Annotated in this window: 451 protein-coding genes, 11 tRNA genes, 5 pseudogenes, 2 riboswitches and 1 other annotated feature (1 of these 470 running past the window's edge); of the genes and pseudogenes, 145 read left to right on the plus strand and 322 right to left on the minus strand. The window is 41.3% G+C overall.

The features are described from left to right. Positions 1 to 475, minus strand: partial view of an HAD family hydrolase gene (locus tag HLI_RS03735; RefSeq protein ID WP_128523155.1) — the 5' portion only. The gene continues 188 nt to the left of window position 1, outside the view; the window shows 475 of its 663 coding nt (coding positions 1-475); its start codon is at positions 473 to 475; its stop codon lies beyond the left edge, outside the window. A gap of 123 nt (positions 476 to 598) precedes the next feature. Further along, positions 599 to 1,576 carry a quinone oxidoreductase family protein gene (locus tag HLI_RS03740; RefSeq protein ID WP_128523157.1) on the minus strand — a complete coding sequence of 326 codons (978 nt, stop codon included), beginning with the start codon at positions 1,574 to 1,576 and terminating at the stop codon, positions 599 to 601. Between the two features lie 443 nt (positions 1,577 to 2,019). Between HLI_RS03740 and HLI_RS03745 the strand changes: the two genes are divergently transcribed. The 5 genes from HLI_RS03745 to HLI_RS03765 all read left to right on the plus strand — a co-directional run bounded on the left by HLI_RS03745 (position 2,020) and on the right by HLI_RS03765 (position 8,682). Further along, positions 2,020 to 3,228, plus strand: a complete 1,209-nt coding sequence (locus HLI_RS03745; protein ID WP_431357391.1) for a M20 metallopeptidase family protein — start codon at positions 2,020 to 2,022, stop codon at positions 3,226 to 3,228. Positions 3,229 to 3,230: 2 nt separating this feature from the next. Beyond that, a complete protein-coding gene (locus HLI_RS03750; protein ID WP_128523160.1) occupies positions 3,231 to 4,532 on the plus strand; it encodes an amidohydrolase in 1,302 nt (433 codons plus the stop codon). Then, complete coding sequence (locus HLI_RS03755; RefSeq protein WP_128523162.1) at positions 4,532 to 5,779, plus strand: M20 family metallo-hydrolase; 1,248 nt, start codon at positions 4,532 to 4,534, stop codon at positions 5,777 to 5,779. The genes HLI_RS03750 and HLI_RS03755 overlap by 1 nt, the downstream gene beginning before the upstream one ends. Then, a complete protein-coding gene (locus tag HLI_RS03760; RefSeq protein ID WP_128523164.1) occupies positions 5,776 to 7,083 on the plus strand; it encodes a hypothetical protein in 1,308 nt (435 codons plus the stop codon). The genes HLI_RS03755 and HLI_RS03760 overlap by 4 nt, the downstream gene beginning before the upstream one ends. 72 nt (positions 7,084 to 7,155) lie before the next feature. Then, positions 7,156 to 8,682, plus strand: a complete 1,527-nt coding sequence (locus tag HLI_RS03765; protein WP_128523165.1) for an AbgT family transporter — start codon at positions 7,156 to 7,158, stop codon at positions 8,680 to 8,682. Positions 8,683 to 8,735: 53 nt separating this feature from the next. Here the strand turns inward: HLI_RS03765 and HLI_RS21455 are convergent, their stop codons facing one another. Further along, the gene (locus tag HLI_RS21455) at positions 8,736 to 8,888 is read right to left on the minus strand and encodes a hypothetical protein (protein ID WP_164908472.1); all 153 of its coding nucleotides are present in this window, start codon (positions 8,886 to 8,888) and stop codon (positions 8,736 to 8,738) included. A gap of 509 nt (positions 8,889 to 9,397) precedes the next feature. On the opposite strand from HLI_RS21455, the gene HLI_RS03770 reads away from it, so the two are divergent. The 3 genes from HLI_RS03770 to HLI_RS03780 are packed head-to-tail and all read left to right on the plus strand — an operon-like array spanning position 9,398 to position 13,191. Beyond that, a complete protein-coding gene (locus tag HLI_RS03770) occupies positions 9,398 to 11,509 on the plus strand; it encodes a BglG family transcription antiterminator (protein ID WP_164908473.1) in 2,112 nt (703 codons plus the stop codon). A gap of 20 nt (positions 11,510 to 11,529) precedes the next feature. After that, positions 11,530 to 11,796, plus strand: coding sequence for a PTS sugar transporter subunit IIB (locus HLI_RS03775; protein WP_128523169.1), 267 nt, complete (start codon positions 11,530 to 11,532; stop codon positions 11,794 to 11,796). 27 nt (positions 11,797 to 11,823) lie between these two features. Further along, on the plus strand, positions 11,824 to 13,191 hold the full coding sequence (locus tag HLI_RS03780; RefSeq protein WP_128523171.1) for a PTS ascorbate transporter subunit IIC: 1,368 nt from the start codon (positions 11,824 to 11,826) through the stop codon (positions 13,189 to 13,191). Positions 13,192 to 13,375: 184 nt separating this feature from the next. On the opposite strand, the gene HLI_RS03785 is transcribed toward HLI_RS03780, so the two are convergent. The 5 genes from HLI_RS03785 to HLI_RS03805 form a co-directional block, all read right to left on the minus strand. After that, the gene (locus HLI_RS03785) at positions 13,376 to 13,579 is read right to left on the minus strand and encodes a hypothetical protein (protein ID WP_128523173.1); all 204 of its coding nucleotides are present in this window, start codon (positions 13,577 to 13,579) and stop codon (positions 13,376 to 13,378) included. Positions 13,580 to 13,664: 85 nt separating this feature from the next. Further along, positions 13,665 to 14,495: an alpha/beta fold hydrolase gene (locus tag HLI_RS03790; RefSeq protein WP_128523174.1), complete on the minus strand. Its 831-nt coding sequence runs from the start codon at positions 14,493 to 14,495 to the stop codon at positions 13,665 to 13,667. 164 nt (positions 14,496 to 14,659) lie between these two features. Next, positions 14,660 to 15,265: a DedA family protein gene (locus HLI_RS03795; protein WP_128523176.1), complete on the minus strand. Its 606-nt coding sequence runs from the start codon at positions 15,263 to 15,265 to the stop codon at positions 14,660 to 14,662. Positions 15,266 to 15,562: 297 nt separating this feature from the next. Further along, positions 15,563 to 16,255 (minus strand): hypothetical protein, encoded by a 693-nt coding sequence (locus tag HLI_RS03800; RefSeq protein ID WP_128523178.1) that lies wholly within the window; start codon positions 16,253 to 16,255, stop codon positions 15,563 to 15,565. 199 nt (positions 16,256 to 16,454) lie between these two features. Beyond that, positions 16,455 to 16,715, minus strand: a complete 261-nt coding sequence (locus tag HLI_RS03805; protein WP_164908474.1) for a GNAT family N-acetyltransferase — start codon at positions 16,713 to 16,715, stop codon at positions 16,455 to 16,457. A gap of 325 nt (positions 16,716 to 17,040) precedes the next feature. Here HLI_RS03805 and HLI_RS03810 point away from each other — a divergent pair, with 325 nt between their 5' ends. The 3 genes from HLI_RS03810 to HLI_RS03820 all read left to right on the plus strand — a co-directional run bounded on the left by HLI_RS03810 (position 17,041) and on the right by HLI_RS03820 (position 19,853). Continuing rightward, positions 17,041 to 18,045 carry a DUF4003 family protein gene (locus HLI_RS03810; RefSeq protein ID WP_128523181.1) on the plus strand — a complete coding sequence of 335 codons (1,005 nt, stop codon included), beginning with the start codon at positions 17,041 to 17,043 and terminating at the stop codon, positions 18,043 to 18,045. Between the two features lie 189 nt (positions 18,046 to 18,234). Then, positions 18,235 to 19,128 carry a LysR family transcriptional regulator gene (locus HLI_RS03815; protein WP_128523183.1) on the plus strand — a complete coding sequence of 298 codons (894 nt, stop codon included), beginning with the start codon at positions 18,235 to 18,237 and terminating at the stop codon, positions 19,126 to 19,128. 176 nt (positions 19,129 to 19,304) lie between these two features. After that, a complete protein-coding gene (locus tag HLI_RS03820; RefSeq protein WP_128523185.1) occupies positions 19,305 to 19,853 on the plus strand; it encodes a flavodoxin family protein in 549 nt (182 codons plus the stop codon). A 350-nt stretch (positions 19,854 to 20,203) separates the two neighbouring features. Here HLI_RS03820 and HLI_RS03825 read toward each other — a convergent pair whose 3' ends face one another. The 9 genes from HLI_RS03825 to HLI_RS03865 all read right to left on the minus strand — a co-directional run bounded on the left by HLI_RS03825 (position 20,204) and on the right by HLI_RS03865 (position 31,440). After that, positions 20,204 to 20,707, minus strand: coding sequence for a GNAT family N-acetyltransferase (locus HLI_RS03825; protein ID WP_128523187.1), 504 nt, complete (start codon positions 20,705 to 20,707; stop codon positions 20,204 to 20,206). 441 nt (positions 20,708 to 21,148) lie between these two features. Continuing rightward, a complete protein-coding gene (locus HLI_RS03830) occupies positions 21,149 to 23,170 on the minus strand; it encodes a hypothetical protein (RefSeq protein WP_128523189.1) in 2,022 nt (673 codons plus the stop codon). A gap of 224 nt (positions 23,171 to 23,394) precedes the next feature. Next, complete coding sequence (locus tag HLI_RS03835) at positions 23,395 to 23,952, minus strand: AAA family ATPase (protein ID WP_128523191.1); 558 nt, start codon at positions 23,950 to 23,952, stop codon at positions 23,395 to 23,397. Between the two features lie 164 nt (positions 23,953 to 24,116). Continuing rightward, positions 24,117 to 25,337 carry an MFS transporter gene (locus HLI_RS03840; protein ID WP_128523192.1) on the minus strand — a complete coding sequence of 407 codons (1,221 nt, stop codon included), beginning with the start codon at positions 25,335 to 25,337 and terminating at the stop codon, positions 24,117 to 24,119. 638 nt (positions 25,338 to 25,975) lie between these two features. Further along, on the minus strand, positions 25,976 to 27,454 hold the full coding sequence (locus HLI_RS03845) for an Lsa family ABC-F type ribosomal protection protein (protein ID WP_128523194.1): 1,479 nt from the start codon (positions 27,452 to 27,454) through the stop codon (positions 25,976 to 25,978). Between the two features lie 724 nt (positions 27,455 to 28,178). Continuing rightward, positions 28,179 to 29,105 carry a helix-turn-helix transcriptional regulator gene (locus tag HLI_RS03850; RefSeq protein WP_128523196.1) on the minus strand — a complete coding sequence of 309 codons (927 nt, stop codon included), beginning with the start codon at positions 29,103 to 29,105 and terminating at the stop codon, positions 28,179 to 28,181. Next, positions 29,102 to 29,425 carry a nucleoside triphosphate pyrophosphohydrolase family protein gene (locus tag HLI_RS03855; RefSeq protein WP_128523197.1) on the minus strand — a complete coding sequence of 108 codons (324 nt, stop codon included), beginning with the start codon at positions 29,423 to 29,425 and terminating at the stop codon, positions 29,102 to 29,104. The genes HLI_RS03850 and HLI_RS03855 overlap by 4 nt, the downstream gene beginning before the upstream one ends. Before the next feature lie 4 nt (positions 29,426 to 29,429). Continuing rightward, positions 29,430 to 30,005: a DNA-3-methyladenine glycosylase I gene (locus HLI_RS03860; protein WP_206659636.1), complete on the minus strand. Its 576-nt coding sequence runs from the start codon at positions 30,003 to 30,005 to the stop codon at positions 29,430 to 29,432. A 403-nt stretch (positions 30,006 to 30,408) separates the two neighbouring features. Further along, positions 30,409 to 31,440, minus strand: coding sequence for a serine hydrolase domain-containing protein (locus HLI_RS03865; RefSeq protein WP_128523200.1), 1,032 nt, complete (start codon positions 31,438 to 31,440; stop codon positions 30,409 to 30,411). Between the two features lie 310 nt (positions 31,441 to 31,750). Here HLI_RS03865 and HLI_RS21460 point away from each other — a divergent pair, with 310 nt between their 5' ends. Continuing rightward, positions 31,751 to 31,921 carry a hypothetical protein gene (locus HLI_RS21460; protein WP_164908475.1) on the plus strand — a complete coding sequence of 57 codons (171 nt, stop codon included), beginning with the start codon at positions 31,751 to 31,753 and terminating at the stop codon, positions 31,919 to 31,921. 45 nt (positions 31,922 to 31,966) lie between these two features. Here the strand turns inward: HLI_RS21460 and HLI_RS22195 are convergent, their stop codons facing one another. Beyond that, positions 31,967 to 33,493, minus strand: a complete 1,527-nt coding sequence (locus HLI_RS22195; protein ID WP_128523202.1) for a bifunctional NAD(P)/FAD-dependent oxidoreductase/class I SAM-dependent methyltransferase — start codon at positions 33,491 to 33,493, stop codon at positions 31,967 to 31,969. Between the two features lie 28 nt (positions 33,494 to 33,521). After that, entirely contained in the window at positions 33,522 to 33,932 is a 411-nt protein-coding gene (locus tag HLI_RS03875; RefSeq protein ID WP_128523203.1) for an Rrf2 family transcriptional regulator, read from the minus strand. A 244-nt stretch (positions 33,933 to 34,176) separates the two neighbouring features. Between HLI_RS03875 and HLI_RS03880 the strand changes: the two genes are divergently transcribed. Continuing rightward, a complete protein-coding gene (locus tag HLI_RS03880) occupies positions 34,177 to 34,545 on the plus strand; it encodes a VOC family protein (RefSeq protein ID WP_128523205.1) in 369 nt (122 codons plus the stop codon). Positions 34,546 to 34,630: 85 nt separating this feature from the next. Here HLI_RS03880 and HLI_RS03885 read toward each other — a convergent pair whose 3' ends face one another. From HLI_RS03885 to HLI_RS03900, 4 genes are all read right to left on the minus strand, one after another. Beyond that, a complete protein-coding gene (locus HLI_RS03885; protein WP_128526808.1) occupies positions 34,631 to 35,152 on the minus strand; it encodes a uridine kinase family protein in 522 nt (173 codons plus the stop codon). Between the two features lie 110 nt (positions 35,153 to 35,262). Beyond that, positions 35,263 to 35,889, minus strand: coding sequence for an FMN-binding negative transcriptional regulator (locus tag HLI_RS03890; protein WP_128523207.1), 627 nt, complete (start codon positions 35,887 to 35,889; stop codon positions 35,263 to 35,265). A gap of 21 nt (positions 35,890 to 35,910) precedes the next feature. Continuing rightward, on the minus strand, positions 35,911 to 36,429 hold the full coding sequence (locus HLI_RS03895) for a spermidine/spermine N(1)-acetyltransferase (protein ID WP_128523209.1): 519 nt from the start codon (positions 36,427 to 36,429) through the stop codon (positions 35,911 to 35,913). A 26-nt stretch (positions 36,430 to 36,455) separates the two neighbouring features. Beyond that, positions 36,456 to 36,908, minus strand: coding sequence for a MarR family winged helix-turn-helix transcriptional regulator (locus HLI_RS03900; RefSeq protein ID WP_128523210.1), 453 nt, complete (start codon positions 36,906 to 36,908; stop codon positions 36,456 to 36,458). A gap of 192 nt (positions 36,909 to 37,100) precedes the next feature. On the opposite strand from HLI_RS03900, the gene HLI_RS03905 reads away from it, so the two are divergent. Both HLI_RS03905 and HLI_RS03910 read left to right on the plus strand, forming a co-directional pair. Beyond that, positions 37,101 to 38,081 (plus strand): ATP-binding cassette domain-containing protein, encoded by a 981-nt coding sequence (locus HLI_RS03905; protein ID WP_241655931.1) that lies wholly within the window; start codon positions 37,101 to 37,103, stop codon positions 38,079 to 38,081. Continuing rightward, positions 38,071 to 38,880, plus strand: coding sequence for an ABC transporter permease (locus tag HLI_RS03910; protein ID WP_128523213.1), 810 nt, complete (start codon positions 38,071 to 38,073; stop codon positions 38,878 to 38,880). The genes HLI_RS03905 and HLI_RS03910 overlap by 11 nt, the downstream gene beginning before the upstream one ends. Before the next feature lie 511 nt (positions 38,881 to 39,391). On the opposite strand, the gene HLI_RS03915 is transcribed toward HLI_RS03910, so the two are convergent. Next, positions 39,392 to 40,525, minus strand: a complete 1,134-nt coding sequence (locus HLI_RS03915) for a zinc-dependent alcohol dehydrogenase (protein WP_128523215.1) — start codon at positions 40,523 to 40,525, stop codon at positions 39,392 to 39,394. Positions 40,526 to 40,706: 181 nt separating this feature from the next. Between HLI_RS03915 and HLI_RS03920 the strand changes: the two genes are divergently transcribed. Both HLI_RS03920 and HLI_RS03925 read left to right on the plus strand, forming a co-directional pair. Continuing rightward, on the plus strand, positions 40,707 to 41,405 hold the full coding sequence (locus tag HLI_RS03920; RefSeq protein WP_128523217.1) for a DUF421 domain-containing protein: 699 nt from the start codon (positions 40,707 to 40,709) through the stop codon (positions 41,403 to 41,405). Positions 41,406 to 42,000: 595 nt separating this feature from the next. Next, on the plus strand, positions 42,001 to 42,378 hold the full coding sequence (locus HLI_RS03925) for a DUF2512 family protein (RefSeq protein ID WP_128523219.1): 378 nt from the start codon (positions 42,001 to 42,003) through the stop codon (positions 42,376 to 42,378). Between the two features lie 410 nt (positions 42,379 to 42,788). Here the strand turns inward: HLI_RS03925 and HLI_RS03930 are convergent, their stop codons facing one another. The 3 genes from HLI_RS03930 to HLI_RS03940 all read right to left on the minus strand — a co-directional run bounded on the left by HLI_RS03930 (position 42,789) and on the right by HLI_RS03940 (position 45,169). Further along, positions 42,789 to 43,352: a YqjF family protein gene (locus tag HLI_RS03930; protein ID WP_128523221.1), complete on the minus strand. Its 564-nt coding sequence runs from the start codon at positions 43,350 to 43,352 to the stop codon at positions 42,789 to 42,791. Continuing rightward, positions 43,262 to 43,531: a DUF2071 domain-containing protein gene (locus tag HLI_RS22260; RefSeq protein WP_128523223.1), complete on the minus strand. Its 270-nt coding sequence runs from the start codon at positions 43,529 to 43,531 to the stop codon at positions 43,262 to 43,264. The genes HLI_RS03930 and HLI_RS22260 overlap by 91 nt, the downstream gene beginning before the upstream one ends. A gap of 201 nt (positions 43,532 to 43,732) precedes the next feature. After that, positions 43,733 to 45,169, minus strand: coding sequence for a DUF2254 domain-containing protein (locus tag HLI_RS03940; RefSeq protein ID WP_128523225.1), 1,437 nt, complete (start codon positions 45,167 to 45,169; stop codon positions 43,733 to 43,735). A gap of 308 nt (positions 45,170 to 45,477) precedes the next feature. Between HLI_RS03940 and HLI_RS03945 the strand changes: the two genes are divergently transcribed. The 5 genes from HLI_RS03945 to HLI_RS03965 all read left to right on the plus strand — a co-directional run bounded on the left by HLI_RS03945 (position 45,478) and on the right by HLI_RS03965 (position 48,671). Continuing rightward, positions 45,478 to 46,659: a cation:proton antiporter gene (locus HLI_RS03945; protein ID WP_128526809.1), complete on the plus strand. Its 1,182-nt coding sequence runs from the start codon at positions 45,478 to 45,480 to the stop codon at positions 46,657 to 46,659. Between the two features lie 247 nt (positions 46,660 to 46,906). Then, on the plus strand, positions 46,907 to 47,182 hold the full coding sequence (locus HLI_RS03950; protein WP_128523226.1) for a hypothetical protein: 276 nt from the start codon (positions 46,907 to 46,909) through the stop codon (positions 47,180 to 47,182). A gap of 253 nt (positions 47,183 to 47,435) precedes the next feature. After that, complete coding sequence (locus HLI_RS03955; protein WP_128523228.1) at positions 47,436 to 47,858, plus strand: CBS domain-containing protein; 423 nt, start codon at positions 47,436 to 47,438, stop codon at positions 47,856 to 47,858. Between the two features lie 162 nt (positions 47,859 to 48,020). Continuing rightward, the gene (locus HLI_RS03960; protein WP_128523230.1) at positions 48,021 to 48,416 is read left to right on the plus strand and encodes a general stress protein; all 396 of its coding nucleotides are present in this window, start codon (positions 48,021 to 48,023) and stop codon (positions 48,414 to 48,416) included. A 75-nt stretch (positions 48,417 to 48,491) separates the two neighbouring features. Continuing rightward, complete coding sequence (locus HLI_RS03965; protein ID WP_128523232.1) at positions 48,492 to 48,671, plus strand: YjzC family protein; 180 nt, start codon at positions 48,492 to 48,494, stop codon at positions 48,669 to 48,671. Positions 48,672 to 49,613: 942 nt separating this feature from the next. Here HLI_RS03965 and HLI_RS03970 read toward each other — a convergent pair. Then, positions 49,614 to 50,489, minus strand: a complete 876-nt coding sequence (locus tag HLI_RS03970) for an aminoglycoside 6-adenylyltransferase (protein WP_128523234.1) — start codon at positions 50,487 to 50,489, stop codon at positions 49,614 to 49,616. A 725-nt stretch (positions 50,490 to 51,214) separates the two neighbouring features. Here HLI_RS03970 and arr point away from each other — a divergent pair. After that, positions 51,215 to 51,631 (plus strand): NAD(+)--rifampin ADP-ribosyltransferase, encoded by a 417-nt coding sequence (arr, locus tag HLI_RS03975; RefSeq protein ID WP_128523236.1) that lies wholly within the window; start codon positions 51,215 to 51,217, stop codon positions 51,629 to 51,631. Between the two features lie 90 nt (positions 51,632 to 51,721). On the opposite strand, the gene HLI_RS03980 is transcribed toward arr, so the two are convergent. From HLI_RS03980 to HLI_RS03990, 3 genes are all read right to left on the minus strand, one after another. Beyond that, complete coding sequence (locus HLI_RS03980) at positions 51,722 to 52,561, minus strand: nucleotidyltransferase domain-containing protein (RefSeq protein WP_128523238.1); 840 nt, start codon at positions 52,559 to 52,561, stop codon at positions 51,722 to 51,724. A 64-nt stretch (positions 52,562 to 52,625) separates the two neighbouring features. After that, positions 52,626 to 52,988: a nuclear transport factor 2 family protein gene (locus HLI_RS03985; RefSeq protein ID WP_164908478.1), complete on the minus strand. Its 363-nt coding sequence runs from the start codon at positions 52,986 to 52,988 to the stop codon at positions 52,626 to 52,628. Between the two features lie 455 nt (positions 52,989 to 53,443). Then, positions 53,444 to 53,908 (minus strand): hypothetical protein, encoded by a 465-nt coding sequence (locus HLI_RS03990; RefSeq protein WP_128523241.1) that lies wholly within the window; start codon positions 53,906 to 53,908, stop codon positions 53,444 to 53,446. Positions 53,909 to 54,021: 113 nt separating this feature from the next. Between HLI_RS03990 and HLI_RS03995 the strand changes: the two genes are divergently transcribed. Further along, positions 54,022 to 55,233, plus strand: coding sequence for an Nramp family divalent metal transporter (locus HLI_RS03995; RefSeq protein ID WP_128523243.1), 1,212 nt, complete (start codon positions 54,022 to 54,024; stop codon positions 55,231 to 55,233). A gap of 155 nt (positions 55,234 to 55,388) precedes the next feature. Here HLI_RS03995 and HLI_RS04000 read toward each other — a convergent pair whose 3' ends face one another. From HLI_RS04000 to HLI_RS04020, 5 genes are all read right to left on the minus strand, one after another. Continuing rightward, positions 55,389 to 55,886, minus strand: coding sequence for a DinB family protein (locus tag HLI_RS04000; RefSeq protein ID WP_128523245.1), 498 nt, complete (start codon positions 55,884 to 55,886; stop codon positions 55,389 to 55,391). Positions 55,887 to 56,458: 572 nt separating this feature from the next. Next, positions 56,459 to 56,695 (minus strand): hypothetical protein, encoded by a 237-nt coding sequence (locus tag HLI_RS04005; RefSeq protein WP_128523246.1) that lies wholly within the window; start codon positions 56,693 to 56,695, stop codon positions 56,459 to 56,461. A gap of 294 nt (positions 56,696 to 56,989) precedes the next feature. Beyond that, positions 56,990 to 58,060, minus strand: coding sequence for a copper resistance D family protein (locus HLI_RS04010; protein ID WP_128523248.1), 1,071 nt, complete (start codon positions 58,058 to 58,060; stop codon positions 56,990 to 56,992). Beyond that, positions 58,057 to 58,626: a copper resistance CopC family protein gene (locus HLI_RS04015; RefSeq protein ID WP_128523250.1), complete on the minus strand. Its 570-nt coding sequence runs from the start codon at positions 58,624 to 58,626 to the stop codon at positions 58,057 to 58,059. The genes HLI_RS04010 and HLI_RS04015 overlap by 4 nt, the downstream gene beginning before the upstream one ends. A gap of 195 nt (positions 58,627 to 58,821) precedes the next feature. Next, positions 58,822 to 59,925, minus strand: coding sequence for a threonine synthase (locus tag HLI_RS04020; protein WP_128523252.1), 1,104 nt, complete (start codon positions 59,923 to 59,925; stop codon positions 58,822 to 58,824). Positions 59,926 to 60,318: 393 nt separating this feature from the next. On the opposite strand from HLI_RS04020, the gene HLI_RS04025 reads away from it, so the two are divergent. Next, complete coding sequence (locus HLI_RS04025) at positions 60,319 to 61,263, plus strand: nucleoside hydrolase (RefSeq protein WP_128523254.1); 945 nt, start codon at positions 60,319 to 60,321, stop codon at positions 61,261 to 61,263. 147 nt (positions 61,264 to 61,410) lie between these two features. Here the strand turns inward: HLI_RS04025 and HLI_RS04030 are convergent, their stop codons facing one another. The 3 genes from HLI_RS04030 to HLI_RS04040 form a co-directional block, all read right to left on the minus strand. Further along, complete coding sequence (locus HLI_RS04030) at positions 61,411 to 62,238, minus strand: dihydrodipicolinate synthase family protein (RefSeq protein ID WP_128523256.1); 828 nt, start codon at positions 62,236 to 62,238, stop codon at positions 61,411 to 61,413. A gap of 792 nt (positions 62,239 to 63,030) precedes the next feature. Beyond that, positions 63,031 to 63,600: a dienelactone hydrolase family protein gene (locus HLI_RS04035; protein ID WP_128523258.1), complete on the minus strand. Its 570-nt coding sequence runs from the start codon at positions 63,598 to 63,600 to the stop codon at positions 63,031 to 63,033. A gap of 302 nt (positions 63,601 to 63,902) precedes the next feature. Further along, positions 63,903 to 64,316, minus strand: coding sequence for a MarR family winged helix-turn-helix transcriptional regulator (locus HLI_RS04040; RefSeq protein ID WP_164908479.1), 414 nt, complete (start codon positions 64,314 to 64,316; stop codon positions 63,903 to 63,905). Positions 64,317 to 64,454: 138 nt separating this feature from the next. Between HLI_RS04040 and HLI_RS04045 the strand changes: the two genes are divergently transcribed. Both HLI_RS04045 and HLI_RS04050 read left to right on the plus strand, forming a co-directional pair. Further along, positions 64,455 to 65,588, plus strand: coding sequence for an NADH-dependent flavin oxidoreductase (locus tag HLI_RS04045; protein ID WP_128523261.1), 1,134 nt, complete (start codon positions 64,455 to 64,457; stop codon positions 65,586 to 65,588). 13 nt (positions 65,589 to 65,601) lie between these two features. Beyond that, entirely contained in the window at positions 65,602 to 66,648 is a 1,047-nt protein-coding gene (locus HLI_RS04050; RefSeq protein ID WP_128523263.1) for an NADH:flavin oxidoreductase/NADH oxidase, read from the plus strand. A gap of 233 nt (positions 66,649 to 66,881) precedes the next feature. Here the strand turns inward: HLI_RS04050 and HLI_RS22265 are convergent, their stop codons facing one another. Continuing rightward, entirely contained in the window at positions 66,882 to 66,977 is a 96-nt protein-coding gene (locus HLI_RS22265) for a hypothetical protein (RefSeq protein ID WP_431357399.1), read from the minus strand. A 454-nt stretch (positions 66,978 to 67,431) separates the two neighbouring features. Between HLI_RS22265 and HLI_RS04055 the strand changes: the two genes are divergently transcribed. Continuing rightward, a complete protein-coding gene (locus HLI_RS04055) occupies positions 67,432 to 67,629 on the plus strand; it encodes a CsbD family protein (protein WP_128523265.1) in 198 nt (65 codons plus the stop codon). A gap of 804 nt (positions 67,630 to 68,433) precedes the next feature. On the opposite strand, the gene HLI_RS04060 is transcribed toward HLI_RS04055, so the two are convergent. From HLI_RS04060 to HLI_RS04075, 4 genes are all read right to left on the minus strand, one after another. Beyond that, positions 68,434 to 68,832: a VOC family protein gene (locus HLI_RS04060; RefSeq protein ID WP_128523267.1), complete on the minus strand. Its 399-nt coding sequence runs from the start codon at positions 68,830 to 68,832 to the stop codon at positions 68,434 to 68,436. Between the two features lie 78 nt (positions 68,833 to 68,910). Next, positions 68,911 to 69,408, minus strand: coding sequence for an SRPBCC family protein (locus HLI_RS04065; RefSeq protein WP_128523269.1), 498 nt, complete (start codon positions 69,406 to 69,408; stop codon positions 68,911 to 68,913). 19 nt (positions 69,409 to 69,427) lie between these two features. Continuing rightward, the gene (locus tag HLI_RS04070) at positions 69,428 to 69,769 is read right to left on the minus strand and encodes an ArsR/SmtB family transcription factor (protein WP_128523270.1); all 342 of its coding nucleotides are present in this window, start codon (positions 69,767 to 69,769) and stop codon (positions 69,428 to 69,430) included. Positions 69,770 to 69,992: 223 nt separating this feature from the next. Then, the gene (locus tag HLI_RS04075) at positions 69,993 to 70,532 is read right to left on the minus strand and encodes a DUF1572 family protein (RefSeq protein ID WP_128523272.1); all 540 of its coding nucleotides are present in this window, start codon (positions 70,530 to 70,532) and stop codon (positions 69,993 to 69,995) included. Between the two features lie 215 nt (positions 70,533 to 70,747). Here HLI_RS04075 and HLI_RS21965 point away from each other — a divergent pair, with 215 nt between their 5' ends. Both HLI_RS21965 and HLI_RS04085 read left to right on the plus strand, forming a co-directional pair. Then, positions 70,748 to 72,784 (plus strand): BMQ_0737 family morphogenetic spore coat protein, encoded by a 2,037-nt coding sequence (locus tag HLI_RS21965; RefSeq protein WP_241655932.1) that lies wholly within the window; start codon positions 70,748 to 70,750, stop codon positions 72,782 to 72,784. Positions 72,785 to 73,088: 304 nt separating this feature from the next. Next, a complete protein-coding gene (locus HLI_RS04085; protein WP_128523274.1) occupies positions 73,089 to 73,511 on the plus strand; it encodes a VOC family protein in 423 nt (140 codons plus the stop codon). A 101-nt stretch (positions 73,512 to 73,612) separates the two neighbouring features. Here HLI_RS04085 and HLI_RS04090 read toward each other — a convergent pair whose 3' ends face one another. From HLI_RS04090 to HLI_RS04105, 4 genes are all read right to left on the minus strand, one after another. Further along, on the minus strand, positions 73,613 to 73,828 hold the full coding sequence (locus tag HLI_RS04090) for a hypothetical protein (RefSeq protein WP_128523276.1): 216 nt from the start codon (positions 73,826 to 73,828) through the stop codon (positions 73,613 to 73,615). A gap of 195 nt (positions 73,829 to 74,023) precedes the next feature. Beyond that, entirely contained in the window at positions 74,024 to 74,464 is a 441-nt protein-coding gene (locus tag HLI_RS04095; RefSeq protein WP_128523278.1) for an FtsW/RodA/SpoVE family cell cycle protein, read from the minus strand. Positions 74,465 to 74,678: 214 nt separating this feature from the next. Continuing rightward, positions 74,679 to 76,505 (minus strand): asparagine synthase (glutamine-hydrolyzing), encoded by a 1,827-nt coding sequence (gene asnB, locus HLI_RS04100; protein WP_128523280.1) that lies wholly within the window; start codon positions 76,503 to 76,505, stop codon positions 74,679 to 74,681. Between the two features lie 63 nt (positions 76,506 to 76,568). Continuing rightward, positions 76,569 to 77,792, minus strand: a complete 1,224-nt coding sequence (locus HLI_RS04105; RefSeq protein WP_128523281.1) for an MFS transporter — start codon at positions 77,790 to 77,792, stop codon at positions 76,569 to 76,571. Positions 77,793 to 78,000: 208 nt separating this feature from the next. On the opposite strand from HLI_RS04105, the gene HLI_RS04110 reads away from it, so the two are divergent. Beyond that, on the plus strand, positions 78,001 to 78,435 hold the full coding sequence (locus tag HLI_RS04110) for a MarR family winged helix-turn-helix transcriptional regulator (RefSeq protein WP_128523283.1): 435 nt from the start codon (positions 78,001 to 78,003) through the stop codon (positions 78,433 to 78,435). 229 nt (positions 78,436 to 78,664) lie between these two features. Here the strand turns inward: HLI_RS04110 and HLI_RS04115 are convergent, their stop codons facing one another. Continuing rightward, a complete protein-coding gene (locus HLI_RS04115; protein WP_128526811.1) occupies positions 78,665 to 79,138 on the minus strand; it encodes a VOC family protein in 474 nt (157 codons plus the stop codon). Positions 79,139 to 79,336: 198 nt separating this feature from the next. Here HLI_RS04115 and HLI_RS04120 point away from each other — a divergent pair, with 198 nt between their 5' ends. Both HLI_RS04120 and HLI_RS04125 read left to right on the plus strand, forming a co-directional pair. Beyond that, a complete protein-coding gene (locus HLI_RS04120; protein WP_128523285.1) occupies positions 79,337 to 80,218 on the plus strand; it encodes a GNAT family N-acetyltransferase in 882 nt (293 codons plus the stop codon). 236 nt (positions 80,219 to 80,454) lie between these two features. Beyond that, positions 80,455 to 81,333 (plus strand): NAD(P)-dependent oxidoreductase, encoded by an 879-nt coding sequence (locus HLI_RS04125; protein WP_128523287.1) that lies wholly within the window; start codon positions 80,455 to 80,457, stop codon positions 81,331 to 81,333. A 138-nt stretch (positions 81,334 to 81,471) separates the two neighbouring features. Here HLI_RS04125 and HLI_RS04130 read toward each other — a convergent pair whose 3' ends face one another. The 4 genes from HLI_RS04130 to HLI_RS04145 form a co-directional block, all read right to left on the minus strand. Next, a complete protein-coding gene (locus HLI_RS04130; RefSeq protein ID WP_128523289.1) occupies positions 81,472 to 82,113 on the minus strand; it encodes a Type 1 glutamine amidotransferase-like domain-containing protein in 642 nt (213 codons plus the stop codon). A gap of 528 nt (positions 82,114 to 82,641) precedes the next feature. Then, complete coding sequence (locus HLI_RS04140; RefSeq protein WP_347232273.1) at positions 82,642 to 82,989, minus strand: GNAT family N-acetyltransferase; 348 nt, start codon at positions 82,987 to 82,989, stop codon at positions 82,642 to 82,644. After that, positions 82,962 to 83,153 carry a hypothetical protein gene (locus HLI_RS22200; protein ID WP_347232258.1) on the minus strand — a complete coding sequence of 64 codons (192 nt, stop codon included), beginning with the start codon at positions 83,151 to 83,153 and terminating at the stop codon, positions 82,962 to 82,964. The genes HLI_RS04140 and HLI_RS22200 overlap by 28 nt, the downstream gene beginning before the upstream one ends. An 80-nt stretch (positions 83,154 to 83,233) precedes the next feature. Continuing rightward, positions 83,234 to 83,698 carry a DinB family protein gene (locus tag HLI_RS04145; protein WP_128523293.1) on the minus strand — a complete coding sequence of 155 codons (465 nt, stop codon included), beginning with the start codon at positions 83,696 to 83,698 and terminating at the stop codon, positions 83,234 to 83,236. Positions 83,699 to 84,200: 502 nt separating this feature from the next. On the opposite strand from HLI_RS04145, the gene HLI_RS04150 reads away from it, so the two are divergent. Further along, a complete protein-coding gene (locus HLI_RS04150; RefSeq protein WP_128523295.1) occupies positions 84,201 to 86,108 on the plus strand; it encodes an LTA synthase family protein in 1,908 nt (635 codons plus the stop codon). Positions 86,109 to 86,226: 118 nt separating this feature from the next. Here the strand turns inward: HLI_RS04150 and HLI_RS04155 are convergent, their stop codons facing one another. Beyond that, complete coding sequence (locus HLI_RS04155) at positions 86,227 to 87,588, minus strand: DUF2254 domain-containing protein (RefSeq protein WP_164908480.1); 1,362 nt, start codon at positions 87,586 to 87,588, stop codon at positions 86,227 to 86,229. A gap of 516 nt (positions 87,589 to 88,104) precedes the next feature. Here HLI_RS04155 and HLI_RS21465 point away from each other — a divergent pair. Beyond that, complete coding sequence (locus HLI_RS21465; RefSeq protein WP_164908481.1) at positions 88,105 to 88,257, plus strand: hypothetical protein; 153 nt, start codon at positions 88,105 to 88,107, stop codon at positions 88,255 to 88,257. Between the two features lie 130 nt (positions 88,258 to 88,387). On the opposite strand, the gene HLI_RS04160 is transcribed toward HLI_RS21465, so the two are convergent. Further along, positions 88,388 to 88,927, minus strand: coding sequence for a GNAT family N-acetyltransferase (locus HLI_RS04160; protein ID WP_128523299.1), 540 nt, complete (start codon positions 88,925 to 88,927; stop codon positions 88,388 to 88,390). Positions 88,928 to 89,710: 783 nt separating this feature from the next. Between HLI_RS04160 and HLI_RS21470 the strand changes: the two genes are divergently transcribed. The 4 genes and pseudogenes from HLI_RS21470 (at position 89,711) to HLI_RS04175 (ending at position 91,744) form a co-directional block, all read left to right on the plus strand. Further along, positions 89,711 to 89,854: a hypothetical protein gene (locus HLI_RS21470; RefSeq protein ID WP_164908482.1), complete on the plus strand. Its 144-nt coding sequence runs from the start codon at positions 89,711 to 89,713 to the stop codon at positions 89,852 to 89,854. 67 nt (positions 89,855 to 89,921) lie between these two features. Further along, positions 89,922 to 90,230, plus strand: coding sequence for a hypothetical protein (locus tag HLI_RS04165; RefSeq protein ID WP_128523301.1), 309 nt, complete (start codon positions 89,922 to 89,924; stop codon positions 90,228 to 90,230). A gap of 242 nt (positions 90,231 to 90,472) precedes the next feature. Then, positions 90,473 to 90,652 carry a hypothetical protein gene (locus HLI_RS04170; protein ID WP_128523303.1) on the plus strand — a complete coding sequence of 60 codons (180 nt, stop codon included), beginning with the start codon at positions 90,473 to 90,475 and terminating at the stop codon, positions 90,650 to 90,652. 250 nt (positions 90,653 to 90,902) lie between these two features. Then, positions 90,903 to 91,744, plus strand: a pseudogene (locus tag HLI_RS04175) (DMT family transporter). A gap of 174 nt (positions 91,745 to 91,918) precedes the next feature. On the opposite strand, the gene HLI_RS04180 reads toward HLI_RS04175, so the two are convergent. The 8 genes and pseudogenes from HLI_RS04180 to HLI_RS04215 all read right to left on the minus strand — a co-directional run bounded on the left by HLI_RS04180 (position 91,919) and on the right by HLI_RS04215 (position 99,354). Then, the gene (locus HLI_RS04180) at positions 91,919 to 92,749 is read right to left on the minus strand and encodes an ABC transporter permease (protein ID WP_128523305.1); all 831 of its coding nucleotides are present in this window, start codon (positions 92,747 to 92,749) and stop codon (positions 91,919 to 91,921) included. 1 nt (position 92,750) lies between these two features. Next, complete coding sequence (locus tag HLI_RS04185) at positions 92,751 to 93,722, minus strand: ATP-binding cassette domain-containing protein (RefSeq protein ID WP_128523306.1); 972 nt, start codon at positions 93,720 to 93,722, stop codon at positions 92,751 to 92,753. An 11-nt stretch (positions 93,723 to 93,733) separates the two neighbouring features. Further along, on the minus strand, positions 93,734 to 95,221 hold the full coding sequence (locus HLI_RS04190) for a DHA2 family efflux MFS transporter permease subunit (RefSeq protein ID WP_128523308.1): 1,488 nt from the start codon (positions 95,219 to 95,221) through the stop codon (positions 93,734 to 93,736). A 19-nt stretch (positions 95,222 to 95,240) separates the two neighbouring features. Continuing rightward, a complete protein-coding gene (locus HLI_RS04195) occupies positions 95,241 to 95,852 on the minus strand; it encodes a TetR/AcrR family transcriptional regulator (RefSeq protein WP_128523309.1) in 612 nt (203 codons plus the stop codon). Positions 95,853 to 96,148: 296 nt separating this feature from the next. Then, positions 96,149 to 96,451 (minus strand): hypothetical protein, encoded by a 303-nt coding sequence (locus HLI_RS04200; protein ID WP_128523311.1) that lies wholly within the window; start codon positions 96,449 to 96,451, stop codon positions 96,149 to 96,151. A gap of 143 nt (positions 96,452 to 96,594) precedes the next feature. Continuing rightward, positions 96,595 to 97,503, minus strand: a complete 909-nt coding sequence (locus tag HLI_RS04205) for a S66 peptidase family protein (RefSeq protein ID WP_128523313.1) — start codon at positions 97,501 to 97,503, stop codon at positions 96,595 to 96,597. Continuing rightward, positions 97,500 to 98,533 (minus strand): annotated as a pseudogene (locus HLI_RS04210) (serine hydrolase domain-containing protein). The gene HLI_RS04205 and the pseudogene HLI_RS04210 overlap by 4 nt, the downstream one beginning before the upstream one ends. A gap of 50 nt (positions 98,534 to 98,583) precedes the next feature. After that, positions 98,584 to 99,354, minus strand: coding sequence for an aminoglycoside phosphotransferase family protein (locus HLI_RS04215; RefSeq protein WP_128523314.1), 771 nt, complete (start codon positions 99,352 to 99,354; stop codon positions 98,584 to 98,586). A gap of 810 nt (positions 99,355 to 100,164) precedes the next feature. Between HLI_RS04215 and HLI_RS21475 the strand changes: the two genes are divergently transcribed. After that, positions 100,165 to 100,317 carry a hypothetical protein gene (locus HLI_RS21475; RefSeq protein ID WP_164908483.1) on the plus strand — a complete coding sequence of 51 codons (153 nt, stop codon included), beginning with the start codon at positions 100,165 to 100,167 and terminating at the stop codon, positions 100,315 to 100,317. 51 nt (positions 100,318 to 100,368) lie between these two features. Here the strand turns inward: HLI_RS21475 and HLI_RS04220 are convergent, their stop codons facing one another. The 10 genes from HLI_RS04220 to HLI_RS22270 all read right to left on the minus strand — a co-directional run bounded on the left by HLI_RS04220 (position 100,369) and on the right by HLI_RS22270 (position 106,474). Continuing rightward, on the minus strand, positions 100,369 to 100,719 hold the full coding sequence (locus HLI_RS04220; protein WP_128523316.1) for a VOC family protein: 351 nt from the start codon (positions 100,717 to 100,719) through the stop codon (positions 100,369 to 100,371). Positions 100,720 to 100,864: 145 nt separating this feature from the next. Beyond that, the gene (locus HLI_RS04225) at positions 100,865 to 101,749 is read right to left on the minus strand and encodes an alpha/beta hydrolase family protein (RefSeq protein WP_241655933.1); all 885 of its coding nucleotides are present in this window, start codon (positions 101,747 to 101,749) and stop codon (positions 100,865 to 100,867) included. 101 nt (positions 101,750 to 101,850) lie between these two features. Further along, positions 101,851 to 102,195: a VOC family protein gene (locus HLI_RS04230; RefSeq protein ID WP_347232259.1), complete on the minus strand. Its 345-nt coding sequence runs from the start codon at positions 102,193 to 102,195 to the stop codon at positions 101,851 to 101,853. A 169-nt stretch (positions 102,196 to 102,364) separates the two neighbouring features. Beyond that, positions 102,365 to 102,766 (minus strand): VOC family protein, encoded by a 402-nt coding sequence (locus HLI_RS04235; protein WP_128523318.1) that lies wholly within the window; start codon positions 102,764 to 102,766, stop codon positions 102,365 to 102,367. 5 nt (positions 102,767 to 102,771) lie between these two features. Then, positions 102,772 to 103,335 (minus strand): ATP-binding protein, encoded by a 564-nt coding sequence (locus tag HLI_RS04240; RefSeq protein WP_128523320.1) that lies wholly within the window; start codon positions 103,333 to 103,335, stop codon positions 102,772 to 102,774. A gap of 118 nt (positions 103,336 to 103,453) precedes the next feature. Continuing rightward, positions 103,454 to 103,771, minus strand: a complete 318-nt coding sequence (locus HLI_RS04245; protein ID WP_128523322.1) for a hypothetical protein — start codon at positions 103,769 to 103,771, stop codon at positions 103,454 to 103,456. A 63-nt stretch (positions 103,772 to 103,834) separates the two neighbouring features. Further along, positions 103,835 to 104,146, minus strand: coding sequence for a hypothetical protein (locus HLI_RS04250; RefSeq protein ID WP_128523324.1), 312 nt, complete (start codon positions 104,144 to 104,146; stop codon positions 103,835 to 103,837). A 104-nt stretch (positions 104,147 to 104,250) separates the two neighbouring features. Continuing rightward, positions 104,251 to 104,718: a GNAT family N-acetyltransferase gene (locus HLI_RS04255; protein ID WP_128523326.1), complete on the minus strand. Its 468-nt coding sequence runs from the start codon at positions 104,716 to 104,718 to the stop codon at positions 104,251 to 104,253. 625 nt (positions 104,719 to 105,343) lie between these two features. Beyond that, on the minus strand, positions 105,344 to 105,952 hold the full coding sequence (locus HLI_RS04260) for a lysozyme inhibitor LprI family protein (RefSeq protein WP_128523328.1): 609 nt from the start codon (positions 105,950 to 105,952) through the stop codon (positions 105,344 to 105,346). 177 nt (positions 105,953 to 106,129) lie between these two features. Further along, the gene (locus HLI_RS22270) at positions 106,130 to 106,474 is read right to left on the minus strand and encodes a TIGR04104 family putative zinc finger protein (protein ID WP_128523330.1); all 345 of its coding nucleotides are present in this window, start codon (positions 106,472 to 106,474) and stop codon (positions 106,130 to 106,132) included. Positions 106,475 to 106,885: 411 nt separating this feature from the next. Between HLI_RS22270 and HLI_RS04270 the strand changes: the two genes are divergently transcribed. Both HLI_RS04270 and HLI_RS04275 read left to right on the plus strand, forming a co-directional pair. Next, a complete protein-coding gene (locus HLI_RS04270) occupies positions 106,886 to 107,440 on the plus strand; it encodes a sigma-70 family RNA polymerase sigma factor (RefSeq protein WP_128523332.1) in 555 nt (184 codons plus the stop codon). Further along, the gene (locus HLI_RS04275; RefSeq protein ID WP_128523333.1) at positions 107,441 to 108,739 is read left to right on the plus strand and encodes a DUF4179 domain-containing protein; all 1,299 of its coding nucleotides are present in this window, start codon (positions 107,441 to 107,443) and stop codon (positions 108,737 to 108,739) included. A 206-nt stretch (positions 108,740 to 108,945) separates the two neighbouring features. Here the strand turns inward: HLI_RS04275 and HLI_RS04280 are convergent, their stop codons facing one another. The 16 genes from HLI_RS04280 to HLI_RS04350 form a co-directional block, all read right to left on the minus strand. Continuing rightward, positions 108,946 to 109,989 (minus strand): galactitol-1-phosphate 5-dehydrogenase, encoded by a 1,044-nt coding sequence (locus tag HLI_RS04280; protein WP_128523335.1) that lies wholly within the window; start codon positions 109,987 to 109,989, stop codon positions 108,946 to 108,948. Between the two features lie 19 nt (positions 109,990 to 110,008). Beyond that, complete coding sequence (locus tag HLI_RS21480; RefSeq protein ID WP_164908484.1) at positions 110,009 to 110,170, minus strand: hypothetical protein; 162 nt, start codon at positions 110,168 to 110,170, stop codon at positions 110,009 to 110,011. Positions 110,171 to 110,189: 19 nt separating this feature from the next. Continuing rightward, positions 110,190 to 111,221, minus strand: a complete 1,032-nt coding sequence (locus tag HLI_RS04285) for a zinc-binding dehydrogenase (protein WP_128523336.1) — start codon at positions 111,219 to 111,221, stop codon at positions 110,190 to 110,192. A gap of 23 nt (positions 111,222 to 111,244) precedes the next feature. Then, positions 111,245 to 112,504 carry a galactitol-specific PTS transporter subunit IIC gene (locus tag HLI_RS04290; protein WP_128523338.1) on the minus strand — a complete coding sequence of 420 codons (1,260 nt, stop codon included), beginning with the start codon at positions 112,502 to 112,504 and terminating at the stop codon, positions 111,245 to 111,247. A 42-nt stretch (positions 112,505 to 112,546) separates the two neighbouring features. Then, on the minus strand, positions 112,547 to 112,831 hold the full coding sequence (locus tag HLI_RS04295; protein ID WP_128523340.1) for a PTS sugar transporter subunit IIB: 285 nt from the start codon (positions 112,829 to 112,831) through the stop codon (positions 112,547 to 112,549). A 37-nt stretch (positions 112,832 to 112,868) separates the two neighbouring features. Next, positions 112,869 to 113,153 carry a PTS sugar transporter subunit IIB gene (locus HLI_RS04300; RefSeq protein ID WP_128523342.1) on the minus strand — a complete coding sequence of 95 codons (285 nt, stop codon included), beginning with the start codon at positions 113,151 to 113,153 and terminating at the stop codon, positions 112,869 to 112,871. 2 nt (positions 113,154 to 113,155) lie between these two features. After that, a complete protein-coding gene (locus HLI_RS04305; RefSeq protein ID WP_128523344.1) occupies positions 113,156 to 113,641 on the minus strand; it encodes a PTS sugar transporter subunit IIA in 486 nt (161 codons plus the stop codon). A gap of 37 nt (positions 113,642 to 113,678) precedes the next feature. Next, a complete protein-coding gene (locus HLI_RS04310) occupies positions 113,679 to 115,724 on the minus strand; it encodes a BglG family transcription antiterminator (RefSeq protein ID WP_128523346.1) in 2,046 nt (681 codons plus the stop codon). A 527-nt stretch (positions 115,725 to 116,251) separates the two neighbouring features. After that, a complete protein-coding gene (locus HLI_RS04315; RefSeq protein WP_128523347.1) occupies positions 116,252 to 116,812 on the minus strand; it encodes a dihydrofolate reductase family protein in 561 nt (186 codons plus the stop codon). A gap of 60 nt (positions 116,813 to 116,872) precedes the next feature. After that, positions 116,873 to 117,511 carry a GNAT family N-acetyltransferase gene (locus HLI_RS04320; protein WP_128523349.1) on the minus strand — a complete coding sequence of 213 codons (639 nt, stop codon included), beginning with the start codon at positions 117,509 to 117,511 and terminating at the stop codon, positions 116,873 to 116,875. Between the two features lie 343 nt (positions 117,512 to 117,854). Further along, positions 117,855 to 118,379, minus strand: a complete 525-nt coding sequence (locus tag HLI_RS04325) for a DinB family protein (protein WP_128523350.1) — start codon at positions 118,377 to 118,379, stop codon at positions 117,855 to 117,857. Between the two features lie 110 nt (positions 118,380 to 118,489). Further along, positions 118,490 to 119,551 (minus strand): NAD(P)H-dependent flavin oxidoreductase, encoded by a 1,062-nt coding sequence (locus HLI_RS04330; protein ID WP_128523352.1) that lies wholly within the window; start codon positions 119,549 to 119,551, stop codon positions 118,490 to 118,492. A 107-nt stretch (positions 119,552 to 119,658) separates the two neighbouring features. Further along, the gene (locus tag HLI_RS04335) at positions 119,659 to 120,264 is read right to left on the minus strand and encodes a hypothetical protein (protein ID WP_128523353.1); all 606 of its coding nucleotides are present in this window, start codon (positions 120,262 to 120,264) and stop codon (positions 119,659 to 119,661) included. A 258-nt stretch (positions 120,265 to 120,522) separates the two neighbouring features. Further along, positions 120,523 to 121,038 (minus strand): hypothetical protein, encoded by a 516-nt coding sequence (locus HLI_RS04340; protein ID WP_128523355.1) that lies wholly within the window; start codon positions 121,036 to 121,038, stop codon positions 120,523 to 120,525. A 42-nt stretch (positions 121,039 to 121,080) separates the two neighbouring features. Continuing rightward, on the minus strand, positions 121,081 to 122,109 hold the full coding sequence (locus HLI_RS04345; RefSeq protein WP_128523357.1) for an ABC transporter permease: 1,029 nt from the start codon (positions 122,107 to 122,109) through the stop codon (positions 121,081 to 121,083). Next, entirely contained in the window at positions 122,106 to 122,837 is a 732-nt protein-coding gene (locus tag HLI_RS04350) for an ABC transporter ATP-binding protein (protein ID WP_128523359.1), read from the minus strand. Before HLI_RS04350 ends, HLI_RS04345 begins: the two co-directional genes overlap by 4 nt. 204 nt (positions 122,838 to 123,041) lie before the next feature. Between HLI_RS04350 and HLI_RS04355 the strand changes: the two genes are divergently transcribed. Continuing rightward, on the plus strand, positions 123,042 to 123,659 hold the full coding sequence (locus HLI_RS04355) for a TetR/AcrR family transcriptional regulator (protein ID WP_128523361.1): 618 nt from the start codon (positions 123,042 to 123,044) through the stop codon (positions 123,657 to 123,659). 179 nt (positions 123,660 to 123,838) lie between these two features. Here the strand turns inward: HLI_RS04355 and HLI_RS04360 are convergent, their stop codons facing one another. The 8 genes from HLI_RS04360 to HLI_RS04390 all read right to left on the minus strand — a co-directional run bounded on the left by HLI_RS04360 (position 123,839) and on the right by HLI_RS04390 (position 129,179). Continuing rightward, entirely contained in the window at positions 123,839 to 124,588 is a 750-nt protein-coding gene (locus HLI_RS04360; RefSeq protein WP_128523363.1) for an ABC transporter permease, read from the minus strand. Beyond that, positions 124,589 to 125,350 (minus strand): ABC transporter ATP-binding protein, encoded by a 762-nt coding sequence (locus HLI_RS04365; RefSeq protein ID WP_128523364.1) that lies wholly within the window; start codon positions 125,348 to 125,350, stop codon positions 124,589 to 124,591. It abuts the gene before it with no gap. 412 nt (positions 125,351 to 125,762) lie between these two features. Continuing rightward, the gene (locus tag HLI_RS04370; RefSeq protein WP_128523366.1) at positions 125,763 to 126,101 is read right to left on the minus strand and encodes a DUF1048 domain-containing protein; all 339 of its coding nucleotides are present in this window, start codon (positions 126,099 to 126,101) and stop codon (positions 125,763 to 125,765) included. A 19-nt stretch (positions 126,102 to 126,120) separates the two neighbouring features. Beyond that, positions 126,121 to 126,438, minus strand: a complete 318-nt coding sequence (locus HLI_RS04375; RefSeq protein WP_128523368.1) for a PadR family transcriptional regulator — start codon at positions 126,436 to 126,438, stop codon at positions 126,121 to 126,123. A 209-nt stretch (positions 126,439 to 126,647) separates the two neighbouring features. After that, entirely contained in the window at positions 126,648 to 126,818 is a 171-nt protein-coding gene (locus HLI_RS21485; RefSeq protein WP_164908485.1) for a hypothetical protein, read from the minus strand. A 123-nt stretch (positions 126,819 to 126,941) separates the two neighbouring features. Continuing rightward, positions 126,942 to 127,772, minus strand: a complete 831-nt coding sequence (locus HLI_RS04380; protein WP_128523370.1) for a GNAT family N-acetyltransferase — start codon at positions 127,770 to 127,772, stop codon at positions 126,942 to 126,944. A 171-nt stretch (positions 127,773 to 127,943) separates the two neighbouring features. Beyond that, entirely contained in the window at positions 127,944 to 128,768 is an 825-nt protein-coding gene (locus HLI_RS04385; protein WP_128523372.1) for a DUF4037 domain-containing protein, read from the minus strand. A gap of 171 nt (positions 128,769 to 128,939) precedes the next feature. Further along, on the minus strand, positions 128,940 to 129,179 hold the full coding sequence (locus tag HLI_RS04390) for a hypothetical protein (protein ID WP_128523374.1): 240 nt from the start codon (positions 129,177 to 129,179) through the stop codon (positions 128,940 to 128,942). A 502-nt stretch (positions 129,180 to 129,681) separates the two neighbouring features. On the opposite strand from HLI_RS04390, the gene gndA reads away from it, so the two are divergent. The 4 genes from gndA (at position 129,682) to HLI_RS04410 (ending at position 134,035) form a co-directional block, all read left to right on the plus strand. Further along, entirely contained in the window at positions 129,682 to 131,100 is a 1,419-nt protein-coding gene (gndA, locus tag HLI_RS04395) for an NADP-dependent phosphogluconate dehydrogenase (protein WP_128523376.1), read from the plus strand. A gap of 246 nt (positions 131,101 to 131,346) precedes the next feature. Next, positions 131,347 to 132,321: a C-terminal binding protein gene (locus tag HLI_RS04400; RefSeq protein WP_128523377.1), complete on the plus strand. Its 975-nt coding sequence runs from the start codon at positions 131,347 to 131,349 to the stop codon at positions 132,319 to 132,321. 34 nt (positions 132,322 to 132,355) lie between these two features. After that, a complete protein-coding gene (gene rpiA, locus HLI_RS04405) occupies positions 132,356 to 133,066 on the plus strand; it encodes a ribose 5-phosphate isomerase A (RefSeq protein ID WP_128523379.1) in 711 nt (236 codons plus the stop codon). An 18-nt stretch (positions 133,067 to 133,084) separates the two neighbouring features. Continuing rightward, positions 133,085 to 134,035: a sugar kinase gene (locus HLI_RS04410; protein WP_128523381.1), complete on the plus strand. Its 951-nt coding sequence runs from the start codon at positions 133,085 to 133,087 to the stop codon at positions 134,033 to 134,035. A gap of 176 nt (positions 134,036 to 134,211) precedes the next feature. Here the strand turns inward: HLI_RS04410 and HLI_RS04415 are convergent, their stop codons facing one another. After that, a complete protein-coding gene (locus HLI_RS04415; RefSeq protein ID WP_128523383.1) occupies positions 134,212 to 135,321 on the minus strand; it encodes an endonuclease in 1,110 nt (369 codons plus the stop codon). A gap of 250 nt (positions 135,322 to 135,571) precedes the next feature. Continuing rightward, on the minus strand, positions 135,572 to 136,945 hold the full coding sequence (locus HLI_RS04420; RefSeq protein WP_128523384.1) for a hypothetical protein: 1,374 nt from the start codon (positions 136,943 to 136,945) through the stop codon (positions 135,572 to 135,574). Positions 136,946 to 137,549: 604 nt separating this feature from the next. Between HLI_RS04420 and HLI_RS22110 the strand changes: the two genes are divergently transcribed. Beyond that, entirely contained in the window at positions 137,550 to 137,684 is a 135-nt protein-coding gene (locus tag HLI_RS22110) for a hypothetical protein (protein WP_277750306.1), read from the plus strand. Positions 137,685 to 137,745: 61 nt separating this feature from the next. Here HLI_RS22110 and HLI_RS04425 read toward each other — a convergent pair whose 3' ends face one another. Both HLI_RS04425 and HLI_RS04430 read right to left on the minus strand, forming a co-directional pair. Further along, a complete protein-coding gene (locus tag HLI_RS04425) occupies positions 137,746 to 138,636 on the minus strand; it encodes a 5'-methylthioadenosine/S-adenosylhomocysteine nucleosidase (protein WP_128523386.1) in 891 nt (296 codons plus the stop codon). 206 nt (positions 138,637 to 138,842) lie between these two features. Beyond that, positions 138,843 to 138,946, minus strand: a riboswitch (purine riboswitch). Between the two features lie 180 nt (positions 138,947 to 139,126). Continuing rightward, positions 139,127 to 140,074: a glycerophosphodiester phosphodiesterase family protein gene (locus HLI_RS04430; RefSeq protein WP_128526814.1), complete on the minus strand. Its 948-nt coding sequence runs from the start codon at positions 140,072 to 140,074 to the stop codon at positions 139,127 to 139,129. Between the two features lie 151 nt (positions 140,075 to 140,225). On the opposite strand from HLI_RS04430, the gene HLI_RS04435 reads away from it, so the two are divergent. Continuing rightward, entirely contained in the window at positions 140,226 to 140,522 is a 297-nt protein-coding gene (locus HLI_RS04435) for a hypothetical protein (RefSeq protein ID WP_128523388.1), read from the plus strand. Positions 140,523 to 140,933: 411 nt separating this feature from the next. After that, positions 140,934 to 141,182, plus strand: a complete 249-nt coding sequence (locus HLI_RS04440; RefSeq protein WP_128523390.1) for a hypothetical protein — start codon at positions 140,934 to 140,936, stop codon at positions 141,180 to 141,182. On the opposite strand, the gene HLI_RS04445 is transcribed toward HLI_RS04440, so the two are convergent. The 12 genes from HLI_RS04445 to ilvE form a co-directional block, all read right to left on the minus strand. After that, the gene (locus HLI_RS04445; RefSeq protein ID WP_128523392.1) at positions 141,156 to 141,983 is read right to left on the minus strand and encodes an STAS domain-containing protein; all 828 of its coding nucleotides are present in this window, start codon (positions 141,981 to 141,983) and stop codon (positions 141,156 to 141,158) included. The two genes, HLI_RS04440 and HLI_RS04445, sit on opposite strands and share 27 nt — an antisense overlap. A 209-nt stretch (positions 141,984 to 142,192) precedes the next feature. Then, entirely contained in the window at positions 142,193 to 143,005 is an 813-nt protein-coding gene (locus tag HLI_RS04450; protein ID WP_128523394.1) for an STAS domain-containing protein, read from the minus strand. Positions 143,006 to 143,193: 188 nt separating this feature from the next. Continuing rightward, complete coding sequence (locus tag HLI_RS04455) at positions 143,194 to 143,616, minus strand: DUF1801 domain-containing protein (RefSeq protein WP_128523396.1); 423 nt, start codon at positions 143,614 to 143,616, stop codon at positions 143,194 to 143,196. A 412-nt stretch (positions 143,617 to 144,028) separates the two neighbouring features. Continuing rightward, positions 144,029 to 144,988 carry a threonine ammonia-lyase gene (gene ilvA, locus HLI_RS04460; protein ID WP_128523398.1) on the minus strand — a complete coding sequence of 320 codons (960 nt, stop codon included), beginning with the start codon at positions 144,986 to 144,988 and terminating at the stop codon, positions 144,029 to 144,031. A gap of 14 nt (positions 144,989 to 145,002) precedes the next feature. Then, positions 145,003 to 145,608 (minus strand): 3-isopropylmalate dehydratase small subunit, encoded by a 606-nt coding sequence (leuD, locus tag HLI_RS04465; protein ID WP_128523400.1) that lies wholly within the window; start codon positions 145,606 to 145,608, stop codon positions 145,003 to 145,005. After that, positions 145,608 to 147,026: a 3-isopropylmalate dehydratase large subunit gene (gene leuC / locus HLI_RS04470; RefSeq protein ID WP_128523402.1), complete on the minus strand. Its 1,419-nt coding sequence runs from the start codon at positions 147,024 to 147,026 to the stop codon at positions 145,608 to 145,610. Before leuC ends, leuD begins: the two co-directional genes overlap by 1 nt. 23 nt (positions 147,027 to 147,049) lie before the next feature. Next, entirely contained in the window at positions 147,050 to 148,156 is a 1,107-nt protein-coding gene (gene leuB / locus HLI_RS04475) for a 3-isopropylmalate dehydrogenase (protein ID WP_128523404.1), read from the minus strand. Between the two features lie 18 nt (positions 148,157 to 148,174). Continuing rightward, positions 148,175 to 149,719 (minus strand): 2-isopropylmalate synthase, encoded by a 1,545-nt coding sequence (locus HLI_RS04480; protein WP_128523406.1) that lies wholly within the window; start codon positions 149,717 to 149,719, stop codon positions 148,175 to 148,177. After that, a complete protein-coding gene (gene ilvC / locus HLI_RS04485; RefSeq protein ID WP_128523407.1) occupies positions 149,706 to 150,737 on the minus strand; it encodes a ketol-acid reductoisomerase in 1,032 nt (343 codons plus the stop codon). Before ilvC ends, HLI_RS04480 begins: the two co-directional genes overlap by 14 nt. Before the next feature lie 23 nt (positions 150,738 to 150,760). After that, entirely contained in the window at positions 150,761 to 151,282 is a 522-nt protein-coding gene (gene ilvN / locus HLI_RS04490; RefSeq protein ID WP_128523409.1) for an acetolactate synthase small subunit, read from the minus strand. After that, positions 151,279 to 152,994: a biosynthetic-type acetolactate synthase large subunit gene (ilvB, locus tag HLI_RS04495; RefSeq protein ID WP_128523411.1), complete on the minus strand. Its 1,716-nt coding sequence runs from the start codon at positions 152,992 to 152,994 to the stop codon at positions 151,279 to 151,281. The genes ilvN and ilvB overlap by 4 nt, the downstream gene beginning before the upstream one ends. 398 nt (positions 152,995 to 153,392) lie before the next feature. Next, complete coding sequence (gene ilvE / locus HLI_RS04500) at positions 153,393 to 154,295, minus strand: branched-chain-amino-acid transaminase (RefSeq protein ID WP_128523413.1); 903 nt, start codon at positions 154,293 to 154,295, stop codon at positions 153,393 to 153,395. Positions 154,296 to 154,414: 119 nt separating this feature from the next. Between ilvE and HLI_RS04505 the strand changes: the two genes are divergently transcribed. Both HLI_RS04505 and HLI_RS04510 read left to right on the plus strand, forming a co-directional pair. Beyond that, complete coding sequence (locus tag HLI_RS04505; protein WP_128523415.1) at positions 154,415 to 154,681, plus strand: hypothetical protein; 267 nt, start codon at positions 154,415 to 154,417, stop codon at positions 154,679 to 154,681. A 318-nt stretch (positions 154,682 to 154,999) separates the two neighbouring features. Next, positions 155,000 to 155,116, plus strand: coding sequence for a YjcZ family sporulation protein (locus HLI_RS04510; protein WP_128523417.1), 117 nt, complete (start codon positions 155,000 to 155,002; stop codon positions 155,114 to 155,116). Positions 155,117 to 155,640: 524 nt separating this feature from the next. Here HLI_RS04510 and HLI_RS04515 read toward each other — a convergent pair. Continuing rightward, a complete protein-coding gene (locus HLI_RS04515) occupies positions 155,641 to 155,820 on the minus strand; it encodes a hypothetical protein (RefSeq protein WP_128523419.1) in 180 nt (59 codons plus the stop codon). Positions 155,821 to 156,037: 217 nt separating this feature from the next. Continuing rightward, positions 156,038 to 156,277: a ferredoxin family protein gene (locus HLI_RS04520; protein WP_128523421.1), complete on the minus strand. Its 240-nt coding sequence runs from the start codon at positions 156,275 to 156,277 to the stop codon at positions 156,038 to 156,040. Positions 156,278 to 156,745: 468 nt separating this feature from the next. Here HLI_RS04520 and HLI_RS04525 point away from each other — a divergent pair, with 468 nt between their 5' ends. Next, the gene (locus tag HLI_RS04525; RefSeq protein ID WP_128523423.1) at positions 156,746 to 157,018 is read left to right on the plus strand and encodes a nucleoside triphosphate pyrophosphohydrolase family protein; all 273 of its coding nucleotides are present in this window, start codon (positions 156,746 to 156,748) and stop codon (positions 157,016 to 157,018) included. Between the two features lie 51 nt (positions 157,019 to 157,069). Here HLI_RS04525 and HLI_RS04530 read toward each other — a convergent pair whose 3' ends face one another. Beyond that, positions 157,070 to 157,549 (minus strand): site-2 protease family protein, encoded by a 480-nt coding sequence (locus tag HLI_RS04530; RefSeq protein WP_128523425.1) that lies wholly within the window; start codon positions 157,547 to 157,549, stop codon positions 157,070 to 157,072. 443 nt (positions 157,550 to 157,992) lie between these two features. Here HLI_RS04530 and rlmN point away from each other — a divergent pair, with 443 nt between their 5' ends. Both rlmN and HLI_RS04540 read left to right on the plus strand, forming a co-directional pair. Continuing rightward, on the plus strand, positions 157,993 to 159,078 hold the full coding sequence (gene rlmN, locus HLI_RS04535; protein WP_128523427.1) for a dual-specificity RNA methyltransferase RlmN: 1,086 nt from the start codon (positions 157,993 to 157,995) through the stop codon (positions 159,076 to 159,078). Positions 159,079 to 159,510: 432 nt separating this feature from the next. Further along, a complete protein-coding gene (locus HLI_RS04540; RefSeq protein WP_128523429.1) occupies positions 159,511 to 159,702 on the plus strand; it encodes a hypothetical protein in 192 nt (63 codons plus the stop codon). A 226-nt stretch (positions 159,703 to 159,928) separates the two neighbouring features. On the opposite strand, the gene HLI_RS04545 is transcribed toward HLI_RS04540, so the two are convergent. The 3 genes from HLI_RS04545 to HLI_RS04555 all read right to left on the minus strand — a co-directional run bounded on the left by HLI_RS04545 (position 159,929) and on the right by HLI_RS04555 (position 162,867). Beyond that, entirely contained in the window at positions 159,929 to 160,177 is a 249-nt protein-coding gene (locus HLI_RS04545; protein ID WP_128523431.1) for a phage holin family protein, read from the minus strand. Positions 160,178 to 160,375: 198 nt separating this feature from the next. Further along, complete coding sequence (gene ald / locus HLI_RS04550; RefSeq protein ID WP_128523433.1) at positions 160,376 to 161,506, minus strand: alanine dehydrogenase; 1,131 nt, start codon at positions 161,504 to 161,506, stop codon at positions 160,376 to 160,378. A 20-nt stretch (positions 161,507 to 161,526) separates the two neighbouring features. Then, positions 161,527 to 162,867, minus strand: a complete 1,341-nt coding sequence (locus HLI_RS04555) for an aspartate aminotransferase family protein (RefSeq protein WP_128523435.1) — start codon at positions 162,865 to 162,867, stop codon at positions 161,527 to 161,529. Positions 162,868 to 163,095: 228 nt separating this feature from the next. Here HLI_RS04555 and HLI_RS04560 point away from each other — a divergent pair, with 228 nt between their 5' ends. Beyond that, positions 163,096 to 163,623, plus strand: a complete 528-nt coding sequence (locus tag HLI_RS04560; protein ID WP_128523436.1) for a GNAT family N-acetyltransferase — start codon at positions 163,096 to 163,098, stop codon at positions 163,621 to 163,623. Positions 163,624 to 163,696: 73 nt separating this feature from the next. Here the strand turns inward: HLI_RS04560 and HLI_RS04565 are convergent, their stop codons facing one another. The 8 genes from HLI_RS04565 to HLI_RS04600 all read right to left on the minus strand — a co-directional run bounded on the left by HLI_RS04565 (position 163,697) and on the right by HLI_RS04600 (position 174,471). Beyond that, entirely contained in the window at positions 163,697 to 165,289 is a 1,593-nt protein-coding gene (locus tag HLI_RS04565) for a PucR family transcriptional regulator (RefSeq protein WP_128523438.1), read from the minus strand. Positions 165,290 to 165,473: 184 nt separating this feature from the next. Beyond that, positions 165,474 to 165,710: a hypothetical protein gene (locus HLI_RS04570; RefSeq protein WP_128523440.1), complete on the minus strand. Its 237-nt coding sequence runs from the start codon at positions 165,708 to 165,710 to the stop codon at positions 165,474 to 165,476. A gap of 18 nt (positions 165,711 to 165,728) precedes the next feature. Beyond that, complete coding sequence (locus HLI_RS04575; RefSeq protein ID WP_128523442.1) at positions 165,729 to 167,222, minus strand: NCS1 family transporter; 1,494 nt, start codon at positions 167,220 to 167,222, stop codon at positions 165,729 to 165,731. Positions 167,223 to 167,335: 113 nt separating this feature from the next. Next, positions 167,336 to 168,751, minus strand: coding sequence for a dihydropyrimidinase (gene hydA / locus HLI_RS04580; RefSeq protein WP_128523444.1), 1,416 nt, complete (start codon positions 168,749 to 168,751; stop codon positions 167,336 to 167,338). A 19-nt stretch (positions 168,752 to 168,770) separates the two neighbouring features. Continuing rightward, a complete protein-coding gene (gene preA, locus HLI_RS04585) occupies positions 168,771 to 170,057 on the minus strand; it encodes an NAD-dependent dihydropyrimidine dehydrogenase subunit PreA (RefSeq protein WP_128523446.1) in 1,287 nt (428 codons plus the stop codon). Between the two features lie 27 nt (positions 170,058 to 170,084). Continuing rightward, positions 170,085 to 171,458: an NAD(P)-dependent oxidoreductase gene (locus tag HLI_RS04590; RefSeq protein ID WP_241655934.1), complete on the minus strand. Its 1,374-nt coding sequence runs from the start codon at positions 171,456 to 171,458 to the stop codon at positions 170,085 to 170,087. 336 nt (positions 171,459 to 171,794) lie between these two features. Then, the gene (locus HLI_RS04595) at positions 171,795 to 172,685 is read right to left on the minus strand and encodes a nitrilase-related carbon-nitrogen hydrolase (protein WP_128523450.1); all 891 of its coding nucleotides are present in this window, start codon (positions 172,683 to 172,685) and stop codon (positions 171,795 to 171,797) included. 313 nt (positions 172,686 to 172,998) lie between these two features. Continuing rightward, positions 172,999 to 174,471 (minus strand): CoA-acylating methylmalonate-semialdehyde dehydrogenase, encoded by a 1,473-nt coding sequence (locus tag HLI_RS04600; protein WP_128523452.1) that lies wholly within the window; start codon positions 174,469 to 174,471, stop codon positions 172,999 to 173,001. A gap of 192 nt (positions 174,472 to 174,663) precedes the next feature. On the opposite strand from HLI_RS04600, the gene HLI_RS04605 reads away from it, so the two are divergent. Together HLI_RS04605 and HLI_RS04610 are read left to right on the plus strand one after the other, a co-directional pair. Then, positions 174,664 to 175,527 carry an SDR family oxidoreductase gene (locus HLI_RS04605; RefSeq protein ID WP_128523454.1) on the plus strand — a complete coding sequence of 288 codons (864 nt, stop codon included), beginning with the start codon at positions 174,664 to 174,666 and terminating at the stop codon, positions 175,525 to 175,527. Positions 175,528 to 175,697: 170 nt separating this feature from the next. Next, on the plus strand, positions 175,698 to 176,186 hold the full coding sequence (locus HLI_RS04610) for a hypothetical protein (protein ID WP_128523456.1): 489 nt from the start codon (positions 175,698 to 175,700) through the stop codon (positions 176,184 to 176,186). Positions 176,187 to 176,252: 66 nt separating this feature from the next. Here HLI_RS04610 and HLI_RS04615 read toward each other — a convergent pair whose 3' ends face one another. After that, positions 176,253 to 176,471, minus strand: coding sequence for a hypothetical protein (locus HLI_RS04615; RefSeq protein ID WP_128523458.1), 219 nt, complete (start codon positions 176,469 to 176,471; stop codon positions 176,253 to 176,255). A 16-nt stretch (positions 176,472 to 176,487) separates the two neighbouring features. Continuing rightward, the gene (locus HLI_RS04620) at positions 176,488 to 176,667 is read right to left on the minus strand and encodes a hypothetical protein (RefSeq protein WP_128523460.1); all 180 of its coding nucleotides are present in this window, start codon (positions 176,665 to 176,667) and stop codon (positions 176,488 to 176,490) included. 252 nt (positions 176,668 to 176,919) lie between these two features. On the opposite strand from HLI_RS04620, the gene HLI_RS04625 reads away from it, so the two are divergent. Then, positions 176,920 to 178,185, plus strand: coding sequence for a DUF2254 domain-containing protein (locus HLI_RS04625; RefSeq protein WP_241655935.1), 1,266 nt, complete (start codon positions 176,920 to 176,922; stop codon positions 178,183 to 178,185). A 303-nt stretch (positions 178,186 to 178,488) separates the two neighbouring features. Here the strand turns inward: HLI_RS04625 and HLI_RS04630 are convergent, their stop codons facing one another. The 3 genes from HLI_RS04630 to HLI_RS04640 form a co-directional block, all read right to left on the minus strand. Beyond that, positions 178,489 to 178,821, minus strand: a complete 333-nt coding sequence (locus HLI_RS04630; RefSeq protein ID WP_128523463.1) for a DUF4257 domain-containing protein — start codon at positions 178,819 to 178,821, stop codon at positions 178,489 to 178,491. Positions 178,822 to 179,029: 208 nt separating this feature from the next. Next, positions 179,030 to 179,320, minus strand: a complete 291-nt coding sequence (locus HLI_RS04635) for a hypothetical protein (RefSeq protein WP_128523465.1) — start codon at positions 179,318 to 179,320, stop codon at positions 179,030 to 179,032. Between the two features lie 136 nt (positions 179,321 to 179,456). Further along, entirely contained in the window at positions 179,457 to 180,020 is a 564-nt protein-coding gene (locus HLI_RS04640; RefSeq protein ID WP_128523466.1) for a hypothetical protein, read from the minus strand. A gap of 853 nt (positions 180,021 to 180,873) precedes the next feature. Here HLI_RS04640 and HLI_RS04645 point away from each other — a divergent pair. Then, the gene (locus tag HLI_RS04645; protein WP_128523468.1) at positions 180,874 to 181,059 is read left to right on the plus strand and encodes an aspartyl-phosphate phosphatase Spo0E family protein; all 186 of its coding nucleotides are present in this window, start codon (positions 180,874 to 180,876) and stop codon (positions 181,057 to 181,059) included. Positions 181,060 to 181,171: 112 nt separating this feature from the next. Continuing rightward, positions 181,172 to 181,417 (plus strand): DUF2164 domain-containing protein, encoded by a 246-nt coding sequence (locus tag HLI_RS04650; protein ID WP_128523470.1) that lies wholly within the window; start codon positions 181,172 to 181,174, stop codon positions 181,415 to 181,417. Between the two features lie 593 nt (positions 181,418 to 182,010). On the opposite strand, the gene HLI_RS04655 is transcribed toward HLI_RS04650, so the two are convergent. Beyond that, positions 182,011 to 182,083 (minus strand) — tRNA-Val (locus tag HLI_RS04655). 251 nt (positions 182,084 to 182,334) lie between these two features. Between HLI_RS04655 and HLI_RS04660 the strand changes: the two genes are divergently transcribed. The 4 genes from HLI_RS04660 (at position 182,335) to HLI_RS04675 (ending at position 184,839) form a co-directional block, all read left to right on the plus strand. Continuing rightward, entirely contained in the window at positions 182,335 to 183,063 is a 729-nt protein-coding gene (locus tag HLI_RS04660) for an alpha/beta hydrolase (protein WP_128523471.1), read from the plus strand. A gap of 35 nt (positions 183,064 to 183,098) precedes the next feature. Continuing rightward, positions 183,099 to 183,614: a YjcG family protein gene (locus tag HLI_RS04665; protein WP_128523473.1), complete on the plus strand. Its 516-nt coding sequence runs from the start codon at positions 183,099 to 183,101 to the stop codon at positions 183,612 to 183,614. Between the two features lie 4 nt (positions 183,615 to 183,618). Further along, positions 183,619 to 184,044, plus strand: coding sequence for a GNAT family N-acetyltransferase (locus HLI_RS04670; RefSeq protein WP_128523475.1), 426 nt, complete (start codon positions 183,619 to 183,621; stop codon positions 184,042 to 184,044). Between the two features lie 117 nt (positions 184,045 to 184,161). Next, complete coding sequence (locus HLI_RS04675; protein WP_128523477.1) at positions 184,162 to 184,839, plus strand: DUF421 domain-containing protein; 678 nt, start codon at positions 184,162 to 184,164, stop codon at positions 184,837 to 184,839. On the opposite strand, the gene HLI_RS04680 is transcribed toward HLI_RS04675, so the two are convergent. The 5 genes from HLI_RS04680 to HLI_RS04700 all read right to left on the minus strand — a co-directional run bounded on the left by HLI_RS04680 (position 184,819) and on the right by HLI_RS04700 (position 186,999). Next, positions 184,819 to 185,730: an MBL fold metallo-hydrolase gene (locus HLI_RS04680; protein WP_128523479.1), complete on the minus strand. Its 912-nt coding sequence runs from the start codon at positions 185,728 to 185,730 to the stop codon at positions 184,819 to 184,821. The two genes, HLI_RS04675 and HLI_RS04680, sit on opposite strands and share 21 nt — an antisense overlap. 26 nt (positions 185,731 to 185,756) lie before the next feature. Further along, complete coding sequence (locus HLI_RS04685; RefSeq protein ID WP_128523481.1) at positions 185,757 to 186,056, minus strand: hypothetical protein; 300 nt, start codon at positions 186,054 to 186,056, stop codon at positions 185,757 to 185,759. An 82-nt stretch (positions 186,057 to 186,138) separates the two neighbouring features. Then, on the minus strand, positions 186,139 to 186,354 hold the full coding sequence (locus tag HLI_RS04690; RefSeq protein WP_128523483.1) for a hypothetical protein: 216 nt from the start codon (positions 186,352 to 186,354) through the stop codon (positions 186,139 to 186,141). Beyond that, positions 186,347 to 186,676, minus strand: coding sequence for a DUF1360 domain-containing protein (locus tag HLI_RS04695; protein WP_128523484.1), 330 nt, complete (start codon positions 186,674 to 186,676; stop codon positions 186,347 to 186,349). The genes HLI_RS04690 and HLI_RS04695 overlap by 8 nt, the downstream gene beginning before the upstream one ends. 101 nt (positions 186,677 to 186,777) lie before the next feature. Next, on the minus strand, positions 186,778 to 186,999 hold the full coding sequence (locus tag HLI_RS04700) for a hypothetical protein (protein WP_128523486.1): 222 nt from the start codon (positions 186,997 to 186,999) through the stop codon (positions 186,778 to 186,780). 190 nt (positions 187,000 to 187,189) lie between these two features. Between HLI_RS04700 and HLI_RS04705 the strand changes: the two genes are divergently transcribed. Next, positions 187,190 to 187,696: a CotY/CotZ family spore coat protein gene (locus HLI_RS04705; protein ID WP_128523488.1), complete on the plus strand. Its 507-nt coding sequence runs from the start codon at positions 187,190 to 187,192 to the stop codon at positions 187,694 to 187,696. Between the two features lie 104 nt (positions 187,697 to 187,800). Here the strand turns inward: HLI_RS04705 and HLI_RS04710 are convergent, their stop codons facing one another. From HLI_RS04710 to mgtE, 4 genes are all read right to left on the minus strand, one after another. Beyond that, positions 187,801 to 188,331, minus strand: a complete 531-nt coding sequence (locus HLI_RS04710) for a CotO family spore coat protein (RefSeq protein ID WP_128523490.1) — start codon at positions 188,329 to 188,331, stop codon at positions 187,801 to 187,803. 371 nt (positions 188,332 to 188,702) lie between these two features. Further along, a complete protein-coding gene (gene fabI, locus HLI_RS04715; protein WP_128523491.1) occupies positions 188,703 to 189,482 on the minus strand; it encodes an enoyl-ACP reductase FabI in 780 nt (259 codons plus the stop codon). Positions 189,483 to 189,944: 462 nt separating this feature from the next. Then, positions 189,945 to 191,807, minus strand: coding sequence for a monovalent cation:proton antiporter family protein (locus HLI_RS04720; RefSeq protein ID WP_128523493.1), 1,863 nt, complete (start codon positions 191,805 to 191,807; stop codon positions 189,945 to 189,947). Between the two features lie 16 nt (positions 191,808 to 191,823). After that, the gene (gene mgtE, locus HLI_RS04725) at positions 191,824 to 193,188 is read right to left on the minus strand and encodes a magnesium transporter (RefSeq protein ID WP_128523495.1); all 1,365 of its coding nucleotides are present in this window, start codon (positions 193,186 to 193,188) and stop codon (positions 191,824 to 191,826) included. Positions 193,189 to 193,497: 309 nt separating this feature from the next. On the opposite strand from mgtE, the gene prpE reads away from it, so the two are divergent. Further along, on the plus strand, positions 193,498 to 194,229 hold the full coding sequence (gene prpE / locus HLI_RS04730; RefSeq protein ID WP_128523497.1) for a bis(5'-nucleosyl)-tetraphosphatase PrpE: 732 nt from the start codon (positions 193,498 to 193,500) through the stop codon (positions 194,227 to 194,229). A 110-nt stretch (positions 194,230 to 194,339) separates the two neighbouring features. Here the strand turns inward: prpE and HLI_RS04735 are convergent, their stop codons facing one another. The 3 genes from HLI_RS04735 to HLI_RS04745 are packed head-to-tail and all read right to left on the minus strand — an operon-like array spanning position 194,340 to position 196,682. Then, on the minus strand, positions 194,340 to 195,239 hold the full coding sequence (locus HLI_RS04735) for an RluA family pseudouridine synthase (protein WP_128526815.1): 900 nt from the start codon (positions 195,237 to 195,239) through the stop codon (positions 194,340 to 194,342). After that, positions 195,223 to 196,029, minus strand: coding sequence for an NAD kinase (locus HLI_RS04740; RefSeq protein ID WP_128523499.1), 807 nt, complete (start codon positions 196,027 to 196,029; stop codon positions 195,223 to 195,225). Before HLI_RS04740 ends, HLI_RS04735 begins: the two co-directional genes overlap by 17 nt. 14 nt (positions 196,030 to 196,043) lie before the next feature. Then, the gene (locus tag HLI_RS04745) at positions 196,044 to 196,682 is read right to left on the minus strand and encodes a GTP diphosphokinase (RefSeq protein ID WP_128523500.1); all 639 of its coding nucleotides are present in this window, start codon (positions 196,680 to 196,682) and stop codon (positions 196,044 to 196,046) included. Between the two features lie 132 nt (positions 196,683 to 196,814). Between HLI_RS04745 and HLI_RS04750 the strand changes: the two genes are divergently transcribed. From HLI_RS04750 to HLI_RS21490, 4 genes are all read left to right on the plus strand, one after another. Then, positions 196,815 to 197,396, plus strand: a complete 582-nt coding sequence (locus HLI_RS04750; RefSeq protein ID WP_128523502.1) for a CYTH domain-containing protein — start codon at positions 196,815 to 196,817, stop codon at positions 197,394 to 197,396. A gap of 54 nt (positions 197,397 to 197,450) precedes the next feature. Next, positions 197,451 to 197,849, plus strand: coding sequence for a globin domain-containing protein (locus HLI_RS04755; protein WP_128523504.1), 399 nt, complete (start codon positions 197,451 to 197,453; stop codon positions 197,847 to 197,849). Beyond that, positions 197,846 to 198,733, plus strand: coding sequence for a ClpXP adapter SpxH family protein (locus HLI_RS04760; protein WP_128523506.1), 888 nt, complete (start codon positions 197,846 to 197,848; stop codon positions 198,731 to 198,733). Before HLI_RS04755 ends, HLI_RS04760 begins: the two co-directional genes overlap by 4 nt. A 170-nt stretch (positions 198,734 to 198,903) precedes the next feature. Beyond that, on the plus strand, positions 198,904 to 199,080 hold the full coding sequence (locus tag HLI_RS21490; protein ID WP_164908486.1) for a hypothetical protein: 177 nt from the start codon (positions 198,904 to 198,906) through the stop codon (positions 199,078 to 199,080). A gap of 40 nt (positions 199,081 to 199,120) precedes the next feature. On the opposite strand, the gene pepF is transcribed toward HLI_RS21490, so the two are convergent. From pepF to mecA, 4 genes are all read right to left on the minus strand, one after another. Further along, positions 199,121 to 200,929 (minus strand): oligoendopeptidase F, encoded by a 1,809-nt coding sequence (pepF, locus tag HLI_RS04765; RefSeq protein ID WP_128523508.1) that lies wholly within the window; start codon positions 200,927 to 200,929, stop codon positions 199,121 to 199,123. A 66-nt stretch (positions 200,930 to 200,995) separates the two neighbouring features. Next, complete coding sequence (locus HLI_RS04770; RefSeq protein ID WP_128523510.1) at positions 200,996 to 201,295, minus strand: hypothetical protein; 300 nt, start codon at positions 201,293 to 201,295, stop codon at positions 200,996 to 200,998. A gap of 167 nt (positions 201,296 to 201,462) precedes the next feature. Further along, positions 201,463 to 202,143 (minus strand): competence protein CoiA, encoded by a 681-nt coding sequence (locus HLI_RS04775; protein ID WP_128523511.1) that lies wholly within the window; start codon positions 202,141 to 202,143, stop codon positions 201,463 to 201,465. A gap of 93 nt (positions 202,144 to 202,236) precedes the next feature. Beyond that, a complete protein-coding gene (mecA, locus tag HLI_RS04780) occupies positions 202,237 to 202,932 on the minus strand; it encodes an adaptor protein MecA (RefSeq protein ID WP_128523513.1) in 696 nt (231 codons plus the stop codon). A 297-nt stretch (positions 202,933 to 203,229) separates the two neighbouring features. Here mecA and HLI_RS04785 point away from each other — a divergent pair, with 297 nt between their 5' ends. Beyond that, entirely contained in the window at positions 203,230 to 203,895 is a 666-nt protein-coding gene (locus HLI_RS04785; RefSeq protein ID WP_128523515.1) for a TerC family protein, read from the plus strand. Between the two features lie 167 nt (positions 203,896 to 204,062). Here HLI_RS04785 and spxA read toward each other — a convergent pair whose 3' ends face one another. The 3 genes from spxA to HLI_RS04800 all read right to left on the minus strand — a co-directional run bounded on the left by spxA (position 204,063) and on the right by HLI_RS04800 (position 205,629). After that, the gene (gene spxA, locus HLI_RS04790) at positions 204,063 to 204,458 is read right to left on the minus strand and encodes a transcriptional regulator SpxA (protein WP_128523517.1); all 396 of its coding nucleotides are present in this window, start codon (positions 204,456 to 204,458) and stop codon (positions 204,063 to 204,065) included. A 283-nt stretch (positions 204,459 to 204,741) separates the two neighbouring features. Beyond that, positions 204,742 to 205,338 (minus strand): GNAT family N-acetyltransferase, encoded by a 597-nt coding sequence (locus HLI_RS04795; RefSeq protein WP_128523519.1) that lies wholly within the window; start codon positions 205,336 to 205,338, stop codon positions 204,742 to 204,744. 66 nt (positions 205,339 to 205,404) lie between these two features. Further along, positions 205,405 to 205,629, minus strand: a complete 225-nt coding sequence (locus HLI_RS04800) for a hypothetical protein (protein ID WP_128523521.1) — start codon at positions 205,627 to 205,629, stop codon at positions 205,405 to 205,407. A 97-nt stretch (positions 205,630 to 205,726) separates the two neighbouring features. Here HLI_RS04800 and HLI_RS04805 point away from each other — a divergent pair, with 97 nt between their 5' ends. Then, positions 205,727 to 205,936 carry a hypothetical protein gene (locus HLI_RS04805; RefSeq protein ID WP_128523523.1) on the plus strand — a complete coding sequence of 70 codons (210 nt, stop codon included), beginning with the start codon at positions 205,727 to 205,729 and terminating at the stop codon, positions 205,934 to 205,936. A 42-nt stretch (positions 205,937 to 205,978) separates the two neighbouring features. On the opposite strand, the gene HLI_RS04810 is transcribed toward HLI_RS04805, so the two are convergent. The 6 genes from HLI_RS04810 to HLI_RS04835 form a co-directional block, all read right to left on the minus strand. After that, a complete protein-coding gene (locus tag HLI_RS04810; protein WP_128523524.1) occupies positions 205,979 to 207,199 on the minus strand; it encodes a putative glycoside hydrolase in 1,221 nt (406 codons plus the stop codon). Between the two features lie 192 nt (positions 207,200 to 207,391). Continuing rightward, on the minus strand, positions 207,392 to 208,330 hold the full coding sequence (locus tag HLI_RS04815; RefSeq protein WP_128523526.1) for an ABC transporter ATP-binding protein: 939 nt from the start codon (positions 208,328 to 208,330) through the stop codon (positions 207,392 to 207,394). Continuing rightward, a complete protein-coding gene (locus tag HLI_RS04820; protein WP_128523528.1) occupies positions 208,327 to 209,385 on the minus strand; it encodes an ABC transporter ATP-binding protein in 1,059 nt (352 codons plus the stop codon). The genes HLI_RS04815 and HLI_RS04820 overlap by 4 nt, the downstream gene beginning before the upstream one ends. Positions 209,386 to 209,401: 16 nt before the next feature. Next, complete coding sequence (gene opp3C / locus HLI_RS04825; protein ID WP_128523530.1) at positions 209,402 to 210,532, minus strand: oligopeptide ABC transporter permease; 1,131 nt, start codon at positions 210,530 to 210,532, stop codon at positions 209,402 to 209,404. Positions 210,533 to 210,538: 6 nt separating this feature from the next. Then, positions 210,539 to 211,465 carry an oligopeptide ABC transporter permease gene (gene opp3b, locus HLI_RS04830; protein ID WP_128523532.1) on the minus strand — a complete coding sequence of 309 codons (927 nt, stop codon included), beginning with the start codon at positions 211,463 to 211,465 and terminating at the stop codon, positions 210,539 to 210,541. Positions 211,466 to 211,643: 178 nt separating this feature from the next. After that, positions 211,644 to 213,335, minus strand: a complete 1,692-nt coding sequence (locus tag HLI_RS04835) for a peptide ABC transporter substrate-binding protein (protein ID WP_128523533.1) — start codon at positions 213,333 to 213,335, stop codon at positions 211,644 to 211,646. A gap of 413 nt (positions 213,336 to 213,748) precedes the next feature. Between HLI_RS04835 and HLI_RS04840 the strand changes: the two genes are divergently transcribed. Continuing rightward, positions 213,749 to 214,114, plus strand: a complete 366-nt coding sequence (locus HLI_RS04840) for a DUF3899 domain-containing protein (RefSeq protein ID WP_241655986.1) — start codon at positions 213,749 to 213,751, stop codon at positions 214,112 to 214,114. Positions 214,115 to 214,164: 50 nt separating this feature from the next. Then, positions 214,165 to 214,363: a binding site (T-box leader), on the plus strand. 57 nt (positions 214,364 to 214,420) lie between these two features. Next, a complete protein-coding gene (gene trpS, locus HLI_RS04845) occupies positions 214,421 to 215,419 on the plus strand; it encodes a tryptophan--tRNA ligase (RefSeq protein ID WP_128523537.1) in 999 nt (332 codons plus the stop codon). 84 nt (positions 215,420 to 215,503) lie between these two features. Here trpS and HLI_RS04850 read toward each other — a convergent pair whose 3' ends face one another. Continuing rightward, positions 215,504 to 216,265, minus strand: a complete 762-nt coding sequence (locus HLI_RS04850) for a YjbA family protein (protein ID WP_128523538.1) — start codon at positions 216,263 to 216,265, stop codon at positions 215,504 to 215,506. 89 nt (positions 216,266 to 216,354) lie between these two features. Continuing rightward, positions 216,355 to 216,555: a YuzI family membrane protein gene (locus tag HLI_RS04855; RefSeq protein WP_128523540.1), complete on the minus strand. Its 201-nt coding sequence runs from the start codon at positions 216,553 to 216,555 to the stop codon at positions 216,355 to 216,357. A gap of 157 nt (positions 216,556 to 216,712) precedes the next feature. On the opposite strand from HLI_RS04855, the gene HLI_RS04860 reads away from it, so the two are divergent. Next, positions 216,713 to 217,711 carry an LCP family protein gene (locus tag HLI_RS04860; RefSeq protein ID WP_241655936.1) on the plus strand — a complete coding sequence of 333 codons (999 nt, stop codon included), beginning with the start codon at positions 216,713 to 216,715 and terminating at the stop codon, positions 217,709 to 217,711. Positions 217,712 to 217,752: 41 nt separating this feature from the next. Here HLI_RS04860 and fabF read toward each other — a convergent pair whose 3' ends face one another. Both fabF and HLI_RS04870 read right to left on the minus strand, forming a co-directional pair. Next, positions 217,753 to 218,994 (minus strand): beta-ketoacyl-ACP synthase II, encoded by a 1,242-nt coding sequence (gene fabF / locus HLI_RS04865; RefSeq protein ID WP_128523542.1) that lies wholly within the window; start codon positions 218,992 to 218,994, stop codon positions 217,753 to 217,755. Between the two features lie 18 nt (positions 218,995 to 219,012). Continuing rightward, entirely contained in the window at positions 219,013 to 219,951 is a 939-nt protein-coding gene (locus tag HLI_RS04870; protein ID WP_128523544.1) for a beta-ketoacyl-ACP synthase III, read from the minus strand. Between the two features lie 214 nt (positions 219,952 to 220,165). Between HLI_RS04870 and HLI_RS04875 the strand changes: the two genes are divergently transcribed. Continuing rightward, positions 220,166 to 220,348, plus strand: coding sequence for a hypothetical protein (locus HLI_RS04875; RefSeq protein ID WP_128523546.1), 183 nt, complete (start codon positions 220,166 to 220,168; stop codon positions 220,346 to 220,348). Positions 220,349 to 220,457: 109 nt separating this feature from the next. Here HLI_RS04875 and HLI_RS04880 read toward each other — a convergent pair whose 3' ends face one another. Beyond that, positions 220,458 to 221,399 (minus strand): BMP family ABC transporter substrate-binding protein, encoded by a 942-nt coding sequence (locus HLI_RS04880; protein ID WP_241655987.1) that lies wholly within the window; start codon positions 221,397 to 221,399, stop codon positions 220,458 to 220,460. Between the two features lie 100 nt (positions 221,400 to 221,499). Continuing rightward, a complete protein-coding gene (locus HLI_RS04885; RefSeq protein ID WP_128523548.1) occupies positions 221,500 to 222,015 on the minus strand; it encodes a hypothetical protein in 516 nt (171 codons plus the stop codon). 134 nt (positions 222,016 to 222,149) lie between these two features. Here HLI_RS04885 and HLI_RS04890 point away from each other — a divergent pair, with 134 nt between their 5' ends. Together HLI_RS04890 and HLI_RS04895 are read left to right on the plus strand one after the other, a co-directional pair. Then, entirely contained in the window at positions 222,150 to 222,323 is a 174-nt protein-coding gene (locus HLI_RS04890; RefSeq protein ID WP_128523549.1) for a YjzD family protein, read from the plus strand. 164 nt (positions 222,324 to 222,487) lie between these two features. Next, the gene (locus HLI_RS04895; RefSeq protein WP_128523551.1) at positions 222,488 to 223,297 is read left to right on the plus strand and encodes an undecaprenyl-diphosphate phosphatase; all 810 of its coding nucleotides are present in this window, start codon (positions 222,488 to 222,490) and stop codon (positions 223,295 to 223,297) included. A gap of 643 nt (positions 223,298 to 223,940) precedes the next feature. Here the strand turns inward: HLI_RS04895 and moaD are convergent. From moaD to HLI_RS04920, 5 genes are all read right to left on the minus strand, one after another. Beyond that, a complete protein-coding gene (gene moaD / locus HLI_RS04900) occupies positions 223,941 to 224,174 on the minus strand; it encodes a molybdopterin converting factor subunit 1 (protein WP_128523553.1) in 234 nt (77 codons plus the stop codon). Beyond that, positions 224,171 to 224,626, minus strand: coding sequence for a molybdenum cofactor biosynthesis protein MoaE (locus tag HLI_RS04905; protein ID WP_128523555.1), 456 nt, complete (start codon positions 224,624 to 224,626; stop codon positions 224,171 to 224,173). Before HLI_RS04905 ends, moaD begins: the two co-directional genes overlap by 4 nt. Continuing rightward, the gene (gene mobB / locus HLI_RS04910; protein WP_128523556.1) at positions 224,623 to 225,147 is read right to left on the minus strand and encodes a molybdopterin-guanine dinucleotide biosynthesis protein B; all 525 of its coding nucleotides are present in this window, start codon (positions 225,145 to 225,147) and stop codon (positions 224,623 to 224,625) included. The genes HLI_RS04905 and mobB overlap by 4 nt, the downstream gene beginning before the upstream one ends. A gap of 101 nt (positions 225,148 to 225,248) precedes the next feature. Continuing rightward, positions 225,249 to 225,533, minus strand: a complete 285-nt coding sequence (locus tag HLI_RS04915) for a metal-sulfur cluster assembly factor (protein ID WP_128526818.1) — start codon at positions 225,531 to 225,533, stop codon at positions 225,249 to 225,251. Between the two features lie 104 nt (positions 225,534 to 225,637). Beyond that, positions 225,638 to 226,402 (minus strand): alpha/beta fold hydrolase, encoded by a 765-nt coding sequence (locus HLI_RS04920; protein ID WP_128523558.1) that lies wholly within the window; start codon positions 226,400 to 226,402, stop codon positions 225,638 to 225,640. Positions 226,403 to 226,583: 181 nt separating this feature from the next. Here HLI_RS04920 and HLI_RS04925 point away from each other — a divergent pair, with 181 nt between their 5' ends. The 3 genes from HLI_RS04925 (at position 226,584) to HLI_RS04930 (ending at position 227,856) form a co-directional block, all read left to right on the plus strand. After that, complete coding sequence (locus HLI_RS04925) at positions 226,584 to 227,402, plus strand: Cof-type HAD-IIB family hydrolase (RefSeq protein WP_206659637.1); 819 nt, start codon at positions 226,584 to 226,586, stop codon at positions 227,400 to 227,402. Between the two features lie 92 nt (positions 227,403 to 227,494). Continuing rightward, positions 227,495 to 227,641, plus strand: a complete 147-nt coding sequence (locus HLI_RS21495) for a hypothetical protein (protein ID WP_164908487.1) — start codon at positions 227,495 to 227,497, stop codon at positions 227,639 to 227,641. 2 nt (positions 227,642 to 227,643) lie between these two features. Then, positions 227,644 to 227,856 carry a DUF3813 domain-containing protein gene (locus HLI_RS04930; RefSeq protein WP_128523562.1) on the plus strand — a complete coding sequence of 71 codons (213 nt, stop codon included), beginning with the start codon at positions 227,644 to 227,646 and terminating at the stop codon, positions 227,854 to 227,856. A 228-nt stretch (positions 227,857 to 228,084) separates the two neighbouring features. Here HLI_RS04930 and HLI_RS04935 read toward each other — a convergent pair whose 3' ends face one another. Both HLI_RS04935 and HLI_RS04940 read right to left on the minus strand, forming a co-directional pair. Beyond that, complete coding sequence (locus HLI_RS04935) at positions 228,085 to 228,510, minus strand: hypothetical protein (RefSeq protein ID WP_128523563.1); 426 nt, start codon at positions 228,508 to 228,510, stop codon at positions 228,085 to 228,087. Positions 228,511 to 228,526: 16 nt separating this feature from the next. After that, entirely contained in the window at positions 228,527 to 229,354 is an 828-nt protein-coding gene (locus tag HLI_RS04940) for a DUF2785 domain-containing protein (protein WP_128523565.1), read from the minus strand. 129 nt (positions 229,355 to 229,483) lie between these two features. On the opposite strand from HLI_RS04940, the gene HLI_RS04945 reads away from it, so the two are divergent. Next, positions 229,484 to 229,747, plus strand: a complete 264-nt coding sequence (locus HLI_RS04945; RefSeq protein ID WP_128523567.1) for a NifU N-terminal domain-containing protein — start codon at positions 229,484 to 229,486, stop codon at positions 229,745 to 229,747. A gap of 91 nt (positions 229,748 to 229,838) precedes the next feature. Here HLI_RS04945 and HLI_RS04950 read toward each other — a convergent pair whose 3' ends face one another. Then, the gene (locus HLI_RS04950) at positions 229,839 to 230,750 is read right to left on the minus strand and encodes a BsuPI-related putative proteinase inhibitor (RefSeq protein WP_128523569.1); all 912 of its coding nucleotides are present in this window, start codon (positions 230,748 to 230,750) and stop codon (positions 229,839 to 229,841) included. A gap of 59 nt (positions 230,751 to 230,809) precedes the next feature. Continuing rightward, complete coding sequence (locus HLI_RS04955; protein ID WP_128523571.1) at positions 230,810 to 231,658, minus strand: YitT family protein; 849 nt, start codon at positions 231,656 to 231,658, stop codon at positions 230,810 to 230,812. A 183-nt stretch (positions 231,659 to 231,841) separates the two neighbouring features. Between HLI_RS04955 and HLI_RS04960 the strand changes: the two genes are divergently transcribed. Together HLI_RS04960 and HLI_RS04965 are read left to right on the plus strand one after the other, a co-directional pair. Continuing rightward, complete coding sequence (locus HLI_RS04960; protein ID WP_128523573.1) at positions 231,842 to 232,702, plus strand: DegV family protein; 861 nt, start codon at positions 231,842 to 231,844, stop codon at positions 232,700 to 232,702. Positions 232,703 to 232,805: 103 nt separating this feature from the next. After that, positions 232,806 to 233,687: a DUF4349 domain-containing protein gene (locus HLI_RS04965; RefSeq protein ID WP_128523575.1), complete on the plus strand. Its 882-nt coding sequence runs from the start codon at positions 232,806 to 232,808 to the stop codon at positions 233,685 to 233,687. 188 nt (positions 233,688 to 233,875) lie between these two features. On the opposite strand, the gene HLI_RS04970 is transcribed toward HLI_RS04965, so the two are convergent. Beyond that, positions 233,876 to 235,288 carry an alpha-amylase family glycosyl hydrolase gene (locus tag HLI_RS04970; protein WP_164908488.1) on the minus strand — a complete coding sequence of 471 codons (1,413 nt, stop codon included), beginning with the start codon at positions 235,286 to 235,288 and terminating at the stop codon, positions 233,876 to 233,878. A 581-nt stretch (positions 235,289 to 235,869) separates the two neighbouring features. On the opposite strand from HLI_RS04970, the gene HLI_RS04975 reads away from it, so the two are divergent. Then, positions 235,870 to 237,267, plus strand: coding sequence for a sodium:solute symporter family protein (locus HLI_RS04975; RefSeq protein WP_128523578.1), 1,398 nt, complete (start codon positions 235,870 to 235,872; stop codon positions 237,265 to 237,267). Between the two features lie 145 nt (positions 237,268 to 237,412). Here HLI_RS04975 and asnB (HLI_RS04980) read toward each other — a convergent pair whose 3' ends face one another. Further along, the gene (asnB, locus tag HLI_RS04980) at positions 237,413 to 239,257 is read right to left on the minus strand and encodes an asparagine synthase (glutamine-hydrolyzing) (RefSeq protein WP_128523580.1); all 1,845 of its coding nucleotides are present in this window, start codon (positions 239,255 to 239,257) and stop codon (positions 237,413 to 237,415) included. A 319-nt stretch (positions 239,258 to 239,576) separates the two neighbouring features. Continuing rightward, on the minus strand, positions 239,577 to 239,936 hold the full coding sequence (locus HLI_RS04985; protein ID WP_128523582.1) for a YisL family protein: 360 nt from the start codon (positions 239,934 to 239,936) through the stop codon (positions 239,577 to 239,579). Between the two features lie 157 nt (positions 239,937 to 240,093). On the opposite strand from HLI_RS04985, the gene HLI_RS04990 reads away from it, so the two are divergent. Then, positions 240,094 to 241,290, plus strand: a complete 1,197-nt coding sequence (locus HLI_RS04990; RefSeq protein ID WP_128523584.1) for an ornithine--oxo-acid transaminase — start codon at positions 240,094 to 240,096, stop codon at positions 241,288 to 241,290. A 91-nt stretch (positions 241,291 to 241,381) separates the two neighbouring features. Here the strand turns inward: HLI_RS04990 and HLI_RS04995 are convergent, their stop codons facing one another. From HLI_RS04995 to HLI_RS05005, 3 genes are read right to left on the minus strand one after another with little or no spacing between them, the layout of a single operon-like run. Further along, a complete protein-coding gene (locus tag HLI_RS04995) occupies positions 241,382 to 241,885 on the minus strand; it encodes a GDYXXLXY domain-containing protein (RefSeq protein ID WP_128523586.1) in 504 nt (167 codons plus the stop codon). Further along, a complete protein-coding gene (locus HLI_RS05000) occupies positions 241,882 to 243,081 on the minus strand; it encodes a DUF2157 domain-containing protein (protein ID WP_128523588.1) in 1,200 nt (399 codons plus the stop codon). Before HLI_RS05000 ends, HLI_RS04995 begins: the two co-directional genes overlap by 4 nt. Positions 243,082 to 243,099: 18 nt before the next feature. Then, a complete protein-coding gene (locus HLI_RS05005; RefSeq protein ID WP_128523590.1) occupies positions 243,100 to 244,290 on the minus strand; it encodes a DUF418 domain-containing protein in 1,191 nt (396 codons plus the stop codon). Positions 244,291 to 244,377: 87 nt separating this feature from the next. On the opposite strand from HLI_RS05005, the gene HLI_RS05010 reads away from it, so the two are divergent. The 7 genes from HLI_RS05010 (at position 244,378) to HLI_RS21500 (ending at position 246,766) form a co-directional block, all read left to right on the plus strand. Next, on the plus strand, positions 244,378 to 244,599 hold the full coding sequence (locus HLI_RS05010; RefSeq protein WP_128523592.1) for a spore germination protein: 222 nt from the start codon (positions 244,378 to 244,380) through the stop codon (positions 244,597 to 244,599). An 11-nt stretch (positions 244,600 to 244,610) separates the two neighbouring features. Beyond that, positions 244,611 to 244,838: a spore germination protein GerPB gene (locus tag HLI_RS05015; RefSeq protein WP_128523594.1), complete on the plus strand. Its 228-nt coding sequence runs from the start codon at positions 244,611 to 244,613 to the stop codon at positions 244,836 to 244,838. Between the two features lie 43 nt (positions 244,839 to 244,881). After that, positions 244,882 to 245,436 carry a spore germination protein GerPC gene (gene gerPC / locus HLI_RS05020; RefSeq protein WP_128523596.1) on the plus strand — a complete coding sequence of 185 codons (555 nt, stop codon included), beginning with the start codon at positions 244,882 to 244,884 and terminating at the stop codon, positions 245,434 to 245,436. Further along, a complete protein-coding gene (locus tag HLI_RS05025; protein WP_128523598.1) occupies positions 245,433 to 245,636 on the plus strand; it encodes a spore gernimation protein GerPD in 204 nt (67 codons plus the stop codon). The genes gerPC and HLI_RS05025 overlap by 4 nt, the downstream gene beginning before the upstream one ends. After that, positions 245,605 to 245,997, plus strand: a complete 393-nt coding sequence (locus tag HLI_RS05030) for a spore germination protein GerPE (protein ID WP_241655937.1) — start codon at positions 245,605 to 245,607, stop codon at positions 245,995 to 245,997. The genes HLI_RS05025 and HLI_RS05030 overlap by 32 nt, the downstream gene beginning before the upstream one ends. 63 nt (positions 245,998 to 246,060) lie before the next feature. Further along, positions 246,061 to 246,279, plus strand: a complete 219-nt coding sequence (locus HLI_RS05035; protein ID WP_128523600.1) for a spore germination protein — start codon at positions 246,061 to 246,063, stop codon at positions 246,277 to 246,279. 331 nt (positions 246,280 to 246,610) lie between these two features. Beyond that, positions 246,611 to 246,766 (plus strand): hypothetical protein, encoded by a 156-nt coding sequence (locus HLI_RS21500; RefSeq protein WP_164908489.1) that lies wholly within the window; start codon positions 246,611 to 246,613, stop codon positions 246,764 to 246,766. A 19-nt stretch (positions 246,767 to 246,785) separates the two neighbouring features. Here the strand turns inward: HLI_RS21500 and HLI_RS05040 are convergent, their stop codons facing one another. From HLI_RS05040 to HLI_RS05060, 5 genes are all read right to left on the minus strand, one after another. After that, positions 246,786 to 247,073, minus strand: a complete 288-nt coding sequence (locus HLI_RS05040; RefSeq protein WP_128523602.1) for an HNH endonuclease — start codon at positions 247,071 to 247,073, stop codon at positions 246,786 to 246,788. Further along, positions 247,057 to 250,776 carry a helicase-exonuclease AddAB subunit AddA gene (addA, locus tag HLI_RS05045; RefSeq protein WP_128523604.1) on the minus strand — a complete coding sequence of 1,240 codons (3,720 nt, stop codon included), beginning with the start codon at positions 250,774 to 250,776 and terminating at the stop codon, positions 247,057 to 247,059. Before addA ends, HLI_RS05040 begins: the two co-directional genes overlap by 17 nt. Then, positions 250,776 to 254,276, minus strand: coding sequence for a helicase-exonuclease AddAB subunit AddB (gene addB, locus HLI_RS05050; RefSeq protein ID WP_128523605.1), 3,501 nt, complete (start codon positions 254,274 to 254,276; stop codon positions 250,776 to 250,778). The genes addA and addB overlap by 1 nt, the downstream gene beginning before the upstream one ends. 167 nt (positions 254,277 to 254,443) lie before the next feature. Further along, positions 254,444 to 254,983 carry a signal peptidase I gene (gene lepB / locus HLI_RS05055; protein WP_128523607.1) on the minus strand — a complete coding sequence of 180 codons (540 nt, stop codon included), beginning with the start codon at positions 254,981 to 254,983 and terminating at the stop codon, positions 254,444 to 254,446. Positions 254,984 to 255,037: 54 nt separating this feature from the next. Continuing rightward, positions 255,038 to 255,685 (minus strand): TVP38/TMEM64 family protein, encoded by a 648-nt coding sequence (locus HLI_RS05060; protein WP_128523609.1) that lies wholly within the window; start codon positions 255,683 to 255,685, stop codon positions 255,038 to 255,040. Between the two features lie 216 nt (positions 255,686 to 255,901). Here HLI_RS05060 and HLI_RS05065 point away from each other — a divergent pair, with 216 nt between their 5' ends. Further along, complete coding sequence (locus HLI_RS05065; protein ID WP_128523611.1) at positions 255,902 to 256,315, plus strand: YhjD family protein; 414 nt, start codon at positions 255,902 to 255,904, stop codon at positions 256,313 to 256,315. On the opposite strand, the gene HLI_RS05070 is transcribed toward HLI_RS05065, so the two are convergent. After that, on the minus strand, positions 256,239 to 256,763 hold the full coding sequence (locus HLI_RS05070; protein ID WP_128523612.1) for a competence protein ComK: 525 nt from the start codon (positions 256,761 to 256,763) through the stop codon (positions 256,239 to 256,241). The two genes, HLI_RS05065 and HLI_RS05070, sit on opposite strands and share 77 nt — an antisense overlap. A gap of 313 nt (positions 256,764 to 257,076) precedes the next feature. Here HLI_RS05070 and HLI_RS05075 point away from each other — a divergent pair, with 313 nt between their 5' ends. Beyond that, positions 257,077 to 257,547 (plus strand): DUF3939 domain-containing protein, encoded by a 471-nt coding sequence (locus HLI_RS05075; RefSeq protein WP_241655938.1) that lies wholly within the window; start codon positions 257,077 to 257,079, stop codon positions 257,545 to 257,547. Positions 257,548 to 257,665: 118 nt separating this feature from the next. Here the strand turns inward: HLI_RS05075 and HLI_RS05080 are convergent, their stop codons facing one another. The 5 genes from HLI_RS05080 to HLI_RS05100 form a co-directional block, all read right to left on the minus strand. Beyond that, complete coding sequence (locus HLI_RS05080; protein ID WP_128523616.1) at positions 257,666 to 258,412, minus strand: SDR family NAD(P)-dependent oxidoreductase; 747 nt, start codon at positions 258,410 to 258,412, stop codon at positions 257,666 to 257,668. A 405-nt stretch (positions 258,413 to 258,817) separates the two neighbouring features. Then, positions 258,818 to 259,753, minus strand: coding sequence for a hypothetical protein (locus HLI_RS05085; RefSeq protein WP_128523618.1), 936 nt, complete (start codon positions 259,751 to 259,753; stop codon positions 258,818 to 258,820). Between the two features lie 154 nt (positions 259,754 to 259,907). Further along, the gene (locus HLI_RS05090; protein ID WP_128523620.1) at positions 259,908 to 261,446 is read right to left on the minus strand and encodes a fatty acid--CoA ligase family protein; all 1,539 of its coding nucleotides are present in this window, start codon (positions 261,444 to 261,446) and stop codon (positions 259,908 to 259,910) included. Positions 261,447 to 261,692: 246 nt separating this feature from the next. Continuing rightward, positions 261,693 to 262,694: a lipoate--protein ligase gene (locus HLI_RS05095; protein WP_128523622.1), complete on the minus strand. Its 1,002-nt coding sequence runs from the start codon at positions 262,692 to 262,694 to the stop codon at positions 261,693 to 261,695. Positions 262,695 to 262,761: 67 nt separating this feature from the next. Then, positions 262,762 to 263,493, minus strand: coding sequence for an MBL fold metallo-hydrolase (locus HLI_RS05100; protein WP_128523623.1), 732 nt, complete (start codon positions 263,491 to 263,493; stop codon positions 262,762 to 262,764). Positions 263,494 to 263,614: 121 nt separating this feature from the next. Here HLI_RS05100 and yhfH point away from each other — a divergent pair, with 121 nt between their 5' ends. Beyond that, complete coding sequence (yhfH, locus tag HLI_RS05105; RefSeq protein WP_128523625.1) at positions 263,615 to 263,743, plus strand: protein YhfH; 129 nt, start codon at positions 263,615 to 263,617, stop codon at positions 263,741 to 263,743. A 694-nt stretch (positions 263,744 to 264,437) separates the two neighbouring features. Here the strand turns inward: yhfH and HLI_RS05110 are convergent. Then, positions 264,438 to 265,451 (minus strand): LacI family DNA-binding transcriptional regulator, encoded by a 1,014-nt coding sequence (locus tag HLI_RS05110; protein ID WP_128523626.1) that lies wholly within the window; start codon positions 265,449 to 265,451, stop codon positions 264,438 to 264,440. Positions 265,452 to 265,633: 182 nt separating this feature from the next. Between HLI_RS05110 and HLI_RS05115 the strand changes: the two genes are divergently transcribed. Next, on the plus strand, positions 265,634 to 266,575 hold the full coding sequence (locus HLI_RS05115) for a nucleoside hydrolase (protein ID WP_164908490.1): 942 nt from the start codon (positions 265,634 to 265,636) through the stop codon (positions 266,573 to 266,575). Between the two features lie 117 nt (positions 266,576 to 266,692). Here the strand turns inward: HLI_RS05115 and HLI_RS05120 are convergent, their stop codons facing one another. The 5 genes from HLI_RS05120 to HLI_RS05140 form a co-directional block, all read right to left on the minus strand. Further along, the gene (locus HLI_RS05120) at positions 266,693 to 266,968 is read right to left on the minus strand and encodes a hypothetical protein (protein WP_128523629.1); all 276 of its coding nucleotides are present in this window, start codon (positions 266,966 to 266,968) and stop codon (positions 266,693 to 266,695) included. 216 nt (positions 266,969 to 267,184) lie between these two features. Next, positions 267,185 to 268,591, minus strand: a complete 1,407-nt coding sequence (hemY, locus tag HLI_RS05125) for a protoporphyrinogen oxidase (RefSeq protein ID WP_128523631.1) — start codon at positions 268,589 to 268,591, stop codon at positions 267,185 to 267,187. Between the two features lie 7 nt (positions 268,592 to 268,598). Further along, positions 268,599 to 269,528, minus strand: a complete 930-nt coding sequence (hemH, locus tag HLI_RS05130) for a ferrochelatase (protein ID WP_128523633.1) — start codon at positions 269,526 to 269,528, stop codon at positions 268,599 to 268,601. Positions 269,529 to 269,541: 13 nt separating this feature from the next. Continuing rightward, positions 269,542 to 270,579: a uroporphyrinogen decarboxylase gene (gene hemE / locus HLI_RS05135; RefSeq protein WP_128526820.1), complete on the minus strand. Its 1,038-nt coding sequence runs from the start codon at positions 270,577 to 270,579 to the stop codon at positions 269,542 to 269,544. A 106-nt stretch (positions 270,580 to 270,685) separates the two neighbouring features. Then, a complete protein-coding gene (locus HLI_RS05140) occupies positions 270,686 to 272,875 on the minus strand; it encodes a transglycosylase domain-containing protein (RefSeq protein WP_241655939.1) in 2,190 nt (729 codons plus the stop codon). 68 nt (positions 272,876 to 272,943) lie between these two features. On the opposite strand from HLI_RS05140, the gene HLI_RS05145 reads away from it, so the two are divergent. Further along, positions 272,944 to 273,450 (plus strand): antibiotic biosynthesis monooxygenase family protein, encoded by a 507-nt coding sequence (locus tag HLI_RS05145; RefSeq protein WP_128523635.1) that lies wholly within the window; start codon positions 272,944 to 272,946, stop codon positions 273,448 to 273,450. 42 nt (positions 273,451 to 273,492) lie between these two features. Here HLI_RS05145 and HLI_RS05150 read toward each other — a convergent pair whose 3' ends face one another. The 5 genes from HLI_RS05150 to liaF all read right to left on the minus strand — a co-directional run bounded on the left by HLI_RS05150 (position 273,493) and on the right by liaF (position 277,153). Beyond that, positions 273,493 to 273,990, minus strand: coding sequence for a thioredoxin family protein (locus HLI_RS05150; protein WP_128523637.1), 498 nt, complete (start codon positions 273,988 to 273,990; stop codon positions 273,493 to 273,495). A 6-nt stretch (positions 273,991 to 273,996) separates the two neighbouring features. After that, positions 273,997 to 274,413, minus strand: a complete 417-nt coding sequence (locus HLI_RS05155; RefSeq protein ID WP_128523639.1) for a disulfide oxidoreductase — start codon at positions 274,411 to 274,413, stop codon at positions 273,997 to 273,999. Between the two features lie 275 nt (positions 274,414 to 274,688). Then, positions 274,689 to 275,318, minus strand: a complete 630-nt coding sequence (locus tag HLI_RS05160) for a response regulator (RefSeq protein ID WP_128523641.1) — start codon at positions 275,316 to 275,318, stop codon at positions 274,689 to 274,691. After that, positions 275,319 to 276,380, minus strand: a complete 1,062-nt coding sequence (locus HLI_RS05165) for a sensor histidine kinase (protein ID WP_128523643.1) — start codon at positions 276,378 to 276,380, stop codon at positions 275,319 to 275,321. It abuts the gene before it with no gap. Between the two features lie 14 nt (positions 276,381 to 276,394). After that, positions 276,395 to 277,153: a cell wall-active antibiotics response protein LiaF gene (liaF, locus tag HLI_RS05170; RefSeq protein WP_164908491.1), complete on the minus strand. Its 759-nt coding sequence runs from the start codon at positions 277,151 to 277,153 to the stop codon at positions 276,395 to 276,397. Positions 277,154 to 277,377: 224 nt separating this feature from the next. Between liaF and HLI_RS05175 the strand changes: the two genes are divergently transcribed. Continuing rightward, on the plus strand, positions 277,378 to 277,815 hold the full coding sequence (locus tag HLI_RS05175) for a ferritin-like domain-containing protein (RefSeq protein WP_128523647.1): 438 nt from the start codon (positions 277,378 to 277,380) through the stop codon (positions 277,813 to 277,815). A gap of 206 nt (positions 277,816 to 278,021) precedes the next feature. Further along, positions 278,022 to 279,203, plus strand: a complete 1,182-nt coding sequence (locus tag HLI_RS05180) for a M20 metallopeptidase family protein (protein WP_128523649.1) — start codon at positions 278,022 to 278,024, stop codon at positions 279,201 to 279,203. On the opposite strand, the gene HLI_RS05185 is transcribed toward HLI_RS05180, so the two are convergent. The 4 genes from HLI_RS05185 to HLI_RS05205 all read right to left on the minus strand — a co-directional run bounded on the left by HLI_RS05185 (position 279,200) and on the right by HLI_RS05205 (position 283,409). Beyond that, positions 279,200 to 279,901 carry an EcsC family protein gene (locus HLI_RS05185; protein WP_128523650.1) on the minus strand — a complete coding sequence of 234 codons (702 nt, stop codon included), beginning with the start codon at positions 279,899 to 279,901 and terminating at the stop codon, positions 279,200 to 279,202. The genes HLI_RS05180 and HLI_RS05185 overlap by 4 nt on opposite strands. 132 nt (positions 279,902 to 280,033) lie before the next feature. Next, a complete protein-coding gene (locus HLI_RS05190) occupies positions 280,034 to 280,312 on the minus strand; it encodes a hypothetical protein (protein ID WP_128523652.1) in 279 nt (92 codons plus the stop codon). A 1,146-nt stretch (positions 280,313 to 281,458) separates the two neighbouring features. Then, a complete protein-coding gene (locus tag HLI_RS05200; protein WP_128523656.1) occupies positions 281,459 to 282,673 on the minus strand; it encodes an ABC transporter permease in 1,215 nt (404 codons plus the stop codon). Continuing rightward, positions 282,666 to 283,409: an ABC transporter ATP-binding protein gene (locus tag HLI_RS05205; RefSeq protein ID WP_128523658.1), complete on the minus strand. Its 744-nt coding sequence runs from the start codon at positions 283,407 to 283,409 to the stop codon at positions 282,666 to 282,668. Before HLI_RS05205 ends, HLI_RS05200 begins: the two co-directional genes overlap by 8 nt. Before the next feature lie 143 nt (positions 283,410 to 283,552). On the opposite strand from HLI_RS05205, the gene HLI_RS05210 reads away from it, so the two are divergent. The 3 genes from HLI_RS05210 to HLI_RS05220 all read left to right on the plus strand — a co-directional run bounded on the left by HLI_RS05210 (position 283,553) and on the right by HLI_RS05220 (position 285,212). Then, on the plus strand, positions 283,553 to 283,981 hold the full coding sequence (locus HLI_RS05210) for an HIT family protein (RefSeq protein ID WP_128523659.1): 429 nt from the start codon (positions 283,553 to 283,555) through the stop codon (positions 283,979 to 283,981). A gap of 124 nt (positions 283,982 to 284,105) precedes the next feature. Beyond that, complete coding sequence (locus HLI_RS05215; protein ID WP_128523661.1) at positions 284,106 to 284,660, plus strand: tryptophan transporter; 555 nt, start codon at positions 284,106 to 284,108, stop codon at positions 284,658 to 284,660. A 144-nt stretch (positions 284,661 to 284,804) separates the two neighbouring features. Beyond that, a complete protein-coding gene (locus HLI_RS05220; protein WP_128523663.1) occupies positions 284,805 to 285,212 on the plus strand; it encodes a YtxH domain-containing protein in 408 nt (135 codons plus the stop codon). 192 nt (positions 285,213 to 285,404) lie between these two features. Here HLI_RS05220 and HLI_RS05225 read toward each other — a convergent pair whose 3' ends face one another. The 3 genes from HLI_RS05225 to proV form a co-directional block, all read right to left on the minus strand. Then, positions 285,405 to 286,349 (minus strand): glycine betaine ABC transporter substrate-binding protein, encoded by a 945-nt coding sequence (locus HLI_RS05225; RefSeq protein WP_128523665.1) that lies wholly within the window; start codon positions 286,347 to 286,349, stop codon positions 285,405 to 285,407. A 71-nt stretch (positions 286,350 to 286,420) separates the two neighbouring features. Next, positions 286,421 to 287,266 carry an ABC transporter permease gene (locus HLI_RS05230; RefSeq protein ID WP_128523667.1) on the minus strand — a complete coding sequence of 282 codons (846 nt, stop codon included), beginning with the start codon at positions 287,264 to 287,266 and terminating at the stop codon, positions 286,421 to 286,423. Next, a complete protein-coding gene (proV, locus tag HLI_RS05235; protein WP_128523669.1) occupies positions 287,250 to 288,452 on the minus strand; it encodes a glycine betaine/L-proline ABC transporter ATP-binding protein ProV in 1,203 nt (400 codons plus the stop codon). Before proV ends, HLI_RS05230 begins: the two co-directional genes overlap by 17 nt. A 285-nt stretch (positions 288,453 to 288,737) precedes the next feature. Here proV and HLI_RS05240 point away from each other — a divergent pair, with 285 nt between their 5' ends. Next, complete coding sequence (locus tag HLI_RS05240) at positions 288,738 to 289,262, plus strand: GbsR/MarR family transcriptional regulator (RefSeq protein WP_128523671.1); 525 nt, start codon at positions 288,738 to 288,740, stop codon at positions 289,260 to 289,262. A gap of 427 nt (positions 289,263 to 289,689) precedes the next feature. Beyond that, positions 289,690 to 290,262 (plus strand): HTH-type transcriptional regulator Hpr, encoded by a 573-nt coding sequence (locus tag HLI_RS05245; RefSeq protein ID WP_128523673.1) that lies wholly within the window; start codon positions 289,690 to 289,692, stop codon positions 290,260 to 290,262. Between the two features lie 75 nt (positions 290,263 to 290,337). On the opposite strand, the gene HLI_RS05250 is transcribed toward HLI_RS05245, so the two are convergent. Continuing rightward, positions 290,338 to 290,670 carry a DUF1878 family protein gene (locus HLI_RS05250; protein WP_128523674.1) on the minus strand — a complete coding sequence of 111 codons (333 nt, stop codon included), beginning with the start codon at positions 290,668 to 290,670 and terminating at the stop codon, positions 290,338 to 290,340. 228 nt (positions 290,671 to 290,898) lie between these two features. Here HLI_RS05250 and HLI_RS05255 point away from each other — a divergent pair, with 228 nt between their 5' ends. From HLI_RS05255 to HLI_RS05265, 3 genes are all read left to right on the plus strand, one after another. Continuing rightward, positions 290,899 to 291,450, plus strand: coding sequence for a DUF3267 domain-containing protein (locus tag HLI_RS05255; protein WP_128523676.1), 552 nt, complete (start codon positions 290,899 to 290,901; stop codon positions 291,448 to 291,450). A 134-nt stretch (positions 291,451 to 291,584) separates the two neighbouring features. After that, on the plus strand, positions 291,585 to 291,767 hold the full coding sequence (locus tag HLI_RS21970) for a hypothetical protein (RefSeq protein WP_128523678.1): 183 nt from the start codon (positions 291,585 to 291,587) through the stop codon (positions 291,765 to 291,767). A 174-nt stretch (positions 291,768 to 291,941) separates the two neighbouring features. Then, positions 291,942 to 292,865, plus strand: coding sequence for a peptidylprolyl isomerase (locus tag HLI_RS05265; RefSeq protein ID WP_128523680.1), 924 nt, complete (start codon positions 291,942 to 291,944; stop codon positions 292,863 to 292,865). Between the two features lie 37 nt (positions 292,866 to 292,902). On the opposite strand, the gene HLI_RS05270 is transcribed toward HLI_RS05265, so the two are convergent. The 7 genes from HLI_RS05270 to HLI_RS05295 form a co-directional block, all read right to left on the minus strand. Continuing rightward, a complete protein-coding gene (locus HLI_RS05270) occupies positions 292,903 to 293,100 on the minus strand; it encodes a sporulation YhaL family protein (protein ID WP_128523682.1) in 198 nt (65 codons plus the stop codon). 147 nt (positions 293,101 to 293,247) lie between these two features. Continuing rightward, on the minus strand, positions 293,248 to 293,808 hold the full coding sequence (locus HLI_RS05275) for a GbsR/MarR family transcriptional regulator (RefSeq protein WP_128523683.1): 561 nt from the start codon (positions 293,806 to 293,808) through the stop codon (positions 293,248 to 293,250). Between the two features lie 85 nt (positions 293,809 to 293,893). Beyond that, the gene (locus HLI_RS05280; protein WP_164908492.1) at positions 293,894 to 296,812 is read right to left on the minus strand and encodes an ATP-binding protein; all 2,919 of its coding nucleotides are present in this window, start codon (positions 296,810 to 296,812) and stop codon (positions 293,894 to 293,896) included. Next, positions 296,799 to 298,061: a metallophosphoesterase family protein gene (locus tag HLI_RS05285; RefSeq protein ID WP_164908493.1), complete on the minus strand. Its 1,263-nt coding sequence runs from the start codon at positions 298,059 to 298,061 to the stop codon at positions 296,799 to 296,801. The genes HLI_RS05280 and HLI_RS05285 overlap by 14 nt, the downstream gene beginning before the upstream one ends. 310 nt (positions 298,062 to 298,371) lie before the next feature. After that, on the minus strand, positions 298,372 to 298,524 hold the full coding sequence (locus HLI_RS21505) for a hypothetical protein (RefSeq protein WP_164908494.1): 153 nt from the start codon (positions 298,522 to 298,524) through the stop codon (positions 298,372 to 298,374). A gap of 785 nt (positions 298,525 to 299,309) precedes the next feature. After that, a complete protein-coding gene (locus tag HLI_RS05290) occupies positions 299,310 to 300,566 on the minus strand; it encodes an ABC transporter permease (protein ID WP_128523689.1) in 1,257 nt (418 codons plus the stop codon). Next, positions 300,559 to 301,458 (minus strand): ABC transporter ATP-binding protein, encoded by a 900-nt coding sequence (locus HLI_RS05295; RefSeq protein WP_128523691.1) that lies wholly within the window; start codon positions 301,456 to 301,458, stop codon positions 300,559 to 300,561. Before HLI_RS05295 ends, HLI_RS05290 begins: the two co-directional genes overlap by 8 nt. Before the next feature lie 314 nt (positions 301,459 to 301,772). Between HLI_RS05295 and HLI_RS05300 the strand changes: the two genes are divergently transcribed. After that, on the plus strand, positions 301,773 to 301,958 hold the full coding sequence (locus HLI_RS05300) for a YhzD family protein (protein ID WP_128523693.1): 186 nt from the start codon (positions 301,773 to 301,775) through the stop codon (positions 301,956 to 301,958). 77 nt (positions 301,959 to 302,035) lie between these two features. On the opposite strand, the gene HLI_RS05305 is transcribed toward HLI_RS05300, so the two are convergent. From HLI_RS05305 to HLI_RS05320, 4 genes are all read right to left on the minus strand, one after another. After that, positions 302,036 to 302,806, minus strand: a complete 771-nt coding sequence (locus HLI_RS05305) for an enoyl-CoA hydratase (RefSeq protein WP_128523695.1) — start codon at positions 302,804 to 302,806, stop codon at positions 302,036 to 302,038. Positions 302,807 to 303,183: 377 nt separating this feature from the next. Then, a complete protein-coding gene (locus HLI_RS05310) occupies positions 303,184 to 303,543 on the minus strand; it encodes a YlbF/YmcA family competence regulator (RefSeq protein ID WP_128523697.1) in 360 nt (119 codons plus the stop codon). A gap of 84 nt (positions 303,544 to 303,627) precedes the next feature. After that, the gene (locus HLI_RS05315) at positions 303,628 to 304,764 is read right to left on the minus strand and encodes a DUF445 domain-containing protein (RefSeq protein ID WP_128523699.1); all 1,137 of its coding nucleotides are present in this window, start codon (positions 304,762 to 304,764) and stop codon (positions 303,628 to 303,630) included. Positions 304,765 to 304,981: 217 nt separating this feature from the next. Further along, on the minus strand, positions 304,982 to 305,392 hold the full coding sequence (locus HLI_RS05320; RefSeq protein ID WP_128523700.1) for a ferritin-like domain-containing protein: 411 nt from the start codon (positions 305,390 to 305,392) through the stop codon (positions 304,982 to 304,984). Positions 305,393 to 305,505: 113 nt separating this feature from the next. Between HLI_RS05320 and HLI_RS21510 the strand changes: the two genes are divergently transcribed. Then, positions 305,506 to 305,679 carry a hypothetical protein gene (locus HLI_RS21510; protein WP_164908495.1) on the plus strand — a complete coding sequence of 58 codons (174 nt, stop codon included), beginning with the start codon at positions 305,506 to 305,508 and terminating at the stop codon, positions 305,677 to 305,679. Positions 305,680 to 305,953: 274 nt separating this feature from the next. Here the strand turns inward: HLI_RS21510 and HLI_RS05325 are convergent, their stop codons facing one another. Further along, positions 305,954 to 306,235 carry a metal-sensitive transcriptional regulator gene (locus HLI_RS05325; protein WP_128523702.1) on the minus strand — a complete coding sequence of 94 codons (282 nt, stop codon included), beginning with the start codon at positions 306,233 to 306,235 and terminating at the stop codon, positions 305,954 to 305,956. 112 nt (positions 306,236 to 306,347) lie between these two features. Between HLI_RS05325 and HLI_RS05330 the strand changes: the two genes are divergently transcribed. Together HLI_RS05330 and HLI_RS05335 are read left to right on the plus strand one after the other, a co-directional pair. Then, positions 306,348 to 307,244 (plus strand): PucR family transcriptional regulator, encoded by an 897-nt coding sequence (locus HLI_RS05330; RefSeq protein ID WP_128523704.1) that lies wholly within the window; start codon positions 306,348 to 306,350, stop codon positions 307,242 to 307,244. Positions 307,245 to 307,374: 130 nt separating this feature from the next. Further along, positions 307,375 to 308,472 carry an ABC transporter ATP-binding protein gene (locus HLI_RS05335; protein ID WP_128523705.1) on the plus strand — a complete coding sequence of 366 codons (1,098 nt, stop codon included), beginning with the start codon at positions 307,375 to 307,377 and terminating at the stop codon, positions 308,470 to 308,472. A 495-nt stretch (positions 308,473 to 308,967) separates the two neighbouring features. Here HLI_RS05335 and HLI_RS05340 read toward each other — a convergent pair whose 3' ends face one another. From HLI_RS05340 to fumC, 3 genes are all read right to left on the minus strand, one after another. Next, positions 308,968 to 309,201, minus strand: a complete 234-nt coding sequence (locus tag HLI_RS05340; RefSeq protein WP_128523707.1) for a hypothetical protein — start codon at positions 309,199 to 309,201, stop codon at positions 308,968 to 308,970. Between the two features lie 64 nt (positions 309,202 to 309,265). Continuing rightward, positions 309,266 to 309,475, minus strand: coding sequence for an alpha/beta-type small acid-soluble spore protein (locus tag HLI_RS05345; protein WP_128523709.1), 210 nt, complete (start codon positions 309,473 to 309,475; stop codon positions 309,266 to 309,268). A 126-nt stretch (positions 309,476 to 309,601) separates the two neighbouring features. Then, positions 309,602 to 310,993 carry a class II fumarate hydratase gene (gene fumC / locus HLI_RS05350; RefSeq protein WP_128523711.1) on the minus strand — a complete coding sequence of 464 codons (1,392 nt, stop codon included), beginning with the start codon at positions 310,991 to 310,993 and terminating at the stop codon, positions 309,602 to 309,604. Positions 310,994 to 311,280: 287 nt separating this feature from the next. Here fumC and HLI_RS05355 point away from each other — a divergent pair, with 287 nt between their 5' ends. Beyond that, positions 311,281 to 312,195 (plus strand): zinc dependent phospholipase C family protein, encoded by a 915-nt coding sequence (locus HLI_RS05355; RefSeq protein ID WP_128523712.1) that lies wholly within the window; start codon positions 311,281 to 311,283, stop codon positions 312,193 to 312,195. 373 nt (positions 312,196 to 312,568) lie between these two features. Here HLI_RS05355 and HLI_RS05360 read toward each other — a convergent pair whose 3' ends face one another. Continuing rightward, positions 312,569 to 313,864 carry an MFS transporter gene (locus HLI_RS05360; RefSeq protein ID WP_128523714.1) on the minus strand — a complete coding sequence of 432 codons (1,296 nt, stop codon included), beginning with the start codon at positions 313,862 to 313,864 and terminating at the stop codon, positions 312,569 to 312,571. Positions 313,865 to 313,965: 101 nt separating this feature from the next. Between HLI_RS05360 and HLI_RS05365 the strand changes: the two genes are divergently transcribed. Then, on the plus strand, positions 313,966 to 314,586 hold the full coding sequence (locus tag HLI_RS05365) for an NAD(P)-dependent oxidoreductase (RefSeq protein WP_128523715.1): 621 nt from the start codon (positions 313,966 to 313,968) through the stop codon (positions 314,584 to 314,586). 45 nt (positions 314,587 to 314,631) lie between these two features. Here HLI_RS05365 and HLI_RS05370 read toward each other — a convergent pair whose 3' ends face one another. The 3 genes from HLI_RS05370 to wrbA form a co-directional block, all read right to left on the minus strand. Further along, positions 314,632 to 315,459, minus strand: coding sequence for a M15 family metallopeptidase (locus HLI_RS05370; protein ID WP_128523717.1), 828 nt, complete (start codon positions 315,457 to 315,459; stop codon positions 314,632 to 314,634). Positions 315,460 to 315,748: 289 nt separating this feature from the next. Next, positions 315,749 to 315,985, minus strand: coding sequence for an IDEAL domain-containing protein (locus HLI_RS05375; protein WP_128523719.1), 237 nt, complete (start codon positions 315,983 to 315,985; stop codon positions 315,749 to 315,751). Between the two features lie 583 nt (positions 315,986 to 316,568). Then, complete coding sequence (gene wrbA, locus HLI_RS05380) at positions 316,569 to 317,174, minus strand: NAD(P)H:quinone oxidoreductase (protein ID WP_128523721.1); 606 nt, start codon at positions 317,172 to 317,174, stop codon at positions 316,569 to 316,571. Positions 317,175 to 317,528: 354 nt separating this feature from the next. Here wrbA and HLI_RS05385 point away from each other — a divergent pair, with 354 nt between their 5' ends. Next, positions 317,529 to 318,398 (plus strand): cation diffusion facilitator family transporter, encoded by an 870-nt coding sequence (locus tag HLI_RS05385; RefSeq protein ID WP_128523723.1) that lies wholly within the window; start codon positions 317,529 to 317,531, stop codon positions 318,396 to 318,398. A gap of 276 nt (positions 318,399 to 318,674) precedes the next feature. On the opposite strand, the gene HLI_RS05390 is transcribed toward HLI_RS05385, so the two are convergent. The 4 genes from HLI_RS05390 to HLI_RS05405 form a co-directional block, all read right to left on the minus strand. After that, positions 318,675 to 319,208 carry a GNAT family N-acetyltransferase gene (locus HLI_RS05390; RefSeq protein ID WP_128523725.1) on the minus strand — a complete coding sequence of 178 codons (534 nt, stop codon included), beginning with the start codon at positions 319,206 to 319,208 and terminating at the stop codon, positions 318,675 to 318,677. An 84-nt stretch (positions 319,209 to 319,292) separates the two neighbouring features. After that, positions 319,293 to 319,778, minus strand: coding sequence for a hypothetical protein (locus HLI_RS05395; protein ID WP_128523727.1), 486 nt, complete (start codon positions 319,776 to 319,778; stop codon positions 319,293 to 319,295). A gap of 61 nt (positions 319,779 to 319,839) precedes the next feature. Further along, entirely contained in the window at positions 319,840 to 320,133 is a 294-nt protein-coding gene (locus HLI_RS05400) for an AzlD domain-containing protein (protein WP_128523729.1), read from the minus strand. Further along, positions 320,130 to 320,870 carry an AzlC family ABC transporter permease gene (locus tag HLI_RS05405; RefSeq protein WP_128523731.1) on the minus strand — a complete coding sequence of 247 codons (741 nt, stop codon included), beginning with the start codon at positions 320,868 to 320,870 and terminating at the stop codon, positions 320,130 to 320,132. The genes HLI_RS05400 and HLI_RS05405 overlap by 4 nt, the downstream gene beginning before the upstream one ends. 480 nt (positions 320,871 to 321,350) lie before the next feature. On the opposite strand from HLI_RS05405, the gene nhaC reads away from it, so the two are divergent. Together nhaC and HLI_RS05415 are read left to right on the plus strand one after the other, a co-directional pair. Then, on the plus strand, positions 321,351 to 322,760 hold the full coding sequence (gene nhaC, locus HLI_RS05410; RefSeq protein ID WP_128523733.1) for a Na+/H+ antiporter NhaC: 1,410 nt from the start codon (positions 321,351 to 321,353) through the stop codon (positions 322,758 to 322,760). A gap of 221 nt (positions 322,761 to 322,981) precedes the next feature. Further along, positions 322,982 to 323,815: an MBL fold metallo-hydrolase gene (locus HLI_RS05415; RefSeq protein WP_128523735.1), complete on the plus strand. Its 834-nt coding sequence runs from the start codon at positions 322,982 to 322,984 to the stop codon at positions 323,813 to 323,815. 11 nt (positions 323,816 to 323,826) lie between these two features. Here the strand turns inward: HLI_RS05415 and HLI_RS05420 are convergent, their stop codons facing one another. Next, entirely contained in the window at positions 323,827 to 324,612 is a 786-nt protein-coding gene (locus HLI_RS05420) for a cobalamin-binding protein (protein WP_128523736.1), read from the minus strand. 95 nt (positions 324,613 to 324,707) lie between these two features. Between HLI_RS05420 and HLI_RS05425 the strand changes: the two genes are divergently transcribed. The 3 genes from HLI_RS05425 (at position 324,708) to HLI_RS05435 (ending at position 326,801) form a co-directional block, all read left to right on the plus strand. Then, positions 324,708 to 325,535 carry an alpha/beta fold hydrolase gene (locus HLI_RS05425; RefSeq protein ID WP_128523738.1) on the plus strand — a complete coding sequence of 276 codons (828 nt, stop codon included), beginning with the start codon at positions 324,708 to 324,710 and terminating at the stop codon, positions 325,533 to 325,535. Between the two features lie 20 nt (positions 325,536 to 325,555). Then, positions 325,556 to 326,407, plus strand: coding sequence for a hypothetical protein (locus HLI_RS05430; protein ID WP_128523740.1), 852 nt, complete (start codon positions 325,556 to 325,558; stop codon positions 326,405 to 326,407). A 196-nt stretch (positions 326,408 to 326,603) separates the two neighbouring features. After that, positions 326,604 to 326,801, plus strand: a complete 198-nt coding sequence (locus HLI_RS05435) for a cold-shock protein (RefSeq protein ID WP_089653196.1) — start codon at positions 326,604 to 326,606, stop codon at positions 326,799 to 326,801. Positions 326,802 to 326,923: 122 nt separating this feature from the next. Here HLI_RS05435 and map read toward each other — a convergent pair whose 3' ends face one another. Further along, positions 326,924 to 327,679, minus strand: a complete 756-nt coding sequence (gene map, locus HLI_RS05440) for a type I methionyl aminopeptidase (RefSeq protein WP_128523742.1) — start codon at positions 327,677 to 327,679, stop codon at positions 326,924 to 326,926. 84 nt (positions 327,680 to 327,763) lie between these two features. Continuing rightward, positions 327,764 to 328,324, minus strand: coding sequence for a sugar O-acetyltransferase (locus HLI_RS05445; RefSeq protein ID WP_128523743.1), 561 nt, complete (start codon positions 328,322 to 328,324; stop codon positions 327,764 to 327,766). 82 nt (positions 328,325 to 328,406) lie between these two features. Between HLI_RS05445 and HLI_RS05450 the strand changes: the two genes are divergently transcribed. The 3 genes from HLI_RS05450 to HLI_RS05460 all read left to right on the plus strand — a co-directional run bounded on the left by HLI_RS05450 (position 328,407) and on the right by HLI_RS05460 (position 331,334). Further along, a complete protein-coding gene (locus tag HLI_RS05450; RefSeq protein WP_128523745.1) occupies positions 328,407 to 328,913 on the plus strand; it encodes a GNAT family N-acetyltransferase in 507 nt (168 codons plus the stop codon). A gap of 62 nt (positions 328,914 to 328,975) precedes the next feature. Further along, positions 328,976 to 329,698: an ABC transporter ATP-binding protein gene (locus HLI_RS05455; protein ID WP_128523747.1), complete on the plus strand. Its 723-nt coding sequence runs from the start codon at positions 328,976 to 328,978 to the stop codon at positions 329,696 to 329,698. Continuing rightward, on the plus strand, positions 329,691 to 331,334 hold the full coding sequence (locus HLI_RS05460) for a putative ABC transporter permease subunit (protein WP_128523749.1): 1,644 nt from the start codon (positions 329,691 to 329,693) through the stop codon (positions 331,332 to 331,334). The genes HLI_RS05455 and HLI_RS05460 overlap by 8 nt, the downstream gene beginning before the upstream one ends. A 153-nt stretch (positions 331,335 to 331,487) precedes the next feature. Here the strand turns inward: HLI_RS05460 and HLI_RS05465 are convergent, their stop codons facing one another. Beyond that, complete coding sequence (locus HLI_RS05465; protein ID WP_128523751.1) at positions 331,488 to 331,694, minus strand: zinc ribbon domain-containing protein; 207 nt, start codon at positions 331,692 to 331,694, stop codon at positions 331,488 to 331,490. A gap of 28 nt (positions 331,695 to 331,722) precedes the next feature. Then, positions 331,723 to 332,133, minus strand: a pseudogene (locus tag HLI_RS05470) (universal stress protein). 277 nt (positions 332,134 to 332,410) lie between these two features. Here HLI_RS05470 and HLI_RS05475 point away from each other — a divergent pair. Then, positions 332,411 to 333,870 (plus strand): annotated as a pseudogene (locus tag HLI_RS05475) (SulP family inorganic anion transporter). A 23-nt stretch (positions 333,871 to 333,893) separates the two neighbouring features. On the opposite strand, the pseudogene HLI_RS22275 reads toward HLI_RS05475, so the two are convergent. Together HLI_RS22275 and HLI_RS05485 are read right to left on the minus strand one after the other, a co-directional pair. Then, positions 333,894 to 334,456: pseudogene (locus tag HLI_RS22275) on the minus strand (GNAT family N-acetyltransferase). Between the two features lie 41 nt (positions 334,457 to 334,497). Continuing rightward, the gene (locus HLI_RS05485; protein ID WP_128523753.1) at positions 334,498 to 334,770 is read right to left on the minus strand and encodes a hypothetical protein; all 273 of its coding nucleotides are present in this window, start codon (positions 334,768 to 334,770) and stop codon (positions 334,498 to 334,500) included. A gap of 168 nt (positions 334,771 to 334,938) precedes the next feature. Between HLI_RS05485 and HLI_RS05490 the strand changes: the two genes are divergently transcribed. Beyond that, on the plus strand, positions 334,939 to 335,808 hold the full coding sequence (locus HLI_RS05490; RefSeq protein WP_128523755.1) for a DMT family transporter: 870 nt from the start codon (positions 334,939 to 334,941) through the stop codon (positions 335,806 to 335,808). 228 nt (positions 335,809 to 336,036) lie between these two features. Here HLI_RS05490 and abc-f read toward each other — a convergent pair whose 3' ends face one another. Beyond that, positions 336,037 to 337,617, minus strand: a complete 1,581-nt coding sequence (gene abc-f / locus HLI_RS05495) for a ribosomal protection-like ABC-F family protein (RefSeq protein WP_128523756.1) — start codon at positions 337,615 to 337,617, stop codon at positions 336,037 to 336,039. A gap of 517 nt (positions 337,618 to 338,134) precedes the next feature. Here abc-f and HLI_RS05500 point away from each other — a divergent pair. Next, complete coding sequence (locus HLI_RS05500) at positions 338,135 to 338,758, plus strand: class I SAM-dependent methyltransferase (RefSeq protein ID WP_128523758.1); 624 nt, start codon at positions 338,135 to 338,137, stop codon at positions 338,756 to 338,758. 13 nt (positions 338,759 to 338,771) lie between these two features. Here the strand turns inward: HLI_RS05500 and HLI_RS05505 are convergent, their stop codons facing one another. Then, a complete protein-coding gene (locus HLI_RS05505; protein WP_128523760.1) occupies positions 338,772 to 338,963 on the minus strand; it encodes a hypothetical protein in 192 nt (63 codons plus the stop codon). Between the two features lie 192 nt (positions 338,964 to 339,155). Here HLI_RS05505 and HLI_RS05510 point away from each other — a divergent pair, with 192 nt between their 5' ends. Further along, a complete protein-coding gene (locus HLI_RS05510; RefSeq protein WP_128523762.1) occupies positions 339,156 to 340,133 on the plus strand; it encodes a S66 family peptidase in 978 nt (325 codons plus the stop codon). An 84-nt stretch (positions 340,134 to 340,217) separates the two neighbouring features. Next, positions 340,218 to 340,352, plus strand: a complete 135-nt coding sequence (locus tag HLI_RS22115) for a hypothetical protein (protein WP_277750307.1) — start codon at positions 340,218 to 340,220, stop codon at positions 340,350 to 340,352. 137 nt (positions 340,353 to 340,489) lie between these two features. Here HLI_RS22115 and HLI_RS05515 read toward each other — a convergent pair whose 3' ends face one another. Further along, a complete protein-coding gene (locus HLI_RS05515; protein ID WP_128523764.1) occupies positions 340,490 to 341,248 on the minus strand; it encodes a (S)-benzoin forming benzil reductase in 759 nt (252 codons plus the stop codon). Between the two features lie 141 nt (positions 341,249 to 341,389). Here HLI_RS05515 and HLI_RS05520 point away from each other — a divergent pair, with 141 nt between their 5' ends. Further along, a complete protein-coding gene (locus tag HLI_RS05520; protein ID WP_128523765.1) occupies positions 341,390 to 342,025 on the plus strand; it encodes a YczE/YyaS/YitT family protein in 636 nt (211 codons plus the stop codon). Positions 342,026 to 342,051: 26 nt separating this feature from the next. Here HLI_RS05520 and HLI_RS05525 read toward each other — a convergent pair whose 3' ends face one another. The 8 genes from HLI_RS05525 to HLI_RS05560 form a co-directional block, all read right to left on the minus strand. Then, positions 342,052 to 342,489 carry a hypothetical protein gene (locus HLI_RS05525; RefSeq protein ID WP_128523767.1) on the minus strand — a complete coding sequence of 146 codons (438 nt, stop codon included), beginning with the start codon at positions 342,487 to 342,489 and terminating at the stop codon, positions 342,052 to 342,054. Between the two features lie 473 nt (positions 342,490 to 342,962). Next, the gene (dat, locus tag HLI_RS05530) at positions 342,963 to 343,853 is read right to left on the minus strand and encodes a D-amino-acid transaminase (protein ID WP_128523769.1); all 891 of its coding nucleotides are present in this window, start codon (positions 343,851 to 343,853) and stop codon (positions 342,963 to 342,965) included. Between the two features lie 105 nt (positions 343,854 to 343,958). Next, on the minus strand, positions 343,959 to 344,699 hold the full coding sequence (gene pyrH / locus HLI_RS05535) for a UMP kinase (protein ID WP_128523771.1): 741 nt from the start codon (positions 344,697 to 344,699) through the stop codon (positions 343,959 to 343,961). Positions 344,700 to 344,888: 189 nt separating this feature from the next. Then, positions 344,889 to 345,425, minus strand: a complete 537-nt coding sequence (locus tag HLI_RS05540) for a hypothetical protein (protein WP_128523773.1) — start codon at positions 345,423 to 345,425, stop codon at positions 344,889 to 344,891. Between the two features lie 212 nt (positions 345,426 to 345,637). After that, positions 345,638 to 347,047: a SpoVR family protein gene (locus HLI_RS05545; protein WP_128523775.1), complete on the minus strand. Its 1,410-nt coding sequence runs from the start codon at positions 347,045 to 347,047 to the stop codon at positions 345,638 to 345,640. Between the two features lie 85 nt (positions 347,048 to 347,132). Further along, a complete protein-coding gene (locus HLI_RS05550; protein WP_164908496.1) occupies positions 347,133 to 347,630 on the minus strand; it encodes a GNAT family N-acetyltransferase in 498 nt (165 codons plus the stop codon). A gap of 68 nt (positions 347,631 to 347,698) precedes the next feature. Next, positions 347,699 to 349,909: a YhgE/Pip family protein gene (locus tag HLI_RS05555; protein WP_128523779.1), complete on the minus strand. Its 2,211-nt coding sequence runs from the start codon at positions 349,907 to 349,909 to the stop codon at positions 347,699 to 347,701. A gap of 68 nt (positions 349,910 to 349,977) precedes the next feature. After that, positions 349,978 to 350,553 carry a TetR/AcrR family transcriptional regulator gene (locus tag HLI_RS05560; protein WP_128523781.1) on the minus strand — a complete coding sequence of 192 codons (576 nt, stop codon included), beginning with the start codon at positions 350,551 to 350,553 and terminating at the stop codon, positions 349,978 to 349,980. A gap of 118 nt (positions 350,554 to 350,671) precedes the next feature. Here HLI_RS05560 and HLI_RS05565 point away from each other — a divergent pair, with 118 nt between their 5' ends. Beyond that, a complete protein-coding gene (locus HLI_RS05565; RefSeq protein ID WP_128523783.1) occupies positions 350,672 to 351,382 on the plus strand; it encodes a class I SAM-dependent methyltransferase in 711 nt (236 codons plus the stop codon). A 23-nt stretch (positions 351,383 to 351,405) separates the two neighbouring features. Here HLI_RS05565 and HLI_RS05570 read toward each other — a convergent pair whose 3' ends face one another. Both HLI_RS05570 and HLI_RS05575 read right to left on the minus strand, forming a co-directional pair. Beyond that, a complete protein-coding gene (locus HLI_RS05570; RefSeq protein ID WP_128523784.1) occupies positions 351,406 to 351,951 on the minus strand; it encodes a YhcN/YlaJ family sporulation lipoprotein in 546 nt (181 codons plus the stop codon). 162 nt (positions 351,952 to 352,113) lie between these two features. Beyond that, entirely contained in the window at positions 352,114 to 352,581 is a 468-nt protein-coding gene (locus HLI_RS05575; protein ID WP_128523786.1) for a hypothetical protein, read from the minus strand. A gap of 187 nt (positions 352,582 to 352,768) precedes the next feature. On the opposite strand from HLI_RS05575, the gene HLI_RS05580 reads away from it, so the two are divergent. Then, complete coding sequence (locus HLI_RS05580; RefSeq protein ID WP_128523788.1) at positions 352,769 to 353,008, plus strand: YhdB family protein; 240 nt, start codon at positions 352,769 to 352,771, stop codon at positions 353,006 to 353,008. 95 nt (positions 353,009 to 353,103) lie between these two features. Here HLI_RS05580 and HLI_RS05585 read toward each other — a convergent pair whose 3' ends face one another. Both HLI_RS05585 and HLI_RS05590 read right to left on the minus strand, forming a co-directional pair. Further along, positions 353,104 to 353,829, minus strand: a complete 726-nt coding sequence (locus tag HLI_RS05585) for an SDR family oxidoreductase (protein ID WP_128523790.1) — start codon at positions 353,827 to 353,829, stop codon at positions 353,104 to 353,106. A 14-nt stretch (positions 353,830 to 353,843) separates the two neighbouring features. Continuing rightward, complete coding sequence (locus HLI_RS05590; RefSeq protein WP_128523792.1) at positions 353,844 to 355,406, minus strand: GNAT family N-acetyltransferase; 1,563 nt, start codon at positions 355,404 to 355,406, stop codon at positions 353,844 to 353,846. Between the two features lie 162 nt (positions 355,407 to 355,568). On the opposite strand from HLI_RS05590, the gene HLI_RS05595 reads away from it, so the two are divergent. Continuing rightward, positions 355,569 to 356,201, plus strand: coding sequence for a TetR/AcrR family transcriptional regulator (locus tag HLI_RS05595; protein ID WP_164908497.1), 633 nt, complete (start codon positions 355,569 to 355,571; stop codon positions 356,199 to 356,201). Positions 356,202 to 356,527: 326 nt separating this feature from the next. On the opposite strand, the gene HLI_RS05600 is transcribed toward HLI_RS05595, so the two are convergent. The 4 genes from HLI_RS05600 to sigI form a co-directional block, all read right to left on the minus strand. Continuing rightward, on the minus strand, positions 356,528 to 357,949 hold the full coding sequence (locus HLI_RS05600) for a dihydrolipoyl dehydrogenase family protein (protein ID WP_128523796.1): 1,422 nt from the start codon (positions 357,947 to 357,949) through the stop codon (positions 356,528 to 356,530). Next, positions 357,946 to 358,341, minus strand: coding sequence for a DUF1499 domain-containing protein (locus tag HLI_RS05605; protein WP_128523798.1), 396 nt, complete (start codon positions 358,339 to 358,341; stop codon positions 357,946 to 357,948). Before HLI_RS05605 ends, HLI_RS05600 begins: the two co-directional genes overlap by 4 nt. A 251-nt stretch (positions 358,342 to 358,592) precedes the next feature. Further along, complete coding sequence (locus HLI_RS05610; RefSeq protein WP_128523799.1) at positions 358,593 to 359,798, minus strand: anti-sigma-I factor RsgI family protein; 1,206 nt, start codon at positions 359,796 to 359,798, stop codon at positions 358,593 to 358,595. After that, positions 359,795 to 360,532: an RNA polymerase sigma factor SigI gene (sigI, locus tag HLI_RS05615; RefSeq protein ID WP_128523801.1), complete on the minus strand. Its 738-nt coding sequence runs from the start codon at positions 360,530 to 360,532 to the stop codon at positions 359,795 to 359,797. The genes HLI_RS05610 and sigI overlap by 4 nt, the downstream gene beginning before the upstream one ends. A gap of 437 nt (positions 360,533 to 360,969) precedes the next feature. On the opposite strand from sigI, the gene HLI_RS05620 reads away from it, so the two are divergent. Next, a complete protein-coding gene (locus HLI_RS05620) occupies positions 360,970 to 361,590 on the plus strand; it encodes a flavodoxin family protein (RefSeq protein ID WP_128523803.1) in 621 nt (206 codons plus the stop codon). A 16-nt stretch (positions 361,591 to 361,606) separates the two neighbouring features. Here the strand turns inward: HLI_RS05620 and HLI_RS05625 are convergent, their stop codons facing one another. From HLI_RS05625 to HLI_RS05640, 4 genes are all read right to left on the minus strand, one after another. After that, positions 361,607 to 362,443: a S1C family serine protease gene (locus tag HLI_RS05625; protein WP_128523805.1), complete on the minus strand. Its 837-nt coding sequence runs from the start codon at positions 362,441 to 362,443 to the stop codon at positions 361,607 to 361,609. A gap of 33 nt (positions 362,444 to 362,476) precedes the next feature. After that, positions 362,477 to 364,504 (minus strand): ABC transporter ATP-binding protein, encoded by a 2,028-nt coding sequence (locus tag HLI_RS05630; protein WP_128523807.1) that lies wholly within the window; start codon positions 364,502 to 364,504, stop codon positions 362,477 to 362,479. Further along, positions 364,501 to 366,249, minus strand: coding sequence for an ABC transporter ATP-binding protein (locus HLI_RS05635; RefSeq protein ID WP_128523809.1), 1,749 nt, complete (start codon positions 366,247 to 366,249; stop codon positions 364,501 to 364,503). The genes HLI_RS05630 and HLI_RS05635 overlap by 4 nt, the downstream gene beginning before the upstream one ends. Positions 366,250 to 367,401: 1,152 nt before the next feature. Further along, positions 367,402 to 368,424 carry a TIGR00341 family protein gene (locus HLI_RS05640; RefSeq protein WP_128523811.1) on the minus strand — a complete coding sequence of 341 codons (1,023 nt, stop codon included), beginning with the start codon at positions 368,422 to 368,424 and terminating at the stop codon, positions 367,402 to 367,404. Between the two features lie 102 nt (positions 368,425 to 368,526). Between HLI_RS05640 and HLI_RS05645 the strand changes: the two genes are divergently transcribed. The 3 genes from HLI_RS05645 to HLI_RS05655 are packed head-to-tail and all read left to right on the plus strand — an operon-like array spanning position 368,527 to position 372,244. After that, complete coding sequence (locus HLI_RS05645; protein ID WP_241655942.1) at positions 368,527 to 370,008, plus strand: spore germination protein; 1,482 nt, start codon at positions 368,527 to 368,529, stop codon at positions 370,006 to 370,008. After that, entirely contained in the window at positions 370,005 to 371,114 is a 1,110-nt protein-coding gene (locus tag HLI_RS05650; protein WP_128523815.1) for a GerAB/ArcD/ProY family transporter, read from the plus strand. Before HLI_RS05645 ends, HLI_RS05650 begins: the two co-directional genes overlap by 4 nt. After that, entirely contained in the window at positions 371,111 to 372,244 is a 1,134-nt protein-coding gene (locus tag HLI_RS05655) for a Ger(x)C family spore germination protein (protein WP_128523817.1), read from the plus strand. Before HLI_RS05650 ends, HLI_RS05655 begins: the two co-directional genes overlap by 4 nt. Positions 372,245 to 372,326: 82 nt before the next feature. Here HLI_RS05655 and helD read toward each other — a convergent pair whose 3' ends face one another. The 4 genes from helD to HLI_RS05675 form a co-directional block, all read right to left on the minus strand. After that, positions 372,327 to 374,588, minus strand: coding sequence for an RNA polymerase recycling motor HelD (gene helD / locus HLI_RS05660; RefSeq protein ID WP_128523819.1), 2,262 nt, complete (start codon positions 374,586 to 374,588; stop codon positions 372,327 to 372,329). A gap of 183 nt (positions 374,589 to 374,771) precedes the next feature. Beyond that, positions 374,772 to 375,122 (minus strand): hypothetical protein, encoded by a 351-nt coding sequence (locus tag HLI_RS05665; protein WP_128523821.1) that lies wholly within the window; start codon positions 375,120 to 375,122, stop codon positions 374,772 to 374,774. A 5-nt stretch (positions 375,123 to 375,127) separates the two neighbouring features. Next, a complete protein-coding gene (locus HLI_RS05670) occupies positions 375,128 to 375,553 on the minus strand; it encodes an ATP-binding protein (protein WP_128523823.1) in 426 nt (141 codons plus the stop codon). A gap of 429 nt (positions 375,554 to 375,982) precedes the next feature. Beyond that, positions 375,983 to 377,059, minus strand: a complete 1,077-nt coding sequence (locus tag HLI_RS05675) for an undecaprenyldiphospho-muramoylpentapeptide beta-N-acetylglucosaminyltransferase (protein WP_128523825.1) — start codon at positions 377,057 to 377,059, stop codon at positions 375,983 to 375,985. Positions 377,060 to 377,168: 109 nt separating this feature from the next. Between HLI_RS05675 and HLI_RS05680 the strand changes: the two genes are divergently transcribed. From HLI_RS05680 to HLI_RS05690, 3 genes are all read left to right on the plus strand, one after another. Next, the gene (locus tag HLI_RS05680; protein ID WP_128523827.1) at positions 377,169 to 378,524 is read left to right on the plus strand and encodes an MATE family efflux transporter; all 1,356 of its coding nucleotides are present in this window, start codon (positions 377,169 to 377,171) and stop codon (positions 378,522 to 378,524) included. A gap of 329 nt (positions 378,525 to 378,853) precedes the next feature. Next, positions 378,854 to 379,120 carry a CD3324 family protein gene (locus HLI_RS05685; protein ID WP_128523828.1) on the plus strand — a complete coding sequence of 89 codons (267 nt, stop codon included), beginning with the start codon at positions 378,854 to 378,856 and terminating at the stop codon, positions 379,118 to 379,120. A gap of 258 nt (positions 379,121 to 379,378) precedes the next feature. Further along, positions 379,379 to 379,942 carry a GNAT family N-acetyltransferase gene (locus HLI_RS05690; protein ID WP_128523830.1) on the plus strand — a complete coding sequence of 188 codons (564 nt, stop codon included), beginning with the start codon at positions 379,379 to 379,381 and terminating at the stop codon, positions 379,940 to 379,942. Between the two features lie 147 nt (positions 379,943 to 380,089). Here the strand turns inward: HLI_RS05690 and HLI_RS05695 are convergent, their stop codons facing one another. From HLI_RS05695 to HLI_RS05775, 18 genes are all read right to left on the minus strand, one after another. Further along, the gene (locus HLI_RS05695) at positions 380,090 to 381,514 is read right to left on the minus strand and encodes an aldehyde dehydrogenase family protein (protein ID WP_128523832.1); all 1,425 of its coding nucleotides are present in this window, start codon (positions 381,512 to 381,514) and stop codon (positions 380,090 to 380,092) included. Between the two features lie 212 nt (positions 381,515 to 381,726). Next, positions 381,727 to 382,914, minus strand: coding sequence for a NupC/NupG family nucleoside CNT transporter (locus HLI_RS05700; RefSeq protein WP_128523834.1), 1,188 nt, complete (start codon positions 382,912 to 382,914; stop codon positions 381,727 to 381,729). 532 nt (positions 382,915 to 383,446) lie between these two features. Beyond that, positions 383,447 to 384,070 carry a SafA/ExsA family spore coat assembly protein gene (safA, locus tag HLI_RS05705; RefSeq protein ID WP_241655943.1) on the minus strand — a complete coding sequence of 208 codons (624 nt, stop codon included), beginning with the start codon at positions 384,068 to 384,070 and terminating at the stop codon, positions 383,447 to 383,449. 145 nt (positions 384,071 to 384,215) lie between these two features. Next, on the minus strand, positions 384,216 to 384,701 hold the full coding sequence (locus HLI_RS05710) for a hypothetical protein (protein WP_128523836.1): 486 nt from the start codon (positions 384,699 to 384,701) through the stop codon (positions 384,216 to 384,218). Positions 384,702 to 384,836: 135 nt separating this feature from the next. Then, complete coding sequence (locus HLI_RS05715) at positions 384,837 to 385,955, minus strand: Ger(x)C family spore germination protein (protein WP_128523838.1); 1,119 nt, start codon at positions 385,953 to 385,955, stop codon at positions 384,837 to 384,839. A gap of 1 nt (position 385,956) precedes the next feature. Next, positions 385,957 to 387,141 carry a GerAB/ArcD/ProY family transporter gene (locus HLI_RS05720; RefSeq protein ID WP_164908498.1) on the minus strand — a complete coding sequence of 395 codons (1,185 nt, stop codon included), beginning with the start codon at positions 387,139 to 387,141 and terminating at the stop codon, positions 385,957 to 385,959. Beyond that, positions 387,041 to 388,654, minus strand: coding sequence for a spore germination protein (locus HLI_RS05725; RefSeq protein ID WP_128523841.1), 1,614 nt, complete (start codon positions 388,652 to 388,654; stop codon positions 387,041 to 387,043). Before HLI_RS05725 ends, HLI_RS05720 begins: the two co-directional genes overlap by 101 nt. Positions 388,655 to 388,868: 214 nt before the next feature. Then, positions 388,869 to 390,161: an NCS2 family permease gene (locus HLI_RS05730; RefSeq protein WP_128523843.1), complete on the minus strand. Its 1,293-nt coding sequence runs from the start codon at positions 390,159 to 390,161 to the stop codon at positions 388,869 to 388,871. 249 nt (positions 390,162 to 390,410) lie between these two features. Further along, positions 390,411 to 391,883, minus strand: a complete 1,473-nt coding sequence (locus HLI_RS05735; RefSeq protein ID WP_128523845.1) for a PH domain-containing protein — start codon at positions 391,881 to 391,883, stop codon at positions 390,411 to 390,413. Beyond that, complete coding sequence (locus HLI_RS05740) at positions 391,876 to 392,355, minus strand: PH domain-containing protein (RefSeq protein ID WP_128523846.1); 480 nt, start codon at positions 392,353 to 392,355, stop codon at positions 391,876 to 391,878. Before HLI_RS05740 ends, HLI_RS05735 begins: the two co-directional genes overlap by 8 nt. 101 nt (positions 392,356 to 392,456) lie before the next feature. After that, complete coding sequence (gene proC, locus HLI_RS05745) at positions 392,457 to 393,269, minus strand: pyrroline-5-carboxylate reductase (RefSeq protein ID WP_128523848.1); 813 nt, start codon at positions 393,267 to 393,269, stop codon at positions 392,457 to 392,459. 215 nt (positions 393,270 to 393,484) lie between these two features. Further along, on the minus strand, positions 393,485 to 394,954 hold the full coding sequence (locus tag HLI_RS05750) for a potassium/proton antiporter (RefSeq protein ID WP_241655988.1): 1,470 nt from the start codon (positions 394,952 to 394,954) through the stop codon (positions 393,485 to 393,487). A gap of 317 nt (positions 394,955 to 395,271) precedes the next feature. Continuing rightward, entirely contained in the window at positions 395,272 to 396,432 is a 1,161-nt protein-coding gene (yhbH, locus tag HLI_RS05755) for a sporulation protein YhbH (RefSeq protein ID WP_128523851.1), read from the minus strand. 967 nt (positions 396,433 to 397,399) lie between these two features. Beyond that, a complete protein-coding gene (odhB, locus tag HLI_RS05760; protein ID WP_128523853.1) occupies positions 397,400 to 398,728 on the minus strand; it encodes a 2-oxoglutarate dehydrogenase complex dihydrolipoyllysine-residue succinyltransferase in 1,329 nt (442 codons plus the stop codon). Continuing rightward, on the minus strand, positions 398,715 to 401,528 hold the full coding sequence (locus HLI_RS05765) for a 2-oxoglutarate dehydrogenase E1 component (protein ID WP_241655989.1): 2,814 nt from the start codon (positions 401,526 to 401,528) through the stop codon (positions 398,715 to 398,717). Before HLI_RS05765 ends, odhB begins: the two co-directional genes overlap by 14 nt. Positions 401,529 to 401,714: 186 nt before the next feature. Then, positions 401,715 to 401,888 (minus strand): hypothetical protein, encoded by a 174-nt coding sequence (locus tag HLI_RS21515; protein ID WP_164908499.1) that lies wholly within the window; start codon positions 401,886 to 401,888, stop codon positions 401,715 to 401,717. A 734-nt stretch (positions 401,889 to 402,622) separates the two neighbouring features. Further along, positions 402,623 to 404,518 (minus strand): PrkA family serine protein kinase, encoded by a 1,896-nt coding sequence (locus tag HLI_RS05770; protein WP_128523856.1) that lies wholly within the window; start codon positions 404,516 to 404,518, stop codon positions 402,623 to 402,625. Positions 404,519 to 405,336: 818 nt separating this feature from the next. Next, the gene (locus HLI_RS05775) at positions 405,337 to 405,516 is read right to left on the minus strand and encodes a hypothetical protein (RefSeq protein ID WP_128523857.1); all 180 of its coding nucleotides are present in this window, start codon (positions 405,514 to 405,516) and stop codon (positions 405,337 to 405,339) included. Between the two features lie 205 nt (positions 405,517 to 405,721). On the opposite strand from HLI_RS05775, the gene HLI_RS05780 reads away from it, so the two are divergent. Both HLI_RS05780 and lipA read left to right on the plus strand, forming a co-directional pair. Then, positions 405,722 to 406,543, plus strand: a complete 822-nt coding sequence (locus HLI_RS05780; RefSeq protein WP_164908500.1) for a lipoate--protein ligase family protein — start codon at positions 405,722 to 405,724, stop codon at positions 406,541 to 406,543. A gap of 18 nt (positions 406,544 to 406,561) precedes the next feature. Continuing rightward, positions 406,562 to 407,506 carry a lipoyl synthase gene (gene lipA / locus HLI_RS05785; protein ID WP_128523861.1) on the plus strand — a complete coding sequence of 315 codons (945 nt, stop codon included), beginning with the start codon at positions 406,562 to 406,564 and terminating at the stop codon, positions 407,504 to 407,506. A 36-nt stretch (positions 407,507 to 407,542) separates the two neighbouring features. Here the strand turns inward: lipA and HLI_RS05790 are convergent, their stop codons facing one another. The 7 genes from HLI_RS05790 to HLI_RS05825 form a co-directional block, all read right to left on the minus strand. Then, entirely contained in the window at positions 407,543 to 407,803 is a 261-nt protein-coding gene (locus tag HLI_RS05790) for a hypothetical protein (protein ID WP_128523862.1), read from the minus strand. Between the two features lie 493 nt (positions 407,804 to 408,296). Further along, the gene (gene trmL, locus HLI_RS05795; protein ID WP_128523864.1) at positions 408,297 to 408,773 is read right to left on the minus strand and encodes a tRNA (uridine(34)/cytosine(34)/5-carboxymethylaminomethyluridine(34)-2'-O)-methyltransferase TrmL; all 477 of its coding nucleotides are present in this window, start codon (positions 408,771 to 408,773) and stop codon (positions 408,297 to 408,299) included. Between the two features lie 49 nt (positions 408,774 to 408,822). Then, positions 408,823 to 409,686, minus strand: a complete 864-nt coding sequence (locus HLI_RS05800) for an amidase domain-containing protein (RefSeq protein ID WP_128523866.1) — start codon at positions 409,684 to 409,686, stop codon at positions 408,823 to 408,825. 244 nt (positions 409,687 to 409,930) lie between these two features. After that, entirely contained in the window at positions 409,931 to 410,479 is a 549-nt protein-coding gene (locus HLI_RS05810; RefSeq protein ID WP_128523869.1) for a methylated-DNA--[protein]-cysteine S-methyltransferase, read from the minus strand. Positions 410,480 to 410,550: 71 nt separating this feature from the next. Continuing rightward, on the minus strand, positions 410,551 to 411,684 hold the full coding sequence (queG, locus tag HLI_RS05815; protein WP_128523871.1) for a tRNA epoxyqueuosine(34) reductase QueG: 1,134 nt from the start codon (positions 411,682 to 411,684) through the stop codon (positions 410,551 to 410,553). A 16-nt stretch (positions 411,685 to 411,700) separates the two neighbouring features. Beyond that, complete coding sequence (locus HLI_RS05820; protein ID WP_128523873.1) at positions 411,701 to 413,410, minus strand: ABC-ATPase domain-containing protein; 1,710 nt, start codon at positions 413,408 to 413,410, stop codon at positions 411,701 to 411,703. Positions 413,411 to 413,551: 141 nt separating this feature from the next. Next, a tRNA-Gly gene (locus HLI_RS05825) sits at positions 413,552 to 413,625 on the minus strand. Between the two features lie 478 nt (positions 413,626 to 414,103). Here HLI_RS05825 and HLI_RS05830 point away from each other — a divergent pair. Beyond that, the gene (locus tag HLI_RS05830; protein ID WP_128523875.1) at positions 414,104 to 414,292 is read left to right on the plus strand and encodes a hypothetical protein; all 189 of its coding nucleotides are present in this window, start codon (positions 414,104 to 414,106) and stop codon (positions 414,290 to 414,292) included. Between the two features lie 317 nt (positions 414,293 to 414,609). On the opposite strand, the gene HLI_RS05835 is transcribed toward HLI_RS05830, so the two are convergent. The 4 genes from HLI_RS05835 to HLI_RS05850 all read right to left on the minus strand — a co-directional run bounded on the left by HLI_RS05835 (position 414,610) and on the right by HLI_RS05850 (position 418,363). Further along, entirely contained in the window at positions 414,610 to 415,530 is a 921-nt protein-coding gene (locus HLI_RS05835; protein ID WP_241655944.1) for a DMT family transporter, read from the minus strand. Between the two features lie 274 nt (positions 415,531 to 415,804). Next, positions 415,805 to 416,257 (minus strand): hypothetical protein, encoded by a 453-nt coding sequence (locus HLI_RS05840; RefSeq protein WP_128523877.1) that lies wholly within the window; start codon positions 416,255 to 416,257, stop codon positions 415,805 to 415,807. Positions 416,258 to 416,468: 211 nt separating this feature from the next. Next, on the minus strand, positions 416,469 to 416,993 hold the full coding sequence (locus HLI_RS05845) for a hypothetical protein (RefSeq protein ID WP_128523879.1): 525 nt from the start codon (positions 416,991 to 416,993) through the stop codon (positions 416,469 to 416,471). A 197-nt stretch (positions 416,994 to 417,190) separates the two neighbouring features. Further along, positions 417,191 to 418,363 carry a TraB/GumN family protein gene (locus HLI_RS05850; RefSeq protein ID WP_128523881.1) on the minus strand — a complete coding sequence of 391 codons (1,173 nt, stop codon included), beginning with the start codon at positions 418,361 to 418,363 and terminating at the stop codon, positions 417,191 to 417,193. Between the two features lie 504 nt (positions 418,364 to 418,867). Then, a riboswitch (purine riboswitch) is annotated at positions 418,868 to 418,969 on the plus strand. Positions 418,970 to 419,052: 83 nt separating this feature from the next. On the opposite strand from HLI_RS05850, the gene ade reads away from it, so the two are divergent. Further along, the gene (gene ade, locus HLI_RS05855; protein ID WP_128523883.1) at positions 419,053 to 420,792 is read left to right on the plus strand and encodes an adenine deaminase; all 1,740 of its coding nucleotides are present in this window, start codon (positions 419,053 to 419,055) and stop codon (positions 420,790 to 420,792) included. A gap of 103 nt (positions 420,793 to 420,895) precedes the next feature. Here the strand turns inward: ade and HLI_RS05860 are convergent, their stop codons facing one another. Together HLI_RS05860 and HLI_RS05865 are read right to left on the minus strand one after the other, a co-directional pair. Continuing rightward, on the minus strand, positions 420,896 to 421,327 hold the full coding sequence (locus tag HLI_RS05860) for a DUF559 domain-containing protein (protein ID WP_128523884.1): 432 nt from the start codon (positions 421,325 to 421,327) through the stop codon (positions 420,896 to 420,898). A 171-nt stretch (positions 421,328 to 421,498) separates the two neighbouring features. Then, positions 421,499 to 422,020: a DUF6241 domain-containing protein gene (locus tag HLI_RS05865; RefSeq protein WP_128523886.1), complete on the minus strand. Its 522-nt coding sequence runs from the start codon at positions 422,018 to 422,020 to the stop codon at positions 421,499 to 421,501. Positions 422,021 to 422,383: 363 nt separating this feature from the next. Here HLI_RS05865 and HLI_RS05870 point away from each other — a divergent pair, with 363 nt between their 5' ends. Further along, entirely contained in the window at positions 422,384 to 422,551 is a 168-nt protein-coding gene (locus HLI_RS05870; RefSeq protein ID WP_128523888.1) for a YfhE family protein, read from the plus strand. Between the two features lie 484 nt (positions 422,552 to 423,035). Here the strand turns inward: HLI_RS05870 and HLI_RS05875 are convergent, their stop codons facing one another. The 25 genes from HLI_RS05875 to HLI_RS05990 form a co-directional block, all read right to left on the minus strand. Next, entirely contained in the window at positions 423,036 to 423,347 is a 312-nt protein-coding gene (locus HLI_RS05875; RefSeq protein WP_241655945.1) for a phage integrase N-terminal SAM-like domain-containing protein, read from the minus strand. A gap of 274 nt (positions 423,348 to 423,621) precedes the next feature. Further along, positions 423,622 to 424,020 carry a hypothetical protein gene (locus HLI_RS05880; protein WP_128523889.1) on the minus strand — a complete coding sequence of 133 codons (399 nt, stop codon included), beginning with the start codon at positions 424,018 to 424,020 and terminating at the stop codon, positions 423,622 to 423,624. A 64-nt stretch (positions 424,021 to 424,084) separates the two neighbouring features. Further along, complete coding sequence (locus HLI_RS05885) at positions 424,085 to 425,209, minus strand: DUF4238 domain-containing protein (RefSeq protein ID WP_128523891.1); 1,125 nt, start codon at positions 425,207 to 425,209, stop codon at positions 424,085 to 424,087. Positions 425,210 to 425,416: 207 nt separating this feature from the next. Continuing rightward, a complete protein-coding gene (locus tag HLI_RS05890; RefSeq protein ID WP_128523892.1) occupies positions 425,417 to 426,490 on the minus strand; it encodes an RES family NAD+ phosphorylase in 1,074 nt (357 codons plus the stop codon). After that, positions 426,487 to 427,428 (minus strand): sce7725 family protein, encoded by a 942-nt coding sequence (locus HLI_RS05895; protein ID WP_128523894.1) that lies wholly within the window; start codon positions 427,426 to 427,428, stop codon positions 426,487 to 426,489. The genes HLI_RS05890 and HLI_RS05895 overlap by 4 nt, the downstream gene beginning before the upstream one ends. A gap of 2 nt (positions 427,429 to 427,430) precedes the next feature. Beyond that, positions 427,431 to 428,276, minus strand: coding sequence for a sce7726 family protein (locus HLI_RS05900; protein ID WP_128523896.1), 846 nt, complete (start codon positions 428,274 to 428,276; stop codon positions 427,431 to 427,433). A 393-nt stretch (positions 428,277 to 428,669) separates the two neighbouring features. Then, the gene (locus HLI_RS05905; RefSeq protein WP_128523897.1) at positions 428,670 to 429,035 is read right to left on the minus strand and encodes a phage terminase small subunit P27 family; all 366 of its coding nucleotides are present in this window, start codon (positions 429,033 to 429,035) and stop codon (positions 428,670 to 428,672) included. 257 nt (positions 429,036 to 429,292) lie between these two features. Next, positions 429,293 to 429,529 (minus strand): hypothetical protein, encoded by a 237-nt coding sequence (locus tag HLI_RS05910; protein WP_128523899.1) that lies wholly within the window; start codon positions 429,527 to 429,529, stop codon positions 429,293 to 429,295. Between the two features lie 111 nt (positions 429,530 to 429,640). After that, on the minus strand, positions 429,641 to 431,134 hold the full coding sequence (locus HLI_RS05915; protein ID WP_128523901.1) for a phage major capsid protein: 1,494 nt from the start codon (positions 431,132 to 431,134) through the stop codon (positions 429,641 to 429,643). Continuing rightward, positions 431,091 to 432,329: a phage portal protein gene (locus HLI_RS05920; RefSeq protein WP_128523903.1), complete on the minus strand. Its 1,239-nt coding sequence runs from the start codon at positions 432,327 to 432,329 to the stop codon at positions 431,091 to 431,093. Before HLI_RS05920 ends, HLI_RS05915 begins: the two co-directional genes overlap by 44 nt. A 502-nt stretch (positions 432,330 to 432,831) precedes the next feature. Then, positions 432,832 to 433,284, minus strand: a complete 453-nt coding sequence (locus HLI_RS05925; protein WP_128523905.1) for a hypothetical protein — start codon at positions 433,282 to 433,284, stop codon at positions 432,832 to 432,834. Continuing rightward, complete coding sequence (locus tag HLI_RS05930; protein WP_128523906.1) at positions 433,274 to 433,690, minus strand: replication initiator protein A; 417 nt, start codon at positions 433,688 to 433,690, stop codon at positions 433,274 to 433,276. The genes HLI_RS05925 and HLI_RS05930 overlap by 11 nt, the downstream gene beginning before the upstream one ends. A gap of 345 nt (positions 433,691 to 434,035) precedes the next feature. Next, positions 434,036 to 434,362 (minus strand): hypothetical protein, encoded by a 327-nt coding sequence (locus tag HLI_RS05935; RefSeq protein ID WP_128523908.1) that lies wholly within the window; start codon positions 434,360 to 434,362, stop codon positions 434,036 to 434,038. A 290-nt stretch (positions 434,363 to 434,652) separates the two neighbouring features. After that, positions 434,653 to 434,802 (minus strand): hypothetical protein, encoded by a 150-nt coding sequence (locus HLI_RS21520; protein WP_164908501.1) that lies wholly within the window; start codon positions 434,800 to 434,802, stop codon positions 434,653 to 434,655. 129 nt (positions 434,803 to 434,931) lie between these two features. Further along, positions 434,932 to 435,717, minus strand: coding sequence for a hypothetical protein (locus HLI_RS05940; RefSeq protein ID WP_241655946.1), 786 nt, complete (start codon positions 435,715 to 435,717; stop codon positions 434,932 to 434,934). 153 nt (positions 435,718 to 435,870) lie between these two features. Further along, on the minus strand, positions 435,871 to 436,800 hold the full coding sequence (locus HLI_RS05945) for a tyrosine-type recombinase/integrase (protein WP_128523910.1): 930 nt from the start codon (positions 436,798 to 436,800) through the stop codon (positions 435,871 to 435,873). 121 nt (positions 436,801 to 436,921) lie between these two features. Further along, positions 436,922 to 437,003, minus strand: a tRNA-Leu gene (locus tag HLI_RS05950). Between the two features lie 9 nt (positions 437,004 to 437,012). Continuing rightward, a tRNA-Cys gene (locus tag HLI_RS05955) sits at positions 437,013 to 437,086 on the minus strand. A 60-nt stretch (positions 437,087 to 437,146) separates the two neighbouring features. Beyond that, a tRNA-Gly gene (locus HLI_RS05960) sits at positions 437,147 to 437,218 on the minus strand. 8 nt (positions 437,219 to 437,226) lie between these two features. Beyond that, positions 437,227 to 437,301 (minus strand) — tRNA-Gln (locus tag HLI_RS05965). A 27-nt stretch (positions 437,302 to 437,328) separates the two neighbouring features. Further along, positions 437,329 to 437,404 (minus strand) — tRNA-His (locus tag HLI_RS05970). Between the two features lie 13 nt (positions 437,405 to 437,417). Continuing rightward, positions 437,418 to 437,488 (minus strand) — tRNA-Trp (locus HLI_RS05975). A 19-nt stretch (positions 437,489 to 437,507) separates the two neighbouring features. Then, a tRNA-Tyr gene (locus tag HLI_RS05980) sits at positions 437,508 to 437,593 on the minus strand. 19 nt (positions 437,594 to 437,612) lie between these two features. Further along, positions 437,613 to 437,688 (minus strand) — tRNA-Thr (locus tag HLI_RS05985). Between the two features lie 7 nt (positions 437,689 to 437,695). Next, a tRNA-Phe gene (locus tag HLI_RS05990) sits at positions 437,696 to 437,771 on the minus strand. Position 437,772 lies beyond the last annotated feature (1 nt).

Here is a 437,772-nt window from a genome sequence, read left to right on the forward strand (position 1 = left end):
CCGATGCTCTTTTAAAAATTATTGGATCAGGCTTTTTTACTCCTTCCCACTCTGATATTAGAATGGCATCCATGTAACGGTCTATTTTCAAAGCCTTGATATTATCCATTTGAAACTGACCTTTCCCATTAGTAATCATGCCAATAAGAAAATTTTCCTGTCTCAGCTTCTCGAGCGTTTCCAAGAGATCAGGATACGGAACACATTTTTCTTTGAAGTGATCCAAATAGTCCTGGAGCAGTTCATTCCAAGTAAGACCCAGGATAGTAAATTCATGAATCAGTTGTTTATAAACTTTGTCCTTCCATACATAACCACGATGATCCAGCTTAATGAACCTTTGTATGTACTCTTCTTTCGGGATTGCATGGAGCCAGTCATTCAATCGTTCATACTGGTCATCGATGAATTTCCTTACTGATTCATCCCGGTTTAATAATGTTCCATCTAAATCAAAAATCACAGCTTTAATCATGGTCCCCCACCCTTCTTTCGATTAATCTATTACCATCTACCGAATTTCAGTTTCGGGAAATCCCGATTCAATGCTTCAAATCTTGTCCATCTGAAGATACAGCCTTCAGTTCACATGTTCTTATCAGATAGTAATGACTATTTTTCCTATATTATTTCGATCAGCCATCAATTGAAAGGCTTCATTGGCATGCTCAAAACTCAACTTATGACTTATCTTAACGTCCAATTCTTTATTTGATAGTAAACGTATCACCTTTTCTGCGCTGGCTCTCAGTATTTCTGGAGAGTCATGTTGGCGCTGTCCAGAACTATAACCTATAACCGATCTGGATGTTGAATGGAGATCTGTCGATAACACCTTCCCGGGTTGACCAGAAGCATGACCATAAGTAATGAGCTTTCCATAAGGAGCTACACAATTCAAGCTTTTCTCCAATATTTCGCCCCCGACAGAATCAAAGACGATATTCACCCCTGTCCCATTCGTTAAACTCATAATCTCCTTCTCAAAATCACTCGTCCGATATGGAATAGCTTGAGTAACTCCATAATTGTTGATCAACTTTCTTTTCTCTTCATTACCTACTGTCCCATAAATTACGGCTTTTTTCCGTTTAAGCAATTGGATCAATGTCAGGCCGACTCCTCCAGCTGCAGCATGAACCAAAACTTTATCATTTTCTTTTACTTCTGCCACCTTGTGAACTAATTCAAAAGCTGTAATCCCGATACTTAATATAGCTGCGGCGTCGTCAAATGCCACGTCATCAGGCAAACGATAAACAAGATCACCATTCACCCTCACATATTCAGCCATTCCTCCACCATTCGGAAATCCAGCCCCACGGTCACCTATGGAAAATGTTTTCACATCGTCACCTACTTGTATGACAGTCCCTGCACAGTCAAAGCCGGGGATGAAATGGACCCCGCCCAAGGAGTGATAATCTCCTCTAATCGCAGAGACATCTGCAAAATTCAAACTAACAGACTCTACTTTAATTAAAACTTCATTTGCCTTCTGTAGTGGAGGTTGAACATCACTTAACCGTACATATCGGTCCTTATCCTTACTGTAGTCACTTATAACAGCCTTCATCCTACATCCCTCCAAAAAATCATATTTCCTGATCAGTTCAACAAGTCGATAGCTTCCAGTCTTCCCCCCTTTCCAGTTTAGTATATCGTGGTGATTCTTTCCTGTTTCACCTTAACGACAACCGTCCGGGTACCGAAACCTCTCTTCTGTTTAATGAAATTTCCGTCTCTGTTTCGTTCGAATTAATTACGGACATTCATTCTTCTTTATTTCAGCAAGCTGTTATTTTCAAATTCACAGACTATCAAAAACCCGGCTCATGAAATATTTTTTTGAAAATTTTTTATAAAGTCGTAACCGTTGATATTATAGCGATTACCGGGAATATTTTATTGAAAAAGTCAGAAAATTTTGTGACAGACTAGTGAATTTTCATAAATCATTTGTTATAGTACATAAATAACGGAACATTTAAGGACAATGTCCAGAATATAAAAAAGGGGGTGTCTTTTTTGAAAACCTTACAATTACACATCAACGATATCGAAAATGACATCTATCAAATCCGACGACAATTGCATAAATATCCAGAATTGAGTGGAGAAGAAACTAACACATCGGAACTTGTGAAAGAGAAGCTGACGGAATATGGCATCTCCTATGAACATGGTTTTGCCGGCACTGGTGTTCTTGGCGTCATCAAGGGTGGAAAACCCGGCAAAACCGTTGCCTTAAGAGCTGACATGGATGCACTTCCCATCCAGGAAACGAATGATCATGATTTCTCGTCTGAAGTGGAAGGGAAAATGCACGCATGCGGCCATGATGCCCATACGGCTATGCTACTTGGTACAGGCTACGCCCTCAAAAAGATAGAGGAACAAATCGAAGGAACCGTTCTCCTTGTTTTCCAGCCTGCAGAAGAATCCTCCCCCATTGGTGGTTCTGGACCGATGATGGAAGATGGTGTCTTTCATGAATACAAACCGGACGTCATCTACGGACAGCATGTCTGGCCTGGGCTCCCAGTCGGGGAAATGGGCATCCGTGACAAAGAGATGATGGGCGCATCTGATCGCTTTACTGTAAAAGTCACCGGAAGAGGCGGCCATGCGAGCATGCCACATGAAGGAAACGATGCGATCATTATTACCAACCAGATGATTTCAAGTCTCCAGACGATTGTAAGTCGTAACGTCAACCCATTGAACTCCGCCGTCGTTACGATCGGCAGGATTGAAGGCGGCGACCGTTACAACGTCATCCCTAAAGAAGTCAGCTTCGAAGGGACAGTCCGAACCTACAAACCGGAAGTGAAAGAAATGATCAAAAAGCGCTTCCACACCATTCTGAACCAAACCGCAGAAGCGTTCGATGCTGAGGTAGACATTGAGTACTTGGATGGCTATCCTGCTACCATCAACACTCCTGCCTATGCCCAGCAAGCGAGAAAAACAGCCCAGCGTATCTTTGGGGAAAATGCGACACCCCAAGTAGAACCAGCCCTCGCCGGAGAAGATTTTTCACGCTTTTTACTCGACTACCCCGGCGCGTTCATCTGGCTCGGAACACAAATCGAACAGGCAGCTGAACAAAAACCGCTGCACGATCCAGGCTTTCAATTAGATGAAAAGGCTTTGCCAATGGGTAGTCATTTCATGGCAGAAGTCGCCATAGATACATTAAAGTCTCTATCCAGTCAGGGAGGATAACGATGATAGACGCATTCGATTCTTTTATTCAGAAATTGGAACCACAGTTACGAACATGGCGTCGTGAGCTCCACCAACAGCCGGAACTCGGTTTCCTGGAATATCAAACCACTTACAAGGTGGCAAAAGAGTTAGAAGAGCTTGGATTTACCATCCATGTTGGAAAAGAGGCCGTCCAAAGCGACTCCCGCTATGGTGTACCTCTCGAACACGAGATCCAAGAAGCAGAAAGACAAGCTTTAGAAAATGGTGTACCCGAAGATTGGATCGATGCGATGCAAGGCAGCCATACCGGTGTTGTCGCTAAGTGGGATACCGGGAGAGAGGGGCCTCATCTCGCTTTCCGATTCGACATCGACGCCCTGCCTATTTTGGAATCAAACGAACCCGAACATAAGCCGCATACAGATCACTTCCGGTCCACTCAAAACGGGATCATGCACGCCTGTGGCCATGATGGACACACGACCATCGGCCTTGGACTAGCTCATCTGATCGCCCATTTTCAAAGCCAGCTGACAGGGACGTTCACTCTCCTGTTTCAACCGGCAGAAGAAGGCGGCCGAGGAGCCAAGGCGATGGTGGACAAAGGCTGGTTAGAAGGCGTCGATCAATTTTATTCCGGACACATAGGCATCAATTCCCTCCCTGTCGGCACAATTGCCGCCAGCACGGAAGGATTTCTCGCTTCTGCAAAATGGAACGTGACCTTCAGCGGCCAGTCGTCCCATGCAGGCATGAAACCGGAAGATGGCCGTAACGCATTGCTTGCTGCTGCCACAACCGCTACTCAACTCCATGCAATTCCCCGGCACAGCGAAGGCATAAGCAGGGTGAATGTAGGAAAACTGGTGGCTGGAAACGGCAGGAACATCATTGCAGATTCCGGCTATTTAGAAATCGAAACCCGCGGCCAAACAAAAGCGATCAATGAATTCATGCAAAAGGAAGCTAAACGCATCATCCAGTCCTCCGCTTCGATGTATGACGTCAAGGTCGACATCGAATTTGTCGGAGAGACAGAAAAAATGACCTGTGACCGTGCTCTTATTCCATTGATTCAAGAACAATGTCAACAAAGTGCATGGGTGAACCACATCGATCCAGTCGCCTATGTTTCAGGGTCAGAGGATGCCAGTTTTATGATGAACGCAGTACAGGCAAATGGCGGAAAGGCGACTTACATGTTGTTCGGCACGCATCTTCCATCCAATCACCACTCCCCTGCCTTCGATTTTGAGGAGGAAGTCATACCAGTAGCACTGGCTGCCTATGCACACGTTCTAAGAGGAGGAAGTTCCTAATGAAGCAATGGTTAGAGGAAAAACTATTACAACTGAATGTAACCGAACATATGGATGAAGAAAACGGATTTACCAGGCTCAGTTATACCGAAGAAGAAAAACAAGCCCACAATGCATTTCGAAACGTAGCTCAGGAACTGAACCTTGAGGTAACTCAGGATGTGGCCGGTAATCTTTGGGCAAGGTGGCAAGCTGATCAACAAGACGCACCGACGATAGCCCTTGGCTCTCACCTCGATACAGTCAGTGCCGGCGGAGGTTATGATGGCGCTGCCGGTGTACTGACAGCGCTAGCAGCTGTAAAACGTTTGAAAGACACAGGCTTCCAGCCGAAGAAAAACATCGACATTGTCTGTTTTGCATCAGAAGAATCAGCCCGCTTTGGCGTTTCTACAGTAGGAAGCAAGGCAACGGCAGGTATGATTGAAAAAGATGAACTGGCCCGTGTCGTTGATGTTGACGGAATTTCCATTAAAGAAGCCGTCGAATCCTATGGTCTATCGTGGGAGGCAATTGAACAAGCTGAAAAAACCACTGAGGACTTGGAAAGCTTCCTTGAATTGCATATTGAACAAGGGACGCAAATTGAAGACAATGGTGCAGAAATCGGCATCGTACGCGGAGTTGCCTGCCCGATCCGGCTGCAAGTCACTGTCAAAGGAATGGCCAATCACACAGGGACGACACCGATGAACAATCGTGCTGACGCGTTTGTCGCAGCCGCCCCTCTGATCACATATGTAGAGGAGCAAGCCCGCAGGCTGAATGAAGTTCAATCCACACCTGTCGTAGCAACGGTCAGTACTGTTCACCTCTCTCCTAACGTCATGAACGTCATTCCAGGAGAAGTTCAATTGGGGATCGATATCCGCAGTGTCGATGATGAGCTGAAAAGAGGTCTTGCTGAGCAGTTCCGCACCTATTGCGAGAACATGAATGATTCCAATGACATTGCTGTTCACGTCCACACACTCGTCGACAATGATTCCGTTCATCTGGATTCCTCTATTCAGGAAAAACTTCTGCAACTGACGGAGAACTCCGGGTATCGTGCCCATTCTATGGACAGTGGTGCCGGACACGATGTTATGAACATGGCTGCCAGGTGGCCATCAGGACTCATTTTCATCCCTTGCCGTGATGGAATCAGCCATCATCCGAAAGAGCATGCTTCCATTGAAGATTTGAACAAAGGGACGGATGTATTGGCCGCCTATATCGAGCACGAAACGAGTGAGCACAAATGAAAACAAAAATCGGAGTCATCGGACCAAAAGATTCCGTAGAACAAATCATGTATGTGGCAGAAGAATTCGATCAGATCACATTCTTCCCACATACGTATGAAAAGTTATCCGACGTAACAGACATTTTGAGAGATCACAGGCATGAGGTCGATCAATGGTTTTTCTCAGGGGTGCTCAACCACACGTATGCGATGGAAAACAACCTGATCACAGAAGAAGAGTGTGCCTACCCGCCCCTCCACGGATCCAGTTTTTTCGGAATTTTGTTAGAAGCTCAGCTTGCGGCTAATCAAGTCTACCGAAAAGTGAGTATCGATACGATCGCGAATGAGGAATTCGATAAGATTTTGTCGTACTACCAATTGGATGCTCTGGAATATGAAAACTTTCCCTTTGAAAAAGTACGGCATACAGATGAACTGACCGCTTTTCACAGTCAGTTGTATGAACAGGGGAAGATAGAAGTCGTCATCACATCCATCAAGACCGTTTATAAAGAATTGAAAGCGAAAAATATTCCAGTTTTCCGTGTCACCCCTTCTTATTTGTCCATCAAGATGGTCATACAATTTTTAGAAGAACGAGCCCAATCCAAGCATTTTCGTAATTCACAAGTAGCGATCATTGGTTGCCGTGTCGAAATGAACGCTTCTCACTCTGAAGAAAATTACTACTCGTTCAAGACGAAATATCAAGAACTCGATGTCCGCCGCCAGCTCCTTTCCATTGCCGAAAAAACAAACGGCTCCGTTATGCAGCTCGGAGATGGCCTCTTTTTCATCTTCACGACCCGCGGCGAGTTAAGTGATGAATCTGAAGCAGACCTTTTCACTCTTATTGAAGACATCCGGCTTCAAACCAATTTAACCGCTCGCGTATCCATCGGTTTTGGTGAAACAGTCTCCCAGGCTGAAAACCATGTAAGAATCGGTTTCCGACACATCAAAGAAGAACAGGAACCTCTACTCCTGATTGTAGATGAAGATCAGTCTATCTCACTGAAACAGCAACAAAAAACATTAAGTTACCATACGACCGAAATCGGCCATGCTTTGCAAAACAAAATGACAGAAGCGAATCTCAGTCCAGGCGTCATCTCAAAACTGATTTCATATTCCAAACTGTACCACCGCGAACACTTTTCATCCCAGGATTTGTCCCGTTGGCTGAAAAGCACGGAACGTAACGGAAGACGGATTTTAACTGAATTAGAACGGGTAGGCATCGTCGAACAAGCCGGTGAACAGCAATCCGGTGAACGAGGGAGACCAAGAAAAGTATACGGCTTCGTCACGGAGGAGTAGCTCCTCCTCTCCCTCCATACCTTTTACGGAATAATTAAGGAAATTTCCCTAAATATAGAAAGGATGATCACAATGAGCAAGCAAAGCTCAAAAAATAAAACCAAAGGATTTTCCAAGCTGTTAAATGGTGTAGAAAAGGTAGGTAATAAGCTTCCTGACCCATTTATGCTATTTGTTTATCTGGCCGTCTTTACTATCGTAGGTTCCTGGATCATTTCGCTCTTCGGAGTCACGACAACCCAGCCCGGTACTGGAGAAGAAATTCCGATTAAAAGCTTAGTTTCCGGAGAAGGACTGCAGTACATCCTCACTTCCATGCTCGAAAATTTCACCGGCTTCAAACCGCTCGGCCTTGTGTTGGCAATGATGCTTGGTATCGGTCTAGCCAACAAAGTCGGGTTATTGGAAACAGCCATTAAGAGCACAATTTTGAAAGCACCGAAATCCTTGATTACCTATGCCGTTATTTTCGTGGGTATCCTAGGTAACTTAGCCTCAGATGCAGCATTCGTTATCGTTCCTCCACTCGCCGCAATGGTCTTCTATACACTCGGTCGCCACCCGCTAGCCGGACTGGCTGCTGGTTTTGCTGGTGTCGGATCTGGTTTTACAGCCAACATCATCATAGCAGGTACAGATGCTTTGCTTTCCGGAATCTCTACTGAAGTCATGGAAAGCCTTGACTCAAACATCGTCGTTACTCCTGTCGACAACTGGTACTTCATGATTGTTTCTGTTGTCGTCCTCTCTATCACAGGTGCATTAATTACTGAAAAAATCGTCGAACCTCGTTTAGGAAAATACGAAGGAGAAGGCGGTTCGGAATTAGAAGCAAGTACAAAATTGGAAAAACGCGGCTTTAGAAACGCCGTACTCGCAGCACTCGGATTTATCGCCCTTCTTATCATTGCAATAGCTATTCCTGGTTCAGCATTACGAAACGAAGAAGGTGGAATGATCCCATCACCCTTCTTAAGCGGAATTGTTCCTATCATTCTTTTATTCTTCATTACCATCGGTGTCGCTTACGGAGTTACCGTCAAAAAAATCACTTCCACACGTGATATTTCCGGCTTTATGGGTGAAGCCATGAAAGAAATGTCCGGCTTTATTGTCCTGATCTTTGCTGCGGCCCAGTTCATCGCTTACTTCGATTGGACGAACATCGGCACATGGATTGCCGTCAGCGGTGCGAACTTCCTGGGATCCATCGAAATGACCGGCCTCCCTGTCGTCATTGGCTTCGTTCTTTTAACAGCCGTGATGAACATGTTCATTTTCAGTGGCTCAGCCCAGTGGGCACTCGAAGCACCGATTTTCTTGAAAATGTTCTATCTATTAGATTATCACCCGGCATTCATTCAGGCCGCTTACCGTATTGCGGATTCATCCACGAACATCATCACCCCGATGAACCCGTATATCATTATCGTACTTGCATTTATGAAAGAATACGATAAAAAAGCCGGTCTTGGCACATTGATCGCCCTCATGCTGCCATATGCCGTCATCTTCTTAAGTGTATGGATCGTGTTGCTGCTTGCCTTCGCACTTCTAGGCATCCCATTCGGTCCTGGGGTCGGTATGTATATCAATTAAATGTAACAAACACGAAATGGCTCCGTTAATTCGTGGTCTCTGAAAAATCCTTCTCAATCTAGAGGAGCTGTTAAAGTTTGTTGTTGCTTCTCACAAATCGCTTGTCGGTAGGTGCTTGCCGCGGGCACGGCCTCAGCTAACTTGGTCAAGAAGATCACTTGACCAAGTGGATCTTCGGCTCGCGCTGTTCCCGCAGGCGTCACCACCGAACGCTCATCGTGGAATCAACAGCGGACCATCTAAAAAAGAGTGATTTTCTTTGTTTTTAAAACAAAGAAAATCACTCTTTTTCCTTGTCCATTGAAAGAAGCCGATTTGATGCATAACTCAGAAAGTTGCAGTTCTTCAGTAGCCTTGTTAATTCGGAGCCATTTCTTCGGCTATAGTAGAAGATAGATATTTTTCTAAAAGTCTGCAAAGTTCCCTTTTAATAATTATTCGAACGCTAAGGAAATCTGGCCCTTTCATTCACACACCGGTTTACCGCGTCTTTATTTTGGTATTCCTTTCCTCTATATCAAAAACTTGCTTCTAATTGAAACTTTCCACCACTGTTCAATTTTGCAAAATCACTTTATACAAACTCTACACACTGAAACCCCTTACATAATACTCAAATCCCCTTTATACTAGGTTCATAAGATGATCATCGAATTAACAAACGTATAATTATGCAAAAATTACCACCTTAAGAATGAACATAAGGAGGATCCTCATGGTACTGGATAAAAGACGTGCACACTTATTATCCATCCTTCAACAATCTTCTGAGCCGATACCAACGAAAGATCTGGTAACCAAAATGAAAATCTCGCAACGTACGATCTATTATGATATTGACCAGATTAATAGTTGGCTGAGGACTCAGGAGTTAGAACCAATTCAAAGCAAGCATGGTAAAGGGTTGATTTTGCCTCCTTCATCTAAATCAGAGCTCTTGGATTACCACGATCAAAGCTATGAAGATTGGCAATATCAATTATCTAAACAGGAACGAGAAGTCTTGATAAAAGCAAAGATATTACTAGAAGAGCAAGATTCCTCTATGCAGAAATTCATGGACCTTACGAGTATGAGCCGTGGTACTGTCGCCAAGGTCATCAAAACGATCAAACAAGAATTCAAAAAAGCTGGCTTGAGTTTGTATTATCAGAAACAGTCAGGATACCGATTGAATGGTTCGGAAGAGGCAAAGAGAACAATGCTTTCCGATATTCTTGCGACGATTTTATCACAGCCAGACTGGCATAACGTCAGGAACGAAATTCATAAGATGATCCTGCCAGAAGCCGATACGCGATTAAAGGAAACCGATCAGCGGCGTTCGGTGAGACAACTGCTCATGGATGCAGAAAAAGAACTAGGATTGACCTTGACCGATGAAATGATGGAGATTCTTTCCTTACAGATCTTAATGATAATGAAACGTATCGAGTTACAAAAGTACATCCAAGTACAACAAGCAGAAAAAGAAGTCCTCCAGCAGACAGAAGCTTACCAGGCTTCCTTGCTGATTACGAATAAGCTAGAAGCCTTAAGAGGAGTAGCATTCCCGAAAGATGAGGTTTGTTTCATTACCATGAACCTCTTAGGCTCCAAAGTTCAACACGATGACTTCAGCCGCTATACCGAACAGGAACTGGCCGGGCTGAAAGAAGTCGTGCAGCAGATGATTGATGATTTTCAATTGTATTCCTGTGTGGTGTTTGATGATAAGGATGGGCTTGAGGAAAACCTGATTTCGCACATCAAGCCGACCTATTACAGGCTTAAGTATGGTGTACACATCGCGAATGACTTAGCTTGCACCATACAAGAAACATACCCAGACATTTTCCATTTAACTAAACGGGTAATGAGGCACCTTGAGCTTTATGTCGGAAAGCCGATTCCTAATGAAGAAATTGCTTACATCACCTTACATTTCGGAGGCTGGCTCACTAAAGAGAAAAAGCAGGTCGAAACGAAGCTCAACGCGATCATCATTTGTGAAAATGGCATTGGGACTTCCAATATGCTGCGCACCCAATTAGAAAACCTGATTGCAGGACTGAATGTCATCACCACCTTATCGATAAGGGAATATCAAAAGAACGAATACGAGGCAGATGTGATTTTTTCAACGAATTATATTAAACCGAAGGAGATACCTGTCATTCACGTTCCTGCCATCCTGACGAACATCGAAAAGGAGCAGGTCATCCAGAAGATGAATGACCTATTCGAATCCAAACCGGCCGAAAAAAACTCAACGGATCACCTGCTGGATATTATCGAACGCTATGCGACGATTCACAAGAAAAATGAATTAAAACAGGAGTTGGTTCACCTCTTTGAACAAAATACTCCCGGAACAAAGGAGATCAACAAGCCTATGCTCAATGAATTGCTAACCGAACAAACCATCCAATTGGAAGACCAAGTGTCCAGTTGGCAGGAAGCTATCAAATTAGCCGCCCAGCCCCTGGTCGATGAAGAATCGATTCAAACGGATTACGTGCAGGCGATGATTGATAACGTAGATGAATTAGGTCCCTATGTGGTCATCGCACCTGGAATCGCCATCCCTCATGCACGCCCAGAGTCAGGGGTGGAACGACTGGGAATGAGTTTCTTACGATTGAAAGAACCGGTTTATTTTTCAGAAAAAGAAAAACACCGTGCTCAGTTAGTGATTGTACTGGCAGCAATAGATAACCAGACCCATCTCAAAGCCTTAGCTCAACTCACGGAAATGCTATCGAATGAAGATAATGTCGAGCGGCTGATCGCAGCGGATGAACGGAAGACCGTGATTGAAGTAATCAACCAATCTGTCGAAGTATAAAATTTGAGGAGGAATTCAATATGAAAAAAGTATTAGTTGTATGTGGTAATGGGTTAGGCAGCAGCATGATTGTAGAAATGAACGTGAAAGCAGCGCTTAAAGAACTAGGGAAAGAAGCCGACGTTTCCCACACCGATCTAACCACCGCCAAGACGGAACAGGCGGATATCTTCTTAGGTTCAGAAGATATTGTCGATAGTCTGGAAGATGGCCAAAAAAACGTGGTGAAGTTGAAAAACCTGATGGATAAAAATGAGCTCCGTGAATCTTTAGAACAAAATTTGTAAGCCCACTAAAAACGAAGGAGCGATATTATGATTGATTTAATAATGAAGGATATCTTAGGCACCCCAGCGATCCTGGTCGGTCTATTCGCCTTAGTCGGGCTGCTTGTGCAACGTAAAAATTCAGGAGATGTCGTTTCTGGAACCCTTAAAACGGTGATGGGCTTTGTAATCCTCGGGGCTGGGGCGAATGTACTCGTCCAGTCTCTGGGCCAATTCAGCAGTATGTTTGACAAAGCCTTCGCTGTCGACGGGGTCATCCCGAACAATGAAGCGATCGTCGCGCTTGCCCAGGAAAGCTTCGGTACAGAAACTGCGATGATCATGTTGTTCGGCATGATCGTCAATATCCTGCTTGCTCGATTCAGCCCTTTTAAATATATCTTTTTAACCGGTCATCATACCATGTTCATGGCTTGTTTAATCGCTGTAATCTTAAGCACAGGAGGATTTTCAGGTGCAACCTTGATCATATTCGGCTCGGTGATTCTCGGAGCATTAATGGTCCTTTCTCCGGCAATGCTTCAGCCTTTCACACGAAAAGTCACTGGTTCTGATGACTTTGCCGTCGGGCACTTCGGATCCATTGGTTATCTCGTAGCATCCCTGGTCGGTAAGACTGTCGGAAAAGGATCAAAATCGACAGAGGAAATCAAAGTGCCAAAATCACTCAGCTTTCTCAGAGACACATCCGTTTCCGTCTCCTTGACCATGGTCATCCTGTTCTTTGTTGTTGCAGGCGCAGCCGGACCGTCTTTTGTTGAATCAGAATTAAGCGGTGGACAGAACTTCATGGTCTTCGCCTTTATGCAGGGTCTTACTTTCGCTGCTGGTGTTTATATAATCTTAGCTGGTGTACGCATGCTTCTTGGAGAAATCGTCCCAGCCTTTAAAGGAATTGCTGATAAAATCGTCCCGAATGCCAAGCCGGCCCTTGATTGTCCAGCTATCTTCCCATTTGCAAGCAACGCCGTTATCATCGGTTTTCTATTCAGCTTCATCGCCGGTCTTGTGAGCATGCTCTTCTTACCATTATTAGGACTGAAAGTAATCGTTCCGGGACTTGTCCCGCACTTCTTCACAGGTGCAGCCGCCGGAGTGTTCGGAAATGCGACTGGCGGTCGGAGAGGTGCCGTCATCGGCTCCATGGCGAACGGTATCATGATCAGCTTTCTGCCAGCCCTGTTGCTGCCGGTTTTAGGCTCACTAGGGTTCCAGGGCACCACATTCGGAGATGCTGATTTTGGTTTAGTAGGAATTGTCCTCGGTAATTTGATCAACCTTGTCCAATCAAACGTGTTGGTGATCGCCTCAATCTTACTCATTCTAGGAATCTTATTCTTTATCGGCATGAAATCAAAAGCAAATGAAGCTAAAGAAGATATAGATGCAGCTTAATGACTTAAGCACTCCCTTTCACTTAATCAGGAAGGGGGTGTTTTCTATTTTCAGTGCTTTTTTCATGGACTCTATTATGAAAACCTCAGAACCTAAAGTTTTTCTGCTGCCCCATGCAATAAAAAATTTATGCATTAATGATCCCTATGGTTTTTCTTTATGAACCCTTCAGGAGAGAGTTCGACTAACTTGATTTTTCTAAGCTTTTTCTATGATTTGCATCGATCACTAATTCTCCCACTCCCATTGCCAGTAAACCATTTAATAAAGCAAACAAAGGAGTAACAAAACCTCCACCACTATTCGAAAATGGTATCGTTATCATTATAACTGTACTAAAAAACACAAAAGCCATCCCTAATAAAAATAATGTGCGACCAACAAACATTTTAATCTCCTTACTCTCAATAATGTTTTATGAATCAGGGAAAGTAACCCTTTCAATATAGGAGCAAGCCCATATCCTGCTCTCATCATTTCATTTCCTTCCTCCACACCCGAACCTCACTTGCTACCCTCTCTGGAGTATCCCAATGAATATTATGTTTGGTGTTTTCTATCCCTATCACCTTAATCTTTCGTAACTTATTTTTAATTTTTCTAATACCTTTTTGTCGTGAGGAATCTTTTTTTGGTATGGTAGCATGAAATAATAAAACCGGGCATTCCACGTGTTTGTATGTTGTTGAGCATGGTCCTGAATAGAATGCTTTAACGGTTGCTAAAAGACTCTGGCGGTGTGCTTTCAAGATATATTGGTCCTCAGCTTTTATAAAGTTTGGTGAGATAATAGAATCAAGCTTCTTATTCCACGGCTTGGTCGTATATTCCTGGTATGTCCTGGTGACTTCATCCCAGGAATCGTATTTACTCGCCTCTATATATTCCTTCCAGTCAGAGAGAGCTTTTTCCTTTGTGTACCCCTCCACCATTTCCGGAAATACAAATCCTCCATCTATTAAAACTAGTCCCTCTACTCTATCAGGGAAACTTCTTGCAATATGCAGGGCCAGGTCAGCACCCCAGGAGTGCCCCATGATATAAAACGTTCCATTTACTAAACTATGTATTCCTTTGAAAATCCATTTTGCAAGGGTTGTAAAACCATAATCTTCTTCTAATTCAAATGGATCAGTTCCTCCATGTCCCGGCAAATCGAGAAGAATAATGTGGAAATCCTCAATTAAATACTCTTTAAGTTCCCAAAAACTATTAGAGTCCCCTGTCATCCCATGCAGACAAACTAAAGATGGCAAGCGCTTATCTCCTGACTCAAAAGCTTTAACGGAATAGTTATCGATCATTACATTAAATTCCTTAACATCTAATGCTCTCCCGTCCTATATAATAGATGATCAAATTCATCCTCCAAGGATTTTGAAACTGAAAAACAGTTAAAGGTCTCAGGTGAAATTTCTGCTGTCATATTAGCAGTTTCTGTTAGAATAGCACCATTCATAGCCTGATCTTACTTAGTCCTTTTTTTATATAATAATAGAAGAGATATAATAACTAGCAGAATAAGAAGTATGTAAATAATGTTTGAGTACACTTCCATGTAGCGTACTACGTCTTCCCAGGATTCTCCAACAGATGCACCTAGGTTTACCAGAACGATATTCCAGATGAATGTTCCTAAAGAGGTCAATAGCAGAAATAAACCGAAATTCATGTTAGACATCCCTGCTGGGACTGAGATCAGACTTCGAATTAATGGAACAAAGCGACAAAAGAAAACCGTCCATGGACCAAATTTATCGAACCATTGATCAGCTTTGTGTATATCTGATTTTGATAAACGTAAGACATGCCCCCATCTGTCAACGATTTTTTCCAGTCGCTCTAAGTCTAACTGCAAACCTATAGAGTATAAAACTATCGCCCCGATAACTGAACCTAATGTAGATGAAATGACAACCCCGACAATACTCAAGTCTGATGAATTCGTCATAAAACCACCAAAGGTCAGGATGACTTCAGAAGGGATAGGAGGAAAAATATTTTCTAAAGCAATCAGAAGTAAAATTCCTATGTACCCGTATTCATTCAAAATTTCCATTAACCAATTTTCCATAGAATGCTCCTATCTTACTATCCCGAAATGCAGCGAAAAGATCGTTTGCAGCGTTTCGTAAGGGATCAAATGACTTTCCTAGTTTTTGCGTTCACCAACTTTTCCAAAATTGCTTAATAATAGGTGACAACAGATAAAAGATAACAGAAAAATACTTCCGGGTTCATTTGTATCCCATATTGAAGTTATCGAGAAAAATACAAGAATTGAAGCACTGACCACTAATGCCATGTATATAAAAAAACTGATTACTTTAATCATAGCTACTCCTTCTATATGCAATTTTTGATTAGAAGTTCAATTTGGTTTCTCTAAGGTTTTAATGAATTCATTAAGTTCTTTTTTATTGTCCGATTTAAAAACAACCTCTTTTTCATCAGTAATTATATAGGTAGGTGAACCTTCATATAATCCCAATAATTCTTTCGTATTTTTAACATCATCACCAGAAGAGATCACTTGAATTTCATGAAAAGGAAAATTCGCTGCAACAGAACTGGGAGTGGCATCATATTTCCCCTCTTCATCAGCCTTGGGATTATAAGTATAAAGCCCATATCCTTCTTCTACTGTCAGTTCCTGAACAATGTCTTGTTTAGAATAAGGCGTGACTGTGGTGGATTTAGGTTCATAGACAGGGAGCTTACTATGTTTATTAAACAAAGTATCTTTTGTAACGAGTTTACTATCATACTCCTCTTCAATTTCAACAGCCACTTTCTGCCCTTGCTCTAAACCATTGAATGAATTCACTTCCCCCTTCACTTCCATACCTTTATCGACGTTAACTGAAAAAGCTTCGATTGCCTCTCCATATTTCTGATCGGCCGCCATTTGTTGTTCTATTAAATTATTTTCAACTAGAACGACAAACGTCTTTTTCTCTTTATTCACTTCGAATATTTTTCCCTCTATAGAAACAGGATCATTATTGGAACATCCAGCTAAAAGTAAGGATATCACCATGATGATGCCCAGGTTCTTATACATAAAAAGCTCTCTTATATTTGAAATGATTGGTAATACCATTAGCCTATCATATGTGTTTAAAGTTAACGACCACACAAAAGAGAGACTCATCTTTCAGTGAACCGCCCTGCTAATTAATGACCTATTTCAGGTTAATCACTCTAATTGAAAAATTCCCCCTTCATGAAAAGTCCATTATCAGGAACAAACCATTATTCAGTTAATAGAATACATTGAAAACTTTCTCATAAAAATAGACAGCATCTTTATCTGTCTCAGCGTAAATCAAAGATAAGGAATGTTTATCTTTGATGAAATTAACCATCTTATCTCCTATCCCTCTGCCTCTATGCTGGGGAAGAACTGCGATATGTTTTATTTCCCCCTTATCGGGACCCAGGAATTCAACTCCTATACAGCCTACAGGGTGACCCTCAATAGTATATCCATACAGTTTTCTTACTGAAGATTCGTTATACAAATCAAATTCTGCCTCAACATTCTTTTCAGAGGTAGCGAAAGATAATAATGTTCTTATCTCAGGGGGAATCGACCCTGTAGTAATATCAACGATAAGTCATACCTCCCTAAAGAAAATTAATAACTCAATCTCATATTACCACCCGCTTCTCCTGAAGACACAACTTCAACGTATTTAACTGGTTCTGCTCTCCCCTACCCTGACTATATTCCATCCGTGTGTGAGAAAAAATTTTAGACAGTTATGTTAATCTAATCAGAAACGTTTTCTCCTTTCATCCGTATAAAGAAGTAGACAGTCAACCATTTATAAGGAGGGCCAAGAAATGCCTTTATCGAAGGAACTTGCTCAATTAAAAGAAACCTACACTGATGTATATGAACAATTGAGAAAAGAGATGAGATGGACGGATAAAAAGATAGTTATGATGGTAGCATCGGTTTATGTAACTAGTGACCGTAAGTTGGATATCCATCGTTATTTAAAGCTTTGTGAAACAATCAAAAAAGATGCAGGTATGTTCTCGTATTTAAAATCTCCACTAAGGTACTCAGTGGCTGCTATGCTTGACTCGAGTTTTGAGGATCCATTCGAAGCGTTTAATGAAATGATGAAAGTTTATAAATCCATGATTCATTACGGCTTCAATCGCTCTCAATACACGTATCTCGCTGCTGTCGCTATGATTCAAAACGATCCAAGGGAGTCAGAATACAAGGAGAAAGTACAACGGGCAGTTGAAATCCATCAGTTAATGAAAAAAGAACATCCGTTTCTTACATCTCATGATGATTACCCCCTGGCCGTTTTGCTGTCACAACGAGAGGTAGACACAGAAACCCTCATTGTCCAAGTGGAGCATATCTATCGTTCGCTTGATCGAAATGGGTTCCGGAAAGGTAATCACCTGCAATTTTTAAGTCATATGCTTTCGTTAGATGAAGCACACACTGCCGACGAACTCATTGACCGCACCGTAAACGCAGCTAACGCCATTAAATCTTCAGATATCCGCTTTAAAAGTATGCTTTACCCTGAAGCAGGTTTACTCGCATTTCTTGGTGATGAAGAAAACAAAGTATATGATATCAAAGACTTCAAGAAGGCACTAGACCAGGAAGGACCATTTAAATGGCAAAATGATATGAATGTGAAAATAGCTGTAAATATTTTAGTGAGTCATCAACTACAGGAAGCCAACAACCTTCAGACTGGCTTGTTCACAACGCTCGAAACCATTATGCAGGCTCAGCAGGTAGCGACCTTAGCAGGAGTAACAGGTGCGACGGCTGCAGCTTCAGCAGGCGATGGGGGCGGTGGAGGACAGTGATTTCTATTTTTTCTATCTAAATATAATGAAGATCACAAGCTCAATAAACATGAACTTCTATCACACTTGTTAAAACAATACATCTTAGAATATTAGATTGCGGCTTTGAGATATGCTGTACACTTTATTAATGACGTTTCGAATACATTATTGAAAGAAACGATAGAAAATTATTTAGAGGAGTTACTTATGGAGACGAAACAATTGCTAACATTTAAAACAGCTGCGGAAAATTTGAACTTTACTAAAACAGCTAAGATATTAAAATTCGCCCAATCAAGTGTCACCGCTCAAATCAAAGCCTTGGAAAAAGAATTGGATACTCCTTTATTTGAACGCTTAGGAAAACGCCTGTATTTGACCGAATCCGGCCGCCAGTTCAAGAAATATGCGGACCAAATGTTGGCTTTGACTGAAGAAGCTCAAATGATGACGAGAGGTTTGGAAGAACCCACGGGTACGCTGGTTATCGGAGCGCAAGAGAGCCAATGTACATATCGCCTCCCTCCGATCTTAAGAGCTTTCAAAGAACAATTTCCTCAAGTCAAACTAGTATTCAAGCCGGTCCATTCGAATGAAAAGGCGAAAGAACAACTGCTTGATGGAACATTGGATATCGCTTTTATCATGGATGTTCTGAAGCCAATTCCCTTCCTGACTATTGACACACTTGTCGAAGACCCCCTGAAATTAGTAGTTTCAATGGATCACCCCTTCCCTGCGAATTCAGTGGTGAATCCTAACGACTTAGAGGGAGAAACGCTATTATTGACCGAAACAGGCTGCTCCTATCGCACAATATTAGAAAACACATTGAATAACGCTGAAATTTTTCCAGCTAATAAGTTCGAGTTTCTCAGTGTTGAAGCTATAAAACAATGCGTGATTGCCGACTTAGGCGTAGCCATTCTCCCAGAGATGGTGGTGGAGAAAGATATTAAGGAAGATAGAATGAAAGCTCTTATCTGGACAGCTTCGACTTCTTCCTTATATACCCAAATCGCTTGGCATAAAGATAAATTCATGACAGCACCTCTCGAAGCATTCGTATCCTTAACAAAAAAGACTCTTATAACTACATAAAGCAGTACAAGCCAGTGGGTAGCCGCTGCATATGTAGCAGTTCATCTTCGAAATCGAAATTTTCGATTGATCCAATCATAATAATCCGTTTTACTGAACAACAATAATGGAGTACCCTTTAACCACGATCAAAAAAGGGTGAAACATTACCCAATTAAACAATGAGGAGATATAGTATGAAAATAACCGTATTATATGGAAGTACAAGAGCTGACGGAAATACAGAATTATTAACAGAATATGCTTTACAAGGTATTTCAGCAAAAAGAGTAGTTCTAAAAGACTACTACATCAAAGAAATTGTGGATCAAAGACATGAAGCGCAAGGTTTTTCTGAGGTGAAGGATGATTACAATACCATCATTGATGCAATGTTAGCGGCTGATGTATTAATTTTTGCGACACCGATCTATTGGTATGGCATGTCCAGTGTGATGAAAACGTTTATTGATCGATGGTCACAAACGGTCAGAGATGAAAAATATCCAAACTTCAAAGTGCTGATGTCTAAGAAAAAAGCATACATGATTGCGGTAGGAGGAGACAATCCTACTAAAAAAGGACTGCCATTAATCCAGCAATTCAAGTATATCTGTGAATTTATCGGGCTTAACTTTCAAGGATTTGTTTTGGGGGAAGGAGTCAAGCCTCGTGATATATTAGAAGATAAAAAAGCTCTACAGGAAATCAGTCAATTAAATAAGCAACTCAAAGGTTTGAACTAATATTCTATTTATGAATCAGGATAAATGAATCGATCAACCCTCTTGATTTAAAACGAGGCTACTGAAAAACCATTTTCATTCTAGATGAGCTGTTAAAAAGTTTGTTGTTGCTTCTCACGAATCGCTTGTCGGTGGATGCTTGCCGCGGGCACGGCCTCAGCTAACTTGGTCAAGAAGATCCCTTGCCCAAGTGGATCTTTAAGCTCGCTCTGAGCCCGCAGGCGTCACCACCGAACGCTTCTCGTGAAATCAACAAGCACCTGAACAGCTTCATAACTGAAATTCACTCATGATCTTTAAAGCTACTACATTCGCAATCAATTGGTTATTATTAATTTTTATGTAAATGATTAATGAATCCCTGTATTTTCACTTCTTCTTTCCAATAAAATAGTGTCACGCCAAATACCATCCATTTTACCTATTCGTTCCCGTCGTCCAACTTCTCGAAATCCATTTTTATAATGAACTTTGAGACTTGCTACATTTTCAGGAAATATTCCAGATTGTAATGTCCAAAATCCATTTTCTTCACTTTTATTAATAAGAGCCTGTAACAGTAAATTTCCTATTCCTTTCCCCATACTGAATTGACTAACATATACACTTACTTCTGCAACACCTGCATAGACATTTCTTTCGGAGACAGGGCTTATAGCAGCCCAACCTAAAATTTTCTCTTTTGAACGTGCAACTATTCGGCAATCTGGTGAATGAACGGTATTCCAACTTTTCCAAGAAGGAATTTCTTTTTCAAAGGTTGCATGTCCCGTATCAATTCCTTCAATATAAATCCGTCTCACTTGCTCCCAATCTTCTGGAAGCATTTGATCAATACATATTTTATTTTCCATTAGACCACCTGCCTCATAAAATTCATGATTAAGACTTCCACTCACTTTTCCATCAGTTTAAATGCAAGTGCTCCATTATTCAATTGCCACTTCCCCTAGCGGCTGAATCTGTACGTGAGAATCACTCCGCAATTTTTCAAGCTGATTATCAATTATTCATCTAGTCATACAACAAAGATTTTTCAAAAAAAGTTTAGTGAGTTAAATTGGCAAAGTTCATGCACAGCGAAAAAGCTTCTGGGTCTACATGATCTTATCCTACGAAAGCTACACAATTGACTTCGCATTATCATAATTTGAGTCCTCCACATCCCTACCCAAAACAATAAGAAAAGGGCAATTCTTTTGTTTCAGAATTGCCTCTGTTTTTATAAGACTCGGATCCAATATAATAAAAGCCAGGGGTGGATTGAATTTTGTTAACGTTGATGCGATAGGTAATTAAGACAAATGCTTAGGAGAAGTGAAAGTGAACAATTCTTCGTCCTCGCATGTGTTAGCTTGATCTCCCTGAATCGGCCGGTTAAACCTTTTTATTTTTCGACTAGTAAATACTCCTATTTTTTGCTGTTGACTATCAATTAGGCTCTTAATTATAGCCTGTATAGATAAAATCAACAGAATATACAAGGAAAGCACCGGTAGGATCAGCCAATACCTTTCTGTCATAATACCCACTCGCATTGTCTCAAACAGTGATGTCCATTCAAATAAAAGCGATTGAGATGCTCCTTCTCGATTTCCCCTTATCGTCCCTCCTAAGAAAATACTTAGAACCCCTAAATGAAGCAGGACTTGCAAAACTTGGATCATTTGCTGGCCAAGCAGCAGAATCATTTTGGGAAGGAGATGCGATGTCATATGTGTTAAGAAGATTCTACTTCTACTTGCTCCAAGAAGCATAGCTGCTTGTACGTATTCTCTATTTAACATCGCGTCGGATTCTTTTCCTAATGTGTTTAATAATACTGGAACGGCGAAAACAGTTAATATAACCACTTCTAATATCACATTAGGGACGAGCAAAGATTCAGCAAGGATTCTCTTCTCCTCTTCAAATATCACAACATCTACTAGCAACAAATAAGCCACTAAAGTTAACGGCAAGAACTGCATTCCATCAGCCAGTTCACTGATCACTTTTTTTGAACGTTCCCCTAACCAAAAGACATAGGGAATCGTCAACAGATATCCAAGCACAACCCTCACCATAGCGATAAGCAAAGTAGCCAAAATGGTATATTTTGCACCAACTACTAGCATCGTCACTATTGGGTATCCATTCAAATTAGACCCAAATATCAATTCACCATCGCCCGGAGAGTGTGGAGGAGCATGATAATTCCCATTTTCCCCCTTAAATATTCCTATACTTTCAACAGAAGAGCCGCCGTTAATAAATGAATATATTGAACTAATAATTAACATACCTAATATATACCCCACACCCGCAATAAAATTAGGGTTTTTAAGTAAATACAGCCCTTCACGCCCGGCTCTCAAAGAAAAGGAAAAGCATTTTCTACTTAATTTCAAAAGAGACCATCTATCTATATCAAAAACTTTGGCATTTTTCATCATAGTTATCCGGGCTTTTTCATTTATCTCTCGAAGATCATTTTTCAAAATCAAGTCCAGTAAAAAGTACAAAAAGTAGAAAGGAGTAAAAATCAAGATCAGAGCTACAGTTATGATAAAAGGTCTTGTATCAAAAAAGATTAAACGAACAATCCCATAGATGTTATGTAAATATTCAACTACCAGTAAGCTTGATAATGTAAACCAAAGGATTGGCTTAGATTGAATGATTAGGTTAACCTTAATATTCCTTAAACAATGACACAGGAGGATATATGATCTGCCAAAGCCTTTACTTCTTGCTAGAATCACATAATCTTTCCCCCACTCTTCTTCAAGTAATAAAAGAAACGTCCGAAAGAATAATACCGCAGGCAGAATACAAAGAGACAAAACCGGTGATAGATAAAGTTTTTCTTCCCCCAAGTAAGCAAACCTGAAAAGTAATATATCAAAAGAGTTATAAAACCATACGACAAACATTTGGAGTGAAAAGATAAAAAGAATATCAGGAAGTGCTTCTAAACTATTCAATCCCGCGTGTATTGTGCGGTTTAGGATTCGCGGTAAACCGAATGTCGATAAAGCTAAGATCAACCCTGCAAACAGGGCTATGATTAAAGCGGAAAATAAAATGGTCATAGAATAAAGGTAATTATCCATGATGTAAGACAAGAGTGGTTTTTCTACATATTGGTAGTTGAGGCGATGATGAAAGATCCACTCAGAAGGGGTAACTAATTTTTGTATCACAATCGATACACTTTGAAAATAACTGGACACGTTCAACCGGAAGTCATTATTGAATAATACGGGTGAACAACTAATTAGAATAATACCTACGACGCCTATAAGGTATTTAAAAATCATTTTGAATAGACCCATTCGTTCCTCCTGTATTTTATTGTCAGCTAAAATCTTTTAATAGGATGAAACAACTTATTTAAATTGACAAAATAGATTGCTTGTCTTTTCAGCTTTTAATAAAATCTTTTATGATTGAAGCAATTGGAAAAGTCAAAATCGCAACAACTACCCAATTTATGTTTACCCCACCGTATATCGATTTCAGCTCTAGTATCCACTCATCAAGAAGTAACTGAACAGCTTTATAACTTAAATTCACTCTTGACCTTTAAAGCTACATCATTCGCCTTCAATTGGTTATTATTGATTTTTATGTAATTATCCCTGACTACTTCACCTTCGTTAGAAGTTAAACGCAAGCTGTCCAATGAAGCTACTAACCTTTGTTCAGATTGTTCTATATTTCTTTTGGAAGGCTTATGGTCTAGTCGGTTAGGAGTTTTATTCCGTTTCAATCTCTCTACCAAATCAGCTTCTAATTCTACAAAATAAACCTCTCCACCATTGGATTCAAATGTATCAACAACCGCTTCAACTAAATTCCAGTCTTCCTTTTGATTGAACGCCCAGACAAAAGTGAATATCAAACCATAATTATCCGTTTTAGAATAGGCTTCAAAAAATTCCTTCCTCAACAGGTTAGATAAATCCCACATTTCAGGGGTGAAACCAAAGTATGGTTGTAGGAATTCAATACTCATATGGTTGTGAAATAATTTTAATTCCGTAGCTTTCTCTAATTCTTGACCCACAGTCATCTTTCCAACAGCTTGCGGGCCGAATAATAATACCAATTTCATAGGTTCTCCCCCCCAATGTTATCCCTGATATTTTCATGAAAATTGCAACAAAAGTTTAAGTTTTAACATGGTTGTTTCCTAAAAATAGATTCATTTTAGCTTTTCAACTTATATTAAATAATCAGAAAGACTGCACAATAGTACAGTCCTTCCTTGAAATTACCTTAAACTTCATAATCATTCGTGTACTTTTCTGGAAAACTTCCTCTTGAAATAAAACTATAAACAGCAGCTACCGCTAATAAGGTTCCCGCAAATAGAAAAACATACTGGACACCAAAAACGTCTGCCATTCCACCTAGCAATAAAGAAGCAAAACCAAACGTTAATGAAGTCAATGCTCCTTGGGCTCCATAAATTTTTGGCAAGTCATTGGAAGATGCCTCTTTTTGAAGATAAGTTTCCATGGTTATGGACTTAATTTGCTCAACTATGCCATATAGTACAGATAAAAGTAAGGACATCCAGGCGATACTATTATAACCAAAAAGTAAAGTCACGGCGCTTACACTGAACGAAGTAAATATCATCAATTTTTTCAAGTTCTTCTCGATGATTGAGGAGTACTTTGCGCAAAACAAACCACCAATGAGAAGGCCTATAAAGAAAGTTGTATTGATATAGCCCCACCATGCTTCCCCTTTCTGAAGAACCTCAGAAACAAAAACATAAATGATGGCGGCAATCCATACCACATTCGCTATGGATTCAATAAAGATCACCACATGTATTTTTCTGAAAACAGGTGTGCGCCAAATGATTTTCCAACCTTCTTTTAAAACTGTCCCGATCGGATGCTTTTCCTTTGGAAGATGAAACTCTGTTGAATCTTGAATCAGCGTCATCAAGCCAGAGGATATAATAAACAAAATAAACGTTAGCCATATGACGGTCTGACCACCGATCCAGGCCACTAGTATGCCCCCTAAAGCCCATCCACCAAGCTGAATGATTTGTGATATAACTGAGAAGAAACTATTCGCTTTTACAATTTCCTCCTTATTCACTAACCTGGGAAGCATCGCTCTGCTAGCAGGTGCTGCCCATCCATCGAGGAAGGCGATTGTGAAAATAATTAAAAGGATAATCATTATGGAACCCTTAGACTGTACTGTGGTCAAAGACGCTATAATAAACAAGAAAAAGGTTTTACTAATTTGTGATCCAGATAAAAGTGTTTTTAATGGGTATTTATTAAACAACAATGGTGATAGATACCCACTGATAAACCGTCCGAATGTATTAATGAATGGGAGCAAAGCTAAGTAAAAAGCTGACTGTGAAACTGTGTACATAATAGAGATCAGGGCGACGATATAAAAAACATCACCGAGATTGGCCATTGTTTGTCCAATCCATAAAAACCGAAAGGATGAAGACTTCATTTTTTACTACCCCTTTTTATCGTTTTTGTAATCGATGAAAAAAGGGTGTGTTTACATTGTGATTGAACCTCCTTATTTTACTTTTTACCAATATCACTTTGTGCGTTCAAAGCAATCCAATCAATTCTGCTATCACTTTAAAAATGTATGGGGTAGCAAAATCATCCCTAACGGCGAGTCTCATTCTAATATTATGTTTGTATTTATTTTACAAACCAACTATGGCCGATTTTATCATAAAGGACAAAAATAAACTTGCTATCTAGAAGAAAGTCTCCTAGCCACGTACTATTCCGGAATAAGTTAGTGGATTCTTTCATGAAGGTTGGCCCCGTTTATGGAAGACTTGAATTTGAGATAATACATGTTTACTAACCGCAGTCAGTGCGTAAATAACTCCTGCTAAAAACGTTTGTATTAATTGTGTTTTGAATAATAGTAGCGATTTGAGTATCGAATGTAATCGCAATGATTTCGAGGTAATTATACTGCAACTACTATTTGCTTTTCTTATGACGGGTGAAATATATTCTTATTATAAATGTATCAAATAGTGGTCGAGGCGAATCAACATGATAACTTTCTACATAAAGAGGCCATTATCCTTTTGGATAACAGCCTTTATAAGGGAAAATTCTCTAAATAGATACAATTTTCGTTGCAACTCTTTGTTTAAATGTCTGGTCATGCTCAACTATAAGCATAGTTGGGTTAAAACTTTCAATAAGTTCTTCTATCTGCATGCGTGAATAAACATCAATAAAGTTTAATGGCTCATCCCAAATATATAAATGAGCTTTTTCGCATAAGCTTTTGGCTATAAGCAACTTCTTCTTTTGTCCACCAGAATAATGAGATATATCTTTTTCAAATTGAATCCGATCAAAGTCCATTTTCCTTAGAATTGCTTTAAATAATGGTTCATCAATTTGATGCTCTTCAATAAAGTCAGATAACCTTCCCTTTAAATGAGAGGTATCCTGGTGTACATAGGAAATAAGAAGTCCTGAACTTAAGTTCACTAAACCTGTATGCTGTATCGTTTTTCCTAGTATCAGTTTTAATATACTACTTTTTCCACTACCATTCTTTCCATCAAGAACAACTCGGTCCCCTTGTTCAATGTTAAAAGTAATCGGTTTATTCACGATTTCATCACCATACATAACTGCCACATCTGTTAAATGAACCAATTCATTAGACTTAAATTCCAATGGTTCTAATTTTAATGATTCGGTGTTCTCCACATTTTTCAGTAGTTTTGACTTCTTTTCAAGGGCTTTTTGTTGCCTTGACTCAAGGCTCTTTGATTTTTTCATCATTTTTGCTGCTTTATGCCCTACAAATCCTTTGTCTACTTTGGAGCCGGAGTTTGTTGTACCATTTTTAGAGGCTTCCACTTGATTAGACCATCCAGCGGAACGTTTTGAAGACTTTTGCAACCTTTTTATATCTTTCTGTAAATTTTCATTGGTTGCTTCCTCATGTCCTTGCTGTCGATCAAAATTCAACTTCCATGAAGAGTAATTGCCGCTTTGAACTTCTATATTTGCTCTGTTTATAGACAAAATGTGGTCAACGCATCCATCAACAAAGTCTCTATCATGTGAAATTAAAATGAACCCTTTTTTCTTACTTAGATAATTTGAAACTATCTTTCTTCCCTCAGTATCTAAATGGTTGGTTGGCTCATCTATTAATAGAAATTGACCTTCATTTAAGAAAAGCGCAGCCAGCAACACCTTTGTTTGCTCACCGTTTGACAAAGTTTCAAATGGTCGATACATAGCCTCGGCATCCACATCTAAATAAGAAATTTCCCGAAAAAACTCCCACTCTTCTGCTTGGGGGCATGTTTCTTCTAAAATTTCATGAGTGTTTTTGCTCTTATCCGAAACTGGATAAGGGAAATAATTAAATTCCACAGAAGAAATGATTTTCCCTTTATACTCATAATTTCCTAATAATAAATTGAAGAAAGTGGTTTTACCTCGTCCATTTCGACCAATAAACCCAAGCTTCCAATCTGTATCTATTTGAAAGTTCACATCTTCAAAAATATTATCAAAGCTACTTGGATAAGAAAAAGATAAGTTTTGTACTTGAACCATAGACATCTTATATTTCCTCCTTTGTATAATCTTTTCTACTATACAAAGTCGGTATATCCATCTAAGTCTAGTTTACTCCGTATAAGCTTGATGGAATATAACGACTTATACGGAGCAGGTCATGTGTAACAATAGAATCCGACATCATTTTCCCTCCCTAATAATAAAACAGGTAATGTGCAGCGAGTATATTCCTTATCTACGTTGGAATAAAAAATCCTCCCAATGTTTAATTGGAAGGATTAGTCAGACGATCAGCTTTATTAAGCCCAGAAATACCAATAGGTAATGATATATAAAGTCGTGACTGATTTAAAAGAATAGACTAATCCTATATTTTAGTGTTCGAACTAATATGGTTCAGTAAAATATAGATTAGTTAATCATTGGTCATCATCAGCCCTTTACTTTTTTTAGATGATAACATTTTTACTTATAAAACACAATAATTATCTCTCTTCGAAATATTAAGATGAATCACTGAATTACCTCAATATATGTCAAAACTTTGGAAGTTCATGCTAACAAATAGTTCAAACTAATCTTTGTAGAATATGCACGGGTCACTTCATGCACTTGCCCAAGATTGAATAGAAATAAAAATTAATATGATTTATTAGTTAAACATAAGATTCCCTATGTATCATGAAGCAAGAATAGATTTCAGTCCTTTTCTAAGAGAAAAATGATTTTTGCCTTTATTAATAGTAGAATTCACACCCCTTGCCTTTTATAGATCAGTTTTTCTATTTTTTTCAAGATTATGCTTTAGTTCCTCAAGCTTTTTTACCAATCGTTCACGTATATAAACAGGATGAACCTCTTCAATTAGCGTACCAAAGGACAAAAGATAACTATCTAGCCATGTGCCAACGGGAAAATTTGCTACAACAGTGTACGAGCCATCTTTATTTTTCGTAATCATATGATCGTCAAACTCATCATAGACACGATAAGCCCCTTGAGAGGCAATTCTAATCCTCATAGGTATGGAGGAGTCCCCTACTTGTTTTTCAGCATTTTTTACCACATCTGTTGTTGGTCTCAAGGTGAATGTTTCGTTTGAAATATACACTTGATTCATGCGACTAATTTTAAAAATACGAAAATCCTTTCGCCACAAACAATATCCAGAAAGATACCAAGCATTCTTTTTGAATATTAATTGAAGCGGCTCTACTTCCCGTAGAGTTTGCTCACCCTGTGAATTAAAATAACGAAATTGAATGACACATTTTTCGATTATTGCGTTTCTTAATAAGGTAAATAAGTGTTTCTCCTTTTCTCCACTTCCCCATGGAGAAAAATCAACATCGATCCAGTTTACTGTTTCTTTTTTAAACAGCCGAGCCACTTTCTTTAATATAAGGTCAGTATTTGGAAAATCAGTAACTGATAACATTTGTAGCCCAACTAATATGTCTTCTTGTTCATCACCCGTTAACATGGATGCATTGAAGGAGTACCCCTCTAATAGAGAAATTCCTCCCCCTCTTCCCTTATTAGCATAGATAGGGATTCCTGCTCCACTTAACACATCCACATCTCTATAGATCGTTCTTGTGGAAACCTCAAAATGCTCGGCCAATTCTTTCGCAGTAACCACTTTTCTATCCAATAAAAGATAGATGATTTCAAAATGCCGACTGATGGTCATGTGAAATCCAAGAATTGTTCTTCTTTTTTCTTTAAAAACTTCTCCAATGCTTGTTCACTGTCAATGCCCATTCGCTCTCCCAATACCATAAGCCACCAAAAACATTCAGCGATCTTATGCTCTAAGTCCGCTTCTGAATCAGTCCCTGATGGCCATCTTTCTTGATGAGCCATCGCTAACCTTCCAACAAGTGCCGCATCGGTAAGAAATGCAAGTGCATCTTCGTCTACTTCCCATTCTGAGCCATGATATTTCTTCTCAAGCTGGTGGTACACTTTTCTAATCTGTAACGAACGATTAACTGCAATGTTAAAATCCATTTGCTTAAATCTTCCTTTCTTTGTTTGAAGTGTGATACGGACAGCTTGTCAGATGGTCATCCACCATGCCAATAGCTTGTAAAAAGGAGTACATTGTTACCGGACCAACAAATTTGAATCCTCTTTTTTTCAAATCCTTACTAATCTGAGTTGATAGTGGTGTTTGAGCAGGTATTTGCTCTTCTGAATTCCAATGATTGATTATTGGCTTAAAATCGACATAACGCCATAAAAACAATGATAAGCTTTCAAACTCCTTTTGTATCTTTATGATCGCTTGTGCGTTACTTCTCACAGATTGAAGCTTAGCAAAATGTTTAATGACATTATATTGTTCTTGTAAATTCATCAAATCTTTATCCGTTAGTGTCGAGCAATAACTAATATCAAAATTCCGAAAAGCTTTTTGATATTCCTCTCGCTTAGCCAATACGATACTCCAAGATAACCCAGCCTGTGCCCCTTCCAATGTAAGCATTTCAAATATATATTGGTCGTCTGTGGTGGATACACACCACTCTTTGTCGTGATACAATTGCATAAGCTGATTATTGCCCGGCCAGGAACATTCCATTTTCATTTCCCCTTTTTCAGTTTGTAACTACTATACTATCCTAAACATGACATGAGTCTGTCATATTTAAAATAATCTCGCATCATTTCTTTAAAAATCACAAACGAGATGGAAAAGTTTAAAAAATCGGATTCACCTGCAGCTCCATTCTAGGATTTGTCTTCACACATATATTCAAAAATTTCTACTACATATTTAAAGCCTCTGCCTTTGGGAGAAGTCTGTCGGATTTCCCTCGTTCCCAAGGTTCCCATTGATAACATGCCGTAAGTGCGAACCCCGGAAGTAAAGAAAAACCTCGTGTTAACCGGTTATCTCATGTTTTCCTTCCCTATACAGGGACAGGCCGGCAACTTCTTTATATGTGCTATTTCAAGGCTTAATATCATTAAATAATGAGAAAGACACCTTATTTATTTAACAGAAAATCCTCAATGGCTTTAGTGATTTCAAAGGGACCAGATTCTATATTTGAAGGGATAACGATCTTCAAATCAGCCTGTGGATATATGGAGGACCTAAAGCTTACTCCGGGGTCATACCCCATCACATGATATTTATATACATGATCAATCTTTTGGTTCAGCCAAATACCATAACCATAATGGACTTCTCCATTCACATGAACATGAGGAGTGAGTAATTCTCTGGTAGTCTTTTCATTTAGAAGCTTGAAGTCCAACAATGAATCCCACAACTTAATCATATCAGGAGCTGTAATGAATGCCCCTCCATCGGATCCGCCTTGTTTGGGAATGGAGTAAATATTCGTTCTCCAAGTTTTCTTTTCATTGTTGTCAATATAGCCTTTGGCTGTATTTTCAGGAAGCTGATCCAATGAAAAATATCCAGAATCCAGCATATTGCATCTATGGAAAACTTCAGTTTCTATAAATTCTGTAAAGCGTCTGCCCGTTTGTTCTTCAATGATCAGACCTAAAAGGATATACCCCGCATTGTTATAATGAAATTTATGGCCTGGTTTAAACTTCATTTGATTGTCCTGAAAGAGCGGCAGGAAATCCTTAAGAGAATTTATTTGGTAGACCGGGTAATCCGTCCACAACTCCTCATAATCACTCATCACTTCTTCATCAAAGTAATCAGGTATACCTGAAGTGTGGGTTAACAGGTGGTGGATGGTAATCTTTTTATCAAAGTTAGGGAAATCAATGTCAAGGCAGTCAATTAAACGAGTACCAAAATTCACTAATCCCTTTTCAACTAACTGGCAAATTCCGATAGCAGTAAATAACTTGCAGCCAGAGGCAATTCCAAAACGAGTATCGGAAGTATTCGGGAGCTCTTCCCCTCTGTCTCTATAACCAAAGGCAGTGTTTAATAATACATTCTCATTTTGTTTCACATATACGACGCCAGAAAAGTCCAGCTTATCGCTTATGGTAGTGATGATTTCTTTCAATTCATTATTTCCATTCATATCGCTACTCCTCTCCAGCCATGCTTACAATTGTTAAAGATCACCTTCCATTTTACTCCACTTTATGAGGTCTACAAAGATGCAATATGATTGTGAAAAAATATCACCAAAAAAAACAAGGCCCCTGATGAACTGCAACTTTATTTGATGAGACAGTTGGGCTCTTACTCCTCAATGAGCTATCGTATCCATTTGGTATTGACGGTTAAAATCGCCACCAAGTATAAGCAGACCGATTTTCATTTATAAATCAAAGGAAGCCACTCTTTTCAGATAGATGAGCCTCTGTTGTTTTCATGTTGAACGTTCGGTGGTGACGCCTGCGGGAACAGCGCGACCCGAAGATCCACTTGGTCAAGTGACCTTCTTGACCAAGTCAGCTTTGGCCGTGTCCGCGGTAAGCATCTACCGACAATTGAATCGTGAAAAGCAACACCAAATGTCAACAGCTCCTCTAGATAGAATAACTCTCATACAATGAATACATTAAAGACTTTTAATATCTATAATTAGTGAAAAATAAATACTATTCAATGGATATATTTTGTTTTTGAGCTATTAATACATAAATAGACTCTGTAGGGTGTAGCTTCTTCCTTACTTTAAATCCTGCTTTGTTCAATTCTTCCTCCATTATAATTGAGGAGATTCTTGGATGATTTTGATTTGGTTGTTCTTCCACTTCCAGTTCAACACAAGCAAAATAACCATTTTCCTTAATAACTTGATGGATGAGCTGCAATGTCTCTGATAAAGGTTTGATTTCATGAAGGACTAACGATGCCATTACTATGTCAATAGAATCGTCTGCTAATGGCAAATCTTTCATTTCCCCTTGAATGGTTCGTACATTTTCAAGGTTCTCCGTTGATGCCTTAGAATTTGCGATTTGTAAAATCTTTGGATCGATATCTAGTGCGTAAACCATCCCATCTGTTTTCTTAGCAGCCGGGATAGTTAAGAAGCCTGTTCCTGCTCCTACATCTAAAATATCATCAGTATTTTTTATGGGAAGTAACTCCAATAGGCTCTCTGGAGAGAATTGTTCTTTACGTTCGTCACTGTCCAGATATTCCACCTTTTTTCTTAAATTGCCCGTATGATCTTGCTTACAATTTTTATTCATATCTTTCTCCTTTTCATGATCTGTTTTTTTGAAAGCTTCCTCAACCATGGCTGCATTGACGCCAATCGCGGCTTTGCTACCTTCCGCTGCGGCAATAATTAATTGAGATGGTGCTATTAAGGATGTATCGCCGCAAGCATACACTCCTTCAACATTTGTCCGCCCGAAGTCATCTGTTTTGATGGCGCCTTGATCTGTCAGTTCACACCCAAGATCTTCGCCAATATGGGACGCTTGTTCCATTTCCGGAATAATGAACCCACCTTCACGAGCAACGGAGCTTCCATCTTCAAATGTGATATGTTTCAAATACCCATTCTCTCCGTTCAGTGATGAAATCTTTTGTTCGTATATATCCATTCCTTTTTCTTTTAAAGTCTTCATTTCATGAGTCGGTATATTGAAACTTCCATTCGTACAAATAACAAGGTTGCTGGTCCAGTTATATACAAGCTTCGCCATATGGAGAGCTCGTGAATTTTCAGCAATCACAACTAAGGGAAGGTCTCTTAATTCCCAACCATCACAGAATGGACAACTGAATAAACTGGTCCCGTAAAATTGTGTGAGGTTGTTTATATTTGGGAGTTTTTCTTTAAGTCCAGAGGCTAAGACCACTTTCTTGGCTCTGAAGACTTCTCCAGTATCCGTTTCAATGGTAAACATTCGCTTTTCTTTCATTACATTTTTTACCCTTTGCTTCTCAATTTTTACGTCTGGATAATTCGTTAACTCATTGCGACCTATTCCCCTTAGCTCTGCTGGATTCATTCCATCCCGAGTCAAAAACCCATGGGACTCAGTCGTTACAGAGTTCCTAGGGTTATCATCATCAAATAAAACGGTAGTTCTTCTTGACCTGCCTAGAACTAAAGAAGCATTCAGGCCAGCAGGTCCCCCGCCAATAACGGCACAATCCAATATCATCTACATCTCCCCTTAATTTGTATTTCTCTTAATTTTGTCCACTTTTTTCATCCATCTCATTTACGAGATCGATGAGAAATTTATTGGCGAGATCATCTTTCATGTTCTGTTCAGCCTCGATCATCACTTTTTCAATCATGCAGCCTTCATTATGTTCCATGGAGCAATTGAATAACTGGGACTCTCCTTCTGTTGTTTTAATTACATCTAAGAAGGAAATTTCAGCTTTTGCTTTAGCAACCTTATAACCTCCTTTAACCCCTGGTGTGGACTCGATCAACCCACCTTTAGCAAGTTGAGTTAATATTTTTGACAGATATGTCGGGGAAAGAACTTGCATCTCTGCCAGACTTTGCACCCCTACAGTGCTTCCTTTTGGTAAGGAAATTAAATAAACCATTGTGTGTAATGCATAGTTCGTTGCTTTTGAGTATTTCATAATTCCCTCCTTGATCAAAGATATTAAAGATTCATTTTGTCTCTAATTGAGTTAAATCATACCACTCCCTGTAAATTGCGTCAATGTTTCTATTCTAATTTCAAACGAAAAGAAACTAAATCAAGATTACCCTTCATTTTAGAACCGCAAAAATTCCAGGGCTTAACACTATACGATAAGATAAAGGACATTATAAAAAAATAACGAAATATAGTATAGACGTATTCCTAAAGGGAGGGAGAAAATGAGCGATTCTTTATTCAATGGTATCCATTATTTCAGAATTCCTGTAGTCGATCTCAGTGAATCTGTTGTATGGTATTCAGAATGTTTAAAGTTGAAATTAAGGTTTGACAGAGGGGATCTAGCTGTGTTCGAACTTGAAACCGGGCCTTTGTTGGTTTTAGTAGAAGCAGACAAGGACTCGCGGGGACATTTTCTGAAAAACGGACAAACTGAGTTCTCTGTAGGGTTCACCACCTCAAGTTTAAATAATCTCTATGAATATTTAATCAGACAGGATGTAAATGTTGAACCCATTGAGGAAGATGAAGGGCATCAGTTTTTTCACTTTTATGACCCGAGTGGAAACAAACTTCAAGTACATAACTAAATTACTTCCATATAGATATTAAGCTGCTCATATTTGAGCAGCTTAATTGCTATTCCAAAAGACATGCGTATGCTGAATAAGACATTCATTTAGTCCCGTTTACAATGTGGTCTGCTCTTTCATGCGGTTTATGTTCTTCCATATAAATGTCCTCTGAAGCCATCCAATTTTTTTCCCACATCTCACGCATCTCTTCCCCGTCTCGTTCAACACCACGTGAAAGCCTTGTTTTCCTTGGACAATCGACCCATATTGTAAAGTCGTATTTATTTGCTAATTCATTACGAATGGAATACACACCTTCAATAATTACAATTCCGCCAACCGGGACAGTATGCCACTCCGCTAATTCGTTTGCGTCCCAATCATATCTCTGATAATATCCAGCTTTATTTTGGCGAATTGGTTCAATAACTTGATTTAATACACGTTTCCAATCAAAGTCTGCACCAATCGGCTTTTGCTTCGGATCTTTTTTTATTATCTGTGAGGAGGGTAAATAAAAGTCATCCATATGTACAATCATTACATTCGAGCATTCATCACTCAGTTTATTTGCCAATGTGCTTTTTCCTGAACCACCACACCCATCTATTCCAATTAACATGGTTGATTGTTTTTTTGGAAATTTATCAATCGAACTTACCAACTGGTCAAAATTACTAAATTCTATTCTATTAGTTTTGTAACTCACAATATCACCACTTAAAAGTTTAGTTAACTATCAGTTCTTCCCTTCTCCTTTCTTGCATGCATCACTTCTGCTAATTGTTGAGAGTTTAAATCTTTCTCCTTCTTCAGTTTATCAATGATGTTATCATAGTCTTCTTCATTTCTATTTTGACTTAATTTGTAGGCTGCTTGAATTTCTTGTACTTTCACTTTAAATCCAACTATGCCTTTCATTTGTTTTTTTGTCTTGGGAGAAAATCTTTCCCATAAAGCTGCATTTTCACGGTGTTGTTCATAGTTTAGCAATAGGGATTTAAGGTCTTCCTGCAATTCTTGTTCACTCATAAGGCTGGCAGTTCCATATACATGGACAGATTGATAGTTCCAAGTGGGCACATTTTCAGATTTGTACCAAGAGGATGAAATGTAAGCATGCGGACCCTGATACATGACAAGAACAGGGTCATCACCGAATGTCCTCCATTGAGGATTCGCATACGCCATATGCCCAGTGAGATAGTAGTCATCCCCTTGTATATATAACTCCATAGGTAAATGGGTGGCTATAGGCTTTCCTTCTTTTGTCGTTACGATTGTTCCAAAAGAGTTCCTCTGAATAAAATCTCTGATTTCATTGAAATCTGTGACTTTATACTGCTTTGGAATATACATCCTAACTCATCCCTTCACTTGTTATTGGAGACTTTTCACCATTATTAAGTCCGTTTGTTCTTCATCCCCTATGATAAAAGAGTGCGTTCCCGTTTGAACAAATCCCATTTTCTTATAAAAAGCAATAGCATTTTCGTTTTTTTCCCATACACCCAGCCAGACCTTCTTTTTATTCTGTTCCATAGCAGTATCCATAGCTTTGTTGAACAGATATTTTCCAAGTCCCTGCTTTTGAAATTTTTTTATAATATAAATCCGCTCGATCTCAAGGGAGGCATCATCCATTTCTTCGGTCTGAGCTTCCCCTGTATTCACCTTTAAATATCCAGCGACTTCATCATTAAAAGAAACAAAAAAGAATTGCGAGAAATAGGTGGATAACTCTTTTTCTACTTGCCTTAAATTAAATGCTTCTTCCAAATAATTCTTTATATTTTCCGGTGAATTCTGTTCCTCATATGTCTCCTTAAATGTTTCGCGACTGATTTTTTGCAGTTTGTGTGAATCTTCCATTGTGCATCTTTTCAATGTTATATTCATTCTAACCCTGATGCTCCTCTCTACAATCAATAACTCCTTTTGCTTCCCTTTTTGACAAATTCCCAGTCTTTTTCGATATTTGTTCTGACTCTTTGGAGAAGATCGAAAATGATTTCCACTTCTTTCTCTGATAAACCTTCTAAGGCAACGGCATTGGAATGATCATTTTCTCTTTTTATAAAAGGAAAAACCTTTTCCCCTTTCTCTGTTGGAAAGAGCTTTTTTATTTTTTTGTTATGTTCGTCTTCTTTCTTCTCAACAAAGCCATTCATTTCAAGTTTTTTTATAGACCGTGCGGCAGTAGTCCGATCCACTTTTATCATCTCAGCTACCTTCTCTTGAATGATTCCTGGGTTTTCACATATTCTTACAAGATATAAATACTGTCCTCTTGTGAGGTTGTATTCTTTGAATTCTATATTACTTATTGAATCTAACGACCTTGCTATCATTCCGATTTCACGAAGTATGTCTTTCATTTTGAACTCCTCAGCATTCATTTTTGTTGTAAATGCAACATGTAACTCATAAATTAAACGTACCTTATTTTTGTTGTATTTGCAACATAAAATGCAGAAAAAGATACATCGGAGTGAAGTTTTTTATTTTGGTCTTTGGAATATCATGACTCCTGCCTATGGTAAAATATAATGGATGAGGGAGGTCGACGAATGGATCATTCAAATAGAACATATGCAGTTGAAGCAGATCAATTAGTAAAAGCTTTTGGTAAAGAACGAGCGGTAGATGGCATCAGCTTAAAAGTGCCAAAAGGTATTGTCTATGGTTTCCTTGGCCCTAATGGAGCTGGAAAAACGACAATGATCCGTATGCTGGCAACTCTGTTGAAACCGACTGAAGGTCAAGCGAAAGTGATGGGGTATGATTTAACAAAAGAAGCGGATGATGTCAGGCAGTCCATCAGTTTAACAGGACAGTTCGCTTCTGTTGATGAAGAATTATCCGGCCGGGAGAATTTGATTTTCATTGGCAGGTTAGTTGGTTTTTCCCGTAAAGAAGCAAAGGCGAGAGCCGATGAATTATTAGCCGCATTCAATTTGGAAGATGCCGCAAAACGCCAAGTGAAGAAGTATTCCGGCGGGATGAGAAGAAGAATCGATATTGCCGCAAGTATCGTTACATCGCCAGAACTGCTCTTTTTGGATGAACCGACCACCGGACTTGATCCAAGAAGTCGGAATGAAGTGTGGGAGATCATTCGAGCATTAGTCAAAAATGGAACGACAGTATTTCTTACGACACAATACTTAGAAGAAGCAGATCAACTTGCCGACCTTATTGGTGTCATTGACCGAGGGGTTTTAATTGCGGAAGGAACAAGTGCAGAATTGAAATCTTCAATTGGCGTCCGAAGCTTGATCATCGAATTCGAAGATGAACAGGATCTGCACCAGGCAGAGGCTATCTTTGAAGGGATGTTCATACAAGCACCTGAAGTAAACCAAGATCAATTATCGATTTCTGTTACGATGAAAGACCAGTCAAAGGCTGCCAAAGCGATTGGAGAACTTGCGAACCAACAGATCGCCGTGAAAGACTTCTCTATGCAACAACCAACTTTGGACGATGTATTCTTACAGATTACCGGAAAGCCTGCTAAAGGGGAAGGTGGCGAAGCGAATGGAGAATAATTCATTAGAAAAATCAATCACATTAGAAAAACGGCCATCAAAAGCTTCGCCGCTGAATGCCGCTCTGACTTTTGCATGGCGAGCATTATTACGCATCCGCTATGTTCCAGAACAACTTTTTGATGTGACGGTGTTCCCGATTATCTTTTTGTTGATGTTCACCTACTTATTCGGGGGAGCTATTTCAGGATCAACAGGAGAATACTTGGACTTTGTCCTGCCAGGAATTTTAGTCATGACAGTTGCAATGATAACGATGTACACAGGCTTGGATCTAAATAAAGATATTGAAAAAGGCGTCTTTGATCGTTTTCGTTCACTGCCGATCTGGCAGCCTGCTGTATTAGTCGGGGCGTTGCTAGTGGATGTAGTGAGATATTCACTTGCCGCAACAATCATGATTACACTTGGGTACATTCTGGGATTCCGTGCAGAAGCGGGGTTCACCGGTGTACTCCTTGCAGTCCTGGTGATTCTATTCTTCGCTTTCAGTTTGTCATGGATTTGGACGATGCTCGGAATAATCGTCCGCTCAGAGAAAGCCCTAATGGCAATAAGTATGATGTTATTATTCCCACTGACCTTTTTGAGCAGCGTATTTGTCGACCCCTCAACAATGCCGAATTGGTTACAAAGCTTTGTAGATATTAATCCGATAACATTCGTTGTTGATGCGGCCAGGGGATTGATTCATGGCTATGATGTAGCAAGCGAATTATTGATCATCACATACATCTCCGTAGGTTTAATTGCCGTGTTCGGTACGCTGACGATGTACTTCTTTAGAAATAAAAATTAAGTTGCACCACTTAAGTAGAAAATTGAGTTAATAAAAAACTAAGCAGCCTTGGTTCTGTGCTCTATAGGACTAAGGCTGTTTAGTTTTTTTGAAAACCTTCGAATGCAAAAAGCCAATCAAGCTCCTCATTAGTGCAATGAACTCTTACCGCCAACCACTTATCGATTTTTTGATTGAGCGATTCTTGATACTCATCAGCGTTTGTTGTTGAGCCTTCAATCACCGGATCACACAAAGAAAGCCATGGAATGTCTAAGGGCAGGTGAAAAAAACGTAATGAATCAATAGTAATAGGCTAACTCATCAACTCATACTAACTAATCAATATTCCTATTCTCCCTATGCGCTTCAGTGAAATTCTTTTGCTTGCTTACCAATAAATTCGGTGAAAAATTCCTGTTTAAAAATAGCCAACAGAAGCTCAGTTTGGCCACCTGTTGGCAAAGGGGATTTTTTATGACTGCTTTATTACACCATTCATTTTTCCTGAAATTGATGGCTACCGAATTTTCTAAGGTTTCAGTACCACTTTAATACAGTCATCTTCTTTTTTATTGAATATTTCATACCCATGAGCAGCATCTTCCAGCGGCATTTGATGCGTAATGATTTTTCTTGGGTCAATTTCACCATTAATGATTTGCTTATAAAGAGGCGCCATAAAAGAACGCGCATGGGCCTGTCCCATCTTCAATTGAATGTTACGGGAAAAGAATGCACCTAAAGGGAAAAGGTTATAATTCCCTCCGTATACTCCTGTGATTTGAACGGTTCCGCACTTCTTAACCGCTTTTGTTGCGACCTGAATAGGACCAAGGGTGCCTCCTTGCAACTTCATTTTTTGCTCGACGAATTCCAAAGGGGATTTCTTGCCGTCCATACCTACACAATCAATGACGATATCAGCGCCGCCCTTCGTGATTTCCTTCAATGTTTCCCCCATATCAGGATAGCGGGTAAAATCAAAAATTTCTGTTTGATTCATTCTTTTTGAATGAAGTAGACGATTTTCGATATAATCAACAGCAATCACCCGCTCAGCTCCCTTTTGCCAAGCAAACTGCTGCACCATCAAACCGATTGGGCCACAGCCAAGAACGATCACAGTATCACCTGACTTTACGCCTGCATTTTCTACACTCCAGTAGGCTGTAGGCAGCACGTCAGAGAGAAACAGGAGCGACTCATCTTCCAGTTCGCAGGATTCTGGGATTACAAACGGTGTATAGTTTCCAAAAGGCACCCTTAAATACTCAGCCTGGCCACCCGGGTGATCCCCGAACTTCTCGCTATAACCGAAATATCCTCCAGAATCATAATGCGGATTCGCGTTATCGCACTGACTTTCCAGATGATTGTCGCAATAAACACATTGCCCGCAGGCCACTGTAAATGGAATGACCACCCTGTCCCCTTTCTTAACTTTCCTTACTTCAGGACCTATTTCCTCCACGATCCCCATAGGTTCATGCCCAATGACGTAACCGATCGGAAGGGGGAAATTCCCCTGATACAAATGCAAATCCGATCCACATATCGCAGTTGAAGTAATTCGGATGATCACATCTTCTTCATGTTCAATTTTTGGAAAGGGAACCTTTTTGACTGCAATCGACTTTTTCCCTTGATACGTAACTGCTTTCATTATTCAACTCACCCCTATTTTTATTTAACCCTATTAGTGTGAACTCCGTTTGAAGTGTTCATGCAGCTAAATTATCGAAGGTTTTCTATAAGGGTAGAGTTAAAAATAAAAAAACTCCGTATAGTGTTCCGTTGAACAATTCAAACTAGAAAAAGTGAAGTTTTAGATGAAGGAGTTTATTATGAATATTATAGAACTGTTAATCAGGCTGTCTCTTGCCTTCGTAACCCTTCTGGCGCTAACAAGGTTAATGGGAAGAAAAGAAATTTCTCAAATGACCTTCTTTAATTTTGTGTCAGCCATTTCCATTGGTACCATCGGCGCTTCCCTTGCGATAGATTCCGCGCTAAGTGTCCGAAACGGGATGATAGCGATCATCGCCTGGAGCGCATTGACGGTAACGCTCGGTTTTATTGACATTAAATCAAAAAAGGCTCGGCAAACTATCGAAGGTCAGCCGATCATTCTTATTCGGAATGGAAGAATTATGGACGAAGCTCTCCGGAAAACCCGGCTGGATTTAGACGAGCTAGGTGCATTATTACGAAAAAAGAACGTATTCTCTTTTTCAGAAGTGGATTATGCGATTTTCGAAACAGACGGTACACTATCTGTACTACAGAACCAGAGTAAACAATCCGTCACGAAAGCCGATATGCACCAGCCACCCAATCCGAATGAAATGTTTTCCTTTCCTACAGCCGTGATTCAAGATGGAAAAGTAGTGAGGAAGAACCTGGAGAAATTAAACCTGGATCAGCGCTGGCTTGATCAGCAGCTGAATGTTGTCGGAGTAAATGATGTGGATGGAGTTTTTTATGCAGAGGTCCAGAAAGATGGTTCCTTATATATTGACCAAAGAAATGATCAACTCCATTAGAAAAAAATCCATTTCTATAATATGGGCACAAGTTTTATTCAAAAAAGCTGGTTTATAGGGAGAGCAGAATGCATTAAAGCATTCTGCTCTCCCTATAAACCAGCTAAAGTTCCCATTATAATACTTTCTTAAAAAGATATTCTTTAGTAATCATCAGGGGTTTTTCCGCTTTCTTGTTTTTTCTACTTCAAACTGCGGATCAATACCACTTCATCATTAACCAGTTCTTTATTATTTAATCTAATATTCCGAACATAATTACATCCTCTCTTTTTTTAGCTTCTTCAAGAACAGCCTTCAATTCCCGATTATATCTTGGGGAACTTCAGCGTTATCTCAAGCAGTGCCTTTAACCCACTATCCGTCGATAATCCCTGCATTCGTGAAGATTTAGCCGCACACCTTTGACTTTCTTTATCTTCAGAGATTATTGTAATTAAAAATTTCCATCCCTGACACTTATCAAAATCATAAGTGAAACACCCGAAATCTGATGCGTTATTATTTCCATGATCAGTTTTGATATTTTAAGTTTACAAATGTGAGATGGTGGAAATAGATGCATAAATCCAATCAAGGAAGGAGATCGAGAGAAATGGAGCATGGTAAAGCATTATTAGTCAAAGGTGTGTTAACATTGGTCGCCCTTTATCTAGTATTGGGAGTTGGGTACGGAGCATCCTTCGTCGGAATCCTCCTTCTAACTCTAGTACTTGGGCTCGTGTCCTACTTTTCAGGAGATCTCTTTATACTTCCAAAAACAAATAATTTAACAGCCACATCAGCTGACCTCGGTTTAACATTCCTTGTCGTGTGGGCTTCCGTGAGTTGGTTTATAAGTGTGGATGGATCAGCCGTTATCACAGCATTGATTTCTGCCGTCCTTATTGCTATTGCAGAATATGGATTCCATATTTATTTAGCTTCACATATTTTACCGAAGAACAATCGTGTCCGCTCATACGCGCACTAAGCCTTAAAAACAAAACAGCTCCCGAATTCGGGAGCTGTTTTGTTTTTATATCCCCCCTTACTAATAAAGATTTTGAAACTTATGTTAATAAAAGTAATGATCAGAGAAGGAATCATATGCCACCTACCCTGATTGGTAGCCTGTGTTTATCCTTAGCGGCTACCATTCGAATGGGATGCCGGTATGGAAGCAGGAATAGGATCCTTGTTTTACTTTTTCCAGCCATTAGTAGGTGCGTTATTTGGTGGCTGTTATCAGGAGAAACCTTAAACGCAAATTTCCTTATCGGATTCACTTTCATCATGTTTGGAATTATAGTGGTGACAATTAGAAGACCACGAAAAACAATCCATAAATGGCATGTGGAAAACGCAGAGAAATAAAAAAAGCTTCCTTATCAAAAGAAAGCTTCATTTTATGATTTTTATCGGCCAAAATAAGACACGTTTAACGGGTGAAAAATGAAATAACAATTTACCTTCCCTAATGCTTTCAAAATCAAAAGGCGTCACCTGAAAAGTCTGGATATTCGCTTCAACATTTTGAACATTCCAAGGCAGGTGATGTATCCCTACTTCTACTATGCTGTTCCTATTGAATTTCCAGGCATAATATCTTTCAAGCAGCCAAGAATCAAGAGAGTCTTGGTCTGGAATCCATAATGAGGAATAAGGGCGGTAATCTGCTTCCAAACTGGCATTTCTTTTCCCCCTTCGCTTGCTTTGAAAATGAAATGTATTTCCGGATTTATGTAGACCCATCTGTGCATAGTAGTAGGGCAGTGTGGTCATCCTTGCCCCTAAAACAGCCAACAGCTTGTTCGCATCCAAGCTGAAAAAATACAATCCAGAAATGCCGTTTCTTTTAACATATGTTCTCACATTCAATTCCAAGTAATTTTGTAAATAGGGAAGTGATGGACTAAAACGGAAATGCATATCGGATACTTCAAAAGGGAGTATATGGTAACCCATGCTTCTCCTTGATAGCAATCAAGCTCAAGCTCCTCTGGAATAAATTCCTGCAGCGAATTTTCAGGAATGGAGAAGTGCATAAATAAAAGACTTTCCCATCTTTGGCTCATTAACCATTTTCCATTGGGCAATGGTGAACTCCGGTGATTCGTGTAGGTAAGAATATTATCATACATCATTTTCTCTCCTTAATAAGAAATTCCCTCTGCGTCCTTGTTCCCTACATCGTGAAGAAACCCACTGTGTTGTCAATCCGTTCTTTTAACATAATTGGTTATTTGCTATAAGAACATGATTCTGTTTTCACCCAAACTGTAATCCAGGCCACTTCGTATACCATTTGGTCATTCACACAATCTTAAGCGAGGATATAGATTTATCTAATTCTCATTTTCATGGTCCAGCGGAAACTTTCTCATTAACTCATCTCTGTCTTCATCATCTTCTATCCTTAATACCATTCTATTCACCAGCTTGTCATATTTATCCAGATACCCTGTCGTCTCAGCAATGCTGTAAAGAGTATAATATAGTTTTTCCCTATCTAAGCTGTGAATAAAATCAACTTCTAACGACCTCGTCGTGTATTCGGCAAACTCCCAAATAGCATCCTTATGATTCATTTCCTCTACTTTAGCTACAGCATTAAGAACTTTTAATATTTCCACGGTAAGAATTACATTTTTCCGCGCGTAATGTCTTATAGAAGCTAAACCAATATAGATATAGTCTCTAAACACAAGGTTATGGATAATCAGCCGTAAATCTCCTTTATCGTCGGCCAGATAAGGAGTGAACAGCGCCATGCTTGAAATATCAATCAATAAATCCCCAATTTGATAGGCTGTCCGTGTCGCAGTTTTTGGATCATTATCCCCTATAGCACGGATGGCTATTTCTACTAACTTATTTAAACTATATTCGATATCCTGCACTTCACTTTGATTTCTTCCGATCTCGACCATTGCCCAATATTTGGACTCATCAATGGAATTCTGGTTTTTCTTCCAATACTTTATTAAAGGGGTAGATTGAAACGCATAATTTCCTACTTTATATTCTAGTCGGACTACTATATCGTCTTTTTCAGCTTGTTTAATAAGCGAAATAAAATCAATGGTCTGAACATACCCTGATTTCTCCACCATTATGGAATGACTTTCCCAATCCGCTCCAGGGACTTGATGCTTAATGGAGTTTGGATTTTCTATTCTATAACTATCCATTTCTTCTACTAATAAATTTTCAGCGATAATAGCTGATTCTTCTTTCATATCATCTGTCATATTACTTACTTGCAGCCATGTCACGATATGATTAATAAAAACAATAAAAGTCACCATTGAGGTCATTGTAAGTAAAGTTGCAATAATAGGAATGAAGAAGAAGCTGGTTTCTTTACTGATGAATAATAGACATAGTAGGACATAGTGAAAACTTCCAATAAAGATTCCTAATGTTCTTTGGGTTACTGTATTCATCATGAAATTTTTTAAAATCCGAGGAGAGAACTGCACAGAAAACGTTGTCAAAGCTGCCAGTACACCATAGAAGGTGAAGGTGGTCATCGAAAGAATACCTGCTGTCAATGTACTGAGAATCGTCTGGGTCAGTTTAAACTCTACGGTTATGGCTGAAGGTAGATGCGCCCCTGCATTCATCTGCAAATCGGCAAGAACCGCTAAGACAAATAACGAGATAGCCGCAATCGTATAAATAATCGGAGTGGCCCACAAGTTCGCATAAAATTTTAATTTTTTCTCCCTTGGTGTCTTTTTATTATGTTCTTTTAACAGCCTAAACAATTTATCAAACATACTTCATCACCTACATTCCTGAAATCCTTAATATATTTCTACATTTCACTGACTTGGTCATTGCTTCTGGTTTTTTCCTCCTTTAATAGTAATACTCGTTCACGTTATAGCCACAACTTAAACTTAAACGGTATGTCATGCTGAAATTTTCGATTTTTTCCTTCTTAACTCCCTTCGTTTAAAAGAATTCATAGTTTTAGTCATTGGGATAACGGATAATCCATTATTATGGTTCCTGGTTTTCCCCATTCGGGCACAGGATTCAGTGACATAAACTACTTAAAGGAGGTTGATCAATTTTGCACGCAATGCCATATATTCTATTAATCTTCATTGGTTATATTATTTTTACGATTGATAAAAAACAAAAAAATTTTCCAGTTCCTACGGTATTGTTAGTCCTTGGGATTGGTCTTTCCTTCATTCCATTTTTCACATCACTGGAAGTGACCAAATATATGATTTACCATATCTTCCTTCCTCCCCTGCTATTTTCTTCTGCCTACCGTTTGCCGGCCAAAGGCTATAAAGAAAATGCAGGTATCATCAGTTTCCTTGCCACAATAGGCATCATGTTGACCGTAGCCCTGCTTGGTGCCACTATTTTTGCGCTTAGTGAACCGTTCGTCTCCTTGTCCTTTGTGGGTGCCTTAATGATTGCTTCTATATTGACGCCTACAGACCCAGTGTCTGTGACATCTATCCTGAAAAATTCGACTGGAAATGAAAAAATGGCTGACGTGGTCGAAGGGGAATCGCTGATTAATGATGGCACAAGTATTGTGATATTCACAGTTCTCGCCGGGATGTTGACCCAAGGAAAGTCATTCGGTATCTTCTCCTTTTTAGGGGAATTCCTATTCGTTTCGCTTGGCGGTGCTTTACTCGGAATTTTATTCGGCTGGCTCGTCAGTAAAGCTGTCCACTTCACCCATATTCGTGAGTATCAAGTCATGCTTTCCATTGTTTTAGCTTTCGGTGTATTCAATCTCGCAGAAATGTTCCGCCTTTCTGGCGTCTTAGCAACCGTTTTTGCTGGAATTATGCTTTCTTTTGAATTTGGAAGATCGATTAAAGAGGATGACTTACGCGACAAACTGGACGGATTTTGGAACATCATCGAACTCACTGTATTGGCCTTGATATTTCTATTAATCGGGATTCAATCGGCTCAACACCTTGTATTCGGTGCCTGGGGTTTTGCCATAATCATTTTCTTACTATCATTGATCATAAGACTTTTCATTATATTCGGAACTACTCAGCTATTTCCCCACTGGCGAAATAAGATCAACTGGAGAGAGTCAATCATGCTTACATGGTCAGGTCTGAAAGGGACGATGTCAGTTTATCTTATATTGAACCTTCAATCCAAAGGGGCAGGTCAAGTAGACATGATCCTCTCTCTCGGCTTTGCGGCTGTACTCATTTCATTAATCGTCCAAAGTTTAGGCGTGTATCCACTTTCAAAAAAAATAATGAAACAGTAAATTCATAAAACTTCCCCCTGTGAGACAAAACTTGTCGCCCAGGGGGATTTCAATGACCTTGCCGTCTTATATTCTTTCTCTAACATACCGAATTCAATTCCAATTTTGCTGCAAAATTCTTAAATCATTAAACAGTTATATTTTCGCATTAAGCCGTTTAATTATTAATCTTCCGTGGAACTCGATGAGCAAAAAAGTTTAGCATTTTTCATTTAATACCAAACTTTCGGAAGATGGGGTGTTTTTTATGCATTATGAAAAACATGTCAACAAAAATATAGATAGGTTTTATCAATCATTTCACAATCAACCTGACGAGGAATTCATCAAAGATACTACTCAATTTGATAGCATGGAGGAACTTAGGGAATCCATTGCAGTTTTTTGCGATTTAAATGAACTTCCACCCGAAGGTTTAGCAACCAAAGAATTAGACGAATTTATATCAGACACTACAGAGTATTCATGCTGGTCCGATTTTTTAAATGCATGTCATAAAAATTCAGTTCGTTTAGTTCAATGATGAGGAATTCCCCTACTCACACTTTAAAATCACCTAATGGAGACCCAGGCTCCTAAAGCAATCTCATATAATATCCTACCCGGACGTTCACCTGTGGATTTCTCTTCTTTGGAGATATATAGGGATAAACATTGTAAGCAAGCATGACATTTGTAGGAATTATGGTTATGAACCATAGATTGTGTTTGAAGTAGCCAGAAAACGTAAATGGAATGAATGTAAACCAAGAATAATCAGAAAGGTGGATGAGGAAATGACAGCATTGAGAGAGTATATGAATACCAACACAGCGACTCGTGAAGCTTCCGACAATTTGTCTACACTGGCTAAGTGTATGAAAGAAGAAGACGTTGGTTTCGTACCCATTGTCGAACAGGGTAAGTATGCAGGCGTTGTCACAGACCGTGATATCGTAGTAAAAGGTTTATCAAAGGGCTCACCAGAAGATGTAAAAGCTTCCGATATTATGACAGAAAAAATAATTACAGGCTCCTCCGACATGGAAGTATCCGAAGCAGCCCGCTTGATGCAAGATCATCAAATTCGCCGTCTATTAATTGTAGATGAAGGTAAAATCAGCGGTGTAGTCAGTATAGGGGATATTGGAGTCAAAGGATCCGATGAAATAGCGGGTAATATTGTAAGTGAAACGGCCAAAGGAGCAAGTAACAATTAAAAAGACTACGGTCAACAAATAGTTCACTAGAGGACAAACATCCTATTTGGGTGAAACATCATTAACTATATTAAGATAATATTACAGATAAAAAAACAGGTTTAAATTTTTCAAATTTGGTGGTAAGTATTTTATATAACAATATTAAGGAGGTAGATTAAAATGGCTAAGAACAATAATCAAAACCAAAATATGACAAGGGAAGAAGCGGGACGTAAAGGCGGAGAGAAAGTAAGCCGCAAATACGATCAAGAGCACTTCGAAAATATTGGTCAAAAAGGTGGAGAAACTACCGCTCAAGAACACGACCAGGAATTTTATGAAGAGATTGGCCAAAAAGGCGGAGAAACTACAAGTGAAGAGTATAGTCAAGAACACTTTGAGGATATCGGCCAAAAGGGCGGAGAAACAACCTCTCAAGAGCACGACCAGGATTTTTATGAAGAGATCGGCCAAAAAGGCGGAGAAACTACAAGTAATAAGTATGGAGAAGAACATTATGAGAAAATAGGTAAAAAAGGCGGCCGCAACTCAGGTAATGGTTCTAACAATAACTAAGTCGCAGCCGCTTGATCAAATAAAGCTAGGTACTTTATTTAATTAATACCACAATTATAACGGAGGTGTTTGACGATGGCAAATAAACAGTTTAAAACAGGTGAAAAAGCTCCAGAATCAGGCAACTATAAAGTGGATAATCTTGTAAGTGGAAATAAAACAGACGACAATACCGAAATCAGCTTAAATGAAGGCGATCAATTCCCACCTTCCCCTTCCGAAAATGAAGCAGCTTATTGGGTAAAATCATCTTAATAATTTTCTAGCACGTAACATACCCTGCCCCTTAGTGACGAACCACTGAGGGCAGGGTACTTTTTCGCATTAACAAAAACCATTGCAGGACCCATAGGAAACCCCCCTTTATTTTATTCAATCTCTCTAACTTTCTCATATCTATTATTTTTCTTTGGCAGTGAACATCGCTTCCCCTTCCCCGCTTTTCTTCTGTTGCCCTCTCTTGATAACATCCGTTATAAGTTCTAAAAGCTCTATTCATGTAGATGATTGAAATATTCAGATATAAAATATACATCTTGAGAAAACTCGGGTTTCTTAACAAGATAAAAGGAAAATATATATTATATCAAGATAATTCATAAAGGGTGATAATTATGATTACAACAAGTTGTTATGAGCAGCTCAGTACCAAGAATTTAGTCGATTTGTATCTTTTTTTGCTAAACAATATTTATTGCGGAGTATTATCCGATGCAATGTTTATCGAAATTGATTTACTTGAATCACTTGCTTTGAACAGAGGTATAAGTCTTTCATATTTTAGTAGAAGAACTCATTCAGAAAAATCAGCTCAATTATTAATTCTCATTAAATAGTTTCCCTTTTCAAGATTTCACTAAAAAATGAAAGTTTTCGTTATTCGTAAGCTATTAGCTTTCCTAACTCGAATGCCCCTTCCCTTCATGAAAAGAAGTAATCCACTCTCGAGTCATAGCCACCTATTTTCAAGTTGAAACTTTATTATCTCTTCCGAAACTCCCCCCTTGATCTAAAGCCTCTGTCAAATATTGATTTAAGCCACAGTTCAACAGAGAAAGGAGCAAGCATTCACTTCAATGATGAAACTTCGAACACACTTTGATTTAAATCAAGGTGTGTTTTATTATAGGGCGATACTTCTTATTAAATGTAAATTTAAAGACCAACCGCCCAAACTGACGGTTGGTTTATAGCAATTTAAAAAATACTATTTGCATATGGAGATAACGACCTAACCTGCTGGAGGTAGTGCGTCATGTTTTCGTCATCTTTTTTCCTATAAATGAACAAAAAATGATCAGCTACCTCTGAGGCAAGAGTACGAAATAGCTCCCCCGCAGCGAACATAGACTGCCATATGTGATCTGGTCGGCTATCCGAATAAGTGGATTCATACCGATTCCAATAGTCATCAGAAAGAAAATACTTAAAGTAATTGCCCGCTTTTCCCGTCGACACTTGAAAGTCTGTCTGTATTCCGATCCACCAGGAAACCATTTGGTCCAAATCCCTTCTGATGACACAATCGAACATGAACTTGGCATATGGTACTTCATCACGCCATAGGCTTTTGGCTACATTTTGCTGACACCACCAAAAGTTATTGCAACAACTCATGTATGCCTGTTCTGACGGTTTTTGGACATGATAATCCGCATCGGTCGGTTCTGGCAAATCAGGCAGACAACCGTCTTTATCCAATAATGGAAACGTCAGTTTATCCTTTCCATAATGTTCTTTCAAGTGATTCATTGTTTCAATATGTAAATCGATTCGGTTGCCATCTGTAAACAGCATTAAATAGCCATAAAAGTCTGTGAAATCACCACTTGCTCCCTGGTCATTTTTATCAGGTTCCTGTTCCATCAGCCTCTGTCCGAACACATCAATCCAGTCTTCATCTTTCAAAAAGGAATCCGTTTCTGTCACTACGTATACAATATCGTAATCCTGGAATATATCTTTTGATACATTGGCATTCGTCCTTGAACCATTCATATAGACGGCCCGAATTCTTTCATCCTCTTTGGCAACAGATAAAATTAAATCCATCATTTCCTGCTCATTTCTCATAAGGGTGCCTCCTTGAATATTTTCATTTAACCGTGTATCAACCTCTGTTTTTATCGCACTCCTCAATTCTTTATTAAGATATGGATTAAAATCTCCACCCTAAGAAAAAATAACCAATAATCCCTACTGTAGCAGCAACTATCCCTATATAAGTGAAAGTATTTCTCAACCTTGACGGCCTTTTAGTTCCACTATTTCTTAAAGAAAAACTCAGAACAGCTATAACTGCTACGCTAACGCCTATCCAAAAGCCGTTCATATTGACCACCTTTCCACAATTTTTTTAAATCCCTACCTTATATGAAATACGAAGAGACCTTTTCGAAGTTTCAAAAACAAGCATTTTTTACGTGTTGTCTTTAATTCAGTCTTTCACAATCCTGCCCAATTTCTGCGTATAGAAAAGACAACTATTCTATTGAATAATTGCCACTCGTTGGTTAAGACTCAGTTCCAAGATAAATCTTCGCGTCCGGATAAATGCGCAGTTACAATGTTAAAGAAACCAAAAATAAAAAGCTTTCTCAGTATTAGAAATGAGAAAGTGTCCTTGCATTCCATATGATAGCTGATCAACAATATGTGAATAAAAGGTGATTGTTACCCGCTGATAATCTCTCTACTTATATTATACCCCTAACTATAAAATATTTATAGACTACTCTTTCTATAGTTCTTGTCCTATACTGTTATATACAAATCTAAAATATATGAGGTGTAACAGTATGAATGACAAAAAAGATGTCTTAGATCATGGCCCTTTCTTTCATGGTACTAAAGCAGAACTGAAAACCGGAGATCTTTTAGAAGCCCAACACTTTTCAAATTACCAAGACAAAAAGTCTAACTATATTTATTTCACTGCATCATTAGATGCTGCTAAATGGGGTGCTGAATTAGCAACATCTAAGTCAAAAGAAAGAATTTACGTTGTAGAACCATCAGGTGATTTTGAAAACGATCCGAATTTAACTGACAAAAGGTTTCCTGGCAACCCTACACGCTCTTTCAGGTCTCAGTCACCATTGATAATAGTAGCTGAATTATGTTCTTGGGAACGGCATTCCGATGAAGAGATAAATCATATGCTTACATCTATAGAAAAGTTACGTGAACAAGGAAAAAATGTAATATACGATTAATCTTCACCGTCTATAAAGCCATGACTTAATTTGAATCCGATATGAAATAATAGGGAGGGCGATGATAGGTAGTAATTTATTATATTATTTTCAAAGCGGTAGGTGCATTTCCCTTTTCGGGTTATGAACCTCTAGCCAATTATCTGTTTCCAGCTCCATCCAACTCCCAAAACGATTCAAGAATTTCAATATTTCTTCTGAAGTTGATAACGGGTTGATTGCGTACCAAAGCGCTGTTCTCATTTCTTGCTCTTTTTCAGGATAGTGCTTTGAAAATAGTTCATAGGCTGGGAATAGATCTCTTGTGTATGACTGCTCTTGAACGATGACAAGTGCAAGACCAGCCCTCACAATAATTCTCATGATCCATGAACAGCAATCCTTAATGTCTTCAATGTCGTCATTTCCCGTCAACTCATGTTTAGCTTTATCAATCAGGGATGTCAAGTGAATGAGGTGCTCATTAGCCAAGGAACTATCGGGTTTATAATCAGGGAGCTTACTTATTAGGTTTTCACCATAAACACAAATCCCATAGGTTTTTAGAATAAAAGGAATCATGGAGCAATATTTCGTCTCCTCAACCTCACTTAAAGGGCTGAATCCTAATTCTACACCGTTTATAAAAGAGAATTTCCGATCAATAAATTGTTCCGTCTCCTCTACCCAGTCCAAATCAAGTTCTTGAGGGCTGGAATAGGTTACGATTACTACGTCCACATCCGATACACCCTCAATGTCTAATCCTCTTGGCACAGAACCTCTTATGTAAATACTGTGAATTTCCTTTGATAAAGCGGAAAGACAGCTTTCATTTATAAGTCGGATGGCTTCTAGAAATTTATTATTGATTTTTTTATGATCCGACTGGTTGATGATATAGCCTTTGTCTAAAGCACATAAAGATCCTATTTCTTTGATTTCAGTCATACTTAAAAGTCCTCATTTCTTTTACAGATTACAAACACACCCAGATAAAAACATATAGATTGATTCATTGGTCAGTTACAGTCCCCTGGTGAAAAGTCATTTGCCATTTTCCATCATTCAATATCCAAACAGAACTTCGCAAAGAGTGTTTCTGTTTACTTTTTATAAACACCTTGAATAAAGTGAGAGCCGATGTTGGTGATAGATGATTCATTTGGAAGTCACTTATCTTAATACCAGGATCCTCCTCACGTGGTAGACGATTCAATATATTATCTTTGTCGTATATTTCTCCTGTGCTTGAATATTCAACAAAATCTTCCGCTATTAGCTCGTTTAAAATTTCAGCAGACTTCCGAACTTCCCCTTTAAGTAAAGTTGTTTCCAGAGTATACAAATGTTCTTTAAGTTCTCTCTCCTTTTCCACGACGACTCTCCTTCTGTTCTGTACCTCGTTTTGATGGTTTACTACTTTCCTGTCATCTACTATGGTAAAGGAAGTTGGAGTAAATCATAAGCATATGCGAAAAACAACAGAACAGTAACAACGAGTACAGGTATTTTATGCCTCTTAAAGTTATCCAGTGCAAAAAGTACCACTCCAATTAAACATAGTGAATAATATACATAATCGAACCACTCTCCCGTGATGAAGAATGTGTTTATTGTTGATAGTGTAAAAAATGACACTGTTGCAAAAAGATAAATTCTATTAGAATCAGTTTTTTTATATTGTGAGATCAATGATCACCCTTTTAGTTTTTCGGAAATTCTATGAAATGCTTATTCCGCTTCAAAAGCGAGTGATAGATACATATCTATCATGTTATTTTTTAAATGTCTGCGGAAATTAACCTAGATTTTTTATCGGAAAAATTTTCATTAATTCAACGCTTCTTTGAGTTCTTTAGCTTGGCTTGAATTAATCGTGTGATATTCTCCCGAACCATCAGAAAAAACAGCACTACCGTCTTCTTGATACCATACAAACCTTCTTTCCTCTTGAGAATCCTGGTAAGTTTCACCTGACTTTGCAATCTTGAAGAAGACATCAGGTGTACCCTCCACTTCAGCTTCGGGTTTATCAATATTTTCGGCAGTTCCAATAACATCTTCAACTTTAACTATGTTTTTTGAATCACTGATTTCTTCATTCATATTCACGCCGCTTCTTTCTTCATTAGAAAAAGGAGTGCCAACTAAAATTATTTTATTTTCCTCTCCCGAATTCCCCTCCTCTGTTTGAGTCGATGTTTTTTGGTCTTTGGACTCTCCACTACTCCCTTCACATCCTACAATGAATAAAGATAGACTGATAAAAAATAGAATCAAAAATTGTTTTTTCAAAAAATCACTCCATTCTTAAAAAATGATTAAAATTACATATGCAGGGAATTGTCTGACTAAATTTAAGTTTATCACGATTCGGACTTATACCATTAAGTGAGGAGAGATAACTTATGTCGAAGGGGAGTAAGTTCAAGAGGCGTTTGAAGAATGTCGGGCCAGGTGCTATTGTAGCGGCAGCCATTATTGGCCCAGGCACGGTGACTACAGCTAGTAATGTAGGGGCACAATTCGGCTATGCGCTTATCTGGGCACTCATCTTTTCCGTCATCGCGACGATGTTTCTCCAGGAAATGGTTACCAGGTTAGGTGTCATTACCAGAAAAGATTTAAGTACCATATTAAGAGAGCAGTTTTCCCATCCCATTATGAAATGGTTGACGATTTTATTAATCATTTCTGCTATCGTCATAGGAAGCGCTGCTTATGAAGCAGGTAACATTGTAGGCGGATCTATAGGGATGGCGGCATTGACAGGGCTTTCTACTGAAAGTTTAGCCATCATAATCGGATTGATAGCCGGAGTACTATTATGGGTCGGGAAGTATAAAATCATCGAACGCGTTTTTATCGTACTTATCCTGACGATGACCTTCAGCTTTGTCATTACAGCCATTGTCATCCAGCCGGATTTATCTGCAATTATTATGCAGGGGCTAGTACCTAAGGTTTCGGCCGGTAATGTATTATTTATCATATCTCTTATCGGGACAACGATTGTACCCTACACTTTATTCTTACAATCTTCAGTTGTACAGGAGCGGTTCAAGGGAGAAGAAGAGTTGAAAGATAGCCGCTTTGACGTAGTTACTACAATTTCAATCTGTGGTATCATCTCCGTTGCTATCATCATCACGGCCGCTGTCGCCTTCCCATTAGGCACTGAAATAGACAATCCCAGTGCAATGGCAGATCAGTTGGAACCGTTACTTGGATCATGGGCTAAATATGTATTTGCAGCCGGCATATTTGCAGCTGGTATCTCCTCTGCTATGACGGCACCTTTAGCATCTGCTTATGCAACTGCAGGCGCTTTGAAATGGGACAGGAACCTTCGTTCTGCCAAATTCCGTCTGGTTTGGATAGGGGTCCTTCTTGTCGGGATCATTTTTGCAAGTCTTGGCTATGACCCGATACAGCTGATTGTTTTCGCTCAATATGCCAATGGGTTGATTCTGCCGGTTATCGTTTTATTCCTTATGTTTGCCATGAATAATCGGGATAATCTTCAAAACCACGTCAATTCCCTATGGGTGAACATTGTTGGCGGGTTGATTTTCCTCATTACAGTTACGTTATCACTTATCTCTTTTGGAATTTTTTAACACTGCAACGAATTGGAATGGCTCAACTATTTGCGAGACCATCCCAATCGTCTTTTGTCCTATATAATGGATTAAGAACATGCCAGTGCCTGACTTATCAATTTAGCATAATGGGTGTCAGGCGCATGCATATAACTGTAAAGCAAATGAAGCTTTTATAAAAAGCTGCGTTTCTCTGCCCAAGCTCCTTGCATTTTACTAAGGAATACTATTTGCCCAATATGATAGGCGTCGTGCATTGCTAAACTCTTCATTTCAAGCACTAATGAATTATCTTCTCCTGGAACTTTTCTATATAAATCTTCATGTTCTGATTTTGCTAGAATTTTTTCAAGTTCACGATGCACATAAAAGTATTCTTGTTTTGTTTCCTCCCAATTTTCTACCGTTTCAGTTGGTAATCGAAATGTAGAATCATTATTATCTGCCTGAGGTTCATTCGCTGCTTCACCAAGAAATCGCATCAGATATCTCTTTTCATAGAAAAGTAAATGACAAACTAATTCCCAAATGGAATTCATGGTCCCATCAGCTGGTTTCCAAATTGCCTGTTCGAAAGTAATATTCTCAAGCACTTTTTCAAGTGGTGGAAACCAGTCTTCTTCATCTAAACAGCTTGCCCATTGTTGTAACAAAAATGTTTTTACCTCCATTTATTAATTCCCTCCAATTTTAATCTCTTTAATAGATATAATCATACAGAATTCCCCCCAAAATAAGATGGCATATGACGACATATCACGATACCGAGTAAATAAAAATATTACACTTTAAATACCCGCTCACCAAAATATTCAATGTGTTTTCCTATTTTCCTGCATGATACTTAAGATAAAAAAGGCAACTATTCTTATTGAATAATTGCCCCTTATACTATAAGGCTTGATTTGGAGACAACATTAATATACCAGATTGTTGAAAGAAGACTTATTTCAAGAGGACAATAAATATTTCCTTTTGAAAGCAGAATATAATGTTTCTTTACCGTTCTTAACTTTTATTAAATATACGACTTGAAAAAGAAGAAGAGTTAGAAGTGTCACATTAATAATCACCTTTATGCTCCTCTACAGTTTTTTCAGTATTCGCCTCTTTAGTTAAATACTCGAAATCAAGATTTGGTACGTATTAGACTTAGTATCCTGAATAATTCAGATGAGAACCACCTTCATTCAGAATAAAAAGCCAGTAATATTTTTACTGGCTCTGAAAATTTCAATTTTGCTCACATAACCATAAAAGCTTGATAAGAGGCAAATATTGCAATCACCCCAACCCCCACTTGAAAAAAGACTACGTATGGATGTTTAACTTTGTTAAATTCATCAATACTCTTAAGAATCATAAAACACCCTAAGATAAGCAAAACAAAGGGCATTACCTTCGATGGTTCTTCAGTGAATAATGCATATCCTGCAAGAGATATTCCTAAAATAAATAGTACAGTTTTTGCGACTCTCAAAATATCACCTCATTTTTCCTGGTGATATTGTCTCTTACATAATTTATACTTTCAATAGCTTAAGAAGTAATCATTACTTCAGATACTTCCTTGCACCTAACGCACAATGGAAGCGATGCATCTGTTTGAAAATGTCCCCCGTACTCGACACCAAGTTATATCTAATAAACCTTTTACTCTCCCTTTATATCTCGACATTGAGATTCGGATTACTCCACTGGTAAAATATAAACATCGGACCTCCGGCCATAAGTTTCATTTCATAAAAAAACGAACACCCCTATAGGTGTCCGCTTAACTCATTGTTACACTGCTCATAAGACTAAGGTATAAGCTCCACACAACCATTGAACTGACAAAGAAAGTGCCTGCCAGAGAATTCCGTTTGATCATCAATCCTGTAAACAGCAGAAAAATAAAGGCTAAGAACAATGAGGACATACTGATCAAATTCGGCGTGAGAGTTAAAGGGCCGATCCCGTCCACTGTTGTGAATATACGGAAGAGGGCAGTGGGTTCTTGCTGCTCCAACGTTTGCGTGATATTATGAGGCGTTTCCTGTTCGGTCATGTATCCTGTAATCGTATAAATGAAAATGACAAGAAGACTTTCCGCTTTCCACCAGCGTTTGGGTGAGAAATCTGCATCCTCCGCTACTAAACGCTTCATGAGAAAACCATTGACGAAGGCAAACAGCAGGAGAACGATAAATAGAAGATGTTTGACTAACAGCGCCTGACCATAAGAGAGCATCCATGAATCTACGATATTCTCAGACAGGGTTAAACTCATAGCAACACCAGTCAACGTGATCCATACAATGCACCCTACCGCTACCTTTGTGAACCAGCGGACAAACGTCTCCCATTGGTGGTCTTGATCAGAGAAAAAGCTTACAACGAGTAGTATTCCGGACCATACACCCACTGCGATGAAATGAATAGTATGAAAAAGTGCCCCTTGAAACGAATTTGTGCTCGCGGAATGCCCCGTAATACTTTGGGTGAGAATCATCCCGACAATTAATAATAAACTGAGCGAGTAGGCGGCTTTTGGCCTTTTAATCGTCTTCAATAAAACCACATGAAGAACGGACAAAGAAAAAAGAAGAAGCCAAGCCTGTCCTCCCTTTAACTGAGTAAGCACATGAACAAGACTCGATAAAAGGCTGCCTTCACGATATCCCTGAAGCGTGACCGAAAGTTCTACGATTGGAAATAGAGCTAAAACAGGCACAATCAGAGTGATCAGGGTCCATGTCCTTCTACGATGAGCAAACTTTTCATCAAATAGAGACAAAAGGCTTGCTCCGATAAGAATGGAGAGACAAGCATAGAGACCTCCATTCGTTAAAGCATGAATCATGATTTTTTCCTGATTCCCAGAAATACAAGTACTGCAGTAATCAATATCCCGAACCCAAGCACAGGTACAATCCAGACATTCGATCCATTTCCTTGGTCAGACCCTGCAACTTGCTGTTCTCCGGACTCTTCTCCTTCCGCGTTTTCAGCATCATCTGAAGTCGTTTCAGGTTCCTCTGTTTCTGTGTCCTCTTCAGGTGCGGATACCTCTTCCTTAACTGTATAATTAAAGGTCAACTGATTTTCCATGACGTGCCCGTCCTCACCGATGATGCTGTAAAAGACCTCAATGTCCCCACTACCCACTTCTTCAGGAATACTGAATTCTATGACGTTATCAGGGGAATGGGTATAGCTATCTATTTCGAACTCTTCCCCATCTCCATCTGTAACCATCAGAGATGTAGGCTCCTGGACTTTGGAATCGAAAGTCAGTGTTACACGAGGTTTTTCTGATGTTAACGCACCTCCTGATTCAGGCTGGGAGCTTTCAAGGTGTGTGTGCGCCTCTACCGCCATTGGCAGTGCAAGTACAATAAGTAAACAAAACATGGATATATATTTCATTGTCCTACTCCTTTTCTCTTTAATAAAGATTACGAATCCAAAAGAGCGAAGTTCACTCCTCGTTCCAATTTAACCAGAGCAATGGTGGGAATACCAGAATAAAAGATGGACAATTTGGTGAACAGAAAGATCTCAGTTCATGTCCTGAACATAAATAAAGGCTTTTTCGACCCCTTTCTTTGAATATGAAAGCATTTATTTCGATTTAATTCCTGCGCCACAAAGAGGTACAATAATTTTTTCTTCTGGTTCTTGCTTATATTTTAAATAGCCAGCATAGTTAGCAGCTGTGGTCACTTCAACATAAAAACCTTTATCACTAAGTTTCGCGCGTGCTCTCAGAATTTCATTTTCTCCTATGGTTATAAAATCACCATTAGTTTCGCGTATAGCTTCTAAAATTTGCGGAGAACGTGCTGGGGCTGCTATAGCTATCCCTTCCGCTAAAGTACCTTTATTCCTAACAGGCTGGGCTGATAAATCCCCATTGTTGAAAGCCTCTACTAGCGGGGAACAGTTTACTGCTTGTATGGCAATAAATTTCGGCATTTTATCGATTAAGCCATTGGCAAATAACTCTTTAAACCCATAGAATGCACCAAGTAGAAGTGTACCGTTGCCAACAGGAATAATTAATGTATCGGGTGCACCATTCAACTCCTCGTAAATTTCGTAGGCATACGTTTTCGTTCCTTCATAAAAGTAGGGATTATACACATGACTTGCGTAAAAAACTTCTTCTTCTTTTACCGCTTGTTGGGCAGCTTCTGCAATATCTTCCCGTGATCCCTGAATTTGCTTGATCGTGGCACCATGAGCTTTTACTTGAGCGATTTTTTTAGGAGACGTTTCATTACTTAAATAAATGTCGCAAGCAATATTGCAACGTGCAGCGTAGGCTGCAATGGCCGTCCCAGCATTCCCACTACTATCCGCAATAACTTTTGAGACCCCCAATTCTTTCGCTTTCGTCATTAGAACTGCAGCTCCTCTGTCTTTAAAGGATAAAGTAGGCATCTTAAAATCAACTTTTACATACGTATTAGGTTCATGAGTATCTAGTACAATTAAAGGGGTTTGACCTTCTCCCATTGTAATGGATTTCCACGTCTTTGATTCTTTTTCGAATGGCATGGTTTCTAAGTAACGCCATAATGAGTTAGGATAGCGGGCCCAGGATGCCACATTTATTTTAGGAGTATCTTTTATCAAATTTAATACACCGCCACACGTACATTTCCATATAACAGGCGTAATAGCATACTTTTTTCCACAATCATTACAAATATATTGTTCCATCCTACATCAACCCCTTAGGTATTTTTTATATGCTCGACCAAAAAAAATTTATATACGCGATTGCATCAATTATGTAATTTATTTGTTGATACGATCGTATGAGCCGGTTGATGTTCACCGAACCTAAATTACGAACCCACACATTTATGATAAAAGATATCGTATCGACAGTGATATGGAAATGACATGAGTCACTCAGGTAATCCATTCTCCATATAGATGAATTATTGTTCAGCTGTAATTGAATAACGTGCGACTAAATACATGTGGAGATGTGAATCGGCATCGTCAAACACGAGATAATAGACGTGCTCATTATAATAAATATCCGTTGTAATTTCATTTCAATCACACTCATAAAATAACTTGTCTATATTTATAGGAGGTAGTTATATGTATAATGTCCTAATGTTCTGCGACCCAGGAATTGATGATTCTTTAGCAATAATGTATGCCCTTTTAAATCCCAAAATAAATGTGGTTGGCATCGTTTCAAGTTATGGTAACGTCTCTCAACAACAGGCAACACAGAATGTAGCGTACCTCTTAAAGCTCGCGGGAAGGGATGATATTCCCATCATCGCCGGAGCAAGAAGCCCTCTTAGTGGTGAAATAGCTGTATTTTATCCAGAAATCCATGGTGAAGAGGGTTTGGGTCCAATACGTCCTCCAGAGACTGTGCAACGTGGGGTAGTAAATTTTGATGAGATATTTAAAATCATTGATAACTACGCGTATAATCTAGTTGTTGTAGATGTAGGTAGATCTACGTCTTTAGCAATTGCTTTTTTATTGGGCGGAGAAGAATATCTAAGAAAAATAAGAGCGTTTTATTCTATGGGCGGCGCTTTTTTAGTACCAGGCAACGTAACACCTGTGGCGGAAGCTAACTTTCATGGTGATGCGATAGCTGCCAACCTCGTCTTAAACAAGTTGAGAAATATCTTCATCACTCCATTAAACGTGACGAATTACGCAATAATTACACCTGAAACCATTCTGAAAATCACCTCTCAGCCTTTTAATGCTTTTACGCATCTAATAAAACCAATTTTTGATTATTACACCACTGCTTATCAAAAACTAGATCATAGCCTGGCAGGTAGTCCTTTGCATGACGTTTTTACAGTATTTGCTTTAGTCAATCCAGAACAAGTCAAGTATGTGAAGCGTCAGGCTTCTGTATCCATTGATTTTGCCAATACAAAAGGAGAAAGTGTAGCAGACTTTAGAACAAAATCAAGCGAACAGACTACAGAAAATACAGACCATATCGCGATATCATTCAACTACGATGCATTTGTAAAAGATTTTACCGCTGTAATGACTACTCGTTAAAGATGAGCGACACTAAAATCCTTCTTCACCTTCAAAATATCTCAAAATCAAGTCTTACTTAAAACGAGAACTCTTTCTTTAATTAGGCTTATGCAGATCAGTCAATAAGGTAAAACTTTAGTTTTTGGTCTGAAATATACCACCTAATTAAATATTTCCTATTGGACTCCTGCACCCCCCCATTGGAATCTCCTTATGATTAATGTGTTTTTTCAGATTCACAATAGCGTTTCCTTGATAAACTTGTTCCAAAATATTTTCTATTTTTTCGCTTTCTTGTTTACTTACTATTTGCTTCATAAGCATTTTTTGGAACCATCGACTAATTTCAATCGGAAAAACATTCCCAGCAATGGAGGAAAGGCGATCATATCCATGTAATACTTTTCCTTCTAAATCGACTTCTCCACCAGCATAAAAATACAAAATATTTCTATGCATACCTTTTTTTATTCGTTCAACTTTTTCTTTATTGCCAGCATCTTTTATTCCAACCACTAAGTCTATCTTACTTAATTGAATAATACTTTTTTCTGATAAATCAAATCCGGTTCTTTTTGGATTGTTATATAAAATTGTAGGTTTATTACTAAGGTGGATAATCCTCTCTGTATAAACCAATGCTTCTTCTTGCGTAGGTATAACATACGGCGGATACCCAAGCATGATACCTGAAATTTTGGTATGACGAATTTTTTCGGCTAATTTCTCTGCCTCTTTCTGTCTAATTGAAGCTACACCAAATAAAATTTCCATATTACTAATGAGCTCTTCTTCCAGCTCTAATCCGTTTATTATTTTAATTTTCTCTTGTAGGTTTAGACTATGCTGTTCTCCAGTAGTTCCAGAGACAAGAACAGATTTCACTCCTTGTTTATAAAGGTCTCTTATATGGCTTATTGTTCCTTGAACATTTAAAGATTCATCTTCAAAAAAAGCTGTTGGTACGGCAATATGAACTTTTTCAGTTAGCATTTTACAATCCACTCTTTTCCTTTTAATATACTTGAACTAAGCTAACAAAGGATTGGCCTCTTTTTTTGTTTAGAGTATTTATCCGGAAGACTCAGTTACAGGATATTAGACAGTTTGAAACAAACCAAACCCTTTTATCGTAGATGAATTGAAAACAAAAAAACTAATGGAGTATGTGTAGTCTTCTTTGGGGATTTTAGAGGTGATTAAATTGCTAAGTTATTTTAGATTCTTCTTATTCATGGTTGTTGGCCTTTCGTTTTACTGATGAGATGAAAAGTAGCTCATTATTAGAATTAGCTTCTAAAGCACGTACTAATTATTTTGGGAAAGATGATAAGAGTTGGTATTTATATAAGATGGCCAAGTCTGAATTTCTGGACTGGTATGATAATCAGCCAGGACCAGGGAGAGATCTTTATGATATTCAACATCATATTATTTCAACCTCAGAAACTACCTTTGAAATTTTATGTAAATATGAGCCAAGAATCAATATTGTAGAAAAGAATACTTAACCAATTTGTTATCGGGCCGCACCTTTATTACATAGGATGAGGTTTTATTCTTTCTGGATCTAAGACTAAAATAAGGTCGATGTGTAAGATGTCTAAATCAAGTCTTACACAATCGGGGGATAATCATGAACAATGGTTAGCATCCTTGCTGAAAATTCGGATGAAAGCATTGAACTAAATGTCCCCCCATTTCATGAAAAATTGAAAATTAGATATTTTTAAGCTTTCTCTTAATTCACTTCTCTGTCCAGCTAAAAACTTTTTCGCTAAACAACTATGAGAGAAAGTCGAGAACCCGCTTGATCACAAGTTTCGTCGCATCAGCATCGTAAGACGGTAAACTGATGTCGGTGAAGAGATGTTCCTTGCCTTCGTACAGAAAAAGTTCAGCGTGATTGGCCGAAGCCACAAGTTCACGGGCAGCGTTGATGTCCCTATCTTCAACGAAAAAAGGATCTGCACTCATAGCGTGAATTTGCACAGGCAAGTCGATCGGCCACTGGGATTCGAATTCCGAGGTCGGTAGACATGCATGAAAAAACAATGCACCTCTGGCGCCTTCACGAGTTTGAGCGAGCTGCTGTGCTGCCGGGACACCGAGTGAAAAACCAGCATACACGACATCGCGTGGAAGCTCGCTGGCTGCCCGGACGCCCCGCGCCTTCACTTCTTCAAATCCGATTTCCTTAACAAATCCCAAGCCTTCCTCCAGCGAGGAAAATATGCGACCATCAAATAAATCTGGCACATGGACGGTATGCCCCGCATCTCTCAGTTGATCGGCGATTGCTTCAATCCCCTTCGTTCGGCCTAAAACATGGTGTAACAAGAAAATTTCTGCCATCATTTATCCTCCAATGTAATAAATTTTATATATCTACTATTTCGACAAGAAGCCTGTTTGACCTGCAGAACTATACGTTTAAGAATTATTCACCTAATAAAAGCCACCAACTGCTTTACTCAATAATTCCGCTCCTAACCATTACTAAAGGTGACAAGTTTCAGATTTGCCACCGTTTTTATAAGAATCGAACTCAAGATAATCAAAGCCAGGGGTGGTTCTTATGCTTTTGTCGGAAGCGCTAGAACCGTCCCCTCGCTTCCTAATGGTATAAGGCTATTTTAAAGCAGTGTCAGTCCAACTTACTCAACAAGCCTTTTTATATTTTGTATATCCTTTTCGCTCATTTGAGACTGTAAGCTTTCATTGATCAGCATCTGCATCTCATGGATGATTTGTTCTCCTTTTTTCATGAGGAAGATATCAACAGATCGTTTATCATCCGGACCTTTTTTGCGTTTAACTAGCGAACCAACTTGATGTTGTTCCAGTCTTGTAACCAAGCGTGATAAAGCGCTATGACTAAGGTCCACTTTTGGAACTAAATCTGTTAACCTCATCTTCTTTTGTTCGGTTTGTGCCAAGTAATACATAAGGTAAAATTCTTTAATTCCTAATTGGAATTGATTTTTAAGTGTATAATCCATTGATTTCAGTAAACGGTCGTGAAATTTCGTTAGATTGATCCAAGCATTAAACAACTCATTTTCATTCATAATCATAATCCTTTCCAACTCTTTTTTATTGACACTATTATATCACAAATTATAATATATGCATGCGCAAACAAATTTTAAAGTTTCACCTTGATTTTGATATTTATTGCGCAACACAATAAAGGAGTGAGGACAAAAATGAATGAGAAATATTCAAGTCTCTTTGAACCATTTACGTTTAAATCTGGATTTCGTCTAGACAATCGTACAATTATGGCACCAATGACTACTCAATCATCATTTGAAAATGGCATGGTCACCATAGATGAACATCTTTATTACAAAAGAAGAGCAACTGGCGTAGGTATGATTATTACTTCTTGTGCTCAAGTAATGGAGAACGGAAAGTTTCCGGGTTCACTTAGTGCGGCTTCCGACAAACATATCGAAAGTCTGTCTAAATTAGCTGAATCAATAAAGAGTTGTGGAACGAAGGCTATTTTACAGATTTTCCATGTTGGAAGAATGGGAATGAGTGCCGCCATTGGTGAGCAAACGGTAAGTGCCAGTGCCATCCCTGCACCACGCAAAGATGCTGAGACACCAAGAGAATTAAGCAATGAAGAAGTACATGAGATGGTTACAGCATTTGGAGAAGCTACCCGAAGAGCAATTGAAGCAGGGTTTGATGGTGTTGAAATTCATGGTGCCAACACTTATTTAATCCAACAATTCTTTTCTCCCCATTCTAATCGCAGAAATGATGAATGGGGAGGGACATTAGAAAAAAGAATGAGATTCCCTTTGGCAGTTGTCCGATCAGCAAAAGAAACGATTGATTCTTTTGCCAAAAAACCATTTTTGTTTGGATACCGTATTTCACCAGAAGAGATTGAAGAACCGGGCATCACGCTAGATGATACTCTTGCATTAATGAGCCAACTTAAAAAGGAAGGCTTAGATTATATCCATGCATCAGTAGGGGATGCGCAACAATCTTCCATTCGAAATAAAGAATCTAAGGAAGCCGTGCTAGCCATTATTCAAGAAGAAATGGGCCATGATTTTCCTTTGATAGGTGTTGGTAAAATTCAAACGCCAGATGATGCATTAAACACTTTAGAACTAGGGATTCCATTAGTAGCTATAGGAAGAGGATTACTCGTTGAGCCAGATTGGATACGCAAAGTCAAAGATGGTAATGAATCTTCCATTCGTACTGAAATTACACCAAAAGATTATAAAGACTTATGTTTTCCTGACTCAATGTGGGAATATGTTCAAAGTCGACCTGGCTGGCTGCCTTTTGCTGAAAGTAAACCTAAGAGATAAGGAGTTTTCTGTTATGAGTCGTTTATTCAGCCCACTTACTATTAAAAATCTAACGATGAAAAATCGTATAGTTATGTCACCAATGTGCCAGTATTCAGTCACTAAAGAAGATGGTGCCCCAAACGAATGGCATTTTGTTCACTATGTCTCAAGAGCGATAGGAGGAACAGGCCTAATTATTATGGAAATGACTAGTGTTACACCCGAGGGACGTATTACCAATGGCGACCTTGGTCTTTGGTCAGATGAACAAGTTCCACATTACCAACGACTAGTTAATGAAATAAAAAAGTATGACACCAAGGTTGGAATTCAAATTGCTCATGCAGGAAGAAAAGCAGAAGATGCCGATCAACCTGTAGGAGCTTCCGACATACCTGTAGAAGTATTACCAGAGGAAACAATGAATGGTGAACTTAACTCCCCTAGAGCTTTAACAAACCAAGAAGTGAAAGAAACTGTTCAGCAATTTAAACAAGCTGCTGAGAGAGCAGTAAAAGCAGGTTTTGATACAATCGAATTGCACGGGGCTCATGGTTATCTCTTGCATCAGTTTATGTCACCAAGTATTAACAATCGTACAGATGAGTATGGAGAAGACATGGCGCTCTTTGGCGAAGAAGTGATAAAGGAAGTCAAAACAGTAATGCCAGCAGATATGCCACTAATCATGCGAATGTCTGCCATTGAGTATATAGATGGGGGCTATGATTTACCACACTCTATTGAAATGGCTAAGCGTTTTAAAAAAGCTGGTGTAGATGTTTTCCATGTTTCAAGTGGTGGGGAAGGACCTCCTGGGGAACGTAAACCACAAAACACTCCGGGTTATCAGGTCCCCTTTGCGCGCGAGTTTAAAAAACAATTAGACCTTCCTGTTATCGCTGTTGGTAAATTAAGCAGCCCAGAACTAGCAGAAGCAACTATTACAAATGGAGATGCAGAACTTGTGGCCATTGCAAGAGGTATGCTTAATGATCCTTATTGGAGTTTACATGCAGAGAAGAAATTAACTCATAAAGTAAACCCACCTTTTCAATATTCAAGAGGAATAAGATAAAAAATAAGAAGGTTCCTTATTAGGAGCCTTCTTAACTTATATTCATTTAATTATATACTTCTTCCACAATCTGGACCGCTAGAGATAGCGATTGTTTAAGACTCGAAATCAAGATATCTTGTAGTAGTTCTTTAACTAACGCAGCCGTTTGTTTAATAAACATCATTTAAAGGCATCTAAAATTCCAATAAAACCTACTATAATAAAAGGAATCGCAATAATTCTTGTAGATTTTATAAAGAAGTTGAGGGTCCATCTGCATCCTTAGATTTCCAACTTTCCCCTATCAACCACCAAGAATAAGGGGAAGTTATTCCCCAGATACCCATCGCTAAGAAGAAAATACCCAAACATAAATAACCTCCCTTCTTAATTTCCCTACGTTAATGATACGTTTTGTTGAAAATAATGTTTCAGCTTTATTTCACAATCCTGCCTGGTTATTCAACTAAAACCCCCAAATCTTGAAGACTCAGTTTCAAGATAACTTCGCTAACCCCCTCTATCGCTAATTATCTCTCCGTCAGTAAAATGCTAACTAATTAGGGCGAGCGAGTCCTCTATTTGACCCGCAAAGCTATCGTTTGGATGATATTGCCGATGATTTCCAATATTTAAATCTATGACCAACATTTGTTTTCAAAGCTGCAACATCAGATTAAAAATGCTAGTTTAACGATAACGCAAGTGCTTTGCGCAAGTATTTTTGTGGAATCATTTGTTTTATCCCAGGTTTCACCGGGAATATCCCCAGTACAAACCTAACAAAGGAGGTATTTATTTATGGCAGATAAAAAAGGCTTCAGCGATAAAGTAAAGGGCGCTGTTAATAAAGTAAAGGGTGAAGCAAAGGATCAGGCAGGCAATGCTAAGGACGATCCGAAAATGCAGACCGACGCCAAGAAAGATAAAATAAAAGGTGAAGCACAGAACAAAGCCGGCGACGCCAAGATGCAGGACGAGGAAAATAAGCAGCATTGATAAAGCGGCTGTCCCAAAAATGGTATGCTCCCTTTTAAGTAGACAGATGAAATAAATCATCTGCTTTACTTAGAGGGGAGCAATTTAGTAGTCCTATAATTTTTAGCATAGTCAACGTATCACCCTTCCTCCCGTCCTCTTTACAAGTCTTCAATAAATCTACCCTAGACAGTGAGAAGATGCAGATTTCACTAATTAAGAATCGCCCCCGTTTATGTATGACTCGGTTTCAAGATAAATTGGACTTAGAAATGTGTTTTAGACTTCATTTTTCATTTCTCCAGAAAAACTCTCCTTTGGTTGAAGATGGTATCCTTTTTCCCTGGGATAAAGTTTGGCTAATCCAAACACCGTTGCAATAAGCAATATAGCAGCAATTATAATTATTACGATCAAATCCATTTGGGTAGGTAATGATTGGGTATCCTCACTCTCCATAGCATAGGTGAAAGATAGAGTTCATTCATTAATGCGAGAAGATTCCCAAAAGAGTGTAAGATCATAGAAACATATATTTTACCAGTTTTTAGATAAGCTATTTAAAACAATATAGACATCAAGAAAGCACTAAAGAAACTAAAGGGATGACCAGTTGTAATTTTCCACATCTATGGCACCTTCAAAGGAGGACAATTTAGTAAATTGTTGAACATCAGATGAATAATTCTAAGTAAAAAAGACGACTATTCTTATTGAATAATCGCCCCATTTCTTTAAGACTTGGTTTCAAGATAATATATAAATACAAAAACACCTAGATACAGAATAAAGAAAGGTATTTCTAAAAGATAATCCCTCTTCAGATTACTCTGGTAAATTTAACTGCCAGGATATACCAAACTGATCGTTCAACCATCCGAATTTTTTGCTGAACCCATAGTTATCCATAGGCATGAGTGCTGTGCCATTTTCTATCATTTTATTATAAAGGCTGTCGATTTCCTCTTCGGTATCACACGTAACAAATATAGAAAAAGACGGAGTAAACGTAAAATCATGGTCAACATGGCTGTCAATACACATAAACTCCTGTCCTTTTAAGGAGAATAAAGCTTGCATAATTGTACCTTCTTCACCTGGTCCTTCTGCCCCGTATCGAGTAATGCTTTTAATTTCTGAATCCTCAATGAGCGATGTGTAGTATTTCATAGCTTCTTCTGCATTACCGCCTTGAAACATTAAAAATGGTGTTATGTTTTTCATATTTAAATTCCTTTCTTTATATAAATTTTATTGTTTTTTCCATGTTTGTTGAAATACTTTTAATTACTCAAGCAATTTTTACCCTTTGTAGCTCATTTTTCCTGTCTCAACCAACTCTTTAAGCCCCATGAACATTAAATTCCAGCCATGTTCAGTTTGGTCGTGAGACTCCCCAAGAGCTTTTTCCAAATCCGTTTTGGTCCAGTTTTCTTCAGAATCGACGTGTATGAGATGTGTAAAGATCATTTCACAGCCTGCAGCACCCTCTGTTATCTCCACAGTAATTGTATCTTCTAACTCGCTAAACTGAGGCATTTTAAAAGTGAATACCAACTTATTGGGAGGGTCGATTTCTAGGTATTCTCCTAACGCTCTGTAATCTTTTCCTCCTCTATGGTCCACAATCTCCCAGGTCCCTCCTACCTGTGAGTTATTCTGAGCGACCTTATTTGTCCCTTCCAGTGTAAATAACCACTTTTTCATCATTTCAGGATTCAACCATGCGTCAAAAACCCTCTCAGGTTTCACATTGAATTCTCTTTTCATTTTTAATGATGTCGTTGAAATGTTGTCCATGAAATACCCCTTTCGAGAATTAGTGTTTTTTCTTCTCCTCTTGCAAAAGCTCACTTTCCAGAAGATCAAAACGTTTACTCCAAAATTTCTCGTACACGCTCAACCACTGAGAAGCAAGTGCCAGTGTTTCGGCTTCGAGACGACAGGTATGGGTCCTCCCTTCAACGGTTCGTTGGATTAAATTTGCTTTTTCTAATACCTTAATGTGTTTGGATGCCGCAGCTAAAGACATATCGAAAGGTGCAGCCATCTCAGAAACTGTCCGTTCTTTCTCTGAAACAAGTCGTACCATTTCTCTTCGAGTTTCATCAGCGAGCGCATGAAAAATGTCGTCTAAGTTTTCGTTATTATGTTCAACCATGTGGTTAATTATATACTTACCACTACAAATAGTAAACTAGTTGGTTTAATATTGTTGATAAAAATGTGTACCTCTTTATAGTAGAGCCACTTCCACCCTAGATACCCATGTTAAGGGAGCTTAACTGATATTGAAGAAATGCCCCCGTTAACGAAAGACTTGACTTCAAGATATGTTGAAGCAGATTTCTAGCTAACTCTTGGTTACTTATTACAATCTCAACCTATTTTTCCTGGTGCTTATTAAGCATTTCTTCTAAATATTCTTTAGACTTCCCTTTTGGTATACTGAGACTATTCCAATCGTTATCTTTTAATTGTTTGCTAACGTAGACAATTTGTCCGGTATGATAGGCGTAATGTGCCATTTGCCTTTCAATAGCTTCTAGAACCAAATGACTTTCTCCACGAATATATATTGTATTTAATAAATCCTGCTCACTTAATTCGTTTATTGACTCAAGCAGTACTTTCCAACCATTTTCCCAAACAGTAATTAACTCAGCTTTCGTCTCTATATCATCAATAAATTCTTCATCACGTTTTCTATACTCTTTCTCTCCATCTGAAGTTAAAAAATCACTCCATCTAGAAACCATATTGCCACTCAAATGTTTTACTATTATTGCTACACTGTTGGACTCATCATTATATTTCCAATGGATTTCGTTTTCAGATAATTGGTTTAATGATCTATCTCCAAGGCTTTTTAAACTATTAAATCTTTCTAATACTACCCTCAAATATTCTTTTCCAACCAACATCTGCCCCCTCCTTTTAAGCTAACTGTAGAACACCTTGTTTCAGTAAAGCCCCCAATACAGGAAGACTCGAATTCAAGGTATCCCCAGTGAAATCCCATTATAATTAATTTAGTCTCTACTTGATTAATTCTCTCTATTCTTGAGATCTTAAATCCCAGTCATTTTACTTAATTCCTTCATAATATGTCTTAGAACACTAAGAAGGAGGGATTCCTTTGAATCCAGAGTTATGTAGATTATTAGCAAATGGAGGTGTGGTCAGCTGTTTTTTATCTGATTCATCAGGAACACCTATTGGTCAATCAGGAATTACGTGTACACCCATAAATGGAAGAGAAGATGTTGAAGTCACTCTTCCCAATGGCCAAAAGGTAACTTTACAAAAAGTATCTATTAAAAAGACAGGATTTATCGTTGTTCAAGTAAAAAACGACTCGGAAGAATGCATATCAGACCCTATACCATTCTGTACAATAGAAAATGCGCTCCTTTGTGCTCCTGATGGTACAGACATCGTTTGTAAAGTTCGTAATTTCCAATGTACTGCATGTATCAATTGCCAAAATGGATTTTACCAATCTGTGGAGATATTCTTGGATATTTGTCTTGATGTTCAAGTAGTCGCTGATGCCATTATTGAGATTTCTGGAGAAGCCTGCAATCCAAGAGAACAGTTCTCCATTGAACGTTGTATCACCAAGCAGTTTGCTCCTCCTCAATGTGGCTTATCCCTTAATCAAACAAGAACTGATTTACCTAAACTGCACTACCCCAACAAGGGAACAGAGGGAATACATCCTAATCAGTTAGAAAATTTATGCGTAAATACTGAAAAAGTATACGATTGGATTACCCAACAATCTAACATCCAACTTCGAAAAAATGCCAATGATGCCCCATTTATTTGTAATATTTGTACCCTAAACTTTTTTGTCCCTGCAGTAACGATTTGTGAAAGGACACTTACCGGGACGCTTGAGTGCAATGGTGAACGAGTCGAAGGGGCTTTAATTAATTTTTCTTCCACACCTGACATAGTTTCCTTTTCTCCCGATCCAGCAGTTACAGATGCAAATGGCCACTTTACAACCGTTGTAACAGTTCCTGAAGGAACAAACCCAACTCCTATAGAAATCACAGCTTCCACAACGACTAGTGGAGAGTTTTTATCAACTACTCTGCCAACCATTGCTCGATGTTTAGCAGATCCATGTATTCTGTTCTTATTTGGACCGGAAACCATTGACTGTAATGATATAGTTTCAGGAAGAGTAAGGTGTGGTAACACCTTTATTCCAGGGGTTGAAGTTACTTTGACGGCAAACCCAGCCATTGTCACCTTTAACCCTAACCCTACAATTACGGGGGAAAATGGTAACTATTTCTCCGGAGTAGTTGTTCCTACTGGGACGCCCCCCACAGATGTAGAAATTACAGCCTCTGCCACCGTTAATGGTGAATTTTTAACAGAAACTATTACAGTCAATGTATCGTGCGAATCTGAATGTAATTTAACATTGAATGCCGATGCACTAATTACTTGTGATGGCGAAATTACAGGGTTATTAACATGTGAGGGTTCTCCAGTTGAAGGAGCAATGATTGAATTTTCTATCTTCCCAACAGTAGGAACCTTTGATCCTAACCCAGCAACCACTTTAGCAGATGGGTCATTCTCCACAACTTTAACGATTCCAGAAGGAACAGCACTTCTTTCAACCTCTATTACAGCAACCACTATGACCGGTGGGCAAACTGTTACTACGACTATTGGGGTGCAAGTCGAATGTCCTGCCGTTGAGTGCCCATGTAAGTTTAGAATTGGAGTCGAAGGAGGCGCCGCGCCAGCATCGGTTGATATTATGACTGGTGGGATGGCCACAACTTTAACAGGAACCATCAATGTAACAGCGGTACAATGTTTCACTGCTGCGCCAATGTGTAACCCTGCTTCCGATAACTTTAATGTCTCATTTGGCGGTGGTGGGAGCACGATCAACTTTATTGCAGGCCGTAGAATAGAAATTGAGTGTGAAGGTAACACGTTTGCACGAGTACGAGGAACAGCTCGGGCTACAGGAAATGTTCTCCCGACAGGTATCTATGAAGTGACCATTACTCGTGGGACTGCAGGAGGATTAGCGGTATGGACCGTCAACGCAACAGACTTCCATGGAAACACTTTTTCTACCACTTTCACTGCAAATATAAATCCAGTTACGTTTATTGGAGACTGTACTGATGTACCTTAATGGAATCCCCCATTAGCGTAGTGTATAAATTAATTCCTAATATTATCTCGAAACTGAGTCTTCCACAAACCTGCCCTTTTCTTTAAGACTCAGTTTCAAGATAATCAAACTTCAAACGCACTTCTCTAATATAGTTTAATGTAATTTTTAGTTGGAAAATACTCTTCGTATGGGGATGTCTCCAAGTTGTTACATATACCCACTTGGTGTAACTTGCTATATGCTCTTATAAACTAGCGTGAAATTTTCAAGCGGTGTATCGTTGTGCTAAAATTACTTCATCATAAACAAGAGGTGATTTTTGATGAAACCAAGAGTTTCTGTAATTACTATTGGAGTAAACAACCTTGAAGAATCATTACTTTTTTATCGTGATGGTTTAGGATTTCCTACTGATGGTATTGTTGGTGAAGAGTTTGACCACGGTGCTGTAGCATTTTTTGATTTGCAGCCTGGCTTGAAACTTGCTATTTGGAATCGAAAAGATATTGCACATGAAACTAAAGTGAATGTCAGCAGCCCAAGTCCTACAGAGTTTACTCTCGGTCACAATGTTAATAACAAGGCAGAGGTAGATGAGGTTATGGATAAAGCTAAAAGGGCAGGTGCTTACATCACTGATCCTGCACACGATACATTCTGGGGAGGATATTCCGGTCACTTTCAAGATCCAGATGGTCATCTGTGGGAAGTTGTATGGAATCCTGAATGGGATGACGTAGAATAAGGTCGAATCAGGTTGGTATACTCCAGCCTGATTCAGTTCGCATAATTAGCCACTAAACCTCTGTTTCTCAAACCCTCATATCCCGTAGGAATTTACCATGCTTATGTATTGATGACATTTAAATGGTAATACGCGAATACACAGGTCACATATAAAGGGACAGTTATACAGATAAAAGATATGCCGGCGTATATTTCTTCTCTCTCATATAAATCCTGATTAAAAACAAAGTGCAATAACCAAGAACTCAGTGCCACTACTGCAATAACATAATGAAACTTTTCATCACTCAACTTAACTTTCTCCGGTCTTTCCATAATCAAATTCCCCCTTGACCGCTCTCTTCCACTTATACGAATCTCAGCTATTTTAGTTTCAGATTCACTGATGTTCAGAATGATAAGGGAAATCGAACTCGTCACGACACTTGTAATGTTCAAGCTCGAAAAAAGCGATTATCTCTAATCGATAATCGCCTGGATATTAGGGGGTGTTGAGGGAATTGTCCCTAATTAATTAGCAGGAGAGGTCATCCCTGCCAAATCTTTCTTTCTGTAAACACTTAATATTAAGCCAAACACGATTGCATTCAACACGGTTGGATAAAGACCATAGCTTAAAAATGGTAAAGAAAAAGACATAACTGGCAACAGTCCAAGTGACATCATTAAGTGATACAGTAGCTGGACGGAGTAAAATGCTAATCCTCCAGTTACAACCATTCTTCCATAGGAATCTTTTACCTTTATATTTACGAGAGCGACCCGAAGCATTAACAGCAGGAGAACTAAAGTTATGATGATTGAGACAATCCATCCAAATTGATACGTTACACTGACTAACACAAAATCTGTATGTCCTGAAGAAAGAGGATTCTCAGCGCCGAAGTTTCCCGTCCATCCAGCAGAAGAGTGACTGAAGAACGGATTGACCGTAACTTTCCATGATTTCATTTATAGCCTGTTCATTATCTTGGATATCGATATACTTCTCAATTGATTCTGCCACGTCTTCCCCTCCTATATTATTTAACGATCCAGTCAATAAAATAGTTTTAGAGAAAATAAAAAAACACAACATTAATTGAAATCTACCCTTTTTCAAGGACATTTCCAATTAAGTGCTGTGCTTTTAAAAAGATACTTCTCCCTTTAAGGAGTCCACCTCTTATAAAATTACCTTAATGTCATATTCCTTAAGCCATGCGTTTACTTGAATAAGGTAATCCAACAATCCTTTGGCACTGGAAGCATGTATTGATTCGCTTTTACCTTCAGTGATACTCCGAACCTTTTCTACATCAATAAAAGGAAGAATCGGGGAAGTGGGATCATCTAATATCTGCAGCATCCATTGGCTGACTCTTTCTAGATATTTTTGATCCTTTGTGCTTGGATATGCACTTTTCTTGCGATAGCGCACGTCCTCCGGCAGATAACCTTCAAACGCCCGTCTTAATATCCCTTTTTCAATTCCATCAATATTTTTCATTTCAATCGGAACGTTCCATAAATACTCGACAAGTCTATAGTCACAGAAAGGAACCCGAACCTCGAACCCTGTCATCATACTGGCCCGATCTTTACGGTCAAGCATAAATGGAAGAAAACGAGTGATGAACATATAAGACATTCGTCTTTGTTTAGCTTGAAGGTCCGATTCTCCTTCCAAAACCGGGACTTCGTCTAATGCCTCCTGGTAGCGTTCTTTTTGATAAGATGGAAGGTCAAGCTTTTCTTTAAGTTGCTCTGATAAGATAGAGCTCATGCCTCTCATATTCAACAACCACGGAAAAATATCCGCTTCTAAAAACTCATCCTGGTGAAACCACGGGTATCCTGAGAACACTTCATCAGCGGATTCGCCGGATAAGGCGACAGTTGCCTCTTTCTCCATTTCTTTAAAAAGCAGATAGAGAGATGTTTCAATCTCTCCCACACCTGGAAGATCCCGGGCTCTCATCGGCACCAGCAGATTTTCTGCAAGCTCATCAGCATCCAAAACAATTGACTTATGTTCAGTTCCTACATGTTTCGAAACTTTTTCTGCCCAGGGCTCATCCAAATCCACGCGTAAAAAGTCTTTTTCAAAGTCCTTTTCGTTATTCTCAAAGTCAATGGAATACGTGGCCAGCTTTTTACCCTCTTTAGAAAAATCTTTTCCAGCTATAGCCGTCAAACCACTGGAATCTAATCCACCAGAAAGCATAGAGACTACAGGTCGATCGGCCACAAGCTGCGCAGTGACGGTGTCTTCCAAATACGAACGGATGGTAGAAACCGTTGTATCAAGGTCATCAGGATGGGGATGGCTCTTTAATGTCCAGTATTGTTCTTCTTTCCGCCCTTCTTTTCTAAACGTCACATAGTGGCCCGCCCGCACTTCTTCAATGTCTTTGAAAACACCTTGACCAGGTGTCCGAATCGGTCCGAGTCCAAATATTTCTGACAGCCCGTCCTTATCAATAACCGGGTCCACCTGTGGATGAGCAAACATGGCTTTCAACTCAGAGCCGAAAATAATGTCATTGTCCCGATTAGCAAAGTACAGAGGCTTCACCCCAAGGTGGTCTCTTCCCAACATCAATTGCTCTATACGTTCATCCCAAACAGCAAAGGCATAAATACCGTTCAACCGTTCTATACATGCTTCTCCCCATTCCAAATAAGCATGGAGGAGAACTTCAGTATCAGAGGAGCTCTTAAAATGATGGCCATTGTGAATTAAGTCTTCTCTTAATTCTTTAAAATTATAAATCTCTCCATTGTAGCTCAAAGTAATGGCATATGGACCTTCATAATAGACCATTGGTTGTTTTCCGCCTTCTGGATCTATAACGATTAACCGCCGATGCCCCAGAGCTGCAGACTCAGATAACCATGTACCAATGCTATCCGGCCCCCGATGGGTAATCGTATTCGTCATATTTTCCAAAACGGGCGATTGTTCACTTAAACTCTTTGTCCAGGACACCCAACCTGTAATTCCACACATGATGTAAAACCCTCTTTCTTAAGATAATGAATGATTCAGTTTTCCCATTAACCTGCAATCCTTTTAGTGAGCTTCTGCTTTGTCCACATGCTGGATATGGCCGTTGTTGAAAATGATAAACACCACTGATAAAAATACTACGCCTCCGCCGACAAGGAACGGGAGGCTCGGAGTGTAAATCTCCGAGAGTTTGCCTGCCATGAACGGAGCAATGGCGCCTCCTAGGAAGCGCAGAAAACTATAAGCGGCTGATGCTGTCGATCGTTCCACAGGGCTTGCATTCATGACCGCTGTTGTAATTAAAGTATTGATATTTCCGAGAAGGGCACCAGCAAAGATAACGGCTGCAATGACCACCCACTGTGTGGATGTCCACATCCCCATTGCAAACAGCACGAGTGAAAATATAAAAAGCATCATACACATAGATGAAACTGTCCCAAACCACTGTTGTAGTTTTGGAGCCATATATACGGAAGTAACCGCCAAAAGACCCCCCCATCCAAGAAAGACGAAACCTAACCCATGTTCATTCAGTCCTAAAACAAATGGAGAGTAAGCAAGCAGTGTAAAGAATCCGAAATTATATAGCGCAGCTGTGAGGCCTAACACGAGCAGGGAACGATGTTTTAAAGCTCGGAAGGGATCGGCCAACGACGTTCTTTTTGTCGTAACCCGTCCTGTATTCGTTTTTGGCATCAAAACGATCAACCCTATAAAAGCAATGACCATCAGCCCTGCAACCCCGAAGAATGGTCCTCTCCATACAATGGCGCCTAACGATCCTCCAATCAAAGGACCGACGGAAATTCCTAATCCAATCGCCGCTTCATATAGAATGATAGCTTTTGCATTTCCACTATTTGATAACGTAACTATTGCTGTTAAGGCTGTAGCTACGAACAGGGCATTTCCCAGTCCCCATCCGCCGCGAAGGAAAACAAGCTCCCAAATTCCATTTGAAAAACCGCCAAGCGCAGAGAATAAAGCAATAATTACAATACCTGAGAGTAATGTACGCTTCATGCCGATCCTGGATGTGATAAAGCCGGTGACAAGCATAGCTACAGCCATCACGGCGTTATAACTAGTGAAGAGCAAGGTGACCTCGCTTGGATCAGCATCCAGCTGTTTGGCAATAGCTGGTAAAATCGGATCGACCAGTCCGAGCCCCATAAAAGCAATAATACAAGCAAAAAATACAGCCCAAACCGCTTTTGGCTGCTTCAGGATACCAGGGTCTTCTGCAATCGAGATGTCCGGAACCCGGTTATGTTGTGTTTCCATGGACCAATTCCTCCTTCTTATAGAATTTCACTGACAGACTTATTTCTGCCTGATGGTTCAAATAAATTCCCTGCCCATCCGCATGAATACATATAGTTGTATGTTACAACTTAATTATTGTATGATACAACTAAATAAGCATATATGTCAATGAGAATATTTGATGGTATCATCAAATAAGAAAGATTTTTACATGTGAGGTGAAAGTATGAGTGACAAATCTCTTGAATTAATTGAACAGCAGGTGACCGATTTCATTCGTCGTATCGTTTTAACGGAAAAACACCGCGACAGTCTCGATCGTTCTGCCTATATTTTATTACGCCAGTTATCATCTTATGGACCTGCAGGGGTCAAAGCATTGGCCGCTGATCTCCACTTGGATATATCGACCATCAGCCGTCAGGCAGCAGCTTTAGTAGAAAAAAATTATGTAGAGAAAGTACCTAACCCTGAGGACAGAAGAGCTTACTTCTATCAAATTACTGAACTTGGTTCAAAGGAATTAGAAGAAAACAAACAACGCAGGTACCAACGGCTGGCAGGCGTTCTTGAGGAATGGTCGGAAGAAGAGAAAGAAAAATTTGGTCTTCTGCTGCAAAAGTACAATCAAACCGTAAATCGTACAATGAATTTAAAGTAATGAAATCATTGTATAGAAATTGGGTACAGGCATTCTTTTTACCGTAATATGGTTTTTGAAGAAAAAATAATTGTATTAAAAGCAATAAAGGTCACTCCCTTTAATGTAAAGTAACCGCAAAACACTAAAGGAGTGACTTCTATTGAAAAGATTATTACAGTGAAGAGTCTTAACAGGGAGTGGCATTTAAGATAACGCTTAGATTTTTTCCAATGCTCCTCAATCTTCCTCATTTTCTTGACCATCCACTTAACTCTTCCCATTCACTTAAGTACATTCTTTCTGTCAAATCGGCAGGATTACTTACTTTGCAAATGAACTCTAAACTATTTCCATCCGGATCGTTAAAGTGGATTTTCGCATGGCCAAAACCTCCATTCGGGTTAGGCATCACAAATGGTTCAGATGGTTCAAAGCCAAATGCCTCTCTAGGCGTATAACCTTTATTTGTCAGCCAGGTCACAGAGTGCTTCAGTCCTTCTAATGAAACCTCAAAAGCTATATGCCTAATGGAAGGATGGTACTCGACCTCAACTTTATCGGTTTGCCATAATCCAAGCCAATTCTGGTCTTTAATAATCCATAAAAATGCTAATCTATCCTCAACTTTGTGGTCAAACTCCAAACCGAGTCCTTCATAGAATTCAATCGATCTGTTTAAATCACTGACTGGTAAGTGTGCTTCGTATAGACCTTTAATCAATATCAATATCAATACCTCCAATGAATTTATGCATTTATTACCCAATCTGCCGCACTGATAGAAACATAGTGGTAACCTGGAACTATTTGGATTATTACAAATAGTCGATTATAATACAACTGATAATGAAAAGGAGGATTCCTTATGCCGACACATTCAATCCAACCATCAAATTAACAAGCATGGGAGGAGACAATTATGAACGAATATAAATACAAGTCTAATTATTCCAAAGATGAAAAACTTCGGGAGAGTTTGTATCCATTATTTAATACTGTATTTGGTATCAGCGAGGGAACATTCAGAGATTTTTATTCACGGGGATTTTGGGATCCAACTTATACACCTTATTCTTTCTTTTCAGAGGACTACGCAGTAGCGAATGTATCCACATTTGTGTTCTCAATCATATTGGATGGTGAACTTCATGAAGCTGCAGGTTTTCAATCAGTTATGACCCATCCTCATCATAGAAAGAAAGGTCTTATGAATACACTGATGGATAAGGCTTTAGAAGAAATAGATAAAAATTGCAACTTATCATTTTTGGTGACCTCTGAACCCAGCCTTTATAAAAAATTCGGTTACCGTACCATCAACGAATTCTACTATGTTAAGAAATATAAACATCCGGGCTCCCCTAGTGGAGATTTGCAAGGTATAGATGTATTTGATTCTCAAGGTCTAAATAGGCTTCAAAAACTCTTCATAGAAAATGTCCCTAGTTCCTCTGTATTTTATCCGGTTGATTATGTACATCCATTTTATTTAAATATGTATAATCCGCATTTAAGGAAACTTGTTTATCATTCAACGTCTTTAGATGTGTTAATCATGTATGAGGTAGTGGACAACAAATTAGAATTATTTGATGTCATAGGTAATACTTTGCCAACTCTTGATCAGATATGCTCTTTAATACCTGAACCTTTCAACGAAGTCCATTTATTTTTCAACCCCGATAAGTTTAATATGGCATTTAACATAGTAGAGTATGACTCCCCTGATAAATTAATGGTGAGAGGGGATTTGAAGTTGAGTGAACATCATTTGAAATTGCCGATTTTTGCTGAATTTTAAAGAATATCGTCTATTACTAATCTTCACACTCTTCAGAAAAAAATTTCCGAAAATGTATGTCACGAAGGATTTGTATTATCTCGCACCTTGGCCTTCTGATAGGGTCCCCCTTCACTACTGATTTGACAACATTTTCGTCTAAAGAGTCCCGTCATAATAATATAGAGATATAAAACCAAATTCACTCTAGGATATGATAGGATGGAGGCAAATACATACAAGGGGAGAACATCCGAATGAATCGTAAAAAAATTGGATTTGTCGGCACAGGCGTTATGGGGAAAAGTATGGCCCGCCACTTAATGGAAGCAGGATACACGTTGAATCTATTTACACGCACCAAAGAAAAAGCGCTGGGATTGATGGATCAGGGAGCAAAATGGAAAGAATCTATCGCCGCCTTAGCAGAGGATTCTGACATCATCATTACCATCGTCGGCTACCCTAGCGATGTGGAAAGCATCTATTTCGGTGAAAACGGCATTTTAGAGAATGCCAAGCCTGGCAGCTATGTGATTGATATGACGACCTCGTCACCTCTACTTGCACAAACCATCTACAAACAAGCCAAAGAAAAAGGTATCCATGCTTTGGATGCACCAGTTTCCGGTGGTGATGTCGGTGCCCGAAATGCCGCTCTCACCATTATGGTCGGAGGAGACGAGGAACCTTTTCAATCGGTCTACCCTGTTTTTGAATTGATGGGTCAGAACATCGTCTTACAAGGAGAATCCGGAGCAGGCCAGCATACAAAAATGTGTAACCAAATCGCTATTGCTTCCGGAATGCTCGGGGTCACAGAAGCGATTTTATACGCCGAGAAAGCCGGTCTTGATCCAAAAACAGTGCTCCAAAGCATCGAATTCGGAGCCGCCGGCAGCTGGTCATTATCAAATCTGGGATCAAGAATGATTGAGGGGAATTTCGCCCCAGGTTTTTATGTTAAACATTTTATAAAAGACATGAAAATCGCTATTGAATCAGCCGAACAAATGCAAATCCCCATACCAGGGTTACAGCTTGCTAAAGAATTGTATGAGAAACTAAATGAAGAAGAAGGCGGGAATGATGGCACACAAGCCTTGCTTAAATATTACAAATTAATGATGGCATGATAGAAAAAAGCACGTACATGCCTCAATGTACGTGCTCTTTCTCCATAATTACTGACAACATCAATGAACTGAACCCTATAATTAGTGGTACAGCTTTCATCATTTATCAGTTCGCTGACACCGTCTTGTAGCAGCCACCTAAATTAGTTCTGTTTTCTTACCACCTTTAAATACATAAGCTTTTTTGCTGATTACCTGACTTTGTGTTTCAGTAACATGGATAGCTCCTCCATCCGGAAGTGCGATAAAAGGTGTGTTGGAGTCTTCCGAGTACGCACAAAGTAATTCATCCTCAACGTTATCATAATGACACCATAAGCGACTGTTATGTATAAGATTCAGAGGCTCACATCCCGGCAAATCTTTCTCTTTAGGTGTGTGAGAAACATCACTTCCGAAGATTATTGCACCTGCACTTTGTCCGTAAATGGTTCCACCAGCTTTTAAATACCGGATTAAAATTTTATCGAAGCCACTATTCTTTATCTCATTTAGTAATGTAAAAGTGCTCCCGCCACTAAAATAAATAGCTGAAAAGGACTGCAATTCGTTTATCGTTCTGCCATTGAGATCGGTCCACATAGTAACTTCCTTAACTCCTAATGGTTCCAAAATACTCTTTATATAGTCAACACTTGTGTGGTAGGACCTATAATTCGGATCACCTGCCAGGGGAATATAAAGAATCGGTCTGTCTTTTTCAATAGACCCTACTAAAAATTCGTGCGCCCTGGCATTTTGTTCAGCGCTTCCTCCCCCTGATAATATTAAACTTCCCATATCTGCCTCCTTCCTAATTCCCTATTTAGTAACCACCTTCTAATAAGCTCGTAAAAGAATTTCCTGAAACCTCCCTAGCTGAATAATGGACCTAATACAAACGGAGATACCTAATATGAATGAAGTGAAAATGAGTAACAGGGTAACTTTTTTCGACAATTTATTTCTACCCTTCCCTTTATACCAACCAGAGAATTGAAACTTGTTTCTATATAATACAAAAAGGATGACCAGGATTGCTGAAGCTCCTAGCCACGAATAGCTTTCAACGGCTTTATTCACTGTATAAATGTTTCCTATAATCGCCCAGCATAATCCCCCAAGAAGCCCGAATATGAGTATGATACGAAGCAGTTCTAATAACGTTCTCACCTGTTATAGTCCCACCTTTATTATTTCATTTTAAATTTTCTCTTAATCAAATTCACTGCCAAGTCAGTAAAGAAGCGACGGTACATGTTGAACCATCGTCCCATCAAAATTCAGAACCAATTTTAGTATTCTTGTCATCCTTGGTAGATTGTACAATCATGTAATATCCCAACGATAACTAATAAACCATACGATCTCTTCATTCATTACAAATTCTTCTTCACTGACTTCTACCTTATTAAAACCGTTTTTTTCTAAAACTTTTTCTGAAGCAATGTTATGATTGGTGGTCTTCGCAAAAAGTTCGGTGAAACCTTCCTTACTTAAACGTTCCAGTGTAGTTTGTAAAGCTTGATGTGCAATCCCTTGACCAATATGTTTTTCCCCCACTCTATAACCTATATGAGCCAGGTTTTGAGATCGGTCTATATCTACGACGTTCATTCTTCCTAAGATTTCACCATTTCTTCCCCTTATCAGATAAAAATAAGACGAGTCTTGAATTTGTTCATCGAGTAAACGTTATGTCTTACCATGAACGTTTCAAAGTTATAATAATCTTCACCACGACTTGGTACCATTTTTTCAAAAAAAGCTCTATTTTCGCTTTCAAAATCAAATAAATCCTGTGCATCATCGATTTTTAATTTATCCATGGTAATCTCCATATAATCTTCACCCGTATTTCAGTCAATTTGAGGCATAGCCTTTAGCAGATATGAGCTCCATATTAATCAGTAAGGCAATTTCAAATTCTTTGCATCTTTTTAATATAAAGTATTTGACCAATATGATAAGCGTTGTGGGTAGAAACACTTGCTATCACTTCCCACCATTTTGTATCAGAAAACCCTTCCACAGAGCTTTGTAATTGTTTTTCACTTAATATTTCCTGCCAATACATAATAGTTTCTAACAGTTGTTTATGAAGCTCACCAAATGATTGATTTTCTTCTACGAAAAACGTACGATCATTATTTTCCAATGCTGGTACTGCATGAACACTTGATTCTTTATATCTTGTCTGCCATGTTTTATTCCAGTAAAGCAAGTGTTGTACAATTTCAGCAATGCTATTACATTCTTCATTGAGCTTCCAAACAGCTTCTTCCTCGGTCAGATTTTTTACTGATTCTGAAAATGGTACGTACCAACTCTTTTCATTTGTATTCGCTGCCAATTGATCGGTCAAAATATCTTTCGACTCAAACAAACCCACACACCCCCTCTTATCTAAATAACTATTTTGAGAATTAAATGCAGCAACCCCTAAATACATTCTGGAAATTCGTGTACTAATCCTGCGTCACCAAGAAACTGAATCTCCAACTATAACTGTTCAAACAAAAAGGATGAATCCTCGTGTGTGAGGATTCATCCTTTTTTGAAGGTTTCATTTCGAGAGTGAAGCTCTGTTCCTGTTCGGAAAGTTACGGAGAGAAATTCGTAGACTGTCCAACACTTTTCACTAAATAAGCAATCTGATGAATCGTGTTCGTAACCGTAAGCGGATCATTATTACCTGAACCCTTGATGTCCATTTGGCAACTTTGTTTTGTTTGAGTCGAACTCAATGGACTTGAAGGAGCCTTTGCGATTAATGGTTTGGGATTATTCACAAAAGGTTCTTAAATATCTAATTAACCTTGTTTACCTCCTGCCATTAATTTGTTAAATTGTACTCTTAAACTTAAGAGAAATGCAGGAGGATAGATATGAATATAGGAAGTAAAAAATTATTAAATAAAGGATGGCTGTTTTTTATAATAGCGGTTCTGTTCTTATGGGCAAAATCCTATTACGCGCTTCAAAATGCTTTCACATTAAATATTGAAAATGGACTTCAGCAATTCATTTTGGTATTAACGCCTGTAAGCTCCATTTTATTTTTCCTTGGGTTCTCATTATTCTTTTCACCTAAACGACGGAATAAAGCGTTTCTTGTAATTTATTTCATCATGTCATTTGTACTTTATGCGAATGTGGTGTACTTCCGATTTTTCAATGATTTCATTACATTGCCTGTTCTTATGCAATATAAGAACTTTACGGATCTGGGAGGAAGCACCAAGTCATTAGTGCATCCCAAGGATATGCTTTATTGGATCGATGTATTAGTTCTCGGTATATGGCTTTTACGAAAGAAAACGCAACCTGCTATGGAATTTCGTAAACGGACAGTTGCCATGATTTACGCTGCCGCGCTTGGATTTGGTGCTGTCAATTTGAGTTTAGCTGAGGCGGAACGTCCACAGCTTTTGGTAAGAACTTTCGACCGTGCTAAACTTGTGAAATTACTAGGAATCTATAATTACCATATTTACGATAGTGTCATGACAGTAAAATCTTCAACACGGCGTGTGCTTGCCGACAGCAATGAACTTACTGAAGTATTGAACTATGTAAACTCTCAGCAAGGAAAAATGGGAGCAAAAGGTGAATATTTCGGAAAAGCAAAAGGAAAAAATGTGGTATTAGTTTCCTTAGAATCCACTCAGAACTTTGTGATCAACAAAAAGTTGCACGGTAAAGAAGTCACACCGTTTTTAAATGATCTCATTGAAGACAGCTTTTACTTCAACAACTTCTATCATAATACAGGTCAAGGTAAAACATCAGATTCTGAATTTATTATTGATAACTCTCTGTATGGATTACCACGAGGAGCAGTTTTCACTACCAATGAAAGTAATGAATATAATGCAACTCCTGAAATTCTGAAAGATGAAGGTTACACTCCCGTGAGCTTTCATGGCAACAATGATAGCTTTTGGAACCGGGACATTATGTACAAAACCCTTGGATACGAGCACTTTTATTCACAAGAGGAGTATAATATAACAGAAGAAAACACTGTAAACTATGGATTGAAAGATATACCATTCTTTAAACAATCCATGCCAATGGTAGAAAAACTAGAAGAACCCTACTATGCGAAGTTTATTACAATGACGAACCATTACCCTTATCTATTGAACGATAAAGATATGAAAATGATTGAACCAGCAAATACTGGAGATGGATCCGTAGATCGTTATTTCCAAACCATGCGCTATCAAGACGAATCGATAAAAAAATTCTTCCAATTAATGAAAGAACAAGGAGAATATAAAGATACGATTTTTGTGTTATATGGCGATCATTATGGCATATCCGAGAACCATAACCGGGCCATGAGTGAAATACTAAATAAGGAAATTCGTCCTTTTGAACATATTCAACTCCAAAAGGTTCCTTTAATTATTCATATACCTGGTATGGAAGGCAAAACAATGGAAACAGTAGGCGGACAAATCGATTTAAAACCTACCATCCTGAATTTACTGGGGATTGAACAGAATAATGCCGTTCAGTTCGGAACAGACTTGTTTGCTGAAAACCGTGCCAATATGACTATTCTCAGAGACGGTAGTGTAGTAACAGACCAGTATATCTACGCTGCTGAGTCTAATAAATGCTATGATAAAGAGACCCAAGAAAAAATCAATCTCAAAACTTGTAAACCACTGAAAGAAAAGGCGGAAAAAGAACTGAAGTACTCCGACAAAGTTGTTTATGGGGATCTGCTCCGTTATAAAGATAGTGAACAAAAAGAAGGTACAAATAAAGGAAACCAAAGTTAATAAAGATGACAATAAGATTAAAACACCTCCAAATTTGGAGGTGTTTTTTTGGTATAAGTGGGTACTTTCACTGAACAAGTAGAGAACTATTCTACTAGTTTTTCTGTTTTTAAATAACTTATAGGGAAGATGGTACCGTGGAGGCACTCTTCGAACTGACTCGCTGCAGCATGTATTCAAGCAGGAAAAGGTAGTCATCCTGGTTACCTGTGTTTTTAGCGAGCTCGGATAATTGCTCTAAAATAAACAGGCAGTCATTTTCGTACAAGCTGTAGTTATCAAATCCTAAAATGGTCTGGCGGGCAAATTCCCATAAATCGTTGTGGACTTTTTTGTCCATCGTTTTACTCAACAGCGACACCATCGTCAAAAGCTCTGTCATTACTGTCGAGTTCTGGTTTGCATACTCACGGATGGAAGCGAATCCCTTATGAAGGTAATAACGAAAATCTTTTTGATTTAAGATGATACGAAGCTCTTGTTCCTTGTCAAAAAGGTACGGAGAGAAATTGGTAGATTGGCCAATGCTTTTCAACAAATCAGTGATTTGATGTATCGTATTCGTAACCGTAAGCGGATCATTATGACCTAAAGCCTTGATGGCCACTTCGGCAAGCTTATTCAGTCCATACTCCAAATCTTGGATTTCTGTTTGTTTGACCCCGATCTCAATGGATTTGAAGTAGCGTTCGGGCTTAATGGTTTGTCCATATTCCCAATAAGTAAACAGCGGTGTTCCTTCTACAACAAACTCTCCGATCCTGACATTGAACCTGAGAAGGCTGTCGTCTCTGTTCGCCTGTTTAATAAGCCTTGAAAAGTCAGCGACTTGAAGATAACCGGATTGGCTGGTTTTTATAACCTTTCCATCAGACTCAGAGGGGAGGGATTCCCTCTCTATCTCTTTCTCAATATGATAAGGCTTTAATTCTTTTTCTAAAGAAGCCTGCACTGATTTTGACTTGGTGTTCATATTGAAGCTGATATTATGAACCTGCATCCAAGTGGTTGTATGATTAATGAAATAAATAAAGGTCACAGCTGCCGTAATTGCTGTCAGAATCGATAGGACCGGTGTCGCAACAATATACTCCTCTTCTTCATGCGTAACGTATAGGAAGTTCAAGAGCACATAAATGAAACTGCCATTAAAAATACCGAGTACGTGCTGGGTCGCTCGGTCACTGACAAAGTTTACAAGCATTTTGGAAGAAAACTGCCCGCTGAACGTCGTCAGAGCCACGAGCAGGGAGTTAATTGTAAAGGCGCTTAAAGTCAGTACCCCTCCTACAAGTGCACTCAAAAGCACCTGCAGAGTCTGACCACTGAAACCGATAGCGGCTGGCAGGTATAAGCTGACATCGACCACATAATCAAGATAAAAGGTGAAAACGGATAAACCGATGGCTCCAACGATATACCAAAAAGGCATAAACCAAAGCGTTGACTTTAATTCACTTTTCCGTTGACGTCTCGACATTTTAAAGTATTTCTTTATATAGTAAAAGAACCCCATATGATCACCATGCTATTCTTATGAATTTTAAATCTTCTATTTCCTTCCCTTGATAGAAGGAAACTAACCTAAAATTTAGTATCTTGATAAAAAATAGGGAGGAATCTCCCAGGAACCATAAACCAGAGCCTAAAAAGCACAATAATTCACCCTTAATAATATGTTTGAAACTTACATCCTGGGAATTAAATCGAGTCTACAGGAAAGACGAACAATTGGGTGGCATGGAGCGTAGGCAACATGCGTAGCCTCCTGCGGGAACAGCACGAGCAGAAAGCCCCCGGAAGATGGCCATCTCCGCTGAGAGTGAAGTATATTGAGGCTACTGAAGTACTGCAACTTTCTGAGTTATGCATCAAAAAAGGCCGGGCAGGACGATTTTATCGTTCAACTCGGCTTCTTTACTTCGATGAGACATATATAAATCAAAGAAAATCACTCTTTTTAGATAGGATTCGTTGATTCCACGATGAGCGTTCGGTGGTGACGCCTGCGGGAAAAGCACGAGTCGAAGATCCACTTGGTCAAGTGATCTTCTTGACCAAGTTAGCTGAGGCCGTGCCCGCGGCAAGCATCCACCGACAAGCGATTCGTGAGAAGCAACAACAAACTTTAACAGTTCCTCTAGATTGAAAAGTGTTTTTCAGTGGCCTCAAGTATGTTGCCGGAGCGGCGTATGTATTTATTGCTTCATAAAGAAAACCCGAACGGAAATTCGTCCGGGTTTACTAGCGGGAAAATTATTTTGTCCCAGCCTCTTGGTTCATAAGGGTTTATACCAGTATAAAGCGATATCAATGTTCGGGTTCTTCATATGGGTATGCGTATCCACGCCTCCTAACTCGAAACCATGGCGAATGTAAAACCTGATCGCTCCCAAATTATCATTTTGCGTTTCTAAAGATAGACCTGCCAGATTACGCTCCCTGGCCCATTTTTCTGCTACTTTCAGCAGTTCCGTTCCAACCCCCTGTTTTCTCGCTTGTTTTATCACTGCGATATTCTCTATATAACAAAACCGGTTCCGGGCTTTCATCATCCTGATCTGTCCGACACATTTCCCTTTCATATACGCAAAAAAAAGAGTCTTATCTCCATTATCCAAAAATTCCTCCCAATTCAGATGGTCATCAGGAAATTTTATTTCTTTAGTTTCATTGAATAGTTCTTCTTCGTGTGTCCATATCCGGCCATTAAAAGTTGGAATTAGTCTCCCGAAAACTGTAAAATAATCATTTGTAGCATTAACATCTTCTATATTTTCTATTGTTAACGGGACAATATTAATCTTTCCTTCTATCATTTACTCACTTCCTATATGCTCTTTTTTAGTACTGGAATTTATGTAGATCCACTTATGCTGAAGGCCTGTATCAGGATTGATGCCCAACTATAAGAAATAGATCAGAAAGGCAGCTATTCCTGTAACAAAATAACTTATTAAGCCCTTTCTTTTATGTTCCTGGTCGATATTTGTGCGATTCTGCAACCATTTTATATAATCATAGACAAACCAAAGGGCTAAAAAGATAACAGCTCCCACCAGTTTTCTATCCATTATCAAGGTCAAGGAAAAAACAGTTATTATAGCGAGCCCGGCATTCCCGATTATCAAACGGATACTATCCCTCCTCCCCCTTTGCTTACACCAATTCCTCTACTTTCCCCACTATTTTTCAGCTGATTCAATAGGGTATTTTGATTTATATAGGCTTCAGAAAAGCGGGTTCACTTCCAAAAATCAGTTTCTCCGTTGTTAAATTCCCTTCCCCAGCATTATTATTGCAATTATTTCAAATTTATGGATAAAACTCAATATATGGTCATTTATAAGATACTTACTCTTCTATGGATATCCCCCACACTGAAAAACTTGATTAAAAACCATTTGCTTAAACAAATATATGGTAGAAATCCTCAGGTTAAATGACTTGGTTTTTGCTCACCCAAGCTTGATATGGATTAGACTTATCACTTAATTCTATTAATGAAGGCTAATGTACAAGCGTATTTGCTAGATTCACATAGAGTATTTATGTAAGAGACGTCTCCTACACACAATCTCTGTGATGAAGGAGGGAGAATGATGAATCTGTTAAGAAATTTAGTAGCTGTGCTCATTGCTGTCTTGTTTTTGCTGGCGCTTTTGGTAGCTGTTCTACTGGGATCAAGTGAGCAACGCCAAATTGTTGTCAACTGTATTAATGAAATTCTTGGAACCATTAACTAACTAAAGTTTAAAGGGCTATGGCTAGGAACATAGCCCTTTAACTTATAACTGGAAAGGGGACATTCCTTTGATTAACTTTGATGATATTTATAGAAAAAACCAAAAAGAAGAAAGCACTTCCCAATCAAATGATTTAGATTTAGACAGTCTGCTGAAGCTTGCCTCAAAATTCACGAATCAAGATACATTACTTGATAAACTGTCAAAGGCCGGTGTAGCGAGCGACTCAAATGAGGTTGATATATCAAGCATTGTGGAAGATATCTCTCAAGCCGCTTCTCATACATTTGCTGGAATAGAAAACGAATTAAGCGGAATTAAAGCAGAGTTGGAGAAATTGAACAAAAACGTAGAAACCCTTATCGAAAAGGAATAACGAACGAAAGCAAAAAGGTGGATGGAAAAATATATCCACCTTTATTTTTTCTTTAACCCCTGATTATACCTTCTCTATTAAAAACATCGGAAGCAGAATCAACGTTTAAATCCTTCAGCCTTGTGGGAGCTGGTATCAATATAGACCTCTCCCGTGTTTCATATCCAAAACGGGGTAAGGAATAAAGTAACTCTCACTCCACCAAGTCAAATAAGTCATTATGGTCCTCAAGGAGGTAAATCATGAAACAAAAGGAAGGGAGCATATTAGGCATAGCCATAGGGATCGCCCTTTTCATAGGTGTCATTTTAGGAATGAAATTGTCGGATAATATTGTTATCGTACTTGTCCTTACCCTTTTGACCGGCTTAATTGTAAGAGTCGTCCTACAAACTATCATGAAGCGACTACATAAAAATTAACCGATATTTCAGCTGAGTAAATTGATTATTGATTTTTTATTTTTTAGAGACATCCCTTTTTCTGGTTTAGTCAGGAGATATTTAAGGAATTACCATGAACATCTTTTCAAAATCATTCAGTCGAGGGGAGCGATTTACATTTTAGATTATTACGGTCATGTCAGGTTTCTAATCATATGATCAAAAATTTGTACGATCATCTATTAGTAGGAGGTACACGATGAGGAGATTTGCAGGGGTAGGTTTAGTAATGCTGGCCGCTATATGCTGGGGGATCAGTGGAGGTATCGCTGATATTCTAATGTCCAAGGGCTGGGATCCTATTGTGATTTCGTTTTACCGAGGAGCTGTTGGGTTTGTATGTTTCTTGGCATGGTTTCTCATTCGCATTAAACAAAATTGGATCATTTCCGGTCGTCTTTACATATGGTCGCTATTAGCGGGCGTCGGTGTTGCTGGAAATTTCACTTTTTACTTTCTAAGTATCGAAGCATCAAGCATAGCAGTTGCGGCTACTTTAATGTACACCGCACCTGTCTTCGTTCTTTTATTCTCCTTTTTATTACGGATAGAACGTTCGACTTGGTTTAAATGGGGATGCATTTTCGGTGTGCTTATGGGGATCATCCTGCTTACAGGCGCCTACAACACTGAATCGATTTCAGTTAGCTTTCTAGGGGCGGCAGCAGGGCTTGCTGCTGGTCTTTCCTATGCATTGTTTATATTCGGATTTAAAAATGCCTCCTCTATCGGGAAGCCGCAGACGACGTTAACCACCGCCTTTTTTCATTTTGTCTCATCCTTTTTCTGTTTATGGATAAGGGTGAAGCAGGTGCTGTGGTGACCTCAAGCGACTTAGGGTGGTTTGTTCTATTAGGGCTCGTAGGCGCAGGAATTTCATTTATCATCTATGTGATTGGTATTCGTTCGACTGCCCCGACAACTGCTTCGATGGTCGCTATGGTAGAGCCGGTGACAGCTTCATTATTCGGCGTCCTGATTCTTGGAGATCATTTGACCCTCATACAAATCCTTGGCATGGTGGTCATCCTTTCTACCATCACCGTCCTTAGTGTAAAGCAATCCGAATGAAACATGTCATGGCCAGTAAACCTTCATAAAATTTACAAAAACCACTTTAAAGAAACGGCATTTCCTCAGAAAAAAAATAATAATTCACCAGAAAAAAAGGAAGGCACTGTACTTTAAAGTGCCTTCCTTCATTATTGATCAGTGAGAAAGTGGAGCTAACTCTAAATGGAACTTTCAGGCTTCCATTGTTGAAAATTTCATCGTCGCCAGTACGACGAATACTACACCTACCCCGGCCACTGCGAACAGTTCTCCTGCAAAGGTAATCGGCTGATTGAAGATGGTAAGATTCAATCCCATCGCTTCTCTTAAGGCAGGCGCCATGGTCGCCGGTTCGAGAATCACTTTTTTAAACATATCCACCGAATAAGTCAGGGGATTGATTTTCACCAGTACATTCATCCACGCCGGCATTCCGTTCAATGGAAACATAGCCCCTGATAAAAACAGCATAGGAAAGATCAATACCTGTACGACCATTTGAAAGCCTTGGGATGTCTTTAATGTACTCGCAATCAATAATCCGATGGATGATAAAGTAAAAGCTACTAAAAATATCACAGGGATGAGTTTGATAATCATGAGAAAAGAGATCGAGACACCGATAAATGGAACGAATATCAGCATCATCAATCCTTGAATAACCGCGACCGTACTACCACCGAGCACTTTCCCGATCGCAATCGATATACGTGAAATCGGTGATACCAGAATTTCCTTCATATAGCCGAATTCCTTATCTTGCACAACAGATAATGAAGAAAAAATTGCGGTTGTAAACACGGTCAAACCAATAATACCCGGGAACATAAACTGGACAAAATCAAAGTCAGCAAGAGGACTGTCAGGGCTTGCGCCGCCCATCATGGACGACATTGCCCCACTCATACCGCTTCCAAATAAAATGAGAAACATGAACGGCATAGCAAATGAGCCCAGAATCCGCGGACGGTCACGAAAGAACTTGATGACATCACGCTGCCAAATCGCCAGGATCCCTTCCATACTATCGCCCCTTTCTTGCGAGTTTTTTATTCATGTCTTTATCTGAACCGGTGTCTTCACCAATCTCTCTACCAGCCAGCTGCAAGAAAACATCATTCAAAGTCGGCCGGCGTAAATTGACACTTTTGATCGGAATATCAAATTGCTTCACGAAGTCCACTAACAACTTACTGCCATTCTCTACACGAAAGCTTATGCCTTCTCCATCTTCAGCAGCTTCCGTCCCATACCGTTCTTCTATAAGGGATTTAGCTGCTTGGTTATCCTCTGTGGACACATGGATGATATCTCCCCCAACTTTTGACTTCAGTTGTTCAGGGGTGTCTAAAGCAATCAATTCACCATGGTTCATTATAGCCACACGATCACAAATCTCCGCTTCCTCCATCGAGTGTGTAGTCAGGAAGATAGTAATTCCTGCTTTCTCTTTTAATTTCAGGATATACTCCCAGAGGTGGGCTCTTGTTTGCGGATCCAATCCTACTGTGGGTTCATCAAGAAACAATACCTTGGGATAGTTTAACAACCCGCGTGCAATTTCCAACCTTCTTTTCATACCACCAGAAAAAGTTTCCACGATTTTATAACGATTCTCTTTTAAATCGACAATCTCCAGGACTTCTTGAATACGCTCTTCCCGCAAACTTTTCTTAACACCATAAAACTTGCAGTGTAACTTCAAGTTTTCATTTGCAGTCAGTTTCTCATCTAAGGTGGAAGCTTGAAAAATCAACCCGATACTTGCTCTCACTTTATTTTTTTCCTTCACATTATCAAACCCATTGATTTGGGCATGACCTTCTGAAGGTTTAACAATCGTTGATAGCATATTAATCGTTGTACTTTTCCCAGCACCGTTTGGACCCAGAAACCCGAAGATTTCTCCTTTATTGACAGACAGGTCAAGGCCTTTGACCGCTTCAAAGCCTTTATAATACTTTTTCAGCCCTTTGACCTCAATGATCGTATCCAATGACACCCCTCCTAGTTTGTTTGTAAACTTGCTTCTGAATCGGTAGCCGCTTTTTGTTTTTCCTTTTTCGGCTTACTTGTTATGAAGAAGGACAATAGAATACCAACAACTGCAATGATTGTTGCGACCATAAAGGCGACATCGATCCCGTGGATCATGGAATTTGAGATGATCTGTTCACGTGATGCATCAGCTGAAGGAACATATTCTTTCGACGCATTGGTCATAACTGTAACTAAAAGAGCTGTACCTATCGATCCTGCAATTGTACGCATCGTATTATTCATTGCCGTACCATGTGGAATCCAATCGTTAGATAATTGATTCAAACCAGCGGTAGATACAGGCATCATGACCATCGCTACTCCCATCATCCGGATGGCGTAAATGACCAGAATAAATGTGTAACTCGTAGTTGCAGTCAAGTTAGTGAATACAAAAGTCGCCCCTGCAATAATCGTCAAACCGACAATTGCTAGCCAGCGGGCACCGATTTTGTCAAAAATCTTACCAGAAATAGGTGACATCACACCCATAACGATTGCACCTGGAAGCAGCATCAACCCAGATTCAAACGCAGTAAACCCACGCATCGTCTGCATGTATATGGGAAGTAGCAATTCCGCTCCCAACATGGAGACCATTACAATCATACTGATGACTGCCGCCAAAGAGTAAATTTTGTTACGGAATACTCGAAATTCCAAAATAGGTGTTTCTAAACGGAGTTGCCTGATGATAAACGCAGTCAGTGATACAACACCGATGATGACAGCGACATATACATTAGCACTGTCCCATCCATCATTCCCTGCACTGCTTAAACCATAAAGCAGTCCACCAAAACCAAAGGTTGATAGAATGATAGAAATAATGTCGATCGTCGGATTCGTTTGTTTCGTAACATTCTTAAGCGCAAAAGCACCAAAGGCGATCGAAGCGAGCGCGATCGGAATGATCACCATGAACGGCACACGCCATGAGTATTCTTCGACAAGATACCCGGACAAAGTCGGTCCAATTGCAGGACCAAAGGCGATGACAAGACCTGCCATCCCCATGACAGTGCCCCGTTTTTCAATCGGGAATATCATTAACAGGACGGTCTGCATAAGCGGCATCATGATTCCTGCCCCACTCGCTTGAATCAAGCGGCCCGACAACAGTACAGGGAAATTAGGTGCGATAGCTGCCACTACTGTGCCCAGGGTAAATAAGGACATCGCCGTAAAGAATATGCTCCTTGTCGTAAATTTCCCAATTAAAAAGGCCGTAATCGGAATCATGACGCCATTCACCAGCATAAACCCTGTCATTAACCATTGGGATGTGCTGGCGGACACATTTAAAGTCTCCATAATATTCGGTAACGCTGTATTCAATAATGTCTGATTCAATACAGCTACAAAAGCGCTGACTAATAATACTGATACTATAGCTACACGATTTATCGGCTGTTCTTCTTCTCTTTGATCGATCTGCTGATTGACTTCAGCCATACTTTATTCCTCCCTCTCCCTAAACGGAAAGCCCTCTCTTAAGAAGGTTCAGTTCAATCGTGAAATTCTCCATTGCTTTTTCTTTAGATAACCCTTTAGCAAAATGGCGGATGATATTGTTGAACATCAACATTCGCACGAGGTGAATCGCATGATAGAGTTCCTCTTCATTGTTCGTATTTAACTGATCCTGCTCAATATACTCCTTGATATCATTTAAATATTTCAAAAACTTATCTTCAGTTTCCCCGTTCGTAAATGTGGTTTGAATTTTATGGTTCATGTTTAAGAAGACATGCTTGAAAAAGGTGCGTTTTTCCTCTTTTTCGAACTCCTCCAAAGTCACTCCAAATAGTCTGGTTGTGGCTGCAAAAATATCGCCTTCCGACTCTTTAAGAAATTCAATAAACATCTCTTGCCTTTGTTTTGAATGTTCTTTTAACAAGTAATAGAAAGCATCTTCTTTATCTTCGAAGTATTGATAAAAGCTGCCTCTGGAGATTCCACACATTTTTATAATGTTAGAAATGGAGGCTTCGTGTAAGGGAGCTCTAGAAAACTCGATTCTCGAAGCCTCCAATAAAGATTGCTGCTTATCTTCAGGTAAATTATAAAACGTCTGTTTCGGCATTCCGTGTTACCTCCTCACAATGTGACACGGTGTCACATCCAACTGATACTTTGCTATCTTAAATCATTGTGAGGGAATAGTCAATAAAAAAGTGACACATTGTCACTTTTTTTATAAACCTGTGATGGCACCGTTGAAATTGAGGAGAAAAGTGAGATTAATGGACAGACCGAAGCTTCTAGTACACAAGTGCAATCGCTTTTGAAACACTCAGAAAATCAAAAAAATCGGTGCCTGATTTCCACTGTACTCACGCATTTGCGTGGTGGAAATCAGGCACCGACATAAAAGTGTTCCTATCCTTTTGAATCGATTATTTTCTCTTTCTTTACTAGGAAAATAATAGGAAGAATGACTAAACAAATAACAGTGATTCCAATAAGGAAGAGCATTCCTCCGAATAAGAAGAATTCATTGATTGGTCCTGCGTATTTAAACCAGAGCAATGCACTCGCAAGGCCGAATAAACAAATGATACAAAGGGCTGAAAATATATTTTCGAACACCTTTTCATTTTTCTTCAGCCCTTGCCTTGCTGCAAAGTAACTCAAAACAGCCCCTAATAAAATAAGGATCGAAAGTCCGAGAAACACAACCATTCTATACCTCTCCCTAAGTGAGCAAATTCAGTTAAATAACAACTGCCCCATAAGTGTAATTTTACACTAAAATAACCCCTTCATCAATGAAAGTTGAATGGTTATAAAAGCACCACCTATATTTATGACTCGCCTATTAAGATTCACATCACACCTGAATCGATTACTAAACGAGGCGGCGATGTTGTGAGTTTCGCATTCACTCCCAACGGCACGCCATAATTAGGCTGGCAGTGTCCGATAGGAAAATTCTCAACCACAGGAAAAGGGGCGCAAGCGAAGAAGTCTTTTAACACTCTTTTTATTTTCGCATATTCGTCTGGTTCCACTTGGAAGTTACCTATGACAACACCTTCGACCTCATCGAACACCCCTGCTTGCTTAAGATGAGTAAGCATCAAATTAATACGAAACGCAGGTTCTGCTACTTCCTCGATCAGTAGGATTGCTCCATTTGTATACACTTGATATGGTGTGCCCAAACCATTGGTGAGAAGAGTAAGATTCCCCCCTGCCAAACGCCCTTCTCCTCTTCCGTGAGCCAGCGTAACGAGAGGCGATCCGTTTGAATCATAGGTCTGAGATTCTCCCGTGAATAATGGATGAAAAGTGGATTCTGTCTCCGCTGTTCTTTGCTCGTCATTCATGTCTGATGACACCATCGGCCCGTGGAAAGTAACCAGGTCAGTGAAGTTTTGAATGGCATTAAGCAGATAGGTAATGTCACTGTAACCCCAAAAGATCTTAGGGTTTCTTTTTATTCTTTCATAATCAATCCCAGGAGCAATCCTTGCCGTCCCGAATCCTCCATTAGCACAAAAGATTCCGCGAATCGCAGGATCAGAAAAAGCTTGATGCAGGTCCTCCAGCCGCTTCTGATCGACAACAGCAAGGTCCTCATTCATTTCGTACACGTGCCGTCCAATCACGACCTCAAGCCCCATATTCTCAAGCACACTTATCCCTTCTAGCAATTGTTCTTCGTCTGGTGGTCCAGCTGGTGCAATCACCGCTACCCGATCACCCTTTTGTAAGGATCCTGGTTTAATCATAAACTTTCCTCACTTTTCTTAATTCTGAAATTGTCGGCCACTTTATTGCTGAATTCTTTTAAGTAATAAAGATAATTATCATTTCCGTAGTTGTACCTTTTGTTATACATTTTAGCTACTACCACATTGTATTTTGGAATCACTAACAAAGTTGGACCTGTCACACCTAGGATTTGAAAGGAACCTCTTGGCACTCGGTCCCCTAATTCACTCAATTCTCGAGGAATATCCTGCACGAACCAAAACATCCCGTTACGAGGACATTCTTTTGCTAGGTGATTCGGTGTATGTATACTGTTCGCAAGTTCAATGACCTCTTCAGGGATTATTCGCTTTCCATTGAATTCCCCTTTGTTAAGAAAGAGGTTACCCCAAAGAGCAAATTCACGGGCAGAAACAAACAGATTGGATTGGATTCCATTCCATCTTCAGCCGAACCGGTGGTGTCTTTTGCAATCTTATTATGATCAACTATTACTTTCACTAAATCATCATTATCTTCCGTTTCCCACCATGTTCTTTTCAATCCCATTGGTAAGAATACTTTTTGATACAGAAATTCCGGAAAGGGTCTGCCGTAGATTTCATGTATTAGTTGAGTCATAAGTTTGATGTTCATTCCTCTGTAGGCCCATTTTTCACCAGGATCGAATTCTCTGATGAGCTCCCCTTCTGAAGTTTCATCGAGACCATGTGTGTGAGTTACCATATGTCGTAAGGTGGTATTTCCAAGAATATCTCTGTCTATGTCATGAAAATGGTCACTGGCATAATCATCAAGGCTATGTATTTTTCCTTCATATAAAGCAAATGCGATGCACAATCCTAAGTAACTCTTTCTGGCAGATGCCACATTGAATCTGGAATTTTCATTTATAGGTAGTGGATTGTCCGTATTGGAATGAAACCCGCTATAGTGTTCAAAAACGATCTTATTGTCTTTGATTACAGTGAGTGCAGCTGCAGAGCTATGATTTCTCTCTTTGATATCTTCTACCCATGAAACTATATTTTCGTATGTTGGACTCATCTAAAACCCCATCCTTCTTTCCATAACCTTACAATCACATCTAACTCCTATTACTCTACTTCTGTAGCAGGGTAATCATTTACGATATCTAAAAGTCGCTCAGGCCTCTCTGTTGTTACACATTCAGACAATCTCGCGGCAGCAATAATCGGCGCCCATTTTAATATTTCACCTTTTGAAAGACCACTTTTCTTACAATAGAGATGTAAATACATATCTGCCAAATCCATTGAAAGCTGGGAGTAAAGAAGGTAAGTCCTATATATATCAGCACGTAAATCACCTGCGCTGGCATCCCCCCAATCTATTATTGCCACTTTATCGTCAGACTTGATTAAATTGAATAAATGAAAATCCCCATGACAGAGCCTTTTCTCAAATACCATTGACCCTAACTTATCCAGTAAGGAACTTTTGAGTTCATCACCCAAATAAGGTGCGCTATTTATTTGGCGACTTAATTTTTCAGACATAAGATCAATAGAATCAGCTTCATTCTGATGAACTTTTCGTTGGAGATCAATGGAGATATTCATGTAATATTCTGCTTGTTCCGGATTATCAGAGAGGAGATTCCCAATTGTTTCTCCCTTAATATACTCCATTACAATAGCTTGTTTGTCCTCTTCCAGTTTAATGACATCCAATACCTTTGGAACATAGAGGCCACACGAATAAGCATACTCTTGCCTATTAGCTTCATTCATAGATTCCGTATAAGGTAAATTGTCATTGAATACTTTGATGATCTTGTTTTCAAAAAGATAAACCTTTGCTGTATTTCCTACTGCTAATGGAGCACCTAAATCGCCTAAGTTCATCGGCCACCTCCTAAGCTGTTTGACTAGTTCAAGCAAGTGCATCTCTTTTATAATAAGGCTTTGTTAAAGGTTGTTGATTTTTCATATGAGCGTTATTCAGTAATATGGCAGGCTTCTTGAAGAATCAATTTCGAGATAATCAGGGTTCGTTGCCATGTTGAGCTTCAGGGTTGGTTGGGAAGCTACTCGTCTAGCTCCATCGTCCAGACACTCGCGTCATAAGCAGAATAGCAATGGAATGAAAAGACACATTCCGTTGCTATTCTGCTTATGCCAGTCGTGTCTACCAGGACGATTCTGCATTTGAACACTTTCCTGTGGGGGACCTGGCGAGCTTCCTCGGGCTACCGCCCTGTGGGATCTCGCCTATTTCCTTCTCCCACGGGAGTCTCGCAGCTCCCCCACCAACCCAACTCATGGAGGTGAGAAACGAACCCCCTTACGCAGGAGGATTGTCTTCACTATCCTTGTGGTATAATCGTAAAATGCGTTATATCAAGCTCTCATGATCAGAATACCTTCCTTGGAATTGACAATCCTCTACTTCCCTTAAGCTCTTAGATGCTTATTCCAGAAGTCGTTTCGAGAACCTTATAAGGTAAGGGGGCGGAGGCAGACAAGACACCACAGAACTTTATCTCGAGGAGGTTCCTGAAGAACTGCAACTTTCTGAGTTATGCAACAAAATAAAGGCCAGCCAGAACGATTTTATCGTTTTCAACTCATCTTCTTTATTTCGATGAGACATTAATAAATCAAAGTAAATCACTCTATTTAGATAGGCCTCGTTGCTTCCACGAGGAGCGTTCGGTGGTGACGCTTGCGGGAATAGCGCGAGCCGAAGATCCACTTGGTCAAGTGATCTCCTTGACCAAGTTAGCTGAGGCCGTGCCCGCGGCAAGCATCCACCGACAAGCGATTCGTGAGAAGCAACAACAAACTTTAACAGTTCCTCTAGATTGAAACCGGATTTCTGGATAATGATAATTATTCAGAGAAATTTCAGCTTCATTTTTATAAATGAGTTAAAATATTAACGAGCTTCCCGAACGGATCTCTAACGTAAAAACGCCGAACTCCCCACGGTTCCTCAGCCGGTCCATACTCAATTGAAATTCCTGCATCTTTTATACGGATGAGCACCTCGTCAAGATCGTCAACCTCAATGGACAAATCAGGGACAGGTGTGCCGGAGCCACCTTCTGATAAGAAACTGATTTGGGTAGTCATTTTCTCATTAGAACCATACGTTGCAATAAATCCAAGATCCATTTTTTGATCAAGTCCCAGTATCTCCTCGTAGAAGTGCTTTGCTTTGGAAATGTCCTGTGTCTCAATATTGGCAACAATTCGCTTGACCTTCATTTATATACCTCCGAGACATTTTAGAGTTTATTTTATCGCTACTTCATAAATTCTCTTTATGTAGAACAACTTCCATATGATTACTTCAAAAACCTGCCCTCACTAAAAGAAGGAAACGTAGTCAGCTCAACACTCCGCTTCTACATTAGCTTAATAAGAAATTCAGGACATCAGATTCTAATTCTTGATGGAAAAGCTCTCTATCAAATCCAGCCGGGTCTTGAGAAGGAGGAAATGAGGATTTTTTCATCTCTTTCGGAAAAGGACTCAGGAAGGAGAAATGACCAGCGTCATCTATGGTTCGGCTTTCAATTTTTTCAGTATTTCCAACCCCTTTCAATAAAATCTCAGCATGAAAATAAGGAGTGATTTCATCTCTTTCTCCTGTCATCATCAAAATTGGTAAATTCAATTTTTCAAGAGCCCCCTCATTCCTGAACCACCCTAAAGCAGGCGCTAATAAAATCACCTTTTTTATTCTTTCTTCCACCTTTAGATCTATTACTTCAGGTACTTGGTTATCCGTTTCCCACGGCAGAGTTGTCGGTATTCCACCAGTTGCCGCAATTGCGGTATAACCTCCCATTGAATGTCCGATTATTGAAATATCATCAAAATTAACATTGTTTTTAAAAAGATCGTCTCCTTTAAACCAGTCAATGGTTTGAGTGATATTGCCTGGTCTGCTTTCTAAAAGGGTGACTGAGTTTTCCAGTTGATTGTCATGGATATTGTTGTAAGGATGTTCGGGCATCGCTACTATAAATCCATTTTGAACTAAATGACGAGCAAGAGTTCTATAAACAAGTGGAGTTCCACCAGTACCATGAGAGATGACTACCAATGGAAATACATCATCTTGCGGTTTTGCATCCTTTGCCACATTTAAGCTATACGGTCCTATGAATTCTTCTTTTTCAGGTGTGCGGGTTGGATACATAACAAAAACAGGAAATGTTACACCTAAATGATCATCAACAACTTCAACCTTTTTTAAGCCAGCAAATTTTTCTTTTTCTCCGTTTTTCAATTAATATCACCTCAGTATTTATGTAAGAAAGACTACTTTTACATACGTCATCATAACTTTACACCTGAAGGTTTGATTGGCGATGTTTAAAAATAACTAAGTTATAAGTCTTGATATAATCCTATTCTGTTCCCATAAGGATCTTCAAACGTGCACCAAGCTGCCGGCACCCCTTCCCTGGATTTAACCTCTTCTATTTGTAGATTCAATACATTCATCAACCGCTTTCTCTCACTATTGATATCCTCAACACCTAATCTTAAGGGACCGTTACCAGTTATCGGTTCCCCTACAGCAACCTGAAGCCAGGCGTCTCTTGTGATTTCCCACTCTACAAAGTCCTCATGTGGTATAAAATCAGGTTTTCTATCAAAAAGCTTTTCATACCAAAGTATTCCTTCATAATCTGAGATTCTAATTTGAAACGTGACACCAGTATTCACCATATTACCTCTCCCTTCCCTGCATGAAAAACTATGGTTAAATTACACATTCTATTAAATTCCTTATAATCCCTTTTCTCCTAATTATATGTTTAATAATAATTGTATTGAAACTAGTTTCCTATATAACTGTTTTCAAGGATATCAGACTATTAAAGATTTTCTAAAATGCTCATGGAGATGGTGCAACGAATTCGACTTTCACCCTATCAGGATCTTCAAAGTAGACAGCATAATAATCCTCTCCGCCGGCAAAAGGATGTTGGTTTTCGTATAGGATCTTCATACCTCTCTCTTTAAGCATTCTCGTCATCTCATCTACTCTTTCACGTGAAGAAGCATGAAAAGCCAGATGATTTAAACCAGTCCTGCATCTGTGGTAAGGAACGTCTAAGTATTCAGTTTCTGTTTGCACAAATACTAAATAAGTTTCTCCTAACTTCCAGCTTTGTCCCTTATTCCATTTTTGATAAGATTGGTAGCCTAACTCATTTAAGAACCAGCCCCAAAATGATTCAGATTTCTCTAAGTCGGAAACATAGATTTCCACATGATGAAGTAATCCCTCAGACAATGTAACTACCCCTTCCTAAGATGATCGATTTTCTTAATAACAGTTTCAACTTCCTCATTGTTATGTACCACAAATAAATAGTCTGCCTCATGCTCCTCAGGATCTTTGACATCTTCTTTGAATGCTTCCTTTCGTTGGTGCTCAAGTACTTCGTTAAAATCAGAATAGTCCCCTCTAAAAATATTGATATCCCGATTACTTTGATTCACACGTGTCTTCAGTTCATCTTCCGAAATATCAAAATGAACGAGTATGCGTACAAACTCATCTTTATTGAATAACTCCTCAAGCAAATACTCACGACCTTTAAGACCTCGGTTTGAATTGCAGATAATCATGTGAGAATCCGTGTTCTCTTTAGTATAGTCTACGATTAATTTAGAAAGTGCATGTTTAAGAGTATTTGGTCCTTGTTCGGGTTGTAAGTTTTTATAATATGTATTAATAAATTCAGCATGGTTATCTTGATCTATTACAACTGAATTGGTCAACTCTTTTTCTAAAGCTCTTGCAAATGTAGTTTTTCCGCTATGGGTTTTACCTACAGTTATTATGACTAACCTTTTCATAACTTCAACTCCATAAATTTGGTTCGATATAAATAAGCCCTATTGTTATATAATTGGATTTGAATATTTTTTATCATTCTACTTAACCAACAGCATTAATAAGGATACCCGCTAAACTTCAATAAAGAATTCCATATGGATACGGTAACAATATCTTTATTACAAACCCTATAATAGCAGCTAAAGTGATAAAGACTAAGAGGATACTTGACGTTTGCCTATAGCGCTGGTGCGCCCTTGAATTTGGATTTATCAAATCCAACCCTCCCCTTACCAGGAATATTATAATGACAAGAATCATCCCATTAATAAAAGGTTTATTTAGTAATTCGGCAGCAATCAATGCAAAGAATATTCCAATAAAAGTTAATCGATTGTCTATTCTTTTATCGACCTCTTCGAAATAATCGTCTATTGCTTTAATATATTTCTTCAAAAAATGCCCACCTTATACAGAAGATTTTCAAGTTAATATTCTTTAATGAAACTAGTATCCTCCTTATCTTTTCATCTTTCTGGAAAAAAAGAATATCAACAGCCAGACTATTGAGAATAGATTTCCTAATCCCACATATATCGCCCAGACTTCCCCATTTTGGATAGAGTGTAATAAATGATCCCATTCATTATGTCCTTCACTTCTACCAATACTATTAATTATAGTAACTAGCGGTATTGTAATAACAATAAACGCAGTCACTAACGCAGAACTTATACTCCTTTTCTTCATTAAACTAAATAATGAAGTTCCTAAAACCACCAATAAGAAAAGGTAATACAATATCAAGGTCCATGGTGCCACGGTTTCCATAAAAAAACCTCCTTTTAGAGTAATTTTACACTAAAAGGGATCTTTTTCAAGGTAGCCTTAACGAGCTCCCTTTATACGCTTCTGTCTTGGTTGCTTCAATCATTTCAGGTATTAAATTTCTGGACATAGACTCCGTCCTTAAAATGCTCTCTGAAATTACCGTCACTTACTTCGTGGATCAGCCCTTTCCAAAAAGCATGGGCTGGTTCATTATTTTCTATCTGTGTTATCTCCCACTCACCAGGAAACAATGTAAACAATTTTTTCGCAATGACTTTTCCATAACCTTTCCCCTTGTATTTAGTAATAATAAAGTACTCCTCAACTGTATTAGGATTTGAAAAAGTAGCACTTTCTATAAGAGCGAATCCAATTAATTCATCACCTAACTTAATAAAATAAGCGTGGAATTGATTGTTATTCCAATACTTTTCTAAATCAAAAGGTTTGTAAGCCCCATTGTCTTCTAACTTTATATCTGGTAGATAATTACTGAATTCATAAATATAAAATTGCATTAGATTATGTAGTTTAGCCGCTTCATCTGTTCGCACTTTTTGCAAATGAATCATAAGCTCCCCCTCCTGAAAAGTTATAAAGTCAACGCTTAACCGTTGGCTCCTAATCTCACAATTGGTTTTTCATCAAAGGATATTTTCATTATCTCGGCTCCTTATACAGTCAATAATGAGGTAACCAAACACAAAGCTGAATATCATAACACCCCCTGTGTATTGGTTGAAAAGCAAACTGGTGAATGGGAGGTAGAATGAAAACACTTGGGTTGAATAAAGAAAAGGCGCAAGAATAACATACATTGATGGAATGCCTACCCCGAGGAACTTACCGATTTCAAACCCTTTAGCCTTTTCTTGTCTAATACGCTTCCATAAGCCAGGTAAGGCGAAGAGAGCACCAAATAGAATTGGATATAATAAACCGAATGTAACTACTGGCCAAATGTTGAAATCAAGCTCAGCCTGCTCTTTCAAATTTTGATAGATTTTCAAGCAAGCAATCAAACTAAATAGCATTACCAGTGTGTAAACGAAATAACCTGCGATTTTTTTAATTTATATCCCCCCTTTTTTCTTCTGAACTCGACGAATTCATTCCAATCGAATTGAGCCGTTTAACAAATAAAACTCTATCTCGCACTAGGCCCATTTTTTATCTATCTATGAGCATGAGTATGCTTCATTTCATATAACCTTCCACCAATTCATAGCATCTTTTTTCTGTAAGGTTTGCTAGCACAGACACATATCCTAAGTGTTCCTGCGTACCGCCTTCATATTCCAGGGATGCTTCCAAAGCACTGTTATCTCTGGATTTCATCCAATCCCGCTGTTCTTCTCTTAATTGATCCATTTCTTCAGCTGCCAGTTGCTCGGTTAAAACACCATAAATTTCATTCAACAACTCATCCCAAGTATCCCATCGATCGTTTTCTACTTTTTTCAAGGCATATGTAGATGAATCTGCTGCTTCCATTTCTTCTGTTTCTTTTTTAGCAGCCATTAATTTTTTCTCATACTCTTCTTTCTTACTAACCTCATTATCAGTAGATGTGTCTCCATCTTCGGTAAGCACATTGGTGGATGCCTCATCATCATCGTTAGTCTCCGTATTCTCGGTATTTGATCCATTGGCTGTAGACTCTTCACTGGAAGCATCGTCAACATTATTTTGAGTTGAGTTCTTATTTTGAGACTGGTCTTCCGACATAGCACTTGAATCTTCACAAGCAGCCAATAACATAACAAATACTACAGTAAGCGTTACAATTAAAATATTTCTTTTCATAATATGACTCTCCTTAGCTATTTAAAATCATGACAACTCTTCAATCTTACTAAAAATCAAAGCATATGCAGCTTGTATGTTATTTTCATTTCTCACATCATTATATAAAGAAAATTGCCACTTATCTGCTCTATTTCTTTCTCCCCCAGTGTATAGGCCAGTTTAATAATGATTAAATCATAGTTGCTCTTTTTCACTGGATAATTCCATTAAAAACGGAGAGGTCAAACTAAGCAGGGTTATACCTAGAATGAAAAAAATTATATACAAAACGATTGGAACAGCTGTATTATTAAAAACCCAAATTAAACTGAATGCAATAATGATGGAAAGCACGGCATGTTTGCATTGAGATTTTTCTGATAAATACTGTCTATGGCCGCAATACTTACATACAATCCTGGACTTTAACTTCATTTGTTGCTTCATTGCCTGAGACCAAGACCATTTACTGTTACACATTCGGCAAGTGGGCACTTTATAACCTCTCCCCTTGTTTATGTCTTTTTCTTTTTTACTCATTATCTCTTGTCTTATTTTCGGAGTGATGAGGAGATAGCTATAATAAATAATATAAAGAAAACCAAACCGACTCCAAGCAGAATATTTAACAAGCTCATGCTCTACCCCCTAGAAAATTTTCGCCATCATAAAATCTATATATTTAATTTTTTCTAAATAATAAAACCAAACACAAAAATTCCGGGCCAACTTATCCAAGTCAAAGGTGCCACTATAATTATATCAATATCTATTACCATATATTAATTTACATACGAATAAGGCGGATATTAGTTTCAAAAAATTTCCTACCTTATCTCCTGAAATTTAATCGTCTAATGAGTTAATTGAGCCAATCAGAGAAAGACTTTATTATTTATGAAACTTTAACTAAGAGATAATAGTCATAATGGTGTAAAGGGAGGGAGAACATTGAAGGAAAAAGCCGAGGAAGACATAAAGGATCTGACAAACGAAGGAAAACAATCCTTTTTAAATGAATTAATGGAATCTCATTCCAAGAAAGTTTACTTATTAGCGTATTCTTATGTGAAAGATCAAGGAACCGCAGAAGATATCGCTCAAGACGTATTCATAAAGTGTTTTCGATATATGGACCGATTCCGGGGGGAAGCCGCTATCTCATCCTGGCTTTACAGAATTACAGTGAATCGATCTAAAGATGTTCTTAGAAGGAATAAACTTGCAAAATTAAAATATCCCCTTAATTACTTTGATAAAGAACACCAATCAGAAAGTACTGAACAGACATACATAAAACAAAATCAGAGAGAACGGGTTCTCCAAGCTGTGATGACCTTGCCAATAAAGTACCGCGAAGTACTTGTTCTTTTTTACTTTTATGATCAAAAAATCGAAGACATAAGCATGACCTTAGAAGAAAAGGAAAACACCATTAAAACTCGACTTGCCCGAGGGAGAGAAAAGCTGAAAACCCATCCTATGATTCAAGAAAGGATGATATAAATGGGCGATATGTTCAAAGAAACAAAAGATCATTATGAGAAAAATTTCTATGATGATCACATCCATAACCGAATAAAAAAATCCGTGAATGAAGAGATTCAGAAAGATAGCCGAAAGAATACAAAGGTCTATTATTTTGCTGGGGCTGCGGTACTATTTTTAAGCATTCTTATAGGAGCATCACTTTCATTTCCTACCATTTCAAATGTTATGGCAAAATTCCCTGTGATAGGATCCATATATGAATCAAAAGAGGTGGACCCTATAAGTGCTGATATAAAAGAACTTTTGGAATCTGAAGGTTATAGAGTTCGTTCAATTAGCTTTAACGTTTTAGATAAAACATATGAAATCAGCATTCCCGGGAGCGATATTTACTTTGATGAAGTAAACAAGAAAATTGAAAGCCTGGTTGAGGACCTCTTTGAGGCAAAAGGTTTGGACGCATATAAAGTGAATGTTGTTCCATATACTGGGGTTGATAAAGCGCAATATCCAGAGAAAGTTACAAAGAATCAGAAGATGTTGAATGAGGAAAAACAAATCAAAGAAAAACTTGCAAATCTAGGGCATTCAACAGGATTAGCTTTTTACCTTCCTAATGAAAAGGTGTTTACTGTCGGTATCAAAACTGAAAAAGAAATTTTACAGCATACACATTCGGAAGTGAAGCAGCAAGTTTCCGAGATTCTTCAATCGTTTAGTAGGGATAATTATGAGGTGGAAGTTTTCCGCTATATTGAGAATACATCCATTGAGAAAGCTTCCTACGATACTTGGAGCCAATTCCCATACTCAGTTGGAAGAAAAAGTGATATTGTGAATAGTTATCTAGAAGAAGCAATAGGTACTAAAGGACAATTATCAACTGCTTTGGGCTCTAATAGACTAACAGTATATGCCGACACAAGAAAAACTGATGTCGATGCTTTAATAGCTGAGCTTCCCGAAAAAATAGAAACGGTTAACTTTGGTACATTTAACATCGACGTAAGAGTACTGGGTGGGGGGCCAACAAATGAGACGATATCTCTTAAAATCGCAAGAAAACTTACGATTGCTTTAGCAGGTCAACAAGATTTGCATGTGAAAAATGTTGGGGCTTCTTATGAGAACAACAATTTTCAAATATACGTGAATACCTCGTTGGATAATAAAGATAAAAGCAAGGAAATTATAGTCAATATAGAGAATCAGATTCAAGAATTCTTTAGTTCCAAAGAAGGAAAAGATTCTCTTCAACATAATGATTACAAGATCCACTTTAAGGATAAAAATGGGGAAATACTTTCACCATGATGCCTTGAGAACCAGAGTAGATACCTAATGTGAATTTAAAGCCCTCAGGAACACAACATTTTTCATTTGTGTTTCTGAGGGCTATTCTCATTCCTTGATCTGTGAATTCTGCAATGATGCGTATTATGTGACATGTACGATTAAGCAAAAAAGAGAACGCCCCTTCTCCAGGAATTACGCTCTCTTCTCAAGTAACCTTCATATACTTATGGGTAGAAAAGTACTTTAACATAGTCCTCATTATGTTGGATCAGCTTTTGAAAAGTGTCCGGCCCCTTCTCTAATGGTAAACGATGTGAGATCATCGGCTTGATGTTCAACTGTCCAGTACTCATATAATAAAGAGTGGAACTCCATTCTTTGCCAGGAAACGGCGAGGAAATTGCATTCCAGGAGCCGATGATTTTCAATTCGTTCCGGACAATCTTTTCAAAATAAAAACGTTCCATATCAATTTGAGCATAGGGAATGCCCATGTAGAGCACTTCTCCTCCTTTTTTAGGCAGAGCAAGGATTTGTTCTGAAGTTATCGGTGACCCGGCACATTCCACGGCTAGATCGACTCCAAGCTGCTCCGTTGCTTCAGCTACCTGCTGATGGGCTGGACCATTTTTCGGGTTGACCTTGCTATCCGCCCCTACTTTGTCCGCAACCTCCAGCTTTCTATCATCGATATCAATTGCAATTACTTTTTTTGCCCCGAAAATCTTTGCCCATTGAATGGCCAATAAGCCAATACTTCCACAGCCCATGATGGCTACAGTCGCACCAGGGTGAATGCTCGTACGATAGAATCCGTGTGCGACAACGGAAGATGGTTCAATCATTGCAGCCGTATCGTAGTCCACATTATCAGGAAGAGGAAGGACATGCCTGGCAGGTAAATGAACAAACTCAGCATAAGCACCAGGATGGCGTGCGCCTATGACAGTAAGCTTTTCACATTGTGATAAGTTTCCTTTTAAACAGCTATGGCATTCCCCACAGTAAAAGGTCGGACAGCCGGTAACGCGGTCTCCTACTTTAATGCCTTCGACAGCTGGTCCTATTTCTGCCACTTCTCCAGCGAACTCATGACCAAATGTCATTCCTTCTACATACGGCCCCAGTTTTTTATATCTGGAAATATCCGATCCGCATACACCCACGGCTTTCACCTTAATCACCACGTCGTCTGCTTTTTGAATGACTGGTACCGCTGTATCTTCAAATCTAATATCCTGTTCACCATACAGGTTTAAAGTTTTCATCTTTTTTCACCTTTTTTCGTTACATAGATTCCGTTTCTTTTCCCTCTCGTTTATTCCCACTTGCTAGTTTGTAGAGTGCTGCTCCTATGACTACCGAATTAAATACCATTTGGTGTTCAAAATAAAACTCCCCAATGGCCCGCATAGGCCCCAGCATGAATTCTAAAAAGATATCTACCATCATTAAAACCTCATTTCTTTTACTCGACAGGAGTCAATAAAACTTTAATGGCTTCCCCGCTTTTGATTGCCTTGTAAGCATCTTCCCAGTGTGTAATCGGATACTCATGAGTGACAAGCGATTGAGCGTTCACTCGACCAAAGTTCATCAATTCGAGAGAAGGTTCCCAATCGGCTGATTTTTGACTTCGGCTTCCGACCACTCTGATTTCTTTTTGAATAATCTTTTCAAGGTCAAAAGATACTTCCGGGCTAGGAAAGATTCCGACTTGGCCATATTGTCCTTTTTTCTTTAACAAATCCAAGGCTTGATTAGCTGCTGGGACGGCGCCTGAACATTCAAACACCACATCGGCTCCGTATCCATCCGTCAGCTTATGAACCAAATCTTTAAGGTTTTGTTCTTGAATATTAATTGCATAATCTATTCCTAATTCTTCCGCTTTGTTCAGTCGGATTTGATCGTTGGACAATCCGGCGATGATCACTCTTGCTCCTCTGCTTTTTGCTACTTGAGCTGTAAATAACCCGATCGGTCCGGGACCAATTACAACGACGACGTCTCCCTCATTGATTTCTGTCTTTGCCACTGCATGATGGGTGCAGGCAAGCGGCTCGGTCATAGCAGCAGATCGATCATCAACGTGTGGCGGAAGAAGGTGGACGCTTTCTTTCCTGGCAATCAGATATTTGGCAAACCCACCATCCTGCTGGGTTCCAAGCCCCTTCCTGTGATTACAAAGGTTATAGTCACCATTTTGGCAGTACTTACATTCGCCACATACATAAAATGTCGTTTCAGATGTTACACGGTCACCAATGTTGAATTCCGTTACTCCCTTCCCCACATCAACGACAACACCGGAGAATTCATGGCCTAAGGTGACAGGTACATTCACTTTGTAATGTCCTTCGTAAGTATGAATGTCCGACCCGCAAACCCCAGCGTATTTCACCTCTATTTTCACTTGATGCTCGCCCACAATCGGCTCCTGCTTTTCCTGGATTTCCAGATTTCCGAACCCAAGCTCTGTTTTAACGAGTGCTTTCAAGGCTATCCCTCCTATAGTACGAGTCAATTAAACAAGCTGAAGACTTTGAATATGATCCAGTTGACCAGATTTCCACCCTGGTCAATGCTTGAAATCTTTGCAGACCCTTCCGGCATTTCGAAGTCCGCATTGAACGCCATTTCTGTGAAAATTGGTGCTACATCTGTCGCCATATAGAGAGATAGGGCAATCATCAAAGTTCCTACTATGACGGAGTGGACGATATTCCCTCGAGCCGCTCCCACAATGAATGCGACAACAAATGGAATCGTAGCCAAGTCACCAAAAGGCAACAACGCGTTTCCTGGTAGAATAACAGCTAAAAGAACCGTGATTGGCACAAGAATTAACGCTGTTGAAATTACAGCCGGGTGACCTAGGGCAACAGCGGCATCTAAACCGATATAAATTTCCCGATCACCAAAGCGTTTGGACAGCCATTGACGAGCCGATTCAGAGACAGGCATCAACCCTTCCATAAGAATCTTGACCATGCGAGGCATCAGCACCATAACAGCTGCCATCGCCATTCCAATCTCTATGACTTCTCCTGCACTGTAGCCGGCGAGAATTCCAATCGCTGCACCTAAAAACAGACCAATGAAAATAGATTCCCCGAAGATTCCAAAACGCTTTTGAATGGTGTCCGGGTCAGCGTTCCAATTTTTAATGCCGGGCACTTTATTCAGCCACCTGACTAATATAATTCCAGGTGCATATGAAATCGTACTTCCTGTTGCAATGGAAACACCCGGCAAGTCGAAAAATTCACTAACCATAGGGGCTGTCCAATCCGCTACTTTAAGACAAACGATTTGGAAGATCACCGCAGCAATCAACCCTTGGACAATGCTACCGGAAACGGCATAAACCATAGCAGCCATAAATGTATAATGCCAAAAATTCCATATATCAACGTTCATTGTTTTCGTCGTTTTCGTAAGCAGCATGATCACATTAACTACAAGCCCTAAAGGGATGATGAATGCAGCAACGGCAGAAGCCCAGGCTATCGAGGATGAAGCTGGCCATCCTACGTCAATTACATTCAAATTCACTCCTAAACGGTCTACCATCCCTTGTGCAGCAGGCCCAAGGTTATTAACCAGCAAATCTACCACTAAGAATATACCGACAAAAGCTACACCTATCGTCAGTCCAGACCGAAATGCTTTTCCTGGTTTCTGTCCGAACAATAAACCTAAAAAGAAGATGGCAACCGGCAAAATAACTGTTGCCCCTAAATCTAAAAACCCTTGTACGATGTCGACGAAACCTTGCATGAATAATCCTCCCTCATTCTTTCAGTTGACCAGACTCATTCATTATTTTGTAAGTTCTTCAAGTATTTCTTTTTTCGTATCCTCCGTACCGATCCCAGTTAAAAACGAACGAGCATTGATCACTGGAAATGGATAATCTTTTTGCGTCATCGCAGTTGTGACCAATAGGTCTGCAGTGTCGACATATCCCCCTACTTCTGAAATCTTGATTTGTACGAGATCTAAACTCAGATTATTCTCTTCAGCCATCTCTTCGATTGCTCCATTCACTACTGTAGACGTTGCAATACCTGCCCCACACGCCACTAATACTTGCTTCTTTGCCATAAATATCTCTCCTTTAATTTTCGTAGTTTCAGAATGTTTATTTTTGAAGCGCTGTCAAAATTTCTTTCTTTGTATCCTCCGTGCCAATTCCAGTCAAGAAAGATCTTGCGTTAATAACCGGAAATGGATAGTCTTTTTGTGTCATAGCTGTAGTCACCAGCAAGTCTGCTGTATCGACATAACTTCCTACTTCAGCAATCTTTATCTGAGCGAGGTCTACATCCAAGTTGTGTTCTTTTGCCATCTCTTCAATTGCTCCGTTTACAACTGTGGATGTGGCAATGCCTGCACCGCACGCGACCAATACTTGTTTCTTCGCCATTTTTATTTCTCTCCTTCAAGTGCACCAAAGTCCAACTTTTCTTCCATTAGCTTTCTGATGCTTGTTTTATTTTTTTCATTCAAAATAGATACGAGTACATCTTCATTTTGGAAGACTTTCATCAGCTGTTGCAGCAACGATAACTGAGAATGGGCTTCATCCATAGCTAACATAAAAACGATTTGGACTGGGATCGTTTCCTTATCATCACCCATGACTCCAAAATCAACTGTATTTTTCAGGATACCCATACTTATCGTTTTCCGGTTGACGTGCTCCACATCTGTGTGTGGAATAGCAACCGCTACTCCAGCCGTCGGAAGTCCTGTAGCATATTCTTTTTCCCGGGCGATGATCGCTTGTATAAAAGAATCTTTCACTAATGCTTGTTTTTCAAGATTCCGGCCCATCTGATCTAATACATCTTCTTTTGTATTCGCCTCTACACCAAGTAGAATGACGGACTCATTAAAGTAGATTTCACTCATAATATTCACCACATTATTCATAATATTGTTGCTGCATTTATTCATTGGAATATTGCTGTATCAACGCTTCGATTTCTCTGGAGTTCCTTGATTCAATGATTCTGTTCCTATCTTCTTCAGATCCTGCCAGGTTCATCAGCTGCATCAATGCATGCATATGTTTTCTCTTGTCAACGGCCGCTATGACTACAATGATATGAACGGTCTCTTCTTCCGTAAACGTGACTCCTTCCTCTATCTTCAATAGACTCATCCCGACTTTATTCACCCCGTTCTCAGGAGCAGCATGCGGGATAGCCAAATGAGGAGCGATTACGATATAAGGATCCCTGTTTTGTTGGATCATTGCTTCTACGTAATGCTCTTCTACGTACCCTTTACTTACAAGTGGCATAGAAGCTATTCGAATGGCTTCTTCCCAAGACTGGACTGATTTTTCAAGCGATATATGGTCCGTAGGAAGAAGGTCATCTAAGTGAATGTTCTTACTTTGGGTACTTTGCTTAATGGAAGATTCTTCATCTCGATGGACATATGAGTGAAGCTCCTCTACTAATGCCTTTTCATCCTTAATCGAAGTGTGAGTTCTTATGATATCCATTAAATGATCGACATGGATATCATTTAAAATAAAGCCCTGTACTTCCATCATCACTTGCTTTCGCAACCTTAGCCGATCTTCCTGATCTAGAAAGGCCTGACACATAAATACATGGCCTTCCGATGACAAAGGAGTTGTAGAAAATATGAAATCGTAATCCAATCCATATTCCGTATACTCTCTAACAGATAAAGAGTCTAAAAACACGAACTCAGGGAATAAATCTTTCAACTGATTGAAGAGTAACCTGGAAACAGAAACTCCCTGAGGGCAAACAACGATAGCTTTCACTTTCTTTTCAATACTCTCTCCTTGTCTTGTCATCCAGCCACCAAGGAGCATCGTTACATAAATGATTTCATTTTCAGGTATCTTATGGCCGATAAAATCCTCTAGTGGAGAAATCGACCTTTTCACAAGATGATGAACCTCTATAAGTTCTTCTGTAATAAAATCTTGTATGGGTTGAGCTTCTGTTAACTCGTATTTGATCCTATAATAAGCGGGCCGGAGATGTTGAAAAAGCTTTTCGACCAATTGTTCTCTGTCCTTAAAATATATACATGCACTTCTTTCAAATAATTGAAGCATTTGCTTAACTGCCGGAACCATTTCAAACATTGTTTCATCTTTTGAAAGCTCCTCTGACCGATAAACGTTCGTCGTCAGCAGATGGAGAGTAATGAACAACTGCTCCTTTTCAGGTATATCCGCGGCGTGGAAAATTTCTTCAATCGCCTGAAACTCTTTTGTATTCGACACATCCTCATGTTTCACTGGCATCGTTGAAATGACATAACCCTTCGAGATTCTTCTTGAAATTAATGTAAGAATATAAGGCAGGGTTTCAATCTTTTCATCTGTAAATTGAATATGAATCTTGGCTTCAAACTTCTCAATCAGGGAAGTAAGCTGCTTCAGTTCATCTGCAGATAATAAAGCTAATTCTCTGACCTTTTCCGCTCCGCTATGCATCGATAACAGTTCGTAGACAACTCTGATCAGGACTCTGCGAATTTGAAACTCTTCACCTTCCAATAAATAGCCTGACTTCCTTGAGTATTTGATAGTCAAATTGTAGTCATCTAAAAAAGCTTGAGCTTGTTTTAAATCATGCAAAATCGTATTTTTACTAAAGTCCAACTCAAGCGTAAAGTGGTTCAATGACAGCCCTTCCCTGCTGATGAGCATCAGGATGATCAGGTATGTTCGCTGCTTTTCTGATAGCACGGGTGTACTTACTGATGCCCTGTCTTCACTATTCACCTTAGTAAATATCGACTGGTCGATAATGAACTGCCCTTGTTTTGTTCGCTCAATATGGGGAAGGTTTTGTACCAATAACCACTCATTTATTTTGTTGAAACTATAGCCAAGCTGTCTTCTTGTAAGGTTATGTTTCTTTTCAAGAGTAGTACTGGAGATTCGTGGATTGATAACTAAGTCATCAAGAATTTTTTTACTGCGCTCATTTAATGCCACCGGTTTCCCTCCCTTCCACACATTTATTGTAGCACCCATGGAAACGCCTATGTATACGCTTTCATCACAAGATGACGAACAGTTAATGTACAACATCGGGATTTACTTATTGAATATTCTAACAGTTAAGAAAAAAAGACTCTGGAGCTTGGGGCACCTTTCTATGATTTTTCCACTAGAAAACCCGTCGGCACGGACTCAGCTTCCTTTGAAAGCAAAGACCGCTTTCTTCCGGGGTCTTCGCCTCGTGCTGTTCCCGCAGGAGGGAGTCTGTGTATGTTGCCTAAGCTCCATTTGATCCATTCTACTTTATTGTCTTCTTTCCAGTGCAGTGGCAGTTATCGTTTTGGCCTACCCTCATACTGACAATAAAAAAAGAAGCACATGTATTATACACACGCTTCTACTCCTACGTGAGAGTCTTTTCTAGCATTCTTAATATTTATATTTGTCTACTTAAAAAGCACTGACAATTGGCGGTATGGAAATAAATTTGTCCATCCGCTTCGTTCCGAAAATGTATCTTATCACTGTTTCACTACTCGAAACTGCATACATGTTCTTTCTCCGATTTCCCTTATACTGACCTTTTCTAATTCAATCGGAGCTTCGCCCAAGTATTCAAAAAGCTTAAGACCTTCACAAAGAAGAACGGGCATAATATCGATATGCAACTCATCTACAAGTTCTGCCTTTATGCATTGCTGACCTGTGCTTGCGCCACCTATGACCGTAACCTCTTTATTTCCGGCCGCTTCTTTTGCCTGATCAATAGCACTTTCTATCCCCTGGGTAACAAAGGTGAAGGTCAACCCCTCTGACTCTTTTGGATGCTTTTGTGGTTCATTTTCACAAAGTACAAAGATGGGTACTTGAAATTCATAATTTTCAGCGTACAAATCAGGGTCATCTGCCATGTCATAAGCGTTCCTTCCCATGACTACTGCTCCTGTATTTTGTATTGATTCCTTCATGATTTCACTATTTCTTAGCTCCTCCATATCCCTGTACAGCCGACCTATACTCCTTTTATTATCGCTGATATACCCATCTAATGACATAGTCATTCCTAAAACAACTTTTGCCATCTTCATTCTCCTCCTTTTATAATTCTTACCGTTAACAGTCAGATCCTTTTCTATGCTTTCTTACACCTTTTTGGCTGCTCTTAAATCAAATCTCTCAGCCTCAACTCCTTTATTCCTTACATACTTCATATACACCAGATTATTGACACCACTCTTTTCACTGTGCTTTTGAGGTATACGAAGGAACTCTTTAAATCCAAGTTTTTCATAAAGTTTTATGGCATTCGTGTTCGTATCAGCTACCTCTAAAACATATTCGTCATATGAATTTGCATCCAATATCGATTTTAACAGTTCAGTCGCCAAACCCTTCCCTCGATAATTTACCGATGTTGCTACAAACTCTATAGCAGCCATGTTTTCACGCATTTGAAAGGGATATTTCTTTTTCTCAAATTCTTTTTTTAGAATTACATAAGCAATGCTGCCCATGAATAAGCCAAGATGCTTTCTGAATTCTCTATATTTCAATTTGACTGAAGGTATATTGTTTTGAGTACAAGCGGATATTGCCGCAATATTTCCGTCAACTATAACCGTATAAAAAACCTCTGTATTAAACATATGAGCAAATGTCTTGTAAAGTTTAGCCTTATCCTTTGAAAAATAATGCAGCCATACATAAAAGCCATCTACAAAGATAATACTCATCTCATCTTTTATATCTCTATCTACTTCACAAGCACGAATGATATTCACGTCTCATCCCCCTTTTCGTTGTAAGCTCTATTTATAAGATCAAACATATTCTTACAGCAGTTACAATGATACAATCAACTCTTTAAGTGGCCCTGTCCCTAATTTCCTCTAGGAAGCTAAAATCTCCTTTTATTTTTTGATGAGGATTATTTTTCGTTAATCATATTTTTCGGACCTTTGGCAAAAACCTCCTTTAAGGAAGCAAAAAATCGATCATTCAAAATAGAATAATCGATTAATAAGCCCCTTTAGTCAGAGAATATTTTTTTCTAGTCATAAGTACAATTCTAATCATTATAGATTTTGTGGCATTAATGAAAAAAGCGATCGTCCGTCTGAAATTTCACTTTCTCAGAATACCTAAATACTCTTCCCACGGCCCCACGTCCTCCCTATATCTTTCTGACATCACCCTGACAATCTGGGAAATATGCGTTAGATCGTGGACCACCCATGTTGAAATCAATTCACTTAGTTTCACTTCACCAAATACCGGATGTTTCCCCGTCAATTCAAACTGTGTGTCAGATATAATCATTCCACTAAGAATCTCTGTATTTTGTAATCGCAAGCTTTTAAACTCATTCAATTTATGACTGAATGAGGTCTTAGAAGGATTGGTAATATGAGCCTCTCGGTCGAATGGCGGAAATACCCTATTTCCTCCTTCCTCAACAATCGTTTTTAATCTAGGGAGCCAATTATTCCGCTCACACTCGATTAAATGATCGACTACCTGGGACGGACTCCATGTTCCTTCACCTTCATCACATTCCAGCCAATTTACAGATAAGCCACTTAAGAAGCTTTCTAAAGTTTTTGGCGTCCGTTCTAAAATCTCAAGGGCTTCGTTTAATTGAAAATTCATCGGTGGTCCTCCTCCAGCTTTTTCATTCTACATACCATGTGCACAAATATAGTAAAGAATAGACACTGAGATAGACTTTTACCCTGTTGGCCACCTATCCTTACCTTATCTTACCTATTGATCTTTTCCATCTGAAAAATGATAGACTGGATAATTTCAGCAGCGGATTTATTTTGACTTAACCTTGGACTCTGTCCGGACCATAGTGACATGAATTCAGGTCGATCCTGTATGGCAGCTTCCTTTCGAATCCCCTTAGTCATAGAGTTCTGCAATGGATAGTCTAAAAGTTCGTGCTCATAGCCTTCCATTTTTTCAATGAAGTCGTTACGAATTCCTCTTGCTGGTTTACCGCTAAAGGAAGTAGTCATAGCCGTTTCTGTCTCTTTCGTATGTAAAATTGCTTCTTTATGTTGTTGTTTGGCTCCGCTTTCTTTACAAGTGACAAATGCTGTACCTAGTTGAGCCCCTTCAGCACCAAGTATCATGGATGCCCGCACCCCTCTTCCGTCCATAATTCCACCTGCAGCTACCACGGGGATACTTACTTGATCTGCAACTTGAGGAATAAGTGACATCGTACCTATCATGGACTTACTGTAAGACCCGGAAAATGTTCCGCGATGGCCGCCGGCTTCACTCCCCTGTGCGACGACTATATCCATTCCGGATTGTTCATTGAGAACCGCTTCCTCTACTGTTGTGGCAGTTCCTATCAGAACGATACCTTCATTTTTAAGGTCCTTGATGATATCCTGGTCCGGGATTCCAAAGGTGAAACTGCATACAGGGACTTGTTGTTCTTTAATTACCATGATCTGCTTTTCGAAAAGTTTTTCGTCGACCTGTGGTTTTGATTCTGCCTTTATTCCAAGTTCATTTCGAAACGGTTCGAGTAACTCGTTTACTCTCCTTATTTCATTCTCTGTAGCTTGAGGAAATTCAGGAACGAACACATTAACACCAAAAGGGCTCCGGGTTAAGTGCTTGATCTTTTGAATGCTATCTCTTATAGCCTCAGGTGCCATATATCCTGCGCCTAAAGTGCCTAGACCCCCTGTATTAGAAACAGCAGTAACGAGTTCTGGAGTGGTTACACCTCCCGCCATTCCAGCTTGTATAATTGGATGCTCGATATTCAACAGCTCAAGTAATCGACTATGACTCCACATGTTATCTACTCCCTTCGCAAACGTATATAAATGGAAATCATCTTAACCTATTCTTTTTTTGACTGAAAATAGCCTGCCCACTGAACTCATTCATTAGCGTGGTACGGTCAAGTCTCGTCATCATAATTTGAATCAAAATGCTCTGACAAACCGAATAAACCAGTTGATACTGCTTTAATAATCAGGATATACATAACGACTAACGCAACGTCTCCTATGTATGATATAAACCACAAATTGCTGAAAGACTCTTCTGCAGATTTTCTCAAAATGAAAGAATTCACACCTCTCATCACCAAATGAAGAGTGTAATAAAATGGAATATAAATAGCGAGCTTCATACCAAGTTCATTTAAATAAGATATCTTTTTTAAGTGGTTCGCCATCGTGGAATATACATTCCATAACCCATATAAATTGTAAATTGGAATTAATACACGGGCTAAAGCGCCACCTGGTGTAATGGGATATGTATCATCCAATTCTTGTAAATCAATATGTACTTTAAATAACCAAAAGAGATAGATTACGTGATAGATAACTACATTTAAACTTATTAATAGAGAAACAGTTAAATCATATGTTAAAAAAGTTCCTCCAGATTCCCCAAACCTTGCAATGATTATATTTATCATAAGAAGTGCAGTTAATCCGATATCTACCCAAAGAAACTTCATTAAAACTTTGCCTAATAGCATAGATCTTAATTTCATATAGACCTCCCTTCTTTGGGGTAAAATCAAAAGTTGTTAAAACCCTCCTTTTCATAGGGAGCGAGGTTTTAAAAGGACATCAGTAATCCCTGAGTTTTTCATTTAACCCATCCTCCTGGATACGTATCACAGAAATTTTGCCTTGATCGTTCGTATTGATCCGGCCTGAGACGTTTGCTGTCTCGGTTTCCTCATCTTTGCTGTACTCTACTTCAATTTCGAATTGGTACGCATCATTTTTGATATCCTCGACTTTATCTATTTGAATATCGCTGGGTCTAATTCGTAACCGGCTTCGTAAGCAAAGGGCATCCAGTTCATCACATAGTTTTCATTAACAAATTTCTCATAGTTGTACTCCGGAAAAAGAGGCTTATACTGCCTCTCCACATAGGTAAAAAGTTCAGAGTGGGATTCATCCAGAGCTTGTCTAAGTGCTTTCCCTGGTCCCGTAAATTCATATTTCAGATAGGTGCGGACGGTTTCCTCCCCTTCCATGCTCTCTTCAGGACTGGAACTATCGCTGCTCTTCTTTTCCTCGGTGAGGCTGTCTTCACTTTCTTGAGAGGCATCCGGCGGTGTTTCCTTTTCCCCGGATCCAGTAGATGAAGACTCCGAAGCCGAACAGCCTGCAGCTAATAATAATGCAAACGCTAATAAGGACGCTTTCAATACTATTTTTAATATGGAAATGACCTCCTGATTATTGTGTCTATTCATATTTACGAAAAGACTTATGAAACGTTTCAATATTTTTACTGATGATAAAGACATTTGTCAGATCAGCTTAGCTATGGGAGGGCAGGCACAAAACAATCAAAGCTTTCTGAACTTTTTCAATGCTAGAGTGTTCAGTAAGTACAATAAGAGTGCATAAATAATTAACCCGAGAAGATAACCCCAAATCTGAAGGAAACCATCTCCATAAACCATGACACCCTTGATCGCTGCTGCTCCATAATAGATCGGCATAATGTAACACAAATTCCCAAGATGATATGGAATCAAGTCCAATGGAATCAAACCTGAAAAAAACACCTGTGGAATGATCGTGAATGGGATCATTTGTACCACTTGCAGTTCCGAACTAGCAAAGACAGAAATCATGGCACCAAATGAAACAGCTGTAATGGCTAATAGAACCATAACGAGTAAAATCCAGCCGATATTTCCTACAGAATTCAATCCAAGGATATAAATGGAATAAAAGACAATGAGGATGGCTTGGACGATAGCAAATACACTGTACCCTAAAGTGTAGCCCAGAATGACTTCACCGCGTTTAATCGGCGTCATCAACAATCTTTCCAATGTGCCGCCACTTCGCTCTCTCACAAGGGCCATTCCTGAAATAATGAATACTAGGAAAAATGAGAACAAGGCAAGAAACACATACCCAAGGGAGTCGAATGTTGACTCATCTTGTTTTCCATAAACATAGTTCATAGTTACTTTTGCTGAAGGGTTTAAAGTAGACATCGCTTTTTGGATTTCAGAAACTGCTATCGTACCTTTTTTTGAGGGCTCATACAATGTAATATCCATCCCGGAGCTTTTTGATAAGTTGATAACAGCGTCGACTTCTTGATGATCCTTCAAATAGTTTTTTGCATCATCGGTATCGTCGTTTGAGATTTCTACAACTTTTAACTCCTGTTCTTCTAGTGCGGTTACAGCGGGTGCTGGCATTGTATCCTTATCCATTCCTATAGTCGGCACATAACTTGAATCACCCAACAATAAATAAACCAATGTCAAAATCAATAGCGGCGCAACTAAAATCATCATCACACTTCGCTTGTCATTGAGCGTTTGGCGGATCACACGTTTGGCTAAATTTATCATTGACCAGCACCGCCTTCCCTTTCTCTTGAAGCAATGAAAAATAGTTCTTCTACACGGCCGTTGTCCGTTTTTTCAAGCAGCTTATTCACGGAGTCGTATTGAATCAAGGACCCTTCATATATGAGTGCCGCTTTATCGCACTCTGTCACTTCATCCATCACATGTGTAGAAACAACGATTGTTGTGCCTGTTTCCTTTATTGCTTGAAACTGGTCCCAAACCGTACGACGTAAAACGGGGTCGATTCCTACTGTGGGTTCATCTAAGAATAATACTTCAGGATGATGGAAAATGGCCGCTGCAAGGGAAAGCCGCTTCTTCATCCCACCAGAAAAATTCCTGACCAATTTCTTTCGATGCTCTGTCAAATCAACTAAGGAAAGCACTTCATCAATACGCTTTTCCAATTGATGTCTATCAAAATGATAGAGCCCTCCGAAAAAGCGCAAATTAGCTTCCGCAGACAAATCCTCATACAAAGCATCATTCTGTGGCATAAATCCGACTTTTTTTAACATGTTCATATTCGGCATCTCAACGTCCCCGATTTGAATGGTTCCCTGGTCCGCTGCAATTGCGCCGATCATCAGGCGGATCATAGTTGTTTTTCCCGACCCGGATGGACCAAGCAAACCACATATTTCTCCGGTAGGAATCGTAAACGAGATATCTTTTATGATTTCTTTCTGATTGAAACTTTTACTGACGTTAGAGACTTGCACCCCCATATTGCTCCTCCTCCGTAACCATAATCATTAAAACAGTCATTTAAATTCCTTCATAATTCGATAAAATAATCGACAACTTGTTGTTTATTTCACTTCATATTATAATATTGGATTAAATACTAAACAATAATCAGAAACACAGGATCTGTTGGTTATCCAACACCTTATTTGATTGTGTTGAAGAAAGTTGGAGGAGGAAATTGAATGCATGATAAAAGTTCTGATTTACGAGTTATTCGCACAGTAGAAGCGATCAAGAATGCGCTGGTAGAACTAATAGAAGAAAAAGGTTTTGATGCCGTTACCGTTAAAGACATTACAACAAGGGCAAAAATCAATCGCGGAACTTTTTATAGCCATTATCAGGATAAGTATGATTTAGTGGCTAAATGTGAAGAAGAAGTGATGGATGAAATGTCTGATAAGATAGTAAAAAACGTTCCGAGTCTGATCGATGACCTGGAAACGAATGACTCGAACACAACTCCCCTTTCCATTCTCGTCCCATTTTTGGAATATATAAATCAAAATAAAGGGCTTATGAAAGCTCTATTGGATCCCATAAGTGATTTATCATTTCAAACTAAACTGAAAGATTTCATGTTAAAAACCCTATTCGAAAGTAATAAAACCCCACCTCTGATTGAGAAAAACCTTTTAGTTCCGCCCGAATATTTAGTTTCTTATATTGGTTCAGCTCATCTAGGTGTTATTCAGCAATGGTTGAATAATGATGGAGAGGAGTCACCCCAAGAGATAGCTGAAATCATTATCACAATGAGTATAAATGGTCCTCTCTTTGCGGCAGGATTGAAAAGATAAATTTGACGGGATAGTGCATAACTGTATGGTACTATTTCTTTTTGTTGTGCTTATTAACTAATCTTCCTCGTAGTTCAATAAACAAAAGTCCCTGCCCTTGTTATTTTAAAATTTCTTCCATCCAAAAAAAACTATGGATTACATTCAATTGAGATGTAATCCATAGTTCCTCCCTGTACTTACCCTGACTGGCGTTTAAATTCTTTACTGGCGAAGAAGTAAGCGATGACCATGATGCCGAAGCACCAGGCAAGCGCTGTCCAGATACCATCGCCAACAGACCCTTCATACAAGAGGGCTCGAATCGTATTTACGATTGACGTCACAGGCTGGTTCTCAGCGAACGCACGGACAATCTTAGGCATCGTTTCGGTGGGGACAAAAGCCGAACTGATAAAAGGCAGGAATATCAGCGGGTACGAGTAGGCTGTCGCCCCTTCCATAGACCTCGCCGTCAACCCGGGGATGACCGCCAGCCAAGTCAACGCCAGCGTAAACAGCCCCAGTATACCGGCTACCATAAGCCAATCCAGGATCTCAGCGCTGGATCTGAATCCCATTAAAAGGGCGACAAGGATGACTACAGTGACAGTAAGTGCATTGGAAACAAGTGAGGTCAAAACATGTGCCCACAATACAGACGAACGCTTGATGGGCATTGTGATGAAACGCGCCATAAGCCCGCTCTTTATATCCGTAAACAGCCGCAGGGAAGTGTAAGCGACGCCGGATGCGATAGCCATCAGTAAGATTCCCGGCAATAAGTAATTGACGTAGTTGTCCGATCCTGATTCTATGGCACCACCAAATACGTAGACAAAAAGAAGGAGCATCATAATCGGCGTAATCGCCACCGTGATGATCGTATCCGGGCTGCGCATGATGGTCCGCATCAAACGTCCCAGTAATACCCCGGTTTTACTTTCCATTTACATCTCCTCCTTTTTCCCGACAATCGCCAGGAAGATTTCTTCCAGTGTCGGCTGCTTCTCGATGTACTCTGCTTTAGCTGGCGGGAACATCTCTCTGAGTTCGTTAAGGGTGCCTGTTTTAATGATTTTTCCACCATGCAGGATACCGATGCGGTCCGCAAGTTGTTCGGCTTCTTCCAGGTACTGGGTCGTCAGCAAAATAGTCGTTCCACCTTCAGCAAGCTCCTTTATAGTATCCCAGACTTCCATTCGCGCTTCAGGATCAAGCCCAGTGGTCGGTTCGTCGAGAAAAATGACTGCTGGCGAACCGATCAGACTCATAGCGATGTCCAGTCGGCGCTTCATCCCTCCCGAATACTTGTCAGCCCTGCGGCTGGCCGCATCGCTCAAACTGAATTTTGCAAGCAGATTTTCGGTTACTTGAGCTGGATTGGAAACACCCCGCAACTTGGCGATCATCATTAAATTTTCACGTCCTGTAAGAATGCCGTCTATAGCTGCGAACTGCCCTGTCAAGCTGATACTTTGGCGAACATGATCAGGTTGATGCTGGAGATCAAAACCGCAAATTCCCACTACACCACCATCTTGCTTCATTAGTGTCGAAAGGATGTTGACGATCGTCGTCTTGCCCGAACCATTTGAGCCCAGCAATGCGAAAATTTCACCACCCTGCACCTTAAAGTCAACCCCTTTTAACACTTCCTGATCTTGAAAGGATTTGGTCAATCCTTCCACAGAAATCGCTGCATTGTCCATAATTTTTCCTCCTTTGAAAATGTGCAGCAAGCCCCGTGCGAAATCCGGAAATCAGGGAACCTTGTTTTTGTCAGATAAGCGGGCATATAACTCCCCTTCAGACACACAACAGTGTAATTTTCCGGTCGAGCGGCTTACAGAGTTAACTTGCCAACGCTCCACTAATAAGTAATACTTGTATTCTGTATAACTTACTACTAGAGCAAAAAATAAAACTGAATAGTACAAAGTCGCCATGATCATTCATAACCAGCTATTCAGTCGGTGTTATTTTTAAATATTCATTTCATTGTTTTGGCATATTACCTTTCAATTCTTCACACTACTTTGTGGAATTGACATTTTTATTAGTGCGAAACTGGAGCCATATAGGTTTGGGAGGATACCAGACAAACCCCTTGGAATTTGGGCGTTATTCACGACCGATCGAATCGTTCAACTTCGTGCGATACTTATCTCTCCAAGTTTCCTCATCCTTCAATAGCTCATCACAGAAAGCTGCCACATCCTCCCCCGTAAGCTCAGTCACTTTCCTATTCTCCGCTGCGCCTTCCTCGAAAAGGTCGAGAATTCCGTTGAAGATACGGCTCATGCCCTTCCAGTCAGAGGAGCCGCCAGTGGTCCACATATACTTTTGAATAGCTTTATAAGCATTATAATACTCACTTGGAAGTTTTTTCGCGCGTGCCTCCATTGCCTTCCATTCCCGCTTGTCTTCAAGACTTCCGATAATTTTTTCAAAAATACTCATAACATTTCTCCTTTGCCTATTAGTTTTTCAATTCATTAATTTTACTCGAGACAAAATCCCATTTTTGCCAAAATATTTGCAGATGCTCTTTACCTGCTGCATTGAGGGTATAAAATTTCCTCGGAGGCCCCATATTGGATGGCTTTTTCTCAATATCAACCAGATTGTTCTTCTCAAGTCGCAAGGTAATAGTATAAACTGTTCCTTCAACGACATCAGTGAAGCCAAGTTCCCGCAGTTGTTGGGTGATTTCATAGCCGTAAGTTTCGCCCCGGTTGATGATCTCAAGCACACATCCCTCAAGCACCCCTTTCATCATTTCTCTGAAGTTTCCCATGTTTACCTCCATTGTATTTTGCTGTTTTTTCCAATACGTGTATGACAGGTATTCTGTGTTACTGATATTAAGTATTACTGACTACTGCTATATAGTATTACACAATAGTGTGTTTTGTCAATGCTAAAACATTTTTTCAGCTATAAAACGGTTGTCGATATTGAACAACCGCCCCTCGAATGAAACTTGATTCCAAGCTGATCAAAGTTTCAATTTACCCTGTGTTTTCTCTTCTCAACAAATAACAGTACTACTGTCGCTATTGGACCCATGACAAGGGAAAGCAAAAACCAGTTCAGTCCCGTTCTGTTTTTTCCTTGAGCTAGCGCAGCATTTATCAAAGCCAGAGTGCCCCAACCTACAAAATATTGATTATCCATCTCTGTTTCCTCTCCTATTTTTGATGATTCAACCTTTTTCAATCCCTGTCGACTCGGTGCCTCCCCCCTCTGCTAAAGGGATAACGGAAAAATGGCAGACACCTTCACTGAATAGTAACAATTCTAATCAATCGGGAAAATATACACATGATAAGTTAAATAACTCTCTAACCCTATGTTTTCAGCAATTTTATTAGAAGGCTTATTTGCCTCCTCACAATCCCAATATGGTATCATCCCCATACTCACACAGTCCTTTACAACACAGTGGGCTGCCTTCTGAGCTAATTTATTCCCCTCATGCTCCTCTATTGTTTCTATATCTATCCCGCGAACATTTTCAGCTGCAAATCCTGTAAAACATAAACTCACAATCTTATTTTGGTAGACAATGCAGTACCCGATTCCCATTTGAAAAAAATTATCGGAATAAGACCAGAATTCTGATATCTTCGAGTGTAAAAATCCTATGTTATCAATAGACTCGTTCTTATTCTCAAAAAGCTCTTTGTTGATTTTTAATACATTATAATCCCGCTTGATTGAAGGTTCATTATTATCTTTATAGTGGCTTTTTTTCAACTTATAAACATTTTGATTTGTTTTCTGCATGGGACGATGATCAAAGATCCTCTCTATCGTCTTATCCCACCTTGAATGATTACCAATTGCTATGAAATTTTTTAATCTCATCTTCTTTGCTTCAGGAGAAACCACCTCATCGATAAAGTCATTGATTTGGTTGTTGAATATCTCATTCTCTTCATCTCCAATAAAGAAAAAGCCATCATGATTACCCAACCAGATAAGTCCTGTTTCAGGAGCATCGATATGATCTACAAAAATTCTACCTGGGTTATTCCCTTCTATTACCGCTTCAACTTCTAAATGTCCCCCATCATTCATCAGCTTTTCACACTTATAGAATTCAGTTTTATCAAGTTCACGAATCATTTTTCACCCTCCTCCAGGAATAACAATCTCACATGAATTCATCCCTGCCCTTACAACCTTCCTGCTTGATGATCACAATGGAATTCAGGATATGTCATACACATGTGTTTTATATTCAAATGATAATATAAGGTAAAAAGTGCGGCTGCAAGGCAGGTATTTTCATGCATATCATTTAACGTAGCCAATATTTTTCTTTTGTTCACTAATGTCCAATTCAGGATGGTATTCCCTAAACAATCCTATAACCTCATCAATTAATCCCTCTAACTCTCTTACACCTCTTTTTGGGTCCCCTATCAAAATATCGCTCATTCGATTATGTAAATTTTCTGGTTTAATCTCCATTTGTTGAATATTATTTCCCATCCATTTAAATAGAGGGTGATGGATATACATACGGTTAAGACCGAACAAAACACCAAACAATTTCTTTTGTACCCCGCATATGACATCGTAGAGCATTAACCAGTCCTGACGTTTTAATAGGGCTTCGCGGTTATTCCATCGATTACCCAACCAGAGATTTTCAGAAATCATACGAATAGAAAGTTCTAACGGGTATGTTGCAACCCTATTTTTTAATTCAGTAATTTTTTCTTCTCCGAAGAGGCATACCCCATCGTGAATGGATGCTAAAATACATTGTTTGTCATAGTCTGTTTCTTTTTTATCCACCACATCGGAAATGAAGCGTTCTACTGTTTCAGACAAAAAGCTGCTGATCTCAAACTTAATGCCTGCCTGATTCAAGTAGGCCTCCGACCACTCTTCATCTTCATAAGGATGATACGATAGAATTGTGCCCTCTATTTGCTCAATGGGATACTGGCGCTCATCCTCTGTCGGAGGGCTTGACCATAAAATATGTAACTCGATATCTGAATGTTCATCTTGCAGGTTTTTAGATACTGACCCAGCAAGAATAATAGCTTCTATTTTCGGGTTTTCCTTATATACTGCTGCCATATCTATTGATTGGGCTAATAAATCCATTTTGACCTCCAGCTTTTACGTTTAATGGTTTCATTCCAGGAAAAGACATCTGCTTATTAAAAAGCTCCCCGTCTTTTGCCCGAGCCATAAGTAATCATCCACTGATTGAAATGAATGTTCCTTGTTAATATAAAATGCACCATAAGCCTGTTCGCTCTCACTTTTTTCAACTTAACCACCGAATAACATTAAAGGTATGTATAATAACAAAATAAGAAATACAAGGAAAATCGCATTTGTCCATAACCCCGTTTTGCTAAGAGGGTCCTTCTTCAATCCACCAATGATTCCTGAAATCACTCCAATGGTCACGATAGAAAATGTGAAATATCCTGATAAACCTTGAAACATTGATAACAGGAAAAAAATCATGCTTAGAATGAAAATTCCAAATGATAATTTACCAAGCAAATAATCTTCCCCTTCCTTTTGTATAATCTTAACAATAATCATGGGAGATTTGGTAAATGGGAAAAACATTACCTAATCAGAAGCGTTTTTTATATTAACTCAATAATATCTACGTCAGTCCCCTATAAAAGTTTCAAATCATCCATATTTGGAGGATTTGCTTCCATATATTTCCCCTCGCCTTTACCGTTGTCATGAAAGTACGAGCCTATCATTTTCTCCATCTAATGGGGAGATCCAGAAGCCAGGTCAACTAAAATAACAAAATGTGAATTCGGCACTTCTATTCCTGCTATCAGGTGGGCGCTTGTAACTTGATAAAGACTTATAGTTTTAAGTTTTGCATCATTTTCATAAGAATTATATGTGCAAGAGACCAGACATCCAGCCAACTTATGAAAATATTTTTCTCTTCCAGTATATTTACAAGAAATTTTTTTCATGTATACTTGCCTATAAGAAGAAATATAAAAATCTTTCATTTATAAAGGAGTTTATGCATATGCCATCCACAGCAAATGTGGGCGTTGTAGGTTTGACCGTAATGGGGAAAAACCTTGCCCGAAACATTGAGAATAATGGGTATTTTGTATCCGTTTTCAATCGTACTTATGAAAAAACACAAACATTTTTGGAAAACGAAGCGAAAGGGAAAAACTTTCTAGGCCATAAGGACATTGGTGACTTTGTAGCTTCCTTGGAGAAGCCTAGGACGATCCTGCTTATGGTTAAAGCGGGGAAACCAACCGATGCTACGATTGATTCCCTTCTTCCCCATTTAGATAAAGGGGATATTGTAATTGATGGAGGTAATACGTTCTACAAAGAGTCCATTGCGCGCTATGAAAGAATGAAAGAAGCTGGTATCGAATTCATCGGGTCAGGTATTTCTGGTGGTGAGGAAGGCGCATTGAACGGTCCTTCCATTATGGCCGGAGGTTCCAAACAAGCTTATGAGCATGTCGAACCTCTATTAAACGCGATATCTGCCAAGGTAGATGATAAGCCTTGTGCCACTTATACGGGTCCAGACGGTTCCGGGCATTATGTCAAGATGGTGCATAATGGTATTGAATATGGAGATATGCAGCTGATCTCGGAAATTTATTTCATCATGAAAAATGTATTGAAGATGAACGGCGAAGAACTTCACGATGTATTTTCTAATTGGAACCAAGGGGAATTGGATAGTTATCTGATTGAAATCACCGCTGATATTTTCAAAAAAGAAGACGATGTCAATAAAGGAACTCTTTTATTAGACAACATCCTGGACACTGCTGGTCAAAAAGGGACTGGAAAATGGGTGAGCCAAAGCGCACTTGAATTGGGTGTACCTCAATCCATCATCACAGAATCCGTTTATGCGCGATTCATTTCTGCATTGAAAGAAGAGCGTGTTGAAGCAAGCAAGTCCCTCTCTGGGCCACAACAATCTTCCGATGAATTACCAAAAGAAGAAATTGTCGAGGAGCTGCGCAAGGCTTTATACTTCAGTAAGATTTGTTCATATGCGCAAGGGTTCGCCCAGATGGGAATCGCTTCAAATGAATATGAATGGAATCTGAACCGTGGAAATATTGCAATGATTTTCCGTGGTGGCTGTATCATCCGTGCTCAATTTTTACAAAAAATCAAAGAAGCCTACGATCAAAAGAAAGACCTTAACAATCTATTGTTAGACCCATACTTTAAAGACATTGCAAATAACTATCATGCTTCTCTTCGCAAAGTAGTATCTCTTGCAATCTCTAACGGCATACCTGTTCCTGCTCTTTCCAGTGCTTTAGCTTATTATGACAGTTACCGGAGCGAGAAACTTCCTGCCAACCTATTACAAGCTCAACGTGATTATTTTGGTGCACACACGTACCAGCGTTTGGACAAAGAAGGCAGCTTCCACACCGAATGGCAGCAATAGGATAAGTTGCCATCCTTATGTGCTTGTTCTCCAAAATGTTAATATAGTTAATATGAAGTCGTTTCAACTGATGACTGCTGTAGAATAAAGGCTAAGTCCCTTTTCTGTGAACTCGCTTTGAGATCATGAAAAGAGGCTTAGCCGATCTACGTAGAAGAGAGACTCGATGCCCTCTTTTCTAATAACGACGATTTTTTCCAAAGTTATGTATACTTGAAAGTTCCCACTTAATAAGGAGAGATGACAATGAGTAAATTCAAAGTATTGGTCGCTGATTATACATACAGCACTCTAGAGCCTGAAAAAAAGGTTCTGGAAACGGCTGATGCCGAAATGATTTCCGCCCAGTGTCGTACAGAGGAAGATGTCATAGAAGCGGCTCAAGGAGTAGACGGTATCATTTGTCAATATGCTCCAATAACAAAAAATGTAATTGAGCGTTTAGACAAATGTAAAGTTATCGCTAGATACGGCGTCGGATTCGACACCATTGATGTACAAGCAGCTACCGAAAAAGGAATTATGGTCAGTAATGTGACCGATTATTGCCTTGACGAAGTTTCCAACCATGCCTTTGCCCTGCTCATGGCCTGCGCAAGGAAAATCGTCCAGTTGAATGAATCCGTCAAAAATGGAACATGGGACTCCAAAATAGCCAAACCGATCTATCGTTTAAACGGCCAGAAACTTGGGTTAGTCGGATTAGGAAACATTCCACAGACACTTGCGATGAAAGCTAAAGCTTTTGGTTTAGAAGTCCTTGCCTACGATCCTTTTGTTTCAACAGAAACCGCTGAAAATACAGGGGTAAAACTAGTAGATCTTGAAACATTGTGCAAGGAAGCCGATTACCTATCCGTCCACCCTCCTCTTAATAAGCACACACAGGGTATGATCAGTGACGATCAATTTAAATGGATGAAGAAAAACGCCTATATCATTAACACTTCCCGCGGCGGTGTCATCGACGAATCCGCATTAATCCGTGCTCTTCAAGCGAATGAAATCGCTGGTGCCGGCCTGGATGTTTTAGAAACGGAACCGATTTCCGAAGACAATCCTTTATTGGAGATGCCAAATGTGATCCTCAACCCTCATTCCGCTTACTATTCAGAAGAATCCGAGTTGGAACTAAAGCAGAAAACGGCTCAAAATGTAGCTGATGTATTATCAGGAAAGGTTCCTCCGTATCTCGTAAATAAAGACGCCATCCGTGCATGATCCACTTGTATCTATTGAAAGTTAGGTGAGTTTAATGTCCGAACAAAATGATTATGAACAGTTGACTACAGCTAGTGATCGGGGTAAAAAAGCTGCCGGGGAAAAAGTTGTCGAATATATCGAGGATGGAATGACTCTCGGTTTGGGTTCTGGATCCACCGTTTATTGGGCCCTGAAGAAGCTCAGTGAAAAAGTGAATCAGGGTTTAAACATAAGAGGGATCCCGTCCTCGAAACGGACTGAACGATGGGCTGAAGAACTCGGCATCCCTTTGACTCACTATCATGACGTACAAGAACTGGATCTCGCGATTGATGGGGCAGATGAAATAGATGCCAACCTCCACCTGATAAAAGGTGGAGGCGGCTCTCTTGTCCGGGAAAAAATCGTCAACGCCTCCGCACGACAGGTGATCATCATCGCTGATACCACAAAGCGTGTAACCCAGTTGGGTAAAACGCCTCTCCCTATCGAAGTCCTTCCCTTTGGCTGGGAAGTGACCGCAAAGAGAATTTCCAATCTGGGCGGGAAAATTCAATTGAGAAAGAAAAATAGCCAGCCTTTCATCTCCGATAATGGAAATTATATATTGGACTGTCAATTCGAAGGGATCCCTGAACCAGCTGTCCTTCACAAGCAACTGATTCAATTGGTGGGTGTCGTGGAAACCGGCTTGTTTATAGATTTAACTGATCGAGTGATTCTAGGAATGGACAACCAGATTCAATACTTAGAGAAACCTTAAAATAAAGGAGGTCTATAAATGCGGGACGTGATCACCATTGGAGACGCTATGGTTTCCTTCAATCCCACCACCCAAGGACCGATGAGATTTGTCCAATCCTTTGTAAAAAAAGTCGGTGGTGCTGAACTTAATACAGCTATTGGCTGCGCACGGTTAGGCCTTAAATCAGGCTGGATCAGTTCATTGGGTAAAGATGAATTCGGCCATTTCATCCACAATTTCGCTCGAGGCGAAGGCGTTGATGTATCAGAAGTTACATTTACAGAGAATTACCCTACTTCCCTGAACTTCAAAGAATTCCGGGGGGATCGAATCAACACCACTTATTACCGGACACCTTCCCCTTTCCTGTCTATGACTCCAGATGATTTAAATGAATCTTATATCAAAAACTCCAAAATATTGCATATCACCGGCTTACTGCCTGGTGTCGATGTGAATCATAATTTACCCATCATTAAAAAAGCCATAGCTTTAGCTAAGAAGCATGATGTTCAAATCTCTTTCGATCCGAATATCCGATTGAAATTATGGTCAAAAGAAGATGCCCGTAAGTATTTGTCCGAGCTTTTACCAGATGTAGATCTATTACTTGCCGGTGACGAGGAGCTGGAGATCATTCTGGGGACCAAGGATACAAAGGAAATCGTGGCCAAATCCACAGAGCTTGGGATCTCCTATATTGCTATCAAAAAAGGCGCAGAAGGTTCTACTGGATACCATAACGGAAGAACTGTCGAATCTCCCCCGATTCCGCCTCGAGAGGTCGTAGATACCATTGGAGCAGGCGACGGCTTTAATGCTGGCATTCTTTATGGAATTATCAATGGGTGGACGCTAGAGAGAACCCTGGGTTTCGCGAACATGATCGGGTCCAAAGTAGTAGGTGTGCAAGGTGATAATGAAGGACTTCCTTTCTTGGAAGATGTATTAATAGATTTAGGTGAAAGGGAACACGTTGATCGCTAATTTCATATACTAGTCACCTCCCCTCTGTTCATGCTTAAGGGGAAAAGAAGAACAATAGAGTAGAATATACATTTATTACTTCATTAAGAAAACCCGAACGATTTTTTTGTTCGGGTTTTCTAGTGGAAAAATTCTTTTATCCCATCCTCTTTCCTTATTTTCCTACGCACATTTTGTCACCAAATTTGTTCCACATATTCTGGATGATCTATGAAAGGGTTACGGTTGCCTTGATAATCGTTGAATATGATGTCATTACGGTTCCGTTCAAAAGCATCCACAGGGTCGTTTTCGTGCCATTCTTTTAATGTATCTAACTTCCCTAAGTTCGGTCCGTTTGTTCCTGCGTAATCAGCCACTTCCAAATCAAGTTCACCGGAATCTCCTTCATAGCGAACCGCCATGTAAAACACCATGCGTGCAACGTCCCCTTTAACATCGTCGCGTGGTTCCCAGGAATCTGAGTCATAATACGTCCCTGGTGCTTCAGAAAACGGAGCTCCTCCATCATCAAAATCCAAGTTTCCGCGTGCTGAGTTTACCGAAACATCTGTTGGTCGAAGATGATGTATATCGGTCCCCGGCCCACGCGAAGTCCCGAAATCTCCGTGCGATTTCGCCCAGACATGTTCCCTGTTCCATTCATCTACATACCCGCCGTTTTCATATTTCGAAAGAGAGTTCCCGGAATACAGGAGAATGACATTGTTGGAGTTGCCTGGATCTTCATCGGTATTCCTTAAGGCGTCCCACACCTGGCTGTAGGATAATTCCGTATGGTCGTCAATCAGGTTATGGAGGGTTTGTTTTAGTTCACCCCCAGAAAGTCCGTCAGCACTATCATAGTAACCGTCAGTCGATGCATCTCCGTCTCCGCAATCACTGGCACCATCATCCTCCCATGTCATCGAGCTGACATTCTCGACTCCCTCATGACTGAAATACGGATTTCTTGTCCCATCAACTTGAACGAGCTCCCCCTTATTGTCCGGGTTGTCCGCAAGTCCATATTCACTTCTATACTCAGAATCCAGCTTCACGAAAATCATATCGTCGATCTGTGTTTCCTCTTGATCATCTGCCAGGGCCAGAGCATAGTTACTCGTAAAATCACTTTGCTGCACATGATCGACGGCTGTCGGAACACCGACAATGTAACCTTCGAGCGTGACATCAGTACCGTTCGGCTCGTTCATCGCGTCTTGGACAGAAAGCCCGGTAGCTCCCTGGACAGGGATGGTCACGATGAAAATGAAGCTAACCATCAATACTATCATTTTCTTCATTAATAAATGCCCCCTTTTATGAATACAGCATACATACCTTCACTTTAGACTTTCGATGAATTTTCATAGTTCCCTCCTGAAATGAACAAAATTTACAATCAAAAAATAATTTAATAATTGCTCATGCCAAGGTCCTCGTCCATTCTCTCCACTCTATGAACAAGAACAGTAAATTCAATTTCCCCCTGGCGAAATTTTCACATTAAAAAAGCTCAGAGTTTTTACACTCTGAGCTTTGATGGACAGCAGATTAATAAACGAGTAAAGTCAGCAACGACACAAGCACTCCCAGGAACCCCAGCAAGATACTGTGAGGCAGGTTTTTCAAAACGATTTGATATGGGTTCATCCTCAAGGAAACGGAGGTCAGGGTCACAACCAAACCATATGGAGCTGATGGAATTGTGGCAATTGCGCAACTTGCTAAAAGAATCGTCAACGTTACTGAAGGCAGAGCCCCCATCAGTAGTTCGCTGACCCCTCCGAAAATTCCCATCGTCGCCAATGGGTGCACACCTATCAGGGTCATCACCAAAAATGCTGCTTGTATGAAGAGCATGATCAGGATAGGGTTCCCTTCCAATGCCACTAGGGGGTCTTGCAAAAATTTCAAATAGGGCGATGCATTCAGCGTTTCTGTCAGAAACGATAATGCCAACAATAAGACGATGAAGTTACTTAAATTGTTGGTCTGCTTTTTCCAAGTCGGCCAACCGATTTTCAGAAAGCTTCTTCGCCGTTTCAAAAGGATTGACCAAGTAAATGCAAAAGGGAAAATGGCAATAGTCACGGAAAAGAGGAAATTGAAATTCATGACATTTCCTAAAAATACAACGACTAACAAAAATAGGACAAGGGCTGTGATGAATGAAACCAATCTCCTTTTACTTTGTGCTGGTTTCGTTTCATCCGTTTTCTCTTCTTCCAAATTGTATTTACGGAAAAGCATTCTCCCGATACTTGCGTCCATCGCGAACCCAAGGATAGCAACTAAAAACATCCACGGCAGGACTTCTAAATAATTGGCCCCAGTAATAAAGATCGAAGTCGCAAGGAGGATTTCCAAAGGGCTCCAAAGCAAAGCAAGCGAATAGCCTCGCAGTGTCGCCATTGTGATGAAGCTGTTCCTCACCTTCGTTTTCACATTTTTCAATTGATCTTTCAATAAGTCTTGAGATATCGTTGCAGAAGATAGGTTAAGAAAAGCTGCCAGTGAAATCATGGTTGCTTCACTACGGATATAAAGGCCTTCCATACCTTTCTTATTACCACCAAGCAGGGAGTGAAGCAGCTTGTTATACCGCCCTGCTTTCACAACGCTGTTCATCCAGGGCAGCATCGACAAAAGAAACAGCATTCCAATATTACCAGCAAAGAACGTCGGGACCTCTGCAATCGTTACATCGCTTGAGATAAAGAAAAACGATCCTGCTGATAAGAGAACGATTCCAAGAATTTTAAAAACACGATCAGCTCTAGGAAAGTTCATGACAATCATGACAATTCCAAGACAACCGATGACCGAATAAAGAATGGAATTCGACCAGAAAACATGAATGACGTTCAATATGAAGACAAACGAGTAAAATATGTATAAGTGCTCAGCAAATCGAAAGTTTCGCATGGGCATCCTCCTATTCCATAAGCGAACGGAAGATATCGAATCTTTTGCCAGATAGATAAGTCCGTCTATTTCTATTGTTGTTCGTCCAATGGTATTATCCTATCTGCAAAAGCCATATATTTCAAGAATTTTGTGTAGATTCAACGCTGTATTTACCGGGCAGAATGTTCATTGAGATAGGAAGAGCATTCCTCTCCACCAAATTGATCACTCTTTCTCCCCTGTCACTGTTAAAATTCGATGTTGTTTTTTTGATATAAGCTCCCGATTGGGTAAGACTCAATTTCGAGGCTTTGTATGAGGTTATGGTCGGCTGGGAAACGGCTCGCTTTCCTGCCATATGTTTCGGAAGACTCTCGAAACTACATCTCAAGGGGAGCATTCATGGAGGAAACCCTGTAATTAACTTAAGATGTTTGAGTCTCACTCAAATATGCCAGCATTTTTCTGAACGAATTTCGAGAAGAACATATCAGCAAGGGGTGCGGGGATTGCTTGCGCAGCACTCCTTCTGGAAAAGACGGATGATAGCGATTTTCTTTTATAAATTAAAGAAAAACACTCTTTTCAGATGGGCCACTGTTGATTCCACGAGGAGCGTTCGGTGGTGACGCCTGCGGGAACAGCGCGAGCTGAAGATCCGCTTGGTCAAGTGCTCTTCTTGACCAAGTTAGCTGAGGCCGTGCCCGCGGCAAGCATCCACCGACAAGCGATTCGTGAGAAGCAACAACATACTTGAACAAAGCATAAACCTTAAAAGAAAAACCTGACCAAGAAGATGTGGTCAGGCTGTCCATTTCCTACTGTATAGTAGAAATGTATTCTTTTACAACTTCATAAACATAATCTTGATTCGCTTCTGCCGTGTTCGGGTTATATTCCCCGCCATTCACTTTATTATTAGATAAAATACGTATGCCGAGATATGGAGTTTCATAAGCCTTGGCGATTTGAGCTGCCGCTGCTCCTTCCATCTCTTCTACAGAAGTCCCGTATTTTTCATGGAACCATTGAATCCGGTCGACTTCATTGTTCCAAACATCAGCGGATCCGATGGTCCCCTCGACAACTTTCCCTTTTTCATGGGTATCTTTCACAGCATCAGCTGCTTCCAGTAAAGTTTCATCGCCTTCGAAGTAGCGAATGTTTTCAGCGTCCGGGTCCTCTCCAGCACTTCCTTCTGAAGCCATTAAATCCATTGGGATCCAATCTCTCGGCTCGATTCCTTCTCCGTCCTCTTTATGGGCTGTTTTTAATGATCCGATATTAGTCGTTTTTTCCCCTAAGACGATATCAAATACGTGCAATTCGGGATCGTGTCCACCAGAGGTTCCTTGATTGATGATAGCTGCAGGATCATATTTTTCAATAGCCACCGCTGTGGCTGCTGCAGTGTTTTCCATCCCTTTTCCGGTCTTCGTTACGATGACAGGATAATCATCAACCGTTCCTTTATAAAAAACAAAGGTACCCGATTTTTCTTCTTCCACATTGTTCAACTTTTCAGCGAAATTTTCGGCTTCAATCGGCATCGGACCTTGCACGATGATCGGTTTTTGTTCTGTTGCTTTGTCTGCTTCCTCAGCTCCGCCTTCTCCCTGAGTTGTGGAAGTGCAGCCGGAAAGTAAAGATAATAAAAGGACTGTAATTAAGGCTGCTGTTGCTACTTTTAGTGATCTGATGCTTTTCATGAATGACATCTCCTTTGTGTATGTTGTTCGTGTGGACACTTTCCCTTTGTTGCTTCCTGCTACCCTCCTTGATGTATATGACCTCCTTATAAAGCCAAAAGAAAAAGGCCTGAAAAGCAGAATGATATCTACCTTCCAGACCTTAGGAGTTGAAACATTGCACATAAAACCCATACTGAATGCAGCTGCAGTCAAAAAAGCTTGTCAGCTGGTATGCTCCAACTCGTAGTCTAGTTCTTTCAATGGGAACCAGGTAGAGACACTCAGACCTTATTACTGAGGATATACGAGAAATTCATTTAATTTGTTTACTGTGTTACTATATCAAAAACACGGTGTCACTTCAAATAAAAAACGAATTATTATTGAATTATTTTTTTGATTGTTCGTATTTAGATGGTAAAGTATTGGGAAATCACTCCTATATGGAAATCTCTATTACAAAAGGAGGTGAATAAGGAAATTGTGTCGAACAAGCGCCAATCTCTTCTTACTCAAATATTGGTGTGATCTTATCAATCCGATTCGTCCATATTCCACCATGATAGGATTGATCGATTCGCTTTACGTCTTCCTTACGATCGAAGCCTTCTGACCACTGTCCATCCCCTGCTACTAAAATCACTCGTGTATTCACATCATTGAAGCGGTTCACGAATTTCCCCGGCCAGCCCCACATCCACTTCGCGTACCCTTCAGGAAGATGAATTTGGGTATTGTGACATGCTTCTGGAACATGGCCCGTCCACCCTGTCGCAATATAAGGCAGCAAACAGCTTTTCATTGTTTCAATCGACATCACACGCAAATTCGGTAATAGTGTTTGCAATTGTTTTATCGGTTGATCGCCGCCATACACCGATAAAAGCTCTAACCGCTTCTTTGGAAGTGCGGCCAGTTTCTTTGCAAGCCTCTTACCTTCCGCTGGGTCATCGCTTTTAATATGAATCAGAAATTCTTCATCAGGAAAAGTACGTAACACCTCCTCAAGTGAAGGCATCAAACCAACACCTTCCCCACGAAAAGGAAATGTTTTTCCATTATCAGCTGTATAGCCATATCCGATATCCAGTTGTTTCAATTCCTCCATCGTATGCTCCCGTGTCACACCACTGCCATCTGTCCGGCAATCCAGTGTCCAATCATGAAAAATGGCGAACTGCCCATCTTTCGTTGGCTGAACATCAAACTCGACAATATCTGCCCCCGCCTCAAATGCAGCTTCCATCGATGGAATGGTGTTTTCCAGGTAAGAATGCTCAGGTTCATGAATTCTTTCCGCTGTACAGGTGTTGCTCTTTATACCTTCCATCGGAAATGTCTGCGCCATGCCCCGGTGGGCCAGCAAGGTTGGATCTTTTCCTTCATTTTTCGCAAAAAGGGATGTATTGTTCAAATACATGAATAAGATAAGTACAAAAGCGATGATACCGGTCATCTTAATAACTTTCTTCCATCTTTTCTTTGATCTACCCACTGTCTTCTGCTCTTTTGACAACTCATTCCCTCCTTTTCCTAGAGTTCAAGGTTTCATATAATGAAAATTTCTTGTACAATTAAACTATTAGTTTAAGAGGAGGAGATTGGTGATGCGCAAGTTCAATAGTTTCATGCTCATCTTAATGATGGTTTCCTCACCTCTTTTCTTCAAAGCCGACTTAGGGCCTTTCGATAAGACAGATGCCCAGGAAATGATCATTCTGGACAATTCAACACCACAGGATGACCTTAAAGACACCAGCTTCACACTGACACAGGTTCAAACCTATATCATCGCGCCACTTGTCATTCTGATGTTCTTATACACGTCTTTGCTGATTAAGCGAAACCTGATATTTCTCACTCCTGTTTTCTTCCAATCCAATTTCGTGATTGCAGACCTTTGATTGAATATCCAATCATTTAATTCAAAGGAGGATACCAATAATGTTATGGTTTCGAATGATTATGATCGGCATGTTTTCTCTGACTGCCCTTTCTCTTTTTTCATATCAAGGGTCAGAAATTTTCCATGCTTTCCTGGATTACTTTAATAATAAACAATAAGGACAGAGTCAGAACGTCCTCAAAAATGGCCGCATACCTTCAGAAAAGGGAGGCCACTGAAGAACTGCAACTTTTGAGTCAGGCATCAAATAAAGAAGCCGAGTTGGACGATTTTATCGTTCAGTTCGGCTTCTTTTATAATTTAGATGAGACATTCAGCCTTTTATTCCTTGATCTTCGGAAGCGAAACGAGGTCGATAGTGATTTCCTTTTATAAATTGACGAAAATCACTCTTTTCAGATAGGCCGCGTTGCTTCCACGAGGAGCGGTCGGTGGTGACGCCTGCGGGAACAGCGCGAGCCGAAGATCCACTTGGTCAAGTGATCTTCTGACCAAGTTAGCTGAGGCCGTGTCCGCGGCAAGCATCCACCGACATGTGATTCGTGAGAAGCAACAACAAACGTTAACAGCTCCTCAAGATGGAAAAGGATTTTTTCAGCAGCTCCAGAAGGGTGGCCATTTTTTCAGCTTATTATTGAATGACGAAATATTCATTTAAAGCCTGCTGCAGAGTTCCTAAGGTCTCTGTCTGCTGATTGAAATTGACTCCCGCATTCGTCATTTCTCTTACGATTTCTTTCCTCAAACCTGTGATTACGGTTCTGCATCCCATCATGGCGATGCCGTCAATACTCTTCAATAAATCAACGATACTCTCGCTATCCATTGATGCGATCCCAGATAAATCCATAATCAATGTCTCGATTCGCGATGCCGACACTTCAGTCAGAACTTTCTCTTTTAGAATTTCTGTACGGTAAGTATCCATTGAGCCTATAAGAGGGAGAATACAGACAGAAGAGTCAATCGGTATGATGGGGACGGATAAATTTTCGACCAACTCCCGTTGAGCATTGATCAGCGAATCTTTATATGTAGAATAGCTGATAAAGAATGTATTCAGAAATTCATCAACACGATTATTGACTTCTGTTTCTAACCTGAAGAAATCACCAATTTCATACTTATTATTCTCTTTATAATATTTCTCGATTAAATCCCACAATGTTCTCCGGATCGCTTGCACCCATTCCAACTTGAAGGATAATGCAATAGAGTGGGTCGCCCAGGCGATTCCTTCCTTTTCAGCAAACTTCTTCAGTGCCTCATCTTCTCCATCTATAATATAAACAACTAAATGGTGGGCATTTGTAACAAGGTCGATGTTCCCTATCCTAAGTATTTCATCGATCTTATCTTTGACATTCACCGCTTCAGATAAAAGGGTTTGTTCAAAGATTTGACTGTTTTTCTCGAAAAATTGTTTCAGGTGACTTGAGTAGTCGTAAGTCAGTGCCATATAAATCTTCTCCCTTCTATTTTTAAGAAATTATATCATTAATCTTAGCAAATGTGGTTGGATTTGCTACGGTAAATTCAGGATGGGAAGTGTGATGAAAATAAGTGTAAACGGGATTTGAAAAAAGGGAGAGGGACTCCCGCTGTTTTATTATAGGAGGAAAATAAAACAACTGACCGCGACTAATCTTATCGAGGTCAGGCAATTCTCTACTTGGTAAATACATGCACAGAGAGTGCCTGCTGCAAAGAATTGTAAGTCTTGATGTCAGAAAAGTCGATTCCTAATGTGACCATAGTCTGGGCCACTTCAGGTCGGATGCCTGCTAAGATGGCAGTCACCCCGACCAATTCCAAAGAACTGATGATATTGCCGATACTATTAGCTACCATCGTATCGATCACTGTCACACCGGAAAGGTCGATGAGCAGATAATTCAGTTGTCGACGTGTCGCTTCATCCAAAGTCGTGTCCATCAGATAATAGGCTCTCTCATCATTAACGCTCCCTATTATCGGCAGAACGGCCACGCCCTCCATGAGCGGTACCACGGGAGCGGATAATTTCAGGAATTCCTGTTGAGCTTCATCCATAGAAGCCTTATGTGCTTGAACAAACGAGGTACTATACGCGTAGATCGCCTGATCGAGAAGGGGATCGATGGTCCGTGTGACACGGAATACAGTATCCAAGTTGAAGCGGTCATCCTCCTTGATGATTTGCTCAAGTTCCTCCCATAAAAAAGATCGGATGACGGCTGTCCCTTTCAAGGTTTCATCTAATTGAGCCCCATGCTCTATAGCCAGGTTCCCAATTTTTTCGGCCCAATCTGTGATATTGGCTAATGTCGTTTCGACTCCATGTTGCAAGCCGTCAGAAAAAAGCTGAATCAGTTCAATCCGGATTTGTCCGCTTTGTGTGTCTTCTCCTTCTATCTTCATAGCATCAGAAATCTTATATTTTCTTTCCTCGATTTTCTTCCCTATTACTATCAATTCTTTTTCTTTCATATCAACATGCACTTCATAGTCACCTCATCGAAGATTAGTGAGCTCAAATATTCGGTTTGAACCTTTTTACATTATACAACAGTTGGATGGATAAGGACGTATAAAATATTGCCAATTTCTATTTACTACACTCACCCTCTGATAAGATGCATGAGAATATAATAGAAATAAGCTGCCGACCTGACAGATCCTCTACTTTATCAATCTGGATATGTTTCTCGTAAAAACGTGACCGATTGGCATATCAAGGCCTTAAGTACATCGACATCAATATCATCCACTTTGTTAATATAAACACAAGCTTTTCCGCTTTTATGTTTTCCGAAGTCTGCTAATAATTTCTCTCGTTCCTGATCACCTGTGGCAAAATATAAACTGATTTTAGCTTTACGAGGAGAAAAGCCGACCAGAGGAGCGATCCCTTCATGACCTGTCGGATATTTGTAATGATAGGAACCGAAACCAATAATGCTTTCTCCCCACATTTTCGCTTCATAACCAGTGGCTTCCGTGAAGATATCGATTAATTTATAAGCGTCTTCCTTTTTTCTTGGATGGTCGACTTGTTCAATGAATTCCATGACATCTTTATCGTTTTCTTTCGTCTTCTGTTCATAAGCCATTTACAACCTCTCCTTTTCCTTCCTTATATTAAAAAATCCTCTATTATAAATACTTCCACTTCTATCCTCAGAGTCCTTTTTTCCATAACAAAACGACCGGATTATTGAAGGCTCGGTTTTAAGTCACCATTGAGAGCGGATGGTGGGTGGGAGAACGATTACAAAGTGTTCTATACTAATTATTATGTATTGAAATTTTTCACGGGTGAAACGGGTTTTTCCCTCCCCCTGAAGGATCACCATTTTTATTTTAAAGCAGTTTATCCTTGGAGTGATTTCGAGAAACAATTTTAGCATTCCCCGCCGGCCCTATTCACTCGTCAAACATCTCGAAATCAAATCAACAAAGAGATTTAACAGAGCAAAATAAAAAAGCCAAGAAGAGAGTCCATGTCTCTTCTCGGCTGTCACCTTACGCGATGACCATCTTTTTTGGGTTGGCTAGCCTGCGGACCAGCGGTAACCGGGATAGATCCATGTTGCCACCGCTCAAAATAACGCCGCAATGTTCACTTTTGAGCGTGCCACATTTACTGAGAAGGCCAGCGAGCGCTGTAGCTCCAGCACCTTCGACAAGCGTCTTTTCCCGCTCAAGTAACAAAAGCATCGCCTTGGCAATTTCGTGTTCTTCCACAGTGATCACCTGATCCACGTATTTCTGGATGCACGAATAGGTGAGTTTCCCTTTTTCCTTCACGGCGATTCCGTCAGCGATCGTTGAAACAGAAGTCAGTTTTTCAGGGCCTTTTTTGTATAAAGCATTGTACGTCGAAGGAGCTTTTGCTGATTGAACTCCGATGACTTTAATGTCCGGCTTCAACTGTTTGGCTGCAAATGCGACTCCGCTGATCAAGCCACCTCCCCCGATCGGAACGTAGATTGTATCCAATTCGGGCTGTTGTTGGAGCATTTCAACGACGACAGTAGCTTGGCCGGCCATTACGTCATAATCGTCGAACGGATGAAGAAAAGTCGCCCCCATCCGCTTTTGCTCGAGCAAAGCTTCTTGATAGGCTTCCTGGAACGATTCTCCTGTCAATACGACAGTGGCACCATACCCTTCCGTAGCTTCTACTTTAGCCCGTGGGGTCGCCTCCGGCATGAAGATTTTTGCTGTAATCCCACGTTTGGACGCGGCCAGGGCCACACCTTGTGCATGGTTACCAGCTGAGGCAGCGATGACGCCCCGTGATGCTTCCTCATCGGTCAGGCAGGCAACTTTATAGGAAGCCCCCCGCACCTTGAAGGCACCTGTTTTCTGCTGGTTTTCCATTTTCAAATAAACGTGCTGTCCGGTCCTTCCGTTGAAGGTTGATGATGTTTCAAGCGGTGTGCGGTGCACCACCTCTTTCAGTTGTTCCTGTGCATCCATTACTTTTGCTAGCGTTAAGAAATCCCCAACGTCTTCACTCCTTTTGATTTTTTTTCGTATTGGTCGATTTTGTCTTCATGCGTCAACGTAACAGCGATCTCGTCCCACCCATTCAGAAGCATTTCTTTGTGGTAGGGCTGGATATCGAAGGATACCTCTAAATCACCGTCATCGACGACCTGTTGTTTCAAATCGACATTCAGCTCATACTTCTCTTCACTCGCCTTTTCCATCAGCTGCTCGACAACCGGCTTCGGTAACTGGATTGGTAAAATCCCGTTTTTGAAGCAGTTGCTGTAAAAAATGTCGGCAAAACTCGGGGCGATGACAACTTTGAATCCGAAGTCCTGAATCGCCCACGGTGCGTGTTCCCTGGAGGATCCGCACCCGAAGTTTTCGCCTCCGACCAGGATTGAAGCCCCGTCGTATTTGGAGTCGTTCAAAGAGAAGTCCTCCCGTGGCGTCCCATCGTCATGAAAACGCCAGTTATAGAAAAGAAACTGTCCGAACCCTTGACGTTCAATCCGCTTCAAAAATTGCTTCGGGATGATTTGGTCTGTGTCGACATTCGCTCGGTTCAAGGGATAGACAAGCCCCTGGTGCTGCTTGATCGGTTCCATCAGCTAAAACCTCCTACTGCACTTGCATATTTTCTGACATCGACGAACCGGCCTTCCAAAGCAGCGGCGGCAGCCATTTCCGGACTGACCAAATGGGTACGGGACCCGTTACCCTGCCGGCCTTCAAAGTTACGATTCGAAGTCGATGCACAACGTTCGCCTGGCGGGACAATATCATCATTCATTGCCAGACACATGCTGCACCCAGCATCACGCCATTCGAACCCGGCTGTAAGGAAAATCGTGTCCAACCCTTCTGCTTCAGCAGCATCTTTAACAGATTTCGATCCCGGAACGACAAGGGCTTTCACATTTTTATGAACACGGCCGCCCCTGACGATTTCAGCTGCTTTCCGAAGATCGCTCAACCTTGAATTGGTGCAGGAACCGATAAACACATGTTCAATCGGAATGGATTCAATGTCTTGATTGGCCTCAAGTCCCATGTACGCGATTGCACGCTCGATACCGTCTCGATCATCTTCAGCAGCCTCAGGATCCGGAACATGCCCACCGACAGGGACGCATTGCGATGGATTGGTTCCCCAAGTGACTTGAGGTTCAATTTCATCGGCATGAATAGTCAATGTCTGGTCATATTCGGCGCCTTCATCAGAGGCTAAAGACAACCACTGGTCTGCCACTTCTTCAAAATCTTTCCCTTCTGGAACATAACGTTTGCCTTTCAAATAATCGACGGTAGTCGCGTCCGGGCTGATCAAGCCTGCCCTCGCACCTGCTTCAATGGACATATTACAGACAGTCATCCGCTCTTCCATCGATAAGTTACGGACAGCTTCTCCCGTATATTCAATGACATGCCCAGTACCGAATCGAACACCATATTTTCCGATGATGGCCAGAATCAAGTCTTTAGCGGTTACACCCGTACCTAATTTGCCATCTACTTTTATCTGCAGGGTTTTGGGCCGTGCCTGCCATAGCGATTGAGTTGCAAGCACGTGTTCTACTTCACTCGTTCCTATCCCGAATGCCAAAGCTCCAAAAGCTCCATGTGTAGAAGTGTGGCTATCTCCACAAACGATGGTTTTCCCAGGCTGGGTCAGGCCTAATTCTGGACCGATGACGTGGACGATTCCCTGGTCTGGATGATTGATATCAGCTAAGTGGACGCCGAATTCTTCACAGTTTTCTTCGAGAGTCTCCATCTGCTTTTTTGACACTGCGTCTTTGATGACATTTCTGTGGATCGTCGGCACGTTGTGATCCATCGTCGCGTAAGTGAGGTCAGGACGGCGTACTTTCCGCCCACTCATCCGCAGCCCTTCGAACGCCTGGGGAGAGGTCACCTCATGAATCAAGTGCAAGTCGATATAGAGGAGATTCGGCTTCCCTTCTTCTTCGTGGACGACATGCTGATCCCAAATTTTTTCGACAATCGTTTTTGGCTGACTCATTCCGTTCCGCTCCCTTCTTTCCTTTATACATAACACCGCATAATATTCTCAGTTGTATCACTGGTGCTGATCTGGTCGACTACCTTGGTCGCCAGTCCGCTGCCGCTCACCTGGATGCCACCGACGAGATCAATGTCAGAAGTATGATACCCTTCATCCAATACTTCATGGACAGCTGCCTCGACCTGTTCCGCTTCCTCTTCCATCCCGAATGAATGCTTCAGCATCATAGCAACAGATAGAATACTGGCAAGTGGATTGGCTTTGTTTTGTCCGGCAATATCCGGCGCAGAGCCGTGAACAGGCTCATAAAGACCGACCCCATGTTCATTCAAGCTTGCTGATGGCAGCATTCCAAGCGATCCTGTCAGGACAGAGGCTTCATCACTCAATATGTCACCGAACATATTTTCAGTTACAAGTACATCGAAATAAGCCGGGTTGGTGACGAGCTTCATTGCGGCAGCATCAACAAGCATGTGCTCAACAAGGACATCCGGATATTCCTTGCTCTTCTCTTCTACTACTTCGCGCCACATACGGCTCGATTCAAGCACATTCGCTTTATCAACAGATGTTAACTGCTTTCTACGGACACGGGCGCTTTTGAAAGCCTGATCGACAATCCTTTCGATTTCGCTCCGTTCATAGGCAAGAGTGTCTACGACTTCTTTTCCGCCATTACGACGTTCACTCGGCTGCCCGAAATAAAGCCCGCCTGTCAATTCACGTACAATCAGGAGATCGCTTGCTGCAACAACTTCCTGTTTTAATGGAGATGCATGGAGCAACTGTGGGAAAGCTTTGACAGGACGGAGGTTCGCAAACAATCCGAGCTGCTTCCGAATACCGAGCAACCCTTTTTCCGGGCGCATATGGCCAGGAAGCTGATCCCATTTCGGTCCACCTACCGCTCCGAGAAAAATGGCATCCGCTTTCTTTGCTGCTTTAACGGTATCTTCCGGGAGTGGCGTCCCTTGCTGGTCAATCGCCACTCCTCCTATGTCATGACTTTCAAATGTGAATGAATGCTGGTAACGGTCTGCGACGGCTTGCAGTACTTTTTTTGCGGCTTTTGTCACTTCTGGACCGATGCCATCTCCTGGCAAAAGAACGATATGTTTCTCCATTTACATCCCCCTCTTTTTTTATACTTGAACTTGTTGGTAAGCTTTGCGGTAACTTTGATAAAGGGTACGATTGACGGCGTTCAGAAACGCATGGGCCGAAGCTTCTAACACATCCTGTGCGGATCCACGCCCTGATGCTTTCATTCCGTCGACGGTCAGTTGAACGTGGACTTCAGCTAGAGCGTCACGGCCTTTTCCAATCGAACTCAATTGGTAGTCCTGCAAGTGGACATCCCCATCAATCAAATCATCAAGCGTATTGTAAATCGCTTCGACACTTCCTTCACCCGTGTTCGCTTTTTCGACTTCTTTTCCATCCGGACGAGTCAAAATGATAGTTGCTGTCGGGCGGGTGATGCTTCCATATTGGACTTGGAAAGCTTTCAATTCATATTTCGGCTGATCTTCGTGTTCGGTTTGCGTATCAGTCAAGATTGCGAACAAGTCATCATCTGTGACCTCTTTTTTCTTACCAGTAAGGTTCTTGAAGGACTCGAATGCTTCTTTCAATTTACTTTCATTCAACTCGAAGCCAAGCGATTCTGCTTTTTGTTTGAAGGCATGACGTCCAGAGTGCTTCCCTAGCACCATTCGATTGGAATCGATGCCAACCATCGCTGGAGTGATGATTTCGTAAGTGGAAGACTCCTTCAGGACACCGTCCTGGTGAATGCCGGATTCATGAGCAAATGCATTCCGGCCGACGACTGCTTTGTTCCCAGGGACCATCATCCCTGTCAGGCGGCTGACCAAATCACTCGTACGTTTGATTTCTTTCAAAACAAGATTCGTTTGATAGTCGTACCGATCTTGACGGATTGTCAGTGCTACACCGATTTCTTCAAGAGCCGCATTTCCGGCACGTTCTCCGATGCCATTGATCGTTCCTTCAATTTGGCGGGCGCCGCTTTCAATAGCTGCCAGCGAATTGCTGACCGCCATCCCAAGATCATCATGGTTGTGGGTAGACAGGATCGCTTTGTCGATATTCGGAACATTTTCCTGTACGTAGCGGAAAAGTCTGCCGATTTCATCTGGTGTCGTATAACCTACTGTATCCGGAAGATTGAGGACAGTAGCCCCTGCATCAATGACTTTTTCAATGATATGAACAAGGAAGTCATAATCGGAACGAAGCGCATCTTCAGCGGACCATTGCACATGTGAGAATTTTTCTTTCGCATAGGAAACCATGTTGACAGCCGTTTGAACGACTTCATCCGGGGTTTTCTTCAACTTATGTGTCATGTGGATCGGTGAGGTGGCAAGAAAAATATGCAGCCTCGGCTCCGCTCCGCCTTTTAATGCTTCCCAAGCAATGTCGATATCACGTTTGTTAGCTCTCGCTAAGCCTGTCACCGAACAACCTCTGACGGTATCTGCGATTTCTTTCACCGCATCAAAATCAGCCTGGGAGGAAGCAGGAAATCCTGCTTCCATGATATCTACACCTAGACGCTCCAGCTGTTTCGCAATTTCAATTTTCTCCAGACGGTTCAAATTGACACCCGCGGATTGTTCACCGTCTCTAAGGGTTGTATCGAAAACGTTAACGTGAGCCATGTGTGACCACATCCTTTTCTTTGGATTGGGACTTCTTGACGAACGGCATCAGTTCACGGAGCTCTCTACCCACCTTCTCGATTTGATGATTGCTTTCACGGGAATTGATCGCATTGAATTCCGGACGGTTCACTTGATTTTCAAGAATCCAGCCTTTGGCGAATTTACCTGTCTGAATATCAGTCAATACATCTTTCATGCGGGCTTTCGTTTCTTCATCAATGACACGTGGACCTGAGACGAAGTCACCCCATTGAGCGGTATCAGAGATGGAATAACGCATTCCTTCAAGACCGCCTTCATACATCAAGTCAACGATCAGTTTCAGTTCATGCATACATTCGAAGTACGCGACTTCTGGCTGATAGCCGGCTTCAGTCAATGTTTCAAAACCTGCTTTCACAAGGCTTGTAAGACCACCGCATAGGACCGCTTGTTCTCCGAATAGGTCCGTTTCCGTTTCTTCCTGGAAGGATGTTTCGAGTACACCGGCACGACCGCCGCCGATTCCTTTGGCATAAGCCAGTGCGATTTCTTTCGCTTCACCTGTTACGTTTTGTTCGACCCCGATCAATGCCGGCACTCCTGCTCCTTCTTCGAATGTGCGGCGGACAAGGTGTCCAGGCCCTTTCGGTGCTACCAGGAATACGTCGACATCTGATGGAGGAACCACCTGATTGAAGTGAACATTGAAACCGTGTGCAAATGCCAGCGCTGCGCCCGATTTCAGATTAGGCTTGATATGCTCTTCATAAACACTTGGCTGATGCTCATCTGGCAATAGAACCATAATGACGTCTGCATCCGCCACTGCTTCTGCTACAACTTTCACTTCCAGTCCATCTTGCTCCGCTTTATCCCAGGACTTCCCTTTACGAAGGCCGACAACTACATCGTGACCACTTTCCTTCAAGTTTTGTGCATGAGCATGACCCTGAGATCCGTATCCTACAACGGCAACCTTTTTATTCTTCAGTACCTCATCTTTGATATCGTTGTGATAGTAAACGTGTGCCATTATTCATCCATCCTTTCAAGAAATTATTTTAGTAGTGAGTAAGATTTGAATTCTGCTACCTGCGGTTGGTGACCACGAGTGAAAGCGGTCAGCCCTGTCCGGGCGAGTTCTTTGATGCCATAAGGTCGAAGCAGTTCAATCAAGGCATCGACCTTGTCGGATTTTCCTGTGACTTGGACGGTCACACTTTCTTTGCTTACATCGATGATCGATGCCCGGAACGGTTCAATGATCCCCTGGATTTCATTTCTGATTTGCGGGTTGCTGATGACCTTCACCATCGCGAGTTCGCGGGCGACAATCGCTTTATCCGTGATGTCTGACACTTTCAGTACATCGATTTGTTTGTTCAGCTGCTTGGTGAGCTGTTCTAATTTACGATCATCTTCCACCTCCACCACGAAGGTCATTTTAGATACGCCTTCTGTTTCTGTACGTCCGACGGAGATACTTTCAATGTTGAATTGTCTTTTAGCAAGTAAACCGGTGACCCGGTTCAGAACACCGCTGCGATTATGAACAATCGCTGTGACGATTCGCCTCATCGTTTCACCCCAATCATTTCGTGTAGTCCTTTGCCCGGAGCAATCATTGGATATACATTTTCTTTTTGAAGGACGCGGCAATCGATGACCGCCGGTTGATCGTCCTGAAGCACTCCCGGCAGAACATCGAGCAGCTGGTCCTGTGTTTCAATTTTATAGCCGGGCACTTGATAGCTTTCAGCAAGCTTCACAAAGTCAGGCTGTGTATCGATGATCGACTGGGAGTAACGTTCACTGTAGAACTTCTCCTGCCACTGGCGGACCATGCCGAGCGCCTGATTATTGACGATGAGGATTTTGACCGGAAGTCTGCGTTCCTGCAAAACTGATAGCTCCTGCAGAGTCATTTGAAAGCCTCCATCTCCGACTACAGCGACGCAGGTGGCATCCATGTCGGCAAGCTGTGCTCCGATGGCTGCCGGAAAACCATACCCCATGGTTCCAAGACCACCGGAAGTCACCCAGCGATTCGGTTCATCGAAATGATAATACTGGGCAGCCCACATTTGATGCTGTCCGACATCTGTCGTAACGATCGCTTCCCCTTTCGTATATTCATAGACTTTTTGGAGCAGCCACTGTGGAACGATATCGGCATCCGGCTGATCATGCCAGAGTGGGTAATCCACTTTGTTCTGACTGATCGCCTCCATCCACCCTTTGTGATGGAGCTCTTTAACCGGCTTACCGTTGAGAGATTCTAACGCTGCTTTAGCATCGGATACTATCGGAATTTGAGTCGGGATATTCTTTCCGATTTCTGCCGGGTCGATATCCACGTGGGCAACCTTGGCATTTGGTGCGAAATGCTTTAGATTTCCTGTCAGACGATCATCAAAGCGAGAGCCGATGTTGATGAGCAGGTCGCATTCATAAAGGGCCATGTTCGCTGAATACGTTCCGTGCATGCCCGCCATGCCGAGAGATAACTCGTCACTCCCGGGGTAACTGCCCAATCCGAGAAGTGTTGTCGTTACTGGCAATTTGTAGTTACGTACGAACGTTCTCAGTTCTTCTGATGCTCCTGCATGGATGACTCCTGAGCCTGCAAGAACGACAGGTTTTTTCGCTTCAACTAACGCATCATGCAATTTGCTGATTTGCAGCGGGTTCGGTTTCATCGTCGGCTGATAACCCGGCAGATGAAATTGGTTATTCACGTCTTTTGCATAGACGGTTGAACTGATATCTTTCGGTATATCGACAACAACAGGGCCAGGACGTCCGGTTGTGGCAATATGGAAAGCTTCCTTCACAACTCTTGGGAGCTCTTCAATTTCCTGCACCTGATAATTGTGCTTCGTAATCGGTGTGGTAATCCCCATTATGTCTGATTCCTGGAAAGCATCTGTGCCGATGACCCCTTTTGCAACTTGGCCTGTGAATATGACGAGTGGAATGGAATCCATCATCGCATCGGCAATACCTGTGACTAAGTTGGTCGCTCCCGGTCCGGAAGTTCCGATCACTACCCCAGCTCTGCCCGAAACACGTGCATAACCTTCAGCGGCGTGGATCGCCCCTTGCTCATGCCGTGGCAGAACATGATCAAAGCTCCCTTCCGCTCGGTAGATCGCATCATAAATCGGTAAAACTGCTCCACCTGGATATCCGAATAGCGTCTCAACATCTTGCTCGATCAAAGCTTCTACGAGCAAATCGGCTCCTGTCTTAGTTGCGGTCTGCTCTTCCACACTTGCCTGTGCCTTCATTTTTAATCCCTCCTGCATTGGTTTTGATCATACGTACAAAGCGGTATTCCCTTACTTTTTGTCGAATAAAAAAAGACCTTCTTCCTCCTCAGATTCCTCCTGCACGATTCGGCAGCAAGAAAGTGAGGGGTGAAAAAGGTCTCTGTTTCCACGGTACCACCCTCATTCATGAAGCAGCTAAGCTTCATCTTATGGAATTCGCATTGAATTCCTTTTGATAACAGGTGCGGTGAAACACCTGGTCCTGCCTACTTGTCAGCCTTTCAGCAAGGACACTCAAGGATGATGTCAGAATAAGATGTATTTCCGGGCTTCCAGCAACCCCGGCTCTCTGTAAATACAAGAACTTATTCCTTTATTCCTATCATCGTGTTCATTCGATTCAATTTTCAAACTCCTCAGCTTACATGTGCTTGATTTTCGCTATATACTTTGTGTCCATCTGTCGTTGTGATTTTTCTGAACTCAGATAGTAAATGGTTTGTAACAACACCTGGTCTGCCATCGCCTACTTTGCGTTGATCGACTTCCACAACAGCGATGACTTCGGCGGCTGTTCCAGTCAAAAACACTTCATCCGCAACATATACGTCGTGACGTGTAAACGGTTGTTCCTTGATGTTGTAGCCTTTCTCTTCTGCCAAATCGATGATCGCGTTTCGTGTAATTCCTTCTAGAGCTCCTAAATAAGTAGGGGGAGTTAGGATCGTACCGTTTTTAACGATGAAAATGTTATCGGCGGATCCCTCTGTCACATACCCTTGATCATTCATCATGAGGGCTTCATCCACTCCTGCTTGATTGGCTTCCATTTTCACAAGAATATTATTTAAATAATTTAATGATTTCACTTGTGGTGGTAATACGTCCGGGCGGTTCCTCCGGCTTGAAACCGAAGCGAGTCGGACACCGCGTTCATATAATTCTTTCGGGAATAAAGAAAGTGCTTCAGCAATGACAACCAAACGAGGCTGTGCGCAGCTGGCTGGGTCAAGACCCAAATTGCCGGCTCCTCTGGAAACTACTACGCGAATATAGGCCGTTTCCAACTGGTTACGTCGGACCGTTTCCGCAATAATTTCTTCCAGTTCCTCCTTGTCATATGGGATATGAAGCATGATTGATTTCGCAGAGTCATATAGGCGACCCAAGTGTTCTTCGAGTTTGAATATATTGCCTTCGTATACACGAATGCCTTCGAACACCCCGTCTCCGTATAAGAAACCATGATCATAAACGGAAACGACTGCCTCTTCTTTTCTCACATATTCGCCGCTCAGGTAAATCCATTGGCTGCTCATTCTCAGCACTCCTTTCTTTTATAGTTTAATGTTGGAAATGATTAAAGATTCATTAAGAAAATGTGGACCCTGGCAGTATGCACTCTTACATTTTCAGGGTCCCAGTCAGGTCTTTCCACATGAACCAACGTCCCGATTTGTTGCAATCGATTTGGTTGATTGAGGACTACTTTAAACCGATTCTCACAGAAGGTCAACAGGTTTTAAGTAAATTTTCTGAACACTCCGATTATTCACTGAATTCGTTAAGCGCTTACATGCTTGAGACGCTTGGCTTACAGGATTTCAAGCGTAGTTATTTTTTTCTTTTTTATCTTAAATTCACAGACTTTTGCTGGACCTTTTTCTCTGAAACAGCACAGAAAAAATCTCTTATCATCAGATAGAGATTAGTTAAGTGATTTTATCATTTAGTCAGTACCTTCCCTCTAAAGTATGCACATTCATAAAGAAGGAAACATATTAGTAGGAGTACTATCAGCACAGATATAGTAAAGAGAAGTTGTATAGACGCGGTTCAGATAGCTCTTCTCACCTTCAAAATGAGTACTTTTTAAAGCAAATTTCAGGTTATTCATCTTAATTTTTGACGTGCAGACTTTCTTGTAATCATAGGATTCTTTTTTCTACATGGTCATTCGCCCTTCCATAGTATCCTTACTCGACATAATTTGTGGTATAGGACAAAAAAGGTGGTGAAAGATATGGGCTGTGGTTACGGTGGCGGTTATGGCGGCGGTTATGGCGGCGGTAGCACTTTCGTTTTGATCGTTGTATTGTTCATCCTTTTGATTATTGTAGGAGCTTCTTTCTACAACTAATCTGAACCAATCTGTGAGCCAACTTTACCCGTAATGGTTCACTAATAAAGCGCTGGTGTCCTATGAGGCATCTTCGCTTTTTTTAAAAAGAGCAAATTAAAAGAACCAGAGGCACTCACCACCTTCTGGTTCATTGTTCGTTCTTTTCATAAAATAAAGAATTCTATAATGCGATTGTTTTTGTAGTATAGGAATGGTTATAATACCAATGAGACATATGTAGAGAACATTTTTCTACCTGTAGTATGTCTCCCTCTTTCAAAGTCAGAGCTATTGCTCTGGCTTTTTTTGTATCGGAAATCAGAAAAAGACATCTTAAGAGGACTTTTGGCACGCCCGACATTGGACATTCAGCAGAAGCCCACTACTTCATGTGCTTAAACTCGTCTACCCGTCAGGATGTTCAGTTTTCGTTCTTTATTATAACTATATAGCGATACACTTTTTTTCAAGGGACCTGACTTCATTCTTAAGCAGTCCGCCATGACGAAAGCCAGAGGGGCGTCCTCCGGCTTGAAATATTTCTATCCTTCTAACGCAGTTTCCCTTTGATACTCCAAGTTGATTATGGTTTGCTCGAGTTCCGGTAACGTCATTTCATCCGTACGTTTTCCGCAAGCATCTTCCGTATATCCGAAGTACCTCAATCGATCGATCAGTAAGTGCCTGTCCCTCTCCAATGGCGAATAGGAAGACATGAGCATCTAATCAACTCCTGAACAAAGATTTGTATATTAATAAGTTCTTTCTACTCTCTTCCCGGAAAATCCTTCTTTTAAGCTGATGTTATCAGGAAAATATTAGAGAGTAACACAAACACCTTGTTCCTTTTCTGCAGGTTTAAGACAAAACTTACCCTTGATGTCCTTTATCAGAAATACCCAAACAAAAAAGCTGCCCCAAAGGACAGCCTTTACATGTTCATACGTTTCCGAAAAACTTTTCAGCCTTTTCCAAAAAAGGCTCCTGTTCCGGAGTCATTTCATATTCTTCCACAATTGCGTCAACGGGACAAACGGACACACATGCCCCGCAATCTATACATATGTCTGGATTAATGTAATATTGGTCTTCCCCTTTTTCAATACAGTCGACTGGACAGACTTCCACACATTCGCCTGCTTGTTCACCTTGACATGGTTGTGTAATGACAAATGCCATAAATACCTCTCCCTGTTTTTATAGATTATCCCTAGTGTCTCTAATGAACAGGTATGTTGTCAACGTAGAACGAAAAGGACTTGCCCGCTACGCCTACGTCTATGATCCACCGTACGCCCATGCATAAAGCCGAAAGCCAGGCTAAGCAACAGAAAAAAAGGCATTTGGGGCCTCGAAGGCTATGTGACAGAAGACGGTTTCCGAGCACAAGGCCCAGAAACCGAAGAACCCCTCCTCCTTCCTATAATGGCGAACTGCCATACGCCCCTGATGGTCCAGACCGGGATTGTAGAGAGTTCTCAAGCCAAGAAGAAGCTCAAGCCTTTTATGAGGCAGCGGCGGACCTGATGCCGATCCCCATCGTCTTGATGGTAGTGATAACGATGGAAGCGTCTGCGAGAGCTTATAAACTTATTGTTTATCTTCAATGGATAACGGAAATATGATTGTAAAGAAAGGAGAGTTTCCATGAAAAAACAACACGACGACTCTCATATTGGTTCTACAGAAATCCCCGTACCTTCAAAAGTGGAGACAAGTGAAAAACATAAGGACTTGAAAGCTAAACTTTTACATGAAACACAGGAATACCTCGATATTGAAGAAAACCGTGCAGCATTTGCTAAATTAGCTGAAATTTTCGATACCGTCTATTCTTTGACGGAACATCACGGTGCCAGTATGACTGAGTTGGAACTGATGCACCAAAAATGGCATAAAGAAAACCTCAAAAAAGATTGACCATCTTCACCATCGGCAAAAGAAGATGTCCACGCAGGACATCTTCTTTTTTTAGTCGATTGGATCTGCTGCTTTACCATGGCGGATGACATCATGGATCGCCATGCCATCACTTGGCTTCCCGTCCCCATTCCGATATGGAAACAAGGAGAAAAAAATGAAATACATAGAGAAGTATGAATATTGATAGAAAAATAAATCGGCAGGAAGAACTCCTTGGATAATGAGTAAATTCAGCAATAATATCATCATCATATTAAAAATACTGCCCGCCATATAAATGGAAACATGCGCCCAAGTTTTATTGTAGGAAAGCTTTTCATATTGACACCAGCCTTCCATGAAATACATGCGCCTAACTTCCAACGGACCAATATCAAATAACTTCTTTCCCGTACCAATACAAAATTTGATTTTACCTCCGAACACCCTAGCGACAAAAACATGGCCAGCCTCGTGTACTAAAGTAACCAGCGGTAAAATGATAAAGAAATTTATGATAAACATCGGGATATCGTTTAAAGTGAACATACGGGGACCTCCAGCTCAAATGTGATTTTATGTTTGCTAGACTCTACATACCCCACTCTAACATTATATAACCATAATAATTTCAGGTTGCTAGAAGCGACCTGGTAATGAAAGCCCGCCCCCATCACTTTTTCCCACTAATAATTACATTTACTTTCCAATTCTGCGTACATTCAGCTCTTGCATCCAATCACATGTAAGTGGCTATGGAATTTATTCTTTAACGATTCCGTCCTCTATCAATCTTTCTTTTTCATGCAAAGAGAAATTCCCTGGGCTCCAATCAGCTAAATTTCCTTTCCCTTCACTGATCTCCCCACCCACTTCATAAATACTAGCGTATAAGAGATTTTGTAATATTATAACAACCGCTCTATGGTTGTTTCCCCGCTTCAAATCGATTATCATGGGAATAGCGATTTTTTTTAAAGAGGAGCGTATTTATGAAACGATCCATTTACGGATTGACGTTTGAACAACTGACTGATTGGATTACGGAGCACGGTGAGAAAAAGTTCCGTTCAAAACAAGTGTGGAACTGGCTCTACCAAAAGCGCGTGACAGACTTTTCGCAAATGAAAAATGTTAACCAGTCCTGTATCGACCTTCTTGATGAACACTTCACGATCGAAACGTTATCAGAAGAGATCAAGCAAGAGTCGACTGACGGAACGGTTAAATTCTTATTTAAATTGGACGATGGAAATATAATTGAAACTGTCCTCATGCGTTTCAACTATGGTCTTTCCGTTTGTGTAACGACACAGGTCGGCTGTAACATCGGCTGTTCCTTCTGTGCAAGTGGTATCTTGAGCAAGAATCGTGACTTATCAAGCGGTGAAATCGTCGAACAAATCATGCAAGTGCAGCAGCACCTGGATAAACAAGGCAAGGACGAGTGTGTCAGCCACATTGTTGTCATGGGAATTGGCGAACCATTCGATAACTATGAGAACTTGATCGACTTCCTGAAGGTCGTCAATGATAAACAAGGGCTCTCCATCGGTGCTCGTCACATCACTGTTTCTACAAGTGGTATTGCACCGAAAATGTACGAATTCGCGGACGAAGGCATTCAGATCAACCTTGCCCTATCCATTCACGCTCCGAACAACGAGTTGCGTACAAAAATCATGAAAATCAATCGTGCCTATCCATTGGAAAAACTGATGCCGGCCATCGATTATTATTTAGAAAAAACAAACAGAAGAATCACCTTCGAGTATATTCTGCTCAAGGATGTCAACGATCACAAAAAAGAAGCCGAAGAGCTGGCAGACTTGCTGAAGGATAAGCGACACCTTTCCTATGTCAACTTGATTCCATACAACCCGGTCGCGGACAACCCATACGAGCGAAGTGAAAAAGAAGCCATACTCACGTTCTATCAAACCTTGATGGACCGTGGTATCAGATGTGGTGTCCGTACCGAACACGGAACCGACATCGATGCGGCATGCGGTCAGCTTCGCAGTAAGCAGATCGAGAAAGAAAAGGCGCGTAAAAAGAAAGTTCTTCCAAGCAACTGAATTAAATGATTTCCTTAACGACAAAGAAAGCATGAGGCACTGGCCTCATGCTTTTTTATACGGAACCCTTTTCTTCTATAGTTTAAGACTCATTCTTCTATGATGGGGTTCGTTCATTCCATGTTGAATGGGGGGCTTTGAAATGACGAGACTCCCGCGGGAGAAGGATCTAGGCGAGACCCCGTAGTGAGTGACAACGAGCGAAGAGGCTTGCCAGTTCCCCCGCAGGAAAGCGAGTTGTTTCAAAGCCACCCCTACACCATTTTCGGTAACGAACCCCATTATCTCGGAACCCAGTCTTCAACAATCCTGCCATTGGATTGTAGAAGTTCCCAAAAATTATATCAAATCGATGATCTACCTGCTATAATCAATCTACCAAGATGAGGAAGCTTACAATCGTTTCATATCACGAATTTGAAGGAGTAAAAAGTGAAAAGACATCTATTAAGTGAGAGGACGGCATATTTTTTGACCGCACTCTCCATCTATGTCGTTTTATTTGGTGGGATTATCATATCCGGGTGGATATCCGGAGTTGAATGGTCAGATTACTGGATCGATTTTTCGTGGAATATGCTGAATACGGAAGAACTTAAGGACATCGTCTTGCTGAAAGAATAGTCAACAAAAAAAGCCCTCCTCTTGGCTTTACGATCAAGAATCATCCATTACCCGACTCCCATATAAACGAGCGCTGGCGCTTTGCTCATCGTTCCAGTTCATTCATTTTTTAAAAAATAAAGGACTACTATAACTTTACCATATGGCATATGAAAACAAGCATCTTCAAAACTGAAGATGCTTGTTTTTGTCTTCTACTATTTTAATGAACTACGCCAAATATTCATTACGATTCCTTTTCATTCTTTTCAAGGAAATACTTGATTCCTGCGACCGTTCCGATTCCCAGAAGTGCATATTGAAGTCCGATGATTGTGGCAGCAGGTGTGATTCCATTTTGCCAAAAAGCGAAGGCAATTCCTAAAATCACAGCGATAATCGGAATGAAACGGTTAGGCACCCGTTTCGTCTGACGAATGGCATACAATAAGACGGCTAAACCAGCATAAGGTGTAAAATCAGTTAGAAAGTCCATGGTTTACTCTCCCTTGTCTATATTTAACACGAACCGCTTCTTTATTAGTTTATTATCCAGGACGTTCATCAAGTACTCGAATTCTAACAAAAGATATATGTATGGACTGTCAGCCGCGAGTGAATATTAACTTAGTAATCCGGGCCCATATAAAAAACACAGCTCCCGGGTTTTGGAAGCTGTGTTTCATTGATCCTTTCATACCACTGTTTTCGTATTCAAAGCCTGTTCTACTTCCACAAAATTCATATCATGGGCTTCCGCCACTTGCTTGTATGTCACATGGCCGTTTACTGTATTCACCCCTTTAAGTAAAGAAGGTTGATCAAAGCAAGCTTTTTCAAACCCTTTATTCGCAATCTGAACAGCGAAAGGAATCGTTACATTCGTCAAACCGACGGTAGATGCCCGTGGGACAGCTCCAGGCATATTCCCGACGGCATAATGGACGATCCCATGTTTCACATATGTTGGGTCATCATGGGTCGTGACATGATCGATAGTCTCGACGACTCCGCCCTGGTCAACTGCCACATCGACTATCACCGATCCTTTACTCATCGCTTTAACCATTTCTTCCGTTACTAGTTTCGGAGCTTTTGCTCCCGGGATGAGGACCGCTCCTATCAACAAGTCCGACTCTTTCACTGCTTCGCTCAGATTGAGTGGATTAGACATCAACGTATTGACAGATGTTCCAAAAATATCATCGAGTTGCCGGAGCCTTTCTGGATTCAAATCAATGATCGTCACATCAGCTCCTAATCCGATGGCGATCTTAGCTGCATTTGTACCCACGACTCCTCCACCGATGATCGTCACCTTCCCCCGCTTCACGCCAGGGATCCCGCCTAACAAAATCCCTTTTCCACCATGAGTCCGTTCCAAAAATTGTGCTCCCTTTTGGGCAGCCATCCTTCCTGCAACTTCACTCATTGGTGTCAATAGTGGCAGAAGACCATCATTGGATTGAACTGTCTCATAAGCAATAGCAACGACTTTTTTCTGCTCCAATGCTTTCGTCAATTCTTTGTCTGCAGCTAAGTGGAGAAAAGCAAATAATATTAATCCCTCATAAAAATAAGTGTACTCTTCCTTAATCGGCTCTTTCACCTTCATCACCATCTGCTGGGCCCAGGCTTCTGCAGGAGAATCCACTATGGTTACTCCTACCTGCTCATATAGCTCATCCATAAAACCTGACCGTTCTCCAGCATTTTTTTCTAAGAAAATCCGGTGTCCCTGTTGGATGAGAGTCAACGCACCCGCCGGGGTGAGGGCCACCCGATTTTCGTTGTTTTTTATTTCTCTGGGTACTCCAATTCGCATGATCTGTGCCCTCCAGCTACTTAGATTGTATGGATTCCATCGACTAGTGTATCCAGTAAGAAGTTCACGTCCTCATCTTCAATGGTCAGTGGTGGTGCGAGTGTGAGCACATTATTAAAGCCGGCCACTGTCATACCATTTTTACCGATGATGATGCCTTCTTCTTTACAATAGCCGATTACTTGATTGACTTTAGCAGTGTCCAGCGGCTTTTTGGTCTGTTTATTTTCCACCAGCTCGATACCGATCAAGAGTCCTTTCCCACGAATATCTCCAATATTTTCATGTGCTTGAAGGCGGCTATTCAACTCGCTTCTGATTTCATCTCCCAATTGTTCCGAGCGGGCGAATAAATTTTCTTTTTCCATGATTTCAATATTTTTCAGAGCGACCGCACAAGCAGCCGGGTGCCCGCCAAAAGTATTGATATGACGGAAAAAGTCATAGGTTTCGTCCCCACAAAAAGCTTCATAAACCTCCCTCTTCACAGCTGTCGCGGACAATGGCAAGTAGGCACTCGTGATCCCTTTAGCCATTGTGATAATGTCTGGTTTGACACCGTAATTCATAAATCCGAACGGCTTGCCCGTCCGCCCGAACCCGCAAATGACTTCATCGACGATTAATAAAGCGCCATGGCGTTCACAGATTTCTTTTACTTCTTTCATATACTGTTCAGGGGGGACAATGACGCCGCCTCCTGTAATGATTGGTTCCATGATGACACCAGCAATGGATTCACTTTGCTCCCATGTCATCACTTGATCAATTTCCTTTGCCCCCCATCGATCAACTTCACTATGATCGTTACGGTATTCATCAGGTGGAGAAACGTGAAGGAAACCAGGCCCGAGCGGTTCATATTTATACTTCCGCTGTGCTTGACCGGTCGCTGCAAGCGCGCTCGTAGAATTCCCGTGATACGAGCGGTAGCGGGAAATGAATTTGCTGCGGTAGTGATCTCCTTTTTGCTGATGGTATTGGCGAACCATTTTGAATGCCGCTTCATTCGCTTCTGATCCACTGTTCGAAAAGAAAACTACATAATCATCGCCCAGAAGTTGATTGATTTTCTCCCCGAGCTGGATGGCAGATTCATGACTTTGTGTCAAAGGCATATAAGCTAATTCCTTCAGTTGATCAAAGGCAGCTTGCGCCAGCTCTTCCCTGCCATAACCGATATTCACACACCATAATCCCGACATAGCATCCAAGTATTTATTTCCGTCCACATCTGTAATCCAGGATCCCTTTGCGCTTTTAGCCACCATCGTATCATCAGGAGAATAGGGTTTCATTGAGTGCCACACATATTTTTCATCTTTCGCAAGCATTTCATTTTTCACATCAGCTTTTGTCAACGGAGAGCCCTCCCTTATGGGTTTAAGGTGTTATTTTTTGAATTATCTTAATTATCTAATATTTACAAGTAACTTTCATTAGACATTGTGTCAAACCTTAATAATTCAACTTACACATAATGACAACACTTAAGAGAGGACTGTTTCCTTCAAAGGTTTCAGATTACGCAATCGATTAACCTTATGATAAGCTTGCTTTAAGAAACGAATAAATCAAAGGAGCCCGCCATGAACATTCATTTCACTGAACTTAAAGCACCTGATCCATCGATCATAAACGCATTTAACCGATGGGAGAACGACCCGAGGTTAGTACCTTTAACGCGTCCTAACAAAAGCAATAAAGAAATAGAAGGAAACAAACTCATCACAATAGACGACTTAACCGATCGTCTAAAGAACCACCCCACTTATCTCATTTACTCCGATGATAAACTGGTTGGAGAAATGAATTACATGGTCGATCCACCTCACCTATATAAAAAAGAACCGGATACTGCCTGGATAGGAATTACGATCGGGGAGGAAGAAGGCCGCGGCAAAGGGATCGGATACCATGCAATTCAATATTTAGAACAACAAATCGAACAGCATGGGCTAAAACGCATTGAACTCGGCGTGTTTGAATTCAATACCCAAGCGCAAAAGCTGTACCAAAAGCTAGGGTACAACGAAATCGGCCGTATTCCTGAATTCACCTATTGGAATCAAAGACTGTGGTCCGATATTCGTATGGAAAAAAGATTCGACAGCTGAAAGTGTATTAGAGGAGAGTCATTCAAAAAAAACACTTATTCTAAACGAATAAGCGGCGGTTACTTTTATTCTTTTATTGATAGACGGTTTGCTGGTATTCGTGGGCTAGTAGGGCAAATTCGATGACCTGTCTTTTCTCAGGTGCCATAAAGTCTGCACCTAAAAGCTTTTCTAACTTCTCCAACCGGTGATAGAGTGTTTGCCTGACTACAAATACTTTGCTCGCCGTCTCTTTTTTCGAACCGTTGCAGGCCAAATACACCCTCAAAGTTTCCAAAAGATTGGCCTTATGGTCCTCGTCATACTTGATGATCGGTTCTAAATACTCTTGGACCAGCCCCTCCAGGTTACTATGTTTATGTACAAGGGAGATCAACCGATACATATGCATATCTTCATAAAAATACTTTTGATGATCTGGCGGTAATTTATCCTGGATGGTAAGCGTCTCTTGTGCAGTCTGGAAGCTTTCATGCAGCCGGTCAAGTTCTTTTACGAATTTTCCACCTGCTACTTGAAATGACGTAATGCTGGAATCATTGAGAAGACTGATTTTCTCTAATCTTTTTATTCCTTTTTCAATCCTTGGCTTCCAGTCCTCTTCCCCTTTTTTATTTAACAGGATGAATGTCAGTAAATGGCGTTTTTCCACAGGAAAAACAAAATAGCCATTCTGGTCAAAGATGTTATGGATAAGCATATTCAAATAGGTGATATCCGGATCGATTTTCTGCCCTTCAGCCATGTTCAGTTTAACGTTCAGAACGACCGCACCCGTAATCGTTTGGTTGATTTTATAAACCGCGAGATGATGCTTGATTTCTTCGTGATCATGCTCGCCTTGAAGCCATTGGATGAGCCATTCTGTTTCCCTTGCCTTTCTCTTTTCTTCCGTGTAAAGTTCACGCAGCAGATATTGAGCAAGAGCAGTTGCCGTGCGGTCCAATAACAGTGACTCAAACTCTCCGAATTCACGCTTGTAGGTAACCAAATAGATTGTGGCAAACTCACGTTCAAATACTTGCACCGGCTGTTTCAATACACGTTTGGCAGGACATCGATCAGGATTATTCAAGCGGGCCAGAATACTCTCCCTCTCTTTTTCCCTTAAAGCCGGAATCGTCACGACTGTATGATCTTTTGCAATATAAACAAGCTGGCAATTTATGTACTGCTGTAAATTTTTCAGGATTTCAAAATGGTTGTCGATCGACAGCAGCCTTTTATTCAGGCGCTGTGAGTAATCCTCGAGATTTGAAATCAATTCATACTGCTGATTGATCAAATCCGCATGAATGTCCTGGGTAATTTCCACAAAAGACACTTCCTCTTCAAATACGATAATAGGAAAGTCGTTCTGGTCAGCAAGTTCTTTCGCTTCAGCTGAAATATCATTGATGAAGCTGCCTAGTTCAATACAGATGCCGGCGACTTTACGTTTGATGAGCTGATCCAGGAGAGTAAGGAAAAGTTCTTCATCATCTTTCCACCCAAAACCTGTCGACAGCACCAATTCTCCACCTTTGAGGTTCCCCCTGACCTCAATCATTTCGAAGACGTGCACCCATTTCACAAGTTTGTCGATCCCCTCTTGCCCAGCCACAACCCGCGCAGATTCAAAGTGCTTTCTTTCCAAAATGTTTCCAATCGAAACGCGATACTTCATTGAAATACCCCTCTTCAAAGGTACTATAAAATTTCAGAAAAATCTAATATATTGTGAGATAATATTACATAACTGGAATTAACCAGGCTGACTTTAATTGTTCAACAAGACTGCAGATGGATCGGGAACCCCTCAAATACATAGAAAAAGAGAATCAGACTCAGCTGATTCTCTTATCCACTGCCTATTGTACTTTTTGTTTTTTCTGTTGCTGTACGAGAATGGTAGAAAAATATTTCCGTGCATCCGGATGAAGAATGTGCAGCATCTCCCGCTTACTCCGATCCGGATCGCTTCCCTGGTATTCGAATTCCAGAAAAGCACCGCTCAAATTTTCCGTCACACCTTTAATGATGTAGCCCTGTTCGAGCAAGAAATCGATTTTTTCCCGCTCCGCCTCAAATTCGCGATAGGATGACATAGTTCTCCCCCTCTATTTTTAGGCATCCGCTTTGGTAGCTGCGGTTTCGGTGCCTGTTTTCTTCCCGAGTTTTTCTTCCGTGAACCCTTCACCGATATGCCAGTCTCTTCCTACAGTGATTCCGAGATACTGATCATCATCCGGTGTTTCGATTTCAGCCTGCGGGTGTTTCTTGAAATACCAGTACTTCGCTAAAAGATAATAAGATAAAGCACCGATTCCAAATCCTACAAAAAATGAGTAGGTGCTGAACGTGTACGCGAAGACACTCCCTATCACCCAGGAAATAATCCCCGCCCAGTTGATGCCTCCATCATAACGGAACTGTCCGCCGCTTTTATAAAGGTCATAGACATTCATTCTTCTTTTTCTCAATAAATAATAATCGGCAAAAATGATCCCTACAATCACAGAGAGGATCGCTGCAGCAATTAATAAGACAGGAATCAAAAGATTGAAGATGCTCCACGGCTGGATCACTGTCCCGACAAGTCCAGCAATGAAAACACCGGCCCAGAACGGAAGCTTCGGGCCACCTACATTGGAGAAAATGGTAGCGGCAGGGACGATATTAGCGGAAACGTTCGTCGACCATTGTGCCAAGACGATCATTAACAATAAAATCCCTAAAACTAAACCGCTTGCCGATTCCTGCAAGGCCACTACTGGGTCAAAGTTCGAAACAGCAATATAAGAAACGGCACCAAGCACTACGATGAACGTTTGGGTCAGTGGCAAGCCGACTAAACTACCGACCATCGCACCTTTGTTCCGCTTAAACCAATTCCTTTCGTGTTTAGGAGCTTTGATAAAACGGGAAATAGATGAAATATCAGCAGCCAGCGTCGCCCAGTAGCCCATATTACTGACAACGACGACAACAAAGGCTGTAAAAGCGGCTCCCCCCGTGACAGGGCTCTCCACCCATGCCCAAATATCCTTGCCCTGACCGGAAGCTGTTCCAGCCAAATTGAAGTACATCCAAACCCCGATAATAATGATGATGGGTGCTGCCAAATCAGCGAATTTCTCGACGGCCTTGATACCCAGTGCAGTGTTGAATAATTGGAATAAAGCAAAAAGGACATAACATATGAACCAATTATCAAAGCCTGTCAAAATGTTCAAAATCCCATTGATTGCCGTGGATCCGAAGAATGTGTTGATCCCGAACCACATCGAGGCTGCTACACCTCTGACAATAGACGGAAAATGCGTACCTAAAGTTCCAAACGGAGCCCTCATATAGACAGGAAATGAAATCCCGTGTTCAATACCTATATCTGCAGTCAATGTAATGGCAAAACCTATTAATAAAGTTCCCAGTAACGTACCGAGAACCACCCAAATAAGCGAAATGGACTGAACACCTGCACCACCAATGGCAAAAGCAGCTAACACAACAGCCATCCCGACCCACATAAATGTAAAACCTAATGTTCCAATCTTCTTCTCATGATGAGGAATCGGCATGAGGTCAGGTGACATCAAATGGTTATCTTTTTTGTCCATAGACAGGAATCCTCCTAATGATACCTATAATTTTTTTAAGCATCCGCAAGGTTTTGTTTGGTCAAAACCTTGCGTGCCTATTATCTATCTCTGGCTTTTGGACATTGGTGGGACTAGTTTTGGTAAAGTTCTTCCTGAGAGGTTTTCAATTCGCCGAACCGGGCTCGTTTCAAATATTGGCCGGAGCCGAGCTTACCGACGAATTCTTTATCACGGATGACATATTCTCCACGGGATAGGACGCTGACCGGCTGGCCCGTCACTTCCATTCCTTCAAATGGATTGTAGTCTGCCGCCATGTGGCTCGTTTCTACAGAAATCGTTCGTTCGATATTCGGGTCAAAGATGATAAGGTCCGCATCAGCACCTACACTGATCGTTCCTTTCTGCGGAAAAATCCCGAACGTTTTTGCAATTCTGGTCGAAGTGATATCAACAAACTGATTCAAACTGATTCTTCCTTTTTTCACCCCTTCGGAGAAAAGGATACTCATGCGATCTTCGATAATCGGGCCCCCGTTCGGAATCTTTGTGAAATCCCCTTTCCCTAAATCCTTTTGTCCTTTGAAATCAAAGGAGCATTGATCGGAGCCGAGCGTCTGCAGTTCACCTGTTTTCAGTGCGTTCCAAAGTACTTCCTGGTTCTTTTTCTCACGCAGTGGTGGTGACCATACGTATTTCGCCCCTTCAAAGTTCGGCTTTTCTAAATAGGATTGATCAAGGACTAAATACTGCGGGCACGTTTCACCAATCACGTGGTAGCCTTTTTTCCTTGCTTCCGAAATTTCTTTGACTGCGTCTTCACAGGAGACGTGGACGACATAAAGCTGGGAATCCGCTAGACCTGTCAGCTGTGCTGCACGGCCCGTCGCTTCTCCTTCTGCTTCAGGAGGACGCGTCAAGGCATGATAAATCGGATCGGTCTGTCCTGCGTCGAGCGCCTTCTTCACTAGGTGATCGATGACATCACCGTTCTCAGCATGCACCATGACCAGCGCACCGAGTCTTTTCGCTTCTTCCAAAGTACGGAATAAGGTTTCATCATCCGCTTGGAAGACGTTCTTGTATGCCATGAACACTTTGAATGAAGTGATCCCCTCATCTTCAATGACACTAGGAAGCTGTTCAAGCACACTATCGTTCATTTCACTGATCATCAGGTGGAAACTATAATCGATGACGGATTTATCTCTCGACTTCGCATGCCACTGATCGATGGAATTTTGCAGGGGCTTCCCTTTGTTCGTCAAGCAAAAATCGATGACGGTCGTGGTGCCGCCGTGCGCAGCAGCAATCGTTCCTGTTTCAAAGTCATCCTTACTGACCGTTCCGCCAAACGGCATCTCCAAGTGAGTATGCGGGTCGATCCCGCCTGGGAAAATGTAATGGCCTTTCGCATCGATGACTTCTGCTGATGGGTCTGAGAGGTCTTGACCTATCAGAGCGATCTTTTCATTTTCGACCATGATATCCGCTTTGTACGTGTCTGCAGCCGTGACAATGAGTCCATTTTTAATGATTTTTTTCATCTTAACCCTCCATTTGGATTTATTTGATTAAATCTACATCACAAGAAGCTGAGGCTCCGATGGCGGCTTGTCTTTCATTCCATGTCATCGGAGGTTTGCCATTCGCATATTCCACCATATCGATCGCACCGTCGACCGGACATACGATCGAACAGAGATTGCACCCGACACAATCTTCTTCGCGGACTTTCAAGATGTCATTTCCATCCGCATCTTTCAGCATATCGATGCACTGGTGCGATGTATCTTCACAAGCGATGTGGCACTTATTACAGTTGATACACACATCATTATTGATTTTGGCGACGACTTGATGATTAAGGTCTAAATTACCCCAATCCGAATACTTCTCAACCGATTTGCCGACAAGATCCATCACCGAATCGATGCCCTTCTCATCTAAATAGTTATTCAATCCATCCTTCATGTCTTCAACAATGCTGAAGCCATGATGCATAGCTGCTGTACATACTTGAACACCAGTGGCGCCCATCAACATGAACTCGACAGCTTCCCGCCAGCTTGATACCCCGCCCATCCCGGAGATAGGTACATTGATTTTAGGATGACGGGCACACTCAGCCACCATGTTAAGCGCAATCGGTTTAACAGCAGGACCGCAATAACCTCCGTGCGCTCCTTTTCCAGCGACATTCGGGATCGTATCCCATGTATCGATATCCACTCCTGCTAAACTATTGATCGTATTGATCATACTGACTGCGTCTGCGCCGCCATTGACAGCAGCTTCAGCAGTAAAGGTAATGTCTGTTATGTTCGGGGTAAGCTTAACGATCACTGGTGTTTCAGCGACTTCTTTCGCCCACATCGTCTGTTTTTCAACAAGGTCAGGTACTTGTCCAGAAGCAGCCCCCATCCCACGTTCCGCCATCCCGTGCGGACAGCCGAAGTTGAGTTCTAACCCATCGACACCTACATCTTCGACCTTCTTGACGATTTCATGCCACTTCTCCTGTGTGGGTTCTACCATAAGTGATGCGATGATGGCATGGTTTGGAAATCGTTTTTTCGTTTCATAAATTTCTTTCAAGTTGACTTCCAATGGACGGTCGGTGATCAATTCAATATTATTGAAGCCCGCCACATTTTTTCCGTTAAAATCAACTGCAGCGAAACGGGACGATACGTTCAAGATCGGCTCGCCCAATGTTTTCCACACGGCGCCGCCCCAACCTGCTTCAAAAGCCCGTTGCACCTGGTACCCCGAATTTGTCGGAGGAGCCGATGCTAGCCAAAAAGGATTGGGTGATTTTATGCCTGCAAGATTCAAACTGAGATCAGCCATATAGAAATGCCTCCTAGTAAGTATTTATTAAATAGTTGCGGTCGGTGCTGGAGCAAGCTGTTTATGGATGGCCATTGCAACCTCTTTCCCTTGCTGCGCAGCGGTTACGACCATCGCTTCTCCTTGCCCTTTGGCGAAAATGACATCCCCTGCTGCATAAACGTCCGGGTTCGACGTCTGCAATGTTTCCGGGTTCACTTTTACGACGCCGCCATCATGTTCCAGTCCAAATCCCTCTATTAAATCAGAATAACGTGTCTGGCCGATCGCTTTGACTACAGCATCAACTTCCATGACAAATTCCGAGTTTTCCACTGGTGCAGGTCGGCGTCGTCCATCAGCATCCGGCTCACCAAGTGCCATCTTCACACATTTGAGATGGGTGACCTTTCCGTTCTCATCCCCTATGATCTCTACTGGTTGAGTGAGCCAATTGAATTCAACATCATCCTGTTTCGCGAAATCATATTCGAATTCGTAGGCTGTCATTTCCTTCACTGTACGACGGTAGACGATTTTCACATCGACTGCACCTTTTCGAGCGGCACACGTCGCTGCATCAATGGCGGTATTACCAGCACCCACGACCACTACTTTCTTCCCAAGTAATTCCTCCGTGATCGGTCCGGATTTCGTGCTTTTCACGAACTCAATCGCATCATGGACACCTTCAAGATTTTCTCCTTCAATGCCGAGCATCGGAACATTCCCCATACCGACTGTAAGTACAGTAGAATCAAATTCTTCTGCAAGCTCTTCAAATGTTACATCTTTCCCCACTCTCGTATTGGTCCGGATTTCGACATCCAATTGTTTAACCTGATCGACTTCCCAACGGGAAATATCCTGAGGAAGGCGGAACGATACAATTCCATACGTGTCTAACCCGCCAGCTTCTGCTTCGGCTTCAAAGATTGTCACATCATATCCGAAGCGTGCCAGTTCCCGAGCAGCGGATAACCCTGCCGGTCCTCCCCCGACGATAGCTATTCTTTTTCCATTCTTTTCACCAGGTTCGAATAGCAGTTGCTCATTTTTTATCGCCCAATCCGTAGCAAAGCGCTGCAAATCGCCGATGACGATCGGCTCTGTAGAATGGTTCAGTACGCAGGCGCCTTCACACAATTCCTCTGTCGGACAGACACGGGCGCAAGTCGCTCCGACAGGATTTGATGACATGATTGTTGTTGCAGACCCTTTCAAGTTGCCGGAAGCGATTTTCTTAATGAACTTAGGAATATCAATCCCTGTAGGGCAGGCCTGGATACATGGCGCATCATAACAATACAAACAGCGATTAGACTCTTCCATAGCTTCTTGAGCATTCAGACCATCGTGCACTTCCTCAAAATTCACTTTCAAGTTTTCTAAGGATATTCCTTTACTTTTTAACGTGGTCAATGCAATGAACCTCCTTTTTATAGCTGCAAACATGGAGATACCAGGATAACTCCAGCAAAGTTAAGCGAGAAATAAGTGACTGCTTGGTCTTCCTACAAAACGATCATATGTTTTACCCATCGGTACTCGATGATTCAAGATGCTTGACCTCATAAGAAAATCATCAAGCTTCCTTTGGCATCCAATCAAACAGCTACTCCCGTTACACTTGCAGAAAAGCACTGTATGAATACAGGACCGAATCAAATTTCTAAATAAAAAAGTTCCACATAGAGAAAAATAATATATATTTTCCTTTGCTCTATGCAGAACTTCTACGTGTGTCTGGGTTTTCTGTTACGGAAGCAGCTCTCCCATTTTCTCGTACGTTTCCGGACGGCGATCGCGATAGAACTGCCACGTATCCCGAACTTCCCGAATGAACTTCTTGTCCATTTCCCCGATAATCACTTCATCTTTGTCTCGGCTGGCTGTTGCGACAAAGTTTCCGCGTGGGTCCACAAGGTAAGACTGACCATAAAACTCGCCCATGTTCCAAGGCCCTTCATAACCGACACGATTGATTGCTCCTAAATAGTAACCATTGGCCACAGCATGTGCAGGCTGCTCCAGCTTCCATAAATATTCAGATAAACCTGCTACAGTTGCGGATGGATTGAAGACGACTTCCGCTCCGTTCAGACCGAGGACTCTTGCACCCTCTGGGAAGTGGCGGTCATAACAAATGTACACACCGACTTTCGCAAATGCCGTATCAAATACAGGGTAGCCCAGGTTGCCAGGTTTAAAGTAAAATTTCTCCCAGAATCCATATCCCTTGTCCCCTACACCGACCTGAGGAATATGGTGTTTACGATACTTTCCAAGATAGGATCCATCGGCATCGATCACTGCTGCCGTATTATAGTAAGTTGCGATTCCTTCTCTTTCATAGATTGGCAGAACGATTACGACCCCAAGTTCTTTCGCCAGCTGCTGGAAACGGATGGTCGTTGGACCGTTCGGAATTTCTTCCGCAGCTTCATACCATTTGGAGTTCTGCTCAGAACAAAAGTATGGGCCATAGAAGATTTCCTGAAGACAAATGATTTGAGCACCTTTGTCTGCGGCTTCTCTTACCAGTTTGATATGTTTTTCAATCGATTGTTCTTTATGAACGTCCACGGGTTCATTGCCATCCACATCGTGAGAAGCTTGAATCAAGCCAATTTGCACTTTATCGGACATCTCATTTCCTCCTTATGTAGCGTTCTATTTTGTTTACTCGCACGTTTGCTCCTTCTAAAACATTTTCCCCAAAAAATGTTTCCCCTTTTTTCAACACCTCCTTAAGTTTTTTCGCAATATACAGAATATTTTGTAATTTAATCTATACTTTACACTAATTTTATAAAATTGCCATTATACATTTTGTAAAATGTTTTTTTATACGTTTTTGCGTTTTGTAAAAGAAATATTTGAAATGGTGGGATTTCCTTGTAGGGTGAGGATAGGAGAAAAGCTGAAAATCCCATTCAGGATTTCAGCTTTCCCGATAAGATCAAAACCAGCGTTGAGTAAGCATTTTCCGCTTCGTATAGAAATTGAGGCCATCTTTTCCATTGGCATGGAGGTCGCCATAGAACGACTTTTTGTTTCCGGAGAACGGGAAGAAAGCCATCGGTGCTGGTACATTGACGTTCACACCTAACATGCCGGCATCCATCTCTTCTCTGAATTGCTGGACCGCTTTCCCGCTGGATGTGTAGAGGACAGCACCATTGGCAAACTCGGATTTATTAGCCGTTTCAATCGCTTCATCTAAGGTTTCAGCACGGACAACACTGAGAACGGGGGCGAAAATTTCATCTTTCCAAATCTTCATATCTTCTGTCACATAGTCAAAAATCGTTGCACCAAGGAAGTAGCCCTCTTCATTTTCTCTTAATTCAACTCTTCCATCGCGGACGAGTTTCGCGTTTTCCCCTTCGCCTGCTTCAATATAACCAAGCACACGTTCTCTATGAGATTCGCGAATCAATGGCCCGAGACTCGTTTCTTCCTCCAAGCCGTTTCCGACGTTAAGCTGATCAGCAGCTTCTTTCAATTTAGCAACAAGATCATCGGCAACATCTCCTACAGCCACAACTACGGAGCATGCCATACACCGTTCCCCTGCACTGCCGAATGCTGCATTGATGATCCCATCTACAGATTTATCCAGGTTGCAGTCAGGTAAGACGATCGAATGGTTTTTTGCACCTGCAAGAGCCTGCACGCGTTTGCCATGGTCTGCTGCCGTTTTGTAAACGTACTCCGCAACAGGCTGGGATCCGACAAAAGAAATGGCGTCGACATCTTCATGTTCAAGCAATCCATTAACGACATCGTGAGCACCATTGACTATATTCATGACACCCTTAGGAAGCCCTGCTTCGTGCAATAGCTCCACAAGCATCTTCGCTAAAATCGGCGTACGTTCTGACGGTTTTAAAACGAATGTATTTCCACAAACTAATGCAAGCGGGAACATCCATAATGGCACCATCATCGGAAAGTTGAATGGCGTAATTCCCCCTACGACTCCAACGGGATAACGGTACATTCCAGAGTCGATTCCCTCTGCAATATCTGGCAGGACATCCCCCATCATCAGACTTGGTGCGCCAGCGGCAAACTCTACACACTCAATGCCCCGCTGTACTTCACCTGTCGCATCCTTTATCGTTTTTCCATTTTCCTGTGATAGGGCTCTTGCTAACTCCTCACGGTTTTCCATCAGGAGCTGATGGTACTTGAACATGATTCGCGCACGTTTCGGTACCGGGGTCTTTTTCCAACCCTTGAATGCTTCCCTCGCGGATTGGACTGCTTTATCTACATCCTCTTTTGATGAAATCGGAACTCTGGCAATTATTTCTCCTGTAGCGGGATTGGGCACTTCCTCCACTTGCCCTTCTTCAGACGCAATCCATTCTCCATTAATGAAATTCTGAATGACCACCTGATTCGATTTTGAGAAAGTTGTCTCCATTTTATTCACCTCAATTGGTAGATTCTGTTTCTGAACACCTTCAAATATATTATAAATTCAGAATATTTCAACATCAATGGACGAAATGTCAAATGAATGGAGACTAAAATTGACAGTATGACCTTTATCAGGGTGAAAACCTCTCAAAGGGGCATGCTAAACCTTGATGACTTTTTACATAGGAGGTAGAAAATGTCGAACAAAAAGAAAGAAATCCAGCCAAAACAGCATCAGGAACGACAGCCCGGCTTTGAGTTTGAAATGAAACCTCTTCCCGAGTTTGTTGACGAAAATTATCATGGAAGCGGCAAGTTAGAAGGAAAAGTCGCTGTAATTACTGGAGGGGACAGCGGCATCGGCAGGGCTGTGAGTCTCTCCTTCGCCAAAGAAGGAGCCGACATAGCCATCATCTATTTAGATGAGCATGAAGATGCGGAAGCTACCAAACAACTCGTAGAAGCGGAAGGTAGAAAGTGTTTGTTGATCAACGGCGATCTAGCAGATCCTGACTTTTGTGAAGGGGCGGTCGATCAAGTCATCAAAAGCGTCAAAAGAATCGATGTGCTCGTGAATAACGCTGCCGTGCAATACCCACAAAAAAATTTCGCGGACATTACGAACGAGCAGATGGAAAAAACATTCCGCGTGAATTTCTTTTCTTATTTTTATATGGCAAAAGCCGTGCTCCCTCATTTGAGGAAAGGGAGCACCATCATCAACACCTCTTCAGTGACCGCATATGAAGGAAATGAACAACTGATTGATTATTCTTCAACGAAAGGTGCCATCACTGCTTTTACAAGATCGCTCGCTAAATCGTTAGTCAGTAAAGGAATCAGGGTGAATGGTGTCGCTCCTGGTCCGATATGGACACCACTGATTCCGGCAAGCTTCGATAAACAGAAAGTCGCTGAATTCGGATCCGACAATCCGATGGCACGTCCAGGTCAGCCAAGGGAAGTGGCTGGGGCATTCGTTTATCTTGCTTGTGATGATTCAAGTTATGTTACCGGGCAGATGATTCACGTAAATGGCGGAGTGGCCGTCAATGGATAAACATTCTCTTTCCTATTAAAAAAAAGATAAAAGCGAGCTTCCGTGAATTGGTAGCTCGCTTTTATCTTTTTTACGAATTGATTCCCACTCCCTCTCCTACGGTTCTGATGAAACAGGCCATGACTAAAGGAAAACCGTGTTATAATGGACCAGAAAGGATGGTGTAGGCAATGGTCCAGAGTTATTGCCACTGCTTCAGCAATCAAGAAGAAATCGATCACGGGGTCGCAACTCAAAAATCCTACCTTGCGTATGCTGTTCTCAATGGCAATAAGGGAGCGGTTGAGTTCAGTTTTCGTACAAGCTATGTTGATAATCCTTCCCAATCCACAAAAACAAAGTTTTATCATGTATCCGATGCATTTGAAGACGATCAGACCACACCAAAAAAAGTGAGAATACACAGTAAAAGTCCTTTAGCCCAGGACAATCAACAACCGGAGGAAAAGCCCTTCCTGCGTAACACTGACCTTTATTATTCCTATACGATCAATCTTCCTTTACATAAGTTTCGTTGTTTGCACGACAATGCTGATGATTATCATAGGACAATTTCTTCAAAAGAGCTTTTTGATGAAATGAAAGCCATCTATGCGAATATCTTCAAAGTAGATGTTTCTGAAGTGGGTGGCGATGATTTTTCAGTTCTTATCGATTGATGATTATTGGCTTTCTTTTTCCAGACCAGTGCTCTCGGTAAACTTTTATAAAATGAATGATTCCTTTTATATAAAGGTAATCTCATACCAGAAGTAAGCACCTGCAATCATGGAGCATGTTAACAGACCTTCCTTCAGTTTTCTGTGGATCGGAATAAAACTGAGCATGAAATCAACACTCAGAGCTGCCGAAAATAAACATACGCAGAGAACCAGAAGTTTTGCGGCCAGCACATTGGATTGTGAATGAATTAATTGTTGGATGGTGTAGCTGATAAAATCCATATTGTGACTCCCCCGATTATCGGTTCATGATAAATGATACAGCTGTACCACAAGGTTTACATTCTAACAGGACATTCGGGGTACTTTTATTCACAAATGTAATTCTGCGATGATTCATGGTTCCAGCACAACATTCACACTCATAATCAAGCGTCTGTTCGATTACTTCCAGGTATACTTCTACATTCGATATCACTTTACATTAGCTCCTCTTTACCTTTTACTACTATTTTCGACAATTTTTTCGTATCTTGAACTTTTTGCGGATTGATTTCTCCGATAATGAACGTTTTCAGTTCTTTTTACCTCGTCCTTTTTACCTAATTCCAGCTAATGGCAGATTTAACTAGTTTAAGTACAGCGAAAAAAGGAAAATCTGAGAGGTATATCTATATATGAAATGAGTTGATACACCATGAGAGCCACATCAAATTCAGGAAGATTCTGGGTGAATGTTCGAGATAGCTTTTGGTTTTTACCCGCTATTTATGGATTGATTTCTATACTGGCTGTGATTATCGTTACGATTGCAGACTTCTTCCTGCTCCCGATCATACAGGATTTTGTACCAAATATTGTTTTAACAAATCAGGACATCGCCAAATCTTTATACAGCGCACTTATTACAGCAATTCTCACCATGACGACGATCAGTTTCTCCACCATCATGGTAGTATTGACTACTTACACGACACAGTTCTCTCCGCGTACGTTACAAGATTTTATGAAAAACCGCTTCACGCAACACGTATTAGGGGTTTATTCTTTCAGTTTCGTTTTCGTTTTGCTTAATCTGCTTATTTTGACAGAAGATAAAAAGAAAGTAATGGCAAGCCCATTTTTCACTGTCCTCATCTCGATTGTTTGTCTAGCCTTTTTCGTACTTTTCATCCACCACTCGTCAAGGTTCGTCCAAGTCAATAATTTGATCAGTGAAATACGCAATCGGACATCAACCGTGATTAAAACAACTTATGCAGAGAAAAGCTTTCATGAAGAAACAGACTGGGACCAGGAAGTTATCAATGATTTAAGACAACAGGAACCTCAAGTGATTGCAGCCAGTCACTCCGGCTATATTCAGCAGCTGCAATTCAAGAATTTGATTGAATGGGCCGCCAATGAAGATGCGATTGTTGAATCAGAGTTCCAAATTGGTGACTACATTCAAAAGGGAATGCCCATTTTCAAATGCTGGTGCGCCAGGGAAATGGAAGCAGAAGAAAAATGTCAGCAGTACTTGCTGATCGGAAATGAACGTGTAGATACTCAAGATATTGAATTCTCCATCCAGAAACTGGTAGAAATCGCTGTGAAGGCGATCTCTCCTGGAATCAATGACCCCCATACGGCAATCAACTGTATCAACAGGATCGGCTCACTTCTCGCTGATCTTGGAAGTGAATATCAACCGATTCGCTACTATTCCGATGATAAGGGGCATCTGCGAGTAATTATGGAACCAAAACAGTTCGAAGAATACCTCTACATGAGCTTTTACCAAATCCGCATCTATGGAAGTAATGATGTTTCCGTGATGAACGGAGTGATTGAAGCTTTATATCAAGTAGCAGCCGTAAATGGTAATGATGTGAAAAAAGATGTATGGGAATTTGCTGAATTCCTGATAAAAGCAGTGGAAGTTGACCGAAACGGATTGGATTATAAGTATTTCAAGAAGCAAGTTGATAAGTTGTCATCTGCTTGTGCTTAATAAATGGACCTTATAAAGACAGCCCCCTTACATTCAGGGAGCTGTCTTTTACTATGTATATCTGCTATATAATAACTGTGAGCCCGATTCCACCCTGCTTTTTGAAACAAGACAACATTAGTGAACGACCCAGCCTGAAATCAGCCATTCTGCCACATATCCAGAGGCATGATTAATCTTCAATTCACAGGGATGCTTACTAAGCTCGGCAGGCTTAATAAACCACGAAAAGGGAGTGGGAGTAAGAGGATTTGTTAAGGAGAAGGTGAACATCATAAAAAAACAGGATTGGAGTATCAAAGTTTATTTAAGTCTCTGATTAATACGATCCAATCCCTCGGTTTTTGCTTTTTCTGTAGACAATTCTCTTTTCAGTAACACATTCTCAGCGGTCATCCCCGCAAGAATGGAAATACCTATCAATGTTCTCAAAACTTCAGGCTCTGGAACTAAATAGGTAACCGCAAATATAGCGGCCGCACTACCGATGAAGAAATCCGCTAAAAAACCAAGGTATATGCCTTTAGGCCGTACTCTCTTTTTAGGAAAGATCAATACCTTCCCATTCCTCATCAAATGAGCGATCACCCCTGTCAGACCTCCTATCAAACCAGCGATCAACACAGTATTCGTCATAGACACACCCCTTTAAAAATAGCTTAAAAAAAGCGGCTCCCGGAAGATACTTAGAAACATAGGCTAATATGCACTAATCATCGACCAGAGACCGCTGCAAGCTTTAAGTCTGTTATTCTTTTAGAAGGAAGCTATAACATTATAATGAACACCATGTTATTAGTATACACTTATTTTTTCTGAAAATAAATACTTTTTTAACAATTTATTACATTTTTGTTACATCTAATTCATCAATCAATTCGTGGATCTTATTTTCATAAAAGTGAACCTCTTTCTTGGTATTGGCATCAATCATTTTCTTCTTTAAAGATTCATATTCTTTCAAATGTGAATCATCCACCTTCTGGATAGATGATCCGCTTTCAGCCTGCAATGTATCTAAATACTGTTGGATTTCAGCAAAATAATAACGCGTCTCTTCTATAGATTCAGCATTTCTCAAAGAATGCATAAGCTCGTCGAATTCTTCCTTTTGTGATTCATTCATCTGGAACAAAAGCTCGCACCTCCTTATCATTTATTTGGCTGTATCTTCTATGACTTTAATACCACTTAATTGTCTATCTCACACAAGTAATTTTAAAAAAAGAAAACTTTTCGAGGAACCACCAGCCTGTAAAGGTAGTGAAGGTTTACAGATCAGTGATATTCTTTATCTTTTTATATTTTTTCACCTGTTCCTCATTATACACATCTAACTGTTGTTTCAAATCCTCTAATCTCTTTTCAATTTGATTATAATACAAAGCCTTATGCTTCTCATAAAAATTCTTATCCACCTCAAAAACTTCAAAAAAAGCAGAATAATCCATCCTAAGTACGAATTTCAAATCATTGAGGATAGCCGAATGAATTACTTCTACTCTATATTCCACTCCCTTAAGTTCTATAGCTTCCAATCTTTCCACGACTTTCTCTAAGCTTTCTTGTAACATATTCAAATTAGCATCAGGGGTTTTCTTTTTGTTGAAAGCATCATTGTAAAAATCAAGGCTGGAGATGGCATTCTGCAGTTCTCTGTTTAATTCACTGTTCACCTTCAAAAAATTTTCTATCGATTCCTTACTTCTGATCGCTTCTTCATAGCGAATCCTGCTTCTCATTATATAGATGGCAATACTTCCTGACAGTCCCGTCCCTATCAAGGACCCCCAAAAGGTCGTGTCCCTGAAGAGATTAATAATTATTTCACTCATTATCCTCTCCCCTTATACTTGTTGGTAAACTCAGTCTATTCGTACCTATATAGGGAGATGTAAAATTAAACAAAAAATACTTGACCTCAAACAGAGACGTTTGAGAACAAGCATTTTCTTAAGTCAATAAAAGAAATGACGCAGCCTTTCCCTGGATGAGAAACTGCATCATTCCAGCACTTTATAGGGATGGTTCGATCGGGAACAAATCAAGGACTTCTCCTTCTGCCCTTTTAATCTCTTGGATAACTCAGTTATGATCACGCAGTGTATTCTTAATCCATAATGTGGTTGCTTTTCAACTCTCTTTCTCACAAACTTACACCACCATCAACTTAGCAATCATGAATCCCTTGAAACTATGACTTAGATATACTAAAATTAAGTTCCTACTGTTGCCTCCCCACCTTAGAGAGGAGGCAAAAATTGAAAGATTATGAAGTGGGCTCCTTAATAAAAAATCACTGTAAGAATTGCTATAATGATGAACAAAGAATTATTAAGATGGTTCCCAAAGAGTTCTCTGAAAAAGTAGTCCATACACTTTGGACTCAATGTACATCGTGTGGACAAAACCACACTCGTTTCATACAAATTAATAACTGATTCTGAATCAGTAAGCATGGTTATACCAGCAGTTAACGTGTCAAGGCTCTCGCTTTGGCACTTTTTCATTTATTTTCACTTAATTACTGCTCTTCTTGCCCAGGCTTTTCTTATATCATAGCTTCTCTCTGACAACTAATGACTCACTTCATTCGTACTAGAATTGTGACATGTTTTTGAACTAATCATGGTCTGCTATTTATTCGCTTTAAAGCAGAGTATAATCCTTTTTAAAAGGAGTGGTACCATGAGCTGTGATCAATTACGAGACAGAATTGAATCTAAAAGAAAAGAAATGTACCATGCCTACTTGGTTGAGAAAGACTATTCTGCAGCGCTAAAAAAATCCCGTGAATTAGATTCTATGCTCAATAAATTCAGAAAGCTTTGCCTAAAATCGTTTATTTTGGCTCTGGGTGTTTTGATATTTTAAGTACCATATAAAGCAACAATCTTGTACACAATTTTTTCTTAAATAAAAGACTGCAATCCATTTTTTAACCGTTGTATAATACTCCTGTTGCTTATTTTAAAGGAGTGATCATATGAAATTTGAATTAACTAAAGAACAGAGACAAATGATGGTCGAAGATATACAATACTTCTACTTAAACGAAAGAGGAGAAGAAATATCTGAGTTTGTAGCTGATAATATCCTGGAATTCTTCAAAGACTCGCTAGCCCCCCACTTTTATAATAACGCAGTAAACGATGCAATCACTGTTCTACAAACCCAATACTCTTCGATTGAAGAAGAAGTTCGCACACTTGAACGTCCTATGCGTCGTTAGTAACCAGGAGTGTTAATATATATGATTCATGATATTGCTGATCAGTAAACAGCTAGTAAAGTCAATGAAGTATTCACACTAATATAAAGCATTAAATCATTAAATGAAAAGACGTCTAATACAAGTCCACTGAAGAACTGCAATTTTTGAGTTGTGCATCAAATAAAGAAGCCGAGTTGGATGATTGAATCGTTCAACTCGGCTTCTTTTATTGCAGCACTTCTTTTGGAGAAGTCTGATCATAGTGATGTTTTTTGATTGTTCTCTGTTGATTCTATGACGAGCGTTTGGTGGTGACGCCTACGGGAACAGTACGAGCCGAAGATCCATTTGGGTCAAGTGATCTTCTTGACCAAGTTAGCTGAGGCCGTGCCCGCGGCAAGCATCCACCGACAAGCGATTCGTGAGAAGCAACAACAAACTTTTACAGTGCCTCCAGATTGAGAAGGGCTTTTCAGTAGTCTCTCTAATACAGGAGTCTCTTTACATATACATTTCTCATAACTAAATCAACAATTTATTCACAAAACAAAAAGAAATGACGCAGCCTCTCCATGGATGAGAAACTACGCCATTCCGGCACTTTGTATGGATGATTCCGATTGGGCTCGAACCAACGACTTCCACCCTGTCAAGGTGGCGCTCTCCCAACTGAGCTACGGAATCGTATGTAGGATTTTGTCGGCTTTTCTTGCTGACAAGTAATAATATACTACGGATCGAAAAAGGTGTCAACAGAATATAAAGATTTTTTTAAGTAATTGTAAACCACACTTTTCCCTATCTAATTTTTGCTAAAACCCATCTGTTCAACTTTTTGCACAATTCTATGATAAAATAGAAAGTGGAACGTTTACATGTATAGGAATAGGGGAATTTTATAATGAATTTCCATGCTGTGAGGAGGTGCTCGGAACATGGGTAGAGATGGATCCATGACAGAATATACAATAGACAGCCAATATTTGAATGAAACGATGAAATTAAGAGTGTACACACCTAAAAATTTCTCTCCATTGTATAAGTACCATTTCTGTATCATGCAGGATGGAAATGACTATTACTCAATGGGGCGTGCGGCCACGCTGAGTGATAAGTTGCATAAAGATGAGGAAATCGATAACACGATTTTCATCGGCATTCATTATAATGACAAGTACGACAGGCAAGACAAGTATCATCCAGATGGGAAAAAACAATCGGATTATGTGAACTTTTTGATCCGCGAGGTCGTCCCTTTCCTAGATGAGGAGCTTCCTGGGTACTGCATGGGACGCGGCCGTACGCTTGTCGGTGATTCGCTGGCAGGAACGCTTGCGTTGATGACGGCGGTGAAGTTCCCGAATATCTTTGGTAATGTGATTATGCAGAGTCCTTATATCGACCAACATGTGAGAGAGGTTGTAGAATCTACGAAGGATTTCTCTTCTCTGACGATTTATCATACGATCGGAAATGAAGAGACGGATGTTGAAGGGACGGAAGGTACACGGAAGAATTTCTTAGCGCCGAACCGTGAACTTCGTGACTTTTTAAATCGTCAACCGCTGGCTTATACTTACCACGAACTCGATGGTGACCATACCTGGGGAACGTGGCAGAAGGATTTTGAACGTGCTTTATTGAAAATGTTCAGTAAGGAGTAACGTAATATATAGGAAGAATCAGGAGGTTTAGTCCAATGAGATACGGAATAGCAGTTTTTCCATCAAAAAAAGTACAGGATGTGGCGAATTCTTACCGCAAACGTTATGATCCCCATTACGCGTTGATTCCCCCACATATTACGATGAAGGAGCCTTTTGAAGCGGATGAGAGTGAAATTGAGAATAAAATCATCCCTGAATTAAGTGAAATCGCAAAAAACACAGAGCCCTTTTCTTATGGTGTTTACAAAGTAAGCTCTTTTTCACCAGTAACCAACACGATTTACTTAAAAATTGAACCTTCAGATGAGATTTTTGAATTGAATGATATGCTTCATGCGGGTGAGCTTCCTGAAGAACGGTACTTTTCTTTCGTCCCTCACATCACCATTGCCCAGAAGCTTTCTGATGAAGAGTTTTCCGATGTCTTTGGCAGTATGCGGATGTTGAACTTCGATCTTGAGGATCATGTCGACCGCTTCCAGCTTCTTTACCAGCTTGAGAACGGTGCTTGGAGTGTTTATGAAACGTTCCGCCTTGGTAAAGGGTGATTCCATGGATATCTTGAAGGTTTCAAATAGTGTTCAAAAAGACGACGCTTACCATGTTAGACGCGTCGTCTTTGTCGACGAACAGAAAGTACCTGAGGAATTGGAAATTGATGAGTTCGATGATACCGCGATTCATTTAGTCGGTTACGAAGGAGAGCAGCCTGTTGCGGCTTCCCGTCTCCGCTTCGTCGAAGGATATGGAAAGCTCGAGCGCATCTGTGTTACAAAAGAACAGCGTGGCCGATCATATGGCAAGAAAATTATCAAAGCCATGGAGGAAGTCATCCGTGAGCATGGATATAGCAAAGCCAAACTGAACGCTCAGACCCATGCAGAAGAGTTCTATGAGTCCATCGGTTATTTGACTGTTTCTGGTGAATTTCTAGATGCCGGGATCCCTCATGTAACTATGACAAAAAGTCTTTCATGAATAAATATTGAAAACCCCTGCCTATTTTCATATAAAAGGCAGGGGTTTTCGTTTAGAATAAAATTCTTTTGTCTAGAATGTAGCGTATAGGACTTGAGAGAAGGATCGTGAGCTTCCATGGAATATTTACAAATTACGACGGAGACTATATTCGGTTTCGCCGCCCTTTTTGTAATGACAAAAGTGCTCGGCAAATCGCAAATCACTCAAATCACTGCATTCGACTTCATTGCTGCCCTCGTTCTTGGTGAATTAGTAGGAAACGCCCTTTATGACCCTGAAGTGGGTATCCTTGATATCGGCTTTGCGGTTTTATTATGGACTCTGTTGATTTATGGAACAGAAATTGTTACAGAGAAATTCAAAGGCAGCCGTAAATTATTAGAAGGAAGCCCTTCCCTCGTCATTTATGAAGGAAAAGTTGATCGGAGCCAATTAAAGAAAAGCAAGCTGGATATCAATCAGCTCCAACATCTGCTTCGTTCCAAAGATGTTTTTTCTTTCCGGGAAGTTCAGTATGCGGTGCTGGAAACTGATGGTACAATTTCCGTCTTGAAAACCTCCCAGTACCAAACCGTGAATCGCAAAGACATGAACTTGACACCAGAGGACGTCCCTCTTCCACGAACGATCATCAGTGACGGGGAAATCATATGGGACAATTTACTAGAAACAGGCTTTGATGAGAAATGGCTTGAACAACAACTGGAAGCACAAGATTATAACGAACCAGCGGAAGTGATGTATGCTGAATATAAAACAGGGGATAAAGATTTATACATCCTCGGTATGTAATACCGGATAAAACATCCAACGGTTGTCGACAATGCAGTCCTCGATGAGGGCTGCTTTTTTTAATCCGACAAGATATGCGGTCACTGCCGTGCGATACAGGAGCCATTGAGATAATTGAGGGGCCTGGACGTCATAGTGTGCGCACATATCCGCGACAATTTCTTCATGCGTAATAGCTTTTGCTTCTTTTATGTAGCTGTGTAACCAGTCCAGAAGCTTTTGATGATAGACGATATTTTGCTCAATCGTTTCACAAGGGTCCTCTTCATATTCACCATGCCCCGGCAAAGCACCTTTACACGGAATCGTCAAAAGTCGTTTAAGACTTTCCATGGTCATGGAAGCATCTGTGATATAAGGTATTTTATGCTTATGTAACGTATCTTTACTGAAATAACTGTCTGCGGCATATAAAATGCCATCTATTTTCAAGGCACTCTGATTGTAACTGTGGCCAGGCAATAAAAATGCTTCCACTGGGATAGCCCCTACTTCCAAAGGTCCCTCATTCACCACTTCATCAATGCGTACGGGCGGCCCCTGTAAAAACTTGTTTTGTAATTCCGGGAGTGGATCATTTCCACCGAAAAGGTACAATGGTTCTAAAGATGGATTTCGCAGGATAGCCTCCTCAAATACAGGCGCTATCGTATGGACGTCATATTGCTCTTGAATATAGGCGGCTCCCCCATAATGGTCCGCATGAGCATGCGTAATAAAAAGGTGCGTCAAAGGGAGCTCACGTTTCTTAAGCTCTTTGAGCACCTTTTTAACAGACGAACGGTCTATGCCAGCATCTATCAGCACCCCGCGTGTCCCTTGATTCACATATCCGATATTGACAGAACTATGGTAATAGTAGCAATGGTCATTGAGTTGGTGAAAAGACATAAACTACACGGCTCCTTTAGCTTTTATTATATAGTTTCGCTAAAGTTGCGCCCTTTTCCTGTCACCTCTGAATAAACAGTTTCACTGATGACCTTTTTCACAGGGGAAACAGGCTGAGTGGAGGCGTGGAATTCGGAAGAAGTATGGAGTCCACTCATTTGTTGATAGTCAAGCCGGTGCTGTTCGCGTGGTTGATCATGCTTCATTTTGCTGTCCAGGCTTGCCTTGAACACTCTCTCTAACGCAAATGGTGAACGTTCCGTCTGGGTTGTGCGGGCTTGATAATCCTGATATTGAAATTGATTGACAGGTAAAATGTATCCCATATCGACTCCTCCTTGGTATTCTATACCCTGTTTCTTCAAGAGGTATACGTCCGCTTCCCATTTTTACGTCAATAAAACTCCACTACTCAAAAAAGTTTTCCATTTTTCCCATCTGTTTATTCAAGAACTTCTCCATATCTGTCATCCGTTTTGTGAACCGGCGATCCCATGCTTGAAAATCTTTTTCCCAAGCATTGAATTTCTTCTCGGGTTGTTTTATGATTCCATTCATTTTCGACGTTTCTTGATCAATCTCCTTCAAAACTTGAAACAGACTCTTTTCTTTTTTCTCACTCAAGAAGATTACTCCAGGAATAAATGATTGACTGAAGAGCTGCGAGAGCTAGAATGAAAACGAGCCATTCCCCATAAGGAACCATTATATAGAAGAAAACCATAATTAACGATGACCAGACTCCGACACACCATTGACAGCCAAGGCCTTCACCAATAAACCCTTTCGGCTCTATCCACTCTTCTTCAATTCCATCTTCATTCTTTTCGATTCTCACTTCGATAAATGGCCGGCGCAGCCACTCCATGATATAATCCCTGACGATCAATCGCGTGAGGCGGAAACTTGCCAACCCTAATAGAAGAAACTCAAATATATTCAACATTCTCATCAATCCTTTCTTAAGTAAAAGCACAAGGCTCTAACCTTGACCGATTCATCAAGAAAAAGCCACTACATTGCTCGTAGTGGCTTACTCCTTATTCATTAAAACCAGCGAAACCCTCCACGTTTTTCAGAACCTTCATCATCCTGATGACGTGAGCTGCTCTCTTCTTCTTCTCTACGTCTCTGGCCGCCGAAGAATGGATCGACCCGATCTTCATTTTCCCGTCGGTGATGGCGGTCATCACGCTGTGGCTCGATAACAACGTTATCCGCTTTTATGACAAGGTCCTTCACATGAATAACCTTTTTCTTTTCAGACATTCCACTCACTCCTTAATCGAATTCACTGTTAATCTATGGTGTTCGCCCTGATTAGGTATAGTCGTCTGCCTATTCATTCGAAAATAATTTCTGATTCCAAGAAAAGAGACAAATGCCCACACCGACGCAGGCATGATACATATTCTAGTAAAGACAATACGTCAATACGTATGGAAAGGGGAAAATTTTAATGAGCTGTGGTAAAAATAATAATTCAGGCTCTTGTGTGATTGATATTCTTAAAGATATCGTCGATGCTCAAAACGACGTCATGCACGACTGCACGACAAGCTGTGAGCAATCAATCGCAGACCTTCTTGGGGACACTGGTGGAGGCTCAGGCTTCGATACAGTTCCTGTCATCCTTTACTGTAAAGATGGATGCAAACCTTTCAAAGGGTTCGGATCAACACGCAGTGGAAACGATTGTGAAGTGAGAGGAAGCTTTTTCTTCCGCGTCAAATCCGTCGATCACGATGGATGTGCGATTCTTGAGCTTCTATTCGCAGACCGTTGGGGACGCGACTCAGAAGACGATGAGGATGAAGTTGAAGCCTCCCGTCATCACCGAGGTCACGATCCAAACTCACCAGCAGACCAAAGCTGCAGAAACCTACGTGCTTCAGGAATCTGTATCACTGTAGATTTGAACTGCTTCTGCCACGTTACTTGTCTTCCTGCAGCAGCAACTTTATAATTGCACTCAGAAAAACCGCGCGGAGTAGCGCGGTTTTTTTGTGGTCAACTTTTCGCAAAAATGCTTTTGTTTCAAATCAGGGCCCCAGCCACTCACTTACTGCCTTAAAATCCAAGCAAACGAATATCTTGAATCGCCTCAAACGGGACTTCTTGTTGAAACGGCCGCTGGAATACCTTCATGTGGACAATGCCTTCTTGATAATCGGTGATATACCCCCGGTGCTGTTCTTCATCTGTCGTCACTTCACATTTCATCTTAGGCACATGTGGCGAAAGATTAAAAAAGTAATTCACTTTCTCTTCCAGAGATAAATCATGGAACCTTTGACGTCGTTCTCTTGAAGAAGTTCTTTTTGCATCAGGTGCAGATTTCTCCACCTTAGTTTGTACTTCTTCAGCCGCACCTTCAGTTTTCAGCTTTGACAACTCTTCCAGATGAGGGGCTTGCTGTCTACGCATCCGTACTTCTTTTTCTTGAACCGGTGTTTCTTTCACGTTTGGCTCCTGAGATGAGCCCGATTCAGTCGGTCTTTGTGTACGGAAGCTCGTTTGCATCGGAACTTCTGCAGGCTTGAAACTCGGCTGTACAATATAAAGCATCGGCTGCTTAGCAAGTCGCTTCTCTTCGGCCATAGGAATCTCTCCTTTTCCATTCGGTCATCATTCTATGTATATGCCCAGAATCTGGCTCATGTTCATTTCTCCATCCTTTCGACAAAACTTCTGATTTTTTTACAACAAAAGCGCAAGCGCCTTGTTCACCCCCGACAAGCTTAAGCAAACCTTTGAAGTGGTGGTTTTTGCCACAGCAAAGGGCTTGCTTATGACCTCGAGGGGGTAGGCGCTGGAGCTGGACGAAACAAAAGCGCAAGTGACTTGGTCACCCCCGACAAGCTTAAGCAAACCTTTGAAGTGGCCATTAAGACTAGATAAAAAAAAATCCCTCTTCTACTATATGCTTGTAGAAAAGGGATCCTTCTTTTTTAGTAATGATAATCAATCAATTAATAAGCGACTGTACTGAACCCGGAGTCCACGTGGATAATTTCACCTGTTACTCCTCGAGAAAGATCACTCATCAAGTAGTAACCTGTGTCACCGACTTCTTCTTGTGTGACCGGACGGCGCAATGGCGCACGTTCTTCAATGACTTTCATGATCTGGTTGAAGTCACCGACACCTTTGGCAGACAATGTACGGATCGGGCCAGCAGATATAGCATTTACGCGGATGTTGTGCTTACCAAGGTCGTTCGCTAAGTATTTCACACTCGCATCCAAGCTAGCTTTTGCAACACCCATGACGTTGTAATTCTTCACGACTTGCTCGCCGCCAAGATAAGTGAGCGTCATAATGCTACCACCATCAGTCATCAATGGCTGGGCAGCACGGGACACTGCTGTCAGTGAGTAAGAACTGATATTGTGAGCTGTCAAGAAGCCATCACGACTGGTATTCAAAAATTCATCCTTCAACTCTTCACGATTTGCAAAGGCGATACAATGGGCAAGTCCGTGGATGACTCCGACATCTTGTCCAATCTGTTCAAAGGTTTTAATGATCGCTTCATCATCTGTCACATCACATTCATAAACAAGGGACTCTTCTCCGCCTTCTAATGTGGCAGCAAGATCCTGGACTGACTTTTTGAAACGTTCAGAAGCGACTGTGAAAATAAGACGTGCTCCAGCAGCATGCAATGATCTTGCAATGCCCCAAGCAATGCTTCGTTTATTGGCAACACCCATGACTACATACGTACGTCCTTCTAATGAAAAATTCATTATATACCCTCCTTGAGGTTGATTTTATTAATTAGTATTTGTTATTAGTACCTGCTCCTATTTTAAACCATCATCTTTTGAAAAACAAATCACACTTTATGCTTTCCCCTTTTTTTCACCGACCAACCCTGAAAAACGCCGAGTGTTCTAACCATGGAGAATTGCCACTGAAGAACTGCACCTTTTTGAGTTATACATCAAACAAAGAAGCCGAGTTGAACGGTAAAATCGTCCAACTCGGCTTCGTTGATTTCACGATGAGCGTTCGGTGGTGACGCCTGCGGCAACAGCGCGAGCCGAAGATACACTTGGTAAAGTGATCTTCTTGACCAAGTTTAGCTGAGGCCGTGCCCGCGGCAAGCATCCACCGTCAAGCGATTCGTGAGAAGTAAAAAAACTTCCCCAGCTCCTCTAGATTGAAAAGGTTTTTTCAGTTGCCTCTTCTTTTAGGAGGTTTTTTTGTTAACACCATTCACAATATTCGAGTTCCATTTTCAATTCATCCACGTATTCATGAGAACCCGTGACAATCAGACGGTCACCCATTTTCAGTTCCGTATCTCCATGGGGAACAATCGAATCTTTCCCACGGAAAATACGGACCATGATTACGTCCCCTGTAAACGGAAATTCACGCAGATGCATGCCGTTGTACACAGAGTTGTTCATGTTTATTTGATAGAGGGCACTCTCTTCTTTTGTCAAAATATCGAGCACGTCCGGAGCTTCGATCATCGCTTTCAGTAAAGCTTTTGAAGACAGGAATACAGAGAATACGCTGATGTTCAAGTCTCTCATTTCCTGGGAAAGCTCCGGTGATTCCACACGGACAATCACTCGTTCCACCCCTTGTTCTTTAGCAAACCGGGCAATCTCCGCGTTTCGTTCTTCTTCCCCTGTAGAGGCGACAACCAGGTCGACATCGAATACACCGAATTCTTTCATTTTCTCGACATCATACCCGTCAAGCTCCTTGATATCAAAACAATTCCGACTTATACGTTCATCGATTTTTTCAACTTTTGTATGGTACAAGTGTGTTTCATAAGACTGACTGTCAAGTTCTCTTACGACAGGCATTGTCATCCGGTTGGACCCTACGAAAGAAACGATGGTCCGGTGGTCTTCTTCTTCAAAGCGACCGTAAACCTTCTTGAAAACGATCGGGGCGACGAGGCAGGTCAAGACGGCAACAAGGATAAGTGCGCCTTCCATTTGATCGTCAATCATTCCCTCACGCTTTCCGATCGCAGCTGCTGCAATAACAAGTGACAATGTCGACGTCAGAATGAATCCTGAACCGAAGACTGTCTTTTTGTCATACCATTTACTCAAAATGAGCGCTGGTAGTATTTTTGATATCAACAGCGCGATGAATAATAGCGGAATCAATAATATGACTTTAGAGTCCGTGAACAAACTCCAAATATCAATATCCACCCCGACCATTACAAAGAAAATCGGAATCAGGAATCCATAACCGAAACTGTCCAACCGCTTCACCATTTCCGGGTTCGGTGACAACAAAGAAACCAATGTACCCGCTAAGAAGGCGCCCAGGATATTCTCTGCGCCGACTGTTTCAGAAAGGGCGACAAGCAGTAAGATAAGAGTGAATACTGCCCGGGTATCGATTTGGATCGTCCCTTTGGCCATAGTTTCCACGAATGATTGATCGCGGAATTTTTTGCCGATGTAATAAAACAGGACACCTGCTACGAAAAGAAGGAGCAACAGCCAAGTGTTTCCACCATTTTCCCCGTAGATGGAAACAAAGACCGCTAACAAGATCATCGTGACCAAGTCTGCAATTACGGCAATGAGCAAGATTGTCTGCCCGATGGTGGTTTTCATCATTTGGGCATCTTTCAACGTTGGAACAACAACACCTAGAGATATTGTTGATATGATCAAAGTCATCAAGAATGCATTATCTATAAATCCAGCCCAGACGAACATATAGGACAAAGCTAAAGAGATAGCGAAAATACCTAAAAAGACGATTGTCGCTACCCATACAGGATTGGGTGCTCCTGTTCCTTTGTTCTCTGGTTTGGCTCTTTTCTTTTTACTTGCGAAAATAGAAAAATCAATCTCTAAGCCACTCAAAAACATAAGGAAGATGAACCCGAGGGTCGATAAGATTTCCAACCAGCTTCCGTGCTCCACCAAGTCAAATCCACTTTGACCGATGATCAAGCCTACGATGATTTCTGCAACGACAACCGGAATCATATTCAATTTGAAACGGTGTAGTAAAATGGGAGTAATGAATGCTGCGATAATGACAATAACTAAGGAAGTTACTGAAGCACCATGTTCCATACTCGCCCTCCTTCCTTCAGATTAATAAATTCATGAATACCGTTGCCATGCCGAAGTATATCAGGATTGATATTAAATCATTAACCGTCGTGATGAACGGTCCTGAAGCAACAGCAGGGTCGATATTCAATCGATGCATAAGAAGAGGAACGAGAGAGCCAGCCAGAGTGGCTACAATCAAAGTCAATAGAATCGATAATCCGACAAGCAAACCAAGAAATAAATTTCCTTGCCATATATATACGATAATGGTGATGAGTATTCCACAGGACAAGCCCGTAATCAAGCCTGTTCCCGCTTCCCTCCCCATCATTTTCCATTTCCCTTGTTTCTCGATCTCCCCTGTTGCGATTCCGCGAACGGCTACGGCTAGGGCCTGCGTTCCAGTGTTACCACCCATTCCGGCAATCAGTGGTATGAAAACAGCTAATATAGCTACTTTATCCAATGTTTCTTCAAAGCGTCCGATTAAGCTTGCTGTCAAACTTCCCAAAAACAGAAGGATGATCAGCCAAGGCAAACGCTTCTTCGCTGAAGCAAAGGCGTTATCATCAGGACTGTCGACATCAGAAATCGCAGCGAGTTTGGAATAGTCATCACTCGCCTCTTCTTCCATGACGTCCATGATATCATCGACCGTTATGATTCCGAGCAGGTGATCTTGGAAATCGACAACTGGTAAGGCAAGAAAGTCATAGTCACGTACCATACGAGCGACTTCCTCCTGGTCTTCTCCTACTGATACCGATACCACCCGTTCATTCATAACGTCAGATATCATCCACTCTTCCTCTGAGATAATCAAATCCCTTAAGGAAATGACACCTACCAGACGTTTATCTTCATTTATCACATACGTATAATAAATCGTCTCGGCATCAGGGGCTTCGGTTCTCAGATGGACCATCGCTTCTTTGATCGTCATGCCAGCCTTGACCACAACGAATTCTGTTGTCATGATCGACCCGGCTGTTTTTTCTTCATAGTGAAGCAGGTCCTTAATTTCCTCAGCTGCTTCTCCATCCATGATCGTCAAAAAGCTCGCTACTTTAGCTTTATCCAATTCATTGAAAATATCGACCGCATCATCGGCAGACATTTCAGCAAAGACTTGGGCGGCAAACCGCGGGTCCATTTCCGTGAAAAAAGGTTCGACTTCATCGTAATCGATATGTTCCATAAAGTCGGCCACTTCTTCTGGAGACAAATACGTATAAATCTGCATCCGTACATCAACGTCGCGCCCTTCGAAAATCCTCGCTTGATCATATGGGTGAAGTTCCAGAAACTCGGCACGGAACTGATCGATGTGATCATTGAACAGGGCATCTTTGATATTAGCCCAAACCTCTTGGCGCTCTTGGTCATCTAAGTGTTCCACAAGCAACCCTCCCCAGCGTCTATTTCGTTTTTGACCGTTTAATCTTAATCGCGATGATTATGTTTGTCAACGAAAGTTATTTTTTATACAAATGCTCCATTATCAAAACCATTCACCGTTCCATAAGGCATAACCGTAGTTTAACAGATGGTTTGAGGGAATGGGAATAGACTTGACTATGTTTAGTATCTGAAGGCTCGGGAAAAATATCAAGCATATTATAAGAGGCTAAGGATCAAAAGTATCTGTTCAAGTAATTACTTAGCCCAGCACAAAAAGGAGCGCATGCTCTTTTGAAGGAGAATGAATATGACTTATGACATCATCGGAGACGTACACGGATGCTTGGATGAACTGCAGCAGCTGTTCACTGATCTGGGCTACGAATGGCATGGAGGCTTACCTGACCATCCTGATGGACGGACCCCAGTATTCCTTGGTGATATCACAGACCGCGGGCCAGATTCCATCGGATGTATTCAATTCGTTTACCGAATAATCACGGAAAAAGGAGGTCTGTATGTCCCGGGAAATCATTGCAATAAGCTCTACCGTTTTTTCCTTGGTAACCCGGTCCAGGAAAAACACGGTCTTGAAACGACAGCAGCCGAATTTCGAGCGTTGCCTTCTGACAAACAAAAAGAAGTAAAAAAACAGTTCAAACAATTATATGAAGAATCCCCGCTTCATTTGATATTAAAAGATGTGAAAGCAGTCATCGCTCATGCGGGCATTCTTGAAAAGGACATCGGTCATAAAAGCAAAAGTATCGAAACCTTTATTTTATATGGCGATATTACAGGGGAGAAACTTCCCGATGGTCGACCGGTCCGTCGTGACTGGGCTCAGCAATATCAAGGAGATCGTTGGATCGTCTATGGCCACACACCAGTGCGAAAACCCCGCTTCATCAATAAAACAGTGAATATTGATACCGGTTGTGTTTTTGGAGGAAAATTGACAGCCTTCCGTCTTCCGGAAGAAGAAATTGTCAGTATCCCCTCCACCATGCCTTTAGTAGAAGAAAAGTTCAGATATTGAAGTTAGAGCGGGATCGATGAAGGTCCCGTTTTTTTATTTGAACCTCGATAGGCAATCCCATAGATCACTCTGAGGTGAGGCATATAAAAAGCTTGAGACCTATAAAGATCTCAAGCTTTTATCTCGCTGAAAACATTCCACGCTGCCGGGGGATCAGATACAATAGTCATCCTCTTTTTAGTCCACGGGTGAAAGAAATGAAGCTGGTCGCAATGAAGAGCTTGTCCTGCAATGCCCTCTACTTCTTTCCCACCATAGAGTGTATCACCTGCCAACGGGTGATCTAGATAAGACATATGGACACGGACCTGATGTGTACGCCCTGTAAGCAATTGCAACCTGATCCATGTATAGTCCTTCAGTTGTTTCTCAATTTGGAATAAGGTTTGTGAAGGTCTGCCATCTTCAGCTACCTTCCGCTTTATGATCGAGTCCACTTCCCTTGCGATCGGTTCATCGATTTTTCCTTTTTCCAATTCCATGTTCCCTTCGACGATCGCCTGATACCGCCGTTCCACCTTTTTCAATTCTTTAGTCAGCAACATATGGCTATACGTATGTTTTGCGACCAGCATTAAACCAGAGGTATCCCGGTCGAGCCGGGTGACAATGTGCACAGTGAAAGGGTATTTTCTTTGCACATAGTAATGAAGCAAATAGCTGGCAAGGGAAGGTGTCGAATGGTCAAAAGGAGGCACGGCAGGAAGTCCTGAAGGTTTATCAACAACCAGAACATCCTCGTCTTCATAAACGATTGCCAATGGCCCCTCTGCAGGGTCGATCCTCCCTCTTTCTTCTTCAGGAAAGATGACAGTGAGAAGGTCACCTGCTCGTAACAGATCCCGTAATTCGCATTCTTCGCCGTTGACAAGCACCTGACCGCCCATTCGGACTTTCTTGTAAATTTGCCGTGAGAACTCGGCCACTTCCAGAAGAAAATCTTTGATTGATCGACCATGAAAAGCATGAGATACCCGCCATGTTTTCCTGGCTTCAGTCAGTGTAGTCATCTGCAACGAAAGAATCGTGGACACGTTTCCAAAATGGGAACGGCCTGAACCTGGCAAATCGGACTTTTTCTTCAGCTACACGGCATTGGATCGACTTGACATCACTGTAGGTGCGTGTGATGTGGTCAATCGTGAACAAAAAGCTGCGGTCGTGTTTCGGTTTAAACATGCATGTATGATGGCTCGGCAAAATGAGTGGTGAACCGATGGTACGGAAAACCCGATTGTTGATCGATGCCATTTCAGCCACCTGGAAAGCCTCAAGTGAAGGATGGAGAATCGCTCCGCCAAGTGCTTTATTATAAGCTGTACTACCAGACGGGGTGGATACGCATAAACCGTCACCTCTGAACGTTTCAAAGTGATCGCCTTTGATTTCAATATCCATGACGACAGATCCTTCCGATGTTTTGATCGTACATTCGTTAAGGGCTAAGTAACGATCTTCTTCTCCTCCACTCTTCGGTCTGATGGTCACTTCAAGCAGTGGATACTCAACGACTTGGAAAGGAGTTTTTGCGATTTCAATAATCAGTTTTTCTAACTCTTCTGGCATCCAGTCGGCATAGAAGCCGAGGTGACCGGTATGGATTCCGATGAAGGCGGTTTTGTCTAAACGATGGACATACGTATGAAAGGCTTCCAATAAAGTTCCATCGCCTCCGACCGAAATAGCTAAGTCAGGTTCATCCTCGTTGTATTCCAATTGGAATTCAGTCAAGTAATTCTTGATTTTGGAACGTATTTCATTCGATTTTTTGTCACCTTTAGATAAGATCGAGAACTTCATCGGTCACCACTCCTCTACGGTTTTTTTGGGTTTTTCTTTTTTTCTTCACGTCTTAGAAAAGCTTTTTGGGCTTCCTGGATTTCGTTTTTGATTTTTGACATTTCTTCATCCAGCTGGAAAGCGGCTTCTCCCGCCCGTTTCAAACGTGATTGTATCTCTGTTGGTATTTTACCCGAATATTTGTAGTTTAACGAATGTTCATTGGTCGCCCAGAAATTCATGGCTAAAGTACGGATTTGAATTTCGGCGAGGACATGTTTCTCACCATGGATGGTTTCGACAGGATAACGGATAATTACATGAAAAGACCTGTAACCGCTATCTTTTTTCCGTGAAACATAATCCTTTTCCTCGACCACTTCAAAATCGTGCCGGTTTTTGAGCATATCTGCAACCGCATAAATATCATCTACAAATTGACAGACCACTCTCACTCCAGCGATATCCTGCAATTCATCTTCAATGTTCTCAGGATTGATCGCCTTACGTCTTGCTTTTTCTATGATGCTCGACTTCGGCTTGACTCTCCCGGTAACGAACTCGATCGGGGAATGCTCCTCTTCGTATTCGAACTGACGGCGCATCCCCTTCAATTTGATTTTCAATTCCTCTACCACTTGTGTATAAGGTGCTATAAATATATCCCAATTCATCTAGCGCCCACCTTTATGTATCCAATCTTCATAGTAAATATGTGCGTTTTCGCTCCCATTCATTGTATCATAAAGTTACCCTTTGGAATAAGCAGAGCGACTGACTCTATTTCACTTACAGGAGGTTTTAATATGTCTCAGGAGATCGAAATCGAATTCAAAAATTTACTGACTGAGGTTGAGTATGATCGGATTTATCAATTTTTACCATTCAAATCAGTTGAACTTATTGAACAAACCAATTATTATTTTGAAGCAGGTGATTTGAAACTGAAATCCCATGGGGCCGCATTAAGAATCCGCAAGAAAAATGATCAATGGACGTTGACTTTAAAGCAGCCTCATGAAGACGGCCTGTTAGAAACACATGATTCATTAACAGAAGAAGAAGCGAATCTTTGGATCCAGAACAAAATGATGGTGAAAACCAATGTCTTCAAACAACTTCATGAGCTGGGAATCTCCATTGAAGACCTTCATTATTTAGGTTCATTGACCACAAGACGAAAAGAGGTTGAATATCAACAAACTACTGTCGTCCTCGATCACAGCCTTTATTATGATAAAGAAGATTACGAATTAGAAGTAGAAGCAAGCTCGCAAACGGCAGGGAAAAAAGTCATCAGAGAAATTCTTGAAGCATGCAATATTCCTGAACGAGAGACAGATAATAAGATCAAACGCTTCTATAAAGCGAAGGTACAATCAGAATAGTTGCCGTCGACACCCTCCGTTGCTAAAATGGATTAACAGACAGGAAGGGATTTAATGCCACAACGAGATACGATTTTCGATGAAATCGGAAAAGAAAAAATCGATGAACTTGTAGAAGCTTTTTATAAACGAGTAAGCAAACATCCGGATTTGATTCCGATTTTCCCCGATGATTTCACAGAAACAATCCGCAAACAAAAACAATTCTTAACGCAATTTTTCGGTGGTCCCCCACTGTATATCGAAGAACATGGACACCCGATGTTGCGGGCAAGGCATCTGCCTTTCAAAATTACACCCACGAGAAGAGATGCTTGGCTGTCGTGCATGTCAGGGGCTATGACCGAAGTGGAGATCGAAGAACCTTATAGATCTTACATGTTTGAGCGCTTGACGATGACAGCGAATCATATGATGAATACACCAGAGGATGAGAAAGGAGAATCGATGTGAGTTGGAACAGCTTGAGCAGTGACAAAGAGACAAACGGTACAGCCAGCGGTTTCTTTAATATATTGAAAAGACCGATTGAGATTTACGTTTTCATCGATCCCCTCTGTCCCGAATGTTGGTCACTTGAACCTTTTCTCAAAAAGCTCACGATCGAATATGGACGCTTCTTTACCATCCGCCCGATTATCAGCGGTAAATTAGCCTCTCTGCACCAGAATAAAATGAAAAAGCCTGAAAACCTGAAAGAAGCTTGGGATAAAACAGGTTCCCGTACCGGCATGTGCTGTGACGGGGATGTCTGGCTGGAAAACCCTGTCTCTTCCCCTCTTGCAACCTCTCTCGCTGTCAAAGCAGCAGAACTGCAGGGGAAAAAAGCAGGCATGCGTTTTCTTCGCAAAGTCCAGGAATATGTTTTCCTTGAGAAACAAAATATCTCTGATGAAGCTGTCCTGATTGAATGTGCTGAAAAAAGTCGTCTTGATGTGAAGGAATTCAAAAATGACCTTCATTCAGATGCTGCCCGCCGCGCTTTACAGTGTGATTTGAAATTGGCCCATGAAATGGAAGTGGACTCTACCCCGACTCTGGTCATTTTTAATGAATCCGAAGAAGACGCAGGGCTTAAAATCACCGGTTCTTATTCTTACGAGGTCTATGTGAAAGTGTTGAAAGAAATGCTGCAAAAAGATCCAAAGCCTGGAATCAAACCCGCTTTGGAGGATTTCTTGCACCACTATCGCTTTGTCGCCAATAAAGAGATTGCCGTCGTCTACGACTGGACAGAACAAGAAGCTAAACGGGAAATGAAAAAGCTGGTTTTGAAGCAAAAGGTCAAAGAAGTCCCCGTGAAACACGGAGCCTTTTGGCAATATATCGAATCATGAAAAAGCTCTCCACCATTGGGGAGCTTTTTTTGTTATAGAGAGCTGGATGGTCATTTCTTCTACTCATTCAGTGAACCTCGTATTTTCTTTAAGCAGCACGACTCTCACCCGGTGAAAGTCATGCTCAGCTTCTCCCTTTCATAAACTGTACAAAAAGGGGGCAGCTTAAAATGAAAGTCTGGTCAATTCTAACCTGCTTGTTTTTAATCATTATCCTTGGCTTGTTCCATCTGTTCGCCCTTATGCATCTCTACCCTTTATACATCACTTCTCCCTTACTTTTCATCGCCATTTATCTGGGTTTATCGATTACTTCTTACAAAAAGACGTTCCGCGGCTTCAAATAAAATGCCCACGCGAGAGTTTCCACGTGGGCATTTGTTATGATTATTTTTTCAACAAGGCTTCCATTTCATCCAGTTTCTCCTCAAACACATCCAGAGCAGCCAGGATTGGATCTTTTGATGTCATATCGACACCAGCCCGCTTCAATACTTCAATCGGGTAATCACTGCTCCCCGCTTTCAAGAAACTTTTATAACGTTCCACAGCAGGATCGCCTTCTTCAAGGATTTGCCCGGCTAAAGCTTGAGCCGCCGCGTACCCTGTGGAATACTGATAAACATAGTAGCCCATGTAGAAGTGTGGGATTCTCGCCCATTCAAGCCCGATTTCATCATCCACCACGATATTCTCGCCGAAATATTTCTTGTTAAGGTCGTAGTAGAGTTCAGTCAGTTTATCGGCGGTTAACGCTTCACCGTTCTGGGCCTGGACATGGATTTCATGCTCGAATTCAGCGAACATCGTCTGACGGAAGACAGTGCCGCGGAATCCTTCCAAAAAGTTATTGAGCAGATAAAGTTTCTCTTTATCACTGTTGGTGTTTTTCAGCATATGATCATTCAACAGGGCCTCATTACAAGTGGAAGCCACTTCAGCAACGAAAATTGAATAGTTACCGTAGCGATAGGGCTGGTTTTCATGAGTATAGTGACTATGCAGCGAATGCCCGAGCTCATGGGCAAGGGTGAATAAATTGTTGACGTTATCCTGCCAATTCATTAGGATATAAGGATTCGTGCCATAATGTCCGGAAGAATACGCACCGCTTCTCTTTCCTTTGTTTTCCACTACATCAATCCAGCGGTTTTCAAAGCCCTCATTCAGTAGGTTCACATACTCTTCACCAAGTGGCTTTAAACCTTTCACGACGAGCTCCTGCGCCTCTTCATAAGTTACTTCCATCTCAGCTTCTTTCACTAGTGGTGTGTAAAGGTCGTACATATGGACTTCATCAAGCTCTAATACTTCCTTACGCAACTCTACATAGCGATGCAAAAGGGACAAGCGATCATTTACAGCATCGATCAAGTTGTCATAAACCGACTCTGGAATGTTATTATTGTCCAGCTTGGCTTGGCGCGCCCTGTCGTACTTTCTTACTGTCGCATTGAAATTATTTTTCTTTACATGGCCGCTCAGCGTTGATGCAAACGTGTTTTTGAACGAACCGAATGTATCGTACATAGCTTTGAATGCTTCCTTGCGAACTTCACGATCATCAGATTTCAAAAAGTTGATGTAACGGCCATGGGTCAGATCCACTTCTTCCCCTTTTTCGTTTTTAATTGTCGGGAAAGTAATATCAGCATTATTCAAAGCGCCGAATGTCTGAGAAGGATTCGAACCAATCTCTGAGAATCCCGCAAGAAGTTTTTCCTCTTTTTCACTCAGGACGTGTGCACGCTGGCGTGTAATTTCATCAAGTGTGTGTTCATAGAGTTCAAGAGGTTCATACGACTCAATGAAGCTTTTCACTTTTCCTTCAGGAAGCGCAAGAATTTCAGGTACGACAAAACTCATTGCCGAAGCGATTTTCGTGTACAACGATTCCGCTTTCGCATTCAATTCCTGGTAATGGGAATTGGTCGTGTCCTGGTCATTACGCATATGTGCATAAGTATAAAGCAAACCGATTTTATTAGATATTTTATCTTGAAAAGAAAGAAGCTCATAAAGTTGCTCGGCAGATTCGCCCAATTTCCCCTGATATTTTTCTAATTCAGGAAGCAACTCCTTCGTTTCTTCTAATTCTTGATACCAAGCTTCATCTGTAGCAAACATGGACTCCAGATCCCACGTCTTTTCTACAGGTACCTCTTCTCTTTTTGGCAGTTCTTTCGTAGACGACATCCAAACATCCTCCTTCAAAATAATTCGTCACCCTAAAAGTTTCTCGATTTGTGTGATAATCCCTTCCTAAATCTTAATTCTTTGTAAACTTTTCAACTGTGCCAACGTTCTCCGGTCATCCTCCAGCCCATCTTCCATCCGCTTATGAAAAGAGACCTGTTTCTTTTTCACCCATGTATTATTCCCTGTTTTTCCAACGATATTTAATTTGGCCAATAAGTTTAAATATTGGGTTGAAAGAGATGGGGTGTATCCATTGAGGGTAGATTGGATTTTTATTTCAGGAAAGCTGATGAAAGCTCCTATGGGAAGAGATATAAAATGATCGATCAACAAGCGGGTCTGCCATATATATGGCTTTGTCATCAACTGAACTTGTCCAGCTAATGGAAGGTAACACACGCTTGGAATCAAGGAAAAATGGTACCCGTTCAAATAAAGATATTGGCGGTACTTCCTTTCTTCAGAACCGACCTGTTTCCTGTAAACGGTACGGTTTTCGAACCATTTCTGCTTTAAATCAAAAATTAAATTTAATGTATCTGAAGAGTTGTCTGGAAAAAAAAATTGGGGAATAATGCTTCACTTATCGGTATAGAGTGAATGGAACCATAATTTTGACGCATACCTATGCTTCTTATATGTGACACGCGGATTATTCTTTTAGAGGAGGTATCAAAAAACAGCAGGTGATAACTATTGTGCCAGAAGTAAAGAAAGGAACGGATGAAATCATTGAGGAGAATTTGTTCGGGGCCGGATCGCTGGAAGTGTTTCATACCGAGGATCCATAAAGGGAAGACTTCTATTTTCTTGTAGGCTGCTGTCCTTTTGCGCACTTCACGGATAGGGATGGTAGAACATTGATATTCAAGGGCAAGCTTCTTACCATTATGCTTCATCAAAACATCAGCTCTTTGTTGGATCTCTTCAATATAAGGCTCCAGATGAACCTCGTATCCTTGTTCGAAAAGCCATTCGTATAACGCCCATTTCCCTGTTTCATGCTCTAAGCTTTCTCCCTTTTTCATAGATGCACAATCACTTTTGGGAGGATGGGAAAAATGAGGAATCACCTTCAAACCCGCCCGGACTTGCAGCGGTTCATTGCATGTAGGGCAACGAAACATTTGCCGTTTGATAGCTGAAATCTCCTGCTTAGACATTTGATATAGGGACTGTAATTTTCCTTCGGTATTAAGAGCATACAACACCAGACTATCACCTCCCTCTTTATCATTCGACAAAAAACCATATTTTTCCTGCACAAACAAAAAAATAAGCACACGTGATTGTGTGCTCGTTGATTACTCAACGGGGAAATATTCTTTCACAGAAGTTAAAGCTTGTTCAGCAAAGATCACTTTACCATATTCTTCCAAACGGTGAATCGTTAAAGAAGATTCATGCCCGTATTCCATCAATTGACTAAGAATATTTTCTTGTACTTCATCACTCATATCTTCATCAGTGAACTGAATATATAAATAGTATCGATCTTCGAAATGGAATAAGCGCTGTTCCATGGAGTCCTCAGGTGAAACATAGTGACTAAGTTGAATAATGTCTTCGAAATCATTGAATTTAAGTGTAAACGTCAACGGTTCGTCTGACTCCTCCTGACCCTCATCATCGTCATCTTTGGATTTTTCTTCAGAATCATGGAATTTATCGTCAAGCAGTGATTCCAGTTTCTCATCTACTGGTACATCAATTGCCTTACCTTCTTCATCCGGCAGTTCAAGCTTTTGACCGTCTTGGGAAACCTGTGCTTTCGTGACTATAACTTCCAGTCCTTTATCCATCGCTTGAACTTGAATCCATAGCGGTCCATCCGCCTGAAAGTTTTCCTGGTCGTTGACTTCATCCATCATTTCCCAGAAAAGCTGTTCGCTGCGTTCACGATTATACCAAATTTCTTCTCTGTCAAAGCCTCGTTGTTCTACATCTTGATATGTTACGTAAAATTTAACAGTGTTTTCATTTATTCTTTCGATTTCCATACATTTCTCTCCCTTCTTGTCATGTTTTAAGGGGGAAGGGAACACTCACCCTTTTTTCGCTTATAGAACCTTACCCGTTAGGCCTAAGCTTCAACCGTCATGCTGTGTAGAAGTAAGGGGTTGATGTACTCCTATTGTATGACAGTGCACTCTAAATGGAAAACAAATTGCTTGAATTCAGCATATAACCATTCAGGACTTGAATATTATGGAGAAAGGCCCCCGAATCAGGGTGGTTGAGTTCTCATTTTAGCTTATTCCCTAAGGTTTGTCACTACATAGCAGGAGGATTTTTCAATGAATTGGGACTTGCTTGAGCCATTACTCATCATCATCAGTATTGATATCATTCTAGGGGGAGATAATGCCGTTGTCATTGCCCTGGCCAGCCGCAATTTACCTCCTGAGCAGAGAAACAAAGCGATTATTCTCGGGACAGGTCTGGCAATTGCAGCAAGAGTTCTGTTGACGATGGTTGCTCTTTATCTTCTCCAAATTCCGTTCCTTCAATTAGTCGGTGGACTACTTCTTTTCTATATCGCGATGAAACTGCTGACAGACAACGTTGAAACAGAAAACATTAAAGCAGGTGACAGCTTAGCCATTGCAGTAAAAACCATTGTGTTCGCTGACATCGTAATGGGTTTCGATAACGTGTTAGCCATCGCTGGAGCCTCTCATAACAATATCATCCTTGTCATCATCGGATTGCTCGTGTCCGTACCGATTATTGTCTGGGGCAGTCGTATCATCCTTGTACTCATGGACAAGTTTCCGCTTCTCATCTATTTCGGAGCAGGAATCTTAGCCTATACAGCAGCGGAAATGATCATGGAAGATCGCTACTTCTTTCAGTATATAGAGGACTACCCTTTCATCCATCAGTGGTTCTCAGTTGTAATGGTAATCGTAGTCATTACATTAGGTTATTTATTTAATAAGAAAAAAGGCACGGCGTTATAACTAAAAGAATAAACCTTATGGAAATAACAATAGCTGGCTTAGGCGATCCATCTTAACCACCCACACTTTTGCAACCACACCAAGCGGACATGTGAAACAAACCTCAACTTTCTAAAAAAATGAAAAAAGCTGCGACTGGGAAACCCCGTCACAGCTTTCTATTTGTATTAATTGACCAGACGCTGCGCTTCCTTCAACTGGAAGGTGCGTACACTTCGCGGTAAGAAACGCCGAATCTCATCTTCGTTATATCCTACCTGCAAACGTTTATCATCAATGATGATTGGACGGCGGAGCAAACCAGGATTCTCTTGAATCAAATCGAAAAGGTCCTGCATTGGCAGCTGATCGAAGTCCACTTTCAACTTTTGGAATACTTTTGAACGTGTGGAAATGATTTCTTCAGTTCCATCCTCTGTCATGCGAAGGATTTCTTTGATCTCATCCAACGTTAATGGCTCAGAAAATATATTGCGTTCTGTGTAAGGTATATCGTGCTCTTCAAGCCAAGCTTTTGCTTTTCGACATGATGTACAACTTGGTGAGGTATAAAGTGTGACCATACAGAAACTTCACTCCTCGATAAAATTTATAGTGAAAATTCAATTACTTATTTATTTGTAATCAATATAATCTAACCATGATTCTACTATAACACAACTGTCAAGTAATTTCTATGGTAACTTGGACAATCATTGTACAAAGCAATCGTTTTATCGTTTCCGTATATCAATACCTCTTTTTTACCCTTTTCAAACCTAAAGAAAACAATTCTTTTAATTTTTTCTATTTTCAACTATGCCTGTTTGATTGAAAATACCCACCTAAGCACGGTGGGTATGTAAATTAAGAATTTTTTATTTTATCCAATTCGTTCAGGATGTCTTCGGTATCATCACGATCTTCATCCCTTGAGAGCACCTCGTCGACAGGCTGATAGGACTTTCCATAAAATTGTTCATCTTTATAGGTGTGGATTTCCGTATACATCTCTTTCATTTGTTCATAAATTTGTTCTTCAGAAGCATCCTCTGGTGACCAAAAAAGAATCTCCATCGTATTCATTTCATTCGTTACAACAGATCGTCTCGTGTAGCCGATGGAAAGTGCATGCTTGAAGCCTTCACGCTGATAGAAGCGCAGCCGTTTTTCAGAGTCCGAATCTTCATAGTCGACCGGCTCTACTTCAAGGATGATCGGTTTTCCTTTCGCCTTCATTTTTTCAATGAGTTTATGACCAAGTCCCTGACCACGTGAAGCAGTGGAAACGTATACATAATCAATGAAAATGAAAGCATCGAACTCCGCATACATTAATACATGATGTTCGCCTTCATCCTTATAATATACGTCACCTTTCTCTTTCAATAGTGCTTCCATGTGTTCTTTTGATTTCATTTCCTCTACAGGAAAGTACTCGTTCAACTTCTCATACCAATTCATTGATCTACTCCCTTATCATTAGTCACTTCTATTATACCGAATATTGATTCACTTGTTAAATCTATTCTATACAGGAGATATTCCCCTGCTTCTGCAGTTGTCCATAGGATATGAAATTAATATGAATTTATCCACTTTGATACCACCTTCACTGTCAATGTGTGGTACTTCCTGCAGGAGTACTCTAACCACTTCACCGGCTGGGATCTTCCGGAATTCAACTACCCGCCTGGTGTTCAACAAGGCCTCAGCCTCCGCAGGAAGTTTTTCAACCAACAACCATCCAGCCATACGGTAAGGAGCCCCTGACATCTCGTTAATAAGTTTTCCACACACTGATGACCACTAAACGAATAAAAACATGCGAGAATCATCAAAAGAATTCTTTTTGAATTATGCATCAAAGAAAAAGCCGAGTAGAATGATTTTATCATTCTACTCGGCTTCTTTATTTCGAGACAACCGGAATCTTACTCTTCCTCCACTTGGTCAAGTGATCTACTTGACTGAGTTAGCTGAAACCGTGCACGCAGCAAGCATCCACCGAAAAGCGATTCGTGAGAAGCAACAACAAATTTCAACAGTTCCTCTAGATTGAGAAAAATTTTTCAGTAACCTCGGCATCCCAGCACTCTTTTCATTAATTCATCGGTGTATAATCAACATTCTTCGTATAATTATTTCCAGCGTTCCAAAGAAGGAATTCATTGATATCATTCTCATTCAAAGCACGAATTTGAGCTTCTACTTCTGCTTTCCCATACTGTTTGGTAGCACCCGAGTAAAGCCATGGTGCTTCAAAATCCTGTAACCAGGGACGGGAAGTCGGTTTATTCTCAAGCTTATTCAATACTTCATTCTCTACCTTCGCATACTCATCAATAAGACGGTATGGCTCTGTATCCGGTTTTGTAATTCCGAAATATGGCCCCCAATGACTTGGATAAATCATAGAGGAAATGACATCGACATTCGAAGAAATCTTCGAGAAGTTCTGCCCGATGTTCGGAGCTTCAGGAATTGTTGCGGCATATCCGAAGATATCTACAGAAACATCCACCCCATAATACTCCAGCTCATTCCGAGCATACTCTACGAAATCCGTAACCGCTTGGACACGCTTTTGTACATTATTCTTTTCTAAGTCTGCATATTTGCCCTGGTCATATTCCAAGACGTCATCACGGCTGTCAAAGCCTTCCGGGAAGCGGACATAGTCATACTGGATCTCTTCAAATCCCATTTCCGCTGCTATCTTTGCAAGTTCTACATTATACTCCCAAACTTCTTCCGAAAATGGACTGACAAAAGCTTCTCCTTTGCCATTTTTCCATACCTGGCCATTTTTCGTAAAAGAAAGATCAGGTCGCTTTTCAGCTAGAAGAGTATCTTTGAAGACAACTACACGAGCGATAGGATAAATTCCTTTCGCTTCTAATTCTTCCAGCATCGCACGCGGATCATCAATGAACGGTTCAGCTACATTAGCGTAAGGAGAACCCTCTTCCGGCTCAAATGTAATGTTTCCATGATCTTCTTTAATGTCAATCACCATCGCATTAAGCTCTGTATTTTCTACAAGCTTTGTCAATTCGGCCATTTTAGCTCCGCCAGCTGATGGACCGGTGACATAAATTCCTCTGACAGCCTCCGGGTATTCGAAGTTCAGTCCGGAATTATAAGTAAAACGAGCAGCCGGGCTCGGAATTACCAACTCCTTAAGTCCCAGTTGCTTCTTCGTCATGATTCCTGCATCTTTCGTTGCTTCTCCTTCTTCAGCTTTAACATTATGTAATGGTAGTGCCATACCAAAAAGGAGAATACCAGTGAAGACCAGCATCCAAAGTTGTTTTTTCCCCATTATACATCCTACTCCTATTCCTATTTTCTTCTTCTTCATTATAAAAGAGGTTGGCATGATATAACAGTCTTGGAATACATTTTTTCCTATGAATTTGCATATCGTTACCATTTACCTATTTTCTAGCCTCACACAACCTTTCCAAAAAAGAAAAGACCCTGCTTTGAAACAGGGCCTCTCTATGATCACGTATTATTCACCTGTACCATGTTCTCTTTGATATTGTTCAAATTCTTTAGTTGTACAAAGAACGTGATGTCCTGGGCGCACTTCACGGAATTCAGGCTCTTCACTCGTATCGTGCTGACTCGGGTCGTATGTGAAACGTTCACGGGAACGCTCATAATCCGGGTCAGGAAGAGGAATCGCAGAAAGCAACGATTGTGTGTATGGGTGGATTGGATGCTTGTACAGCTCTTCGGAATCCGCAAGCTCCACCATTTTACCGAAGTACATGACACCAATACGATCACTGATGTATTTGACCATCGACAAATCGTGGGCGATGAACAAATAAGTGAGATTTTTTTCTTCTTGCAACTGTTTGAGCAAGTTGACAACCTGTGCCTGAATCGATACGTCCAGCGCTGAAATCGGCTCATCAGCGATGATGAAGCTTGGATCTACCGCTAACGCACGTGCAATACCGATACGCTGACGCTGTCCGCCACTGAATTCGTGAGGATAACGGTTAGCGTGTTCTTTGTTTAAACCCACGGTTTCCAGTAATTCATGGACTTTAGCTTTACGAGCTTTTGCGTCCTTTGCCAAACCATGAATATCCATACCTTCTGCAATGATATCTTCAACCTTCATACGAGGGTTCAAAGATGCATAGGGATCCTGGAAAATCATTTGCATTTCACGGTTGAACTTTTTCAACTGATCACGGGTTTTCTTCCCATGGACATTGTCGCCTTCGAAGAAAACTTCCCCTTCTGTTGCATCATACAAACGGATGATCGTACGGCCTGTTGTCGACTTTCCACAACCGGACTCACCGACTAAACCGAACGTTTCTCCTTTGTATATATCGAAGTTCAAGCCATCTACCGCTTTCACGACACTATGCCGGCCTGTTTTGAAGTGCTGTTTTAAATTTTTGATTTCTAATAATTTTTCTTGACTCATTTGTGATCACCTTCCGAACTGCTGGATGCATTCGCCATACCTTCTATACGCTTTTTGACAGACGCTGGAGGCTCGATGTCCGGTGCATTTTCATGAAGCAGCCAAGTAGCTGCGTAATGGGTGTCACTCACTTTGAACATCGGTGGTTCTTCTTCTAAATCGATTTTCATAGCATATTTATTACGAGCGGCGAAGGCGTCCCCTTTCGGCGGATTCAGCAAATCTGGTGGCGAACCTGGAATCGCAAAAAGCTCTTCATCTGCACTATCTAAAGAAGGCATTGAGCCAAGCAGTCCCCATGTATAAGGGTGTTGAGGATTATAGAAAATATCATCAACGGTACCGACTTCGACGATTTTACCCGCGTACATAACAGCTACTCGATCTGCTACGTTCGCAACCACACCAAGATCGTGTGTAATGAAAATCGTACCAGAATCCGTTTTCTTCTGAATATCTTTCATAAGCTCAAGAATTTGTGCTTGAATGGTAACATCCAAAGCTGTTGTCGGCTCATCGGCAATCAACAACTTCGGGTTACAAGCTAGGGCAATCGCAACGACAACACGCTGTCTCATGCCACCAGAGAATTGGTGTGGATATTGTTTGATTCGGTTTTCTGCATCTGGTATTCCAACAAGTTCTAAAAGCTCTAAAACACGTTTTTTCGCTTGTGTTTTACTCATTTTCTGGTGTTTGATCAAACCTTCCATGATCTGATTACCGACCTTCATCGTTGGATTCAATGATGTCATCGGATCTTGGAAAATCATCGAAATTTCTTTACCGCGTATTTTTTGCATTTGTTTTTCAGTCATTTTTGCTAAATCGCGTCCTTCAAAAAGGATCTCTCCCTCTTTGATTCGACCCGGTGGCTTAGGAATCAATTGCATAAGAGCTTTCGTCGTTACAGATTTCCCGGAACCTGACTCTCCGACAATGGCAAGTGTTTCCCCTTTTTTCACATCGAAGTTGACCCCACGTACAGCTTTCACTTCACCGCCGTAGGTGTCAAAGGATACGTGCATATTTTTGACTTCAAGTAGTTTTTCCATTGTGTACACCTACCTCCTATTCGCGCATCTTCGGATCGAATGCATCACGAAGACCATCAGCTAAGACATTAAAAGCAATCATGATTAGAGAGATTATAATTGCCGGGAATAACAAAATGTGTGGATAGATCTGCAGTGAATTAAATCCATCGTTAATCAACGTACCAAGTGATGCCAGTGGTGTCGGCAGACCTAAACCGATAAAGCTTAAGAAAGCTTCAAAGAAAATCGCAGAAGGTATAGAGAACATCGTATTAATGATGATCAAACCTAGGACGTTAGGAATCAAGTGTCTCCGTAAAATACGGTTATCCTTGGCACCTAATGTACGAGAAGCGAGGACGAACTCCTGGTTCTTCAGTTTCAACACTTGCCCCCTGACAATCCTGGCCATTCCAATCCAGCCGGCGATCGCTAACGCTATGGTAATCGAGAGTATGCCCGGCTCAAGGATCAGGATCATCAAGATAACGAGCACAAGGTTCGGAATACCGACAATGACTTCGATGATACGCTGCATGATGTTATCGACTCGTCCGCCATAGTAAGCAGAAATACCCCCGTAAGCGACACCGAACAACATATCAATGGCTGCAGCTAAAACAGCAATGTAAAGAGAAACCCTTGTTCCCATCCAGGTACGTGTCCATAAATCACGCCCAAGTCCGTCTGTACCGAACCAGAAATTCTCTTCCATATTTTTTGCTCCATAAGCATCATACGTAGCTTCTACTTTCGCCGGCTCCCCATTAGAACCGTCGTTCAAGACCTCTGTCTTAATGTACTCCTCTTGATTGTTGAAGCGCATCAAGGCATTCTGCTCTGCTTTTTCCAAAGAATCCGCCGTTTGTACGGAAGTCAAAGTTCCGTCCATTCCCAACCAGCTCAGAGCTTCTACTTTAGGTGGCATTTTTGCCCTGGACAAATCTTGTTCAAATTGGCCATATTCATTCATATACGGGCCGAAGGCCGCCATGACCACTAATACAATCAATACAGCTAAGCCGATCATTGCTCCGACATTTTTACGAAGTCGGATGAAAGAGTCCTGCCAGAAGGAAAGACTCGGCCTCGCTATCTTTTCACTATCATTGCTGCTCATGTCTACCGGTACGAATAAATCTTTCGATGGTTTATTGTTATCCATAAATGATTACTCTCCTTCTGCCAGTCGAATTCTAGGATCAATGACTCCATAAAGCAAATCAATGACCAGTACGATGAATATAAATAGGAAAGAAATCAATAATGTTGTACCCATAATGATTGGGAAGTCATTGACGTTAATTGCTTTAACGAACTGTTCACCAATTCCAGGCACAGCAAAAATGTTTTCAATTACTAAAGTACCTGTCATTAGACCTATTGCTAAGGGTCCTAAGACTGTAATCAATGGAATCAAAGCGTTACGTAAACCGTGCTTGAAGACAACACCGAATTTGTTGACCCCTTTCGCTCGGGCCGTCACGATGTAATCGGATCCCATAACTTCCAACATTTCGGTTCTCATAAAGCGGGCTGCAATTGCAAGTGGGAAGATCGCCAACGAAACAGTTGGTAATACCGTATACTCCCAACCTTCCCACAAGGCAACTGGGAACCAGCCTAACTTCACACCAATGTAGAATTGGAGTAAACCTGCAAATACGAAAGAAGGGATTGATTGTCCCAATACCGCTAGAAATGTCGATGTATAATCCAATGGTCCATTATGATATATCGCAGAAACCAATCCTAACAGCATTCCGAGTATCGTCCCGATTACCATTGCCTGAATTCCAAGCTGCATAGATGGACCGATACGCCCCATAATGATATCCGTAACTTCACGGTTGTCGAATTGGAACGAGATACCTAAATCACCTTGAGTCAGGTTGACCATATAATTAAAATATTGCACAGGAACCGGATCATCCAACCCATATTTCTCTAAAACAACCGCCTGCTGTTCTTCTGATAATTTATCTGCAGCACTTAGGGGAGTACCTGGTAAAAACTTCATCAAGAAGAAAGTAGCGGTAGCGATCACAACCATCGTTATAACCATATAAACTAGTCGTTGAAGTATATAACGTGTCACACTAACACCTCCGTTTGTATAAACCCTATATCACTATACATTGTTGAAATTGACAGAAATTTTTATATAATTAGAATATTTTGATTGCAGGGAAAAAGAGAGCATACGCCAACACGTTGGACATATACTCTCTTCCCTATAAAGCAAGCCTATATGTGGTTGGAATTGGTTAGTTCAATTATTTACCTTCAATATAAGCATGTTTGTAAGTGTAGTCAGGTCCCATCGGGTTGACGATTACACCTTTAAGATATGGCTTCCAAAGCTGAGCAGTAGCACGCTGATAAAGAGGTGCTAGAACAGCATCATCTTGAATCAACATTTTCTCTGCTTCAAGGAACAATTCGAAACGCTCAACCGGCTCTTGAGCAAGCTCAGTATTCGCTTTTTGAATCATGCTGTCATACTCTTCACTAGAGTAGCCAGTCTTGTTATTTCCCCCATCTGTAACCCACATGTTCAAGAACGTGTTCGGGTCGATGTAGTCAGGACCCCAGCCAGAGTTTTGAAGCTCATATTCCATGTTAGTGTCACGGTCCAGACGCTCCTGGAAAGGTACAGATTGAACGTTTACAGTCAAACCTTCAAGCTGCTGTAATTGGTCTTTGATATAAGCATCAAGGTTCTGAGCAACTTCACTGTCTCCACCAAGGTAGTTCAGTTCAGCTTCTTCAATACCAAGTTCTTCTTTAGCAGTAGACCAAAGGTTTTGTGCTTCTTCTAGATTGTACTCGACAAGATCGCCATTCAGTTCACGGAAATCTTCCCCGCTTTCAGGGTGAGTAACAAAGTTTTGCGGGATATCACCGACAGCAGGAAGAGAACCGTTATTCAAAATAACGTCTACCATGCTCTGACGATCAATCACCATTTGAATTGCTTTACGAGCGTTTACGTTAGACAGGATTTCATTTTCCTGATTCATCTTAATATAGAACAATGTTGGTTCTTCATTGATTTGGAACTCTTCAGATGTACGATATTGGTCTACGAATTCAGAAGAAAGACCAACACGGTCGATTTCACCAGTGTCATATAGATTTACACCTGTAGCTGTGTCTTTAACGACTTTAACGTTAATTTGCTGAAGTTGTACATTCTCTGCATCCCAGTAATCTTCGTTCTTTTCGACTGTCCATCCTTCACCGTGGTTCCACTCAGTCATTACGAATGGTCCATTAGAGAGTAGTGTGTCAGCTTCTAGAGCATACTGATCGCCTTGCTCTTCAACGAAAGCCTGGTTCAATGGTAGGAATGTACCGAATGTAGTCAGTGATTCGAAGTATGGTACTGGTTTTTCAAGTGTAACTTCTAATGTATAATCGTCTGCTGCAGTTACACCCAGCTCTTCTACTGGAGTTTCACCCTCTGCGATGGAAGCAGCATTTTTGATGACGCCGCCCATCATGTAAGGGCCGTACTCAGATCCAGTGTCCGGGTTAACCGCACGCTGCCAAGCATAAACGAAGTCGTTTGCTGTAACAGGGTCGCCATTTGACCAAACAGCGTCTTCACGAAGGTTGAAAGTCCAAGTTAGACCGTCTTCACTTACTTCGTGGTCCTTTGCAATTCCTGGTTCAGGTTGTCCTTTTTCACCTAGACGATAAAGACCGTCCATTGTCGAACCTAACCATTGGAATGCAACAGCATCCGTTGCCATTGATGCATCCATTGTTGGGATTTCTGCACCATCGATAAGATTAAGTACTTGTTCGCTGTCCCCTGAAGCTTCGCCTTCTGTGTCTGATGTGTCCTCTGAGTCAGCATCATCTGTGGAATTAGATGTATCGTCTGATCCACCAGAACATGCTACGAGGAACATGCTGAGTACTAGTGCAAGTACCAGCAGTAACCAATTTGTCTTTTTCATGTAGAAAATGACCTCCCCTAATAATTTTCTAAAAATTTGGTGTGGCACTTTGTCCACATATCGAATTATACAAGTTTTCTAACTATTTTGCATTACCTTTTTTTCTGAATAATTTCAGGATTCCCATCATTATTACGTTTCAGTAACATAAAATGTGACTATTTACCTAGTTTATTTTACAAATTTACAGTTTGAATTTTATTAATTATAAGCGTTTATGCATAAAAATGACTTGGTATTTTCAAAGAATGTTATTTATCGCGTTTATCCGTTAAAGTGTTTGCATAGGCTATTCAATATTTTTTCAATCTTGAATTTTCAGTTTATTTGATTGTGTTAACAATTCCTCGGATGCTCAAGACATGCTATAATATATACAGTTTTTGACGAAAGGTGGAAATGGTTTGAGCATCATGAGAAACAAATGGGTAATGATTCTTATCAACATAGCTGTCGTAACGCTGCTATTTGCTGTTTTGGCACCTGTTTACGATTTGTTTCATTACATAAATCAATTATTTTACGTTGCGTACTTCTATTTATTTTTCGGTATTATCATGTGGGTCGTCCGCGGAGGATTTTTCGACGGGATTACATACGGATTTCGGAGATTTACAAACCAGATGTCCAAACAGAAGGATTATCTGGATGACTGGAAGGAGAAGCCGCTGCCATCCAAGAACATATCAAGCTCAGTCCCCAAGTTCTTTTTATTTCATGGGATGGTGTTAAGTATTGGTTTACTGGTCTTACTACTGCTCTATTACTTACTCAAATAACTTGCAAGTAAAATAAGAATACTTTATAATACAAAATTACTACTATTGAACGAAAGGCAGAGATGAAAGATAAGTACGTTTGATGAGTTCTTCTCAGAGAGGCTGTATTTGCTGTAAACAGCTAAGAACCTCAAACGGAATTGGGCTTTCGGAGCTTCTTCGGACGTATATCGGCGTTAACGATGCAGAGTTGACTTTCGTATTAGTCGAGAGTAACAAGGGTGGCACCGCGGATCATTCGTCCCTTCCATTTTGGAAGCGATGAATGATCTTTTTTGTGTAAAAATATTAGATGAGGTGATTGTGATGAAGACAATTTTTTCCGGAATTCAGCCAAGTGGTACATTGACATTAGGAAACTACATTGGAGCAATGAAACACTTTACAGAAATGCAGGAGGATAACAATTGCTATTTTTGCATCGTAGACGAACATGCGATCACCGTCCCACAGGACCGCCTGGCATTAAGGAACAACATTCGTTCGTTGGCGGCTCTATACTTAGCTTCAGGAATCGATCCTGAGAAGTCCACTTTGTTTATCCAGTCCGAAGTCAGTGCCCACACCCAGTTAGGGTGGATGTTACAATGTGTCAGTTATATTGGCGAGCTTGAACGTATGACTCAATTCAAAGACAAGTCGGCCGGTGGAGAAAAAGAAGGGGTTTCAGCAGGCCTTCTCACTTATCCCCCATTGATGGCATCTGATATTCTCTTATATAAGACTGATATCGTCCCGGTCGGGGATGACCAAAAGCAGCATTTAGAGTTGACACGTAACCTCGCCCAGCGCTTCAACAACAAGTTCAATGACATCTTTACTGTACCTGAAGTGAGTATTCCCAAAGAAGGCGCCCGCATTATGTCCCTTCAGGATCCGACTAAGAAAATGAGCAAATCCGATGAAAACCAGAAAGCCTTCATTTCTATGTTGGATGATGAGAAGAAAATTTTGAAAAAAATCAAGAGTGCAGTAACCGATTCAGATGGCATCGTTAAATATGATAAAGAGCATAAGCCTGGAGTTTCGAATCTGCTGACTATCGAATCAGCATGTAGTGGCGTATCGATCAATGAGTTGGAACAAAAATATGAAGGTAAGGGGTATGGGGACTTCAAACAAGGAGTTGCAGAAGCAGTCATCAATATCTTGAAACCCATCCAGGAACGTTACAAAACGTTAATTGATTCTGAGGAACTCGATAATATTTTAGATACAGGCGCAGAAAAAGCATCTTTTGAAGCAAACAAAATGCTGCGCAAAGCGAAAAAAGCCATGGGTCTTGGCCGGGTAAAGAAAAAATAACTGGTCAGAACAAACGCGAAAGAACTGTTTGACCGTTATTTAACACTCCCAGACAATGAAAAAGCCAGAATTGAGATTCACTCCTCAATTCTGGCTTTTCATATGTTCTGAGACACGCTCATTCTCTCCGTGCCAAATCGTCTCAAAGAATGGCTGCCCTTTCACCATTTTCTTGCATAATTCCTCGTGCATTTTAGACCAACCATGACATGTTCCTTCATATAAACGATCCCATGCTTCTCCATTTGAAAATTGCTTGATATTCGAATATTGCCCTGGATCCCATTCTGTTAACCAGTAACGAATTTCCTCTGGATGGTCGGAATGCTTCAATTGATCGAGCACCATCATTAACAGCTGCTTCAATTGTCTTTCTCTTCGCGTCAATCCAGACATTTTATCAGGTTCAAGCGAAAGGATATGGTGTTCTTTTGTAACACTTTCTTCTATTAAATAGATTTCTGGCTGCTTACCTTGAACCATTTCATATACTAACCGTTCCTGTCTTGGTATCAGGCGGCTTTTCTTAACCGGAAGTGTGTAACCGATAGTATCAAATACGATGACATCTTTTCCATCAGTGACAACTGCTGCGTATTCAACAGTGTGACGCTCCTGGTTTTTCTTTATATACGTTTTTCGATGTATGTCCTGGAGTAATGATGCCGGCAGATCCTGCAAATCATTTTCAATAAAATTAAACATTTCTTCACTCACTAGAATTAAAGGGATTTGATCAACCAACTCAATGCCATCCTCTTTGCGCCATTCATGAAAACGACACACGTTATACCCATTCTCTTCACCTTCAAACCAGTTCACCCACAGATCATGCATGTATAACATTTCGGACCCTCACTTTCACTCGTGATCTCTTTTGGTTACATTATGACCATTACTGGCTTTTTTATTCTTTCAATCCATAATTTAGAAAATTAATCTTCCATGAGAATCAAAGCAATTGTAATCATCAAAATACCTGTTGGAAATAAGTAGCACTCTAACCTTGTCCTAATAAAAATCATAAATTCTATCCACGTTAGCCCAGCAGGGACAAGATTCAAGTAAGTAATCGTCACCGTTCCCCCTGCGACAGCGAATCCGAACCCTGTCAAAAGCAGCAGCCAATACCGCATAAGCATATCCCCTTCGGCTTGTCCTCCTATTGTTATCTTATGAAACTGCACGCTTGGACATGCGGCGAATTGCCTTTAAATCCTACTCTTTACTTCCTTTCCAAATACAGGTACATTAAATAAAGTACAAGCTTTATCATTGAAAGGATGATGATTGTTGTCCCAAAAACGTTCTGTACGTAAACTGCAGAAAAAGCGCAGAAAACGTAAGGTATTTATCGCACTTTATTGCTTATTTTTTCTAATAGTCCTCGGATATGCTGGATATGAATATTTACTTGGTAAACATCAAGCTATGAATAACCAGGCTTCGGCAGAAGAAAGCGGCTCTTCCATCGAAGCCTCCGCGAGTCCTTACAAAGATTCCTTCCAAGGAAAGGACAATGGAGACAGCAGAATGATGGTGTTATTACTGGGCATCGACCAAAGAGGAACAGAGCTTGCCAGGACCGACACTATCATGCTTGCCGAGTACGACCCTGAATCCGAAAGCACGAAAATCGCTTCTCTAATGAGAGATACCTATGTAAACATTCCGGACCATGGCTATAACAAATTAAATGCTGCGTTCGCCCTTGGAGGTCCTGAACTCCTGCGAGAAACAATTGCTGAGAATTTCGGAATTGAAGCAGAGTACTATTCAATTATCGATTTTAAAGGTTTTACACATATTATCGACACCCTCTCTCCTGATGGGATAGAAATGAATATTGAAAAGGATATGCACTACGTATCCGGTGGGGGAGACACTAACATCGATCTGAAGGAAGGAAATCATACACTGGACGGTGAGGAGTTACTTGGTTATGTGCGTTTTCGCGGGGACGCTCGCGGCGACTTCGCTCGTGTGGAACGCCAGCAAAAAGTGATCGACATTTTGAAAGATGAACTCGTCTCATTCCAAGGTGTCTTGAAAGCACCGCGTTTGATCGGCACATTACAACCATATATTGATACCAACATTGGTGGAAGCAAAATTCTACAGTTAGGGAAAGACCTCCTCATGAATCCTATGGAAGATGTTGATATGTTGAGTATACCTACCACGGATAACGTGTGGGACGAAAGAAAAGCTTACCCGATCGGTCTTGTTCTCAACCATGATGAAGAACAAACAAGAAATACTTTACAACTGTTTTTTGGTAACGAAGAATAAAAAATCCCCCGATGACCAAAGTGGCCATCGGGGGATTCGTTTTATTCTTCGTATTTTTGGAATATAAGACTGGCATTATGACCACCAAAGCCGAGAGAATTACTCATGACGGCGCTGATCGTTTGCTCACGTGCTTCATTCGGTACATAATCCAAGTCACATTCTGGATCTGGCGTTTCGTAATTAATGGTTGGAGGAATAATTCCTTCGTTGATCGCCCGCAAGGAAATAACCGCTTCAATCGCTCCTGCAGCCCCCAGCAAATGACCTGTCATCGATTTTGTGGATGAAATCGCAAGCTTATTCGCATGCTCCTGGAAAACCGTTTTCGCTGCGTGAGTTTCGAATTTATCATTTAGATCTGTGGAAGTACCATGAGCATTCAAGTAATCAATGTCTTCAGGTTGAATTCCTGCATCATCAATAGCTTGTCTCATCGCTCTTGCAGCTCCATCCCCTTCTGGTGCTGGGGAGGTAATATGGTACGCATCGCCTGTTGAACCATAACCAGTCAACTCACCGTAGATTTTCGCTCCACGTTTTTTCGCTGATTCTAGTGTTTCCATAATCAATATTCCTGCACCTTCACCCATGACGAAACCATCACGGTTCTTGTCAAAAGGACGGCTCGCTGTGCTTGGATCTTCATTTAAAGACAGAGCACGAGCGGCAGCAAAACCAGCGAATGACATCTTATTCATGGGTGCTTCTGTACCACCGGCGATCATAATATCTGCATCGCCGCGCTGAATAACCTTGAAGGCGTCCCCGATGGAGTTCGCTCCAGATGAACACGCGGTAACCGTACAAGAGTTGATTCCTTTCGCACCAAGTGAAATAGAAACTTGCCCTGCTGCCATATCAGGAATCATCATCGGAATGAAAAACGGACTGACACGACGGTAGCCTTTTTTCTGGAACGTTTCGAACTGAGATTCATATGTGCCCATTCCACCGATGCCAGAACCGATCCAAACACCAGTACGATTAGCAATGTCATCATTAATATCAAGTCCGGCGTCCTCGACCGCCATGTGAGAGGCGACCATTGCGTATTGCACGAAAGGATCCATCCGACGCACATCTTTTCGATCTACATAACCAGAGGGATCGAAATCTTTTAATTCAGCTGCTACATGAACAGGATAATCCTCCTTATTCACTTTGGTGATTTCTCCTACACCTGAAACACCACTTTTAATATTTTTCCACATTTCTTCTACTGAATTACCGACAGGGGTCACAGCCCCCATACCCGTAATGACGACACGACGTTTATCCATCATTGTATTCCTCCTTGATTACTTCCCCCATCGAAGGGCAACGGCTCCCCAAGTGAGTCCGCCACCGAATCCGACAAGAACGACTAGATCATTATCTTTTATTTTACCTGCCTTCACATCTTCTGACAAAGCGATCGGAATCGAAGCTGATGATGTATTGCCATACCGTTTGATGGTGGTTGACATTTTATCTTCAGAAATCCCTAAACGCTCTCTGGCAGCTTCCATTATTCTTATATTCGCCTGATGTGGTACTAAGTAGTCAACATCCTGTTCACTTAGACCAATTTTCTTAACGACATTGACAGAGGATTCCGGCATTTGTCTGACCGCAAATTTGAAAACCTCACGACCATTCATAAATAATTTATCAAGTTCATTCTGGTAAAGGTGAGACCCTCCACTTCCATCTGAACCGAGTTCAAATGAAAGAATTCCTTTATCTTCACTGACAGGCCCGATGACTGCTGCACCTGCTCCGTCTCCGAAGAGTACGCAGGTATTACGGTCATCCCAGTCCGTGATTTTAGAAAGTTTTTCTACACCGACTACTAGAACGTTTTTATAATCATTGGATTCAATGAATTGTTTCGCAGTAATGACACCATACATGAATCCGGCACAGGCAGCACTTACATCCATTGCAGCCACTTTGTTTGCTCCTAACCGATGTTGGAGCATTGCTGAAACGGAAGGGAAAGGTGTATCAGGAGTGACTGTAGCCACAAGGATCATATCCAAATCCTTCGCTTCAAGATTCGCATCCTTCAGTGCCTCTTCAGCTGCACGGAATGCCATATCAGAAGTATCCATGTCATCTGCTGCAATCCGGCGCTCTTCTATCCCTGTACGCGTCCGGATCCACTCATCACTGGTATCCACCATTTTCTCTAAATCCTGATTAGTCAGAACTTTTTCCGGTGCGTAGTGTCCTACGCCAATGAATCCTGCGTTCATATGTTCATCCCCTTAAAGGTAATATCTAATATCAATTCTTATGACTTGGTACTAATTTTAATTCATCTTGTTTCATTCTGCAAGTTTTCGAATAGGTAGTAAACTAGACAGTCTCTTATGGGTAAATGGCCATACAAAAGAAAAGTTTCCTGTAGACAGCCCACAGAAAACAGGCTTTGGTATCATAAATTGGTAGTACAGGAGGTGTTCTGGTATGGGAGAAAGAAAGTCTTCTCCTTTCGATAATTTCTGGGGATTCAATCAACAGGAAGATCGTAAGGAGAAAGAAGAGGGATCATCACAACCAAAATGGCCGGAATTGTTCGAAGAAGCATCAAAAACATGGAAATCCGTGTCTCCGATGATCAAACCGATGATCGATCGTTTCAAGAAGTAACATTCACTTTTACTGAAGGCCTGGCAGGACCTGCAAACTTGTGACCATCAAAGAATGGTGAGTTTCTACAAATAAAAACTCTGAAGCCAAACGCAGGCTCCAGAGTTTTTCAATTGGGCAGCTCTTCTGTTTCTATATACTGTTCCACTGCTGCCCTCATTTCTTTTTGAAAATCAGCAGGGACAGCAGGACTGTATTCGCCCATTTCAATGGCCCCCTCTTGAAAATCAAACATCAATGCTTTTCCTGGCAGATTGTCATTCATATATCTTTCCATTGCAATCCTATATACTTCATCCACTTTTTGCACTGTGCTTGTCAATACTGTATTTTCTGCTACAGAAGATTGATCCTGCACATACCCGATGGCATAGTTTCCATCGATTTGCGCCTGTTCAATGACAGGTACATTAAAAATGTCACCAGCCGGGTAAAATACATCCGCCCCCTCTTCACTCATGTTTTCATAAAACATAAGCGCCATCTGGGTATTTTCCCAACTGTTTGTCAAAGCTATATCAACATCAGCCTCAGGATTTTGATGAATCACACCTTCATAGAAACCCTCCACTTCAGGCTGCCATTCAAAAACACCGATCAGACCAATACGATTGGTTTCTGTCATTTCGCCCGCGACCATTCCAGCAAAGAAGCCCATGGCTCTTGCACTGAAATTTAAGCTGGTTACATTCTCCGCAGAGAATTCTCCATTAAAATAAATGAAATCCACCTCAGGGTAAGCCTGATGGATTTCACGAAAATGGTTGCCATAGATATTGCTGTGCCCGAATATGACATCGACACCTTTATTAACTAAATCTTCTACTGCCTCAGCAGTCTGGGTATAGTTTTTGATACCTTCTTTAAAATAAATATCTACACCATAATCCTCCTGAATCGTCTGCAGTCCTTTATACCCTTGCTGCCCCCATGCTTGATCATGAATGGTTGTTTCCACAAGCATTCCCACTTGGGTTTCTTGATCATAGCCGGGAAACGCCTGGCATCCTGCTAGATAAAAAATTAGAGATAATATCATGATGAATCTCATTTTCACACTAAGCACTCCTAAACTACCACTACTTGTATCCTCCTTTATTCTACATGTTTTTCAGTAAAAAAGTAAATATACTGATATCAGAGCACTATGCCTATACCAATAAACGCTGGCAACGCCAGATCTCCTCCAACCTTTCTTTCAAAACACTTTCTCCCTGCTCTGTTGCCGTCCAGTAAAAACCCTCATCTCTCAGCACAATAGGGAATAGCTCTTTCAGAAAATCTTCTATATAAACGGCTTCATGATCTTCCACCCATTGTTGGAGGCTGTCTTTATCCCTGATCCCTAACCGTTCAAAGTTCATCCATTCCCCGTAAAGCGGAGGTAATTTGACAAGTTCTTTGTCTCTATCATTTCTTTTGATCAGTATGCAATCTTCCACAAATTCAATCATGACCTCATCATCTGTCTGCTGTACATGATTTTCTTTTTCCTCTTTCCGAAAAAAGTGCTGAAAATTACTATTCCTTCCGACGTACATATATAATAAATCACTTCGCTCATCGACAATCGGATCGATACCGACCACTTCAATCCCTTCTTGAAGAAGACCAGTACTGATATGATACCCGATCCAATGGAAACACGGATGAACGGTTACCATCATAGGACCTCCCCCTCTTTCATCACTTCTTATATTTTATTCATAATGAAAACAAATCATGAAGCGATTTCATATTTCTTTTTCTTCCCAGTTCTGCTAATATAGAAATAGATTGCGTATAAATGAGGTGAGTAACTATGCGAATGATTTGGACAATCATTTGGGCCTTTCTATTGAGCTTTATGACCGCTTATGTAGTCAGTAATATGGCAGGAAGCAGTTTCGCTTTCTCCCAAGTTATCACTATGACCATCCTATTCACTTTGGCCGCCGTGGTACTTGGAGACGGACTCATAAAAGAGGAAGTCTAAGCCTTTTTAACATGGAACGTTGCTATCTAGCGATGGCAGCGTTTTTCATTTGTTCACAAAACTGTACTATTCTTTGATAAAATGAATAACTTGGCTTATTGTACATAAAAATCAATCAACGATATATTTAGGAAAGCTAGTTCGCATGAGCAGGAGGATTTGAAATGGAACAATTATGGTTATTGATCAAATATTTATTTCTTGGGATTTTCCAAGGGTTTACAGAACCGATTCCGATTTCATCCAGCGGTCACTTAGTGATTGCCCAAGAATTATTGGATTTGAATCTGAAAGGGCTGAGCTTCGAAGTACTCGTCAACTTCGGCTCTCTGATCGCTGTCTTGATCATTTACAGGGACGACTTGATCCGTCTGGTCAAAAACGGGATCGGTTACCTATTGAGCCGTGATGAGCGCCAAAAAGATGACTTTGACTTCATCATTTACTTGATTATCGGGACAATCCCTGCAGGTGTACTAGGGATATTGCTTGGCGATGCTATCGAAGGTTTATCTAATGTACAAACCGTCGGGATCACCCTCATCATTACGGGGATCGCCTTATGGTTGATCCGCAATATGCGGGGAAGAAAAGGCGATAGTCAAATGACTTGGAAAGACGCCTTGATCGTAGGGATTGGACAAGCTGTCGCTTTAATTCCAGGGATCAGTCGTTCCGGAGCGACTATTGTCGCTGCTATGTTTTTAGGAATGAAACAAGAAACCGCCCTGCGCTTCTCTTTCTTGCTTTTCATACCGGTCAGTCTTGGCACAATGCTTCTTTCAATTGAAGAAGTAATCGCAAATGCCACCTCTGCTACCATATGGGCAGCCTATGCTATAGCACTTGCTGGTTCTGTCGTCGCTTCGTATTTCTCTTTGAAATGGTTCATGAACATCATGGCCCAAGGAAACCTGAAGTATTTCGCGTTTTATTGCTTCATCGTCGGTGGCCTTGTCATCTTATTTTTATAATCGATAAAAAAGGGAACGAAATCGTCTAAAGATTTCGTTCCCTTCTTTTGATATATGAGGATATTTACATGATGTCGAGTCAAAAAGCCTCCTACAACAACTTGGGGGTTCGTTACCGAATAAGGGATAGGGGTGGCTTATAAACAACTCGCTTTCCTGCGGGGGGAACTGGCAAGCCTCCTCGCTCGTTAACACTCACTACGGGGTCTCGCCTAGCCCCTTCTCCCGCGGGAGTCTCGTCATTTCAAAACCACCCCATTCCACATGTAATGAACGAACCCCACCATAGGAGAGGAGAAGAGTCTTAAACTATAGATAAAACGTTCTCCAGTCATCCCCCATCATGCTATTTAGGGTGTATTTCGAATAACTTCATACATAAAATTTTCACCGCTAAACAACTATTTCCTCGCTATTGGAAGAGTAGTTTTCTTACATATTTGAAACGATTTCGAGAAACAATTATAGCAAGGGGCGGCGGGGAATGGGGAGACTCCTGCGGGAAGAGAGTGCTTGGTGAGATCCCGGAAGGCGAAAGCCTGAGGAAGCTCACTGCGCTCCCGCGGAAAGCGATCCATTCCCCACCGCCCTGTTCAACTAAAAAAAACATCTCGAAATCAATCCTTCTAGATATGAAGGCGATTTATCCACCACTAACTGGCGGGATGAAAGCGATGGTATCGCCTTCTTCGATTTTCATGTCATTTAAAGCGAACTCCTCATTGACTGCCGTCATACACGACTGGATTTGGTCCAGGCCATACTTTTCACTAACCAGCTCTTTCACCTCTCCAACCGTGCGGCCTGTCACATCAATTTCAAGTTCTTCTTTTTCGACACGTTCTCGTAAACCTGCGAAAAACAACACACGATTCACCGAATCTCCTCCTCCCTGGGTATTCCTTGTTTTGTTTCTTTTTGATTACCGATCCACTCTTGCCCATTTTCCCAATGTTCCTTCTTCCAGATAGGCACGACTTCTTTCATCCGTTCAATAGCATAGCGGCTTGCTTCGAAAGAGTCGTCCCTGTGTGGAGTGGAAACAGCGATGATTACAGCAATATCGGAGATTTCAAGACGGCCGATCCGATGGGCGATAGCGATTTTGACATCCGGCCACTTCCGGTCGATTTCTTCAGCTATTTCTTCAAGTTTCTTTTCTGCCATGGATGTGTAGGCTTCGTATTGCAAGAAGAGCGTCCGTTTTCCTTCTGTAAATTCACGGACTGTACCGATGAATGTATTGATAGCCCCTGCTTCTCTTCTCGTAACGAGTTCAACCATCGAGGACACCTCGAGCGGCTTGTCTGTTATCCAGCATCTCTTCATCTTCCTGCGCCTCCTTTGGCAATCTCAAACACTTCAGGCAAGCGTTCTCTCCAATCATCCAGTTTGATTACCGGGTAAGTGACATGACCTGTCTGCACTTCATCCCAAGTGATCACAAGTTGAATATTAGACAGTTGAGTAAGTAATGGCAAATCTTTTTCCCTTTTAATGATGACAGCTTTCGGATACTCCTCTTCTTTAAAACCTTCGACAGCTATTAAATCCGGTGAAAAATGACGATAAATGGAGACGAGCTCCTCTAGTGGGAAGTCATCCTCATGCGACAATTCAAGTTGAAACCTTCTTGGACTATCGACGCCCGTCAAAAATGCACCTGATTCATGTAATCGGTAACTGTCAGTTTCCAGATGCATCACCTTCAATGGTTCTTCGTGACTGTGATGTTTAATCGCTGCTACACGCTCGCCTTTTTCGGCGCCGTAAGCGATCAAGTCTGACAATAGTGAGGTTTTTCCACTATTTTTAAAACCGACAAATTGAAATACTGGTGCACGGCTCATGACTCTCCCCTCCCTTCCTGAATGTTACCTGATTTCAGTTATATAAAAACCCCTACCGCAGTGAAACGGCAGGGGCATCTCTTACAAATAATCGAACGAAATCAATCTGGGATCCCAAGAGCGATCTTCGCGTAACGGCTCATACGATCTTTCGTCCATGGCGGATTCCAGACGATATTAACTGTTATTTCATTTAATTCCGGAAGGTCGGCCATGCAACGCTTCACGTCTTGTTCAATATGACCTGCAAGTGGGCAGCCCATTGCTGTCAATGTCATCGTCACTGTAGCATCGCCATTATCATCTATATCGACGCCATAAACCAAACCTAAGTTTACGATATCAATGCCGAGTTCAGGGTCAATGACATTTTCAAGAGCGCCCATTGCATTTTCTTCAAGTGCAGTTGTACTCACATTAGTTCCCCCTTCACATTTCTTCAAACTCTATTATAAACAAAAATTCGATGAGAATAAAATATTCCCCTTTATTACAATACTAATTCCAACCAATTAACCATTTCGATCACGGCAAAACGACTTACTTTGTGATCTTTACCGACTTCACGCAGGAAACGTATATTCTCGGGATTTTTATAATGCTCAATAGCTGTATTATAAAAATCATATGAATGTTCAAATGGTACAACAGGGTCGGCATCCCCGTGCCAAAAGAAGAGTGGTCGACCATACAGTTTATCGATTTGCCTGGAGAGGTCGATTGATTCCAACGAATTGAAGAGTTCATCCAGCTCGTCTTGGTCAATCGGGAGTAGGATACCGGTTTGTTCAACATCTTTGATAAGTTTTTTTGCGAAATCCACCGGTTTAGGTGAACCCATCATGATCGTGGACGCCTGAATCCATGGATACATCGTCAGGGCAGCACTTGCAGTGACCCCTCCCATCGATGTTCCCCCAATACCGATCCTTCTATCTTTGATTAAACCGATTCGATCAAGTTCATCTTTCATATCTTGGAGTTCTTTTAAGTTTTGATACACGATATCCCAAAATTTAAAATTCAAATCCTGTTTGGACAGTTCTTTTTCCCGTTCCCCATGGTAAGCACTATCAGGCAAGATGACCCGATAACCTTTTTGAGCGAGTAAATACGCTTGGGGCAGGTTATGTTCTTTCGCTGATGTAAAGCCATGGAAATAAATAAAAACTGGAAGGGGTTCTTCTTGTTTTGCAGCGTCGACTACTGTCAGTACGGGTACGTTCTTCAAGGTATTCCGATAAATGCCAATCATTATTTCTGTTTCCTTTCTTAATATCTTTACTTGCTTTTTAAATGGCCTTCATATTAATTTTATATAATACTCATCGTAACACTGCCAGTATCGATTGGAAAGAGTTAGGTAATGAGACGGGTAATTCTTTACAATTAACCTGCCTTCCCGATAAACTATACATACAAATGAGGTGAAGAAAATGAATCAACACTTAATCGCATTAGATTTAGATGGAACCCTTCTAACCGATGCAAAAGTAATTAATGAGAAAACGAAAAATACAGTGAAGAGTGCTATGGAGCAAGGACACATTGTCGTGATTGCGACAGGTCGTCCTCACAGGGCGAGTATCGACTTTTACCATGATCTCGGATTGGAAACACCAATGGTCAATTTCAATGGGGCTTTGATCCACCATCCGAAAGACCAGCGGTGGGATGCAGTCCATTCTCCTCTTGGTATCCGTACCGCCCATAAAATCATCCATACATGCCAAGAACTCGGAGTGAAAAATATTCTGGCAGAGGTAATGGATGAGGTATACTTAGATCAGTATGATGAAGAAATCATGAGCATTTTCCACACAGAAAACAACACCATCACAGTCGGTCGTTTACAAGCAAACTTAAAGGAAGACCCAACATCTATCTTGATCCATCCTGAAGAAGAAAAAATCAAACAGCTTCGTGCACAGCTTGATGAACATGCATCATTAATCGATCACCGTAAATGGGGTGCACCATGGCATGTGATCGAGATTGTCCGGGCGGGGATGAACAAAGCTGTAGGCTTGGATAAAATCGCCCGCTATTTCCATATACCAAAGGACCGTGTCATCGCATTTGGAGACGAGGACAATGATTTTGAAATGATTGAATATGCCGGGGTCGGTGTTGCTATGGGCAATGCGATCAACGAACTGAAGGATATTGCCAATCATGTCACACATACAAATGAACAAAACGGCATCGGCGAATTTTTAAATGATTATTTAAAAATCAACCAACGGGCTATATAAACAATTTTTTCCTTGTGTAAAAAAGAAGGCTCTTGCCATACTAAGCTTGAACGTGAAAGCGTTCAGGCTTTTTTATGACAGGAGGTCTTGTCATGGAGCAGCAAAAGAAAACCAATCGCAAAGACAAAAGCTGGACAGAAGTTCGAAGGTTCGACGAAAGCGAGATGGAGCCCAAAAGGCTTTCAGAAGCTAAACGTAAAGAAATCGAAGCTGATCAGCATACGGTAGGAGGGTTTTAACTATGAATAGAAACCTTTTTGAAAACGCGCGAGAAGCAGTCAACCGTTTCACTCAAAATCGTGGTGAGGGCCGACAAGCCCCGGCGAACAAGGAAGATATGCAAGCCGCTAAACAAGCAATCCAATCTGCCTATAGCCAATGTTCACAACAGGAGAAACAACAGCTACAGCAATTGGAACAAGAGCTTGAATCTCATCACAACAATTTGCGATAACAAAAAAAGTCAGGTCGGAAATTCCGGCCTGATCTTTTTTTCTATTTTACGTTATCTTTTTGATGAATCGGGTATATAGTAAGTAACCCCCCTAATGATTTTCTAAAACAAAGAAGCGCCTGATTGAGTGCACAATCAGGCGCTTCTTTGTTTTTTGAAATGCTCACCATATATAAGTATCAAAATTTCCTGGATTAAGAAAAAGCCGAGGACGTTTCCCCGGCTTTTTCAGTAAAATCGATCATATGATTTTTTCAAAGTGATCGCGTAAAGCACATGACCGATTAACCAATAAAGAATCGCCGTCCAATCCGTCAGAGCGGGCGTTTCTTTAATCGCAAAAATCGTCAGTGGAATGTAGGTGGATGCTGCAATGGCTGTCAAAACGATGGCGAGTTTCCAACGGTTACGGTTCGTCTCTTTCCACTTGCGCATGAACACATAAGCGTAAAGAATTCCGATCATCCAGGAAATGACTAAGTGGAAAAACCATTCCAGTGGAACCGGCCAATCGATTCCTCCGATAATAGGTATGAAATCGACGTTCATCAGAAGTGTATAAACTTCCTTTCCTGTAACCATTTCCACATACCACATATAAAGTCCCAGAACGATTCCCGAGGATGTTCCAATGAAAAGACCCCATCGAATCATAAATCTCCTCCAGGTTTTAGTAGGCTTCCTGTTTTCTAAGTTCCCTCAGCAAATTTTCTAAAACCTGGCGAAGCTCTCGATAATCCCCTTCGATCATACGGAAATACATCGCTCTCATAAAGTGTTTACTATTGTTGATGATAATGTCTTCATCAGGATTCTGCCAGCTGTCACGAATGTAGAGCAGTGTTTCCAGCCATTCAATACGCTCCGCATGCTCAATCTTTCTGAACATCATCAGCACTGCTGTCACCATCCGCTCTTCTTCATCGAAAAGATATGGCTGATCAATCATAAACTGTTGTCTGATGACTGGTAACATCTCGAGCACTTCTTCTTTGGTTATTTCTTCACAAGCAGCCACACTGTAGATTGCATCTGCCGCATGGGCCATCGCGTGCGCCCACCCTTTCTCTTTTACGTACCCGCGGTGATCCTTCTCTTGCTGCATATATTTTTTCAGGTTTTCCCATACTCGGTGGATTTCTTCTTCTTTCAAAAAAGGAGATTTCCTATGTTTTTGCATGATAGGTGGAATCAGCAATACAGAAAAGCTCCGCTTGAAAACGGCATCTTCTTCGTTTTTTGACATCCCAATACGGTAAAATAAGTAATTTTTATTTAAAATTGATTGGAGGATATTCTTCAATTGTTCGTTTGTATAGTGACCACGTTCGATGAATGTCGTAAAAATCATATGAATCAATTCATCCCTCAAAACGGGATGGACTGACCCGATTTTTTGGAGCATCATCGTGGTGAGCTCTTGTAGGTTCTGGCCTTCCGGCAATGTATAATCATTGTCTTTGATCGGCTGTAACACATCTATCAATCTCGACTCCATAGCACACCTCCTAAAATTGTATTCATTGTATCACAATTTTCCATTCCTCATGTAAAGAAGAGATTACAGTTTTGATAGGCGCATTTTTTTGGTAAAATAAGAAGAGATGTAAAAGAGGAGGATAATAATATGACTATACAAGTACAAGAAACACCAAACCCGAATGCACGTAAATTCACAACAGAATCAATGATTTTCCAAGGGGAAGGCAGTGTCTCTGTCATGCCTGGTCAAACCAGTGAACATAAAATCATGAACGATTTGATGGAATTGGACGGCGTTGACAACGTTTTCGGCTTCCAGAACTTCATCACTGTCAACAAACTCCCCCAAGCAGATTGGGACGAGCTTTCCGAAAAAGTAAAAAGCACATTAGAAGAATACGGTTATTAATATAAAAGTGGAAGCGTCCGGGGTGTCCCGACAAGCTTTATAATGCAAATAAGAAATCCGCTCTACATTGTAGAGCGGATTTCTTTATGTTTTATTCTTCCATTTGGAAGCTTTCTAGTGGAATATAATTCACATTTGTCTCTTTCCCGTCTTTCGCACTTTCTTCATACAGGGATAGAGTCAATGTACCGAACTGCGGTAAATCTTCTTCAGGAATATCGAGTTCGATTTCAAATGTTGACCACGCAGGTGCGCCTTCATCCACCTGGACGACCGTTGGTTCTACCTGAACGTTGTGGCCATCTTCGACACGGTATAGGAAGCTGCCTTCATAAACACGCGCTTCCCCTTTAATGACGTATTGACCGTTCTCACCCGTCACTTCGATCTCACGGAACGCCTGTCCATCACCTTCGTGCTTTTCAACATCAGATGCTTCTTCATCCGACTCTGAGGATTCATCCGTTTCTTCACTTTCAATTGTGAAACTTTCCGTCACTTGGAATGGATTCTCTTCCAGAGATTGATCATTGATCGTTTTCACAAGCATCGTCACCGTCATTTCGTACTTCCCGGGCTCTTCGATTCCTGTCCACGTTTCTTCTGCTTCAAAAGTTTCACCAGCAGCCAGTTCTTCTGTTGTCAGTTCTTGAGTGAACATTTTGTCTGCCGAGAAGGTGTACACATTTTCACCATCTGCATTTTCTACTTTGATTTCATATTTCTGGCTTGAAGAAAAACCTAGATTGACTTGTTCATCTCCGGTATTTTCAATGGAAAAGTTGAATGCAGCCGCTTCTGAAGTCGCATCAACTGTGGCATCCAATTTCAATTGATCAATCAATGATTGCATATCAGTTTCAGCCTCTTGATCTTCTGACGTTCCTTCATCCGTCTGATCCTCCTTTTCCTCACCACTTGCTTCACCGGTTTCTGAATCACTTCCGCATGCAGCTAAGGTAAGCAACATGACCCCCATCATAATGGCTAAGAACTTTTTCATTTCGCCACTCCTCTTTTTCTATTTATCTAATGAGTCGTCTTCGGATGGAAAACGTTACATTATTTATCATCTTTTCGGAAGAATCCGAAAATCCCAGTCGTTTGCACGATGTTTGTGAACGCTTGGGGATCTACATCTTGGATGATGTGCTGCAGATCATAAAGCTCATAACGTGTGATGACCATGACGAGCATGTTTTTATCCTGTTGGGTGAAAGCACCTTTAGCAGGCAGGGTCGTGATACCTCGCACCATGTGCCCGTGGATGGCTTTCTCTAAATCGGCAGCCTTTGTCGTTATAATCATAGCCGTAAGTTTCTCGTGGCGAGTATGAACCGCATCGATCACTCTTGTCGTCACATACAATGTCAACAAAGTATAAAGTGCGTTTTCCGGTTCATACAAAAGACCCGCGATAGCGATGATCGCACTATTGATGAAAAGAAAATAAATGCCGATCGGACGGTCTTTCATACGTGAAAGGACCATGGCTATAATATCGAGACCACCCGTGGATGCACCCCACTTCAATGTGATACCGACACCCATACCACCAATGACACCACCAAATACGGCATTCAGTATGATATCGGTGGATAATTGCTGGACCGGTATTAGTTCAAGGAAAAGAGTAGTAAAGGCGACAGAAATCGCGCTGTAGACGGTAAAGCCTCTGCCTACTTTATACCACCCTAAAATAGCTACTGGTATGTTAAGTATGAATAAGAGCAAACCTGTACTCACGGGTATCCCGGCAAAGTCATTCAAAATACTTGTGAGCAATTGAGCTACCCCTGTAAATCCACTTGCATAAACATTTGCTTCAATCAAGAATAAATTAAGGGAAATCGCATTTAAAATCGCCCCTAACAGAACGATTAATATACGCTTTATTTCAACTGTAAACACATGCCAACCTCCTTACCTATATCGTCTATTCATTTTTATCACCAGGCGATGGCAAAATCAAGTCAAAGATGGAAGATCCATGTAAATATATGTCGAATCTCATAGGACGTTCGATTTGTTTTGACTATCTGTGTGAATGTGCCTAAACTTAAGGTACAATCCAAAAGACAGTAGGTGACGCTAATGAATGTAAAAATCGTCTGTGATTCAGCATCCGATCTGCATCAGCAAACGTTAGAAAGACATTCGATCCATTCACTTCCTTTGAAAATCATCATGAATGAAGAAGAGTATGAAGACGGTCTTACCATCAAGCCCCAACAGGTTTATGACCGTATGCGCCAAGGAGAAGGGCCGAAAACGGCTCAGGTTTCTCCCCAGGATTTTCGTGATGCATTTTCTGAGTTTGCGAGAAACGGTCAGCCCTTCATCTATTTCGCTTTCTCCTCTGAACTATCAGGAACATACCAGACAGCCAAAATGGTTGAGGAGGAAATCAAAGAAGAATATGAAGATGCACGCTTCGAAGTCATTGATACGAAAGCAGCCTCTCTAGGTTTAGGCCTGATAGTGATGAGAGCGGCTGAACTCGCTGAAACTGGAGGAAGTTTTGAAGAAATCCTCAAGCTTGGTATGTATCATGCCACTAATATGGAACACATCTTCACTGTTGATGATCTCGTTTATTTACAACGTGGTGGCCGGGTAAGCCGTACTGCAGCCTTCGTTGGTGGAATGCTGAAAATCAAGCCTCTTCTACATATGGAAGACGGAAAACTTGTCCCATTAGAAAAAATCCGCGGCACGAAAAAAGTATTGAAACGGATGCTTGAAGTGATGGGAGAGCGCGGGACAGACCTGCAAAACCAACGAATTGCCATCAGTCACGGAGATGACCAGGAGCGAGCCGAAAAACTGGCCGAAATGATCCGTGAAGAATACGGCACTAAAGAAATCCAAATCGAATTTGTCGGCGCTACCATTGGCGCTCATGCCGGACCTGGCACCATAGCCCTATTCTTTTTGAATGACAGTTATAAATAAATATTCCCAATAAAGTGTAACCCTACTCCCCTAATTACGACTTATAAAGAAAAGCGGGAACATCCTGCGCCATTTTATAAGCCTAATTAGAGGGGGTCTTTTTATGCGGAAAAAAAGTGCATGGTTGGGAGTACTCATTCTAATCTTCCTTCTTGCTGCTTGCAGCAATGAAGACAGCCAGGAATCCACGGAAAGTAATGAGGATGCATCAACCACACAGGAAAGCAAGACAAATGGTTTATCGGAGACACCTGAAGCAGAAAATGACGCTGCCGAAGAAACCCAGGATAACCAGACAGAAAAAATGATGATCTATGAGGCGCATATCGACTTGGAAACAGATGACTATGACCAATTCTATCAAAGTTTAGAAAAACGAATGAATGAGTATGATGCTTATATGGTAGAAACCAACATCCATAAGACCGAGCGCGGCAACCGCGAAGGTCATCTTCGCCTCCGGGTTCCCCAGCCGAATTTTGACGCCCTCCTTGGTGGGTTTGAGGACATTACAGATAACATCAAGTCCAGAAACATCAACAGTCGGGATGTTACGAAAGATTTTGTCGATCTTGAGTCACGCTTAAAAGCGAAAGAGGAAATTGAAGCACGTCTTCTCAGCTTTCTGGATGAAGCAGAGGCCACGGAAGATTTGATTAAAATCTCTCAAGACTTAGAAAGAGTCCAATCAGAAATTGAAACCATTAAAGGCGAAATGAATTATTTATCGAACCAAAGTGACTTCTCCACTATAACCCTTTCCATCAAAGAAACGAAAGTCGTCGTTCCGGAAGTCGATCAGCAAGATTTAAATACTTGGGGAAAAACGAAGCAAGCGTTCTTTACCTCGATCAATGGGATCAACAGCTTTTTCTCATGGATAGCGATATTCTTCATCGGCTATTCTCCGATCCTTTTGCCCATCCTGATCATCGCGGCATTGTTCTGGTGGAGAAGAAAGAAAAAAGCTGGTTCAGAGTCCTGAATTAGTCTCTCAATGATTACGCTTTCGAATGTTTTTCATAATTCAAAAACGTTTCAACCTATTATTACCTTGTGCTGTTCACTCTCTTATAGCTGATATTGAACAGATATGCTTGAGAGCACCTTTAAGATCCACATAGATAAAGCCAGGCCCTGGGTCCTGACACCACAGGGTCTGGCTTCTGTTAATCAGTTTTTTTCTTTACGGTTTTTCAAACTGATCATGATTACAGCTAGAACGAACAAGCCTAAAACGCCGCCTACAAAACCTATGAACATCCAATTGTACCCACTGTTTTGTTCGACAATGAAAACATCTGCCGTTTCGCGTTCCATGCCGAGGCGATATGAACCATCATTTTGTTGCCGGACAAGTCCATCATGCAGTAATCCTCTCAGTTGATGATCATCTTCCAAATTCTCAATCTCCATCGTTTTCGTTTCTTCTGCATTATTTATCGCAACAATCATCGTTTGCTCCTGCTCTGTCCGTTTAAACACAGCAAGTCCTTCTTGATTGTACAATTCTTCATAGTTGCCGCGTGTCAAGGCAGGAAACTGCTCTCTCATGGAAGTCAGCTTTTCCACTCGTTTTCTCAACTTTTCATCTCCTGCCTTGAAATTCATCATTGGCAGGTTGCGAAGATTTCCACCGTCATCAAGTGGAATTTCCGAACCATAGTAAAGTTGTGGAATACCAGGTGCCGTAAACAGATACGTCAAGGCAAGCTGCCATCTTGTAATTGGGTTTTGACTATTTTCTACAGCTAGATGAGTGAACCGTCCGACACCAAAGCCGTCCAATCGATTGACTTCCTCAACGCTTTGTTGTGTTACTAACTCATCTAACGGATTACCCGCCTCACTGAAAATTTCACGGCTCTGAGCACGAAAGGCTTCCTTATCTGAAAGATTTTCAGCAATGACGATCCTATCCCCGCTAGCTGTCTGTAGTAATTCCTCAGGAACTTGAGAAGAAGAAACCAAACGGAATCCATCAACCCCTGTTTCCTCCTGCCAAAAGTCCATCGTTTCTTGGAAATATTGCTGTAAGTTTACATTCGATGTATCAAGCTTCGGCATACCGTCAATCCAACTGAGTTCACTTGCTACTTGACCCTCAGCGAACCAATCGCCTTTCGATTGTTCATCAAGCCAAGAGTGGTTTTCTCCAGTAAAACCGACCGGCAGATCAAAAATGACTTTTAAATCTCTTGCGTGCGCCTCTTCCACTAATGTCTGAGCCTGAGCGATTGTACCAAAGTGTTCTTCCACAGATTGAAAATCAGAGATTCGAAAACCATGAAAACCTTCACCTTCATTGGCCATAATCGGAGAAAGTTGTATCGTTGTAAATCCTAACTCTTTTATGTAGTCAAGCTGATCGATGATACCCTTAATATCTCCCCCATGATAAGCTTCCGGATCCTCTAAGTTCGCCCCTTCATTATTGCCCATCTCCCCATTCATGAAACGGTCGATCATTATATAATAAATGCTTTCATCTTGCCATTGTCGCTCTTCTCTTTCTGCTGCACTTACCGAAAAGCTGCATAAAAGAAAGAACGGGATGACCATGAGACCTATTACTGATTTTCTCATCATCCGTCCTCCTTACTGATAATGTGGTAACCCTTCTAGAGTATCCCTTCAAACCCTCAGCCGTCAATTCAATCCAGCACTTTTAAAAAACATCCATAAAATTGACACAAAATTTAAGTGTGGCGGCGACCCGATAGACACGACAAGCATAAGCAAAACAGCGATGTGACGGGGGTTGTCACAAAGCTGGATTGCTTATGTCTCGAGTGTCTGGGAGCCAGAACTGGATAATCTAAGTGTGGAAGTGCCTTGGGTTGACCCGACAAGCTTATGCAAAGCGTTGTAGTGAAGTGTACTTTCTTCACGAAAACGAATTGCTTAAGACCTCGAGGGGCTAGGCGCTGGAACCGGATAGTTTAAGTGTGGCGGCGCCCGATAGACACGACAAGCTTAAGCAAAGTGGCGTCCCAGCTTAAACGACAGGATTAAGCACTGGAATCTATTCTGGCTCTAATTCTTTAAATTCATTTAAGAGATGATGCATGCTTTCCATGTATATCTAAAAGGCCGCCCAAAATGGATAAGTAATTTGATTAAGTCCACACTAATCAAAAAGAAATTCATTTAGGAGGTTTCACATTATGGAATTAACACATAATCCAACCCTACTGTGGTACGTAGGGATATATGGTGTAATTATGATTTTGATGGGCATTTATTTCTCCAGAAAGATTTCAAACAGCGAAGATTTCATTTTGGCTGGAAAAGGGCTGGGTACATTTGTGTTAACAGGGACACTCCTCGCTACCTGGACAGGCAGCGGAAGTATTTCTGGTGGAGAAACTTCAATGGCCTACAGCTATGGAATTATCCCCGCTCTGCTTATGATGCTTCCTACTCTTGTAGGTATTGCCATCCTCTATTTAATAGCACCTAAAATTCGTGAATTTGGAAAATACACAGTCTCAGGTATTTTAGAAGAAAAGTACGGGAAGACATCAAGAACAATTGCCAGCATCATCATCATTCTCGCTTTTGTCGGTATTGTATCTTATCAGATGACCGGACTTGGGTTCATTTTAAACCTGACAACAGGAATTTCTGTGGAAACCGGCACGATCATCGGAGCCGTAATGATTATTTTTCTTGCTTCGATAGGCGGATTACGCTCTGTAGCACCAACGGATGCTTTGAGCGCATTCCTGGCGATTGCAGCTCTATTAATAACACTTCCGACGATTATTGTCATTGCTGGTGGCTGGGACACCATCACCTCAAACGTTCCTGCCGATCATTTGACAGCTACCGGTTCTTTATCGACCATCCAATTATTAGGTTTTCTTTTACCTTCATTGTTTTTACTGCTTGGAGACCAGAACATGTATCAACGTCTGGCGTCTTCCAGTGGCGATAAATCATCTAAGAAAGCGCAAATCGGCTGGCTCGTGGGTATGCTGATAATTTCTCCTGCGATATCATTTATCGCTTTCACTTCTCTATCAATGTTTCCAGATATCGACCCTGGTATGGCACTCATGGCCACAACTTTGGCTATGCCGACAGTAGTCGGCGGGATTTTGTTAGCTGCAGCCACGGCGTTCATCGTAACCACAGGTAACTCCTACCTATTATCAGCAGCGACCAACGTGACTTACGATATAATAGGCGAATATATTAATAAAGAAGCAAATGATAAGCAGCTGCTAAGGATGACCAAAATATTCATTATCGTGCTAGGCGTGCTGGCATATCTCCTAATCAGTTATTTCCCAACTGTCTTATCAGTTCAAATGTATGCTTACACAGTATATGGAGCCGGACTCACCCCTGCATTACTAGCCGTATTCTTTTGGAAAAAAGTCAATAAAGCCGGGGGGCTTTCTTCGATGATTGCCGGAGTGGTCACCACACTGGTTTGGGAAATCCCTTTAGCAAAACCGTTCGATTTGAACAGCGTTGTAATTGCCTTGCCTATTGCGGTTCTAGTATTAATCATCGTTACACTAATGACTCAGAATAACTCTCACTCCACCGCATAACATACAGTCCGAATTAGGCTTCAAAAAAGGGTGCGCTCCCAACTAAGGAGACGCACCCTTTTCCCATTAAATACAAACCAGAAGTCTAAACTTTGATCTATCCTCTTTTCATTCCTGAAATAAAAATCGCCCGTTAAGGCGGCATTCATACCAATTTGACTTTATACGTACGCAGCCAATGGTCAATCTGACAAAGGTGGGCAATCAATTGAGGACCTGTCATCAATTGACCAAACCAGGGTGTATCAATAGACTTCCCTTCAGATGCATTCAATTTCCTCACTTGTTCACGGTCAAAAATATCGAACAGCGGTGCGTTTGGATCGAATAAAATCTCATTCATCCACGTACAGACGGCTTTGGTATAATCAGGATGGAACGTTTTGGGGTAAGGATTCTTTTTTCTGAACAGCACTTTATCCGGAAGAATGCCACGCAACGCCTCTCGCAGTAATCCTTTTTCCTGGTTGTTATGGAATTTCATACTCCAAGGTACATTCCACACATACTCTACGAGCCGGTGATCACTGAATGGGACACGGACCTCTAAGCTCGCTCCCATGCTCATCCGGTCCTTCCGCTCGAGCAATGTCTGCATAAACCAGTTCATATTCAAATATAACATTTGCCGGTGTTTTTTTGAGTCTTCATCTTCCCCATCCAGAAGTGGTGTCTCTGCCACCGTTTCCTGATAACGTTTCAGCATATACCATTCGATATCGATGTCGTCTTTTAAATCATCCCTGACAAGAGTTACCCGTTCATTCAAGGAGCGGATCCAGGGAAAGCCTTTCCTGTCTTTATCTTCTTTCCTATAAAACCACGGATAGCCGCCGAAAATTTCATCGGCGCATTCCCCTGATAAAGCTACGGTCACATGGTTTTTGATTTCTTCACAAAACCATAGCAGGGAGGAATCGACATCTGCCATCCCAGGCAAGTCACGGAGTTCAACCGCCCGCTTCAAGCGACTGACCAAATCCTCGGTTTTTGCTTCCATTATAAGGTGGTGGGTTTGATTTTGATCGCTGACCAATTTGATGAAAGCTTCATCCCGGTCCGGTTGGAAGGCATTCTTTTTAAAAAATTTCTCCTGGTCTTTATAATCAATCGAGAACGTCTGCAACGCTCCCTTTTGTTCTTGTTCATACTGCTTAGCAGCAATTGCGGTAATAGCGCTTGAATCAACTCCCCCGGATAAGAATGTCCCGAGTTTCACATCTGAAACAAGCTGGCGCTGAGAAGCATCCATGAATAATTCGCGGACCCTAGCGACCGTTTCATCAAAATCATCTTCATGTGGGGTGCTTTGGACATTCCAATACCGATCGATCGACAGTTTTCCTTTTTCCCAAACGGCCCGGTGGCCAGGGCGCAGTTCGTGAATTTCTTTAAACACCCCTTCACCAGGTGTGCGTGATGGTCCTAATGAGAGGATTTCATGAATTCCATTAAGGTCCACTGTCGGCTCTACATCGGGATGGGCAAGAATCGCCTTCATCTCAGAAGCAAACATAACCCCATCAGTTCTGTCACTGTAAAAAAGCGGCTTGACTCCCAGACGATCACGTACCAAAAACAATCGCTCCCGATTTTTCTCCCAAATGCTGAAAGCGAAGATTCCATTCAAATGATCGACACATGAACTGCCCCACGCCATGTAACTGACAAGGACCACTTCTGTATCTGAATGGGAAGCGAAGGTCCATCCTTCAGCCTTCAACTTGTCTCTTACTTCGTCTGTATTATAAAGTTCTCCATTGTAGCACAAGATGTATTCTTCATCCCGGGCTTTCCGGATCATCGGCTGTCTGCCTCCAGCAGGATCGACAACGATCAATCGCTGATGACCGAACGCAGCCGGCCCATCCATCCATTTTTGATAATCGTCCGGCCCACGATGTTTTAACGTGTCCGCCATTTGATCCAGTATGGAAGCCTTTTTTTCTGATCTTTGAGTATGATCGATCCATCCCACAATTCCACACATCTGCCTTCACCATCCTTTTCATAGCAAATACGCAAACCATACTCCCAGGCTGGATGCCACTTTTACGAGAAAGCATTTCATCCATGCCTTTGCTTACGTTAAAAAACCCATCATGACTCACTATATGACGGTCTTATTTTCCATATGAAAAAAAGCAGAGATATGTGTTGACTTTTTGATTGAGAATGATTATCATTGTAATTGAAAATAGTTATCACCGTTATCCCCCAAGTAACGGACAGAACATCAGACAGAAAATACAGCCCCCCTTTTTTCAACATAAAAATGCTGCATGCGGAAGCCCGCATGCAGCATTTTTTTATGCCGGTAAAATACCCGCGCCTAAAAATCCGAAACCGAGAATCATGGCAATGACTACAGCTATAATCAACTGCGCCCACCAAATGCCCACTGGTTTTCTCTTCTTGGTTTTCACTGCAACCATTTCCATTGCAGCAATTGCCCAGAGCCCGATCAGCAGCTTGATGATGACGAGTACGCCATATTCATTATAGCTTGCAAACAACGAACCTCCGGAATAAAGAATGAGCAAATAAAACAGACGAAGGATCATGTGTAAGATTTTCGCTGCTTTTTCCTTTCCGCTCTTCGTAAATGATGTAACAAGGACAACAAGAATGAGGGCGATAACCCATGAGGTGATATGTAAGTGTGCCAAAATGTTTCCTCCTTTTCAAATGAATCTACGAATATGATACCACGATTGAATGATTGATTCCTATCAAAAGCTTACCACCCTATTTTCTTAATAGTGAGAAAATGAAAACAAAACCTGTTATAATAAACAAAGATTGAAATGAAATTGGAGGGATAGCATGTCTGTAATCAGCAGTCAGAACATTATTGACCAAACGCAAGAATACGGAGCGAAAAACTATCACCCACTTCCGATCGTCATCGCAAAAGCGGAAGGTGTCTGGGTAGAGGACCCTGAAGGGAATCGCTATATGGATATGTTAAGCGCTTACTCAGCGGTTAACCAGGGACACCGTCATCCGAAAATCATTCAGGCCCTCAACGATCAGGCCAACCGTGTAACGCTCACTTCCCGTGCTTTTCACAACGATCAGCTCGGTCCTTGGTATGAAAAAATCTGTAAACTGACCAACAAAGAAATGGCACTTCCGATGAACACGGGAGCTGAGGCTGTCGAGACAGCGATCAAAGCGGCTCGACGCTGGGCATATGATGTTAAAAAAGTGGAAGAGAATCAAGCGGAAATCATCGCCTGTACCGGCAACTTTCACGGCCGTACGATGACAGCTGTTTCACTTTCTTCTGAAGAAGAATATAAACGTGGTTTTGGCCCGATGCTTCCTGGTATCAAATTGATTCCATACGGAGATGTCGATGCCCTGAAGGAAGCCATCACAGAAAATACAGCAGGCTTCCTGCTTGAACCTATCCAGGGAGAAGCAGGAATCGTCATGCCTCCAGAAGGTTTCCTGAAAGAAGCCTACGAAGTTTGCCAAGATGAGAATGTCTTATTCATCGCAGACGAAATCCAGGCAGGTCTTGGCCGCAGCGGAAAAATGTTCGCATGCGATTGGGAAAATGTCAGCCCTGATATGCTTATTCTTGGTAAAGCATTAGGTGGCGGTGTATTTCCGATTTCCTGTGTTGTCGCCAACAAAGATGTCCTCGGCGTCTTCAACCCTGGATCCCACGGTAGTACGTTTGGCGGAAACCCACTTGCATGTGCCGTTTCTGTGGCGTCCCTTGAGGTGTTGGAAGAAGAGAAATTAGCTTCCCGTTCTCTAGAGCTTGGAAACTACATGATGAAAGAGCTTAAATCTATTGACAACCCGAAAATCAAAGAGGTTCGCGGGAAAGGGCTCTTTATAGGCGTAGAAATGACTGAGCCTGCTCGCAGCTATTGCGAAGAGTTGAAAGAGAAAGGCTTACTCTGTAAAGAAACACACGAAAACGTCATTCGCTTTGGACCACCACTTGTCATTGAAAAAGAAGATCTGGACTGGGCCATCGCCCAGATCAAAGAAGTCTTGAGCTGATTTATTTAAAAAAGGGTGCTGCTTCCTCATTTGAGGAACAGCACCTTTTTTAAATATATACATGTTTCATAGAACGACCGTCTGCCTCTGTTCACTTCAAAGAAACGATTTTTTTCTGCTTCCATGGCGCCAGGACAATTTCAACAAGTCCTTCTCCCCTCTCTTCCCAGTCCAACCCGGTATTTTCTTCGATATAGTATCGATTCAATCCGATTTCGACCCTATGCTGTCCGGTAGATGGATCTGACCAGTTATGCTTAGCCGTCAACACGACTTGTTCTCCATTTGGTTCCGGAAACAATGTTGAAGCTTCTACAAGCTCGTGGATTCCTTCTTCATTTTCTTCCAACAAAAGAAAGACACGTTCTCCACGATCGACGTCCGTCTCTGCCGCCCATTTGTCCTCCGGGACTTCCTCTATCTCATAGGAGAGTGTTACGTAATCTCCATAGAATGGATCGCGGGGATCGACAGGGGCTGTTTGTAATGTAATCGATTTCCCCCATAAGTCCATTGCATAATAGGAAACGGACATCAAAACAATGAATAGGACTTGCAAACTCACAAGTGTGTAAAATACCCAGCGCTTTTTCATTTGTCCTCGCCTCCTTTATGGAACGTACGTCTTTTCTTCTCCAGAAAATAACTGAGTACAAACAAAAGCAATCCGCCGACGAAGAAAAAGAGCGAGCGATTCATAAAGTCCCAGGCAAGCTGAAAGTAGGCGACGAATGTCGTCAATAAAAAAGCGACGGTCCCTTTATTGATCCAGCGGGTAACTTCTTGTTGATAGCCAGAGACGAGCCATAGCAATGCATACAAGAATAAGATGACCAGTGACAGCACATCACCGAATTCGAACCGGAACACAGGTACGAACAATAGCAGATCAATCCAGTAATAATTGGTCGAGCTCATCGCAGAACGAATGACTGCAAATACGAACAAAATCGCCCAGACCAGGAAAAAGTACAAAGAGGATTCCGTCAGTTCGCCGACATATTCGTTGCCTAGAAAGAACACTTGTAATAAAAGCATCGTAAAAATGGAAAGGATGCTTGATGTCTTGAAAATACGGCGCTTCCCTTTTTCTATCAAAAAATCATCCATAACATAAAGCAGCAGGAAGAAAGCAATCAGCCAATAGGATGGCACCCCTTCACTGAACACAAGGATGACCGCTTGAAGCACGTAACTGATACTGAACGCCATGATGTGAGGGAGCGCTCTTGTCTGTTTAACCACAGCTCCCATCCCCAGTATGAATAATAAGCCCAGCCATAAATGGAAATCCTGATAGACGATGCCACTATACAACTGTCCGACGGTCATGATAATGAGTGTGGCGTGGAAAAATGTGGTCTCCTTGAGAATCATATACAACCCGAAGCCCACTAAAGACCAAAGGAAAAAAGGAAACGCACTGAAGGTTGTATAATGATACATTTGACCGACGAGAAAAATGCTTGAACCGAATACGAGCAAAGCAATCAGAATCAAACTGACACCCACCCGTTTTGAACGCTTACGGTATACCCATTCTCCAATGATATAAAAACTCAGAAGCGAAGTCAGAAGAATGGCAAGCCGTCCGATATCAGTCAAGTACGACCAGTTGGATGCAACAAAAGTCAAAAAACCTAACCCGATTAAGATAGCCGCAAAACTCAGCAGCATCGGTTTGTTCTGCTTTTTCGGGTACCTCCCAAGCAGCTGTTCCCGTTGAGCTTCAGTAATTATTGCTTCGTCCACCCATTTTTCACTTTCCTTGATGAGTTGATCACGGTTCAAGATCCCCGCCCCCTTCGATTATGAAGCAGCCTTACTCTTTCGTTTCAATGGCTGCTTCTTGCCATATGTCAATGTCCGCCATAACCACTCAAGCGGTCCATATCGAAACCGCTTCAGCCACGCTTTACTTAAAATCACTTGCAGCGTATAGAAAGTTATCACAATCAGCACGCTTACAATCGGCGGTACCTCACCGTAAAAACCGAATCCGACAGAGTAAAAGAGGATAAAGCAAAAGATCGACTGCAAAATATAATTGGAAAGCGACATTCTTCCCACCCATGTCAATGGATGAACCATCCGCGCACCAACTTCGGTTCTGAATAATAGAGTAATCGACAACACATAAAAGATGGCAGATGCCGTGCCGCCGACACTGTCCTGCGCTAATTGGAACCACTCTGGATTGCCATATAAGTGCGGCCCTGCTTTGAACACAAGAAACAACAAACCTGTCATTACCCAAATCTTCTTAATCGTTTTCAAATGCTGGGATGGTTCATGAAGCCAACGTTTCCGGCAGACGTACATCCCGAATAAAAACATCGGGATTAAACTTAACGCTAGAAGTGGAAGGTTCATATAATAATTGGCATAGCTCCAGTCAGCCAGGTTTTGCGACCATATATCCAGAATCGTCCCTTGGCTGTAGTTAGTGATAGCATCTTCAATCGCTTGATGATTTACAACTCCCTGCAGTTGGCCTCGCATCACAAACATCGAAAAGGTAAGAGGGATTATTAGAAAGGCCAACATCCCGTAAGCCCATGCCAGTAAAGTTTTGGGCGATGTCTGGAAAAAAGCGAGTAAAATCAATCCAAGCACACCATATGATAATAAAATATCTCCATGCCAAATCAGAAAAGCGTGAATGAAGCCGAATCCCGTCAACACAAGTAACCGTCTGAAGATAACCGGTCGAAACGGTATGTCTTTTTCAACTAACCGATCCTTCATCATTTGGATGCCGAAACCGAACATGAAAGAAAACAATGTATAGAAGCTGGCCTGGAAAAATATATCAATCATCATTTGTACATTATGGCTGAGAGAAGAAGGCCAGAACTGCTCTTCCCCTCCATATATGAAATATGGAGCATTGAAAGCCGGCACATTCACCATGAAGATTCCAAGGATAGCCAGACCGCGTGCTGCGTCGACCCAATCAAGCCGCTCCGATTCACCCAGAGGTGAAGCTGTCATTTTCATATGTATTCCCCCTATGATAGTTATTTTACTTTTCTTACGTCATTTAGACAATCAAGTTTCATAAGATGTAGAAAGGAGTTTTTTCATATGCCAGCAAAAGTGGGAGCCGTCAAAGTCATATCCCTCTCCTCTTCAAGCATTTTCAATATAGGTGATGTGTACAACATGGCTCCACAAGCGTCTGCCAAAACTTTTGCTGGAGGTGGATCTTTCAATACAGGAGATGGCATCAGAATCAATCTGAACCGGGCTGACACGTTCGTTAATGATTCAGAACTTATTGATCAATCCCTGATCAATAATGCATAGGAGGGGTATAAATGAATCTCACCGTCCATCAGTCGATTTACATTCACGTCCTGCGGATCGGAACTGTTGCCAATTCGTCGATCGTCCAAATAGGAAGTTCCGGGGTCATTCAAGCGAAATCCGACCTTCTAAATACTGGGGCCTACAAAAAACCTGCTCCAGAAGCACAACCGAAAGATGGTGAAATCATTATTCCTGAACCTGGAACAGCCTCGCTTGTTCCACTTTCGATAACATAGACGGCCCCTGCTTTTCATAAAGTAGGATAGGGGGTGAGCGCATTTGAATTACAATCAATCATGGCAGATGTGGATCCAACAAATGATGCAGCAGATGGAGCAGCAGCAGAAAATGATTGAACAGTTGCAAAAAAAAATCGATCGGCTGCAGACGACGGAGCACCCACCCAAAACCGTCATAGAAAAAATCGAGTATCATTTCGATCAATTGAAAATCGAGACGCTCGAAGGAACCCTGCAAATTGGACTCACACCAAATGGCTCCGAACTATCTGATCTCGGAGATTTATATAGCAAACAAGGACAGCAACTGCCTCAAAATGATGACCAAGTACTGCATGCGTTACAAGAATACATGACATCTGATGTTCCATCCTGGATGAATCAATATGTTCGCGATCACGACATTCAGGTGAGTGACACCCATAAAGAACGAATGATCGAAGATGTTCGCAAACAATTGCCTCACCGCATGGAATATTACCGCCATGAAAATCCGGATGCACCGCCGGAAACCCTCTTTCACCAAATCAAATCAGAGGTCCAGCATTCCATGGCGCAGTACTTTGAAACTTTTCAAGGAGATGATGATCGATGAATCATATTGTCCACAACTATGGCCTGCACGTAGGAAATATTCGCGTGACAGGCGTTTCTTCTTCTTCCGTCTTCCTGATTGGTGATAATAAAACCATCCGTATGCACTCATTCTTCGACACTCCGCCAGAATCATTGATCATCGGCCCTTTTGAAGATGTAGAGGAAAATGGCCAAGTCGACGTGGTCCCTAATGATTAAACGGATGGTTTATGTTGACAACGTAGAAGTACAATCCATCGCTATTGCGTCGACATTTGAAATTGGGGATGTTCACCGGGCAGCGCCTTTTTCCAAAGTTCTGGCTGTCCAAAAAGAAGGAGCCAATTTCGTGTCTGATACATTCAACTTTGAAGATTATCCTATTTTTTCATTGAAACCCACCCCGCCCCTGGCTCCTGTCAACGTTGAATCTTTCTTTTACCAAAACCGCCCCATTCAAGTTGATGATGTCCGGATCATAGGAGCCTCCACTGCTGCAGTAGTGCAAATGGGAGGCATTGATCATATTGATTCCCTCAACTATACCAAACACTTCCGACTCCTGGAAGATGAACAATAATGGCCCAGCCCGCATAGGTTGTAATTATAATGCTAGAATCGCACCACAAAGGAGGCGATTGCGATGCCGGCTATCGTCGGTCCCATCAGTATCAACAGTGTAGGTGGCGGAGTTGTAAACTTTGGAGATTCATTCTATCTCTCCCCGAAAAGCACCTCGAAAACCAACGCAGGATCAGGAGCACTCAACACAGGCAACTGGATCATAACAAATAACGGATTAAGCTCCACCAACCCATTCGACCCGGATATTGCCGATCAGAATATCACCGCCAATGCGTAATGAAGTGTGGAAGCGTCCTGGGAGACACGAAAAGCATAAGCAACATCGCAAAGTGGCGTTCTTTGTCACATTGCGATGTTGCTTATGACCTCGAGTGTCTGGACGCTGGAACCGGACTAATGAAGTGTCGAGAGGGGCTGGGAGTCCTGCCCTTCGCAAAATGAAAACCCGGACTGAGGCGGCCACTGAAGAACTGCAACATTTTGAGCTATGCATCAAATGAAGAAGCCGAGTTGGACGATATTATCGTTCAACTCGGCTTCTTTTATAAATCAAATAAAATCACTCTTTTTTAGTGGGCCTCTATTGATTCCACGATAAACGTTCGAAGGTGACACCTGCGGGAAAAGCGCGAGCCGAAGATCCACTTGGTCAAGCGATTTTCTTGACCAAGTTAGCCGTGACTGTGGCCGTGCCCGCGGCAAGCATCCACCCCCAAACAAGTCGTGAGAAGCAACAACAAACTTCAATAGCTTCTCCAGCTTGAAAAGGGTTCATCGTATACCTTATTTCCTTTTCCTGTGATTTGGTTTACTTGTGCTGATCCGTTTTTCGGGATCCTGCTTTTTCACCCAGTGTAAATATTTCTTTATCTCTGGATGATCTTGCAAGCGATCCATGGTGTTGTAGAACCCCGCTAACTCTTGATTTGTGAAAATGACGTGGATTTGGCGATGACATGCCTGACAAAGGATTACCGTCGGCCCTTCCACACCACCGTATTGCTTCGGAATAAGATGGTGTTCCGTCGTTTTCACAGGTGACCGGTTGCATAAATCACAGGTCTCCCCCATGAGTATCGACCTCCACAACGAGTGATCCACTGAAGAAATACAAACAGCTTTTCCGGACAGGTTGCTTCCATATCTTTTCGAGCGCTACTTGGTATAAGTTCAATTGTGTGCGGTAACGGTCGGTAAATTGTGTTTCCACGTCTTCTCCACCGTCCGGTATTGCATCAGATTTATAATCAAGGATCATCCATCCGTCTTCAAAAGGAACCATGGCATCGATGACTCCCTGGATGAACACTTGCTCATCAGTTTCTGCTTCCCAATTCGCATATACCTGATGCGCAGGGAGCGTCAAACTGAAAGGTACCTCCCGCTCGACATGCTCTGCTTCAAGCACAAACTGTCCTATTGAGGTTTGGAAAAAATCGGCCACTGCAGAAAAATCAATGAGATCCGCTTCTTCACGAAGAAGGACTTCTTTCAAGACGAGATGCTCTACATATTCCTCTACTTCCTTCGCAGTCCATACTTTTGTAAAAGGAAGATGCTGCATGACGGTATGCATCGCTGTCCCTCGTTCAGCGGCAGACAATTCTTTCTCCTGCTGCATGAATCGCGGTCGTTTCACGATTGGGGCGCGGTAAGGAATTAGCAGCTGATCACTCGAATATTCATCTTTCGTTTCTCGCTGGCGTTTGATTTCGGTAACGGTTTGCTTTGCTCTCGTATAGGCAGCCTGCCGGTGTGGATAAACAAAGTCCAGACGTCTTACATAATGATCATCGACCTCTGCATCCACCTCGACAGTCTTCCACTCTTCAACTGCTTCCTGTAACTGTTCATCGCGCTGTTCTTTCACTTCATCAAGAATAGCAAACTCACTTCCATGGGCAATACTCACTCTCCATTGTGATTCATCGTATTGGATTTCTTCAGCTGTCATCACTTCCAAATCCCCACGAAGGTCACCGGTATGATGGTGACGGATAAGTGCCGGACCCACCCAGTCTAAGTACGATTTTGCTTCCAGACGTTCATGAGGTGGGAGCACCCAATCACGCGTCTCCACGTAATTTTGCCATTTTTCCTGGTTTTTCTCGAATGAGGCCACGTTCCCAACCATGACGAGCTTCTCTTTCGCCCTCGTCAATGCTACATATAAAACGCGCATTTCTTCAGCCAACAGTTCTCTTCGTTTTGCTTGTTTAAGGGCGTGATAGGCAAGAGTCGGATACATGATTCGTTTATCTGGATTGATGTATCGTGAACCGAACCCATAATCTTTATGCAAAAGATAACGATTTTTCAAATCCATCATATTGAATTGTTTATCCATCGCTCCGAAAATCACAACAGGAAACTCAAGTCCTTTACTCTTGTGAATCGTCATGATGCGGACGACATCTTCCTGTTCACCGAGGGCCCGGGCTGCACCAAGGTCATCGCCGCGTTCTTCAATACGTTCGATGAACCGCAAAAACCGGAACAAGCCACGGAATGAGGTCGTTTCATAGGAACGTGCCCTGTCGTATAATGCCCTTAAATTGGCCTGACGCTGACGGCCGCCCGGCATGCCTCCGACGAAGTCGTAATAACCTGTCTCACGGAAAATATCCCATATGAGTTCAGATAACGCCCCTTGTCTTGCACGTTCACGGAAGCTTTTCAGCTGTTCCAAAAAGGCATCGACTTTACGCCCCAGCTCATTTTTCACCACATAAGCCTTCATGGCTTCATAATAAGTGGCTTTCTTCTTAGCAAGCCTGATTTGGGCAAGTTCATCTTCATTCAATCCTACAATCGGTGATTTCAGCACAGACGCAAGTGGAATATCCTGCATCGGATTGTCGATCACCTTCAAGAAGCTAAGCATCACTTTGATTTCAATAGCTTCAAAATATCCGGTGGAAAGCTCAGCATAAATAGGGATCCCTTGCTGCTTCAGTTCATCAACGATAGTGGGGGCCCATGTCATCGAACGCATCAAAATGACGATGTCACGATATTGAAGCGAACGCTTTGTCCCTGTTTCTTTATCTGCGATTTGCAGCGGTTCCCCCCCCTCGTAACCAAGCCACTTGCGGATCATCTTGCCATACGCCCGGGCTTCAAGCTGTGCTTTTTCTAAATCTTTGTAGGCTTCATCTTCTTCCGATTCGTCCTCTTTAGCTTCCCTGTCAATGAGTAAAAGCTCTGCATCAGCATCCTCTGAAGTCAGCTCATCATAAATTTTGTTACTGTAAATGAGTTCAGCCTCTTTCTCATATTCCATTTCTCCCACTTCTTCATCTAGCACTTGACGGAAAATATAGTTCGTCGCATCCAGGACTTGTTTGCGGCTCCTGAAGTTACGGGCAAGATCGATGCGCTCCCCTTCACTTTCTTCTGTCCCATACATTTTGTACTTATTCAAGAACAGCGAGGGCTCTGCATGGCGGAAACGGTAAATACTCTGTTTCACATCACCGACCATGAACAAATGGCCCGCCTCTTTTCCATCTGTCAGCAAGCGGAGCAAGGTTTCTTGCACGAGGTTCGTATCCTGGTATTCATCAATCAACACTTCGGAAAACTGCTTCTGGAAACTTTCCGCTACATTGGAAGGGACCAGTTCAGCCGGGGTAGCTGTTTCACCAAGCAAAATGTGCAAACAATAATGCTCCAAATCAGAAAAGTCGACAATCGCTTTTTCTTTCTTCAACTGTTCGTAACGCTGTTTGAAATCTTTGACGATCTTTGCCAACTGTTCCATCACGGGATGTAAATCCACCATGTCTTTTAAATAGCTGTTCAGGGAACGGGAAAACCATTCATCCCGTACTTCATTCCAACGCTTTTTATAGCGATCGCGAATTTTTTTCGCTCTCTCTTTCTTCTCTTCATTGCATTCCATTTTCTTACGGGATAACACAGCAAATTTCTGATCATTCATGAACGACTGCATTTCCGACCAGGAATGGGCAATCGCGCCCCGGGCCTGCTGGATCAACTCCAAGTCAACTTCTGCCGTCTCCCCATAAGCGTATGGTCCATCTGGTTCACGGGTGAGATCGAGCACTTGCCGTGCTTCCGCTTCCATCGCTTTTAATTGGCTTGACACTTCATGCTTGAGGAGCGCTAACCAGGGCAAGTCCGCTTCCTCTGCGTCGCGCGCCACATTATACATCCCGACCATTTGATCGAGCCAAGCATCCGGCCAAGGGTTTTGGGTCGCAAAAGTATAAAGATCGAGCACTAATTTTTCAACATCCAAATCACTGCGATCACTGGAAAAACGTTCGACCACGTCAAAAAATCGCTGCTGCTCTTCTCCTTCTTTGCCGTACCAGTCCTCAAACAAATCCTCAAGCACTTCTTGTTGAATCAAATCCGCCTCGACCGTATCAGCGATCCGGAATCCTGGATCAAGGTCCAGCAGATAAGCATAGCGCCTTACGACTTCCATACAAAATGAGTGCAGAGTGGAAATTGAAGCGTTTTGCAATAATGAGAGCTGTTTTTTCAAATGATGAGAATCCGGATTTTCCTCAAGAGCTTTTGCAAGTGCCTGGCCGACACGGTTGCGCATCTCCTGGGCTGCTGCATTCGTAAATGTCACGACAAGTAACGAATCAATATCGACGGGATCGTCCTTGTGCAAAAGCTTTTGGATGATCCGTTCGACAAGGACGGCAGTTTTCCCTGAGCCTGCTGCCGCTGCGACCAGTATATTCGATCCATGTGAGTAGATCGCTCGCTCCTGTTCTTTCGTCCAACTGACCATCACACATCCCCCTCCCTTTCAGCTAATCGATTGAGTACATCTTCATCTTTCAGTTCCTGCAGCTTGCGGTAATTGTGTTCTTCAAGCGTCGGATCGAATTGACAGACCGATCGGTAGGAGCAAAACTCACAGGCGACCTGCTGTTTCTTCTGGAATGGATCCAAATTGACCTTCCCATCCGTAATCTTCGTCCCCGCTTCGGTCATCAACCCGCGAATGTATTGTTTCAACTGGTCAAATTTTTCCGCATCGGCGGTTTTAGAACCCTTATAAAAACCACCCTTCGCCTTAAGAGCAGCAGGGACGATTTGGCTGTAGCCTTTATCCAGCCCTGTGTCCATCATTTGAACGATACGCTCATTTTCAAGCAGCAAGCCTTGCATCTTGAACTTCTTGAAAATCTCCTCTTCGATTTGTTCGTCTTTGAGCAGTTGTTTGCCTGTAATCATCGGGTTGTGGACATGGAAATAAAGTACACCTGCTGGAGATGCATTCATGCCCAGCCACTGTTCGGCATTCGTCAGCACGACGTCCAAATAAGCGAGCATCTGCAATGATAAACCGTAAAATACATCAACAAGGTTCAACCCTTTACTGCTTGATTTGTAATCGACAATCCGCAAAAACAAATCCTCTTCCGAGAGAGCTTTGTCGACACGATCGATTCTGCCCCGCAGCATCAATTCATACCCGTTCGGCAAATCAAGCGATAGTGGCGGCAGCTTCGCATCATCCCCTGTACCGAAGCCAAGTTCAAGTCCAACAGGAGAAAAGTCCGTTTTCCGCGCCTGTTCACTCAACACGAACGTTGCCCGTGCAATCACTTGCTGCAGCTTCTTTTGAATGTACTGATAACGGTTCGAGCTGTGGAGGATCTGATTTTGCAGAATCGGTGCCAATTCATTCGTCGCTTTAGCTGCATACTGGTCCGTATCCTGACGGGCCAATTGGGAAAAGTCGCGTCCTTCTGCTTGTACCCATTCGGTGATCTGCTTCAACGCTTCATGGAACAGTTGTCCAATATCCGGTGCATCCAGCTTGTACGTCCGGCGCTCATCCAAGTTCAGGCTGTGCTGCGCGAAATATTGGTAAGAACAACGGTGATAAGTTTCCAACCGTGACACACTCGTTTTCACCGTTTGATCAAACAGCTTTCCTGTCGTTTCCGCCGATAAGTCGACTGGTTTGTTTTTATAAAAGAGACTGTGCAGCACGCGGTTCGTCAACCCATTGGAGGGTTCGTGTTCAATGTACCAATTCAATAATTCCCACCAGACCGGCTGCATCATGTACCCTTTCAAATAGCGGGCAAACTGCGCCGTGAGTGCAGATCTCGTTTTTGAGGGGTTCGTAATGAAACGTGTAGCATCATGGAGATCATCCGGATCCTGGAGCAGGGCGTGTTCCTGACACGCCGGGAAAAGTTCTTCAAGCCTCTGTATGAGTGTTGCGGGCACTTTCGATTTCCCCTCCTCATTGCTGAGCGGGTAACTGATCCACAATTGATCTGATGCCATCGTCAATGCCAGATACACATAAAAACGATCGTCCAATAATTGACGGTTGCTGCCATCTGCCAATTGCAAACCGTGTTCTGCCAGCAAAGACCGTTCCTGTTCCGAAATCATCCCATCACTTGGCGGTTTCATCGGCCACATTCCATCTGTCACACCAAGGAGAAAACTTGCTTTGATGCCTGTCACACGGGACCTGTCGACACTCCCGACGATGACATGATCCATACTTGGCGGCACGTGAGCAAAAGTCAGCGATTCCAAACCACTATCGATGGTATTCCGGAACACTTGGAGCGACATATTTTCTTCACCGGCCATTTCGACCATTTCGTCGAGCAATTGCAAGAATGCATCCCACACCTGAGCCTGCTCACGCCCACGTTCGATTTCTCCTTTTTCATCATAAAAATCACGCCACGTCTCCAGCTGATCCGGCACACGCATTTCCTCAAGCCACAGATAAATCGCCCGGGCCCGCTCTTCAATCGTTTCCGCTTCACGCAGATGTGCATCAAAGGGTTCCAGTACATGCCGGACCTGCTCACGATAAGCATTGATACGCACTTGCTTTTCTTTTTCTTCATCCGTTTGAGACGACTGTTCAAAACCGCGGAAACGCTGGTAGATCCATGGTTGGTCAGAAAACCACTGGGTGCGGGCGCGGATCCCATATTCCAACACATAGTTTTCCAGTTCATCGATCGCATCTTCAGTAAGGGGATACTTTCGGTCCGATGCCGGGATAAAACCTGTTTTCAATAAGCGGAACACTGCGTCATAGCGGAAATTCCCTTCAATCACATCGAGCCCTGAACGGACAAGTTCAATCATCGGGTGGTTCAGCATCGTCCTTTTCTCATCAATGAAGACAGGGATTTCATAGTCTTCGAACAATGTTTCAATTAAACTGTGATATACCTCTGGTTCCCGCATTAAAATGGCGATATCCTTGAAACGGTATCCCCGATCACGGACGAGGTGCAAGACCTCCTGTGCCATCCCCTCGACCTCAGCACGTGGGTGTACCGCTTCTGCAATTTGTAACGGGACATCTCCTGGATACGAAAGGGCCGGGCGCTCATCAAAATACTTCTCCAGGTGAAGGAAAGCAGGTTGTTGCTTCATCCTTCCTTGCGTATGGTCGAGAATTTCCGCCCCATCGAATGTAACCCCTGCTTCTTCTGCGACTTTTTTCAAATCCAAATACGTCTGCTTCGTTTCGTGGAAAAGATCCAACTCGGGGTTTTGGTCATCTTCAGGCAAGTCGGTGGTCAACGTAATGTGCACTGTCTTCACTTTTTTCAATAACGCTTCAATCACTTCATACTCTTGTGGTGTAAAGCTATGGAACCCATCAATATATACTTCAGCATCTTCTAAAAAAGCCGCCTCCGGAATTTTGGCTGCCAACAGTTGCAGCTGGTCTTCACTATCTATGTACTGTTCTCTCAAGGCATCTACCAGACGATCATAAATATATGCCAAATCATCAAGTTTCTCACGCAACCCTTGTTCTTGACTCGTGGAATGGACAAACTGATCGAGGGCATCCATTTGTGAATGCAGATCCTCAGGCGTAATACGATACCGCTTGAATTCAGTGATCATTCCCTCCAATTGTTCAATAAACCCTTGCTTTTCGACCGCTTTTTGAAAAACCCGCCAATCCGAGGTACGTTCTTCAACGATTTTGCGCAACATCATCTGTACACCAGTAGAAGTGATGAACTTCTTCGTTCCGCCTCCCGTGTCCTGGAGAACACGCCATGCCAACCTTGAAAAACTGAACACTTGCGCACGGATCGACCCTTCAACGCCTTCACGCTTCAACAAACCATATTCCTGCTGAAACGTCATCTGGTCAGGAACGATATACATAATCGCCGGACCTCTCGGATCATCTTTTAATTTCGTTTCGATTTCATCTAAACAGCGACTGCTTTTTCCTGCTCCTGAACGTCCAAGCAAAAAGCGCATGCCCATACCGGTCGCTCCTTTCCATCTCTCGTTTACTTCACATTTTATCATCTTTCAGCAAAATATGCGGGCCGATATGCTCCATGGTGGCAGAACCCGCTCACCGTTCAGTGCCTTCCCACCTCAAAAACACCATAAAAAAAGCCGCCCATTCCAGGACGACTTCTCTTCACTTAAAACTGGACACCTAATTGGTTGAATGGCCAATAACGGACATCCACTTTCCCGACAACACTTTCTACCGGCACAAAACCGAAGTAACGACTGTCTAAACTGTCCCGTCGGTTATCCCCCATTACGAATAAATGACCTTCAGGAACAGTGGATTCCCCTGTCACTTCCTCAAGTGTGAAATCTTCTGTAAAAGGGAGACCGTCATTAGGACGTAAGGGATCGAGATAACTTTCATCCATAAGTTTTCCATTAATATATAATTGATCATTCTTCACCTTAATCTCATCTCCACCGACTCCGATCACGCGTTTCACATAGTCTTCTCTTTCATTGGCATGAAAGACGATCACCTGCTGTCTATTGATGTCCTGCCAATCGTAGACGGCTTTGTTGACCATCAATAGATTCCCGTCATAAAGAGTCGGTTCCATTGATTCTCCATCCACGATATAACTAGCAAACAAGTAAGAACGGAACACGAAAGCTAACAATAAAGCGAGCACGATGGTCCGGATAGCTCTGCGATATTTTTTTTTCATTGTTTAATCCTCCAGGTCTGGTTCTATCACCATTCTACCCTTCCCGGGACAAACTTAATCCTCACTATAAGCTTTCCGTTCCGCCTTTCGCTGGATCCGTGTTTCAAGATATTTACCGAGCATCCAAAACAGCAAAATACAAATCCCGACGACTATGGATTTAATCGGGTTTTGAGCGAATGATGCTATACTCGACCCTACATATGCGATGGTGAAAATCATCACCGACTTTCCGAGCAGAGCGGCTAGAATGAACTGCTGCCGGCTGACATTAGATAAGCCGGAGACAATATTGATGATAGAAGAAGGCGAAAAAGGAAAGCACATCAACAGGAAAAGCGGGCCGAATCCATGCTCCTCTACCCACACCATCACCTTTTTCACCTGTTTCTGTCTAGTAATCGCCTGGAAAAAACGCTTGTCCCCTAGACGGCGGATGATAAGAAAAACACCAATCGCCCCTACCACCGCTCCTATCCAGGAGTAGAGAAAACCACGGAACAAGCCATATACGACGGAGTTCGCCAATACGAAAGCAACTAAAGGCAGAATCGGCAAAAATGCCTCCAATAAAGGAAGCAAAATCCCCGGCAATGGTCCAAAGCGTTCCAAGTCTTCCAATTGTCTGATTGCATAATCAAATAGCTGATCATTTTCAGCCATACTGCGCCATTGATCGATTTTTCCTGTCACTGAATCCATGATGCGGCTCCTTATGTACACTGCTGGCCCAGTGCATCGCTTTTCCTCTATTTTAACCGATAATCCAGCCCCCTGCCTACCAGAAGCTTCTCTTATGGCTATCTTTTCCCCTCTTTGCCACTTTTAACCTTTTTCCAAAACTTCCTTGCATAAAGAAGGGAGTTCCATGCTATAATAACAACAAGAACAAACGTTCGTATTTCGGAGGGGAATGACATGAGGTATTTGAAACAAAAAGAATTGGATCTCGCTTCCCGTTATTTATTTTTATCCATGGCCATCGCCGTCATCCGGCAAGACCGTAAGCACATGGAGCAGGGGAAATTCAAAATCAAGGAACCATATATGGAGATGTTCGGAAAGATGGAGCTCGAGGCACGTAAGGAGCGGAAGGAGCTCAGGCAACAGATGGATCAATTGAAGCTGCAAGTTGTAGAATCAGGAAGAAATGATTCGTTCACCTCTTTCCTGTTTTTAGCTCACGGATATGAAGAAAAACGCAACTACTTCAATCCCGCCATCCGGAAGAAGGTGGAAAACATTCTATTCGAGCTTATGAAAAGGTCTCAGCAACACGCTCCCCACGAGCATCCACAACTGGAGACGAATGGAAGCGGTCTTCAAGAATAACCCGCAAATGGGCTGTCCGCTGGACTTGATTGGCAAACATACCATCGGAGACAGGAAAATTGATGGAAGCCCCATTGGCAAACTGGACAGTTGTGGTGTTATCCGGTTCACCTTTGTAAGAGCGGATATATTTGTGGGCAACCCAGGAGCAGTCTTTACGTTTCGGAGATATGATCGGGAAGAAATAAATACCCATAGCTTCAGAAATGACAATCGGGGGTTTATGGGTGTAACTGGTCACTTGCTTCGTACCAGAAAGACGCCCGTCCAAACTACTGGCAAAATAGCGGCACGAATCATCGACGACTTCACTCGGACATTTCGGAAGCTCAAAAGATTCACTGCGCTCAATCACTTCAGTGAAAACTTGTCCCCTTTCTCCTTGCTTAGCTACAAGCGCCATCGTCTGCGGGTTGATTTCATATTCTTTATTTTGAACATAGGTCATCCACTTCAACATCCTTTCCTTTCAAGTGGCGGCAGCCCTCCCTCTAGGTCGAACTAACCGCTCATCTTCTTTAATTTACCAAAAGACACGCAAAAAGTCTAAACATTCTTAAAAAATGTACAATTTTCTCAATTCTGCTATACTACAGTTACACTTGCCCTTCTTTTTTACTATAACTCTCTGCTTTTATCTGGTCTTCCTGACCGAAATCCGGGTTGAGTAAAGTGAAAAACTCAAGTTCAGGCTGAGGTATAGGATTTTTTTTCATATAGAAACACCTCTTCAACGATTATGATTTTTACTTTAAGGAGGAATGAATGTGTGGAAACGCAAAAAGAGGAAATCGAACAACCGAGATCAAGAACCTTTGGAAATCCGCGACCTGTCGATTCATGATGTTCGGAAAGCGATCCACTCCTATGCAGATGACAAACCAGGAGAAGTTCCTCTCAGCGTCCTCATAAAAAAAGATTTAACGCTCGATTATGACCTCCTCGCCCCTTATTTACAAGCCATCCCGAAGCAGCCCTTCTATATGTCCCGTGAAACGTATGAATTGTTCGAGGAACAGGACCGGGATTTAGCCATTGAGATCGACCTTGTGCAGCATGCCGTCGATCAGTATATGAAACAGACTAAGGAACCCCCTATCATAGACAATGATCCTTATAAGCGGATAAATTATTATAAGCTCGAGCGCCTCCATTTGTTACAAAATAGACCAAGCCGTGACTTTTACCTCACGAATGAGGAATTCATGATCACTTATAAAAAACCTGAGTAGTACCCAGATCTAAGGTTTGAAACAGTCTCGGCTCAATAACGACATAATGAAAAAGCAAGCGGAGAGGCCGCTTGCTTTTTCTATGAGAGCACGTATTCATATTTAAGACTTCCATCCATTATTGATCAGTTGTACCTAAAGTCATACCACCATCTACAATAATCTCTGTCCCCGTACAATAGGAGCTTTCATCTGAAGCGAGAAACGCTACAGCTTTGGCAATTTCTACCGGCTGACCGATCCGTCCAAGTGGGATCGTGTCATAAAAATCAGGAACACCTTTGCCTTCTGTAGTCATCTCTGTCTCTACTCCGCCTGGATGCACCATATTGACACGTATACCCTTTGGTCCCAATTCAATCGCCGCTGCTTTAGACATCGCTACGACGGATGCCTTCGTAGCAGCATAGGCAGAAGACTTACTGATAGGAGCGAATGCTGAAATCGATAAATTGTTAATAATCGATCCTTTTTTCTGCTTTTCCATATATGGTATGACCGCTTGCATTCCAGTGAACACACCGATTTGATTCACATCAATCAACTGTTGATACTCTTCAGCCGTAATTTCTGTGAAGGGTTTACGCTTTAGAATTCCGGCATTGTTGACCAGGCCATCTATTTTTCCGTACTTCCGGATCGTCTCTTCCACTGCATTTGTCCATTGAGATTCCATCGTAACATCCAGCTCCACAGGCAAAGCCCGCGCCAAACCGATCTGTCCGGCTACCTCTTCCGCTTGCTCGTAACTACGGGAACCAATCACCACATTTGCACCTGAAGAGGCCAAATGTTCAGCAATAGCTTTCCCCTGGCCTCTATTCGCTCCTGTGATCAGGATGACTTTATTATCTAAACCAGCCATACTCTCTCTCCTTCAACATCTTTGTATGCCTACTTTACCATAGATAAAGGCCATCTTGACAAACCGCCGTAAATTATAGACACAAAAAAAGTGCCAATGCTACTTTGAGCATTGGCCAAAAGAGACGACTGGTTAACTTTTGAGTGAGGGAATAAATTGTTTGAAAAAACACTTCTGAGAGGAAAGATGCTTTTTCAACTGTTACACTCACCAGTAATGAAAATTACTGAACTATTTATGACAACCAATCATAAATAGTATTGAGATAAATAAGCATCACCGCTTATCTGTTTCTATTGTAATATATTCTCCGAGTACCTTCACCGAAAAAAAGTTGCGGAGAACCGCAACAGGTTGCGAAATTGCTATTAAATGACATACTTACCTCTTCCTGCGTTTTCTTCATCACACACCTACCATTTCATCCTGAATCGCTTTTAAATTTTCGTCTTCCTTATTAAATCGCCGCTGCAAGGATTCTAAATCCAAAAGTGCTTGATGGGTTTTCTCACGGATTTCACGTACTTCTTCATGGGAAGATTGGATGCGGTTCTGCACAAACCAGTCGACGATCAACCCATCAAAAAAATAGTCAGCAACCGTCCACCCTCCGGAAATTACAACCTCTACATGATAATGGTCACCAAGATCTTCAATCTCATTTGCAAACTTCCGCAAATGGCGTTGCGCGTTATGAATGGCAGAGTCCGCATCATCGATACGCGAATGTTTGACTGCTGTTGTCAGCAACCCCCCGCCCACCATATCAAGCGCTCCCCAATTCTCTGCTGAACTCAGAGACTTAGAAGCATCCTCAAGAGACGACTTCGCTTCCTTACCTGCTGTTATTGCTTCTTCCAATTCTATAAGTTCCGCCTGGATTTGGGAGCGCTGCTCACTTATCTCAAGCAACCGCTCCCCTTTCTCTTCTCCATTTTGAATTATGTATTGCTTTTTTCTACGGTAGAGGGCTTCATATTCTACTTCAGTTTCTCCAAGTTCCCGCTTCCGTGACTGTATCGCTTCCATTTCCTGCTCAATGTCTTTGATTGAGTTATGAGCCTCAAGCCATTTCAAACGTACTTCAACAGCTTCTCTTTCTTCTTGTTCTATCCGCTCTTCTTTCTTACCTGTCAGAGTAACAAAAATATTCGTCAAGCTCATACGCTTCAATTTTTCTACATCTTCATTTTCTTCGTTCAATTTATTCAAAAATACCTGCTCTTTATCCTCTAGTGCCTTTCTTTCAGTGTCTAACTGGCTTAACTCCCTGTACAATCGATTTTGCTCCAACACCTTTTTCCTGGCTTCCAGAAGAGACTCATGTAATTCTTTCATCATATATCAATCCCCCTCCTATCATTACGGACGAAAAAGCATTACGTTTCAAAGTTTTTAAACAAAAGCGCAAGCGCCTTGGGAAGCCCCGACAAGCTTAAGCAAACCTTTGAAAAGGATAGACGAAAAAACGCTCAGGGACACTGAGCGCTTTTCATCATGATTGAGTTAATTGTTCTCTTAAATTCTTTCTTAAAATCTTACCGGTCGTATTTTTCGGCAATTCACTCATGAACTCCACACGGGTAGGAAGTTTATACTTCGCTAACCGATCCTGGCAATATTCTACGAGTGCCGCTTCATTCAAAGTCGGGTTCTTCGACACGACAAAACTGATTACCGTCTCTCCCAGCTCCGGGTCAGGAGCACCGACTACAGCTACTTCTGTCACGTCTTCATGTTTATACAAGACTTCTTCGACCTCGCGCGGATATACATTGTATCCACCGACCAGAATCATATCCTTTTTACGATCTACAATATAGAAATATCCTTCCTCATCCTTCCGGGCCATGTCACCTGTATAAAGCCATCCATCACGAATCGTGACAGCGGTTTCTTCAGGAAGCTTGTAGTATCCTTTCATAACATTCGGACCACGGACGACCAGTTCCCCGACTTCTCCGACCGCCACTTCTTCACCAAGCTCATCAACTACCTTGTTTTCCACATTTTTAATATTCCGCCCGATGGAACCGGCTTTTCTAGGAAGGTCAAGTGGATTGAATGCGGTTACCGGAGAAGCTTCGGATAATCCATAACCTTCAGAAACCCGGACATTGAATTGCTTCTCAAAAGATTCAAGCAGAGCGACAGGCAAGGAAGAACCACCTGAGATACACAAACGGATACGGCGGAAGGTCTCAACTTGGTCTTTGCCAGTTTGCAGAAGATAGTTGTACATCGTCGGAACCCCGGCAAACACAGTCGCTTGATGTTCTTCGGCTGTTGCAAACACTTCTTGAGGTGAGAATTTAGGAACGATAAGGACTGTCCCCCCATTCATGACAGGAGCATTCAGGCAGACTGTGAGACAGAACACGTGGAACATCGGTAATGCAGCAATCACACGATCATCTGCATTGATTTGTAAGTATTCGGCAACATCTGTAGCATTGGAATACAAGTTTTTGTGGGTGAGCATGGCTCCCTTAGGCTTGCCAGTCGTTCCGGAGGTGTATAGAATCACCCCGATTTCTTCTTCATCAATCGGTGCTGCTTCATATTCAAGCTCTCCTTCAGCCACAGTCTTTGTAAACGATTTCATTTTTAAGTAGAGTGAAGATTTCTCCAGATCGATTCCCATGCCAGTATCAGCGACAAAATAATGATACACCCCTAGCATTTCGTCCATATGCTCGAATTTCTCCATTAAGACATCCATCGTCATAACTGCTTTGACATCGCCATTTTTCAAAATATAGCTCATTTCATCAACCGTATACGTAGGATTGACCGGTATAACCGTAGCCCCAGATCGCAAGGCACCATATAATCCGATCATGAATAATGGACTATTTCCGCTTACAAGCGCAATATGATCACCTTTACCATAGCCTAACTCAGACAACTTTGAAGCGAATTTTGTGACTGACGCATCAAACTCACGGTAACTTACCTGCTGCCCCTGGAATATGTAGGCCACTTTGGCAGGATGCTGCTGCGCCGTCAGCGACAATTGTTCGCTTAAATTCATGAATGCTCCCCCTTTTATGAATGAATAATCATTCATAATTATAATTTTCACTCTAATTATAAAATACTGACAATTAATTAGCAACATTTGTAGAATAAAAGCGCAAGTGCCCCGGGAGACCCGACAAGCTTAAGAACAATCCTTATGGGGAGCGACCTCATTCCCATAAGGGTTGTTCTTAAGACCTCGAGGGGCTGGGACCGAATATAAAAAGGCCGATCCAGCTGCTGGATCGGCCTCTAATAACTAGTACAACATATCAAGGAAATCTTCTTTATTGATTTTTCCTAAATAATGAGGGATATCTGTCTCCCCAAGAGCCTCCGACAAGGATTGACGATCATATTTTGTCCCAATCAACTTCTCTTCTATCTCATTGATATCACCGACACCGAAGAAATCTCCGAAGATTTTCGTGTTCTTGATATATCCTTTTGCAACGTCCAGACGAATATCATAGCTGCCAGCGCCCTCAATGCGTTTAGTGTGCTGGATATTGAACTTCGGAGATTTCCCATAATTCCAATCCCAGTTCTTATAACGCTCGTCAGCCAGCTCATGAATATTCTCCCAATCTTGTTTAGTCAACTTGTACTGCGGGACATCTTTCACATCTTCCACATCAAATATATAGCGTAAGACCAACTCTTTGAACTCTTCCATTGAAATTTTTTCTTCAAGGAATTCTGATATGTTCGCCACACGACTGCGAATCGATTTGATCCCTTTCGATTTTATTTTCTCTGTTTTTACATTTAATGCGGAAACCACATTCTCAATTTCAGAATCGAACATGAGTGTTCCATGGCTGAACATCCGCCCTTTGGTAGTGAACTGAGCATTCCCGGAAATTTTTCGTCCATCTTCCGCGACGATATCATTCCGCCCAGAAAGCTCAGCATTGACGCCTAACTTACTTAACGCTTCTGTAACCGGTTGGGTGAACTTGGCAAAATCATGAAAGCTGTCTCCATCATCTTTCGTAATGAAACTGAAATTCAAGTTTCCAAGATCATGATATACCGCTCCCCCGCCAGACAGGCGACGTACGACATGAATACCATTTTCCTCAACATAATTCGTGTTAATTTCTTCAATCGTGTTTTGGTTTTTTCCGATAATGATAGATGGTTTATTGATATAGAACAGTAAATAAGTATCGTTGATATCGAGGTTTTTCAACGCATACTCTTCGATCGCTAAATTGATTCGCGGGTCATTGATCCCCTCATGATCGATAAACAGCATTCTTCTCATCCTTTCTAGTCCGTTGTCTCCACTCTATATTGTAATGGTTTCGACATGGATAGACAATCTATTTACTCCACGATAACCCCTCTTCCGCTAATTGGATGGTGCCTTCAAATACATCTTCCGCTTCCTGACGCAAAAGCGTCAATTTCCCGAAATGAGGCAGGTGACTCAGCCATAATGTCTTAACCTCAGCATTCTTGGCAATCGTTGCCGCTTCAGGACTAGTCATATGTCCGGGGCCTTCGCCATCCATCCCTTTATAAAAGTTAGTGTCGGTGATAAGAAGATCTGCCCCCTTCGCGAAGTCGGACAAACCGGAGAAATAGCTCGTATCCGCTGTATAAACAATAGTCGCATCTCCGTCTGTAATACGCATACTATAACATGGGACCGGATGGAGTGTTTTTTCAAAATCGATGGTAAAAGGACCGATTTGCAGAGATTGCTGAGGATCATACGCGACCCCCTCTGTATATTGGTGCGTCAACGCTTTAAACTTCTCTTTATCCTCCTCATGTCCGTATATTGGAAGGATTTCTCCAGTCTCAGCAATCGTATTCTGTACCAACCAAGCGTATTGCAGTGGACCGATATCTGCAAAGTGATCATGGTGGTAATGTGACAGAATGACAGCGTCGATGTCATTGACCTTTTTGAATTGCTGCAGGCGTGACAGGACCCCACTGCCACAATCTACAAGCATTGAAAAACCGTCTTTTTCAAATAAATAGCCAGATGTAGCACTTCCTTCAGCAGGGTATGCACCCCAATAGCCAATTACTGTAACTTTCATTTCCTTCACTCCCTGTATCTTTTTTCCTATTTTATCATTGTTTTATAACAGTTTGTTGATTTCTGAATATTGTTATAATACAATGGTTTTACATTAAAAATTAATTGGAGGCGATTTACAAATGATGAACGTACTTGAATTCTTTCGTAACCTTCCGAGAAAACACTGCTCCAGCTGTGGAAATGTCATTCAGGAAAAAGCTGATTGCTACGGTAACGTTTGTGACGACTGCGACCATCCCGCACGCTAATTCTAGTATTCCACAAAAATCAACTGAAAGAACATGAAATTTGGAGCAGCTGTCACAGGCTGCTATTTTTTTGTGTTTTTTCAGATTGACCCTGCTAAACTAAAGTGTTATCCCCACTCAACCCCTCCATATCTGCTGCACTCAGCTTCGAGTAAGTCCTTTACGGTATAAGAGTGTGGGTCGGCTGGAAAACAACTCGCTTTCCTGCGGGGGAACCGGCAAGCCTCCTCGGTCGTTTCACACTCCCTGTGGGGTCTCGCCTGGCTCCTTCTCCTGCGGGAGTCTCGTCATTTACCAGCCAACCCATCTTCAACTTGGTGAAAGGACCTTTCTATTAGGGAAAGAGAATTACCTTGAATCTTTTCCGGATGGTTCTATAGCAGCGTTTATGCACCTGGATGGGCTAGAACTTCTGCGTTTTCACAGGACTCCCTCTCCATCAAAGCGCAGTAGCACCCTCATGTGATTTCGATAACACTATATGGCAGGGGGCGGAGGGGAACAAGGAGGTCAGCGCGCTCCCGTGGAAAGTGTTCAAATGCGGAATTGCCTTGGGAGACACGATTGGCAATGGAACTGGACGAGCCCTTCCCAAACGACCCTAAATTTCTACAAACATCTCGAAATTAAATTTTACAGATAACTGCACGTTTGTTGATGAAGTTTACATAAAAAAACCATCCGGTAGAAGCCTCTACTGGATGGATAGTTTTTTTCTTTTTGTAGAATTCCGAATCAACAACTGATGAGGAAAAACATATTTCTGTGCTGGTAACGTTCCAGGATGAAGCAATTGTTGAATGAGAACCTCTACGGTTTTATCCGCCATCTGTTTGACTGGCTGTTCAATCGTTGTCACAGATGGGACCATCAACAGTGAAAGCATTTGGTTATCAAAACCCACTACTGCTAAGTCATCTGGAATTCTCCAATCAGAAGAAGCAGCTTCATAGATCAATCCTGCCGCGACTTCATCTGAACCTGTAAATATCCCATCGACTTGCGTGAACTCATTGCTGATCATATGAAAAACTTTTTGTCCATCACTCACGTCCATAGCCCAGTCAATTGTCATATCTTCTATAAAAGGCAGGTTATACTCGGAAAGGGCTGAAGTGAATCCTTTTCTGCGTTCTTTTGATAAATGACTCTCTGGACCCCCGGTAACATAGGCGATTTGTTTACACCCTTGTTCTAACAGATGAACGGTCGCTTCATATGCTGCTTGCTTATGATCCATGTGAACCATAGGAATGCAGGACTCGTCCATATATTCATTGCAAAAAACGATCGGACCAGACTCGAGGTAAGGCTCCACTACTTCCCAATCGTTGACCAATGATGCCATGATGATGCCATCAACCTGCTTGGTTTTCAGCAACTGCAAATAGTCCATTTCTTTTTTTTTGGAATCATGTGTTTGACAGACAATCACTTGGTATCCCCATTCGGATGCCTTTTCTTCCATTGCTTCAATCAAATTGCCGAAAAAAGGATTCGTCAGGCGAGGCAGCAAGACGGCGATTGTTTCTGTTCGTTGACTGCGTAGGCGACGAGCGGAAGAATTGGGGACATAACCGAGATCGTTCATGGCTTGGATGATTCGCTGTCTCTTTTCTTCCGTCACGTAAGGCTGGTCATTAATGACTCGAGACACCGTTGTTCTTGACAATCCAGCCAGCTTTGCTACATCTTCAATCGTAGCCATTCGTACTCCCCCTTGATGTAATCTTGAAAACGTTTCCAATTCTAATCATACTAATCCTCCCTCTTTCTTGCAAGCCCTTTCATAAACCTGTATGAATCATACCATTTTTATTTAAATGCAGTGATATGAATGGATTTATTATAATAAACTATAAAAAAAGGAAAATTAAGGGAGTCGATGTTTTGAAAAAAGTACTGATTATCGCAGATCCCGGCGTTGATGATGCTTTTGCGATTATGTACGCCCTTCTTCACCCCCAAATAGAAATTCTCGGGATCGTATGCGAATACGGGAATGTGAGTCAAGACATCGCTTTAAAGAATACTACTTACTTGTTAGATCTTGCAGGCAGAAATGATATTCCTCTTATTCTTGGTGCAGAGTCCCCTCTCACCGCATCCCCTCCGGAGTTTTTTTATAATATCCATGGCCTGCATGGATTAGGTGATCTCGTGCCAGCGATAGAAATTCCCGAGTATATCCACCCCTTCAAGATGGTCTACCAACTGATCGAAGAGCATGAGGGAGACCTTACAATCATCAACCTGTCACGCCTTACTTCGCTAGCCCTAACCTTCATTCAGGCAGAAACCAACATCGAGCAAGTAAAACAGATCCTTGTCATGGGAGGAGCTTTTTTCGTCCCTGGGAATCGGACACCTGTGGCTGAAGCTAATATTTATGGGGACCCTCAAGCTGCAAAAATCATAGCCACATACGGGGGGCAGGTCACATTTGTTCCACTGAACATAAGTAACCGTGCAGTCATTTCCCCGGAAGTGACGAAAAAAATTGTGGCGCAAAACGACACCCCTTTTTCAAAGATCATTCAACCGATTATGAATTACTATTCCAAACAATATGAAACCCTTCTCCCTTCTATTAATGGAGCACCATTACATGATGTCACCCTATTTTCCTACTTGATGAAACCGGATTTGTTCCATGTGGTTGACCGTCAAGTACTGATTACTACCGACGGGCATTCAAAAGGGTTAACTTATGCGGATTTCCGCCCCAATCCAGAGTATATTGAAAATTATCCAATGCACCAAATCATCATCGATTTTAACATCGAGGCATTCATCGACGATTTCATTGAAATCATGTCGACCACTTCATAAAAAATGGCCACTACTTTTGTATTGCGATTTCCTTATAGTGAAGGGAAATCAGTTCGTAAATAAATGGGGAAAGCATAAAAAAATCATGAATCCTTCCAATACCTTTTTGCTCTGGAGTTATTGCAATATTAATGGAGGGTATCCACCTTCCCCCATAAAATAAGCAAAAATCGTAAATGCAATAATAATAACGGAAGTACCTATAATCAGTGTAGGAAGAACGGCATCTTTTTGATGTAAAAAAGATTTTATACCAATGAAAAGACTTAATAAACCAATAGTCAAACAAATAATCGCACCAATTACATTATTCATTCTTGGCAGGAGCGTCCCGAAAAATAATATAAAAAAGATTGCTTGCAGGCCGATTCCTGCTCGAAGTGAATTTAGCACTGCCGACCTCCCACCTCCATTATTAGTTCTGAAAACTTCATTTTAACATATTATTCCATTTAAACTCCCTAGTGTTTCCCCAACCTTTCTCCGTCACAAATCATCTCGTAATAACAAAAGTCGGAGTTCTGAATCGCACACGATTCAGAACTCCGACTTTATTCTTTACATGCTGCACTCGAAAAATTTCACATGTTTCGAATGATCCATGTTCTATTACTGATGCAAATATTGTAAAACTTTTTGAACAGCGGCTTCCCCTTGATCTATGCAGTCAGGCAAACCAATTCCACGATAAGAGCCACCTGCCAGATAAACACCGGGTAATTCCTTTTCCATTTGCTCAGTGATTTCATTAAGGCGTTCTTTGTGGCCTACCTTGTATTGCGGCATGGCATCATGCCAGCGAGTCACAACGGAAAATTCAGGTTTTGCAGTGATGTCCATCGTTTTGTTCAAATCCTTCAATACGATCTCTTGAATTTCTTCATCAGACATGTCGACCACCTCTTGATCGGAAGGCTTACCTACATAACAACGAAGCAACACTTTCCCTTCCGGTGTGGAATGGGGCCACTTTTTATGGGTCCATGTACAGGCTGTAATTCGAAAATCATTATTCCTCGACACGACAAAGCCCGTACCGTCGATATCTTTTTTGATCGCTGAAGCATCAAATGCCATCGCAACATTTGCTACAGATGTTGCATTCGTTTCTTTAAATGTTTCTAAGAACTCGTATTGAGAAAGCATACGTTGAGCAGCAAAATGCGGAGTTGCCATTATGATGGCATCCGCTTCTTCAACGGTCCCGTCACTCAACAGTAAATGATAGCCATTTTCTTTCTTTTCAATATGATCGACCTGGATACTTGTCCTTATAGAACCAGGTTCCAATTGTTCTTCAATGGCTTTGACAAGAGAGCCCAGTCCATGTTTGAGCGTACGAAACATGCTTGGCTTCTTCTCGCCTTTTTTCGGTGTCCTGATCGGATAGGTCTTACGCAAGCCTTTAATTAGACTTCCGTGTTCCTGTTCCAAGTCATAAAAGTTCGGAAAGGTGGATTGCAGGCTGAGACGATCGATGTCTCCAGCATAAATACCTGACAAAAGAGGTTCAATCAAATTTTCGACTACCTGATTACCGAGACGACGCCGGAAAAACAAGCCGAGTGATTGATCACCCTCCACCGTTTTCTTCGATTTGACCAAATCCATCGCTGCCCTCAGTTTTCCTACGGGGCTGAACAAGCCAGAGAATAAGAAAGGACGGATACGAGTAGGAATCCCCATAAAGGAGCCACTCGGCATTTTGTGCAGTTTACCGTCTACTAATATATATGATTGCCCTGTACCATTCGGGACCAGATCGCCACCTAGTCCGACTTCTCGGGCCAGCCTTCCTGCACTTTCTTTCCGTGCTAAAAAGGAATCAGGTCCACGCTCAATTGTAAAAGCATCTTTTTGTATAGTACTGATCTTGCCTCCGAGACTTTCATTTGATTCAAGGAGCTGGACATCATAGTCCAGACCTTTTTCCCGTACTTCTTTTTGCAAGTAGTAGGCGGATGTCAGACCGGAAATGCCCCCACCTATGACGATGACTCGTTTTCGTTCAGTCATAGAATCCCTACTCTTTCACTTTATCCAAAACCACATCGGCGAGTGTTTGGATGAATTTCGGGTTTGTGTTCGGCATTTCTGGTCGATAGTAATTCGCTCCGACTTCCTCACAGACGACCTTACATTCATAGTCATTGTCGTAAAGGACTTCTAAATGGTCGGAAACAAAACCTACCGGCGCGTAAACAAAGCTGCGGTAACCTTTCTCATTGTAAAGTTCACTGGTCAGGTCCTGGACATCCGGTCCAATCCAGGGATCAGGGGTATTCCCTTCACTTTGCCAGCCGATTTCATATTGTGATATGCCAGTAGCCTCGGAAATGAGCTGAGCCGTCTTTTTAAGCTGATCAGGGTAAGGGTCTCCACCTTCCAAAATTTTCATAGGAAGGCTGTGGGCAGAAACAATCAAGCATGCTTTCTCTTTTTCTGCTTCATCCATTTTGCTATATTCTGCATTGATGACATCTTTCCAGAAATCGATGAAACCGGGAGCATCGTACCAGCTTTCAACCGAACGGAGCGAGATACCATGTTTGTCCGCTTCTTCTTTCGCACGTCCATTATAGGATTTCACACTGTAAGTCGAGTAATGGGGAGCAAGAACGATCGTTACCGCTTCCTCAATTCCGTCTTCCTTCATTTGAGCTACTGCATCTTCCACGAATGGCTCGATATGCTTCAAACCAAGGTAAACTTTGAATTCAATGTCCTCTTGCTTTTCATTCAGTGTATCTTTCAATGCTTCTGCCTGGTCTTCTGTAATTCTGGCTAGTGGAGAAATACCGCCGATAGCATCATAACGATCACGCAAATCCTGCAGCATTTCATCCGATGGTTTACGCCCTCTGCGGATGTGAGTATAGTACCTTTCCAGATCTTCTTCTTTGTAAGGTGTGCCATATGCCATCACAAGGAGTCCCATTTGTTTTTTCGCCATGTTCATTCACCTCTTAGTTCTTTTTTGAATAATCATGAATTAGACTGGTCAACCTCTTCAGAGTTTCCGGCTGGATATCTGGTGTTACACCATGCCCAAGGTTGAAAATATGTGCTGGATGCTGTTTTCCTTCATCAAGGATACGTTTTGCCCGTTCTTCAATTACATCCCAGTCTGCTAACAAAGTGGAAGGATCAAGATTGCCCTGAAGTGGCTTCGTAATCCCGGATTTTCTCGCTTCTGTAATGGAAGTCCGCCAGTCAAGACCGATGACATCTACGGGTAAATCATCCCATTCGTGAAGCAAATGACGAGCACCTACACCAAAAGTGATCAATGGAACATTCTCTTCTTTCAATTCAGAAAAAATGCGCTGCATGACCGGTTTGATGTAAGTACGATAATCTTCAACATTCAATGATCCGACCCACGAGTCGAATATTTGAATCGCCTTGGCCCCTGCCGAAATCTGTGCTTTTACATAGCTGATCACCATGTCCGCAAGTTTATCCATCAGAGCAAACCAGGTCATTGGTTCACTGTACATGAGAGATTTCGTCTTGTTGTAATTCTTCGAAGGTCCCCCTTCGATCATATAGCTCGCCAGGGTAAATGGCGCACCACTGAAACCGATCAACGGCACAGTCAACTGCTCTTTTGTAAGCAGCCGGATCGTATCAAGTACATATGGAACATCTGTTTCCGGATCGATTGTCCCTAGATTTTCAATATCCGCTCTTGAGCGAATCGGGTTATGGATGACAGGTCCAATGCCTTTTTTAATTTCGACATCCACGCCGAGTGCCGGCAGTGGTGACATAATGTCTTTGTACAAAATCGCTGCGTCGACACCGTATTGTTCTACAGGCAAACGTGTGACGTATGCGCATAATTCAGGTTCATGAGTAATTTCAAATAAGGAATATTTCTCTTTCAGCTTGCGGTACTCCGGCTGTGACCTTCCAGCCTGACGCATGAACCAGACGGGTGTATGCTCTGTTTCCTCACCTCGAAAAGCTCTGAGTATCGTATCGTTCTCAATTTTGTTCATCATCATTAAGGCTCCTTTATCACGTTCATTCATCCGCTTTCCACTATAACGATTTATCGTTCTTCTGTATAGAATAATGATTCATTTGTCACGTTTTTGTGCGTTTTTACAGGTCCCATTCTAAAGTCACCGTATTCGAAGGTCTTCCTTCTTTACCGGTCAGCGGATCATATGGAACAATATAATATTTCGTCTGATCGAAAATACTGAAAGCACTTACTTTAAATTCACCTTTTCCCGTAACTTCGCCAACTTTAACATCTTCTCCGTCTTCTTCTCTAAAAATACGGTAAACGATGCGTTCATCTTTTGGTGCTGACCAGCTGATCGTCCCTCGTAACAAAGCGAGTCCAGTCAAATCCAAGTCTCCACGGGCGTTAGTGATCACTGGGAGATCCACCGGTTCCGGGAGGCTTTCGACTCCTTCTGGCTTCTCAAAAGCTGTTTGTAAATTCTTCTGTTGATCGATCCGTGTCAAAATCGATTTCATCAACCGTGTCGGATAAACACTGCTTCCTTCAAGTTCCGCTCCTTCATTGCCAGTGCGGTCATAGCCCATCCACAACGCACCAGCATATTGAGGTGTGTAACCTGTAAACCAGACATCCAGGTTTTGGTTCGTCCCTGTTTTCCCTGCCAATGCTTTATTATAGGTGCCCGCCTTTGCTGTACCTTCTTCGACTGTCGTTCTGAGCATTTCTGTCATATACCAGGAGGTTTGGGCATCGAACACTTCCGTCTCGTTGACTTCATGCTCGTGGATAACCTCATCATGACGGTCAAAAATCTGACGGATTGTATAGCTGTCTTTTTTTGTTCCTCCTTGAGGAAATGTACCATAAGCCTCTGCCAGCTGAAAGGGGGTGTAGCCTTCTGAAAGCCCTCCAAGAGCTATCGCCAATCCTTTATCATCAGTCGTCAACCCTAATTTATCCAGGTAATCTTTTGCGTAATCGATCCCTATTTTGTCGAGCAGCCAAACAGCAGAGACATTTTTCGACTCGATCAAAGCTTGATACATCGACACTTGACCGTCATATTGATCGTCATGATTCGATGGTTTCCAATCTTTCTTACCAAACACCTGCTGTTCATCAGATAGCAAAGAAAAAGGATCATACTCCCCGCTCATCATCGCTGGTCCATACACGGCAAGCGGTTTAATGACAGAGGCCGGTGGACGTTGAGCCTTGACCCTGTTGAAATCACCATGCTTAAAATCCCGCCCGCCGACAACAGCAACGAGCGCTCCAGAATCATGTTCCATCAACGTAAAAGCTCCCTCGACAGGCCCTTTTGTTCCTGGAACAAACTCTCCGTTTTTCATCTCTTCAGCGGCAATGCGCTGGATAGTGGGATCCATTTCAACAACGATCCTGTATCCTCCCCGCTTCAATTCGTCCCGGGAAATATGATATTCCTCAGCGGCTTCATCAATAACGAGATCCACATAACTGTTAGACCATGTATCAGCGCTTTCCTCTGCCCGCTCCACGGCAAGAGTCGATCCCTGCATTCGTTTCATCACTTCAGCACTAATGCTTCCCACGTCATACATACGAGATAAAACGATATTCCTCCTTTGTTCAGCCGCTTCTGGATTTTCAAAAGGAGAATACGTATTCGGTGCTTTCGGCATGGCTGCAAGCAAAGCTCCCTGAGCCACGCTCAATTCATCGACAGATTGTTGAAAATAGTGCTGGGAAGCTGCCTCTATTCCATATGTTCCTTCCCCGAAATAAATACGATTGAGATAAAGCTCTAATATTTCATCTTTTGTATAGTTCCGCTCCAAATAGATCGCAGCCATGACTTCTTTCGTCTTCCTCATCCACGTTTTATCATTAGACAAAAACAAATTCTTCGCCAGCTGCTGGGTGATCGTACTTGCACCTTCAACCTTTTTCATCGCGATGATATCCTTGTAGACTGCTCTCATGATCCCTTTGAAATCAACACCGGAATGCTCACGGAAACGCCCATCTTCAATAGCTATAAATGCATCTTGCACGTGTTCCGGAATAGATGAGATCGGCACGACTTTCCGGTTTTTCGTGTAGATCCTCTCGATGACTTCTCCTTCTTCTGTTTCAACTGTCGTCATTTCATCTAAAATCAAATCTTCTTCATCCACCACAAAGCGCCCGCCAAAGATAATCACCAAAAAGCTGATCAAAGCCAATAAAGTGAGCGATATTATGACAATACCCGGCCATTTCAAACGTTTCGTCCAGGGCGGTAACCGTTTAGATAATTCTTTGATGTTCAAGTATCGTGCATCCTTTCTGTCCGTCACCTTCAAACTTGCCCCCAATGATTTCCTCTTGATAAACTGAATGTATGGAAGGAAAGGAGAGATTGGCTATGAAAGTATCGATGACGAATGGTACATTGAATTACTTATCAAAACTCAAGAAGCAGCATCCAGAAGCATCTCTGTTCTTACTGCAGGACCAGGACAAAACCGTCGCCTATTATGAGGGGGAAGATACCTCCATTTTTGAAGAAGGACGGGAGTACGAAACCGTAGACCACGTCGGCACAGTCCAGCCCCAAGGATATGTGGTTATGAACAATATCCCTGTCAGTGACGAAGGTCGTCCGGTTTTTGAAGATCGCTTCAAAAACCGCGCCGGAAACGTTGAAAACCGTGAAGGCTTCCAAGCGATCCGTATTTTACGTCCCTTGAAAGGCAACACCTACGTCGTCTTCACCCAATGGAGAAATGAGCAGGACTTTGAAGACTGGAAAAACTCTCAATCCTTCGAAGACGCTCACAAAAAATCCGGACCGAAACATCAGAAGAAGCCTTCTTTCATAGATGGAGACGCGTACATTACGAAGTACCAAACGATACAGCTAGAAGAATAGCATAGGAAAAGTGAGCGGCCTGAGCCGCTCACTTTTCCTATGCTATTCTTCTTCTTGGTCAGGGGCCTCATCCAGCACTTCACTGCGAAAGAAATCATCATAAGCTGTGACAGATTGTTCACCAGCTATACGGGCTTGTTCTTCTCCGTTTTCATAATGGACAAGTGTCGGTGTTCCTTCTATTCCATACTTGCCCCATTGATCTTTGAATTCCTCTAAATTCATTTTTTTCATATCGACCTCGAATTCCTCTGCAATGGGGACTAAGATTGGTGTGACTCTTTGACAATGGGCACAGTTCGGATCATAAAAATAAACAGTAGTCGGATCACCTGACTGAATCTGGTCTTCCAATTCATCTGGTTGAATTTGATTCTGATAATCCGGGTTGTCCAACTGCTCGACGGTCGTTGGATCAAGATTGTCTTTCCCGTATGGATTATCTGCGGTTTTTTTTGAGGTCTGGTAATTGACAACAAAAATTAGTACAACAATAAGTACAGCAAGCACGCTTGCGAATATGATCATATTCTTTTTCATGAACCTTTACTTCCTTTCTTTCTTAAATAACATCAAATGAACGATGAAAATGATAATGAAAGCTGTTCCCGCCAAAAACGGAATCGTTACAAAACCGAATAAGTTGATATACTGGACATTACAAGGCACGAGTCCGCAAGCATCCCCCGATGAAAGAGCGGGAATTTTCTGGACAGAGTAATGATAGATAGAAACCATCCCTCCGATTCCACTTAAAATAAGTCCTGGCAGTCCGATATCCATGTTCTTCTTCAATAGAGCGGTACCATAGATGATGACAAGCGGATACATCAATATTCTCTGATACCAGCACATTTCGCACGGTTCATAACCGATCACTTCAGAGAAAAACAAACTTCCAGCTGTCGCTACGAGCGATATTGCCCATAACAGAAACAGCCATGATTCAATATTCTTCTTCATAAGTTAAATCCTTTCTACCTCTCTCTTCTGCCATTATACTAGGAATTGTCTTGAAAACAAAGTAGTTTAATAGTCATGAAATGTCTTTCAAGCCGGAGAAATACTTTCTTCTTCAACCAAGTAGAGCCTTGAATATGAGAAGCGGGCACATGCCTCCTGCCTGACATGCTTCAACAATTTTTGAACGGTTTTTTTGTCACAGCCAAAGAACAGGATGACGGTTTTTCATAGACAGAGCAAAAGCCGCCCTTAAAAGAGCAGCTCAAGCCAACCAATCATAGTTTTTTTAGTAATCCGTTCCGATGCGCATAAACAGCAGCCTGTGTCCGGTCTTGAACACCGAGTTTGCCCAGAACATTACTAACATGGGTTTTCACCGTTTTGACACCGATGAAAAGAGAATCACTGATCTCTTGATTTGTCATCCCTTCACCGACGCACTTCAGCACTTCCAACTCCCGCTTCGTCAATTCTTCATGCGGCTTCTTCTCTTGGCGGAAGCGGGACATCATCTTTGTAGCTACTTTTGATTCGATGACATTCTCTCCCCGCGCTGCTTTTCTTATCGCATCAGCAATTTCATCAGCTGAAGATGTTTTCAGCATATAGCTGAAGGCTCCTGCCTCGAGAGCAGGGAACACTTTTTCATCATCGTAATAACTAGTTAAAATGATTATTTTACAGGTTTCTGTCTTCATGATTTCTTCAGTCGCTTCTATTCCTGTACCGTTCTCCATAATCAAGTCCATCAAAACGACATCCGGCTGTTTTTCCTTTACCAACGCTGCTCCATCAAAGCCACTGGAAGCTTCTCCGACAACTTCCAGGTCATCTTCTGTGTTCAAATAAGTGATGACTCCTTTCCGAACTACATCATGGTCATCAATGACTACCACTCTTATCATCTATTCTTCCCCCTTCATAGACACTTGCACGGGCACGCGAAGATCGATGTGCGTCCCTTCTCCCTGCCGTGAACGTAAGGCGTATGTACCACCAATTTCTTCACATCGTTCCTTCATAGTTTTCAAACCATAGGACGTCTTATTTCCTTTTTTCTCTTCTGTATTGAATCCAACCCCATTGTCAGCGATATGTAAAAACACTTCTTCGCCTCCTCGGGAAACCTCCACTTTCACTTCTGTCGCATTAGCATGACGCAGGATGTTCGATAGCGCCTCTTGCATAATGCGGAATAGTTGCTCCTCGATCGTTCTGGAAAGTCCATGAATTTCTTCCATCTGAAGATCAAAATCGATTTGACATTTTTTCTTCAGTTCTTCCACCAGAGAGGCGATACCTTCTGTCAGAGGCTCTCCAGAAAGGTGGACAGGTCGGAGATGAAGAAGCAGTGCCCTCATTTCCGTTTGGGCCTGCAGGGCCATTTCTGTAATTTCCCGCAGTTGCTCCTTTGCATGAGACGGGTTCTTTTCAAATACTTTTTCTGTTGCCTGTGCCATCATTGTCAAAGCGAACAATTGTTGACTGACGGCATCATGCAGGTCTCGTGCAAGTCGCTGCCTTTCTTCGATTGTCGCCGCTTTATGGGCGGTTCGGGCAAGCTCCCCTTTTTCATCAGCCAATTTCAAGAGCGCCTCTTTTTGCTGTTGCAGCTTTTCTCCCAACTCATTCAACTCATCACCAAGTCCAGCTATTTCATCATTTTCATTGAAATAAATCTTTGCAGAAAATTTACCACGTGCCAGCTGGGTAATCATACTTGAGATATAATCCATCCGCTGCTTCAAATCACCACTGGATTTGAACCCTGCATAAATCGACATGAAAAAACCTATCCCCAGATATAACATGATGAAAAGGAGAATGGCTCCAGCGCTCAACCAGGCCGGTTGGAACCATACATATATAGATAGTATGATGGCGGCTAAAATAAAAGTATTCAATATCAATCCATATAAGTGAGAGCGGATATACATATAACGAATACTATTCAACTGTTTCAACATGTGCCTTCCACCCTTCACACCTGAACTACTTTAATATCGCCGATACCAAGATCGATCTGGAATGTCAATCGACGTGTGGCTAAGGCGTAGTCATCTGTCTCATATTGTAATGTCCGATTCACTCCTTCTGCATTGTGACCAACTACCTTAATGTCTCCCACTTTGATTACAGCTTCCACACGAAATGGGACATGCTTAGGAATGATGACTTTCACATCTCCCACCCAACCCCGGACAGCGATTGGTGTATCCTCGTCAGGAATGAAGGCGCGCGTGAAGTCGAATTTATAATCACCGACGCCATTCCACAAATTCATCGGTTCGACCTTCCAATTATCCTGATTGAAGGAATGGTCACCGACGATCATCCTTTTTGATTTGTTACGCCCTCGGGAGTGGGAGGTACCTGAATCATACTCAAAAATATACTTCTTATTACTCCTGCCAAGAAAAATACTGAAACCGATATAAATGAAGAGAAGTGGCCACAGCTGCCATACTTGGCTGAAACTGAAACCGAATACATCCAACCTGTCTAAGAAAAGCAGGCCGCCGAATATTGTCAGAAAAGAACCGAAAATCCAACTGCCACCCTGCTTTAAAATTGTATCCATCCAGATTTTCAAGCCAAGAATAATAAAAATAACAGGGTAAATATTAACCCAGGATAATTTCATTTCCAGGGAAATAATGTTCAAATTCGACAAAAGCAGAACAACCCCGACGACTACTAATAGGACGGCTAATATTATATGAAATACTTTCTTTCTCATTACACTCATCCTTTTTCGTATCTAACATAAATACAATTCGACAAAAGTCCTATGAATCCCTTTTCGTTTCCAATCTCTTACCACTATTTTACCTGTCTTTCCGAAAAGGAGGAACAACCCTCGGGTGGGAATCTTCTCCGCCTCCAGACGGAGAAATCATGTTTAAAGAGCTAATAGCAGGGAATATTGATAAAGTGACAAGGATAAAGAAAGGATGTTGTTGTATGGATGAAAAGATGAAAGCATTAATTGAAGGACTCAATGAAGACTTGGCGCATGAATATGCCGCTTCGATCATGTACACTTATAATGCAGCAGTCGTAACTGGTTTATATCGTTCAGTACTCAAACCCTTCTTCGAAAGTGAAGTAACGGATGAGCAGGAACATGCCGTTTACTTAGCGGAAAAAATCAGTACTCTAGGCGGTACACCGACGACAACCCCCGCTGAAGTGAAGCAGTTAAAAGAAGTAAGACCTATGCTGGAAGAAGCTAAGGAAGCTGAAAGACAAACGATTAAACGATATGAAGAACGAAAAACACAAGCAGAAGAACTGGGGCTGACTGAATTATCAGTAAAACTGGACGATATGATTGCAGATGAAACTGGCCATATGGAAGAAATCGGGCGCTTGTTACAAGATTCCCGCTTACAAGACTGAATACGTAAAGCCTCTGGAAGAGCACCAGAGGCTTTTTTTTGTAGTCTTGCCCGGTGAATTTAAAATAACCTGTCGTTCAAACCCTTGCGCTCCTTCGTTTCGTTAGGGGAATCTTCTTTTTTTCTGAATAGTCGTATATGTTTGAGAATTACTGAAGGGTGTATTACACTTTATAAAACAAAACGAATTGCAGGAGGAATGAAGGAATGTGGCAGGATATTTTTGCAGCAATTGATGAGCAGTACGAAAAGATGGTAGAAACCAGACGTTATTTACACCAATATCCGGAAGTTTCTTTTTATGAAGAAAAAACATCCCGTTTCATCACCGATACATATGAAAGGCTAGGCATCCCATACGAAAGCCACGTGGGAGGAAACGGCGTAATTGCTACTTTGGAAGGCGGCAAACCAGGTCGAACAGTAGCACTGAGAGCGGACTTTGATGCCTTGCCGATCCAGGAAGAGAATACAGTTTCCTATGCCTCAAAAAATGATGGAGCCATGCACGCGTGTGGGCATGATGGACACACAGCTTCCCTGCTCGGTTTAGCAGAAGCACTGCTCCCGTTTCAAAAGGAACTTCCCGGGACAGTCGTCTTTTTACATCAACACGCAGAGGAATATGCACCAGGAGGAGCTAAACCAATTGTTGAATCCGGAGCATTGAGTCATGTGGATGCCGTCTTTGGTACTCACTTATGGGTGAATGCGCCTACAGGAGTGATTCAGACTGCTAAAGGTCCTTTCATGGCAGGGGCTGACCGCTTTGAAATTACTATCCAAGGGAAGGGAGGTCATGGCGCCCAGCCTCACCAGACCAAAGACGCTATCGTCATCGCTTCGCAACTTGTCACATCACTTCAACAAGTGGTCAGCAGGCGAATCGATCCCTTGAAGACAGCTGTTGTGACAGTCGGCACATTCGAAGCTGGTCAGACATTCAATATTATTGCAGATTCTGCGAAATTGACAGGAACCGTCCGCACATTCGATCCAGAAGTACAAACATTAATCATCGATGAGATGGAGAAGATCATCAAAGGAACTTGCACGGGTCATGATGCGGAGTATGACTTCTTGTATGAAAAAGGATATCCACCAGTGGAAAATCACCCTGAAGAGGCAGAGTTGATCTTAAAAGACGCCCACCACGCGGACCCTTCGTTGAGAACCGAAGAAATCGAGCCCGTGATGGCCGGTGAAGATTTTGCCTATTATTTATTGGAAAAGCCTGGTACCTTCTATTTTACAGGCGCTCAAATTCCTGATCATTACTACCCTCACCACCATCCTAAGTTTGACTTTGATGAAAAGGCTCTTCCGCATGCAGCAAAAACATTGCTGCAAGCATTCATCAGTTACCAAGAAAAGCATATGAATTCTTAAAGAAACCGGAGACGGCAAGATTGGATTGTCGTCTCTCCTAATTGTCCCAATAACCTTCCATTAGCGACATAGCCGACAACGGCTCCAATCCCCGGTAAGAGCTGGAATAACTTCACAAAATCCAGCGTATCCCGATATTCGATTTGTAACGTCTTCCAGTCTACATTTTTCTCAGAAACAGAAAGTTCTTCCCAATTCAACACCTTCTCTTTCACACCGCCACGTGCTTCATCACTCGAGAAAGCAAGCATGAATACATGCAATACATAAACACGCTCTTGGTAAGAGTGCACGTTAAGACCATAAATTTGTGCTGCATCGAACAAAAACTTCATTTTAATGCTAAGAAGAAGAGGAAAGTCTGCTAAACCTAGCCAAAATCCACCAAGCCCAGTCCCAGCTCCTTCAAATGAAGCCGTACGCTTATACTGCTTTATAAGTTCCCTCACCTTTTCTTCACGTTGTTCAAATGTCCAAGAAGAGTCCACTTCTATCGGCCTGATATATTCAGATGAAGTTAACGCTATTTCTACCATAGAACGAACGCTTTCTGTCACCACCCCATGCACGCGATCCGGGATTTTTTCATTGATCGATGTTTGAAACCTTTTAGACGTTCGCTGTATGACTGAAACCCGCTTATCTAATGACTTACTCCAGCGTAATGCTTCTTTTTTCGCTGTCTCTTCATATGTCATGAATCTTCCTCCTTAATGATCGATTCTGCAAAAGTAAAGAACTCTCCTATTGTGTGCTTACGTGGATTTAGAGTTATTTTCGTCCATTTATAAAGGCTCTGTTAAATGTCAGTGTTGATTTTTGGAAGCTCCCTATTGTGTAAGACTCAGTTTCGAGACTTCAATGAGTTTAGGGGCTGCGGGAAAAGGTTCGCGTTCCATGGGGCGCGCTGAGCCTCCTCGCACTTTACTTCGTCGAGGCCACTGAAAAACCCTTCTCAATCCAGAGGGAGTTTTTAAAGCTTGTTGTTGCTTCTCACGAATCGCTTGTCGGTGGATGCTTGCCGCGGGCACGGCCTCAGCTAACTTGGTCAAGAAGATCACTTGACCAAGTGGATCTTCGGCTCGCGCTGTTCCCGCAGGCGTCACCACCGAACGCTCCTCGTGGAAGCAACGAGGCCTATCTGAAAAGAGTGATTTTCTTTGATGCATAACTCAGAAAGTTGCAGTTCTTCAGTGGTCTTACATCGCCCTGTGGGGTCTCAGCTGACCCGCACATCCCAGTCCTTAACCATTGGAGGCCGAATTTTGGTTGGAAAACTTAAACCTACACATGTGTTATACAGCTCCATTACCTAGCGGCTAGTGAGACTTCCCTCGCTTCTGTACGATAAGTCAACACCGAATCGCTATGCTCTTCGTGTTTCCTTTATCTCCTCCAGCTCTAGGCTAGCTTCGGCGTCCAGCCTCTCGAGGTCTTAGGCCTTGCAGGATGTAGGTCGTTCGGTGTTGCAACAGCACGTTGCGAACTTAACCGAACTTCTTTACTCGTCATTTCAGAAAAAAGAACACTTCCTGTAATGATTGTCCTTAAGCTTGTCGAGGCTGAACAAGACACCTCCACATTTGAAAGTCCAGTCCATACGCCGCCTATCAAGGCACTTTCGCTTTCAAGTTAGGAGTCTCACCGTTTCCCTCCGCCCCTTTACCATATAGGGGTCTCGAAACTACTGCGGGAATTAGCATCTATGAGCTTAAGGGGAGTAGTGGATTGACAATTCCAAGGAAGGCATTCTGATTATGGAAGCTTGATATAAAACGTTTTATCACTAAAGCACAAGGATAGTGAAGACAATCCTCCTGAGTAAGGGGGGGCGTTTCTCACATATATCAGAATGGGTTGGTGGGGGAGCTGCGAGACTCCCGTGGGAGAAGGAGATAGGCGAGATCCCGCAGGGCGGTAGCCCGAGGAAGCTCGCCAGGTCCCCCACAGGAAAGTGTTCAAATGCAGAATCGTCCCGGTAGACACGACTGGCATAAGCAGAATAGCAACGGAATGTGTCTTTTCATTCCATTGCTATTCTGCTTATGACGCGAGTGTCTGGACGATGGAGCTAGACGAGTTGCTTCCCAACCAACCCTGAGGGTCAACATGGCAACGAATCCTGATTATCTCGGAATCGAGTCTTCCATAACACTGTTCTAACTGAATAACTCTCATATGAAAGCAACAACAACCTTTAACAAAGCCTTTATAAAAAAGAGAGGCTGTTCATCCAGCCTCCCCTGATATTTCTATCAAGTCAATTTCTGATTCACATAGCTTTGAATGAATAAATAACTGAAGACACTACCACCGATCCAAACGATTACAAGACCAAGCAAGTTCCACTGGGCAAGAAAAAGCAGTCCGAACAAGAAAGTTTGGAAAAACATGATTTGTTGAAGCCATGTAAGCAATGCTTTCTTTTTCCACTCATTCTTCACAGGATATAAATCAAGCCAGGCGATCGTACGGTGGTGATTCCATAACGTCATCATTTGGAATGCACTTAGATATAGGAATAAAATTGCAAATGAAATTTTAACCCATATGTTAGGCACAAACCAAATCGCGAGTCCACCAATCACGATTAACCTTAGGTACATCCCTAAATAGTCACTGCTGCGTATGAAAGTAATTCTATATAAATAAGCAAAAGTCTGGTCTTGGCGATACGCCATTCCCTTGACAAGGGCGGTAACAAGAGCATGACGTTTTTTGACTGTATTCTTTAAATGCGGGACATCTGTGAACATATTAGCAATACGATAAAACGTCCTCATTCGCTGTTGGTCTTTTTCGACTAGTAAATCCCAGGCTAGTCCGGCTTTTCGCCTTGCCAGTGTGTAAGTATACATGACGACACCGACCAGAAGAACCGTAATAATACTAGCAAAAATCCACTCTCCTTGTGCTAAAAAGTAGAAAATAGCAATATTCAGGAGAGCTTTGACGACTTGGTCCACAAACCGTGTACGTGGATTTCTCTCTTTCAGCATCCACCAGTTCGAAATCATATTCCAAACCTTCACAATGAGAACAATCCCGATCATCATGAGGTAATGCTGTGTCCCAAGCTGTGGGTAAGAGGCGAAATAAAGCGGGCCCAACGAGGCCGAAATAAGAAAAATCACATAAAGTTGTACGAAATAACTGTAATACAGGCACCGTTTAAAGTAATCACCAAGCTGATATTCAGCTGGCAGTAAAAAAACTAAGTCCGGTTCTTGCAGTAAAGTTCTTACAGGACTGTAACTTGCCATAAATCCGAAAGCGGCCGCAATGATCCACGCAGTTGGAAAGTCCTCTGGTAAATCCTGGAGCCATTGCTGGTAATAGTAAGCAAGTGCTGATATAAAGAAAAGCATAGCCACCGCGATGTGACCATTGAAAATATACTTCAAATAACGGCTTGTCTCTTTCATATGTTCGGAAAACCGACGTGTCCAAAACTCTCTGGAATTAATCATAGTGTTCTTCCTTCGTCAGCTGCACATAAATATCATCAAGCGAAGCTCCTGGCTTTCCAAAAGAACGACGTAATTCATCAAGCGTCCCCCTTGCCCGGATCTCCCCATCGTGGAGAATGATGAAGCGGTCGCAATATTTTTCTGCGGTCGCTAAGATGTGGGTAGACATCAGGATTCCGGCACCCTTTTCTTTCATATCATCCATCATCTGCAAATACGACTGAATCCCTAGTGGGTCCAATCCTACGAAAGGTTCATCTACGATATACAACTCTGGTTCAATGAGGAAAGCACACATGATCATTACCTTTTGCCGCATCCCTTTGGAAAAATGAACCGGGAACCATTTCAGCTTCTTCTCCATGCGGAACTCTTTTAATAAAGGATCCAACCGCTTTTTAAAGACTTCTTGTGGTATGTTGTAGGCCATTGCTGTCAAATGAAGATGTTCGTATAAAGTCAGCTCATCATATAAAATCGGCATTTCCGGTATATACCCGAGCTGTTGCCTGTAAACCTCCGGATTCTCTTCAAAAGAAGTGCCATTGATCGACACTTGGCCTTTTTTCGCTTGCATCATGCCGATGATATGCTTGATTGTCGTACTTTTACCTGCACCATTCAAGCCGATCAAACCGACAATCTCCTTAGGCTGAACATTGAACGATATTCCGTGTAAGACGTTTTTATGTGTATATCCCCCGTGGAGATCTTCGATATGTAATAAAGACTGCATGTTTACCCCTCTTTTCTTGAACATCCATTCTTCACAAATTTTATCATATTTCAACCTCGGATACACTTTTAGAAGGACAAGATCATCGAGTTCCCCTCGTCTATTATGGTACAATGCTAATAAAGAGGAAGGAGTGTTTGAGTATGGCAGAGGATTGCATTTTCTGTAAAATCATTGATGGTGAAATACCATCAGCGAAAGTTTACGAAGACGAAGAGGTATATGCTTTTTTGGACATCAGCCAAGTGACCAAGGGACACACACTTCTGATACCGAAACAGCACTCTAAAGACATTTATCACACACATCCAGAAACGGCAGAGAAACTATTTGCAAAAGTTCCTAAAATCGCCAATGCAATTAAACAGACCTATGCACCAATAGGCTTGAATGTTTTGAACAACAATGAGGAACCAGCTGGACAGTCTGTCTTCCATTTACATATCCACCTGATTCCCCGATATGGTAATGAGGATGGATTCAATCCGAAGTGGGAAGTTCATGCTGATGAATATTCTCCTGAAGATCTACAAGCCATCGCAGGGGAGATTCATCAAAACATTCCCGGCTGACCGATTGTTTTGATTTTATGAAGGAAAATTTGCTATAATATCTTTATGCGTCCGCAAACGGTCATGAGGGCACGTTTGGAACGTAAATTCAGTAGAGCCCAGTATAGTTGAGGAGAGATGTAAAATGAATATTAGAGTATTAGTCATGTTATCTTTGTTAGTAGGGATTGGAGCAGTTCTTCACACTGTCGCGCCCCCATTCTTCTTTGGAATGCGTCCGGATATGATGCTTGCGATGATGTTCTTAGGAATTACACTATTCCCTAAGGCACCTTATGTTTTGTTATTATCATTAGCTACAGGTTTCATCGCTGCATTGACCACGACCGTTCCGGGAGGGCAACTGGCAAATATCATAGACAAGCCTTTGACAGCCTTCGCTTTTTTCGGACTTGTTCTGTTGACTAAGAAGCTTTCCAGATATAAATTCACCCAGCCTGTATTAGCTGCAATCGGTACGATGATCAGCGGTTCCATATTCTTAAGCGTGGTTTTATATATCATCGGATTGATGGAAGCAAGCTTCGGTGTCATGTTCGCTACGGTAGTTCTACCGGCAGCAGCGTTCAACTTCATCTTCGTAGCCATCATGTATCCAATTGCAAGCAAAATACTGCAACGAACATCCTTAGCGAAAGTGGCCCAGCCTTCTCCGGCGGTTGCCACAGAAGCTGATTGAAACCTAATCCAAAGGCACTACAAAACTGTAGTGCCTTTGGTTTACTTTTACTAATTGAAAATCATTTTTTATTGTTTTTGAGGTTTGATTCATACATATTAAGAGAAAATACAAATATGAGATGGATTCGAAAGGAGATTGGTTATGCCAAACGGAAAATCATTAGTATTAGGGTTTATTGTAGGTGGCGTCACAGGTGCAGCCTACACTTTATTGAGCACTCCTTCTTCAGGACGTGATTTCAGAGAAAATGCCAAACTGAAAAGTGAGAATTTGAAAAATACTGTCCTCAGTTTGAAAGAAGACGGCATGCAGCTGAAAGATCAAATTGCCCAAACATCCAAAGAAGGTGCAGAGCTTATTAAAGAGCTTTCTGAAGATGTGAAAAGCTCTATTGAAAGCTGGAAGAGCACCGTGGAACCCCACCAAAAAAACATCCAAAAATACTTGGAACAGATTGAAGAAAGCCTAAAAGAACTTGAAGAGAAAGCAAAAGCTGAACAAAAAGATCATAACACCCAGCCGAACCATGAAGTAATCAATCACCAATAAATGATTTATTAAAAAACCCGCCGTTGTGCGGGTTTTTTTATGGTTGTCCTTAAAACCATATGCGCTATCCCCTCTTATATGTCACTTTAAGTCTAGTCTATTTATACTCAAAGCAAAATAACTTTGCCATCCATGGTCAGGTAATAAAAAAACGAGCAAGGGAGGATCCCCTTGCTCGTTTTTTTGTATAAATTATTCAGCTGGTTTCAGATCTTCAATGGAATCAACATCCATGTATTCTGGAACGACAAGACCGATTTTCGCACCTTCAAGGTTTGCACCTAGGTCTTCAAGGCTGTCCTTATGTTCTTCGTAAAGATCACCGTGAGTTCCTGGCAACCATGCAGCTACCATACCTGTAACTTCACCGGAAGCAACTGATTCCCACATTGGGCCGTTGTCCAGTGGTGTAATCGTTACATCAAAGCCTTGCTCTCTCATCACTTCTGCAATTACGTTTGTAGAAGCAATTTCAGAATCCCAGTTTACATAAACAAGTTCAACTTCTGTACCGTCTACTTCTTCTGTACCTTCTGTCCAAGCATCCACTTTGTCCTGGTTTTCAGAAATCCAGTTTTGCGCTGCTTCTTGTTCACTTGTACCGTTTGTGATTTCAAGCATTACAGATTCCATGTCAGCAGCTTCCCAGTTGAACTGGTCTAAAATTTTATAAGCGTTCGGCTTTTCTTCTTCAAGACCTTGACGGACCATTGTCTTGATTTGCTCTTCGCCACCGAATACTTCTTTTGGATCTTCAAGATATTTAAGGTCATATTTGGCAAACTTCCAGTGTGGTGTCCAGCCAGTAACAACGATCGGTTCTTCATTCTCAACCGCTTCACCTAGTGCTGTAGCCATCGCACCTGAAGATGATGTGGAAACTTCCCAACCACTCAAGTTCTCATATTCTTCTACAGCAGTTTCGGCTGTAGCTACAACACCGGCGCCTGCTTCAATTCCAGTAATTTCATAATTAAGTTCTTCCCCGTAGTTCACTTCTTCAGAAGAAGACTCTCCACCTTCGCTATCGCCTGTAGTTTCATTCCCTTCATCCTCTGATGAGCCACAACCTGCAGCAACAAGTGTTAAAGAAAGTCCAGCAACCATGCCGAAACGTTTCCAATTTAAATTAAACATGTAAAGCTCTCCCCTTTGATAAATATATTTATAGTAAAAGGACCATGTCGGTCCTTTTCTAACGACTCACATTATTCCCCGCGTTGAGTATTCAGGTTTTGTGTAAAACGATCGATTATGATGGCCAAGATTACGATTCCCAGTCCAGCTACGAAGCCTGTACCTACTTCGGCACGTTGAAGACCGGTGATTACCGTTTGTCCTAAACCTTTCGCACCGATCATAGATGCAATAACAACCATAGAAAGAGCGAGCATGACCGTTTGGTTGATACCGGCCATGATAGTTTTCTTGGCCATCGGCAATTGAACTTTGAACAATTTCTGTGTGCCTGTCGTACCAAATGAATCAGATGCTTCAATCAATTCATGTGCGACCTGACGAATTCCCAGGTTAGTAAAACGTACGGTTGGCGGTGTTGCGAAAATGACAGATGCGAATACACCCGGCACCATACCGATACTGAAGAATGCAACAGCCGGGATCAAGTAAACAAAGGCCGGCATTGTCTGCATGAAGTCTAACACCGGAGTGAGAATTTTTTCCACCATCTTGTTTTTAGCCATCCAAATCCCGAATGGAACACCGATGACTACGGAAATCAAACTGGCAAATATAACGAGTGTAAATGTGTTCATCAGCTCGCTCCAAAGCTCCTGGTTAGCGATGAACCATAGACCAATTACAGAAAATGCGGTCAGTCCAAGCTTTTTACCAGATACGAAGAAGGCAAGCACACCAATAACCAAGATGAACAACCAGATCGGTATATTCATCAACCAGTCTTCTGCTACGATTTCAATGAAATCACCGAAATCATTTTTAATAAAATCAAACAAGAATCCGAAAGTATCTGTCGTCCAATCTGTTGCATCAGAAATCCATTTTGCTACAGGAATTTTAGGAATCAAGCCCATTTAAATTCACCTCATTTCCAGCTAATGCCGCGATTACTGCTCCTCTTACAATGATACCTTTCAGCTTGCCATCTTCTACGACCGCTACTGGGACCGGAGCATCGTGAATGATATCGAAAATCTCTTGCATTGGTGTATCTTGCTGTACTTTAGGTACATCTGTACGCAGAATACTTTTAAGATCCTTCATTTCCTGTTTCGCAGCATTCGAGACGTCATCTGCGGTTACGAAACCATGCAGGTTACGTTTCGCGTCTGTTACATAGATACTTGAAAGACCTTCTTTACGCATACGCTCAAGAGCTGTTCTAGGCCCATGCTTTTCAACATCCACTGTTTCAGGACGCTTCATGACATGTTCTGCGGTCAAGACTTTGGAACGGTCCACATCTTCAACGAATTTCTCAACATAATCATTTGCTGGATTCACTAGAATTTCTTCAGGAGTACCAATTTGAACGATACGTCCATCATTCATCAAGGCGATTCGGTCACCTATTCTCAAAGCTTCATCCAAGTCATGGGTGATGAACAGAATCGTTTTCTTCATTGACTCTTGAAGCTCCAGAAGTTCATCCTGCATTTCTTTACGGATCAGCGGATCCAATGCAGAGAACGCTTCGTCCATCAGCAATACTTCAGGATCGTTGGCTAGAGCACGGGCCAAACCGACACGCTGCTGCATACCACCGGAGAGCTGCCCGGGAAATTGGTGGATATAATTACCTAACCCAACCATTTCCAGAGACTTTTTCGCTTTTTCTCCGCGCTTTTCCTTATCAATGCCCTGAACTTCCAAGCCAAACTCAGCATTTTCCAACACGGTACGATGCGGAAATAAACCGAAACGTTGGAAGACCATGCTCAGTTTTTCACGACGGACTTCCCGAAGACTCTTTTTATCCATTTTCGCAAGATCTTGTCCATCAATCAGAACACTGCCTTCTGTTGGTTCGATCAATCGGTTGATCAATCGGACAAGCGTGGATTTACCACTTCCTGATAGTCCCATGATTACGAAGATTTCTCCTTCTTCTACATCAAAGGACGCACGGTTTACTCCGACTGTATTCCCTGTTTTTTCTAATATCTCATCTTTTGATAAACCTTCATCTAAATATTTGGTTGCCTTCCTGGCATTCTTACCGAATATTTTAGACAAGTTTTCCACTTGAATGATCGGCACGTCTCTCACCTCTTCTTTTTTGTTTATTATGGTACGTTTTGTATTTTTTATTTCCGTACTCAATCAATCACCTTACATACTGTAACTCATTTGTAACACAAAGTTCAAACGATAAATACTTAAATTTAAGAATAAAATTTACGTACAGTTTAAACTGTACAGAATAAAAGTGATGGTATGCTTCTTTTTTCATTAAATATCGACATTTTTCTACCCTTTCCTCTGTTTTTATAAAAATTCCATTTATAGTAATGTTGTCTTAGCAATAAATAGAAGGAGGATCTTATGGTATTAACAGATCACCACACACTCGAAGATATTCATACAAAAGTCATGCATGAGTTTTCCAAAACCCTAGAAATGTTCGGCCTTACACCAGCAGATGCACGATTATTCGTCACGTTATATCTTCATAAAGATCCAATGACATTAGATGATATGAGTGAAGCTTTAGGAAAAAGTAAAACTTCTATGAGCACTGGAGTCCGCGGGCTTCTGGAACAAGGGTTAGTGGAACGTGTGTGGAAAAAAGGATTCCGGAAAGACCTCTATCAAGCAAATGAAAATTTATATAAAAATTTCATGTCTTCCTATATACAAAAGTGGCAAATCGCTGCAGATGAACAAAAAGAAACGCTGAAATCGATGGAGGATAAGTTGGAGGTCCAATACAAAGACTTCACGAAAGATAATCAGATGCAACTGGCGAATAATTTATATAAACGAATGGAAGATATGATACAGTTCCATGAAATGATTGCAAAAGCTTTTTATGAATTAGACCCTGACCATCACTCTTCAACCCAGTAACCCCCCATGCGGATGCACCTAAATAGGTACATCCGTTTTCATTAATTATCATCATTATAAAGCACGGCCATATGCAAACACGTTCTGCTTAGCCCACTCCTCTTTCCCGGTATTGGTTCTAACCCCCCTCTGAGCCCCTGAAACTTCCTTCACTATTTCCTTAGGCTCTCAAACCATTAGATGCCTCACAAATCCCCTCCCCATTTCTTCTATCATTACGAAAGCGTACCTCCGGGGAAAGAAGATCTGTTTTTTAAGAACATTATCTTTATTATTCCAGCAAATTATTTCTTGATAATATTAATAAGGTTCATATAACAGTCAGCAGGCAGGAATAACTTTGACTATAAACCCATTAATCCTTTCATATTCGAGGCAAACCTGTCACAATGGGAAGTAAGACAAAATCTAAAGAAGGTGAGATGAAATGAAGGATAAGATTTCCAAGCGAGATGCTATTTTCTATAGCCATAAAATGGCCCAGTTATCGAAAGCGCTTTGGAAAGCCATCGAAAAAGATTGGCAAGAATGGATTAAACCTTTCCAGTTGAACATAAATGAACACCATATTTTATGGATTGCGTACCACCTGAAAGGTGCAAGCATTTCAGAAATCTCTAAATATGGAGTCATGCATGTATCTACTGCCTTCAATTTTTCCAAAAAGATGGAGGCCCGTGGTCTTCTTCAATTTTCCAAACGTGAAAACGACAAAAGAAACACGTATGTTGAGCTGACTGAATCAGGGGTTGAATTGTTAGAAGAAACGCTGAATGAATATAACCCTGAGGATAACTCAGTGCTGCGCGGAGTCATGCCTATGACCGAAATGTACGGAAAATTACCTGAGTTTTTGGACTTATCTGCCCTTATCAAAGAGATTTATGGAGACGAATATATGGAAATCCTTGAACGTTCGTTAGAAAACATCGAAGAAGAAGCTACTATCAGTCAACCGACTGATATTGAAAGTTATAAAAAGAAAACAAAATCTTCCTGATATCTTTAACGGAAGACCAATTTGTTAACGAATAACTAAAACCCTTTCCGTGGCCGCCCATTCGGAAAGGGTTTTTTATATGTCTTTCAGTTGTAATAATTTTTTTGCGAGCTCTGGATAAAGCCCCTCTCCCTCCAATGCTTGCAGAGAACCTTCCACAGGTAGTTTGCTGCACAACATCCCCGCATAATGGAGCAACAACGAAGAATGGTCGATCAAGCCATATTCAAGCTCCTCTTTATATGTATCATCCAATAATTCTAACAGGCCCAGGGTTTCATTGTACTCCTGCTCAGTCATGCCCTTCTCTATGACCATTTTTGTAAATGGATACTTCTTCATTTCCTCTACATTCATCAAAAGCTTGAGCTGAAATGAATACTGTTCACATTGATTTTCCTTCTTCAAAATCTTCCCCCCATTGCCAGGGCATCACCCTTGTCATATCAAGGTTTTCTTCTGCCATTCTCAGAAGTTTACGATACAAATATTTTTTTTACAGAAAACCTATTGCTTTTTCCTGTTAAACATACTATTATTCCTCTTGTGCCAACCAATTCAAACTTGTAATGTACTACTATCATATCGGTATTCTAAATAAATTTACAGTATTTTTTGTAGTGAGGGGGGATTCTTATGATGAACTGCTGGAAAACAGTCAACATCAATAAAGAATTCGGTCTGAATCGTATCTATCTTATGTCTTTTTTAACAGGATTGCTATCCTTTTTGATTCTGTACGTTCCGTTTTCAATGCTCCATGGAACGCACGACATGAAAGATCACGGATTCCTTCCATTGTTGATTATTTTGTTCTTCCTGCCAGCTATGCATCGACTAATGCATATGCTTCCATTGATGCTTAGTTATAAACGGCTGCGCGTGAAGTTCAACTTCAGAAAGCGTTTTGTACCAACGTTCACTTACCAATGCAAATCTAAACTTTCTAAGAAGACATCGATCTTAATGGCTTTAGCGCCGACAATGTTGATCACTCTCCCAGCACTCGTCATGGGCTATGTCTTCCCTAACTATTTTGCCTATCTCGTACTCTTTGCATCAGTGAATCTCGGTCTTTCTTTTTCAGATTTCCTTTATCTGAACTATTTTGCCAAAGCGCCGAAAAGATGCTTGATCGAAAATGCAAAAGAGGGTTACGATATCTTGATCCACCAACCAAAAGCTTAGATTATGATTAAACTATTCCTTGAACAGCGTTCATTCCGATGAACGCTGTTTTTTCATAGGGACGATGTTTTTCTGTTCAATTCACCTAAATTTTGATAGAGTAGTTTCATAGGGAATAAAGGAGGTTCTTCAATATGGCATTTGGATTCAGCTTGTACGCTCTCGTCATTTTATTTGTGTTTAACTTACTCACACATTCCTTATGCTCAAAAACGAAAATGTCGACTGAAAAGCAAACACGTGTCTTCCGAACTATAAATGTGCTGATTACGATCTTACTCATTTCATCATACGTGGAAGTCCTTAATACACTTTAAGCGAACAGGCCGGTTGCCAAGCTCCTAAACCGGCCTGTTTTTTTCACTTAACTTTATCTGGTTCCACAGGACAATATAGAACAAACGAGGCAAAATATGTTATATTAACTCATGGGCTGTTAAATAAATCTCTACGTCATGTAAAATACAATAAGGTTTAGGAGTGTCAGGAATATGAAAAAATTGGTCATTACAGCTGCACTTGCAGCAAGCGTATTCACACTATCTGCTTGTTCATCGAATGCAGATGAATCAGAAGCGGTTGTCGAGACTAGTGGTGGAGAAGTTACGAAAGAAGAGTTCTATCAGGAATTGAAGGCCAAGCATGGGGAGCAGATCCTTCAACAACTCGTAATGAAAGAAGTCCTTTCAGATAAATACGAGGTCTCTGATGAAGCAGTGAACAAAGAAGTAGAATCATTAAAAGAGCAATATGGAGATCAGTTCGAAATGGTCCTTCAACAAAGCGGTTTTTCTAATGAAGATGAATTCAAAGAAACTATTCGCCTAAGCCTGCTGCAAGAAAAAGCAGCTTCTGAAGATATTGAAATATCTGAAGAAGAAATGAAAAATTATTACGAACGCATGAAGACGGAAGTTCAAGCAAGTCATATTCTAGTTTCAGACGAAGAAACAGCAAAAGAAGTGAAACAGAAGCTGGAGGATGGTGAGGACTTCGCTTCATTAGCTAGTGAATACTCTTCTGACGGTTCTGCCCAACAAGGTGGTAAACTCGGTTGGTTCGGACCTGGCGAAATGGCTGCGGAATTCGAAGATGCTGCTTACAGTCTTGAAGCTGGTGAAGTGAGTGACCCTGTTCAAACACAGTTCGGTTTCCATATCATCAAAGTGACAGATAAGCGCGATACAGAAGATGTAGAGTCATATGAAGACGCGAAAGAAGAAATCAAACGTACACTGATCAGCCAAAAGATCGATCAGGCAGAACTTCAAAGTAAAATGGATCAATTGATGCAGGATGCTGAAATTGATGTGAAAGATGAAGACTTCAAAGATCTTTTCAGCAGTGAACCTGCTGAAGGTGAACAACCTGCAGAAGAAGAAAGTAAAGAAGAAGAAAGTAAAGAAGAAAAATAATCAAGTAAAAAGCCAGGTGAGGCCACTCACCTGGCTTTTATTCTGACATCATAGCCTTTCTTTTTCCGCGGAGTTCTTTCTCTTCCTCCATCCGTTTCAAATACACTTGTCCTTCACGTTCTATAAACTCCTGTTCTAAATGATGTTCCGCTCTCATCGCACGAATCGCCATATACCCACTAACAAATATGAATACGATACAAAAGAAAACCCAAACCGGAAGACCGAATATCATGGATGCATCCTCCCTACTCCATTTGTAACTATCTTATGAGAAGTAACGTAGAAATATGAACAAGCCTCCATGGAACACAAAAAAACTGCTCCTTTCCAACAACGGTAAAACATAGCGCGCCCGCGTCTGGAATTAGGAACAGTTCCTTTATTTTTTCTTTTGTTGTTCGACTTTAGGGACATATTGGAAGATTTCACCGGATTCAACGACATGAATGAATTTCATCAACCAGCGATAATAGTTCTGCGCATATTCTAACCGCTCAATGTCGTGATTGATTTTTTCTTTCAAATTATCATCAGCAGTCTCTTCTTTTAATTCTAACAGCTCCTGGATAGCTTCATCTGCTTCCTCGATATTCGTTTCAGTATGATGCCTCCAGCGACTGCCGAACAAGGACGTGAAGGATTTATACCAATCCTCTTCTGATTTGTATAAGTCTTTACGTATACCTTTCTTAAAAGAAGGTTCCACCATCTTCATATCTGACAGAGCCCGTACCCCTGTCGACATGCTGGTCTTGCTCATTTCCAATGCTTCTCTCATATCATCCAAAGTCATCGGATCTTCAGAAAAATACAACACTCCGTACAGACGCCCAATGGAAGGGGTCACCCCATACAAATTCATATTTTTAGCAATCACCTGGATGAATTGTTCAATTGTCTCTTCATATTTGGTCCAATCTTCTTTGTGTGCTTGTTGCAATGGAAACCCTCCATTTGCTTATTCCTCAAGTAATCTTAGAACATTTTATCATTAAAGCTTATAATTTGCGACCTTATCCATCATTTTATTGAAGTTCTTGTACTTGTGGGCTTTGAAACAATGAAGGCAGGTCACTTCTCCAAGAAAATAATATCACTTGATGGCGAGTCGACACTTCCTCTAATATCTCTGACATCACTTGAAGGCGTGTCTGGTCAAAATGGACAAATGCATCATCTACTAGAAATGGAAGGCGCATCGATTCTGCCATCGTTTCTCCTAAAGCTAACCGGAAAGCCACATACAACTGATCCCTCGTCCCCCGTGAAAGTTCTTCAGGGCTATAGATCGTACCATCATGGTGGCCTACTATGATCCGTTCACTCTCTGGCAACAGCCGGATTTGGCTGTAATTTCCCTTTGTCAACTTCAGGAAGTGTGTTTCGGCTACGCTCATGACTTGAGGTAAATATTTTTTCTTGTACGTTTGTTTCGTTTTTCTTAAAATTTGGAGGGCAACTCTATACTTAGCCCATTCCTTCGCTTGTTCTTGAAGGCGTTCCTTTTCCATTTGAAAACGATGAGTGATTTCAGATCGTTCTTCTGAATTTTCCAAGCGGCTGATACTGCTATGAATATCCGCTAAAGACTGCTGAGCTTTGCTTCTTTTTTCTTCCAGATGCTGCTTTTCTTTCTTAATATGATCAAGTCGGGCTTGTAGGTCCGATTCATCCGCCACTCGCTCCCACACACCGAACTCTTCTTGTTCTTCCTCTGATAACATCCCCTTCAGTTGTTGTTCGAGATCCTTCAGCACATACAAGGTACGATCTTTTTCTTCCACTTGCCGTGCTTTCTGATAGAAGTCACCTTCAGTAGTCACCCCGGCTTCGTAAAAAAGGTCCTCCCTTTTATTTATATACGTTTGCAGTTTCATCTCATTTTCTTTGGCCTGTCGAGTTAACTCATGTAAAGACTCTTTGATTTGTTTACATTGCTCTCTCTTTTTGTCTTGTTCGTTCAGCCAGCTCATTAAGGCACGCCAATGAAGTTCTACGTTCCGTTTATAGAATTCCCAATTGTTGCGATGGTAAAACCCTTCCATTTCCTCTATAATCGTATTTGACCTGGCTTGGTGTAATTCAAGATCCTGCACGATACGATGGTGTTCCACCCGCTTTTCCCTTGCTTGTGTTAATAAATGATATAACTTTTCCCAATAATCGATTTTTAACGACTTCAGAAATGGATAAAGACTCTCCTGTTCAGCTTTTGCTGATTCAAATCTGAGCTTCCTTTGGTTCAAATGGTTCCTTTTCTCTTCCAGCCGTATTTCTTCCTGGTTTAATTGTCTCCATTGATCATGAAGGTGTTCCAACTCCGTTTTACGCTTTTCATACTTTTGCAGCTGATTACGTGCCTTGTCTAGGTTTTGGTAGGAGACATGATCATCTTTTTGTGTTCCTTGAGAATTAGTGTGTGCTTGTAGTGTTATATGACTTTTATACGCTAGTACTGCAAAAACTACCGTAGCAAGAATTGTAAGTAAGACCACTTCTATTCCAGGCAGGAAGGACTGGAATATCAAACCTAGGACAAGAGCGCCGACAGCCCCTGCTGCCCCGGTCTTCCTACGCTTTATCATATCTGCTCTAGAAGTTCGTATTTGCCTGTCTGAAGGCGCTGTTGCCGACTGATATGCATCTTCTATTTGCCTTTCATAAACTCTGACCTGTTCTTCACTGATTTGTTCATGTTCTATTGAAGCCTGCTGTGCTTCGATTTTCTCGAACTCCCGGCCTATATCCAGTTCCTGTTCGTGGAGATGTTCTTCTTCGCGATTGACATTATTCCATTCACTTCTCAAGTCCCTCCACGTTTCTTCTATGTAGAAAGGAAGCGGATAATCATCCAAATCATCTTCTTCGATAGGAACATCCATATGGTTCAAGTCCTTTTGCAATTGCTCACGGGTCCGTTCGGCCTGCTTAGTGAGTTGAATTGACTCATTAGCGTCCTGGTCATAGTCCGTTTTTTTATTCAACAAAAGACGGGCCTTTTCTTCTTCCTCATGGTCCAATTCTTCTCGAAGCTCCTCTAACTTGCGCTGCCATTCATCATGATTATTCGCTAACATCTTTTTCTCAGATTCTAATGGAAGAATCGCTTCTTTCATTTGTTGACATCGTTCGATGCCTGACTCAGGAAATATCAAAGAGGAGTCGAGGCTCTCTGCCTCTTCTTTCATTTGGTGATATTGAACGAGAACGGGTCTTGTTTTCAGTATTTGCTGCGTCCTGTGAAGTCGATTGATATTTTCGGTAGCATTTTTCTCTATTTGTTCAAGATCTTGAATCCATTCCTCTTTTTCCTTTTGCAATCTCTCATAGTCTTCTTCATCATTTTCCACTGCGAGCTTCTTTTGGTGCCAACGTTCAACACGTTCGATTTGTTCATTAATTTCAGGCTTTTTCCCTTTTGGCTTGAACCGTTCATCCATATGCTTTTCAAGCCATTTTTCTGTTTGATATATCTGATCAGACCCTGTCAAACCGATGTTGAGTAGCACTTCTCCCAATTCGTCACCAGTAAGATTTTGTAAGCGCAGCAAATCATCTGCACTAAAACTGAAAATGGATTCATACACTTTCCTGTCCGTGCTTCCTAAGAGGTGGTGCAGCCATTCTTCCTCACGCTCTTCGCCCGATTCTAAACGACATACTGCCCGGCCGTTGTAACGGTCATGCAGCCGTTCCACCCAAACATCCCCATAATCTTCGGTTTTCAAAAGGATTCGCCCACCGAGCGCACCACCGGACTTAGGTAGGTAAAACTCTCTTTGCTTCGGGGACAACCCGAAAAGCATAAACAGAATGAATTGGTACAATGTCGATTTTCCCGCTTCGTTTTCACCAATCAGAAGGTTTACCTTGTTAGCGGCTGGTGATATCGAAAAATCTTTCCACTTTCCAAAACCATGAACTCTTAACTCAGCTATTTTCAAGATTTCCCCCCTCACTGCCTAATAAACGCTCGACAGTCAGCGACTTGGCCATTTCGATCGCCTCCTGCTTTTCCTCCTCAGACAATGGCTGCACATATTTCGATACTTTCCGATGAGAAAATAAAGGAGTCAGCCATTCTTCCAATTGCTCCTCATCGACTTGATGCACTGTTCGTAATAGCTCACCAGTGAAGTGATGGCTATTTACCAATTCTTCCTCATTCCATGCAGGACGGTCCTCGATGATTATTTGCTCCACCCACACCCAATCCTGCCGATCTAAATCTTCTGCTTCATTCACAAGATCCATCCACTCCTGGACAATCCCTTCCATCCACCAGTACCTCAACTTCCCTGCCTTCGAACTCAAGGTGATGGTGAGCATTACTGCGGTCTCTGTTTTTAGGAAACGTTTTTTTATTTCTTCCAGTACACCTTCAAGCTCTTGTGGTTCTTCAATATGATCACAAGAGGCTCTGGCTGCCTCGTACGTGAAACTGTGAAGAGGAAGAAACTCAGTTGTCCAGATGCCTTCTTGATGTTCAATCAAGTAACACCCTTTCTCTCCTGGCTCTTTCCTTGAACGTCCCTGGATGTTCCCTGGATAGATGATCGGAGGATCATCAGATAAAGATTCGCGCTTATGTATATGGCCGAGTGCCCAATAATCCATCCCTTTATTTTTCAGTTCCTCCATCGAAAAAGGGGCATATACATCATGGTCTGTATTCGTTTCAAGGCTCCCATGCAGCATGGCGATATGATAAAAAGAGTTTCCCACAGGCTGGTATTCCTGCACTTTACGCCCCCGGACTTCTCTATTCTCATAACTGAAGCCATAAATGCGGGCCAGCTGTTCGCCCTTCTTTTCATAAACAAAGGACTCCACGGTCTCCCCGGAAAAAATATGGACATGGTCTGGAAAAGTAATCGGATATTTTGCTCCTTTGGTGTAGTCATGATTTCCATAGCCCATAAAGACGTGGATGCCTTTCTCTTCGAGGCGTTCAAATCCACGCCGAAGATGCACTTGTGCTTTCAAACTCCTCATTTCTTCGTTATATAAATCACCAGCAATCAATAAAAAGTCGACTTCATGATAGAGACAAGCTTCTATGAGCCTATCAAAAGCCTCGAAAGTACTGGCACGGAGCTTCTCCAGTAAGGCTGCTGGCAAGTCTCCTTTTGTTTTGAAAAGGCTGTCCAAATGCAAGTCAGCACTATGAATAAACCGTATTGCTGAGCTCATGTGGCCCACCTCCGTTCTCGTTTTCTTCATTTTAACAAACCCCTCAATCGAATGCACGTTCGTAACATACTTGAATTATATTGGACGATAAGGCTCACTTGTAAATCAGAATGATATCCACAAAAAAAGACATTTATTTTAAAGGCTCTGTTAAATGTCAGTGTTGATTTTTTGATATAAGCTCCCTTATCTGGAAGACTCAGTTCCGAGATATCTGGGAGTGCGAACGGGGTCTTGGAAGCTACTCGCTTTCCGCGGGGAAGACGGCAAGCCTCCTCGGGCTAACGCCGAAGCTACTGAAAAAACCTTTTCAATCTAGAGGAGCTGTTAAAGTTTGGTGTTGCTTCTCACGAATCGCTTGTCGGTGGGTGCTTGCCGCGGGCACGGCCTCAGCTAACTTGGTCAAGAAGAGCACTTGACCAAGTGGATCTTCGGCTCGCGCTGTTCCCGCAGGCGTCACCACCGAACGCTCATCGTGGAATCAACGAGGCCCATCTAAAAAGAGTGATTTTCTTTGATTTATTAAAGAATTTCGCTATAATCATTCTTCTCCTGAAGAAGTGTTTTGCTACCGATCTAAATCTGTACGTAAGATGATTCACACAGTAAATGAAGGCATTCAAGGAATAAGAGCACAAATGTCTCATCGAAATAATAAAACGTCTAACTGGCGTTTTTATTTGTTGCATAACTCAAAAAGTTGCACTTCTTCAGTGGCCTCCTTGCGCCCTGTGGGGTCTCGCCAGTCTATCCTTTCCCGCAGGAGTCTCGCAGCTTCCCATCCCCCATTACTTCAATGAGTATGTCGAAATTGCCGGACGAACAGCACAGGGATCTATAATGAAAAGGCTCTACAGAAGGTTTTCTCACCTCTTCTTTCATTAAACAGTCGGATAGCGTACAATTCGATTTCGAGATGCTTAATACGGCTAAGGGGCGGAGGGAAACGGTGAGACTCCTATGGGATGTGCCGGGACAGCTGAGACCCCACAGGACGAAGTCCGAGGAGGCTCAGCGCCCGCCCCATGGAACGCGAACCTTTTCCCGCAGCCCCTAGAATCTCACAAACATCTCGAAATCGTGTCTTCAAGAATCCTGCCATATAATTGAATAACTCTCATATGAAAAACAACCTTTAACAAAGCCATTAAAAAAAAGCATTCCAACCTGAACACTGGTCGGAATGCTGAAGTGGTCGTTCATTTTATTTTTGTACTCGAATTCAAAAAGGAATAGCCAGAAACGTTATCATCCTTTTTCTTTCTTAGATAACTGCAATGCAGTTTTCAAGTCCTTCAAAGACGATGACTTACCATACATGAGGACCCCTCCGCGATAAATTCTGGCTCCCAGCCATCCGAGCAAAGCAATAGAAGCGACTAAAATACCGATAGATAACGCGATTTCCCAGGCCGGAATATCAAGCATACCTACCCGCAGGAACATGATTAAAGGAGTGAAGAATGGAAAGTAGGAACTTATCGTAATGAATTTAGCATCAGGTACACCTAGACCGAACATGGCAATAAGGAAAGCTGCGATGATCAACATCATCATCGGCGCAACGATTTGCTGAGCGTCTTCCAACCTGCTGACAAGAGAACCAAGGGTTGCGGCTAACGTTGCAAATAACAGGTACCCCAGCAAGAAGAAGACAACGGCAAATATAACTGTAGATGGTTGAACTTCCGTGAGACCAAATGATTCAAGCATGGACCCCTCGCCTGACTGCATACTTTGCTGGATGCCGAAATATCCGACTGAAATGAAGATGGCAAATTGGGTTAAGCCCAAAAAGGCGATTCCGATGATTTTCGCAAACATCTGTGAGACTGGTGATACACTGGAGATCAAGATTTCCATGACGCGGCTTGATTTTTCTGTGGCCACTTCTGTTGAAATCATATTTCCATACATGATGACAGAAAAATACATGAAAAATAACATAATATAGACAAGCCCACGTGTTTGATTCAGTTCCTCCGCAGTCTTAGCACTCTCTTCCAAAGCGACCAGCTCGAAATTGACAGGAGCAGAGATCTGTTGGAGAGTCTCTTGATCAACATCCGCCTGCTGTGTCACCTGTTGAGCCTTCAGTTGCTGTAGAGCCTGGCGGACAGGTTCACTATCCCCTGTATTGGCGATTTGATTTGCATAATACGTCGCTTGAGGAAGCCCTTCTTCTCCTTCCTCTATCTGCACTACAGAAGTGTGCTCTCCCTCTTCTACTGAAGCCTTCGCCTCTTCAAGGCTGCCTTCATAGGCTTCAATGGATAGATCATCATTCGTAGCCAGCGTCTGTTGTAACGATTGGAGCCATCCTTCATTTTCCGTTATGACAGCAACTTTCTTTTCTTCTTCCCCATCACTGAAGGTTTCTATGATGGATTGTAAATTGGATAAAACCATAATAAGAGCGATTGTAATGATGGTGGTAATGATAAACGATTTGGATTTGACGCGGTTTTTATAAGTATGCGCCATCATAATGAAAAACTTATTCATAAGAAGCCCCCACTTTCTCGATAAAGATATCATTCAGTGTCGGCTCTTCGAGGTCAAAAGTTCGTACAAACCCTTTTCCATGGAGTTCTCCGAATACATCTTGAGCGATCTCCTCTGATTCAATCTGGAGTTCGCATCCCTCTGATAAAGGTTTATACTTCGTTACTCCACGAATGTTTTCAAGATAGGATGTATCAAAGTCAGCATGGACACGAATATTCTTTTTGCCGAAAGACTTTTTGATCTCCTTTAACCTTCCATGAACCACAGGGGTCCCATGATGTAAAATGCATAAATGCTCACAAAGCTCTTCAACATGCTCCATCCTGTGTGAAGAAAACACAATCGATGTTCCTGCCTCTTTAAGGTCCACCACTGCTTTCTTCAACATTTCTACATTGACAGGGTCCAGGCCCGAAAACGGCTCATCCAATATCAGTAATTTCGGCTTATGTAGAACAGCAGAAATGAACTGAATTTTTTGTTGGTTCCCTTTGGACAATTCTTCTACTTTCTTATGCTTATACTCAGGAACTTTGAAACGCTCGAGCCACCCATCAATTTCTTTCAGGGCATCCGCTTTCTTCATCCCTCTCAGCTTTGCTAAATAAACGAGCTGATCTTGAACTTTCAACTTTGGATAAAGCCCTCTTTCTTCAGGTAAATAACCGATAAGATGACTTTCTCCATACCCGATATTTCCATTATTCCAGGAAATATCTCCTCCTGTTTGATCAAGTAAACCCAGGATCATCCGAAATGTGGTCGTTTTCCCAGCACCATTCGCTCCTAAAAAGCCGAAAATCTGTTTTTCAGGAATTTCTATAGACAGGTGATCTACTGCTGTAAATGATCCGAACTTCTTGGTTACTTCTTTTAAACGTAACGTCATTCTTTCCTCTCCCTTCTCTTACCATCTCTTATACGACTTATAACAGTGGTCCGTTTCATTTTTTTGAGCTTCGGGATTATTCTATTCAGGTCCTTCGCAGGTTGGCTGGGGAATAATTCGCTTATCCTCCATCCCGAATTATCCTTGGAATCTCGAAACCAACCCTTACAGATAACTGCTAAATCACAAAGTGGACATATAAACACCAACGTCTAAAAAGTTTTTCAATAAAAAGATTTAATTCTTGCAGGATTTTCTACCATTCATGACAAAAGTAGTGTAATGAACACCTATTCATTCAAGGAGGAACATCGATGAAAAAATACTACTTAACTGTATTCGAAAAAGACGGGACAAATGTACTTGATGAATCATTCGAAGCTGAAAATGACGACGAAGCTAAAAAAATAGGTTCTCAAACACTGGAAGAAAAGGGTTACGGTGAGCATACACATCGATGTGCTGCTCCTGAAGGCCACCTCGTTTTGTTCCACAGATAATTGATAGAACCATTTTACAATCGTCTTGAATTTCTTGGACTTTGAAAAAGGTCGCGCCAACACTGCGCGACCTTTCCTCATTCTCCCCGAAAATCAGGTGTTCGTTTCTCTAAAAACGCTTGAACTCCCTCCATATGATCATTGGTTTGGCGCAACTGCCACTGTGCCTGCCTTTCTTTCGCCAGATACTGTAACAATCGATCCAGTCCATATTGATGGTAAATCTGTTTCGTTGCGATCATAGATTTCAATGGACGTTTGCTCCACTTTTGAGCGATTTGATCCGCTTCTTCAAAAACAGAACCGTTGACTACGATATCCACCAGTTTATGATCATAAGCTTCTTTGGCTCTCATCTGCTGACCTTCCCATGCAAAATGTTTAGCTCGATGAGTCCCTAAACGCTCCTGCAGCCAAAAATGCCCCCCGCCGTCTGGTGCGAGCCCGATCCCGATGAAATTCATTGATAAGGTGGCATCAGGTTCGGCTACTACATAATCCGCAGCCAAGGCGATGCTCAAGCCTAAACCTACTACAGGACCATGAAGTGCAGAAATGACGACTTTCGGCATTGTATATATCGTCGTAACAATTTTCTCTATATGATCCATCACTTGATCATATTTTTGACTGTCTGTGAAATCTTTCATCATACTGAGATCTCCGCCAGCGCAAAACCCATCTCCTTTGCCAGATAAAACAAGGAGTTGGGCGTCTGTTTCCTTTACTGTTTCAAGTACGGAAGCAAACTCTTCCAACAGCTCTCCATCCAAGGCATTATATTTTTCACCACGAGCTATCCTTAAGTGGACGACATTCTCTTTTTCTTCGATAATAAAATGCTTCATGTTCATTCCCCTTTAATGGAAAAATTATTCTTTTGTTGTCTTTCGTCAAATCCAGGGCATTTTCCTGCATGCCTCGACAAAAAAATATACACTCCGCCTATACCAATGACATAAAGAAAATACAATCACTGCTGGACGAACATAAGCGACTCGGACCCTTCCGACAAGCTTAAGCACAAACGTATCGTGAAGCAATTTCCATAAACGGATCAGGTGGATTTTAACCAGTGAAAGAATCCTATCTATCATGCACAACATCTTTTTAAACTTGTATCATCAAATTTCCGGAATACAATAAAAACCACCGGAAATAAATTCCGGTGGTTTTCTTGTCGTTCAGGAACGCCCGACTTACGCAAGGCGCATTCACTTTTCTATTATTGCTGTGGTTCTTCAGGGGTACCGTAAAGTTCTTCAAGTGGTTTAGTGATGATTTTGCTTACATCATTAATCACTGTGTTAAGGCGCTGTTCTTCTTCCATAAGCTTAGAGATCTCTGGGTGTTGTTGTACAAGTTCAACGACTTTGCGTGCTTCTTCTACTTCTTCCTCAGAAATTTCTTCACCTTGCATTTGTTTTTGCTGAAGTGTGATTTGTGTTTGACGGAAATCGTCGAACATTTTCTTCGCAGCTTCGTCATTCATAACTGCTTCATATGCTTCCTTCAACCCGTTGAACTCTTCACTGTTACGGATTGCTTTTTCTAGATCATACGCGTAATCATATAGATTTGCCATAAAGATTAGAACCTCCTAAGATTTCGTTCTTTTACTCCTCCCCCACTATAACAAACTCACCTAGCTCTGTATAGGAATTGGTCATTATCCGAAAAATAGCACAATAATAGCCTGTAAAAATCCGATCATACCGCCTAATAAAGCCCCTAAATAAGTAATCATCTTGAACTCCCGCCTGGAAATGCCAAGTACCATTTCCTCGAGACGTTCGACCTGAAATGCTTCCACTTCTTCTTGGACAATTTCAGATAATCGCATAGTACTCATCATATTTTCAATTTTTGATGAAAGTACTTCGCTTGACTGTTTAACGATAAGTGGCACAAATTCTTGCAGGATTTTTTGCTCATAGGGTTTCGACCATTCAGCGACGGATCGAGACATCCATTCCTCGACAGGCAGTGATTTAGCTACTGCTTGTCCAAGTACATGACTGATGGTTTCTGCCCCTACTTTTTCTTCAAAAAAGCCGATGGGTTGCTGCATAAGCTTGTCTTTTTCTGTATGGAGCATCGTTTTCAACCACTCGTTCATTTCTCGATCAGAGACATAACGGAGAATAACCGGATAAATTCGTTCGGTCAAGCCATCAGAACCCATAAAGGAAGTAAGCATGTTACCTAGAAACCCCTGGTTATCCAGGTAGTTGTCGATTAAGGCAGCCACCTTCTCTCTACCTTCAGTGCTCCGGAAATATTGTTCGATACTCTGCTGAATATGATCAGCAACTTGATCGACTCCCTCGTCCGACTTTTCTCTCCACTCTAGAGATAAAAGTTCTTCCACTTTCATTCCGCGATAGTCCTTAATAAAAGAATGATAGCGGCCTTCTACCCACTCGGCTATATTGGCTTTCAATTTGTCTGAAGTAACCTCGATATCAAAGGACTCTAATAAATGTTCGACTGTTTTGTCTTGTTGAATCATTGTTCGCACTTCTTCTTGCGCCCAACCTGTCATTTGGTTTTGAAAATCCGGGTGAGCAAGCTTTCTCCTGATCCCTTCAGGCGTAAGGAGGTGATTGACTACCATCTTCCCTAATTGCTGAGCCAATTCCTTTTGTCGTTTCGGAATCAGCCCCGGTGTTAATGGGAGCCGGTAATTCCCTATATGAATCGCCCTGTATGGACGAAATAACATTTTAATCGCTAACGAGTTGGTCAATCCACCAATAAGTGCACCGACCCCAACCATAAGTAAAATAAGCATAACTGGATTCATGATACAACCTCTTTCTGATCTTGGTGTACCAAGTATAATTGAAATAATAATGTTGTGCCAATAACAGGCAGTTATAATAGCTGATTGCAGAAGTTGGATACAACTAATCCACATTCAACAAAAGCATCTTAAGCAGTAGTAAGCTACTGTTGGTCTTTCATCACGATCAACTCAGAAAAACAAAAAAGGTCCAGATTTATCCAGGACCTCCCTACGCTCATTTTAAGCGTCCATATATCGTTCCAAATCTGGTTGCATGCTCCATCTCATCGGTCATCGCTATGAACAAAGGCTGGTAGGCCATCGGAGTCGGAATCATGAACAACATTTGTCTGTACATTTCTGCTGCTTCAAACTCATCTTTTTGCGCTTTAATGACACCTTCCTCAAATGAACGATAGGAAACAGGATCGGGCTCGAATTCATGGTAATGACCTGTCAGTTGAAAATAAAGGTGCTGGAACATTTGATAATGATTCAACTCATCATCTTCTGCATGCTTGATGTAATCACGGAATAGACGATTACTTGTGTCCCCGCCTAAACGTTTGTAAAAGTCATTGGCGTTCCATTCATTTTCAATCGCCTGTGCTAACATTTGGATAAAAGACTGATTTTGATTTTGCATTCAATCCCCTCCTCTATTCTTATAAATATGTTTGGGAGAGACAAGTTTATGACATGTTCTTCCCTCATCTTTTTCAATTTTCAGGGCAAAATGAGAAAAAAGGAGGTGAAGGCATGCCTAAAAAGAAGAAGCACCAGGCGCCGGAGGGAAAAGATAAGTTTGAGGTGGATGTCGATCGCATGATCAATGAAGGAATGGCTGGAGGAACTGTAAAACCGGTTTATGGAAGAGAGCAAATCGGGGAAGGCCATGAAATACCTGAAGAAGATAGTAACCGATACCAATAAAGCCATTGGCAGCTATTTAAAAAGCTGTCTCCGCATAGTCGATCAGACACTTGCAGAGACAGCTTTCATACTTTTCAATTTTATCATTTGATTGTTAATGGAAGGCATTCCCTCCACTATTTATCAGCTCTATTAAAAGGTGCCAGAACTCGGTTTAGGTGGATAGGGCTCTCCCCTCGAGGTCTTAAGTCCAAACCTTACGGGAAGAAGGTCGCTTCCCTGCACGTTTGTTCTTAAGCTTGTCGAGGCTTTCCGGGCGCATCCGCTTTTAATACTACCGGCTTTTGACAATCATTTGTACGGCTTCGTTGATCAATTCTTCAGCGGATTCGCCTTCTTCATGAGCGTCCCGGATACAACCTTCCAGATTTTTTGCTACGATATATCCAATGGCACGATCCATTGCTGAACGGGCTGCTGAAAGCTGAGTGATGACTTCTTTGCAATCTTTATCTTCATCCATCATCTTTAAAACGCCTCGGACTTGTCCTTCAATTCGTTTCAGGCGGTTTTTCGTTTCTGGTCCATAAATACTCTGATCTTTTACATGGTCCAATTTATTTACCCCTTTCACCTGTACGCACAAATTTCTATACATACACCGCTTTGCGGAATTTCTACATTGTACTACTATAATAGTAAATATCCTACCAAAAAGGAAGAGATTCATGACAGTCATAGACCAGCTAAAGCAAATGTACCCATCAATCATTACCAGGAAGCCTGAGGACCACAAAATATTTTCCGACTATGTATGGTTTGAGACTGATGAGATGGAGACTATCGGGATCAGGCATGAGGAATTGGATGCCCATTCTACCGAGCTGCTCTCCGTGTTTTTGACGCCCGTCTCTTTGGACCAGCCTGCGATGACTATCCGGGAAAAAAACTGGTCTTCGTTACTTCAGGAAGGTCAATGGAACGGTGAAATCGAATCTCCTGACTCTTATCGGTTCGTGTTGTTTTCCATTGAAGACTCATCGACAGATAAAGAAATTGTCCAAGAAGCATTCCAATCCCTTTTCCCTCAAGAAATGCCGATTTTATGGAAAACAGATCGAGATGGCTTCATTATAGAAGAGGTTTTCTCAGAGCAACAGGAAACGTTGTCATTTGAAGGAATTCCTGATGTATTAATGAGTGATTTTTATACGAAAATCCAGTTCTTTATCAGTGAGTTCTCCTCAGATGTGAAATATGCTCCTTTCATATTGGAATGGTCGGAAGATGGGGCGCGTCTCGCAAAAGAACGTCGCTTGGAATCCGTTGTCACGTATATTGATATCATGCCTTATATTTACCTTGATTCTCTTTCAGTGGATAAGTGGCAGCATATCAAGCGCTCTGTTTTTCAAGGGATCGAGCAGGAAACTGATTTACTGCAGACGATCCGGGTTTTCCTTGAATCTGGATCAAATACCACACTTGCCGCTAAGAAGCTGTATATGCACCGCAACAGCCTGCAATACCGGGTGGATAAGTTCATTGAGAAGACAGGTCTGGATGTGAAACAATTTGAAGGTGCAGTCATTACCTATCTCGCATTGTTGAATATGGATCACTGATCTTTCGACAAAGTGCACAAAGCCTCTAAGCTACTTTTGTGCACTTTGTCCATTTACCGGAATAGTGAACTTCGATACACTTAAACCAATCAAGAAAGCGATTTCAAAATTTACATAGGGGGCTATTTATATGGCAGAATTGAAACTGAATAACATTGAAAAGGTTTATGATAAAAATGTAAGAGCGGTTGATGATTTCAATTTGCATATCAACGATAAAGAATTCGTTGTGTTCGTTGGACCATCCGGGTGCGGTAAATCTACAACGTTACGGATGATTGCCGGTTTGGAGGAAATTACAGGCGGTGATTTTACCATCGATGAGAAACGTATGAACGATGTAGCACCAAAAGACCGTGACATCGCAATGGTATTCCAAAACTACGCCCTTTACCCTCACATGAACGTTTACGACAACATGGCATTTGGTTTGAAACTCCGGAAAATGAACAAAAGTGAAATTGAGAAACGTGTAAACAATGCGGCCCAAATTCTCGGTCTTGAAGCATTACTTGACCGTAAACCTAAAGCTCTGTCAGGCGGACAAAGACAACGTGTCGCACTTGGACGTGCTATCGTGCGTGATGCAAAAGTCTTCTTGATGGATGAGCCTTTATCCAACCTTGATGCCAAACTTCGTGTACAAATGCGTGCTGAAATTCAAAAATTGCACCAGCGTCTGCAAACAACGACGATTTACGTTACACACGACCAGACAGAAGCGATGACGATGGCTACACGTCTTGTCGTTATGAAAGATGGAATCATCCAACAGGTAGGAGCACCAAAAGAAGTGTATGATAAGCCGGAAAATGTTTTCGTCGGCGGTTTCATCGGCTCCCCTGCTATGAACTTCCTCAATGGCAAATTAGCGGATGGCCACGTCGAGCTAGGTGAGATCAAGCTTGCAGTCCCTGAAGGAAAAATGAAACCATTACGTGAACAAAACTATATCGGGAAAGATATCTTTCTAGGTGTAAGACCGGAAGATATGCATGATGAGCCGGTTTTCATTGATGCAAATCAAGATAAAAAAATCACAGCAGATATTGAAGTTGCGGAATTGATGGGCTCAGAGTCGTATCTATATTCCAAACTTAACGATCAAGAGTTCATTGCCCGGGTCGACTCACGTTCAGATGTAAAAGGGGGAGATCGCATTGAGTTGGCGATTGATATGAACAAAGTCCACTTCTTTGATAAAGAATCTGAGTTACGCATCCGATAATTGAACTCAAATGGTCGATCCAGATTAATTCAGAAAAACGCAGCCCCTCGAAGGAGACGACTGAAGAACTGTAACTTTCTTAGTTATACATCAAAGAAGAAGCCGAGTAGGACGATTTTATCGTTCAACTCGGCTTTTTTATTTCGAGGAAACATTCGGCCGGCTTCCTCTCCAGGTGCTTTAGCATTCGATTTATATCGGCGGTGAATATCGCCACCTGCCCTTGTACACGCAGAGTGATTTTTTTATAAATCACTCTTTTTAGATGGGCGACTGTTGCTTCCATGAGGAGCGTTCGGTGGTGACGCCTGCGGGAACAGCGCGAGCCGAAGATCCACTTGGTCAAGTGATCTTCTTGACCAAGTTAGCTGAGGCCGTGCCCGCGGGCAAGCATCCACCGACAAGCTATTCGTGAGAAGCAACAACAAACATTAACAGCTACTCTGGATTGAAAAAGGTTTTTCAGTAGCCTCCCTCGAGGCTGCGTTATTTTCATCATGTTTGGATGTCATTTAATCCACAGTCTTCACAAACGAATAAATGGACACATTGCTCTGCCACAGATGAATATGACTCTCCATCAACAAGATCTGTGTATTTCTGATCCAAATAGGGGCTGTAATCATCAAGAAAATCTGTTACACGTCCCTGGTCCATCATCGTTCCATTACATCTTGGGCAATGGCGCTCAGATTCAGCCCAGCCATTGCACAACCCGCATTCTTGCATAAAAAGCCACTTCTTTCAAAAAAATAAGGAGAAAGGGCGCACCCTTTCTCCTTCTTCACAATATTTATCGTTTTTGTTGTTGTCCACCGAACTGCTGTTCAGCCATTTGTACAAGACGCTTAGTGATTTCTCCACCTACAGAACCGTTAGCACGGGAAGTAGAATCAGCACCAAGTGCTACGCCGAATTCTTGAGCGATTTCGTATTTCATTTGGTCTAGAGCTTGTTGTACACCAGGTACAACCAACTCGTTTGAACTGTTGTTGTTAGCCATTGTGTCTCACCTCCTGTCCTGTGTAATTGTAGTATGGGTCGGACCTTTAATTTTTATGTCAAAAAAATTAGTGGAAATTAATGGAGATTTTTCATGAGACAATTAATTTGGCTAACAACAATAAAATTATTTCGCGTTCGGCTTCGTCATTGCTTTAGGATCAACGTATTCTTCGAACTGTTCTTCTGTCAAAACACCAAGTTCAACAGCGGTTTCCTTTAAGGTCTGGTCTCTTTCAAATGCGGTTTTCGCGATTTTTGCTGCATTTTCATATCCAATATGTGGATTAAGTGCTGTCACAAGCATCAGGGAATCACGCAAATATTTTTCAATTTGCTCGTGGTTCGGCTCAAGTCCGCTTACACAACGCTCATCAAAGGAAACGATACTGTCCGCAAGTAGTTGAGCAGATTGTAAGAAATTATAAGCGATGACAGGTTTGAATACATTCAATTCAAAATTCCCCTGACTTGCTGCGAAACCAATGGTCGCATCATTCCCCATGACTTGTGCAGCTACCATGGTTACAGCTTCACTTTGAGTAGGGTTGACCTTACCTGGCATAATAGAGCTTCCCGGCTCATTGGCTGGAATCGTTATTTCACCAATGCCACAACGAGGACCGCTCGCAAGCCAGCGGACATCGTTTGCAATTTTCATTACATCCGCAGCAAGTGCTTTCAATGCTCCATGTGTATGGACAAGTTCATCATGAGAGGTAAGTGCATGAAATTTATTCGGGGCAGAAACGAAGCCTTTACCTGTAGCTTCATTAATTTGAGCCACTACATGCTCTGAAAAGTCTTCGTGTGCATTCAGCCCCGTCCCAACAGCGGTACCGCCAATGGCCAGCTCTTTTACATATTCCGTACTTTCAATCAACATTTTTTCTGTTTTTTCCAACATACGGTGCCAGCCACTGATTTCCTGACCTAGTGTCAAAGGAGTTGCATCCTGCAAGTGGGTTCGGCCGATTTTGACGATCTCATTAAACGCTTCCATTTTTTCTTTCAAAGTCAGTTTGAACTGAATCAAAGCTGGCAAGACGACATCTTCAATCTTTCTTACAGATGCTATATGCATGGCCGTCGGATACGTATCATTGGAGCTTTGCGATTTATTGACATCATCATTTGGATGGAGACGTGTTTCTTTACCTTGCTCTGTCAACCACTGATTTCCAACATAAGCAATAACTTCGTTTACGTTCATGTTGGATTGGGTACCACTCCCTGTCTGCCAAACGACGAGAGGAAAATGGTCTTCCAATTCACCAGCAAGAATTTGGTCAGCAGCAAATGCGATGGCTTCCGCTTTTTCTTCTTCCAATAAACCTAAAGCAGCGTTCGCTTTGGCTGCACTCTTTTTCAAAATGGCGAATCCTTCCACTACTTCTCGCGGCATTTTCTCATCACCGATCGGGAAGTTTTGTTTACTCCTTTGTGTCTGAGCACCCCAATATTTTTCACTTGGAACTTTGATTTCACCAATAGTATCTTTTTCAATACGGTAATCCATAGAAATCCTCCCTTTATCAGTTCATTGTTTCCTCATTCATTGTATCAAGAATCTTTTGAACAATCATTAACAGCCCTTTTAATTTTGACAAATTCCCTTCCATTTTCCCGATTCTGATTATTTACATTATTCTGATATTTATGTATAATAAGTCTATCAAGCAACTTGTACATATCATCTGACATTGCTTGATCTCTCATTTGGGTATAAGTGGTAAAAAAAGAGCCTTTTAATGGGCTCTTTTTTTCGCTGTCATTTATTCAACTAAAAATACGGAGGTAATCGGTATGCCGAATATTTGGACACATATCATTTTCGTCGACACACTTTGTCACGATCTCGGGCACAAAGCTTTGTTGGACACTTCTTATGCATCCCTTCATATGGGAGCCCAAGGTCCTGATCCGTTTTTTTATCATAATTTTCTACCCTTTCTTCCAGATCAAAAAGTCGCTGAAGTAGGAATGCAGTTGCACACAGAAAATTGCGGACCCTTTTTACTGGATATGATCAAGATCGGGAGTCAATCAAAGCATCATTTACAAGCCTATATTTTAGGTTTCGTCAGTCACCATATCCTCGACCGGCATACACACCCTTACATCCATTATCATGCCGGCTATGAGGGAAATAAGCACCAAAAACTCGAGGTGATCATTGATACATTGATGCTTCAACGTGAACGTAATAGGAAATCATGGCATACCCCTGTCCATAAAGAAATCAGAATCAAAAAAAACACCACAGCGATTGCCGACATGATGTATACATTAATTGATACTCATTATCCAGGCACTGTGGAAGCGTATTCCCCTTCCTTTGTCACACGATCTTTGCAGCATATACAAGCCGCACAACGGGTTTTGTATGACCCTTGGAAATGGAAAAATAAATACTTCGGTCCGCTCGTATCCTCCTTCTCCCATCAACCGATCAGTCAGCCGAAAGATTATTTGAATGAAAATCGTACAGACTGGAATCACCCGGCTACTAACAAAGTTCGCGATGAATCTTTTTTGGACCTTTATAAAAAGGCGCTCGACGAAGGAGAAAGGCTTTTCAAACATATTTTCAACTATTGGGAGACCCTCGAGGCAGCACATTGGTATAAGATTCAAGAAATCATCGACAATGTTTCTTATGACACAGGAGAAACTTTGGATAAAAAATTGACCAACAAGTACAGCCGCCCAATCATTTGATTTAAAAAAATTCTTTTATGCTTTAGTGTTTAAGCGAAAAAGCTTCATTCCATAGACGTTTCTATTATATTGGAGAAGGGGGGCGCGGCTATGGAGAATTAAAAGTTCCCCCCAGGCTGGGAAAACACTAACTGCCACTGGAAAAGACGAACATTAGGATAGAATGAATCAAATGGAGCGTAGGCAACATACGCAGACTCCTGCGGGAACAGCACGAGGTGAAGACCCCGGAAGAAAGCGGTCTTTGCTTTCTGAGGAGGCTGAGTCCGTGCCCGCGGAAAGCGAAGTATGTTGCCGGAGAGGCATAGGCATGAATGGATTCATAAGGGAAAATTCTTTTGTCCCAGCTTCAGCAACCAACTCTTTAAAACCCTTATGATCGGATGACCGGTTCATCGTTAGGATTCGTATGGGCTTTCGCTTGTTCTACACCCTTTTCAACGTCCAGCTTAAACAATAGGATGATTCCGATCACGAAAAATACAATGAGTGATAAAATCCCTAACCGGCTGGAGCCAGTCAATTGACCGACGAGTGCAAAGACAAAAGGTCCGAAAATAGCTGCAAATTTGGAAGAAATACCATAAAACCCAAAGAACTCTGCATGACGATCGCCAGGAACCATCCGTCCGAAAATCGAACGGCTTAATGACTGCGCCCCTCCTTGGACGAAGCCAACACAAATCGCTAAAATATAAAAATGCAATGCCGTTGTCATGAAATATCCTAAACCTATGATGGCTAAGTATATGAACAAGGAAATGAGCAAGGCCCGTTTAGCGGTGATCTTCCCTGCGAGCCACCCAAAAAAGAAAGTACAAGGAATCCCGACGAACTGAGTGATCAAAAGTGCTATGATCAATGAAGAACTATCTATGCCGATATCACGTCCATAAATGGTAGCCATTTTTATTATCGTAGAAATCCCATCATTGTATAGCCAAAAAGCTAACAAAAAAAGAAGTAAATGTTTGAAGTGTTTTAATTCTTTCCATGTCCGCCCAAGACGACTGAAGCCGATTTTTACATAGGACTGCGTTCTCCCAGGCTGGACTTTCTTTTCTTCTACGACATTTTTGATTAATGGAATGGAAAAGACAAACCACCATAGACCTACGGAAACAAAGGCCAATTGAGTACCGACTAAGCTATTCGGCAGTCCGAACCAGTTATATTTCATGATCATTAGTAAGTTGACAGCTAACAGAACCCCTCCGCCGATATACCCAAAGGCGAATCCAGTCGCTGAAACCCGGTCGATATTGTCTTCATCCGCTACTTCGGGTAAAAAAGCGTCATAAAACACATTCGCCCCTGAGAAACCAATCGTACCGATGATCAATAGAAGGGATGCGAATAGATAATCACCTTCACCAACGAAAGCTAGCAGTACACTCGCTACCATGCCCATGTATGCAAAGAACATCAGAAACTTCTTTTTCGCTGCAGAATAGTCACTGATCGCACCTAACACTGGTGCAAGTATGGCAACGATTAAAACAGCGATCGATTGGGAATATCCCCAGTAGCTGGCTGCTAACGATTCCTGTACACCTTTGGCAGCCACATCATAATAGAAGACAGGCAGCACGGCTGCCATGATCGTCGTAGCAAAGGCTGAATTACCAAAATCATAGAATAACCAACTCAATACTGGTTTCTTTTTCATTTATCTCCCCCCATTCACCCTTTGAAGTAAGCATATCAGAAGATGTTCAAACAATTCTCAAAACGGTCGATATTTTATAAAAAATTTACAGAGGTGATTTCATGAAACTAGCTGTATTCGGTGGTACGGGAAGAGTCGGATCGAGCGTTGTAAAGTTAGCTTTAAGCAAAAAAATGCAAGTGAAAGTACTCATCAGAGATCGGAAGAAAGCAGAAGAAATGATTCCTGAAGCTGAGCATGTGATCGGTGATGTCACTCGTGAGGAAGATATCAGTGCGACCCTCGAGAGCTGTGATATGGTTTTCAGCGGATTAAGTACAGACAAAACCGATACACTGTCAACGGCCTTCCCAAAGATCATCAGTGAAATGGAAAAACAGCAAATCAGCCGAATCGTCACAATAGGAACAGCCGGAATTTTGAATAGTCGATATGAGCAAGGGAAGTATCGGTTCGAGACAGATGAATCGAAAAGGAGGAAGACATTTGCAGCTAAGGAACACGTAAAGGTCTACCAGCTCCTGAGTGGCAGTCACTTGGATTGGACCATCGTCTGCCCCACCTATTTACCAGACGGTGACCAGCACACCAACCTCAGATATGAAATAGATTTATTACCAGAAGGCGGAAAAAAAATCACCGTGGAAGATACAGCCCAATTTGCATTTGAGGAACTTATTCATAAACGTTTCTTACACCATCGTGTCGGAATTTGTTATTAAAAGAAGCCATTTCTCTTGCAGAAGAGAAATGGCTTCAAGTTTTGTTTATTCATCTGATGGATAATACCCGAAAAATTCTTCTAACGTGACTTCTCGTTCATGCACATCTGTTGAGTATTCTTCCCCGACATAACGGAGGTGCCATGGCTCATACATGTACCCTGTCACTTCTTTCATCCCTTTAATATAGCGGATGATGAAACCATGCTCATGGGCGTGTTCAGCCAGCCACTCACCCTCTGCCGTATTCCCGAAGGATTGCTCTAGCTTAAAAGACATCTCAGCTGAAGTGACATCCATGGCCAAACCGGTTTGGTGCTCACTTGTCCCAGGCTTAGCAGAAAAAGTATTCGTCTCTTCTTCCCCATATATTTCTACATTACGCTCGTAAATTTCCTTCTGACGATCATAAGAGCGGTAACCAGAAGCGGCTACTAAATCCAATCCGTCCTCTTCAGCTGCTGCAAAAAGCTCTTCCAAGGCACGCGCTGCCTCTTCACGCATTTGTTTTTTTGGGTGATCTTCGTTGAAGTAAAAAGGTACATCAGGCACAGTTAAATCAGGTGGTACATATTCACCAGGTAATTTACGATTTTTATTGACGACAACCGTCATGCTCTCCGGCTTATCTACTTGTATCAATCCATCTTCTGTGACTTTTTCTTCTTTCTGTTCATTTGCGCCTTCTTCTCCAGTTTGTTCTTCAGTTCCAGTTTCTTGATCTGCTTCTGGACTTTCTTTTTCTTTCACTTCTTCATCGTCGACAGTAGATGAAGCTGGCACTTCTTCCTCCGGCTCTTCCGCAGAAAATGGCCCGGCAGAACAAGCAGCTAATGAAAAGCTTAATAATGTTAATAAAAGTGCTTTTTTCAATATAATTACCTACCTAAATCTATGTTGTTACCATCACTATAACATTTTCAGGAAGATGTTGTATATTGGTATATCAAATCAATATGCCGTTTTTCTTTCACTTGATTTTTTGACCTTTAAATATGTTGGTGAAAATCTGCTGAGCTAATGAACTTTCCTCATGAGCAAATCCCTCTCTACTCTCTTGCAGTGGCTGTAAAGCAACCTACTATGACAATAATGTCAATCACAGAGTGGTATTAATCACAATAAAAAGCCACTGCAGCGGCAGTGGCTCTATCATCTATTCCTATGAGTAGGATTGATACAGTTGACTTAAACGTTCAAATTCTTCACGATCACCGTTATCAATAGCCAGATTAACTTTCTCATCCAGACGTTCTTTATTAAATTGATAACTCAAGTGATCTAAAAGCAGACGTGAGGCTAGCTGGATTCCAAAGGACAATTCTCTCTTGGCCGTAATCTCTTTCCCTTTGTATTCGGGGTCGCGACGGATAACATAATCAATCTTTTGCTTTCTCATGAGAATACCCCCTTCATGCTTTTTTTCATTATGCAGGATTTAATAGAATTTCGCAACAAGTTTTCTGAATATTTAGTTATATGATTCCCGTTTTTAAGATTTTTAAACCTGCTAAGCCTTCTTATGTAGGGAAATAAAGCGGATTAATGAATGTGTAAATTTTAATAGTGAGTAAGCTTCCCTATTTTTAGTGATCAGTTTCGAGACTTTCGGATGTGGAGATGGTGGGTGGGAAAACGGATCGCTTTCCGTGGGCATGTGGTGAGCTTCCTCAGGCTTCGCCTTGCGGGATCTGACCAATCATGTTCATCCCACAGGAGTCTCACCGTTTTCCCACCCACCATACAACTGGAAGACGCTCAAAACTACCTTTGTTTGTAGGGAGCTTTTGCAAATAAGAAAGCAATCCTCATAGAGCTTAATTATGATGATTTATACATCCAATAAAGGGAAAATTCTCATAAATTCGAAACCGTGACTTCCAGATAACTGCCATTAGCATTAATATTACTCCCACACCCCACGATCTTCATTTTGAACGCAAAAAAAGCAGCTCCCTTAAACTAGGGAACTGCTTCTATTATTACTCTACAAATTTACTTGCAACATCAAGAGTACGTTTCACTTGGTGACGAACAGCACCTTCGACATCCTCTTGCATGTTACCTTCACCATCAACACTTACGCTTGTTCCATAAGGGTTACCTCCGGAAGCGAAAATCGCATCATCTGTATAGCCAGGTGCAGCAACGATCGCGCCCCAGTGGAACATCGTCGTATAGAAATTCAATAAAGTGGATTCTTGACCACCATGTGGGTTTTGTGCAGAAGTCATGGCACTTACTACTTTATTGACAAGCTTGCCCTGGAACCATAGCCCACCTGCTTGATCCATATACTGCTTCACTTGTGCGGGTACATTACCGAAACGAGTCGGGATACTGAAAAGAACAGCATCTGCCCAATCCAGGTCATCTACTTGCGCTTCTGTTACTACATCTTTAGTTGCTAAGTAGTGTTCTTTCCAGGCAGGGTTCTGTTCAATCGCTTCCATTGGAGCCAATTCAGGAACCCGGACTAATTTTACATCTGCTCCTTCTTGTTTGGCAGTTTCTTCTGCCCACTGAGCCATTTGATAGTTCGTACCTGTCGAACTGTAGTAAATAATCGCTAATTTCACATTTGCCATATTCATCTCTCCTTTTTCGTTCCTTTTCCACCTACGACTCCTCCATTATTGTTGCCAAAGGGTAGGTTTCGGATTCATAAATAGTATATACCCGTGAGAAATAACACTCAAACAAAAGATTCTCTAATTCGAGATATATGAGAAAACTTTTCTATTCAAAACATAATACTCAAGATTGATCCACTTTCATAATCTCGTCCTATCTTCATGAGGATTATCTTTTTTGAGCATGGGCAATTATGATTACCTGCACCAAGCTATATGAATAAGGAAAGCTTTTTTTCTCTAGACTTACTGAAAGCCTGTCTGATAAGCTTAGATTTGCTTTTATTTGATTTATTCGGGGGTACTTGGATGAGTGAATATTCAAATTTGAAAATGGGGGAACGCGGGGCCTGGGTCAGTATTATTGCCTATTTACTTCTTGCAACGGCTAAACTGATTATCGCCTCCTTCGGAAATTCAGAGGCACTGCGTGCAGATGGTCTTAACAATACTACCGACGTCATCGCCTCTGTGGCCGTTTTAGTGGGATTGAAAATATCGAGAAAACCACCGGATGAAGACCACCATTACGGACATTTCCGCGCTGAAACCATCGCTTCTTTAATCGCCGCTTTCATTATGATGACAGTTGGAATCGAGGTCATTATCGGAACGGTGCAAGATATTATCAACCAGCGTGCTGGAGAACCGGCCATGGTGACCGCATGGACTGCTTTAGTGGCTGCATTTGTCATGTATGCCGTCTACCGTTACAACTTGAATTTGTCAAAAAAAATCAACAGTAGTGCTATCTACGCCGCTGCTCAGGATAACCGTTCGGATGCCTTGGTGAGTATAGGGGCAAGCATTGGAATTTTCGGTGCTCAATTTGGTGTCTTCTGGCTGGATCCTTTAGCAGGATTGGTGGTAGGTTTGATAATTTGCAAGACAGCATGGGACATCTTTAAAACAGCAACACACAGTTTGACAGATGGATTCGATGAAGGAGAAATTGAACATATCCGGGAAACTATTGCTGCCCATCCTGGTGTATGGTCTGTGAAAGATGTCAAAGCGAGAATGCAAGGGAATCAGACACTTGTGGAAGCGACTATTCATGTCAATCCAGACATTACCATCCAACAAGGGCATGATATTACTGATGAAGTAGAAGAGCTTCTTGAAAAAGAACAGAACATCGGTTACGCCCACCTTCATATTGAACCCTATGAAAAATAAAAAAACCACAAAAAAACTGCACCTGCCAGAAGGATGCCACTGAAGAACTGCAACTTTTTGAGCTATAAAGCAAATAAAGAAGCCGAGTTGAGCGATATTATCGTGCAACTCGGCTTCTTTTATCATTTCGATGAAACATTTGGACGCTTACTCCCCCGTGTGCTTTAGTGGCAAGCATCCACAAATCAGCGATTCGTCAGAAGCAGAACAAAATTTAACAGCTCACTAGATTGAAAAGTTTTTTTCAATGGTTTCGCTGGAAGAGGCCTTTTTTAATCAGGAGAATTTATGTATCAGTTCCTTCAGTTCATTCCAACCATAGGCCGTTTCCTCATAGGTTCCTTGCCCGATAGTCACCTTTTCAGCTTCAATCGGATCTGCTCCATACTTGATATAAAACCTGCTGGAAGGATTATGGGTAAGCACCCAGACAAGTAGTGACTCATAACCCGCTTTTTCCATTCCTTCTGCAAACACCTTTAATAACTGCTTACCATACCCTTGACCTTGATATTCATCCAATAAATAAATCGCATAGATTTCTCCATCAAATCCATAGTTTTTCGTGCGCTCTTTTCCGCCAGAGACGAAACCGACGACTTCCTTCTCATCGTTTTCGATAACGAAAGCGATTTGACCATTCACAGGCGTCCGCAATACCGTTTCCCATAATGCAATCCGGTGTTCTACTGTCGTGTTGCTTAAGTCTCTTTCATCAATCAAATCTTTATAAGTGGATTTCCAGCTTTTCACATGAATTTCAGCGATGGTTTCTGCATCTTCAAAATGGGCAACTCTTACTTCAGGCATTTCCCTCTTCCCTTCCATCCTCTTTTTTTATATTGTAACAAAAAAAGACGATGCTCGTATGGCACCATCTTTTCACCCATTTGTTCATCTACATTGAAAACTGGAGATATGGCGTGTGTCAAACCCTGTGTATATCCACTGGCGTTGTCGCCGTTGCCAACGGTATCCTGCTACCGAAGTTCTGCCTATGAATGTCGGATAGAACCAGAATGAACGCCCATTTTCAAGACGAATCCATGTGTACCGGTACAAACATCCGAATAATGACCCTGGGTCCACGGCAAACAGTGTAGCATTTTGCGCTTGTGGTGGCGATGTTGGAGGTGGCGGCAATTGTCCGCCTGGTCCTCCTCCGGGTGGGGGTCCCTGTGGCGGTTGACCAGGTCCTCCTCCGAATGGCGGTCCTTGCGGCGGTTGGCCAGGACCTCCTCCGAATGGTGGTCCTTGCGGCGGTTGGCCAGGTCCTCCTCCGAATGGTGGTCCTTGCGGCGGTTGGCCAGGACCTCCCCCGAATGGCGGTCCTTGCCCAGGCCATATCTGCCCAAAAGGAAATCCTTGCTGTCGGTCCATAACGATCAATTCCTTTCTCGGAAGTATCCCTATACGATATGCACCACATAGGCAGGTGTGATTACAGCGTCAGAAGAAAAACAGAGCCGATGGCACAAAGGACGACGAAAATGATATGAATATTCAGCCAAGCCAAAAAAATCGTCACTAAACCAGCGATCACGCCTATTTGGGGGGCATCTGGTTTTACACTCATGATCCCCGGGAAGATCAAAGCTCCCAAAGCAGCATAAGGAATAGCATTCAACCACCGATCCACCCACTTAGGGAATGTAATGAAATCCACTATCAGTGCAGGAACCAAACGGGGGATCGCGGTAACAACAGCCATTCCGATGATCATCCAAATAATCATCCCTCAACCTCCTCTCCATCATCTAAGATCCAAATCCCGCTGAACCCTCCGACAACAGTTCCAATTACAATCGCCCAACCCTGGTTCATCCCCAAAGTCTGACATATAAAGTTAATCAACATTGCTAAAATGGCTATCAATGCAATGCGGACATTTCTTTTAACTGAAGGAATAAGCAAACCGATGAACATAGCATAAAGCGCAATTCCCATACTATCACTCAGCCGGGAAGGCATAATGTCACCGAGGACTCCACCTAGATAAGAGCCACCCACCCAAGAAATATAAGCAGTTAAAATCAATGAAGCATAGAACAATCCGCCATGTGTTTCTTTCGCTTCTTTCCGATAAAGTGCGGACATCGTGAATGTTTCGTCCGTCAAACCTAAAGTTAATGGTAATTTTGCACGAAGAGCGATGGTCTTTAAGCGATTGACAAAAGAAAGACTCATTACAAAGTGTCTGAAGTTGAGAACGAAGGTTGCAATAATGATCTCAATGATTCCTGTCCCTGTCGCAACCATCCCAACAGCTAGAAACTGGGCTGCTCCCGCAAATACAAGTACACTCATCAGCGTAAGTTCAAAATTGGTCATCCCAGTTTGACTGGCCAGTACCCCGTAAGTTAATGCAATCGGTAAATACCCGAGCATAATGGGTAACCCTGCAACTATTCCTCTTTGAATCATATGTAAACGACTTGATGAGGCAGAGCGTTCAATCGTTTCAGGTTCCATGCCCCAGTCCCCCTGCTTTTCAAATTTCCACCATTATACACGACCAGCATCTTCTTTTGAAGGTGGCTCGTTTAATTTTATGAATAATATAAAACGACCTCAAAGCACCCCTCCTTTTTATAACCCCTCAGGAATTTAATGGGTTTAAAAAACACCCTCCATCAAGCCTGAAAAGTATTGACAAGCGGTGTTGATTCTTTTATGATGTATTCACAATACTTCATTACTTAAAAGCGTTTAAGCGAAAAAGAATAAATCGTATCACGAATATCGCAGTAGATAGTCGAAAAGCAGCAATCAGAGACCAGGTGAATGGTGTAAACTTGGGCTGTTCGTTTATCGAATTACAGTATTCTTTGAAAGTGATACACCAAACAAGTGGGTAATATATTTACCAACAAGGGTGGTACCGCGGAGTCTGAGCTTCGTCCCTGTTTCAGGGCGGAGCTTTTTGTTATGGAGAAAAAAGGAGGAACAATTATGCTGCATTTACAACCAAAAAAATTGCCGACTATCTTGGAAGCAAGTCTACTATTGCTCACCACCATTGGAATCATCAGCTATTTTATCATCTCGATCCAAACCGTCCCCCACGTTCCTATTTTAATCGGGATCCTTGTGATGCTTATGTATGGTTTCATGAAAAAGATGTCTTTTAAAGATCTTCAATACGGGATGACACAGGGTGCCCAGACAGGCATGGGTGCCGTGCTGTTATTTTTCATCATCGGAATTTTGATTTCCAGCTGGATGGCCAGCGGTACGATTCCTGTATTGATAAACACAGGATTCCTGCTAGCTGGAGGACCTTGGTTCTTAGCAATCATTTTTGCTGTAACGGCAATCATCGGGATCGCTCTGGGCAGCTCTTTCACCACTGCCGCTACTGTCGGTGTCGCTTTTATCAGTGTTGCTCAATCCATGGATGTTTCCTTAGCTATGACTGCAGGTGCTATCGTTTCCGGTGCATTCTTCGGCGATAAAATGTCTCCATTATCCGATACGACCAATTTAGCTTCTACTGTAGTGAAAGTAGACCTTTTTGATCATATCAAGAATATGACATGGACGACGATTCCTGCCTTTATCATCGCTTTCGTCCTTTTTATCTTTCTATCTCCTGAGGGAAGTGCAAATGTAGAGCAGCTGAACAGCTTCCAGACAGGTTTAGCTGACGCAGGCTTGATGCACTGGAGTTCGTGGATTCCTTTAGCTGCATTAATTGCAATGACAATCACTAAACGACCGGCTTTTCTATCCTTAGCGACCAGCAGCATCATTGCTACTTTGATTGCAGGTTTCCGCGGTGTCTTGGAATGGGGTGCCCTTTGGGGTACATGGTTCGATGGTTTCCAAGCCGATACAGGTAATGAAGTCGTCAATGAACTACTCACACGCGGAGGGATGAATGGGATGCTTTTCACCGTTTCCCTGGTCATTTTAGCCCTGGCTCTTGGTGGGTTGTTCTTCGTCACGGGAGTCATTCCGTCTATCCTGTCACGGTTGCAAAAATCGTTGAGAACGGCTAGATCAGCGACATTATCGACGGCCTTCACCGCCATTGGCATCAATATCGCCATTGGTGAGCAATACCTTTCAATTCTGCTCACTGGTGAAGCCTATCAAGACGTGTATGAAAAAGCTGGATTAGCCAGGAAAAACCTATCACGGACACTTGAAGATGCAGGCACTGTCATTAATCCCCTTGTACCATGGAGCGTCTGTGGAGTATTTTTGGCAGATGTGCTCGGTGTACCCGTATTGGATTATTTGCCGTTCGCTTTCTTCTGCTTACTCAGTCCGCTTTTGACAATCCTCTTCGGGTTCACTGGAAAAACATTAACCCCAAAAGGATCTGAGAATATACAATCGCTTGAAAAAGCTAATTAAAATTCAAAGCGCCTCCGAAGACGGGGGCGCTTTTTGAATGGTTCCATTATTAATTGAATTCCCACACCAAAAATGTAAATTTTTTCTAAATAATGCGAATCCGATTACACTATCATTGAAATTCAGGGTACTGCTCATTATAAGTTCTCATCTATTGAATAATCCGGTTGAAACAAACCAAACTACCAAGAAACGGCTCATCGAGTAAAGAGGTGGAATGGATGGATCAATTCGAACACCATGAAGAAACAAATGAAAATTGGCATATGGCCCATGCTGAAGCAGAACAAGTTCTTGACGATGTTGCTTTTTACCGGACCTTGATCGCCAATGTGATTTTTCTTGGCAAAGAAGGCGCAGAGGATTGGGTGCTCGTAGATTGCGGGATTGGTCATTATAGCAAGAGAATTATGGAAGCAGCAGAAAAACGCTATGGAGGTCAGCCTCCTCAAGCCATCATTCTGACACATGGCCACTTTGATCATGTCGGTTCAGCGAAGAAATTAGCAGATCATTGGCGGGTTCCTATCTATATACATCCTATGGAAATGGACTATGTCACAGGTAAACGGGACTACCCCGTAGGAGATGCAACAGTAGGAGGAGGGCTCTTTGCTATTATGTCCCCTTTTTTCCCGACAGACCCTGTAGACTTAAGCAAGTATATTCACCCCATTCCTAATGATGGCAATCTCCCCTTCTTAAAAGAATGGCGGGTGATTCATACTCCAGGTCATACCCCTGGTCATATCTCCTTATTCCGGGACAAAGACCGTACATTGATTACAGGAGACGCTTTCATTACAGTCAAACAGGAATCAAGCTTGGCTGTTTTCATCCAACATCAACATGTTCACGGCCCACCGGCTTATTTCACACACAACTGGAATGAAGCAGAAAAATCTGTCCAGAAATTAGCAAAGCTGAATCCAGCAGTTGCGGTGACCGGCCATGGGTTACCAATGGAAGATGAATTATTAGCCAATCAATTAAATGACCTTGCAGCAAACTTCAAGGAATTAGCGGTACCCAAACATAAAAACAAGGAACACTAAAAAGGTAACCCTTATGAGGGGTTGCCTTTTTCGTTTCTGATAATCTCTTCGATTTTCCTCAATCCCACGAGAAGCCTCGGACTTGGACGACAGAAAAGGGATTCTTCCAACACATGAATACGGTCCTGCTTAACTGCGGTCAGTTCATCCCACCCCGGTCTCTTTCTTATTAGATCAGTATTCATCTTTTCTTCTTTCACTCCGACCCACACCATGCATATATGATCTGGATCTCGCCGCTTCACATCTTCCCAATCAGTCTGGAAACTTGCTGTATTTTCATCTCGAAAAATGTTGTAAGCACCTGCAAGCTCACTGATTTCTGTCAACCAGTTCAGCCCTCCTGGTGTAAATACAGGTTTCGGCCACCATTCCCAGTAAAGAGAAGGCTTATCTCCACTCTGCTCAGCTCTTGCTTTGAATTTTTCTATCTCCAAAATAAATGTATGCGCTTTCGAATTTGCTTCCGCTTCGATACCAATGGCTTTTCCCACCCTGCGAATATCTTCTGAAATCTCATAAATACTGTTTGGATTCAATATAATATAAGGCAGACCATATTCATCCAGACCTTCAATATTTTTCTCCATACCTGGAACAGACAAGGAAGCAAGAACTAAATCCGGTTGCAGTTCTGCTACTTTTTCTATATCAATAGATAAGTCAGGTCCAAGTTTAGGCAATCTCTCCACTTGGGGAGGGTAATCAGAATAATTGTCGACACCAACCAACAGATGTACGCGGTCAAGATAGGCGATAATTTCAGTATTACTAGGACAAATCGACACAATTCTCACATTCTCACCTCTTTTTTCAGAATCCTCTGATGTTTCATTTTCTTTCATTATAGCTTATATTTAAGTTATGGAAAAAGGAAGAAAGGGATGAGCCCATGACCACTACACTCCTTGATACGACGAGAGGGATAGTTGAATTTACATATAAAGGTGTTGGACCGGCACTATTGTTGTTGAAAGGCGGTCACTCCACCCGGAATACCGACCTGTCCCACAGCAGTCTCGTTTATGAAGGCTTTTCTTTATTGACGGTTTCCAGGCCTGGTTACGATTATACGGAACCATCCACTGGAAGAACACCTGAGGAATTCGCTGAGACCATTGTAGAAATACTTGATCATTTAAATATTGAAAGTGTGAGCGTGATCGCAATATCAGCTGCTGGCCCAACAGGAATCGCCTTAGCCTCCAGTCACCCTGAACGTGTGAATAAGCTCTTGATGGAAGCGGCATTGACCAGCCCCTGGAACAAAAAAACCAAACAAAAGGCGAAAATCCTCTTCGGTCCTGCCGAACGAATTGTTTGGGGCAGTTTAAGAACGTTGCTCAAGTTTTTCCCCGATCTTATTATGAAACAACTTCTTTCAGAAATGACGACAGAAGATGTGGACGCCTATCTAGAAAGGCTCTCACCTAATGACCGCCGCTTCATTTATGATATGTTATCTACCTCTCAATCAGGAAAAGGCTTCACGAATGACTTAGAACACACGGTTCCTGATATGAACCGTTTAGAAGTCCCTGTATTGGGGATGTATTCACAAAAAGATAGAAGTGTTCCCTACACCAATGCTTTGTTATTGAAATCCTCAGTTCCCGATTGTGAAATTTTCGAAGTGGATGCAGACAGTCATTTGATTTGGATTGGAAAAGATGCTCAGGAAGTATGGAAGAAACGGTTGGAATTTTTGAGTCAATCCTAAACCACTCGGAGGGGATCATCATGGATGTTGTAAAAAGCACACAGATGTTAGACAAGTTCTTGAAGTTTTATGATCAAGCTGCCCAAGTTCCGCCACACCAGCGATATCAGCTATGGGTGGAGCATTACGCCTTTCCATATACACCGCCAGGTTACCATCAGGATCAATTAGCCAAAGAAATGCTGGAGTACGCATGGGATCAGTACACTCACGTCTATGAAAAGATCCAATTCTTTGAAGTTGATTCTGTCGCATTGAGTGAACAAGTGGAATCAATTAAGCAGACGCTCCAGTGCACTGAACCGGTACACCTTACAGTCCTGTTTTTTGTCGGCACATTCGAAACAGATCCATTTATCGTTAAAGACGATCATCGATATACCCTTTGCTTCCCTGTCGAACTCGCATCAAGCAGAACAAGACTATGCCAGGAATTGACACGTGTTGTGCATTGCAGTCAATCAGGACTTGCACCCAGTCATACACGGACTCTCGGCCAACTGATTTTTCAAGAAGGACTTTCTCTACACACCACACAAGAGCTCCTCCAAAGTGATGGAGTGGCAGAACGTCCCTCTACCTGGCATAAAGAAAAGTGCAGCCGTGAACCGAACCGGGTCATGATCAACATACTCCCACATTTACACCGCACCGATTATGAAGCACTCTATTCTTTCACCAAAGGGACAGGAGCATCCGGTTATGAAAAAGAAGCCAATTATACAGGATGGTTAGTCGTCGGTCATCTTTTAGAACAAAGCAGCACGCTTTATGAATTAGCCAAAATTCATAAAGACGATGTCGATTCTCTTGTAGAAAAATCCCTCTTTTCACTCCTGAACCAAGCTTACCTGACACAGGCCCAAGAATGATCTTTTAAGTTGAACCATTTTTTTAACAAAAGACCTTTATTTCATTTGGACCATCTGTTATACTGAAGTTAATTATTCATTGTTCGATAAGATTCATGCAAGAGAAGATGTTTCAAAAGATGTCGTCTTGATGGAACTTGAAAGAGCAAGAATAGTAATACAATGTGGAATTTTTCCACGCAGGAGGTAATTGTACATGGTCGAAGGTACAGTAAAATGGTTTAACGCAGAAAAAGGTTTCGGATTTATTGAAGTAGAAGGTCAAGACGACGTCTTCGTACACTTCTCTGCTATTCAAGAAGAAGGATTCAAATCCCTTGAAGAAGGACAAGTTGTTTCTTTCGAAATTGAAGAAGGTCAGCGTGGACCACAAGCAGCTAACGTTCAAAAATAAGGACGTATAAAAAACTCCCCTCTCGCAGGGGAGTTTTTTTATGCCATAAAGTTTTTTGTATCACGTGAAGCACAATTTCCAAAGTAAAAAAACAGACCGGAATCCCCGGTCTGTTCTACTCTCTACTCTACATCCTGTTCTGTCAAAATGACCGGTCCCTCTTTTGTAACGGCTACTGTGTGCTCATATTGAGCGGACAATGTGCCATCAACTGTGCGAGCCGTCCAGTTATTTTCATCCATTTGACTGGCCCATCCGCCGATATTGATCATCGGCTCAATGGTAATGACCATCCCCTCTTTCAATCGGGCACCTTTTCCAGCTGCGCCAAAGTGAGGAATATAGGGATCTTCATGAATGGATTCACCGATTCCGTGTCCGGTGAAATCACGGACAACCGAATACCCCTCCCCTTCTGCATAAGCTTGGATGGCATGGCCGATATCACCGATTCGATTACCCGGTACTGCCTGCTCTATTCCTTTATACAACGATGTTTTGGTAACATCCATCAGTTTTTGGGTTTCCTCACTGACTTCACCGACCGCATGCGTCCATGCAGAGTCAGCCAGGAATCCATTCAAGTTTACAACCATGTCAATTGTAACAATGTCCCCCTCTTCAAGCTGCTCTTTTCGAGGGAAGCCATGGCAAATCTCATCATTAATCGAGGCGCATGTAGTGAATTCGTATCCCTGATACCCTTTTTGTTCCCCTGTCGCCCCACGCTCTGCCAGATATTTTTCAACAAAATTTTCGATTTCCATTGTTGTCACACCTGGTTTTATAAATGTACGAAGTTGTTTGTGTACACTTGCTAACAACTTCCCTGCTTCGTGCATCTTTTCAATTTCTCTTTGACTCTTACGTTTAATCATATGTTCAATCCTCTCTACTTTTTACATATGCAAGTATCCATTAGTATGATAACGAAAAAATGAAGAAACGACCACCCCGGAAGCTCATTCTATGTCTTTAATCCGTTTGGCAGGATTTCCACCGACAAACACATTGGCGGGCACGTCTTTCGTCACTACAGCTCCCGCACCAATAATGACGTTATCTCCGATTGTTACTCCTGGATTAACGACTGCATTCCCTCCAATCCAGACGTCATCTCCAACCGTAATCGGTTTTCCAGCTTCCAATCCACTTGCGCGCGTTTTCCTATCGATAGGGTGAGTGGCTGTATATAATTGGACATTTGGACCAATCAATACACGTTTTCCGATTGTAATTGGACAAACATCTAAAAATACACAGTTGAAATTAGCGAAGAACCCCTCCCCTACGTGGATATTGTATCCATAATCACAATAAAAAGGGGGCTCGAGACCCATTTCTCCTTCAATAGTTCCAAATAAATCTTCAATCAATTGTTTTCGGTAGTGATTCTCAGAATCCTTTGTCTGGTTCAGTGAATTTGTCAACTGCCTTGCACGAGATCTTTCAATTATCAACTCATCATCCCATGGTTCGTATAATTCTCCAGATAACATTTTTTCCTTTTCCGTCACACCCATCACCTCTACCTTATGTTAAGTTCTTCCTTTACTTTACCATATATTTTCGCTAATCTAGGGAGAACTGAAGGAGGGAACCCCTATGCAAACACGTGAATTGAATGGTTCAGATGCTGCACGGTATTACGAACTCCGTCTAGAAGCATTATTAACCAACCCAGATGCCTTTATCACAACTTATGAACAAGAAAAACAAAGACCTGACCCAATAAAATCGACAGCCGATCGTTTGGATAGCAAAACATCCCGCACCTTTGGTCTTTTCTCGGAAGAAACTCTTGTCGGGGTGGTTACTTTAATTAAAGAAGCTCATCCAAAATTCGCTCACAAAGCATCGATCGTAGCGATGTACATAACACCGGAAAACAGAAGAAAAGGCGGGGCTGAGCTGTTGATCCAGGAGGTCATTCTTTTTTCTCAAGCCATTCACCTAGAAGTTCTCCATTTAAGTGTAGTAACGGACAATCAACCTGCGAAAAAACTCTATGAGAAACTGGGGTTCGAATCCTATGGTGTCGAACGCAAAGCGATCAAGCTGCCAGATCGGTACTTGGATGAAGAACACATGGCACTTTTTCTCAAACAATGAAACGTCTGACACCCTCAAACGTATGAGTAAGCGAAAGTATTTTGTGGGAAAGGGTGGAAATTATGATTGAAATCAATCACATCTCAAAAAGCTTCCCTGGTAAGCAGGCTGTCAAAAATCTTGATTTGAATATTCCGGATGGTAAGATCTTCGGTTTTCTCGGGCCGAACGGTGCTGGTAAATCAACGACGATTAAAATGATGACAGGAATCTTACCTATCGATGAAGGTTCAATTAGGATAAACGGTGTCGATGTGGCAGAAGCTCCGATGAAGGCAAAGCACTTATTCGGTTACGTACCAGATCGGTCTGACATCTTTCTAAGGTTAAAAGGGATCGAATATTTGAATTTCATTGCTGACGTTTTTCATGTACCGAAGCAGGTCAGAAAGGAAAAAATCGAATACTTGACCAAAAGCTTCGGCATTTATGAAGCACTGGATGATCACATCCAAACCTATTCGCACGGGATGCGTCAAAAAATCGTCGTCAGCGGTGTACTCCTGCATGATCCAGATGTGTGGATACTCGACGAGCCTTTGACAGGACTTGACCCTAAATCTTCCTATACATTAAAGGAAATGATGCGTGAACATGCAGCCAGAGGTAAAATCGTATTTTTCTCAACACATGTCTTAGAAGTCGTCGAACAGTTATGTGACGAAGTAGCTATTATCAATAATGGCCACGTCCAATTCCAAGGCAATATGGCTGAAATGAGGCAGCAATTCAAAGAAGACAACAACCTTGAGCGCCTTTTCTTGGAGTTGACTCAAAATGGGTAAAGCATGGAAACTAATGAAAATCATGGTCAAAATGCAATTGTCGATGGCTGGTAAGAGTTCTATGGAGAAGTTCGGTTACGTTCTGGTAGGTCTAATGATGATCCCTTTCGGCCTGCTTATATTGTTCTTCATCCAGGGGCTGATCGGTAATATGTATGCGGCACTCGCCCCCACAGGAAATGAAAGCGTAATTCTGGGTCTCCTGTTCGTCATGATGACCTTTGCCTTTTGTTTTATCAGTATAGGAACTGTGCTCAGCTCTTTTTATTTTGCTGAAGACGTGGAATCCTTTATCGCACTTCCTTTTCAGCCTTATCAAATATTATCCGGGAAGTCAGCGGTTCCCTTTTTATCCTTATATGGATTGAACAGCGTCCTATTATTGCCGTCCCTGATATTTTACGGCCTACATAGTGGCTCCGGGCTGCTCTATTACTTATTCGCTCTCATCCTATGGTTACTGACTCCCATCATTCCGTTTGTACTCACCTCCATCGTGCTCATGTTCATCATGCGCTTCGCCAATATATCGAAGAACAAAGACCGGACAAAGGTGCTCGTAGGTCTGCTTGGCTTCGTATTCGCAATAGGTATCAATGTCCTCATTCGACTGGATTCAGGTGGTTCAAACAGCGACATTGCCAATATGGTCACTGAACAAAATGCACTTCTGGAACTTGTTACGAAGTTTTTCCCGAGCGCCTATTTCAGCAGCATTGCCCTTACTCAGCCAGGAACACTCAGCGGTATTTCATACTTTATCCTTATGATCGTCCTTTCCGCAGGCGCTATCGTGCTGTTTTTAACAATGGGACAGAAATTTTACTTTAAAGGGGTGCTTGGACTCTCCGGTGGGAAAAGAAGTACTTTCAAAGAAGAGAATATCCAGAAAAAATTAAAGCAGCAGCCGGTTTTATATAGTTTGTGGAGAAAAGAAATGAAAATCATTTTCCGAACGCCGACTTTCTTCACACAAATCGTGGTTCAGAGTCTCTTTCTACCCGTCTTCCTGATCATCATCATCCTTCTTGATCCAAATGGACCGCTCACAGAGATGGGAGCCCAACTGAATGATATAGATGGTAAAAAAGCGATTCTGGGCATGTTCGGTTTTTCTGTTATTGCTTTCGGAATTAATCCAGCCTCTTTTTCGTCCATTTCAAGAGATGGGAAAAGCTGGAACACACATCTCCATTTACCTATCCCACCAAGTACGGTGATTTTGAGTAAGCTCTGGACATCCTTTTTCATGAATTTGTTGTCCATGCTGCTGATCAGTGCTGCCGCCTTATTTATACTCAATGTCCCCTTCACAATCTGGGGAATATGGTTTGTGCTTTCCTTAGTATTGAGCTGGATTGCCAGTATTGCAGGCTTGGTCGTCGATTTCACCAGTCCGAAGCTTAATTGGACAGACGAAAGGGAAGTTTTTAAAGGGAGGTTCATCGGAATAGCTCCGTTGGCGATTGAAGCGGTAGTTTTCGGAGTGATTATCCTTGTCCTTTGGAACATAAGTGGGCTCAAGGGGATCTGGTCGGTCTCAGCAGTCCTTTTGTCTATACTTACCTTGCTGTCAGTGATCAGTCATGTAGGGTTGAAGTTTGTGATAAAATCCAAATATCATCAGATCAGCTAGCGAAAAACAGTTCAATCATCTGGAATAATCGGAACCCGAAACAGCAAATAACTTCTTAATAGTTGGAGACCTCAAAAAAAACACGATCTGAGTTAGCTGCTCAGATCGTGTTTTTGGGTACTGCCTGTTCATTGGAGAGTTGATATACAATCATTATCCTCCGAAGAAAAAGTCGAAAATATTACCCGCTTTGGAAGCGTTCTTGTTATAGAACTCCGAATAGCCACAGTTCTTACAAAACACTACAGTAAATTGGTTGTTCTGGACATCGAACATTTTTGACAACCCTGCACCAGTCATTGAAACATCCTTCTGATCCGCATCTGTACTTCCACATTTGATACATCCTTGTTCGCTCATTTGAAGAAGCCTCCCTCTTTCAATTAAATTACTTCACAATCATGACAGGACATTTTGCCCGTTCTCACACTACCCAATACCATTTCTTGCAGTGTATTCAAACCTCTGCTTCCGATGATGACGAGATCGAATTCTCCTTCGTTGGCATACTTGACTATAGCCGGACCAGGGGCTCCATGCCGCATTTCTATGTTGAAGGAGACATTTTCTTCACTAAGAATGTTTTCGACGGGACGAAGTCGCTGGTGACGGCGTTGATCGATTGTCTCTTTATTCCCTCCGGTCAACACATCGGATTTAGATTGACCTCCATCAAACACATAGATTACTGTGACTTCCCCTGCCCTTTGAAGTGAAGTGAAGAGAGTTCAGCTGCACGCTTTGCAGCTCGTATGGAATGTTCTGAGCCATCTGCTGCTAACAAAATCTTCTTATACAAAAGGAAGCCCCCTTCTGCCTGTGCTCCTATTTTCCATTTATTTTACCATGTTTTACAATTCCAGTGCAGAAAACTGCAGATAGTCCAAAATTTTGTCATTTATGTGTTATCACCCTCTAAAACAATGAATATTAACGAATTAGAGAGTATCAACTACATTTATGCGCTTACATCCGATTATGTTTTTTTCCCAGATGGTGATATAATTTTCCTCGGTTTTGCCGGATTTATATGCTGTCACGGGCAGCATAAGTAATATTTTGAGAGAGGTGCGAATTTGAACACTGAAACACTTAAACAACAATGGTTTGGAAACGTAAAAAACGATACGCCCTCAGGGTTGGTCGTGGCAATGGCGCTCATCCCTGAAGCGATAGCTTTCTCTATCATCGCTGGAGTCGACCCCATGGTAGGTTTGTACGCTTCCTTCTGCATCGCTGTCGTCATCGCTTTTATGGGTGGTCGTCCTGGCATGATTTCTGCCGCTACCGGTGCAATGGCACTATTGATGATCACCTTAGTGAGTGAACATGGGCTGGAATACTTGCTTGCTGCTACGATTTTGACTGGTATTTTACAATTCGTATTAGGGGCACTTAAAATCGGTCAATTCATGAAGTTCATTCCAAGGTCTGTCATGATCGGCTTCGTCAATGCCCTTGGTATTCTTATTTTCACTTCCCAACTCCCTCACTTCGAAGGGGCTGGTTGGGCTATGTATGCGATGGTAATAGGTTCACTTGCTATCATATACATTTTACCCAAATTCACTAAAGCTGTACCGTCACCGCTCGTTGCAATCGTCGTCATGACAATTGTAGCCGTCTCGACGGGAGCAGGACTGAAAACCGTCGGAGATATGGGCGAGCTCTCAAGTACATTGCCCATTTTCTTACTTCCTGACATCCCATTGACCTTTGAAACGTTGCAAATCATTTTTCCGATTTCACTGGCTCTCGCCTTTGTCGGGTTACTTGAATCGTTGCTGACTGCTCAAATCGTTGATGATATGACAGATACAGTCAGTGATAAAAACAAAGAAGCAAGGGGACAAGGGATGGCTAACGTAGTGTCAGGGCTCTTTGGCGGCATGGCTGGCTGCGCAATGATCGGGCAATCTGTCATCAATGTTTCTTCTGGTGGTCGCGGACGCTTATCCACTTTGGTCGCTGGAATTTTCATGATGCTCCTGATAATCGTTTTCAACGATTTACTGGTGCAGATCCCCATGGCAGTTCTTGTAGGGTCATGGTTATGGTTTCCATCGGTACATTTGATTGGAGTTCCTTAACAAGGTTCCACAAAGTCCCTCTTACAGACTCAGTCGTAATGGTGGTCACCGTCGGAACAGTCGTAAAGACACACGATTTGTCCAAAGGCGTTTTAGCTGGTGTCATCTTGAGCGCCATTTTCTTCGTAGCTAAGATTTCTAAGATTCATGTAGAGAAAGTTTATGAAGAAAGCACGATGACATTGGTTTATAAAGTGCGCGGTCAAGTATTCTTTGCTTCTATAGAAAATTTACTGAAACATTTCGATTATAATGTCGATGCAAAAAAAGTAGTGATCGACTTTTCGGATTCCCATGTATGGGATGACTCTGCCGTAGCTGCTCTCGATAAGCTTGTCTTAAAATACAGGGAAAATGATGTGGATGTCGAAATGGTCGGTTTAAATAAAGACAGCTCTCAACTCGTAAAACGTTTAGCGCTTCATGATACTTTATCCAATCATTAAACAAAAACGCAAAGCCTTTGAATTCAGGGCTTTGCGTTTTTTTCATTTTCTTCATTCCATTCTTCTCTCAACATGCTATATACTAAGGAATCTCTCCACTCGCCCTTAATCAATAAATCCTTCCTCAACATCCCTTCTTTGATCATTCCTATTTTTTCCAAAACCCGGATGGAAGGCAGGTTCTGCGGAGAAGACGTAGCAACAACGCGGTGGAGCTCACAAGTTACAAAGCAATAGTTAAGCATCAGCAGAGTCGCCTCGGTGGCAAAACCTTCCCCCAACGGTCCTGATGGATAATGAAGCCGACCTCCCCCACTCCGTCCCAGTCTCTTATGTTCATTTCAATATTTCCTACAACTGCCCCAGAACTCTTTTCAACAATAACAAATACAAAGCGGCCGCGGTGCCTTTGCATTCTGTCGAGCATAGCCTGCCGAACAAAAAATTTGCAGTCATCTGGAGTATTCGGCCCCCAGGGCTGGTATTTCACTGTTTCCTCATTAGAAGAATAAGGTTGGAATGCTGCCCAATCTTCTGGCAGAACTTCTCTCAAATATATACGATCATTCTCTTCTACAACGTCCATTAAACGTATCACGTCCTATGATGTATTCTCATGCGTCCACCTTAAAAAAGAGCCCGGAATGATTCCATCCACTCGGCAGGGTGCTCCTTCACCATATAGGTGCGTACCCCCTTGATGGTGTGCAAATATAGAAATCCATAGGTACCTGTCAAGCCTTTATAAGAAACATCATGAACATCTTTCAATACGAATTTCTCTGTCGGAGTGACGATTTCATCCTCATACAGATCCAGGGTCTCCTGATGCTCTATATAATGTTGTTGGTTGTTTTCAATCACACGTGTTTTCACAAAAACAGACTGAGAGCAAATCAAAAGAATCGTCCTTTCTTCCTAAACTTCTAACCTGATTATAACTTATATAGTAGTTGAGTGCCTGTGCCAGATAAAAGAAAGCGATATAACTTTCCTTCCCTTCATTTTTATATTAGGATGGTAAAGGTGTTTTTTTTGCACAACCTAAACACAAGAGGGAGGACTATCATGAGCGATCGTAATAAAGGAATAATCTTACTACTCATATCCGCTTTCGGCTTCTCGATGATGGCTGCGCTCGTCAAGCTATCAGGAGATGTACCGACAGTTCAAAAGACTCTATTCCGTAACCTGGTGTCCGCGATCATCGCATTCGGTTTCGTTCTATACAATAAAGAGCGTTTGTTCGGTAAAAAAGAGCATCAAACGCTGTTACTTTCCCGTTCAGCACTTGGCACCATCGGTATGGTCCTGTTTTTTTATGCCATTGATAACCTTGTCCTCTCTGACGCGGACATGCTCAACAAGTTGAGCCCATTTTTATTGATCATATTTTCAGCTATCTTTTTGAAAGAGAAAGCACGTATGTATCAAGTACTGGCCATAATCATCGCTTTCATAGGCACGTTGTTTATCATCAAGCCCGCCTTTTCGCTTGAACTCATCCCTTACTTAGCCGGAATCTTCTCCGCTGTATTCGCAGCAGGAGCCTATACTTTATTACGCGTGTTAGGAGATAAAGAAAAATTCTACACCATCGTCTTTTATTTTTCCTTTTTCACGACAGTAACCCTGTTGCCATTTACTATAGCGTTTTATGAACCGATGACAGGAATGCAGTGGGTGTACCTGCTATCCGCAGGTGCTTTTGCGACTTTAGGTCAATTCGGTCTGACCATTGCATACAAATACGCGCCCGCACGGGAGATTTCGATTTTCTTCTATTCCACAGTCGTTTATTCCGCACTGATCAGTATTTTCTTATTCGGACAAATCCCTGAAATCCTCAGCATACTGGGGTACATCACCATCTTCGGCGCTTCTTTGTATATGTTCATGAAAAATAACAAAGAGGCAAAAAAAGCAGAGACTGACTGAGATTTTCGACAAGCATATTAAATCACTGATAAGGAAGCCAAGCGGGAACTTTATAGTTCTAAAGGCAGAAAAGAGGCTGCGTCAAAATACTGACTGCCACTGGAAATGACGAACAATAGGGTAGAATGGATCAAATGGAGCGGCGTGGTATTTTTTGCTTCATAAAGAGGACCCGAACGAATTCGTCCGGGTTCTCTAGCGGAAAAGTTCTTTTGCCGCAGCCTCTTTTCATTTCCTCTTCGCCATCTTCAATTTAGCTAAAGTATCTTGATAAGCTGTTTCCAGATCTTCCAGCTTATCTTTCGGTCCAGGCACACTCAATCGACTGACTAACTCAGACAATTTCGTTTCCAGGGCCATTTGATCATAAACTTCTTCATCAGCTTCAGGAGGGGACTGCAAATATTCCTGCCATTCAGCCCAGGTTCCATCAAAACCTTTCATTTCTCCATTCTCAATCATCCATAATTGATCTGCTGTCCTGTTAATAAACTCCCGATCATGGGAAACAAAAAGAATCGTCCCTGGATAATCCACGATCAATTGCTCCAATGCTTTAATAGCTTCAAGATCTAAATGATTCGTCGGTTCATCCAGGATAAGAATTGGTGAACCGCTTGTCATTAAACGAGCAAGACCCAGCTTTACACGCTCTCCCCCACTTAACTGATACAGTAGTTTGTTCATGTCTTCCGTAAAGAATTTCAATCTTGCTAAGATGATCCGGATGTTCGTTTCTGAAAGAGGACTGCCTTCACTTACATAGTCATATACCATTTCTTCTAATGGCATTTCTTCTAAAGCTTGATGCAGATAACCGATTTCGACGCCGTCCGGAAACCATTCTTTACTATTCAAGAGGCATTGAATCAGGGTGGACTTCCCTGCCCCATTCTTCCCGATCAAAGCTGTTTTTGAACCTGTTTTCCACACTAGGGGTTTCGTACGAAATAAGAGTTTTTGCCCTGCCACTACATCCATCACTTCAAGTCTGCCAATCATTTTCTGAGTCACCGGTTGTATTTGCTCAAATTCCATCTTGACCTCCTCCCACTCCATCGGCTTTTCGACTTTTTCTATACGCTCCAATCTTCGCTCAAGCGTCTTGCTTACTCGTTCTACTTTCTTTTGCTGTGCCGCAGCTTTATTTTTCCCCAATTGCCATTCCGAATTACCCATCCTTTTCGGGGGTTTCCTCATTCCTTTTGACTGATCCCGCTTTTGACGAACTCTTTCTTCTATTCTTTTTTTCTCTTTAAGATACTGTTCATGCTTTTCATATTGTTTCTGAATTTCTAACCTTTTTTGCTCTTCATAAAAGAAATAATCGCCATTAAAGACTCTTATTTTTCCGTCATCCAATTCCCAAATTTTCTCACAGGTACGATTTAACAGCATTCGATCGTGCGACACAATGACATATGCTCCCTTATGCTGAAGAAGTTCATCCTCCAGCTTCTCTACATGGTGCCAATCTAAATTGTTCGTAGGTTCATCTAGAAAAAGCAATGGGGGACCATTTTCAAACAATGATTCAAGCTTCGCTAAGGTTTTCTCCCCGCCACTGAGTGAAGGTGATATTTCAAGGTCTTCATTCAGCTGTTTCATCCATCCGTAAGTCGTGTGCCACTCTATCTGTGGTATGACGTCCAATTCCCCCATCAAATATTTTATAAGCAGGGTCTTCCCTTCTCCATTTTTCCCGACCAAACCAATACGCTCCCCTTCATGTATGCGAAGCTCTTTGATGTTCAAGATTTCCCGTTCGCCGATTTCGTATCTTATATTCATAGCTTTCATTTTCAACATAAAAAAACCTCCCTGTTCCGTCCCAGAGAGGCATACGTCTGTTATTGCTGTAATGACACCAAGACATATTGTCAAAAGGTGCTGAATGAGCAATGGAAGTTCCTTTTTTTATGGGCTGAGAATAGCAGGGTTCAATTTTTCATATGAGGAGGAGGGAATTGTTATGCAAAGTAGTGAAGTAAAACGCAGTTAGATTGCATGGCGCTCCTCTGAACAATGTCTAATACAGCTTTTTTTAAAAAAGGACAGACTAATCCTGTATCTGGAACGAGTGAATTCAAATATTCTCATACTCGTAAAAAAACAGGATTAGTACTTCATTGCTTTAAACGTCAGTCCCTTCTTTTTTCATTACGTTTATTATATGATAGATTTGTGCAAAAATTCAATATGTTTTTTCAGGGAGGTATGGAGATGAGCAAAGTGGTTTTATATATTGAGCGGGGGTCGGTAATGAGGTTCGTCTTTTCCAAACGAATGAACTTGAAGAAGAACTCTTACACGACGGAGGCAATTCATGATTTCTGAAAAACTAAAAAAGCAATTATCCATCGCTTATGATTCTCAATCCAATCATCGAAACGATGCAGAGACCCAAACGTGGAAAATATATGAACGTTCTTCTTTTTTGCAACGTTTGATTAATGAAGAAAAAAACTCTCTCTTGGAAATTGGGGCAGGTGCAGGGAAAGACAGTGATTATTTTAAGACTGCAAATCTGAATGTCCATGCTACCGACTTATCCGAGCAGATGGTTGAGAAGTGCAGGGAAAAAGGATTGAACGCAAGTGTTATGAGTTTTGATGAGCTTACTTTTGAAAAAGATTCATTCGATGCTGTTTGGTCGCTTAACTGTCTGCTTCACGTCCCTAAAAATAACCTGAGGGACGTTCTTAAGGGTGTCCAGCATGTGTTGAAAACAGACGGCCTATTCTATATGGGGGTATATGGGGGCATCAATCAGGAAGGGATTTGGGAAAATGATTTCCATGAGCCTAAGCGCTTCTTTTCCTTCTACCAGGATGAGGATTTAGAAACAGTCCTGGAACAATATTTTACTATCGAGGCATTTCATAAAATACCGATGAGCCATGTTGGAAACGGTCCTACCCACTTCCAAGGATTCATTTTAAGAAAGTGACTGATGGAGGAGGTCATTCCCCTCCTCCATCGCTTCCACCACCGTCCCCGTGATCATTTCCATGATTGTGAAAGTCGGACTGCCAAGCATTTTGATTCTCCTGTTTGGAACCAATCGTACGGCTGCTGGAAGACTGTCCAATAAACCTGATCAGAATAGTAAAGAACACAATCACAAAGAAAATACCTAATAATGTTGCCCACATAAGAATCCCCCTTTATTCATACATACGTATCTTATGGGAAACTGTTTCAGCTATTTCCACTAATTGTTATCTGGATAGAGGTGAATTTATTTATCTTTTAGAATAACAGAGCTGTACTTCAACAATCAGCATTTTGTATGGTGGGAAGAAATCGACAATAAATAAATCTATAATAGAAAGGAAAATCCTGTCATGTACCCAGCCAAACTGAAAAAAGGAGATGAAATCCGGGTCATCTCCCCATCTAAAAGCCTTGCCATCATCGCAGCTGATCAGAAACAACTAGGCATGGAGAGATTAGAAAGCCTTGGATTCAAAGTTACATTCAGTAAATATGCAGATGAAGATGCTTCAAGCTTATCCAACCCGATCACACACCGTATTGCCGATCTCCACGAAGCTTTTCGCGATTCTAAAGTCAAAGCCATTTTGACCACAATCGGCGGTTTCGACAGTAACCAATTGTTGAAACATATCGATTACCGTCTCATTCAAGACAACCCTAAGATCTTTTGTGGTTTCTCGGATATTACTGCGCTCTCCAACAGTATCTATAGCAAGACAGGGCTTATTACTTTCAGCGGCCCGCATTTTTCTTCCTTCGGGATGGAAAAGGGGATAGACTACACATTCGATTACTTCGCAAAAATGGTCACAAGGTCTACTCCCATCACTATTCAACCGGCTGAATATTGGAGTGACGATCGTTGGTATCTTGATCAGGAAAATCGTACTTTCCATTCAAATGAAGGCCCTCGTATCATTAATGAAGGAGAAGCCCAGGGGACGATCATTGGAGGGAACTTGTGCACATTAAACCTTCTTCAAGGTACGCAATACATGCCTGATTTAGAGAACACCATCCTCTTTCTTGAAGATGATGAACTATCTAATCCCCCTACTTTCGATCGTGACTTACAATCACTAATCCATCAACAAGGCTTTGATAAAGTGAAAGCGATCATTATCGGCCGGTTCCAGAACGCATCTGAATTCCATCCGGATGTTTTGAAGGGGATCATCCACTCAAAAAAAGAGTTGGATCACATTCCTGTCATTTCAGATGCGAATTTCGGGCATACGACTCCCCGTTTCACCTTTCCTATTGGCGGAATGGCTAAAGTAGCAGCGGAAAATGGAGAGGCTACAATTGAAATACTTGAGCACTAAGCGTTTAACTCAAAAAGTGGAAGGGGCTGGGACAAAACACTAACTGCAACTGGAAAAAACGAACAACAGGGCGGAATGGATCATATGGAGCGTAGGCAAGATCCACTTGGTCAAGGGATCTTCTTGACCAAGTTAGCTGAGGCCGTGCCCGCGGCAAGCATCCACCGACAAGCGATGCGTGTGAAGCAACAACAAACTTTAACAGTTCCTCTAGATTGAAAAGTGTTTTTCAGTGACCACAAGTATGTTGCCGGAGCGGCGCAGGCATTTATTGCTTCATTAAGAAAACCCGAACGAAATTCGTTCGGGTTTTCCAGCGGAAAAATTCTTTTGTCCCAACCTCTTCCTCTTTACTTTTATCCATTAACTAAATCATATAACTTGTACACTTTGCCGTTCTCCACTTTTCGCGGCTCCAATAAAAGATCCATCAGCACTCCTGCGACCTCATCGGGGGAGCGCAGTGAACCCTCCTCCTTTAATTGCTTGAATTTATCTACATCAGCAAAAGCATCCTTCGAAGAAGAACGGATTTCGTTCTGCATATCCGTGTCGATCACACCCGGACTATAGGCTAAAATCAAATGCTTCTTATCCTTTTGTTCAAGGGCAAGCGTTTCTGTAAAACGATTTATTGCAGCTTTGGAGCTACTGTATGTACTCCATCCATGCACTGCCTTTTCAGCCGCTCCTGAAGTGATATTTATGATACCCATGGAGATATCACGTGCATTTGCTTCGCGAATACATCTGTTCACCATTAGAATCGGGGCTGTCACATTTACTTGCATATGTTTCTCAACAGCTTCAGTTTCCAACTGACCGACGGTATCGATCGGTTCAATCACTCCGGCATTGTTGACGAGATAGACATAATGAGTTTTGTCATGAAAAACTTCTTCCGTGATATGATTCAACCCTTTTTCAATTTCCTCTGTTTTACTTAAATCGCAGCTGACATGTGAGTAATGGACTCCATGTTCCTCAGCCAAGGATTTCAACTCCTCATTTTCCGATCTCGAAACAGAAATGACATTTACATTTTTGAGAATCAATTGTTTCGCGATTGCTTCACCTAAACCGCGTGAAGCACCTGTAACTATTGCATATTGCATCTCTTATTCCTCCTTCATCTATTGATATATATTTCCCTTATGATAATAATAAAAACACTCAGCAAGCCCTAACTTTACATCCGATATGGCAAACGATATGATAAACGAAGCATATATGTACCGTCTAAAGGAGTCTCTACCATGAAATATTTAGTTCTGTTCATCATTTATATAGGCGGCCTCGTGATCTCCAGCCTCGGCCTTGCTCTTATCATCAGATCCGGTTTAGGTGTCGGCCCTGGTGACAGTATTGCCGTCGGGCTGTCCATGCACTTGCCTGTAACGGTAGGAAGTGTCATGATCGCAGCCTTCATCGTTCTTTTACTTGTAAATGCAAAATTAGAAAGTAAACGACCGAAATTCGAATCACTGATCCCCATCATCATTCGTGGACGCACCGTCGATATTTTCCTTTATGGTCTATTGGCAAATGCTGAGTATGATGTTTGGTGGAGCCAGTGGGGGATATTCACGCTCGGTTTACTCGCCACCGCAATCGGTATCTCGGTTTATTTACGTACACCATTCCCAAGGATCCCACTCGACCATTTCATGATGATTATGAATGAAAAAACAAAGCAGTCAAAAAGCTTCATTAGAATTTTATCTGAATCTGCCATGGCCCTCATCGGTTTCTTACTAGGTGCACCCGTAGGTTTTGGTACATTGATCGTCGCCATTCTCTTAGGACCACTTATTCAAACAACGTTCCGGTGGGCACGTCCCATCGCCATGTTATGGACAGAACCAAGAAAGAAGCTTAAACAAAAAGCGTGATTTAAAAGTCACGCCTTTTGGTTGCTCTATTCATCAAACGAGAGTTTCGTCACACCCGTTTCTTCTAACTTTCTTCCGATATTTTCTTCCAACTCCAAACGCTTTTCCATATGTTCCTCCGTCATTTCACCTTCCAAAGGACCATAAAGTTCTGTCATTTTTTTCTCGACCAATTTTTCGACCAACTTGTCCCAGAAACTGAACTCATCATACTCCTCCACATACGTAGCCAACAACTGTGATTCGTAATCGACATCCAGGTCGTGTACTCCTAATTGTTCATGATGCGTAATACGGTCCTCAAGATTCCCTTCTTTATATTTCGATAACACGAGTTCACGGACATCTTCAAATGCTTCATCCAATTCCATCTTTGTGGAATTCACCATCCACGAACCTAAAAAGACCGATTCGACCAGGGTTTCATATTGTTCTTTTGACATTTCTATTTTGATATTCGCCAATGTATTCTCTCCTTTCAGCGATTTTAATTGCATTATAGCATAATGACATAGGACATTATGAGCGATAAACTTATTCCAGTATAAGAGATTAAGCAGGCTGAGAAGCAACTTGCTTCTCAGCGCAATATCTCGGAATCGAGTCTTGAACAACTCCTGCACTTTAAAGCAGGTACGATAATAAGATGGCACTGTAGAACTGCAACTTTTAAAGTTTTCATCAAATAAAGAAGCCGAGTTGGATTGATCAAGTTAGCTGTGGCCGTGCCCGCTGCAAGCACGTACTGACAAGCGATTCGTGAGAAGCAACAACAAACTTTGACAGCTCCTCTATATGATAAAGGTTTTTTTCCGTGGTCTCGTAATAAGGCATTATTTCACAGATGTTCAATAAGACAATAAAAAAAGCACCTCAATTGATATGTTAATTGAGGTGCTTCTTTGGATAATGACTGATTTCCTCAGCTTCATAACTTTTAGTCAGTCGCTGATTGACTTGAAAAGATCGACTTGTTTTCTGGAATTCCTGCTTCTTGTTCATAACATTTTTGCAGTGTTCGTGTGACAGGTCCAGGAGTGCCATCACCAACTGTTTGACCATCGACTTTCAGGATCGGCATCACTTCCGCTGTGCTGCTGGACAAAAACAGCTCATCTGCATATTGGATATCCTCCACAAGAAAAGGCGCTTCGTTGAATTCAATATTTTCTTGATTACAGAAGGCTTCGATTCGCATGCGTACACATCCATGAAGAATATTTTTTTTAGCCGGATGTGTGTACACACTGCCATCCCTTACATAATACACATTGGAAGAACTGCACTCCGTCACTTCTCCATTTTTATGGAGAATCGCTTCAAAGCTTCCTTGCTCTTTCGCAGCCTGTTTTGCGAGGACGTTCGGTAAAAGGTTCAAGCTCTTAATATAACACCAATCCCATCGGACATCGTCCTGTGTGATGGCAGTTACCCCTTCGCGCATTAATTCTGTCGGGCGCGGCAGATCTTTGACATAGGCATACAAATTCGCATCCGTATCAGCAGGAAAAGCGTGATCTCTCGGAGCAGAACCACGTGTGATCTGCAGATATACTTTAGCATCGCCTTCTACTCCGTTTTTTTCTAACAATTCATCCAAACGTTTATACATATCTTCTTTTTTATATGGCACATTGATTTTCACAGCTGCGGCGGAACGATAAAGACGCCCTACGTGTTCATCTATCAAATAATACTTGCCATCATATACTCTGATGACTTCATAGATGCCATCTCCGAACTGCAGCCCTCTTTCCTCGAAAGGATATCGAAGGTCATCCTGCTCTATAAAATCATTTTCTGTCAATATGTGATTGTAAATCGTCATAACACAGCCTCCTAAACTCAATCCTATAGTTTAACGAATAGTTTATCAGAAAATTGCACTTCTATGGTATCTCATTGAAAAATGTTTCAATACAAGCCTATAGACCTAGACTTCTTCCTGAAATTTAGAGGGGCGATGTGAGATCAGAGTGCCCGCATCCATGCCCTGGCAGACATTTTTCATAATACCAGCCTGATCAAAGTTGAATATGTGTACAGGCAATTGATGGTCACGGGCAAGAAGTAACGCAGATTGATCCATCACTTGTATGTTTTGTAACAATATATCATCGTAATTCAATGTACCATACATCTTCGCATTCTCATGAATCGTAGGGTCAGCAGTATATACACCGTTGACACCTTGCTTGGCAACAAGGATAGCATCACACTCCAGTTCGATCGCCCGCTGAACAGCTGGGTAGTCTGTCGTTACGAACGGTTGCCCGTTCCCCCCTGCAAGAATGATGATATAACCTTTATCGAGGTGGTGCATGGCCTTCAAGCGGATATATGGTTCTGCAACACTGGATACAGGTACTGAACTCATCACACGTACTTCTTTTTCCGATTTACTCTTCAGAACCCCACGAAGCATCAGGCTGTTGATAACGGTGCCAATTGTTCCTATGTTATCCGCTTCGACACGATCGATGCCCCACTTTTCAGCCGTGCGTCCGCGAAAGATATTCCCACCTCCAATAACAAGAGCGACTTCAACTCCCTCTTCAATCAATGTCAAAATCTCATTAGCAATATGTTCTAAACTTGCATGATCGAAGTTGTCCTGACTATCTCCTTTTAAAGCGCCTCCACTGATTTTCAATAAAACGCGTGAATATCTCACTCCAGTCCCTCCTTCATTCTAAAAAAAGAGCATAGACATTGTCTATGCTCTCCAATAGGAACGGAAAAATAAGCAGTCCTTTACTACAGACAGATTTTGCTTGCTCCATTTTCACCGCTCCCTTCTCATATATTTTGACTATTCAACATTGTATCATATGCATGGAAGAAAGAAACATTGCTGCTCACCTTATTCAACAGGAATAGTCGTTTCCAACCACGCCTGTGCATTCGGAGTAGCTTCATCCCCTTCAGCAATCATTGGATAAAAGAAGAGTGTCAGTTCTTCTAAATCCTGATCATAGTGGAAACCATCGAATTGAACATATTGAAAAACAGAAAAGGTACCTGCGACCAGACCGACTGTCCGTCCATCATAAGTCGTCCCATTGGAATCCACCGCTTTTACAAGAAACTCGATTTGACCCTTTTTCCGCTTCCATTTCTTTTCTTCATTATTCATGAGGTTGTTCCCTTTACCATACCACATACCAAAATATAGCCCTTTGGATGTATTACGGCTGTAGAGCTTCGTGAGGTGCACACCTTCATCACCAATTTCAAGCTTCCCTTCCGTCAATGGCTGCGGGTGCTGATTCGGCTCTTCGACCATCGGATAGATTTGATCATTGGTCAATCGATTCAATTCTCGGTTATCAAGATAGAAAAAGCAAACAATGATAATCAAAGCAATTAAACTGAATATGGCCAGGCGAATCTTTTTCATTTGTTTCACCTCTTTATGTAAAGGTAAATCTTACCTTAATTATAGCAGATTCCATTCTGATTTGAGTTATTGGAAGTGACATTTATATAAGTAGTGCTAAACACTATCTCCGTTTGAGTTTGAGGATACTCTACCTTGCTATGGTTATCGTTAAGCCTGTTTCTTTCATGGAACAAAAAGACCGCCCCTTCAGAGAAAGGGCAGCCTTTAAATCACAAATATTTCTTCTGTACTTTCTTACCACCATAACTGAACACAACCTCCCGGCCTTCGACTAGCGTTTCCATATGGACTGCCCTTCCCCAAAGCTGGTACACGTATGGTAAAGTTTTTTCGAGGTAGCTTACATCAAGCTCTACATCCTCATAATGATGTTTCAAATACAGCTCTCCGCCTTTAACATAATCCCCATCTTGTACTGTGATGTATGGAAAGCCTCCATTCACGCGCATTGTGACCAATTGATCGCGAACGGCTTCATGATCTTTGTCTGTGATTTTATATTTTTGGCCCTGTTTTTGAAATAGATATAAGTCTTCCCGTCGCACCAATTCCCTTGTCAAGTAGTTTCGGATAAAGCTTTGATCTGATTCGATTTCTCGGACTTCAAACATTTTCTCACGTCCGGTTCCCGGCTCTATTCCGTGCTTCTTCATTTCTTCTGTAGGGTTATCATAGCGCTCTTCAATATCTTCAAAGATTTTCAGCCCCAAATAATATGGATTCAACTGTGTTTTAGAAGGTTGGACTACACTTGCATTTAATTTCGCGAATTCAATGGACTCATCACTCGTTAAATCCAATTCCCTCAATATCCTTGCATGCCAGTAGGAAGCCCATCCTTCATTCATGATCTTCGTCTCAAGCTGTGGCCAGAAATATAACATTTCTTCGCGCATCATCGTCAAGATATCCCGTTGCCAGTCTTCCAATTCGCGGCTATACTGTTCGATGAACAAAAGCAAGTCCTTCTCAGGTCGAGGCGGAAATTTCTTTTTCTTCTTGAAAAAAGAACGGTCTTCAGAAGAGGACTCATCTATTTTCCAAAGGTCGTCATAAACCGTTTGCTGCGGCTTCTCTTCACTTTCTTCCTCTTCCATCGACCAGGATAACTTAGGGCGCACAAGTGAAGGGTCGATATGCTCTTGAATAGCTAGTACAGCATCCAAAAATGACTCCACTTGCTGTTTTCCGTATATTTTGTCGTAGGTTGCTACTCGCTCAGCCGTGGCTGCCATACTTTCAACCATGTCCCTTTTGGTGTTTTGAAAACGGGCATTGTTTTTGAAGAAATCACAGTGAGCAAGGACATGGGCCACGATCAGTTTATTCTGGATCAGGCTGTTGGAGTTTAACAAAAACGCATAACAAGGGTTAGAATTGATGACAAGTTCATAAATTTTACTTAGACCAAGATCATATTGCAACTTCATTTTGTAATACTGTTTGCCGAAGCTCCAATGTGAGAAGCGTGTCGGCATACCGTACGCTCCGAATGTATAAATAATATCATCAGGACAGACTTCATAACGCATTGGATAGAAATCAAGCCCGAATCCTTTAGCGATTTCAGTGATTTCCCTGATCGCATATTCGAGCTTCTTTTGGTCATCTGGTTTCAAAGATGCCCCCTCCTTCGATTTCGCTTATCTTACTATATGAGGGGGGAAGAAAGAACATGAAGATTCCCGTCATCTTATATAAAAGCTATGCTAGAATTTTCGCCATCACATATTCGTCCACCGGCTCGTCGTGGACAACCAGTGACTTACGCTTGGTCCCTTCGATTTCAAATCCCATTCTTTCATAAAATTTCACAGCCCGTTCGTTATGAACCATGACACTTAATTCTAAACGGATGAGACCGTTAGCAACTCCCCAATCATCAAGGTCAAGAAATAGCTGTTTCGCAATTCCCTGCCCATGAAATTTTTCCAGAACCCCTGTGATGATTTGACCAACATGTGCATTACGGTCAGCTCCGCCTCCGAACACAGTGACATGACCGACAAAGTCTCCATCGTTTTCGGCTACAAGAATGGTCGAGTTCTTTTTCTTATGTAGGTTGTAAATCATTTGCTCTACTTGTTCGTTTGCCCAACTTCTCTCGTTGGCTCCGTATAGGAGGAAATCTGATTCTGTTTCTAATTTCTGAATGAGTCTTGCATATTGATAAGCTTCTTGCGGTTTTACTGAATGAATCAATGGAGAATCCTCCTTTTTCATCTATTATAACAAAAAAACGGAGATACTTAAGTACCTCCGCTTTACCATTAGACAGCTTCTTCTTGTATTGATGAATGACGATCCTTCCTGAATGACCATATAAAATAACAGGCAGTGATAATCAGACAAGCGGCTGTGAATCCTCCGAGAATCAAGGTGTTCTGCCACATGGCCGAGGTATTACCCTCTGATATGATCGCTTTGAATCCAGAAACGGAATAAGTCATTGGCAGCAAGGGATTGAACATTTGCAATGGTTTGGGTATGAGTTCCAACGGGAATGTTCCTGCACTTGTCGTCAACTGCAAAATCAGAATCAGAATGGCGATGAACCGGCCTGGATCCCCGAACCATGTGACAAGCACTTGCACAAGAGCCATGAATGTCAAGCTTGTGATTACGCTGAATAAATAAAAATATCCGACATTGGGTACTTCCAGTTGCAACCCGAAAAGGATCACACTTGCAGCAATGATCGCTTGAACGGTTCCAGCTACAAACAGTACACCGAACTTCGATACAAACCAACTGAAAGCATTTCCCGGACGCCCAAATGATTCACGGACAGGATAGACAATGGTGATCAGCAATGCACCAACAAATAATCCTAAGGATAAAAAGTATGGTGTGAAACCAGTTCCATAATTAGGAACATGATTGACAGCGTTTTTCTCAACATCAACAGGTTCAGCCATCATACCGCTGGTCGCTTCACCTGAAGGAACCTCACCAGCTTTTGTAGAGGCTTCACCAAGATTCGTTTGAAATTCCTCCGTACCTGAAGCCAAAGAAGTGCTTCCATCCGATAAATCCGCAGCTCCTTGTTGGAGTTTCCGTGAGCCATCTGCTAATTGGTTCGACCCATCAAAAATGCGACTTGCTCCTTGATTCACTTCAGATGCACCTGCGGCTACTTGCTCAGATCCTGTCACTGCCTCTCCCAATCGCTGAGAAAAAGTGTTCATGTTTCCAAGCAATTTTTCTTCACCATCTGATAGCCGAGCAGCGCCCGCATATAAATCCTGCTGGCCACTCACAAGCTCGGATGCTCCTTTCTTCAATTGTTTTTGGGCATGAATGACCGAGCTCATTTGGTCAGATAGAGGAGCTGTTTTTTTCTGCAGTTGACCTGCCCCTGCTGCTAAAGACTGCGCACCATTTTGTAATTTTTCGGAACCTAGCTGCATTGCCTCCACTTTAGCCAACAGCGCCTGTTTTTCCTCTTCAGGCATGTCCTTAAGCAGTGGAGATAGCTGCGTTTTCAAACCTTCTGCACTTTGAGCAATCTGTGCAGCTGACGAGGATACATCACTTGCTCCACCCGATAACTGGCTGGCGGCTTGATGCAATTCACCTGCGCCGTGCTCAAGCGGAGAGGTACGCTCGATCAATTGGCCGAGCCCTTCATTAAGTTGAACAGCACCTTGTTCAGACCTTTCGAGGCCTGCTTGGAGATCTTCAGCTCCTTCCCTCGCATTTACGGTCCCTTGTTTCAAAGAAGAAAAACCATCTTGTAAACCCGACAGCCCTTCTCGTAGATCTGATGATCCAGTCGCTAAGCTGGCGGCTCCGTTTCTCAACGATTGAGTTCCATCTGCTAGCTGCAGCTGTTTTTCTGTAAATGTTGCGAGCTTATCTTTTATTTTACTTGACGCGGACTGAAGGTCCGCAGCTCCGTCGTTCAGCTCTCCTGCCTTTTCACTGGCATCGGCAAGACCATCCTTCAATTTATTGAATTGATTGAACATCGCATCTGCATAATTATCTGTCATTTCGCTGGAGAGTTTAGCTTTCATTTGCTCAGCAGCTGATTCTCCGATTTGCGCAGATAAGAAATTGAAACCCTCGTTCGGTACATACTTCAATTGAGGTTGCTTTGGCTGGTCCCCCATTATAGTCGTCGCATCAGAAGAAAAATGTGTGGGTATTTCAACCAGCATGTAATAATCCTTATTTTCAAGTCCGGCATAACCTTTTTCCTTTGAAACGTTATGATATTCGAAGTCTCCACTATCTTCTAACTGATGAATGAATTCTTCTCCAATGTCCAATGACTCTCCATTGAACTCTGCACCCTCATCCATATTTACAACGGCTACCGGCAGTTCATCCATGCTGCCGTATGGGTTCCAAAACGCCCAAAGGAACATTCCGCTATAGATCAACGGAATGAACATAACTGCTAAAAACGGAATCAGTATTTTCCTGTTTTTCCCGATATGCTTCCACTCTGAAAGCCAAGATTTCCAACCATTCATTTTTCTACCTCCTAATAATATATGACCACTTCGTTCATTTGGTCACTTCCGACTAAAAAAAAGGACCATCAAGATGGTGACAATCCTTTAAATACATAATCATCAAATAATCCAAGGATTTTTTCTTTTGAGAGTGGTTTATGTCCATCTTCCCAGTCAATAATCAAAGCCATATAAAGTTTCAGCATCATGAATGCAGTGATCTCCGGATCACATTCACGAATATCCCCTCGATCCATGGCTAGAATAATCTTTTCCTTTAAATAATCTAAAATGAGGCTTTCAATATTTTGCAAGGCTTCCTGAACAGCGGTAGTTCGCATCTCTCGAGCCTCATAGACCAACTTAACAGTAAGTTGATGACTCCTTCGATATTCCAAAAGTTCAAACAAAGCTAAATGAACATTTTCTTTGAGTGTTTTTTCGTCACTCATGACAGATTCCGCTTTTGATTTCATTTCTTGGAGTAATTCCGAAATAATGTCTTGAAAAAGCTCTTCTTTGTTTTTAAAAAAGTTATAAATCGTCCCTTTTCCTACATTTGCTGCTTTAGCAACATGGTCCATCGTTGTCGCTTTATAACCAAACACAGAAAAAGATTGCTGAGCTGCTTCTCGTATTTCTTCTTTTCGTGTCTTACTCATATTCCACCACCTGACTATTTGAACGTTTTAGTCAAATCCTCTAATACAGATTATACATCTTAATTTTTGAGTTGCAACCTTTTCCTTTATACTGGTAATAAATGATAAGGGGGACCATATGAAAAAGAACATTTATCAATCCTACGAAAAACTGAGCAGCCACTATGAATTCGATGTGGATACAAAACCCTACAACGCTTACCTGGAGAGGCCTGAGATGGTGAATCATCTGCCGCAATTATCAGGTAGACAGGTCCTTGATGCCGGTTGTGCATCAGGATGGTATGCTGCCTTTATGGCAAAGCAGGGAGCTGAAGTGACAGCGATTGATTTAAGCGATTCAATGATAGAAGCTGCGAAGAGGCGGACGCAAGGTCAAAATGTCCATGCCTTCGCCCATGACTTGACCCGTCCGCTTCCTTTCGAGAACAACCGGTTCAACGTCATCATCAGCTCCCTGACTTTGCACTACATAAAAGATTGGCAACCGATTTTCCATGAGTTCCATCGAATTTTGAAGCCTGGAGGGACTTTCCTTTTTTCTACTCACCACCCATTTATGGATTATGAGAACTTTCCGATTGCTGATTATTACGAAACTCAACTGCTTCACGACCAGTGGGAAGTAAATGGAGAACTGGTTGATATGTGGTTTTACCGGAGACCTTTAAATCAAATCACCCATTATGTAAATGAATATTTCCTTATGAAAAAGTTGATTGAGCCACTCCCGACAAAAGAATTCAAGCACATCCACCCGAACGGTTACGAAAAGGTATCCACTAAACCAAATTTTTTAATCATCAAAGCAGAAAAACCAGGAAGCTAATAAAAAGCCCCCTGGTTCTCTCATTATGATCGTTGGTCAGGAAAAACTCTGTCGACCATTTCTCCGAATTCACGGAAAAAACCTCTTACAGGTTCACCATTTTCAACATCATTGACATAGTTGTTCGTCAAGTCAACAAAGTCTGGGTTCGTTGAAATATAAACATTGTTTATGTTTTCATCAGAAGCTTTGACGGCCTTTTCGATTTGCTTTTTCATGTCGTCAGAGACTTTGTTCTTATCGCCTTTAGGATTGTCTAACTCTGCTGCGACATATGCGTTGTCCCGTGTTTTCAAAACATACGCGTTATCTACCCCATCAACATCTTTTGTGATGCGGTTAGCAGCGTCCTTGGCTACACGATAATTCGTATTGTGGACCATCCCACGGTCATTTTCGGCTTTGTCGACATTGTTACCCTCTTGACTCATGTTATCCGCTTCACGCTCGAAGCGTGTGTTCTGGACTCCATTGTCATTACCTTTGTCGTCCCCTGCTTCCTGTTCTGCCTGACAAGCTACAAGTGAACTTGCAACTAACAAACCGATAGCAAATGCCTTAATCTTCATTTTTGTATACCTCCTTCCATGATTATTTGTAGTATGTGTGTCCACCTTCCAAATATGCGATTGAAAATAGAGGTACTGAAGATGCTAGCTCTGCTTGATAACATGTAGAAGATCTTAAGCCATAATAAAAACCTCAGATCATCGGAATGATCTGAGGTTTCTTCAGTCTGCAAATGGTAAGCTCCACCATATGTGAATAAAAATAAGATATACAAATAAAATACCGTTAATGAAAATCAAAAATGCAGGCACTAACTTATAAGCATTCAACACTTTGCTATAACAAGTTTTCATTAAAATGAAGCCAGCGATTAATAATAAGTACAAACCGATGAACCAGATCCACGTATAATCCGTGGTCGCATCAAACCCTAATTCATATCCAATGGCGAATAATATCCAAGGAATCAAAAACGTAAGAATCGCTACAGGCATATACCTTTGATCCGTTTTTATGTAAAACAGGGAAATGATTGCACATAAAAGTGTTAAGCCCCCAATGATTTCACTGATCAATATCATCACACCTTGAGTTGCATCCGCTTCAGCTGTTACAAAGCTTAAAAACAAAAACAAACCGAATGTGATGACACACCCCATGTTGACATAAAGCAATTGTTTCTCTGTCATCACCAAGTCTCCCTCCATAATGCATAAGCAAAACTTTTCCATACTATCATAACAAAATTTCCAGTACTTTGCGGAAGAATTACGTAAAATTGTGTCACTATTCCCAGAACTGTGACGAACTCTCAGTGTGAGCCTTTCCCTTATCGGAGATAATAAAAACACTCCTTTCAAAAAGGATGTGTACACCATGAATCAATACGATTACGATAAAGCGCTTCACTTCATGATTTGGGGCCAATGGGATGACCTGCTCGTATTAATGGTCCGAACTCGGGACCAATTCTTATCAAAGAAAATCGAGACATTTCTCCATGCCAGTTACTACCCAAGCAAACAAAGTGAAATGCTTGAATCCCATGAAGCATTGTTGAGCTATATCGATCACGCTCAAACAACCAATGATATTCACACTAACGTTTATTTATAAACTCGGCAGAGTTAGAAAAAACAACAAAAAATAACACCTCAGGTCATCCAGATTCTGGATGACCTGAGGTGTATTTATTTTCCATTTACCATCGGTTAAATTCTTGGATACTCCTGGACCAATGGATGGATGTGCATTTCATCTATTAGCATGTGCTTTGGAGCTTGCGCCATATAAACGACCGCTTCTGCAATATCCTGGACCTTCAACCAATCCGCCTTATCCGGGTCCCCTTGCGTCCCGTTAGCAAAGTAAGTGTCGACCATTCCTGGATTGACGGTCCCGGCGCGAATTCCATCCTTACGAACCTCTTGAGCAAGAGAGCCCATGAAACCTTGGACCGCATATTTTGTGGACGTATATAAAGCACCGCCTTCCGGAATCGTATATCGGGAAACGTCAGAAGCAACAGTTATGATTGTTCCGAACTGTTGCTTCTTCATGATAGGCAACACTGCTTTACTTGCAAGAAAGACCCCTTGTACATTCACTTCATATGTGCGCTTCCATTCCTCAACGGTTACATCTTCAAGGGATTTGAAGCCGCCGATACCCGCATTATTTACAAGAATATCGACCTTTCCATACGCATTCTTCGTAGCCTGGACGACATGATCGATTTCATTTTCATCACTGACATCAGCTGTAAAGGAAAAAACATTGGTGTAACCTTTGTCAACTAATTCTTCTTTCGTTTTATGAATTTGTTCAGAACTGCCGGCTATCGACAAACGCACGCCTTTTTCAGCCATTTGAAAAGCGATTTCTTTCCCTATCCCTCTAGATGCACCGGTAATGATTGCTACCTGTTTGTCCAACATGGACATTCCCTCCTTTATGTTCGTTTCGGTTTATGGTCCGTTTCTATGTTAAATCGGGTTTCAAATAAATCCCGACGGCGATCACGAAGCTGCCGGACCGTACCAGATTTACGCTGCCTCCGTAAAATTTCTAAATCAACATCTCCAACAACAACCGTTTCCACATTAGGGTTACATTCCCCGATAATTCCATCTCTAGCGAATTCAAAGTCCGATGGAGTGAAAATACCTGACTGCGCATATTGAATATCCATATTTTCTACTTGAGTCATATTCCCTACCGTTCCCGCGATTACTGTATACACTTGGTTTTCAACTGCTCTTGCCTGTGCACAGTAACGAACGCGCAAATATCCCTGGCGGTCATCTGTACAAAATGGAACAAAAATGATATTCGCTCCTTGGTCGACAGCATATCTTGCCAGCTCAGGAAACTGGATATCATAACAAATTTGGATCGCAATTCTACCGCAATCCGTGTCAAATACTTTGATAGCATCGCCTGGCTGGATCCCCCACCAGGTCCGCTCATTCGGAGTGACATGGATCTTATACTGCTTTTCTATTGTGCCATCTCGACGGAAAAGATATGAAATATTATAAATTTGATCTTCTTCTTCAACAAAATGCGACCCGCCAATGATGTTGACATTGTATTTCACAGCCAAGTGGGTGAACATTTCTATATAATCTTCTGTGTACTCACTTAATCGACGAACCGCTTTTGAAGGTACTTTTTCCTCCAAAAAAGACATAAGCTGAGTGGTGAAAATTTCGGGGAATACAGCAAAATCAGAACCATAATCTGCAGCGACGTCAACGTAATATTCACATTGCTTCGTAAATTCTTCAAATGAATCGATATTTTTCATCATGTATTGGATGACCATGATACGCACAGGGTGACTTGTTTTGAAATGCCGTTTCGTCCTGGCCCGGTAATCGATGTTGTTCCACTCCATCAAAGTCGCGTATTTAGCTGAAAGATTATCATCCGGCAAATAATTCGGATTTATTCGCATAACTGTAAACCCGTTCATGATTTGAAAGGTAAGAACAGGATCATAAATATTCTGGTTCCTCACTTCTTCTACATACTCCCGGGGGCTCATTTCATTTTCATGCTTGTGATAATTCGGAATCCGGCCACCAATGATGATGCTCTTCAAGTTCAACTCTCTCGCCAACTCTTTTCTCGCTTCATACAAACGCCGGCCGATTTTCATGCCACGATATTCGGGATGGACCATCACTTCTATCCCGTAAAGGTTATATCCATCAGGGTCATGGTTAGTAATGTATCCTTCATCTGTGATGTCATCCCATGTATGTTTGTCATCATATTCATCAAAATTCACAATTAAACTAGAACAGCTACCGATGATTTTGCTTTCGAATTCTACAACAAATTGACCTTCTGGGAATATTTTCAAATGACTTTCTAAATGCTTTCTTTCCCATGGGTCCATGTCAGGAAAACATACTTTCTGTAATTCAAAAATTTGCTCGATATCTTTATCATGCATTGTTCTCACAATTATTTTCTTCTCATATTGTGTCAGATCGAGCTTTGACATCTTATCGTCCCTCTCCGTATTGAAATCACCTACGCACAATATTATCGTACTGAACCATTCTGGGGTCTGTCTAGTTATAAAAGGTTGCTTTATAGTAATGAAATCCATGAATTGAATCGTTTCATAACCTCGTGTATGATTATTCATGAAGAGGTGTGGCCAATGAATGGATTTGAAAGACGTAAAGAGCGGAAGAAATTGAACATCCTGACTGCCGCCTTGAATTTATTTACAGAATTCGGGGTGCAAAAAGTCAGTATCCAGGAAATCGCACAAAAAGCTCAAGTATCTCAGGTGACGATCTACAATTATTTTGGTGGCAAAGACCAGCTCTTATTCGAAACTGTAAATAAATTCATTTACGACCGTTTTGATAAATTCAAAGACGTTGTTCATGATAATGATATGAACTTTAAAGATAAAATCAGCTTCGTCATCCGTGATAAAAAGGAAAGTGTTCTTCACTTGAATCCTGGTTTTTTAAAAACCGTAATTGCTGACCAGCCTGAATTACAGGAGCTGGTCCAGAACTTTACAATGAATGATGCTGTGCCCCTATTGATGGAACTTATAGACCAAGGAAAGGAAGAAGGTTACGTCCACCCCGATATCTCTTTCCGATCGATTATGTTTTATATAGAGATGTACTATCAAGCGATGCGTTCGACTCCTGATTTCTTTGAACATTCCCTAGCGGACCAAAGCGAAGAAATTACGCAGATGTTCTTCTATGGACTAATGGGAAAGCCAGAGGAACGCCTTCATAAAGAAGATGGGGATGGGACAAAACACTAACTGACCCCAGGAAATGACGACCAATAGGGTGGAATGGATCAAATGGAGCGTAGGCAACATACGTGGACTTCTGTGGGAACAGCACGAGCGGAAGACTAAAGACTCCGGAAGAAAGCGGTCTTTGCTTTCTGAAGAGGCTGAGGCCGTGCCACGGAAAGCGAAGCATGTTCCGGAGCGGAGTATGCATTTATTGCTTCATAAAGAAAAATTCTTTTGTCCCAACCTCTTATTTATAGCAGCGCATCGCCTATTTCCTATAACACCCACACCGTTATTTCATTTTCCTGGAAGATGAAATAAGCTGCCCTCTGAGGACAGCTTTCCACTTATCTCCACTTTCTCACATACCACTTGATTACATCATTCAGACGGCTCCCGAACAACTTGTCCCTCCAATAGAGATCTGCCGTTTGGGAAACTGCATTATTGCGGGCAGGATATGGATGGATAATGCTCGATATCGATTGAAATTTTTTATTCAATGATTGTACCGTCCCAACTTCCTGCATCCATTCACCAGCACCGGCCCCGATCGCATGAGCACCGACGATTTTCCCCCGGTTAGTTGTTAAGACTTTCACTAAACCTTCTGTATTCCTTTCTGCGACAAAGCGGTCATTATTTGAGAGCTTTGTTTTAAATGTCAATAGGTCATCACCATGCTGTTCCCGGGCTTCTTTTTCTGTGAATCCTAAATGGTAGATCTCAGGTGTTGTATAAACGACCCATGGAATCCTTTCATAGGAAACTTTTCGTGCTAAACCGAGGACAGCGTTAGAAACAGCGATTTTCCCTTCCATGCCTGCAACATGAGTAAATGGCATAGATCCATTACAATCCCCTACTGCATAGATATGCTTTTGACTTGTGCGCAACAAGCGGTCGACTTCAATGGCTCCAGCTTCTGTTTTTATATGAGCCCGATTAAGTTCCAACCGGTCAATGTTCGGTTTCCTTCCTGTCGCTACTAACAATTGTTCCGCATGCAATACGTTTACTGAGCCATCTTTTGTATAGTGAACCTTTATGCCATTACCAGAAGGCTCAACAAAATCAGCTTTAGCTCCAGTGAGTATATGAAGTTCCTCTGAGACATTGCGTTGAGCAATTTCCGCAATCTCTTCATCTTCATTGGTCAACACCTGCTCACTGCCTTCGATGACCGTCACTTCTATCCCGAGCCTGCTCATTGCTTGGGAGAGTTCTAAACCGATGATTCCTCCTCCAATGACGACCATTGATTTTGGACGGTGCTTGAGTGAGAAAATGGTTTCATTCGTTAAATATTCCACTGTATCTATTCCATCAACCGGTGGTATAAAAGGGGAAGATCCTGTCGCTATGACAATGCGCTTCGCAGTAATCGTTTTCTCCCCAACTTTTAATGTATGCTCATCTTCAAAGGAAGCTTCCGCCTCATACAGGTCAATTCCCAAGTTAAGAAAACGATCTTTAGAATCGTGTTCTTGTACATCCTTCAGCGCTTGTGCAACACGTTCCATTGAAGATATGAACAAACGATCATAATCTGAGGTTGTCAAATCCTTATAAAGGGAGACTTGATGAACTTCTTGTGCCGCTTGGATAAGGGCCTTAGAAGGCATACATCCGTAATGCAGACAGTCGCCTCCAAGCTCAGGCTGCCGCTCTACAAGTGCGACCTCAGCTCCAAAACTGGCAGCTCCTGCAGCTACGGTCAGACCACCTGAACCTCCACCAATAACGACGATTTGGTAATCGAAACTCAAGTTTGTCCCCTCCTCATTTCTTCATATTGCTTTGAAAAAGCCTTCATTCGTTTATTGTTCACTCCTAAATCAGAATAACCGACTCGTGAAGCAGAACGAAAATGAATGACTTTTTCTTCACTATCGAAATAAAATTCAACATCATCTTTAAAACGCAGCCATTTCGTTTGAATAATGCTATGGATATAATCATCAGACTCTGATTCGATCGTTGTACGCTCCATTCGGCTCAACAATTGTTTGATCATATCTTTAGAAGTGGCCAGATCCTGAGTAAAAGGCAAAGGAGCCATTTGTTTATCATGGTTTTTTGTTTGAGTGGATACACAATTCGGAGAACTTGGACATGCTGCTAACTTTCCCTCTTTTACTCCTAGATAGATTTTCGTCATGGATTTCTCCTCCTTTTCTACACATTACCTTTACATTGAATAATAACACAAGCACAAATGTGCAAGCGCCTTGGTCAGCCTCGACAAGCTTAAGAACTTCCGTACTGTGGAGTGCTCTTGCTTCACAGTACGGATGGACTTAAGACCTCGAGAGGCTAGGCGCTGGAGCTGGATGATCAAATGTGCAAGCATCGCCATAAATACTTGAATTTGCTAGACGATAAAAAAACACTCCAGCCGATTCAGGAGTGTTACTCGCGTTTATGATTATGATTGTTCTTCCCATTATTTGATGAATGACCTTTCGAGGGACTTCCGCGATCCTGATCCTTTTTGTCATGTTGTTTATTTATCTGGCTTTTCTTTTGCTGACCTTTTCTTTTATGTTTCCCAGATTGTTCTTTTTCTTTTACCCCTTTGCTTCCTTTGGACTTCTGCTTGGAGGGTTTTTCTGGAACGTTTTTTTTCTTGCCATGTCCCTCAGCTTTCTCTTGATGGCTTTTACTCTTATCATGATTCCTTGCTTTTCCAGAAGCATCTTCTTCTTTTTTCTTTTGGCCTGGAGCTGTCTTTTTCCCTTTATCCGGGAGTTCGGCATGATCGGGAGCTTTATTTCTCACTGGCGTTTTTAAATGAGGGGATTTTTCACCACGTTTCATTGGGACAGTCGGCGTAATTGTGGAACCAGGCTCTTCTTGAACATCTTCTTGAGATGATTCTTCGTTATAAAATGATTGAATGATTTCCTTATCATCATCTTCGACAGATACAGGAACCGAACCTGTTCCGGTTTCAGACTGCTCTTCCCTTAACCGCTCGGCTAACGTTTCATTGACTGTGGCCTTTTGATCACGTGCTTGCTTGCGGATTTCATCAGGTACTAAGAATGTCGCTATAGTCATATTTGTGGATTGCTCAAGTAAGTAATTTTCGATTTCTTCCGAATATTCCTGGTCATACTCCGAATGCAGGTAACTGAACCCGATCAACACTTGATTTTCGCTGTTCACATAACCTTTTTCATTACTTAAGTGAATCACATCGAAGGTAACTTCGGAGGCGTCTTTCTTCTTCCACCCCTTCAATTCAGAAACAATCTCTTTTGCTTCTGCATTCTGAGCTGTGATATTCAGCACCTGCATTTGATCATTCAATTCAAGTTCAACACTTGGGTTAATATCAATATTCATATATGCATAAGCTTGATTGCTTCCGTACCATGAGTAAACCGGAAAGAAAGCAAGCAAAAATACTATGGCCATAACAGCCACTTTTGTATGGTTGTTACGCAAGACTTGGGTCCAACGGCGGAGGACTTTATGTTCACTGTATGTTTTAAAATGAACTTCCATGCCCACTTCTGCATGCGCTAAATTTTCAGCTCGATGAAATCGACCATCATTTGTCATGACGACCATGTATTCATGTTGCTGCTCCATTACAATACCCTTTCTCACATACCCACCCCTTTCAGATAATCTTTGAGATACACATAATCCCCGTTCAGGATGAGAACAAGAGCAATAATGAATTTACGGTTTCGCTCCAGTGTCTTTTTACTGACATCGACGCGACCAATCAATTCCTTTATCGGCAAGCGGCCTTTATCAAGCACTTGATTCCTTAGTTCGGTATCTTCATAAACAAGTCGGGCCACCTGGACAGCTGATTCACGGGCATCTCTATGTTTTGGTGAAGAGTCAATCAACTCATCAAAAGAAAGCTTGTATCTTTCCAGTTGAGCTTGAAATTCCATAATCTCTTCTTTGCGATGCCACGCTTCTGTTTCCAGGCGATGCCGGTCTTTAGCGGCCGATACTTCTAAAGGATTTTCCATTTGGTCTTCTTCATAAAAATCTTCATCTAATGAAGTGACTTTGATCCTTTTCTGTTCATTGCGAATATGATCGATGACTTTACGCTTGATCACTAGACGCGCGAAAGAAAGGAAGGAACTGCCTTTATCACAGGAATATGATTGAATCGCTTCATTGAAAGCTAGTAAACCGATACTGAATTCATCATCTTTTGTCGGATCTATATATCTCTTACATACTTCAGAAACACTTTTGGCGATAAAAGGTTGATACTGTTTAAGCATTTCGTTCCTTGCTTCGTCATCTCCCTGCTTAGCGGATTCGACTTGTGCATCCAGGGAGGTGTTGTTTTTTTGAAAAAGACGTCTGATCAACCTTTATCACCTCCAGCCTATTAAATGATTTCGTGAGTGTAGTGTCTTTTTTGGGTGTTCATTTTAAATTTATTTCAATTATGTTACAAAATTGTATCAACCAATGCTTCTGAAGTATGTTTCGTTTAAGAGTCGGGTAAAAAGGTATTGTACGTAAGCATGACCATTTTACTGAATATATCGGCGATGGTCTACCACACCGGGGTTACATTTTATTAAATAAACATTTCAAAAAATAAGCACTAAGTCCTTTCATTCATCCATAATCATCCACCATAAAGAACAACATCCAATTATAGATGCTATGGTCCTATGTAGAGCAATCGCAATATAAGTGTTTATCTTATGCAAATCTAGGTTAAATCCTAAGAGAGCGACTTTTTCAGCAATCATATTCCGATATTAAGAAAAAAACACCAGGAAGGAGGAACGACATAATGAAAGCTGTTTTATTGAATTGCAGTTTAGAAAAAGGAAAAAATGACACAGACACAGAACAACTCCTTAATGAATCAGCTCGTATTTTTCAAAAAGAAAAAATAGATGTTGAAAGGATTCACCTGAGGGACTTCCACATCAAATTCGGGATTACCACAGAATTTGATCAAGAGGAAGATTGGCCTTTCATTTTCGAAAAAATTCTTGAAGCTGATATCGTCCTGCTCGGCACTCCGATTGCAATGGGCGACAAGAGCAGTATTGCATCACTCGTGATTGAGCGATTACAAGGCTATCATAAATTAACAAACCGAAAAGGCCAGGGGCTGTTTTACAATAAAGTCGGAGGAGCGATCGTAGCTGATGGAGGATTTGGCGGAGCACGAACCGCTGCACAATCGATTCACTACAGTTTATCCATGCTTGGATTCACCTTCCCTCCTCATGCGAGCGCAATTTGCAACGATAAACTGGATGATCAGAAGCCTAAATCAGCTGCATGTATCGAAAGTGATGTCGTAAGAATGACTTACAATTTGATTCACTTCTCGGAGTTATTGATGTTCAATCCCATCCCTGTAGTTGGGAACACAATTGAAGAAGGAAAAATACCAGAATAAAAAAACAAGGGACCTCCTAATCGGCGGCCCCTTGTTTTTGTGTTTTCTCATAGTAATAGTCGATAGGAACAGCCAATCCGACTCGTCCCTCTTCGTCATCATGCATGGTAGCAAAGACGACACCAATAACTTCGCCTTGAGTATCAATTACGGGGCTTCCAGAGTTCCCTCTGTATATCGGTGCATCCAACATTAAAACAGGCACATCCCAATCTGATAGTTCGGTGTATCCCAGGACATTTCCCTGATTAGCGATTCCTGTGAAACGTAACGGGTTACCGATAAAGTAAACATGATCGTCTGGCTCGAATGCAGTTTCTTCAGCTAGTTCTAAATGCGGAAAGCTTTTTCCCTCAACATCCAGAACAGCTAAATCCACTTCAGGATAAGTCTCCACCACTTCAGCTTGAAAAAGGCCTTCCTCTGGAAATGCTACAGCAATTCTTTTTTCACCTTCAATTACATGATGGTTCGTTATAATCGTACCATCTTTTGAAATTGCGAATCCCGTTCCTTTGCTTTGCCCTGCATCAACAACCACCACTGCCTGTTTATAGTTACTCACCTGTTCATCAGTCGATAATTTAGCGGAAGTCATCAGAAAATCGACTGCCGGAATTGAAAACGTATTCGGCAGGACCGCAACAATATTCGTCACCATCATAATCGCGATCAGCCAAAAGATCCATTTCGGAAAGGGACGTTTTACTTTTTGCTGCTCAAGTTCCTCCCTTTCACGTGCAAACGCTTTTCTTTTCTCTTCTTGAATGAGTTCATATAATTCTTCGTCATCAATTTCTTCATATAAATCTTCATCTATAATGTCTGGCTTGTCATTTTCCCGTTCGTTCATGGCACCTGCCTCCATGCTTCAGCAGTTTAGGAACTATATTGCGTTTACGCTGACCGAACCTTTTTGCAGTTGGTACATGCGATAATACTCCCCCGAGGAGTCGATAAGCTGTTGATGTGTTCCTTGTTCCACTATTGTACCATGACTCAATACGAAAATTTGATCAGCTTGTTGAATCGTTGATAATCGGTGGGCGATGATAAGTGTTGTACGTCCTTTTTTCAAAACATCTAAAGCCTGCTGAATCAACTGTTCTGTTTCTGTGTCTATATTTGCCGTGGCTTCATCCAAGATAAGCACAGCTGGGTCGAATGCGAGTGCGCGAGCAAAGGATATCAATTGACGTTCTCCCATAGATAAAGAATCCCCTTTTTCTTTAACAGGTTCCTCATATTTTCCGGGGAGTTTCTCTATAAAACGATTTGCTCCGACAGCTTTCAACGCTTTTATCGCCATTTCCCGGGAAATGCGCTCATCATTCATGGTGACATTCGATAAAATCGTACCCGTGAAAATGAACGGATCTTGTAGAACTATTCCCATATGACTGCGCACTTGCTGTCTAGACCATTGTTTTGTCGGATGTCCATTAATTGAAATATCACCCTTTTGTTGATCATAGAAACGGAATAACAGGTTCATAATCGAGCTTTTACCTGAACCCGTATGCCCGACAAAGGCAGCGGTTTCTCCGGCTTTCACATTGAACGAGATGTTTTTTAAGACATTGTTGCCTTTTTCATACGCAAACGTGACGTTTTCAAATACGATATTTCCTTTGTACCGGTCAACTTGCGAATGATCCAGTACTTCAGCTTTTTCATCTAACAGTTCAAATACACGCTTGGCAGCTACGCGGGCTTCCTCCAGCTGTGGAAGCTGATTGACTAGATCTGTCACTGGCTGGAAGAGTCGATTCAAATAATCCACGAACGCGTATAACACCCCGACAGTAACGACGCCTTCCACTCCGATAGAGCTTGAGCCAAAGTACCAAATAAAGCCGACAAAGGCGATGTTACGTAGGACATTCACTAAATTAAAGGAAGTCAAAGCACTTAATTTGACCAGTTTCCTTTGATAATCAAAATGGCGTCCATTAAGCTTTTCGAAATCTTCAGACGTTTGTTTCTGCTGGCGGAAGGCCTGTATGATGGACATTCCCTGAATCGCCTCATTAATATTTCCGTTCATGTCACTGACTGTTGAACGGACAATTGTATTGTACTTTCCTCCAAAATATTTATACATCTTCATCCACCCATAGATGATCGGAATCAGCAAAAGACTCATGAGTGCGAGCTTCACATCCAATAGTAAAAGGGCGATATAAATTCCTGCCATGTAAAAGAAACTTGTAACAAAAGTAGCCAGCACTCTGACATACAACTCACGAATCGCTTCGGTATCATTAGTCACTCTAGCCACGATTTTACCTGCTGGTTGATTGACGAAATATTGAATGGGCAGCCTTTGGATATGAGCGAATAAATCATCTCTCATTTTTCGGATGATCCGATTAGATGACTTCTGCAATAAAAATGTGTGGGTGAATTGAAATACCGCAGCGATCAGCAAGAGCAGTACATAAAGAGCAAGGAGCCAATAGATCGCCGGAATTTCCGGTTGAAAAAAACGATAAAGTTGCTGGATATTCAATCTTTCTGCTTGAGCATTATATGTCTGCTCATCCGTCTCAATGCTCAATGTTCCTTCTTGCCACTGACGATTTCCAGATGTAGGCACTTCACCGTTCACAAAATAATAAGATCGCTCCACTTGCAAAATTGTTACAGTGTCCAAAACCCGGTCTGAGCTGCTTAGGCGATCTGATCTTTTATATAGCTTATTGCTGTATTCAACCGTATGATCATCTGCCACTTCCACTTGATGCCACTGGTTTTCAATGCCGATGATATGCTGATCAATTAAACGTTTGGCAATGAATGGTCCGGTCAATTCCAGTGCTACAGCAACTACTAAACAAATGAGACCTATCAGGATGTTTCTTCTGAATTTCCACGCATATTGAAACAGTTTCCGTTCTGTCGATGTTTTCATCTTCCCACCTCCCCATCTTCCAATTGCTGACGTTCATATTGGTTTTGGTACCATCCACCTTGACGAATCAGCTCTTCGTGTGTACCTTCCTCTGTAACTTGGCCATCTTCTAAAACGAGAATATGGTCTGCATGGGTAACCGCCGACAATCTATGGGCTGCAATGAACGTCGTTTTCCCTTGACGCTCTCGTCTTAAATGTCGGATGATTTCAGCTTCTGTCTTGCCATCGACGGCAGACATTGCATCATCCAACAATAGAATTTCAGGATCCATAATAAATGCCCTAGCAATAGAGACCCTTTGTTTTTGGCCACCGGATAAGGTGACCCCACTTTCCCCGACCTTTGTATCGAGCCCCTCCCGAAGGTCCTTGATATCCTCAGAAAAATGGGCCATTTCTAAAACTCTAAAGATTTCTTGATCCGTTGCATCCGGCTTTCCGAATTGAATATTTTCACGGACAGTCTTGGAAAACAACACCTGGTCTTGTGGAACATATCCAATCCATGAACGTGTGTAATTAAGAGAGAGATCCCTTATCGGAATACCATTGATTTTCACATCCCCTTGGAGCCCAGGATATTCACGGAGCAATTGCCGGAAGAAGGTCGTTTTTCCAGCCCCTGTTTTTCCGACGATTCCTATTGTCTGTCCCCTTTCCACTTTTAAATTGAAGCCCTTCAAACTTGCTGATTCAGCCCCAGGATAACTAAATGTAACTCCATTGAATGTGATGACCTCAGGTGAATCGACCTTTTCCGGTTGGGATGGGTCTAAAACATCCGGTCGATAATTCAATGTATCATTCACCCGGTCCAAAGAAGCATTTCCACGCTGTAGCACATTGATCAGTTCACCTACAGCAAACATAGGCCAAATAAGCATACCTAAGTACACATTAAAGGACACCATTTCTCCTAAAGTAATGATGTTTCGAAAAACGAGGTTGGCACCGTAGCCAAGTCCTATCGTGTAAGATAACCCCACTAATATCTTTATAGTGGGCTCGAATAATGCGTCCACTTTTGCCACTTGGATGTTCTTATCATAAACATCCTCGGTCAATTCGTTAAAATAACGTCGATCATTACGCTCCTGTACAAATGCACGAATCACTCTTACACCACGTACTGATTCAAGCACTCTGTTATTCAAGTCACCAAAAGCTGTCTGTGCTTCAGTAAATCGCTCATGGATGACTTTCCCGTAGCGATTCATGACCAAAGCCATGATAGGTAAAGGAATCAAGGCTGCAAGAGTCAATTTCCAGCTGATCGTGAATCCCATAACCGCAATGATCAAAAACATGAAAACCGTTGAATCGACAAGCGTCAAAATCCCGAAGCCGGCTGTCATCGTCAACGCTTTCAGGTCATTAGTAGCTCTCGCCATTAAATCCCCTGTTCGGTTCTTGCCGAAGAAAGTCGGAGTCATTTGCAAAAAATGATTCATAAGACGCGAGCGCATCGTCCTTTCCATAATCATCGCACCGCTGAACAACGTATAATCCCATAAATAAGAAATTGAATAACTCGCAAAAATCAATCCCCCGTACAGCAGTAAGATCTCCATCAAACGCTCTTTAGTCAATGTGTTGAACTGTATTTCATCAATCGCCATTCCAACCAGCTTCGGGGGTATAAGGTCAATGGCACTGACTATAATTAAAGCAATAATGGCAAATGTATACCGTTTCCAATACTTTTTGAAAAACCAACTCAATTTGAATAAAACACTGAACATTCATATCCATCCTCTCTACATCCCCACTCACTATCCGCTATCTTTCCAATTTTCATTCCATTCCTGCTGTTTCACTTTTTTTATCATTCGACCTTCCTCCTTGGATTTTTATATTGTGAATGGAGCTTCCTCCACCTGTCACCTGACCAGACATACTGTTCAAAAGCTTAAGCACCCTGTCCGCTCTTCAGCTTATTTAAACCACTGAAATTTTTAATAGCAGAAAAAGGTTCGCTGAAGCATGTGGCGTTTTTAAAATTCAAAACGAAAAAAAGCATACGTCCTCGACGTATGCTTCTACACACAAAAAAGGCCCGTATTCACGTGACCTTGTTGGCACATATCCTTTTTAAATCCATTATCAGCCGTGCAACAGATAACAAGTCACGATCAATATAAAGTTGTCTTTTTGTTGAACACTTTGTTTTTCCATTGTCGTGACCTCCTTGTATCAATGATTATTCATTATATAGTTTTCAAAATTTTTAATCAACTGTTTTTTTGCTTTTTTCCAAAAAAATCCGTTTATTTATCTGTTGGAATTTAAAAGGGTTCCGGAACTAAGAATGGAGCTTGAAGTTCCAGGAAATCACTCGTCCAGCTCCATCGCCCAGACACTCGCGTCATCAGCAGACCATCAAAGGAATGAAAAAAGCACATTCCTTTGATGGTCTGCTTATGCCCGTCGTGTCTACCAGGGCAATTCCACCTTTGTGGGGAACTGGCTAGCTTCCTCGGGCTTAAATTCTCTGCGGGATCTCGCTTACTCCCTGCTCCCACGTCCCCCTCCCCATGCGACCATTGCCATAAGAAAATCTCGAAACCGACTTGTTGTATAAGGGATCTCTTAGTTGAAAAAGGCTATGAAAATATTCGCGCAGTGTTCTCCAAACTTAGAATGATCCCTAAATGCGATAGGATTTCGAGAAAATTATACCGTAAGGGCGAAGGGGAACAAGGAGACTCCTGCGGGACAAGAGTGCAGGATGAGACCCCACAGAGCGTTTGCTCGAGGAGGCTCATCGCGCTCCCGCGGAAAGCGAGTTGTTCCCCGCAGCCCTATAACCTCAATAAATGTCTCGAAATCAAGCTTCATAGAAAACAGCAAGCTTGTTGAATAACTGTCTAATATATCTTCAAAAAAATAATATTCTATATGACACCATGGCCGATTAAGATGAAAGCGGCGAGAAGCAGTACGATCACGATTACAAATACAATTGCTAGCGGTCTTGAAACATTCGCCCGCTGTACTTCTTCCCAACGGACAGGCCTGATTCCGCTAATGGAAAATATCGTGACCGCAGCTAACAGTATAGACATAATATTAACCGTCACTAACAAAAAAGCTCCATAAGCAGAAGCAAAGGCACCGTGGCCAATTGACATTCCCAGCGCTACCGAGGGTGGGAGTAAAGCGACAGCTACCATGACACCGACTAAATTCCCGGAGAGCCGGTTGAGAAACGCAAGAGCTCCTGCAGCACCTGCAGCCACCCCAAGGAAGATATCTACAATTGTCACTTTCGTTCTATCCAAATATTGATCATTTTGCATCCCTATATCAGTGAAGTAGCCAAAGGCGATTGAAATTATAAGAATGATCGCAACCCCATATACGGATGTGATCACAGACTTACCAAGCAACTTGTAGTCACCAAGAATAGCCGAGAACGCTATTGCAATGACTGGACCTATCATTGGTGCAATAACCATCGCTCCAATGACGACCGCTTCACTATCCTTCAGGAATCCGACCGTAGCTACAATCGCAGATAATAAAATAAGAAGGGAATAATTCATTGTAATATGACTGTTTTTCTCTACAGCATTCATTAATTCATGGCGACTTGACCTTAATAAATGCGCTTTTTCTTTCTCTGCCTCGTCTTTCTTCTTTTCTTCCTCTTTCGCTTCATCATGAATTGTGTTTTTCGCTAAATAAGTGTGAACAGGAATGAGTAATGTCTCAAAACCTTCCACGACGTTAGATACCTCTTCCAAATAGTTCAAAATCTCTTCCACTTCTCTTTTTTTCACTAAAATGCGCACAAGCATTCTTTCTTCCGACTCACTTGAAACCCAATATGAACGGTGGTCGTATTTTTGAAGCTTGTCATTGATAGATTCAAAATGCTGATCAGGTATATACACTTCAATCAGCTGTAAATTCATCTCTTATCACCTCATTCCTTCAGTAATACGCAAACCTTTATTTTTCATAATGTCCCCTTTTTTCCACATACTAATTCCAACTTGATGAAAGGAGGGGATTACATGTCTGAGCAGCTACCCATGAAAGCAGATGCCTATATGGATGTGATGAAAACACAATTCAACGACAGCCCTGACCTTATCCAGAAAGTTTTCCATATCAAAGGGCAAGCAATTATTGTCCACTTCATCTCCTATCAAGTTAAAAGAGAACGGTTGGAAAGAGATTTATTGGAAAATATAACGAACTCTCAGAAACGTTGGACGAACGAGGGTTTGATCAACAAAATACCGCTATCTTCTACGGAAAAACAATCGTCTCTGGAGCAGATTACTACAAAACTGATCCACGGTAGTGTAGCTGTATATATCGAAGGAGAAAAGGAAGCCGTCCTTTTCGCTCTTCCACAACAAGACCATCGAAGTCTTAACAGGGCTGAGACAGAGTCGCTCGTCTTCGGACCGCAAGTTTCCTTTACCGAATCATTGATAACAAATTTGAACGTTGTCCGGTGGCGCCTGGATACCGATGACCTTGTCGTGGAAAAATTGATTGTCGGAGAACGTATACAATCAGAGGTGCGTATCGTTTATTTGAAGTCACTTGCCAATGATGAAAATGTTGAGACAATGAGACAGCGGATCAAAGATCTAAAAGTTGCCGAAGTAGAAGATACAAGTGTGCTAGGACAATTGATTGAAGACTCTACAAGCAGTGTATTCCCTCAGCTCATTTTCACAGAATTGCCGGACCGGTTCTGCAATTCTGTATCTAAAGGAAGAGTCGGGGTGATGGTCGATAAAAGTCCAACAATGTTGATCGGCCCTATGACTTTGTTCAGTTTCTTCGAATCAACCGAAGATCTTTATATGCGCTGGAACATGGGATCTTTCATACGCCTGTTACGTTTCTTAGCTATGGCCCTATCGATCGTCCTCACGCCGATGTACGTAGCAGCTTTAACCTTCCATTATGAAATCATACCAAGTACCTTACTCGTTTCTTTAGGACAATCTCGTTCGACTGTGCCGTTCCCGCCAGTCATTGAAGCTTTGTTATTAGAAGTTTTGATTGAATTATTAAGGGAGGCAGGCGCTCGTTTACCTACAAAAGTCGGTCAAACGATGGGTATTGTAGGGGGGATCGTATTAGGGCAAGCTGCAGTAAAGGCAGGATTCACAAGTAATATTTTAATTATTATCATCGCTTTAAGCGCCCTGGCTTCTTTTACTGCTCCGAGTTACTTAATGGGAACAGCTGTCCGTATCATCCGCTTTCCAATGATCATCCTGGCAGGTGCCTGGGGGTTGATCGGCATTGTTTTCGCATTGTCATTCCTTATCATCCATTTACTTAAACAAAAATCGTTGGGAAGGCCATACTTGGCACCGATTTACCCTTTTCAATGGAAAGACTTCAATGACTCGATATTTCGGCTCCCTTTCAAAAAAAATAACTATCGTCCGTTAAATGTGATGCCCAAAGACACAGAACGTTATAGTAAAGCTAAAGCAAGCGAGCGAAAAGATGTGGATCCATCATGAAAACTAATATTTCATTGGACCCTGGTAAATCTGTCCAAGCCTTTTACCTGTTTTTCATCATTCATACTTCTCAGATCGGAGCAGGAGTGATGGGGGTACCTAGGATTCTCGTTCTGGAAGCCGGTTCAGATGCCTGGATTTCTGTACTTATCGCCGGCGTTTATCTTCATATAACGGTTTTCTTAATGCTCAGTATACTTCGAGCTTATGACAATTCAGACATCCTTGGCATACAAGGGGACCTATTCGGAAAATGGATAGGAAAGATATTAGGTCTCATGTATGTTCTCTATATTTTCCTGCTCGTCTTAACAGTCATGAAAAACTATATCGAAGTTGTTCAAGTATTCATTTTTCCGGAAATGCCGATATGGCTGATGAGTTTATTCTTGCTCTCACTGATGGTCTACAGCATCATCGGCGGATTCAGAGTGGTAGTAGGGACTGCTTTCATCTTCTTTTTCTTGACGATCTGGCTTGCTTTGACCATTTATAAACCGATGACGTACATGGATTGGGAACATTTTTTACCTGTCATGCATCATTCCTCTCCAATGGATCTATTTATGGGAGCGAAACAAGTCGCCTATTCTGTCTTAGGGTTGGAAATTCTGCTATTTGTCTATCCCTTCATAGAGGATAAAAAAAAGATATCTCTTCCTGCCCACGCAGGAGTGTTATTCACGACCTTTCTCATATTACTTGTGACGGTTGTTTCCATCGGTTATTTCAGTCCTGATCAGCTGAAAGCAACCGTATGGGCTACACTCTCATTGTTCAAGATTATTAGTTTCTCTATCGTTGAACGCTTCGATTTCATTGCGGTCGCTCTTTGGATGATGGTCATTATCCCGAACCTCGTCTTATTCGGATGGATGATCGTACATTCCATGAAACGTCTATTCAATACGCCAAAAAAACCAACCCTCTATGCTTTGGCTTTTTTGTTGTTCATCGCTTCAATAACCATAGAAAAACGAGTAGGTGTCAACCAACTGACGTCGATTACTTCAGAAGTAGGCTTTTGGATTGTCTTCGTCTATCCATGGTTCATTTACATCATCGTCATGGTTAAGAAAAAGTGGCTGAAAAGAGGTATTTCATGAAAAAAGCAGCTATACTCCTGATGGTAATGATCTTTCTTGCCGGATGCATTCCAAAAAATTATATAGAAAGACTTGGTATCATCACAGCGGTCGGCTACGATTTAATTGAAGATGACCGGCTGCGCGGTACTTTAGTGATGTTCCAGTTCGATCCCACAGCAGCGAATAACTCTCAAGTTGTTACTGGTGAAGCTGAAACTTCTAAGGGAATCCGCTTTGCTACTAACCGGCTCACCAGCCAACAGCTCGTATCCGGGCAAGTAAGGTTGGAAATTTTCCAAGATCAATTAGCAAGTAAGGGAATGATGAAATACATGGATACATTACAAAGGGATGCAAAAATATCAGATATGGGATACTTGGCAGTTAGTAATGTTCCTACGAGCACAATGCTAAAATCCAACAACTCAGAATCGCACCCGAATACAGGGAATTACATTCAACAGTTAATTGAAAAGAGCATTAAAGATGAGTCTATTCCTAATGCAGTACTTACGGGATTCATGCATGATTTTTATGACACCGGTAAAGACCCTGTCTTACCCTTATTGACATTAGAGGAAGACAAGACTGTCATACAGGGATTGGGCCTATTCCAGGATGACCGCTTCGTAGATGCCATTTCACATGAGCAAACCTTTTACCTTATGTTGATGAAACAGGAATTTGATCATGGGCAATTCCAAATTGAACTGGACTCCGATTCGATGCAGGATTTTTATAGAAAGTCAACGAACGAACAAGTATCAGAAGGGGACTTACATGTCTCACTCCATGAATTAAGCACCGAACGCACGATCAAACCAACGAAAGGGCAGCCCACGAAGCAAAGTGTCCATCTAAAAATGGAATCTCGTCTGCTTGAAATTACTAAAGAGATCGAATTAAAAGATAAAAAAGCCATCAATGCACTTGAGAAAGAACTTGAAATAGCAATCGAAAAAAAACTAGGCAGCATTATGACCATTTTTAAAGAAGCCCAGGTGGACCCTGTAGGATTCGGTGCGAAATACAATACAGAAAAACGCTCCAATCGTGTTACCAATGAAAACTGGCGTGAACAAATTCCAGAGCTTGATATAGAATTCAAGGTGGATTTCAAGTTGTTACGATATGGCATAACAGAGTAAAACAAGCCCCCGTCTTGACCAAGATGGGGGCTTGCCGTTGTCCGCTGTCATACATGAATTCACCCTGATCAGATAGAAAAAGTCAAACTTTACGGAAACGATCATTAGAAACACGATGCAGTAGAAAATCTTCTTCCTTCTCACCTATCATATACAGGCGGTGCAGTGGTCTAGTCATCGCCACATAAAGCATTTTCAAATCCAAACTGTCCTCTGTATAAGGGTGAAAATGACTATACAAAAATACGACATCAAACTCTAATCCTTTAGCAAGATAAGCAGGTAAGATGACCCTGTTTGCCATTTCCTTCTGCTCTTCGCCCAGTCCTTCGAAACCTAACTGAAGAGAATCGAGATGACCTCTTACTTCATCTGCTTCTTTTTTCGATTTTGTAACAATGGCAAAGCTTTTCATCCCACTTTCAAGAAGTTCTTGTAAGAGAGTAAGGAATTTCGCTTCCCACCCCTGCTCTTTTCTAATAAAAGCAGGTGTTTCCCCGTGCCGCACGACTGGTTCAGCTTTCGGCAGGTTTTCAGGCATAAGGGTGAGCAGTGCATTGGCGAGGTTCATAATCTCGATCGTCGTCCGATACGTTTTTTGTAAGGTTAAATAATTGGCACTACTAAAAACATCCTCTTGCAGTGTTTCCCACTGTTTCAACCCTCGATAATTATAAATACCTTGCGCCAAGTCACCGACAATCGTAAAAAGGTCTGTTTGAAATGCTTTGCGAAGAGTGAATATTTCTAAGAAGCTGTAATCCTGTGCTTCATCAATGACGACCTTCTTTGCTTGATCATCTTCATGGAGTCCCGTCAGAAACGTCTTCAAATATAGCAAACCAGCTAAATCCTCAGATTGAAGATGTTTTTTCTTAAACAATGCCCTTGATTCTGCCCTCATATCTCGCAGTACTTTCGAGTCCTCAGAATGAAGGGAAAGAAATATCTCTTCGTTAAAGAGCTCTTGGTAGACTTCGAGCAGCTTCAGTTTTGGGTATTGCTTCATAAACCTGGAAACGGCGGTTCTTGATAGTTTCTTAATTTCCGCCAGCCGCTCTTCTTTTCTAGTGATCAAAAAACTGACCCTTATTTTCCGTTTCTCTGCATTTCGCATACCGTAAAGGGCACGGTCCAACTCTTCATCATATTTTTCAGCCATTTTATCTAAAATCTGTTTCTTCTTTCTTCTTAATTCGCTCTGTAAGACAGATTTGATTTTCTTCACACGGACTTCATATGGAAAGTAGCTGTATTCATCATAGAAAAGACGATTGATGCTTTTGGCACTTTTAATTCGGAAGCCGGCAAACATAAAATCTTCTTTCACTTGGTAGGATTTTTTCAATAGTCGGATATAGGCATTTAATAAATCTTTAAAGAACTTCGAACCTTTTATTGCTGCGAATTCAAGGGTTTGAGGATCACGATTTCCTTCAATTGTCTGCATTAATACTTCATGTTGGGTGAGCACATGCCAATCAATACCAGTAGCTTTTTGCACAAACTCAATAAAAGTGGATTGTTGGGCGCGCTGAACCCCGAGTTCTGGTAACACTTCTGATATGTATTGGATAAATAAACGGTTCGGAGCGAGTACCAACATGTCTTCAGGTTTGAAGATTTCTTTCATCGTGTACAAAAAATAAGAGATTCTATGCAAAGCAATCGTCGTCTTGCCACTCCCTGCCGCTCCCTGGACGATAATCGGTTTTCGCAGATCTGCACGAATAATCCTGTTTTGTTCTTCCTGAATGGTAGAGACGATTTCCGTCAAACGGCTTTCGGCATTTTGAGCCAAGGAATCTTGCAGCAGCTCATCTTTGGTGGTCAGGTCGATATCGCGGAAATTCTCTAAGTTTCCTTCTTCAATTTGATACTGTCGCTTTAATGAGACATGGCCTTCATAACGTTCACCCAAAGCTTCATAACTTACCTCTCCGATTCGTCCCTCATAATACACATTCGCTAAAGGGGAGCGCCAATCCAAAATGATAGGCAGCTGAGTCTCGCGGTCAAACAAAGACATTTTTCCAATATAGAAGGTTTCTCGATCTGGTTTTTCTTTACGATGAAAATCAATGCGGGCAAAATAAGGTTTCTTGCGTAGTTGTTGGAGGCTTTCCAGTTGCTCCTTCGACATTTTCATAAAATTAGCATGTGACAACATTTCTTGATAGCGAAGACTACTATCTTTGAAGCTGAGGTTTTCGAGTGTATCTTCCTGTCCCTTCTTCAGAGCTTCCTGACCGATTTCCTGTGAGTCAATCAACCGCTCCATATAAGCTTTCGTAAAAGAAAGTCTTTCCAATTCTTGTTTCAAATCCGGGTGGCCTTCAGACATCTGTCATTCTCCTCCTCCATCATATTGGAATGACGCGTGAGCGCTGACCCTTCATGCAGTTTTTTCCAAAGCAACGAAATAATAACATACCACACCCGAAATGGAAGCGCAATCAAGTTTTTTAAATACTAATAAAACAAAGACACCCTCCCCGACTGAGAAGGATGTCTTTGTTCCAGACCATTATCTTCGTTTACTTTCTGCATATTTGGGAAGTCTGCTCTCAAAAACAACAAAAGAAAAAATACGAAGAAATATGGGATATAAAGCTAGAATCGCTATCAAATCACCTATGGACCCGAGGAAGTCTGTCATGAACAAAACCGCAGCAAAAATGACCATCAAGATAACAGTAATCAGCCCTGCCCGGCCATTCACAGGTGTCCAGGCTCCTGCAATAGTCCTGGTATCCTGTTCTAATAAATCGAAACAGCGATAGTGATAAGGTCTTACTCTGAACCAATTTGAAGCAGTTATGAGTTCATCCCTATCCTGAATTTCCTTATAACAATAACGACAGACATTAGTGTTCACAAAATCTACTCCTGAAAAAGATATTTTTTCATTAGCAAACATTCATTGCCTATATCATTATAACGTATTACGTCCATAACTCTAAGCATTAATGTAATCCCCCGGCCCCTTCTTTCTAAATCTTCAACAGTGGGAAACCATTGTTTGATATCACTAGTGACTTGATAAGGCTTCCATTCGAATCCACTTCCCTGGTCTTTCACCCTCACTAATAGTCGTGAGTTCAAAAAAGAAATGTTCAGTTGGATTGGATAATCATTTCTTTGATCATGGCCGTGTTCCCAAGCATTCCAAACAGCTTCTGAAATAGAAGCGTCCACTAACAATTGATCATTCCCATAATATTTAGCCAGATAGGGATGATACTCTTTCCTGATTTTTTTCATGTCTCTAGGATGCCTGATGTTTGCTTCAAAAGATGTCCTCATCATTCAACCTCTCCTCTGCTGATTAAATGAATCTTATCTACACTCCCTTTTTCATAAGAGATTATGTTCATTCTTCTATTCCCTATCTATTACAAAATTAAAAGGGGAAATATGTTTTATTGATGGCATCGGTCCATCTTAGCAGATTATTAAAAATCAAAAATGTCCAAGTATAGAGTTATTATTCCCCAAGCCATAAAAAAAGACCTCATGTTTGCTCAAGAGGCCACTGTAAAAAATTTTCAATCTAGAGGAGCTATTAAAGTTTGTTGTTGCTTCTCACGAATCGCTTGTCGGTTGATGCTTGCCGCGGGCACGGCCTCACCACCGAACACTCATCGTGGAATCTACGGGCTTTTTCTTTGTTGCATAACTCAGAAGGTTCCAGTTCTTCAGTAGCCTCTAGCTTTAACATGGAGGTCCGCCTGTTGCTTATTCAGTACGTTCATGCTCTTGGATAATATCGATCACCTTTTCTTTAGTTCGCTCACTTTGGTAACTTTCCATATTTTCAAGTATTTCAGCATCCTCACTCATCAACTGACGTAAGTCTTTCAACAACCGTTCATCCGTCAGTTCCTCCTCTTCAAGTTTGATCGCGTACCCTTGTTTAACAAAAGAATCCGCGTTCAATATTTGATCTCCCCGGCTTGCTTTTCTCGATAAAGGAATAAGCAGCATCGGCTTTTTCAATGCTAAAAATTCAAATATAGCATTCGAACCAGCGCGGGAAACAATGTAATCAGTCGCAGCAAAGAGATCTTTCAATTCTTCATTCACATATTCGAATTGTGCATAACCTTGTCTGTGAATGGAATCATCTTTGTTTTGATGACCGCATATATGGATGACTTGGACTTGTTCTAATAACTCATCAAGATTATCACGGACGGCGTCGTTGATTCGCTTCGAACCTGTACTGCCCCCCATAACCATGATGACAGGCTTTTGCTTATGAAACGAGCAAAGAGCCAGTCCTTTTGAACGAGACCCTTCAAACAACTCTTCACGGACGACAGCCCCTATGAATTCCCCTTTTCCCTCTGGCAGGTGGTTCATCGTTTCGGGAAAAGTCGCCAGGATCTTTTTAGCAAAGGGGAACGATAATTTATTCGCGAGTCCTGGAGTATAATCCGACTCATGAATGATTGTAGGGACTCTCTTCAATTTTGCGGCCATCACTACGGGGACAGATACGAACCCCCCCTTAGAGAAAATGACGCGCGGCTTTCTCTTGCTGATGATTCTCAACGATTGAGTCAACCCTTTCAAAACTTTAAAAGGGTCTTTCAAGTTCTCCTTGGACATGTACCTTCTCAACTTACCTGTAGAAATGCCGTAATACGTGACACCCTCCAAAGGTTCAATCAACTGCTTCTCTATGCCTTCATACGAACCGATATAATCTACTTCATAACCTTGCTTTTGGAATTCAGGGATAAGCGCAAGGTTCACAATCACGTGTCCGGCTGTGCCTCCACCTGTAAATAAAATTCGCTTTTGACTCATATCACGCTCAACGTCCTTTCTGGGGTGTCTATAAATAGGTATCTATATGCTAATGTGCTATAATCCTCATATTCCTCTAGAAGAATTGTAACAGAAAAGGAAGATCTCTATGTATGAAACTAAAACATTACGTGAAAAAATCAAATTGTTCACTGTTATCCTGCTCCCTATATTAATCACCCAAATCGGCATGTATGCGATGAATTTCTTCGATACCATCATGTCAGGGAAATCAGGGGCAGATCAGCTTGCAGGTGTAGCGATCGGCTCCAGCATTTGGGTGCCTGTCTTTACTGGATTGAATGGAATACTGATGGCCATCTCTCCGATCGTCGCTCAACTGAAAGGAGCTAAAAAAGACAGGGAGATCACTTATTCTGTGAAGCAAGGCGTCTACTTAGCCATTGTCCTAGCGACACTTATCGGAGTAATCGGATTCTTTATGTTAGATCCGATCCTCTCACTTATGGATATAGAGTCAGAAGTGAATCATGTGGCCAAATATTACCTGATAACCCTTGGGATTGGGATTGTTCCATTATTCGTGTTCAATATTTTGCGCTCTTTTGTGGATGCTCTAGGAATGACAAAAATATCGATGTTTGTCATATTACTGACTCTCCCTACGAATATTCTGTTCAATTATATCTTTATTTTTGGTAAATGGGGCGCGCCGGAACTCGGGGGTGTTGGAGCAGGAATCGCTTCTGCGCTTACCTATTGGGTATCTTTCTGCATCATTATACTCATCATACATAAACTCACTCCGCTCAAGAGATATAAAATCTTTAAAAACTGGATGAAACCTTCCTTCAAGGAATGGTGGAACCAGTTGAGAATCGGTGTCCCTATCGGCTTTGCCATTTTCTTTGAAACAAGCATATTCGCTGCTGTCACCTTCTTTATGACCGCTTATGACACAAATACAATCGCTGCCCACCAGGCTGCAATCAACTTCGCTTCTTTTCTATATATGGTTCCGTTAAGTATCGCCTTCGCGCTGACCATCGCTGTAGGTTTTGAAGTTGGCGCAGGCCGCTACAAAGAAGCGCGGACATATTCTTATATGGGTATTACCCTTGCGGTCATGATGAGTATAATTGCCGGCCTTGTTCTATTCATTTTTGACGATACTGTAGCCAGAATGTACAGCTCCAATGAAACCGTAATCGAACTGACGAAAAACTTCATTTTCTTTGCAATCTTTTTCCAATTATCAGATGGATTCGGAGCACCGCTTCAGGGGATCCTCAGAGGATATAAAGACGTCAATATTACGCTTCTGATGGCTTTCATATCGTATTGGGGCATTGGACTACCAAGCGGATACCTGTTAGCCACTTATACAAGTTTAGGGCCATATGGTTACTGGCTGAGCTTGACGATCGGTTTAACTGCCGGTGCTGTCACATTGCTCATCAGGATGATCCACTTACAGAAAGGACATCTGAAATCTTTCCGTTAATGTTACTTAAGATGGCAAGGGACACTGATCACTGTAAGGTGAAAAATTACAGGACGATGCTCGCAAACCACTATATTATGAATATAATCTGAAAATCATTTATACTTGAGTATAAGTGAATAATAAGCCTAGGACAAAGGATGTGAAAAAATGCAGAAAGTTATCACGTTGAGGAAAACGGGAGCATCTCATGCAAAGCCTATGATTAGAAGGCGGCACTTTGCATGAGGGGGATTTGATCAGCTTGCCTGAACAGCCTCATATTTCTAATCGTACAGGCTTTGCACCTTATTTAGTAGATAACTAAAATAAATAAGGAGCTGGCTGAGATGAAATATGTGAACGCAAACAATATTATACCTGAAGAACTTATAACAGAACTGCAGAAATATATACAAGGTGAAACTCTTTATATTCCTAAACCCAGAGCAATGCATAAAAAATGGGGGACCTCCTCTGGAGCAAGAAAGAAAATCAATGAGCGGAACTCCAAGATTAAACAAAGCTTTTATGACGGATACTCCATCAGTGAATTAGCGGAGAAGTATTTTCTCTCACCAGAGACGATAAAGAAAATTGTTTATACTAAGGAATAGCCAAAATGACACTGATTATCTTTTAGTTGGATAATCAGTGTTTTTTTACACTCCTGGAAATAATATAACTAACAGCTTGTTCAGTTCCGACAACCAGCCCCTCGGGGTGCTTGCGCTTAGATTCATCTAGCTCCAGCGCCTCCCCAACAAGCTTTTGGTCTGGTGATATTGATTCTAAGTAATTCTTTCTATTTATTGAACTCGTGGATAAATGTATATTTATGATAAGAAAATAAGCACATTACAGGAGGGATATTGATGAGTGAAGAAGTACATCAACCTATCAAATTTTTAGCGGGTAACAGAGTCTATTTAAGACCGATTGAAAATGAGGATTTGGATTTCTTTTATAAAAATGCTCTCTGGGATAAAGAAGGACGGCGGCTCACAGGTACTCAGGCTGTGTTCACCCGGTCTGCTGTTCAGGATTGGTTTGACAGGATCTCAAAGGACGCCAGCAGAATCGATCTGGTCATTTGCTTACAGGAAACTGACCAGCTTATTGGTGACATTGCTATGCTGGAGATAGATCAGCAAAATCGTAAAGCGATTGTGAGGATTTCCATTTTCGATAAGGACTTCTGGGGGGATGGATACGGGACAGAAGCCATGTCGTTACTGTTGGAATTCGGCTTTGAGATCATGAATTTGAATAGAGTAGGTCTGGATGTCTTCGCCTACAACAAAAGAGGAATGCAATCGTATAAAAAGTTGGGATTTATAGAAGAAGGTCGTATAAGGGAAGAGCTATTCTATAACGGAGCATACCATGATTCAATTTTAATGGGAGTGAAACGCGATGAATTCCTTAAATATGTCTGATTATAGTTTGAACTGCGATGATAACCGGCATACGATTTCAATAAGAACAACACCTCCAAAGATATAAAATTGATATTTACATCTTTGAAGGTGTTAGATTCAGCCACCGAATGACAGGTGCTTTCAAAATTCACTAGGTGGTTTATTTTACTGATTCAAATTCATCACAATCAGCCGTTCTTCTGTCATCTCATCAATGGCATATTTCGGGCCTTCTTTCCCCCAGCCGCTGTTTTTCACTCCACCGTAAGGCATAAGGTCCACACGATATTGAGAGGAGTCATTGACCATGAGACCTCCAACTTCAACATTTTCAGCCGCATAAAAAGCGGTATCGATATTCTGAGTGAAAATTCCACCTTGCAGACCATACGGAGAACTGTTGACATCCTGAATACATGACTTGAGATCAGAAAATGGAAGAATACTTACAACAGGGGCGAAAACTTCCTCACAGACAACCTTCATCTCATGGTTAACTTCTGTCAATACAGTCGGTTGAAGTAAAGCCCCGTCTCGTTCCCCTCCATAGAGAATATGAGCACCCTCGTTTTTTGCTCCTTCCACCCATTCTTCAGCACGCTTCGCTTCATCCTCACTGATCATTGGGCCTACATCTGTATTTGATTCATTCGGGTCTCCTACATTCAATGATTGTATGGCATTTATAAATTTTTGTTGAAATTCTTCCTGGACCTCTTCATGGACATAAATCCTCTGAACAGAAATACATATTTGACCCGCAAAAGCATAACTTTTGGCGGCCACGTTTTTAGCTGCTGTATCTAAATCTGCTTCTTTATCAATAATGACAGGGGAGTTGTTGCCAAGCTCCAGGATGAGCTTATTCAGACCTGTATTCTGTTTCAATTTCAAGCCGACTTCAGCACTTCCTGTAAACGTGTAGAGATTAATTCTAGCATCTTCCATCATTTGATTACCCACTGTAGAACCTGAACCAACTACTACATTCAAGAATCCTTTCGGCAATCCTGCTTCTCCGAAGAGTTCCGCTAATTTCAGTGCGGAAATAGGTGTTTTGCTTGCCGGTTTCAATACGACAGCATTTCCAGCCGCAATCGCAGGAGCTATTTTATGTGCGACAAGATTGACTGGGAAGTTGAAAGGGCTGATGGCGCCAACAACACCGATGGGAACTTTTATGGTGAAGGCCATGCGATTTTCGGACCCTGGTGCTGCTTCAACAGGGACACCTTCACCATGAATCCTCTTCGCTTCTTCTGCGGCCAATTCAAAAGTCTGCGTTGCTCGATCGATCTCGGTCAACGCTTGTTTGAGCGGTTTCCCAGCTTCCAAAGTAATATTTTCAGCAAGATCCTCTTTCTTTTCTTGCAACAATTCACTGACACGCTTTAAGATTTCGAATCGCTGGTAAGGAGGCATTTGTCTCTCCTTATAGGCCTCAGCTGCTGCTTCAATGGCGATATCCACTTCTTTTTCAGAAGCTTTAGCCACTTTAGCATAGGGTTCTTGTGTGTACTTATTTAAAACCTCTTGTTGTTCCGCTGTACTGACCCATTCTCCATTAATATAGAGCTTATGCGTTTGCACAATTATCTCTCCTTTTATTGGGATCTATAGATTTTTATTTCCTTTTCCTTTCTTTTGTAAACTTTGCTGATGGAAGAACAGGACAGCTGGAGTACACTAAAGCCTTTGTAACATCTTTTTACTTCACCAAAGAAAAGTTCGCTTTTGGCCACAACACTTGCAGACAAAAAAAGGCTGAACGGAGAAAATCTCCATTCAGCCTTTTTGTTATCTTATAGAAATAGTCCTGCAATTGTTGCAGAAAGCATAGAACCAAGTGTAGCACCAATGAGAAGTTTCATACCAAAACCAGACACTTTACCGCCTTTTTCACTGTCGATTCCCTGCACAGTACCCGCAATGATACCAATGGAGGAGAAGTTAGCGAAACTTGTCAGGAATACCGTTACGATCCCTGTTGTCTTTTCTGACACACTATCAAGCATATTGCTGAATTCAAGCATAGCAACGAATTCGTTCGTTACGATTTTCGTACCCATGATAGCACCGGCATCAATCACTTCACCAGCAGGAATCCCCATCAATAATCCGATCGGAGCGATGATATAGCCAAGAAGTTGTTGAAGGGTGAAACCATTGAATATCGCACCAAAGACTGCATTAACGAGCTCTAGTGAAGCGATGAAAGCGATAAGCATAGAAGCTACGATCAATGCAATTTTACCACCATCTAAAGCTCCATTCCCCATAGCTTCGAAGAAACTCTTGGAATTGGAAACATCTTGGATGTCGACAACGTCTTCTTCTTTAGAAACTTTTACCGGAGAAATCATAGAAGCTACGATCAAAGCACTGAACATGTTTAACGGAAGCGCAACCAGGATATATTGACTTGGGAGCATTCCCAGATAAGCCCCTACGATTGATGCAGAAACAGAGCCCATAGCAGAAGCACTGACGATATATAAACGGTTATCATTCAAATTATGGAATTGTGATTTAATAGCGATCAATGCTTCTGATTGTCCGAAGAAAATACTGTTTACAGCATTGAAAGATTCAACCTTTGGAAGACCCGTAATTTTAGAAAGTCCCCAGCCAAGATACTTGATAATGAAAGGCAAAATCTTCAAGTACGTCAAAACAGATAGGATGGTAGCAAAGAAGATGATGATCAATAGGACGTTGAAGAAGAAAACTCCGCCGTCTCCGACTTGAACTCCGCCCAGAACGAAATCCACCCCTACTGTTCCATACTCAATAAGCTTATTAAAGCCCCAGGAGATGGCATCTATGATCTTTTTCCCTATTTCTGTATTGAACATGAAGGCGGTAATAAGCAATTGAACCACCAACATGACGACTACACCTTTATAATTAATATTTTTACGATCATTGGACATCAAAAAAGCGATTCCAAGAATGACCGCGACAGCAATAATCCCTAAAAGAATATCCATGAAAAAATCCTCCCCTATTTGTTTGGTAATAAACCCCATTATGAAAATGCTTACATTAACTAATACCACTATGGATTTTATCAGGTTGTCAGACGTCATGCAAGGTTTATTTGTATGTAATATTTTGCAGACCATGTCACTCTATTCCTTCATCATTTAATATGCCTTTAGTCACCGGCATTTATTCCCCTTAATACCAGAAGGAAGTCTTCTGTAAATTTTTAAAAATATAAAGTAAGAGACTATAATGATTGCCGGGAATATTTCACCAACGGTTTTCGCAGGTGGAAAAATTTCTTCAGAAAGGGGGCTCTGTTATGAGCCATAATGCTCCGATGCTCTGTTATGAGCCATAATGCTCCGATGCTCTGTTACTGGCAAAAAGATAGGAGCAACTATAACCCCTGCACCTATTGATACAATTTCTGCCAGCGAGACCACCTTCGGGACATAAGAGATTATTTTCTCGTGGGGCTAATCACCTCAATCAGAGGACAAAAAAACTGCCGCTTTTAAAAGCGGCAGTTTTATCTTATTGGCTTATGAACATTTGAGTCCAGTAGTAACCATAGCTCCCACCCTCAGCATAACCGACTCCGATTTGCCGTAAGTCAGGGTCAAGAATATTCTTTCTATGTCCAGGGCTGTTCATCCATCCGTTCACTACTTCTTCTGGTGTGCGTTGCCCTGCAGCAATATTCTCTGCTGCTTTTCGATAATGGACATTGAAATCCCTCATCATATCGAAAGGTGATCCATATGTCGGTGAGTTATGAGAGAAGTATCCTTTATTCGCCATATCTCTTGATTTATACCGTGCGACTCGTGAAAGCTGCCAATTCGCTTTCAATGCCGACAAGCCATTATTCGCTCGTTCCTGGTTCGTCAAGTCGATGACCTGTCTTTCTACCGACTTAATACTCGGCTTCATCGGGATCGTTACACGATCTCCAGGGTATATCAAATCAGGATTATTGAATTGAGGATTCGCATTGATAATTTCTGCAAGACCTATTTTATATTTTTTGGAAATCTTCCAAAGGGTATCTCCGCTCTTCACCGTATACGCATCTGTCTCGGCATGTGTCATTTGAGGGGATTGAACAAATAAAACAGCGGCAAATAACATCACCCCTAACCACATCCATGTTTTCACTAAACTCACTCCTCTTTTTATTTGTCAGAGGTAGTTTGGCTTATTACTTGGAAAATATGTAGAGATAGGAAAAGTCTGGAGAAATTAAAAGGCACTCGGCGATGGTCAGTCGCCGAGTGCTATACCATAGGGGAGGTATAATCATTTATGAATGAAACGAGCGGGCAACTTCAACCAATTGTTGTCGTGTTACACGCTGTTCATTATTTAGCTCAGTTGAAACATTTGCACGATAGGTCATCACATATGTGATATCACCTTTTTGCCATGATAGCTTTTTGGAAAAATGATTGTCTTCATATATTCCATCAATCTGGTCTGTAATGGGAAGCTTCTCTTGATCCACCCATGAGGTGGGGAAATCATCTGCTTCAGTGAACTTGATGGTCAAGAGATCGTTTTCAGTCGTGTAAAAACTTAAATCCATGACTTCCGCTTCGTTTTCCTTGTACACATCTGAAACGACACTGACCATATGAATCGGGATGAAATCAGGCAGTGCTGGATTGAATGGGAGCTGTTCGACCGCAGCGATCACTTTATCCTCATCGTAATCATAATATCCGTTTGGCACGGCATGGGTTGTATTACATCCGCACATAACAAGCGCTAAGAACGTAATCGTATACATTCTAATCCAAACTCTTTTCCACACGTTACCCTTCCCCCGACTCATTGTGAAAGTTTCTACTATAGAGACGAGACAACGAAGGAAAAGGTTTCAATTTTGTCTGGTTTTTTTGCTGACAGTAAAGTCATTCCGCTTTTAATTGATGATTCCATGTTGCAAAATTTCCACTTCAACTTTAGGTTTAATGGTTATTTCTGGATATTCTTCATTCCAATCCAACTCTTTCCACACTTTCGGGTGAAATGCTTTCACTCTTCTGCCTATCCCCAGAATATCACTATTCGCTTCTTGTATCTGACTAATGATTTGTTCAGAATCAGAGGTCAAAACTTCAGACAGTTCCTTGCTGATGCTACCAATTTTCCCTTTGACGTACAAGTGGTCAGAAGGGTATTCCACAATACGCACCTTCATTTTCAATTTCAGATGAGCTGTAACCTGATTATCTTTCACTTCTAATTTAAGGTCTTTATTGTTATTCATAACATTCACAGTTACATAATTCTGTATTTCCTCTTCATGTTTGTCAGAAACTTTGGCAGTCATTCGAGCAATTTTCCCCTTCTTGCCCTGTAACAGCATATATAAAGTGGTTTGCTCAGGGGCAATTTTCTCTCCCGAATATTGCTTATCATGAAACAGCCCCATTCCTGAAAAAGTGATCAATTGCTTTTCTTCGTCTACAGTAACCATCGGAACTGAAAAGTCAATACCTGGTTCTACTAACTCCGCGCATATAAGCTGAAGGTTTTCCCCTGTTGCATGCGTTGAATATACAGCAGCATCCAATAAACCACTAAGATATTGACTGATACGGGTCTCGCTTAAATTTTTTGTATTAATGACGTCTTTGGCTGTTCCACCTTCGGCTATAGCTAAAAAAGAATTCAAATTACTATTAGGGTTGCGATACATTTCGTCTAATATCGGATAGATATTCTTTTTTGCCAATTCTTCACCAAGGACTATCACTTTCACCTTAGACGGATCAAAGGTTTCAGAAATCATTTGATCTAATTTATCGCGAGCTTCCCTTGGGGTGTGAGCCGATGTTGAAATAACTTGAATCTTCTCTTCTCCTGGTCCCTCCACACTCCTTCTAACACTAGGGATCGATACCGTTTGGATAATCCCCCCATCTTCACCAACATCATAGCCCATCGATAATACCAGTTTGATATTTTTAAACTGGCGCTCATCCCAACAACCGGTCAACATCAAGAGACATACGAACGCAATCAACCATCGCTTCATATCAGTTCTGTCCTTTCTTTATCTTCTTGAAAAGAAAACTGAGAGGGAGCATCAGTAAAGGAAGAGTAATTGAAAATACATATCCCGAATAAATCACGGCTTGATTAAAAAACTCTAATTTCTTCATGTCAAACCCCACGTACACCGTAATGAAGAAGGTGATCATACCAAACACAATAAGGAAACGTCCTGTCTGCTGGGTTTGAAAAATTTCCTTCAAGCCAATACTTGCCATGTAAACATAGGTAGCGTAGGAAGTAGCCACACTTATGATCCAAATCGATATGAAAAATAAATCTATACGAGCTATGACAGGCAGTTCAAAGGATTTCAGCATGTACAATAGAGGTTCTGGTACTAATGGAAGCTCTTTCGTACTGAAAAATGTAAAACTCGCTAACACGATATACAAATAAAACACGACGACAAACCAATGAGCGAGAAATATCGTTTTCAATTTGTCTTTCGGCTTTCCTTCGACTTTTGGAAAGATGACAAGCGACACTATAAAACCGAAAAACGATAAGATCGCTTTATTAACACCAGTGAATATTTTCCCCCACCCTGTTTCAAGGATGGGAAAGAGGTAAATGATATTCATCTCTTTCATGGAGTACGTGACTAACAAAATAAGTACGACAAGCAAAAAAGAAAACATCGTATAGACTCTTCCCATTATGAGCAAACCACCGTCGACGAGATATATACAAGCTGCTATCATTAATAATGCAAGCACCCATAAAGGTGTATTCGGCAACACCCACAAACTAATCATCCTCCCGAATAATAAGATGATCAGCGTCCCGACCCCAAGGAAGTAAATGATATAAACAAACGAAATGAATTTGCCTAACCATTTTGAAAATAATTTCTCATTGATTTGAAAAAGCGTCAGCTCCGGGTAGTTTCTAGCTAGTGCCCACAGGACAAATAGCACGAGCTGCAAAAGAAGGCCGGCAATCAACAAGGAAATCCATCCATCCTGTTTAGCTACCTTATGCAGTTCATAGGGAATAGAAAGAACTCCCACCCCGATTTGTGTCTGAATAATAATGAAAAAAAACTGCCTTCGTGATAGCTTCTGCTCAGGCTTTTGGCTGGTCTGAGTGGGAGCTTGAGTTTGTATTGGATTTTGATTTTGTTGATTCTGATTCAGTTTTTGATCCGGATTGCTTTGATTGTTCACTATCTTTCCACTCCCTTGATGGCCCCATCGCAACTGGGCTTATCGCATGGGCATCCTTCGGCCGTTTCTTCATCATATATAGCGGTAACCTAACAAAGGTATCTTTTAAATCCACAAAACTGAGCGGGGCGACTGGAGCAAAATAGGGTACGCCAAAAGATTCAAGCCTTGCCAGATGGATCAAGATGAACATCATCCCGAACATGATCCCGACAAACCCTAGTGAGCCAGCTAAAAATATCAAAGGGAATGTCAGCAGCCTTAATGTCGTACTCAGTTCATTTGATGGAACAACAAAAGAGGCGATAGCTGTTAATGCGACGACTATTACCATCAGATTGGAAACCAGCCCTGCACGGACCACTGCATCACCAATGACGAGACCTCCAACAATACCGATGGTCTGACCGATTGGTTGCGGCAGCCGAATCCCCGCTTCCCTGATCAGTTCAATGATGATGACCATCACTAACGCTTCCATGATTGGGGGGTAAGCAATTTCATTGATAGAAGCCTTCACAGGTATGATCAATTCATCTGGAATCACTTCAAAATGGAAGCTGACGATAGCAATATAAAAAGCAGGAAGTCCGATGGCTATGATAAAACTGAATAATCTGATCAGGCGGACGAATGTACCTGTGAACCAGCGCATATTGTAATCATCTGGCGCCTGATAAAACATAAAAAAGGTAGAAGGAGCAATTAACGATGTGGGACTTCCTTCCGCCATGATCGCCACTCTTCCTTCCATCAAGTTAGCTACGACACGATCAGGCCGTTCCGTGTTCAGCATCTGCGGAAACGGTGAGTACGATTGATCCTCAATGAATTCTTCAACATACCCCGGACTATGAATCATATCAGCGCTAATTGATTTCATTCGCTTATCTACCTCTTCAACGATAGTTGGGTCTGTGATGCCCTCCATATACATCAAAGCCACGTTGGTATTCGTTTTTTTCCCCAACTTGTAATACTTGACTGTCAAACTCCTATGCTCTATCCTCTTTCTGACTAAATTGATATTAATCATCAAGTTCTCTACAAAGCCATCATGGGCGCCTCTCACCACTTTTTCATTCTGTGGCTCTTCCGTGGTGCGGTTGAAAACAGATGTAACATTAAACATGGAAACTTTCGAACTTCCATCCTCCACATAAACGGCGTGCCCACTCAAAAGGGATACGATAGCTTCCTCCAAGTTGAGTGTTTGCTTGGAATTAGGAATATCGGATATATCATCGACATGCCCTAATTCCAGTGGAGCAAATATCTTTGCTTGTACCTTTTCCTGATCCGCCAGCGATTCAATATATAAAAGAGCGGCATTGCCTTTTTTCAGGACACGTACTTTCAAATCATTGGTTTGATTAAAGGCTTGTAATATATATTCAACATTTATGGACAGCTTGGAAGAGCTCGCTTGTTGCGGCTCTTGCGACTGATCTGTAATTTGTCGATCTTGAATTTTGGTATGATCTCCATGAAATAACCGTTTAAAGAATCCCATCTGCATCACCTATCCATAACTTGCCACGGTTTCAGCCAAATATACTTTATACCTTCCAAATATGTGCATTGATATTTTTATTTACACAAGCTTTGACAATTTATGAAAGATTGCGGAAATAAAATCCCATTTATATGGAAAATCACAAATAAATAACAGACAAAAAACCCGTACCTGACATCTATGTCAGATACGGGTTTTGCGTTAATTCCATTTAATGCCCTGGGAAAAAGATCATCTGTAAAATGAAAATGAATGCGAACATGTACAACATCCAATGGACTTGCTTCCCTTTACCTACCACCAATTTCAATACAGGGTAGGTGATAAAGCCAAAAGCGATCCCTGTTGCAATACTTGACGTAAGCGGCATGGATAATATGATGATGAAAGCCGGAAAAGCATCATCAAAGGATCCCCAATTCACCTTCGCCAAACCTTCCATCATAAAACATCCTACAATAATGAGTACAGGCGCAGTTATTGCTGGTAAACCGGAAACGGCCCCGACAATTGGCGCAAAAAATATTGAAACAATGAACAATCCAGCTACCACAAATGTCGTCAAACCGGTACGTCCGCCAGCAGCTACTCCTGATGAGGACTCGATATAGGCAGAAGAGGGACTGGTGCCGAACATTGCACCTACCGTAGTCGCAGAAGCATCTGCCATCAAAGCTGCTCGAGCTCTCGGCAAACTCCCATCTTTACGAATGAATCCTGCTTGTTCAGCTACACCGATCATCGTCCCAGTCGTATCAAAAATGGTGACAAGTAAAAACGCGAAAATAACTGTATATAACCCATTACTGAAGACAGCGGCGATATCCATGTCCCAGAATACTGGCGCGGGAGGTGCGGCGACAAGCTGATCGATCTGTAATTGACCTGTGAAAAATCCAAGGACTCCTGTGACGAACATCCCGATGAACAACCCGCTTGTGACATTTCTCGCAATTAAAGCAAGGGTCACAAATAATCCAAAGATGGTTAGCAGTGTCCCAGGAGCAGTCAAATCCCCTAATGTCACAAGTGTCGAATCACTCTCCACAATTATTCCTGACATTCTTAATCCAAGAAATGCAATGAAGAGACCGATCCCTGAGGTTATTCCATACTTCAAAGAAGCAGGAATCGCCATGATCAGTGTTTTTCTCAAACTGGTCATACTCAAAATAACGAATAAAACACCAGCAACAAATACGGCCCCTAGAATGACAGAGTAACTAACGTCCTGTTGCACTACTTCTGTTACAAAATAAGCATTCAACCCCATGCCGGGCGCAATGGCAATCGGGTAATTCGCTGCAAAGGCCATAATCAATGTTCCGACGACAGCAGCAATGATGGTTGCCATGAACACTTGGTCGAAAGGAACACCGGCATTCGATAGGATAGCAGGATTGACGACTACGATGTACACCATCGTCAAAAATGTCGTAATTCCCGCGAGAACTTCTGTTTTAACATTTGTATGGTTTTGTTCTAATTGAAAGAATTTCTTCATAAATGGACACCTGACTTTCACCAAAAATAACAACGTTAATTATAATAATCCATTTACGAACATAAATCAACATTAAATTATTAAATGTTCGGATTTAAACCCTATTTTGATAGGTGCTCTAATTCGATTGTGTTGTTTGCCAGTAAAAATATCGATATCACTTTAAATCCATCAAGGGTAGTTATCAAATTGTTCACCACACCTATCCTATTATTTCAACAAATAAAACCGGCAGGAAGATTTCCCTTCCTACCGGCTTTCTATTTGTTTAGGCGGTTTATACCAGCTCAACACTTGGTCAGTATCCACCTTTTCTAAATAGTAACAGTGAGCAACAGATCCTCCTACACCTGACTTCAGCGTTACGCGTACACTCCCCAAGTCAGCATTTCGTTGAAAAAGCGTTTGTGCAACAGAAGCAGCTTGGATTCTATGCTTCTTCATCACATACGTTTGTTTAATGATGTTCCGAGTACGCAATGTCAGCTGATTGTCCTTTATTCTCCATCCTGCATCATGATAAGCGATCCAGCCAAGACCGGCAAATAAGATTCCGCCCAATATAGAAAGTAAACCATAAGGGAAAAAGAAAATGCTGATAGGAATGGCTGCCAGGAAAGCGAACCAGGAGTGACGGATCATATAGCGATACTTAGAACGGCCAGGGGGTTTATTGAAGGACCGAACAATATGGTAATCCGATAAAATCGGCTGCAACACCTTCTCAATTTCTTTCTTCCTTATCATAGGAAGCAATCTCAGTTGATGATCAGTATCCTTCTGTATTGAACCTCCAGCACTGATCAAAGTGACTGTTGCATACCCCAACGGCTGACGAATCAGGTTTTCTTCTATTCTGAGCCCCTGAATACGGTTCAATGGAATCGTCATCTGTTTCTTTTCTAACCAACCCCGTGTAATGATTAAGTCATCAGCTTCTAAAAATACAGAGAAGTTGGCATAACGCAGAATACTCAAGAAGATTGAAATTCCATAAGCAATCAGTAAAACGACCAGCACAGTAAAGGCTACGATTAACGCACCAATTTGTATCCAATCAAGGATTTCGTCATAAATCGTCCCCAAAGGCAACACATCCATGATCTGTGAAAAGAACACACCGACACCAGAAATCACAACTCCAGCGCCTCCTGAAGTCAGAGCCATGAGAATGATCTCTCTCATATTCATCCCATATACTTTCTCTCTTCCACCCTTTTTGAGATCCACGCTTTCATCTTCCGGCTCAATATCCGTTTGCCGTTGATTTTTTTCTTGAAATATCAATGATTCCAATTCAGAAGCTTCTTCACGCTTAATAGCTGTAAGTTCTGCTTCTGCACTTTGACTCCCAGTAGAACCTGCTGTCTCTACAGATACCTTCACCAAATTCAACGGACGGTGGAAAATCCCCTCGGAAAAATCTAAACTCTGGATACGGTCAATCGGGATGTATCTTTTTTTACGGAAAATCAAACCATACTCGATCCGAAGCTCACCTTCTTCCATACGATAGGTGAACCGCAGCCAACGTATAATTCCTGAACTCAGCACAAGCAAAAGAACGGCAATCCAGATGAGCAAAGGAATCCATTCAATATCTCCCCTGAACATATTTCCGTTCAAAACAAAGACGATCACTAAAGGTAAAGCTGCATCTTTCAGAGTTTTAACAAAATTGATGACAGCGGAAATCGGATGAAGCTTTCTAGGTTCAAACATCGTCTTCAGCCACCCTCGCTAATGAAGATATGGACTGACGAAGTCTTTCTGCCTCTTGTTCATCCAATGCAGGGATTTTATGTACGGTAGCAGCCGTGGAAATGCTGATCGTTGATAAATGAAATTTCCTTAATAATGGCCCTTGTTCCGTATCTACGTGCTGCACACGAACCATAGGGACAAGTGTCCGAGTGACGATGATGATGCCATGCTGTAAGTCAATATCGTGTTCGCTCACCTCGTAACGCCATCGTTTCCACCTTAAACTGGGGATTAACCAGACAGATACAATTAATTCAATGAATAAGACACCTAAAGCAATCAATAGTGTCCACCACGGCCAATCCCATAAAAGAACAGCAACAAAAAGTCCGATACTCAAAAGTATGACAATTCCTACCTGGATGGCCCCATAGATCCGCCAGAGAGTCAGTGCTTTTTGGGATATTCTTTGAGCAGGTTCTCGCTCCATTCTCCTCACCTCCTATTAGTGAATACGTTTCAAAGTTCCAAATGTTTCATTAAACTGAGTCTTCTCGGAGCAAACGAAAACCGGACAAACACTGCCCGGCATCACTTTTTCCCTGATAACTCCTTGGACTTGTCTGTACACGCATTCATTCCTTGAATGATCGCACTCCGCAAGCCCACTTCTTCCAGCTTGTTCACCCCTGCTATGGTCACTCCTCCAGGTGTACATACAGCATCTTTCAATTCTCCCGGATGTCTGCCTGTTTCCCGGACCATTTTCGCCGAACCTTCCACGGCCTGTGCAACCATTTTATAAGCTTTATCCCTCGGGAAACCTTGTTGGACTGCAGCATCAGCCATCGCTTCGATGAACATATATACAAATGCCGGCGAAGAGCCGCTGACGGCTGGAACAGCGTCCATCAATTTTTCTTCTACGATTTCAGCTTGCCCGAAGCTTTCAAAGACTTCCATTACATCCGCCAATTCTTCTTCAGTGACAAAGTCATTCGGACAAAGGACGCTCATACCAGCACCAACCAGCGAAGGTGTATTCGGCATCGATCGAATGACCTTCACATTTCTGCCGAATGCTTCTTTCATTGCATCCAGGGTAATGCCAGCCGCTATTGTCACGACAACAGTCTCTTCAGGAACCTCGTCGCGAATTTCCAGGATGATCCCCTGGTAAACATAAGGTTTAACTGCCAGGAACAATAAATCACTTTCCCTGGCCAACCGTTTATTATCATTGGCAATTTGTATACCATATTCATCTGTTACAAAATCAATCGTTTCATCTGATAAGGCCGTTGCAGCGATATCCTCCGCTTTGACAACGCCAGCGTCGATCATGCCTTGAATCATCGCTTGCCCCATCTGGCCACAACCAATGAAACCAATACGCTTAGTCACCGTACATTCCTCCTTAGTGTGATTCTTATTGTATAGGAAGATTGTCGACATAACAATTCTTCCTGCGATTCTTATCAACATCTAGTAAATTTTTCATGTTTTTTTGAGAAAAGGTTTACAAACCAGCTTTCATTACCTATAATTAAGAGTGTATTCTTCATATCATAAGGAAACGCCCAAAATATCATAGCTGCTACGAGAAAAGCCGAGCTGCCTTAAGCTCGGCTTTTTTCGTGTTCATTTTTTTCTTCCCTCACAGCTTCTAGTAACTTCCTGACTTCTTTCTTATTTTTCCTGGCGACTAGAATATACAAAGTATCTCCCGCTTTTATTTCGGTTTGACCATAAGGGGTGATGACGTCCCCATCTCTAATGATCGCATTGATCAAAGCACGGTCAGGAAGCTCCATATTCTCCAGTTTCTGGCCCACCACTACATTCTGTTCAATAACATCAAACTCAATCATCTCCACATTTGCTTTTCCGATCGATATCAGTTCAAGGGAATGAATTGGATTACCCACCTTATCAGAAACGAGCTTGAAACGTTCTGCCATCCAAGTAATCGATGCCCCTTGGACAAGAGCTGAAGTCAAGACAGTAAAGAATACGACATTGAAAATGAGCGGACTGTTTTCTAACCCCGCCAGCATCGGGAAAATCGCCAATACGATAGGAACCGCCCCACGCAGGCCAGCCCAGGACAAAAACATCTTTTCCTTAATATTGAATGAAAAACCGACCAAACTCACGTAAGTAGCTATAGGGCGTGCTATGAAAATAAGGACTAAGGCAATCAGCAATCCATCAAACATCACTGGCCATGTGAATACTTCGACAGGTGAAACGAACAACCCCAGGATGATGAACATCAGAATCTGCGCCATCCAACCGAAACCTTCGTGGAATCTGAGGATTGAATAACGGTAAGCAAGTTCAGCATTTCCGATAAATACCGCCGTTACATAGACAGCAAGCAGACCACTAGCTTGAAGAAGGGAACTTGAGCTGTAAGACAAGAAAGCAAATCCCAGGGCAAACAATGGATAAAGACCACTAGAATCCAAATTGATGCGATTCAATGATTGACTTGCCAAATAGCCGATGGCTGCTCCTACAGCCACCCCCGCTCCCATTTGCCAAAAAAACGAACCGATTAATGAAAAGACATTCATCTCATTAATGGTCAGAAGCTGAATGAAAGTGATCGTCAAAAATACTGCCATAGGATCGTTCGTCCCTGACTCAGCTTCCAAAGTCGCTTCAAGCTTGCCCCGAACATTCTTTCCTTTTAACACAGCGAAGACAGCAGCCGCATCGGTCGAACCGACGATAGCTCCGACCAGCATCGCTTCAATCCATCCAATATGTAGAATAAACTTGGCAGCAATAGCTACAATCATAGTGGTCAAAACAACTCCAGCCGTTGCCAAGGTAATGGCTGGAACCATCACAGGGCGAATATCTTTCCATTTGGTCAGCATCCCACCTTCAAATAGAATGACAATCAAAGCGATCACCCCGACTAATTGAGCGATTTCAGGATTATCAAAATAAATAAATCCGAGACCATCGCTTCCCACGATCATACCGACCGCGATAAATAGAACTAGTGAGGGGACTCCAAGACGCGAGGAGAATTTTGTAACGATTATACTGATAATCAACAACAAAGCCATCAGCATGATGAATTGATTAGACTGTAAGATTTCCTGAATCAAAAAATAACCCCCTTATCCCGAACTTTTCCCTTTATTATAACAAGGAAGGAGAGGTCACGTGTAATTAAAAAGCTTCATGCTATCCCCTTAAATCTCTCATCTCCAGAAGACGCTCCTTTAAACACTTTGGGTTTGAAGTTGGATTGTCCGGGAAACGACTCGCTTTCCTGAGGGTGGGAACTGGCAAACCTTCTAAGGCAATGTATCAGAATCGGTCCTTCAACATTCCACCCAAACGAAAAAAGCCAAGTAACATAATGTCACTTGGCCTGAAGTATTGATCAGCTGAAAATCTCTTCTTCCTGCTCGCTGAAGAATTGTTTCATAGCGTGGAAGACATCGGCTTTTCTCCGTAAAATATAATGTCTGAACTTTGGATGATCGATTGACTTATATGCTTGCATCAAACTGGAGGAACGGTTGTACTGATTCACCTCTCCATATCCGAACATCTGTGAGACTTCAATAAGCTGCTCAATCAGCCCCATACATCGTTTATTATCTGAGGTTAAGTTATCTCCATCTGAGAAGTGAAATGGATAAATGTTATAGCGTTCTGGAGAATATTTGGTCTCAATCAATTCTAGAGCTTTACGGTAAGCAGATGAGCAAATCGTTCCACCACTTTCTCCTTTAGAAAAGAAATCATCTTCATTGACGACTTTCGCCTGCGTATGGTGGGCAATGAATTCTATCTCTACTGTTTCATAATTCTTATTTAAGAAACGGTTCATCCAAAAGAAGAAACTTCTTGCCATATATTTTTCCCACTGCCCCATACTGCCACTTGTATCCATCATTGCGATAACGACAGCTTTGGATTCTGGCTTCGTCTTTTCGTTCCATGTCTTGTAACGGATATCTTCAGGGAATATTGGTGCAAAGGAAGCTTCACCACCGAGGGCATTTCTTTTATAAGCTTCAAGCATGGTCCTCTTTTTATCGATATTGCCTGTTAGTCCTGTTTTGCGGATATCACTGAACTCAATATCTGTGTGAATGATGTTATCCTTTTCTTTTTCATCAAGGTTCGGTAAAGTGAGCTCTTTGAATAAGGCTGCTTCTAACTCTGCTAAAGAAATCTCTGCTTCATAATAATCTTCCCCAGCCTGATCGCCAGCCCCGTCTCCATCTCCAGGCTTACCCTTCGATTGCGGTGCTTGAGCAACAACATCTCCGATTTCACTATCCCCTTCTCCTTGTCCTGCATGTTTATTCTTCTCGTGATTATAACGAATCTTATATTCATCAAGTGAACGTATAGGAATTTTAACGACACGCTTTCCATTCGACATCACAATATTCTCTTCTGTAATGAGGTCAGGTAACTGTTTACTCATTGCATCTTTCACTTTTTCTTGATGTCGCCGCTGATCGTCATAGCCTTTCCGATGGAGGGACCAGTCGTCTTCGGCGATTACGAAACTCTTCTCTTCATCCATGTTTTTCCCCCTCCTAATCGAGTATTACTCTATCGTATGCAGGTCCACGTAAAGGGATGAAACTTATTGAAATATGTATGGATTATTTGTGTTTTTCGCCTATTGATCATTCTATTTTTCGAGGAAAAAGTAATAGCTTCCGTTCCCTTTTCACACCTCCCTTTCACTTATTCAGCAAACTGGCAGATTGTTGAAGACTCAATTTCGAGACATTTTGTGAGAGGATAGGGCGGCGGGGAATGCTTCGCTTTCCGCGGGAGCGCGTTGAGCCTCCGCGGAATCTCTCGGAGCTACTGAAAAACCCTTTTCCACCTAGAGGAGTTGTTCAAGTTTGTTGTTGCTTCTCACGAATCGCTTATCGGTGGATGCTTGCCGCGGGCACGGCCTCAGCTAACTTGGTCAAGAAGATCACTTGACCAAGTGGATCTTCGGCTCGCGCTGTTCCCGCAGGCGTCACCACCGAACGCTCATCGTGGAAACAACAGTGGACTATCTAAAAAGAGTGATTTTCATTAATTTATAAAAGAAAATCGCTCTCATCCGTCTTTTCCAGAAGGAGTGCTGCGCAAGCATTCCCCGCACCCTTGCTATATGTTTTTCTCGAAATTCGTTCAGAAAAATGCTGGCATACTTGAGTTAGACTCAAACAGCTTAAGTTAATTACAGGGTTTCCTCCATGAATGCTCCCCTTGAGATGTAGTTTCGAGAGTCTTCCTAATCGTATGATTGGCTGGGAAACAGCGAGACTCCCGCGGGAATGGATTGGCTGGCAAGACCCCACAGAGCATTTAGCTCGAGGTGGCTTGCCGTCATCCCCGCAGGAAAGCGAGCCGTTTCCCAGCCAACCATAACCTCATATAAAGCCTCGAAACTGAGTCTTACCCTATCGGGAGCTTTAATGGGATTAGTTTAATTAATAAAAAAACCCCTCAACAGTAGAGAAACTGTTGAGGGGTTTGTTAGTTGATCAGCCTTCAAGCAATAGATCGTACGGATCTTCAATCATTTCTTTAATACGGCGCAAGAATTGTACTGCTTCTTTCCCATCTACGATTCTGTGGTCATAAGAAAGAGCAATGTACATCATCGGGCGCGCTTGAATCGTATCATCAGGCATGACTTTGGCGCGTTTTTCAATATTATGCAACCCGAGTATTCCGACCTGTGGAGAATTTAATATCGGTGTAGAAAGCATTGAACCGAAAATACCGCCGTTTGTAATGGTGAAGGAACCACCCTGTAAGTCACCTAATTGCAATTCTTTGTTACGAGCTTTCGTAGCTACGTCTGCGATTCCTTTTTCAATGCCTGCGAAATCCAAACGGTCTGCATCACGCACAACAGGTACTACGAGTCCTTCATCGGTTGAAACCGCCATACCGATATCATAGAATTTCTTCTGGACTATTTCATTGCCTTGGATTTCTGCATTGAGCAGAGGGAACTCTTTCAAAGCTCCGACAACTGCCTTAGTGAAGAATGACATGAACCCTAGTTTAATATCATGTTTCTTAAGGAAGGATTCTTTACGCTCACTGCGCAGCTGCATGACATTGGTCATATCTACTTCATTAAAAGTCGTCAACATCGCAGACTCTTGCTGCACTTCCACCAAACGTTTAGCAATTGTTTGACGACGACGGGACATTTTTATGCGCTCCACCGGCTTATCAAATTCCGTCTTTTGGGAATCTTGTTCTTTCTTCTTCTCTTTTTTCGGTTTTTCATTAGAGGAAGAAGCTTTCTGCTCTTCTTTTTCACTTCCACCTTTAGCAGCTTCATCGACATCTTCAGGACGGATGCGACCAAGTGGATCTCTAGCGGAAATTTCGCTCAGGTCAATGCCCAGTTCTCTCGCGCGCTTACGAGCAGCCGGTGTAGCGATAACTTCTTTATTAGAAGAGCCTTTTTTATCATCATCGGAGGAAGATGCTGGTTTTTCTTCTTCTTTCTCTTCTTTATTTTCTTCTTTTTGTTCAGATTTGGAAGCTTGTTCTTCCTCTTTTTCTTCTTCTTCAGATCCTTCATCACCTGAAGAATCTTCGGAGCCGCTTGCTTCGCCGTTCTCGTCAACTTTGGCGATCACGTCTCCTACTTCCACATCATCGCCTTCATCTTTCAAGAGTTCAGCGATGACACCACTTGCATCAGCATTCACTTCTACGTTTACTTTGTCCGTTTCAAGCTCGAGGATTGGGTCGCCTTTTTCCACTTGATCCCCTTTTTTAACAAGCCACTCTGCAATTGTACCTTCTGTTATGGATTCAGCTAATTCAGGAACTTTAATTTCCTTCATTTGATTTTCCTCCTTTAGACATCTGTAGCGCTTCATGAATGATTCGATTCTGCTCTGTTTTATGAATGTTCGGTTCTCCGACTGAAGGTGATGCACGATGAGGGCGTCCTACATAGCGGTGGATTTGGCCCTCTTTCAATAATTTGTGAAGAATTCCTTCAACGAAGTACCAGCTTCCCATGTTCTGTGGTTCTTCCTGGACCCATACCAACTCTTCTAGATTCGGATAAGATTCAAGAATCTCTTTTAAATGCTTTTCAGGGAATGGATAAATTTGTTCAACCCGCACAGCATCAATGGTTTCAAATGCTTGATCGGAGTTTTCAACTTTATCCTCGATTTCCACCATGATTTTTCCACTTCCTAAAAGTAAACTGGTTACCTTATCTTTGTCCTTATCTTCAGACAATCCCGGCTGCTTCATAATGGACTGGAAATGTCCTTCACTGAACTCCTGTCCTTCCACAGCTATACGTTGATTACGCAATAGGCTCTTAGGTGTCATTAAGACGAGTGGGCGCGCTTCTTCCTGATTACTAATGGCAGCCTGCCTTCTCAATAAATGGAAATATTGTGCAGATGATGTGACATTTGCAACCGTCCAGTTATTTTCAGCTGCCAACTGCAAGAATCGTTCCAGTCGGGCACTAGAGTGTTCCGGACCCTGCCCCTCGTATCCGTGCGGCAATAAGAACACCATATTGGACTTCTCGTCCCATTTCGCCCGTCCAGCTGAGATGAATTGATCAAAGATGACTTGGCCGGCATTCGCAAAGTCACCAAACTGCGCTTCCCAAATCACAAGAGATTCAGGTGCCTGGACACTGTAACCATATTCAAATCCGATGACCCCCGCTTCAGAAAGTGGGCTATTATGGATATCGAAAGAAGCTTTGGCCTGCTCTAATCCGTGAAGTGGACAATATGTTTCACCTGTTTCCACATCATGGAGAACCATGTGGCGGTGAGCGAATGTTCCTCGTTCCGTATCCTGCCCAGTAATGCGGATTGGTTTACCATCTTCTAAGATCGATGCGAAAGCCAGGGCTTCGGCAGTCGCCCAGTCGACTTTTTCCCCGTCATCAAGCATTTTCCCGCGGCGCTTGAGGATTTTTTCAAGTTTCTTAAAACCGTTGAACCCTTCAGGGCGTTTTAACATCCCTTCGTTCAAACTGCGAAGACGCTCTAAATCAACTGCTGTTTCTAATTCATCTAAGTCCTGTTCAACACCGCTTGGTCGATCTTTAACATCCGGTGCTTCTGTTTCGTGCTCATCCATATTGTTATAGACATCTTTAAGTTTGTTCTCAATCTCTTCTTTCATTTCTTCCAATGTACCGTCACTAACGACGGAATCTTCCTGTAACTGCTTCTCAAAAACAGCAGCCGCAGTACCGTGTTCATCAATTTCTTTATATAATCGCGGTTGAGTCGATCTTGGCTCATCCATTTCATTATGGCCGAATCGGCGATAGCCGACGAGATCGATTAGGAAGTCTTTATGGAATTTTTGACGATACTCATATGCGAATGCCATTGCCGATAGACATGCAATTGGGTCATCAGCATTGACATGCACAATTGGAATTTCAAACCCTTTCGCTAAGTCACTGGCATAACGGGTCGATCGTCCATCTTTTCGGTTGGTCGTAAACCCGACAAGGTTATTAGCGATAATGTGAACAGTACCTCCCGTACGGTAACCAGGAAGATCACTCATATTCAAGGTTTCAGCTACTACGCCTTCACCGATGAAGGCTGCGTCCCCATGAATAAGCAGACCGAACGCTTCATCATCGTCCATCTTCGCGTAACCCGCTTCAGTACGATCATCCTGTGCTGCTCGTGTGAAACCTTCAACCACAGGATTCACATACTCTAAGTGGGAAGGGTTATGACTCATCGTAACCCGGGTGGCTGACTGTTCTCCGTTTTCAATTTCACGTCTTGCTCCGAAATGATACTTCACATCCCCTGTCCAGCCATAATTGATTCCCGTGGAACCTTCAGACGGAACCAATTCTTTGTCTGGTGAGTGGTGGAATTCAGAAAATATGCGGTCATATGGCTTTCCAAGGATATGTGCAAGTACATTCAAGCGTCCACGGTGAGCCATACCCATCATGATATTTTTGATTCTGTCCCCTGAGGCTGACTGGATAATATGGTCAAGCATAGGTACCATGACATCCAATCCTTCAATGGAAAAACGCTTTTGCGCTACAAAGGTCTTAGCTAAGAAGTTTTCAAAACCTTCAACTTCTGCAAGACGGTAGAGCAGCTGTTTCTTTTCATCGTTTTCAAGCGACACCTTATAGGAATCAGTATCCACTTTCTCCTGCAACCATTCTCTTTCATCTTCATTGTTCACATGACCGAATTCAAAAGAGATGGTACCGGCGTATTTTTCTTTCAATGTGTTGACTACTTGAAGAGCATTGTCCAGTTTCAATGGTGATTCAGGCCACACCCATTCAGCTGGCATCTCTTCTAAGTCCTTTTCTTGTAGTCCATAAGTTTCTAAGTCAAGCAGGTTCGTCTTAGGTCGTTCATCACTGCCTACAGCATAAATATTTGCCTGTAAATGGCCGTGACGACGAATAGCCTCAACAAGTTTCAGTGCTGAGGTGATCTTAACGACGTCTCCTTTAGAAGGTGCAGCAACTCCATTAGCTTCCAGAGCTGTTCCGCCTTCCATCCAATCTGGAGCCCCGTGCTCATCGAAAATTTCCTTAAGTGAAGGATCGACAGCACTAGGATCGTTTTCATATTGTTCAAATTGCTCTTCAATGTACCCCATGTTGGGGCCATGGAAAATTTCCCAAAAGTTTTGAGTGGAGCCTTGTTTAGACACGTATAATACCCCCAAGTAGTTGTTGGCCTGTTGTTTATTCGAAAACGTTTCCAAGTCCATGTACTATTATAGAATTGAATTGCTCACGTATTCAACAAATTTCGTTTATTTTTTCAAATTACATCAATTTCATTATAACAAGAAAGACGCACCATCGGGTACGTCTTTTTCACTTTTTACCATTAAAGTGATATAAAGTTGTCCCTCTTCATCTTCCAAAACACGATCGACCATGTCATAGGTCTTCAATAAAAAGCTGACCCATCCCGCATTCTTGTCTGTTCGGAGCCTACTGTCAATCGCCATTTAATTGCATCACGGCTTTGGCATGTTCGCTCAGCTTAACAGACAGAACCTTGCAGAGCCGGCATTGAATGCTGGCTCATGTATTGGGAAACAGAAGCTCTGGTAGCTCGACCATCTTACGTGTCATTTTATCTGCAGAGGACAAAAACACCCGAGAAGCACCGTTATGGTGTAAGTGATAAAACTATATTCCATGAAGCGCCAACAGATTATGAATAGCCGGACATTCCCGCTTACGCCGTTGACACCGGGAGGCATTAAACTAACCAGCCCATGTAATCAAGTTGGCCTGTACTTAAGTTTGAGAGGCTTCGTAAAGCTTCATAATCAAATTTTAATAAGACGGGAATTCATTTTTTCAATGATTCGTCCATTTTGTTTGTGGTTCTGAACTTGAATATTATTTTCCGGATAAGGTTGAAGTCATTGAGAATAACTAACAAGCACTATAGACAAGTGATTGAAATGTTGTTGAAAAATTCCAGAACACCGCTTTGTAACTAGTATCTCCAAACTTGTTTAAAGAGATACTACCTAATCAATCTAGTTCCCTGTTCCTAGAAAAACAAAACGTTCATTTCCTGAATTACTTTCTTAGGAAGATAATGATGCTGTTTTGGGCTTATATACAAGTCGAAACTGGCTGTTACATGCAATCTGAAATTTGTCATTATAACAACACAAGGAACCGCTCTCTTATGGAAGATAAGAGAGCGGTTCCTTTGTGGAAATTATTATCGATTCAATAGACTTCCTACATATTTCAGCAACTCATTTGCAGAACTGGAATTATATCCATGCTCATCAACAAGTGTGGCCACAACCTCATTGACTTTCTTCAACTGCTGTTCATCAGGAGTCTTCGTGGAGGTCGTGATCTTAACAACATCTTTCAAGTCAGCGAAAAGTTTCTTCTGAATCGCTTCACGCAAACGCTCATGTGATTGGTAATCGAACTTCTTGCCTTTACGGGCGTATGCGGATATACGGATTAATATTTCTTCACGGAAGGCTTTCTTCGCATTCTCTGACACACCGATTTGTTCTTCGATTGAACGCATCAGACGTTCATCCGGATTCAACTCTTCACCTGTGAGTGGATCTCGCAATTTTGCCTTATTACAATAGGCTTCAACATTGTCTAAATAGTTGTTCATCAAAGTTACAGCAGACTCTTCATACGAATAGACAAAAGCTTTTTGTACTTCCTTCTTAGCAATTTCATCGTATTCTTTTCTCGCTAAGGAGATAAAATCTAAGTACCTTTCTTTATCATCATTTGATATTGAAGCGTGGCTGCCCAGCCCATCTTTCAAGGACCGTAATACATCCAGGGCATTGATCGACGTCAATTCTTTTTTAATAATAGTAGATGAAATACGGTTGATGACGTACCGTGGGTCAATTCCGCTCATTCCTTCATCAGAATGTTCTTTCTTCAGTTCCTCAACATCCACATCGCTGAAACCTTCCAAAATTTCGCCATCATACAGACGCATTTTCTTCAGTACATCAATAGAAGCTTTCTTCGAGTCTTTCAAACGGGTCAAAATGGTGAACATGGCTGCTACGCGTAAAGTGTGTGGAGCAATATGAACATCCTTTATATCACTTTCACGAATCATCTTCTCATAAATGCGCTCTTCCTGGCTGACTCTTAAATTATAAGGTACCGGCATAACAATCATCCGCGAATGAAGAGCTTCGTTCTTCTTATTGGCAATAAAAGAACGATACTCAGCTTCGTTGGTGTGTGCCACAATTAACTCATCGGCTGATATCAAAGCGAAACGTCCCGCTTTAAAGTTTCCTTCTTGAGTCAGACTCAGCAAATGCCATAAGAATTTCTCATCACATTTCAGCATTTCCTGGAATTCCATGATTCCGCGGTTAGCTTTGTTCAATTCTCCATCAAATCGATAAGCACGTGGATCTGATTCTGAACCATACTGGGCAATCGTCGAAAAGTCGATCGACCCCGTCAAATCTGCAATATCCTGTGATTTCGGATCAGAAGGACTGAAGGTACCAATGCCTGTACGCTTATCTTCTGAGAAAAAGACTCGTTCGACTAATACATCCTCGATTCTTCCTCCATATTCCGTTTCAACTCTCATCGTATTCAAAGGTGACAAACTGCCTTCGATTCGGATGCCATACTCTTCCTGAAATTCTTTTCGTAAGTGACTTGGGACTAAGTGCAGAGGATCTTCATGCATCGGGCATCCTTTAATTGCAAAAACCGCACCTTCGTCTGTGTGAGTGTACTTCTCCATTCCCCGCTTCAGTAAATTGACGAGCGTCGATTTACCACCACTTACAGGGCCCATCAATAATAGAATTCTTTTCCTGACATCAAGCCTTCTGGCTGCAGGGTGAAAGTATTCCTCCACAAGCTTTTCCATCGCCTCATCAAGACCGTAGATATCTTCATCAAAAAACTTGTAGCGTTTATGGTCGTGCTCCTCTACAACTCCCGCACTTTTAATCATATTGTAAACGCGGGAATGGGCGGATTGAGCTAAATGAGGGCGCTCCTTTAGTAAATCCAGATACTCTGAGAATGTACCTTCCCACTTAAGTTCCTCTTCATGTTCCCGGTGGTCTTGTATTTTTTTTAAAATGTCCACTTCGCGACCTCCCCCGTCGTAAGAGACGAATTTTAATATATCCTATGCCTGGCTACAGAAAAACATGTGTAATAAAGAAATGCGGAGCCACCCTGGTAGACATGACAAGCATAAGACAAGCCTTGTAGTGGAGGTTCTTTCTCCACGTAAAGGATTGACTTATGACTCGAATGTCTGGGTGGCAGAGCTGGACACCTCACAAGAAATGTGGAAGCGGCTTGGTAGACCCGACAAGCATAAGACAAACGGCACTGTGGGGCGCCTTTCTCCACAGAGACGGTTGACTTATGACCTCGAGGGACTAGCCGCTGCAACTGGATCATGATACGAAATGCGGAGCCACCCTGGTAGACATGACAAGCATAAGACAAGACTTGTAGCGGAGGTTCTTTCTCCACGTAAAAGATTGACTTATGACTCGAATGTCTGGGTGGCAGAGCTGGACAACATCCAAGAAATGTGGAAGCGGCCTGGTAGACCCGACAAGCATAAGACAAACGGCACTGTAGAGCGCCTTTCTCCACAGAGACGGTTGAATTATGACCTCGAGGGACTAGCCGCTGCCTCATGAAACGAAATACGGTAACACCCTGGAGATCCTCCCCCATAAATGAATTTTGTCTTATGTTCTCAAACGATTCGGTAATACAGCTCGACCAAATAACAGACAAAGACAAACTCTGAATTAGAAATATTGAATTTCTTTGATGCGGACTATGTGCCATTTGCTTAAAAGACACAAGGAAGATGCCCCATACACTTAAGCCTATGTGACTGCAGGCAATAAATTGACACAAAAAAAGGACTGCTCCATAAAGTCAGTCCTCTCCATAATCTTTCTCTTGGTTATGACGATGCCGTTTAGACAACCCCATCACTAAAAAGGTGATAAATAAGAATATATTCAACCAACGGAAATCGTCGTAAAAAATAGCTAATAGGGCCCATATGGCTGCACTGATTAAAAAAAGCATGCTTGATATCAACGTTTGACTCACGATTCATCCCTCCTTCTCCCATTATAGAACATCCTTTAGTTAATGTATGTAAAGTTAACCGTCCTCCCATAAGTATGATGGCCTATTCAGAACTATGATTACAGCCTTTTTTCTCCCTTTGCAAATTTTGACACCACTCTGCAGCATTGTTAGAATTGTTGTGAATATTTTAACTGGATAAAGTGCTACACGACAGAAAGAAGGATTGCAAATGGATACATGGTACTTTGTCGACTCTGGTCACTGTACTCCTGCTATCAATATGGCATTGGATGAAGCATTGATGAATTGGCACCGCCAAGGGAAGATTCCCCCTGTCATCCGCTTTTATGGATGGAAGCCAGCCGGCCTGTCCGTTGGCTATTTTCAAAAAGTCAAAGGCAAAATCGACCTTGAAGGTGTTCAGAAGCATGGTTACAAACTGGTTCGTCGTCAAACAGGGGGCAGGGCTGTCCTACATGACAACGAACTCACATATAGTGTTATTGTTTCAGAAGATCACAAGGACATGCCAGCTTCCGTTAAAGAAGCTTACCTGGTCCTCTCAAAAGGGCTGCTGAAAGGATTTACAAACTTAGGCATTCAGGCTGATTTTGCTATACCTGATGGTAAGTTGGACGTCGCTGGTTCTGCCGTCTGCTTTGAAGAACCATCATGGTATGAGCTGATTGTCGATGGAAAGAAAGCAGCAGGAAGTGCTCAAACACGTAAGAAAGGTGTCATTTTGCAACATGGTTCTATTCCTATTGATGTAGATGACATGAAACTTTTCGACATGTTCATTTATAAGAATGAACGTATTAAAGAAAGAGCAAGAAAAGCATTTGGAGACAAAGCTGTTGCCATCAATCAAATACGTGAAGAAACAGTTGGTTTTGATGAAACGAAAGCAGCTTTTAAAGATGGTTTTGAGAAGGGTTTGAATATACATTTAGAACCTTTTGAACTCTCAGAGGAACAATGGCAGGAAGTTAAACAGATTGCAGAAGAACGCTATGAAACAGATGATTGGAATTATTCCCGTTAAATAAAGGAGTGGAGAGCGTTGGGCAAAAATCAAGACTACATAAGAAAACCAGAATGGCTGAAAATCAAAATCAACACGAACAAATCTTATACCGGACTAAAGAAACTGATGCGCGAAAAGAAATTGAATACGGTATGTGAAGAGGCACGCTGCCCGAATATCCATGAATGCTGGAGTGAGAGGAAAACAGCTACCTTCATGATTCTAGGAGATACGTGTACACGTGGCTGCCGTTTCTGCGCGGTCAAAACTGGTCTTCCAAACGAGCTCGATTGGGGCGAACCAGAGCGTGTGGCAGAATCTGTTGAAATTATGGGATTGAAGCACGTTGTTGTTACAGCAGTAGCCCGCGATGACCTGGAAGATGGGGGCGCTGCAGTTTTCGGTGAGACTGTTAAAGCAATCCGCCGTCGAGTCCCTGGCTGCACGGTGGAAATTTTACCTTCAGACATGAAAGGCGATTACGACAGCCTGCACACACTTATGGGTGGAGAACCTGATATTTTCAATCACAACATCGAAACTGTTCGTCGCTTAACAAAAAAGGTTCGCGCGCGTGCTATGTATGATCGATCTCTTGAACTGCTACGCCGAGTCAAAGAAATCCGTCCTGATACACCTACAAAATCCAGCATTATGGTCGGGCTTGGAGAAACCAAAGAAGAAATCGTGGAAGCTATGGACGACCTTCTCGCTCACAATGTCGACATCATGACTATTGGTCAGTATTTGCAGCCAACGAAAAAGCATTTGAATGTTGAACGGTATTATCATCCTGATGAGTTTGAAGAGTTAAAGCAAATAGCGCTTGAGAAAGGGTTCAGGCACTGTGAAGCAGGTCCGATGGTGCGTTCTTCTTATCACGCTGATGAGCAGGTCAATAATACATCCGCTCAGCGCCGCATTAAATATATGGAAGGTTATGAATCTCAAGGGAAAGAATTAGATAAGACCAACTTTTAATCATTAATATCGCCCCTCGATGAGGGGCGATATTTTTTACCAGAACCCGCCATACGGGGGACGTCCGTAATACCCGCCATAATAAGGAGGTCGATTATAATAGGGAGGTGGATATCCATAGCCTCCGCCACCGTAGCCTCCACCACCAAACCCGCCATAAAGGCCAGGAGCAAGAGCACCACCTAAGAAGCCACCGAGCAGCCCGCCCGCGAACGGTCCGAAAAAGAAGAATCGTTCATCTTCATTACGAAAATCTTCCTCAACGTCATACGGGTAATAATATGGGTATTGATTCATTCATACTCCTCCAATCCATCCTTGGTTATTCACCTACCCTTCACTCTATGTAATCGCCCGGTACAACGTATAGGCATCTGTCATCCAACACAGGATAAATTTAGCTGGACAAACAATTCACATCTTTATTGAAATGAGTTATAATATTCGTTAGTAATGCTTGTCTGGCTATTAAAAGGAGGACCATACATGAATCTAACATTGATCATTCTTGTCTGTGTCGCATTTCTGACAGCTATTTTCGCCGCAGGATACGATACTAAAGCCGGTAAACCCAGAAAATAAATTCATGAAAAACGCACCCTTATCAGGTGCGTTTTTTTGTATATTCAAGTATGTTAGTCTGAATTCTTCATATCGTGTGGAACCAATACCTCTAGAGGGGCACAAAACCTTCATATGGACGCAGTTAAGAAATCTACAGACTTCGATTCCTGATTTTCCTGAATGACAGAAAAACGACTCCATAAGGGAGCCGCTTCAAAATGAACCATCATTTGATCAAATTCGGGAATCCTTGCTGCTTCAGAGCATCGAACAAGATAATCGAAACCGTGTTGGCCAAGTTCAAAGAACGCACATGATTTGTCATCGGCACGCGTAAACATCGATCTTCAAGGCCTTCTAACAACTCCGTGGGAATTCCGTCACTTTCTCGTCCAAAGACGAACATCAAATCTTTGTCCGAGTCACCAAAGTCAAAATCCGCGTAAGACTTCGTACCGAAGTTTTCAATATAATAAAATTCACCGTCTGGGTACGTCTCATATAGTTGGTGGATGGAATCATAATAATGGACATTTACTTGATGCCAATAATCCAACCCTGCTCGTCGAAGCATCTTATCATCTGTGGAGAATCCAAGCGGACGAATGAGATGAAGTTCTGAGTTCGTAGCTAAACATGTACGAGCGATATTTCCAGTATTCGCGGGAATTTCGGGTTGAAAGAGTACAATGTGATTCGGCATATGTTTCACCTCAGTCTAATCTTAGTCAACTAAGATATTATATCATCCTTCAACCATCGATTCTATAAAATTTGTATTGAATGTCAGACGTATAGGCTGTCGAGTCTTCATAATCCCAATACCGGTGGCGGCTGTTTGATGTGTGGGCATTCACCAGAGGCATTCCATTGCCATCTTTTTTCACAACGAATGTATTGTGATCAAAACGCCCGTTCCCTTCAAAATCATAACAAATTACATCACCTGGTGAAAGCTGATCTGCTGAAGATACTTCCGTGGCAGTCAGCCCCTGCCTTGCCCCTCCAAAATACCACCTGAGAGCATGAGCGACACTCCAGCTGTAGCTCCATGTCCCGTTTCCATACCACCAGCCTCTGCCTCGGTTAGGAGCCCCCCAAGTCGGCGCTCCTCCTGCTCGTAAACATTGAGATACATAATTGGTACAGTCCACATCAAAATGCCGGTATGATGGATTATAGCTATCCCACCAGCGATCAGCATACCTTACCGCTTCTCTTCTGTTATAAGTGAAACGCACGTGTTCTCTTTCCTCTTTGTCGATAAAATCAAAGGAAAGTTGTTTATCTGCCCTTCCCCCTTGTTCCGTCTTGACTTTATTATCGGATATCTCTTGCCCTATAAAATGAACTTCTCCAACGTACAGCCCCTCTTCTAAGAAATTGGACCGTCCGTCCTTTACTAATATGGAGAGTGTCAAAAAATATTGCAGGATGGTGTGATTTTCATATGCGAACCTATGGTATGGTTTCAAATGGAAAGTGATCCGTTGTAAGTGTTGGCCTCTGTTTTGAATACCATTCACTTTGTTTTTCAACCACACCTCTTGGTCTTGATCAATCAGCTGATCCATCACCTTTTCCCAGTATTTCTGCAATTGATATGTATGGCTCATCCTTCTTCCCTCCTCTTTAATCATATGAAGAGAAAAGGAAGAAATGAATGAAAGCAAAAGCGCAAGCGTCTTGAACAGCCTCGACAAGCTTAAGCAATCCTTTGAAGTCGCGGCTTTTTTCCAAAGCAAAGTGCTTGTTCATGACCTCGGAATGGTAAAGGATAACCATAAATTGATTCACAATCATATAGTTAATAATTTCCAGAGAACAAGAAAAACGGCTACTCCAATTGGAATAGCCGCTTTATAATTGCTGTGTTACTGTATGATGTTCATTTTCAAATTCTAAGAGTTTTTGTTTTTTATCCAAACCACCAGCATAGCCTACCAGTTTCCCATTACTCCCGATGACACGATGACATGGGACGACAATGGAAAATGGATTTTGGTTGATCGCTCCCCCTACAGCACGAATCGCCTTTGGTGAATGCATAGAAGCAGCGATATCTTTATAAGAACGAGTTTCCCCGTATGGCGCATAGTGAAGAAGGGCTCGCCAGACTTGCCTTTGAAAATCTGTTCCATAGCAATTAAGCGGGACATGAAACTCCGATCGGTTTCCCTCAAAATATTCCATAATTTCAAGCATGGTTTGCTTCACATACTTATGCTCGGGGTCGTAAACCAACTCCCCTTTAAGGAAATGTTTCCTTTTCCAAGATTGATAGGAAGAGAGCCGCTCTTCATGATGGCCATAATCGATGCGGCATACTCCTTCATCATTGGCTAATACAGTCATTACACCCAAAGGAGTTTCGAATGAGTCATAGTATAAGAAAGAATGATGGTTCATAGCCAACCCCTTCTTTTTAACAGTTTTTTCTATTATACAAGAGCCTTTCCTGATTGAAAAGGTACATTTGGTCATTGTTTTTGAAATTGGACACCTTTTTCCATTTCAAACAACACCTGTTCATCCTCTTCTCGCTCCATCGCTTCCTCGATTGCAGCGAAACATTCCGGTTTGCCGATTTTCCCAAGCCCCCAGGCAGAAGTCCCTCTGATTACCGGCCTTGGATCTTCATTCATCAAACGGACAAGTTCATCAATTGCTGTTTCATCACGGTAATGAGCCAGGGCTAAAATCGCGTTTCTCTGAATCGGTTTTTTTCCACGCCAAGAACCGGAAATGAACCCGAATTTATCCTTGAATTGACGGTTGGAAATGGATAATAGTGGCGTCAATTTCGGTTTAGATACTTCTGGGTCTGGTTCGAGTTCCTCGTGGTTATGAAAATCTTTTTTGCGATTTTTTGGACAGACGGTTTGGCATGTGTCACAACCGTATAATCGATTTCCGATTTTAGTGCGGAACTCATCCGGCAAAAAGTCTTTCGTCTGTGTTAAGAAAGCGATACAACGTTGTGCGTTCAATTGACCGCCCTGGACAAGCGCACCGGTCGGACACGCATCTACACAAATGTTACATTCTCCACAGCTGTCATTCACAGGCTCATCCGGGGCAAAAGGAATGTTGGTAACCAATTCTCCTAAATATACATATGAACCAAACTCAGGAGTGATCACGGCACAATTTTTTCCACTGAAGCCGATACCCGCTCTCTCTGCGACAGCACGATCAGACAATTCACCCGTATCCACCATCGATTTCAATTCAACTTCCGGAAACTTCTCTTGCAGAAAAGCTCCGAGTTTCTGCAAACGATCGCGCAGAACGTTATGGTAATCCTGTCCCCAGGAAGCACGGCAGAAAATACCTCGCCGATCTCCCTTTTTACTTCGAGGAGCATCGTGCATCTTTGAAGGATAAGCCAGGGCAATCGATATGATGGATTGAGCACCAGGAAGCAGGCGACCCGGTTCTGTCCGTTCTTCTACACTTCCTTTTTCAAAGCCAGACTGATACTCTAACTCTTGCTGTCGCTTCAATCTCGCTTTAAGCTCACCAAACACATCTGCAGAGGCAAAACCAATCTTATCGATACCGATTTCTTTGCTGTAGGCGATAACCTCTTCTTTAAACTGGTGAAAATCCACCCTGACGACCTCCCTTCTATCTTAAGTCTTTAACTTTTGCTGTACGGATCCGGTTGAGTGTTGCTGCAATTTCAAACCTTCTTGGTCTGGCAAGCTCTCCTGGATGCTGATCTTTAAACGGTGCGAATGAAGCAAGACCATGTTCATTGAATTGCTGGTCGATTTCATCTAATAAGTCGTGTAAAGAACGTTCTTGCTTTAGCACACCTTTTTTATCTAAATGCATGACAATATCTGCGATCATGCGAGTTTGAGAAGTATCTACCAATTGTTCTACGCCATCTAAATCGATATCCACAGCACCCATCAGAATTTTTTTCTGACCTTTGGCTTGAACTTTTTCCTTTTTGCCTTTACGTGTCTGCAAGCTGGAAGGTGAAAAGGAACGAGCGGGAAGTGCCCCGAATGTTTCTTCCGAAGAAGCGGTCCTTCCATTCGGATATTGTGCCGCGATTTGCTTAGCTTTTTCAGTTACATTATAGGGAATATATTGATCCATCATGATTACATCGTCAGCTACATTGAAATAATCCCCGGATCCGCCCATGACCAGGATGGTAGAAACGTTAAGATCATCACGCATCTGTTTGATTTTATCAATGAATGGCGTAATCGGTTCTTTTTCTTTAACGACCAGTTCTTGCATCCGCTCATCACGAATCATGAAATTGGTCGCACTTGTATCTTCATCAATCAGCAAACTATCAGCACCTGCTTCTAAGGCTTCAATGACATTTGCTGCTTGCGAAGTACTGCCGCTTGCATTCTCTGTTGTAAAAGTAGTCGTATCCGTCCCGTGTGGCAGGTTTTTAATGAATGGCGATATATCCACCGTTGTCACACGCCGGCCATCTTCTGCTCTTACTTTGACGGCCTCTGGATCTGTGAGGACATATTCTCTGCCATCCCCTTTGATATGAGGATACACCCCACGCTCCATCGCATTCAACAGGGTACTTTTACCATGATAACCCCCACCTACGATCAATACAATTCCTTTGTTCAGAGCCATGCCGGAAATAGGCTCCTCCCGATGTGGGATAGAGAATGATACACGGTTTTCCTCAGGACTCTTGAAAGCCACAGCCTCTTTCATCGGCCGTTGACTGATGCCACTCTCACGCGGCAAAACTGAACCATCTGCAACAAAGGAAATCCAACCATTTTTATTCATTTCATCATGTATTGCCTGGTGCTGGTCTGCTAGTTTACATGCATCTTCCAACTCTTCATCTTTTATGGTGAAAACAGACTGCTTCATGATTTCAGGAATAATCGAGAAAAAAAGCTTCTCTGCCTGCTTTCCATTGATACGTCGCCCATTTGCAGGCAAACCTACTGTCAAACAAATCGTCACGTCATTTTCATTAAAGGAAACGGCTGTACGCTCAAGGATCTCCTGCCCAGGTCGATCGATAGCGACCATCCCGCTTTTTCCTGAACCTTTGACGCTTGTCTGTGTTTTTGCAATAGTTTCAGCAATGGCTCGTGTCAATCGATCTTCCGCATAATACTTCCTTCGTGGTTCTTCTTTCCAGTCATTGTCTATTGGCCGATGGCGATCGTCGATACGGACTCTTATCTTCGAAGGTGCGGCAAACGGATCCCCTTGCACATAATCAATAAACAAGTCATAGGTTTGAAAAGAGTATTTCCCTTGAATTTGTTTATAGCTTTTATAGCTTTTTCCATCAATTTGTTTTAATTGTTGTTGTAACTGCTTCATATTTTGGCCTCCTATGTTAAAACGATCTACTATAGGGTGTATCCAATTTTCATCAATAAAAAACGCAATGCTTCGTTACTCAATTAACGAAACACTGCGTTGGTTCACATAAGTATAAAATAAATGCATCACAATAGTGAATGGAGCGGGTGAAGGGAATCGAACCCTCATCATCAGCTTGGAAGGCTGAGGTTTTACCACTAAACTACACCCGCATATTTAAAATCTCATTAATCATGTTGTCTTAAAATCATGTCATGCTCCTTCCTCTACTCGATTATTCAAGGAAGTGATATCCGTCGGAGCAACTCGCAGTTTACTCGGCAGAAGCTTTGCTCGTGGCTGAGGTTTTACCACTAAACTACACCCGCATATTTAAAATCTCATTAATCATGTTGTCTTAAAATCATGTCATGCTCCTTCCTCTACTCGATTATTCAAGGAAGCGATATCCGTCGGAGCAACTCGCAGTTTACTCGGCAGAAGCTTTGCTCGTGGCTGAGATTTTGCCACTAAACTACACCCGCGTGAATGTATGTTCATAATCATGATTACAATTGCCATTATAACAATCGAAATCTATCGATGCAATGAAAATTTTGATATTTTTTGTCGAATATTCTCTTATTCTGAGATCATCGCTGAAACTTTTAATTAGCGTAGACGTATGTTATAAGAAGGAGGGAGAAGCTAATGATTAATCTTTTTCTCGGAATTTGTATGGTCGGTATCACTTCACTTATTGTATGGAGTTATATTTTCGATCCGAACAATGGTCTAGTAGTCTCTTTTACAAAGAAAAAGTTTATACTTACCCTTGTCGTCTTGAGTCTTATTACAATTTACTTATTATCCACTGGGATCTACCACTCCTTCCTGTAAATCAATGGGAACGACCTTTATTTAACACCAGCTAACTAAAGGGAACCACTGAAATAGCAATCCCCTTTTTAATTCCTTCTGGATTGAAATACGAAAATCAATGAAAAAACGACAAATGCGAGCAAATGAATAGAATCAATGAAGAGTTTGAAAAGGTCGAACAGAACTGTTGTACTCAAACCGCACACCCCCACAGAAGGATTTTGCGAGGTTTCCTGGCAGTGCTTCGCAAAGAAGATAGTGGGTTGAAAGCTAAGAAAGTTCAGCGGTGTTTCGATATTTGATTATATATTTTATTGTGCACTGAATCTAAAACTTTATGCTTCGTTCACCTTACTTTTCACGCCTCTATGATTCTTTCTCTTCTTACCGATTTGTGTCGTCAACACGACTCCGGATATAACCAATAGCGCTCCCGTCACTTGCATCAGAGTGATCTTTTCTCCTAACCATAAGTAAGCTCCTCCCATGGTGAATACAGGCAGGAAATTCAGAAATACAGAAGCTTTCGAAGCACCTAGCTGTTCCACGGCATTATTGTAAAAAATGAGAGCAATCAAAGATGGGAAAATCCCTAGATACAAGAAGCCGAGAATATAGTCCACTTTCCATAAATACGGGACGCCATACACCCACCATTCTATAACGACGAATGGAAATAAAACGAGGGTAGCTATACTTGTCATCATAAACAGAGCACCTAATGGCGGAAACAGATGGATGGATTGTTTCACAACAATCGAATACACTGACCAGGATAAAATGGCTCCGATCATAATGATATCCCCTATATTCCAATTCAGCGAAACTAAGTTCCCGAAACGCCCATCTATAACCACCCAAAGGGCACCGGTAAAGGAGATGATCACTCCGATCCATTGAAGTGGCAATAAGCGTTCCTTCAATAAAAACGCACTTAAAATTACAGTTAAAACAGGAATGACAGTCTCAAGAACGGATACATTAGTTGCAGACGTATATTGTAATGCCCCGTAAATAAACGTATTGAAAAAAGCCACTCCCGTTAATGTCATGATTAAAAGTGGCCGCCTGTGGTTCCAAAAAGTCGCCCTATGTTCGCGTGCGCTGCGGATACCGATAGGGAATAGGAAAATCAATGCAACAAACAAACGTAAAAATGCAATGGTGAATGGAAGCAAGTCATTCAATGCTTTTCCAATTAAAATATTCCCTGCATAAAATAGTACGACGAAAATCAAAAGTATGTATGGATACACAACCCCCAGCCTCCCCTGCATATCTTTCTTAATCCAATGTAACATGAATTCACTTCTATGAAAGCTTAGAGGTGCACACAAGAACAAAAGTATAAGCGCATTTTAACCCGACAAGCATAAGCCAAAAACGCCGATGACGTTCTTTGTCTCAGAGAGGATTGACTTAAGACGTCGCCGGGGCAGGCTTTGCCTTATGAAGCATGTAATATTCACAGCTGATATTATAAGTATTAGACGATAAAAAAAAGAGCCACCTAAGCGGCTCTTTTTCCATTTATAAGACCACCGTGTTTTTCAAAGCAGCGATCAAATTCTCAAACTCTTCTTCAATCTGACTAGTAATATCTGATTTTCTGTAGGTTTCATCTTCTTCCATTGAGAGTCCGGGTTCAATCATTAACGTTCGCCCACCTATAAATACAACTTCGATTTTACGAGGCGGAGTGTTCTCTTTCAGGCTATACTCTTCAAAATACTCCTTCAACGAAATGATTTTTTCCGTGAAAAGTGTTTCCTTCTTCAAAGACATATCAGGTGAAAGGCTGAGAACGGTCAAAGTACGGTCATTCCGATTTACAATGAACAATTGCTGCTGCCCAGAACTTAGAACTTCCAATGAACAATAGTTGTCGGATTCAAACAAATCTTCCGTAAACTCAAGGACTGCCGCCGATCTCAGTTTGTTCAAATCACCTGTACTTAACCTTTCTTTGAGAGGGATGGACATGGAATGAAAACCTCCTTAAAGTATCTTCACTCTTTCCTTCCCCTATAATGATAGGAAACAAACCAGACCACTAAAAAATAAACAAATTTTACCACAAACAATAAGGAGCAGGGATTCTAAAGTTCGACGGTTTCGACACACTCTTGTATAAATAGAGATTATTCTCAAAAAGCATCATTAAATCCAACATCGAACCTACTATTTAATGAGCTTACAATCGGTCGTGGATATACTTAAATAAATTCACTGTTTCAATATAGACATCAATACTTTTATTTTCAATTGAAAGAGCAAGCTTTCCGCTGGCAGTTTTAGCTAGTTCGCGGATTTCTTCATCATTTGTAAGATCCAGGAGTTGTTTGATCATATCTTGTTTTTCCTGGCTGTCTTTTTTCAAAGCTTTCCATTCCTCTTTTGTATCCATTTCAATCGATTGTAAATCCTCCGTGACCCCTTGACCTAAACCAGAGAACAAATCTTTCACTTGGGCGTTTTCTTTTGCACTCTCCTGTATCGACCTGAGAGTTCGTGGATCTACTATTTCTTCTTTCTGTGCTATCACTCCAGCCGTTTCGTCCTGCTCGATCGTCACTGTTTCATAATTATCCTGACTTTCGATATTCTGAATTGCGTTTACTTCAGTGGCTCCTTTTTCATCTATTTCTGCTAGTTGCCACACACCAAAACTGATCGCCAGCACTCCCAGGATCGATGTTCCTTTGACGAACTTACTCATATCCATTCCCTTCCTATAAAGTATTTCCCATTAACCCTATGTATTTGATTTTTTCGACAATTCTCTTTGTAACACAATTGTAACATTCCCAAGAAATACCGTAAACGTAATTGTTGGATAAAAGTGCAAAAAAAAGAGAAGCAAATGCTCCTCTCTTGAAATGGTTTCTATAAATGGATGGTGGGCAGCCAAGCACTCTATAAATTTTCAATGAATAGGCGGATGACATCAGCTCCACCAATGAAAGTACCCAGTGAACTTCCTATGTTAGCAAGTACGACAACCAATAAAATACGAGTTACTTTATTGTTCCAAAAACCTTTGACACTTGTCACATCATCCGAAAGTGTTTCAAAGTCAGCCACATTCGGCCGACGGAAATAGGCTTGTACAATTCCCGCAAACCAACCTGCTGCTATTAAGGGGTTCAATGATGTGATTGGAGCAAGAACAAATGCTGTCACCACTGCAAGGGGATGTGCCAGTGCAGCAGCAGCACCAATGGCAGAAAATGAACCATTCCATAAAACCCAGCTGATCGTTTGTTGTGTTCCGGCAGCTGGATTAGCCCAAAACGTATAAAGGATGATCGATAAGATAAGAAACGGGATTGACCAACCAATAATTTTGGGAAGCTTTGACTTAGGTGGCCTTTGAGTCAACTGCTTCAAATCATGCTCTTTATGAATTTCCTCTTTTATACCTGGTACATGAGCAGCACCGAGTACTGCCACCACTTTTTCACCTGGTGCTTTTCTGATTTTCTGGGCGAGGTATTGGTCTCTTTCATCTATAAGCGGTTTTTTCAAAGCAGGAAAATTATCCGTCAGGTCTTGCAGCATACCGTCCAGCATATCCTGGGACTTCATTTTTTCTAATTCCTCTTCAGAAATTTTGTCATTACTGAAAATCCCATAGAAAATTGATAGAAGAAGCTTCCCTTTCCCAATGAAACCAATGTTTCCCCAAATCCGTGAAAAGGTAATTTGAATATTTCTGTCGGCTAATACCAGCTCAGCCCCTGTCTTCTCTGCTGAGTCCATTCCCTGGATCATTTCCTGCCCAGCTTGGATTCCGAATTGTTGGGCCATTTTTCTCTGGAAAGATGAAATTGCTAAATTAACGAGTAAGAGCGTGGCTTTTTTATTTTTTATCACTTCAAAAATGTCTGTATTTTTCCAACGGTCGCCATCCTTAATTGACTGGTACCTTTGTTCATCAAGTTCTACACAGACCGAATCCGGTTGTTCATTTTCAATTACCTCTTTAACCTGTTCAGCACTCTGTTTAGAAACATGAGCCGTTCCGATCAGAATGTATTCTTTATCATCAATGTGAATGCGCGTAATGTTTTCTTCCATGACAGCCATATAATCCTTCCTTTTATCCTATGTACGAATTTTTACTCTCCCTCTAATACTAAACTAGAATAGACCATTTGAGAATCCTTTCCTATGGGATCAGTTAAAGTTAGTGGTTGATAATAAGTGAAGTTCAACTATAATAAGCCGATGGGTAATTGATAAAACCGATCAAGTCAATCACCCCCGCTGTAATGAGTACGAGAGCCAGTCCAATGAAAATAAGACGAATGACTTTGTGACTTGTTTTCTCTGTTTTGAAATGTTTGATTCCTTGTAAGGGGAAAAATAAAATGCATAATCCAAATAGAAGAGTAAAAATAAAAAAGATAACACACCTCCAAAGCAAATAAACTGCTCCCCCTTCCATACGAATGACAATTATTTCAGTTTCAATAAAAATTACAGTGTGAACATTTCATGATCGGTAATAGAAGTTAAAGGTCAACATTCACCTTATAAAACCACTGTTGCATTGACAAACCTGTAAAGGAAAGATAAAATCTCTATAAATTATAGGAATAATGAATTACTCGTATATTTTTGGAAATAGGGTCCAAACGTTTCTACCAAACTACCGTAAATGGTTTGACTACGAGAGGGATAGGCGGCAGTGTCATGAGCAGTCGCTATCCTTCTTTTGTCGAACCCTAGTGTCTGAACTAGGGTTTTTTTATATCAAAAGGAGGGGGAACATCATGAAAGTCAATCAAGAAACCATGACTAAAAACATTCAAATAGCTATTAAAGAATTACCCGCAGACCTAGTCATAAAAAACGCTAAGGTCATTGATGTGTTCAACCTGGAAATCCTTCATACAGATGTCGCCATTGCTGGGGGACGAATCGTGGGGTTAGGAAAATATGAAGGGAAAGAAACATTTAATGCTGAGGGCAAGTTTTTAGCTCCTTCCTTTATCGATGGGCACGTTCATATTGAATCATCTATGGTGCCCCCGTCTAAGTTTGCCAAAGTTGTTCTTCCGCATGGGGTTACAACTGTCATTACTGATCCCCATGAAATAGGAAATGTGCTGGGTAAAGCCGGCATAGAGTTCATGATCGAGAACTCAAAGAAACTTCCATTAGATGTCCTTTTCATGTTACCTTCCTGCGTTCCTGCTACCCCATTTGAAAATTCAGGAGCGAAACTTACCGCTGAAGATCTTCGGCCATTCTTATCTCATGAACAAGTCTTAGGATTGGCCGAAGTGATGGATTATCCTTCCTTAAAAAATGCGAGTCCCTCTCTTCTTGAAAAAATAGTTGAAACACGAGCCCAAGGTGGACAAATCGATGGCCACTTGGCTGGGTTAGATGAGAATGCTGTTAATGTTTATACGAGTGCAGGAGTTAAAACAGACCATGAATGCAATACATCAGAGGAAGCATTGCATCGATTAAGACGCGGGATGTATTTAATGATTCGAGAAGGATCTGTGGCCAAAGATCTAAACGCAATACTCCCTGTCGTCAACGCTCACAACTTAAGACGCTGCCTGTTCTGTACAGATGACAAACACATTGATGACCTTATAAAGGAAGGCAGTATCGACCATCATGTACGCTTAGCAGTCAAGCAGGGTTTTGACCCGTTGATGGCAATTCAAATGGCAACGCTAAATCCAGCTGAATGTTATGGGCTCCAGCAAAAAGGGGCAATTGCTCCCGGCTATGAAGCGGACTTTCTTCTTTTTGATGATATGAAAGACCTTGATATCACCCATGTTTTTAAAAAAGGACGATTAGTCGCTCGTCACGGGAAATTTATAGAAGAAGATATTGAAACCAGCCAATTGCCAGAAAGCATAAAAGGCACAGTCCACCTCACGAAGTTGACTAAAGCATCGCTTGCCATCCCGATGAATGGCACTAGTAAAGCAAACATTATCCAGATGTATCCAAACCAACTTAGAACTACCCATATCACAGAAGATGTGAATGTGTGTAAGGGTCATTTTCTTCCCTCCGTAGGAAATGACCAACTAAAAATCGCTGTTATAGAAAGACACCATAAGACTGGAAATATCGGCCTAGGGATTATCAAAGGGATCGGACTTCAAAAAGGGGCCATCGCCACAACGATTGCTCATGACTCACATAACATTGTCGCAGTAGGGACGAATGACGATGATATTCTGAAAGCAATCGGCCACTTAGAAGAGATGGGAGGAGGATTAGCAATTACTGAAAACAGCACCCTGCTTTCCTCTCTCCCGCTTCCCATCGCCGGCTTGATGTCAGACCGAAAATCGGAACAAGTGGATGCAGGCTTGAAACATATCCATGAAACACTCTACAAACAAGGATTCAGAGGACAATTCAATCCTTTTTTAACCTTGTCCTTCATGACATTGCCAGTCATACCTTCGTTGAAAATAACTGACAAAGGTTTATTCGATGTAGAAAATTCAAAGCATATAAAGGTTTCTTTATAATCTGGTATATTTAATAACCATCTCACAAGGTGTCACACACAGTTATTCTGGACAGTAAAAGAGATCAGGCGCTAGCCTGACCTCTTTTATACCCTAACTAGTATCAGCTTGAATTCGACTTATTCGTCAGCTCTCGGCTGATCTTTTCAACGACCCTTGATAAGTCTTCATCAATACGTGCTCCACTGAAACGCAAAACCGTCCATCCATGATTCTTCAAATACACTTCCTTTTCCCATTCATCATCCATCTCGTAAGAAGAGTTGAGGAAATCCTGTTCGATGGCTTCAACAGCGATCTTAACTGAAGGAAAAGCTATATCAATACTGTACTTACCAACTTGATAATGAAGACCGGGGCGCAGACCATAAGAAAGTAATCCATCATAAAGTTTCTTTTCAAGTGTTGAATTGAATTGTTCATGGTCTTCACCAACGGATTCATCATCGTCTTTTCTTACTCGTAACGTTAATACGATGGAGAGAATAAGCAACGACATAAAAGCTGAATACTCAATGAACATTGTTATATTCATAATAATCACCCACTATCATTCTATCCAACAACCACCCTATTCTATTCATACGATTATGACCAAACAAGGTCTAGTTCTTCCTTTTCAATAAATTCAAACACAGAAAGGACTGAATCACATGAGCTTTTTATTTGGTCAAATAAAAAAAGGGCGGCCTAACGCCGACCTAGATTAATCAAAATACCTCTTAATATATTCTTGTTCTTCCTCTGCATTCAAAAGCCCAGTAGCTCTCCCGACGTTACCCCCTTTCCATTGCCAAATGGTATTGTGTACTTCAACGGCATTCTCGAAATCACCACGTCCCCATGAGGTTAAAGTTTTCTCATAAAAATCATAATTCTCGTATTCCTTCGATGTTCCTTCTATTTTCAGTAAGACCGCCTGCATTTCTGCGATTCGATCAGGTGTAATACGCAAATGGCCCGCCCACTTTTCATTTGATTCAACTTTTTGGTGCGACATTTTATGTATCATATCCTGAAAGAATGATTCAGTAGGAAGGTTGTCTGCGTCAACTGCTTCCACCTCAATTGAATCTACCTGCTCTTCAAATTCTTTTTGCGCCTTTTCCCTGTTTTCAGCTTCTTGCTGTTGATCCTTAATATCCGTTACAAGCAGAAAGAGAAAGATACCACCAAGGACAATAGCCAAACTACCAAAAACCCCAATAAACCACTTGTATTTATTCAACCCCTCATCACACCCTTCTTCTGTCCTGTAAACTTTATAAATAGTATAAAGGAAATTTTTAGGAATTTGAATGCAAACTCCTTTGTTGCCTCCGTATTTCTTTGTAACAGTCTACGAGCATAACCAAATAAAAATTTGAAGGCGTTGGTCACACCCCACTGAAGACCATCCGTTTAGTGAAGTGATGTTCTTCACCGCAAAGGGATAGATGAAGTCCGGCTAAAATCGCACAATCACCCCTCACCACGTGGATCGTGAGCTCTTTTTAGAAATTCAGGACCTTTCCAAAAGCTCATGTTTATCACTTTGGTACAAAGGGTAAATTGTGAGTATAACCCGATTCCAATAGAAAGGATGAGCACTATGTCCAAAAATTCACAGTACCAACCTATAGGAGGAAGTGGGGAAGAACCATCAGACGCTCAGGAAGTTAATTATGCAAAAGAATTTAAACAAGCAGATATCGCTGGTGGATATCGAAAACCTAAAGTAAAAGATGCAAAAAATGAAAATCCTAACTTAAAAAGATAAATCATCTTAAAGCAGCTTTCTTAGCTGCTTTTTTTCTTTATTTGTTATTTACGAAGTTTTTACGTCCTGGAGCTCTTTTCCTTCGAATCTTCTGTACATAAGGTTTCTCCCCCGACCTTATCAAACTACTACAACTAACGTTTCACAAACACAACTTCAGCTTCAGTAAAATTATATAGAGCGCGAATCACATCCGATTTACTACGTGTAGAGTATGCGCACTACTCCTCACGTCTTTAATTCTTAACTTGACCACCCCTTATATGCCAATAACGTTACCTGTGACAATTTAAACTTCTCCATGTCTGCCTTGTAGTCCTTCATTAACAGGTACTTATACATAGGATCGCGTTCGATATACCTACCTGTTAAAATCTAACGGTCTAGTAGAACGGTATTTTATCAATTTCCTGATTTTCTAATGTTTCAATTATTTTTTGCCTGCCTCGAAGCAGCTTTATATTCTTCATAGGATTAGTAGAGATCAATTTGTTCTTTTTTTAGTAATTGTAGAAAGTGCTCTTAATGGACGTAAATGAGTGTTGATTGTTGTAATACTTATTTGCGTTTTACTCCTTACTATGAACGCTTCTATATCTTCCTGTTTAATATCAACGATATCTTTTTTCAACATCTTTTCAGTAGCGTGAAATTCATTCATGTAGTATTCGATTGTTGCCGGTCTTAAATTACGTAGACAACAGTCTTTAAAGAATTTTTCTAGTACCTCATCTTCAGTAACCTTATTCCTGATCAGATCCAATTCTTCTTCTGATAATTCCTTTCGTCTCTTCACAACATACCTCCTACGCACACGATTTTGGTTTTTTTGTCGTGTAAAATAAACAAAAAAAAGACCCCAACATTACTGTTGAAGTCTTCTCTCTGTTACATTTTTAGTACCGGTGGCCGGGCTCGAACCGGCACTCCGTGAGGAACACGATTTTGAGTCCCACAAAAGTACAATTATGTAACGAGATCAGTCATATCACAGTAAGTGGAATACTTTAGATAATTTGCATTACACGATTACTGATAATTATGCCCCTGCTACACAAAATCGTCAAGAACTAATGAACTTGTTTGTTGAAAATAGCTTGCCCATTTGCCTTGTATTTTTTTATTAGTTCTTTCTCATGTCTTCTTGCAGAATTTATTTCTTTAAACTCTGCAACAATCTTATATTGTATCTTTCCAGATACCATCAACTCACGATGTACCGTGTTTCTTCTATTAGTATATCTTCTACATCTATACCATACACCGCTACCTACATATACTACTTTGTCATTAAGATGATGTTCATATACAATGTAAAGGTTTACTCTTCTTAACTCGCTGGGATCTAGTCTATACCTTTTTATTAACTGTATAACCTTTTGATAATTCACTCCATAAATTTTTGCGATGTCTTGATTAGTCATTTTTTCTAATAAGTGATCAATCAGCTTTTCTTTTGTAGGTAACACATACAACACCTCCAAAGGTGTTGTATCGAAGTGTCGAAAAGAGTAAAGCACTAAAGCCAAACTTTTACTTTTCTCTGAAGTAGCTCCCACTTTTTATTTTTGGAGGTTGTTTATCAAATTTTTCCGAATCCTTTTCTATATACTCTTCTATGAAAGGTGACTCCATTCTTTTTAACCCCCCCATGTGCTGGGGAAGTATAAGTCCTTTTCCAAACTCAGAAAGAGTAATCCAAGGAAGTGATATTTTTTTTGTTACTCTATTTTGTGTGACATTAATCAAATGACCATCTTCCTCCATTGATTTGAATGACCCTACTTCCCTTTCAAGATCACTAATCTTAGAGGTTCCTCTATTTTTAAGGTGAATTTTTTTTATATAATCTTCTTTAATTTTCTGATTAAAGAAAACATTATTATACGCATTCAAATAGAATAACTCATTTAAAGAATCAACTTCTCGGGCTCTATTAATCGTTATAACATCATCTTTTATGTTTGGTATATCATATACTAGTCCGTCATATAACAACAAGCATTGTGTTGAGGATATGGGAAAGAAAAGCTGAAGCCCTCTTGTAACATACCCAAACCCTCTCCCCTGATATTTCCTTCCAATATAAAATGAGTTGTAACGAATCAGCGGATTATCTGACGTAATGAAACTCCTTGATGTTTTTTGATTAATAAGAACCAGTTTTAAATCTAATACTAGGGGGATGCTTTCTAAGGCAATGCCTATATTTTGATTGGCGGCTTGCTTTATCTTTATTTTAAATTCATCTAAGTTTATGCCTTTCATATCTGGATGCTCTTTCATCATTTCTTTAGCTAAGAAATCAGCCATATTATCTGCTGAGTCAGCATTTTTTAAGTTCCTTGCTTCACTGACCAACAAAAAAGCAATCAGATGCTCGTAATATTCAAATTCCTTATCAATGTTTGGAATGCTCTCTGTCTCTATTATCCTTCTAATAATGGCTGAAGCTTTTCTTTCTATCTCTTTATCTAAGAATTCTTCAACTACTTTATCATCGCCATAGAAATTATTTTTTTGACACATATCTTTAATTGAAGCATTTTGAATGTATTTTAAATTTGTAATGTTAAATGTACTAATTGATTTATCTGTTTCTGAGAAGTTTCTAAGATAAAACTTCGGAACATAGTGTTGCCTGCTTTTTTGGCCCACAGTTCCATTCTCCCCCTTCAATATCGCGCGTATCTCTATCCAAAATTTGGATTATATCATAATTCTACCACATAAAAATTCTTATTCACTCGCTGTGCCTCACAAAAATTATAAGTAGGAACGTAAAAATCCCCTTGAATATTAACATTAGGGGATTTTTATAAGGGAATAAAATTGATATTTTATAAAGAATATACAACTCAAAAATTAATCAGTTATAACTTCCGTATTATAGGTCATTCCTGTTACATCAAGCACACTTACTTTATTGCATTCAAACAAATCAGGATTAAAAATTGCTACATTGTACCCTTTTGGATTCATCGTACTTTTATATTTTATACCTTGATGCCCCTTGCTTTTAAGATAATCAGTTATATATTGGGTAGGTAAATAGTCCAAAGGCCCATCACTTCTTCTAAGTGGTTTTGCTATTTCATGACTGATTTTCTTAAGGTGTGTTTTATTCACAGCATGTTGCTCTGGACCGATTCCCGAAAAGGGACTAATTTTATCTAGAGCCACAAAATCAATCACTTCGATATCCTCTTTTAACCTAAACTCGCCAATAGTAATGAAATCGTGAGTTCCAGCTCTTATTTCATGAAGGGTAGTGTCGAAATCGTTAGATAAATACAAACAACTAATACCCATTGGGTTAGCCCTACCATCAGTTGCTTTTCCTTGTGGTGGTGCCCCCATGTCCGATGTTTCATATCCATCTTCTTCAGTAGAGATTCTTGCTCTATAAAAGACCTCCCCTTCACGATAGGGAGTTTTCACATAATCACAAAATACATCCAAAACACTAGTATTAATGAAATTAGTATGAAATCTGTTAACATTCTTTATTTCATTCACAAAATTTTCCCACTCATGAGTCTTTAATATCGAGTTTTCTTCTAAATATTCAATTTGACTCAATGAGGTAATACTTATTGGTTCATCAAATAACTCAGGAGCTTCTTCATATTTTTCATGACAAATATTCCTTACTAGGGTGTAGATTTTCTCTTTTTCAATATTAAAAATTCTCCATCTATCATTTAAATCATCTTTAAGTAAATAAGTTTTTTCTTTCGGGAAATCACCTGGTAAATTTGATACTGGTTCATATATTTCTAGCAATTCATTAAAATTGTCAACCAATTCGTCATTTTCTTCTGTATCGTATATGTAGCCGTTCATCTTGCCGCATGTATCGCAATCACCTCTATTATTAATTCCTTTAATAATAGCCTTTATCTCTGAATCTTCAAAACATTTAGCGCAACAAATCATAAATCGAACTTCCCGTCAAAATATTGACTGATTAACTCTATATGATGCATAATCGCAAGTTTCTTAACTGTCCCTAAACCTGGATAGGTTCCATTTCTATAGTGTTCCATAAATTTCTCTAAACTATATGTATTAATATTTCTGGTTTCTTTCCATTCTGCTAACTTTTGTAAAGCTTCACCAAATTTACCAGCTGGGTCATTAATATCTTTATTTGAGTTTGAGACAAAGTGTTTAATTCTCAAACTTTTATCAGTATCAAAGTACACTATGTGAATTGCAACAGCATATGGCGCAAATCCAGATTCAGAATATTCTTCACCGACAATCGAATAATCTGAATACCCCATAAAACCATCTTCCTCAAAATAAATATGATCCTCTGAGAAAGCCCTGCTATTTATATCTTTATAATCCGCATTTCTTGCTTCCTTTTCAAATCTGTCTTCAAGTAAAACACGTTTAACTTTAATTTTTCTTTTAAACGCGCTTTCTTCCGGTATTAGTGTGTATAGCGGATTTTTGTTTCCAAATGATTCGAGATAGTTACTTAGATAATCTTTATTTTTATTAATAACTAAAAGTTCATTTTCTTCCACGCCATTACTAAATAATTCATTTAATTCATTGTTACTGTTTTCATTCATTATATGAGAAATAACGATGTTCTTACTCTTAAGTGCTTCACTAAAATTCATTTTCCATCCTTCTTTTTTTAGAATAGAAATATCTTTATTAAAATTACCTACTTGAGGGTGTAGTATCACAGCTAAATCCTTTTCCTTATTGATAAACATTCCCATAGTCTTTAGTAAGGTTGCCGAAGGTTTTATCGGTTCAATGATTGGCAAAATTTTATTATTGATTAAGTTATTTTCAGCTAACTCTCGTAAAGCAAGAAGTTCATATTGCCTTCCTCTTAAATAAGGTAAATACATTATTATTCCCTCCACTCTTCATTTAAGAAGTTATTTAATTTACAGTAATCACTTTTTCTAAATTTAGAAAAATAAACCATAAACTTAAGTTCATAAGGGACTTTCTCGTATTCATCTTTCTCAGTCAAGCTTCTTTTTTTTAATTGAGTAATCATATATTCATATGCCGTTGCTATGTCGATTTTAGTAAACCATTCTAAGCATTCTGTATAATAATTAAATTGATTCGTAACAGGTAATTCTCCAAAGTGAGCAAACAATAGATCTTCAAACTCATGCTTCCTTAACATCTTAAACATAACATCATACTCTAGTCTGGAATTATCTTCTTGAGGTTCTTGTCTGGTACTTATTGTATTTCTACTCGTTAATATGCAAATTCCTAATTTCGTATCTTTGAACATTCTTTTTGCTTTTGGGTAGTTTGATTCTGAAGTGACTAAACAAACATTGTTGAAGGCTTTATAATAATCCTCTATTTGATTATTTAACCTATCAAATGTATCTAAATCAGTTTTTATCTCATACGCTGTCGCTTTCCCATTGATTAAGACAAAATCAACTTTAGATTTATTAATCGGAATTTCAGTTAAAGCAGTAGTCGTATTTAAACTGTGTCTGCCCAATAACAACTTATTAAAGAGTGTATTTTTAAAATAATATTCATTTCTGTATTCTTTCTTTAGATAATTGTAAATCTCACTGATAAGTGACTTATTGTTCATTGAAGCGTGATTTTCAACATATCTTTCTACACAGGTCTCAAATAAAGAATTATTATTTTCATTTATTAGGTCCACAAATATATTACGAGTAAAAAGCCTATTTAAAAGTAAATGATTACTCATATTTATGTTCCCACCTTACTTTTAGTTAGAAATACTCACTTATATCATAGCATATGACAACACTGAAGTAATTAAATATAAGCTTATCTTTATCTAAAAATATCTTTAATTGCTTTACATTTTATAGAATTGCCATATAACAAGGAAAACAAAGATGGAGGACTTCAAAATGACTGAAAAAGAAATTACAATAAAACAATTAAAGAAGCAATTAACGAGTTTGAAAAAGCGTGGCCAAAATTCAGACCTCAGTTTGAATCGATCGGACTGGATATGGAGTCAGTAGGAGATGGACTTGTTATATGTTACACCGGTGAATATGAACCCAGTGATTATTACCCTCAAGATATACTTCTAAGAGAGTTGGTAAAAGAGGTTGAATCAGCAAGGGAACTATATAGCCCTCCCTGCCAATACGTTCAGAAGTGGATCGTTTGATAAGTCTTCTGTTTTAACTTGTTCTTCTTTGAAACGACTGGAAGCATCTAATCCAAGCAGCTTAAATGATTCGAGAACTTTAGCTTGTGCTTTCATGCTAATTGATACAGCTGGGTGCTCTTTCATTCCATGTAAGGCACCAACTACAAATCCCTCTTGAAAAAGCCTTTTCTGACAATCTTCCAGTGTAGCAAGATTGAAGGATAAGGCTTCAATGATTGGTTTATCTGTTGGGTTCAGTTTATCTATATTCTTAAGTTCTTCTACTACAAAGTGAAAGTATTCCGTAGCAGTTTCGTTAAAATATTCTGGAGCTTTCATCTACTCCCCTCCGCTTTTACATTTTTTTACATAAAAATAGTTTTTGTCAAAATTTAAATCAAAGTAACCGACTCTCCCCTAGTTATTATAGTGATTTTACTCTTTTTTCCTACAAGTAGTAGCCTCATCAATAACAGCTCTCTTAATCATCAACTTAGCTCGATTTGAAGATGGATGACTAACTGAGTTGAAGTAGTTTGTCTCTTTTTACTAATTTTAACATCATACATTCTTGTAACCATACGAAACCTTCTTCCTTACTGGACTTTACTATTGACTATCCCTCTGACAAATCCCAGACTAACTTCATCAATGTCTTTGTATTTAAGAACTTCGTTCACATGTTTCTTGATTTCCGATGGACTGGTAGTGTGCTTATAGAAGAAAGATACAAGGATTTCTGCTAAAATCAGACGATAATTCGAGGATCGGAATGAATGGCTAATATTTTCTAACAACTCAATATGAAATAACTTTGTTTCTTGGTGGTTCATTTAACTTTTTCCCTTCATCATAATTTTGCACAGTTGTCCTTCTTCTAATATAAAAAAGGAAGCCAGCTATAACTGACTTCCTTATATTTGTGAAATGTTTCACGTTAATAATTATGCTTGAGCTACGTTAAGTTTGACGATCGCGGCAGGATTCACAACAGCTCCATCCATGAAGGCATCATACACATAAAGCTTTGCACCTTTAAGAGCTAGTCCGGAATCAACGATTTCTTGGATCCCTGCTTCTTGCTTAATCATGACAGCATAAGCTTCTGCAATGTTACCGAATACAGCTGGAGTTGCAGCAGGGAGAGCATCTGTAACGTCAACTGGCATACCAAATAGAACATACTGGATTTTACCATTTACGGTTCCCATTTGAACATAATAATGACCGTTAGCGTCTTTCAATTTAGCGATTTGGTTGAAGAAGTCACGAGACATTATGAAACTTCCTCCAGTCAAGAACTCAGGATGAACTTTAAGGTATAGTTCTTGAAGGTCTTCAAGAGTAGCAGTACCAACTACATCAACGGATTGAACATCAGCATCTGGAACGATGCCTGCAAATTCATCTCCACCTAGTCCAACAAGTATAGATTTTTCTACTGTTTTCCCAGCACGGCGAGCTAAAAGATTTTTAGAATAGTCAGCAATATTTACAGCAGAATCATTAAAGAGTTGGTTGGATAGAGTTAGAGCAGCACCAACACGTTTCTGCTTCGAATCAACTTGCTTGAAACCAATAGCGCTTTCAAGAATTTCTTGTCCTTCACCGAAAAAGCCAGCTGTTACGGAATCATCTTCACGAGTAACACGAAGAGTACCTGCAACAGAGTTAAGCTTACGAGCCTTCGCGAATACAGGAGAGATCTCTTCCATCTTTAGAACGATATCATTATGAGTGTTCTCAGGGATTAGAGCTGCACCAGATGTTGTTGTTTGAAGAGCACGTGTTTCTCCACGTAGAATAGATTCAAATTCGTTAGTACGAGTTTCCATTTTTTTCATAAATTGTTCTCCTCTTTCTTCTTGATTATTATCGTAATACTCTGCGTTCCTGTTTAAAGAAAATTCTTTTTCTTTCGGAATTTCAATATCTTTAACTAAGTCAATATTGCGAGCACTGATCATGCTTTGGGAGTAAGCAGGGTCCTTTACTGCACTAATCTCATAAAGTTCAAGTTCATGAACAGTACGAATGTGAAGTCCATCTTCCATACTCCAAGAATCACGAATGCTTCTAAATCCAAAACTCATTGAACCAATCAATCCATCAGTAATGAGCTGATAGTAGTCACGGCCCCACGACGTTTGAGAAATAGTAGCGTCCATGTAAAGTCCTTCTTGCTCTTCTCGAAGAGTTAGAGAATCATTTCGAGTAGAAGAAAGGACTTTCTTACTGTCATGCTCTGCTAAGAAATCAATCTCTTTAGATCGGTTTTCGATAGCTTTTTGAAATGCTCCTGGTGCAATTTTTTCTCGGAATTTTTGCGTAACTCCAAGAATCTCCGATAGCTGGCCAGGTTTATTGACATAGCCAGATACAACTAAATCACCATTAGATGATAAGGTCGTTTGGGTGTCTCGAATCTCCATCTTCATCTGATTCATCCTCCTGCTTAATCGTTTCTCCAAGATTAATTACTGTAATGTCACCTGTCTCAACATCTTTCAATGCAGAAGCCATATTCAAAGTAAAGTAATCCTTTTCGATACGTTTATAGTCTAGGCGAGATCTTCCTTCGTTCTCAGAAATAATGCCGTTTTTGACTAGCTGAATAGTCGTTTCGACTTTCTGTTTTTCAGTTGTTCGAAGAACCTCTGAAGTATCGAAACGGAAGTAAATTCCACCAATCTTTTCAGATTCATCAAGCAACTCTTTATTCAAAGTTGTCTCAATGACATTAATTAATGGACCAACTGTATATTGAAGGAAATGAAGGTTGTTCATTTCAAGACTTCCATATTTGTTGGCTAAAGAATTGACCATAGATTCTGGAACATTAAATAATCGAGCAACTGAAGCTAGAGTTGTTTTGGCAGACTCATTAAGTTGAAGATCATTAGGATTCAATGAAATAGGTGTGTAATCTAGACCTTCTTCAAGAATCAAAGTTTTAGAAGAGTTTTTTGATCCTCCGTAAAGGTTCTCCCAACTCTCCCGAAGCCGATTAATAGCAGGCTCAGTCAAACGAGATGCAGCTTTTAAAACTCCTACTGGAAGAGCACCATTCTTCATGACATTCTTGGAGTAATCTAACTCATTGAATGCTTGTTGAAGAATTTGATCTCCATCAACGAGAACCCCTTCAGTGCCAACATCAAAAGAAATTACTTCATCTTCAGATAAAATAACTGAAGCATTTGGAGAATCGTATCTGTACTCAACTCCTGCAATCGTAAGGTCATCTTTGGTGTAGAAATCCGGGTGAACTTGATTAGCCTTCAAATAGAAGAATTGATCGTATCTATTAAGAAGATAAGCTTTGCCGTAGAACAACAAATCTTTGATCAACAACCTCTTAATCTTTGCTGAAGTTTCACGCTGGTTCATCGATTCATTAAGAAGGTCAATTCGACTATCTTTTTTGATCGTGTTAATGTCTCCATTCTCTAATTCTTTATAGAGGTAAACTGGAAGTTGGCTCACTGTTGAAGCAATTAAATCAACTGATGCTTTTACAGCTGGTATTTGCATAGCTTGCTCTTCTGAAATTGAATAAGTACGAGCCGAACTGTAAATCGTGGAAGAAAAGTAATCACCTTTCTTTGAGCCAGGGAATGTGAATAGCCCCATGTTTATTCCTCCTTCCGGCAAAAAATAAAAAGCTCAGCTGCCAAAGCAACTGAGCTTATGTATAAATCTCAAAAAGTTTTAAGTGAGTTATAAATATAAAAATAAAGAGAAAGCCCTGCTGCTGACAAGGCTCTCTCATATACCGCACAATGAATCGGAGGAACCATTATGCGAAGTTCTTCAATAAATAAGAAAACCTTTGTTCTAAAGGTGAAAATTGTGAAAACATCGGAGAACGCAATATGGAAGTTATGACAAGAGTTTTCCAGACTAAAGTCATCGAGATAGTTGAAGGACAATTCAACTGTAACGGTGGGCCAAGGAGGAGGCCCATAATAAAAAATGAACTGAATCTATTATGATCCAGTTCATTAAAATAAAGACGTTTCAATGTCAAACCGCAAATAAAATTCTAGAACAGTTTTGTCACTTATACTACTCTCTAATATATATATATACAAACCTTAGTTTTTTGAAACAAAACCCGAACAATAACGTTCAGTTATGATAAAAAGTTTTCGTATTCTAAAACTGGAATAAAGTAATACTGATTTTTATAGAGAGCTTTGTCCTTAATGTAGTGATAGAGAACCGTTCTTCCGATGCCCCATTTGAATCCTTTACCTTTCAACCACTCTACTAAGTCTGCTCTTCTTTCAACTTTATCAATGACATTTTTATCTGTATCAAGAATATAGAGAGCTTTCACCGCATCAGTATTCATCAGCTCTTCGTGTTCTCTTTTCTCACGCTCTATTTTTTCGGCTTCTTTTCTAATTTTTTCTGCAATACCAATTTCTTTAGCATATATCTTTTCTTGCTCTTTCTTCTTCCTCCAGGCTTCTATTTCTGCTCTAGCTAATTTTTTATGACGATCTTCTCTAGATTCTTGGACTGAAGAATGGTTTTCAGATTTAAAATTTTTTTCTTGCCATTCCTTAGGATTAAATTTCATTAGAAACTCCTCCATTGAAATCAGGCATTTCTAAATCAAGCATCTTACTTTTTTTCCTTTGACTATCCCACAAATCAAGCTCTTTAACATATATAGGAGTTGAGATACCCGATTTTTTCACTTTTTGTTTATCATAGTCGATTAACCCCAAATCTTTTAATTTTAACTTTATCCGATATAATTTAGATTTTTTTATATTGCAGTAGTCCAAAGCATCTTTTTCAGTAAAAATCACAAAAACTCTACCATTACTATCTGTATATTTATCAGCGTTCTTCTTAGAAAGTTCCTTTAAATCTAATAACCATGAATAATAAAATATATGATCTCCACTTAATTGTCTTAGTTCTTCATATTGAAAGAATTCCTTTGGAACTTTCATAAATTTCCCTTTTTGATTTATCATTATGTTTCCTCCATTGTGAATTTATTTTCGTAGTTATTTTATCTAGCGAATTTAATTTGTAAACAATAGAAGAAAAATTTAAACGATCAAAAAACAGAATGTTTTTTGAATAAATAAGTTTAGATTATTAAGTATAGATAATTAAGTATAGATAGAGTTCTATTATAAAACTACTCTGAGTCCAATATAGAACTACTCCGTTCTATAATAGAACTACTTTTACGTGTTCTATCATAGGACAACTTTAATTAATAATTGTATTAGATACAGAAGTGGAATTAATCGGAGTTTTTTAACTTTATGAGTAATTTTTCAAAAAAAAGATCGGACTATTTGTCCGACCTTTTATTCGAGTAAGTATTCAATATCTTTATAAAACCATAGAGGTAATCCATCATCATCTATTTTCATAAAACCAATCTCATTAAGTTTTTTAATTGTTTTTCTAACCTGATTCCGTGATGGATACCAATCAGAACCATTCGTCTTCATTTTTTTTATAGTGTACTTTACATTAACTAAAAAGAAGTCTTTTCTTCCTAATGTTAATGCATCTACTCTCACACGGCTACCCACTTCAAATAGAATCATAGTAATAGTTTGTTCCTCCCATGAAAGCTGAGACATTGCTTTTTCGTAAATTGGTTTTGACTTTAGAATGTATGGATTCATTATTATTACCCCCGAATAACTATTGATTTTGTTTTACAAAACTCTTATATCTCACAGATTTAAGATGTAAAGCAAAACATAAAAATAATTTTTAATAGTTATAGAAAATCCATATAGGTTTCCAATCAAGGAGAATTGTCATTCAATGTTGGCTATTCTCTTATTAAAGAAATTGGAAATGGATAATAATAATCGGAGTGCATTACAGGGAAAAACAAAGGAGATAATATGAATATATTACCTCCCTCTTTACGGAGCATTACGATGCTCCTATGAGCTTCTGGTGACTATTAATAATCCATGTCTATCTCAGTATATTTTTCCTTTGGACTACTGTAATGCTTGTAATATAATTCATTTAACAATTTCCAACACTCTGCACTGTCCATTTCTTGAATAATTTCCATTACTTCTTTCGCACTTCCAGTTTGCTTTGTCACACGATCCCTCCTAAGTAATTAGATACGCAAGTAAATTCTAAGGCATCTTTTAAACAATATGAGTATTCCTATTATAAAACATTTTTTGATTAACGACGCTCACCTATGTAACCCTGGGAACTATTGTTTTCAATTGTTTAACCAGTCATAATACAGATCCAGTTTACCGTTCCCGTTACTTAAAGATATTTCCACTTCTCCTTTTTTAAGTTTGCTCTTATATAAGGTATTATCCAAACACCTTCTTAAATAACCACCAAAATTTTCTACATCAGTTTTAGAGTCTAATACTTCTTTTACTACTCTTAAACAAACCTCATTACTTAATCCTTTTATTCGATATTCATTTGTAAGTTTGTGTATGATTTCATCATTGTTAACCGGTTCCTTGTTAACAAGATTATCTTTTTTATTTTTATATTGTTCTTTTTTATTTTTCTTTTTAATAGATGAGCCCTTTTGGTCAGGCTTGCTATTCCCTTTTGGCATACTTAGGTTTTCCCTTTGGGCAAGGCTGGGATCAGCGTCAACTCTTGATACATTCAGGTCTTCCCTTTTGGAAGAGCTAGGATTTACCTCAGAAACAAGCTCTTTTATTATCTTATCCGTAATGTGAAAGTACTTTTTAGAAGGTACCCCCATCATTTTTGTATCAATATACCCTGCTTGTTCCAGTTCTTTAATTGCTCTTAACTGTTGTTTATATGTTAAAGCTGTTTCTTCTTGTAATACTTCACTCGTTAAGAAGAAATATTCTTTTTCATCTCGAACAGTTATCATTTTTTTGTTTTTGAAACTTTCATAACTAGAGCAAAGCTGCCCAAATACAATTGCTCCATTCGTTGATACTGTGTGGGCTAACTCCTTATTGTACATGACAAAACCATTTCCACTCAGCAAAGATAATAATCTCATGGCTTCTATCTCCTCTTGACTCAGAAGAAATAGACTTGCTATATTTAAATAACAGAAGTCTATCTTCTGGTATGTGTTTTAGAGAGTGGAAAGGGTCCTAATCTTAGCCACTCTCTATTATTTTATTTTAATATGCAAACATACGTTCGTACACTAAAATTTCAAACCTTTAAGGGCACTATATTGTTTATGTTTCTTTTCAATATCTGGTCCCCAAAGGTACACATACTTTTTAGTTATAGTCATATCACTATGACCTAAAATAGTCATAAGAGTAAATGCATCTGCACCAGCCATGATCATTCGTTTCGCCATAGTGTGCCTAAATGTATGAGGGCTTACTCGCTTACTAATACCTGCTCTTTTTCCATAACTAGTGAAACCTGTTTGAATACTATGAGGTTTTAACTCATTATTATCTCGATTTATAAATAACTTGTTCGTTCCCTCAACATCTCCTCTTATCACAAGGTACTTTCTTAATTGTTCCTGAGTTCTCTCAGATAAATAAACAATTCTCTGGTATAGATTCTTAGTTTTTCGTATAACGATATGATTTGTAGCTACATCTTCAACTTCAATGCCTACTAACTCTGATAACCTTATCCCTGTATCTAGAAAAACCAGAAGAATCACTTCATTACGGAAAGATACAAATGTTCTATCATTTCTCATTATCGTTACTAATTTCTCAATTTCCTGATTGTCTAATGTTTCAATTACTTTTTGCCTGTCTCGAAGCAGCTTTATGTTCTTCATAGGATTAGTAGAGATCAATTTGTTCTTTTTTAAGTAATTGTAGAATGCTCTTAATGCACGTAAACGAGTGTTGATTGTTGTAATACTTATTTGCGTTTTACTTCTTACTATGAACGCTTCTATATCTTCCTGTTTAATATCAACGAGATCTTTTTTCAACATCTTTTTAGTAGCGTGAAATTCATTCTTGTAGTATTCGATTGTTGCCGGTCTCAAATTACGTAGACAACAGTCTTTAAAGAATTTTTCTAGTGCCTCATCTTCAGTAACCTTATTTCTGATAAGATCCATTTCTTCTTCTGATAATTCCTTTCGTCTCTTCACAACATACCTCCTACGCACACGATTCAACGCACACGATTTTGGGTTATTTTTGTCGTGTAAAAACAAATAAAAAAAAGACCTCAACATTACTGTTGAAGTCTTCTCTCTGTTACATTTTTAGTACCGGTGGCCGGGCTCGAACCGGCACTCCGTGAGGAACACGATTTTGAGTCGTGCGCGTCTGCCAATTCCGCCACACCGGCATATGTCTTTGGAGGCGGCAACCGGAATCGAACCGGTGATAAAGGAGTTGCAGTCCTCTGCCTTACCGCTTGGCTATGCCGCCAAATCAAGTTCAATTACGATTGTATCATATTCACGTTTTAAAGAAAATGTGAATGTTTAGAGCGGGAGACGGGATTCGAACCCGCGACCCCCACCTTGGCAAGGTGGTGTTCTACCACTGAACTACTCCCGCATGAATAGTGGCTGGGCCAGCTGGATTCGAACCAGCGCATGACGGTACCAAAAACCGTTGCCTTACCGCTTGGCTATGGCCCAATATAGGTCTTTAATTAATGTATTGAATGGGGCGGCTGATGGGAATCGAACCCACGAATGCCGGAACCACAATCCGGTGCGTTAACCACTTCGCCACAACCGCCATAATAAGAAAGCAGGGGTAGTAGGAATCGAACCCACATTGACGGTTTTGGAGACCGTAGTTTTACCATTAAACTATACCCCTATTTGATTGAGAAAATAAATGGTGGAGGGAGTAGGACTCGAACCTACGAACCCGATGGGAGCGGATTTACAGTCCGCCGCGTTTGGCCAACTTCGCTATCCCTCCACGCTGATGAAATTTCTAATGGTGCCGGCCAGAGGACTTGAACCCCCAACCTACTGATTACAAATCAGTTGCTCTACCAGTTGAGCTAGGCCGGCTTGTAAATGGTGGCTCGGGACGGAATCGAACCGCCGACACACGGATTTTCAGTCCGTTGCTCTACCGACTGAGCTACCGAGCCA

Origin of the sequence: Halobacillus litoralis (genome assembly GCF_004101865.1) — a bacterium.
Taxonomy (GTDB): Bacteria; Bacillota; Bacilli; order Bacillales; family Halobacillaceae; genus Halobacillus; species Halobacillus litoralis_A.

Excerpts from the sequence above, each read along its gene's own strand:
- HLI_RS05175 (WP_128523647.1), top strand. The coding sequence starts at position 277,378 with ATGGATGAAAAGATGAAAGCATTAATTGAAGGACTCAATGAAGACTTG.
- HLI_RS04105 (WP_128523281.1), bottom strand. The coding sequence starts at position 77,792 with ATGGAAACACAACATAACCGGGTTCCGGACATCTCGATTGCAGAAGAC.
- yhbH (WP_128523851.1), bottom strand. The coding sequence starts at position 396,432 with ATGGATGAAGAGAAGAGTTTCGTAATCGCCGAAGACGACTGGTCCCTC.
- HLI_RS05860 (WP_128523884.1), bottom strand. The coding sequence starts at position 421,327 with ATGAATATAACAATGTTCATTGAGTATTCAGCTTTTATGTCGTTGCTT.
- HLI_RS21470 (WP_164908482.1), top strand. The coding sequence starts at position 89,711 with ATGAATCTGTTAAGAAATTTAGTAGCTGTGCTCATTGCTGTCTTGTTT.
- HLI_RS03860 (WP_206659636.1), bottom strand. The coding sequence starts at position 30,005 with ATGAAAATGGAATGTTCCTGGCCGGGCAATAATCAGCTTATGCAATTG.
- HLI_RS05910 (WP_128523899.1), bottom strand. The coding sequence starts at position 429,529 with ATGAACCACCAAGAAACAAAGTTATTTCATATTGAGTTGTTAGAAAAT.
- HLI_RS03895 (WP_128523209.1), bottom strand. The coding sequence starts at position 36,429 with ATGAATATAACATTGAAAAGATGCACAATGGAAGATTCACACAAACTG.
- HLI_RS04180 (WP_128523305.1), bottom strand. The coding sequence starts at position 92,749 with ATGGAAGGGATCCTGGCGATTTGGCAGCGTGATGTCATCAAGTTCTTT.
- HLI_RS04515 (WP_128523419.1), bottom strand. The coding sequence starts at position 155,820 with ATGCTCATGTCTTCCTATTCGCCATTGGAGAGGGACAGGCACTTACTG.
- HLI_RS03835 (WP_128523191.1), bottom strand. The coding sequence starts at position 23,952 with ATGAAATTGGTATTATTATTCGGCCCGCAAGCTGTTGGAAAGATGACT.
- HLI_RS03890 (WP_128523207.1), bottom strand. The coding sequence starts at position 35,889 with ATGTATATTCCAAAGCAGTATAAAGTCACAGATTTCAATGAAATCAGA.
- abc-f (WP_128523756.1), bottom strand. The coding sequence starts at position 337,617 with ATGTTGAAAATGAAAGCTATGAATATAAGATACGAAATCGGCGAACGG.
- HLI_RS04800 (WP_128523521.1), bottom strand. The coding sequence starts at position 205,629 with ATGGCTGGATGGTTGTTGGTTGAAAAACTTCCTGCGGAGGCTGAGGCC.
- HLI_RS03945 (WP_128526809.1), top strand. The coding sequence starts at position 45,478 with ATGCCATATATTCTATTAATCTTCATTGGTTATATTATTTTTACGATT.
- HLI_RS04510 (WP_128523417.1), top strand. The coding sequence starts at position 155,000 with ATGGGCTGTGGTTACGGTGGCGGTTATGGCGGCGGTTATGGCGGCGGT.
- HLI_RS05005 (WP_128523590.1), bottom strand. The coding sequence starts at position 244,290 with ATGAAAATGACAGCTTCACCTCTGGGTGAATCGGAGCGGCTTGATTGG.
- HLI_RS03820 (WP_128523185.1), top strand. The coding sequence starts at position 19,305 with ATGAAAATAACCGTATTATATGGAAGTACAAGAGCTGACGGAAATACA.
- HLI_RS05095 (WP_128523622.1), bottom strand. The coding sequence starts at position 262,694 with ATGCTGTTTATCGATCATGAGGGGATCAATGACCCGCGAATCAATTTA.
- HLI_RS03940 (WP_128523225.1), bottom strand. The coding sequence starts at position 45,169 with ATGTTTGATAAATTGTTTAGGCTGTTAAAAGAACATAATAAAAAGACA.
- HLI_RS21510 (WP_164908495.1), top strand. The coding sequence starts at position 305,506 with ATGCCTAAAAAGAAGAAGCACCAGGCGCCGGAGGGAAAAGATAAGTTT.
- HLI_RS03780 (WP_128523171.1), top strand. The coding sequence starts at position 11,824 with ATGATTGATTTAATAATGAAGGATATCTTAGGCACCCCAGCGATCCTG.
- HLI_RS05520 (WP_128523765.1), top strand. The coding sequence starts at position 341,390 with ATGAAATATTTAGTTCTGTTCATCATTTATATAGGCGGCCTCGTGATC.
- HLI_RS05895 (WP_128523894.1), bottom strand. The coding sequence starts at position 427,428 with ATGTATTTACCTTATTTAAGAGGAAGGCAATATGAACTTCTTGCTTTA.
- HLI_RS04835 (WP_128523533.1), bottom strand. The coding sequence starts at position 213,335 with ATGAAAAAGACAAATTGGTTACTGCTGGTACTTGCACTAGTACTCAGC.
- HLI_RS05425 (WP_128523738.1), top strand. The coding sequence starts at position 324,708 with ATGACCACTACACTCCTTGATACGACGAGAGGGATAGTTGAATTTACA.
- HLI_RS04670 (WP_128523475.1), top strand. The coding sequence starts at position 183,619 with ATGGATATCTTGAAGGTTTCAAATAGTGTTCAAAAAGACGACGCTTAC.
- HLI_RS04930 (WP_128523562.1), top strand. The coding sequence starts at position 227,644 with ATGAATAGAAACCTTTTTGAAAACGCGCGAGAAGCAGTCAACCGTTTC.
- HLI_RS05090 (WP_128523620.1), bottom strand. The coding sequence starts at position 261,446 with ATGAATTTAAGCGAACAATTGTCGCTGACGGCGCAGCAGCATCCTGCC.
- mobB (WP_128523556.1), bottom strand. The coding sequence starts at position 225,147 with ATGAGCCGTGCACCAGTATTTCAATTTGTCGGTTTTAAAAATAGTGGA.
- HLI_RS03775 (WP_128523169.1), top strand. The coding sequence starts at position 11,530 with ATGAAAAAAGTATTAGTTGTATGTGGTAATGGGTTAGGCAGCAGCATG.
- HLI_RS04015 (WP_128523250.1), bottom strand. The coding sequence starts at position 58,626 with ATGAAATATATATCCATGTTTTGTTTACTTATTGTACTTGCACTGCCA.
- HLI_RS05655 (WP_128523817.1), top strand. The coding sequence starts at position 371,111 with ATGAAAAAAGCAGCTATACTCCTGATGGTAATGATCTTTCTTGCCGGA.
- HLI_RS04745 (WP_128523500.1), bottom strand. The coding sequence starts at position 196,682 with ATGAATTGGGATATATTTATAGCACCTTATACACAAGTGGTAGAGGAA.
- HLI_RS05010 (WP_128523592.1), top strand. The coding sequence starts at position 244,378 with ATGCCAGCAAAAGTGGGAGCCGTCAAAGTCATATCCCTCTCCTCTTCA.
- HLI_RS04325 (WP_128523350.1), bottom strand. The coding sequence starts at position 118,379 with ATGAATTTTCAATTAAACGAAGCCCTTGAGATTTTAGAACGGACGCCA.
- HLI_RS03970 (WP_128523234.1), bottom strand. The coding sequence starts at position 50,489 with ATGAGAAATGAGCAGGAAATGATGGATTTAATTTTATCTGTTGCCAAA.
- HLI_RS04200 (WP_128523311.1), bottom strand. The coding sequence starts at position 96,451 with ATGGTTGTGTTTCTCGGACTTTCGATCCTTATTTTATTAGGGGCTGTT.
- HLI_RS21515 (WP_164908499.1), bottom strand. The coding sequence starts at position 401,888 with ATGGCGATTGACAGTAGGCTCCGAACAGACAAGAATGCGGGATGGGTC.
- wrbA (WP_128523721.1), bottom strand. The coding sequence starts at position 317,174 with ATGGCAAATGTGAAATTAGCGATTATTTACTACAGTTCGACAGGTACG.
- HLI_RS05905 (WP_128523897.1), bottom strand. The coding sequence starts at position 429,035 with ATGAAAGCTCCAGAATATTTTAACGAAACTGCTACGGAATACTTTCAC.
- HLI_RS04840 (WP_241655986.1), top strand. The coding sequence starts at position 213,749 with ATGAGAAACAAATGGGTAATGATTCTTATCAACATAGCTGTCGTAACG.
- HLI_RS05345 (WP_128523709.1), bottom strand. The coding sequence starts at position 309,475 with ATGGCTAACAACAACAGTTCAAACGAGTTGGTTGTACCTGGTGTACAA.
- HLI_RS03865 (WP_128523200.1), bottom strand. The coding sequence starts at position 31,440 with ATGAATGGAAATAATGAATTGAAAGAAATCATCACTACCATAAGCGAT.
- HLI_RS04685 (WP_128523481.1), bottom strand. The coding sequence starts at position 186,056 with ATGGGATACATTTTACCTGTCAATCAATTTCAATATCAGGATTATCAA.
- spxA (WP_128523517.1), bottom strand. The coding sequence starts at position 204,458 with ATGGTCACACTTTATACCTCACCAAGTTGTACATCATGTCGAAAAGCA.
- HLI_RS04870 (WP_128523544.1), bottom strand. The coding sequence starts at position 219,951 with ATGAACGCAGGATTCATTGGCGTAGGACACTACGCACCGGAAAAAGTT.
- HLI_RS05920 (WP_128523903.1), bottom strand. The coding sequence starts at position 432,329 with ATGGGGCTATTCACATTCCCTGGCTCAAAGAAAGGTGATTACTTTTCT.
- HLI_RS03765 (WP_128523165.1), top strand. The coding sequence starts at position 7,156 with ATGAGCAAGCAAAGCTCAAAAAATAAAACCAAAGGATTTTCCAAGCTG.
- HLI_RS05180 (WP_128523649.1), top strand. The coding sequence starts at position 278,022 with ATGTGGCAGGATATTTTTGCAGCAATTGATGAGCAGTACGAAAAGATG.
- HLI_RS04360 (WP_128523363.1), bottom strand. The coding sequence starts at position 124,588 with ATGGAAAGTAAAACCGGGGTATTACTGGGACGTTTGATGCGGACCATC.
- HLI_RS22265 (WP_431357399.1), bottom strand. The coding sequence starts at position 66,977 with ATGGGTATCTGGGGAATAACTTCCCCTTATTCTTGGTGGTTGATAGGG.
- HLI_RS04370 (WP_128523366.1), bottom strand. The coding sequence starts at position 126,101 with ATGAGTATTTTTGAAAAAATTATCGGAAGTCTTGAAGACAAGCGGGAA.
- HLI_RS05405 (WP_128523731.1), bottom strand. The coding sequence starts at position 320,870 with ATGGAACCTGAAACGATTGAACGCTCTGCCTCATCAAGTCGTTTACAT.
- HLI_RS21495 (WP_164908487.1), top strand. The coding sequence starts at position 227,495 with ATGGAGCAGCAAAAGAAAACCAATCGCAAAGACAAAAGCTGGACAGAA.
- HLI_RS03920 (WP_128523217.1), top strand. The coding sequence starts at position 40,707 with ATGAATATTATAGAACTGTTAATCAGGCTGTCTCTTGCCTTCGTAACC.
- HLI_RS04045 (WP_128523261.1), top strand. The coding sequence starts at position 64,455 with ATGAATGAGAAATATTCAAGTCTCTTTGAACCATTTACGTTTAAATCT.
- HLI_RS05740 (WP_128523846.1), bottom strand. The coding sequence starts at position 392,355 with ATGGAGCGAGAACCTGCTCAAAGAATATCCCAAAAAGCACTGACTCTC.
- HLI_RS05790 (WP_128523862.1), bottom strand. The coding sequence starts at position 407,803 with ATGAATCAATACCCATATTATTACCCGTATGACGTTGAGGAAGATTTT.
- HLI_RS03795 (WP_128523176.1), bottom strand. The coding sequence starts at position 15,265 with ATGGAAAATTGGTTAATGGAAATTTTGAATGAATACGGGTACATAGGA.
- HLI_RS04480 (WP_128523406.1), bottom strand. The coding sequence starts at position 149,719 with ATGGCTCACGTTAACGTTTTCGATACAACCCTTAGAGACGGTGAACAA.
- dat (WP_128523769.1), bottom strand. The coding sequence starts at position 343,853 with ATGACGATTTACAATCACATATTGACAGAAAATGATTTTATAGAGCAG.
- HLI_RS04785 (WP_128523515.1), top strand. The coding sequence starts at position 203,230 with ATGAATTGGGACTTGCTTGAGCCATTACTCATCATCATCAGTATTGAT.
- prpE (WP_128523497.1), top strand. The coding sequence starts at position 193,498 with ATGACTTATGACATCATCGGAGACGTACACGGATGCTTGGATGAACTG.
- HLI_RS04430 (WP_128526814.1), bottom strand. The coding sequence starts at position 140,074 with ATGACCGGTATCATCGCTTTTGTACTTATCTTATTCATGTATTTGAAC.
- HLI_RS05290 (WP_128523689.1), bottom strand. The coding sequence starts at position 300,566 with ATGAATAAGTTTTTCATTATGATGGCGCATACTTATAAAAACCGCGTC.
- HLI_RS05035 (WP_128523600.1), top strand. The coding sequence starts at position 246,061 with ATGCCGGCTATCGTCGGTCCCATCAGTATCAACAGTGTAGGTGGCGGA.
- HLI_RS04120 (WP_128523285.1), top strand. The coding sequence starts at position 79,337 with ATGAACGAATATAAATACAAGTCTAATTATTCCAAAGATGAAAAACTT.
- HLI_RS05445 (WP_128523743.1), bottom strand. The coding sequence starts at position 328,324 with ATGGGTGTGACGGAAAAGGAAAAAATGTTATCTGGAGAATTATACGAA.
- HLI_RS05630 (WP_128523807.1), bottom strand. The coding sequence starts at position 364,504 with ATGAAAACATCGACAGAACGGAAACTGTTTCAATATGCGTGGAAATTC.
- HLI_RS04305 (WP_128523344.1), bottom strand. The coding sequence starts at position 113,641 with ATGAGTGAAATCTACTTTAATGAGTCCGTCATTCTACTTGGTGTAGAG.
- HLI_RS04770 (WP_128523510.1), bottom strand. The coding sequence starts at position 201,295 with ATGACAAAGCCATATATATGGCAGACCCGCTTGTTGATCGATCATTTT.
- HLI_RS04060 (WP_128523267.1), bottom strand. The coding sequence starts at position 68,832 with ATGAAAAACATAACACCATTTTTAATGTTTCAAGGCGGTAATGCAGAA.
- ilvC (WP_128523407.1), bottom strand. The coding sequence starts at position 150,737 with ATGGCACACGTTTACTATCACAACGATATCAAAGATGAGGTACTGAAG.
- HLI_RS04335 (WP_128523353.1), bottom strand. The coding sequence starts at position 120,264 with ATGAAATTAAGATCTATGCTATTAGGCAAAGTTTTAATGAAGTTTCTT.
- HLI_RS05070 (WP_128523612.1), bottom strand. The coding sequence starts at position 256,763 with ATGACCTATGTTCAAAATAAAGAATATGAAATCAACCCGCAGACGATG.
- HLI_RS05940 (WP_241655946.1), bottom strand. The coding sequence starts at position 435,717 with ATGAGATTATTATCTTTGCTGAGTGGAAATGGTTTTGTCATGTACAAT.
- HLI_RS04110 (WP_128523283.1), top strand. The coding sequence starts at position 78,001 with ATGAGTGACAAATCTCTTGAATTAATTGAACAGCAGGTGACCGATTTC.
- rlmN (WP_128523427.1), top strand. The coding sequence starts at position 157,993 with ATGAAACGATCCATTTACGGATTGACGTTTGAACAACTGACTGATTGG.
- HLI_RS03740 (WP_128523157.1), bottom strand. The coding sequence starts at position 1,576 with ATGAAGGCTGTTATAAGTGACTACAGTAAGGATAAGGACCGATATGTA.
- HLI_RS05185 (WP_128523650.1), bottom strand. The coding sequence starts at position 279,901 with ATGACATATGAAGAGACAGCGAAAAAAGAAGCATTACGCTGGAGTAAG.
- HLI_RS05460 (WP_128523749.1), top strand. The coding sequence starts at position 329,691 with ATGGGTAAAGCATGGAAACTAATGAAAATCATGGTCAAAATGCAATTG.
- HLI_RS05765 (WP_241655989.1), bottom strand. The coding sequence starts at position 401,528 with ATGGGGTACATTGAAGAGCAATTTGAACAATATGAAAACGATCCTAGT.
- HLI_RS05845 (WP_128523879.1), bottom strand. The coding sequence starts at position 416,993 with ATGAGTAAGTTCGTCAAAGGAACATCGATCCTGGGAGTGCTGGCGATC.
- HLI_RS04650 (WP_128523470.1), top strand. The coding sequence starts at position 181,172 with ATGAAATTTGAATTAACTAAAGAACAGAGACAAATGATGGTCGAAGAT.
- HLI_RS05390 (WP_128523725.1), bottom strand. The coding sequence starts at position 319,208 with ATGCCTGAAGTAAGAGTTGCCCATTTTGAAGATGCAGAAACCATCGCT.
- HLI_RS05625 (WP_128523805.1), bottom strand. The coding sequence starts at position 362,443 with ATGAACGAACGGGAAAATGACAAGCCAGACATTATAGATGAAGATTTA.
- trpS (WP_128523537.1), top strand. The coding sequence starts at position 214,421 with ATGAAGACAATTTTTTCCGGAATTCAGCCAAGTGGTACATTGACATTA.
- HLI_RS04750 (WP_128523502.1), top strand. The coding sequence starts at position 196,815 with ATGTCTCAGGAGATCGAAATCGAATTCAAAAATTTACTGACTGAGGTT.
- HLI_RS04755 (WP_128523504.1), top strand. The coding sequence starts at position 197,451 with ATGCCACAACGAGATACGATTTTCGATGAAATCGGAAAAGAAAAAATC.
- HLI_RS04315 (WP_128523347.1), bottom strand. The coding sequence starts at position 116,812 with ATGGCAAAAGTTGTTTTAGGAATGACTATGTCATTAGATGGGTATATC.
- HLI_RS05890 (WP_128523892.1), bottom strand. The coding sequence starts at position 426,490 with ATGATTTGTTGCGCTAAATGTTTTGAAGATTCAGAGATAAAGGCTATT.
- hemY (WP_128523631.1), bottom strand. The coding sequence starts at position 268,591 with ATGACTGAACGAAAACGAGTCATCGTCATAGGTGGGGGCATTTCCGGT.
- HLI_RS04090 (WP_128523276.1), bottom strand. The coding sequence starts at position 73,828 with ATGGAAAGACCGGAGAAAGTTAAGTTGAGTGATGAAAAGTTTCATTAT.
- helD (WP_128523819.1), bottom strand. The coding sequence starts at position 374,588 with ATGTCTGAAGGCCACCCGGATTTGAAACAAGAATTGGAAAGACTTTCT.
- HLI_RS03960 (WP_128523230.1), top strand. The coding sequence starts at position 48,021 with ATGGCTAAGAACAATAATCAAAACCAAAATATGACAAGGGAAGAAGCG.
- HLI_RS05645 (WP_241655942.1), top strand. The coding sequence starts at position 368,527 with ATGTCTGAGCAGCTACCCATGAAAGCAGATGCCTATATGGATGTGATG.
- HLI_RS05640 (WP_128523811.1), bottom strand. The coding sequence starts at position 368,424 with ATGAATTTACAGCTGATTGAAGTGTATATACCTGATCAGCATTTTGAA.
- HLI_RS03770 (WP_164908473.1), top strand. The coding sequence starts at position 9,398 with ATGGTACTGGATAAAAGACGTGCACACTTATTATCCATCCTTCAACAA.
- HLI_RS05085 (WP_128523618.1), bottom strand. The coding sequence starts at position 259,753 with ATGATGAAAGAATTACATGAGTCTCTTCTGGAAGCCAGGAAAAAGGTG.
- HLI_RS04660 (WP_128523471.1), top strand. The coding sequence starts at position 182,335 with ATGGGTAGAGATGGATCCATGACAGAATATACAATAGACAGCCAATAT.
- HLI_RS05270 (WP_128523682.1), bottom strand. The coding sequence starts at position 293,100 with ATGATATTCGGTCTTCCGGTTTGGGTTTTCTTTTGTATCGTATTCATA.
- ilvA (WP_128523398.1), bottom strand. The coding sequence starts at position 144,988 with ATGGATGCACAGGAACAACTGAAAGAGGTGGTGCACCGCACACCGCTT.
- HLI_RS03995 (WP_128523243.1), top strand. The coding sequence starts at position 54,022 with ATGTCGAAGGGGAGTAAGTTCAAGAGGCGTTTGAAGAATGTCGGGCCA.
- HLI_RS05710 (WP_128523836.1), bottom strand. The coding sequence starts at position 384,701 with ATGTATACGATTACGTTCTTAGCGCTTGTTATGTGCGGATGTAATACA.
- HLI_RS05300 (WP_128523693.1), top strand. The coding sequence starts at position 301,773 with ATGAAAAAATACTACTTAACTGTATTCGAAAAAGACGGGACAAATGTA.
- HLI_RS04075 (WP_128523272.1), bottom strand. The coding sequence starts at position 70,532 with ATGTTGGTTGGAAAAGAATATTTGAGGGTAGTATTAGAAAGATTTAAT.
- HLI_RS03840 (WP_128523192.1), bottom strand. The coding sequence starts at position 25,337 with ATGAAGTCTTCATCCTTTCGGTTTTTATGGATTGGACAAACAATGGCC.
- HLI_RS05040 (WP_128523602.1), bottom strand. The coding sequence starts at position 247,073 with ATGGGGGAGACCTGTGATTTATGCAACCGGTCACCTGTGAAAACGACG.
- HLI_RS03815 (WP_128523183.1), top strand. The coding sequence starts at position 18,235 with ATGGAGACGAAACAATTGCTAACATTTAAAACAGCTGCGGAAAATTTG.
- HLI_RS04875 (WP_128523546.1), top strand. The coding sequence starts at position 220,166 with ATGGGAGAAAGAAAGTCTTCTCCTTTCGATAATTTCTGGGGATTCAAT.
- opp3C (WP_128523530.1), bottom strand. The coding sequence starts at position 210,532 with ATGGATAACAATAAACCATCGAAAGATTTATTCGTACCGGTAGACATG.
- HLI_RS04665 (WP_128523473.1), top strand. The coding sequence starts at position 183,099 with ATGAGATACGGAATAGCAGTTTTTCCATCAAAAAAAGTACAGGATGTG.
- HLI_RS05435 (WP_089653196.1), top strand. The coding sequence starts at position 326,604 with ATGGTCGAAGGTACAGTAAAATGGTTTAACGCAGAAAAAGGTTTCGGA.
- HLI_RS04435 (WP_128523388.1), top strand. The coding sequence starts at position 140,226 with ATGCGCAAGTTCAATAGTTTCATGCTCATCTTAATGATGGTTTCCTCA.
- HLI_RS05595 (WP_164908497.1), top strand. The coding sequence starts at position 355,569 with ATGAATGGATTTGAAAGACGTAAAGAGCGGAAGAAATTGAACATCCTG.
- HLI_RS05685 (WP_128523828.1), top strand. The coding sequence starts at position 378,854 with ATGAAATATGTGAACGCAAACAATATTATACCTGAAGAACTTATAACA.
- HLI_RS04505 (WP_128523415.1), top strand. The coding sequence starts at position 154,415 with ATGAACCAACGTCCCGATTTGTTGCAATCGATTTGGTTGATTGAGGAC.
- HLI_RS04410 (WP_128523381.1), top strand. The coding sequence starts at position 133,085 with ATGCGGGACGTGATCACCATTGGAGACGCTATGGTTTCCTTCAATCCC.
- HLI_RS04415 (WP_128523383.1), bottom strand. The coding sequence starts at position 135,321 with ATGAAGAAAATGATAGTATTGATGGTTAGCTTCATTTTCATCGTGACC.
- HLI_RS05030 (WP_241655937.1), top strand. The coding sequence starts at position 245,605 with ATGGCCAAGTCGACGTGGTCCCTAATGATTAAACGGATGGTTTATGTT.
- HLI_RS04640 (WP_128523466.1), bottom strand. The coding sequence starts at position 180,020 with ATGAGTGAAATAATTATTAATCTCTTCAGGGACACGACCTTTTGGGGG.
- HLI_RS03855 (WP_128523197.1), bottom strand. The coding sequence starts at position 29,425 with ATGGATTTTAACATTGCAGTTAATCGTTCGTTACAGATTAGAAAAGTG.
- HLI_RS05690 (WP_128523830.1), top strand. The coding sequence starts at position 379,379 with ATGAGTGAAGAAGTACATCAACCTATCAAATTTTTAGCGGGTAACAGA.
- HLI_RS03755 (WP_128523162.1), top strand. The coding sequence starts at position 4,532 with ATGAAGCAATGGTTAGAGGAAAAACTATTACAACTGAATGTAACCGAA.
- HLI_RS03830 (WP_128523189.1), bottom strand. The coding sequence starts at position 23,170 with ATGGGTCTATTCAAAATGATTTTTAAATACCTTATAGGCGTCGTAGGT.
- HLI_RS04065 (WP_128523269.1), bottom strand. The coding sequence starts at position 69,408 with ATGGACAACATTTCAACGACATCATTAAAAATGAAAAGAGAATTCAAT.
- HLI_RS04330 (WP_128523352.1), bottom strand. The coding sequence starts at position 119,551 with ATGTGGAGTCATAGTCGATTACTTGAGCTGTTGAATATCGAGCATCCA.
- HLI_RS04150 (WP_128523295.1), top strand. The coding sequence starts at position 84,201 with ATGAATATAGGAAGTAAAAAATTATTAAATAAAGGATGGCTGTTTTTT.
- HLI_RS05680 (WP_128523827.1), top strand. The coding sequence starts at position 377,169 with ATGTATGAAACTAAAACATTACGTGAAAAAATCAAATTGTTCACTGTT.
- HLI_RS05160 (WP_128523641.1), bottom strand. The coding sequence starts at position 275,318 with ATGATAAGAGTGGTAGTCATTGATGACCATGATGTAGTTCGGAAAGGA.
- HLI_RS04300 (WP_128523342.1), bottom strand. The coding sequence starts at position 113,153 with ATGGCGAAGAAACAAGTATTGGTCGCGTGCGGTGCAGGCATTGCCACA.
- HLI_RS04070 (WP_128523270.1), bottom strand. The coding sequence starts at position 69,769 with ATGGTTGAACATAATAACGAAAACTTAGACGACATTTTTCATGCGCTC.
- HLI_RS04220 (WP_128523316.1), bottom strand. The coding sequence starts at position 100,719 with ATGAAGGTCAAGCGAATTGTTGCCAATATTGAGACACAGGACATTTCC.
- HLI_RS03950 (WP_128523226.1), top strand. The coding sequence starts at position 46,907 with ATGCATTATGAAAAACATGTCAACAAAAATATAGATAGGTTTTATCAA.
- yhfH (WP_128523625.1), top strand. The coding sequence starts at position 263,615 with ATGATGAACGTACTTGAATTCTTTCGTAACCTTCCGAGAAAACACTGC.
- HLI_RS05395 (WP_128523727.1), bottom strand. The coding sequence starts at position 319,778 with ATGGACCGACAGCAAGGATTTCCTTTTGGGCAGATATGGCCTGGGCAA.
- HLI_RS05730 (WP_128523843.1), bottom strand. The coding sequence starts at position 390,161 with ATGAAGAAATTCTTTCAATTAGAACAAAACCATACAAATGTTAAAACA.
- HLI_RS04400 (WP_128523377.1), top strand. The coding sequence starts at position 131,347 with ATGAGTAAATTCAAAGTATTGGTCGCTGATTATACATACAGCACTCTA.
- HLI_RS04880 (WP_241655987.1), bottom strand. The coding sequence starts at position 221,399 with ATGAGATTCATCATGATATTATCTCTAATTTTTTATCTAGCAGGATGC.
- HLI_RS05650 (WP_128523815.1), top strand. The coding sequence starts at position 370,005 with ATGAAAACTAATATTTCATTGGACCCTGGTAAATCTGTCCAAGCCTTT.
- HLI_RS03750 (WP_128523160.1), top strand. The coding sequence starts at position 3,231 with ATGATAGACGCATTCGATTCTTTTATTCAGAAATTGGAACCACAGTTA.
- HLI_RS04345 (WP_128523357.1), bottom strand. The coding sequence starts at position 122,109 with ATGATAAATTTAGCCAAACGTGTGATCCGCCAAACGCTCAATGACAAG.
- HLI_RS03925 (WP_128523219.1), top strand. The coding sequence starts at position 42,001 with ATGGAGCATGGTAAAGCATTATTAGTCAAAGGTGTGTTAACATTGGTC.
- HLI_RS05490 (WP_128523755.1), top strand. The coding sequence starts at position 334,939 with ATGAGCGATCGTAATAAAGGAATAATCTTACTACTCATATCCGCTTTC.
- HLI_RS04085 (WP_128523274.1), top strand. The coding sequence starts at position 73,089 with ATGAAACCAAGAGTTTCTGTAATTACTATTGGAGTAAACAACCTTGAA.
- addA (WP_128523604.1), bottom strand. The coding sequence starts at position 250,776 with ATGGTCAGTTGGACGAAAGAACAGGAGCGAGCGATCTACTCACATGGA.
- HLI_RS04915 (WP_128526818.1), bottom strand. The coding sequence starts at position 225,533 with ATGGGCGCTCTTGAAAATGTCATTGACCCTGAACTCGGCATTGATATC.
- ilvE (WP_128523413.1), bottom strand. The coding sequence starts at position 154,295 with ATGAGCAGCCAATGGATTTACCTGAGCGGCGAATATGTGAGAAAAGAA.
- HLI_RS05155 (WP_128523639.1), bottom strand. The coding sequence starts at position 274,413 with ATGAAGAAGAATATTGAATCATGGCTGTTTCTGTTATGGGCAATATCG.
- HLI_RS05670 (WP_128523823.1), bottom strand. The coding sequence starts at position 375,553 with ATGATGAGGACATCTTTTGAAGCAAACATCAGGCATCCTAGAGACATG.
- HLI_RS05230 (WP_128523667.1), bottom strand. The coding sequence starts at position 287,266 with ATGGGCTTGATTCCTAAAATTCCTGTAGCAAAATGGATTTCTGATGCA.
- HLI_RS05830 (WP_128523875.1), top strand. The coding sequence starts at position 414,104 with ATGATTAATCTTTTTCTCGGAATTTGTATGGTCGGTATCACTTCACTT.
- HLI_RS04565 (WP_128523438.1), bottom strand. The coding sequence starts at position 165,289 with ATGAAGTATCGCGTTTCGATTGGAAACATTTTGGAAAGAAAGCACTTT.
- HLI_RS04630 (WP_128523463.1), bottom strand. The coding sequence starts at position 178,821 with ATGACGAATACTGTGTTGATCGCTGGTTTGATAGGAGGTCTGACAGGG.
- HLI_RS05360 (WP_128523714.1), bottom strand. The coding sequence starts at position 313,864 with ATGAAAAAGAAACCAGTATTGAGTTGGTTATTCTATGATTTTGGTAAT.
- HLI_RS04455 (WP_128523396.1), bottom strand. The coding sequence starts at position 143,616 with ATGGCTTATGAACAGAAGACGAAAGAAAACGATAAAGATGTCATGGAA.
- HLI_RS04815 (WP_128523526.1), bottom strand. The coding sequence starts at position 208,330 with ATGAGTCAAGAAAAATTATTAGAAATCAAAAATTTAAAACAGCACTTC.
- gndA (WP_128523376.1), top strand. The coding sequence starts at position 129,682 with ATGCCATCCACAGCAAATGTGGGCGTTGTAGGTTTGACCGTAATGGGG.
- HLI_RS05200 (WP_128523656.1), bottom strand. The coding sequence starts at position 282,673 with ATGATTAATTCCAGAGAGTTTTGGACACGTCGGTTTTCCGAACATATG.
- HLI_RS05555 (WP_128523779.1), bottom strand. The coding sequence starts at position 349,909 with ATGAATGGTTGGAAATCTTGGCTTTCAGAGTGGAAGCATATCGGGAAA.
- HLI_RS22260 (WP_128523223.1), bottom strand. The coding sequence starts at position 43,531 with ATGATGTATGATAATATTCTTACCTACACGAATCACCGGAGTTCACCA.
- arr (WP_128523236.1), top strand. The coding sequence starts at position 51,215 with ATGAATGACAAAAAAGATGTCTTAGATCATGGCCCTTTCTTTCATGGT.
- HLI_RS04445 (WP_128523392.1), bottom strand. The coding sequence starts at position 141,983 with ATGGCACTGACTTACGACTACTCAAGTCACCTGAAACAATTTTTCGAG.
- ade (WP_128523883.1), top strand. The coding sequence starts at position 419,053 with ATGAAAGTCAATCAAGAAACCATGACTAAAAACATTCAAATAGCTATT.
- preA (WP_128523446.1), bottom strand. The coding sequence starts at position 170,057 with ATGGCTGATCTCAGTTTGAATCTTGCAGGCATAAAATCACCCAATCCT.
- HLI_RS04560 (WP_128523436.1), top strand. The coding sequence starts at position 163,096 with ATGAACATTCATTTCACTGAACTTAAAGCACCTGATCCATCGATCATA.
- HLI_RS04190 (WP_128523308.1), bottom strand. The coding sequence starts at position 95,221 with ATGGCTGAAGTCAATCAGCAGATCGATCAAAGAGAAGAAGAACAGCCG.
- HLI_RS05605 (WP_128523798.1), bottom strand. The coding sequence starts at position 358,341 with ATGACGAAAATCTATCTAGGAGTAAAAGAGGGAAAGTTAGCAGCATGT.
- HLI_RS04170 (WP_128523303.1), top strand. The coding sequence starts at position 90,473 with ATGAAACAAAAGGAAGGGAGCATATTAGGCATAGCCATAGGGATCGCC.
- HLI_RS05455 (WP_128523747.1), top strand. The coding sequence starts at position 328,976 with ATGATTGAAATCAATCACATCTCAAAAAGCTTCCCTGGTAAGCAGGCT.
- HLI_RS22200 (WP_347232258.1), bottom strand. The coding sequence starts at position 83,153 with ATGGAGATTACCATGGATAAATTAAAAATCGATGATGCACAGGATTTA.
- fabI (WP_128523491.1), bottom strand. The coding sequence starts at position 189,482 with ATGAATTTTTCATTAGAAGGACGTACGTATGTAGTCATGGGTGTTGCC.
- HLI_RS05205 (WP_128523658.1), bottom strand. The coding sequence starts at position 283,409 with ATGCAGTCTTTATTACATATCGAAGATCTCCACGGGGGATATACACAT.
- HLI_RS04025 (WP_128523254.1), top strand. The coding sequence starts at position 60,319 with ATGTATAATGTCCTAATGTTCTGCGACCCAGGAATTGATGATTCTTTA.
- HLI_RS04615 (WP_128523458.1), bottom strand. The coding sequence starts at position 176,471 with ATGGATTTTATCAGCTACACCATCCAACAATTAATTCATTCACAATCC.
- HLI_RS05320 (WP_128523700.1), bottom strand. The coding sequence starts at position 305,392 with ATGCAAAATCAAAATCAGTCTTTTATCCAAATGTTAGCACAGGCGATT.
- HLI_RS05510 (WP_128523762.1), top strand. The coding sequence starts at position 339,156 with ATGTACCCAGCCAAACTGAAAAAAGGAGATGAAATCCGGGTCATCTCC.
- HLI_RS22115 (WP_277750307.1), top strand. The coding sequence starts at position 340,218 with ATGGAGCGTAGGCAAGATCCACTTGGTCAAGGGATCTTCTTGACCAAG.
- HLI_RS04605 (WP_128523454.1), top strand. The coding sequence starts at position 174,664 with ATGTCGAACAAAAAGAAAGAAATCCAGCCAAAACAGCATCAGGAACGA.
- HLI_RS04530 (WP_128523425.1), bottom strand. The coding sequence starts at position 157,549 with ATGTTCACTTTAAACGATATCCCGATGTTTATCATAAATTTCTTTATC.
- asnB (WP_128523280.1), bottom strand. The coding sequence starts at position 76,505 with ATGTGTGGAATTACAGGTTGGGTGTCCTGGACAAAGAGTTTAAGTGAA.
- HLI_RS05080 (WP_128523616.1), bottom strand. The coding sequence starts at position 258,412 with ATGGCTGGTTTAGATAATAAAGTCATCCTGATCACAGGAGCGAATAGA.
- HLI_RS05240 (WP_128523671.1), top strand. The coding sequence starts at position 288,738 with ATGGTATTAACAGATCACCACACACTCGAAGATATTCATACAAAAGTC.
- HLI_RS05800 (WP_128523866.1), bottom strand. The coding sequence starts at position 409,686 with ATGAGCCATACATATCAATTGCAGAAATACTGGGAAAAGGTGATGGAT.
- HLI_RS03845 (WP_128523194.1), bottom strand. The coding sequence starts at position 27,454 with ATGTCTATGGTTCAAGTACAAAACTTATCTTTTTCTTATCCAAGTAGC.
- leuD (WP_128523400.1), bottom strand. The coding sequence starts at position 145,608 with ATGGAACCGATCAAGCAGCACCAGGGGCTTGTCTATCCCTTGAACCGA.
- ilvN (WP_128523409.1), bottom strand. The coding sequence starts at position 151,282 with ATGAGGCGAATCGTCACAGCGATTGTTCATAATCGCAGCGGTGTTCTG.
- HLI_RS03810 (WP_128523181.1), top strand. The coding sequence starts at position 17,041 with ATGCCTTTATCGAAGGAACTTGCTCAATTAAAAGAAACCTACACTGAT.
- HLI_RS05430 (WP_128523740.1), top strand. The coding sequence starts at position 325,556 with ATGGATGTTGTAAAAAGCACACAGATGTTAGACAAGTTCTTGAAGTTT.
- HLI_RS04365 (WP_128523364.1), bottom strand. The coding sequence starts at position 125,350 with ATGGACAATGCAGCGATTTCTGTGGAAGGATTGACCAAATCCTTTCAA.
- HLI_RS04425 (WP_128523386.1), bottom strand. The coding sequence starts at position 138,636 with ATGAAAAGCATCAGATCACTAAAAGTAGCAACAGCAGCCTTAATTACA.
- hemH (WP_128523633.1), bottom strand. The coding sequence starts at position 269,528 with ATGGCGAAAAAACAAATGGGACTCCTTGTGATGGCATATGGCACACCT.
- addB (WP_128523605.1), bottom strand. The coding sequence starts at position 254,276 with ATGGGCATGCGCTTTTTGCTTGGACGTTCAGGAGCAGGAAAAAGCAGT.
- odhB (WP_128523853.1), bottom strand. The coding sequence starts at position 398,728 with ATGAAGGAAATTAAAGTTCCTGAATTAGCTGAATCCATAACAGAAGGT.
- liaF (WP_164908491.1), bottom strand. The coding sequence starts at position 277,153 with ATGAGAAAGAAAGTATTTCATATAATATTAGCCGTCCTATTAGTAGTC.
- HLI_RS04970 (WP_164908488.1), bottom strand. The coding sequence starts at position 235,288 with ATGAGAAAATCAGTAATAGGTCTCATGGTCATCCCGTTCTTTCTTTTA.
- HLI_RS04940 (WP_128523565.1), bottom strand. The coding sequence starts at position 229,354 with ATGGAGTCGAGATTGATAGATGTGTTACAGCCGATCAAAGACAATGAT.
- HLI_RS04340 (WP_128523355.1), bottom strand. The coding sequence starts at position 121,038 with ATGTCTTTATCATCAGTAAAAATATTGAAACGTTTCATAAGTCTTTTC.
- HLI_RS04935 (WP_128523563.1), bottom strand. The coding sequence starts at position 228,510 with ATGATTCGATGGGGTCTTTTCATTGGAACATCCTCGGGAATCGTTCTG.
- HLI_RS05590 (WP_128523792.1), bottom strand. The coding sequence starts at position 355,406 with ATGTCAAAGCTCGATCTGACACAATATGAGAAGAAAATAATTGTGAGA.
- HLI_RS22195 (WP_128523202.1), bottom strand. The coding sequence starts at position 33,493 with ATGATATTGGATTGTGCCGTTATTGGCGGGGGACCTGCTGGCCTGAAT.
- HLI_RS04735 (WP_128526815.1), bottom strand. The coding sequence starts at position 195,239 with ATGACTACACTGACTGAAGCCAGGAAAACATGGCGGGTATCTCATGCT.
- HLI_RS03910 (WP_128523213.1), top strand. The coding sequence starts at position 38,071 with ATGGAGAATAATTCATTAGAAAAATCAATCACATTAGAAAAACGGCCA.
- HLI_RS05100 (WP_128523623.1), bottom strand. The coding sequence starts at position 263,493 with ATGAAAGTTACAGTAATTGGCTATTGGGGTGCATACCCTGCTGAAGGA.
- HLI_RS21480 (WP_164908484.1), bottom strand. The coding sequence starts at position 110,170 with ATGGTAGATATCTTTTTAGAATTCATGCTGGGGCCTATGCGGGCCATT.
- HLI_RS05015 (WP_128523594.1), top strand. The coding sequence starts at position 244,611 with ATGAATCTCACCGTCCATCAGTCGATTTACATTCACGTCCTGCGGATC.
- HLI_RS05500 (WP_128523758.1), top strand. The coding sequence starts at position 338,135 with ATGATTTCTGAAAAACTAAAAAAGCAATTATCCATCGCTTATGATTCT.
- HLI_RS04675 (WP_128523477.1), top strand. The coding sequence starts at position 184,162 with ATGGAATATTTACAAATTACGACGGAGACTATATTCGGTTTCGCCGCC.
- HLI_RS04040 (WP_164908479.1), bottom strand. The coding sequence starts at position 64,316 with ATGAATGAAAATGAGTTGTTTAATGCTTGGATCAATCTAACGAAATTT.
- HLI_RS05850 (WP_128523881.1), bottom strand. The coding sequence starts at position 418,363 with ATGGCTGTCATGGAAGAAAACATTACGCGCATTCACATTGATGATAAA.
- HLI_RS04600 (WP_128523452.1), bottom strand. The coding sequence starts at position 174,471 with ATGGAGACAACTTTCTCAAAATCGAATCAGGTGGTCATTCAGAATTTC.
- HLI_RS05900 (WP_128523896.1), bottom strand. The coding sequence starts at position 428,276 with ATGAGTAATCATTTACTTTTAAATAGGCTTTTTACTCGTAATATATTT.
- HLI_RS05065 (WP_128523611.1), top strand. The coding sequence starts at position 255,902 with ATGAGGTATTTGAAACAAAAAGAATTGGATCTCGCTTCCCGTTATTTA.
- HLI_RS22270 (WP_128523330.1), bottom strand. The coding sequence starts at position 106,474 with ATGAGTAAAAAAGAAAAAGACATAAACAAGGGGAGAGGTTATAAAGTG.
- HLI_RS04965 (WP_128523575.1), top strand. The coding sequence starts at position 232,806 with ATGCGGAAAAAAAGTGCATGGTTGGGAGTACTCATTCTAATCTTCCTT.
- HLI_RS04545 (WP_128523431.1), bottom strand. The coding sequence starts at position 160,177 with ATGGACTTTCTAACTGATTTTACACCTTATGCTGGTTTAGCCGTCTTA.
- HLI_RS05810 (WP_128523869.1), bottom strand. The coding sequence starts at position 410,479 with ATGAACCATCATTCTTTCTTATACTATGACTCATTCGAAACTCCTTTG.
- HLI_RS04695 (WP_128523484.1), bottom strand. The coding sequence starts at position 186,676 with ATGTTGAATATATTTGAGTTTCTTCTATTAGGGTTGGCAAGTTTCCGC.
- pepF (WP_128523508.1), bottom strand. The coding sequence starts at position 200,929 with ATGTCGTCTACGAAAGAACTGCCAAAAAGAGAAGAGGTACCTGTAGAA.
- HLI_RS04030 (WP_128523256.1), bottom strand. The coding sequence starts at position 62,238 with ATGCTAACTGAAAAAGTTCATATTGCCGTACCAACAGCTTTTTTTGAA.
- HLI_RS05375 (WP_128523719.1), bottom strand. The coding sequence starts at position 315,985 with ATGAGAAAGCAAAAGATTGATTATGTTATCCGTCGCGACCCCGAATAC.
- HLI_RS03790 (WP_128523174.1), bottom strand. The coding sequence starts at position 14,495 with ATGATCGATAACTATTCCGTTAAAGCTTTTGAGTCAGGAGATAAGCGC.
- HLI_RS05840 (WP_128523877.1), bottom strand. The coding sequence starts at position 416,257 with ATGTCCATCCCTCTCAAAGAAAGGTTAAGTACAGGTGATTTGAACAAA.
- HLI_RS03930 (WP_128523221.1), bottom strand. The coding sequence starts at position 43,352 with ATGGGTTACCATATACTCCCTTTTGAAGTATCCGATATGCATTTCCGT.
- HLI_RS04820 (WP_128523528.1), bottom strand. The coding sequence starts at position 209,385 with ATGGAAAAACTACTTGAAGTCAAAAATATGCACGTATCCTTTGACACC.
- HLI_RS05935 (WP_128523908.1), bottom strand. The coding sequence starts at position 434,362 with ATGAATCCATACATTCTAAAGTCAAAACCAATTTACGAAAAAGCAATG.
- HLI_RS05110 (WP_128523626.1), bottom strand. The coding sequence starts at position 265,451 with ATGGCTACGATTGAAGATGTAGCAAAGCTGGCTGGATTGTCAAGAACA.
- HLI_RS05700 (WP_128523834.1), bottom strand. The coding sequence starts at position 382,914 with ATGGATATTCTTTTAGGGATTATTGCTGTCGCGGTCATTCTTGGAATC.
- HLI_RS03880 (WP_128523205.1), top strand. The coding sequence starts at position 34,177 with ATGAGCGATTCTTTATTCAATGGTATCCATTATTTCAGAATTCCTGTA.
- HLI_RS04810 (WP_128523524.1), bottom strand. The coding sequence starts at position 207,199 with ATGGGGAAAAAACAACTTTGGATGCTGGTCTTCACTGGTATTCTCCTT.
- HLI_RS04155 (WP_164908480.1), bottom strand. The coding sequence starts at position 87,588 with ATGTCGAGACGTCAACGGAAAAGTGAATTAAAGTCAACGCTTTGGTTT.
- trmL (WP_128523864.1), bottom strand. The coding sequence starts at position 408,773 with ATGCCGAATCACATTGTACTCTTTCAACCCGAAATTCCCGCGAATACT.
- HLI_RS21490 (WP_164908486.1), top strand. The coding sequence starts at position 198,904 with ATGAAAGTCTGGTCAATTCTAACCTGCTTGTTTTTAATCATTATCCTT.
- HLI_RS05930 (WP_128523906.1), bottom strand. The coding sequence starts at position 433,690 with ATGATAAATCAAAAAGGGAAATTTATGAAAGTTCCAAAGGAATTCTTT.
- HLI_RS05245 (WP_128523673.1), top strand. The coding sequence starts at position 289,690 with ATGAAGGATAAGATTTCCAAGCGAGATGCTATTTTCTATAGCCATAAA.
- ald (WP_128523433.1), bottom strand. The coding sequence starts at position 161,506 with ATGCGAATTGGAGTACCCAGAGAAATAAAAAACAACGAAAATCGGGTG.
- HLI_RS04895 (WP_128523551.1), top strand. The coding sequence starts at position 222,488 with ATGGAACAATTATGGTTATTGATCAAATATTTATTTCTTGGGATTTTC.
- HLI_RS04905 (WP_128523555.1), bottom strand. The coding sequence starts at position 224,626 with ATGAAGAGATGCTGGATAACAGACAAGCCGCTCGAGGTGTCCTCGATG.
- HLI_RS04130 (WP_128523289.1), bottom strand. The coding sequence starts at position 82,113 with ATGGGAAGTTTAATATTATCAGGGGGAGGAAGCGCTGAACAAAATGCC.
- HLI_RS05255 (WP_128523676.1), top strand. The coding sequence starts at position 290,899 with ATGATGAACTGCTGGAAAACAGTCAACATCAATAAAGAATTCGGTCTG.
- HLI_RS04575 (WP_128523442.1), bottom strand. The coding sequence starts at position 167,222 with ATGGACAAAAAAGATAACCATTTGATGTCACCTGACCTCATGCCGATT.
- rpiA (WP_128523379.1), top strand. The coding sequence starts at position 132,356 with ATGTCCGAACAAAATGATTATGAACAGTTGACTACAGCTAGTGATCGG.
- HLI_RS05365 (WP_128523715.1), top strand. The coding sequence starts at position 313,966 with ATGAAACTAGCTGTATTCGGTGGTACGGGAAGAGTCGGATCGAGCGTT.
- HLI_RS03785 (WP_128523173.1), bottom strand. The coding sequence starts at position 13,579 with ATGTTTGTTGGTCGCACATTATTTTTATTAGGGATGGCTTTTGTGTTT.
- HLI_RS05145 (WP_128523635.1), top strand. The coding sequence starts at position 272,944 with ATGAAAGTATCGATGACGAATGGTACATTGAATTACTTATCAAAACTC.
- HLI_RS05060 (WP_128523609.1), bottom strand. The coding sequence starts at position 255,685 with ATGGATTCAGTGACAGGAAAAATCGATCAATGGCGCAGTATGGCTGAA.
- HLI_RS05565 (WP_128523783.1), top strand. The coding sequence starts at position 350,672 with ATGAAAAAGAACATTTATCAATCCTACGAAAAACTGAGCAGCCACTAT.
- HLI_RS03915 (WP_128523215.1), bottom strand. The coding sequence starts at position 40,525 with ATGAAAGCAGTTACGTATCAAGGGAAAAAGTCGATTGCAGTCAAAAAG.
- HLI_RS04885 (WP_128523548.1), bottom strand. The coding sequence starts at position 222,015 with ATGATGGTAACCGTTCATCCGTGTTTCCATTGGATCGGGTATCATATC.
- HLI_RS04855 (WP_128523540.1), bottom strand. The coding sequence starts at position 216,555 with ATGCGGTATTGGCTGCTGCTTTTGACAGGGTTCGGATTCGCTGTCGCA.
- HLI_RS03905 (WP_241655931.1), top strand. The coding sequence starts at position 37,101 with ATGGATCATTCAAATAGAACATATGCAGTTGAAGCAGATCAATTAGTA.
- HLI_RS04920 (WP_128523558.1), bottom strand. The coding sequence starts at position 226,402 with ATGATTGGCATTTATCGGAATACCTTGAAGAACGTACCCGTACTGACA.
- HLI_RS04010 (WP_128523248.1), bottom strand. The coding sequence starts at position 58,060 with ATGATTCATGCTTTAACGAATGGAGGTCTCTATGCTTGTCTCTCCATT.
- HLI_RS05570 (WP_128523784.1), bottom strand. The coding sequence starts at position 351,951 with ATGAAGATTAAGGCATTTGCTATCGGTTTGTTAGTTGCAAGTTCACTT.
- HLI_RS04570 (WP_128523440.1), bottom strand. The coding sequence starts at position 165,710 with ATGTCATCCTATCGCGAATTTGAGGCGGAGCGGGAAAAAATCGATTTC.
- HLI_RS05075 (WP_241655938.1), top strand. The coding sequence starts at position 257,077 with ATGAATGTGTGGAAACGCAAAAAGAGGAAATCGAACAACCGAGATCAA.
- lepB (WP_128523607.1), bottom strand. The coding sequence starts at position 254,983 with ATGAAAAAAAAATATCGCAGAGCTATCCGGACCATCGTGCTCGCTTTA.
- HLI_RS04740 (WP_128523499.1), bottom strand. The coding sequence starts at position 196,029 with ATGAAGTTCTCGATCTTATCTAAAGGTGACAAAAAATCGAATGAAATA.
- HLI_RS05870 (WP_128523888.1), top strand. The coding sequence starts at position 422,384 with ATGTCCAAAAATTCACAGTACCAACCTATAGGAGGAAGTGGGGAAGAA.
- nhaC (WP_128523733.1), top strand. The coding sequence starts at position 321,351 with ATGCTGCATTTACAACCAAAAAAATTGCCGACTATCTTGGAAGCAAGT.
- hydA (WP_128523444.1), bottom strand. The coding sequence starts at position 168,751 with ATGAAAAAAATCATTAAAAATGGACTCATTGTCACGGCTGCAGACACG.
- HLI_RS03900 (WP_128523210.1), bottom strand. The coding sequence starts at position 36,908 with ATGAAAGACATACTTCGTGAAATCGGAATGATAGCAAGGTCGTTAGAT.
- HLI_RS05335 (WP_128523705.1), top strand. The coding sequence starts at position 307,375 with ATGGCAGAATTGAAACTGAATAACATTGAAAAGGTTTATGATAAAAAT.
- HLI_RS05915 (WP_128523901.1), bottom strand. The coding sequence starts at position 431,134 with ATGAAGATGGAGATTCGAGACACCCAAACGACCTTATCATCTAATGGT.
- HLI_RS04520 (WP_128523421.1), bottom strand. The coding sequence starts at position 156,277 with ATGGCATTTGTCATTACACAACCATGTCAAGGTGAACAAGCAGGCGAA.
- HLI_RS05465 (WP_128523751.1), bottom strand. The coding sequence starts at position 331,694 with ATGAGCGAACAAGGATGTATCAAATGTGGAAGTACAGATGCGGATCAG.
- HLI_RS05355 (WP_128523712.1), top strand. The coding sequence starts at position 311,281 with ATGCCGAATATTTGGACACATATCATTTTCGTCGACACACTTTGTCAC.
- HLI_RS04050 (WP_128523263.1), top strand. The coding sequence starts at position 65,602 with ATGAGTCGTTTATTCAGCCCACTTACTATTAAAAATCTAACGATGAAA.
- HLI_RS04260 (WP_128523328.1), bottom strand. The coding sequence starts at position 105,952 with ATGAAAAGAAATATTTTAATTGTAACGCTTACTGTAGTATTTGTTATG.
- HLI_RS05025 (WP_128523598.1), top strand. The coding sequence starts at position 245,433 with ATGAATCATATTGTCCACAACTATGGCCTGCACGTAGGAAATATTCGC.
- HLI_RS05725 (WP_128523841.1), bottom strand. The coding sequence starts at position 388,654 with ATGGGATTCTTTAAACGGTTATTTCATGGAGATCATACCAAAATTCAA.
- HLI_RS05225 (WP_128523665.1), bottom strand. The coding sequence starts at position 286,349 with ATGTTTAATTTAAATTGGAAACGTTTCGGCATGGTTGCTGGACTTTCT.
- HLI_RS05220 (WP_128523663.1), top strand. The coding sequence starts at position 284,805 with ATGCCAAACGGAAAATCATTAGTATTAGGGTTTATTGTAGGTGGCGTC.
- HLI_RS04925 (WP_206659637.1), top strand. The coding sequence starts at position 226,584 with ATGAATCAACACTTAATCGCATTAGATTTAGATGGAACCCTTCTAACC.
- HLI_RS05400 (WP_128523729.1), bottom strand. The coding sequence starts at position 320,133 with ATGATTATTTGGATGATCATCGGAATGGCTGTTGTTACCGCGATCCCC.
- HLI_RS05540 (WP_128523773.1), bottom strand. The coding sequence starts at position 345,425 with ATGAAAAAGATTCGCCTGGCCATATTCAGTTTAATTGCTTTGATTATC.
- HLI_RS03800 (WP_128523178.1), bottom strand. The coding sequence starts at position 16,255 with ATGTATAAGAACCTGGGCATCATCATGGTGATATCCTTACTTTTAGCT.
- HLI_RS05925 (WP_128523905.1), bottom strand. The coding sequence starts at position 433,284 with ATGAAATTTAATCCTAAGGAATGGCAAGAAAAAAATTTTAAATCTGAA.
- HLI_RS04290 (WP_128523338.1), bottom strand. The coding sequence starts at position 112,504 with ATGCAAGGTTTCGTCGACATCGTACAAGGGTTTTTAGATTTAGGGGCA.
- HLI_RS04000 (WP_128523245.1), bottom strand. The coding sequence starts at position 55,886 with ATGGAGGTAAAAACATTTTTGTTACAACAATGGGCAAGCTGTTTAGAT.
- HLI_RS04380 (WP_128523370.1), bottom strand. The coding sequence starts at position 127,772 with ATGATTCGTGAACTTGATAAAACTGAATTCTATAAGTGTGAAAAGCTG.
- HLI_RS21485 (WP_164908485.1), bottom strand. The coding sequence starts at position 126,818 with ATGGATAATCAATATTTTGTAGGTTGGGGCACTCTGGCTTTGATAAAT.
- HLI_RS05150 (WP_128523637.1), bottom strand. The coding sequence starts at position 273,990 with ATGAAAAAGAATATGATCATATTCGCAAGCGTGCTTGCTGTACTTATT.
- HLI_RS04035 (WP_128523258.1), bottom strand. The coding sequence starts at position 63,600 with ATGGCAGAAATTTTCTTGTTACACCATGTTTTAGGCCGAACGAAGGGG.
- HLI_RS04945 (WP_128523567.1), top strand. The coding sequence starts at position 229,484 with ATGACTATACAAGTACAAGAAACACCAAACCCGAATGCACGTAAATTC.
- HLI_RS05750 (WP_241655988.1), bottom strand. The coding sequence starts at position 394,954 with ATGCTGATGGCTTTGTTGTTGATTATCAGTATAATCGTTACAAAATTC.
- HLI_RS04525 (WP_128523423.1), top strand. The coding sequence starts at position 156,746 with ATGAAAAAACAACACGACGACTCTCATATTGGTTCTACAGAAATCCCC.
- HLI_RS05735 (WP_128523845.1), bottom strand. The coding sequence starts at position 391,883 with ATGTTTGAACCTAGAAAGCTTCATCCGATTTCCGCTGTCATCAATTTT.
- HLI_RS05215 (WP_128523661.1), top strand. The coding sequence starts at position 284,106 with ATGAATATTAGAGTATTAGTCATGTTATCTTTGTTAGTAGGGATTGGA.
- HLI_RS04195 (WP_128523309.1), bottom strand. The coding sequence starts at position 95,852 with ATGCCGAAACAGACGTTTTATAATTTACCTGAAGATAAGCAGCAATCT.
- HLI_RS04995 (WP_128523586.1), bottom strand. The coding sequence starts at position 241,885 with ATGAAAAAGCGCTGGGTATTTTACACACTTGTGAGTTTGCAAGTCCTA.
- HLI_RS04610 (WP_128523456.1), top strand. The coding sequence starts at position 175,698 with ATGGTCCAGAGTTATTGCCACTGCTTCAGCAATCAAGAAGAAATCGAT.
- HLI_RS03850 (WP_128523196.1), bottom strand. The coding sequence starts at position 29,105 with ATGACCATCAGTCGGCATTTTGAAATCATCTATCTTTTATTGGATAGA.
- HLI_RS04240 (WP_128523320.1), bottom strand. The coding sequence starts at position 103,335 with ATGAAAAGGTTAGTCATAATAACTGTAGGTAAAACCCATAGCGGAAAA.
- HLI_RS03980 (WP_128523238.1), bottom strand. The coding sequence starts at position 52,561 with ATGACTGAAATCAAAGAAATAGGATCTTTATGTGCTTTAGACAAAGGC.
- HLI_RS04975 (WP_128523578.1), top strand. The coding sequence starts at position 235,870 with ATGGAATTAACACATAATCCAACCCTACTGTGGTACGTAGGGATATAT.
- HLI_RS05585 (WP_128523790.1), bottom strand. The coding sequence starts at position 353,829 with ATGTTGGACAAACAGGTAGCAATCATTACCGGTGCATCTAGAGGGATA.
- HLI_RS04645 (WP_128523468.1), top strand. The coding sequence starts at position 180,874 with ATGAGCTGTGATCAATTACGAGACAGAATTGAATCTAAAAGAAAAGAA.
- HLI_RS04950 (WP_128523569.1), bottom strand. The coding sequence starts at position 230,750 with ATGAAAAAGTTCTTAGCCATTATGATGGGGGTCATGTTGCTTACCTTA.
- HLI_RS04255 (WP_128523326.1), bottom strand. The coding sequence starts at position 104,718 with ATGATTCATTTGCAAAAAGTGCGAACAGATGAAGCGGCTAAACTACAT.
- HLI_RS04215 (WP_128523314.1), bottom strand. The coding sequence starts at position 99,354 with ATGAACTTAGGCGATTTAGGTGCTCCATTAGCAGTAGGAAATACAGCA.
- HLI_RS04350 (WP_128523359.1), bottom strand. The coding sequence starts at position 122,837 with ATGGGGGTGCAAGTCTCTAACGTCAGTAAAAGTTTCAATCAGAAAGAA.
- HLI_RS04710 (WP_128523490.1), bottom strand. The coding sequence starts at position 188,331 with ATGGCCGAAGAGAAGCGACTTGCTAAGCAGCCGATGCTTTATATTGTA.
- HLI_RS05505 (WP_128523760.1), bottom strand. The coding sequence starts at position 338,963 with ATGTGGGCAACATTATTAGGTATTTTCTTTGTGATTGTGTTCTTTACT.
- HLI_RS04020 (WP_128523252.1), bottom strand. The coding sequence starts at position 59,925 with ATGGAACAATATATTTGTAATGATTGTGGAAAAAAGTATGCTATTACG.
- leuC (WP_128523402.1), bottom strand. The coding sequence starts at position 147,026 with ATGAGTCAGCCAAAAACGATTGTCGAAAAAATTTGGGATCAGCATGTC.
- fumC (WP_128523711.1), bottom strand. The coding sequence starts at position 310,993 with ATGGATTACCGTATTGAAAAAGATACTATTGGTGAAATCAAAGTTCCA.
- HLI_RS03760 (WP_128523164.1), top strand. The coding sequence starts at position 5,776 with ATGAAAACAAAAATCGGAGTCATCGGACCAAAAGATTCCGTAGAACAA.
- map (WP_128523742.1), bottom strand. The coding sequence starts at position 327,679 with ATGATTAAACGTAAGAGTCAAAGAGAAATTGAAAAGATGCACGAAGCA.
- HLI_RS04280 (WP_128523335.1), bottom strand. The coding sequence starts at position 109,989 with ATGAAAACTTTAAACCTGTATGGTGAACAGGATATTAGATTTGAAGAT.
- HLI_RS04275 (WP_128523333.1), top strand. The coding sequence starts at position 107,441 with ATGGGCGATATGTTCAAAGAAACAAAAGATCATTATGAGAAAAATTTC.
- HLI_RS05560 (WP_128523781.1), bottom strand. The coding sequence starts at position 350,553 with ATGAGTAAGACACGAAAAGAAGAAATACGAGAAGCAGCTCAGCAATCT.
- HLI_RS04205 (WP_128523313.1), bottom strand. The coding sequence starts at position 97,503 with ATGATTAAACCAGGATCCTTACAAAAGGGTGATCGGGTAGCGGTGATT.
- HLI_RS05315 (WP_128523699.1), bottom strand. The coding sequence starts at position 304,764 with ATGAATCCAGTTATGCTTATTTTACTTATGGTTGGGGTCGGTGCACTT.
- HLI_RS05635 (WP_128523809.1), bottom strand. The coding sequence starts at position 366,249 with ATGTTCAGTGTTTTATTCAAATTGAGTTGGTTTTTCAAAAAGTATTGG.
- HLI_RS05575 (WP_128523786.1), bottom strand. The coding sequence starts at position 352,581 with ATGACAGAGAAACAATTGCTTTATGTCAACATGGGGTGTGTCATCACA.
- hemE (WP_128526820.1), bottom strand. The coding sequence starts at position 270,579 with ATGAACAAAATTGAGAACGATACGATACTCAGAGCTTTTCGAGGTGAG.
- HLI_RS05675 (WP_128523825.1), bottom strand. The coding sequence starts at position 377,059 with ATGAGTCAAAAGCGAATTTTATTTACAGGTGGAGGCACAGCCGGACAC.
- HLI_RS04680 (WP_128523479.1), bottom strand. The coding sequence starts at position 185,730 with ATGTCTTTTCACCAACTCAATGACCATTGCTACTATTACCATAGTTCT.
- HLI_RS04850 (WP_128523538.1), bottom strand. The coding sequence starts at position 216,265 with ATGTTATACATGCATGATCTGTGGGTGAACTGGTTTGAAGGTGAAGAG.
- HLI_RS05415 (WP_128523735.1), top strand. The coding sequence starts at position 322,982 with ATGGATCAATTCGAACACCATGAAGAAACAAATGAAAATTGGCATATG.
- HLI_RS04890 (WP_128523549.1), top strand. The coding sequence starts at position 222,150 with ATGCGAATGATTTGGACAATCATTTGGGCCTTTCTATTGAGCTTTATG.
- HLI_RS03885 (WP_128526808.1), bottom strand. The coding sequence starts at position 35,152 with ATGTTAATTGGAATAGATGGGTGTGGTGGTTCAGGAAAAAGCACATTG.
- HLI_RS05265 (WP_128523680.1), top strand. The coding sequence starts at position 291,942 with ATGAAAAAATTGGTCATTACAGCTGCACTTGCAGCAAGCGTATTCACA.
- HLI_RS05450 (WP_128523745.1), top strand. The coding sequence starts at position 328,407 with ATGCAAACACGTGAATTGAATGGTTCAGATGCTGCACGGTATTACGAA.
- HLI_RS05165 (WP_128523643.1), bottom strand. The coding sequence starts at position 276,380 with ATGTTGAAACAGTTGAATAGTATTCGTTATATGTATATCCGCTCTCAC.
- HLI_RS05715 (WP_128523838.1), bottom strand. The coding sequence starts at position 385,955 with ATGAAGCGATGGTTGATTGCGTTCGTATGTCTCTTGATGTTGACCGGT.
- HLI_RS04095 (WP_128523278.1), bottom strand. The coding sequence starts at position 74,464 with ATGAAATCATGGAAAGTTACGGTCAATCCGTTCTTCAGTCACTCTTCT.
- HLI_RS04055 (WP_128523265.1), top strand. The coding sequence starts at position 67,432 with ATGGCAGATAAAAAAGGCTTCAGCGATAAAGTAAAGGGCGCTGTTAAT.
- HLI_RS05285 (WP_164908493.1), bottom strand. The coding sequence starts at position 298,061 with ATGAGCTCAGCAATACGGTTTATTCATAGTGCTGACTTGCATTTGGAC.
- HLI_RS04720 (WP_128523493.1), bottom strand. The coding sequence starts at position 191,807 with ATGGAACATGGTGCTTCAGTAACTTCCTTAGTTATTGTCATTATCGCA.
- HLI_RS05580 (WP_128523788.1), top strand. The coding sequence starts at position 352,769 with ATGAATCAATACGATTACGATAAAGCGCTTCACTTCATGATTTGGGGC.
- HLI_RS04595 (WP_128523450.1), bottom strand. The coding sequence starts at position 172,685 with ATGTCCGATAAAGTGCAAATTGGCTTGATTCAAGCTTCTCACGATGTG.
- HLI_RS04230 (WP_347232259.1), bottom strand. The coding sequence starts at position 102,195 with ATGGTGAATACTGGTGTCACGTTTCAAATTAGAATCTCAGATTATGAA.
- HLI_RS04160 (WP_128523299.1), bottom strand. The coding sequence starts at position 88,927 with ATGATAGAAGGAAAGATTAATATTGTCCCGTTAACAATAGAAAATATA.
- HLI_RS04795 (WP_128523519.1), bottom strand. The coding sequence starts at position 205,338 with ATGAATTGGTATGAGAAGTTGAACGAGTACTTTCCTGTAGAGGAAATG.
- ilvB (WP_128523411.1), bottom strand. The coding sequence starts at position 152,994 with ATGAAGGCACAGGCAAGTGTGGAAGAGCAGACCGCAACTAAGACAGGA.
- HLI_RS03825 (WP_128523187.1), bottom strand. The coding sequence starts at position 20,707 with ATGGAAAATAAAATATGTATTGATCAAATGCTTCCAGAAGATTGGGAG.
- HLI_RS05515 (WP_128523764.1), bottom strand. The coding sequence starts at position 341,248 with ATGCAATATGCAATAGTTACAGGTGCTTCACGCGGTTTAGGTGAAGCA.
- HLI_RS04700 (WP_128523486.1), bottom strand. The coding sequence starts at position 186,999 with ATGTCTGAAAAGAAAAAGGTTATTCATGTGAAGGACCTTGTCATAAAA.
- leuB (WP_128523404.1), bottom strand. The coding sequence starts at position 148,156 with ATGGAGAAACATATCGTTCTTTTGCCAGGAGATGGCATCGGTCCAGAA.
- HLI_RS04960 (WP_128523573.1), top strand. The coding sequence starts at position 231,842 with ATGAATGTAAAAATCGTCTGTGATTCAGCATCCGATCTGCATCAGCAA.
- HLI_RS05330 (WP_128523704.1), top strand. The coding sequence starts at position 306,348 with ATGACAGTCATAGACCAGCTAAAGCAAATGTACCCATCAATCATTACC.
- HLI_RS04295 (WP_128523340.1), bottom strand. The coding sequence starts at position 112,831 with ATGGCAAAGAAGCAAGTATTAGTGGCGTGTGGGGCAGGTATTGCAACG.
- HLI_RS04250 (WP_128523324.1), bottom strand. The coding sequence starts at position 104,146 with ATGGAAACCGTGGCACCATGGACCTTGATATTGTATTACCTTTTCTTA.
- HLI_RS05210 (WP_128523659.1), top strand. The coding sequence starts at position 283,553 with ATGGCAGAGGATTGCATTTTCTGTAAAATCATTGATGGTGAAATACCA.
- mecA (WP_128523513.1), bottom strand. The coding sequence starts at position 202,932 with ATGGAAATCGAAAGAATAAATGAAAACACTGTTAAATTTTACGTAACA.
- HLI_RS04355 (WP_128523361.1), top strand. The coding sequence starts at position 123,042 with ATGCATGATAAAAGTTCTGATTTACGAGTTATTCGCACAGTAGAAGCG.
- HLI_RS04420 (WP_128523384.1), bottom strand. The coding sequence starts at position 136,945 with ATGCGAAACTTTCGATTTGCTGAGCACTTATACATATTTTACTCGTTT.
- HLI_RS04125 (WP_128523287.1), top strand. The coding sequence starts at position 80,455 with ATGAATCGTAAAAAAATTGGATTTGTCGGCACAGGCGTTATGGGGAAA.
- HLI_RS05820 (WP_128523873.1), bottom strand. The coding sequence starts at position 413,410 with ATGAAGCAGTTACAACAACAATTAAAACAAATTGATGGAAAAAGCTAT.
- HLI_RS04705 (WP_128523488.1), top strand. The coding sequence starts at position 187,190 with ATGAGCTGTGGTAAAAATAATAATTCAGGCTCTTGTGTGATTGATATT.
- fabF (WP_128523542.1), bottom strand. The coding sequence starts at position 218,994 with ATGGATAAACGTCGTGTCGTCATTACGGGTATGGGGGCTGTGACCCCT.
- HLI_RS05385 (WP_128523723.1), top strand. The coding sequence starts at position 317,529 with ATGAGTGAATATTCAAATTTGAAAATGGGGGAACGCGGGGCCTGGGTC.
- HLI_RS03955 (WP_128523228.1), top strand. The coding sequence starts at position 47,436 with ATGACAGCATTGAGAGAGTATATGAATACCAACACAGCGACTCGTGAA.
- HLI_RS03875 (WP_128523203.1), bottom strand. The coding sequence starts at position 33,932 with ATGAAATACTCAAAAGCAACGAACTATGCATTACACACAATGGTTTAT.
- asnB (WP_128523580.1), bottom strand. The coding sequence starts at position 239,257 with ATGTGTGGAATTGTGGGATGGATCGATCATACTCAAAGATCAGAAAAA.
- HLI_RS04990 (WP_128523584.1), top strand. The coding sequence starts at position 240,094 with ATGTCTGTAATCAGCAGTCAGAACATTATTGACCAAACGCAAGAATAC.
- HLI_RS05620 (WP_128523803.1), top strand. The coding sequence starts at position 360,970 with ATGAAAGCTGTTTTATTGAATTGCAGTTTAGAAAAAGGAAAAAATGAC.
- HLI_RS05305 (WP_128523695.1), bottom strand. The coding sequence starts at position 302,806 with ATGAAGCATTTTATTATCGAAGAAAAAGAGAATGTCGTCCACTTAAGG.
- HLI_RS04375 (WP_128523368.1), bottom strand. The coding sequence starts at position 126,438 with ATGGGAAACTTCAGAGAAATGATGAAAGGGGTGCTTGAGGGATGTGTG.
- HLI_RS04385 (WP_128523372.1), bottom strand. The coding sequence starts at position 128,768 with ATGGATTTATTAGCCCAATCAATAGATATGGCAGCAGTATATAAGGAA.
- HLI_RS05310 (WP_128523697.1), bottom strand. The coding sequence starts at position 303,543 with ATGGCAAATCTATATGATTACGCGTATGATCTAGAAAAAGCAATCCGT.
- HLI_RS21970 (WP_128523678.1), top strand. The coding sequence starts at position 291,585 with ATGGCATTTGGATTCAGCTTGTACGCTCTCGTCATTTTATTTGTGTTT.
- HLI_RS03965 (WP_128523232.1), top strand. The coding sequence starts at position 48,492 with ATGGCAAATAAACAGTTTAAAACAGGTGAAAAAGCTCCAGAATCAGGC.
- HLI_RS05295 (WP_128523691.1), bottom strand. The coding sequence starts at position 301,458 with ATGACGTTACGTTTAAAAGAAGTAACCAAGAAGTTCGGATCATTTACA.
- HLI_RS05340 (WP_128523707.1), bottom strand. The coding sequence starts at position 309,201 with ATGCAAGAATGCGGGTTGTGCAATGGCTGGGCTGAATCTGAGCGCCAT.